Here is a 461,373-nt window from a genome sequence, read left to right as displayed (position 1 = left end):
CGACCCGTTCGTCGGGTTCGGAGTTGGTCGCGATGTACAGCGCGGTGGCCGGCACGCCCGCGCGCAGGCATTCGACGACCGGATTGCGTCCGAGGACGTACTCGGGACCCTCGTCCCTGGCCCGCGGCCCACCGCGGCCGGTCGCCGACTTGGTCGCCGCCTTGGCCCGCTTGTGAGCCGGATGATAGGGCCGGTCAACTGCTTTCGGCGTCGCACCGCGGGCCTCGAGCCCTCGGCGGCGCTGGCCACCGGAACCGACGGTCTGCCCCTTCTTGGTGCCGTCCTTGCGGATCGCGCCCTTACGCTTGGAATTTCCTGCCATCACGCCTCACCCTTCAGAGCCCATTGCGCACCGTCGGGGGTGTCGGTGACCTCGATACCGGCCTCGGCCAGCCGGTCCCGCACCGCGTCCGCGGTCGCCCAGTCCTTGGCGGCGCGCGCGTCGGCGCGCCGCTGTAATTCCGCGCGCACCAGCACGTCGAGTGCCGAGGTGGCGGCCGACTCGTCGGCGGAGCCCGCCCACCGGTCGTCGAGCGGGTCGACGCCCAGGATGCCCATCATCGCGCGTACCGCGGAGGCCGCCGTCAGCGCGGTGGCGCCGTCGCCGGATTCGAGCGCGGTGTTGCCCTGGCGAACCACGTTGTGCACGACGGCGAGTGCGGCCGGGACGCCCAGATCGTCGTCGAGAGCGGCGGCGAACTCGGGGTCGACGTCGCCGACGACCACCTCACCGACACGCGCGCCGACCCGTTCCACGAACGACTCCACGCGCCGGTAACCGGCCGCCGCCTCGGTGAGCGCCCCCGGCGAGTACTCCAGCATCGACCGGTAGTGCGCGCTGCCGAGGTAGTACCGCAGCTCGACGGCCCGGACACGCTGCAGCATCGCGGGGATCGACACCACGTTGCCCAGCGACTTGCTCATCTTCTCGCCACCCATGGTGACCCAGCCGTTGTGTAACCAGTAGCGCGCGAACGGATCTCCCGCACCATGCGCCTGCGCGATCTCGTTCTCGTGATGCGGGAAGATGAGATCCATACCGCCGCAGTGGATGTCGAACTCCGCACCGAGAAGTCCGGTGGCCATCGCCGAACACTCGAGGTGCCAGCCCGGCCGCCCGGGGCCCCACGGCGTCGGCCACGACGGCTCGTCGGGCTTGGCCGCCTTCCACAGGGTGAAGTCGCGGGGATCGCGCTTGCCGGTTCCCGCGCTCTCGCCCTGGTGCACGTCGTCGAGCCGGTGCCCGGACAGGGATCCGTAGTCCGGCAGGCTCAGGACGTCGAAGTACACGTTGCCGTCGGCGACGTAGGCGTGGCCCCGGTCGATCAACCGCTCCATGTACTCGACCATCTGGGTGACGAAACCGGTGGCCCGCGGCTCGGCCGACGGCGGCAGGACGCCCAGCGCGCGATAGGCGTCGTCGAAGGCGCGCTCGTGGGTGGCGGCCCACTCCCACCACGGCCGTCCCGCCTCGGCGGCCTTCCGCAGGATCTTGTCGTCGATGTCGGTGACGTTGCGCACGAACAGGACGTCGAGCCCCTCGTGCGTCAGCCAGCGGCGCAGGATGTCGAACGCGATACCGCTGCGGACGTGCCCGATGTGGGGTACTCCCTGGACCGTCGCGCCGCACAGGTACACCGACGCCTGTCCTGGGTGCAGCGGCACGAAGTCGCGCACCTCTCGGGAATCGGTGTCATACAGGCGCAGGGTCACGACCGGCAATCCTACCGGACCCCGACCCGGCCACCGACCGCCCGAGCCGCCGGTGCGCGCACCTCACGCACGCTCGCCGGAGACGGCGGCCGGCTCGGTCGCCCGCGCGACGACCGCGGTGACCAGCGTCCTCATCTCCGCGAGGGTCTCGGCCAGGACCGCCACCGCACGCTCGGTGTGGGGATGGCGCACCCGGACGTGGATGCCGTCGGCGTCGCGCCAGAACCACCACTGCGCGGTGTCGGTGGGTTTGGAGCTGGAAACCTGTTCGGCCCGTACGCCGGGATGCGGACCGGGCAGTCGCGTGTAGTCGACGTAGGACATCATGAAGACGTCACTGCGCCGCTGGTGGAGCCGATGCCCGAAGGCGGCGTACACGGGCGTCAGTCCGATCTCGGCCAGCGGCAGGGCCGCGGCGAGCCGGGCGGTGTTGACGGGAACGGCCTCGAACAGATCGTCGCCGGCGGCGATGCGGAGCGGCGCGTTGCCGACCGACCAGCCGACGCATCCGGGTCCGGCGCCGGTGCCGGTGGGCACCACGGTGGCCACCTCGCCGGGTCCGCCGACCGAGTTGATGGCCTTCGCCGCGAAGGTGAGTACCGCGGGATACGTCCGCCCACCGTGTCGATGGACCTCCGAACTGAACTTCCGCGCCGCGTCGCCCGGCAGCAGGGTCGCGACCATCGTGTGCATCTCGGCGGCGGCACCCGCCGGGACGCCGAGGTCGACGGGGAACTCCGGGACCTGCCAGTCGGTGGCGTCGAGGAACCGTTCCCATTCCGCCAGACGGGCGTCGTCGGCGGTCACCGCCGCCTCCTCGCCTGCGAGTCGGCGCAGCGCGTCCAGCCCGGACTCCGCGGGCGCCAGCGCCCCTCCGGCGAGGAGTTCGCAGATCTCGGAGGACAACAGGGCCATCGAGCGCGCGTCGACATAGCAGTGGTCGAATCCGCAGACGAGTGTCGTGCTCGACGCTCTCCGGACGGCGGCCAGGAAGTGCGGCATCGGCTGGAACGGGTCGCACGTCGCGGTGATCCGCTCGGACAGCGCCGCGGCGAACTCCGCGGGCCCGAGTCCGGCGTCCGCCTCGCGCGAGTCCTCCTTCACGTCGACGCCGTCGTGCAGCAGTCGCTGATATCCGGTGTCGGTCGCCGCGTAGTGGCTGCGCAGGACGTCATGACGCCCGATGACGGTCGACACCACCTCACCCAGGCGGCCCAGGTCGAGCCGTTCGGGGAAGTCGAGCGTGAGCGCGATCCACCCGGGTTGCCCCTGCACGATCGAGTCCAGATGGAACCGCTCGTTCTCCGACACCGGTGCGCTCGCCGGTACGGCACACCCCCTGGGAACCGGGAGCCATCGGACCAGCTCCCCCGGTTCGACCTCCCATGTCTCCGAACTGGAGAGCTTCACCGCTCGGTCCTCTCGCTCGCATAGTCGTTCAGGATGGCGCCGACACGTGCGAGGTGTTCGACGACCGATGCGCGCGCGACCTCGTTGTCGGGGAGATGACACCGGACGACGAGACCCGCGGGAGTCCGGGTGAACCAGAGGTTGGCGTTGCGTGTGGGGCCGACACCGCTCGACGTCTGGATCGTCGACAGGGCGGGATCGTCGCCGATCGGCAGCCGGGCCAGATCGGTGTAGGAGACCATGTACGGGCTGCCGTCGAGGCCCCGGAAGACCCCCTCGGCGGCGAGCAGTGCCAGCACCCCGTGCGCGGGTGCCGAACCTGCGCGGCGCGCGGCGCGGACGCTGTCGCCGCCCGCGCGCACGACGTCGTCGAAGGTCGCCTGTTCGCCGTCGGGGAGGTCGACGACGACCGGCGCGAAGTTGCACATCCAGCCCTGGGTCCACGCGGTGTCGGGATCGCGGGTGGCCAGCACCGTGGAGACGAAGAACCGCGACTCCCCGGTGATCTCACGGTGCCGCACGGCCAGCGCGGCGTAGAGGAGGCCGGCGAACCCGCCACCGGTGGCCGCCAGCCGGGCGTCGCAGCGCGTGAGGGCGTCGGGGTCGAGCAGCCACTGTTCGACGGCGACCGCGGGCGCCGGGGTTGCGTCGGCGAGACCCAGGTCGAGCGGACACAGCGGCGCCCGCCCGGCGTTGTCGGCCAATGCGTTCCGCCACACCGCCACCCGGTCGTCGTCCGCGGCGAGTGCGGCCGCGGCGGACCGTTCGGCGAGCACGGCCGGCCCGAAAGCGCCCGGTGCCGGCAGATCGGCCGGCCGCGGTTCGGGCCCCGTCCCCTCCCGATGCGCGCGATACAGCGCGGTGATCTCGGTCAGCGCGAGCACCGACGAGTAGCCGTCACCGTGCGCATGATCCGTGGCGGCGAAGAAGGTGAAACCGGCGTCGTCGACGGTGGCCGCCCACCACGACCCGGGAACGAGTTCCGCGCGAGCTCTCTCCGATGCCCGCCGCCCGACCCATGAGCCGACATCGGCATCCCCGACCACGACGGACTCGACATCGGCGACGCCGATCACGAACTCCTCGGGGGGCGCCACCCAGCGTTCGGGACCACTCGGCCCCGGACGGTAGTGCGCGCGCAGCTCCTCGTGCCGACGGACGAACGCGGTGAGCGCCCCGGCCATCGCAGCCTCGTCGAGCGGGGTGTCGAATCGCATGGCGGCCAGCAGGAATCCGGTGTGGACCTCGCCGCGGCGCCGCTTGTCGCCCATCGTCGCCAGGTGATCGGCCTGCAGGAACGACACCCCGTTCGCCCATCGCCGGGCGGCGCGGCCCACGCGCTCTGCGTCGCGCAGTTCCCACTCGACGGTCCGACCGCCGACAAGGTGCTCGCGGAGCGGCACGACCACCGAGCCCGGGGTGCCGAACCGGGGCGTGGCGAACGCGGGCTGCGCGGCGCCGGTCATCAACTGCGGAGTGCGGCCGTCGATCCTCCGATGTGCACGCCGGCAGATACGGATTCGACCGCACGGTAGGTGTACTCGCAGTCACCGTCGGCGACGATCTTCTTCAGGATGGCCTGGAACGTGGAGAGGAACACCTCGACGGCGGCGGCGTTCTCGTCGGCGGGGAACCGCGCGGACACGTTCACCCCGGTCGGGATCCGGTTGATCCAGAAGTAGACCTCGTCGGCGTCGCGCGTCGCGCTGCGCAACACCCGCGCCTGACGCGGTGTCCACTCGGCCGCCCCCTCGGCTTGACGGAGATCGATGTAGGAGACGACGAAACCGGGAGGCGTCACGTCGCCGCCGATGAGTTCGGCGACCGGCGCGAAGGGCGCCGCACCGACGCCCTTGTACTGCGCGGACGTCGCCGCAACCGCGGTCAGGGCATCGGTGAACCTCGCCGGCGTGCCGGGCCGGACCGCGACGGGGATGATGCCGACGAACCAGCCGACCGCTTCGCCCCACTCGATGGCGTTGCGGGTGTGCACCGGTCCGATGAATCGCAGATCGGCGCTCCCCGACAGCGCGGCGGAGGTCATCGACAGTGCGGTGTAGATGCCGGCCGCCATCGACGATCCGGCACCCTTGCACACGGCGTCGAATCGCTTGGTCTCCGCGGCGTCGAGCAGCCAGTGCGACAGGGTCGCCTGGAAACCGTTCTCCGGCAGCCGCTCCGAGACGATGGTGCGCGGCGCGTCGGACGGCACCTCGAACCGCGGGAACCGCGGGATCGGCTCGGGCTGCACGGCGGTGGGCGTGTCGTCGAAGAAATCGCGCCACTGGCTGACCGCGGCGTTGTTCGCGTCGATCTGCTCCCCGAGTCGCCGCTCGGCGTCACTGAAGTCGAGGTAGCTGCCGAAGTCGTTGAGCGCGTGCGGTTCACCCGTCACCTCGGCGGCGTAGAGGGCGGTGAGCTCGCGGATGGCGAAGACCTGCGTGTACGCGTCCATCACGGTGTGGTCGGCCGCGAACACCAGCAGGAACCCGCTGTCGTCACCGGTCGGCTCCACGGTCACGGCGATGCAGTGCGGCCAGCTCAGCGGGGTGACCGTGCGGTTGAAGTAGTCGGTGACCAGGCCGGAGACCTCATCCGCGGCCAGGTCCGACCCGAATCCACGCTCGCGCACGGTGATCGCGTCGGCTGCGACGGTGATGCGGGTCAGGTCACCCTGCAGATGATGCGGCTCGTGGACGCGCACCGAGGTCCGGAAGGCCTCATGGCGGCGGTACCAGGCGATGATGGTCCGGGACAGGGCTTCCCGGTCCAGCGGACGTTCGATCCGGAACGCCGTGCCGATCCATTGGCTGTACCACTCCGAACCCTCGCGCACGGCCCGGCGGGCATGCTCGAGATGCATGTAGGACAGCTGTCGGGAGTCCGTCTGCCACTCTTCGGCGTCGACCTGCGGCTCCCAGGCGGTGACGGTGCCGCCGGGCATCGAATAGTCGGTCAGCTCGGTGTATTCCATTGCGGTCCACCTACCTTCTGTCGTGTTCGGGCGCCTTCGGCGCGGATGTGTCGGACGCCTCCCGGCGCGGGTGGTTCAGCGAGTTCGTCCGGGGCGGCGCGTCACAGGCCCAGCCCCTGCCGGAGTGTCGGCCAGCTCTCACGTTGCTGGTCCACCCAGTACGGCCACGAATGCGTGCCCGGATCGACGTAGCGGATGGTCGCCGGGATGTTCAGCTGATCGAGCCGGGCGTCGAGCTGCTGCGTGCACCAGAGGGAACCGACCTCGATCGCCCCGCCGATGACCTGACGGTCGGTCGGGTTCTCGTTGCCCGGATATCCGGGCGCGTCATACCGGCCCGCACGCCCCGTGCCGGTGGAGACGTAGACCGTGGACCCGCGCAGGTTCGCGGCCTTGGCGACCACGTCGTGCTGGGCCCAGGCGGGGTCGGTGGGCGGACCCCACATGTTGTCGGCATTGCCGCCGAAGGCCGCCACGATCCCCCGGGGGTAGGCCTGTCCGGCCGGGCCGGTGGTGGTGTAGCACCCGCTGTAGGCGGCCACGGCGTCGTAGAAGCCCGGGTTGCGGGCCGCGAGCACGAGCGCCGCGCCGGCACCCATGGAGAGTCCGGCGACACCGCGGACGCCGTTGCCGTCGAACCGGTCGTCGATGAGCGACGGCAACTCGCGGGTGAGAAATGTCTCCCACTTGTATCGCCCGAGAGTCGGGTCGTCCCGTTGCCAGTCGGTGTAGAAGCTGCCGGCGCCCGCGATGGGCATGACGACGTTGACGTTCTTGTCGGCGTAGAAACCGGCGACGTCGGTCTTGAGCGTCCAGATGCTGTTGTTCGGGTCCTCTTCGTTGAGCCCGCCCAGCAGGTACAGCGACGGCCGCGGACCGGATTCGGTGCGCGGCGTCACCACCTGCACCTTGATCGTCTTCCGCATCGCGGCGGAGTACACGTCGACCAGGTGTGTGTGCGGCCCGTCGGGGACGGTGCGTTCGATGAAGGAGCGTTCGACGGCGGGCGCGGCTGTCGCAGAGCCGACCGAAACGAGCGGGCTGACGACACCGAGCGCGGCTGTCATCGCTCCGACAGCGAAAAGGGTGCGCATTGTTCCGCGGCGATGAAATGTACGGCGGGAAATACCCGTCATGTCGTCGCGTCCTCCGAGTTCTGCGGGAAAGTCATTTCTGACAAGGCGTTTGGGGCTGACAGATCTCACGGCAGCACCCCGGCGGGTCTCACGATGGTCACGACAGTAACCGGATCGCACCCGAATTGATAGTTCGGCAAGCTAATCGTGCAATCGCAAACCGCTCCTCAACAATCACGAGTCAAGTGGCGCAGCGCGACATGTGGTATGAAGCCTGCGGCGTCCGGGGCGCTGTCGACACCCGTCGCCTGGCCTAGGGTTGGCTTACCTTAGCATGACCCGGGAGCCGACTTCGACCTCGTGTAAACCCGCCTACGCCGTGCCCATCCACCAGCGGCGTACATCAACCAACGGCAAGGCAGACATGAACTTCGCATCCCTGGTCCGCCACGACGACCCGACCGCACCGGAGCTCGTCGTCGACCGGCTGACGGCCGACGACGACCTGTTCGTCCGGATGGATGTCGTCCTCGGTCTCCCCGTCGTGAATCAGACCCTGTGGCGATTTCCTGGCACCGTCGACGTCGACACCATCACCGCCCTGGGTCAGAAACTGCGCTACGGACGCCTGAGCAGGCTCGTCACGCGTCACCGCGGGCCCGGCCGCGCATATTGGCGGTATACGCCCGAGGCGGGCGCGGTCGAGGTGCAGACCGATCCGGTCCCGGCCGGCGGGGAGGAGGCATGGGGACGCGCCCAGGCCGACGCTCCCCTCGACTTCGTGAAGGGCCCGGCATGGCGGCTCGTCGTCGCGCGGGCGGCGGCCGACGACTCCGTGCTGGTCTCGCTGATCATCTCCCACGTCATCGCCGACGGCGGGACCGGAGCGGTGGCGATCATCGAGGCCATCCACGGCCTCGACTACGTTCCCGGCGCCGAACCCGGCCTGGTGTCCGACGTCCGGGATGCCGCCGACCTGCTGTGGACCGCCGGCCGCACCGCGGTGCGGATCTGGCGCGCGGGTCGGTCCACCCCACCCCCGTCGCCGGTACGGGTGACCGGTCGACCGGCACCGGAGACCGACGTCACCGACGCCGAGACCGCGCCGAACGTCACGGTGCTGATCCCGCAGGCGGAGTACACCGCTGCGGCGAAATCACGCGGCGGCACCGACAACAGCCTCTTCGCCGCGCTGATGGTCGGGGTCCTGGAACGAAGCGGTCGCGTGTCGGCGGGCGACGTCGTCCCGGTGTCCCTGCCCGTCTCGTCCCGCACGCTCGACGACCGGCGCGCGAATGCCAGTTCAGGCGCAACGGCTTTCGTGGAGGTCGACCCGCGACGCTACGACGATCTCAGCGCGGTGCGCACCGCGTGCAAGGACGCCTACGGGAGACTGGCCGCGAATTCGGGTGCCGTCGCGCAACGCGCCGTCGTGCTGCAGGCGCTGAGCACGTCGATCACGCGACGCCTCGCGTCGAACGTGACCACCCCGCTGTGCCTGGCGTCGAACGTCGGGCAGGCGCCGGACGAGTTCGCCACGCTCGGTACCGGAACGCCCGGGGCGCTGTCGATCCGGGCGATCACCGCCACCGGCGACCCGGCGCGGCTGCGGGACCGCAAGGGCGGCATCAGCGGCTGGCTCGCGATCAACGACGACCACGTGATGTTCAGCGTCAGTTCGCTCGACCCGGTCCGCATTCCCGACGCCGCGTCCCTGCGGAGCCTCGTCACCGACGAGCTCGCCGCCTGGGGAATCGCGGGAAAGCCCTGGGGCGCATGAGGTTCGCCTTTGCAGTACACGGCAGCCGCGGAGACATCCAGCCGGCGATCGCACTCGGGGCCGAGCTTGCCCGACGCGGCCACGGGGTACGCCTCGCCGTGCCGGAGGATCTGGTCGACATGACCGCGGCGTCGGGTCTGCCGACGCAGGTCCTGGCGCCGTCCACCGCCGAACTCCTGGCCAGTCCGCTGGTGAAAGAGCGTCTGAAATCGAAGAATCCGCGCGTGCGCCTGCGAGCGCTCGGCGAAGTCGCCGAACACGGACGCGCGACGTCCGAACGGGTGATGGCCGAGCTCGCCGACGACTCGGACCTGCTGGTCACCGGTCCACTCGCCCAGGACCGCGCCGAGGCCATCGCCCAGAGTCGCGGAATCCCCTTCGTGCCGTTGCACTACTGTCCGCTGCGTCCCAACGGGAGTCTCGACGTCCGCTACCGCCACTATCCGCGGCCGGTCTCCCGTGCCATGTGGTCACTCGCCGACCGAACCTACTGGCTGACGGTGCGTGCGGCGGATCGACGGCTTCGCACCGAGCTCGGCCTCCCGGCGGTGAAAGGCCCACTCGGCAGCCGGCTTCGAGCGCGCGGTGTCCCGGAGATCCAGGCCTACGACGCCGCGTTCTTCCCGGGGCTCACCGAGGAGTGGGGTGCACAGCGCCCGCTGGTCGGATTCCTGTTGCCCGACACCGAGACCCGGGGCTCGATGTCGGCCGGGCAGGACGCGACGGGGTCCGCGCTGGACTGGATCGCCGACGGCGAGCCGCCGGTATACGTCGGCTTCGGCAGTATGAAGATCGGCGACGAGCAGATCGCCGGCATCGTGACGACCCTGCTGGCCCGTGGCCTCCGCGTCATCGGGCACACCGAACACGAACTGCCACACGATGATCGACTCCTGCACATCGACACCCCCGTCGACCACGAAGTCCTGCTGCCGCAGTGCCGCGGCGCGGTTCATCATGGCGGTGCGGGTACCACCGCGGCTGCGGCCCGCGCGGGAATCCCGTCGGTCATCGCCTGGTTGAGCGCCGATCAGCCGATGTGGGCGGCGGCGCTGCGCAGGGCGAACGCGGGAGCGGGCAATCGTCTCGCTCGATTCGGCCCCGACGATCTCGACCCGCTCACCGATCCCGCGATCGCGGCGGGTGCCGCGCGTCTGGCGGACCGCCTGACCCCGCCGGCCGAGGCGGTCGACCGGGGCTGCGAACTCCTGGTGGAGGCCGCGGGCTGACCGCGGACGGGAGTCATCCCGGGTCCGCGGCTCGATTCGTCGACTCCAGCAATGCGGTCGCCACCGCGGCGACACCCTCGCCACGGCCGGTCATGCCCAGACCGTCGGTCGTCGTCGCCGACACCGAGACCGGGCCGCCGAGTGCGGCGGAGAGCACCTGCTGCGCCTCGGCGCGGCGCGGTCCGATCTTGGGACGGTTGCCCACGACCTGGACAGCCGCGTTCACCACCCACAGCCCGTCGGCCTCGACGAGAGCACGCACATGCGTCAGCATCTGCACACCCGACACACCTTCCCACTCCGGACGACCGGTGCCGAACACCGAGCCGACGTCACCGAGACCGGCGGCCGAGAGCACCGCGTCGCACAGCGCGTGAGCGCCGACGTCTCCGTCGGAGTGACCTTCGCACCCGGGTTCGTCGGGAAAGTGCAGCCCGACCATCCAGCACTGGGCGGACGGGTCGACGCGATGTGCGTCGGTCCCGATGCCGACGCGCATCATCGACCCACCACGTCGCGCACGATGTGGAGGTCCCAGGGCGTGGTGATCTTCATGGCGAGTGGGTCTCCGGGGACGAGGTGGACATCGATCCCGCATTTCTCGGCGAGACCGGCGTCGTCGGTGGCGAGCCCGGAGGCGTCGGCGTGAGCACGCCGGAGGGCGTCGCTGGTGAAACCCTGCGGCGTCTGGACGGCGCGCAACTCCTCGCGGTCGACGGTCCGGGTGACGCGCTCGAGGCCGTCCGGGACCGCCACGACCTGTTTGAGGGTGTCGACGACGGGAATCGCGGGCACGACGGCGGGATACCCGGAGCGCACCGCGTCGACGACGTCGGTGAAGACCCGGGCGGGTGTGAGCGGCCGGGCGGCGTCGTGCACGAGCAGGATGCCGGCGTCGCCGGCTGCGGCGATCCCGGCACGCACCGAATCAGAACGGTGCGCGCCACCGGCGACGACGATGACGTCGGGAAGCAACGCATGCGCCCGGTCGACGAGGTCGGCAGGGACCACGACGACAACCGTCGCTCCCAGCGCAGCCGGGATGTTGTCGACGCATCGTTCGATGATCGTGCGGCCACCGAGATCGACGAAGGCCTTGGGTACCGGCTCGCCGAGTCGGGTTCCCGACCCGGCAGCCGGGATGATGACACAGACATCCGCACCGGATCGCTCCGGCGTAGTGGTCACAGGGTGTCCTGAACCAGATGCGACCGGTGATCAGGAAGCGGCAGCGAGGACCTCGTCCAGGATGCTGGTGGCCTTCTCGTCATCGGTGTTCTGGGCGAGCGAGAGCTCGTCGACCAGAACGCGACGCGCACGGGTCAGCATCCGCTTCTCGCCTGCCGACAGGCCACGGTCCTGCTCACGACGCCAGAGGTCGCGGACGATCTCGGCGACCTTGATGATGTCGCCGGAGATCAGCTTCTCCTGGTTCGCCTTGAACCGCCGCGCCCAGTTGGTCGGCTCCTCGGTGTGCGGGGCCCGCAGAACCTGGAAGACCTGATCGAGACCCTCCTGTCCGACGACGTCGCGAACACCCACATACTCGAGCTTCGTCGAGGGAATCTGAACGGTCATGTCACCGTCGGCAACCTTGAGAACAAGGTATTCGATCTGCTCACCCTTGATGGTCCGGGTCACGATGTCTTCGACCCGGGCAGCACCGTGATGGGGGTAAACGACGGTGTCGCCAACTTTGAAATTCAATGTTCCTTGCCCCTTTCGAGTAGAGCCAGTCTAGCACGGGCGTTCCGAGGCACCCACCCAACGGTGCAGGTCAACGCGGTGAACGCGTTTCACGACAGGCTCTTTCGAGGTCGCGAGGGGTGCGAGGAGAGGGTGGGCCACCCCACTGGAGGGCCCCGTGGACGACGTTCGCCGGGCGGCGCCGAAGACGCGTCGACACCCTCCGTCACAGACGTCGCGGGACCGCCCGGGGACGCCTCGGCAGCCGCGCCGTCGTGCCGCATCACCACGCCTCGCGGCGGGCTAACGGCGAGCCAATCGGGTACCCGGCCGGACTTTTCCGCACCCCGCCCACTACGCTGCGTAGTGCAGGGTTTCGCGCGCTGCATGTCGGCTTCGTTTGACCTGGGAGGATCGGGTGTCAGTGTTTTCACTTTCCGCGCGGCGGTCGGCGGTTCGGCCATCACGCATGGTGACCGCGGTTGCCGCGATCGGCATCGCCGTCGCCCTGGGCACCACCGGGTGCGGCGCGGGTCAGATCTCGCAGACCGCCAACCAGCTGCCCGCGGTGAACGGCGCGAACGTCAACCTCGACGAGCTGCAGCTCCGGGACGTGCAGATCCTGTACCCCGAGGACGACGCGTCGACGGTCTTCGGCGACGGCGGACCGTTCGAGATCGCGTTCGTGATCGCCAACGCCGATCCCCTGGTCTACTACCGCCTCAAGGAGATCCGGCCGGAAGAGGGCCAGGTGACCTTCATCGAGGGCGCCGAGGCCGACGACCGGATCATCCCGCCCAACGGTGCACTGCGCGGCGGCACCCCGGTGGGCGCCAACCCGGAATTCGAGAAGCGTCTCAGCGTGGAACTGGACAACACCGGTGACACCGTCGCGGCCGGCCTGACCACCGAACTGACCTTCGCCTTCGAGAAGCGCGAGGCCGACGGCCGCTGGGTCGCTGCCGGTGAAACCACCGTCGAGACCCCGGTCGACGGCGGCGCGGAGCTCGAGCGCCAGGACGTGGCGCGCAACGCCGAGCCGACGTTCTACAACCAGCACCACGGCGAAGAAGGCCACGCCGAAGAGGGCTCCGGCGCGGGCACCGGCGAACACGGCGCCGACGGCGAGGGTCAGGGCGAGGGCGGCCACTGATCCCCACGATTCCACTTCGCGACGAGGTCCGGCGATCATCGCCGGGCCTCGTTCGTCTTGTCGGGCCTCGTTCGTCTTGTCGGGCCTCGTTCGTCTTGTCGGGCCGGGCACCTAGTCTGACCGGGTGGCCAAAACCAAGTCGTCGTTCCGCTGCACCGGGTGCGGTCATCAGGTGCCCAAATGGGTCGGCCGCTGCCCCGAGTGCGGGGAATGGGGCACGATCGGCGAGGTCACCGGGGTGGCGTCGTCCTCGCGCGGCACCGCTGCGGTCGCGCCGTCGAGCCCGGCGCTGCGTATCACCGAGGTCGACGCCCAGACGTCGGCCGCGATCCCGACCGGTATCGGCGAGCTCGACCGGGTACTCGGCCGCGGCGTCGTGCCGGGTTCGGTCATCCTGCTCGCCGGCGAGCCCGGTGTCGGCAAGTCCACGCTGTTGCTCGAGGCCGTCAAGCACTGGGCGGCACAGGACCGCACCGCGCTCTACATCACCGGCGAGGAATCGGCCGGGCAGGTCCGGATGCGGGCCGAGCGCACCGGCGCGGTGCATCCGAACGTCTACCTGGCCGCGGAGACCGATCTCGCGACCATCCTCGGCCACGTCGACTCGGTCGCCCCCTCGCTCATGATCGTCGACTCGGTGCAGACGCTCGTCGCCTCCGGGGCCGACGGCGTGACCGGCGGCGTGACCCAGATCCGCGCGGTCACCACCGCACTGGTCTCGCTGGCCAAGAACCGTGGGGTGGCGGTCATTCTGGTCGGTCACGTCACCAAGGAGGGCGCGGTCGCGGGCCCGCGCTCGCTCGAGCACCTCGTCGATGTCGTACTCGCCTTCGAGGGTGACCGGCACTCGACGCTGCGCATGGTGCGGGGGGTCAAGAACCGCTTCGGCGCCGCCGACGAGGTGGGGTGTTTCGAACAACGTGACGACGGTATCCACCAGGTACCCGACCCCTCGGGGATCTTTCTGCATCAACGGGATTCGGACGTGAGCGGCAGTGCCACGCTGGTGACGATGGATGGCAAGCGCGCGCTCGTCGGAGAAGTGCAGGCACTGGCGAACGGCACCGAGATGAACATCCCGCGCCGCGCGGTGTCCGGCCTGGACATGAACCGGGTCTCTATGGTCCTGGCCGTCCTGCAGGCACGCGGGGGCCTGAAGCAGATCGCGAAGAGCGAGGTCTATCTCTCGACCGTGGGCGGTATGCGGGTGACCGAGCCGGCCGCCGATCTCGCCATCGCCCTCGCGGTGTACTCCACGGTGAAGAACCAGCCCATCCCGCAGTCCACCGTCGTCATCGGCGAGGTCGGGCTCGGCGGCGAGGTACGACGCGTCTCGGCGGTAGCGCGCCGGCTGGCCGAGGCCAAGCGGCTCGGCTTCCGGGAGGCCATCATCCCCGCCGCCACCGACGAGGAACTGCCGAAGGGCATCCGAATCCTGCGCGTCGGGAACATCGGGGACGCCGTCGGTCTCCGCAGCGCGGAACCGATGGACGCGCCCTTCTGACGCGGCACCTCGCTATGGTCGCTCCATCCGAGCCCTGTACTCCTCCGCTTTCGCGCTGTTCTCGACATGGTCGGCGAAATGCTCGCGCGCGTTGATGGTCACGAATACCCCGTTCCCCCGCGCGACCGGCCGTGCCGGGTCACCCAGGTGAGCGGTGGCTTCCGTATAGATCTTGCGACGCTGTTTGCCGAGCACCGATGCGTGGATGTGGAGGGTCTTCCCCACGGGGACGGGCTGGAGAAAGTCGACCTGCAGGTGGACAGTCACCCCCGGCGGGCCCAGCAGACGCGGCAACATGCCCATGACGTCGTCCAGGGCGGTTGACAGGATCCCCCCGTGGATGACGCCGGGGCCGCCCTCCATCCACTGGTCGATCGGCATCTGTGCGTCGACGCTGAAACCGTCTCCCGCGTACACCGCGAGATGCAGCCCTCTCGGTGATTCCGCGCCGCAACCGAAACACGACTTGTTGTGACTGCGCATCGGCTCACCCGACCGAGCGGCCTTCGGATGGCGCACGAGCTCGTCCAGCTCGTCGGGCACCACAAAACTGCTGCTCTTCACACCCCGGTACCCTAGTCACATCGCAATGGCCGATGCCGCGGGGCACGTGTCCCACGGACGGTCGGCGCCGTCGCGGAGAAGAGGAGACATGGTCGCCGAAGTGGTGAGGTCCGAGCTGACGCGCGAGACGGTGGCGCGCGTCGCACCCGGCACCCCACTCCGTGACGGCCTCGAGCGCATCCTCCGTGGCGGCACCGGTGCCCTGATCGTGCTGGGCCACGACTCGGACGTGGAGAAGATCTGCGACGGCGGTTTCCACCTCGACGTCGAGTTCGCACCCACGAGACTGCGTGAGCTCGCCAAGATGGACGGCGCGGTAGTGCTCTCGACCGACGGCAAGCGCATCGTGCGCGCCAACGTCCAGCTGGTCCCCGATCCCTCGATACCGACCGAGGAGTCGGGCACCCGCCACCGCGCGGCCGAGCGGACCGCCATCCAGACCGGGCATCCGGTGATCTCGGTGAGCGCGTCGATGTCCATCGTCAGCGTCTACGTCGACGGAGCCCGTCGCGTCGTCGAGAGCCCGGACCCGATCCTGTCCCGCGCCAACGTCGCCCTGGCCACGCTCGAGCGGTACAAGGCCCGGCTCGACGAGGTGATCTCGGCGCTGTCGCGCGCGGAGATCGAGGACTATGTGCTGCTGCGCGACGCCATGTCGACCGCCCAGCGGATGGAGATGGTCCGTCGTGTGTCGGTCGAGATCGAGGAGTACGTCCTCGAACTCGGCGTCAACGGCCGACAGGTCAGCCTGCAGCTCGAAGAACTGATCAGCGACAACGACACCATGCGCGAACTGCTCGTCCGCGACTACTACGCCAGTCCCGAGCCGGCGACCGCCGAAGACGTCCGCCAGGCACTCGAGGTCGTCGAGAACCTCAGCGACGCAGACCTTCTCGATCTGACGCTGCTGGCCGGCGCCTTCGGGTACCCGACCACCATCGAGGCCCAGGACACGGCGATGAGTCCCCGCGGATATCGCCTGCTCGCCCGGATCTCGCGGCTGCAGTTCGCGCACGTCGACCGGCTCGTCCGCAGCTTCGGCACACTGCAGGCACTGCTCGCGAGTTCGTCGGCCGACCTCCAGGCCGTCGAGGGCATCGGCAGCATCTGGGCGCGACACATCCGCGAAGGCCTGTCGCGGCTGGCCGAGACCAGCATCGAACGCTACGACTAGTCGCGATGTCGCCCGTTTGTGGTGGCGAGGCTCAGGATGGTGGCGACGCCGCTCAGGGCTCCTGAGCGGGCGCGACCATGTTGAACGTGATCGGGAACGACTCGCGCTCACCGATCTTGCCGATCGCCGAGTACGAACCGGCGGGCACCTGGGTCCGCGGACGCTCACAGCCGGGGCTGCTGGTGGTGCCCGACCAGGTGATGGTGTCCTTCACCTGCTGCGCCGGCTTGAGGACGACGTTGTTGACCGTGTTCAGCGGCGAGCAGTCGCGCGCCGACCACAGCGTCCGGGTCCCGTCGAGGGTGCGGACGATGACGTTCTGCACGGCCTTCCCGACATCGCGGGTGCATTCGGACAGCCCGGCATTGGTGGTCACGATGGTGAACACCGGATTCTGTCCGATCGTGTACGTGGGCTTGTCGGTGTAGAGGACCACCGAGATCGCCTGATCCGGGCACAGCCCGGGGCCGGCCGGGCCACCGGGAACCCCTGCGGGACTTGCCGATTCGACTGGGCTGGACGCGCCCGCGGGCGGCCCGCCGGGTACACCGGCACCGCCGCCCGAGCCGCCACCGGCGTCCGGTTCGCCCGACGCGCCACCGGCCTGCGGCTCCGAGGCGGGTGGTGCCGACGTCGTCGACGACGCCGACGAACTCGACGAGACACTCTCGGTGGCGGCGGTGTTCTGGGGATCTCCGCCACCCGACGTCATCCACACGATCAGAGCGACGACCAGACCGACCACGACCAGCGCACCACCCACGGCGACGACGCGGCGTCGCCAGTAGATCTCGGGTGGCAGCGGGCCCTGGGGTTCGATCACGCCCACCACGCTAACGGCCGGGTCTTGACTTCCGGCTGATCACGTGCGGCGTGTCGCAGCCGAAAAACGGCCCGGAACAGGCAAAGTCTAGAGTTCGCCTTCAGGTTCCAGCGGTCAGGCGGACTCGGCGGTCACGGCGGTGGGCGACGGACGCTCGCCGATGTCGCCGTAGACGCCCTGGACGTTGACCTGTCCCTCGTTGAGCTGGTAGGTCAGGCCGACGATCGCCAGCCGGCCGGTGCTGATCCGGTCGGCGATGACGCGGCTGCGCTGCATGAGCAGCTGGCCGGTCTCGACCACGTGGCGGGCCTCGAACTCGTCGACGCGCGTCAGGCCCTCACTGCGACCGGCGAGGATGCTCGGGGTCACCCGCTCCACGACGTCGCGGATGTAGCCGCCGGGGATCTGGTTGTCGTCGAGCGCATCGAGGGTGGCCTTCACCGCGCCACAGCTGTCGTGCCCGAGGATCACGATGAGCGGGACCTCGAGGACCGCGACCGCGTATTCGAGCGAGCCGAGGACCGCGGAGTCGATCACGTGGCCGGCCGTGCGGACGACGAACATGTCGCCGAGACCCTGGTCGAAGATGATCTCGGCCGACAGTCGCGAGTCGGCGCAACCGAAGAGCACGACGTGCGGGTGCTGACCCCCGACGAGCCGCGCACGGTCCTCGATACCCTGGCTGGGATGCTGAGATTCACCTGTCACAAATCGATCGTTGCCGTCGCGCAGAATGCGCCACGCCTCTCGTGGTGTCGATGCGGTCATGGTCAATAGTGTGCCACCGGGCACTCTGCTCGGTTGGTTCGATACCCACGAACGTGATCTGCCGTGGCGGAATCCCTCCTGCAGCGGCTGGCAGATCCTCATCAGCGAGATCATGTTGCAGCAGACGCCGGTGTCACGGGTCGTCGAACCATGGCTGGAGTGGGTCCGACGCTGGCCCGTTCCCTCGGCGATGGCCGCCGAACCGGCCGGCGAGGTCCTGCGGGCCTGGGGCAAGCTCGGCTATCCCCGCCGAGCGCTCCGTCTCCACGAGTGCGCGAAGGTGCTGGCCGCCGAGCACGGTGATCGGGTCCCCGAAGACGTCGAGACGATGCTGACCCTGCCCGGGATCGGCGACTACACCGCGCGGGCGGTCGCGTGCTTCGCCTACGGCCAGGCCGTGCCGGTCGTCGACACGAACGTCCGGCGGGTGATCGTCCGCGCGGTCCACGGCCGCGAGCAGCCGGCGAACCCGTCGCGGCGGGATCTCGCCGACGCCGAGGCCCTGCTGCCCAGGTCCGGCGACGGCACCTACGCCGCGTCCGCCCCACGCTTCTCGGCAGCCCTGATGGAACTCGGCGCACTGGTCTGCACGGCCCGAAACCCCAAGTGCGACAACTGCCCTCTCGTCGATTGCACCTGGGTCGGACTCGGTCGGCCCGCGCATGCCGGCCCTCCTCGGCGGGTGCAGAAGTTCGCCGGCACCGACCGCCAGGTACGCGGATTGCTTCTGGATGTCCTTCGCAACTCGAACGATTCGGTCGACCGCTCCGCACTCGACGTCGTGTGGACCTCCGACACCGCCCAGCGCGACCGCGCGCTGGACTCTCTGCTCGTCGACGGACTCGTCGAGATCACGGCGAGCGGCCGGTACTGCCTGGCCGGCGAGGCCTAGGCCTGTCCCGACCGGGCACGGGCGACGATTCTGAGACGACTGTCCAAGTCGGCGTCCGCGAACCCGCCACCGCGAGCCCATAATTCGTGCCACGCTCATTGACCAGTCGTTTGATCGTTCGGAGATAGTCTCCCGCCGCGGGCCGATCGTTGCTAATGTCCCGGCCATGAGCCAGCCGCCGTATCCCCCTGTCCCGCCACCGGACCCGCAGCAGCCGGGCGGCTTTCCCGGCCAGCAGCCGCCGCAGTACGGGCAGCAGCCCCCGCCGCCGCCCCAGTACGGCCAGCAGCCGCCCCAGCAGCCGCCGTACGGCCAGCAGCCGCCGCAGCAGCCCCAGTACGGCCAGGCACCCCCGCCGCCTCCGGGTGGACCTCAGTATGGCGACGCCGGGGCCTACCCCGGCGCGCCGGATCCGCAGGGCGCGCCGTACGACACCGGCAAGATCGACGTGGGCACCGCATTCTCGTGGGCCTTCGGCAAGTTCAAGAACAACGTCGGCGCGATGATCCTGCCGGGTCTCACGGTCTTCCTGTTGGGCGCGGTCGTCATCGCGCTCGCGGTCTTCGGGGTGGCGCTCTTCAGCACGACCGAGACCGTCGATTACGGCAACGGGCTCTACTACGAGGAGACCTCGCTGAGCGCCGGCGGGACCATCCTGATGATCCTGATCTACGCGCTGCTGTTCATCGGACTGCTCTACATCCAGGCGAGCATCATCTCGGGCGCGGTCCGCGTCGCCAACGGTGAACCGGTCACGGCGAAGTCGTTCCTCACCCCGATCCGGTTCGGGCCGGTCATCGGAACCGCGATCCTGGTCGGCCTCATCACGGGTGTCGGGTACGTGCTGTGCATCATCCCCGGCATCATCGCGATGTTCTTCCTGATGTTCTCGGTTGTCGCGACCATCGACAAGAGCCTCTCGCCGATCAACGCGATGAAGGCGTCGTTCGAGCTGACCAAGTCGAAGGTCGGCGACTCGATTCTGACCCTACTGGTCACGTACGCCATCAACCTCGTCGGTGTGCTCGTCTGCTACGTCGGCCTGATCGTCGCCGCACCGGTCGCCCAGCTGTTCCTCGTGCACTGCTGGCGTCGGCTCAACGGCGCGCCGATCGCGCCCGCCGATCCGTCCTGACGCCATCCGTTCCCTCTCGGGGCGCACACGATTCGTCGTGTGCGCCCCGATTTTCGTTGCACACCAGGTTCTAGAGGTCGAGTCCCGACAGAAATGCCTCCACCGCACCGCGATACACGTGCGGCGCGTCATCGTGGACGAGGTGGCCGGCGTTCGGAGCACGGATGTGGCGGGCCTGGTCGTTCACCGCGGCCATCGTCCGCATCTGCCCGGGTGGGGTGACCCCGTGCTCGGCCTCGATCAGCAATGCCGGCACGCCGACCGAACGCCACTCGGCCCAGAAGTCGCGTCGGCCCCATTCCTCGGCGATCGCCGCCCACAACGGAATCCGCCCGTGTAACCGCCCGTTGTCGAAGGCCTCGAAGAAGTAGCGTCCGGCCACCGGCCCGAACATCTCGACGGCCTCGTCCTGCGACGCGAAACGGGCCGGCCAGGACTCGAACCACGGGGTCCAGTTGGTCGTGGTCCGACCGCGGAAGTCCGGGGCCATGTCCTCCACCACCAGTGCCGCGACCAGCTCCGGGTACTCCGCCGCCGCGCACCAGGCGTGGAGAGCTCCCATCGAGTGCCCGATGAGCACCGCGGGTCCGCGGTCGATCCAGGTGAGGATCTCGGCGAGATCGGCGACGAACCGTTCGGTCGCGAGTTCGCGGTCATCGCAGGGGTCTTCGGCGTCGGCGCCGGTGTGGAAGGCGGCGTCGTAGGTGAACACGCGGCCGTACCGGCGCAGCCAGGGGACCTGGCGCCGCCAGGTTCGGCCGCGCCCCATGAGACCGTGCAACAGGACGATGGGCGGCGCCGCGCGATCCGACGGACCCTGCGCGTCGTCCACGAGTTCGGGGCCGCCGTGGTCGCGAAGTCCGGTCTCCTGCGGAACCTCACCGTCGAACATGCCAGAACTGTAGTCGCAGAGGCGTAGTGACACCGACGCCCGGCTCGGGGCCCGGAGTCGGTGTCGGCGTTCGACCCGACCGTCGGGGCGCAGCGCCTATGGTGGACGCATGTCTGTTGTGAAGATCAATGCCATCTCCGTGCCCGAGGGCGCCGGCCCCGAATTGGAGAAGCGGTTCGCCAATCGCGCCCATTCCGTGGACGGGTCCAAGGGGTTCCTCGGTTTCCAGCTGCTCCGGCCGGTCAAGGGTGACGACCGCTACTTCGTCGTCACCGAGTGGGAATCCGAGGAGGACTTCCAGGCCTGGTCGGCGGGGCCCGCCCGCGAGGCCCATTCCGGCGAGCGGGCCAAGCCGGTCGCCTCGGGCGCCGATCTGCTCGAGTTCGAGGTCGTACTCGACGCGAGGCCCAAATCCTGAGATGAGCAGGCCGTGAGTACCGAACCGGCGCCCGGCGAGACCCTCGTCGTACCGATGTTCCCGCTCGGCACCGCGCTGGTGCCGAGCGCGGAACTGCCGTTGCGCATCTTCGAGCCCCGCTATCGGCAGATGTTGACCGATCACGTAGACACCACCGAGGACCCGCCCACGGTCCGATTCGGTGTCGTGTTGATCGAGCGCGGTTCGGAGGTCGGCGGCGGCGAGTCGCGGTGCGACGTCGGCACGCTGGCGCACGCCGAGATCACGGGGCGCCTGCCCGACGGCCGTGCGTCGCTGACCGCCATCGGACGCCGACGGTTCCGGGTCGTCGAATGGCTGCCCGACGACCCGTATCCCCGCGCCCGGATCACCGTGCTGGCCGAGCAGGAACCCAGCCGCTCCGACCTCGCCCGTCTCGCCGCCATCGACGAGCGACTGAACACGCTGACCCGACAGCGACTCGCCGCCGCGGGAGAAGACCCGGAGCCGATCATCGCCGCCATCGCCATGATCGACGCCGACCCGCGGGCCGCCGACCTCTCGCCCATCCATCGCTTTGCGGCACGGGCGGTCGCGCAGCCCCACGATCAGCAGCGAATCCTGGAGGCGGAGCAGCCGTCCGACCAGATCGAGATCCTCGACGACGTGATGCAGGGGCTGGAGGCGAGGGCGGTCTTCGGCACTTTCTGACCGCCGCCCTGGCATCAGAGTTAGAACGTGTTCTAGTATTGCGTGTGCCGTAGTTCACACCTGTCCGACGGCGGCTGTCCGCCGCACGTGCCCGGGCAGGGCCCCGTCCTCTGAGGAGCACACGCGTAATGACCGAGACCGTGGAGTCCCAACCCGCCGCCCTCACCGGCGGGGGCGACCAACCCCAGTTGCTCATCGGCGGCCGGTGGGTCGATCCCCATTCCACCGAGACCCTCGAGGTCCACTCCCCCGCCACCGGCGAACGCGTCGGGTCCGTACCGCTGGCCGACGAGACCGACGTCGACACCGCGGTCCGCGCCGCGCGCGCAGCCTTCGACTCCGGCGTGTGGAGTTCGACTCCGCCCGCTCAGCGCGCCGACATCGTCGCTAAGGTCGCCGACCTGATCGACGAGCGCGGGGACGAGATCACCGCGCTGGTCTCCGCCGAGATGGGCGCACCGCCGAGCGCGATCAGCACGCTCCAGCAGCTCCCCGGCACCGGCGTCCTGCGTGCCTACGCGAATGCCGCCCGCGACTACCAGTGGGAGGAATACCGGACCGGGCTGTTCGGGACCACCCGGATCACCCGTGAACCGGTCGGCGTGGTCGGCGCCATCTGCGCCTGGAACGTCCCGCTGTTCATCACCTGCAACAAGATGGGCGCCGCGCTCGCCGCCGGGTGCTCGGTCGTGCTCAAGCCCGCCCCCGAGACCCCGATGACCGGCAACTACGTCGCCCAGCTGTTCATCGAGGCCGGCGTTCCCCCCGAAGCGATCTCGGTGGTCACCGGCGGTACCGAGACGGGGCAGGCGCTCGTCGCACATCCCGAGGTGGACAAGATCACCTTCACCGGCTCGACCGCGGCCGGCAAGGCGATCGGCGCGGCCTGCGCGCAGACCCTCAAGCGGTGCTCGCTGGAGCTGGGCGGCAAGTCGGCCGCCATCGTCCTCGACGACGTCGACCTCGCCGCGAACGCCTTCATGCTCACCTTCCTCGGCCTGTTCAACACCGGACAGGCGTGCGTCGCCCAGACGCGAATCCTGGTTCCGCGCAGCCGGCAGGACGAGATCGTCGCCGCGATGGTCGAGGCCGCCAAGGCGATGAAGGTCGGGCTGCCGTCCGACCCCGAGGCCCAGCTCGGACCGCTGATCACGGAGAACCAGCGGAACAAGGTCGAGGAATACGTCGAGCTCGGCAAGAAGGCCGGGGCCACCGCGGTTCTCGAGAGCGAGCGGCCGGCGGGACTCGACTCCGGCTACTTCCTCACCCCCACGATCTTCACCGGCGTCACCAACGACATGGCCATCGCGCAGGAGGAGATCTTCGGACCCGTGCTGTCGGTGATCGCCTACGACGACGTCGACGAGGCCATCGCCATCGCCAACGACTCGAGCTACGGTCTCGCCGGGACGGTGTGGACGAACGACGTCGAGCGCGGCATCGAGATCTCCACCAAGATCCGCACCGGCACCTTCGGGATCAATTGGTACGCCATCGATCCCGAGTCTCCGTTCGGCGGTTACAAGAACTCCGGCATCGGCCGCGAGAACGGCCGCGAAGGCCTCGAGTCGTTCCTCGAGCACAAGTCGACGATGCTGCCGATGGGGTACGAGGTGTCCACAAGTTAGACTCCCCAGCCTCTCACAGGGGGGAGCCGGGGCCGGACGACGCGAGCGTCCGGCCCCGGTTCTTGTCCGCACGCCCACCCTGAGTGACCTCGACGGGCGCGGCGTCCTCGCTACGCTCGGTCGACGCTGCTCGGCCAGCAGAGGGACCCGGCGCCGCGCGGCCGGCCCGCCAGCTCGATCACCTCCGCCGCACCGGTGTCGGCCGGTGGCTGATGAGTGACGACGACGACGATGCGGTCGGGTCCGAACAGATCGCGGTCCGTCCCCAGGAGTCGGCGCAACAACCGGTCCGAGTCAACCTCGTCCAGGTGCTCGGTCGGTTCGTCGAGCAGGACGACCGGCGCCGGGTGGAGCAGTGCGCGAGCGAGGAGCAGTCGCCGGCGCTGCCCGCCGCTCATCGCGTCGGCCCCGCCGGCCAGGACGGTGTCGAGACCATCGGGAAGTGTTGCGGCCCAATGCTGTAGTCCGACGGCCACCAGTGCGGTACCGATCTCCTCGTCGGGGACGTCCCCGCGGGCGACACGCAGGTTCTCCCGGACCGTCGTCGAGAAGATGTGTGCCTCTTCCGCGAAATAGCAGGCTGCCGAACGTAACCCGACCGTCGATCCGTCGGCGGTGTCGGTACCGCCGACCTCCCCGGCCCGGGGGGACAACAGTCCCGCGAGCGTCAGGAGCAGGGTCGACTTCCCCGCTCCGCTCGGGCCGGTGATCACCAGCCGCGAACCCGGGTGCAGGTCGAGATCCACACCCCGTGCCGGACCGAGGATCTCGCGGTCGGGGTGACCCCAGCGCAATCCCGTGGCGGTCAGGCGCACCGGGGTTCGGTGGATCTCGGCGTCGGTCACGTCGGTGGTCGTGTCGCCGCGCGCCCCGTCGACGAGCGCCATCACCCGGGCAGCGCTCTGGCGGCTGCGCTCGATCTGCAGCCCGGCCTCGGTGAGCGGTGCGGTGGATTCGAACGCCGAGAGCGGGAGCAGGACCAGCACTCCGAGGATCATCGGTGTCAGCCCCTCCCCCGAGCTCACCCCGGCAAGGGAACCCGTGGTCCCCGAGGCCAGCTCGATGGCGATCACACACGCTGCGATCAGTGACGCACCGAGTGCGAGCGGCGTCGCCGACGCGGCGGACGCCTGCCATCGGATGCCCCGTTCGATGGCGTCGAGGTGCCGTCCGTCGGCCGCGGCGGACGCGGCCAGCGCATCCCCGCGCCGGCGTGCGACGACGAGTTCGGGCGCGTGCCACAGGGCCGTCGTGGCAGCCTCGGTGGCCTCGGACGCGGCCTGCGCGCCGTCCCGGATCGCCCGGGCACCGCCGCGAGCGGCCAGCCACGGCGCCACGCCACCGCTGACGACCAGCGCGAGTGCGAGCACCACGGCCGCGGGCACCGACACCAGTGCCATCACCGCCACGGCAGCAACCGATGTCGTGGCGCCGACGCCGATCGGGATCAGGCCCCGGATGAGGGCGTTGCCGATCTCGTCGATGTCGTCGCCCGTTCGGTTGAGCAGCTCACTCCGGCGCAGGGTGACCGAGTAGCCCGGTGATCCCGACGCCAGCGCCGTGTACACCCGCTGCCGCGCGGTGGCCATGGCAGCCAGGGCGAGATCGTGGGTCGCCAGTCGTTCGAGGTAGCGGAACACACCGCGCGAGATGCCCAGCGCCCGGACCGCGGTGATCGCCACCGACAGGTAGAGCACCGGCGGCATCTGCCAGGCGCGGGTGATCAGCCAGGCAGACAGCGCGGCGAGGAAGAGCGCCGACAGCGAACCGCCGACGCCGAGGGCTAGCGCGGCGACGGTCGGACGCCCGCGTAGGCCGAGAAACCCCAGGGCCCGAATGAGCGGATCACCGCGCATGATCCACCTCCGCGACCGTGCCAGTGCCTGTGCCTGTGCCCGCCGTGCCCGAGACCGCCGAGAACTCGATCGCCCGGTCCGCGTAGTCGCGGGCGACGCCCCGATGCGCGACCACGACGACCGTGTCCCCGGCGCGGGCGCGATCGCGGAGGGTCGCGAACACCTCGCGTTCGGATGCCTCGTCGAGATGGGCGGTCGGCTCGTCGAGGAGCAGCAGCGGCGCCGGTGAGGCGAGGACGCGGGTCAGCGCGAGGCGCTGCCGCTGTCCGGCGGAGAGCCCGACCCCGCCCGTTCCCAGCACCGTGTCGAGCCGTTCGGGCAACTCGACCACCACATCCGCGAAGCCGGTTGCCGCGGAGGCCGATTCGAAGGCGCCGCGGGCCAGGGCGCCGTAGAGCGCCAGGTTCTCGGCGACCGTGCCCGGCACGATCACCGGCTGCTGGGGCAGCCAGGCGATCTGTTCGTGCAGCGCCGCGGGATCGGCCTGGGCGACCGGGGTGGACCCGATCAGCACAGACCCCTCGTCAGGAGTGAGCAGGCCCATGATCGTCGAAAGCACCGTCGACTTTCCCGACCCGTTGGGCCCGGTCAACACCGTCAGCGAACCCGGTTCGACCGTCGCGCGAAGGGATTCCGGCGCCCACCCGTCGCGGCCGCGGACCCCGACGTCGAGCAGCGTGATCGGCGCTCCGGCGACCGTGACGCCCCGGCTCCCCGCGGCGGGCACCGCCGGACCCGACCCGGCGGACGCCGGCGCGATGAGCCCGAAGACCTGCTCGGCAGCGGTGAGGCCGTCCGTCGAATTGTGGAACTGCATCCCGACCCGACGCAGCGGCAAGTACGCCTCCGGCGCGAGGATCAGTGCGAAAATACCGGCGTACAACGACATCTCGCCGTAGACCAGGCGCAGACCGATACTCACTGCCACCAGCGCCACGCAGAGCGTCGCGAGCAGTTCCAGGACGGCACCCGACAGGAACGCGACACGCAGCGAACTCATCGTGCTACGGCGGTACGCCTCGCCGAGCTCACCGACGCGCGCCGCCGGGCCACCGGCCCGGTTCAGCGCCCGCAGAGTCGGCAATCCCGCGATGAGGTCGAGGAGCTGGGCGCTCAGCCGGCTCATCGTCGCCAGCTTGCGCGTGGTGCGGTCGCGTGTCATCAGTCCGACCAGAACCATGAACAGCGGGATGAGCGGCAGCGTGACGAGGATGATGAGCGCCGAGGGCCAGTCGGCGAGGGCGATGACCACCGTGACGACCGGCGTCAGGACCACCGCGGCGACGAGGGCCGGCAGGTAGCCCGACAGATACGGCCCCAGTGCGTCCAGACCGCGCAGGAGAACCGTGCTCGCATGTTCGCGGATCGCGGTCAGCGACCGTGGCGAGGTGCGGGCCGGATCGGTGAGGACGTCGAGCGCCTCGGCGCGCAACTCGGCGATCGCCCGCTCGGCGGCCCGGTGTGCGTACCGGTCGTGCCCGTAGGCCATCGCCGCCCGCACCACGAGGGCGGCGGTCAGAATCGCCAGATGCGCTCCCTGCGCGGCGAAGGACCGCGCGCCCGGCGACACGATCAACTCGGAGAGGATCGAGGCCACCATCGCCGCCACCACGATGATCGCGATCACCTCGGCCACCGCGAACACCGCGGTGACCCCGACGTAGCGGCGGGTCGTCGGCGAATACCGCAGCAGCCGCGGATCGAGCGGGGGCCGGGCGGTGCGACTCACTTGCTCGGGATTCGCAGCGACGGAAGTCCGGCCGGGTCCGGGATGTGCGCGACCGACAGCCGCTTTCGGAACACCCAGTAGGTCCAGGCCTGGTAGCCCATCACCACCGGGGTGATGAGCACCGCCGCCCACGTCATGATCGTGAGTGTGTAGTCGCTGGACGCCGTGTTCTCGATGGTGAGGTTCCACTCCGGATTCAGGGTCGACGGAATCGCATTCGGGAACAGCACGGCGAACAGCGTGGCGACCGTGCCCGCGATCGCGATGCAGGTGAACATGAATGCGTAACCCTCGCGGCGGATCTGCGTGGCCACCACCATGCCGACCGCGGCGACGGCGGCGATGAGCACCGGGATCCACGTCCACGAGTTGCCGTACGCGAACTGGGTCCACAACAGGAACACGGCGGCCACGATCAGTGTCGGCCAGGCCAGCCGGGCGGCGTAGCGAGCCGAATCCTCCTGCAGCACACCGGAGGTCTTCAGCGAGATGAACACCGCGCCGTGGGTGAGGAAGGCGAGCAGGGTGGTCGCACCGCCGAGAAGCGCGTACGGGTTGAGGAGGTTGAAGAACCCACCGGTGTACTGGGCGTCGGCGTCGATCGGAAGCCCGCGCACGATGTTGGCGAACGCCACACCCCACAGGATCGCCGGAATCCACGACCCCAGCCCGATTCCGATGTCGCACCACATGCGCCAGCGGGGATTGTTGATCTTGCCCCGCCACTCGATCGCGCAGACCCGCACGATGAGACCGATGAGGATGAGGAACAGCGGTAGGTAGAACGCGCTGAACATGGTGGCGTACCACCCGCCGAACGCCGCGAACAGCGCCGCACCCGCGGTGATGAGCCAGACCTCGTTGCCGTCCCAGACCGGGCCGATGGTGTTGAGGAGCGCGCGGCGCCGTTTGTCGGGATCGGCCTCCGGATCGTCGGCGGCGACCTTGTCGTCGCCACCGGTGTGACTCGATCCGAGGATCGGCATCAGCATGCCCACGCCGAAATCGAAGCCCTCCAGGACGAAATACCCGACGAACAGGAACGCGATGACCAAGAACCAGACTTCTTCGAGACTCATGATCACGCTCCTCTAGTACGCGAACGAGAGCTGTTTGGGCTCATCGGATTCGGATTCGTCGTCGTCGGTGTGGCCTGGTGGCCGCGAGTCGTGCGCGGCCGGACCCTCGATGACGTAGCGCCGCTGCAACATGAACCACACGACACCCAGGGCGCCGTAGAGCAGGGTGAATCCGATCAGCGTGACCAGCACGGTGCTCGCCGAGTGGTTGGAGACACCGTTCTGCACCAGCATGCTGATCCGCAGTGGATCGAGATCGTCCTCCCAGTTGGGTGCGACGACCCATGGCTGGCGCCCCATCTCGGTGAAGATCCAGCCGGAACTGTTGGCCAGGAACGGGGTCGGGATCATCAGCAGGGCGATGAAACCGAAACGTCTGGATTCGACCACCCGCTTGCGTCGCGTGAACCACAGGCCGCCCAGGGCCACGACCACCGAACCGAGCGCCCAGGTGATCATCGCCCGGAAGCCCCAGTAGGTCACGAAGAGGTTGGGTGCGAAGTTCTGATTCGCCGGCACGTTCGGCTGTCCGGCGAAGGCCTCGGTGTACTGCTCCTGCAGCTCCTCGACGCCCTGCAGGGTCGAGTCGAAATCGTGGTTCGCGAGGAACGACAACATCTTCGGGATCTCGATGATGTGATCGATGTTCTCGCAGTTGTTCTGGCGGCCGATCGACAGGACCGAGAAACCCGGGCCCGTCTCGGTCTCGCACAGCGACTCGGCGGACGCCATCTTCATCGGCTGCTGTTTGAACATGATCTGCGCCTGGATGTCCCCGGTGATGAACAGTGCGACGCCGGAGACGATGGTCACCCACAACGCGAGCCTCGTGACCGGCCGCCAGAGGACGCGGGCGTCCTTCTCGAGGTCCTCGGGTGTCGCGTCGAGGTGACTCGGCGACGTGCTGTCCGGGATCTCACCCACGTCACCGGTTTCGGCGGCCTCGCGGATCTTCTTCGCCCGCCACGAGTTCCGGGCCATCCACCAGATCCCGATGGCCGCGACGAAGGTGCCGGCGGTGAGGAAGGCACCGGCGATCACGTGCGGGAAGGCCGCGAGAGTCGTGTTGTTGGTCAGCACGGCGACGAAGTCGTTCATCGCGGGCCGCCCGCGTTCGGGGTCCCACACGACGCCGACGGGGTGCTGCATCCAGGAGTTCGCGGCGATGATGAAGTACGCCGAGGCGTTGACGCCGATCGCCGCCAACCAGATACACGCGAGATGCACGCGGCGCGGCAAGCGGTCCCAACCGAAGATCCAGAGTCCGATGAACGTGGATTCGAGGAAGAAGGCGACGAGGCCCTCCAGGGCCAGCGGCGCACCGAAGACATCGGCGACGAACCGGCTGTACTCGCTCCAGTTCATCCCGAACTGGAACTCCTGGACGATTCCGGTCGCGACGCCGAGCGCGAAGTTGATCAGGAAGAGCTTTCCGAAGAACTTGGTGGCGCGCAGCCACTGCTCGTTGCCGGTGACATGCCACACCGTCTGCATCACCGCGATCATCGGCGCGAGGCCGATGGTCAACGGGACCAGGATGAAGTGGTAGACGGTCGTGATCCCGAATTGCCATCTGGAGACGTCCAGAGCGTCCATATCGCCTCGAATCGAGTTGCCGGCCCCCGGGCTGCGGGGGCAGGTCGAAACCTGCCGGGAACTTACTACTACCAGCGGTAGTAGTAGGTCGTAGGCGCGACGTTACGCCTGGTCACCGGGCCCGGACAAGCGCCAAAGGTCCCGCCGACCAGCTCGAGGCGGTGTCTTCCCTCTCATTGCCCGGGGTGTGTGCTCCGGGCGGGGTGATCAGGTGCGAGTGACCGGGGTCAATTGTCGTCCACCGAGATGGCCCGATCGACCAGATCGGTGAATTTCGCGGCATCGGACGGTACCGGCATCACGTACCGGTTGAGATGGGTCACCCGGGCCGCGAGGGTCACGCTGCTGACCAGCCAGACCGAATCGGCCGCCACCAGGTCCTCAGGCCGCAGCACGTCGGTCTTCGTCGTCCAACCCTCCCGCGACGCGACATCGAAAACCGCACGCACGGTGGTCGATTCGAGAATTCCGATCTCGGTGGGCGGCGTCACCAGGGTGTCGGCGTAGACGGCCACGACCGTGGCCCGGGGCCCCTCGAGGACGACGCCCTCGCTGCTGAGGAAGATCACGTCGTCGTAACCCTCGTCGGCGGCGTGACGCAGGGCCGCCATGTTCGTCGCGTAGCTGAGGGTCTTGGCGCCGAGCAGTCGCCAGGGCGCCGAGGCGGCGAGGTCGATCGAGAAGCCGCGGGCGAGGGTGACCACCCGCACCCCCTCCGCGCGCGCCGCCGCCACCCGGTCGGGCACCGCGTCGACGGTGACGTAGGCGGTCGGCGCCGATCCGTGCTCACGCCCGCGGCTGTAGACCAGCCGGAGGAGTGCCTCGCCGGCCGATCCGTGCTTCTCCGTCCACGCCTGCGCCGCGGTCTCGATCGCCCCGCGCCACTCGTCGAGATCGGGTGCGCCGAGATCCATCGCCGCGGCACTGTGCGTCAGGCGCTCGAGATGCAGCTCGACGCACCGGGGCCGTCCGGCGCGTACGAGAAGGGTCTCGAAGATGCCGTCGCCGCGGACCGCGGCCAGATCGTCGGCATGGAGGAAGGGAGCGTCGGCATCGTGCTGTGTGCCGTCGAGCGAGACAAGGATCGAATCCGCCATGGATAGAAGGCTGCCATGCGTCCCGGCCGTATGCCGAATCGACCCGTAGAATCGACACGTGAGCCGTTCACCCATCCTGACCAGGCATTCCGAGGGCGGGGCGGTGCCCGGTCCCGGAGACCTCCAATCCGCCGACACCGCGTGGCACTACGGTGATCCGCTCGGTGAGCAACGAGCCGCCTACGGCGGCGGCGAACAACGAGCCGCCTACGGCGGCGGGGAGGAACGAGCCGGCCGGAGCGGCGTGATCATCGTCGACCGGTCCGACCGAGCCGTGATCGAGATCGCCGGCGCCGAACGCCTGACCTGGCTGCACACGATCACCAGCCAGCACATCGCCGCCCTCCCCGACCGGTCGAGCGCCGAGAACCTCTCCCTCGACGCCAACGGCCGTGTCGAGGAGCATTTCGTTCTCACCGACATCGACGGTGTCACCTGGATCGACACCGAGGGTTCCCGCGGCGACCCGCTGCTCGGTTTCCTCACCAAGATGGTCTTCTGGGCCAAGGCCGAGCCGGCGGCGCGACCCGACATGAAGGTCGTGACGCTCATCGGCCCGGGGGCGCTCGACGGACCGGTCGCCGACCTCCTGGAGATCGGCGCGGACACCGACGTCTACCAGGCCGGCGGGCTGCCCGAGACCCACCACGAGGACGAACCGCTCGGTTTCTGGCGGCGCATGCCCTCGTTCGGCGAGGATCGGGACCTGCCCGTCGTGGATCTGATCGTGCCCGAGTACCTGCTGACCCGATGGTGGGACGCCCTGACCGAGGCCGGCGCACGGATGGCCGGCAGCTGGGCGTACGAGGCGCTCCGCGTGGCCGCCCGCCGCCCGCGGCTGGGCGCCGACACCGACGAGCGCACGATCCCGCACGAGGTCGACTGGATCGGCGGTCCCGACGAGCTCGGCGCGGTCCACCTCGACAAGGGGTGCTACCGCGGCCAGGAGACGGTCGCCCGGGTCCACAACCTCGGCAAGTCGCCGCGACGGCTGGTCCTGCTGCACCTGGACGGCAGCAGCGACGAGCGCCCGGTGCCCGGCGATCCGGTGACGGCCGGCGGCCGGACCGTCGGCCGCCTGGGCACGATCGTCGACCACCATGAGTGGGGTCCGATCGCTCTCGCGCTCGTCAAACGCAACGTGGGCACAGATGTCGAGCTGACCGTGGGCGCAGAGACCGCCGTGAGCGCCCGGATCGACCCGGACTCGATCCTCGAGGACGACCGGATCCAGGCGGGACGCGCCGCCGTGGAACGCCTCCGCGGCGGTTCGGCGGTTCCGGGACACCAGAGTTGAGCGAGGGCGTGGTGCTGGCCGTGTGCGCGGCCGGCGACGACGTGATCCTCGAGGGCATCGGCCGCTCCGCCATCGACAAGCGCCCCCGTCACGGACGCCTCGTCGTCGACGAGCTCGGCCTCGTCGACGACCACGTGGGCAACAAGCGGCACCACGGCGGCGTCGATCAGGCCGTGTACGCCTACGCAGACGCCGAGGCGCGCCGGTGGGCCGAGGAGCTCGGACGTGAGCTTCCTTACGGATGGTTCGGCGAGAACCTCCGCATCGACGGCATGGCGGTCACCGACGCGGTGGTCGGCGAACGGTGGGAGGTGGGCGCCGACGGTCTGGTCCTCGAGGTGACCATCCCCCGCGTCCCCTGCAAGACCTTCGCGGTCTGGGCGGGTGAGCCGCGATGGATGAAGCGCTTTCTCGATCAAGCCGATTTCGGCACTTACCTGCGGGTTGTCCAGAACGGCAGCGTGGCGCAGGGCGATCGGATCAGCGTCGTCCATCGCCCCGAGCACGGCGTGCGATCACGCGATCTGCTCGCCGGCGGCGACCTCGAGGCGATCCGGTCCCTGCTTGCGCGAGACGATCTGCCGGCCAAGGTCCGGCGTGAGGCGACCAAGATGGTGAACAAGTCGGAAAGACGCGTCGGCGCGGCAACCCAGGGTGGACAACACAAATCCTAGAGGCGCGCTAGACTGGTCCGCACGACAGAATTACTTCAAGAGAACGGGGCCGCCAATCGTTTGGCCGCCCCGTCATTGTGCGAGGGGGTCCCATATGGGCCGCGGCCGGGCAAAGGCAAAGCAGACGAAGGTTGCACGTCAGCTGAAGTACTCCACTCCGAACACCGATTTGGAAAGCTTGCAGCGTGAGCTCTCCGGGCAGGGCGATCCGGTTGTAGAACGACCGGATCCGGTGGACGACTGGGTGGACGAAGAGGAGTGGCGACGCGCTTGACGCGCACACTCTTCGGGCGTTGATCTCTCGACGCCTGGGATCACCCCACACACTCTCCGCATGAGCGGACCCGCGGCGACGCGGGCCCATAATTTTGTACGCACCACCCGTTTTCCGATGGGTGGTGCGTGCTCATGCGTTGGTCGAGGGTGATCGCATCATCGTCAGACACCGACGCTCGCCGAGGGATACCCCTCCGGCGAGCGTCGGTGTTCTGTATGTGCCCGCGCCTCGAACGATTGTCGTTGCGAGAGTGCGGGTTCGGCCGATCCTAGAAGCGCGGGTGCTCCCCGAGCAGACTGACACGCGCGTCTGTGTCGGATTTGTCGCTCGCACGCTTGACCGTGCCCAGGACCCAGTTGTCGACATGCCGGGCGGTCAGCACGGCCTGTGCCCGGTCGGTGTCCTCCGGCGCCACGACCGCGACCATGCCGACGCCCATGTTGAAGGTGCGCTCCATCTCGAGCTGTTCGACCCGGCCACGCTGCCCGATCAACGCGAAGATCGGCGCGGGCGTCCAGGTGTTGCGCTCGAGCTCGGCGACGAGGCCGTGCGGGATCACGCGGGCGAGGTTCTCGGCGAGGCCGCCGCCGGTGATGTGCGCGAACGTACGGACATCGGCCTCGGCGATCAGCGCCAGGCAGTCCCTGGCGTAGATCCGGGTCGGCTCGAGCAACTCCTCGCCCAGGGTGCGCCCGAACTCCTCGACGTGGCCGAACAGGTCCATGTGACCCCAGTCGAGCAACACCTTGCGGGCGAGCGAGTAGCCGTTGGAGTGCAATCCCGACGACCCCATGCCGATGACGACGTCGCCGGCACGCACGCGATCCGGGGTGAGGACGTTGTCGGCCTCGACGACGCCCACGGCGGTGGCGGACATGTCGTAGTGGTTGTCCTGCATCAGACCGGGGTGCTCGGCGGTCTCACCGCCCAGCAGCGCGCAGCCGGCTTCGACGCACCCGTCGGCGATGCCGGCGACGATCTGGGCCACCGTCTCGGGGACGACCTTGCCCACCGCGATGTAGTCCTGCAGGAAAAGGGGTTCCGCGCCGCAGACGACCAGGTCGTCGACGCACATGGCGACGAGATCGCGACCGACGGTGTCGTGTTTGTCGATGGCCTGCGCCACGGCCAGTTTGGTGCCGACGCCGTCGCTCGCCGCGGCGAGAACCGGCTCCCGGTAGTTGCCCTTGAGCGCGAACAGGCCGGAGAAGCCGCCGATTCCGCCGAGAACCTCTGGTCGCGACGCACGCTTGGCATGGGGTGCGATGAGTTCCACAGCCCGCTCACCGGCGTCGATGTCGACCCCGGCCGCCGCATACGAGGCCGGTGTCGCGCTCCCGGCCGTCTCGTCGGCAGCAGCATCCCGCTCCGTCATCTCCGCAGCACTCCCGTTCCAGAACTCTCGGTCGAACGTTGTTTCCGGCGTGTTCGCCGACGGGTCATACGGTACCGGAGGGTCGTTGGCGCGAAATCAGGGCCGCATGACCGCGCTGACGTTGTCGTTCGGCTTGGTCAGCGGGTCCACCGCCCGGTCGCCGGCGGCACTGGCCAGCATCTGTTCGAGGACGGCCTTGCCCATCGAGGTCTCCTTGGGCAGCTCGATCGGGTACTTGCCGTCGAAGCATGCCGCGCACAGGGACGAGGCGGTCTGACCGGTCGAATTGATCATCTCGTCGATGCTGATGTAACCGAGCGAGTCGGCACCGATGGCCTGGCGCACGCCCTCGACCATGCCTTCCTCGGATTCCATACCGTTGGCGATGAGCTCCGCCGGTGAGGCGAAGTCGATGCCGTAGAAGCAGGGCCACCGGACCGGGCTCGACGCGATCCGGACGTGCACCTCGGCCGCCCCGGCCTCACGCAGCATGCGGATGAGCGCGCGCTGCGTGTTGCCGCGCACGATCGAGTCGTCGACGACCACGAGTCGCTTGCCTCGGATGACCTCGCGCAGCGGATTGAGTTTGAGACGGATACCGAGCTGACGGATCGTCTGCGACGGCTGGATGAAGGTGCGGCCGACGTAGGCGTTCTTCATCAGGCCCTGGCCGTACGGGATGCCCGATTCCTGGGCGAAACCGACGGCCGCCGGCACGCCGGACTCCGGCACCGGGATCACCAGGTCCCCCTCGGCGGGATGCTCCTTGGCGAGGCGCCGGCCGATCTCGACGCGGGTCGAGTGGACCGAGCGGCCGTGGATCACCGAGTCCGGACGGGCGAGGTAGACGTATTCGAAGACGCACCCGCTCGGGGTCGGCTCGGCGAACCGTGAGCTGCGCACGCCGTCGGCGTCGATGGCCAGCAGCTCACCCGGCTCGATGTCGCGGACGAACGACGCGCCGACGATGTCGAGCGCGGCGGTCTCCGACGCGACCACCCAGCCGCGATCGAGGCGGCCGAGCGACAGCGGGCGCACGCCGTGCGGGTCGCGCGCGGCGTAGAGCGTGTGCTCGTCCATGAAGGTCAGGCAGAAGGCGCCCTTGAGGGTCGGCAGCAGTTCCATGGCGGCCTGCTCGATGGAGCTGTCGGCGGCGCCGTGCGCGAGCAGTGCTCCCACCACATCGGAGTCCGAGGTGGCCGCCGAGCTCTTGATCCCCTGCTCACGGGCACGAGCGGCGAGGTCGGCGGTGTTGACCAGGTTGCCGTTGTGACCCAGGGCGACGCCGGTGCCGGCGTCGGTGGTGCGGAAGATCGGCTGCGAGTTCTCCCAGGTGGTCGAGCCGGTGGTGGAGTACCGACAGTGGCCGATCGCCACGTGGCCGCTCATCGCTCCCAGCGTCTGCTCGTCGAACACCTGGCTGACCAGCCCGAGGTCCTTGAACACGACGACCTGGCTGCCGTCACCGACCGCGATACCCGCGGCCTCCTGGCCGCGGTGCTGCAGGGCGTAGAGCCCGTAGTAGCTCAGCTTGGCGACGTCCTCACCGGGCGCCCAGACGCCGAAGACACCGCATTCCTCACGCGGTTCGTTCTCGGGTTCGTCCAGCGGGGCGGGGTTGATCGCGCCCGCACCTCGTGCAGAACATCCGCCCGCCGTCGTGGGAGCGAGCAGGTTCATGTTGGCGATCGAATGATCAGGCATCGACTAGCTCCCTGGGGCTGCGAATCGGTCAGTCGAGTGGGCTGGGAGACATCACGGAGTTTACGGGTCGGTCGGCTCCCGATGCGAATCTTCCAGCAGTGTCGGCCTGCGGGTAATTCCGCGACACCCCGGCGAGTGATGAATCACACTCCGGCTCCGCGATCACCCGACGACGCGATCGGGACGAGCGGGAGCAGATCGGCGATCAACCCGGCCCGGTGTCCGGAGGCGTCGACGTCGCCGGCGGCGAGGGCGTCGTCGTAGGTGAGGACACCGGCCACGAGGAGCAGCCAGGTCCGCGGCGACATCTCGACGACGTTCGGCGGCGTCCCACGGGTGTGGCGGGGTCCTTCGATGCACTGCACCGCGACGAACGGGGGTACCCGGACCTCGACCGAGTTGCCGGGCGCGAGCTGTTCGAGCGTCCGGGCCGACTGCCGGACGGCGTCGGCGAGGGCGGCGCGTCCCGGCGGCGGCGCGGTGGGGTCGACGAGCCAGTCCGAGACGGCCAGCACTGCGGCTCGGACCTCTGCTGGGTCCACTCTCCTGCGTGGTGGCACCCGGCCATTCTCCCAAGAGGGTTCGGGGCGGCTCGGATCGGGCAGTATTGACCGCATGGGAGCCGAGGTGTCCAAGCAGCAGTTCACCGGCGAGGACCGGGTCCGTTTCCGGCGCCAGGTGGGTCGCGGGACGGAAGCGATCGCCAGGATGCTCGCCGACGGATTGTTCACCGATCAGGGTCGTCCGCCGAAGCCGCTCCTCGGCATGGAGGTCGAACTGAACCTCGTCGACGAGCAGATGCGGCCGGCGATGGCCAACGCCGCCGTCCTCGAGGCGATCGCCGATCCCGACTATCAGACCGAACTCGGTCAGTTCAACATCGAGATCAACGTCTCGCCGCGACCGTTCACCACCGACGACACGATCTCGCTCGAACAAGCGCTGCGCACGTCGCTCAACCGGGCCGAACAGCGCGCCGCGCAGACCTCGAGCCACCTGGTGATGATCGGCATGCTGCCGACGCTGAAGTCCGAACACTTTGCACATCACTGGATCTCGGCGAACCCCCGGTACGACCTGCTCAACGAGCAGATCTTCGCGGCCCGGGGTGAGGACCTCGAGATCGACATCACCGGCGTCCCACTGACCGACACCCACCACACCGAGCACCTGCGCACCGCGACCGACTCGATCCTGCCCGAGGCCGCCTGCACCTCGCTGCAACTACATCTTCGGGTGGCACCGGAAGACTTTGCCTCCCACTGGAATGCCGCCCAGGCCATCGCCGGGGTGCAGGTGGCCCTGGCCGGCAACTCGCCGTTCCTCGCCGGGACCGCGTTGTGGCACGAGAGCCGCATCCCCGTCTTCGAGCAGGCCACCGACACCCGTCCGCTGGAACTGAAGAATCAGGGCGTGCGGCCCCGAGTGTGGTTCGGGGAGCGATGGATCAACACCATCTTCGACCTCTTCGAGGAGAACACCCGCTACTTCCCCGCCCTTCTCCCGGTCTCCACCGACACCGATCCGCTCGCCGAGCTCGACTCCGGACGCATCCCGACCCTCGACGAACTGCGCCTGCACAACGGGACCGTCTACCGCTGGAACCGTCCGGTCTACGACATCCACGAGGGACAGGCACACCTGCGCGTCGAGAACCGCGTGCTGCCCGCCGGCCCGACGGTCGTCGACACGATGGCCAACGCCGCCTTCTACTACGGCGTCGTCCGCGGTCTCGTCGAATCCGACCGGCCGCTGTGGTCGCGGATGTCGTTCAACGCCGCCGCCGAGAACCTGCAGTCCGGCGCCCGCACCGGAATGGAGTCCCAGCTGTACTGGCCCGACGTCGGCTGGGTACGGCCCGATGAGCTCGTCCTGCGCCGGCTCCTCGTGCTCGCCGAGGACGGACTGCGCCGGTTCGGTGTCTCCGACAAGGCCCGGAAGCGCTACCTGTCGGTGATCGAGGGACGCTGCATCTCGCGCCAGACCGGGTCGGTCTGGCAGCGCCAGGCGGTCGCGGCCCGCGAGCGCGCGGGCGAGAGCCGGGAGCAGGCGTTGCAGGGCATGTTGCGCGACTACGTCACCCAGATGCACGAGGGCGAACCGGTACACACCTGGCAGGTCTGACACCCAGCGGTCGATCAGGAGCGACGAGCCTGCTTTAATGGAAACAATTTCCATTAAGGAGGCTCCGTTGAAGGTTCGTGCATCCATCCGTTCACTGAAGAACCAGCCCGGCTCGCAGGTGGTCAAGCGCAAGGGTCGCATCTTCGTCATCAACAAGGGCAACCCGAGATTCAAGGCGCGCCAGGGCTGATCGAAGCGATCCGGTTGCGTTTTGTCCCGGTTACCGGAACAAAACGCAACGGGATCTGTCAAGCCGGGATTGCGGCTACTTCTGGGCGAACAACCCCCGGCCGGTCACGAGCGGGAGATCGAGTGCGGTGACCAGACCGGGCTTCGCATCGACCACCGCCGCAACGGAATTGACCAGTCGCATCGCGGTGACGATCATTCCGGACACGTTGTGGTCGCCGTTCTCGCCGTGATGCCCGAACTCTACGGCCATCTCGGGCTCGCCTGCGATCGCGATGCGGTAGCAGCCGTCACCCTCGTGCGGGGACGGCCACTCCGGGCACTGATCGGGATGGGTGCGGGTATAGTGCTCCAGCACAACACGATCCACGCCGTCGACCTGGCCGGCCACCTCGAAGCGGACCGCGGCCATCGTCCCCTTCGGGATCTCGACGGAGACCGTCGGATAGTCGCGATCGGCCGCCACCCGCTCGACGCGTTCGACGAGTGGCTCGTCGAGCACCAGGTCGAGTCCGGCGGCGATCTGTCGCACGACACTCCCCCAGCCCATCGACAGGATGCCGGGCGCGAAGATCAGCGGCGTGGTGTCCAGCGGCTGTCCGAAGCCGAACAGGTCACGCATGACCACCGGCTGATAATAGGTCGAGTAGTCGGCGATCTCCTGACAGCGCACCTCGTCGATGCGCTGGGACAGGCTGGTCATCGCCAGCGGCAGCACGTCGTTGGCGAAGCCCGGGTCGATGCCGTTGACGTGGAGGCTCGCGTTGCCGGCCTTCCCGGCGTCGGAGATCCGTTGCAGCAGTGAGTCGGGGAGGATGCCCTGCGGGAATTGCAAAACCACCGGGCCGCTCGAGACCACGTTGATCCCGTTCTCCAGGAAGAAGATCAGGTCTTCGATCGACTCCATGACGCGATCGTCGGTCATGGCGGTGTGCACGACGCAGTCCGGCCGCAAGGCGATCAACGCATCGCGGTCGTCGGTGGCGACGACACCCAGCTCGCGATCGAGACCGGCCAGCTCGCCGGCATCCTTGCCGACCTTCGTGGGGTCGGACACCCACACCCCCACGAGTTCCAGGTCTCCCCGGGCGTCGATCCCGGCGATGGCATGTCGTCCGACGGTTCCGGTCGACCACTCGACCACTCGCAATGTCATGCGAATCAAACTAGAACACGTTCCAACTTCGGCGTGCTGATTCGGCGAGATGCGCTCCACTAAGGTCGGGAGCTGTGACTGCCATGTCGCCCACGGACCCCGCCGGCGCCCCGATCCACATCGACCACGACGGCCATCGGACGATGCTCAAGTGGCACCGCGGCCGGCGCCGCGCCGCCGACCCGGCGTTCACCGCGACCCGGATCGTCGAGGGCATGCGGCTCGGCGCGAGCATCGAAGTCGATCTGGTGATCCACGCCGACCGGGGTTTCGCCGTCCTGCACGACCGCACCGTCGATCACGCCACCACCGGTACCGGCGCGGTGTCGGCACTCCCGGCGTCGTATCTGCGGGAACTGCACCTGCGGGACAACAGCGGACGCCCCATCGACGACCGGGTCCTCCTGCTCGAGGACCTGACCGACCTCTTCGACGGGGTGGACATCGCGCCCACCGCGTCGCTCCAGCTCGACTTCAAGGAGGACGACGCCGCGCTCGACGTCGCGGCCGTGGAGGTGTTCGCCCGCAGCGTCGCCCCCCACGCAGGGCATTACATCCTGTCGTGCGGCGACGCCGCGGCGGTGGAGACGCTGACCTCGGCCGCGCCGGGCGTCCGGATCGGTTATGACCCCTGCCATCACGGCGCCGCCGAGGCAGCACTACGGTCCGGGGACTTCGACGGGTTCGTCGACCGGGCGGTGGCGGCGTCACCGGATGCCGAGATGGTGTATCTGGAGAATCGGCTGATCCTGGCCGCCGACCGCCGCGGCCACGACCTGATCGGCGCATTTCACGAGCGCGGTCGTCTCGTCGACGGGTACACGGTGACCCGGGTCGGGCCACGCGTCGCCCCGGAGATCAGGCGGCTGCTCGAGTTGCGGGTCGATCAGATCACGACCGACGACCCCGAGGCGCTGGCGACTCTCGATGTCGACGGCCCCGTGCGCGATCCCGGTTCGCGGCTGATCCGCTGGATTCGCGGTGCCGCCGGGCGTTCAGACGTGGAGTGACCAGAGCGGTTCGACCGGGATGTTCCGGATCACGAACCAGGCCAGGACGACCACGAGCACGACGACGCCGGAGTATCTGAGGTGCTGCCAGCTGCGAACCCGGCGACCGGTCCACAGACGCACGCAGTAGGCGACGAAGGCGACGAGCAGCAACCCCATCGCCAGCACCCCGACGGCGTTGTAGTGCAGGGCGGCCGGGACGTCGCCGTGGAGCAGCGAGTAGATGGCCCGCAACGATCCACAACCCGGGCACGTCACGCCGAAGAGCAGTTTGGTCGGACACACCGGAAGGGCGCCGCCCGGCGTCGTGGGATCGGCGAACCACACAGCCGCACAGACCATCCCGGTACCGGCGACAACGGTCGCCGGCCCGAGGTACCGATGCTTCGAGAGGGCCGAGACCCGTCCGAGGACGGCCCTCTCGAAGCGCTCAGTACGTGGACGTGGACGCGGAGGCGCCGAGGAGGATGACGAAGAAGATGACATAGACGATGACGATCAGGACCCAGATGACGACCGACGAGATCGCACTCCACATCGCCCACTTCTTGGCCTCGTCGGCAGCCTTCTGCGCACCGGCGTAATCGCCGGCGGCCCACAGCTTGCTGACCGAGGTCGACTTCACGATCGACACGATCCCGAGCGGCAGGCAGCACAGCACCGTGGCCAGGATCGCCCAGACGAGGTTGTTGTCCGGTTCCGGACCGGCCGGGTTGCCGCCCGGGAACCCGCCGTACGGCTGCTGTCCGTAACCACCCGCGCCGTAGTTCGGCGGCTGGTTCGGATCATTGGGGTAGCTCATCTGCGCCCTTTCGACTCGGTCAGAGAACTCAAGGAGCGTAACCGACCGTGACCGGGCACGACACGTCCACAAACGATATTGATTCCATTGACGTACAACGGAATCCTCACCGATCCGAACGTTGCGGGGCGCAACTAGGGCGTGCGGCTAGACGGCGTCGCCGAACAACCTCGGGAGGGTGCCCTCGTGTACCTCGCGCAGTTCGGCGAGCGGCACCGAGAAGTAGTCCTGGACATCGACGGCGTCGCTGCCCTGATCGACCACACCGATGCGCGTCCACGGCATCGTGCGCGCGTCGAGCATCGCGGTGAACCGTGATTCCTCGGTGCGCGGGACCGCGACGAGCACCCGGCCGGCGGATTCGGAGAACAGCCAGACGAACGGGTCGGCGTCCTCGGGCAGCAGGATCCGGCACCCGGTCTCACCGGCCAGGGCCGCCTCGACGACGGTCTGGATGAGACCGCCCTCGCTGAGATCGTGTGCCGCGGAGATCAATCCGTCCCGGGACGACGCGGCGAGGATCTCCGCGAGCAGCCGCTCGCGCTCGAGATCGACCTGCGGGGGCACGCCACCGAGGTGGTCGTGGCTGACCTGCGCCCAGATCGATCCGTCGAACTCGTCACGGGTCTCACCGAGCAGGATCAGGGTCTCTCCCGGCTCGGTTCCGAGGCCGGTCGGGATGCGGCGGTGCACGTCGTCGATGACGCCGAGGACGCCGATCACCGGGGTCGGGAGGATCGCCGTCGCCCCCGTCTGGTTGTAGAAGCTCACATTGCCGCCGGTGACCGGGATGCCCAGCTGCGCACAGCCGTCGGCGAGTCCCCGGACCGCCTGCTGGAACTGCCACATCACCGCCGGATCCTCCGGCGAGCCGAAGTTGAGGCAGTTGGTGACGGCCTTCGGCGTCGCACCGGAGACGGCGACGTTGCGGTAGGCCTCGGCCAGCGCGAGCTGCGCGCCGCGGTAGGGATCGAGGAAGGTGTACCGGCCCGACGCGTCGGTCGCCAGCGCGATGCCGCGCCCGGACTCCTCGTCGATGCGGATCATCCCCGAGTCCGCGTGCTCGGCGAGGACGGTGTTGCCGCGCACGTACCGGTCGTACTGATCGGTGATGAACTTGCGGCTGCACAGCGCCGGCGAGGCGAGCATGGCCAGCAGCGTCTCGCGCAGCTGGTCGGGCGTGTCCGGGCGCTGCAGGGGTTCGGTGGTCGACGCGATGACGGTGTCCTGCCAGTCGGGTCGGGCGACCGGGCGCTCGTAGACCGGGCCGTCGTGGGCGACGGTGCGCGGCGGCACGTCGACGACGGTCTCACCGTGCCAGGTGATGACCAGCTGATCGCCGTCGGTGACCTCGCCGATGACGGTCGCGAGGACGTCCCACTTGCGGCACACCTCGAGGAAGCGGTCCACGTTCTCCGGCGTCACGACCGCGCACATGCGTTCCTGCGACTCACTGGAGAGGACCTCCGCCGGAGTCATGCCCTCGGCGCGCATCGGCACCTTCTCCAGGTCGATGTGCATGCCACCATCGCCGGCCGCGGCGAGTTCGCTCGTCGCACAGGACAATCCGGCGCCACCGAGATCCTGGATGCCCACCACCAACCCGGCGTGGTAGAGCTCGAGACAGCACTCGATGAGCACCTTCTCGGTGAACGGATCGCCGACCTGCACACTCGGCAGCTTCTTCCGGTTGGGGCCGGAACCGTCGGAATCGTCGAAGGTCTCCGACGCCAGCACCGACACTCCGCCGATGCCGTCGAGGCCGGTTCGCGCACCGAACAGGATGATCTTGTTGCCCGCGCCCGAGGCGAAGGCCAGGTGCAGGTCCTCGGTGCGCAGCACGCCCGCGCACAGCGCGTTGACGAGCGGGTTGCCCGCGTAGCTGGCGTCGAAGACGGTCTCGCCGCCGACGTTCGGCAGGCCGAGGGAGTTGCCGTAGCCGCCCACGCCGCGCACCACACCGTCGACGACGCGCCGGGTGTCCGGGGCGTCGGCCGGACCGAAGCGCAACTGATCCATCACCGCGATCGGACGGGCGCCCATCGCCATGATGTCGCGGACGATGCCGCCGACGCCGGTCGCGGCACCCTGGTACGGCTCGACATAGCTCGGGTGGTTGTGCGACTCGACCTTGAAGGTCACCGCCCAGCCGTCACCGATGTCGACGACACCGGCGTTCTCGCCGATACCGGCGAGCATGCTCGCGCGCATCTCGTCGGTGGTGGTCTCGCCGAAGTAGCGCAGGTGCACCTTCGACGACTTGTAGCTGCAGTGCTCGGACCACATCACCGAGTACATGGCGAGTTCCGCGTCGGTGGGCCGGCGACCCAGTATCTCGCGGATCCGCGCGTACTCGTCGTCCTTGAGACCGAGTTCGCGGAACGGTTGCGGATGATCCGGGGTCTGGGCAGCGGCTGAGACGGTATCCACCTGGGCACTCACGCAGACAAGTCTAGGCGGGCGCGGCCGGTTCCGGCCGCCGGGGCGGTCCGGGTGCGGACGGGCGGCCACGTTCCGGCGGGCGCGGACCGGCGGGGTCGGGCCCTGGGAGATCTGCGCCCGGTGCCGGCGCGGTCTAGCGATACTCTGTCCCCGGCGACCGCCCTCGCGGTGTGTCGCCGTTGCACCCGGGGAGATCGATACAGGGGACTCCGTACGGGATGGGACGACACAGGGGGAAGCGATGGCCGATGTCCGCAAGGCGAGGGCGCTCTTCGAACTCGGTGTCCTGTCGCTGAACATCCCCGTCGAAGGTCAGGAACCCGTCGACAATCCCGCGCAGGCGGCCAAGGCCTTCACCCGCGCGACCGAATGGGACCCGTCCCTGGGCGACGCCTGGATCGGCCGCCTCGCCTGCGGCGACAGCAGCAACGAGGTCCTCCTGGGCCTCTACCGCGCACGCGGGTCGATCGGCGCCGAGCAGCGCCGGCTCGGACTTCCCCCCGGCACCATCGCGGGGCGCTGGTACACGGGCATGATGATCGACTTCCCGGCGTCGAGCGCCGTCGAGGCGACGGCCGCCTACGCCGCCAGCCTGGTCCGCGGCGCAGATTTCGCCGGTGCCGAGGAGGTTCTCGACGAGGTGCCCCCGGCCCATCGCGTGCCGATCGTGGACTTCGTTCGTGCCTTCCTCCATTTCGCCACCCAGCGCTGGCCCGACGTCCTGACGTCGCTCACCAGGTCCGATCGGTGGAACGACCCGTACATGCAGGCCGTCGCCGACTTCATGGCCGGAACGTCGTGTGTCCATCTCGGCATGCTCGGCGAGGGCATGCGGCGGTTGCAGAACGCGGTCGACGGCCCGATCGCGGCGTGTTCGACCCAGGCGATGTTCGTCTACGGCCTCGCGCTGCGCGAGCAGGGCCACGAGGAGAAGGCCAAGTCGATGTTCGAGCAGGCCTATGCTCGTGACCCGTCGCTGGCGGCCGCGGCCGAGGCGATCCGGTCGCCCTCCCTGCGCGTGACCGCCACGACGCCGGAGCAGATCGCCCAACGCACCGACCGGTGGGACCCGAAGTCGGTCCCTGATCGCGCCGAGACACTGGTGTCGGGAACCGCAGACTCCGACACCCAGAGCTCGCTGGTGACCGAGGCGCAGCGCGAGCTGGCCGAACAGATCGGCCTCGACTCGGTGAAGCAGCAGGTGGCCAAGCTCCAGTCCACCGCGACACTGGCAAAGGTCCGCGCCGACCGCGGGTTGTCGACATCGGCGCGCAGCCTGCACCTCGCCTTCACCGGTCCGCCCGGCACCGGCAAGACGACGGTCGCGCGCATCGTCGCCAAGATCTATTGCGGTCTCGGATTCATCAAGTCCGACAAGGTCGTGGAGGCGACCCGCCGCGACATGGTCGGCGAGCACCTCGGCAGTACCGCGATCAAGACCTCGGCACTCATCGACTCCGCGATGGACGGTGTCCTGTTCATCGACGAGGCGTACACGCTGATCCAGCAGGGCTTGTCCGGTGGCGACGCGTTCGGCCGCGAAGCCGTCGACACGCTGCTCGCCCGGATGGAGGACGACCGTGACCGGCTCGTCGTCATCATCGCCGGCTACGACGCCGAGATCGACCGGTTCCTCGCGTCCAACGACGGCCTGGCATCGCGCTTCGCCCGCCGCGTGCGCTTCGACTCCTACACCCCCGACGAGCTCGCTCGTATCGCCGAGTTCATTGCGCGCAAGCGGGATTCGTCGTTGACCCACGAGGCGATGTTCGAGATCGAACAGGCATGTTCGCCCCTGTACCACGACGTCCGCGAGCATCAGGGCACCACGCGCCGTGCCACCGACCTCGCGGGTAACGGCCGGTTCATCCGCAACATCATCGAAGCGGCCGAGGAGGAGCGCGAGTTCCGCCTCAGCAGTGCCGGCGATCTCGACGCCCTCAGCCAGGACGACCTCATGCGCATCGAGACCGCGGACGTCCGGGCCGCGATCTCCGGCGTCCTCTCCGGCCTCATGCGCTGACCGACCGCCCCACCATCACCAGCCGGGTCCCGACCCGGATCACCTTCTCCGAGGAGTCCCGTCATGTCCGTCCCCGCCCGCCGCAACCGTCCGGCGCAGCTGGCCGCGACCATCACCCTGACCGCGCTGGTGACCCTCGCGCTCGGGGCGTGCTCGTCCGACGAACCCGCGCCCGCCCCCGGGACCGCCGCGTCGACGACGAGCAGCGTCGCGTCCAGCAGCACCGAGACCAGCAGCACCGAGCCCAGCTCCGGCGGGACCACCAGCGCCGAGTCGAGAACCCGCGGGACCACCACCGGAACGCCGACCCGCACCACCGCGTCGCCGTCGCGCGGGTCGGGTTCCGGGCCCGCGTCGACCATGACGTGCACGGAGTTCCGCGGACTCGACGACGCGGCGCGGACGGCGGTGCTGCGCGAGCTGGACGTGACCTCGAACGCGCAACAGGTGGCCACCGTGGCGGCGACGGTCTGCCTCACCCGGCCCGACGACACCATCGCCGCTGTCGTCGCCGAACTCGTCCCGCGCTGATAGCTTTCTCAACCATGAGCGATCGTCCGTGGACCCTGCTGCACGGACCACTGTTCAGCCGCGACAGCCCCCTCGAGCGCAAGCACGCCGCGCCGCGGATCAGCGCCTACATCTACGGCAACATCCTGATCCTCGCGGTACTCATCCCGCTGCACGTCGAGGACGACTTCGTCGGTATCGCGATCCTCGCCGGCACCGCCGCGTCGACCTTCATCGCACACATCTTCGCCGAGGCGGTCGCCCGCCGGGTGTCCGACGGCCCGATCGAGCCGACGAGATCGGAGGTGCTGGGCCATCTCCGCGACTCGGTGCCGATCCTGACCTCGGCGCTCCTGCCCTGCGCGATCCTGCTGCTCGGCCTGATCGGCTGGATCGAACCCCGTACCGCCCAGCTCGTCGCGGAGATCGTGATCCTGCTGCGCATCGGCGGCACGGTCTTCGTCATCGACCGGCTCAACCACGAGCAGCTCAGCCGCGGAACGGTGTTCAGTGCCGGCGCGGTCACGCTGGTGGCGACCGTGATCGTCGTGATCAAGGTCGTCGTCACGCACTGAGGCGCGACGGGTTCGTCAGCCGCCCGCGCCCTCGGTGGTGACCGTGAGGATCGCCTCGGTGAACTCCGGCCGGCAGATGACGAGGTCGGGCAGGTAGGTGTCCTCGTTGTTGTAGACGAGCGGCGAACCATCGATCCGACCGCACCACAGGCCCTTTGCCTTCGCGACGGCGACGGGCGCGGCCGAATCCCACTCGTACTGGCCGCCGGCGTGGACGTACGCGTCGGCCTCACCGCGCACGACCGCCATCGCCTTCGCCCCGGCGGACCCCATCGGCAGCACCTCGCCCGCCATGGCCGCGGCCACCTCGTCGGCGAAGGCCGGTGGGCGTGAACTGCTCACGACGACGCGCGGGACACCGGTCCGGGGGCGTGACGCAAGGCCCTCCACGGGCTCGACGGCCGAACCGTCGTCGAGATAGGTCACCCCGAGGGCCGGCAGCGCGACCGCACCCGCGATCAGTCCCTCGTCCGCCGACCAGAGCGCGACGTGCACGGCCCAGTCCGTCCGACCGCCGCCGGGTTCGTACGTGCCGTACTCGCGGGTGCCGTCGACCGGATCGATGATCCACACGCGCGACGCCGACAGCCGCGACTTGTCGTCGGCCGACTCCTCGGACAGCACCGCGTCGTCCGGGCGCTCCTTCGCGAGCCGCCCGAGGATGAACTCGTCGGACCGCCGGTCACCCTCCTGACCGAGCTCTTTGCCCGTCAATCCGCTGGAGCGCCGGATGTCGAGCAGGAGTTCACCTGCGGCGGTGGCCAGTTCACCGGCCAGGGCACGATCGTCGGTCACGGGGATTCCTCTCGGTCGGGTACCGGGACGGCATGGAGACGGCGCTCCACGCACTCACAGACCCAGGTTACGCAGCACCAGGTCGGCGACCTCGGACGGCGGACCGTCGTCGGGGGTGATGACCAGATCCGGGCTCGACGGCCGCTCGTACGGCGAGTCGATACCGGTGAACTGGCTGATCTCCCCCCGCCGCGCGCGGTCGTAGAGCCCCTTCGGGTCTCGTCGCTCGCACTCCGCGAGCGGGGTGTCGACGAAGATCTCGTAGAACGGCAACCCGCGCTCGACGTGGATCTCGCGGGCCCGCTGCCGCTCTTCGGCGAACGGGCTGATGAGCGAGACGATCGCCACCGATCCCGAGTCGGCGAACAGCGCCGCGACCTCACTGGTCCGGCGGATGTTCTCGCGCCGGTCGTCGTCGGAGAAGCCCAGATCCGAGTTCAGCCCGTGCCGCAGGTTGTCGCCGTCCATCAGGTAGGCCGGACGCCCCTCGGCGACGAAGCGCCGCTCGAGCTCGACCGCCAGCGACGACTTGCCCGATCCGGACAGACCCGTCAGCCAGATCGTGGCGCCGTGGTGCGGACGGTGCTCGCGGGTGACCTTCGTCGCCTGCCACACGACGTGACTGTCGTGACTCACCGGCGCGGTGATCATCCCCGCCCCGACGGTCCGATTGGTGGCCTCGTCGATCAGGATGAAGCTCCCGGTGTCCCGGTTGCGCCGGTAGGAGTCGAAGGTCACCGGCTCCTGGGTGTGCAGGGCGACACGCCCGATCTCGTTGAGCGACAGCCCCTCCGCCTTCTCGTCGCGGTGCAGCGAGTTGACGTCGAGGCGGTAGTTGAGTCCGTTCACCTGCGCCCGGGTCAACCGGGTGCCGCAGAGCAGCTGATACCTGTTCCCCGGTCGCAGCTCGGCGTCCTCGGCGAACCAGCACACCATCGCGTCCAGGTCGCGGCCGACGTACGGACGGTTGTTGGGCCGTGCCAGCATGTCGCCGCGCACGATGTCGATCTCGTCGGCGAGTTCGACGGACACGGCCATCGACGCGAAGGCCTCGTCGACCGGCTGCCCTCCCGGCGCCCAGATCTCGGTGATGGTGGTGCTGAAACCGCTTGGTAAGACCACGATCTCGTCGCCCCTGGCGAGCACTCCGCCCGCGACCGTACCCGCGTAGGCGCGGTGGTCGGCACCATCGCTGCGTTGCGGCCGGATCACGTACTGCACGGGCAGGCGGGTGTCGATCAGGTTGCGGTCGGAGGCGATGTAGACGTGCTCGAGATGATTCAGGAGCGGCCGCCCCTCGTACCAGGGCATCGCCGCGGACTGGTCGACGACGTTGTCGCCCCGCAGGGCCGACATCGGGATGAAGGTCAGGTCCACGACGTTGAGCTTGGTCGCGAAATCGACGAAGTCCGCGCAGATCTCGTCGAACCGCTCCTGCGACCAGTCGACGAGATCCATCTTGTTCACGCAGACCGTCAGATGCGGGATGCCGAGCAGCGACGACAGGAAGGCGTGCCGCCGCGTCTGTTCCAGCACGCCCTTGCGCGCGTCGATGAGGATCATCGCCAGATCGGCGGTCGACGCACCGGTCACCATGTTGCGCGTGTACTGCACGTGACCCGGTGTGTCGGCGATGATGAACTTCCGCCTGGGCGTGGCGAAGTAGCGATAGGCGACGTCGATGGTGATGCCCTGCTCGCGTTCGGCACGCAGCCCGTCGGTCAGCAGGGCGAGGTTGGCGTACTCGTCACCGCGCTCGGCGCTGGTGCGCTCGATCGACTCGAGCTGGTCGGTGAAGATCGCCTTCGAGTCGTAGAGCAGTCGCCCGATGAGCGTCGACTTGCCGTCGTCCACCGAACCGGCGGTCGCCAGCCGCAGCATCTCCGTCGCGCCGCCGACAACGTTGAGGTCGCCCATCAGAAGTAGCCTTCCTTCTTGCGGTCTTCCATCCCCGACTCGGAGATCCGGTCGTCGGCGCGCGTGGCGCCGCGCTCGGTCAGCCGGGTCACCTCGATCTCCTCGATCACCTTCAGCACGTCGTCGGCGCCGGACAGGACACAGCCGGTACACGTGGCGTCCCCGACCGTCCGGAACCGCACGGTCTCGGTCCGCACCTCCTCGCCTGGGAACTCCTGCAGGAAGCGGGTTTTCGCGAGGAGCATGCCGTCGCGGGGAATGACCTCGCGCTGGTGCGCGTAGTAGATCTCCGGTAGATCGATGTCCTCGGCCGCGATGTACTGCCAGATGTCGAGTTCGGTCCAGTTGGACAACGGGAACACCCTGATGTGCTCGCCCTTGGCGTGACGTCCGTTGTAGAGCCGCCACAGCTCGGGTCGCTGCTCGCGCGGATTCCACGCGCCGAATTCGTCGCGGAAGCTGAACACACGCTCCTTCGCCCGCGCCTTCTCCTCGTCCCGACGCGCCCCGCCGAACACGGCGTCGAAACGGTTCTCGGTGATACCGCGCAACAGCGCCGTCGTCTGCAGCCGGTTGCGGCTGGCGCCCGGCCCGGTCTGCTCGACGACCCGCCCGGCGTCGATGTCGTCCTGCACGGAGCTGACGATCAGGCGGACCCCGGTGTCGGCGACCACCCGGTCGCGGTACTCGATCACCTCGTCGAAGTTGTGTCCGGTGTCGACGTGCATGAGCGGGAACGGGATCGGCGCCGGCCAGAAGGCCTTGCGTGCCAGGTGGAACATCACCACCGAGTCCTTGCCGCCGGAGAACAGCAGAACCGGCCGTTCGAAGGTGGCGGCGACCTCTCGGAAGATGTGAACCGACTCGGCCTCGAGCGCGGCGAGGTGCGAGAGCTCGTAGCCGCGGTGGAACGGACGTCCATCGGTTGTGGACTCGGTGCGATCCAGACGACGTTCGCCGTCGGCATCGATGGTGATGGCCACCGGAGCAACCCCCTTGACATGTCGAATATTCGACACTAAGTGTTGACAATGTGACACAAACCGTAGGTGACTTCTCCTCCGCGCGTCAACCGGCACGCGCCGCGTCGCCGCCGACCGCCCGGGTCGTCCGCATCGTCGAACTCCTCGCGGGTGCGGAGCAGCCGTCGATGACCCTGGCCGAGATCGTCCGCCAGACCTCGATGTCGCGCGCCACCGCCCATGCCGTCGTCTCCGAACTCGTCGAGTGCGGGTGGCTGATCCGGGATCCGTCGGCAGGCACCTTCGCCGTCGGACCGGCCTTCGTCGGACTCGTCCGCAGCGCCGAGAGCGCCGATCACCTCGTCCGCTGGGCCGCATCGGCGGCGCGCGAACTCTGCGACCGATTCGACATCCCGTGCTTCGTCGCGCGGCGGACCTCGACGGATGCGGTCACCCTCGCCTCGCACGCGTTCCCGGCCCACCTCGCCCCGGAGTCCGCGCCACATCCGTGGCTGCGCAACGGCAGCCGGATTCGGCTCCGTCCGCCGATCTGCCGCGAGTTCATCGCCTTCGACCCGGACGACGCACGGTCGGACTGGGTCGGCCAGGCCGCGGAGTCCACCCGCACACGACTCCGCATGGTGCTCGACGTCGTCGCCGACCGCGGTTATTCGATCGAGCGCATGACCGACGACCACGTGGCGATGATCGAGGCCCTCAGCTCCCTCGACACCATGTCGGACACCCTGCGCGCGAGGGTCGGGGACCTGCTCACCGAGCTGTCCGTCATCGACTACCTGCCCGAGGAGATCGATGCGTGCGCAGCCGACGACACCGGGGTGCCGGTGGTCACCATCGGCGCACCCGTCTTCGATGCCGGGCAGCGGGTGGTGGCGGCGATCGTCGTCTGCCCGAACCGGGAGCTCCGCGTCGACGAGCTCCACCGGCTGGGCGAGGCCACCCGGGCTGCCGCCGACGGGATCTCACGCCACCTCAGGTGAGAACCCATCCACCGATCGAATGAACATGCTGCGCCGAAACGACACAAAACGGGCTTTCCACGGGGAAACTGACCGGTGATCACGCCATCCGATCACCGCCACCAGCAAGGGAGTCGAGACATGCCCGGCACGAAGACGATCACCCGGTTGGCCGCCGCCGCCATCGCACTGACCTCGGCCGCCGGCCTCGGCGCCGCTGCCACCGGCGAGGCGAACGCGGTGACGCGCGAGTATCCGCTGTCGAACTGCATCGGCCTGAGCCCCAACGTCGTCGACGTCCCGTTCCTGGCGCGGCGCACCATCGTCAGCACGTACGCCGGCAATGCCTACATCGCCACCGACTTCACCAGCTACTTCCCCGGCGGATACCAGTCCTCCGCACGCCTGGACTGGCACAACCTCGCCACCGGCAAGCGCGGCTCGAAGGTGAGCAACGTCCGCGTGAACCCGCCCTATCAGGGCGTCCACTACTTCGTGATCCCCGTCAGCCAGATCGGCAGGGGACGCGTCAACGTCACCTTCGGCGCGGTCAACCGCAACGCGCTCTGGAGCATCCCGTCCACGAGTTGCAGCGGGAGCGTCGTCATCCCCTGAGCCAGTTCCGCCGATCACCCACACCGACTACCAACCAAGCACTTGCTAGGTTAGTCTCGGGGGCATGAGTGACGTCGTCATCCCACCTCCGCTCGGACCCGACGATCTGGGCCCGGACACCTCACCGGTCGCCTACGAGACCGGCGGACCCGAGGGCGCGGTTGCCTATGTGACGCTGAACCGCCCGGAGTACCGCAACGCGCAGAACTCGGTGATGACCTATTCGCTCGACGCGGCGTTCCGCAAGGCGGTCGACGACGCCGCGGTGAAGGTGATCGTGTTGCGCGCGAACGGCAAGCACTTCTCCGCCGGCCACGACATCGGCACCCCGGAACGCGACTTCGACACCTACTACGAGAACGCGGCCGTCCTGCACTGGGACCACACCGACAAGACCGGGGCCGACCAGCGTCTCGCGCGCGAGATGGAGGTCTACATGGGGATGTGCCGCCGGTGGCGCGACATCCCCAAACCCCTCATCGCACAGGTCCACGGCGCCTGTATCGCGGGCGGTCTCATGCTCGCCTGGATCTGCGACTTCATCGTGGCCTCCGACGACGCGTTCTTCTCCGATCCCGTCGCACGGATGGGCATTCCCGGCGTCGAGTACTTCGCGCACGCCTTCGTGCTCGGCCCGCGCCGGGCGAAGGAGATCCTGTTCACCGGCGAACGTTTCACCGCGACGCAGGCCGCTGATTGGGGCATGGTCAATCACGTCGTCCCCCGCGACGCGCTCGAGACCAAGGTGAACGAGATCGCCGAGAAGGCCGTCGCCATGCCGATGCAGGGTCTGTTCCTCAGCAAGAAGGCCGTCAACATCTGCGAGGACCAGATGGGGCTGCGCACCTCCATGGACTCGGTGTTCGGGTGGCACCACTTCGCGCATGCCGCCAACTCCGAGGCGGGTGGCGATTCGCTCGGCGGCATGGACGCGAAGTCGATGAAGGCGTCGGCGTCCACCGGCACCACTGCGGCATCGGGGAGCTGATCATGGACCTGCTCTTCGACGACGCCGCCGACGCCTTTCGGGCCGAGGTCCGCGCCTGGCTGGCCGACAACGTTCCGCGCGAACCACTTCCGTCGATGGACACCGCCGAGGGATTCGAGGCACACCGCAAGTGGGAGCGGACGATGGCCGCCGACCGGATGTCGGTCGTCAGCTGGCCCGAGGAGTACGGCGGCCGCGACGCCCCGCTGCTGCACTGGGTCATCTTCGAGGAGGAGTACTACCGGTCGGGCGCACCCGGGCGAGTGAGTCAGAACGGCATCTTCCTGCTCGCACCCACCCTGTTCGAGCACGCGAGTCCCGCTCAGCTGGAACGCATCCTGCCGCGGATGGCCAACGCCGACGACATCTGGGGTCAGGCGTGGAGCGAACCCGAAGCCGGCAGCGACCTCGCATCGCTGCGATCGACCGCCGTGCGCACCGACGGCGGCTGGCTGCTCAACGGCCAGAAGACCTGGAGCTCGCGGTCGAGTTTCGCCGATCGGGCCTTCGGCCTGTTCCGCACCGACAAACAGGCACAGCGTCACAAGGGTCTCACCTACTTCATGTTCGACCTGCGCGGTGAGGGCGTGACCGTCCGTCCGATCGCGCAGCTCGACGGCGAGGCCGGGTTCGCCGAGCTGTTCCTGGAGAACGTCTTCGTCCCCGACGACCCGTCGAATCCGGGCGAGTCGGGTGTCATCGGCGAGGTGGACAACGGGTGGCGGGTCGCGATGAGCACCGCGGCCAACGAACGCGGACTGTCACTGCGCGCACCCGGCCGGTTCCTGGCCACCACCGACCGCCTGGTCGAGCTCTGGCGGTCGAACCGCGAGACCGTCCCACCGACGGCGAACACCGATGCGCGCGTGGCGGATGCGTGGATCGGATCGCGTGCCTACGAACTGTCGACCTATCAGACCGTGAGTCGCCTCGCGGCCGGCGGCTCCCTCGGCATGGAGTCGTCGATCAACAAGGTCTTCTGGTCCCAGTGGGACATCGCCGCCCACGAGACCGCGCTCGACCTGCAGGGTCCCGCAGCCGAACTCGACGACCAGTGGACCAACGGCTACCTGTTCTCGCTGTCCGGGCCGATCTATGCGGGCACCAACGAGATCCAGCGCAATGTCATCGCCGAACGCCTGCTCGGCCTTCCCCGCGGAGATCGGTGAAACACATGGACTTCCGACTCTCCGACATTCACACAGACCTCGCCTCGACGGTGGATGCGATGCTGGGCAAGGCCGACATGCCGACCGCCACACGTGCCTGGGCGGCCGGTGACCGCGCGGCCGTCGCCAAGGTCTACTCACAGCTCGCCGATGCCGGCATCAGCGGACTCCTGATCGACGAATCACACGGCGGCAGCAGTGCCGGGGCAGTGGAGATGGTCGTCGCCGTCGAACAGCTCGGACGCCATTGCGCCCCGGGCCCGATCGTCGAGAGCGTCGCCGTGCTGCCGATCCTGCTGCACGACGCCGACGTGTCGGGTCCGCTCAGCGACCTCGCCGAAGGGCGACTGGCGACGTGTGCGATCGGACCGCTCCAGCCACTGGCCGCCGACACCGCCTCCGCCGACGTCTATCTCGTCGTGGACGGGGTGCTCTCACGCGCGACCGTGCTGAGCACCGAGGCCTCGGTGGACGGCACGCGCACCCTGTCCCGGGTCACCGCCGGGGAGGTGCTCGCGACCGGCGTCGACGCCGCCGACGCCGCCGACGCGGGTGCGCTGGCCACAGCCGCGCAGCTGCTCGGTCTGGGTCAGGCCATGCTGTCAATCGCGTCGGAATACGCCCAGTCGCGCAAGCAGTTCGGCCGCCCGATCGGGTCCTTCCAGGCCGTCAAGCATCACCTGGCCGACGTGGCGATCGCCATCGAGATGGCGCGTCCCCTCGTCCACGCGGCCGCCCTGGGCATCGACGGGCAGGTCCCGGAGGGCACCGACGTCTCCCGCGACGTGTCCGCGGCCAAGGTCGCGGCCGCCGAGGCCGCCGACCTGTCGGCCCGGCGCTCGCTGCAGGTGATGGGCGCGATCGGTTACACCGCCGAACACGACATCTCGCTGTACATCACCAAGACCCGGGCACTGCTCAACGCCTGGGGCTCGCCCGCCGTACACCGCCAACGCATCCTGGAGACGCTGTGACCGTCAGTACCGGCACCGAAAGCCGCGGCACCGAGACCCTGCCTCCGTCCCCGGCGATCGGCGCCGAGGAACGGGAGGCACTCGTCGACGCTGTGCGGGATCTGCTGCGTCGCCGCGGGGACTCGACAGCGGTCCGCGCCGCCATGTCCGCTCCCGGGCGGATCGACTCAGGTCTGTGGCAGACGCTGTGCACCGAGATCGGTGTGGCCGCGCTGGCGATACCCGAACGGTTCGGCGGTGCCGGGGCGTCGTGGGTGGAGTCGGCCGCGGTACTCGAGGAACTCGGCGCCGCACTGAGTCCCGTCCCGGCGTTCGGCTCCGCACTGGCCACCGGCACGATCCTCATCGCGGCCGACGACGACGCGTCGTCGCGACTGCTGCCCGCCCTGGCCGCGGGCGAACGGACCGCCGCGCTGTGCTGGGCCGATGAGCGCGGCTGGCAGACCCCCGGAGTGCGCGCCGACGCCGGACTGCTGTCCGGAACCGCACATTTCGTCGTCGACGGCGAGTCGGCCGACCTGTTCCTCGTGCTCGCGGCCGGCCCCGGCACGCACGTCACCCTGCACGAGGTGGCCGCCGATGCGGAGGGCGTCTCGGTGTCGCCGATGCCTGTGCTCGACCCCACCCGGGCGCTGTCGTCGGTGCGGTTCGACGAGGTGGCGTCCTCGGCGATCCCGGCACCGGACGACCTCGCGCCCCGCCTCCGTGCGCTGGCGTGGGCACTGCTCTCCGCCGAGCAGGTCGGGGGCGCCCAGCGAGCCCTCGACCTCACGGTCGACTACACCAAGTCGCGCAAGCAGTTCGGTCGCACCATCGGATCGTTCCAGGCGCTCAAACACCGGATGGCCGACATGTACGTGTCGGTCGAGACGGCCCGGTCCATCGCTCGGGCCGCGGTGGCGGCGATCGCCGCCGGCGATCCCGATGCCGCGGACCTGGCCCTGGCCGCCCACGTCTACTGCTCCGACGTCTGTCGTCGTGTCGCGGGCGAGGCGATCCAGTTGCACGGCGGGATCGGCATCACCTGGGAACACGACATCCAGCTGTATTTCAAGCGCGCCCAGGGCACCTCGCAGATGTTCGGTGCACCCCACACCGCGGTGGCCGAGCTCGCCCGCTCCCTGCACTGACGACGATCAGCCCGGTCTGCCGCGTCGTCGCGCGATCAGGCGCTCGATCGGGTCGGTGAGCACCAGCAGTACCAGGGGGAGATTTCCGCTGCGCGGGAACACGATCGCGACGACCAGTGCGAACGCGAGGATCAGGAGCGTTCCCAGTCCGCTCGCCGAGGCGGCCCAGCGATCGGTCGCGGCGTCGTCGGCGAGCAATCCCCGGTGCCGGCGGCCCCACTCGGCGATCGCGATGAGCGAGGCCACGGAGACGGCGAGCACGCCGATGTAGAGGATGTTGGCCTGCTCGACATGCGCGCCGTCGACGAGGGCGGTCGCGAATGGCAACGCGACGATCGTCAGCAGCCAGATGAAATGGAGATTCATCAACGTCCGGTCGTAGGCGCGGAAGTACTCCATCGTCTGATGGTGCTGGCGCCACAGGATCCAGATGACGGCGAAGCTGACGAAGAAGCTGACCAGTTCGATCGACCTGTCCGACACCACCTGCCCGACCGACGAGTCCTCGCGCAGATCGTTGGCAATGTCAACGAGCGGGAGCACGAGCAGGGTCAATGCGATCGCGACCACCGCGTCGGCAAACGCGATGAGTCGGCTCAACCCCTCCGGCGACTGTCGGTTCTCCGGTTCTGCCATGCGATGCACTGTAAAACGCCCGGCCGGCGATCGGTAGCGACAATGCGCGCCATGTCCGCATTGCCTACGAAATCCCGCGGGTCCTCAGACGGCGAAGGCCGCCTCGACCGTTGCCTCGTCGAGCCCGTAATCGGAGAGCTGATAACGATGCTGGGGTTTGCGGGCGCCCGACTGGCTCTCCTCGTCGAGGGCGGTGACCGCGGCCCGCGCCGCATCCGTCATCGGGGTGTCCAGCGCGGCGTAGACGCGTTCGACGGTGCCCATCGGGTCCGACCGCAGATCGGTGAACTCGATGTCGAGGAACTGGGCCGGGTCGTATCGCTTTCGCGCCGTCGAGAACTCCCGCAGCCCACGCGACCACAACTCGAGCTGGTCCCGGCCGACCTGCGCGCCGGTGAACGTCGTCGACCAACCCGGTGTGGCGTGCTCGGCCAGGCTGCACATCGACGCGATGAGCGTGGTGGGCGGCCGGTGTGTCTGGATCACCAGGGCATCCGGGTACGCGGCCATGAGCGCGTCGAGGGCGAACAGATGGCTGGGGTTCTTCAGCACCCACCGCTTGCCGGGATCGTTCAGACCGATCAGCTGTAGGTTCTTGCGATGCCGGAGATACGCCGGTGTCCAGTCTTGTCGGCTCAGCCACTGCGAATAGGTCGGGACATGCGCCAGCGATTCGTACGAGATCGACATGACGCTCTGCCGGAGCAGCTGCCAGCATTCCTCGACCTCGGCGGCGTCCATGTAGTGCAGCCCCATGAACTCGGGATTCTCGACGTGGTGCTGCTCGAAACCGGCCTGGATCTGCTGGTAGACCGGATTGTCCGACCAGGTGTCGCGCGGCGGCCGGGGTTGCGGGAACTCCGCGAGCCACATCTCGACGCCCTGGTGCGCGGGATCGGCGGCCAACAACCGGTGCAGCGCAGTCGTTCCCGTGCGCGGCAGGCCGGTCACGAAGATCGGCCGGGTCACCTCGACGTCGGCGTACCCGGGGTTCGCCTTCCACGACGCCTCGCTGAGCAGACGGGCGACCAGCGCACCCTTGAGGAAGAAGCGGAACATCTTGCTGCCCAACTCGGTCAGCCCCGCCTCGGAGCGGTAGGACTCGAGCAGGATGCCCAGGGGCTCCAGGTAGTCGGTGTCCCCGAAGTCGTCGAGGCCGGTGGCGCGAGTGGCCGAGGAATGCAGGTCCTCGATCGTGCCGACGTCGGTGCGTGCCGCACTAGTCATGGTATTCACCGCAATTCACGTCCAGGGTGTGCCCGGTGATGGCGCGCGCCATCGGCGAGGCGAGGAACACGACGGCGTCGGCGATCTCGTCCGGCTCCGGCAATCGCTTGAGGTCGGATTTCGACGCCGTCTGTTGATAGACGTCGTCGGGTGAGATCCCGTACTTCTTGGCGACCTCGCCGAAGTACCACTTCAGCTGGTCGTCCCAGATGTATCCCGGCGCGACCGAGTTGATGCGGATTCCCTTGTCACCGAGTTCGGAGGCCAACGACTGCGACATCGCCAGCAGCGCCGACTTGGCGATCTTGTAACTGCCGTAGCGGGGCTCGGAATGCCGGATGACCATCGAGTTGATGTTGACGATCGAGCCGTCGGCCGTGGCCAGCGCATCGGTGAACGAGCGGATGACCCGCAACGTACCCAAAACGGTGACGTCGATACTGCTCGCGATCTGATCGAAGTCGGTGCGGGACAACGGCTTCATCGACGGCAGCGCGAAGGCGTTGTTGACCAGCACGTCGGCTCGGCCGAACTCGGCGACGGTGGTGGCGACCAGGTTGTCGACGGCGGCGTCATCGGTGATGTCGGCCGGGACGACGAGGCTGGTCCCGCCGGCGGCGTCGATCTCGGCGGCGACCTCCTTCAGACGTGACTCGGTGCGGGCGGCGAGGACCACCCGCGCACCCTCCGCGGCCGCGCGCAGACAGATGGAGCGCCCGAGTCCCGGGCCGACGCCCGAGACCACGACGACCTTGTCGGCGAGCAGACCCCTGTTCACACTCATCCGAGCATCCTCTCGGCGAAGGCACGCTGGCGTGCCGCGATGCGCGCCGCCCAGCCGTCGGCGTCGATCCTGTTGTGGTCGAGGTGCGGCAGGTGGGCGGGCACGTCGTCGAACGCGACGACCTGCGCGGCCGGCCCCAGGTCCGGGCCGATCGGGGAATCGCTGCGCTGCCAGCGGAATTGCAGAATGCCCTTCGACCGGCCCGTCGTCTCGATCCAGTTCGCGACACCCGGATTGCGGTGTGACACCACCATCCGGATCATGCCGTCCGGATCCACCTGCGCCTGAGCGGAGTTCAGGCTGGTCTGATGGTTGACGTAGTCCAGCGAGATGTACCACATGCTGCCCAGCTGGAATCCCTGGTACGGGGCATCGGACCGCGGGATGGTGATGACCATCGCCTCGTCGGGACCCAGCCGGAAGTGACCCACCGAGGAGAACTGCGTACTGAGCCCGCCGGGGGTCTGACGCGGTACGGTGAACGTGTTGACCGGCTCGTCGAGGTAGAACCACTTCGGGAAGTTGAACCAGGTGTTGATGCGCGCGGTCAGCATCTTGCCCGCGGTCGCGTACCGGCGGGACACCCGCGCCAGGTCCGGCTCCGCCGGGGCGGTCCCGACCGTGTCGACCCGCTCGATGGTGATCGACCCCTTGCGTTCGGACCAGTCCGAGTACACCTCTCGTACCGCGAGCATCGACGCGCCCTCGCCGAGCGGAAAGTAGTCGTCCGGCGCGTCCGGGATGGGCGGACCGAAAGTCAGCTCGTACGAGCCGTCCTCGGCGATCGTCAGTCGACGATCGTCGAAGGCGTCCTCGCCACCCGGCACCGACGACGCCGTGTAGTCCCCGCGCAGCACCTGAAAGCTCAGATCTGCTGTGGTACCGCGACGTCCGCGCACCCGATACGTCCCGGTGGGCTCGACGTCGGCGTGATAGTAGAGCGTGTCCGGGTTGTCCAGGCCCATCTTCGTCGACGGCCCGGTCGACGTCACGAAGTTCGGGTGCGAGATCGACCGGGCTCGGACCAGCTGGACGATCGCGGCGATGCTCCCGGCGAGGTAGTCGTAGCCCTCGGCGAGATCTTGTTCGGTCTCGGCGAAATCGGCTGACGCGACCAGCTTCTCGGCCTCCGCGATCGCGTCGACGAGAGGCTGGGTGACCAGCTGCGATGTAACGCTCGGGTTGTCGATTCCGGTGGTGTCGGTGTCGGTACTCGTCGTGTCGTCGACGGTCATAGCCAGGTGTCCCCGCCCGTCCAAGTCAGGAAATTCTCGAGTTCTGCCTGTGCGGGGGTGACCCGCGGGTGTTCGGTCGACAGGTAGCCGCCACGGTAGAACAGCAACGGCTTGTCCTGCAGCACTTCTCCGAGAGTCAGCGCACGGCCGATGACGATGTGGTGGTCGCCGCCGTCGGTGACGCTGTCCACGTCGCACTCGACCCAGGTGAGTGCGTGGCGGATGACCGGAAGGCCGGCCGGCGACGGGTCCCAGGTGATGTTCGCGAACTTGTCGTCACCCGGGGCGCCGAACGCCGCGCTGACGTCCTGCTGTCGGTTCGAGAGCACGTTCACGCAGAACTTGCCCGTCTTCTCGATCACCTTCCAGCTTCGAGAGGTCTTCATCGGGCAGAACAGGACCAGCGGCGGGTCGAGGGACAGCGCCGCGAACGACTGGCATGCGAAGCCGACCGGGTTGCCCGCGTCGTCGAGCGTCGTGATGACCGTGACGCCGGTGCAGAACTGGCCCATCGCGGTCCGGAACTGGCGGGAATCGAAGTCGGCGGACCCGTAGGGTGACCGCGCGTGGGACTGCTGGGTCGTGGCGTCGGGGGGCATCTCAGCCCTTGAACCCGACGCTGAAGTCATGCCCCCACAGACTCACGGCGGTGCTCTCGCGGGCGATCCACTCGTCGTCGGAGACCGTTCTTCCCTCACAGCCGAACTCGACGTCGAAGCCACCGGGTGTCTTCATGTAGAAGGAGAGCATCAGGTCGTTGACGTGGCGGCCGAGTGTCGCCGACATGGGCACCTTCTTGCGCAGCGCGCGATCCAGGCACAACCCTACGTCGTCGGCGTTCTCCACCTCGACCATCAGGTGGACGATGCCGGTGCTGTTCGGGATCGGCAGGAAGGCCAGCGAGTGGTGCCGCGGGTTGCATCCGAGAAAGCGCAGCCACGGGACCTCGTCACCCTCTTCGCGCCCGACCACCTGCGGAGGCAGGCGCATGGAGTCGCGGAGCCGGAATCCCAGTACGTCCCGGTAGAACTCGAGGGCCGCCTTGTCGTCGGAGCAGGTCAGTACGACGTGCCCGAGGCCCTGCTCCTCGGTGACGAAGCGGTGCCCGTACGGGCTGACGACGCGCCGGTGTTCGAGCGCGGCCCCGTGGAAGACCTCGAGCGTGTTGTCCGCCGGGTCGTCGAAGACGATCATCTCCGCAACGCGACGGTCGGCGATCTCCTCGTCCTTGCCCTCACGGAAGACCACTCCCGCGCGTGCCAGGCGATCCCGAACGTTCTGTAGCTCGGCGGCGTTCGCGACCTCCCAGCCCGCACTCGCGAGCCGGTCGTGCTCGGACGGCACGATGACCAGCCGGGCCGGGAAATCGTCCATCCGGAGGTACAGGGCGCCGTCGGTGAGACCGGAACCCTCGATCATCCCCAGGACCTTGAGGCCGTAGGTACGCCACGCCTCGATGTCGGTGGCCTCGATCCTCATGTACCCCAGCGAGCGGATCGGACTGTCGCTCATCTCCAAGACTCCTTGTGGCTCTGTGTTGGTCGGCAGCGGCGAGGTCTCACACCATCGTGTCGCCGATGGGAATCCCGAACTCGCCGTTGCCGAATGCGACGTAGGCGCGCTCCGGGTCGTTCGCGGCGTGCACGCGCCCGGCGTGGGCGTCGCGCCAGAAGCGCTGGATGGGCGTCCCGTTCTCCAGGGCGTGTGCGCCCGAGTTCTCGAAGAGCCGGTCGATCGCGGCGATCGCCCGTCCGGTCGCGCGCACCTGGTCGCGCCGGGCGGACAGGCGCAACTCCATCGGGATCTCCTCGCCGGCGAGGATGAGGTCGTACTCGGCCTGCAGGTTGCCCGACAGCTGACGCCAGGCGGCGTCGATGTCGCTGGCGGCCTCGGCGATCCGGACCTTGGCGAACGGATCCTCCTTGGCCTTCTCGCCCGCGTAGGCGGCCCGGACCCGCTTGCCCTGATGCTCGACGTGGGCGCGGTAGGCGCCATAGGCCATCCCGACGATCGGTGTCGCGATGGTGCTGGGATGAATTGTGCCCCAGGGCATCTTGTACACCGGTGCGGTGTTGCGCTCCAGGCCCGGACTCTGCCCCATCGACATCGTGCGCATGCTCAGCATGCGGTGCCGGGGCACGAACACGTCCTTGACCTCGATGGTGTTGGACCCGGTGCCGCGCAGGCCGACGACGTTCCACACGTCCCTGATCGTGTAGTCCTCGCGGGGGATCAGGAAGCTGACGAAGTCGACGGGCTTGCCGTTCTTGATGACCGGACCCCCGACAAAGACCCAGTCAGCAGTCTCGCAACCCGACGACCACGCCCACGACCCGTTGACCTTGTAACCGCCGTCGACGACCTCGCCCATGCCCATCGGGGCGTACGACGACGAGATGCGGACGTTGGTGTCCGAACCCCACACGTCCTCCTGTGCCTGCTGATCGAACAGCGCGAGGTGCCAGTTGTGCACGCCGATGATGCCCGACACCCACCCCGTGGACCCGCACGCCGACGCGATGCGGCGTACCGCCTCGTAGAAGGTGACCGGGTCGGCCTCGTAACCACCCCACTGCTCGGGCTGCAACAGCCTGAAGAAGCCGGCGGTCTCGAGGCTCGACACGGTCTCGTCGGGGATGCGGCGCAGATCCTCGGTCGATTGCGCACGCTGCTCGAGTTCCGGGAGCAGGACGTTGATCTTCTCCAGGACCTGCTCGGCGGCTTCGCTCCGTTGTGCTGGCATCTCGCCTGCTCCTACTCGTCTCTCCCTCGACCGGGCACGCCGGCCGCTGTAACCATCGAGTTCGAGATTAGAACACGTTCTCATTTCTGTCGAGCACGTCGACTTTATGCCCATGTACAGGCCCTATTGCCCTCCGCGGCGTCGATCGGGCTGACAAATCTGAAACGTGTTCTAGTATTGGGTACAGTTCTTCGACGCGACACGAGTCACAGACAGGAGAGGGCACATGTCTTCAGGACCCGAGACGATGACCCCGAGCAGCCCCGGCACGCCGAGCGCAGCCGCCGCCTCCGACGGAGCGGACGTGGGCATCCGGGAGATCGACACGGGTGCGCCACCCACGCGTTTCGCGCGGGGCTGGCACTGCCTCGGACTGCTCGAGGAGTTCTCCGACGGCAAGCCCCACTCAGTCACGATCTTCGGCACCAAGCTGGTGGCGTGGGTCGACACCAAGGGCGAGGTCAACGTCCTCGACGCCTTCTGTCGGCACATGGGCGGCGACCTCTCCCAGGGCAAGGTGTCCGGGGACAACGTCGCGTGCCCATTCCACGGCTGGCTGTGGAAGGGCAACGGACGTTGCGCCGGGGTGCCGTACGCCAAGCGCAACCCCAAGCTCGCCAAGACGCGCTCATGGCCGTCGATGGTCCGCAACGGCCAGGTCTTCGTCTACAACGATCCCGAGGGCAACCCTCCGCCGGACGAGTGCATCATCCCCGAACTCGACGAATTCGGGTCCGAGGAGTGGACGCCCTGGACCTGGAACCGCATCGTCATCGAGGGCGCCAACTGTCGCGAGATCATCGACAACGTCGTCGACATGGCGCACTTCTACTACGTGCACTTCGCACTCCCCGACTACTTCAAGAACGTCTTCGAGGGTGAGATGGCCGCGCAGTACATGAATTCGCACGGCCGGCCCGACGTCACCCTCGGCACCAACTACGGCGACAGCCGCCTCGAATCGATCGCGGCGTATTACGGGCCGTCGTACATGCTGAACCCGATGATCCAGTACTACGGCGGGTACGCCGTGGAGACCATCCTCACCAACTGCCACTACCCGATCGACGAGAACTCCTTCGTCCTCATGTACGGCGTGATGGCCAAGGTCCCCGACGGACTGACCGCCGAACAGGCATCGAAGATGGCCACCAAGATCAGCGCAGGCGTCGAGGTGGGCTTCCTGCAGGACGTCGAGATCTGGAAGAACAAGACCCGCATCGACAATCCCCTGCTCGTCGAGGAGGACGGTCCGGTCTATCAGCTCCGCCGCTGGTACGACCAGTTCTACGTCGACAAGGCGGATGTCACCGACGAGATGACCGGCCGATTCGAGTACGAGATCGACACCTCCAAGGCCCTCGAGAGCTGGAACGAGGAGATCCAGGAGAACCTGCGTCGCCAGGAGGCCGAGAAGGCCGAGTCCGCCGCCGGCTCGGAGTCCACCGAGAAGGCCGAGGTCTGACGGTGACCCGGGCAGCAGGGGTTCGCGTGGGTTCCGACCGCTGGGCCAAGGCGCCCGACTTCCACGACGATCCCGACCGGCTCGCCCGGGTTCACGAGGCCACCCGCCGCGACCGTGAGCACTATCTGCAGGGCGGCATGCGCGAGATCGAGTGCCGCGCGTGCCACGCCTGCGTTCTCGTGAAGAAGACGAGTTCGTTCCACACCAGCGTGCAATGGAATGCCGACGCCCGGGAGCGCTGCCTCGGCCTCGAACAGATGCGCGCGGGCGGCGACGGTGGGAACGGCGACACGGGGAACGGCCCCCTGCTTCCCGGCGCGATGATGCCGACGTGCGCCCGGTTGTCGGCGAGTATCGACCACGGCGTTTCCGAGGGCATCATCCCCGCCGAGTCACCCGTCTCGGATCCCGACGGATACTGGTGATCGATTAACTACCACACCAACAACATTCGGTAACACAAGCCTCAAGCATCACAGCGGTCACACCTTCGTCACACCTGGAGAACGACCGACGACACGCCGGCCCGGCTCCGCCAAGCTGTCGTCATGTCCGTATCGCCACCGCGCTTCAGGCGCGTGACCTGCACCATCGCACTCACCGCCGCGTTGTCGGTCGGCGTACCGCTCATCGGCCCTCCGCTTCTCGACACCGGCCGCGCCGCGGCCGCGGGATCGTCGGACTCCTCCGGCTCGGTTCCCATCTATCTGCCGGTGCCGACCACCGTCGGCCTCAACGCACTCGGGGCGGCGATCACCCAGATCGGCAAGCCGTACAAGTGGGCAGGCGTCGGCCCGCATTCCTGGGACTGCTCCGGACTGGTGCGGTGGGCGTTCTACACGACCGGCGTCCACCTCCCCCGGACCAGCCAGCAACAGGCGAAGGTCGGACACGCGATCCCGTTCCGCGCGCTCGCACCGGGCGACATCATCATCTTCGGTCGCGACGCGGGACACGTCGGCATCTACGCGGGCGCCGGCCGCGTGTTCAACGCCTACGGCCCCAACGGTGTCCCGATCGGGTTCACAAAGCTGAAGGACATGGGATACATCAAGACGATTCGTCGGTTCGGCTGAGCGTCGGGCGCGGCCACCACGTCGTGAGCACCCATCCCACGACGACCACCAGCAACAGGGCCGCGACCACGACGGTCCCGATCAGTCCGTAACCGGCCCGCATCGCGGGCAGGTCTGCACCCAGCGCCTCCGACACCGAGTCGGAGAACAATTGCGCGGCAGGGTCACTCAGCACCCTGACGCCGACAACCAGTGCGACGATGGACGCGAGCCCGATCACTCCGATGGCGGACGGCCGGAGTCGGGCACGCCACCAGCCCAGGGCCGCGACGACGGCGATCACCGCGCCCGCCACGACCACGCTCAGACCCGGCCGGTCTGTCTTGTCCTCGAAGAAGAACGCGACGTCGTCGTCGCTGGCCCCCAGGATCTTGACGTGTCCCAACCCGGTGATCGACGGTTCCACACCTTCGTCGGTCCAACCCCACTGGACCTGCGCGAGCAGGACCAGTAGCAGTCCGCCGGCCAGCAGCACCGGCCACGCCGCGGTGCGGAGTCGTTCGACGGTGGCCGAGTGCGTCGTCATCCGACCAGCGTGCCATGGCCCATCCCGGTGGATATGAGTCGACTCTCCCCCAACGCGGTCCGCGACCGATGAGTTTGCGCGACCCTGTCGGTCAGAAGTGTGTCGACGAGCAGTTGCCCAGCAGATTGTGCGGAACAAGGAAGAGGACACAGAAATGGCAGAGTATGCGGCCCCCTCGGGGGCACCGATCTGGTTCGACCTGATGAGCAGTGACACCGCGAAGGCCGAGGAGTTCTACGGGGCGATCTTCGGCTGGGAGGCCGAGGCTCCCGACGAGGAGTTCGGCGGCTACCGCAACCTCCTCAAGAACGGCAAACGTGTCGCGGGGCTGAGCCCGGTGATGGAAGGCGCCGGACCTCCCGACATCTGGACGGTGTACCTCCACGCCGAGGACGCCGACGCCACGGTGAAGGCAGTCGAGGCGGCGGGTGGCTCGATCATGGTGCCCCCGATGGCCATCGGCGAGGAGGGCACGATGCTGATGGCCCTCGACACAGCGGGCGCGGCGATCGGGTTCTGGCAGCCGGACAAGCACAACGGTTACTCCGAGTTCGGCGACCACGGCACGCCCTACTGGTTCGAATGCCAGAGCATGGACTACGCCAAGTCTGTCGACTTCTACCGGACCGTGCTCGGCGCGCGCATCGAGGAGATCGGTACCGGTGGCGACCCGGATGCCGTCGGGCCCGACAACTACGCCCAGATCTTCTACGGCGAGACGTCGTACGCGGGCATCATGGACTCGGTCAAACTCTTCCCCGCCGGGGTGCCGTCGTTCTGGCAGATCTACATCACCGTCGACGACGTGGCCGCCACCGTGAAACAGGCCGAGTCACTCGGCGCCGAGATCCTCATGGCCGGCGAGGACACCCCGTACGGCACGCTCGCGGCGATCAAGGACCCGATGGGCGCCCTCATCTGTCTGGGGCACCCGCCCGCCGGCATGTGAGGTCCGGCCTCGGTAGGACTCACGCGGCTCGCGCATGAGTCCTACCGAGCAGCTCAGCGGCGGCCACAAAGGTTCATCACGCCGCAACGAGACGGCCAGCGACAACCTGTAGCGTCCGACTTCCACAGCACGATTCACCGTCGTATCGAGTGGAAGTCGTCGGCGCAGAACAGGAATCGCATGTCCGCCACCGAGTCCGGAGCTCTTCCCGACACCGTCCAGAGTTACCTGGACGAAGTCCCTGCCTGGCGGGACGGCACGCCCGCGACCGCCGGCGCGATGACCTCGATGCAAAGACGGATCTGGTTGCTCGCGTCCGCGGGGAAGTTCCTCGAGGGCATGATCGTCTTCATGGTGGGCGTGGCCCTACCACTGATCATCGACGACTTCGGGCTCGGCTCAGCCCAATCCGGCGTCGTGACGGCCGCGCCCCTGTTGGGCATCATGATCGGCGCATCGGCCCTCGGCGGGCTGTCCGATCGGTGGGGTCGCCGTCAGTTGTTCCTGGCCGAGATGGTTCTGTTCACGGCCTTCCTGGTGGGCGTCACGTTCAGCACCGGCTTCCCGATGCTGGTGGTGTGTCTCGTCGGCATGGGAATGGCGCTGGGTTGCGACTACCCGACCGCACACACCATGATCTCCGAGACCATGCCCACCAGCATCCGGGGTCGAGGGGTGCTCGCGGCGTTCGGCTTCCAGGCCGTCGGCGCCCTGGCCGGCACACTCGTCGGCGTCATCATCCTGGGCAATCGCGACGAACTGTCGGACTGGCGCTGGATGTTCGGCGTGGTTGTCGTCCCATCCGTCCTGGTGATCGTCGGCCGGCTCTTCATCGTGCAGAGTCCGCATTGGCTCCTCGGCACAGGCAGAGTCGACGAGGCGGAGCGAGCGCTGAAGCGTTTGTTGACTCGCCGACCGCAGTACCCGTCCACCGTCTCCCTCGCACTCCGCGACGAGTCTGCCTCCGGCCCCGACTCCGCCGACGGGTCACCATCCAACATCGGGTCGCTGTTCCGGCGACCCTGGCGCCGCTCGACGATCCTGGCTTCGATCCCCTGGTTTCTGCAGGACCTCGGAACGTACGGGATCGGCATCTTCACCCCGACGATCATCGCCGCGACGATCGGAACCGCCGCCGCAGACGACGCGACCGTCAGCGGCGTGGTCGCCGACGACCTGCACGGCGCCGAAGGCGCAGTCCTCATCGATGCCTTCCTCCTCATCGGCATCGCGTTGGCCATCCTCCTCGTCAACAGACTCGGCCGAATCCGACTACAGGTCTTCGGTTTCCTCGGTTGCGCTGTCGGGTTGGTGACAGCCGCCGCCTCCACCCTCCTCGACGGAACCCTGCAAGTCGTCCTCGTGTTCGTCGGCTTCATGTTGTTCAACCTCATGACCAACCTGGGTCCGAACTCCATGACCTATCTGCTGGCCGGTGAGGTCTTCCCCACCTCGCTGCGTGGGACGGGCGCGGGCCTCGCCGCCTCGGTCGCCAAGGTCGGGGCAGTCCTCACCGCCTTCCTGTTCCCCGTCCTCCTCGATGCCTGGGGAACCGCGATCATCGTGCTCCTTCTCGCCGGAACGTCGGCGCTGGGCGCATTCGTCACGTGGACCTTCCGAGTCGAGACCACCGGACTGAGTCTCGAAGACGTGGACCGGATGCACGATGCGCCGTCGCCGACCGGAGGCATGAGCACTCCCCGGCCCACTCCTGCCGGGATCTCGTAGCGCAAAACGTTGCTGTAAACCAACTTTCGACAAACCCACCCCTTTTCCGTAAACCCACCCGGTCCGAAGGCGTTGGGTTTACGGAAAAGGGGTGGGTTTGCGGGTGGGGGTACTCACCGCACCGGCAGCAACGGCACCCGCAGGAGCTCACCGGTGACGACCCCGCGCACCGTCCGAACCGCCACCACACCCCATGCCAGGACGAGGACCGCGAACCCGGCGACGGCCGTGACCTGGAAGACCGCTCCACCGAGCGTGAGTGCCAGCGCACTCGAACCCGTCACGTAGGTGCCGAGCGGGAAGGTGAACGACCACCAGGTCATCGCGAACGGCATCCCCGACCTCAGCGTCCGCACGGTGAGCCGCGCGGCGACGACGATCCAGAGAGTGGCCACCACCCAGACGGTGAGGCCGTAGCCCATCGCGAACGACTGCAGCGTTCCGACGATCGGGGCGCCCACGACGTGCGGTGCGACGTGGGCGAGCAGGCATGCGGCGGTGATCGACTGGCCGAGCGGACCGAGAACGATCCACCAGGTGGGGACCATGTGGGCGGCACCGACATCACCGCTGCGCAGGCGCGCCGCCAGCACCGCCAGGATCGGGAGCGAGGCGAGTGCGGCCAGTACGAACATCGCGCAGCCGATCACCATCACGACCTCCGACGCCCAGCCCGCGGGCAGCTGCGGGGTGAGCACCGCGGCCGCCGACGCCGACACCATCGGGGGGACGACCGGCATCAGCCAGCCGCCGAAAGCCTCGCCTACAGCCGGGCGGCCGACGATCAGGTGCCGGTACGGGATGACCACGGCGGTGAAAACCCCGCCGATCGTGCCGATGATCCAGCACACGACGTCGATCCCCAGTGCCAGATCGCGGCCGATGACCGTCGTGCCGACCACCATCGTGCTGGTCCCGACCGTCATGACGGCCATCGGCACCGCGCCGTAGAAGTGGGCGACCACCCGGTGGGCGTGGTGACCGCGGGCGATCTCCGGGTCGCGGACCCAGTGGCGGACGGTGGCGGCCACCACACCCGCGAACACCGCGCAGGCCAACAGCCAGAAGACCGTCGCCACCACCGCCAGGCCCGGAGGTTGCCAGGGCAGGCTGTGCGCGGCGATCGCGACGATCCCGGTGCCCATCACCGCGGCGAACCAGTTGGGCGGAACGTAGGAGACGTGGCGACGCTTTGTCCCGGTGTCGGTTGCGGGCCCGCGGTCTTTCTCGGCGAGTCCGGCGGTGAGGGTCGTCGTGGTCATGTTCACCACGTTCGCGCGAATGTCACGACGCCGGTAGGACCCAAAGCGTTGACACGATACAAATCGGGTTTGTACCGGGGGTATCAGCGGTGCTTGTACCCTCGAACGATGGTGCTGAGTCAGCGGATGCCCGACCTCGCTTCGCTGGAGACCCTGCAGGCGGTGGTCGGGACAGGCAGTCTCAATGCCGCCGCGACCCAGCTCGGCGTCACCCAGCAGGCGGTGTCGGCACGGATCCGCGCGATGGAGACCCAGCTCGGCGTCACCCTGCTGACCCGCACACCGCGAGGTTCGGTACCCACCCAGTCCGGACGACTCGTCGCCGAATGGGCCGACCGGTTGCTGACCCTGGCCGGGGAGTTCGACGCCGGGCTGTCCGCGTTGCGCCTCGAACGCCGTGATCAGCTACGCCTTGCGGCCAGCCTGACCGTCGCCGAACATCTCCTGCCCCGCTGGCTCGTGTCGTTCGGCGCCCAGCACGATCACGCGCCGAAGGTGTCGTTCACCGCCACCAACTCCGACCACGTGTACGACCTCGTCCGTGCCGGCGACGTCGAACTCGGTTTCGTCGAAGGGTCACGCGTTCCGACCGGTCTGCGCAGCCGGAGCGTCGCGCGTGACGAGCTGGTCCTCGTCGTGCCGCCGGGTCATCCGTGGACGCGGCTGCGGCGTCCGGTCACGGCCGCCGACCTCGCCCGCACCCCGTTGGTCACCCGCGAGGAGGGCTCGGGGACGCGGGAGTTCTTCGAACGCGCCCTGACGCGGGCCCTCGGGCCGGGACGGGAGACCGCGCCACCCGTGCTGGAACTGTCCACGACGGCGTCGGTGCGGGCGGCGGTCATCGCGGGGGCCGGGCCGGCCGTGCTCAGTGACCTCTCGGTCGCCGACGATCTCGGACACCGGCTGGCCTACATCGACATCGCCGACCTCGACCTCGCCCGGCCCCTGCGCGCGGTGTGGCTGTCCGGCGCCCAACCGGGCGCCGGCGCGGCACGCGACTTCCTCGCGCACATCATCCGCAGCTGAGCGACACCCGGCCGATGGGCACTCGACGGATCGCCCTCACACCCCGGCGTTCGCGTCCTGCTTTTTCTTGAGTTCGAGCGCGATGTCGATCAGCTGGTCTTCCTGACCTCCGACTAGTTTGCGGCTGCCCGCCTCGAGGAGGATCTCCGCCGCCGAGACGCCATAGCGTTCGGCGTGACCCTCGGCATGCTTGAGGAACGAGCTGTAGCAACCGGCGTAGCCCATCATCATCGCCGAGCGGTCGACCAGGCACTCCGACGGCATGGCCGGACGGACGACATCCTGTGCGGCGTCGGCGATCTTCATGAAATCGACTCCGGTGGTGATGCCGAGCTTGTCGCACACACCCACGAAGGCCTCGGTGGGTGTGTTGCCCGCGCCCGCACCGAAGCGCCGGATCGAGCCGTCGATCTGCTGCGCACCCGCACGAATCGCGTTGACCGAGTTGGCAACCGCGATGTCGAGGTTCTCATGACCGTGGAACCCGACCTGCGCGTCGTTGCCGAGTTCGGCCACCAGGGCCTCCACCCGCACGGTCACGTCTTCGAGGACGAGGGCACCCGCGGAGTCGACGACGTAGACACACTGACATCCGGCATCGGCCATGATGCGGGCCTGCTTGGCGATGACCTCCGGCGGCTGGCTGTGGCTCATCATCAGGAACCCGACGGTTTCCAGGCCCAGATCGCGGGCGAGTCCGAAGTGCTGGATGGAGACATCGGCCTCGGTGCAGTGCGTCGCGATGCGGCAGATCTGGCCGCCGTTGTCCTGCGCGGCCCGGATGTCGTCCTTGGTGCCCAACCCGGGCAGCATCAGGAACGCGATCTTCGCGCGCTTCGCAGTCTCCGCGGCGGCCTTGATCAATTGCTGCTCAGGAGTTTTGGAGAAGCCGTAGTTGAACGACGACCCGCCCAGACCGTCACCGTGGGTCACCTCGATCACCGGCACACCCGCCTCGTCGAGTGCGCCGACGATCGCGCGGACCTCGTCCTCGGTGAACTGGTGGCGCTTGTGGTGGCTACCGTCACGCAGCGACGAGTCCGTGATGCGGATGTCGAGGGTGTCGGAGTACTTGCGCGCGTTCGCCATCAGCTTCGGGTCGCGCGGTGTCAGAACCACATTGGTGCTCATGCGGGGACTCCCAGCTTCGTCTTCGCGATCTCTTCGCCGACCTTCGTGGCGGCAGCGGTCATGATGTCCAGATTCCCGGCGTAGGGCGGCAGGAAGTCGCCCGCACCCTCGACCTCGACGAAGATCGACACCCGGGCATGTCCGCCGTTCAGAACGCTCGGCGGATCGAACTGGGGGTCCTGGAGCAGTCGATAACCCGGCACGTACGCCTGGATCTCTTTCTCCCGTCGGTGAATCGACTCGGCGATCGCATCTGTGTCCGCATCTTCGGGGATGGCGCAGAAGATGGTGTCGCGCATGATCATCGGCGGGTCGGCCGGATTGAGGATGATGATCGCCTTGCCGCGCTGCGCACCGCCGATCGTCTCCACGCCCTTGGAGGTGGTGGCCGTGAACTCGTCGATGTTGGCGCGGGTGCCCGGCCCGGCCGACACCGAGGCCACGGACGCGACGATCTCGGCATACGGCACCGGCACAACCGAACTCACCGCATGCACCATCGGGATGGTCGCCTGACCGCCGCACGTGATCATGTTGGTGTTCGGCGCGTCGAGATGCTCACGGAGATTGGCCGGCGGCACCACTGCGGGTCCGACAGCGGCCGGGGTGAGGTCGACGGCGACGATGCCCGCCTCCTCGTACTTCGGCGCGTATTCGCGGTGCACATAGGCCGAGGTCGCCTCGAAGATCAGATCCGGACGCTCCGACGACGCCAACAGCTCGTCGGCGCCGCCGCTCATCGTGATCAGGCCATGATCAGCCGCGCGCTTCATGCCCTCGGAGGCGGCATCGATGCCGACCATCCAGCGCGGCTCGATCACCTCGGAGCGCTCCAGCTTGTACATCAGGTCGGTGCCGATGTTGCCCGACCCGATGATCGCTGCGGTCAGCTTGGCTGCCACGGGTTCCTCCTCATACTCGGTGAAAGTTGTTCGTGTCTAGATGAAGTCGAGCGTGACGCTGCCCAGGCCGGCGAACTCCGCCACGAAGTGATCGCCGGACGATATGTCGATCGCCCGCGTCGCGGTGCCCGGCAGGATCACATCGCCCTTGCGCAGGCGCACCCCGAAGCCCTCGACCTTGCGCGCGAGCCAACTCACGGCGTTCAGCGGATGCCCCAGTACCGCAGACGAATTGCCCTTGGCGACGATCTCGCCGTTGCGCGTCAGCGTCGCCTCGATGTCGCCGGTGTCGATCTCGGAGATCGGGACGCGTTGCTGACCGAGGATCCACCCACAGGACGACGCGTTGTCGGCGATCGTGTCGCAGAGCGTGATCTTCCAGTCCTTGATCCGGGAGTCGATCAACTCGATCGAGGGCACCACCCAGGCCACCGCGTCGATCACGTCCTCGTTGGTGCAGCCCTCGCCCGGCAGGTCCTCGCCCAGGATGAAGCCGACCTCGACCTCGACGCGCGGGAAGCACAGTTTCTTCGCGTCGATCGGGGTGTGTTCGAAGTACTGCATGTCGTCGAGCAGATGGCCGTAATCCGGCTCGTCGACGCCCATCATCTTCTGCATGGCCTCCGAGGCCAGGCCGACTTTGTGCCCGGCGACCTTCGCTCCGGCGCCGAGGCGCTTGCGGATGTTGATCAGCTGGATCTCGTAGGCGTCGACCACATCGAGGTCGGGGTGGGCGTCGGTCGGCCGGTCGATGGCGGTCGCCGACGCCTCCGCCCGCGCCAGATCGGCAGCGATCTGCTCACGAATCCCCTGCTCAACCGCCATCGTGCCCTCGCCTTCCGAATGTGAACGTGTTCTAGTTTAGAACACGTTGCAGAGTCGGGGCACTCCTCGGGGCGATCGGTGAACTTTTTCGCGGCGAGGCCGGGATCGGCGATCACACCAGCGGCGGGGGACTACGGTCGTCGTCATGAGTTCCGAGTCCCCGAATCCCGTCTCGCCGGACGACGACACCGGCGAGGCCATCCTCACCTCCGTCAACGACGGAGTGGGAAGGCTGACGCTCAACAACCCCCGCCGCAAGAACGCCATCACCCTCGAGATGGCCGCGGCCATCGAGCGATTCTGTGATCGAGTCATCGACGACGACAACGTCGGCGCCGTCGTCGTGGACGCCGTCGGCTCCTACTTCTGCAGCGGCGCCGACACGAGAATCCTGGCCGCGGCGTCCGCCGATCCGGCCGCGCCGTCGTCGGTCGCGCAGCTGTCGGCCGTCTACCGCGCGTTCGTGCGGGTCGGCTCGTTGCCGGTACCGACAGTGGGGGTCGTCGTCGGCGGGGCTGTCGGCGCAGGCCTCAATCTCGCACTCGCCGTCGACCTGCTCGTCACCACGCCCGACGCCGTCCTCGACAGCGGATTCCTCGCTCGCGGGATACATCCCGGGGGCGGTCACCTCGCGCTGCTGAATCGGGCGGTGGGCAGGGCGAACACCATCGCCCTCGCGGCGTGCGGCCAGTCGTTGTCCGGCGAGCAGGCCGTCGAGCGCGGTCTGGCGTACGCGGCCGCGCCCGTTCCGGACATCCCGGCGATCGTCGACGGTCTGACCGGACCCGCCGCGCGCGACCCCGAGTTGACGCGACGTGTGATGGCCAGTGTCCGAATGGAACTCGGACCCCCGGCGGTGACGTGGGATTCGGCGATCGAGATCGAGCGCGGCACCCAGATGTGGTCGATGGCGCGCAAGGGGCAGAACTGGTCGTCCCGCGGTCCCGGCCGGTCATGAGCCGGGGCGCCGTCGCGGACGACGTCCTGCACGCCCTCCGCGACGAGGTGCGCACCTTCCTGCGCACCGAACTCGCCGACGGAGCCTTCCGTCCCGACGTCGACAGCTGGATGACGGGTTTCGATCCCGACTTCAGCCGACGCCTCGGCGAGCGCGGCTGGCTGGGTCTGACCATGCCCGTCGAGTACGGCGGGCAGGGGCGCACGGCCGTCGAGCGTTTCGTGGTCACCGAGGAACTCCTCGCACACGGTGCACCCGTGGCGGCGCACTGGATCGCCGACCGCCAGATGGCTCCGAGCATCCTCGCCAACGGCACCGAGACGCAGAAACGGCGCTACATCCCCGGAATCTCCTCCGGGACGGTCTTCTTCGCGATCGGGATGAGCGAGCCGGACGCCGGCTCCGACCTCGCGAGCGTGCGCACCCGGGCCACCGGCAACGGCGACACCTGGTCATTGCGCGGCACCAAGGTCTGGACCACGGGCGCCCACATCGCACATGCGATGGTGCTGCTCGCACGCACCGACGGCAGCACCGAGGACCGCCGGGAGGGACTCTCGCAGTTCGTCGTCGACCTCCCCCACCCCGACATCGAGATCCGTCCGCTCGCGAGCATCGACGGTGAGGCGCACTTCAACGAGGTGATCTTCCACGACGCCGTCGTGGACTCCTCGGCCCTGCTCGGCGTTCGCGGCCAGGGATGGCGACAGGTGATGAGCGAGTTGGCCTTCGAACGCTCGGGTCCGGAACGCTATCTCAGCACGTTGCCGCTGCTCCGAGCCTGGACCGGCCTGCTTCGTGAGCACGGTGCCACGCCGGAGCAGCGACGGACTCTGGGCGAGCTCACCGCACAGGCGTGGGCGCTGCGCCAGATGTCGTTGCAGGTGGCGCGGGAACTCCATGCCGGGGGTGAGCCCGACGTGCTCGCGGCGATGGTCAAGGATCTGGGATCGACGTTCGAGGGCGATCTGGTGAGCGCAATCCGGGACGCGTCCGGCGCGATCCCCCGTCGCACCGGTGGGACCGATTTCGAGCGCATGCTCGCTCAAGCCGTCCTGCACACACCGGCTTTCACCCTGCGTGGAGGAACCAACGAGATCCTGCGCGGCATCATCGCGCGCGGACTGGGGATGCGATGAGCGACTTGGCCACCGAACTCGCCGCCGCGACCGCGGCCATGCTGGCCCGCTTCCCGGTCGACCTGCGCACGCCGGGCGCCGAATCCGGCACAGAGCTCTGGGCGGCACTCCTGGACGCCGGTTTCACTTCCGTCGACGTCCCGGAGGAGGCCGGGGGCCAGGGCGCCGACCTGGCCGACGCCCTCGCGGTCCTCGACGCCCTCGCCGGAGCCGGTGCCCTCACGCCCTACGCCGAACACGCCCTGCTGGCCGCCTGGCTCGCGGGCAATGTCGGCCATTCCCTCGACGGAGCCACCGCGACCGTCGCAGTCGTCGACGATGCGACAGTCGACCGGGACGGTGAGCGAGTTCGTCTGAGCGGTGACGCAGTCGGTGTCGCCCACCTCGCCACGGCCGAGGTCGTCGTGGCGCTCGCGGGTACCCCGGACGGACCGGTGATCGCCGTCTGCAGGTGCGACTGTCCGGGCGTCCGCCTCGACAGCGGTACCGACCTGTCGGGAATGTCGTTCGGCGACATCGACTTCGAAGGCGTCGAGGCAGACTTTGCGGCCGCGTCACCGATCACCGTCGACGATCTGCGGACCCGCGGCGCTCTGGTCTACGCCGTCGCCCTGGCGGCTGCAGCTCGCGCGGTGCGCGAGCGCACGGTGCGATACGCCGCTGAGCGCGTCCAGTTCGGCCGGCCGCTGGCGAAGTTCCAGGCGATCCAGCAGACCCTGGCCCGTATGGCCGCGCAGACCACCCTCATGGAGACCGCAGCACGGGCCGCGACCGACGCCGCATCGGGCGACGCCGTGACAGCCCGAAATGCGATCGCGGCCGCGAAAATCGTCACGTCGCGGCACGCACACGAGGTCGCGGCCGCGGCCCATCAGATCCACGGCGCCATCGGGTTCACCGCCGAGCACGCACTCGGACGGTTCACCACGGCACTGTGGGGCTGGTCCGATCGTTACGGCGACGACCATGAGTGGGCGAACGTCCTTGCCGAACGGATCCTCGACGGCGGCGTCGATTCGTGGGATGTGATCGTGGGTGGACGGGACGGAAACGCGTGAGTCCTGGACGTATTCACGAACGCGTCGTCACCGCATCGCGGCCTCGATACTGACGATCATCCATTTCTTGAGTCGTGCGGGGGTCCATCCCCGTTCGACGGTGAAGTAGCGGTAGGTGGCCGGGCTGGTGAGATGGCTGAGGATGTCCGCGAATTCGTCGACCTCGGTGTCCTCGATGAGGTTGCGATGGACGAACCAGTGAGAACCGGTGTGCACGTCGTCGAGCCGGCGTAGTTCGGATCGTTCGAGTTGCTCCCCGATGGTGGGATCGGAATCCGCGGCGAGCGTCGCGGCGTGCCACAGATCTGCGATCCGGCTGTTCGCGGCAAGTATGTGGTCGAGGTAGCGGTCGATGGCCCGGGCGGTGTCGGCCTCCTCCATGATCGCGATGAACTCGGGCCGCTCGAGTAGCGAGACGAACTTCTCGTCGCCGGTGAACCCCCGCTCGAGCACCGCCATCATCAGCGACGCCTTCGAACCCGCCTGATGGACGGTGCCCACGGCAACGCCCGCACGGTCGGCGATCTGCTGCAGCGTGGTCCGCGAATATCCCTGGGCGACGAACAGCTCTTGGGCGGCATCCAGGATTCTCGAGCGTGTGTGCGCCGCGCTGATCGCACGTTTACGCGGAGTGTACGGGCGTCTGCTCATGCCGGCCTCCGCTACGGTTGGTGTCGAATTCCATCGATTCTAGCGCGGCGTCGACAAACGTCCCCGCGGGAGCGATGGGGCGGCACTCGTCGGGTATAGCGCCTGATCAGCGACGATACCCCGCACACAATCGTTTCCCAGCAACCTCGACACATATTCGATAGAGTCTGGCTCTATCGAATATACGGAGGCTGGATGTCGACATACCTGATGTGCAGTACGCCCCTGGCAGGTCATGTCGGACCGGTCATCGCCGTCGGAAGCACGTTGGTCGACCGGGGGCACACGGTGATCGTGGTGACCGGTTCGCGTTTCACCGACCAGGTCGCCGCCGCGGGCATGATCCCTCACCCGCTCGACGGCACGGCCGACCTGGACGAGCGCGATCCCGACAGCTTCACTCCGGACCGTGATCGCTACCGCGGGCTGGCCCTGTCCCGATACCAGGTGCAGTGCACGTTCATCGACCCGCTCGCAGACCAGGCCCGCGCGGTGGACTCTGCCCTCGGCGTTCACGACGTCGATGCGGTGCTGTGCGACGGCACGTTCGCGGGAATCATCCCGTTGTTGTCCCGCCCCGCGAGCCGGCGGCCGCCCGTACTCGGTCTCGGCACCATGCCGCTCGCGCAGACGAGCCCCCATGTGGCACCGTTCAACAGCGGCCTGAGACCCATGGGCGGCCCGGCCGGGAGAATACGAAATCGACTCGCACACCTCATGGTCCGACACGTCCTGTTCGCATCGACACAGCGACGCGCACGAGAGTTGGCCCGGGGCGCCGGCGGTTCGCTCGACCACTTCGTCCTGGACCTCTCCCGCGCATTCGACAGATTCGTCCAACTGGGTCCCGCCGAGTTCGAGTACCCGCGGCCCGATCTGCCCGCCGACACAGTGTTCGCGGGGCCGGTGCTCGACCGACATGCACATCCCCCGGACGACGCCCGAACGATGTCACCATGGTGGTCGGAGTTGCTCGACGACGACCGCCCGATCGTGCATGTCACGCAGGGCACGCTCGACAACCACGACTTCTCCCAACTCGTCGAACCGACGCTGACAGGGCTGGCCGACATGGACGTCCGGGTCGTCGTCAGCACCGGCGGGGCAGATCCCCGGTCGGTGATCCCGAGCGGCAACGCGACCATCTCGCAATACCTCGACTACGACGCGCTCCTACCGCGGACCTCGGTCATGATCACCAACGGCGGTTACGGCGGCGTGCTGCACGCGCTGAGCCACTCGGTGCCCGTCGTCGTCGCGCCGGGCGGGGAGGACAAACCCGAAGTCGCCGCCCGTGTACGACATTTCGGAGTCGGAGTGGATCTCGGAACCCGGCGCCCGTCGCCCCGGCAGATCTCCGATGCGGTCGCCAGCGTCCTCGCCGACGACGAGTTGGCAGGCAGATGCGCCCGCATGGCGCGCGCGATCGCCGACTACGACCCGGCACGCATCGTGTCCACCCAACTCGACGACCTGACCACCGCGAACAGCCACCAAACCATCCCAACCACCCGACCGACGACACCCCAGGAGGAGCACTGACATGACCGATGCACGAACGGTGATCGACGCGCACATCGACGCGTTCAACACCCGTGAGCCCGCTAACGAGCCGTGGTCGTCCGACGCCGAATTGATCGCTCCGGGTGGGTCATTCGCCGGAAGGGACCAGGTGCTCGGGTTCCTGTCGGTCTTCCAGGGCGCGTTCCCCGACGGCCGACTCTCCGTTCACTCCTACGTCATCGACGCCGAACACGCCTCGGTCGAGGGAGTCTTCGCCGGGGTCCACGACGGCGTGTTGCAGAGCCCGCAGGGCGCGGTCGACCCCACCGGGAGGTCCGTGACGTTCCGGTGGAGCGCAACCTACGGCGTGCGAGGTTCGGAACTCGTGTCCGAGCACCTCTACTTCGACCAGCTCGACTTCCTCGGCCAGTTGGGTCTGCTGCCGGGATGAGATCCGGTGGACGGCGACTCCTGTCAGCCACCCTCATCGCGGCGGCACTGGCACTGTGGACACCGGGGGTCGCATCCGGGGCCCCGACCGCGACACTGGTGAGAAGTGTTGCGGTCGAGGATCATCGACACGACCTGCTCATCCGTTCACCTTCCATGGGCCGAGACGTACCGGTCACCGTGCTGCACCCGGCCCACCGAGGCCCTCGCGGCACGCTCTATCTCCTCGACGGCGGCGGCCACAAGGGAACGGTCAGCGACTGGATCACCGAAGCCCGCGTCGATCGCTACTTCCGTGACAAAACGGTCAACGTGGTCATGCCGAGCGGTCAGGGCGCCTTCTATACGAACTGGAACCGCGCGGACCCGAGGTTCGGCCGCCCGCAGTGGGAGACCTTCCTGACGCGCGAACTCCCCCCACTCGTCGACCGCCTGTTTCACGGCACCGGCAGAAACGCGATCGCCGGGCTGTCCGCCGGCGGCCAAGCGGCCTTCACACTCGCGACCCGTCGCCCCGCGATCTACACCGGCGTCGGTTCGATCAGCGGTTGCCCTCCCACCACCGGTCCGGTCAACGAGTCGCAGATCCGCGCCGCCGTCATCAGAGACGGTGGCGACCCCACGAACATATGGGGCGCCTGGAACGGGCCGGGGTGGGCCGACCACGACCCGGCGCGTCGGCTGTCCGCCCTGCAGGGCAAACACATCTTCATCGCCGCCGGGACCGGCGCACCCAGCCCCCTCGACCGGCTGACCAGGCTGGATCCGGGACGTTCCCGCCTCGAGAAGATCACCACCGGCGCGGTGCTCGAGAGCCTGGTGAACACGTGCTCGCGGGACTTCGTCGCCCGGATGCGCGCCGCCGGACTGCGCCCGGCCACGCATTTCCGACCCGTCGGCACCCACGCCTGGCCATACTGGGCCCGCGACATCCCCGTCCTGTATTCAGCACTCTCGCCGGGCCTCTGACCGCCACCCGCGCGGGCACGATCACCCACCCCTGGCGTCCCATTTCTGAAACGTGTTCTAATTCAGGTAGAACACGTTCCAGCTGCGCGCACGAAGGGGACCCAATGGCCGGCTCGACCGAACCAGAACAGACCAGCACCCGATCCGAGACCCCGGCACCCGAGACGTTCGACGTCGTCGTCGTGGGGGCCGGCGGTGCGGGTCTGAGCGCGGCGATCACCGCAGCTCAGAAGGGCCTGTCGACGGTCCTGATCGAGAAGTCGCCGTACTGGGGCGGCTCGACGTCGCGGTCGGGCGGCGGGGTCTGGATCCCGAACAACTCGGTGCTGCGCCGCGACGGTGTCATCGACACACCGGACAAGGCCCGCGAGTACGTCCACGCGATCATCGGCGACCATGCCCCGGCCGATCGGATCGACGCCTACATCGACCGTGGGCCCGAGGCCCTCGACTTCCTGATGGCACACGCCCCCCTCGACCTCGAGTGGGTGAAGAACTACTCCGACTACTACCCGGAGGCACCCGGCGGCCGGCTCGCCGGACGGTCGATCGAGCCGCGCCCGTTCGACGCGCGCCGCCTCGGGGACGACCTGAAGACCCTGCACCCGCAATACACCAAGGCACCGCTGAACATGGTGGTGCTGCAGTCGGACTACCGCTGGCTCAACACCGGCCTGCGTCACTGGCGCGGTCCGCTGCGGATGGCGAAGGTCGGCAGCCGCTTCTTCTGGGCGCGCAGCCGGGGCAAGAAGCTGATCGCCATGGGCGCCGCGCTGGCCGCCGAACTCCTCATCGGCGTACGCCAGGCCGGCGTCCCGGTCCGGCTGAACACCGGCCTGGCCGACCTCATCACCGAAGACGGCCGCGTCGTCGGGGTGATCGCCGAGTCCGACGGCAAGCGCGTCGAGATCCGAGCACGCCACGGCGTGATCCTCGCCTGCGGCGGGTTCGAACACAACGACGAGATGCGCAAGAAGTACCAGCGCGACCCGATCGGCTCCGAGTGGACCACCGGCGCCCCGAGCAACACCGGCGACGGCATCAACGCCGGACTCAAGATCGGCGCCGCGGTGTCCCTGATGGACGACGCCTGGTGGGGCCCGACGATCCCGCTGCCGCGCGGTCCGTGGTTCGCGCTGTCGGAGCGGGCGGTACCCGGAACGTTCATGGTGAACACGCGCGGACAGCGCTACATGAACGAGTCCCTGCCGTATGTCGAAGCGGTGCACCAGATGTACGGCGGCCGGTTCGGTCAGGGCGAGGGTCCCGGCGAGAACGTGCCGTCGTGGCTCATCTTCGACCAGCGCTGTCGCAACCGCTACCTCTTCGCCGGCATCAACGCACGACAACCGTTGCCCAAGAAGTGGTTCGAGTCGGGTGTCGTCGTCAAGGCCGACAGCATCGCGGCACTGGCCGAGAAGATCGGTGTGCCGGTCGACGCACTGACCGCCACCACCGAGCGGTTCAACGGTTTCGCCCGCAAGGGCGTCGACGAGGACTTCGGGCGTGGCACAAGCGGTTACGACCACTATTACGGCGACATCACCAACAAGCCCAACCCGAGCCTCGGCGAGGTCAGCAAGGGCCCGTTCTACGCGGTCAAGATGGTCCCGGGCGATCTCGGCACCAAGGGCGGGATCAATGCGGATGCGTCGGGTCGCGCTCTGCGGGCCGACGGCTCGGTCATCGAAGGTCTGTACGCGGCGGGCAACACCAGCGCCCCGGTCATGGGACACACCTACGCCGGTCCGGGCGCGACGATCGGTCCGGCCATGGTGTTCGGCTACCTCGCCGCCGCCGACATCGCCGCCAAAGCCGCCGCCCCCGCATCCACAGGAGCCTGACACGATGCCCATCGACCTCTCCGTCGCCCTCGGCGCCGAGCTGCCCGAGGTGAGCTTCGAATGGTCGGCGTCGGACGCCGCCCTCTACAACCTCGCGGTGGGTGCCGCATCAGACCCGATGGACACCACCGGGCTCGAGTACGTCCACGACTCGACACCGAAGGTGCTGCCCACCTTCGCCACCGTGGCCGCCGGCTTCCACACCACCGAACCCCCGAAGGTGTCGTTCCCCGGCATCGACATCGACCTCGCGAAGGTCGTCCACGGCAGCCAGCAGGTGACGGCCTACCGGCCACTGCCGGCCGGCGGCAAGGCGACCACCCGCACCCGGATCGCCGAGATCCAGGACAAGGGTTCGGCCGCGGTGATCGTGCAGGAGTCGGTGACCGCCGACGACGACGGCCAGACCCTCTGGACCTCCCGCTCGTCGATCTTCGCCAAGGGCGAGGGCGGCTTCGGCGGCGAACGCGGTTCGTCGGCGAGGGTCGACTATCCCGACCGCGCGCCGGATCATCGCCTGACCGTCGCGACGCTCCCCCAGCAGGCCCTGCTCTACCGGCTGTGCGGGGACCGCAACCCACTGCACTCCGACCCCGACTTCGCCTCTCGCGCCGGGTTTCCCCGGCCGATCCTGCACGGCCTGTGCACCTACGGCACGGTCTGCCGCGCGATCGTCGACGAGGTCCTCGGTGGCGACGTGACCGCGGTCGCCGACTATTCGGCATCGTTCGCGGGCGTGGTGTTCCCGGGCGAGACCCTCGCGGTCGAGGTCTGGGAGGACGGCTCCCGGTTGCTGGCCACCGCGACCGTCGCCGAACGCGACGGCGCGAAGGCCCTCGGCAATGTGGTCTGCGAACGTCGTCGATAGTCCCGGGGCCGCGACGGCTCGGACGCAGCCCGGCGACGCTGTCGCGTGGGGCCAGTACGCTACACACGCGGACCGTGAGGCGGCCCGCAGGTTCCATGTCGCATATCCCCGAGGAGACGCCCATGAGCGATTCGCTGACGCCCCTACTCGCCGACAACCGCAGCGCACTGGTGACCGACCTCGTCGGTGTCATCGACGCCGAGGTGGCCGACCAGTCGGGTCTGAGCGGCGCTGCTGTGAAGACCGCCTACTCCGCGGTCCAGAAGGTGAAGCCCGGTGTCGTGCGCAGCGCCACCGATCAGATGGCCGAGGACTTCCTGAAGGCGCTGGCGCCGTTCTGGGATTCGAAGCCGGCCGGAGTCGCCTTCGGCGATCACCTGACGGCCCACAGCGATGCGGCGGCCGAGGCCCTGCTGTCGGTCACCGACGAGCAGGCCGAGACGGCCAAGCCCGCACTCGCCAAGGCGTACAACTCCCTGCGCGGCAAGGGGAAGAAGTACGTGATCGCGGCACTGCCGCGTCTGGGTGCCGCCATCGAGCGGCACGCCGCCTAGAAGTCGGCGCGCGCGTCGTCGGCGGTCACACCGACATCTCGACGGAGTCGGGTCAGACCGCCCCTCCGACGGAGTCGGGTCAGACCGCCGACGACGCGATGGCCACGAGAGCCACGACGACGCCGATGAGCGCGGCCAGCATCGACAGCACACGCCACACGTGGACGCGAGCAGGCGAGATCTCGGTCCCGTTCGGGGCGACGTCGGGCGATGCGGCCGGGGTCGCGACAGCGGGGGTAGCAGCGGCGGGGGTTCGTGCGATTCGGGGTGAGGCCATGACCTGTCACCACTTTCGGTTGTCCGGGGCCAACGGGGACCGGCACGGTCTCGCGTTCGCCCGGTATCGATACTGCAGTGATAAATGTGTCACAAGTTACTCGAGTAGCGTTGGCGCCCACATAGCGTGTCGCGATAACGAAATCGCAACACAGGCTCGGCGGCGGCGATCGTGCCTCCGACCGAACATGTGTCGCCGCATGCAGACCCCGAAAGCGCAGGACGCCGAATGAGATTACCGTCCGCCATCCGCCTCGACGCGAAGTCTGCGTGGCTCGTCCTCGTCGCCTGTCTGTCGGTCAGCATGGTCGTGGCCGCGATGGCGGCCCTCAACACCGCCCTGCCCGACATCGCGATCGACACCGGCGCCGACGCCGGACAGATGACGTGGATCGTCGACGGGTACACCCTGGCGCTCGCGGCGCTGCTGCTCCCGGCGGGCGCGATCGGCGATCGGCTGGGTCGCCGCGAGGTCCTGATCGCCGGCCTCGTGTTGTTCGGAGTCGCCTCGCTGGTGGCGATCTGGGTCGACGGCCCGACCCAGTTGATCCTGGCCCGGTGTTTCGCCGGCGCCGCCGCGGCGCTGATCATGCCGACCACGCTGTCCCTCATCACCTCCGGGATGCCGGAAGGTCAACGCGCGGTCGGGATCAGCATCTGGTCGGCGATCGCCGGCGGCGGAGCGATCGCCGGCTTCCTGGTCACCGGCCTCCTCCTCGAGTTCTTCTCCTGGCACTCGATCTTCATCACCTTCGCCGCGGCATCGGCCGTGGCTGCCGCCCTCTGTCTGACCATCGGCACGTCGAAGGACAGCGACCCCGGCCGCTTCGACATCTTGGGAACGGTGTGTTCGGTCCTCGCCATCACCGGAGTCGTCCTCGGTCTCCTGGAGGCTCCGCATCGGGGCTGGGCGGATCCCGTCGTCCTGGTCTGCATCATCGGGGGCGTGTTGCTCGCCGCGGCTTTCGTCGTCGTGGAACTGCGGTCGACGTCACCGCTGTTCGACGTCCGGCTACTCGGCAACCGCGCGTTCGGATCCGGGTCCCTGTCGGTCGCGGTCCAGTTCCTCGCCTCGTTCGGCATGTTCTACCTGCTGTTGCAACTGTTGCAGCTGGTGTTCGGCTACACGCCGCTGCAGTCCGCCCTCGCGCTGATGCCGTTCGTGGCCGGCGTCGGCCTCACCACGCTGTTCGCGAACTGGCTTGCCGTGCGGCTCGATTCGCTCAAGTTCGTGATCGCCGGCGGTGCGCTGCTGTCCGGTGTCGGCCTGATCCTCCTCGGTTCGTTCCGGTACGAGACCTACTGGACGCTGGCCGGGGTGGTCGCGGTGATCGCCGTGGGTATCGGCCTGGCCTCGGCGCCGGCGACGACAGCCATCATGTCCAACACCCCGCTCGACAACCAGGGTGTCGGCTCGGCGGTGAACGACACGGCCCGCGAGATCGGCGCGGCGATCGGCATCGCGATCGCCGGCAGCATCGTCGCCGCGGGGTATCAGTCGCGGATCGGTGACACCGCACAACTGGCGCGTGAACAGCTGGCCGCAGCCGGTCAGCAGCGGATCGCCGCCGGCGACAGCGCCGGTGGCCAGGCCATGATCGCCGAGGCCGAGCAGGCCTCGACGCTGATCGAACGGTCCCTCGCCGAGGCGACGGTGGTCGTCGACAGATTGTCCGGCCAGGCCGCCGACCTCGCGGAGACCATCGCCGAGGGCAGCCGAGAGGCCTTCTACGCCCCCTTCGAGCAGGCGTCGCTCGTGCTCGGCGGGATCATGCTCGTGAGTTCGGTGGCGCTGCTGTGGCTGACCCCGCGGCGCGTCGTCGAGGTGCCGTCGGACGTGGCAGAGCCCGACCCGGACCGCGACGACACCTACGCCCGTGACTGAGTGACGTAGCCTGTCCCGGTGCTCCTCACCGCGGACAGCGTCGCCGGCACCGTGGTCGGTGTCGCCGCCCTGCTCGTCGTGATCGTCGCGACCGTTGTCGCCCAGCGTATTCCGGCCGTGGTGGTGGCCGCACCGGTCGCCGCGTTACTCATCGCGCTCGGTCTCGCCGACCTCCAGGACGCTGCCGACGAGATCACCACGATGGCGCCGACCATCGGCTTCCTGGCCGCGATGCTGGTGGTCGCCGACGCCTGTGCCCGCGCCGGCGTCTTCACCTGGATCGGGTCGCTCCTGGCCCGGTGGAGCAGGGCCTCGCCACATCGACTGTTGCGCATCGTCTTCCTCGCGGCCGCGGCGACGACCGCGGTCCTCAGCCTCGACACCACGATCGTCCTGCTGACCCCGGTGGCCGTCGCCACCGCACGGCGGATCGGCGCGCGGGTGACACCGGTGGCGTTCGCGAACGCCCACCTGGCCAACACCGCATCGACCCTCATGCCGGTGTCCAACCTGACCAACCTCCTGGCGTTCTCCGCGACCGGGCTGAGCTTCCTCGGTTTCACCGGCGTGATGCTGGCACCCTGGGTCGCCGCGATCGTCGTCGAATACCTGATCTTCCGCCTGTACTTCGCCGATTCGCTCGCGCGCGCGGCGCCCGCCTCCGGTTCGGACTCCGGCGAGAACACCGCGGTCGGGGATCCACCCCGCCCCACCCTGATGCTCGCGATGCTCGGGCTGCTGCTGGTCGCCTTCGTCGTGACCGAACCGCTGGGCGTCCCCCTGGCCGCGGTGGCCGGCGTGGGCGCGGTCGCGTTCACCGTGCCGCGGCTGCTCGACGCCCCGCTACCCACCCTGCGGGACACGCTGATCGCGGTGAACCTCCCCTTCCTCGGGTTCGTCGCCGTGCTCGGTGTCGTCATCCTCCCGGTCCGAACCGGCCCGATCGGCGACTGGATCGGCGGGTTGATCCCCGGCGAGTCCACCCTCCTCGCGCTGCTGGCGGTCGCCGCGCTGGCCGCGGTCCTGGCCAACCTGGTCAACAACCTGCCGGCGACCCTGCTCCTCATCCCGCTCGTCGCGCACGACCCGGGCTTGGTGCTCGCGATGCTCCTCGGGGTCAACCTCGGCCCCAACCTCGCCTACTTCGGGTCGCTGGCCAACCTGCTGTGGCGCGACATCATGCACCGCGACGGTTCCGGTGGGGGCACGGGCGCCCCGACCTCCCGCGAGTACCTCCGCCTCGGCGCACTCACCGTCCCGGCGACGCTCGTCGTCGCGGTGGTCGCCCTCTGGGCGGTGCTGCGGTTCACCTGACGGCCCGTAGAGTCCACCCGTTCTACGCGCCGGTCGTGACTCGCAGGCGTGGGTGGGTGAAGGCGAAGACGGCGATGAGCAGGGTCGTGACCGTCGCGGCTACCAGCGGGGCTTGTTGGGAAGTCTCGTACAGAGCGGTCGCCGCCGCCGGCGCCACGATGAAGGTGAGGGCATTCGTGGCGGCGACGAGTCCGGCGACACTGCCCTGCTCGTCGGCGGTGACAGCGAGCGACGCCCCGGCGGTGTACCCCGGCGCAGCCATGCCGAGGCCGACGCCGATGAGGAAGATCGCGACCAGCAGGCCGAGAGCTCCCCAGTCCGGGACCAGCAGACAGAAGCCGCCGAGCGCGATGAGCGCACCCACACGGATGTATCGCACCGGGGACCAGTGCAGTCGCGGTACCGCGATCCCCTGACTGATCACGAGGCCGACGCCGGCGATCAGCAGGGCGATCCCGGTGATGAGGGTGGCCTGCTCGGTATCGAGCGCGAGGCGGTCCTGGACCAGGAAGCCGACGAGGATCTGGATGAACCCCAGCGCCGTGAACAGCCCGAAGGAAATCAACAGGAAAGGCCACACCCGCTGATCGGTGAACGACACCCGGCGCGGAGCAACCGTCTCCTCGGCCGGTTCGGCTGGACGCAGCGCGATGACGATCACGAGCAGGGTTGCGGCGAGCATCACGGGCACGGCCCACAGCGGCACCAGGGTCGACACACCTCCCAACAGCCCGCCCGCCGCAGCGCCGACGATCATGGAGGTGCCGGTGGCGGCGCCGATCGCGGCCACGCCTCGTACGCGCTCGTCGACGGTGGGCGTGACCGAGGCGATGTAGGCCTGAGCGGTGGGGATCACCGCCGCCTCGGACAGGCCGAACCACACGCCCCGGACCAGCAGCATCACGACGAAAACGGCACCGGCCGACAGGGCGCCCTCGACGCCTGCCTGTGCGGCCGCGGCGAACACGACCATCGCGCACGTCCCGCTGGCGACCGTGGCCGTCAGGATGCGTTTGGGGCCGACCCGCTGAGACAGCCGACCCCAGATGGGACCGGCCACCGCGATACATGCCGCCGCGGTGGACACCACGAGCCCGACCTGCCACTCCGCGATTCCGATCTCACGTGAGAGTGGCGCGATCAACGGGGTCATGACCATCATCGCGGTGTATGTCAGGAACACCGTCGCGACCACCAGACGAACCTGCCGCCGGCTCGCCGCCTGGGATGTTCCGTGCACTGCTGACGGGGAGGTGGTCACACGTCGCCTTTCGCTGGGGAGGCGATCCGGCGGTGGTGGGCGGGGCCCGAATCCTCGACGTGAGGGGGGTACGGGTGGGTTGCGTTCATACTCGTGTCCTCCGTATGCCGTTCTGCCACAGCGCATGTCGACGCCACGGTTGGCTTGCCTGCTGGTATCTGCGGTAGCGGGTGCGGCCGTGGTGTTCGCTGCTCAGCCCCGCGGGCGCTCCACGTCGACGACCACCTCTTCCCGCGGGCGCGCCACTCAATGTAACTTAGGCTTACCTAATTATCGATAGCGGGCTCATGCCGATGCGCGCGTGGGGTGACCGGGACGCACACGGATGGCAGGTCCTCGATGCGGTTCCTACCATGACCACATGCTCACCGCGCTCGTATCCTTCGTCGTCACCGCGACGCTGATCGTGCTGCTGCCGGGTCCGGACACGCTGGTGGTTCTGCGCGGAGTGGTACGCGGAGGACGCGGAGAGGCGATGCGCACCGCCGCCGGGGTCGTGTGCGGTCTGATGGTCTGGGTCACCGCGGCCGTGCTCGGCCTGTCGGCGCTGCTGCAGGCCAGCCAGACCGGTTACGAGGTCCTCAAGATCATCGGAGCCTGTTATCTCGTGTGGATGGGCATCAGCTCGGTCCGCGCGTTGCTGCGGGCCGCACCCGACCTCGCGGCCGCTCAGGAGGCCACCACGCCACCGGCCGACCGAAGGGCCGGGCTGCTGTTCTCGGGCTTCACCGCCGGATTGCTCACCAACATGCTCAACCCGAAGATCGGCATCCTGTTCATCAGTCTCCTGCCCGGCTTCGTGCCGGACGGGTACTCGACGGGATGGACGACCCTCGGGCTGGGGGCCACCTACATCGCGCTCACCGCGGCGTACTTCACCGTGCTGGTGGGCGCGGCCGGCCGCATCGCGGGTTGGCTCCAGAGCGCACGAATCCGCCGTCGCGTCGAAGCGATCGGCGGAGTCGCGTTGATCGGGCTCGGAGTGCGCCTCGCACTCGAGGGCTGATCAGACCGCGGCGGTCTCGTGTGCCGCCGCCGCGGCCTTGGCCCAGCGATAGTCGGCCTTGCCGGCCGGGGTCCGCTTGACCTCGTCGACGAAGACGACGGTACGCGGCACCTTGTAGCGGGCCAGGCTCTCCCGGCAGTGGTCCTGGATCTCCTCGAGCGACGGCTCGTCGGACCCCTCGGCGACCGCGATGACCGCGGCGACGCGCTGCCCGTACTTCTCGTCGGGAACCGGGACCACCAGCGCGTCGGCGATCGCGGGGTGCCCGTGCAGCGCGGCCTCGACCTCCTCGGCGTAGACCTTCTCACCACCGGTGTTGATGCACTGGGAGCCACGTCCGAGAAAGACGATCGACCCGTCGGCCTCCACCGTGCCCATGTCGCCCAGGATCGAGATCCGGGTTCCGTCGGCCAGCGTCGGGAACGTTTTCGCCGTCTTCTCCTCGTCCTTGTAATAGCCGAGCGGGACGTTGCCGATGCGCGCGATGTAGCCGACCTCCCCCGAGCCGGGCTCGATCTTGTTGTGGCGCTCGTCCACCACCATCATCCGGTCGGTCGGCGGGACCTTCAGGTTCCCGTTCTCGTCCATCATGATCTCGCCGTCGTTCCCCGACTCCGACGCCCCGAAGTTGTCGCGCAGCACCAGATCCGGCTTCACCGCGAGCATGCGGTCACGCACGTGCTGGGACCAGATCGCACCGCCGGAGGTGATCGAGAATATCGACGACAGGTCGACGGCGTCCTTGCGCTTCTCGAGCTCCTCGACGAGGGGCATGCCCATGGCGTCGCCGACGATGAGGACGATGTTCACCTTCTCCTTCTCGATCTCGGTGACGATGGCCTCGGGATCGAAATCCCGCTGGATGACCAGGCGTCCGCCGAGGGTGAAGAACGTGAAGAGCGAGTACGACGCCGCCCCGTGCATGAGCGGGGCCGCGAGCAGGAACGCGATGGGCGGGAAATCCTTGACCGCCGTGCCGATCTCCTCCAGATCCCGGCGGGCCTCTCCGTACGGGTTCCCGCCGGAGAGCGGCTTGCGGAAGAAGTCGTCGTGCTGCCACATGACGCCCTTCGGGTACCCCGTGGTGCCGCCGGTGTAGAGCAGGTACAGCTCCTCGCCGTTGCGCGGCTCGAAGTCCCGGCCGTCCGGTGTGGATTCCGCATCGGCGAAGGACACGATCTCGACGACGCGACCGTCGGGGAGGTCGGCAGCTGCCGCACGCAGTTCCTCCACGACGTCACCGATGACGAAGACCGTACGCACGGTGGGCGTCTCGACGAGAAGTGCCGCCACACTGCGCTGATGCTCGGGCAGTTCGACGATGATCGCGCGGGAGTCGGAGTTGTCGAAGATGTACTGCAGTTCGGCGTTGGTGTAGCGGTAGTTCACATTGACCGGTACGGCACGGACCTTCAGCAGCCCCAGCAGGCTCGTCACGTGCTCGATGCTGTTCTTCAGGAACAGGGCGACGTTGTCGAACGCGCCGATCCCCGCGCCGGCGAACAGATGTGCCACCTGGTTGGAGAGGGTGTCGAGTTCGGCGTAGCTGATCTGGCGACCCTGGTAGCTGAGCGCGATCCGCTCGGGCACCGAGTCGGCCACGGTCTCGAAGACATCGGCGAGGTTGAACTTCATCGTGCGCGCTCCTTGGTCATACGGAGTGGGTGGATCGAGTGGAAGAGCATTGAATCGGTGCGCGTCATGCGGTCAGCACCAATCCGCTTGTGGGAACACCGGTCCCCGCGGTCACGACAACCTTCTCGGCGCCGCCGACCTGGTTGACCGAGGTCCCGCGGATCTGTCGGACCCCTTCGGCGATCCCGTTCATCCCGTGGATGTAGGCCTCGCCCAGCTGGCCACCGTGCGTGTTCAGCGGCAGCCGGCCACCGACCTCGAGGGCTCCCGGTTCCCGGACGAAGTCCTTGGCCTCGCCCCGCCCGCAGAATCCGAGTTCCTCGAGCTGCAGGAGTGTGTACGGCGTGAAGTGGTCGTAGAGGATCGCCATGTCCATGTCGTCGGGACGCAGGCCCGACTGCGACCACAGCTGACGGCCGACGAGACCCATCTCCGGCAGACCCGCCAGCTCCTGCCGGTAATAGCTGGTCATGATGTACTGATCGGCGGCACTACCGGCCGCGGCGGCCGCGATCACGGCGGGCTTGTGCGGCAGGTCCTTCGCACGTTCGGCCGACACGATGACCAGTGCGACACCGCCGTCGGATTCCTGGCAGCAGTCGAGCAGATGCAACGGCTCGGCGATGTAGCGCGAGTTCTGGTGATCCTCCAGAGTGATCGGCTTGTCATAGAAGAACGCGTCCGGGTTCACCGCCGCGTGCTTGCGGTCCACGACGGCGATACGACCGAAATCCTCACTGGTGGCCCCGAAGTCGTGCATGTAGCGCTGGGCGATCATCGCGACGAACGCGGCGGGGGTGGACAGTCCGTGCGGATAGGTGAAGGCGTTCTCGGTACCCGAGGAGTTCTCCTGGTTCGCCACCGCCGAATTCACTTGTCCGAAGCGCAATCCGGACCGCTCGTTGAAGGCACGGTAGGCCACCACGACATCGGCGACGCCCGTGGCCACCGCCATCGCGGCCTGCTGGACCGTGGCACACGCCGCACCTCCGCCGTAGTGGATCCGCGAGAAGTACGTCAGGTCTCCGATACCCACGGCCCGGGCGACCGAGATCTCGCTGTTGGTGTCCATCGTGAACGTGACGAGACCGTCGACGTCGGCGGGTGTGAGGCCGGCGTCGGCGATCGCCGCCGACACCGCCTCCGCGGCGAGCCGCAGCTCGCTGCGTCCGGAATCCTTGGAGAACTCGGTGGCACCGATCCCGGCGATCGCGGCCTGCCCGGACAGCGACCCCATCAGACGTCCTCCCCTCGGCTCGTGGAGGCAGCCGCATCGTCGACGCTCAGCGTGACCGTCGAGATCACGTGCTTGCCGAGCGAATTGCTCCCGGTCACGGCGACCGTGATCACTCCGGCATCGACCTCGGTGACCTCGCCGGTGAAGGTGACGGTGTCATAGGCATACCAGGGGACGCCGAGTTTCAGTGCGATGGAACGGATTCTGGCAGACGGACCGGCCCAGTCGGTGACGAACCGCTCCACCAGCCCGGTGTCGGTGAGGATGTTGACGAAGATGTCCTTGGACCCCTTCGCCTGCGCGAGGTCGCGATCGTGGTGCACGTCCTGGAAATCGCGCGTGGCCAGCGCGGTCGCCACCACGAACGTGGGTGTCGCCTCGATCGTCAACGGCGGCAGCGTCGTTCCGACGGCCGCGGGGTGTGCGGCAACGCTCGTCATGCGGATTCCCCTTCCGTGGTCGTGGCCGGTTCCCACGCGTGCAGGGTCCACGCAGCGGTCCCGGCCGCCTCGTCGGCCGGGAAGTCCAGATAGGTTGCGCGCACGCGCATGCCGATCGACACGTCGTCCGGCTCCACGCCCCGGAGTTCGCCGAGCATCCGAACCCCCTCGTCGAGTTCGACGAGCGCCACCACGAACGGCAACCGGCGGCCGGGCACCTGCGGCGCGCGGTGGACGACGTAGCTGTAGACGACGCCGGTACCGGCCGCGACCACATAATCCGTCGGCGGCACGGTTCCGTCGGCCTCGCGCGGTTTCCAGGTCGCCGGCACCGGCGGGTGCCGCAGTGCGCCGTCGCCGTCCCGTTGGATGCGCAGTTCGTGCGCGGCCACCCCCTCCCAGAAGAAGGCGGTGTCCCGGGACGCGCTGGGTCTGAGCAGCCGCGCCGGGTCCAGGTCGTCGGGTGTCGCGGCCGCCGGCACCTGCTCGGGCGTGGCCTTCTGTGCAGCGGGTCGGAACTTCAGGATGCGGAAACGCATCTCGGCGACGACCTCGCGCTCCCCGGTCTCACCTCCGACCGACCAGACGTTCCGGGTGGTGAAGAACCAGCCCTCGCCGAGGGCGGTGTTCTTCGGCCCCACCACCTCGACGAGTTCGGCCGACAGCGCGACCTCTTCGCCCGGCCGGGTGTAGCGGTGGTAGACGGTGTCGCAGTTGGTCGCCACCACCGAGGTGAAGCCGGCCTCGTCGAAGAGTTCGCTCGCGCGACCCAGCGGGTCGTCGGCCGTCCGCACCCCGTGCAGGCCCCGCATCGTCCACACCTGTGCCATCGCGGGCGGCGCGACGATGCCGGGATGCCCGGCGTCCCGGGCGGCGTGGGCATCGGTGTAGACGGGGTTGGTGTCCCCCATCGCCTCCACCCAGTTGTTGATCATGGGCTGGTTGATCGGGTCCCGGCCGGCGACCGGCGAGCTCGGTCCGGCGTCGATGATCTCCTGCGCGGCGGCTCGGATCGCCTCGTCTCCGACGACGCCGTCGCGGGCGAGTTCGGGCGCGCTCACCGCTTGGCCCGCGGGAGTCCGAGACCGGCGGTCGCGATCATGTCGCGCATGACCTCGTTGACCCCGCCGCCGAACGTGATGACCACGTGCCGCTTCTGCTGCACGTCGAGCCAGTTCACCAGCGCCGCGGTCTCGGGATCGGTGAAATCGCCGTAGCGGCCCACGATCTCGTCGACCATCCGGCAGACGGTCTGGATGCGCTCGGTCGAGAACACCTTGGTCGCAGCCGCATCGGCCATCGAGATGGCCTCACCGGTCGCGGCCACCTGCCAGTTGAGCAACTCGTTGATTCGTCCGTAGGCGTCGATGGTGGCGAGCGCGCGGCGGACGTCCGGATGCTTGGCGATGACCGTTCCGTCGGGGCCCGGTCGCTGCGCCCAGGCACGCACCCGCGCCGCGAGACCGTCGATGCGGCCGGCGGGACCGAGCATGACGCGCTCGTGGTTGAGCTGCGTCGTGATCAGTTTCCAACCGCCGCCCTCCTCACCGACGCGCATCGACACCGGTACCCGAACATCTTGGTAGTAGGTGGCATTCACGTGGTGGGCGCCGTCGGCGGTGATGATCGGCGTCCAGGTGAAACCGGGGTCGGAGGTGTCGACGATGAGGATCGAGATGCCCTTGTGCTTGGGTGCATCCCGGTCGGTCCGCACGGCGAGCCAGATGTAGTCGGCGTCGTGGCCACCGGTGGTGAAGATCTTCTGCCCGTTGACGATGTAGTGATCGCCGTCGCGGACGGCGGTCGTGGCCAGCGAGGCGAGGTCCGTCCCCGCCTCGGGCTCGGTGTAACCGATCGCGAAATGCACGTCGCCGGCGAGGATCGCGGGCAGGAACTTCTGCTTCTGCTGCTCGGTGCCGTGGACCTGAAGCGTCGGCCCGACGGTCTGCAGCGTCACCGACGGCAGTGGGACGTCGGCGCGCACGGCCTCGTTGGTGAAGATCTGCTGTTCGATCTCACCGAAGCCCTTGCCGCCGAACTCCTTCGGCCAACCGACTCCCAGCCAGCCGTCGTCACCCATCCGCTTGATGACCTTGCGATAGGTCGGTCCGTGGCGTTCGGTGAGCATCACCGCCGCCTCGTCGGGGGTGACCAGGTCGGCGAAGTACTCGCGCAGTTCGGCGCGCAGCGCGCGCTGTTCCGGGGTGAGATCAATGAACATCGGGCACCTCTGCGATACGGGTGTCGTCGGCGGGGACGTCGGTGATGTCGGCGAGTTCGTCGAGCCGCACGTGTGCACCGCCCACCAGCCGCGCCAGATCCTTGGTGAGCGAGAAGTAGCGATGGAGCGGATAGGTGATGTCGACGCCGATCCCGCCGTGCAGGTGGGTCATCGTCCGGGTGGTCGGCGGGATCTCCTCGGCCAGCCAGTAGGCGGCGATCGCGAGATCGGTCGACGCGTCGAGTCCCTCGGACAGTCGCCAGGCCGCGGCGGTGGTCGCCAGTTCCATCGACCGCCCGACGACGTAGATGTCGGCCAGTTGCTGGCCCACCGCCTGGAACAGGGCGATCGGCTTGCCGAACTGTTCGCGGGTGGAGACGTGATCCGCGGTCAGGCGGGTGGCGCCGGCGACCAGGCCGTCCGCATAGGCGCACAGCGCGAGGCGATACCGGTCGCGGAGGATCGCGAGATCGCGAACCACGATGTCGGCGTCGTCGACGGGTACGTCGTCGAAGGTCACCGTGTACTCGCCCCAGCCGCTCGAGGTCGGCGTACGCGTGACGGCGACCCCGTCGGCGCCCGGCGACACGGCCACGACGCCCGCGTCGGCGGCCACGAGGAACAGCGAGGCACCATCGGCGTGCAGCACGCCGACCTTCGTCCCGGTGAGCCGACCGTCGCGGACGGAGGTCCGCGGGGTGGCGGTCAGGGCGTCGCCGTGTTCGCCGATCGCGACCGAGACCCAGCTTCCGCCGGTGAGCGAGCCCCCGAACCGCGACCACGCCGATCCCTCGCCCGTCTGGGCGTCGGCCTTCGCGAAGACAAGGGCCGCGGTCAGCGAACCGAGAGCGGGCGTCACGGCCGCGGCGCGTCCCATCCGGCGGAACAACGGGAGCAGACCCGATTCGTCGACGTCGTCACCGTCGAGTGCGGCCGGCAGCGGCAGCGCGAGCAGTCCGGCGTCGACGAGCGCCTGCCAGCCGTCGGCCTCGAACCCGCCTCGCGTCGTACCCGTGCCGTCGGAATCGCGACCACCGAACGTCGACTCCCAGTCGGGCTGTCGTCGTGCGAACACGTCCTCGGCGACGTCGCGAACCGCGATCGCCGTGCCGTCCAGGGCAAAGTCCACCCTGTGCCTCCCTCACCATGAACCCGTCAAGAACTAGAACCTGTTCTAGTTGTATCAGAGTCCGCGCGCAAGAGTGTCGGAATCGGCGCTTATCTGCGGTTTCGGGACTTTCGGGGGCAGTCAGGCCCGGGGCAAACCGAGAATGCGTTCCGCTGCGGCCGTGCGCAGGATCTGAGTCGTCCCGCCCGCGATGGACAGGCAGCGGTTCTGCAGGACCGCGTCGGACGCCTCGGACGCCGCCAGACCGGCCACCCCCAGGAGCCGCAACGCCAGATCGGGCACCGACTGCCGGTGTTCGACGCCGATCAGTTTGCGCACACTCGACAGCGCGCCGGGGTCGAGCCCGGCCAGCTGCCTCGTCGCGGCACGAGCGTCGAGAACCCGGCCGACATGCGCGTCGGCGAGCTGGGTGCCGAGCGCACCGAGCTCCTCGGCGGTCAACGCCCGCTCCATCGACCGCACCTGCGACAGCAGCGACTCCATCTCCTTGCCGAGACCGGTCCCGCCCATCGCCACCCGCTCGTTCGCGAGCGTGGTCCGCGCCAGCCGCCAGCCGCCGTTGACCTCGCCGACGACACAGTCATCGGGTACGACGACGCCGTCGAGGAAGACCTCGTTGAAGTTGGCTCGCCCGGAGAGCTCACGCAGCGGACGGATGTCGATGCCGGGCGAACCCATGTCGACGAGGAAGTACGTGATGCCCCTGTTCTTCGGCGCCTCGGGATCGGTGCGCGCGAGACAGATCGCCCACTGCGCGTTGTGGGCCTGCGAAGTCCAGATCTTCTGGCCGTCCAGCCGCCAGCCGCCCTCCACCCGCACCGCTCGCGTCCGCAACGCGGCCAGGTCCGAGCCCGCCTCGGGCTCGGAGAACAGCTGGCACCACACCAGGTCGCCGGCGAGCGTCGGCGCGACGAACCGTTCGCGCTGCGCATCCGTGCCGTGCTCCAGGATCGTCGGGATCGCCCACGCGCCGATCACCAGATCGGGTCGCTCGATCCCGGCCGACTCGAGTTCCGTGTCGATCAGCAACTGCAGCGCCGCATCCGCCCCCAGGCCGTGCGGTGCCGGCCAGTGCGGGGTCAGGTAGCCGGTCTCGGCGAGGAGCCGGCGGCGATCACCCGGATCGGCATCGGCGATCGCCGCGACGGTCGCCCGGACCTCGTCGCGGCGGTCCTCGACCTGCGAGAGGTCGAGGCGGAAACGTCGCCGCGTACCCGCGAGTCCGAGTCCGGCGAGGGCCGCGGCGTGCGCCGAGGCGTTCGCCAACGCCGCCTGTGCGGCGAGCGCCGCCCGGAGATAGAGGTGTGCGTCGTGCTCGAAGGTGAAGCCGATGCCACCGAGGACCTGCACGCAGTCCTTGGTGTTGGCGACCGGGTCGCGGGCCACCACGACGTCGGCGGCCAGCCTGCTGATCTCGAGTTGCTCACGCGCGGTGTCGAGTTCGTCTGCGGACCCGCCCGTCTCCGCCCCTCCCGAGGCGGCCGCGAGTACGTCGTCGACCGCCCGGGCGACGTCCCACGCGACCGCGGTGACCCGTTCGCTGCGGCACAACATCTCTGCACAGATGTGTTTGATCGCCTGGAAGGAACCGATCGGCACACCGAACTGGGTGCGGACCTTCGCGTAGTCGACGGCGGTGTCGAGCGCCCAGCGGGTGACACCGCTCTGATACGCGGCGAGTGTCGCCGACAGCAGCCCGGCGACGAACGTCCCGTCCCGGAGTTCGATCAGGTCGTCGACCGCGATCTCGGACACGCGGACGCGGCTGACCGACGCGGTGCCGTCGAGCGGGGTCTGCGGCGCGACGTCGGCGACACCGGCACCCGGTGGGACGATCCACCAGGACCGCTCCCGATCCGCGGTGCCGAACTCGACCAGAACGGCGCACCCGTCGACGTAACCGCCGACGAGTCCGAGGTCGATCTCGCCGTCGGACATCTCGAGGGCCACCCCGGCGTAGCCGGCCGCGGGGGTCACCACCGGCACCGATCCGGTCAGCAGGTCCGGCAACAGCGCGGCGCCTCGGTCGGCGTCCCTCTCGTGCGAACCGCCGCGGAGAACCGCCAGCGCGATCGCCGCCGTCACCGTCGGACCGAGCGGGCCGGGGACGAGGTCGACCCCGCACTGTTCGAGCATGGCGGCCACGTCCAGGAAGCTCGCACCGAGGCCGTCGGATGCCTCCGGAACCGCGGCGGCGAACACGCCCAGATCGGCGATCTGGGAAAGTAGTTGCGTCCACTGGTCGCGGGGCTTGTCGATGTCGGAACGGACGATGTCGGTCACACTGGTGGAGCGCGCCCAGGACGCGATGCTGTCACGCACCGCGATCTGCTCGGAAGACGTGGCGATTGTCACTGGCAATCCCTGTATGTCGAGTTGTGACGAATAATTAGAACCTGTTCTAATATGCCATGGGTGTACTCGGATCGGGTAGCCACCCGCGATCCACCCGCCAGAGACGTTGTTGACACGTGAGGATGTTCGAGAGCACATGGCCCGTTCTGCACCCGGCAACGCCGCGGTCGACGCTCCCAACGGGGCTGCGGCGTCCGCCGCTTCGCCCGAAGCCGGCTCCACCGCGCAGCGCGAACGCCGCCGCCGCATCCTCGACGCCACCCTCGCGCTGGCGTCCAAGGGCGGGTACGACGCCGTGCAGATGCGCACTGTCGCCGACAAGGCCGATGTGGCCGTCGGCACGCTGTATCGCTACTTCCCGTCGAAGGTCCACCTGCTCGTCACCGCCCTGGCCCGGGAGTTCGAGCGCGTCGAGTCCAAGGTCGATCGTTCGCAGTTGCGGGGCGACACCGCGATCGACCGCCTCCGCCACGTCCTGGACATGATCACGTTCGCCATGCAGCGCGATCCTCTTCTGACCGAGGCCATGACGCGCGCGTTCATGTTCGCCGACGCGTCCGCGACCGCCGAGGTCGACCAGGTGGCCGGGATCATCGACCGGCTCCTCGCCGGCGCCATCGTCGACGACGGCGAACCCACCGAAGAAGACCTGGCGATCGCTCGCGTCCTCTCCGATGTGTGGATGTCGAACCTGGTGCAGTGGCTCACCCGTCGCGCATCGGCGACCGATGTCACCAACCGACTCGAGCTGACCGTCCGGCTCCTGCTCAAAGACCGCGCCAAGTAGCAACCCGGGGTTCCCCACAGTCCGACGACGTCACAACTGGGTGACGACGGATCGTCTCGGTTGGGACCACTCGATCAACTCGGCTACCTTTGTTACGTCTGAGAATTTTGTTAACAGAAGGGGCTAGAGGTGCGATCCTCCTGGTTGCGACGACTGTGCGTCGCCGGCTGTGCCGTGGCGGTCGCGACCGCCGGATGGGCTCCGGCCGCGCTGGCCGAACCCACCCCCGACCCCGATCGCGCCCGTATCGACACCGTGGTCCACGACTCGGCCCAGCAGTCGACTCTCATCGTGTACTCGGCGGCGATGCGCAAGCTCATCCCCGTCAACGTCCTGCGCCCCAAGGACACCACCAAGTCGCGCCCCACGCTCTACCTGCTCAACGGCGCCGGCGGTGGCGAGGACTCGGCGACCTGGGCGGCCAAGACCCAGTACGCGAAGTTCTTCTCCGACAAGGACGTCAACGTCGTGACGCCGATCGGCGGCGCGTTCTCCTATTACACCGACTGGCAGCAGGACGATCCGGTGCTCGGCCGCAACAAGTGGACGACGTTCCTCACCAAGGAGCTCCCGCCGTTGGTGGACAAGGAATTCGACACCACCAAGGTCAACGCGATCGCCGGGATCTCGATGGCCGGCACGTCGGTGCTCAACCTCGCGATCGCCGCACCCAAGCTCTATCGGTCGGCCGCCGCCTACAGCGGATGCGCCCGCACCAGTGATCCGGTGGGACAGGCCTACATCCGGATGGTCGTCGCCGACCGCGGGCAGGGCAATCTGACCAACATGTGGGGACCGGTCAACTCGGCCGGCTGGCGGGACAACGACCCGTACATCCACGCGGACAAGCTGCGCGGCACCAAGGTCTACATGACCAGCGGGACCGGGATGCCCGGCCAGTTCGACCGGCTCGAGGCACCGCTGGTCGCAGGCGATCCGCTGACGCTGGCCAACCAGATGGTCATCGGCGGCATCATCGAGGCCGCGGTCAACGAGTGCACCAAGCAGATGGTCTCGCGCATGCGGGCGCTCAAGGTGCCGCACGAGGTCACCTTCCGGCCGAGCGGCACCCATTCCTGGGGTTACTGGGAACGCGACCTCGAGACCACCTGGCCGAAGATCGCGGCAGACCTGAGGTGAGCGACGCATCGGACCGCTTGTGGGCCGATGACCTGTCCGTGGGCCAGATCTTCGAATTCGGCGCGCATTTCGTCAGCGAGGACGAACTCGTCGACTTCGCTCGCGCGTGGGATCCGCAGGATTTCCACACCGACCCCGATGTCGCCGGACGGGGCCCCTACGGGGGACTGATCGCCAGTGGGCTGCACACGATGTCGATCTACCAGAAGCTCAATGTCACCGGCGTGCTGAACAATTGGCGGGTGATCGCCGGCAAGCGACTCGGCGACGTGGAATTCCTGCGTCCGGTGCGTCCCGGCGACACCCTCACCGGCTCGACCGTCATCGACGCGATCGAGTTCGACGACCGCGACCGCGCTCTGGTCACCTCGTCGGCGGAGCTGCGCAACGCCGAGGGCAAACCGGTGATGCGCACGGTCGTCGAGGCCTATGTACACGCCCGGCCGGGTCGCGCGCACACCTGAGGTGCCCCGCCGGGCGGATCTCGCGGCGCGCCTACGATGGTCGTCGATGACCGACGACCGTGTTCCCGAGATCGCAGACCTACCGCGGGACCGTGAACCGGGCGGTCGTCGCCCCGACGAGCCCGACCGGGCCAGCATGTTCGCGTCGTTGCGCATCCCCAACTATCGCCTCTTCTACGCGGGGATGGCCGTCTCGATGACGGGTTCGTGGATGCAGGCCACAGCGCAGGCGTGGCTCGTCCTGACGCTGAGCGGATCGGCGTCCGTCCTGGGTCTCATCGTCGCCCTCCAGGCGCTACCCGTCCTGCTCATCGGTCCGTACGCCGGGGTCATCGCCGACCGGGTCGACCGGCGCCGGTTGCTCATCGTGCTGCAGTCGATGATGGGATTGCTGGCCGCGGTGCTGGCTGCCATCACCCTCACCGGGGCGGTGCAGGTCTGGCACGTGGGCGTACTGGCGGTGATGCTCGGGCTCGGGCACGCCTTCGAACAGCCGGCGCGACAGGCGTTCATTCACCAGATCGTCGGCAAGGACCTGATCCGCAACGCGGTCACACTCAACTCGGTGATGGTGAACGCCGCCCGCGCGGTGGGTCCGGCGGTCGCCGGTGTGGTCCTCGGCCTCGTCGGATCCGGTGCGTGCTTCGCGGTCAACGCCGTCAGCTTCGTCGCCGTGGTCGCCTCACTCCTCGCGCTCGACTCGTCGAAGATCACCACGGAGACACCGATTCCGCGTGCCAAAGGCCAGTTGCGCGAAGGTCTCCGCTATGTCCGGGGCAGCCCCGCGCTGTGGATCCCGCTGGCCACGATGGCGCTCGTCGGCACCCTGACCTACAACTTCCCGGTCACCCTGCCGGCCGCCGCGGACTTCGTGTTCGACGGCGGGCCGGAAGCCCTCGGCTTCATGACGTCGGCGATGGGGGTGGGCGCAGTCGTCGGCGGACTCGTGGTCGCGGCCCGCGGGAGCACCGGCCTGCGCCCACTCACGATGGCCGCCTTCGGCTTCGGGGTCACCGTCGCGGCGACCGCCCTCGCGCCGAATCTGCCGACCGCGATCTGCGCACTCTTCGGGGTCGGCTGGCTCAGCGTCACGTTCATGTCGACGGGCAACGCCACCTTGCAGCTCAATTCCGAACCGCGGATGCGGGGTCGGGTGATGGCACTGTGGTCGGTGGCCTTCATGGGTTCCACGCCGATCGGGGGGCCGATCGTCGGCGCGATCATCGAGACGTTCGACGCCCGTGTCGGTCTCGCCGTCGGAGCCGTCGCCTGCCTGCTCGCCGGAACACTCGCCCTCCTCGCCACCCGCCGCAGCGGGGCCGTCCTCACCTAGACCAGTGGCCGTCCGGTCCGGACCCGAAGCCGGACGTCGGCCAGCAGGAGCCGAAAACCCAACTGTGACAGCCACAACGGCGTGCGACGTTCCTTGGCGACGAGCCGGCCGACGTAAGCGTCGAACCACACCTGGTCCTCGTCGGTCCACTCGACCCGGAGGGCGTCGCGGAACGGCTGCGGCAGATACCCGATGGTCCGGCGGAGCTTGACCGGACCGTACTTCTCCTGGATGCGGGCGGGCGCGTAGCCGAAGTTGGCGATGTCGAGCAGGAAGTCGCGGATCTCGTCACTGATCTCGATCCGCGAGACCTGCTCGTCCCAGTAGGTCGTGAACTCATCGCGCGAGGCCGGCCAGGCCTCCGCGGGCATCTGCAGGGTCGTACCGCAGACCTTGCCCTGCTGGTAGAACTTCTCGCGCTCCTCGCCCTGCAGCGGTCCGTGGACACGCTCGTAGATGTCCTCCCACCCGTAGTAGAGGCAGGCCGCGACCCAGAGCTGCAGGTCGGTGTTCATCGCGTTGTACTCCACCGGACTGTCCGCATCCGAACGCACCTGCGCGTGCTGCCGGTTGACGGCATGCCGGTAACGGCGCCGGTCGTCGGCGTTGCCCAGCATCGCGACCGCCAGATACGAGGCGGTGGTCCGTGCGCGCTTGACCGGATGCCGATCGAGCCGCCCGTTCTCGACCTTGCTGTGGGCGACCCCGTACCCGACCGCCGGGTTCGACAGCTGCATGATCACGTTCGTCGTGCTCATCGTCTGCCCCATCGTCAGCAGCGAACGCGCGAAGAAGCTGCTGTCGATATTGTCCATCTCCGCCCGCGACATGCGCTGATCACCCTGCGTCATGGCCCCACCCATTCTGATAACACGTGTTGTCTGATTGTCTTGCTGTCAGCTTAGCGCCTGTTTGCGCACCGGTCGACAGCACTGGGTGACAGCACTGGCCGAGCGACCCCGAACGCGGCGAACCCCGGCTCACTCCGAGGTGAGCCGGGGTTCGGCGTCGATCTGCAGGGAGATCGGTGGGGGCGGATCAGATCGGCCCGGGGCAGATCAGTAGGAGTAGAAGCCGCGGCCCGTCTTTCGTCCGAGCCGCCCGGCGTCGACCATGCGGCGCAACAACGCCGGCGGCGCGTAGTGGGGTTCGGCGAACTCCTCGTACAGCGACTCCGCGGCCGACAGCGTGATGTCCAGGCCGATGGTGTCGACCAGGGTGAGCGGACCCATCGGGTATCCGCAGCCACCCTTCATCGCGAGGTCGATGTCCTCGGCCGAGGCGTACCCCGAATCGAACATCCGGATGGCCTGGCACAGGTACGGGATGAGCAGGGCGTTGACGATGAACCCGGACCGGTCGCCCGCACGGACCGCGGTCTTGCCGAGCGTGTCGGTGACGTACGCACTCACGGCGTCGGCCGTCTCGGGTGCGGTGGTGAGCGTGGAGATGATCTCGACCAGTGGCATCACCGGCACCGGGTTGAAGAAGTGCACGCCGACGACCCGCTCGGGAGTCTTCGTCGCCGTCGCCACCTTGATGATCGGGATCGACGATGTGTTGGTGGCGAGAATGGTGTTCGCGCCGGTCGCAGCGTCGAGGTTCGCGAAGATCTCGCGCTTGAGCTCCTCGATCTCGGGGGCCGCCTCGATCACGAGTTCGCGATCGGCGAGGTCGGCGTAGTCGGTCGTCACCCGCAGCCGAGCCAGTGCGGCGTCGGCGTCGTCCTGGGCGAGTTTGTTCCTGCTGACCGCCTTGGCCAGCGACTTCTCCACCCGCGCACGCGCGGCGTCGGCGAACTCCTGCTTGACCTCCACGATCACGACATCGCTGCCCGCCTTGGCGCACACCTCCGCGATGCCCGCACCCATGGTGCCTCCGCCGATGACGCCGATCTGCTGCACAGTGAACCTCCGAAGTCGAGTGATACGACAAACGGTAGTCGGTCGTCGGATCGGCCATCCGAACGACTCCCGCCAACCCGGGAACATTACGGCCCGGGGTCGCCTCCAAGTACATGAACCGCCCAGAAGCACTGCACACCAGCGCTCCACCACTTGGAAGGACACACCCCATGAGCACCGAGATCCCCGCCGACGCCGTTCTCGTCGACACCGACGGCGACGGAGCCGTCGACGCCGCCCTCACCGACGTCGACGGTGACGGCACCACCGACGCCATCCTCGACACCGACGGCGACGGCCAGGCCGACTCCATCGCCTACGACACCAACGCCGACGGCGAGATCGACGTCATCGAAGCCGACACCGACGCCGACGGATACACCGACATCGCCGTCGCCGACACCGATGCCGACGGCACCTTCGACACCGCCGTCGACGACGAGGGCAACGTCGAGGTCGGCGACTTCGGCAGCATCGACGGCGGCGACGCCGTCTGATCGCGACTCCCCTCGTGCAGCGGCCGGCTCGGCGACCCCGGGCCGGCCACTGCCGTGGGGTGGATTCGACGATTTCGCCGTGCCCTCGAATCCCGCCCGCTAGCGTGACTCAGATCACGATCGGGGGATGCGATGATGCCGGCTCGAATCGACGTGCGACGTGCGGACCATGCGGGACGCCGGTGGCGGCGACGAGTCCGCGCGGTCACCTGCCTCGCCGCCGGCGCCGCGCTCGTCTCCACTCTGCTCGTGGCCGCGCCCGCGGACGCGGCCACTCACCTCTTTCCCGACATCTCCGAGGTCTCGGTTCCCCAGGCCGCATGCGGACCCGGCTCACTCCCCGAGCCGGGTCTGCAGGGTGACGTCAGCGCGGAGGATCGCCTCTCCGGCCGCAGCATGCGCGGCTACCGCTGCAACGTCACGCGGCTCGGCGGTGTCCGCGGCGCCGGCGGCGGCATCGTCTCGGCGAACTTCGAGCACTGCAGCTACACCGGCAGCCTGTTTCCCGGGAACAACTGGGTGAACCCGCCGGGCGTTCAGGTCATCGACGCATCGGACCCGAGCTCGCCGCGTGTCGTCGGGTCGCTGACGGATCCGGCCATGCGCGGTGGCACCTGGGAGACCCTGAAGGTCAACAAGGAGCGCAAGCTCCTCTCCGCGACATCGGTACCGCTGCTGTGGGGCGGCGGGTTCTTCGCCGTCTACGACATCTCCGACTGCACCCGGCCCAGACTCCTCAACAAGGGCCCGGGCACGTCGACGCCGCTACCGTTCACCTCCCACGAGGGCGGTTTCTCGCCCGACGGCCGCACCTACTGGGCCTCCGGGGTGTTCCCCGGACACCTCAGCGCCATCGACATCTCCGATCCCCGGTCGCCCCGCGTGATCTGGCAGGGTCTCCACTCGTTCCTCGGACACGGCTTCGGCATCTCCCCGGACGGAAATCGGATGTTCCTGTCGAACATGGCGGGGGTGACCGTGCTCGACATCAGCGACGTCCAGCGCAGACGCCCGCATCCCCAGGTCCCCCACCTCGCCGCGTACCTGTGGCCCGACGGCCAGCTCAACCAGCACTCGATCCCGATCACCTACCGCGGTCGGCCCCACATCGTCACCGCGGACGAGGCCGGTTCCGGCGGGGTCAAGATCTTCGACGTGACGAAGGTGAACGCACCCCGGTACACCGCGCAGATCAAGCTCGAGATCAACCTCCCCGAGCACCTCGACACCAATCTGCGGTCGTCGACCGGCGGTTCGCTGTTCAGCAGCAACCCGCACTACTGCGCGGTCGACCGGCCGAACGATCCCACCGCACTGGCCTGCGGATGGGAGTCGTCGGGCATCCGGGTCTTCGACATCCGCGACCTCGACCGTATCCGCGAGATCGGTTACTACAACCCGCCGGCCCGCACGGGCACCACCCTGCTGCAGACACCCAACTCACCACATGTCGTCGGCTCGCTGCTCGGTGTGCCCGCCGTCGAATTCCTCAGTCTCGGAATGTCGATCGCGAACGGCAAGGTCAGGCTGAACGAGATGGTCGGTCCCCGTAGCGGAATGGTCGTCGGCGGTGACATGTCGACCGACTGGTGCATGTCCCCGCCCGAGTTCCGGGGAAACGAGTTGCGCGTCACCTGTTCCGACGGCGGTTTCCAGGTGTTGCGGCTGAGTCCCGCCGTGTACACCCCACCCCCGGACCAGAACAGCACGATCGGATGAGCTTCTCTCGCCCCGGCGTTCTGCTGGTGCGCGCCGTCGTGGTCGCCGCGACCGCGGCACTGCTGGTCACGATGGGCGTCGTCGTGGGGGCCGTGTGGGCGGGCCGCGACCACGACTCGTCCGCGATGAGTGTGTCCGACATCGGATTCGCACAGGACATGTCGGCGCACCACGACCAGGCCATCCTCCTGTCGAGGACGATCGGCGCGGTACCCGGGGTCGCGCCGCAGATCCGCGGTGTCGCCGACCGGATCGTCCACACGCAGACCGCCGAGAGCGCGACGATGCGAGGTTGGCTGCAGTGGTTCGACCACCCGATCACCGCGGCGGAGCCGATGTCCTGGATGGCCGGTGGGGACGCCCGTCACGGGGACGCCCACCACGGCGACGGACTCGGCTCCCACCCGCCGATGCCGGGGATGGCGAGCATCGACGAGGTCGGCCGCCTGAGCACCCTGCCACCCACCGAGGCCGAGATCTTGTTCCTGCAGTTGATGATCCGGCACCACCGTGGCGGGATGTCGATGGCCCAGGCGGCCTACAACGACGCGCGAACCGGTTCCGCGACCAAGGATTTGGCACTCATGATGATCGGCGATCAGGGCGACGAGATCGGCCTGATGACCATGCTGCTCAAGGAGCGGGGCGCCGATCCGTTGCCGACGTGATCACACGGTCGGCAACGGATCGGCGTCGAGCCTCAATCGGTCTTCGGATGCAGGGTGAACATCTCCCACACCTCTTTCTGGTCCGCTGCCCAGGGGTCGTAGACGAACGGCGCGTGCCGCAGGGCCATCCCCGCCTTGCGCGGCGTCCGGTTGGCCTTGAACCCGTTGCAGGACTTACACGCCGCGACCTGATTGCCGAACGTGCTCGGGCCGCCCTGGGACACCGGGACGATGTGGTCGACGGTGTCGGCCGGGCCGTCGCAGTAGGCGCAGATCCATTGATCGCGCCGCAGGATGGTCGCGTTGGACGCGTAGGAGTCCATCGTCTTACCCGCAAACGGGCGGTAGGCGTCTCGTCTGATCGCCACCACCTTGTGGATGGGCAGGGACAGCGTCGGGGAATGGACGACGCGAACCAGCGGGGTGCCCTCGACGTTCCGCGCGACCTCGGTGGTCAACAGGACCGCGGCGCGGCGCCAGGTGACGCGCGCCAGTATCTGTAGTCCGGCGTTGGTGACGAAGATGGTCATGACAGCTCCTCGATGCGTGGGCGAGTGAGTGCGCCGACCACCGAGGTTCATGACCTCAGGAACTGGTGACGCGTGATGTGATCGGTCCCGGCCTGCCGTCGGATTTCAGTCCGCACGGACGGTCGGATGGGGCGGTCCGCCACTCGCCGGCGAAAGCCTTGTCACCCATCGACATCTGCGTCACCTCCTCTCGTTGGTCTGGCATGCTCTGTCGCCACGATAACCGCGCTCCGGGTGCACTGCCACCGTTTATGTCCGGCGTGTTCGGATGTTCACCCAGTTCACACGGGCTGTTTGCAGGCATTTTTCACCGTACGGCACGTTGAGCGAAGAGTCTCCGGAGCTATCGTCTTCGAGTGCCCCTCGACGAGACGCCCGACGCCCACGTACCGCAGCCGCCCCTGCGGTCGGGTGACCTGTCGGTGTCGATCCTGCTGTGGCTGATCCAGGGAATCCTGGCCCTGATCACGTTCCTGACCGCGACCCTGACCGCCTTCGTCACCGACGCCTGCGCCTACGAAGCGTGCGGAAATCCGGTCTGGACCGAGGTGGCCGTCGGCACGGCCATCGTGTCGGCGGTGGGTTTGCTCGTGGTGTCGGTGACGCTCGTCGTTCGCCGAATCCGACGGCGAATCCCCGCCTGGCCTGCCGCCGCGTGGTGCTGCGCCATCCAGCTGGTCATGATCTTCGTGGTGCTCGAGATCGGACGCCAGGCCGGGACCCTCGACTGAGCAGGGAGCAGGCGCGCGGATCAGAAGATCTCGGGCAGATCCGCCGAGACCGTGTTGGGGTAGGTCGCCGGCCGCTTCTCCAGGAAGGACATGACGCCTTCATAGACGTCGCCGGACTGCCCCCGGTAGAAGATCGCCTTCGAGTCGGCACGATGAGCGTCGAGCGGGCTGGGTGCGCCGGCCATCCGCCAGAGCAGTTGCCGGGTCAGTGCCGCCGAGACGGGCGCACTGTTCGCGGTCATCTCGCGCGCGACGGCGATGGCGGTCTCGAGCACCTGGTCCTTGGGGACGATCTGCTGGATCAGCCCGCGGTCGAGAGCCTCGTCGGCCTGCACCATCTTGGCACCGATCGTCCACCGCAACGCCGTCGGCAACCCGACCAGCCGGGGCAGGAACCAACTCGACGCGGCCTCGGGAACGAGACCGCGTGCGGCGAAGACGAACCCGAACTTCGCGTCCTCCGAGGCGATCCGGACGTCGGCGGGCAGGGTCATCGTCACCCCGACCCCGGCCGACGGGCCGTTGACGGCCACGACGATCGGTTTGAGCGAGGCGAACATCCGCAGGGTGAGTTTGCCGCCCTCGTCCGCGGGAATCTCGGGCTCCCGGCCCGCATCGGACTCCACCACCGACGAGGCATCGAACGTCGCACCACCCGCCTCGAGATCGGCGCCGGCACAGAACGCGCGGCCGTTACCCGTCAGCACCACCGCACGCACGGTGTCGTCGGCATCGGTCTCGTCGAATGCGGCGCAGAGCTCCTCCCTCATCTGCACGGTGAACGCGTTGAGCCGGTCGGGCCGGTTGAGCCGGAAGATCGCGATCTCCCCGTCGCGCTCGACGGTGATGGTGGGCTGGTCTTGTCGGGATTTGCGCCCGACGTCTGATGTATCGCTCGTCACAGAGGTGATGCTATCGGGCGCTGGGACACTCCGCGTCGGCTGTGTCAAAGGTATCCGTTTCAGACACAACACAACGGCGGCGCCACCCTCTTCGGGTGACGCCGCCGTTGTGTCAGATCTGCTCAGACGGGCACGATGTCAGCTCGCGTCGGCCTCGCCGGCCTTGGTGAGCTCGACCGGTGCGTCGGGAACCATGCGCGGCTTCTCCGAACCGGTGAAGACGAATCGGGCGTCGTCGCCTTCGCCTTCGCCGTCCCAGTTCTCCACGTCGACGAGGACGATCTGTCCGGGAGCGATGTCGCCGAACAGGATCTTCTCCGACAGCTGGTCCTCGATCTCGCGCTGGATGGTGCGACGCAGCGGGCGCGCACCCAGCACCGGATCGAACCCGCGCTTGGCCAGCAGCGACTTCGCGCGGTCGGTGACCTCGAGGGCCATGTCCTTGTTCTTCAGCGCACCTTCCACGCGCGTCAGCATGAGATCGACCATCTGGATGATCTCCTCACGCGTGAGCTGGTGGAACACGACGATGTCGTCGATACGGTTGAGGAACTCGGGGCGGAAGTGCTTCTTGAGCTCGTCGTTGACCTTCTGCTTCATCCGGTCGTAGTTCGACTTGGTGCCGTCGCTCGACGAGAAGCCCATGCCCACGGCCTTGGAGATGTCCGAGGTACCGAGGTTGGACGTGAAGATCAGCACGGTGTTCTTGAAGTCGACCGTGCGACCCTGACCGTCGGTCAGTCGACCGTCCTCGAGGACCTGCAACAGCGTGTTGTAGATCTCCGAGTGGGCCTTCTCGATCTCGTCGAAGAGCACCACCGAGAACGGCTTGCGGCGCACCTTCTCGGTGAGCTGACCGCCCTCTTCGTAGCCGACGTACCCGGGAGGGGCACCGAACAGCCGCGAAGCGGTGAAGCGGTCGTGGAACTCGCCCATGTCGATCTGGATGAGCGCGTCGTCCTCGCCGAACAGGAAGTTCGCCAGCGCCTTGGAGAGCTCGGTCTTACCGACACCGGACGGGCCGGCGAAGATGAACGAGCCCGACGGACGCTTCGGGTCCTTCAGACCGGCGCGCGTGCGACGGATGGCCTTGGACACCGCCTTGACGGCGTCCTCCTGGCCGATGATCCTCTTGTGCAGCTCGTCCTCCATGCGGAGCAGACGGGTGGTCTCCTCCTCGGTGAGCTTGAACACCGGGATGCCGGTCCAGTTTCCGAGGACCTCGGCGATCTGCTCGTCGTCGACCTCGGCCACCACGTCCATGTCACCGCTGCGCCACTGCTTCTCGCGCTCGGCACGTTCGGCGACCAGCTGCTTCTCCTTGTCGCGGAGGCTGGCGGCCTTCTCGAAGTCCTGCGCGTCGATCGCGCTTTCCTTCTCCTTGCGCGCGTCGGCGATGCGATCGTCGAACTCGCGCAGGTCTGGCGGCGCGGTCATCCGGCGGATGCGCATGCGCGCACCGGCCTCGTCGATGAGGTCGATCGCCTTGTCCGGCAGGAACCGGTCGTTGATGTAGCGGTCGGCCAGCGTCGCGGCGGCGACCAGCGCACCGTCGGTGATGGAGACGCGGTGGTGCGACTCGTACCGGTCGCGCAGACCCTTGAGGATCTCGATCGTGTGCTCGACCGACGGCTCGCCCACCTGGACGGGCTGGAACCGGCGCTCGAGGGCGGCGTCCTTCTCGATGTACTTGCGGTACTCGTCGAGGGTCGTCGCACCGATGGTCTGCAGCTCGCCACGCGCCAGCTTCGGCTTGAGGATGCTCGCGGCGTCGATCGCGCCCTCGGCGGCACCCGCGCCGACGAGCGTGTGCAGCTCGTCGATGAACAGGATGATGTCGCCGCGGGTGTTGATCTCCTTGAGCACCTTCTTGAGGCGTTCCTCGAAGTCACCGCGGTAGCGGCTGCCCGCGACCAGCGAACCGAGGTCGAGGGTGTAGAGCTGCTTGTCCTTGAGGGTCTCGGGGACCTTGCCGTTGACGATCGCCTGCGCCAGGCCCTCGACGACGGCGGTCTTGCCGACGCCCGGCTCACCGATCAGCACCGGGTTGTTCTTGGTGCGGCGGCTGAGCACCTGCATGACACGCTCGATTTCCTTCTCCCGGCCGATGACCGGGTCGAGCTTGCCCTCCGAGGCGGCGGCGGTCAGGTTACGACCGAACTGGTCGAGGACCAGCGAGGTGGACGGCGTGCCGGACTCGCTGCTGCGTCCGCCGGTGCCGGCCTCCTGTGGCTCCTTGCCCTGGTATCCGCTGAGGAGCTGGATGACCTGCTGCCGGACCCGGTTGAGGTCGGCGCCGAGCTTCACCAGCACCTGGGCGGCGACGCCCTCGCCCTCGCGGATCAGGCCGAGCAGGATGTGCTCGGTACCGATGTAGTTGTGGCCGAGCTGCAGGGCCTCGCGCAGCGAGAGCTCCAGCACCTTCTTGGCACGCGGGGTGAACGGGATGTGCCCCGACGGCGCCTGCTGACCCTGGCCGATGATCTCCTCGACCTGGCTGCGGACCCCTTCCAGGGAGATCCCGAGCGACTCCAGCGCCTTGGCGGCCACGCCCTCGCCCTCGTGGATGAGGCCGAGGAGGATGTGCTCGGTACCGATGTAGTTGTGGTTGAGCATGCGCGCTTCTTCTTGGGCCAGAACCACAACCCGACGCGCGCGGTCGGTGAACCGTTCGAACATTGTTCTCCCTCACATTGCTAGCGCCCCGGCCGCCGCGGGGACCGCTTCGGAGGTCCCGGAGGACAACCGGTACGGATAGACGACGACCAGCCTGCTTCCACTCTAGAGGTCGTCTCGGGTGCACCTGCAGTTAACGCCTGCGCAGAGTGCGTGGATCCACCGATGCGGCGGGGATGTGCACAGTACAACTGCGCTGGCCGGGGCGGTGTTCCCCCGCCGCTACGCCGAGAGCGAACGGCGCCGCCGAGTGCCCCCGATGCCGCCCACCTCGAGCTCACACCTGCAGCGCGGACAGGATGTTGCCCGACGGATCGGCGAACCACGCGATGTCGGGCCCGTCGTCCCCGCCGCGGACTATCCCCCGCTCATCGTGGGCGAAACCCTCGTACCGGAGCATCTCGACGCCCTTGCCGACCAGTTGGTCCACCGTGGCCTCGAGATCGGACACGGCGATGTTGAGGACGGTGAAATCCGCGGGGACGTGATCGTCCTTCGGATACGCCAGGACGGTCACCTGCCGCCGGATCCGGATTCCCAGGATGCCCATCGGGTACCGCAGCACCCGCATACCGAGGACGTCGCGGTAGAACCGCTCGGTGGAGCCGAGGTCGCGGACCGCGAAGCCGCTGCACGTCGACGCCGGTGGACCCATCCCGATCTCTTCCTCGTCGGACAGCCGGATGATCTGGACCCAGTTGCCGTCGGGGTCGGCGACGGTCCCCAGGAAGCTGCCGCCCCGGTTCTCGAGGGGACTGATCCATTCGGCACCCAGGTCGTCCAGACGCGCCGCCGTCGCCTGAGGGTCGTCGACGTCGACATTGAGGATCCGGCGAGGGCCGTCGGTGGTGGGCCCCGACACGTCGGCGCGTTTGTCGAACAGGAGGAAGAAGCCGTCGAGTTCCACATGGTCGTATCCGGGTCCCCCGGCCCCGGTCGATTCGATCTGCGCCTGGAAGGCGGTCGAATACCACCGGGCAAGGCGTCCCGGGTCGTCGCTGGAGAGGAGTACCGAACTGCTGGTTGCGGTGGCCATGGTGATGCAGACCGGTCGCCGGACCCGAACTCATCGGTGTGCCCGCCGCGCGTTTCGCGCACACCGCGCGCTTCACCGGTGATCGGATTAGCGTCGTAGCCCATGACCCACGACGCCGCCCGGCCCCGGTCACACCGGGTCAATCTGACGGTCTTCATCGCCTCGGGCGTCATCGTGGTGGCCTTCGCCGTCTGGGCGCTGGCGGCACCTGCGGCGGCCGAGTCGACGATCAACGACGTGCGCGACTTCATCACCCGGTGGTTCGGCTGGTGGTATTTCGTCCTCGCCACCGCCATCGTCGGACTCGTGGTGTTCCTCGGCCTCAGCAAGTACGGGCGCTACCGGCTGGGGCCGGAGGAGTCACGCCCGGAGTACAGCCTGTTCACCTGGACCTCGATGCTGTTCGCCGCGGGGATCGGCATCGATCTGATGTTCTTCTCCGTCGCCGAACCCGTGACCCACTACCTCAACCCCCCGACCGGGCTCGCCGAGACCAACTCGGCGGCGCGGGAGGCGGTCACGTGGACGGTGTTCCACTACGGGGTCACCGGTTGGGCGATGTATGCGCTCATGGGTGGCGCGCTCGCCTACTTCGCCTTCCGGCACAACCTCCCGCTGACGATCCGGGCGGCCCTGTACCCGGTCTTCGGCAGACGTGTCGAAGGCCGCTGGGGCGACGCGATCGACGTCGCGGCCGTGCTCGGCACCATCTTCGGTATCGCGACGTCCTTGGGTATCGGGGTCGTCCAGCTCAACTTCGGGCTCAACGAGATCTTCGGGATCGAGCAGGGCAAGGCGGCCCAGATCGGTCTCATCGTGCTGGCGGTGGTGATCGCGACGGCGTCGGCGACCTCCGGCGTGGACAAGGGCATCCGCCGCCTCTCCGAGATCAACGTGATCCTGGCGATCTGCATGCTCGTCTACATCACGGTGGCCAAGGATGCGGACTTCTTGCTCAACGGGCTCGTCCAGAACGCAGGCGACTACGTGTCCACCTTCGCCGACCGGACCCTCGACACCTTCGCCTGGGATCAGGTGAATCCGCCGCCCGGCAACGACGCCCGCGCCTTCGTCGACGGCTGGACCCTCTTCTTCTGGGCCTGGTGGGTGGCCTGGGCGCCGTTCGTCGGACTCTTCCTGGCCCGCATCTCACGCGGACGCACGTTGCGCCAGTTCATCTTCGGGGTCCTGGTGGTCCCGTTCAGCTTCATCCTGGTGTGGATCTCGATCTTCGGCAACAGCGCCTTGCAGGTGGCGCGCGGCGATGCAGACTTCGCCGAGACGACCGCCTCCACACCCGAAGCCGGGTTCTATTCGCTGCTCGAGCAATACCCCGGTTCGACGTTGCTCATCGGCATCGCGACGATCACCGGCCTGCTCTTCTACGTGACCAGCGCCGACTCCGGCTCGCTCGTGATGGGCAATTTCACCAGTCGCCTCGACGACCCGATGGCCGACTGCGCGCGCCCGTTGCGCGTCTTCTGGTCGGTGGCGATCGGTCTGCTGACCCTGTCGATGCTGTTCGCCGGCGGCGGTGACGGGTCCATCCTGACCCTGCAGGCCGCGACCGTGATCATGGGCCTGCCGTTCTCCTTCGTCCTCGGGCTGATCGGCATCTCCCTGCTGCGTGCCGTCCGCAGCGAATCGGTCAAACTCGACAGCTTCCGGACGACCCTGCCGAAGGTGATCGCCGTCGGGCGCGGCCCCACCGAACACGGCAGCTGGCGGCAACGACTCATCGGGACCCTTCGCTTCCCCGGCCCGGCCGCCACCCGAAAGTTCATCGGCGCCAACGTCGTACCGGCGATGACCGAGGTCGCCGAACAGTTCGGTCGCGAGGGGGTCACCGCGACCGTCGACGAGTCGGCCGAGAACGAGGGTCTGCCGTCTCCGCACCTGGTCGTCGAACTCGCCGAGGTCCCCCGCTTCGAGTACTGCGTGTGGCCGGTCTCGGCCCCGACCCCCACCTACGCGGTCCGGACGCAGCGTTCCGACGATCGCTACTTCCGTTGCGAGGTGTACCTCACCGAGGGGTCGCAGGGTTACTCGCTGACCGGGTACACCCGCGACCAGATCATCGGCGACATACTCGACCAGTACGAACGCCATCTCGGATACCTGCACCTGCGGGATGCCGCCGGTGATCACCACGACCCCGAGCCCGATCCGGGCGCCGGCGAGGGTACCGTGCCCGACAGCGACACGGACATCCCCGACAGCAGTTCCGAAGGAGCACCGGCTCGATGAGCGAGACCCTCTACATCGACGGCCGGTGGCAATCGGCTGTCTCCGGCGAGACCCGTGAGATCCGCTGTCCCGCAGACAACTCGGTCGTCGGCACGGTGTCCGAGGCCGGCGCGGCCGACACCGAGGCGGCGATCGCGGCGGCACGACGCGCGTTCGACGCCGGCGAGTGGAGCGCCACACCCGCCGCCGAGCGTGGGGACCTCCTCCTCCGCGTCGCGAATCAGATCGACGAGCGCAGAGACGAATTCGTCCGGGCCGAGACCCTCGACACGGGTAAGCGGCCGTACGAGTCCGACCTCGACATGGCCGACATCGCCCACTGCTTCCGGTATTTCGGCAAACTCGCGGCGACCGATGCCGGCCGCGTGGTCGACACCGGCTCCCCCGACGCCGATTCCCGCATCGTCTACGAACCGGTCGGCGTCTGCGGGCTGATCACACCGTGGAACTATCCCCTGCTGCAGGCGGCCTGGAAGGTCGCGCCGGCACTCGCGGCGGGAAACACCTTCGTCCTCAAGCCCGCCGAACTGACCCCACACACCTCGATCCTGCTGATGCAGGTCCTCGAGCAGGTCGGTCTCCCGGCAGGCGTCGGCAACCTCGTCCTGGGCGCGGGGGCCGTGGCCGGGGCGCCCCTGTCCTCGCATCCCGACGTCGACCTGGTCTCGTTCACCGGCGGACTCGTGACCGGCCGGATCATCGCCCGCGAGGCGTCGGCGACGGTGAAGAAGGTCGCACTCGAACTCGGGGGCAAGAACCCGAACGTGGTATTCGCCGACGCCTGCGCCACCGACGAGTTGCTCGCCACCGCGGTCGACAACGCGCTCAACGCCGCATTCCTGCACTCCGGGCAGGTGTGTTCGGCGGGCGCACGGCTCATCGTCGAGGAGTCCGCACACGACCGCTTCGTCGACGAACTCGTCCACCGTGCGGAGCGAATCCGTCTCGGCCTCCCCTACTCCGAGGGCACCGAGACCGGTCCGCTCATCTCGGCGGCACACCGCGACAAGGTGCACGCCTACGTCGAGCAGGCCCGGGCGGACGGTGCCGTCATCCGTACCGGCGGCGCCTTCGCGACGGGCGATGCGGGATCGGGCCGCCTCGACGACGGGTGGTTCTATCTGCCCACCGTGATCGATCACGCCGACCGGTCGATGGCCTGCGTGCACGACGAGGCGTTCGGGCCCACCGTCACCGTGGAGACCTTCACCACCGAGGACGAGGCGGTGACGCTGGCCAACGACACCGTCTACGGATTGGCCGGGGCGGTCTGGTCGGCCGATGCGGCGCGCGCCCGTCGCATCGCCGGACGGATCCGCGCCGGAACGGTGTGGGTCAACGACTTCGGACCGTATCTGCCCGAAGCCGAGTGGGGCGGGTACGGCCAGTCCGGTTTCGGTCGGGAACTCGGGCCGTCGGGGCTGGCGGAGTACCGCGAGGCCAAGCATGTCTACGAGAACCTCAGACCGGGTGTCACCGGCTGGTTCGCGGACCGGTCGGGCGACCGAGGGGATCGGCGATGAGCGAGACCTACGACCACGTGGTCGTCGGCGGCGGCTCGGCGGGTGCCGTGATCGCGTCGCGGCTGTCGGAGGACCCATCGATCTCGGTGTGCCTGCTGGAGGCGGGCCCCTCCGATGTCGGCGACGACGCGATCCTGCGACTCGACCGATGGATGGATCTCCTCGAATCCGGTTACGACTGGGACTACCCCATCGAGCCGCAGGAGAACGGCAACGACTTCATGCGGCACGCCCGTGCCAAGGTCCTCGGCGGGTGCAGTTCGCACAACAGCTGCATCGCCTTCTGGGCCCCGCGGGAAGACCTCGACTCCTGGGAACGCGACTTCGGTTGCGCCGGGTGGGGTTCGGCGGAGCTGTACCGGCTCTATCCGCAGATCGAGACCAACGACGCGCCGGGCGCACACCACGGTCGCAGCGGACCCGTCCACGTCATGAGCGTGCCGCCGAAGGACCCGTGCGCCCTCGCCCTGCTCGATGCGTGCGAGTCGGTCGGCATCCCCCGTGTCGAGTTCAACAGCGACACCACGATCGTCAACGGCGCCAACTTCTTCCAGATCAACCGACGGCCCGACGGAGTGCGCGCCTCGTCGTCGGTGAGCTATCTGCATCCGCACCTCGACCGCCCGAATCTCACCGTCCGTACCGGATCATGGGCCAAGCGCGTGGTCATCGAGAGGGTCGACGGCGAGCTGCGCGCCGTGGGCGTGGACATCACCGACAACGCCTTCGGTCGCACCACACGGATCGAGGCCCGGGGTGAGGTCATCGTCTCGACGGGCGCGATCGATTCTCCGAAGTTGCTGATGCTCTCCGGAATCGGGCCGGCCGACGACCTGCGCGAGCACGAGATCGAGGCTCTCGTCGACGCACCGGGGGTCGGTGAACACCTCCAGGACCATCCCGAGGGGGTCATCGGGTTCGAGACCACGAAGCCCATGACACGCGAGTCGACCCAGTGGTGGGAGGCGGGCGTCTTCACCACCATCGACGAGGGCCTGACCCGGCCGGACCTGATGATGCACTACGGCAGTGTGCCCTTCGACATGCACACACTTCGGCAGGGCTACCCGACCAGTGACAACACCTTCTGTCTGACGCCGAACGTGACGCACGCCCGGTCACGGGGCACGGTTGCGTTGCGCTCCCGCGACTTTCGCGACAAGCCGCGGGTGGACCCCCGGTACTTCACCGACGTCGAGGGCTACGACATGCGGATCATGATCGCCGGCCTGCGGACGGCCCGCGAGATCGCCGCGGCCGAACCGTTGGCGTCGTGGATCGCGCGCGAACTGTATCCCGGTCCCGCCACGACGAGCGACGCCGAACTGGCCGACTACATCACCCGGACGCACAACACCGTCTACCACCCGGTGGGCACCGTGCGGATGGGCCCGCCCGACGACGAGCTGTCGCCGCTGGACCCCGAGCTGCGCGTGAAAGGCGTTGCGGGCCTGCGCGTGGCCGACGCGTCGGTGTTTCCCGAGCACACCACGGTGAACCCGAACCTCACCGTCATGCTCGTCGGCGAGCGCTGCGCCGAGCTGGTGCGCGCGGACAACTGACGCAGAACTAGGTCGCGAAGGAGTCGACGATCCGCTCGAGGACGGCGGCCACCTGATCGGTGGCGGCCTCGCGATCGTCGGCGGCGGCGACGTAGAGCGCCGCCTCGTCGAGGGCGCCGATCGCGACATGGGCCAGCGGGCGGGTGGGCTGCTCGACCGCCTGCCCCGTCGCGATCGCCGCCGCGATCAGACCCTCGACGAGTGCGAAGCCGAATTCTTCACCGCGAGCACGCCATTCGCTCCAACCCAGCACCGACGGCGCCTCGACCAGAGTGATGCGGTGCACTTCCGGCTCGGTACACAGCCGCAGGAAGAGGCGCATGCCCGACTTCAGGGCGGCGAGCGGATCGTCACCGGCCCGTTCGCCGACGTCCGCGGCGATCTGCGCGACGATCGACTGCTCCACGTCGTCGTAGACGGCGACGAAGAGCCCCTTCTTGTCGTCGAACTGGTGATAGAGCGCACCGCGCGTGACACCCGCCTCGGCGACGATTTCCTGGGTGCCCACGTCGGCGAAACCGCGCTCACCGAAGAGCTTGCGTCCGGCGGCGATCAGCGCCGCGCGGGTGGCCGCGGTCCGCTCCGCCTGGGTACGACGATTGACTTTCATACAGCTTGCACGTAACTTTCATACTCAGTGTTCGTAAGTTATCCGAGTCTACGAGAAGCGGGTCTCACCATGGCAACTGCACCGCAGGCGGCCACACCCCCACCCACCACACTTCCGAGCGTCGAACTGCCCTCCGGCGTCCTCGAGTACGCCACATACGGGCCCGCGGAGTCCGCGCATCCGCCGATCGTCTTCGTCCACGGCGCCGTCGTCGACCATCGCCTGTGGGAACCGACCGCACTCCTGCTCGCCGAACGCGGGTTCAGGTGCCTGGTCCCGCTCATGCCCCTGGGCTCCCATCGCATTCCGCTCGGGCCCGGGGCGGACCGCTCGCCGCGCGGGATGGGCCGGCTCCTGCGTGAGTTCGTCGACCGGTTCGGCCTGTCCGCCGCGACACTCGTGGCCAACGACTCCGGCGGCGCCATCACCCAGTTCGCGCTCGACGACGACCCGCGATTCGTCAGCCGGTTGGTGTTCACCAACTGCGATGCGTTCGATCTGTTCCCACCCCAGCCGTTCCGACTGTACTTCGCACTGATGAAGCACCGTTGGCTGCTGAAGCCTCTGGCCGAGGCGATGCGACTGCGCGCACTGCGCCATTCCGCACTCGGGGTCGGCCTGCTGCTCAACGACCCGGACCCCGAACTCACCGGCTCGGTCTTCGAGCCTCTGCAGACCGATGCGCGCATCCGCGACGACTTCATCGCGTTCCTCCGAGGCATCAGTCCGGCCGAACTGGCGACGATCACCCCACGGATGTCCGGTGTCGACCTTCCGGTCCGCCTGGTCTGGGGACGCGACGACCGATGCTTCACCCCGGCGCACGGACGCCGGCTGGCCGCTGCCTTCCCGGGCGGGGCGCGGTTCGTCGAGGTCCCCGACGCACGGACCTTCGTGTCGCTCGACCAGCCGCGGGCCGTGGCCGACCAGATCGTCGAGCTCACCGTCGGGGACCTCACGTCGCCCTGACTGTCCGTCCCGCGAAGGAAATTTCCTCCACACCCGTCGGATTGACGCGTCCAGCCACGACGATGAAGGTGTGAGCAGCGACCAACCGGTTTCTTCGACCCGGGGACCAGAGGGATTGCTGGCAGTCTATGACCAGGCACTGCCAGAGGTGTACGGCTTCGTCGTGCGCCGCTGCCCGGATCGTCGCACCGCCGAGGACGTCACCTCGGAGACCTTCCTGGCCGCGATGGACTCCGTCCGACGACGACGCGACACCGAACCGACCACCGGGTGGCTGATCGGGATCGCCCGGCACAAGCTCGCCGATCACTGGCGACGCGCACAGCGCACCCCGGAGCCCGTCGAGAATCCACCCGACCGCGGCAACGATCCGTGGGACACCGAACTCGACCGGATGGTCGCCCATCACACCCTGGGCCAGCTGTCGCCGGTCCACCGTTCGGTGCTGACGCTGCGCTACGTCGACGATCTCCCCGTCGGCGAGTGCGCGGAGATCCTGGGCCGCACGGTCGGCGCGACCGAGGCACTTCTCACCAGGGCCAAGCGCGCGTTCCGTGCCGCCTACCCCGAAACACAACCCCAGCCCAGCGGGAGAGGAGGTCACGCATGAGTACCCGGAACAGCTCGCGCTTCGACGCGACGCGAGATCCGCTCCACGTCCTGAACGCGGCGCACACGCCGGGCTTCGACGATCCCGTTCGTCCCGACCGCGATTTCGCCGCCGCGCTGCGTGATCGCCTCGAGCGCGGCGCGAACCTACCCGAAGGAGTCGTCATGGCCACCGCTACACAACTCGATGCATCGGAGACCGCCCCGTCCGCTGCGCCCTCCCGAGGAGAACCGGTGGTGGAACGCCCCGGCGCCCTCCCGTATCTCGTCGTGGCCGAACCGCAGGCCGCGATCGACTGGTACGTCGACGCGTTCGGCGCACGTTTGCGCGGCGAACCGATCGTCATGGCCGACGGCGTGATCGGCCACGCCGAACTCGAATTGGGCGGCGGCGCGGTCTATCTCGCCGCCGAATTCCCCGATCTCGGACTCCGCGCGCCCGCCCCCGGGCAGGTCTCGGTCAGCCTGATGGTCGCCGTCGACGACACCGACGATGCGGTCTCGAGCGCCGCCCGCGCCGGAGCCGCGGTGACCCGCGAGCCGTACGAAGCCCACGGCACCCGCACCGCGGTCGTCGTCGACCCGTTCGGGCACCGCTGGATGCTGAGCGGGCCGTCGAAGACCACGACCCCCGCGGTGATCCGCCAGGGCGACGTGGGCTTCATGTCCCTGAACACGCCCGACGCCGCCCGTGCCCGACGCTTCTACGGCGACGTCCTCGGCTGGGAGTTCGACTCACAGGGACGGCGCGTCGTCAACGTCGGTCATCGCCTCGGCATCTTCGAGACCCCGGGCGCCCCGACGATGTTCTGCGCGTACGCCGTCGACGACCTCGAGGCCGCCCACGAGCGCATCGTCGCGGCCGGCGGACAGGGGACGTTCGGTTCCAGTCCCGACGGACACCGCGTCGTCGACGCCGTCGATGATCAGGGCGTCCGATTCGCGGTCTTCGCCTCCGACCCGGAGGACACCCGGCCGGAGGCGCACCCGCGCGCACCCGGAGCCATGACCTACCTGACGGTGCTGACGCCCGACAGCGGACGGTTCCGCGAATTCTACGGTTCGGTGCTCGGCTGGACGTTCCACGGCGGTCGCGTCGACGACGGCTGGGAGGTCGACGACTCCCGACCGCAGATCGGTCTCGCGGGCGGCGCGGACCGCCCGGTCGCCGTGCCGATGTGGACGACCGACGACGTCGTCGCCGCGGTCGAGCGCGTCCGCGCCGCGGGCGGGACGGTACTGGAGGAACCGAGCACCGCCCCGTACGGCGTCTCCGCGCGATGCGCCGACGACCAGGGCGGGCAGTTCTACCTCGGTCAGTTGTTCTGAACACCCACCCGCACGCGCAGGAAGCAACACGGCATCAGCCCACCAACAGCCCGACGATCAGCACCACCATCGCTGCGGCGGTCAGCAGGGAGCGCACGACGTTCCACGGCACCCAGACGGCGGTGAACCGCGACCAGACCCTCTCCGCCTCGTCTCCGCGGACATCGCCCGCGGCGTCGAGGCGGTCGTTGGCGGGGACGTTGACGACCATCGTGATCACGATGCCGAGCGCGGTGAGGACCGTTGCGGCGAAGGCCCACCACCGGAGACCCGAACCCCAACCGAGCCAGACGGTCAGCGCGCCGAACAGCAGACCGCCGCCGAAGATCACCGCGAAGAGCGGGTTGAGGATGGCGCTGTTCATCCGTTGCATGGCCGCGACCGCGACGTCGGCGCCGGCCCGGGTCAGACCCGGGATCACGGCGTAGCCGAATCCCGCCAGCACACCGGCGCTGAGCCCGGTGGTCACGATCGTCAGGGTCACCAACACCTCGCGCAGCAGGTCCATGGGAACAGTTCAGCATCTCGCGAGGCGAAAACCGTGACCCGACCGGCGGATTTCCTGCTCCGCCGTCCGGATCCCGACTCCGTAGCGGCCACCGCCGTCATGGTTGACTCTTACCCATGTCCTCTCGCCCTCGCGTCCGGGCCCTGTCCGCGCGTCTGCCGTTCGGCATCGGGACCATCGTCTTCGTCCTGTGCGCCGCGCTGGTCGTGACCGGTGGCGTGGTGCTCGCGAGCGGTGACGCCCGGACCGACGACGGTGAGTACGCCTACGGCGAGCTGCGCGGATACGAACGTGAGCCGGGGACCGCCTGGACGATCGTCGGCCAGGAGGACCTGCCCGACTACGTCGGTGAGGTCACCATCGAGGTCGCCGACACCTCCGACGAGGGTTGGCTCATCACGTATCCGTCCGGATTGGGACGCTCGTTCGTGATGGTGGACCGGCGTACCGGAAAACTGCTGTGGGACAGCCCCATCAACGCGGGGCAGGGCGACTGCGCGGTCAACGAGGCGGGCCAGGTCGGTTGCGCGGTACAGCTGGGCACCCCGCTCGACGACGGTTTCTACCTCGTCGACGACGACGGGGTCCCGACCCGCACCGCGGAGTATCTGGACACCAAGGCGGTCGAGGGTCTCGGCACCGACTTCCTGCGCGTCAACCGGGTCGGGCACCAGGTCACGCTGAACACGCCGGCCGGCAACAACATCTGGGCACGGACCTTCGCGGCACCGGTCGTCGGCATCGACGTCTCCGGCGACATCGTCGTCATCAAGACCGCCGATGCCAGCCAGCACCTGGTCAACCCGGCGACCGGGGAGGACCGCATCGGTTGCGACCAGTGCGCGATCAAGCTCTACCCGACCGGAGTGACCGTCGACCACCAGGCCTACGGCGAGGAGAAGGTAGTCACCTACGCCACCGTCAACGGGCGGGTCGACGCCGATCCGGTCGCGGAGGCCGACGGCCTGCGCGTGCTGCCGGGACCGTCGACCCTGCCCGTCCTGAACGCCGCGAACCGGGTGTTCGCCGCCGAGGGACAGTACGAGGTCCGCGATCCCGCGCAAGCGGGGGCGCTGTGGCAGATCCGCGACGGCGAACTGTCCAAGGCCAATGCCGTCGCCTGTGGCTCCCTCGTCAACTTCGGCCGCCTCGATGGTTCACGGACGACGTACGCGCTCGCCGACGGCGCACACGTCGGCAGCGGGCCCCCGCCCGGTCCGCAGCAACCGATCCTCGCCAATCCGCGGTGTGTCGGGTCCAGCGGCACCACCATGGTCCTTGTCAATCAGGGGCTGCTGACCGGACTCACCCCGGGCAACACCGCGGCGTGGGAACGCGGTCTGTCCTCCCCCGGTCTCGTCCGGGTGGTCGACGGATACATCGTCGTCAGCGAGGGCAGCACCCTGTCGATGCTGCGCCCGAACTGACCCCGGCCGCTGCCCCGATCGTCCCGCCATCAACCATCGTGTGGGCCGTTTCACAGGCGCGTTCGAGCTTCGGGCCTCACCTGCAAAAACACGAAAACGTCGTCCCGTACAGACCTGATTCGGTTACGACAAGATAACGCTTTGCTCACGGCCGCGTGTACGGTCGGCTCGGTTCCGCAAGCACGAACCACGAGATGTACACGCGAGGTCGATCAGTTTTGGGTAAGCACTCCAAGCCACGGAAGAGGTCCCGCACACCGCTGTGGGCCACCGCCCTCCTGCCGGTCGGCGTACTGGCCGGCGCGGCCACGGCCGGAGCCGAGCTCTCCGGTCAGACACTGGCCCCGACGCCTGTGTCGGCGCCCCAGTCGCCCCAGTCCGCGACCGAGGCCACCACCACACCACCCGCCGTGACGCCTGCCGTCCGGGCCCACCCGATCGCGCCGACGCCCCCACCGCCGCCGGTCCGCCCGGCGAGCGTCACGACCGGCGCGGTCCCGGTCACCAACTACGACGCGTACTCCTCGGCCGCCAAGGCCGTCACGAGCACCCACCCGCGCTGCGGCATCGACTGGAAGGTCATCGCCGGAATCGGTCGCGTCGAGTCCCATCACGCCGATCAGGGCAACGTGAACCCCGACGGCGTGCTGCGCAGTGCGATCTTCGGTCCGCGCCTCGACGGGTCCCTCGCCGGCAACCAGGTCATCGGTGACACCGACGGCGGCCAACTCGACGGCGACCCGGTCTACGACCGCGCGGTCGGCCCGATGCAGTTCCTGCCGTCGACATGGAAGATGTACGCCGCCGACGGCAATCGCGACGGAAAGTCCGACCCGCAGAACATCTTCGACGCCGCGCTGACCACCGCGAACTACCTGTGCGACGAAGACCTCGACCTGCGGGACTCGTCCTCGCTGGTGACCGCGGTGCTGCGGTACAACAACTCGATGGACTACGTGGACAAAGTCCTCGGTTTCGCCCGCGAGTACTGATCGCGCTCTCCTCGCACCTGGTCCGGAAGGACTGGAAGATCGGCGGTTCCGGAGTTGGGACAGAGCGGCCCGCGGAGTCACGCACAGCAATGACCAGGGTCGACGCCGACGATGCGCAGGGCTCGGCGCTCGGGCTCGTGACCGACAGACGTCAACTCGACCGATGGACTTCGATCGAAGTCTGGGAGTCGAGTTGAAGTCTGTCGGTTACGAAACGCAGCTTTGTGCCGCCTCACCATCTGCGGCCCGGCGGGCCCCGCGGACCGCGAGAGAATTCCGCTCCATGAGGAGCGAGCTCGCGAGCGCCACCAGCTCCCTTATCCGAAAGAACCGCATAACCCCTGGTCCCTGAGGTGCGAGGAGCGCAAGCGACGACCCCCCACCTCTGCCCCCTGAGGTGCGAGGAGCGCAAGCGACGAGCCACGAAGGGTCCGGCGAGTTGCCTTGCGATGCCCTTCGTGGCTCGCTTCGCTCGCACCTCAGCCTGGATCCGTGGATGTGTTTAGGGTGTCGATGACAAGAAAATGCCCTTTGAACTGGGATGATTGGTGGTGTTGAGACAACAAAACAACCCAGTCAAAAGGCACTTTCAGTGAAAGTATCGCATAGGTTCACTACCGAGTCCGCTGTCTTCGATGACGACAACCTGGTGTCGCATGCCGGGCTAGTACCGGTGATGCGACTGGCCCACTCGACGGGGTTGGCCTCCCAGCTGGCCGAGCGAGTCGATTTGGGCACCACCCAAGTCGCCTCAGCCGGGGCCAACCTCGACGCGAAGCTGTTGACCGTGATCGCCGGATTCTGTTGCGGCGCCGACAGTATCGACGACCTCAACCTCGTCCGCGCCGGTGGGCACACCCGCCTGTTCGACCGCGTGTACGCCCCGGCCACGATCGGACAGACCCTGCGCGAGTTCACCACCGGTCATGTCCGACAACTCAACGCCGTGATGACCCGGACCTTACCGGCGATGTGCGCGCGGGCAGGGTTGTTACCCACCGACGGCGCCCGAGTGTTTGTCGATATCGACTCGCTGCTGCGCCCGGTCTACGGCTATCAGAAACAGGGCGGCTCCTACGGCCACGCCAAGATCGCCGGACGTGAACTCCTCCGCCGGGGCCTGTCACCACTGATCGCCACCGTCTGCGCGCCCGGTCATCCACCTGTGATCGCCAACGCGTGGCTGCGCGCAGGGCGCGCCGCCTCCGGTGCCGGGGCAGCAAAAATGATCGCCGAAACCATCACCACCGCACGCCGCGCCGGAGCCGCCGGCGAGATCACGGTACGCGGGGATTCGGCCTACGGCTCGGCCGAGGTGATGGCGACCTGCGAGCGTGCAGGAGCCACGTTCTCGCTGGTCCTGCGGACCAACACCGCTATCACCCGCGCGATCACGGCCATCAAAGACGATGCCTGGACACCGGTGCACTATCCCGGCGCGGTCACCGACCCCGACACCGGCGAACTGATCTCCGATGCCGAAGTCGCCGAAACCACCTACACCGTGAAACCCCAGTCGCCTCACCCGATCACCGCCCGACTCATCGTGCGCCGCGTCAAAGCCCACCACCCCGCCAACACCGACACCCTGATGCCCGCCTGGCGGTACCACGCATTCTTCACCAACACCACCGACGACACCGTCACCGCCGACATCAACCACCGAGGCCACGCCATCATCGAGACCGTGTTCGCCGACCTCATCGACGGACCGCTGGCACATCTACCCTCCGGAGTGTTCGGTGCCAACGCAGCCTGGCTGGCCCTGGCCGCCATCAGTCACAACCTCCTGCGCGCCCTCGCCGCGCTCAGCGCAGCACCGGCACTGCGCGCCGCACGCGGGGCGACGCTGCGCCGAACACTCATCGCCGTGCCCGCCCGACTGGCCCGACCAGCACGAACACCCGTCCTGCACCTACCCCGCCACTGGCCAGCACAACACGCCTTCACCGCGTTGTGGACCGCAATAAACACCACCTGACACACACACTCCACACTGCCCAACCACGACCAGGAACCCCAGTGAAAAAGCTGACACAAGGTCAGCGAATACCCGACGCCCACACCACAACCAGACACTCAGCCATCACCAACCACACCCCCCGGATAACCATCCACGGATCCAGGCTCAGGGAGCAGAGAATTCGGACGCTCACCAAGGTTCTTTCGGAGTCTACGACGGCCGCCAGGCCGCATATACTGAGGAGCATGGGGCGGGCCCATCGCGCCTCGGGGGGAGTACGACCCCTCAGCCTTGCGTCAGGAACGCCTGTAGCGCAGCCGAATACATCGGCACGTCGTCGGCACCCATGAGCTCGCGTGCGGAGTGCATTGCCAGCTGTGGCGCGCCGACGTCGATCGTCGTGAGACCCGTGCGCGATGCCGTGATCGGTCCGATCGTCGACCCGCACGGCAGATCTGCCCGATGGACGTACCGCTGCATCGGGACGCCCGCGGCGTCGCATGCGAGCGCGAAGACGGCCTCTCCCACCGCATCCGACGCGTAGCGCAGGTTCTGGTTCACCTTGAGCACCGGGCCGCCGCCGATCGAGATGCGGTGGCCGGGTTCGTGCCGTTCGGGATAGTTCGGGTGGGTCGCATGGGCCATGTCGCCCGACAGGCACACACTCGCGGCCATCGCCCGCAGGAAGTCCGCGCGTGATCCGCCTCGCGCCAAGACGATTCGTTCGCAGACCGAGCCCAGGAAGTCCGAGGCGGCACCGCGCTCGGAACCGCTGCCGACCTCCTCGTGGTCGAACAGGACCAGCATCTTCGTGTGATTCGACGACCCGGCGTCGAGCAATGCGCGCAAACCCGTGTAACAGGTGCCCTGGTTGTCCAAACGGGGTGCGCTGAGCAGATTTCCGTCGGCACCGATGATCGCCGACGGTGCGACGTCGTGGGTCATGAGCTCCCAGCCGAGGACCGCGTCCGGATCGATCCCCGCATACTCCGACACCCAACCCAGGACATCGGGAACCTCGTCACCGATCCCCCACACGGCGTTGACGTGCCGTTGCGGGTCGAGCGAGACGCCCTTCCGGTCCTCGGACAGATGGATCGCGAGCTGGGGCACCCGCACCACCGGCTCGGTGACATGGACCAGCGTGTGCGCCACCGAGTTTCCCGACCGGTACGCGAGACGGCCGGAGAGGCCGAGGTCGCGATCGAGCCAGGAGTTGAGCCACGCACCGCCGTAGGGTTCGAGCGCGACCATCGCGACTCCGGCCGACGAGCGGTCCGGATGCTGCTTGAGCCGCAGGTTGGGACTGTCGGTGTGCCCGCCGACGATTCGGAAGGCACCCGACGGCCCTGTCTCCCAGGCGATGATCGAGCCGCCGCGGATCACGTAGTGCCGCGCCGACGGCGCGTCGAGGTCACCTCCGGGCCACTCCTGGTCCTCGAAAAGTCGCGTGTACCCGGCGTTTTCGAGTTCACGTGCCACCGTCGCACAGACGTGGAACGGCGACGGCGACGCGTCGACGAACTCGCCGAGCCCGCGCGCGGTCGCACTGGTCGGGATCCTGGCGGACGCACTCATCGGCGTGCCTGCTCTCACGCGGAGGCGAGAACCGAGTCGATCGCCGAGTAGAACAGTCCGAGGCCGTCGTCACTGGGGCCGGTGAGCGGCTCCGTGGCGTGCTCGGGGTGCGGCATCAGGCCGACGATCCGCCCGTCGGGGCTGGAGATCCCGGCGATGTCGAGCGACGAACCGTTGGGGTTCCGCTCGGGGAATCGGAACACCACGAGCCCCTCACCCTCGAGTTCCTCGAGCTTGCGCTCCGACGCCACATAACGTCCTTCACCGGACTTGAGGGGGATCAGGATCTCCGCGCCCTGCTCGAACCGGGTCGTCCACGCCGTGGTGTTCGACTCGACACGCAGCCACTCGTCCCGGCAGATGAAGTGCAGGCCCTCGTTGCGGGTCAGGGCGCCCGGGAGCAGTCCGGCCTCACAGAGGACCTGAAAACCGTTGCAGATGCCGAGGATCGGCATCCCCTTGCCCGCGGCCTCGACGACCGATCCCATGACCGGCGCGAAACGGGCGATGGCACCGGCCCGCAGGTAGTCGCCATAGGAGAACCCGCCGGGCACGATGATGGCGTCGACACCCTTGAGGTCGGCGTCGCCGTGCCACAGTGCGACCGGCTCGGCGCCCGCGAGCCGGACCGCGCGGGCGGCGTCGACGTCGTCGAGGGTGCCGGGGAAGGTGATGACCCCGATACGTGCTGTCATGTGCTGCTCTCTACTCCGCGACGCGCGAGACGTTGAAGTTCTCGATGACGGTGTTGGTCAGGAGTTCTTCGGCGATGCGCTCGAGGGTCGTGTCGTCGACCGTGTCGTCGACCTCGAGCTCGAAACGCTTGCCCTGCCGGACGTCGCCGATTCCGCTGAACCCGAGCCGGCCCAGGGCGCCGACGATGGCCTGGCCCTGGGGGTCGAGAATCTCGGCTTTGGGCATCACGTCGACCACCACTCGCGCCATGGACCGCTCCTCAATGTCTGCTGGTCGGTTGTCGCCTGATCGGTGTGTGTCCCCGATCAGTTCACGCCGGTCAGCTTACCGGGTGCGCCAAATCGCCTCAGAGCACGGATTCGATGGCGGCGATGACCGTCGGGTCGGTCGGCTCGGTGCGCGGACGGAAGCGGTTGACGACCTCGCCGTCGGCGTTGACGAGAAACTTCTCGAAGTTCCACTGGATGTCGCCCGCTTCGCCGTCGGCGTCGGCGTGTTGGGTGAGTTCGGCGTACAGCGGGTGGCGACCGTCGCCGTTGACGTCGGTCTTCTCGAGCAGCGGGAAGGTCACACCGTAGGTCGCCGAGCAGAAGGTCGCGATCTCCTCGGCAGTACCCGGCTCCTGCCCCATGAACTGGTTGCACGGCACTCCGACGACGGTGAGCCCTTTGTCCCCGTATGTCTTGGCGAGCTCCTCCAGGCCGGCGTACTGCGGCGTGAGACCGCACTTGCTGGCGACGTTCACCACGAGAAGCGGTCCGCCGAAGTCGTTCAGCGAGACGTCCGAACCGTCGAGTGCAGAAACCGGGATGTCCTTGATGTTGGCCATGAACGCCAGATTAGACGCCGGGCGGCACGGCCCCCCGGAGACGTGGGTCACAGAGCCGGCCGGGGTATGGGCAAGGTCACCGATAATTGCGTTTCTGCAATAGTTGCATCGGAGTTAGTATCTTCGGGTGTCCGGAGAGTGCAGTCACCGCAGCGATGTCGATCAGTCGGTCGATGCTGCCTCGACCACACTGAACACGTTCCTGGAGCGGCTGATCGATCTGGGCCGTCCCGACGCGCTCGAGAGTCTGGCAGCCACCGACATCACGTTCTCCCAGCTCCGGATCCTCTCCGCGCTGGCTTGCCAGACCGGACCGATGCCGGTGAACGCCATCGCCGATCAGGTGCAGCTGTCTCTCGCGGCCGCGGGCCGCACCGTGGACAGGCTGGTGAGCTGCGACCTGGTCGACCGACGCGAGGACCCCACCGACCGGCGGGTCAAGCGCATCTCCCTCACCGATGCGGGACGGCGCTACCTGGAGACGCACCTGGCCGTGAAGCGCGGGACCATCCAGCACTTCGTCGCCAACCTGCCGGCGGACATGCGGGACAACCTCTGCGCCGCCTTGCGACCGATCGTCGACGATGCCGTCGACCACTTCTGTCTTCCCTCCGACGGACGGCAGGTCTCATGACACCTCACCCCCACGCCCACCTCCTCTGAATCCCTGACCGCCTCGCCCGACCTGCAGGGGTCGATCGAGCCCGACAGACGATCTGCCGCGGGTGACCCCGCATGCTCATCTCACGTCCGACCGATAGGAACACCCGAATGACTTCATCCACAGGTGGTCACCTGCACGAGGGCCCACCGGACACCAAGCTGGACCGACATGTCCTGTTGGTCGCCGGCGTGGTCGTGCTCGGCGCGATCATGTCGATCCTCGACGTCACCGTGGTGGCCGTCGCGCAGAACACCTTTCAGCAGGAGTTCAACACCGATGCGGCGGGAGCCGCCTGGACCGCGACCGGCTACACACTGGCGCTGGCGGCGGTGATCCCCCTGTCGAGTTGGGCCGCATCGCGTTTCGGCACCAAACGGGTCTATCTCGTCTCGCTGGTGCTGTTCACGCTCGGCTCCGTGCTGTGCGCACTCGCCCCGAACATCGGGATGCTTGTGGCGTTCCGCGTGATCCAGGGACTCGGCGGCGGCATGCTGATGCCCGTCGGCATGATGATGCTGACCAAGGCAGCCGGCCCCGAGCGTGTCGGCTCGGTGATGGCCGTTCTCGGTATCCCGATGCTCCTCGGTCCGATCTCGGGTCCGATCCTCGGCGGCGTCCTCATCGAGCAGCTCAGCTGGCACTGGATCTTCCTGATCAACGTCCCCATCGGCATCGTCGCGCTCGTCTACTCATGGATCGTGCTGCGTGACGACGCCGAGACCAGTCGGCCCTCCTTCGATGTCGTCGGCCTGTTGCTGCTGTCGCCTGGCCTGGCACTGTTCCTGTTCGGCATCTCCTCGAGTGCCGAGCACCGCACCTTCATGTCCGGAACGGTTCTGATCCCGATGATCGTCGGCGCGATTCTGATCGTCGCCTTCATCGTCCATGCCCTGAAGAAGAAGAACCCGCTGCTCGACCTGCGCCTCTTCGCCAATCGGACGCTGAGTGTCTCGGTCATCACGATGGTGCTGTTCATGGTCGCGTTCTTCGGTGCGGCGCTGCTGTTCCCGCAGTACTTCATCGGCGTGCGCGGCGAGTCCACGCTGACCGCGGGCCTGCTGCTCGCGCCGCAGGGCATCGGAGCGATGCTGACCATGCCCATCGCGGGACGACTCACCGACAAGATGGGTCCGGGCAAGTTCGTGCTCGTCGGCATCGTGTTGATCGTGTTGGGACTCAGCACGTTCATGTTCCTCGGCGCCGACACCTCCTACTGGCTGATCTGCGGTTCCCTGTTCGTCCAGGGTCTCGGAATGGGCATGACGATGATGCCGATCATGTCCGCGGCGCTGGCAACCCTGAGCAACAAGCAGGTGCCCGACGGGTCGACGCTGCTCAACGTGATCCAGCAGTCCGCGACGTCCATCGGCACCGCGGTGATCTCGGTGATCCTGGCCGCGAGCCTGGCGAGCAGGCCCGAAGCCGGTCTCGCGATCATGGCGAACACCTCCGACGCACCGCTCCCGCCGGGCGCACCGGATCCGTTGCCGGAGTCGTTCTTCGAGACCGCCGCGGACGTGTTCTCCAACACGTTCACCATCTCGGTGGTCCTGATCGTGCTCACCTTGATCCCGGCGTTCTTCCTGCCGCGCAAGAAGATCGCTTCACCGCTCACCGAAGAGGACGTGGACCGCGGTCCGATCATGATGCACTGACGGCCCTGCTGGTCGAGCTCGACGGCCCTGCTGGTCGAGCCTGTCGAGACCACACGACGAAGCCCCGTTCGACTCGGTCGAACGGGGCTTCGTCGTTTCGACAAGCTCAACCAGCGGGAGGGGAACTCAACCAGCGGGAGGGGAACTCAACCAGCGGGAGGGGAACTCAACCAGCGGGAGGGGGACTCAACCGGCGGTGCGGCCGAGTGCGCCGGACTGCTGGAGGATCCACGCCAGCTCGAACGCCACTTCTTCCCACTGCTTGTAGCGCCCACTGACGCCGCCGTGACCGGCCGACATCTCGGTCTTGAGCAGGACCGGGTTGTCGGATGTGGACTTCTCCTGAAGCCGCGCAACCCATTTCGCCGCCTCGGTGAACAACACCCGGGTGTCGTTCAGCGACGTCTGCGCGAGAATGGGCGGGTACGGCTTCGCCTCGACGTTCTCATAGGGCGTGTAGGTCTTCATGTACTCGTAGACCTTCGGGTCGTGCAACGGGTCACCCCACTCGTCCCACTCGATCACCGTGAGGGGCAGGGACGGATCGAGGATCGAGTTCAGGGCGTCGACGAACGGCACCGACGCCAGAATCCCGTTGAACAACTCGGGCGCCAGGTTCGCGACCGCACCCATCAGCAGTCCGCCCGCGGACCCGCCCTCGGCGACCATCTGCTGCGGTGTCGTCCAACCGGTGTCGACGAGATGACGGGCCGCCGCGACGAAGTCGGTGAAGGTGTTGCGCTTGCTGAGTTCCTTGCCGTTCTCGTACCAGTGGCGACCCATCTCGCCGCCGCCGCGGATGTGGGCCAGGACGAACACCATGCCGCGGTCGAGCATCGACAGTCGCGCCACCGAGAAGTATGGGTCGATGCTCGCCTCGTAGGAGCCGTAGCCGTACAGCAGCAGCGGGGCGGGCTTGGCGGCGTCGGTCTCCTTGCGGCGCACCACCGACAGCGGGATGCGGGTGCCGTCCTCGGCGACGGCCCACTCCCGGGACTGCACGTAGTCGGCCGGGTCGTAGCCGCCCAGGACCGGCTGCCGCTTGAGCAGGGTCCGCTCGCCGGAGGCGACGTCGAGCTCGAACAGTTCGGCCGGCTCGATGAAGCTGCCGTACCCGATGCGGAGCTTGGGGGCACTCCATTCCGGGTTGGCCCCGAGGCCCGCCGAACTCAGCTCCTGATCGAAGGTGACCTCGGCGAAGTCCGACTCGGACGGGATGCCGTCGATCTGGCGGAGATCGGCGATCGCGAGCCGCGGCAGTGCATCCCGGCGGTAGGACAGGACCAGGTAGTCGGCGAAGGCGTCGAGATCCTCGATCCGGCGCTGCGGGTCGTGCGCGATGAGTTCCCGGCGTGCGGGCGGATCGTCGACGGGTGCGAGGTCGATGGCGAAGTTCTCCGCCTTCTGCCCGTCCCGGACATCGTTGTGCACGATGACGAGGTAGTCCTCGCCGTCGATGACCGCATGTTCGACGCTGTACTCGACTCCGTCGACTCGCGGTGCGACACTGCGGAACTCACCGGTCGGGTCGTCGGCGGCGAGCAGATAGCTCTCCGAGGTGATCTTGGAACCGACACCGATGACCAGGTATTTGTCACTTCGCGTGGTGCCCATCCCGACCCAGAACCGCTCGTCGGGCTCGTGGAAGACCTTCACATCGGCCGAGCCGGCGCCGATGTCGTGGCGCCACACCGTGTCCGGACGCCACGCGGCATCGACCGTCGAGTAGAAGACGTGCCGGGCGTCCGCCGACCAGACCGCGCCCCCCGACGTGTCGCGCACCTCGTCGGGGAGAAGCTCGCCACTGCGAAGGTCCTTGACGCGCAGGGTGTATCGCTCGTCTCCGACGACGTCGATGCTGTAGGCCAGCCAGTTCCCGTCGTCGCTGACGGTCAGCGCCCCGAGGCTGAAGAAGTCATGGCCCTCGGCCTCGACATTGGCGTCGAGCAGGATCTCCTCGCCGGGCAGCGGGTCGTCGCCGACCTCCGGCGGGGTCCAGTCGTCGTCGGACCGGATCGGACAGCGGCAGGACGTCGAATACTGCTTGCCCTCATGGGTGCGCCCGTAGTACCAGTACCGGCCGCGCCGGTTGGGCACCGACATGTCGGTTTCCTTGGTACGACTCTTGATCTCGTCGAAGATCTGCGCGCGCAGGTCCGCCAGCTGGGCCGTGTGCGATTCGGTGAAGGCGTTCTGCGCCTCGAGGTAGGCGATCACCTCTGGATCGTCCTTGTCGCGCAACCATTCGTAATCGTCGACGAAGGTGTCGCCGTGGTGGGTGCGCTCGGTCGGCACCTTCTTGGCGACCGGCGGGGTCGCGTCGTGGACGGCCACGGTCTTCTCCTCGGTCACGAGACCACCTCCGCGTCGGGCCAGTCGGCAAAGGACTTCTGCGAGATCCACTCGTAGGCATCAATGTAACGCTGGCGCGTGCGGTCGACGACGTCGTCGGGCAGCTCCGGCGGCGCCTCGTCGGACGCTCTGTCCCAACCGGATTCCGCACTCGTGAGCCAATTCCGCACGATCTGCTTGTCGAAGCTCGGCTGCACCTTGCCCGGCTCGTAGGTGGCGGCCTCCCAGTACCGCGACGAGTCGGGGGTGAGCACCTCGTCGGCCAGGACGAGTTCCCCGTCGGCCCCGCGGCCGAACTCGAACTTGGTGTCGGCGAGGATGATTCCGCGCTCGGCGGCGACCGCCGCGCCGCGTGCGTAGATGTCGAGTGTGGCCGACCGCAACGCCTGCGCCAGCTCCTGCCCCTCCTGCTCGACGACCCGCTCGAAACTGATGTTCTCGTCGTGCTCACCCTGCTCCGCCTTGGTGGCCGGGGTGAAGATCGGTTCGGGCAGCTTGCTCGCCTCCGCCAGACCTGCCGGCAGTTCGACGCCGCACACCGCTCCGGTCGCCTGGTAGTCGAGCAGGCCCGAGCCGGTCAGGTAGCCGCGGGCGACGCATTCGACCTGCACCATGGGCAGTCGGCGGACCACCATCGACCGGCCCAGCACACGTGCCGGGATACGGTCGTCGGTCGGCCCGCCGGCCAGGTGGTTGGGCACCCCGAGCTCGTCGAACCAGTAGAAGCTCATCGCCGTCAATATGCGTCCCTTGTCGGGGATCGCGGGACTGAGGACGTGGTCGTAGGCCGAGATCCGGTCGGACGCCACCAGCAGCAGGGTGTCGGCGTCGATCTCGTAGATCTCGCGGACCTTCCCCGACGCCAGATGCCGGTAGGACTGCAGTTCAGGACGCATGGACTCGACCCTAGAGGGTGAGGTGTCCACGCGGGGCGGCAGGGACCTCCCGTCCGGCCCCGGGCCGCGGGGTCTGCGATCCTGGACCGATGAGCGAGCCGCATATCACCATCACCTACTGCACGCAGTGCAACTGGCTGCTGCGAGCGTCGTGGATGGCCTCGGAACTGCTCAACACCTTCGGCACCGAGATCGGCTCGGTGACACTCGTCCCCGGCACCGGTGGCGTGTTCGTCATCGACGTCGACGGCACCCAGATCTGGGAACGCAAGCGTGACGGCGGCTTCCCCGGCGCTCCCGAACTCAAACGGCGGGTCCGCGACACCGCCCTGCCGGACTGGCAGCTCGGGCACGGCGACGCCACCGCGCCAGAATGACCCCGATCCCTGAGGAGCCCCGGAGCTTGCGGAGGGGCGTCACGAAGGGTCGACAGACGTACTAGAGAATCGGCGCCGGCGTGTAACCGGCGGCGTCCGGGTACTGCCCGATGATCTTCTCCGCGGCCGCGATCACATCGGCGACCTGCTGCTCGGCGGCACCCACGAAGGCGGTCTTGTCGGCCAGCAGCTCGTCGAGCTGGGCCCGGTCGAGCGGAAGACGATCGTCGGCGGCGAGCCGGTCGAGCAGGTCGGGTTCCCGCCCTTCCTCTCGCATGGCCAGTGCGACGGCGACGGCGTTCTCCTTGATCGCCTCGTGCGCGGTCTCCCGGCCGACACCGGCGCGGACCGCGGCCATCAGGACCTTCGTGGTCGCCAGGAACGGCAGGTACCGGTCGAGTTCGTTGGCGATCACCGCCGGGTAGGCGCCGAACTCGGCGAGAACGGTCAGGAAGGTCTCCATCAGTCCGTCGATCGCGAAGAAGGCGTCGGGCAGGGCCACGCGGCGCACCACCGAGCAGAAGACGTCGCCCTCGTTCCATTGCGCGCCGGCCAGTTCCGCGGCCATCGAGCCGTAACCCCGGAGCACGACGGCGAGCCCGTTGACGCGCTCACAGCTGCGGGTGTTCATCTTGTGCGGCATCGCCGAGCTGCCGACCTGGCCGGGCTGGAAGCCCTCGGTCACGAGCTCGTGGCCGGCCATCAGTCGGATGGTGTGGGCCAGCGACGACGGCGCCGCGGCCATCTGCACGAGAGCCGAGACCACATCGTGGTCGAGCGAACGAGGGTAGATCTGGCCGACCGAGGTGAACGAGCGCGCGAACCCGAGATGGGCGGCGACGCGGTCCTCGAGGTCGGCGAGTTTGGTGGCGTCGCCGCCGAGCAGGTCGAGCATGTCCTGCGAGGTGCCCATCGGACCCTTGATACCGCGCAGTGGATAGCGATCGATGAGCTCGCGCAGCCGGGTCAGCGCGATCATGAGTTCGTCGGCCGCCGAGGCGAACCGCTTGCCGAGGGTGGTCGCCTGGGCGGCGACGTTGTGACTGCGCCCGGCCATGACCGTCGAGGAGTAGTCGGCCGCCAGGGCGACGATGCGGGCCAGCACCGCGACCCCGTGCGCGTGGACATGCTCGAGTGACCGCAGGATCTGCAGCTGCTCGACGTTCTCGGTGAGATCCCGGCTCGTCATGCCCTTGTGGATCTGCTCGTGACCGGCCAGGGCGTTGAACTCCTCGATCCGGGCCTTCACGTCGTGGCGGGTGACCCGTTCACGTTCGGCGATCGACGCGAGGTCGACCTGGTCGACGACGCGCTCGTAATCCTCGATGGCGTCCGCCGGTACGTCGATGCCGAGGTCGCGCTGAGCCTTCAGCACCGCGATCCACAGTCGCCGTTCGAGTTCGATCTTGGTGGTCGCCGACCACAGCTCGGCGAGGTCGGCGGAGGCATAGCGGCTGGCCAGGACGTTGGCGATGGCGGGCTTCGACACCCGCCCAGTGTAGGTTGCCGCCGAAGACAAACCGAAACCACTGTTCGGTCCACCTTCGGTCTGGTCGCGGTCCACCTGCGGTCGGACCACCGTCGGACTCAGAAGGCGAAGCACGCCCCGTTGGAGCCGTATCCCTGCCGCACGCGGACGAACGTCGGCTGCGAGACCTTCCCGTTCTGCACGGCATACAGGTACTTGTCGCCGATGCGGTGCGGGACCCAGGTGGTCGAGGCGAGCGCGCCCTGGGGCAGGTCGCGTCCCACGAAGCGCGGTGGCAGGCCCGCCTTGACCTCGAAGAACTCGACCCAACCGGACGAGTTGACCGCGACCGTCAGCGGATACGTGCAGCCGGTGCCGTACACCGCCGAGGAGAGCGGGACCGACGCATCGACCCGGCCGGCCGGCGCCGCCTGCGCCGACGGGGCCAGCAGTGCGGTCGTGCTCATCACCGCCGCGCCGAGTGCGGCTCCGATCCCCAGAATCCACCGTCGTCCCGACACACGATCCCCTTCCCCGTTTGGTGACCTGACGCTCCATCGTGTCATCGTCACGCGGACCACGCGGCCGATTCACGAGGTTCGCCCTGGGGGATCACTCCCGAGGGGCGAGGACGTCGACGATGTCGAGCAGTGCGTCGCGCACGGCGTCGACGGGCCGCACCGCGGTCTGGCTGAGCGCGCCGACGATGGCACCGTCTTCGATGCCGATCAGTTGCGCGATGTGCACGGGGTCGGCGACACGGTGGGATTTGACCAGCACCTCGCAGTGATGGAGGGCCAGCGACTGTCCCCGCGCGGCGACGACGTCGCGCAGGAGGGGGTGGCGCGCCGCGAGCGCGATCATCTCGTATCGCGCGGACAGTTGCTGGAGGGTGGTGTCGGAGCCGACGAAGACGTCGGCGAGCACGCCCGCCGTCGCCGCGCTCCCCCGGTGTCGTCGCGGAAGAGCGTTGCAGCGCGCGGAGACTGCGGCCTCGTCGTGCGCGCACAGGTTGGCGGCGGCCTCGGCCATGAGGTCGTCGAGCGAGCCGAAGTAGTAGGTCGTCGACGCCAACGGGAGCTGCGCGCGCTCGGCCACCGCACGATGACGCACGGCGTCGAAGCCGCCTTCGAGCAACAGCTCACCGGCAGCCTCGATCAATCGAGACCGCCGCCGCGCACCCTTCGGTGTCGCTGCCGAGGTCATCATGGATGTTCATGCTGCCAAAGGGTCGGTACCGTCGTATCGCTTTCACGAAAGCGGCGCACGCGCAGGAGGATTCCCGTATAAGTCCGCTGACCTCCAGGAACGTCCGTTTCGATGTCGCCCGCTCGCTGCGCTCCCGGTGCGGACCGATGTCGCCCGCTCGCTGCGCTCCCGGCTGCGGCCCGGCGGCCTCGTCAGTCGGACATCGGACACCGGGGTACGACGCCCATGCCCGCGGTTACCGTGAGCGCATGCAGTTCGACGGCCTCCATGCTGTCGCCGATTACGCGGCGCTCTACACCTGTCTGCGACAGGTCGCGTTCGCCGGTTTCCTCCGCGAGCGGCTGGGGAACTTCGTAGCGCGCTGCGACCCGGCGGAGCGGGCCGTCGTCTTCACCTCGACATCCCCTCCCGGCCAGGATGGGCAGCACGATCCGTTCCGTTCGCGGGCCATCCTGATCGCGGTGATCGAAACGGACGCGATCGTGTGGGGCTGGGCTCATCCCCGCGGCGAACCGTCCGGTCCCGCATCCGCGCTACGGGACGTCGGTGCCCGATTCGGCGTCGACGACTTCGCCGTTCCCCGGGTGCCGTTGCCGCCCAACCTGTCCCGCGATCAGATCACCGGCTACCGGACGCAGGCGATCGACATCGTGGCCGCGGCCGCGGTCGAGAGCACCGGGATCAGTCCGTACTGGACGGCACGACTCGACGACGGGGAACTCGCGGTGTACCTCCTCGACGACGTCGCACTCCCCGAACCGAGCTTCGCCGACTTCGCCACGACGATGCCGACGGTGATGAGATCTCTTGCGGTCAACGATCATCGGGTGGCGATCCACGGGATGGCCGCGCGGCGCGGCTGGCACATCAGCTGGCGGACCGGTTCCGACGGCGGCCGGTCGCCGATCTGCGACGTCACCGACGGTGAGTCGGTGGCACACGTCGAGTTCGACCGGCGCGCGCGGCCCGTCGACTTCAGCTGTGAACTCGTCGGGCAGGCCTGACCCCCGCGGCTTTCTCCGCCCCTGTCCTCCGACCACGTCGCCGGTGGCGAACCGTGCGACCATCGGGGACATGTCCCCCGACGACCGTGACGACATCCATCTCCGGCGTGCGATCGAGCTCGCCGCCCAGGCCCGCGCCCGCGGCGATCATCCGTTCGGCTCTCTTCTGGTGGCGCCGGACGGCGGCGTCGTGGCCGAAGGCATGAACTCCGTCGACACCGCGGGTGACCCGACCGGGCACGCCGAGACCAACGTCGTGCGCGCGGTGGGGCACCTCGACCTCGCGACCCGGGCCGAGCTGACGCTGTACACCAGCACCGAACCGTGCGCCATGTGCTCGGGAGCGATCTACTGGGCCGGGATCGGCACCGTCGTCTATGCACTCGGCGAGGACGACCTGCGGGAGATGACCGGCGACGACCCCGCGAATCCGACGCTGGCGATGCCGTGCCGCCGGATCTTCGACGCAGGCAGCCGACCGATCGTCGTCCGTGGTCCGGTCGCCCTCGACGCGGCACGCGAGGTCCATGCCGGATTCTGGCAACACGGTTGAGATCTGCGGCGATCGCTGTCCTGCGAACGACCGTCGTACGCGCCGCGGATGAGCCAGATTCCTCACATCGGCGCGCGGCGGGCGCCGATCCGTTGCCGCGAGACGGGGGTCGGCCATTACCCTGTTGACTCGATGACCCGAGTGCCGCCACCCACCAGCGATCCCGACGACCGCAGCAGTCCCGACGAGACCCGCCGCGCCGTCGTCGGTCGTCGTGCTGTCCTGGCGGCCGGACTCGGCGCCGCCGCGCTCGGGGTCGCCGCGTGCTCGAGCTCGACCCCGCCGACGTCCGTGCAGCCACGCAACCTGGAGGGCCGGGCCGACGACGAACTGCCGGTCGAGGCCTCGCCGCCGCCGGTCACCGGGGGTCCGCCGCTGATCACGGGCAGCTTCCGGTCCGCTCGGATGGGCGGCCGCGACACGCGGTGGGCTGTCGCCCGGCCGAACGGGGTCACGGGCAGGCTCCCCGTCGTCGTCGTCCTGCACGCGCTGAACACCAACGAGAAATCGATCTTCGGACCGAAGCTCGAGATGCAGACGGTGATGCAGCAGTACGTCGACGCCGGAAACGCGCCGTTCGCTCTGGCGGCCGCCGACGTCGGGCGCAATTACTACCACCGGCGCACCGACGGCACCGACGGCGGCGCCATGATCCTCGACGAATTCCTGCCGATGCTGGCCGGCAACCCCGACCTGGATCTGTCGACCGAGCGGATCGGGCTCTTCGGCTGGTCGATGGGCGGCTACGGCGCGCTGCGCCTGGCCGCGATGCTGGGGTCGCCGCGGGTCGCCGCGGTGGCGGTCAGCTCGCCCGCGATGTGGGCCGACCCGCGCAACTTCCCGCCTCGCGCCTTCGACGGCATCGCCGACTATCAGGCCAACTCGCTGTTCGGCGCCCAGCCGAAGTTCGCGAAGATCCCGCTGCTGATCAACATCGGCTCGAGCGACCAGTTCTACACCTACACGCGCCAGTGGGCCGCCGGTCTCCGCCCGCCCGCCGCCTTCGGGACCGCGGCCGGGGGTCACACCAACCGCTACTGGCGCAGCGTCCTGCCCGAGCAGGTCGAGTTCCTCGGGCGCAACCTGGCTGTCTGACCCGGGTTTCGCTCAGATGCCGATCCGGCCCTCGAGGGCGTTGCGGCCGATGTCGCTGCGGAAGTGGGAACCGGGGAGCTTGATGTTCGCGATGCGCGCGTAGGCCTGCTCGCGGGCCTCGGCGAGGTCGGCGCCGGTGCCCACCACGGCGAGAACCCGTCCGCCGGAGGAGACGACGGCGCCATCGTCGTTGAGCGCGGTGCCGGCGTGCAGCACCCCGTCGGCGTCGGCACCGGTGATGATGTCGCCGGTCCGCGGCTTGCCGGGATAGTTCTCCGCCGCGACCACCACGGTGACCGCGGCGCCGTCGCGCCACTGCAGTGGCGGCAGATCGGCGAGGGTACCGGTCGCGGTCGCGTGCAACGCCTGCCCGAGTGGGGATTCGAGCAGAGCCAGCACGGCCTGGGTCTCCGGATCGCCGAAGCGGCAGTTGAATTCGACGACGGCGGGTCCGTCCGACCCGATCGCCAGGCCCGCGTACAGCAGACCGGAGAACGGGATACCGCGTCGAACCATCTCGGCGGCAACGGGTTTCACGACCTCGTCGACGATGCGCGCGGTCATCTCGGCGGGCAACCAGGGCAGCGGCGTGTAGGCGCCCATGCCGCCGGTGTTCGGTCCGGCGTCGTTGTCGCCGACCCGCTTGTGGTCCTGCGCGGGGAGCAACGGCACCACGGTCTCGCCGTCGACGAGGCAGAACAGCGACACCTCCGGCCCGTCGAGGAAGCTCTCCAGGAGAACCGGGTGCCCGCTCTCCAGGCACTCGGCGGCGTGGTCGCGGGCGATGACGCGGTTTTCGGTGACGACGACGCCCTTGCCGGCCGCGAGGCCGTCGTCCTTGACGACCCACGTGGGTCCGAAACGATCGAGAGCGGCGTCGAGCCGAGCAGGGTTGTCGACGATCTCCGCGTGGGCGGTTTTGACCCCCGCAGCCGCCATCACGTCCTTGGCGAACGCCTTGGACCCCTCGATCTGTGCGGCCTGCGCACTCGGGCCGAAGGTGGCGATCCCGTCGGCGCGCAGTGCGTCGGCAACGCCGAGGACCAGGGGCACCTCGGGACCGATGACCACGAGGTCGGCGTCGATCTCACGCGCCAGGGCGACGACGGCGTCGCCGGAGACGGCGTCGACGGGATGGTTCGTGGCGATCGACGAGGTGCCGGCGTTACCGGGGGCGACGTGCAGGTCGGTGACCGCCGGATCGTTCCGGAGACCGATGAGGAGGGCATGTTCGCGGCCGCCCGAGCCGATCACGAGTACGCGCACGTCCACGACTCTAACGGTCGCTCCCCGGGGCCGGCCGAACGGTCGTCGACGTCGAACAGCGGGACGCCGACGGGCAGCAGGCGTCGGGGCACGACGCCTGCTGCCGTTCGCCGGTGAGCGAGCCGGTCAGCTCGTGGGCATGGTGAGGTCGTACATGGGCACGCCGTCGACGGTGACGGCGGTGAAGTTCTCCTGCACCCAGGTGCTGATCTGCGACGACGGTTGGGTCGAGTTCCCACCCATGCCGGGACCCGAGCCGCCGACGAAGTAGTGGATCTCCTTCGCGGCGACGAGCTCTTGGAATTCCGCCAGCGTCGGCGACGGGTCACTTCCGTTGAACCCGCCGATCGGCATCACCGAGTGGCCGGTCTCGAGCTGGTACCCGGAGGCCGACATCGACCCGACGGCAGCGGCGACCCAGGTGTAGTCGCCGGCGTCGGCACTCAGTGTGTCGACGACGGCCGCCGAGGGGGTCGACCCGCGCAGCAGTCCCCCACCGCCACGACCGTCCGCGCCCTGCTGGGTCATGCCGGGCATCCCCTGGCCGCCGGGACCACCCATGCCCTGCGGAGGCGTCGCGGGCATGCCCCGACCTGCGGGTCCACCCGGGCCTCCCCGCCCACCGGGGCCGCCCTGTCCACCGGGGCCGAACTCGCCGTCGACCCGGGGTCCGGCGGTGATGATGGATCCGCTCTTCTCGGTCGCGATGGTGTCCACGGTGTAGGCCACCGGGCCGGCCAGACCGGCCATGACGGCCCCGACGAGGGCTGCGGCCGCGATGCTCCGACGCCGGGCGAAGACCATGGCCACCGCCGCGGCGAGCCCGACGACGAGGACGGCGAACCGGAGCCACGGCACGAAGTCGGGAGTGCGGCCCAGCAGGACATGGCCCCAGATCGCGGCGATCGCAACGGAAATCCCCAGCGCGATCCGCACCCACAACCGGTCCCGGCGCGACCAGCACACCGCGGCGCCACCGGCGACGACTGCGGCGACCGCGGGAGCCAGTGCCGCGGTGTAGTACTGGTGGAAGATCCCGGCCATGAAGCTGAAAACACCCATCGTGACAAGCAGCCAGAGCGCCCAGACGACCAGATACGCACGCCGCGGGTCGGTACGTCGGGCCCTCCCGATGAGCACGAGCGCCACGACGGCGAGAAGCAGTCCCGTCGGGATGAGCCAGGCGATCTGACCGCCCTGCGCGGGTTCGAACATCCGCAGCCAGCCGGTCTCACCCCATGCGCCACCGCCACCGCCGCCGGGACCACCCATGCCACCGCCCATGCCCTCCATGGCGTTTCCGCCACCACCGGGCACGACGGCACCGGTCTCGTTGCCGTTGAGCCGGCCGAGGCCGTTGTAGCCGAGGGTCAGTTCGAGGATCGAGTTGTTCTGCGAGCCACCGATGTACGGGCGCGACGACGCGGGCCACAGCTCGACCGCCAGAATCCACCAGCCCGCACTGACGACCATCGCGCCCAGCGCGGCGAACAGCTGCCCGACCCGGTGCAACCACCCGCGTGGGCCGAAGGCGAGGTAGGTGACCGCCAGCGGCGGCACGATCAGCATGACCTGGAGCTGTTTGGTGAGGAAGCCGAATCCGACGAACACCCCGGTCAGGATCAGCCACCGCCAGCGACCGTCCTCGAGCCCCTTCATCATCGACCAGACGGCCGCGACCATCAGCAGGATGAGCAGCGCCTCGGGATTGTCGAAGCGGAACATCATCGCCGCGACCGGTGTCACCGCGAGGATCGCTCCCGCGAGGATGCCGGCCCAGTGGCCGAGGTACTTCCGGGTGATCAGGTAGAGCAGCGCCACCGAGGCGACGCCCATCAGCGCCTCGGGCACCAGGATGGACCACGAGTTCACCCCGAAGATCCGCGCGCTGAGACCCGGAATCCACAGCGAGGCAGGCGGTTTGTCGACCGTGATGGAGTTCGCCATGTCCGAGGACCCGAAGAACCAGGCCTTCCACGACTGCGAGCCGGCTTGAATGGCCGCCGAGTAGAAGGAATTGGCCCACCCGTTGATCGACAGGTTCCACAGGTAGCCGACCGTGGTGCCGATCAACAGCAGCGCCAGCGAGAGACGTTCCCAGCGAGTGTTTTCGGAGGCCGGACCTGTGGCTCCCGAGGGATTCTCGGGTGCAACGGAATTCGACGGCGGAACGAGGGTGGTGCTCATGCGACGACCTCCGTGTGGTGAGTGGCCGCCTTGCGGAACACCCAGCGGAGACCGATGAACCGGGTGAGTGTGGCCACCAGGTTCGCGGTCACCAGGATCATGAGTTCGATGTGTTTGGTCGCGTCGGGAGCGACGGTGTGGAGCACGAGCAGTGCACCCGAGGTGACCAGCCAGCCGAAGAGGAAGACGCCCAGACCGAAGAGCTGATGGCGCAATGCGTTGTCACGGCCGCGGATGCCGAAGCTGAACCGCCGGTTGGCGGCGGTGTTGAGGACGGCGGTGATCGCGAGGGCGACCACATTCGAGATCTGGGCGCCGAGGAAGGAGTGGAGCGCCAGGAACAGCACGGCGTAGGCCAGCGTCGAGGCGACGCCCACCACGCAGAAACGCGCCAGTTGCCCGACCAAGCCCGTCGGCACCCCGTCGAGCTGCGGTCCCGCGGCCCGGTCCCGGCCGATGGACTCGCGCAGTTCAGCGATCGGCAACCGACCCATCGCCAGCGCGAGACCCACGCGCGCACAACCTTTGAGGTCGGCGATCGCCGTCGGCACGATGTCGACGGTGCTGTCGGGGTCGTCGACCCAGTCCACCGGCACCTCCGCGATACGCAGACCGATCTGCTCGGCGAGAACCAGGAGTTCAGTGTCGAAGAACCAGCCGGTGTCGGCGACGAACGGCAGCAGCTCGCGCGCGATGTCGGTCCGCACCGCCTTGAACCCGCACTGGGCGTCGGAGAACCTGGCCCCCATCGCGGTACGCAGCATCAGGTTGTACGAGCGGGAGATGAACTCGCGCTTGGGTCCCCGGACGACGCGCGCGGACCGGCTGAGGCGCGTGCCGATCGCGATGTCGGAATGCCGTGAGACGAGAGGGGCGATGAGCGGCATGAGGGCGTTGAGATCGGTCGACAGGTCGACGTCGCAGTAGGCGACGATCTCGGCATCGCTGTGCTGCCACACCGCGCTCAGCGCGCGACCGCGTCCCTTCTGCTCCAGATGGACGACGCGCATGCCGTCGAGCTCACCCGCCAGTGCGACGGCGATGGCGAGGGTGTCGTCGGTGCTGGCGTTGTCGGCGATGGTGATGCGCGAGGCGTAGGGCACGTGCAGACGCAGGTGATCGGCGAGGCGACGCACCGACGACGCGATGTCGGCCTGTTCGTTGTGAACGGGTACGACGATGTCGAGTACCGGATTCGGCGTGGAGGTGTCGGTGAGTGTGTACATCTGCGCGGTGGTGCCCGGCGGTGCTTCTGGGATCATGCGGACCACAGTGGGCTCCCAGCCTCGCGTCACCCTGCGTGCGAGCTACCGGGTTCCTGTGAACGCCTGACCGGGGCGTGTGGACGGACACCGGGGGCGTGTCCGAGGCCGCAACTACATTGGGCACATGCCCGCAACCCTCGCCCCGGATCAGCTGACCGCCGCCAACCGCGTCATCACCAGCCTGGCCGGTGAGGGCGCCGCGCTGCGTGAGGATCAGCTCCGGGCCGTGACCGCGCTGGCCGGCCGCCCCGTCGACCCCGCCGAGCGCGGCGCGCGGGTCCTGGTGGTCCAGGCGACGGGATGGGGCAAGTCGGCGGTCTACTGGTCGGCGACCGCGATCATCCGGGCCGGTGGCGGTGGGCCGACCCTCATCGTGTCGCCGCTGCTGTCCCTCATGCGCGACCAGGTCTCGGCAGCCGCCCGCGGCGGGTTGTCGGCGGCCACGCTCAACTCGTCGAACGTCGACGAGTGGTCGACGATCGAGGCGCAGCTGCGGGCCGGCGACCTCGACGTCCTGCTCGTGTCACCCGAACGGCTCGCCAACCCGGGCTTCGGCCGCCGAGTCCTCGACGCCCTCGCCGGCAACCTGGGTCTGCTCGTCATCGACGAGGCGCACGCGGTCTCCGACTGGGGTCACGATTTCCGTCCGGACTACCGCCGCGTGGCGGACGTGCTGCGCACCGTCAACCCGACCACGCCGGTGCTGGCCACCACCGCCACCGCCAACGCGCGTGTCACCGCCGACGTCGCCGCCCAGCTCGATGCCGGCACCGCCGGCGAGCCGACCCTCGTCCTCCGCGGGCCGCTCGCACGGAAGTCGCTGCACCTCAACGTCATCGACGGACTGTCGCCGGTCCAGCGGTACGGCTGGGTGGCGCAGTCGCTGCCCGCCCTCCCGGGCTCGGGCATCGTGTACGTGCTGACCGTCGCCGACGCCGACCGTCTGGTCGAGGCCATCCGAGCCGTCCACGGCGACGCGGTCAAGGTGGCCGCCTACACCGGCCAGCTCGACGCCGACCGTCGCCACGAACTCGAGGACGCACTGCTCCGCAACGAGGTCAAGGCGCTGGTCGCGACGTCGGCACTCGGAATGGGTTATGACAAACCCGATCTCGGCTTCGTGGTGCATGTCGGGTCACCACCGTCGCCGGTCTCCTACTACCAGCAGGTCGGTCGTGCCGGGCGCGCCCTCGACGATGCCGTCGTCATGCTCCTGGCGTCGCAGACCGACGACCGGATCTGGGATCACTTCGCGACCGCGACGATCCCCGACCCGGACAAGATGCGCGACCTCCTCAGCGCCCTGGACGCCGCGGACGAGCCGCAGTCGGTGGTTCAGCTCGAGGCCGCAACCCGGTTCCGTCGTACCCGGATCGAATTGATGCTCAAGCAACTGGCCGTGGACGGCGTCACCGACCGGACCCCCGACGGGTGGGTCGTCACCGGCAAGCCCTGGACCTACGACGCCGCGCACTACGACGGCATACTCGCCGTACGCCGCCGGGAGGCCGACATCATGCGCGCCTACATCGCGGGGCGCACCTGCTTGATGCGGCTCCTGACCGAATCGCTGGACGATCCCCAGGCCGCGGACTGCGGGCGATGCTCGGTCTGCCGCGGCGCGCTCAGCGACGGACTCACCGACACCGTCGACGACGAGACCGTCCGCACCGTCACGTCGACGCTCCGCCGCAAGGCGCAGACCCTGGATCCGCGCAAGATGTGGCCGGGCGGCGAATTCGGCCGTCGCGGAAGAATTCCCGCAGACCTGCTCGCCGCGCCGGGGCGCGTCCTGGCCCACGCCGACGCCCCGGAGTGGGTCGAGGTGCTCGCCGCCGCCCGCAACGGGAACGAGCGAGCGGTGGCCGAGTTGGGCGACGCCGCGGTCGCGACACTGTCCGCGTGGGTGCGCGACACCGGCATCCGCGCCGACGTCATCGTGTCACTACGCCTGACCGGCACCGCACTCGCCGAGACCCTGGCCGAACACCTGCGGAAGGTCGGAAAACGCGATGGCGGCAGTTTCCCCGTGCGCATGGGTGACCCACCCGCCGACGCGACCGGCGCCGTCGAAGCCGCCTACTGGCGGGACCATCTCGGCGACCCGCCCGACGTCGCGGGCCGCAACGTGATGCTCGTGGTCGACGCCAACAGTTCGGGCTGGCCGATCACCCTGGCCGCCGCCGCCCTCCGCGAAGCGGGCGCGACCGCGGTGTTACCCCTGCTGATCCACCGGACGGTGTGAGCTCTCCGCAAACCCACCCTTTTTCGGCAAACCCACACCCCTGCGAGGGGGTGGGTTTGCCGAAAAGTGGTGGGTTTGCAGACGGTGGGGTCAGTCGGCGACGTACTCGCCGTAGCCGAGGGAACGCAGGCTCGCGCGGATCTTCTCGGCCGCGGCGTCGAGGTCCTCGGGACGGGGGTTCTTGTTCGCGTTGGCGAGGTCGAAGGTCTGCATCGACAGCGCCGGGAAGACGTGGACGTGCACGTGTGGCACTTCGAGGCCGACGATCAGCAGACCCATCCGGGGAGCGTCGAAGGCGTCCTTGACCGCGCGTCCCACGTTCTGCGCGACCGCACTGAGATGGGCGAACGCGGCGGTGTCCATCTGCTCCCAGTGATCGACCTCGGCACGGGGAACCACCAGGACGTGACCGGGCGTGACCGGTTCGATGGTGAGGAACGCGACCGCCTCGCCGTCCTTCCAGACGAACCGGCCGGGGAGATCGCCGTTGATGATCATGCTGAAGACCGATGCCATGGGCGCGAGTCTAGTGGTGTGCCTCGGAGACAGATGACCCCCACGGCCACGGCGGGTGTCGTCGGCGAAAGTGTCGGGGTTCCATGACATCCTTTCGGTGTGAGTGGGCCAGAGTCATCCGGGGCGGGACGAACCCCCCGATCCGTCGTCGGATCCAGCGACGTCCTGGCCCGCGCCCAACGGTTCCCGCGTCTTCGGTACATGGGGTCGAAGTACCGTCTGCTGCCCCATCTCGAACGCACCTTCGCCGAGATCGGCGGGTCCACCGCGGTCGATGCGTTCTCCGGTTCCGGAGTTGTGTCCTACCTGCTGAAGGCGCAGGGCTTCGAGGTCGTCAGCAACGACTTCCTCAACTTCCCGCACATCATCACCCGCGCGTCGGTTGCCAATTCGAGTGTCCGGCTGGAGCCCGAACTGATCGAGGCGATCTGCGGTCCCGCCGCCGACGATCGCGACTACATCTCACGGACCTTCGACGGTCTGTACTTCACCACGGAGGACCGCGCCTTCCTCGACTCGGCGTGGTCGCACGTCGACGCCTTGCGCGGGTACCGCCGCGACCTCGCGATCGCCGCCCTGGTCCTCTCGGCCGCACGCAAACAACCACGTGGCGTGTTCACCTTCACCGACTCGACGCGCTACGCCGACGGCCGGCGCGATCTGACCATGTCCTTGCGCGACCACTTCCGTCTCCGGGCCGCCGGGGACTACAACGCCACGGTGTTCAGCAACGCGCGCAGCAGCCGCAGCGTCCAGGGCGACATCTTCGACCTCGAACTGCCGTGGTCCGCACCGCCGGATCTGGTCTACCTCGACCCTCCGTACGCGCCACCGACCGACGACAACGACTACATCAAGCGCTATCACTTCCTCGAGGGATTGTCGGCCTACTGGCGCGGCATGAGCATCATGGAGAACACCAAGACCAAGAAGCTGCCGAAACGCTTCACCCCGTTCGCCTACAAGCGGACCATCGAGGACGCCCTCTTGCGCACCTTCGAGCATTTCGAGGGCGCCGGCGCGATCGTGCTGTCGTACTCGTCGAATGCGTTGCCCGGCAAGGATCGGATCGTCGACCTGCTCGGGAAGGTCAAGCCGTCGGTGGAGGTCATCGCGATCGACCACAAGTACAGTTTCGGCACCCACGCGGCCGCGACGCGCCGCGACGTCAGCGAGTACCTCTTCATCGGCCGGGACTGACCGGCGGATACCCACTGACGACACGGCGACACACATGAGCACCGCGGGCGACTTCGACGACTACCTCACATCGTTGGGACGGTTGACCTCTCATGTGGACCCGACCGCGTCGACGCCGGAGGCAGAGCGGATCACCCAGGCCACCGCGCGCCTCGGCGAACTCCTCGACACCGACATCGCAGGTCTCGCGGCCTGGGTGAGGGACAACCCCACAGACGTCCCCGTCCTCGGCCTCGCGGTCGGGCTGTCCCAGGAGAAGCTGAAGAACGCGCTGCGCGACCGGTTCGACACCAGCGGCTGGCACGGGCGCAGCCGGTCGAGCTGGTGACCTGGCTCGACACCGAGTTCGACCTCGTCCGCATGCTGCGCACCCAGTTGTCGCGCACGTTCACCTTCGCCGACATACTCGTGGCGCGCGCCGGCACCCGCGCCACCGCCACGCGCGCGGGAGCGTCGGGTCGGCGTATCGAGGACGAGATCGAGGACATCGCCCGCGACATCGGACTCGACTACGTCACCCGGTCGCGGTTCGCGGGACGCAACGGGCGGACCGCGCCCGCCGACCTGATCGTCGGCGACCCGTCGTCGGCCGACATCGTGGTTGCGGCCAAGGGTTTCGACTCGACCGGCTCCAAACTCACCGACGCGGTTCGCGAGATCGAGGAGATGGCCGAGGTGCGGTTGCCGACCCAGCTGGTTCTCGCGGTGATCGACGGGATCGGCTGGAAGTCACGGCAGTCGGACCTGCGCCGCATCCACCAGCTGTGGGTGACACGCCAGATCGACGGGATGTACACACTCGTCGGACTCGACCGGTTCCGCGACGACGTCACCGACTTCGCGAAGCTCCGGCGGTTGATCTAGTCGACGTCGGCGAGCGGCAGTCTCACCCAGAACGACGCTCCCGCACCAGGACTCGTGTCGACGCCCACCCGCCCGCCGTGCGCGGCCACCAGGGCGGCGACGATCGACAGACCCAGACCGCTACCACCGCCGTCGCCGCGGTGTCGCGAGGAGTCACCGCGGTAGAACCGCTCGAAGACGTGCTCGGCATCCTCCGCCGTGAGTCCCGGGCCGGTGTCGGTGACGGTCAGCACCGCCTCACCGGTGTCCGGACGGTCGTCGACGGTCACCCCGACCGTGATCGAGGCGTCGGTCGGCGTGTGGTTCACGGCGTTACCGATGAGGTTGCGCAGCACCTGCACCAGCCGCGGCCCGTCGCCGAGGACCACCGGCGGACGATCGCCCGCGACGACGTCGAGTCGGATCTCACGATCGGGCGCGGCGGCCCGTGCGCTCTGCACGGCGTCGGCGGCCAGGCCGAGCAGGTCCACGGGCGCGGAATCGACAGGACGCGCGGCATCGAGTCGCGCGAGCATCAGCAGGTCCTCCACCAGCAGGTTCATCCGGCCGGCCTCGTCGTCGATGCGTCGCATCGCATCGGTGACATCGGGAAGATCGGGGACATCGGCAACGCCGTGCTGTGAATAGAGTTCGGCGAAGCCCTTGATGGACGTGAGCGGTGTCCGCAATTCGTGGCTGGCGTCGGCGACGAAGCGTCGCATCCGCTCCTCGGAGGCGCGCGCCTGCTGTTCGGATGCGGCGGTCGAGGCGAAGGCGTGCTGGATCTGCCCGAGCATCCGGTTCAGCGAGTCCGACAGACTGCCGACCTCGGTGTTGGCCGGCGCCGGCGGGACGCGCCGGGTCAGGTTCCCCTCCGCGATCTCGTGCGCGGTCTCCTCGACCCGCCGCAGCGGACGCAGACCGGTGCGCACCAGGACATAGCTCAGCACCCCGATCAGCAGGACGACCAGCACACCGATCCCGATCTGCAGCCAGATCAGCCTGCTCACCGTGTCGTCGATGTCGGACATCGGCGTGGCCACGATGGATCTGCCGAAGCTGTTGCTACGCTTGACAACCCGCCATTGCGGGCCGTCTCCGTCGACGGACGGGACGGTCACGGGTCCGGCGTTGTCGCGGGCCAGTCCGTCGAGGTCGGGGGCGTCGTCGAACTGGTTGTAGACATTGTCGGTCGAGACCCCACCGGGACCGTAGACGATGGACTCGACGTAATAGGGCGACGGCGGCCGGCGCGGTCCGGGCGGGCCGGGTCCGTCGCCGAGGAATCCACGGGGTTCGGCCCACGTGCGTATCGCGTTCGTCAGTCCCTCGTCGGCGCGCGCGATGAGGTCCTGACGCATCGACGAGGTCACCGCGATCCCGGAGGCGAGCAGCCCGACGGCGACGAGCAACACGGTCAGGGCCACCAGCGAGATCCGCAGCGGAACACCGCGCTTGCGCGTCCCGCGACCGGTGCCGGCCACCACCCGATCAGTCACGGGGCTCTCGCATCACGTAACCCACTCCGCGGAGGGTGTGGATGAGTCGCTTGTCGCCGGTGTCCAGTTTGCGTCGCAGGTACGACACATAGGATTCGACGACGTTCACCTCTCCCCCGAAGTCGTAGTTCCAGACATGGTCGAGGATGCGCGGTTTGGACAGCACCGTGCCCGCATTGACCATGAAGTAGCGCAGCAGGGTGAACTCCGTCGGCGAGAGCGGAACCAACTCGCCCGCCTTGAACACCTCGTGGGTCTCGTCGTCGAGTTCGATGTCGGCGAAGGTGATCTTCGACGACGCGCGCTGCTGATCATCGAAACCGCTGCGCCGCAACAGCACCTGCAGGCGGGCCACGACCTCTTCGAGGCTGAACGGTTTGGTCACGTAGTCGTCGCCGCCGATGGTCAGGCCGTTGATCTTGTCCTCCACCGTGTCCCGCGCCGACAGGAACAGCGCGGGCGCCTCCACCCCGTCGGCACGCAGGCGGCGCAGGAGCCCGAACCCGTCCATCCCCGGCATCATCACGTCGAGGACGAGGACGTCGGGTTTGGCGGCGCGGCACCTGTCGAGGGCCGCCGGACCGTCGGCGGCGGTCTCGACCTCGTACCCCTGGAATTTCAGCGACACCGACAACAGCTGACGGATGTTCTCCTCGTCGTCGACGACGAGGACCTTCGCGCCGCGCGTGCCGTTCTGATTCGCCGCTTCACTCACACGATCAGACTCCCAGGACGCCCTGGTATCTCACTGTAGGCACGCTGGGAGATTCCTGTGAGCGTTGACCAGCGGTTTCACCGAGGCCGCAGCCTCACGCGTCGGGGTGACCGTACGCCGCGGCGATCTCTTCCGAACCGCGCCAGCGGGAGTAGGTCGGGCTCTGTGGCCATCCGTCCGGAGAGTCCTGCCACTCCTCCTGACGCCCGTAGGGCAGCACGTCGAGGAGTCCGAACGTGAAGCCGAGCTGTTCGGTGCCGCGTCCGGTGGAATGCCAGGTGCGGTACACCGTATCGCCGTCTCGGAGGAAGACGTTGACCGCGAACCCTTCCCCCGGCGCGGCATCGACATCCGCCGAGAAGGTCGTACCCGCCGAGGAATACCAGTCCATCCGATTGCCGACGCGCTGCTTGTAGGCAAGCACCTCCTCGATCGGCCCGTGCGTGATGATGACGAAGCGCGCGTCGTAGTCGGCGAGGTAGTCGAGCCGGCTGAACTGGGTGGTGAAGCCGGTGCAACCCGGGCACTGGAACTCGGCGCCGTCGGTCCACATGTGGTTGTAGACGATCAGCTGTGAGCGTCCGTCGAAGACATCGACCAGCCGAACCGGTCCGTCGGGCCCGGTCAGGACATAGTCGTCCATCTCGACCATGGGGAGTCGGCGACGCTGCGCGGCGACGGCGTCGAGTTCGCGGGTCGCCGCCTTCTCGCGGCGGCGCAGGTCGGCCAGCGCCGTCGCCCAGGTCTCGCGGTCGGCCACGGGTGGGAGTGCCGTACTCACGACGATGCCTCTCGCATGACAGTGCCTTTCGCTCGGTGATGAGAACAGTTCACCGGGTAAGACCCGCCCTTGCTCCGGAATTCATCGCACCGCGGGAACGGCACCTGCCTAGGCGGTGAGTTCGTAGGCCGCCTGGAGCCGGCGCACGTGCTCGCGGACCTCGTACAGTTCCCGGCGCGCGGTTCGCAGAGCCTTCTCGCCGCCTCGACCGGCCTGCAGGCTCTCCACGAGTGAGTCGGCGACGCGTTCCAGCTCGTCAACCAGCACCCGGGCCTGCGCCTGTGCGACGGGATCGACAGATCGTCGCGAGCGAACCATGGGGTCATCGTAGGTTCTTCGATCGTTAACCGCTCGCGGAACCGCCGTCCACCGACCGGGGTGGAACGTCGATGGCGGCGAGATGAACGATCGATGAACCTCTTCATCGTGACGGTCCACATTGTCGCGTTCAGACTAAATTGTGTCCATGGATGCCCATGACGAGCGTCGTCAGATCAGCGAAGTCCAGGACCGGCTCATCGGCCTCTACTCGCACCGTTCGCCCAACGACGTCGCCGCCGCGGTCGAGAAGGCATACCAGCACTTCGACGGCACCGAGGTCCGCGACTTCGTGCCACTCCTCGTCGAACGACGCGCGAACAAGGACCTCGGCGGCACCGACGTCATGGCCGATCCCGCCTCGGTCCCGCCGCACGTCGGGGAATGACCGAAACGGGGGATGACACCGTGCGGCCCGGTCACGTGGTCAGCAACAGCCGGTGGTGGCGCTGAGGACATTGCGGAGAGCTTCCAGCGATTCGGGTCTCGACCGGTAATAGACGTTCATCCCGCGACGCTCGGGCGAGACCATCCCGGCTTTTCGCAGCTGACCCAGATGGTGGCTCGTCGTCGCCTCGGTGAGTCCGACGGCTGTCGCGAGGTCGCACGTGCAGATCCCGTCGCCGTCGTCGGCGAGGAGGATCGAGACGAGCTTGATCCGCGCAGGGTCGGCAAGAGCCTTGAGCCGCAACGCGATCTCGAGAGCAGTGGCGTCGTCGAGTGGTGCCGCCGACACCGGCGCACAACAGATGGGGGCACTGATGTCGACCATCGGCAAGGTCTTCGGCATGATCCGACCCTACCCCTCCTATTGACATATGTCGAAAAGGTGGCATCCTGCAAGGACGACCCCGATTAGACATATATCTCACAGGTAAAGGTGGCTCGTCATGTCCCGTATCCAGCTCGCACTCAATGTCGATGATCTCGGTGCCGCCGTCGAGTTCTACGCCAAGCTGTTCGACACCGCCCCGGCAAAACGGAAGCCCGGTTACGCGAACTTCGCGATCGCCGAACCTCCGTTGAAGCTGGTGCTTCTGGAGAACCCGGGCCACGGCGGCACCATCAACCACCTCGGCGTCGAAGTCGAGTCGAGCGAGAAGGTGCACTCCGAGATCGCCCGACTCTCCGGTGAAGGCCTGTTCACGCAGGAGGAGATCAACTCGACCTGTTGCTTCGCGACCCAGGACAAGGTGTGGGTGACCGGCCCGAGCGACGAGAAATGGGAGGTCTACACCGTGCTCGCCGACTCCGAGACCTTCGGCGTCAGCCCGAAGTTGTTGGAAGCGAACGAAGTCGACGGAGATCAACAGGGCGCGGCGTGTTGCGGTGGCGCCTCCGATTCACCCGGCGCCCGCACGGCCTGCTGCTGAACGAGCGCAGCTCATTCTTGTCGGTGGGTGCCCGTATGTTTGAGTCATGCAGTTCGGGGGTGACGGCGCAGCCACTTCGGGCGAGAGGCTCGAGGCCGAGTCCTCGCTGCCCGCAGCGCTTTCCGACTTCGAGTTGTCTCCCGGGGAGCTCGTCGACGTCATCACCCACTGCGCGTCGATCACCTCCGCGGCCTCCTACCGGCTCCTGACTGCGGCGAGCCTGCTGCACGAAGAACGCGAACTCGACTACCAGCTGCGCCGCACCGAACACCACGACGGCCAGGCCCCGTCCGAAGACGAACTGCACCGGCGCGCGGCCGACGCCGCCGCCGGGATCGATCCGTACGCCGAGTACGGGCCCGATGGATTCGACCAGGCCACCGCCGAACTCGGTGCCGCACTGATGATCCCCGCCGCCCAAGCCCGTGACCTCATCCGCGTCGGCGATGTCCTGCGTTACCGGCTCATGCTCACCGGCAACACCCTGGCGTGCGCGCGGATCGACCAGCGACGTTTCACCATCGCCATGAAGCGCACCGACTTCGTGCCCGATGCCGACATGCAGACCGTCGATGCTCATCTGGCCGAGGCGATCCTGGCCCGCCCACCGATGTCGACCACCCAGTTCACCATCCTGGTCGACTCGATCGTCGCCAAGCATGCCCCCGATGCCGTTCGCCGACGTCGCGAACGCGCCGGCGACGACCGCAAGATCATCATCGCACCCGACCGATTCACACCCGGCCAGTCCCGCATCACCGGCACCCTTCCGATCACCGACGCCGCCGAACTCAACACCCAGCTCGACGCGATGGCCGCCGCAGTGCATCACGACGACCCTCGCACCACACAGCAACGACGCGTCGACGCCCTGATCGCGCTCGCCGCCCACCTCGATGTGCTTCCGTGCCGCTGCCCACACTGCGCGCCCGCACCGGTCGACCTCGACGACCCGCAAGCCGAAACAGGCCTGGAGACAGACGGTCTCGATGCAGGCCCGACATCCGACGCCGGCTATGCGCCTGTGCCTGTGCCGGTGCCGGTGCCGGTACCGGTGCCGACGTTCCACATCGTGGTGAACCTGTCGACGCTGCTCGGCCGCGACGACGACCCCGGGTTCCTCGACGGCCACGGCCTCATCGACGCCGACACCATGCGATCACTGCTCGCCGACGCGCAACGCTCTTTCGTCAACGCCGACGCCGGCGCCGATGCCGCAGCCGGCTCCCGATACGCCCCGAGCCGCAAGCTGCAGACCCTGGTGCGCTGCGGTGAGCTGTGCTGCACCTTCCCCGGCTGCAACTCACCGGTGTGGACGGCCGATCTCGACCACACCATCGGCGTTCGACCACGAATCACCACGGGCCGGTGGTCGGACGTCGCAGCGCAACCTCAAGCCGCTGTGCCGTTTTCACCACCGGATCAAGACCTTCGGCATGTGGAAGGACTACCAGGACGAGTACATGACAGCCTGGTTCCAGTCACCGACCGGACACACCTTCGTCGGCAACGCGTTCAACGGCCGCGACCTGTTCGGCTACCTCGTTCCCGGACGCCCGCCTGATCATCCGGCGCGCAGCAAGCTCGCCGAGCAGCGAGAAACCCGCACCACCGCCCACCGTCGCGAGGTCGACGCGTGGAACGCCGCCAACCCACCACCGTTCTGAATGACTCAGGCGCCAAACCCCGCCGCCGGTCCGGACGTCTATCGGTCCAGACGGCCGGCGAGGTCGCGGATGCGTGCGGTGATGTCGTCGCGGATCAGCCGCATCCGCTCGATGCCGTCGACGCCTCGAGCGGAGGGTTCGACGGTGTTCCACACCTCGACGTCGACCCCCTCCGGCGGAGTGACCTCGGCGGTCCCGACCACCACGACCAGATCCGCCGCGCGCATCAGTTCGTCGGTGAGTTGCCGCGGTTGATGTCCGGTGACGTCGGCGCCGACCTCAGCGAGCACCTGGGCGGACAATTCGTTGACCTGGCCGCCGATCTTCGCGCCGGTGCCGGCCGACGAGGCGGCGATCCGGTCGGTGACCGTTGACGTGAGGTGTTCGGCCATCACGGATTTGCCGCGGTTGCTCACGCAGACGAACAGCACGTCGTATGGGTCAGGCATCACGTACCGGCTCCTTGGTCGGATCGATGACTCCGGTGAACCTCTTGCGCAGCGCGAGGGAGACGTACACGAGCGCGACGAGGACGGGCACCTCGATGAGTGGGCCGATGACTCCGGCAAGAGCCTGACCGGAGGTCGCACCATAGGTCGCGATCGCAACGGCGATGGCGAGCTCGAAGTTGTTGCCGGCGGCGGTGAACGCCAGCGTGGTGGTCCGTGCGTAACCCAGCCCCATCGCGGCGCCGAGGACGAATCCGCCACCCCACATCACCGCGAAGTAGATCAGCAGCGGCAGCGCGATCCGCACGACGTCCCACGGGTGAGAGGTGATCTGCTCCCCCTGCAAGGCGAACAGGATGACGATGGTGAACAGCAGGCCGTAGAGGGCCCACGGCCCCAATCGCGGGAGGAACGAGGACTCGTACCATTCGCGGCCTCTGGCCCGTTCGCCGATGCGGCGGGTGAGATAGCCGGCAACCAAGGGGATTCCGAGGAAGATCAGCACCGACTTCGCGATCTGCCACGGCGAGGTGTCGATGGTCGTCTGTTCCAGGCCGAGCCATCCGGGTAGCACCGAGAGGTAGAACCAGCCCAGCACGGCGAACATGATCACCTGGAACACCGAGTTCAGTGCGACGAGGACGGCCGCCGCCTCGCGGTCGCCGCACGCCAGGTCGTTCCAGATGATGACCATCGCGATACAGCGCGCCAGACCGACGATGATCAGTCCGGTCCGGTACTCCGGTAGGTCCGGGAGAAGAAGCCAGGCCAGCGCGAACATCAACGCGGGTCCGACGATCCAGTTCAGCAGCAGCGATCCCAGCAGCAGGCGACGATCGCCGGTGACCGAGTCGAGTCGGTCGTAGCGCACCTTGGCCAGCACCGGATACATCATGATCAGCAGTCCGAGAGCGATCGGCAGCGAGATGCCGTCGATCTCCACGGCCGCCAGCGCGTCTCCCAGGCCGGGAACGGTGCGGCCCAGCAGCAGGCCCGCGACCATCGCCGCGCCGATCCACACCGGCAGGAACCGGTCCAGCATCGACAGCTTCGCCGCGACCGCGGTGTCGGTGGCGGTCATGGCCTTACCTCGCACGACCGGGCCTCCCCCACCACCGACGCGAGACCGCCCAGCAGATCGGAAAGCTGTTGTAGCGCATCGGTGTTCACGCGATAGTACACCCAGGTCGCCCGACGCTCACCGGTGATGAGACCCGCCTCCCGCAGCACCTTGAGGTGGTGCGAGATCGTCGGTTGTGAGACGTCGAACGGTCCGGAGATGTCGCACACGCACGCTTCGGCTCCCGGATGCGCGGCGATCTCCGACAGCAACCGCAACCGAACCGGATCCGCGAGTGCTTTCAGCACCGGCGTGGCCGTCTCCGCCTGGTCGGTGCTCAAGCCGCGCCCGACCGGCGACAGCAGGTTCTGATTCGACATGCGTCAATATTGACCGATGTCGAATCAGTGGGCAACCGCGACCCCTCACAACCGGCGTGCGTAGGGAGCGGCGTATCCGGTCTTCAGCGGTTCGTCCCCCAGCCACGCGGCGAGCTCCTCGGCCCGGGCGTCGAGCGCGCGACGCGCATCGCGGGGCAGCGGTTCCAGCGGGATGATGTCGATCGACGAGTCCGCGCGGCGATACCAGCCGCCGACGATGCGGCCGTCCCACCAGGCGGTCTGACCGCCGTTGCCCGCGGAGTCGAAGACCTCCGCGGCGTGGCCGCCGAGGTAGAAGCCGCGCTCCTTGTAGCCCATGGTGGTCGGGTCCAGTTCGGGCAGCAGAACAGCTTGCGGTTCGACCTCGTCGTCCGAGGCATCGGGTACATCGTCGGGCAGGACGTGGCCGACGCCGCCGCCTTCCAGGTCGACCTGGGTCGTGTCGAGTTCGGCGAGGGCCGCGCGGACCGCGGTCTTGGTCGACCCCAGCCACCAGGCCAGGTCGGTCTCGGTGCCGGGTCCGTACGTGCGCAGCCAGCGTCCGATCAGCGCGCAGTGCCCGTCGTGAACGCTGATCGACGGCAGTGCCTCGCCGAGCCAGAGGGGCATCGACGTCCAGGCCGGCCGCGACAGATGCCAGCCCAGGCGATTGGGGCCGCGGACGATCGCGCCTTCGGCGTCGAGCATGTTCAGCACCCGCGGACCCATCGGGGCGCGTCCCGCCCAGGCGGTGCCCGCGCCGTGGCTGATGTAACCGTCGAGAGCCGGGAGGCGCTCGCGCAGTTCGGTGGAGGTCAACGATTCCCCGCCGGCCAGTTCGGCCAGGACCGCCTGCCGGGCGGTCTCGATCCAGCCCTCCGGGTCGTCGAAGTCGGGACTGCGCCGGAGATCGCGCAGCATGTTGGTGCGCTCGGAGGCCGAGATCCGTGGCCCCAACGCCCCGACGGACTCGGCCAGGACGTCCCTCGGGAACACGAACAGGGTCCGTCGCATCGCGAGGTGCTTGACGAGCGTCCGCGCTTCGTAGAGGGCGGCGTCGACGGAGTGGCGCGCGAAGCCCGGGCCGACACGAGCCCAGGCGGCCAGATGGACCGTCGAGGGAGTGGTGGCGTGCAGACCGACCATGGTGGCGGCCGCCTCGACCGCGTCGACTGCCCGCGACGACGCGTCGAGGTGCGCCCGGCGCATGAGGCGTGCGCGGCGCTGTGCGTCGGTGATCACCGGTCGAGCGGTCATCGCTCGAGAATCATCGATCGGGCCCCACAAGCATTCGCATGGAGAAATCGTAGTGAGCAGAGCCGACAAGAAGAGAGTCGCCCGGAGGAGGGGACGCGGGTGCCGGAGACCGCCGACCCCCGTCGACCCGGTGTCCGGCACCCGCGCGGTCGTGTGGGCCGAACGACACACAGCCCCCGACGGGCAGTGTTCGCCGAACACCTCCGTGTGTCCTTCGACCGACGCAACCTGTGCGCTTCCCGACCCCCGTCGAGTCGCGCCCCACAAGCAGACCCCACGAACGACGCCCACTCCACCCCCACACCGGAAACCGCGGCGAAGCCACTGGTCAAGCGGCTAACGGACTATCCGGACCGGACAGAACCGGTTCCGGATCCGGTTCCCGAACCGCCCGCGGACCCTGGTACGCACGTCCGAGATGTGGCCGTCGCCACATCGGGTCGCCGATGCTGGCGCGGTGGGTTCGGCTACCGCATGATGGTGCGGTCGAACAGTCGGGGCGAGCATGGGGACAGCTGAGTGGATTTCGGTGAGGCTCTCGCGCGACTGTTCGTGCAGGCAGGCCGTCCCACACTGCGGGCGTCGGCGACACGGGCGCGGGTCTCGGCACAGCGGATCAGCGACTGGCGCAACGGGCGGCATCTCCCCCGGGACTTCGCGACCGTCGAACCGCTGCTCGTCTGGCTGACCGCCCGGGCTGTCGCCGCCGGCGCCGACGACGTCCTCACCATCCGGCAATGGCGAGAGATGTGGGACCACCGGACGCCCGACGAGGCCCGCGCGGAAGAGCCGTCCGTACCGCAGCAGGCACGACCGTTCGCCGGTCTCGCCACGTTGACCGCAGCCGACAGCCAGATGTACTTCGGCCGCGACGACGTCGTCGGCACCCTCGTCGACGCGATCCTGGCGGCACGCAAGGGACCGCCGCCCCTGCCTCCCGCGTCCCGGCTCGTCGTGGTGACCGGGGTGTCGGGATCGGGCAAGTCGTCGCTGCTGCGTGCCGGCCTCGCGCGGGACGCCCGGTTGGCCCCGCCCCGACTCGGCGAGATCACCCCGGGAGGCCTCGCCATCGCGGACCCGGTGGAACCGGAGGTCACCGACGCGCCGGCTCCGACGCCGCCGACGACGACCGAGCAGGCGGTCATCGTCATCGACCAGTTCGAGAACGTCTTCTCCCTCGAGGACTCGCTGCGGGCCGAGACGCTGCGCGAGGTCGAGGAACTCGCGCACGACACCGTCGTCGTGGTCGGTGTGCGAGCCGATTTCTTCAGTCAGTGCGTCGAGCACCCGTTCCTCGCCGACGCATGGCAACACCGCTGCGTGATCGTCTCGGAGATGACGCGCACGCAGTTGCGCGAGGTCATCACCGCACCCGTCCGTCTCGCCGGCGGCCGGATCGAGACCGGACTCGCCGACGTCATGATCACCGAGCTGTACGAGGCGTCGACGGGCGGCGACCGGGCCGGCCGGCTGCCGTTGCTCGCGCACGTCCTGCAGGCGACCTGGGCGCGCCGCAGCGGCAACCGGATGACCCTGTCCGGCTACCGGGCAACCGGCGGTATCGCCCGCGCCGTCGCCGACACCGCGGAGGCCGCCTGGGCGGCGATCGACCCGCGGCATCGAGACCTCGCGCGCGCCGTCCTGCTCGCCCTCGTGCACGTCGGTCCGGCCGGGATCGCGCTGCGCGTGCCGCTGTCCACGGCGACCCTCGCGAACCGGTTCCCTCCCGAGGTCGCCACGGTCATCGACGAGTTCGCCCAGGCCAGGCTGCTCACGGTCTCCACCGACTCGGTGATGCTCGTGCACGACGTCGTGCTGACCGCGTGGCCACGTCTGGCCGAGTGGATCGCCGACGACACCGACAACCACCTGTGGCGTCAGCAGCTCGACGCCGACAGCGCGGCGTGGCTCGCCAACGGCCGGGGGCGGTCGTTCCTCTACACCGGGTCGCGTCTCGACGACGCCAAGCGCCGGCGGCGGACCCTCCGCAGTGACTATCTGCACCTGCTCAGCAAGGAGAACGACGCATTCCTCGACGCCGCGGTCGCCATGCAGCAGCGGCGACGCCTCACCCGCATCGGTGCGGTGTCGGTCATCGTCGTGCTGGCGATCGCGGCGACGATCACCGCGGCGATCGGGTTCCGGCAGGCCCACGACCTGCGTCAACAGCGAAACGCCGCCGAACGGTCGGCACTGCTGTCCCACATCGACAGCATGCAGTTCTCGAACCCGTCGCTGGCGGCGCGGCTGCTGCTCGTCGCGCACCGGATCTATCCCGACGACCCGACGGTGGAGAGCCGCCTGCGCGGGGCCGCGACGACTCCGCTCGTGACACCCCTGACCGGTCACACCGGCCCGGTCTACGACCTGTCCTTCGACCGGACGGGCACCCGGCTCGCGTCGGCGAGCGGCGACCGGACCGTGCGCGTCTGGACTCGGTCCGGTTCGTCGGACTACCGGGAGTCCGCGGTCCTGCGCGGCTTCGGCAACTACGTCACGAGCACCGACTTCCACCCGACGCGGCAGCTGCTGGCGAGCAGCAGCGGCGACGGCTCCGTTCGCATGTGGGACCTGACCGACGCGTCGAACCCGCGCGCGACGACGACGGTCTCACCCGGCCACGGCACGGTCTACATGGTGCGGTTCTCCGCCGACGGCCGCACCCTGGCCGCGTCGTCGGACGACGGCACCATCACCGTGTACGCGGTCTCCCCGACCGGTTCGGTCCGGGAGACGGCCGTGCTGCGCGGTCACACCGCCGCGGCGCGGACCCTGTCCTTCAGCCCCGACGGTCGCACCCTGGCCAGCGGCGGCGACGACCGGACCGTGCGCCTGTGGACCACCGGCGAATCACCGCAACTCCTGGGTCCCCCGCTCACCGGTTTCCCCAGCATCACCCACGCCGTCGCCTTCAGCCCCGACAGTCGATCCCTCGCGGTCACCGGCGACAGCCCCAACGCCCAACTGTGGGATGTCGCCGACCCGCTCGCGCCCCGCCCGTTGAGCACCTCCCTGCCCAACAGCACGGCGGGGTCGTGGTCCATCGCCTTCGACAGCTCGGGTTCGCAGCTGGCCTCCGCCCGCGCCGACGGTCTCGTCCGGGTGTGGAACACCGCCAATCCCACCTCGCCGACCCTGCAGTGGGCGCTGCAGACCACCTCCGAGCAGGGGTCGGTGCGGACCTTCTCCGCCCGCTTCGACCCCAGCGGCGACCAGCTCGTGTCCGGTCGTTCCGACGGCACCATCGACGTCTGGAGCCTGCCCGGCCGGACCGAACCCGATCGGGGCGGGACGATCACGGGGCTGGACACCGACGCCGCGCAACGAGTCCTCGCGACGGTCGGCTCCGACACGACCCTGAACCTGTGGACGACGTCCGGCGGCCTCACCCTGCGCTCGCGAACGCCGATCCAGCGCCGGGTCAACGACCATCCGCGTGTCAGCCTCAACGGCCCGGGCACCCTGGCCGCGACCGCCAACAACAACGGCGGGCTCGTCGAGCTCTGGGACATCACCGACACCGCGGCCCCTCGACGCGCCGCGGCCCTCGGGGTCGCCACCCGCTACTCCTTCCCGGTCGTCTTCGCGCCGTCGGGGAACCTGCTCGCGACCGGCGACACGGATACCACCGTGGCCCTGTGGGACACCTCGGACCCCCGCTCCCCGCGACGGGTGGGTGCACCTCTGCGCGGACCGACCGACCTCATCCGCAACGTCGCGTTCAGCCCCGACGGCACGCGGCTCGCGCTGACCTCCGACGACAAGCGCGTCTACCTGTACGACCTGACGTCGTCGAGTCCGGACCCGGTCGACGTCATCACCGACGAGGCGCCCATCGCCCAAGCCGCCTTCGACGACGGCGGTGTGCTGGTGGTCGCCTCCCGCGACCTGTCCACCTGGCGCCTGCCGCCGGTCGGCTCCGACGCCGAACCGGAACTGCTCGACCGGCAGGAGGACATGTTCGCCTCGACGGTCTCGATGGCGCCCAACCGCCTCGCGGTGGGCACCGCGACGCACGAGCTGATCAGCTTCGCGCTCGACGACGACGGTCAGCTCACCGATCGGCAACCGGTCGGGACATTGCTCGCCACCACCGACACCACCACCACCTGGCAGCTACCGGTCCAGCTCCCGTCCGACGAGGAGATCATCTCCGGCGGGGACACGACCGGGAACGTCTACCTGCACACGCTCGACCTCGATGTGGCCCGCGACTGGATCTGCGCGAGCACCGCACCCCTCACCGACGCGCAGCGCGACGCCTATCTCCCGCACGTCGACGTCCGTTCGAATTGCGGTCGGGACTGAATGTTGTTGGCCGGCAGGTGACCTCGACACGCGGCGTCCTCGCTGCGCTCGGTCGACGCGGCTCGGCCGGCAGAGGGGCGCGCGTCCTCGCTGCGTTCGGTCGACGCGGCTCGGGTGGCAACGCCTCCACCTGCTGGTTGAGCCGGCACCGAGCGCAGCCGCCGGGCCGAGCAAGCGACGTAGGAGCGCGTCGAGGTCGAGGAGCCGAGTCGAAGCCACTTGGTGACCTCGACGGCCAGCAGATGGACGCCTCAGCGGAAGCCGAGCACCTCGTCGCCCCACGCCTCCCAGATGTCGCCGTCGAGATTCTGCACGACCCGATCCTCGGCATCGATACGCAGCACCGGACGATGTCCGGTGTCGTAGGTCGGCCAGTGATCCCCGAGCGATCCGGTGTCGGGCTCCTGTCCGTGCGCGAACGCGGTCCATCGTCGAACCATCCTCTCCGACACCGCTTCTCCCTGCTTGCGCCCACCGAGGAGGAAGGTGATGTCCCGCGGGCCGGCACCGAGGTTGCCCCACACGTAGGGAACCTCGGTGGCGTGGGCGGCGCCGAGACCGAGGAGCCGGAACATCCGGGTCGTCCAGTCGTAGCGGTACACGTAGACCGGTGCGGTGCGGGCGTGTGCCTCGGCGAGCCACAGCGTGGGCATGCGGAACGCCACGTCGCGGGCAACCCCGAGCCCGGTGACCTTGGGGCGCAGGCCCGAATACGCCGAGAGCACCTGGGCTCGCTCGGGTAGGACGACGTCGGGATACTCCTTCGCCATCCCGGCGAACATGCGCTCGATGTCGGCGGTCGTGATCGGCATGAGCGGAGACTTCATGTACTTGAACAGGTTTGCCTCGTCGCGGTTGGTCCCGATGATCAGCGGCACCGGATGCGCGCGACCGGCCCGATAGACGTCGAGAGGGTGCTCGGGCAGCAGATCGCCGTCGATGACCGGCGCGAAGGCGATGGTTCCGGGCGTCTCACCGGGAACCTTCTCGAACAGCGCGGTGGTGATCGCCGAACACGTCATGCCGTCGAGTTCGTCGAGCCGTCCGACGATCTCGCGGGTGTCGAGTTCACTCGCATCGATCCCGGCGACCTCGAGCAGTTGCTCGGCGACCCGCGCTGCCCGGTCGGCTCCGTACATCGACGTCACCGGCGAACTCTGCGCGATCGCCCGGCCGAAGAGCCCCGCCGCGGCAGGCATGGTGAGCAGTGCGGTGACCAGTCCGGCCCCGGCCGACTCACCGAACACCGTCACCTTGTCGGGGTCGCCGCCGAACGCGGCAATGTGGTCGTGGACCCAACGCAGTGCCGTCAGCACGTCGCTGAGTCCGGCGTTCGACTCGAAACGCTCGTCGATCGAGGACAGGTCGGCGAAGCCGAGCACACCGAGCCGGTAGTTGAGCGTCACGACGACCACGTCGCCGGTGGCGGCGAGATTCGAGCCCTCATAGAACGGCTGCCCGCCCGACCCCAGCACGTAGGCGCCGCCGTGCAGCCACACCATGACCGGGAGTCCGACGGCGTCGTCGGCGTGCTCCGAGGCACCCGGCGGGGTCCACACGTTGAGGAACAGGCAGTCCTCGTCCATGACCACGTCGGGCCCGAGCCGCACCGCGGGATTCAGCTGCTGCGGGCACACCGCACCGAAGGTCGAGGCATCCACGACGTCCTTCGGCGCGTCACTCTCCTCCAGCGGAACCGCCCGACGCCAGCGGAGGTCCCCCACCGGCGGGCGGGCGTACCGGATGCCCCGCCACACATCGGCCATCTCGCCGACGACCCCGCGGAAGGTACCGACACGGGTGTGGGCCAGCGGGCGGGTTCCGGTCGCCCCTCCCCCTGCGGCCGGCGAGATCGTGGGGGTGCCCGGTTCGTCGTGCGTCATCCGTCCATCGTGCACCGTGAACGTGTTCTCGTTGTCCGGAACTCGGCCGCCTCTGCTGGGTAGTGTGACCCCATGGAGCTACTACGCAACGTCGTAATCTTCCTGCACATCATCGGCTTCGCAGTGACCTTCGGGGCCTGGGTCACCCAGCTCGTGGCCCGCGAGTTCCGCGTCACACGCGTGATGGACTACGGCCTCCTGCTCTCGCTCCTGACCGGACTCGCCCTCGCGGCCCCGTGGCCGGCCGGCATCGACCTGAACTATCCGAAGATCGGGATCAAGCTGGTGATCCTGCTCGTCCTGGGCGGGGTCCTCGGCATGGGGAGCGCGAGGCAGAAGCGCACGGGCGAACCCGTGCCGCGGCCGCTCTTCTGGGCCGTCGGCGCGCTGTCGCTGCTGGCCGCGGGTCTCGCCGTCATCTGGTAGCAGCAGCGAGCGGGAATCGCGAATCGAACGGTCAGGCCAACTAGGAAGTTAGACCACCTTCATTACAGAGGCCTACTGCCACCTGCCAATGCTCATGCTGGACGAACGATTGCACCAACGCCGCGCACCGGACCGGGTGCGCGGCGTTCACAACTCTATGGCTGCCGAGAACTTGACGCTCTGCTGAAACGATCGACCCAAGAGCGGGAGTCGTTAAAACTCTCACTCGGTTCCCGGCATGCCTAGGCCCGTTCGTCTGAACCTGCAGCCAAGCTAGCTGCTCGGCATGAGGCCGAACTCAAATCTACCGTTAGTCCGACGCGGCCCCCGAAGCCAGCTCACGAAGCTCCTGCTCGCGTCTCCGATTGTGGGCATTCAGCGCCTCCGCAGTGATATTCGAACCGAAGAGGTCTGTGTAGTCTTTGAGGACATCCGGACTAGCGAACTCGATATACTGTCGGCTCTCAATCCACACGCCCTGGAATTTAAAGGGTCCATCGAAGAAAGATGTCGGCCATCCTTCGCGTTCAGCAATTTCGCGCACCTGTTCCAGCGGTATCGCAGCACTGCATAGCGCGTGATTGTACGAGTACTGTTGAGTCGATCCCGGCACTGCCTCGATTGTTGCCAGCCAGTCAGCATTCGGATACTTGCAGGCATCGATGGGGCCGACCTCGATCATGGTGCCATACTCATCCAACATGCACAGCCAACGTGCACCTTCCTCATACGGCGGGATCGGGGGCTTGATGACATGGCCACCCATAATCTCAGCCAATACCTCTACCACACGCTGCGGATCATTAGCATTGAACGACCAATGATGAATCACCGTGTATCTCCTTTCGAAAATGAGAAGGGAATCTGCCGTCGCCGAGGAGATCGGTACGGAGACTCGCTTACGGCGGCCAATCTGTGAAGGATTACCAAACGGTGGCAATCACTTACCGTCGAGCCGAGAATGTCACCACTCAAGGCTTCTAGCCAGCAGGAGTTCCACAGAACGAAACGCACGGGTCGTGCAGCAGTCCCGTAGGTCAAATCAGCCACCCACTGCTGATCCGGCCTCGACGGCAGCGACCGCTGCCAATCAGCAGGACCGACTCCGCCGTCGCCGCGTCAGGTTCAGCCCACCAGAGTGGTCGCGGGCAGTCAGACACCGCGCTGTCGTCCAGTGAATCACTACGCGACTCCGGCTGGATCCCGTCTTGTTCTCTGACGCCTTCGCGCTGATGGAATCATCAGCGGTCCATCACCGCCGCCCGCCCTTCGACTACGAGACGCGCTACCGAGAAACGTCGCCTCCGAAGCGAAGGTCGCTCAAACCGGGATCCCATCCGATCCAGGACCGTTCCCTTAACCCTACGAACGTCGAAACGTTCACAGCCCGCCGCCCGCATTTACAACGAGTTGCTAGCGACGATGGTGAAGGCCTCATCCAGCAGCGTCGCGAGTGAAACGGACCCGCCGCGAAGTGTCCATTCAACGAGTGCGACGTCGAGGCAAGCGATTGCGGCCTGGATCAGGGTCCGCGCCCGGTAGCTCTTTGTTTCCTCCGAGCCGTGAAGACGCGCGATGACGACCGGCTCGAGCAGCACAGCCCAGACGTTATGCTTCTCGACGCTGCGTGCGCGCAGTGAAGCGGTGCCCATCATGACCCGCATCTTGCGCAACCCGGACTCGTTGGCGACAACCGCACTGTCTGCCACCGGGTCGAAGGCGTGCCGCAGCATCACCCACGTGGTCTCGGCTTCAGGGCGCGCGGCCGCAGCATCGCGGACCACCTCGCCGAACGGCCCAGGGTCCCCAATCACGACGTCTTCCTTGGTCGCAAAGTAGCGGAAAAACGTTCGAGACGACATTCCGACGGCCGCGGCAATGTCTTCGATCGTCGTGGCATCGAATCCGCGCTCGTCGAACAGGCGAAGCGCCTGGTCCGCGAGATGGTCCCGCACCGATGAGCGCGCAAGATCCCTCAATCCTGTAGGCGGCGCGCCGGGCGGGTTCATCACAGCGCGACACTAGCACGGCCCGACGTCGCGCGACACTGATGTCATCAACTGACACTAATGGCGTATAGTGCATGGCGTACGACGACGAAAGGCAAACAACATGCAAAAGAGAACTCTCGGCCAGCAGGGCCTGACGACTTCCGCTCTCGGCTACGGCGCAATGGGCATCAATCTCGCCTACGGCCCCAGCGATGAGCAGGAAGGTGTTGAGACAATCCGTCGCGCTTTCGACCTGGGCGTGACCTTCATAGACACCGCCCAGTTGTACGGCTGGGGCGAAAACGAAAAAGTAGTAGGTCGAGCTGTCAAGGACTTCCGCGACGAGGTGCAGATCGCCACGAAGTTCGGCTTTACCAAGGAATTTGGTCACGACAGCCGCCCAGAGAACATCCGGTCCGTGATCGACGACAGCCTGCGCTTCCTCGGCACCGATCACGTCGACCTGTTCTACCAGCACCGCGTCGACGAGAACGTCTCCATCGAAGACGTCGCCGGCACCGTGAAAGAGCTGATCGAAGCCGGCAAGGTGAAGTACTTCGGGATGAGCGAAGCCGGCCCTGAGACGATCCGACGCGCACACGCAGTACAGCCGGTCACCGCACTGCAGACCGAGTACTCGCTGTTCGAACGCGACGTCGAAGCGCTGTTCCCGACCCTCGATGAGCTGGGCATCGGTTTCGTGCCGTACTCGCCCCTCGGGCGAGGCTTTCTCACCGGCACTGCAAAGCCCGCGAACGAGTACGACGAGTCCGACATGCGCCGCACGGATCAACGGTGGCAGCCGGGCAACTTCGAAAAGAACGTCGAAGCAACCCGCCAGCTCAACGCCTTGGCCGAATCCAAGGGCGGAACCGTAGCCCAACTCGCCCTCGCGTGGCTGCTCGCTCAGGGTGAGCACATCGTTCCCATTCCAGGCACCCGCAACTCCGCACGGATCGCCGAGAACGCAGGCGCAACCAACTTTTCGCTGACACACGAGGACCTAGACCAAATCGCCAAGATCCTGCCTACCGGCGGCTACGGAGCCCGCTACTCTGACGCCGCCCTCCCCACCTGGGAGTGAAAGGCATCCGCGAATAGAGCAACACCGAGTTCTGGCGTGGCCCGGGCGACAAACGCTTGGGCCACGCTGTCTTTCGCTCGACGGCCCTGGGAACAACAGAGCTATTGGGCGCCCGAAGTTCGCGTCAACCAAGTTGACAGCGAGCAGTACTCGGCTATGAGCGCACCAGCGATGGCATGCGACGCGAAGTGGTTGTCAGGCAGGTACGCAAGTCTGGTCAGCACACCACGACGGACCACCGCGCTGCGCGACGCTGCCACGGCCAGCCGGAACTTCATCCGGGAATCGATGCTGTAGCCGACGATCCGCCCGTAGTTCGTGTCCCTGTTTGCAAAGAGCTCGCCTACACAGGGGCGGTGTTGAGTGATATCGAACGGCCACAACCGATTTGGCTCCTCGCCGATACGTAGTCAACATGGACTCGTGATCACGGTTGTTACGAACTGCATTTCCTGCAGAACACCCGACCACGAGACGTTGTCACGAAAGATCCATCGCCCGGTCCGACCCGGACCACATCGTCACGGCACTTCTGCGGGTACGGCTTGGGCACAACGCCAATCCTCCCGACCCGCCCGAAGGCAGCCAGATTAGTTGTCACCTATCCGTACAGCGGTCCCGAGCGGGGTTTACGCCGCACTCAGGCCTGCATGCCCGCGAGGTCGATAGTCACGGTTTCGCCACTGATGTGGCGCGACCCGTCGCTCAACAACCAAGCGATGACATCGGCGATCTCCTCCGTCTCCGCCATACGCCCTGACGGGGCACGGGCGGAATAGTGGTCGGTGATTTCCGCAGGTTGTGCGCGCATGAGCGGAGTCCAGACGGGACCCGGCGCGACTGCATTAACGCGGATGTCGTCTTTAACGTATTCCACCGCAGCATTGCGGGTGAGCCCAACAATGGCGTGCTTCGTCGCAGAGTAGACGGATTGAAGGGGACCAGCTTTCAAACCAGTGATGGAGGTCGTGTTGACGATGTTCCCGCCACCGTTGTCAAGGAAATAAGCGATCTCGGCACGCATACATAACCAGGTCCCCTTCAGATTCACGTTGAGCACAGCGTCGAAGCTCGTAGACTCGACCTGATGCATTCGTACTGGCGGATGGCTGATACCTGCGTTATTGACAGCCATGTCGAGTCTTCCGTAGGACTCGACCGCGCTGGTGATCATCCTATCGACATCGACCTCGTTCGAAATATCGACACGCACAAAGGTGGCCAGGCCACCAGCCGCGGCGATCTCTTCCACGACACGCTCACCACCTCGGTCACTCACATCCGCGACCACAACGGACGCGCCCTCGGCAGCCAACTTCTTAGCAGTCGCTTCGCCGATTCCTGAACCCGCCCCCGTGACGACAGCTACTTTGCCGTTGAACAATTTCACTCCTCATATGACGATCGACGCTGGCGACCACACCTGAACCCTGATCACTGGCGCGGTCAATGACGCCTACACAGCTCTAACTGAGTCTACGAAACACGACCGTTCCAGTCGGTCCAAGTGCGACACCACTTTTTGGCCACACATGGGAAAATCGAAGTTCAACAACGTGAGCTCTGTCAATATCTTCCATGCGCCGCGCCGCAACCTCCGCAAATGCGCTCACAGTCCGATGCGATCAGAGCACTAACAGAGACAGCCGGCTGGCATTAGTGAGGCGAAGACAGAGCGTGCATCACAGCCAACGAGTACTCGTCCTTAACAAATCAGTCTTATAGGCCGGAGGCATACTGTAACTTACATACCCCGAGCGATACTCAATCTCAATATCTCCGATGTTCCCAAAAATATCCGATGCACACGTGCGAAAGCGTACATCTTCGAGATCGGATTCTCGTCACTGAACCCCATCGCGCCATGAAGCTGTAGAGACTCATCCATAACCCTACCCTCGACCTCGGACACAAATAATTTGGCCATCGCCGACTCATCGTTAGAAAGAGTGCCAGATGCGGCGCGTGCCAAGCAAGAATCGACAAACGCCCGACCCGCAGCGATCTCAGTCTTCATAGTGGCCAACTTCGATTGTGTGAGCTGAAAGTCGAAAATCCGCTTCTGGAATGCGCTACGCTCCTTTGTGTAGTCAACGGTCAAACTCAACGCCAGCTCACTCGCTGCGAGGAATCGGCTAGCTGCAGCCATCCTGCCGACTGTAATCGTGGACATTGCAGCACCTAGGCCGCCACGAGTTGATCCGCCCAAAACGTTCTCCGCGGGGATTCGAACATCATCGAAAAAGGCTTCGGAGACTCCCCCGCAGCCCCTTAGTAGAAGCTCGGTCTTCCTGGAAACGGTGACCCCTCTGGCGCCGGCCGGCACGATGAAGATAGCCAAACCGTCTTCGCCATCGTCACTTTTACACTTTGCTACCACGAGAAGCTGGGTCAGCACCGGGCCATTGCTGACCCACATTTTAGAACCGTTAATCACATAATCCGAGCCGTCGCGCTTCGCACGGGTCTTTATCCCTTTTGCATCGCTACCAGCAGACGGTTCAGACAGGGCCAGCTCCATAATCTCCTCCCCTGCCGCCATCTTGGGGAGCCAATTGCGCTTCTGTTCCTCGGTACCGGCGTCAAGTATTACGTAAGCTGACGAGTCAGTCTGAAGTCCCGCTTCCAGGGAAGCGCCTGCAGGTGAGTACCCGTGCTCCTCGTGGAGAACCATGTGGTGCAGTATGTCGCCACCACCGCCACCATACTCCTCGGGAATCCCTACACACAGCAATCCTAATTTACCGGCTTTGCGGAACAGTTCTGCGGGATAGAATCCATCGTCCTCCCATTGGCGGACATAGGGCTCGATTTCTTTTTGGAAGAAGTTGCGCACGGTACTCCGAAAAGCTTCGTGATCTTCACGAAAAATGTCACGCCCGTAACCCAAAGACTTTTGATTCGTACTCATTTACTGATGGATCTCCTTAACCTCCGGTACGCAGCAACTTACTGACGGACATCGGACGCAGCTTCACGGCGACCGTCGACAGGTTTGCGACCGATGATTCCATCGCTGTACATCTTGGCAATTATTTCTTCGTCGTATCCCAATTGCTTCAAGACCTCTTCGTTGTCCATCCCGGTCCATGGAGCAGGCCGCCAGGTGTTCGACGGATGCCTGGAGAACTGAGGAACCGCTCCCACATAGGTGAGCTGCGTCCCCGCATTTGTCGTGACCTCCTGCAAGGTGCCTCTAGCCTGGACATGCGGGTCATCCATTACGTCTTGCGGCGTATTGATCTTCTGTGCTGCCACGCCTGCAGCAAGAAGGTCCGCTGAGGCTTGATCGGCAGTACGGGCAGACATATACAGTTCTGCGGCCTCGTCAATCTTGTCGCCGCCCGCCGTGCCGCGGAGAATCACGCCTACACCCTCGGGGATGTCCGCAGTACCGTATTCGAGACCAAACAATTTGCACACGTTCTTGAGTCCACCGGTGCCGCTCACCACCAGCTGAACGTATGCGCCGTCCTTACACCTATAGCACCCAACTCCCGCGCTGAGAGATGGCTCTCCGGCAGACGCCACCGGCGTATTATTCGTGAACCAATCCGAAGAGTAGAAACTTGCCCTAAGTAGGCACTCAAACTGAGCCACATCGACGCTGTCGCCAACTCCACTTAGTTCAGCGCTACGAAGAGCCATTAGTATACCTGCAGTGGCGAACAAGGCAGTGAAATAATCGCCAGCCACTGGACCAACGGCGAATGGCGGCGAGCCTGGAGCTATATTACTGTGCATATAGCCCGAGAAAGCCTGGGCCACCATATCGAACGATGGCCGTTTGACGTATTCCGGCAGCCCGCTCTGGCCAAACCCGCTAATGTGGCAGATCACCAGCTTTTTGTTTACTTTCCACAACTCTTCGTCGGTTAGACCCCACCGCGCATATTGCCCCCCCTTGGAGGACTCAACGAACACATCTGCGTGTCTTATCAAATCGAAGAATACTGCCTTACCTTCTTCTGAAGCAATATTCAGCGCAACGCCACGTTGATTTCGTCTCTCGGCTTCAATATTGGTCGAACCCGTGAAGCGATTCATATCCGGGGCACTTGGATTCTCGATCCAGATAACATCAGCTCCGTTGTCGGCCAGCATCTGGACGCTGAACGGACCTGCCACCGACGATGTCGCGTGCACCACCTTCACGCCTGCAAGTGGTCCGAAATGTGGTAAATCTTTATTGTGGGGCCACATAGGATGCTCCTTCAAAGAATTCTTTCGGCAGTTTCGCGGTGAATCGAGTGCTGCCGGGTGAATACACCTCGGCTCAACAATTATGATAATAATATCAACATAATACCCACAGTCGCCCAAACAGACCACGCAGAGTTCCGTTGAACGGAAGGCTGATGTTGGGCGAGACCGCCAGGCCAGGCTGCCGAGCGTCCACTCGCAATGATAATCCCGACGTCACCGCGTCCACGGCACAAACAGCCGCGTATCCACGCAGAACAACCACTACCCAGCGCTTACCAACGTCAGTTAAAGCACGATCGAACTGCAGTGACCCGAGGAAACTGGACCGTGACCGAGGAGCGGGTATTACTGTTCTGCTCCTCGGTCCACGTGGGCGTCCCGCGCTGCGAGTCCGTAGAGCGAATGCTCAATCACAACGAATGAACTTCAACGATCATGCGATCTATCTGGGCCACCCCACCAGGCTACAGATTCCGAATCCTCCGTGTCCAGAAGAATGCAAACCAGCAAATCACATGGAAGGCATAACGAGCACTGGCTTTATGGCCCTGCCCGAATGGGACTCCTGCTCCGCAACGTTGATGTCGGCAAGCGGGAATCTGCGGATCAACCGATCGAAGGGGAACAGTCCGTCCTGCCAAAGCGCGATGAGCCGGGGAATCAACTCCTGCGGGTTGGCATCGCCCTCGATCACGGATACCAACTTCTTTCCGAAGAGAATGTCGCCGTCGAGCACCAGGTCACCTGCCTGCCCGACGTGCGCGCACATTCCGCGGCCTCGCAGTGCACGAATCGCGGCGAGAATGACAGAGGGCACACCGGTTGTGTCGAAACTGTAGTGAGTTCCACCATCGGAGGCCTTGTGAATCTGCTCGACCAGGTCACTACTGTCACCGAGGATCGTGGTGGTCGCGCCGAGTTCGGACGCCAGCTCGAGCCTTTGCGCATGTAGATCAACGGCGATGATTGTCGTGGCGCCGGCCGCCTTCGCCGCCATCAACGCCGCCAGGCCCACCGCACCCGCGCCGAAGATGGTGATAGACGTGCCCGGCTGAACATCGAAGACATTGAACACACTCCCCGCGCCCGTGATCATTCCACAGCCGAGCGGAGCGAGCACCGACAGGTCGAGAGACGGGTCAACTCGAATCAGGTTTGTAGGGTCGACGATGGTGCGCGTTGCAAAGGACGACTGCCCAAAGAAGCGGGCGCTCACCGGGTGCCCTTGCGCATCCGTCGCTCCCGGCCCGCCGCCCGCAGACCGCCAGAAGAGCTGGCGCTCCATGAATGTCTCACAATAAGCCGGGTGCCCGCTGATGCACTCGTTGCACCGACCGCATGAGGCAAACGTAATGACGACATGGTCCCCCACGGCTACATCGGTCACATCAGGACCGACCTGGCTCACGACGCCGGCGCCCTCATGGCCGAGGACAACGGGTGGCGAGACAGGGAACTCCTCCCCTCGGGGCATCATGTCGGTGTGGCAGAACCCGGACGCCACAATGTCGACGACGACCTGGCCGCTGCCGGGTTCGTCGAGCACCAACTCCTCGAGGACATACGGGCCGTCTTTCGAGCGAAGGATAGCGGCTTGGGCGTTCACCATTGGTGCTCCTCACTACATTGACCGATAGAAACCGCGGAGGCAGACGCAGGCATGATCTGCATCACAAGTTGACGGCGAGGCTGAGTAGCTTGCAGCTACCTGCTCGGTGGATCTGAAGCTCGGCGTCAGGATCGAGCGTGTAACCCGGGTACCGGTCCAGCATCTCCTCGAGCACTACACGCATCTCGAGCTGAGCCAGGGGAAGCCCTGCGCATCTGTGGACGCCGTCGCCGAAACCCAGATGCCGGTTGGGAGACCGGTCCACATCGAACGAATCCGGGTTCTCAAACACGGCATCGTCGCGATTGGCGGCAGCAAAGCTCAACCAGACGTTCTCTCCGGCGAGCAACTGTTGTCCGCTCAGACAGACATCACTTGTCAGTGCGCGACTCATTCCCTGAACGGGAGCCTCCAGACGGATTGCTTCTTGAATCGCCTTGGCTATGAGGCCACGGTCTTCCAGGAGCCTATCCTTCAACACAGAATCCTGGCCCACGTGCATCAGCAGAGCGCCAATCCCCCCGACGGTGGTCTCGTGCCCGGCGACAATCGTCGCCCACGTCATACCAATTGCCTCTTCGTTGGTTACGGGGCGTCCGTCGATCTCGCAACTCACGATCCTCGTCAACGTGTCGTCTTTTGGATTGAGTCGACGATCGTCGAGCGCCGCGACGATGTGTTGAAAGAATTCCATCGCAGCTTGCTGCCCAGCCGCGGGATCCTCTCTATTGGTAGCGTCCATGATCACGTCGAACCATTCCCGGAACTTCGACCAATCCTCCCGCGGAAAACCCATGAGATGCGCGATGACAATGGCAGGAAGGGGTGCCACCAGCTTCTCGATCAGGTCGACCGGTCTCGTCGTGTCAAAGTTGTCCATGAACTCTCTCGTGAGGTCTCGGATAAAGCCTTCGACCTGCTGCATGCGGGCCCGAGAGAACTCCGGCTGCAGCACCTGGCGGAAGAACGCATGAAGTGGCGGGTCTGTCTCGAGGGGCGGCAGAGGTACGCCGGCATCAAGGCGTGGCAAGCTCACGCCCTGCTCGCTGGAGAACAGCTTCGGATCACGAGCAGCAGCAGCGACGTCGTCGTATCGAGACAGCACCCAGAAGCCGCCGTAATGCGGCGAGTGCGCGACCGGGCACTTCTCCCGCAGTTCTCGGAAGCGCGCTGAAGAATCCTTGGCGTACGCCTGATCGTGTTGATCGAAGTCAACCTCGCGTCGGTCGAGGTTCGCATTGGTGGTCATAGCACCCTTTCGTTTCTGATGGGCTAATTCGAGATTGTTCGGCCTGGCCGAAGCTCAGAGCGTCACGTAGACGGACTTGTCCTCAGTAAAGCTCTTGTACCAATCCAAGCCGTTCTCGCGGCCGAGGCCGGACTCCTTGTAGCCGCCGAACGGAAGCGCGGTGTCCCCGGTGAAGTAGTTGTTGACCCAGATAGAGCCGGCTTTGATACCTCGAGCGACTCGATGGGCGCGGCCGAGGTCATTGGTCCAGACAGATGCGGCGAGTCCGTATAGCGTGTCGTTACCTTGTAGTACGGCGTCGTCTTCGTCAGTGAACGGGATGACCGACACCACCGGACCGAAGATTTCTTCGCGAGCTATCCGCATGTCGTTGCGAACGTCGACGAAGACAGTGGGTTCCACGAAGTAGCCAGTTCCCTCGACCGCGGCCCCTCCTAGCGCAACCCGAGCACCATCCGCCGCGCCGACTCCGAAGTAACCGGTGACGCGGTCCAATTGCTCCTGCGATACGAGTGGCCCGAGATCTGTCGCCGAATCGAGGGGGTCTCCGATGCGAAGCGACCCTGCGAATTCTGTGAGCTTTTCTGTGACCTCGTCCATGATTTCCCGCTGCACAAACAATCTGGTGCCAGCGACGCAGATCTGCCCCGAGCTCATGGTGAAACCTGCGACAGCGGTCGGAACTGCCACCGAGAGGTCTGCGTCCTTGAAGATGATGTTCGGAGACTTTCCACCGAGCTCGAGGGTCACTCGCTTCAGATTGACAGCTGATGCGGCGAGAATCCTCTTGCCGACGTCGACTGAACCTGTGAAGGAGACCTTGTCAATGTCAGGGTGTTCGGCAATAGAACTGCCGGCACCCAGACCGAAGCCAGTGACTATGTTGACGACCCCTGCCGGGAAGCCCGCTTCCTCGACGAGTTCGCCGAGCCGAATCGCGGTTAAAGGTGTCTGCTCCGCCGGTTTCAGAACGAACGTGTTACCGGCCGCCAAAGCCGGTGCCAGCTTCCCTATCGCAAACAGGAACGGAACGTTCCAGGGCACGATTCCGGCACAGACGCCGATCGGTTCGCGAAGCGTGTACGTCAGATAGTTCGGATCGTTGGAGGGGGTCTCGCCGTGAATAAGGCGGGCCGAGCCGGCGAAGTAGTCGATGGTACCGACGGTGCTACCGACGAAGCTGCGCGCGATGGAGATGGGCGACCCGTTGTTGATTGTCTCCAACTCAGCGATCTCGTCTGCGTTCTCTGCGATGAGCGCGCCCAAGCGCCGGAGCAGTTCTGTTCGCTCGACCACGCGCATGCGGCCCCACGGCCCCTCGAAGGCGGAACGAGCTGCCTGCACAGCAGCGTCGACGTCAGCCTTGTCAGCCTCCGCGACATGGGCTATGACCTGCTCGGTCGTCGGGTTGATCACCGGAAACGTCTTGCCCGATGCCGCCTCGACCCAGCGGCCGCCGATATACAGCTTCCTGACTGAATCTGCGAGAAACTTCGTGACGCCGGGCTGGCTGGGCTGCAGGGCCGCGGGCGGAACGATGAGCTCGGTCATGATGCAATACCTTTTCTAGGAGGGGCGCCGGCCAGTGACGCACTTCATACTCTTGGCTAGTGCCACCATGCTGGCAATTCGGTGTTCCACACAGCGGATCGCGCGCACGGCTGCTCAGCTGACCGCGCGGTCCGTCCGCATGGCGACCGAGTCGGCTGCGCCAACGGCGGGGAGCGTTGGAAGGCGCCGCACCGGTACAACAGCGAGACCATCCGCACCGACAGCAGCCCGCATCTGGCCGTCGAGCAATCTGTAAAGCCTCGATCCGGAATTCGGCCACACCCGGCTCGGATCGACCCGCAAGCCCACCGAATTGAAGAAGGTGCAGGTTGGTCGGTACCGGTCGTGCTGCTCCGGCCGAGACTGCTATCCCAACCGATCTCTAGCCACGACGACGGGTTTGTCGCCCTAGTTGACATCGTAAGGTGAGGTCCTCGGCAACCAGATGCACGACGTCGAACGGGACCAGCATCACTGACGCCTAATGCACTTAGTCCAGGGCTTCGGCAGTAGCAGTGCGTTTCCGGTCAAGCCGGTGATCGTGACCGCCAGGAACCGGACTCAACCGCCAGAAGGATGTGTGCCCGGCCAGACCGCCGAATGCTGGTCATCTCGCGCACCGCCAATCAGGACAAGGCAGACTGAGTCGAACACAGAAACGGTGCCGGGCGGCGGAGCTGACTCTCCATGCGAGGAACTGTGTCGACTCGATCGAGGTGGCAAAGCTGCCTATTCTGAGTCACTTAAATTCCCGTGGGCCTTGTCCAAATTCCTCCAGTGTGGTATGCGCGCCGCCCCCGCAGTCACCGCACCGGAACCCATACACCCACCTTTAGGCGATCTGCGCCGCCGCTCGCTCCTACCGACGCAGAGAGACCGTCATCCAACATCACGCGATTCCGTCCCGGCCGAAAATGCACGGAACTCAGGCTTGGGTCGATTGCCAGGTGCTCGGGGTAATACCGGCGTCCCGGAGCTCATTCTTTCGAATCTTCTGAGTACTCGTTCTGGGGAGTTCCGCATGTATCGCGATAAACTGGGGGACTGCGTACGCAGGCAGTCGCTTCTCGAGGAATCCGTGCAGTTCATCTGGAGATACAACTGCTCCTGCTGCTAACTCCACCGACAGCATTACTTCTTCCTCGCCGTCTTCCGATCTGACGCCGTAGGCTGCCGCCACCGACACCTCTGGATGTTCCATGGCGGACCACTCAACCTCCATAGACGAGATGTTCTCGCCGCGGCGGCGCACCATGTCCTTAGCTCTGTCTACGAAATAGAACAGCCCGTCTGAATCCCGCCGAAAGATATCGCCGGTACGGAACCATCCGCCCTCCCACGCTCTCGCAGATTCCTCTGGCCTGCGCCAGTACCCGAGGTTGTTGGCCCACGGCGCACCCCGAACATGCAGCTCACCCGGTTCGTCGATACCAGCTTCCATGCCTTGGTCTGACACCAAGCGAACTTCGTAATTACTGTCGGCAACACCGCAGCTACCAGCAGTTGTGGAGGTTACCTCAAAGTGATCACCAGATACGATCGCATTACCATATTCAGTAGCGCCGTATGAGGTCACAGCGATTATGTCGAATCGTTCTTTGAATTGATCCACCCATGCGGGAACCGGCGCCATTACTACAAACTTGAGACTAGTGTCTCGATCAAATGATTTTGGCGGACTATTAAAGATAAAAGATGCCGTAGCGCCAAGAAGGATAGTGCCGGTGCATTCCTCTCGCTGGATGTCATCGATCCAGGTAGTCGTCGAGAAGCGCCCTTTCGAGACCATTAAACTCTGCTGATAAACGGCCTCATAAAAGTATGATCGGCCCGCGGTATGGTAGACGGGTAAAGGATTGTAAAAGACTTCGTCTCGATTTCGAAATCTACTTGGGATGGCGTTCGATAAACAACGAGTCTCCCATTGCCCCCACGGAACCACTACACCCTTACTCGGCCCAGTGGTTCCCGAGGTCAAAATGACACATGAAACATCATAGCGATCGGCAACAACCGGGGCCAGGTCGACTGGGGTCAGTTTCCGAAATTCATTGCGCCCATCGCCAGACCAGATTTCTACCTGCTCTAAATCGTGAACCACCACCAGAGACTTCAGAACGCCAGCAGTAAGCAGTGGCCGCCACTTTCGGGCAAACTGCTTGCCGACAATCGCGATTCTGGCCCCAGACTCCACGACGAGTCGCTCTATCCATGAGGTGGGAAATTCGTGATTCAGCGGAAACTCAATCGCGCCGATCCAGGCACTGCCCAGCCAGCCAATGTGTCCGGCGGATGTGTTGGGTAGCATAGAAGCAACCGGAGCACCTCGGGTCACTCCGACTGAGTTCAGCAAAGCGCCCCAGGTCGCGGCTGCGACCGCCAGGTCTGAGTTGGTCAATCCCCGGCCACCGACATCGCGTAGAACTTCCCGCTGTGGATCCTGCACCGCCCAGCTCTGGACTAACCCAGGTAGTGAAGCTGGCGCCATCTAGAGCCGCTCCTTTACAATTCTACTCAGCTCAATCTGCGCCATCGTGTACCGACGCCGACCGATGGTTGCAACCGCCACGTCACGAACTGTGATGTCACGCAGGGCGGAAGTCTGGATTGGCCCAAGTCCACGTTGCGAAAATCAGCTCCACTCCACTTGGATCGCGTTCAGGCACAGATCCGGTCACCCGATCGCTGTCCAGCACACTCCTCGTTGCTCACGACGGGCCCACCGGGACAGGGTTCTTCACGATCTGACCTCCCGCGATCAAACTACCCACGCACTCGTTCTGACAGCCTACTCTGCTGGTGATACGCCCCGCAGCACCGCCTCGTCCAGACCGCCTTTCCCGACTGTAAGCCGAATTCGGATCGATCTCATACCGGATGGTCGACTGCAGTCGGATGGCTTCTGGGGGCGGAATATTGGTTGGCACAATGCAGGTCGCCACCGCCCGGTCCGAGATCACACTCGAGATCGCATGGGACCTGACCCCGGACCTTGAACACGTTGAATCCCGCAGTTCGCGGGGAGAAGCGAGATGATCAAGATATGGCTCGGAGACACTATTCAGAGCAGTTTCGGCAGGACGCGGTGGACTTGTACGAGTTTGACCCCGGGGGCCACGGTGCGCGGTATCGCCGCCGATCTTGGGGTTGAGCGCGGCACGTTGCGTCACTGGCTTGACTGCTACGGCGGTGGATTCAACTGGTCGTCGCAACACACCTGATTCTTGGAGGTGTGCGGCGTAAGTACAGCAGACTGGAGCCGGAAGACCAGCAATGTGCCGGTAAGTGTTCGTCGACAGTGGCGTGCCGATCGGGCGCTTCGGCCGGCGATGCGTTCGCCGGGGCGGCCGGAGCCGTCGCGGCGGGTGCAACGTGAGTTTTGGCGCGCGGCCGCGACAGGGGACAGGGGTGAGCACGGCGGAAGCGTCTATCGCTGTCGGTGTGTCGGTGCCGGTGGGTACGCGCTGGTTCCGCCACGCTGGCGGCATGAGGCCGCTGAGTCTGGATACGCCTTCGGGCCGCTATCTGTCGTTCGCCGAGCGAGAGGAGATCGCGCTGCTACACGCCCGAGACTGTGGGGTGCGTGAGATCGCCCGGCAGATCGGTCGCAGTCCGGCAACGATTTCGCGTGAGTTGCGCCGCAATGCTGCGACCAGGAGCGGGAAGCTCGAGTATCGGGCGTTGGTGCGCAGTGGAAAGCCCAGCAAGCTGCCAAGCGTCCAAAGACGGCGAAGCTCGTGGCCCACGTCGAGTTGCGGGAGTACGTACAGGACCGTCTGGCCGGCGTTGTCCGCCGTCCCGATGGCACGATCGCTGCGGGCCCCACGCCGGCGCCGTGGAAGGGGCTCAACAAACCGCACCGGGCCCACCCGCGGTGGTCGCTGGCGTGGAATCCGGAGCAAATCTCGCGGCGTTTGAAGGTCGATTTCGGCGATGATGAATCCATGCGTATCAGTCACGAGGCGATTTATCAGTCCCTGTTCATCGAGGGTCGCGGCGCGCTCAAGCGTGAGCTGGTGGCGTGCCTGCGCACCGGGCGGGCACTGAGGGAGCCGCGGGCTCCTTCACGCAACAAGCCGCAGGGTCATATCACCTCTGATTTCGTCCTGTCGCAGCGGCCCGCTGCGGCCAGTGACCGTGCCGTCCCCCGGTCACTGGAAGGTGACCTGATCATCGGTGTGGGCCGGTCCGGAATGGAAACCTTGTCGAACGGCGCAGCCGTACAACACTTCTGATTGCATCTGCCGGCAGAAAGGCTGGGGTGAGCAGCCGCCTGTGAAAAATGGGCCAGCGCTCGGTGGCTACGGTGCGGTCGCGATGAATGCAAGACTGACAGCGTCGATGGCCTCGCTTCCGCAGCAGCTGCGCAAGACGTTGACGTGGGACCGCGGTAAGAAACTGTCTACTCACGCCCAGTTCGCGATGGATACCGGAACGCACGGACACAGACAGAGCTACACACGTGCTAAGTCACACTCTCCGGCCATCTTTTGTCTACCTAGCGCCCGAATACAGACCGCAAGAATCAGGCGGCGATTCAATCTCTATTGATACGTCGATTCATAGCAATGCGATCGGGTTCGTCGGTGATCCGACGGCATTCTCAAAGGGAAGCGGGGCAGCGGACAGCATGAATGTGCTCTGCTCTAGTCGGGCGCAATCAGCCGCCAGATCTTCAAGGAACCAATACTCACCCAGGTGTAGTCCCATATCACGCAGCGCGAGCATATGAACTGGACCCTTCAGCGCCTTACCTGTACCGAGTGCCTCCGCTGCAGTGTTGTCGGTTGCAATGGCGGCGACGTCACGCTCGGCAACCCACTCGACGGCACTGATACCCACCCCCGGCTGCGGGCGCCGTTTTATCGCCGCCCACGATCCGGTCAGTGCCCACTCCGACAGCAAACCGGTACGTATGATGACGATGTCACCAGGAGTCACCGCCACCCCTGCAGCATCAGCAGCGGCTTCAAGATCGTCACCATCTATCACATGGTCGCCGGGCAAGGTTTCGACCCCGTGCAACCGAGCGATGTCCAGCAGCACCCCACGAGACAGAAATCCATCCGCAACTTTGTCAATCGAGAGATAGCGGGCACCCGCAGAGGTGACCGAGGACGCTGGCTTACCGTTGTATAGCTGGTCGTCGTAATAACAGTGCGACAGTGCATCCCATTGAGTCGCAGCCTGCAAGTGCATATAGATCACGTCGTCGGTGAAATGTGCGCCACCGCCCAGCCCGTTCACTTCCTGCGGGTCACTGCCGGTCGCGAGCATTGTGTGAACCGGATTGCTGCGGTTCTGGGGTGGACGCCACGCTCCATTCGTGCTCGGCGGCGCCGGGGCATCTGGAACCTGAGGTCCCCCGGCACCAAGCGGGACCGCCAGCGAATGCACGATCCCGTGCACGACCGACTGTGCGGCTTCCACTCGCTTGGCCGGTGTTATCGTGTTCAGCAGGCCGCGCTCGTCGTCCTCACCCCACCGCCCCCAGTTGGACACTCGACGTGCAACTTCAGCGAGTTCTGCGCGCTCAGCAGCGACATCAAGGGCACTCAAGACCAAACTCCGAACGCAAGTCCGACGCCTGTGCCTGCCGCGCTACGGTAGGCGGGGATGTATTCAGTCCAGCGGGTCTTCAGATGCTCCGCAGCGCCTCCGACTGTCAACCAGTTGCGAATTTCAGAGCTGCCAGAATTGATCCGGTCCTCCGGAATCGAGCGCAGAGCATCGACGTCATGCTCGGCAAGCGCAGTCATCACCTTACGGTCGATCTCTTCATCAACGACGAAGTGCGATAGCCCACCAGAGCCGATCACCGCAACGCGGCGTTCTCCGGGTAGGTCACTCACGGCCTTGGCAAGGGCAGTTCCGAGGTCATAGCAGCGCGCCGACGTCGGCTGGTTCGGAGGGAAGTAGGTGTTGACCATGATCGGCACCGACGGGATCGATGTCTTCTCCCATTTGGTTCCGGTCAGCATCGGACCCAAGGCCCACCCGAAGGCGTGGCCGAACTCACGATCACCGGGCAATTCGTTCATACTTGCCACATCGAATCCTTGGGCCACCAAGCTTTTCACCAAGTGAAGGCCAGCGCCTGGGTCACCTGGATGGGATCTTCCATCGCAACCCAACCAAGAAAGAAATCCACGCACCTTCTCAACGCGGTCGGCGGGCACATCGTGCGGCACCTGCCCCTCGCTCATCTTCACGGTGTCGCCCATGAAAACCGCAATCGCCGGCTGAAGTGATTCATAGAACAATTCGCGCTGGTCGTCACCGATGATCAACAGCAGATCCGGTTCAAGCTCCGTCAGATCATCACGAATTCGCTGGATCGCCACCTGTGCACGATCCCACTTCTGCTGCCAGGTGTCGGCATCCAGCTCGTTGCGAAAGCGGTCGCCTGCGCGCTGTTCCAACTCTGAGTATGTGGCCGGCTTGCCCTCTCGATCAAGCAGTCCGGTGTCTGTGCGGTCCTGCTCAGCACGCGTAGACCACAGTTCATGATGGCCCGGGGCCAACATCACCGAATGTGATGTGCCGACGGACGCGACGATCGATGACATCGACGTACTCCTTAGTGTTGCGGTTGCGATTGTAGGTTCAGGTGGCGACGTGGTCTGGAACCATTTCCTGCCAAGCGGTTTCAGCCGGAAGGTCGCCCGAGGCTGCACGAATCTTCTCGGTAGCGGACTTGCTGGTCTGCCAGTTGGAGTGATCGCCGCCTGCAGCCACGTGACGTGCTTCTTTCAGAAGCAGTCGACGCGTCTTGGAGATGATGATGTCCGCGGCTACGAGGTGCTCTTTCGAGCGGTCCATAATCGGACCCATACCGACGGCGAGTGCGGCGTCCTCTGCAGTGATGCCCGGCAGGCCGGTGTACGAATCGCCACGCCGCATCGCCTCGCGATCCTGCGGCCACACATTCCGCGAAGGCAACTCACCAACTGGGGGTTCAACCGGAGCCATGCCCGTCATCTGCAGAATTTCCTCGGTCACTCCCCACATGTCCAGTCGGTGTTCATATCCTGGGCCACTGTCCAGTCTCTCGTCCGGGTCCCACCACACGTTGTAGAACTTGGTGTGAGTATCGTCGATCGGGACCGGGATGAATGCCATTCCCCCGGTCGGAACGAAAGCCACAAACGGTGCCGCATACGCGGTGATCCGCACCTGATCGATCTCGGATGTGCTGCCCGCGCCCGCACGAATCGCCGCGTAGTGGAGTCCGAAGTCTGTGCGCTCCATCTCGAATCGCGGCAACAGGCCCCGCTTCATAGCCGCTCCGTCTGCCTGCATCTTCGGCGGAAACTTCTTGAGGATATCGGCGTGCAGAATGCCCGCGTGCGAAGAGTCGAGCAGACCCTCGAGAGCCTGAACCCAATTGCAATCCCAGTCGACGTCGACAACCAGAGTGTTTTCAGGCTTCTCCATCTCCCAGGCGTAGCGAGGACGAGGAGGCACCGGGTCCTGGGTTCCCAGATAGACCCACACCAGCCCGTGCGACTCCTCGACCGGGAAAGCATTGGCCTTGAGCCCATTTCGAATCGCCGACGAATCCGCGTTCGGGGTCTCGAGGACCGTACCATCCGTGCCGATCTTCCAGCCATGATAAAGGCAACGTATTGCGCACCCCTCCTGATGACCCAGCACCAACGGGGCACCACGGTGAGGGCATAACTCGTCGAGAAACCCGATCACCCCGTCCTCGCCACGGAACGCGACATAGTTCTCACCGAACAATCGCACTCGGATCGGGTCACTGTCGGTAGCCGGCAACCGACTCGAGGGAAAGGCTGGCAACCAGTAGTTCCGAACCACCGCCCCCATCGCGGTGCCAGGTCCCACCCGGCAGAGCAGTTCGTTGTCCTCGTGATTCATCTATGCCTCCTGGACAATTCAGTAGAGCGGGCTGACGCGCGTCCGAGTTTGTCGGACGTACAAGTTGTGTGCGTTGGTCAGAGATCGAGCTCAAGCCGGTCACCACAGGCCCGCGACACGCAAATCATCATGGCGTCGTTGGCCTCCTTCTCGGCCTCGTCGAGCACCGAGTCACGATGATCGGGTGTCCCAGCCAGAACCCTTGTCTCACACGTTCCGCAGATGCCGTCCTCGCAAGAGGTCGAGACCTCGATGCCGGCGGCGGTGACGACCTCCAAGATCGAGCGGTCCGGCGGAACCGTCAGCGCCAGTTCCGATTTGGCGAGCCACACCGTGAACCCCTCTGTGCGGACTGGTTCGTCGATCTCTTTTGCGGCGAAGCGCTCGACGTGGACGGTTCCGGGTGCGAGCTTCTCTCCGACCGACTCCACCGCGTTGAGCAGCGGCTCGGGCCCGCAGGTGTACACCAGCGAACCCGGCACGAGGCCGCTGAGCAGGCCTTCTACGTCCAGAAGCCCGCATTCATCCTGCGGGTAAAGTGCCACGCGGTCCCCGTACGTAGCGTGCAAGCACTCACCGAAAGCGATACTCTCGCGACGGCGCCCCCCATACGCCAGTTTCCAATCAGCGCCTGCACTTGTTGCCGCCTGCATCATCGGCATCAATGGCGTGATGCCGATGCCGCCGGCGATGAACAGGTACGACGGCGCGGGAAGTAATCGAAAGTGGTTGCGGGGCTCGCTGATCTCAACTCTGTCACCGACGGCGAGTTGATGCACCGCAGCCGAACCTCCACGCCCGTCCGGCTCGTTGAGAACACCGAGCCGATAGTGATGCCGATCTGCGGGATCACCACAAAGTGAGTACTGGCGAATCAGTCCATCGCCGACAATCAAGTCGATATGGGCACCCGGTTCCCAGGTGGGCAGCTTCGCCCCGGCCTGCTCGGTCAACGACACCGTCACCACTTCTTGGGTGGGGTGATCGATACCGTCGACGACAGCGACCAGCCGTGTATCAACGAGATTCGCTGAATCAGACAAGGTTTCGGATTCCCTTCTCGACGCCTCGAACACGATGGCCGGACGGCCCCGCTGTGGTCTAGCCCACTATTCGTGCGAGCCTACGATGGTCGTCCGGATTGCGATAGTTGACGTTCAACAGGGTGGAACCGATCCTGAACCGATGTCCGGCGAGACCGGCCGGTCACAGGAACGCCCACCCGGGTCGAGAGGCTGCGCAGACTTCATAGGCGATCGGATCAATGGTCTGATAGATTCCTAAGCTGCTCGCGCCGTCATCGCGAGTCACTCGGCACAGATGCTCGTCAAGGCCTCGCAAACCGATGCGCTGCTCCGGTCGATTGAGATCGTGACGGTCGCCTTCGGTCATCGCAGGGCCGTCGTAGCCGCCCTGGTGAATGTCGCCATCGGGCGTCCCGCCATACATTCCGCATCGAAGAAAAATTGTTTGCTGATCGATCTTCTCGTAGTGGAGTTGTGAGGTTTTGCCGTTTGCGAAGGTGTAATCGACCACCGCCTCGCGGAAGATCTGGGTGTCCGCTTCAAAGCGGAGTTTCCGGTTGGGCTTGAACACCTTGGTCGACCCCGATTCGGCAGAGCCGAAGGGGTAGAACAACCGGTCTCCCCACAAGGTCCAATCGTCGAATGCAACAAAGGCATTGCCGTTGGTACCCACATGTAGCCGCCCGCCGAGTGACAGCGCCGGGCCGCCCACCCCGCGCCCCGTCCCCCAGTGCCGATCTCGCGTACCAACCGCATCGGGCTTCAGGTCAACGCGTTCACCGTCGACCTCCACCCAGCCACTGATCGCACCGAATGACTCGAAGCCGCTCGTGACGTCATTGCGTCGCCCCGCCGGGTTGCCCGATGCTGAGTTCGAGAGAGGTTCTCGGAACACCTGCCTGGTGGTATCGCAAAAAGTGAGGTCATAACTCACTCCCCACTCATTGGATTCGAGCACATAGCGCCATTCCCGCAGGCCCTGCACGATACTGGGCGCGATGGGCCCGACACGTAGATCGGCGCGGTCGACACCGAGAGGACGGAAGCTCCTGACTGCGATCTGTCGGCCGCGGAGGTTCACAATTGCATACGCTTCGGCCCGGTCGAGGTTGGGATAGAAGCTGCCGCCGGTTGCGACCATGAGCTCACCAGACGGGTCATGACTGACCATCCAATATCGTTCGTAAGCACGCGGGTCCCCAGTCCACATGACCCGTACCGGATCGGGTGTCTGATGGATCATGAAGTCGTCGAGGGCGCTGAGCGGGAACTGCTCGGCCAGATGCGCGTCGTCGATGTACAGCGGATTGGGCTCGGGATTCATGATCGGCCTTTCGGTATCGGTCAGGACGGGTCGGCGGCGATCCGCGCGCGGAGATATTGCAAAACCTCCACGCGATCGAGACCCACTGCGTTATTACGAATGCCCTCGCACAGTTGCTCGCGCAGTTGATCATTCACTGCGATGGCGTCGTCGAGGTCGGCAACGGCGGTGGCTGGCGGAACCTTTAGCAACGAGGTCAGGCGTTGGTTGTCCTCGACCAAGAACGGGAGGGCTTGATGCCACGAAGCCGATACCCAGCCGATCAACCGTCGGGCGTCTCGGGCCAATTCCCCGGCTCCGGGCTGCTCACAGGTCTCTGCCAGCCGCAGCAACCGCGTGGCCCCAGCGAGCTCTTCCTCGATCGTTGGTCTCATGCCTGCTCCTTCTCGAGGGCTTCGACGGCATCGAGCACTGCGTTGAGTACCCGACGTGTGGGGCGGAACGGAACGTCGCTTCTGCCCTCCAAGAACGAACGCAGCCCACTGACCTGCATGACTGCAGTCTTCAGTGCCGCGAATCCAACCCACCACGCCAATGCGTGACGATCGACCGGGGCTCCTGTCACGGACTCGTAGTGGCTCACCAGATCGTCGGCGGACCAAGCCCCTGGGATCAGGTGTTCACTGGTCCGTAGCGGCTGTGTGACCCAGCCGAGGTCTTCGAGCGGATCACCGAGATGCGCCAGTTCCCAATCCAGGAGCGCGGTCACCTGCTGTCCGTCGAGAAGAATGTTGCCGGGCTTGAAGTCAGCGTGGACCAAGACGGTACGGGCAGCCAGGGGTGCATGCTCGCGTAGGACAGTGAACGCCAGTTCCAGTGCCGGCGACGGTTCGAGCTGATCGTTGGTCAGGATCTTGTTCCATCGGTCCAGCTCGGTCTCGGCAGCGCGCTTACCCGGATCGGCCAGTACAGCGCCCACATCGGTAGCCGCCCAGTCCACGGCGTGCACATCGGCCAACAGCTCACAGAACGATTCGGCGAGCTCTCGACGGTCGGCCAGGCTGCGTCGGTCATCGGACAAGACGCGATAGTCGCAGTCACCTGGCAGTCTCCGCATGATGAGCGCCGGCCTACCGAACCAGCTCCCATCCGCATCCAGCCAGCGCGCCACCGGAGTCGGGAGTCCGCTGCGTTCCAATGCGCGGAGAATTTCGAACTCCGTTCGGCGGTCGGTTTCGACCAGGCCGCCAGGAGGATCGCATCGCAGGATCAGTTTCTCGTCGACGTCGCCCAGGAGGTCGAATAGCCAGTTGTCTCGCGACCGGCCCGCGCCGGCCCGGGCGAGCGTTCCGACCTCGGCCCGCGCTTCGCCCTCCCGGTGTTGGGCCGCCAAGAACTCGGTCAACCGGTCGCTAATTGATTTGGTGTCGTTCATTGTCGTCCCTTCTGCCGCAGTGCCGCGCGGAATTGCGGTGCTGCGATCGAGATCATGAGTTCGCGGCGTTCGGACAGGGTGCGGCCACGCAGGTCTGCCAAGCCGTACTCGGTGACAACCAGATCCACCGAGGACCTGGGCGTCGTCACCGCCTGCGGCTCGAGCGCGTCGACGATCCGCGAGATGCTCCCGCCTCCCGCAGTGGCCCCCAGCGCGACGACAGCCAGACCGCCAGGACTGCGGCCGGCGGCCCGCATGAACTCCGGATGTCCGGCGATCGCCCCGCGATATACGGACCCGATTTGTTCGGCATTGATCTGGCCGGTCAGATCCACCTCCAGCGCAGAGTTCACGGCCACCAGCCTTTCGATTTCGCCGCGTGCCATCGGCCCGACGACCTCCGACACGGGGCGCAGCCGAACCGATTCTCCGGCTACCATGGCGTACAGTGCCTCGGAGCCGGCGGCTTCGCTGATTACCACTGAATCCTCGTCATCTGCAAGGCATCCGGCACGGCGTAGATCGTGCAACCAGTCCCCGGCCAGGGTGGACCTCACCTTGAGATCACGCAGACCGGCCAGCGCACGACCCAGCGCCGACGGCACCGACCCCAGACCGAGTTGAAGGGTCGCGCGCTCGGGGATTCGGTCGGCGATGAGTGCGGCGATCCGTTCGTGGATGGGGGTGACAACTGCACCCGCCACCATCGGTAACGGACGGCATGATCGTTCTGCCACCTCCAGATCCGCGGCGGACAAGGTCGGAGTGTCTGTCGACGGCAGTGCATCGTTGACCTCGACGAGGACCAATCGAGCACGATCGACCAGCTCGTAGCAGTAATCGACCGCGAATCCAAGGCTGTGCCTGCCATGTCGGTCGGCCGGCGCGACCTGCATCAAGAGCACTACGCGGTCCCCGCCACGGTTGATCAGCGCGCGCGGCAGGTCGTCGTAGGGGTACGGCAATATACCCACCCGGCCACGATTCGGTGGACGATTCAGGGGTCCGAGCGCCCCGAACGACAGTAACGGCGCTTCGCCCGGCTCAGATAGGACCTGAGAGTGACTGAGCCCCACGAAGATTTCGACACCTGAGGGTGCAGTGTCGATGACCTTGCGCAGTAGCGCCGTCGGTTCGCCCACGCCTCCGGCCACCACGACGAGGTCTCCGGGCCGGATGAGGTCCTGAGGCGAAGCCATTGTCATGTCACCGGTCCGGTGATGACTGCTCGGTGAGCGGTCCGGTGCCCACCATGGCGTAGGCGCGTACGGGGCTACCCGAACTGTTGGTGATCGGCAACGGGGCAGCATTGAAGAAGGGCACCCTGCTCGGCAACTGCTCCAGACCGCGTAGATTTTCGATCACGTAGACGTGCGGTTCGCGGCGAAGGAAATGATTGTGCGCTGGCGCCCCGGGAGTATGCGGCGCATCGATGCTGGGCGAATCGATTCCCACACAGCGGACACCCTTGTCACGCAAGAACAAAGCGCCGTCCTCGGTGAGGCCCATGGAATGGCGGTAGTAAACGTCGGGGTCTGTGTCGTACTGGGCCGACCAACCGGTGTACAGCAGTACAATTGCATCCAGTGCCTGGCCGTCTGGCAGCGCTGCCGCCAACTGTTCGGCATCGACGGTGACCCGCCTGCCGCAATACCGACTCAGATCAAGAACCGTGGCCGGCCCCACGCAGCAGCTCAGGTCGATACGAGCGGCGTCATCGAGATCGAGGCCGGCATGTAGTGGGGCATCGAGGTGTGTCCCCGTATGACCGGAGAGCACGATCTGCTCGTTGACGAAGGAGACCTTGCCGAGCTCTTCATGCTCCCCCATCCAACGGCTGGTCAGCTGGTGACTCAGCGTGCCCGACAGGACGATCGGCGCGCGCGGGTGCATGGGATGGTGCGGCATCCCCTCATCTAATTGGTAACTCAAGTCGATGATGCGCATGATTTACTCCTTGGCTACCAGGGAGGCGAGTTCGCCGCGGCGAACTTTGCCGGTGTCTGTTCGGGGCAATTGATCATCGGAAACCGCGATGAACTCGACGGGAACGGCATATGAGGGAAGCCGGGATCGGCAGTGGGCGGCCAGATCCGCTTCGTCAACGGGTCCGGGGCCAGACCATTCGAGGATCCCCACGGGCAGCTCGCCCCGCTCGGTATGCGGGCGCCCGATCACGAATGCCTGACGCACTGCCGGATGGTCGAGCAGCACGTTCTCCACCCCGATGGGCGAGACGTTGATGCCTCCGACCTTGAGCATCTCCTTGCTGCGGCCGGTGTAGTGGACTCGGCCCTGCTCATCGAGGTGACCGTGGTCACCGGTGTCGAACCAACCGGCCTCGTCCAGCGCCTCGGCGGTCCTGATCGGATCCCGATAGTAGCCACTGGTCACCCGGCCACCGACCAGTATGAGCCCAACCTGTCCGGTCTCACAATCGAGGCCGGTTTCCGGGTCGATGACCCGAATCCTCATCCCGGGCAGCGGGAGCCCCTGCGACGTCGCCCGAACATCAAGCGGTTCAGCGCAATCGGTGACTGCGCAGTTTCCATACGTCTCTGTGAGCCCGTAGACATTGCAGATCTGTGGCACCAACTCGGCGGTCATCCGGATCGTCTGCTCCGGACCGATCGTCAACCCGGTACGCATTGAATCGAGGACGATTCCGCGCCGCCGAGTCTCCTCGAGCAACGCAGCCGTCATGTGTCCCATGCCGTAGTACACGCTGCAGTTCTCGCGCTGGATCAACTCCACGGCAGTGCCGGCATCGAACTTCTCCTGCACGATCATGGCAACACCGTGGGTCAGAGCCGCCATGATCGCGTTCGCCGAACCGAAACTGAAGAACAGCGGTATCCCGAGCCACAGACGGTCATCACTCGTCAGATGCTGCCGCTCGCCGATCTCCCATCCGTTGTCGATAAGTCCGCGGTGATGCAGCACAACGCCTTTCGGATCGGCCGTGGTACCGGAGGTGTAAAGGACAACGGCCGGATCATCCGAGTGGGGTTCGGCCGGACACTGACCCGACGGTGTGGCCACGAGTGTGTGCCAACCGATTGTTCCGGCGGGTGCATCCCCGATCACAATGATCTGTTCGACCTCGGTGCACCTGGAAGCCACATCTTGGACCATCTCCAGCACCGGAGCGCCGAACAACTGGTCGACGGTGATCACCACTCGAGCGCCGGAATGCGCGAGAACAAACTCCAGGTCCGATGCCTTGTACCAGGTATTGAGTCCCATGAAGATTGCGCCCGTCGAGGCGACGGCGAGTTCAGTGACAATCCACTCCGCCGAGTTCGGGGCAAGCAGCGCCACCCGGTCGCCCGCCCTGACACCGAGACGGAGCAGTCCGGCGGCCATGTTTCTGACCTGTTCGTCCAGCTCCTCCCAGCTGAGCCGCGTCTGACCGCAGACGACGGCGTCAGCCGCTGGTTGCCGCTGCGCGATCTCGGTGACGAGTGCGCCCAGGGTGGCGGCCTCGGGTCGATTGATGGCTACCGAACTCATGACCTCATGCCTCACAGTCGGGAGTAGACGGCCCGGGCATTCTCGGCGAAGATTCCCTTCAGGTCCGTGTCGGTGAGCCCCGGCAGCGATTCGATCACCGGCTTGAGATCATCGAGCGGATTGCCGCTGCCCGGGCGTTCGGTGCCGAAGAGCACGCGATCGGCACCGACCACCTTGATGAGTAGTTCGAGCGCATCGGCGGTGTAGAGGCACGTGTCATACCAGAGCTTGCGCAGACCATCGGCGAGATCGGGTACGTTCGCGCCGTCTCGCTGTGCCTTCATGGTTGCCGCATTCCAGCGTCCGAACTGGTATGGAATCGAACCGCCACCGTGCGGGACCACGATCTTGAGATCCGGGAACTCATCGAAGACCTTGCCGCGGGTCAGCGACAAGATGGCCAGGCTTTCCTCGGAGATGAAGTGTTCGCTGTACGTCTCGCGGCCGTAGCAGGCGGCCGGGTGCAGCAGCGCGGGCAGATCGAGAGCAGACAACTTCTCATACAGGGGGAACCAGTACTCATCCTCCAGCAGCGGCGAAGTGCCGGCGCCCTCACTGGGATCTGGGTTGAGGATGACGCCGATGAATCCGGACTCCGCCAGACGGTCGATCTCGTCAAACGTCTCGCTGATCGGCCGACCGCTGACCTGCGGCAATGCACCCACCGGTTTGATCCGGTCGGGATGGGCATTGGCTTGCAATTCGATAGCGTCGTTGTTCAACGCGATCCAGCGGTGAACCAGCCGCGACGACGAGTGAGAGTGCTTGAGTACAAAAGGCCGGGGTGAAGTCAGCTGAATGTCGGTCCCGACCTCGTCCATCAGCTCGAGTTGGAATGCCGCTCCGTCGAGCAATTCGGCGGGATCCGCGGGTTGGGGTTTGGAGTCCGCACGACCTGAGGCCTCCATCGTGGTCCACCTCGCCATCAGGCTGTTACCGGCGACCGCCGGTCCTTCGCCGCGGCCGGCGACCGAATGTGCATGGCTGTCGATGATCATGAGTATTCTCCTGGAGCGGTGGCTGGGTTGAGTTGGATCGTCGTGACAGGAGTAGTCAGGCGCCCGAGCCCGGCTCGGACGGGGCCTGCCAGATGCGATGCAGTTCGGCCATCACATCGGCCGGCAGGGGCCCCTGCTCGACCGAGGTCACTGCCTGCTCGAGCTGGGAAATGTCGGAAAATCCGCCAAGCACAGTGACAAACCCCGGAGTGCTGAGTACGAAGCGGTACGCCAGATCGGCGATGGTGATCCCGGCCTGCTCGGCCACCGGTACGAATGCTGCTGCACGGCGCAATTCGCGGGCATAGTGCCCGTCGAACGGGAAACGGTCCTTCCATTCGGAGACCGAGGGAGGCGTGATGCCCGATTGCGCGGCGGTCGTGAGCACGCCGGCGGCCACCGGGCTGATAATCGAGACGGCGCAGTCATTGGCGGCCGCAAACTCGCAGAAGTGGTCGTATTCGACAAAGTTCTCTTCGACGTCGGCGAGGAAACCCTCACCCTTGCGGCCCGCCACTGGAGTTGGGTTGAGGAGATTCAGCGGTTGGTTGACGATGTCGAGCACTCCTGCGCCGATGAGTGCCCGCATCAGGTCCGGGTCGTTGTCCTGTCCACTGATCCCGAAACTCTTGATCAACCCGGACTTCTTGAGCTCGCGGATCGTCTGCCACGCACCGTTCTCACCCATGATCTCGTCGAAGGTCAGGTGCGGTAGGTCCTGCATCGGATCGTACGGGTCGCCGGGGTCGGCAGTCAGTGGGTGTAGCCGCTGGAAGTGCACACCGTTGTGAATCAGCAAGATGTCAATGCTGTCGCGACGCAGCCGCCGCAGACTGGCCTGCACCGATCGGCGGATGCACTGGCCGATGGACCCGGTCAGCAGATGCTCGGGGGTGATCGCAACCTTGGTGGTGATCACGGCGTCGTCGTACCCGGACAACGCATTGCCGAGATTGACTTCCGAACAGCCCATGCCGTAGATCGGCGAGGTATCGAAAGCATTCACGCCCAGACTCATCGCATGCTCCACTGCTGCACGCTGTTCGGCAGGACTGCTGTGGATCATGAGCCCAGCGGCGGTCCCCGCGCCGAAACTGACCTCCGACAGCTTCAATCCGGCTCCGTGAAGCTCGCGATACTGCATTAGTTGACCTCTCTGTTCATGCTGGGAACAAGTGCTGCAGGTACGTCTTAGGTGACCTCGTAGACGACCGTGTTCCAATCGGTCACGGTGCTGTGCATCGAAGACAGTGCACCGGTGGGCGCGATGAGTTCGATGCGGAAGGTGTCGACGCGTCCCGCGCGTAAGCCGTCCATCCGGTCGCGTAGCCGCCGCCGGGCCTTGGCCTGGAAGTGATCCTCGTAATCATCTGCGTCGGCGTAGACCTCATGCACCCAGACCAGTCCCGGATCCTCGGCGTCGGCCCCGACCAGAAACTGTTCTGGCACTCCAACACCCTCGACGCGAACCTCCAGGTCGAAATCGGCAAATGCCGACAGAGCCTGGTCCCGACGCCCTGGTATCACCGGTATCCGGTTGATAATGGCGATCCGACTCAGTGTGCTCACCTCATCCGTGTCGCGAACCTGCTGTGGGGTCCGGCAATTGCTGGCTGGAATCGACATTCGCACTGCTGAACAGATGGCGATAGTCCTCGTTCCGCCAGATGGATTTCACCGGCCCGGTTTCGGCTGACGGAACCTGTGCTCGCCATACCCGCTCGACGCGGCTTAGCGTTCGATCACCCTCAGAGAGAAGAAAGGTGGGTACCGGTGGTTCCCAAACTGTTTGAAGGACTCGACGCATGCGTTGTATCAGACGCACTCGACAGCCTCGGGGTCCCCGACCGAGTGGCCGATGGATTGTCTACCTCCTGGGAGGGCGGACGGGTCAGCGGAGCGGTGATCACCGTCGAACTCGCCACCATCACCTCCGCCCCCGACGTTGTACCCGTACATCTGGGTGCCCGCGCGATCACGGCAAGCCGCGGCGGTGAGGTGATCGTCGTCGACAACGGAGGCCGCACCGAGATGGGCAGCTGGGGTGGGCTGTTGACCCGTGCCGCACAACAGGCCGGAATCGCTGGAGTTGTCAGCGACGGTTCGGTCCGCGATCTGGACGAAGCGCGCGAGCTCCGGTTCCCGGTGTTCAGTCGCGGAGGCGCGGTTCGAACGGCCCGCGGGCGCATCCATGAGATCGCTACGGGAGGATCGATCAGCATCTGCGGGATCACCGTCGAGCCCGGCGACTGGGTCGTAGCCGACGGGAGCGGTGTTGTGTTCGTGCCTGCAGCACTGGCTACCGAAGTGGACCGAGTGGCCCGCGAGCTCACGGACCGAGAGGTCGGAATTCTCGGCCGGATCGAAGCAGGCGAGACCCTGGCCTCGGTGTTCGGCATCGATTATGAAGCGATGTTGGAAGGACAGCACTGATATGACCACGACACGCGTTACCCCCGTCTACGACGCGGTGACCATCGATCGGGCCCGACGGCTCGGTACAGCGACACTGCATGAGGCTGCCGGCCGAATCGGAGCCTTGCCCAGCGCGATCAGCGCGATCACCCCAGGACAAGACTTCGCCGGGCCCGCGGTCACGGTCTCCGGTCCGCCCGCCGACAACTTGTGGCTGCATCGCGGAATCGCGGCGGCAGATCTCGGTGAGATCCTACTGATCGAGGTGGGCGGCCACTTCGAATCCGGCTATTGGGGCGAGGTGATGGCGGTGGCCGCCCGCGCTCGCGGTGTGGCCGGTGTGGTCATCGATGGCTGCGTTCGGGACAGCGAAGCATTGGCGACCGTCGGAGTGCCGGTGTACGCCCGGGGCCTGTGCATCCGCGGCACTGACAAGGACCCCGATGGCAGGGGCGCCGTCAATGGGCCCGTGACTATCGGAGACGTGACAGTGCACTCGGGTGATCTGGTCGTCGGCGACGCCGACGGGGTTGTCGTGATCCCCGCCGGGGACGTCGACCACGTACTGGATGCGGCCCAGCAACGTATCGATCGCGAGGCCCAGATCATGGATGCACTCCGCCGCGGTGAGAACAGCATCGACCTGCTCAACCTCCCTAAGGAGAAGCCATGAACAATACAGCGACCAACCTCGACACCAACACCGAGGCCGGTGTTCCGACCCAACTGGCGAAGTATTCGACCTCTGCGATCTCCGACGCACTGGACCGATTCGGTATCCACGGACAGATGCTCGGCATCAAGCCGCTCGATCGCTCGTTCCGACTGGTAGGACGGGCCTTCACGGGTCGTTATCAGCCTGTCGGTGCCGGCGGCGGAACCGTCGGCGACTATATCGACGATGTGCCCGCAGGCAGTGTGGTGGTACTCGAGAACGGCGGTCGCGACGACGCCACCGTGTGGGGCGACATCCTCACCGCGGTTGCTCACCGACGAGGGCTGGCCGGGACCGTGATCGACGGGGTATGCCGCGACAGCGACCGTGCGCTGGAGGTCGGCTACCCGATCTTCAGCCGGGGCAACACCATGCGCACCGGCAAGGATCGCGTCACGCTGGCCTCTGTCGATGTGCCGGTCACCATAGATAACGTCCTCGTCCATCCCGGCGACATCCTCATCGGCGACTCTGACGGAGTGGTCGTCATTCCGGCGCCGCTGGAGGACGCAGTGCTGGACGCCGTCCGGGTCATCGAGGAAACCGAAGAACAGATCCGGGTAGCTGTGGAGTCCGGGGAACGACTCGACGACGCGCGACGACGCTTGGCTTATCACACGCTCCAGACCAAGGTCACAGAGTGACTCCGCGCGCGGTTCACGTGAAAGGACTTGACCACGGGACGAATCCGATTCCAGCGGCCGCACGGCGCGGCCCTCTGGTGGCTACAAGCAATGTGTTCGGTCGCCGAATCGGCGATGGCGAGCGACCGATCGCGGCCGCTGACGAGTTCCAGTTGGCCTTCGCCCATCTCGGAACGATTCTCACCACAGCTGGCGCAAGTCTGTCCGACCTGGTCAAGGTCGACGTACGGATCTCCGGTGCCGAGTACCGCGAACTGCTCAACGAGCAGTGGAAGCTGATCTTTCCCGATCCTGACGACCGTCCGGCGCGGCACGTGACCACGGGGGACGTCCCCGCTGGATTCCGTCTGCAGATCTCTGCGCTCGCATATGCGGTCGATACGACTTCCTAGACCGCCTTGAGGCCTCGATCCGCCGATGAATTCGCGGAGTCGGCGGCGTGCCCGGGCAAGATGGCATGTCTGAGTGACGCAGAGACTCGATCAGAGCTTCCTTGGTGGTCGTAGCGGAGGGAATTTCGTAGATGCGATCGTCGGGTCCTCCTGGCCTCCGGTACGTCAAACGCGCTCCACTGATCACAGGATGCAGGTCTGCTTTCAAGGGCGCAATCGGTCTGGCGGTGTAGGCGCGGGTCCGGTGGTCGGAGGTTCTGCACAGCCACCCCGGCCATCGACGTGGTGTGGTTCTGTTGCCGACAGGGTCTGCCGCATGGGTGTGACAGGAGTGACCGCCGCGGTGGGGATCAGCTGGAACAACGTCAACACCCTCGAGGTCTGGACTCCGGTAGAGATGCTGGCGACGCATCTCCCGTCTGTCCGGCGAGTGGATCCTCGGCGCCGGTAGGAGAAGTGGAACATGTTTGAGCTGAGGAAGATTCGAGTCTCGTTGCCGTACCGGACATCCAAACCCCTGCGGCCTACGGGCCCATCGCAGTTGAAACGATGGGCGTGTGGTGACGGCCCTTTTCAACGTCGTGCCCAGCGTCCTCACCACGGACCTCGGACACGTTTCATCCCACGGTTCGCGGGGAGAAGCGAGATGATCAGGATATGGCTCGGAGACACTGTTCGGAGTAGTTCCGGCAGAACGCCGTGGACTTGTACGAGTCGACCCAGGGGGTGCGAGGTATCGCTGCCGACCTGGGGAGACATCCACGTAGGCGCCGACCAGTGACGACTTCAGCCGGTACCTAGCACGTTTATCGACTGTTGCATGCGCCGTTTTGGCGGGGCGAGACGTGGCCGATCATATGCACTCCGAGCACGTGACAGATGCCTTGCGTGCGGCGCAGCACACGCAAGGATCATGCACTTCTATTTCGGCTCGATCTACACCAGCAAGGCCTACACCCCGGGTCATGCTCCGAAAACGGGGTAAACCGTCCATGGGAGCAGTAACCACCAGCGCTGACAGTACGATGGCCGAGGCGTTCACCCTCCACTTTCAACGCGAGATCGTTCACGATGAGCAGTTCTGGCCTGTCGAACTCGCCTGCCGGCACGACGTCTTCAGCTGGGTCGTATGATATGGCACACGCCGACGACACTGACGGCGGGGCCATCAATCACCACTCGCTTACGACACCCGTTGCGTTGCTCCACTTTTACGATTAAGAATGAGACCGACCCTGTGATCCGCCAGACGCGGCTGCAGTGAGCTCCTACTCATCGCACGGGTCCGGTGTGCTCGATATCGCAAGCACCACGGCGGTAGGAGTGCATGATTTGACCACTGTCGCTCCCGGGCACCCAACCGCAGCGACCTACGATCGTCGATTTGGTGTCGACCTCACAACCCGTAACCCCAGATGAACACCCATGCACTCCGCGGATTCTGCCATAGTGAGCCGGGTTGGGGAACCGCCGCGTCAGCCGCGCTTGGACACCGTACGACCACAATGCGCTCGCCGAATCAGCGAACGGGCAGTGCAAGTACGGGTGCCACGCCTGAGGTTACTGGAACTTCGGAGCTCGTCGTTCTTGAAACGCTGTCACGCCCTCACGAAAGTCTGGGTGCCCCGCACACTCTGCGAGCCAGAGCGCTTCTAGTTGAAGCTGCTCGGCAATTGGTGTGCGAGCGGCGCCATTCACCAACTTCTTGATGTTCTTCACGGCTACCCGGGGCAACTCTGACAGAGAACGAGCAAGATCCATGGTTGCCCGCTCGAGATCGACATCGGGCACCACCTGATCGACTAGTCCCCAACGCTCGGCAGCCTCGGCGTCCACGCGCTCGCCGAACATCAAAATCCGCTTCGCCATACGCTCACCGATCGCTCGTGTGAGCAGCCATCCCGTCGCATTGTCCGGGCTCAGTCCAACCTTCGAGTGCGCGAACAAGAAGGACGAACTCTCCCCGAAGACAACAAAATCCGCGGCTAGCGCTAGACCAGCGCCTCCTCCGGCTGCACAGCCGTTGACTTTAGCAACAACAGGCTGCGGCATCCGCTCCAGGATCTGGGGGAACTGATTCGCGTCGCGAACGACACGGCTCTCGAATTCAATTGCGGGGTCAATAGTCGGATCGTCCAATGACTTTTTGAAGTCGGCCAGATCTGCGCCGGCCATAAAATGCTTGCCATTGCCGTCGATCACAACCACGCGGACTTCGTCGCTGCGCTCGATAGAGCGAAGGATTGACAGCAACTGCGCAATAGAGTCGGGGGTAAGTGCATTTCCTGCGTTGGGACGGTTCAGCGTTATCCTCGCGATAGGACCTTCTCGCTCATACAAAACATCGGTTCCCATTGTAGACGGACTCCTTCTCGTTAGTGTCGAGCGCCTCTACTCTAGTAGCAGCACTGAATCGTTTGTTCGCTCAAGTTTCTCACAGTTGCAACGTAGTGTCTCACTGACCTCGGCATCAGCAGCTACACCTCACACCCCCGGACTAACAGGCCGACCTCACCTGCCCCATATAGACATCCGCCGAACTACTCGGCGATTGTGGCGGAGTTCGGCAACCAAGTAGCGATCTCCGGCACAAACATCATCAGGACCAACAGCCCTAGTCCAACCGCGATGAAGGGGATAACTCCACGGAATACATCCACAAGAGAGATCTCGCGGCCGAGGTTCACCTCAGGTTCCTGACTCAGCCTGTGGACGACATAGGTAAGAATTCCAACCGGCGGAGTTACCATTCCGATCTCTATCATCACGACCATAAAAATGCCGAACCAGATCATACTGATGTCGTAAGAGAGCAACACAGGGGTTAGTACGGGAACAGTCACAAGCATCATAGTGAGTCCATCCATGAACATACCCAATACCAAGAACAAGAGCATCAACAGGAGTAGAAGCGCTATTTTCCCGAGCCCGAGACCCAGAATCCAATCCGTCATCAGTCGGGCGACGCCAGTGATTGTCAGCAACCGCGTCAGAACAGTGACCGCAATCAATAGCAAGAAGATGGTTGCAACGGACGAAACCGTTTCGCGAAGTGCTTGAACGAGTGTGGACGTATAAGCTTTTATGCCATGCTTTCGGCCATATGAGACGAGCCCGTATATCAGCGTCGCAAATGATGCAAATGCCCCGGCTTCCGTCGGAGTGAACAAGCCAACGAGCAACCCGCCGACCACGATCACCATGAGAAGAATTAGCGGAGAAGCCACTCCAAGGGAGGCAACGCGGTCACCCCAACTAGCTTTCTCGGCCCTGGATGGTGGGGCCGCGCTCGGATCAAGCCGGGCCCAGACCAGAATTAGGGCAGCATACGCTACGGCAAGTATGAGACCAGGAATAATCCCTGCGACCAACTGCGAGCCGATCGATACCTGGGCGACGCCAGCAAATATTACCAGCGTTATGCTTGGCGGTATTATCTGTCCTAGCGTACCCGCCATCGCTACGGTCGCCGTCGCGATCGAAGGTTTGTACCCAGCGCGCATCATTTCCGGTAGGGCCATACGACCCAACGCATATGAAATACCAATCGTGCTGCCACTAACCGTGGCCAACCCAGCGCCTGACACGTTAGTAGCGACAGCCAGACCACCGGGGAGCCGGCCAAACCACTTGTTCGCGGCATCGAAAAGCCCGTCAGTGAGCCCAAATCGCCAGAGCGCCACCCCCATAAAGATGAACATCGGAATCACGCTCAACGTCCATCCAGCAACCGCGCCGAAGGGCGTTTGCTCAGCGGTAACCATCAAGACGTTTATCCCGCCCGTCTGCCATAGTCCCAAGAATCCCGCTACGAGCATGGCGATGGCGACGTGCACCCCGATGGCAAGCAGTAGCACCATCAGGATCAGTGAAAGGAATCCGACCGTTTCACGGTCGATGTCCGCGCTCACTATGATCACGGCCAACACCAAGGCGGGGATGGCAAGACTAAGGAATAGGGCGTCCCAGAGCTTGTTCTTCTTTGGACGCGGTACCGACTTCTGGCGGGGAGTCCCTTCTGCCACTTCAGGACCTTGCTGAGCATTCTTGATCTTCATCGTTTTGTCACCTGAGACTCTGGCGTACCGGCGGATGCGAACGAGCGAAGAAATTGCAGAAATAGTAGAATGAACCCAAGAAGCATCACGAATTTCATAGGCCACACCGGTAGCGCGACAATACCTGTTGTAGTCTGGTCTATTTCAAATGATCGAACTGCCTCGTTGAAAGACGCGTAAATGAGAACCGCCGTCGCGACCATGGCCACGAGCAGAGAAGATGCGGTAGCAATTCTCAACAACGTCGGACTCAATCGGTCACTAACCAGAGTCACTCGTATATGCTCATTCCGAGCCTGGGCGAATCCTAGGCCGAGAAATACAATTAAGGGCATCCATATCGTGCTTACGAGAGCGTTCGTTCCATCCAGCGGTTGGCCCGTTAACACTCGTAGGACTACATCCGCCGTAATATTCAGCATCAGCAGTAGCACAGCCGCGCCAGCTATCGCTGCCAATCCGTTCGTAACGACTTGAAGTAGTTTCATGAACTAGCCTTCCCGCGAAGTGACGTGCCGAAGATACAATTCTCGGGCGATCAGACGTTTATCGATCCATCACTGCGCCTGATCACTGTCGCATGCAGTCCAGCGCGACGGTAACAACTAGTTCCAACAGTTGGAACTAGTTGGCCATTGCCTGGATAGACGTTACTGACTCAATCTTAGGCCCTTAGGCGGCGGCACCCTAGACCTACCCGGTGGGGCCGAGGACGACGCGCCTGACCGGAAACCACGGCGGCACCGTCAGGGTCCGACTCTCGGACCAGTACGATCGAGCGCTGCGGATGCGCCATGAGCGCTTGGCTCATGAACCGCGGGCGACCTCTGGCCATCGGTCCTCACGAAAGCACCCAAATTGCCGTCTTCAGGCGCGCAGAGATCGTCAGTCGTCGTACGATATTCGAGGATCTTGTCATCGCCGATCTCCTCGCGCACCTCCTGAATAATGCGACGTACGAACAGCGTCCGATCCTGTCTGCATCGATCCGATCTGTCATAAGGTCCTAGGCGTTAGCGCTCGCTGGATCAAGTATCCGTGCGCGCCATGCACTTCGATTCCGCCGAGACCTACGTCCATATAGAAGCAGGCAACGCTACGGTACGCGCGGATCACCTGCTCAACCTCGTCATCGGTGATCCTGTGCCCGCCCTCACCCTCAGCCGTCCAGCAGTCCGAGAGGCCCCACAGTGGCCGACGGTGCGGGTCAGAGAAGGTCTGCCCGAAAATCCCCAAATGTGTCACTTGCGAGATCAAGACTGCACCTGTGAATTTCACTGCCCGTACGAGCTCAGACTATCGCGTGGCGAGCATTCGCGAGGGGTCATTCATCGGGTCGGGAAACAGAGATTGGGTAACGATCATACCGACACCTCCCTCGCCACGTCGGCGTAGGTACTCGATGTACGGTGCGGGGTCACGGTCCAACTGGCGGAACTGCGCACTAGCTGTAAGACCCGGGCAGGTTGTGAACGTGTAGGCGTTCGATCGGGGTGAGTCCGCCGATACCGCTGTGGGCTCGGTGGTGATTGTAGTGGTGCAGCCAGTCGTCGTAGGTGGCTGTGCGGGCGGTCTCTGAGCTGTAGAACTCGGCGTAGGCCCATTCCGAGGCCAGGGTGCGATTGAAGCGCTCGACCTTGCCGTTGGTTTGCGGACGGTAGGGACGGGTCTTCTTGTGCTTGATCTCGACGCCGAGAGATTCCGCGAAAACCTTTGATCGGTAACACGATCCGTTGTCGGTCATCACTCGCCGCACGGTGATGCCGTGCCCTTGGAAGAAGGCCGTGGCCCGGTCCCAGAACTGCGCGGCGGTCTCTTTGCGTTCGTCGGTGAGGATCTCCGAGTACGCCAGCCGGGAATGGTCATCGACGGCGTGGTGCAAGTACGCGTACCCCGGGCGGTGTTTCTTGTTGTGCCGGTTGCCGATCGTACGCCCGAGTTTGCGGTGCCCACCGCCTTCAGGGATGCGGCCGAGCTTCTTGATGTCGACGTGGATCAGGTCGCCGGGAGCGTCGTGTTCGTAGCGGCGTGGCGGGGTCCGGCGTACCGGAAGACCGGTGGCCTGATCCAAGTGACGCAACAGCGGCATCCGATACCGGCGCAACACCGCCTCAACGGTCGATCTCGCCAGCCGCAGGTGCGCGGCGATACGTGCAGCGCCCCAGCGACGGACAAACCGCAGCTTGATGATTCGACGTTCACGGCGCACCGCAAGTCGGGTGGGTGAGCGGCGGGGGCGGCTGGAGTGATCTGCCATGCCGGCCTCACCGGTCTGCCGGTAGCGGTCAGCCCACTTCTTGGCGGTCGCGGTGGAGCAGTTGAATCGTTCCGCGGCTCGTCGCAGAGGCCAACCCTGGTCGACGACGCACTGAGCCAGGGCCAGACGGCCACGTTCGGTGAGAAAAGCATTACGGTGGGTCAGGAGGGCCTCTTGGTGATCGGCGTGTGTGTGGTAACCACATCGATACCGGAGGCCCTCACCTGTTGACCGGAACCACGCCGTTCACAACCTCCCCAAGAGTTACAACTAGCGCCGTGGGCTGTGATCACGGCTCGACTAGGCAACTTCTTGCCGCGAATCTCCAGAGAGGCGAAAAAGGTGAGGGAAGGGCATACCCAAAGCTCCTTGGTGAAATCACGTCAGCCACTCAGCCGACTTCTGCTTGACGCTCCGAGGTCGCGCTCAACGCCATTCTCGTGCAACGGCATCGAACGCTCACCCGGCTTCTTCACATCGCGAACGTCATCGGAAAGACTTCGAAGCTAGGCGAATAGGCCCGGAGAAATTACTTCGCCACCTGCTCGTACACTTGATTGATCCGTTCACGGAACCCGTCTAGCGGAACATCCGCCGGGTCCAGAGATCCGTCCAGAACCGTGGCCCCGCTCGAATCGATACCTTGTTCATCAGTCAGGTAGGAACGCCAGCTAGACTGCATCGCCCGATAGTCGGACATGAACGCCGCGGGATCAGCAATGCCTTCGGGCGCCTCTTGCTCCATCTGACCAACGTGCGCCTCTTGATGATTACGCAAGGTAGTCACCACATCTTCTCCGGGCGTAAGAATCTGAACTCCAGCCTCAGATAGCGCGGCATGGCTCGCAAGACGCCCCTCGAAGTAACCGACCGCCCACCCGGCCGATGCCTCGTAGAGGATCTTCTGAGCGTCTTTCGGCAGACGATCCCAGGCATTTTTGCTTATCACAAGGTTTTGCATCGAAGTCGTAGAGAAGGGAACGGTGGTGTAGTGCTTGGCGACCTCATCCATGCCGCTGTCCACAATCGACTCGGGAGTCCCTAGAAAACAGTCGAAGATTCCTTGCTGCAGTCCTTGATAAGACTCATTCAACGAAATATTCACTGGAGTCATCCCAAGCGCTTTTATTTCCTCTTCCCACACCCCTCCGGAACTGCGCACCTTCAGACCGTTCAGATCGTCCAGAGTGTCGACTGGCTCACTGCATAGCAGCCCGTATGGATCACTCTGCATCGGGACCAGCAAGTGAACACCGTGAGCCTCATAGTCGGCCTGCACCTCGGGCGAATTCATGATTTCTTCAATATGGGCGCCGCTAGTGGCAAGCGGACCGACAGGGAACTCCGCCTCCTCCCCCGGGTCTCCTCTGAAGAACTCATCTACCCATGCGCCCACTGGGTACTCCTCAGGATAGAAAGGCGGATAAACCAACGCTACGTCAGCCACGCCTCCGGTCAAGCCCCCGGGAACCTCCGCAATGGGGAGCAGACTGCTACTCCAGTAAGGTTCGAATGTGATCTTGCCATCCGTAGCTTCGTCCACTTCAGATGCAAAATCTTTGTAGGGCATTGCTAGAATCGAACCCTCAGGCGATGGATGGGTATAAGTCAAAGTCACCGGATCCATCTCGGCCAACGAGTCGGCAGCTCCGGCACCTCCGGCCGATGAGCACCCCGCGGCTATCAGCATGGCCATCGATACAGACATGCCTACCGCCACCCGGCCAGCTGCCCTCTCGAACCAACGCTTCTCTGTGCTCACCTTGCATACTCCATTCAGCTCTTATGGATGTGATATCGAGCACACTACACACGAGGCTTGGCACAACAAGGTCGAGTTCCGCAGGGTTGAACGCAACCCGTTGCAATGGCAGTCGGACCGCCGGGTCAGTCAGGACACCGAGCCAACATTCTTTACAGATCGTGGTACGCCGGCCTGAATCCCCCTGTCCTACTTCAGAACAACCAGGGTCTCACCTTCGGTCCGAGGCGAGAGAGAATGCCGGTGCACAGCCTTCACCACGGCGCCTGGGCGATCAGATGCATATATCCGGCCAACCGCAGAACAGTGGCCGGAGACGATTGACAACAATGAATCAGAGCCTGCTGGGCGCCAAGAGGTTACCCCCGAAGTCGCAGCGGACAGCGATGTTTCGGCCTACCAGTTTCACGGCCTAGCGCGACATTCTGGCAGCCGCACACGCAGCCGTCGCTCCAGCTATCACCGAACAGCTGACTCTTCGCGTCCACGATGCCTCGGCACAACATCTGTGTATGCTGAATCCTCCGGTCGACCCATCGATTCCGCCGATTGGAACGATCGCTGGTGCCGCGGATTCATTCGTGTATCACACAACACCCGCCCGGGAGTAAGTCTGAGCGTGACTCTTGCTTGGCGGCAGTCGATCACTGACAACCCCGCGTCGACCGCCACTCTCCAACCCTCGAGTTCTGGATTGAGAGGCAGCTTACTAAGATGCTCTTATCAACGCCCTTGCCCTTGCGCGTGACCATGAGTAGCATACCGAGCAAATCCTTGACTATATTTCGTTTTCGGCGCACGGCGTAGCTAGTTATAAAGAGCTTTGTCGACCGATGTGCCGTATTTCAAATTATTCTTGAGTTGCGTACCATCAGAGAAGTCGACCGACGTCGGACCAAGTTCAATTGCTACGAGACTTGGGCCTGCTCGGCCAAAGGGGGACGGAGTGCCTGATTCTGGTAGTCGGACGGTGGGACGGATCGCCAAGCTACTCGAAGCTGTCGTCCTGAGTGACGAGCCACAACGACTTGTGGAGATCGTAAGCGCGCTTGACGCTCCTTCATCGTCCGTTCATCTGCTCCTACAAGAGCTGAGGAAATCTGGTCTGGTCGAAATGTTCAGTGATAAACGCTACGGACCCGGACCCGCGCTGATTTCGCTGGCCTTCCAGGTTGTCTCGAGAGAACACATAGTCGACTTGGCGCAACCATATATGGAACAACTGATGCGGCGGGCCGGAGAGGATGTCTACCTCGCTCGACCGGACAACGGGTCAATGATCTATGTGAATCGGGTCCGGTCTAGCGGTGGCCTTAGTCTGGATATTCCCCTTGGGAGTCCCCGCCCCTTGCATGCAACGTCGGTGGGGCAACTCTATCTGGCTTTTTCTCCGGAAGCCCGCGCAAGAATTTGGGACGCGGTTCCCCTGACGCCAATAACTGATCGGACCTTGACGAGCCGAGAGTCTCTCGAAGTCCGTCTCGCCGAGGTGGCTAACCGTGGCTGGGCCTGGACTGATCGGGAGAACCATCGTGGTGTTGTTGCGATCGCAGCGCCGGTATGGAATCGGGACGGAAAGTTCTTGGCAGCGATTTCAGTATCAATGAGTAACCCTAGTTCGTGGAGTCAGATCGACGAGATGGCGGAATTCTTGACGGCTGCCTGCGATCAATTATCAGCGGAACTACGGGGAGCTTAGTTGACCACCGACCCAAGCTGACACAGCCAAGAAGCAGGACCATCAATTTGTCGTGTCAGCGCCCAAATGGTTTGCGGCCAAGTGGTTTTTCAGCTACCTAAGCGACCCGCTGACCACGAACAATCAGCTATACCAATACAAAGTTCAAAGTGACGTTACGACACCCGACTGAGGTGTGCCGTGTAGGCGCCATTCGAGGTGGACAACAGCTTCTTCTCGATCGCTGCAGCCGTCCCGCGAAGCGCCTGCGTGGCCTGCTGCTGCTGAGCCGCAAGATCGTGGGAGCATACCGACAGTGCGGCAACGACGGCACCGTCTTCACTGGTTATAGGCACACCTAATGCCTGAAGCTTGGAACGGGTCCAGTGACACGCCAATTCATCGGTTGCTATTTTCGACAATTCGCGCTGCACGCGCGCCGAGTTAGCAATAGTTCCCAAAGCTTCTTCGCATTCCCTCTCGGGCGCAAGCGCAAGGAGGACCTTGCCTGCCGCTGTCCCAAGCGCCGGATAGCGTCCACCCGGCGCCATGGAGAGCCCAAGTGTCGCTCGCCCCGAAATCGAGTTGACGATGAATACGTCGGAATTCACCAGAACACTGAGATGGACCGCGAACTTCGTTGAAGCGTGAAGCTCAGCCATGAGGGGAAGGGACAACTCCCGGAGCCGACGGGGCAACGAGGCCTGCGCACCGAGTTCAAACATGCGAAATCCGAGTCGGTATCCGAGGTCTGTCCTCTCGACGGCACCCTGCGATGCCAATTGAGCGCAGAGTCGATGAAGACTGCCCTTCGGAAGACCGGTCCGCTTGGCGAGGCTGGCGAGTGACACGCTAGACCGATTGTCGTCCAGCGCTGCGAGTACCAAAAACGCGCGCGCGATCACGCTCCGGTCTTCGGCCGCACTGTCGACAGGTGCCTCGGACGCCGACTCACTAGCAAGTCGATCTAGAGAACATGACATAACGCCCTCGCAGACTATTCGTAATGATGGAGACGTCCACAGCTTACTGGAAGTGAGACCTTCATCCCAGTCGTCTCACTAGTTTGACAGACCAGTGGATTGCTGAGATGATACCGGACCGTCGAGTCCATCGGCGTGGACAGAGGCGGGCTCGGCGAGCGCGAGACGAGTATCACCATGATCGCCGTCCACGGGACGTGGTTCATCAGGTTTCACGCCGGCTGGGGCGGCCGCTGGTCGTCCAGACCATGCGGATGTATCCACTGAAGTGAGGGGTCGGGGCCGGTGCCAAGCCGGTTTTGATCGAGCAACCTCCGCGTCCGATGTGATCGCTCAGCGGAAGCGTCTCGCGGACTCGATGGGCGGACAGTCAGATCGCCGAGTTCGGCTGCTCGGTGTTTGCCAGTGCAACCAGGCGGATGTCTCCAGTTCCACGAAGATTATCCCGTCCGCGATCTTCGACGCTCGATCGGTCAGCTCGCGTGCAGCCCGATCGCACACCCGGTTGACGCTCCGTTGAGCGTGTGACTCGAATCCTCGCAGGTCGATACTCGCTCGCGGAGTGCGATCAACTCGGCGTGCGGCACGCCTACCGGCGCCGTTCTCCGACGGCCGCATGATCAGCGTGTTCTCTCGACCCAATCGCGCAACGTTGCCTGACGAGGATCCGCACGGATTTGGTTGCGACCTGTCACTTTCGTCGACATCGAGCAGCTCGTTGAGCATCGCCATCGGTGAGCAAGATGGCGAAGATCGCCGCTCAGCGGCCGTCTCAGAATTGAGCCCCCTGACGGGTTCGAACCGTCGACCGCTCGCTTACAAGGCGAGTGCTCTACCACTGAGCTAAGGAGGCGCGCCAGGGAAGCATGCGCCAGGAGAGTATATCGGCTCACGCGGCCCCTTGTTTCACAGGCACCAGTCGGCCCACCAGTCCCGGTTACGCCCTGATCGCGGCCACCGCCTCGATCTCCACCAGCTGTTCGTCGTAGGCGAGAACCGAGACGCCCAGCAGGCTGCCTGCCGGCTTGTGGTCGCCGAAGGCCTCGGTCACCGCGTCCCACGCGACCACCAGATCGGCCTGCAGGTGCTCGGCGACGAAGACGGTGATCTTGGCGACGTCGCGCAGTGTGGCGCCGGACTCGACCAGTGCGGCCTCGAGATTCTTCATGCACTGCACGGCCTGTTCGCGAACGTTCCCGGGAGCGACGGTCGCGCCGTCGGCGTCGATGGGCGCCGCGCCGGCGGTGAAGACGAGACTTCCGGGACTCACCGTGGCGCTGCGGGTGTGACCGTCTCGGGGACCGTTGATCTGCACGGAGGACATGCCGCGATCGTAGACGAGCGGCCCCGGCCACCACCGCTGCCGACTCCTGCACCGACCCTGCCCGTGCCGCCCGGACGGTGGAGGTGTATCCAGTCTCCTGTCAGGGTTGAACCGGCCGGGTGTCGGTTACCCCGCGAGCACTCCACCATCGACCCGAGGAGGCCTTGCGTGCGCGAACAGATCGGCCGTGTCCTGCGTCGGCTCAGCGGCAGCCGGCAGGCGACGATCGACACCATCGAACCCGGCAGCATCATGGTGTCGCCGCGCAAGCCGATCGAACCGTTCGACGTCGCGGCCATCACCGAGGTCCTCGACCTCGCCACGAAGATCGGTGCCGTGCTACTCGACTCGGGCACCGGGGCCATCGACACCCAGACACAGATCAAGTTCGTCGCCGGGGTGTACGGCCTCGAAGACGTCGATGTCGACGTCACCTACAACACGATCGTGGTCAGTGCCCGGCGCGGTGCGACGCTCCCGCCCATCACGACGATGGAGCAGGTCTACTACCGCTCGATGGACTTCACGCGGCTCGCACAGGTCGACCGGCTGGTCCGTCGCATCCGCGATTCGTTCATCAGCCCGTCCACCGCGCATCAGATGGTCGACGAGATCATCACGGCACCCCACCCCTATCCGCACTGGCTGGCCACGACCGCCTGGGGAATCATGGCGTCGGGCATCGCGGTGCTGCTCGGTGGCCAGTATCTCGTCGCCGCGCTGGCCTTCGCGACCACCGTGGTGACGGTCAGCATCAACCGCCGCCTCAACCGCATCGGGACCCCCGTGTTCTTCCAGCAGGTCCTCGGCGGGTTCGTGGCCGTCGTCCCCGCCGCCCTCGTCTTCGCCGCGGCCGAACGGCTCGGGGTCCAGATCGCGCCCTCGCAGGTCATCGCGGCCGGCATCGTCGTCCTGCTGTCCGGGCTGTCGCTGGTCGGCTCGGTACAGGACGCGATCACCGGCGCGCCCATCACGGGGGTGGCCCGCTTCTTCGAGTTGCTGCTGATGACCGGCGGCATCATCGCCGGCGTCGGCGTCGCGATCCGAATCCTGGAGGCGGGGGGCATCTACCTCCCGACCATCACCACGACGACCAGCTTCGAGGTCGTCGAACTCCCCATCCGGGTGGTCGCCGGCGCGGTGGCCGCCTGTGCCTATGCGCTGGCCAGCTACGCCGAGACGCGCGCGCTCGGGGTGGCGTTCCTCGGCGGCTTCATCGGCACCGCCGTGGCGGCCGCGTCGACCTTCACCGACATCGGCGACGTCATCGCCAACGGTCTCGCGGCGGCGTTCGTCGGCCTGATCGGCGGCCTGCTGGCACGCCGTGCGCTGACGCCACCGCTCGTCGTGGCGGTGGCCGGCATCACCCCGCTGCTACCGGGTCTCGCGGTGTATCGCGGTCTCTACGGCATTCTCGGCGATCAGACGCTCGACGGCTTCACCTGGATCGCGAACGCGCTGGCCATCGGCTGCGCTCTCGCCGCGGGCGTCACCCTGGGCGAGTTCGTCGCCCGGTCGCTGCGACGTCCCCAGCTGCCTCCCCGACCGGACTGGCGACTCCGCCGCCGGATCGCGCTGCGCGAGGATCGCGAGGCCCGTCAGGCGCACGCCAACGCCCGCCGGGGCCGACCGAACCGCCGGCGACCACCGACGCCGCGACTCTGACGCGAGGCGGGTGACCGTGAACCCCCGCGATGCCCGGGTAGAATACGGAGTCGGGCGTGTCCTCGGACGGCAGCGTGGCATCACCAGGAGTCCGGGGACGCCGCACCACCGCGCCGGCTGACATCGCGCGCCGAACGCACACCATGCCGCACAACGAGGGGACTCACATGCCCGCGAAGACGACCGACATCGCCGACGAAGAACTGGAACCCGTGGCCGACGAGACCGCCAACTCGGCGCGCCGCGTCGTCGCCGCGTACGCGACCGACGCCGACGAATGCCGGATGCTGTTCGCCATGCTGGGGATCGCGCCGGGCGAGAACGCCTGACCAGGTGGCTCCGCGAGCAGGAGAAACCCACCCCGACGCCGACGGCGTGACCGGGACCGACCGGAACACCCACGACGGGGCGGAGTTCGTCGTCGTCGCGAACCGGCTGCCCGTCGACAAAGAGGTCCTTCCCGACGGCACCGTCAACTGGAAGCGGAGTCCGGGGGGACTCGTGACCGCGCTCGAGCCGATCCTGCGCGCCAACACCGGGGCCTGGGTCGGATGGTCGGGGATTCCCGACTCCGACGACAACCCCGACATCGAGGGCATCGACATCCACGCGGTCCCGCTCTCGACGCAGGAGATCGCCGAGTACTACGAGGGCTTCTCCAACGCCACGCTGTGGCCGCTCTACCACGACGTCATCGTCAAACCCGAGTACCACCGCGAATGGTGGAACGCCTACGTCGAGGTCAACCGGCGGTTCGCCGAGGCGGCGTCGAAGGCCGCCGGCGAGGGCGCGGTCGTCTGGGTGCAGGACTACCAGCTCCAGCTGGTGCCCAAGATGCTGCGGATGCTCCGACCCGATGTGAAGATCGGCTTCTTCCTGCACATCCCGTTCCCGCCGGTCGAACTGTTCATGCAGATGCCGTGGCGGACCGAGATCGTCGAGGGCCTCCTCGGCGCCGACCTCATCGGCTTCCATCTGCCGGGCGGGGCGCAGAACTTCCTCTTCCTGGCCCGGCGCCTCGCCGGTCAGGCGACGAGCAAGGGCACGGTCGGCGTGCGCTCGCGTTTCGGCGTGGTGCAGGTCGGGTTCCGGACCGTGCGCGTCGGCGCGTTCCCCATCTCGATCGAGTCCGGCGAGCTCGACGCCCAGTCCAAGACCCGCAAGATCCGGGAACGGGCCGCCGAGATCCGCCGCGAACTGGGCAATCCGAAGACGATCATGCTCGGCGTCGACCGGCTCGACTACACCAAGGGCATCGACGTCCGGCTCAAGGCCATCTCGGAGCTGCTGGCCGAGAAGCGGCTCGAGCCCGCCGACACGGTGATGCTGCAGCTCGCGACGCCGAGCCGGGAACGCGTCGAGAGCTACAAGCAGATGCGCGCCGGCATCGAGCAACTCGTCGGGAACATCAACGGCACGTACGCGAGCGTGGGACAGCCCGTGGTGCAGTACCTGCATCGTCCGGTGCCCCGCGAAGAACTGCTCGCCTTCTTCGTGGCAGCCGACGTCATGCTGGTCACGCCGCTGCGTGACGGCATGAATCTCGTCGCCAAGGAGTACGTGGCCTGCCGGGGCGATCTGGGCGGCGCGCTCGTGCTCAGCGAGTTCACCGGCGCGGCAGCGGAACTGCGTTCGGCCTACCAGGCCAATCCGTACGACCTCGACGGCGTGAAGGACGCGATCGAGGCCGCCGTCGAACAGAGCGAACACGAGGGCAGGCGACGCATGCGCGCGCTGCGGAGGCAGGTTCTCGCCCACGACGTCACGAAGTGGGCCGAGAGCTTCCTCGGCACACTCGGCGCCGACTCCGACACCGAGCTGTCGGCCAATCGGGGCGTCCACCTGGTGGACGAACCGGAGTGAGCGACAACGGGATTCCCGCCGAGCTCACCGAGGCGCTGACGCGGGCCGCCGGCGTCGGGGTGCTGCTCGTGGCGAGCGACTACGACGGATGTGTCTCGCCGATCGTGTCGCGGCCCGAGGACGCCGTTCCCCTCCCCGCGTCGATCGACGCGCTCACCGCCGCCGCCGCGCTGCCGGACACCGTCGTCGCAGTCGTGTCCGGCCGCGAGCGCGCCGTGCTCGCGGCACTGTCCGGCCTCACCGCCCCGGTGGTGCTGGTCGGCAGTCACGGCAGCGAGTTCGAATCCGGGTTCGCGGTCGAGGTCACCGACGAGGCCCGCGCGTTGCTCAACCGGCTGATCGACGAGTTGTCCTCCATCGCAGCCGAATTCCCGGACAGCACAGTCGAGGTCAAACCGGCCAGCACCGTGCTGCACGTGCGCAACGCGTCCGAGACGGACGCCGTCTCCGCGCTCGACCGTGCGCGCACCGGCCCGGCCGCCTGGCCGGGCGTGCACGTGACCGAAGGCAAGGCCGTTCTCGAACTCGCGGTGATCGAGACCAGCAAGGGTCACGCGCTCGACACCCTGCGCGGGGCCATCGGCGCCGACGCGGTCATCTACCTCGGCGACGACGTCACCGACGAGAAGGCCTTCGCCCACCTCCGCCCGGGGTCCGGCGACGTCGGCATCAAGGTCGGCGAGGGCGACACCGCCGCCGAATACCGCATCGCCGACACCGACGACGTGGCAACGGTTCTCGCGTTCGTCGCCGAACAGCGGGCACGCGCGGCCGACTAGGCCGGCATCGCGACGAGCGGGTCCGTGGCCACCGCCCGGCGGGCACTCTCGCGGATCACCTCGTGCACGAAACCGAGTTTGCGTACGACCGGTTCGGGGATCGTGAACGGGTACAGCGGCCGGCGCCCCATCGCCACGTTCACCCTGTTCAGCATGAGCGACAACCACTTCCAGTCGTAGAGCAGACGCTCGATCGGCTCGTCGGCGTACGACCGGAGCGGCACGATGTCGCGCTCCATGGTGAACCGGACCTGCTGGGCATCGAGATTGAGCCCGGATTCCCGGGCGGTGTCGATGGTTCCGGTGATGTGCAGGTAGTGCGCGAAGCACTCGGCGAAGTCCTCCCACGGGTGCATCGTGGCGTACTCGGAGATGTACGAATCGTGCCAGTTCTCTGGTGCCCCGAACCGGTAGTGCCGCGTGATCGCGTCGGCGTAGCTCGCGCGTTCGTCCCCGAACAGGTCCCGGCAGCGCTCGAGGTACCGGTCGGCGCCCGGGCCGGTTTCGACGAGGACGTGTTCGAAGTAGTGACCCGTCTCGTGCCGGAAGTGACCGAGCATCGTGCGGTACTGCTCGCCGAGGTCGACCCGTAGCCGCTCACGATACGCATCCTGGGTCTCGGCGAGGTCGATGGTCACCACACCACCCGCGTGACCGATCATCACCGGCCTGCCGAGGGTCTGACTCGACAGCAGATCGAACGCCAGGCCGCCGTCGGTGCGCCAGAACGGCTCCACCGGCAAGCCGAGATCGACGAGTTGATAGATCAGCAGCCGCAGGTCGAAGGACGCCGGGGCGAGCTTCTCGAGCGCGATGGTGTCCTCGGCGTCGGGCTGACGCCGGATCAGCGACTCCGGGAAGCAGCGTCCGCGCAGTCCGATGCTGTCGTCGGCGACCTCGGCCGGGGTCAGCCAGTTGCAATGGGTCCGGTCCCACAACGAGCATCGGACCCACCGGATGCCATCGATCTCGACCCCGTCCGCCGAGACCGCGTACAACGACCGTGACGGGAGGTGCACGCCGACGGTCGTCCCGCAGTTCGGGCAGGTCTGACGGTCGAAGCCGGACAACGCATTACAAACCGGACAGGTGAGCGCATGCACGCGGCTCAGCCTATCCGGATGCGCGCATTCCCGTCGTCGATCGGAAGGTCCCCCCGTACCGTCGCCGTCACCTCGTAGGAGTTGAGGTTGATCGAACCGCGATGGTTGTCGAGGAATGCGGTGTCGGCGGCGTCGCGGCCGGTCGAGATCCGCACGAGGCTCTGCCGTGGGGCCAGTCCGGTCGCGTCGACCGACACCCATTCGCCGTCCACGATCGCCTCGGCGACGGCATGGAAATCCATCGGCGAACATCCGGGCGCGTAGACCGCGACGAGCCGCGCCGGGATGTTGAGGGCCCGCAGGAGCGCGACGACGAGATGCGCATAGTCGCGGCACACGCCCGCACCGGCGAGCAGGGTGTCGGCGGCACCGTCGATGGGGTCACTCGCGCCGGGGATGTAGCTGAGCCGGTCCGACACGTAGGCGGCGACCTGCCGCAGGATCTCGCCGTCGGGCAGCGACGAGTCGAACTGACCTGCCGCGAACCCGAAGAACTTGTCGCACTCGGCATATCGGCTCGGACGGAGATAGGTCGAACGGTCGGTGACGTCGACGGGCAGCGGGTCGGCGGGGGTGAGCACCGACGCCCAGTAGTCGATGGTCAGGACGCCCCGCTCGAGCTGCAACCGGTGGATGCGGGAGCCGTGCTGCCCGATCATCTCCTCCGGGGTGACCGACCGGCCGTCGAATTCGACCTTGAGTTCCTCCTCCAGTTGGAGTCCGGGCAGTCGGGCGACGGTGATCTGCATCTCCAGTTCGGTGGGGTCGTCGACCCGCACCTCGAGCCGTGCGGACACATCGCGGGGCAGCGTCATGGACTCACCGTAGGGGATGCGCGCGACAACGGCAGCGGCAGGCGGTCGGGTGACCGGTCACAAGGTCGCCATCGCCGCGACCGGATCCGCGTAGATGACACTGAGCGCCACCACGATCGCCGCGCTCTCCTGCACCCGCACACCGAACCTCGAGGGCGCGATCTCCAGCGGCCACGTGAGCGTCGTGGCTTCGTCGAAGGCCGCCTGCACCGGCGCGAGCCCGTGCGGGTGCGCGGCGAACGCGTCGCCGGCGACGACGATGGCGTCGGGATTGATCACGTCCCGGATGAGCGCGACCGACTCACCGAGGACGCGGGCGCGTTCGTCGACGATCCGGGGCGACGTGGGACTGATCCCGAGACGACGGGCCGCCGCCTCCGCGGCGTCGTCGCCGATGACGTTCTGCAATCGGACCCGGGTGAGTCCCGGCGCGAGCACGGGCGCCGTGACCGGCAGGTGGGCGATGGTGCCCGCCCCGCGTTCCGGCACATGCACCCGGCCGTCGAGAGTCATTGCCATCCCTGCTGTTTCACGTGCGTAGAAGAACAACCCGGAGCCCCCGTCGTCACGCGGGTGGGTCAGCAGCAGCTCGGCGGCGGCCATCGCCTCGACGTGCTCGCACACCGACACCGGGGTGTCGAGGTGTTCGGCAAGTGTTGCGCCCACGCTGAGTTGATGCCAGCCCAGGACCCGATGATTCACCACACCGGTCTCGGCGTCGACCGCACCGCCGACGGCGACGCCACCCCACAGCACCCGACGCCCGCTGAAGCGTGCGGCGAGTTCGGCGAGCAGTGCGCAGAGGTGCCGCAGGGCGTCCTCCTGGTCACCGGTCGGCGTGAGCACCGCATGGCTGTGCAACGTTCGTCCGCCGAGGTCGGCGATGGCGAGCACGGTTCGCCGTGCACCGATGTGCATCCCGGCAACACACAGCGAGTCACGGTCGAGGGTCAGCGGATTCTTCGGTCTGCCAATCGATTTCGGCCCCGCCAGGTCGGGTCGTTCGACGATGAGGCCATGAGCGGCGAGTGCGTGCACCTGACGGTTGATGGTGGCCGGCGACAGGCCCGTCGTCGACGCGAGCTGATCCCGGGTCACCGGCCCACCGACCCGGATCGCGTGCAGGACCGCCGCCGCCGGGGTGGAGGTCAGTTGCAGCGCCGCCGGGATGACTCCCCCACGCATGCGATGAATGTAGCAGCGCCGCGGGGTCGCCGAGGCGTGCCGACGGGCTGCGCGGCGGCCTTGCGGGCATCCGTAAGGTTGAGCCCATGAGCACCGACACTGCCCCTCAGTCGACGGACAGCCGACCGATCGCCGTGGTCACCGGCGCGAGTTCGGGTATCGGCGCGGCCACCGCGCGGCAGCTCGCCACGCAGGGTTACCACGTGGTGCTCGGCGCCCGCCGGCTCGATCGGGTGACGGCACTCGCCGACGAGATCGGCGGCACGGGAAGACAACTCGACGTCACCGACGACGAGTCCGTCGCGGCGTTCGTCGCCGGGCTCGACACGGTGAACGTGCTCGTGAACAACGCCGGCGGCGCGAAGGGCCTGGACCCGGTCGCGACCGCCGACCTCGACGACTGGCGCTGGATGTGGGAGACCAACGTCCTGGGCAGTCTGCGGGTCACCAAGGCCCTGCTCCCCTCACTCGTCGCCTCGGGTGACGGTCTGATCGTCTCGGTCACGTCGATCGCGGCGTTCGAGGCCTACGACAACGGCGCCGGGTACACGTCGGCGAAGCACGCCCAGGGCGTCGCCCACCGGACGCTGCGCTATGAACTCCTCGGGAAGCCGGTACGGCTCACCGAGATCGCCCCGGGCATGGTCGAGACCGACTTCTCACTCGTCCGTTTCGAGGGCGATCGGGAACGCGCCGACGCGGTCTACGCGGGGCTCACGCCGCTGGTCGCCGAGGACGTGGCCGAGGTCATCGGGTTCGTCGCGTCCCGCCCGCCCCACGTCAATCTGGATCAGATCATCCTCAAGCCGCGCGACCAGGCCTCGGCCCGGAGGAACATCAAGACGGGGTAGTGCGGTCAGCGCGGCGCCGGCGCATTCGAGGTGGGCGCCCCGCTCGGCGTCGCAGGGACCGAGGTCTCCCGGACCTCACCCTTGACGGCGGACATCCCCTGCCACGTCTCCCAGTCGTAGATCCAGTCGTAGATGTCGCCGTCGGCCTCCGACAACGCGATCCGTGTCCCGGTGACCTCCACCGGGTCGCCGTACACCGCGACCCCGAAGTAGCGTTCGGCGTCGGACTCGGACAGGTTGATGCACCCGTTGGTGACGTTGGCCGAACCCTGGACGTTCACGGTCGCGGGGTTGGCGTGGATGAACTCGCCGTTGTTGGAGATCCGCACGGCCCAGCGTTCCCTGATGTTGAAGTAGCCCGCGGCCGGGTTGCTCATGAAGAACTCTTCGTACTTCTCGGTCACCACGTGGATGCCGGAGCGGGTGACGTTGCGGTCGAGATCGCCGCCGCCGTAACTGCACGGCAGGGCCATCAGCTCGACGCCGTCGCGGAGCACGACGATCCGGTGCGAGGACTCCTCGGCCTTCACCACCTGCGCGCGCCCGATGGAGAAATCGCTGGTCACATCGGCCGCCCCGTAGGCCCCGCCGCCGTGGTCGAGCCCGTAGAGCTTGGCGACCATGCTGACCTTGGTGCCGGGGGCGAAGTACTCGCGCGGCCGCCAGTGCACGCGGGAGCCGTTGTCCTCGCCGAGCCACGCCCACGACCCCTCGGTCGGCGGAGTGGTGGTGACCGTCAGCGCACGTTCGACGGCCTCTTTGTCCTCGACCGTGCCGTCGAACTTCAGGATGATCGGCGCCGCGATGCCGACCTCCTGCCCGTCGCCGATGTTGACGACGACGTTCACCTGACTCGACGGTGTCAGGGTGGTGAACGTCCCGGCGACCGGCACGACCTTGCGATCGAGACCCACCGCCGTTCCGCTCCAGGTGTATTCGGTGCCGTAGCCGAGCGGCTCGCCGATCGTGTAGCTCGTCCGGTCCGCCGACAGCTGCCCCTTCACCACGACTCCGCGCGGGTTGGTCAGTTTCACGTCGGGATTGAGGAACCCGTCGGTGGCCTTCACCGAGAACTCGGTCGTCGGGCCGGCCGGTTCGGCGTCGAGAGCGGGGGTGAAGGTCAGGCGGACCGGGGGATCGGCCGGCGTGTCCTCACCGGGGCCGAGGCCGGAGCCCGAGCAGGCCGCCACCGCGACCCCGAGCGCCCCGACCCCGGCCGCGGCGAGCACGGAGCGTCGGTTCACCGAGGTCTGAGGAGTCATCACCGCAACAACAGTACCGATGCGGCGCCTCGCATCGGTGGTGTGCGGGCCGCGGGGTCAGGCGCCCGGGGTGCCCGCGGCGTCGGCGTCGCGCGCCGCGGTGCCGGTCCGCACGGACGGCAGGTGGGCCCGCTCGCCGGCATGGTCCATCATCGACAGCACCTCCGCCGGACCCTCGTACGAGCAGATCGCGTGCGGGATCATCGTCGAGAACTCCGCGGCGTCGCCCTCGGGTACGAGGACGGTGCGGTCGCCCAGCCACAGCTTCACCGTTCCCGACAACACCGTGAACCACTCGTAGCCGGGGTGAACACGCAGCTCACCGACGGGTTGCTCACGGTCGAAGCGCATCTTGGCGACGGTCACGCCCTGCGGCGCGTTCTCGCGCGAGAGCAGCCACATCGTCATCCCCTCCACCGTGTGCGGCTGGGGCCGGATCACGACATCGGTGTCATCGGCGGGTTCGACCAGCTGGTCAAGGGTCGTGCCCAGCGCGCGGGCGATCGGCACGAGCTGGTCGAGCGCCACCCGCCGGTGCCCGGTCTCGATCCGGCTGAGGGTGGACGGCGACAGGTAGCACCGGGCGGCGAGGGCATCGAGTGTCCAGCCCCTCGCGATCCGGAGTCCGCGAATGCGCTGGCGGACGACAGCATCGAGTTCTTGCGTCATTGGCAAGATAGTATGCCATCGGGGCATGACGCCGCTACCGTGAAGACATGACCAGCACCCACCATCACCACCCGGTCGGCGACCGTCACGCGCACGCGGGCCACGCCGGCGATCACATCCACGACCACGCCGACCACGCCCGGCTCGCCGCAGTCCTCGACCTCGACGCCGAACTCATGGCCGATTACCTGGACGACGCAGCGCGCCTGATCGAGGAGTCGTCGACACACGCGCCCGCGCGCATCGCCGATCTGGGCGCCGGCACCGGGACCGGCACCGAGGCGCTCGCGCGCCACTTCCCGCAGGCGCAGATCATCGCCGTCGACGGTTCGCCCGACATGGTCGCGCTCGTCGAACGTCGTGCGCGAGCGGGCGGTTTCGCCGATCGGGTGACCGCCGTCGTCGCCGATCTCGACGACGGGCTACCGCCCCTCGGGTCACCGGACGTCGTCTGGGCGGCCATGTCGCTGCACCACGTCGCCGAACCGCAACGCCTGTTACGGGAGGCCGCGACCACGCTCGCCCCGGACGGGATCGTCGTGATCACCGAGATGGCGGGCGTCCCGCGCTTCCTTCCCGCCCACGAGGACGCCGAGCTGCGGGCCCTGCAGGAGCGGTGCGAGACCGCGGCGACCGAAGCCGGGTGGGAGGCGCTCGTGGACTGGACCGACGCGTTCGACGCCGCCGGGTACGACGTGCTCCGTGTCGAGACCCTCCGGGTCGAGCGCAACGATCCCGGTCAGTCGGTGGCGCGGTACGCACGGCACTGGTTCACCCAGTTCCGGCTGCGCTTGGCCGAGACCCTCGACCCCGCCGACCTGACCCGCCTCGATGACCTGACCGCCGATTCCGACTCCGACGCACAGCGTCGCCTCGACGACCTGACCCTGTCCGCCGGGCGGCTCCTCTGGATCGCCCGCCCGCGCACCACCGCAATCCCCACTCCCGAGAGCGAGCAACGATGACCACCCCCGTCACAACCGGAAAGAATTCCACCACAAGCGGATACGACGTCGCCATCGTGGGCGGCGGAGCTGCCGGCCTCAGTGCCGCGACGATCCTGGCGCGGTCCTTGCGCAAGGTCGTGGTCATCGACGCGGGGCAACCGCGCAATGCACCCGCCGCCGGAGCGCACAACGTGCTGGGGCAAGACGGGACCTCGCCCCTCGACCTGCTCGCCCGCGGGCGCGCGGAGGCGACCGGGTACGGGGCCGAGATCCGGTCGGACACCGTCGTCGACGCCGCCGGCGCCATCGACGACTTCACGCTGCGTCTCTCCTCGGGCGAGGTCGTCGCGGCGCGCCACCTCATCCTGGCGACCGGGCTGGTCGACGAACTCCCCGACCTCCCCGGGGTCGCCGAACTGTGGGGTCACGACGTGCTGCACTGTCCGTACTGCCACGGCTACGAGGTGCGCGGGACCCGTATCGTCCAGATCGCGACGAGCCCGATGTCGGCGCATCAGGCGCTCATGTTCCGCCAGCTCAGCGAGCATGTCACGGTGATCGCGCATGACCCTGCCGCCTTGTCGGCGGACGATCGTGAGCATCTCGCGGCCACCGGCATCGACGTCGTGGACGCCCGCGTCGAACGCGTCCGGACGCGGGAGCGGGACGGGGCGACCCGCCTCGACGGCGTCCAACTGACCGATGGCACCGTGGTCGAGGCCGACGCGGTGGTCGTCTCACCGAGGTTCATGGTCCGCGGTGAACTGTACGAGCGCCTCGGTGGCAGCCTCGTCGACGGCCCGATGGGCATGGGCGGCGTGGTCGGGACCGGCCCGATGGGTGAGACCGAGCTGCCGGGCGTGTGGGCGGTCGGCAACACCACCACGATGAATGCGATGGTGACCGTGGCCATGGGTGAGGGCGTCTCCGCCGGTGCCGCGGTCAACGCCGGACTGGTGATGGCCGACCTCCACGCCAAGGCCTCCGCCCCGGCGTGACGGACGACCACCGTGCCGGGCGTCGTCGGCCGCCTATTCGGGGAAACCGTCGAGTACGGCGGCCGACGCGGACAGACCGAGCCGGGTCGCACCGGCCGCGATGAGCTCGGCGGCGAATGCGGCGGTCCGGATTCCGCCACTCGCCTTCACCCCCATGCGATCGCTCACCGCGGCCCGCATCAGTTGCACCGCCTCGACGCTCGCACCGCCCGCCGGATGGAACCCGGTCGACGTCTTCACCATCGACGCACCGGCCCGTTCGGCGCGGCGGCACACCTCGGTGACGGTCTCCGGTCCGGCGAGTTCCAACAGCGCAGCCGATTCGATGATCACCTTCAGGAGGGTGTCGTCCCCGACGGCCTCACGGACGGTGAGGACGTCGGCGAACACCTCGTCGAACCGACCGTCGACGGCCGCCCCGACATCGATCACCATGTCGACCTCGTCCGCACCGGAGTCGACGGCCAGACGCGCCTCGGCCGCCTTGACCAGCGAATGGTGCTTTCCCGACGGGAACCCGGCCACGACGCAGGTCCGCAGTTCCCCGGTGTCGATCGGGAGCATCGACGGGGACAGGCAGACGGCGAACACCCCGAGCCGCGCGGCATCGGCGACCGTGGCCTCCGCGTCGGCGCGGGTCGCCTCCGGCTTCAGCAACGTGTGGTCGATGATGGCGGCGACGTCGCCGCGGCGCAGGTCCTTGTTCGTCACACCGACGAGCTTGGCACACTGACTGTCGTGGCCCCCGGACAGACGACCCAGACCCAGGCAGATCAGACCGAGCACCGCTATGTGCTGACGCTCGGCTGCCCCGACCGCACCGGCATCGTGGCCCGGATCTCGACCTTCCTCACCGACGTCGGCGGCTGGATCACCGAGGCTGCCTACCACTCCGACGAGGAGACCGGCTGGTTCTTCACCCGTCAGGCGATTCGCGCGGATTCGGTGTCGTCGACCGCGGAGCAACTGCGCGCGCGCTTCGCCTCGGAGGTCGCCGCCGAACTCGGGCCCGAGACCGACTGGCACCTCACCGATTCGCGGGAGACCAAGTCCGTGGTCCTGCTGGTGAGCAAGGAGAGCCATTGCCTCATCGACCTTCTCGGCCGTGCTCACCGAGGCGAACTCCCGGCAGCGATCCGGGCCGTCGTCGGCAACCATCGCGAATTGGAGGACCTGGCCACCCGTTTCGGCGTCCCGTTCCACCACGTGCCGTTCGGGGGCGAACGCAAGGCCGAGGCCTTTGCCGAAGTGGGCCGGATCGTCGAGGGCTACGAACCCGACGCAGTCGTGCTGGCGCGCTTCATGCAGATCCTGCCGCCGCAGTTGTGTGATGCCTGGGCCGGCCGCGCCCTCAACATCCACCACAGCTTCCTGCCCAGCTTCATCGGCGCCCGGCCCTACCATCAGGCCTTCGCGCGCGGGGTGAAGCTGATCGGTGCCACCTGCCATTACGTCACCGCCGACCTCGACGCCGGCCCCATCATCGAACAAGACGTCATCCGCGTCGACCACAGCGACTCGGTCGCCGACATGGTCCGCCAGGGCCGCGACATCGAGACCCTGGTGCTCAGCCGCGGCCTGCGGTGGCACCTCGAGGATCGTGTTCTGGTCCACGGACGCAAGACCGTCGTCTTCACCTGAGTTCCCCGACACAGCGAACCGCCCCGCGACGCGAGTCGCGGGGCGGTTCCAAGTATGTTCCGGGCACTCAGGTAGTGGGCTCTTCCTCGCCGCCGAGCGAACCGGTGAGCACGTTGCCGAGGATCTCCTCGATAGCGCCGGAGATGCCACCCTCGATTACGTCAGCCATGTCTACTCCCTTCGTCATCGGTGAGATTGTTCGTTGATCACCGTCCGCTCTCACCCGTGCGTCGGCTCGAATCCGACGTTACATATTCATTTCGAGAATGTCTGCCCCTCATCGTGATCTCATCACTCGTAAACGGATGAATCGGGCGGGGAATATCTCGAATTACCAGCTGAGAGGGTACGGCAGCGGATTTGGAATCAGAATAAATCGAAACATCGAATTCAGAGAATGCAGCGATAATGCAACGTCGAACGACGTGTCGTCCGACTTGAATGGACCCAAAAAGAGTTCAGCGGCTGGTGCCGCCGCGCGTCACCAACCGCTGAACCGGAATTCGTCTGCTCAGGTCCCGGAATCGCTTCCGTCGAGCGAACCGCCGCCGATCGAACCCGCGTCGCCGAGCCCGCCGATGATCGCCTCGACCGCACCTCCGATCGCACCCGCGAGACCGCCCTCGACTATGCCTGCCATATCCGCCTCCTCGATGATGGTGAGATGTCCGGTGTCGGTCGCGCGTCTCACCTGGTCACACGACTCGGGTGCGACGTTACAGACCCATCACGGAATCGTCCTGCGATATGAATAATTCTTGGTTTGAATTCTCGAATGAGGATCTAAACAACGCGTGAATCTCGCGCCACCGACCGCAGAGTTCTCCCGACTGGATACATTCGCGGGAATTTCATGGTGGCATGGACCAATGGTCAGCATTCACGCGACCGGGATCAGATCACGGTCATTGACGGCCGCCGACCGCCCGCTCGCACTCAACCTTCTCGCGGCGGGAATGCAGGAGGTCCCGGTCTATCGATGGCTATTGGGCGACGATGCCCCGGCCGAGGCATTCCGGTGGTACGGCGACATTCTCTTCACCGACCATCTGCCGGGCACCCGGGGAATGTTCACGCATGCCGGAGAAATGACCGCTCTCCTCGCGGTCGCCGGCCCCGATCACCGGACGCAACCGGTCGATGACGAACTGGCGGCCCGTTCACGGCATTTCGTCATCGCCCTCGACGGATTCATCACACGATTTCGAGAACTCCAGCAGAAATCCCGCGCCCGCTCTGTCGACGGCGCACACAGCATCGTCTTCGCGCTGGTCCACCCGGACCATCGCAGGCACGGCACACTCGGAGCACTGCTCGACCCGGTTCTGCAGCAGGCTCTCGACGCCGGCTCGCCGGTCACCGCCAGTACGGCCGACGAGCACATGATCGAGGTGTATGCGCGCAGATGGGGTGGGCGGGTCTACGACGAGTTCACCCTCACCGACGGTCCGACGGTCTGGTTCCTGAAGGTCGACCCGCCGGAGACGGTCTAGGTCCGCCGGTCAGACCGAGCAGCCGCCCGACTGTCCCTGCGACGACGTGCCGGTCATCTCACTCGTCAGCTGCACGTCCGAGCCGCTGATCCCGAACTCGAGCCCGGTGTCGGTGACCTTCAGCGAGTCGACCTGCACCTCGTCGAAGAACGGGCCGAGCGACGACGTCGTGATCTGGTCGACGATCTGCTGCGCGAAGTCCGGCGGGATGCCGAAGACCAGGGCGCTGGCCTTCACGACCTCGAAATCGACCCGGCCGTCGTTCAGGACCGGCTTGATAGTCGCCGACACCGGCACCTGGAAGACCATGACCGGGAAGGCGGCCTGCACCTCGAAGGTGCCATCGGCCGCATTGCCGGTGATCTGCTCGACCGCGCCGACACCACCCGTTCCGGTGCCGGTGCTCTGCCCGGCGCCCGCGGCCTGCTCCTTGCTCAGTTCGACGATCCGCTCGTAGGGGATGAAGCCCGTCCCGTTGAGGCTGCGGATGTCGGTGGAGTTCTCGGTGCCGGAGATGCCGTCGGCGCGCATGTGCAGACGGACGCCCCCGGCACTGTCATCGGTGTCGACCTGGACGAACGGGATGTCGCCGCTGCCCTGCAGGATGATCGGCTTGCGGCTCAGCGAGACCTCGGTCGGCACGCCGGTGAGTCCGCTGAAGGACTCTTCGAGACAGTCGGTGACCTTGTTGCGCAGGTACAGCTCGCTTCCGACCGCGCCGATGACGACCAGCAGCAGCACCCCGACGAGGCTGAAGGCCACGATCTTGCCGGTGCTCCGCTTCTTGCGCGGCGAGGTGAGGACCGGGCCGCTGCCGCTGGGGTCGGCAGACCCCGGGGGAATCGGTCCCGACGCGGTGCCGGGGGGCCCGTACGGGTCCTCCCCGGGCGGGAACTGAGACGTCGGCGGCTTGGTGCCGCCGAGGCCCGACGTGTCCCCGTCCGACGGGGGGATGGCGGAGTAGGCCTGCGCACCCGGGACGATCGGTTCGGTCGCGAACTGTTCGGTCGCCGGGGGCTCGCCGTGCCCCGCGCCGGGCACCGGCCGCCATTCGCCGCCCTGTCCGGCCGGGGCCGGCTGACCGCTCGCTGGATCGGGATGGGTGGACTCACCGGCACGCGGATCGGGCGTGCCGGTCTCGTCTGGATCCCCGGGTGAGGAATCGGGGCGGGGCCTGTTGCTGTCGCTCATGGGTTCCGTCCTGGGTCGTCTGACTCGCGGAGCCGCGCGTGGGCCGGCGTCACGTCGTTGTCCGTTCCACCGCCGACCGGCAGGAGCCGCTCGTTGGCGAGGACTGCCAGTTGTGTACGGGCCTTCTCGACCAGTGCTAGGTCGAGGTCGTGCACGTCCACCCGGATGCTATCCGGATACGCGGCGACCAACGTACCGAATGGGTCTGTGATTTGGCTGTGTCCGATTCCGGTGGGCGCACTCGACGACGCGGTGTCCTCATCGATGGGAAACGCCTGGTCGACGGCCACCACGAAGGTCGTCGAATCCAGCGCCCGGGCCGAGGAGAGCACCTCCCACTGGCGCAGCTTGCCCGGACCGGCGCCCCACGACGTGGGCACCACGATCACCTGGGCGCCCAGCCGTGCGAGATGGGTGAACAGCGCCGGGAACCGAATGTCGTAGCAGGTGGCGACGCCGACGGTGACGTCTCCGACCTGGAACGTCAGCGGCTGACAACCCGGCGCGACGTTCTTCGACTCGGTGAAACCGAATGCGTCGTAGAGGTGGATCTTGTGGTACCCGAGACGCGTTCCGTCGGGATGCGCGACGACGACGGTGTTGCGGACGCGGCCGTCACCGGACGGGGTGAACATCCCGGCCACCACCGTGACTCCGGACGCCGCGGCGACCTCGGACACCCCGCGCGCCCACGGACCGTCGAGGTCCTCGGCGACCGGCTTCAGCGGCACCCCGAAGCGGCACATCGTGGCCTCGGGGAACACGACGAGTTCGGCGCCGCGCGACGCCGCGTCCTCGGTGGCCGAACGCACCGTCGCCAGGTTGGCACCCGGGTCGTCGGTCGAACTGATCTGGGCCATCGCCACACGCATAGCGGCCAGACTATCTACCGGGGCGCGACTTCCTCCCACGGAACCGTCAGGACGTTGTCCGACAGGCGGCGCCGCGGCACCTCGCAATCGATCCCGCGCTCGCGCAGCAGACCGAGCGCTCGACGCCACCGCGTGCGCGGACCGTACGGCGCCAGCGGTGCGGCGACGTCCCAGCACTGATCGGCCAGGGTCAGCAGGGAGTTGATCCGCTCACCCGGGACGTTGTGGTGGATCAGCGCCTTGGGCAGCCGCGCGGCCAGATCCGACGGACGGTCCGAATGCTCCGGCGCCCAGCTGAGGGTCAGGCTCACCGGACCATCGGCGTCGAGCAGTACCCAGCTGCACCGTCGGCCGATCTCGTCACACGTGCCCTCGACGATGACACCGCCCGGTGCGAGCGCGGAGCGCATCCGCGCCCACGCGTCGTCGACCTCGTTCTCGTCGTACTGCCGCAAGACGTTGAACGCGCGCACCACGTGCGGGCGCAGGCCCCCCAACTCGAATCCGCCGACCGCGAACCGGACACCCGCGCGTGGCTCGACGACACGTTCGGGGTCGATCTCGAGTCCGACCATCTCCAGCTGCGGAGCCACCCGACGCAGGCGCACGGCCATCTCGACGGTCGTGTCCGGACGCGCACCATAACCGAGATCGACGACCAGGGGACGCGGGGTGTCCAGCGCCGACCGCACCAGCGGCGAGTGGGCCATCCATCGGTCCACGCGACGGAGCCGGTTGATGTTCGTCGTGCCCCGGGTGACGCGTCCCTGTGGTCTGGGAGTTCGGTGTGGTCTGGGTGTTCGGCCGAGACCGGGCCTGCTCACAAGTTCTTGTCGACCCAGTCCTTGGCGTACTCGGCCTCGGCACGGAAAAGGTCGACGAGGTTGATCAGGATCATCTGCTCGAGCTTGCCGTTGACGAACGGGACGAAGACCTTCGCCTCACTGGTCCGGCGGATCGTGCAGCCGCCGTTGTCGGTCGGGAACAGCTCCTGCCAGCCGTTGAGGCTGCCCGGACCGGCCGGGATCGACGCGTTGTACGTGCCCTTGGTGTTGTCCGGGTCGAACGGACCCAGGGTCTCCTCGCGGGTGATGACCATGTCCTTCTTCATCACCGTCTGGGCGAGCGCGGGCAGCTGATCTCGCCCGATGGTCTGCTTGAGGACCACCCGGATACCCGTCTCGTCGGAGACGAAGGAGTCGACCTCGCAGTGTGGGGAGATCATCTGGAAGCCTGCCATCATGTCGTCCCAGTACTGCTTGATGCTCTGGGCCTGGTAGAGCTTCTCCGCGGACTGTGCGTACCGCGCGGAGTAGCTGAGCCGTCGTGCCATGCAGACCAGGCTACGTCAGCGGATTTTCGCTCTCCCACTCGACGGTGTGTCCGCGCTCCGCGTCGAGCAGCGCCGACAGCTCGCTGACCACCGCCTTCTCGATCTTCCCGCCGAACAGCGGGAGGTTCACCGACACCTCGGCCTTGTTGTCGGTGGTCGCCGGATCACCGGTCGTCAGCGTCGTCCCGGTGACGTCGACCGGCACCGGCGCTCCGTCGACCGTCGCATGCGTCTCGCCCTCGATACGGTCGCCGACCAGGCGATAGGTGTTCTTGCGCGGAATCCGCAGGTCGCCCGGCATCACCTTGGTGACCGCGGAGGGCAGCTTGTCCGCGGGGATGCCCTGCTGGATCTCCACCGTCACCGTGTCCCCGGCAATGGTCACCTTCTCGACGTGACCGTGTCCGGAGTTCATGCGCTCGACGAGGTCGTGCCAGTACTTCTCGGTGGTGTAGATCGCCCACAGGCGCGCGGTGGAAAAGGGATAGGACACCGTGTGCTGCAGCTTGCTCGCCATGATGAGAACGCTACCGCTCGCCGGTTAACGTTGAGGACGTGACCGACACGCAGGCGCCGCTGAGCGCGCCCCTCGCCGAGCTGACCACCCTGCGTCTGGGCGGCCCGGCGCGCGAGATCCTCCGGTGCGAGGACACCCGCACCATCGTGGAGACCATCCTCGACCTCGACGAACGCTCCGAGCCGGTCCTCGTGGTCGGTGGCGGCTCGAACCTCGTCATCGGCGACGCCGGGTTCGACGGGACCGCGGTCGTGCTCGCGAGCGGTCGCATCGAGTTCGGCTCCGGCCGCGAATCGGGCCGCGCGCACGTCGTCGCCGACGCCGGGGTGGGCTGGGACGAACTGGTCGCCGCGACGATCGACGCGGGCCACGGCGGACTGGAGTGCCTGTCCGGAATCCCCGGCGCCGCAGGAGCGACCCCGGTACAGAACGTCGGCGCCTACGGCGTCGAGGTGGCCGACATCCTGCGGTCCGTTCAGGTTCTGGACCGACGCTCCGGCAACCTGCGGTGGGTCTCCCCCGCCGAGCTGGGCCTGGGCTATCGAACCAGCAATCTCAAGCACCGCCACGACTTCGTGGTGGTCGCGGTGTCGTTCTGGCTCAACGAGAATCGCGCGAGCCAGCCGATCCGCTACCGCGAACTCGCCACCCGCGTGGGCGTCGAACCGGACGACCGCGTCGATGCGGCCGCGGTCCGCTCGGCCGTCCTCGAACTGCGCGCGGGCAAAGGCATGGTGCTAAACCCGGCCGACTTCGACACCTGGAGTGCCGGTTCGTTTTTCACGAACCCGATCGTGCCCGGCGAGGACACCCCGGCGGTACTCGAACGGATCGCGGCGCGCGTCGGCGACGATGTCGCGATCCCGACCTATCCCGCGGGTTCCGACGACACCGATCCGGCGGTCAAACTGTCGGCGGGGTGGCTGATCGAACGCGCCGGGTTCCACCGCGGATACCCGGGCCCGGACGCCGCGGTCCGATTGTCGACCAAACACACTCTGGCACTGACCAATCGGGGCACGGCGACCACCACGCAGCTCCTCGACCTGGCGCGCGAGGTGCGCGACGGGGTCGCCGAGGCGTTCGGGGTGACGCTGCGCCCGGAGCCGGTCCTGGTCAACTGCAGTCTCTGACCCGGTAATTCGTCAGACCGACTGAACGTCCTTGCGCTCCTCGGTGTCCCGGCTGCTCTCGGCGACGACGTCGTCGAGGAGGTCGTTGAACCGTTCGGCGGCTTCGATGCTCGACATGTGCCCGACGCCCTCGTAGACCACGAGCTCGCGCAGAGATCCGTTGCGCCGCAGCACGTCTGCCATCTGCTCGGCATGCAGTCGTGGGGTGAGGCGATCCTCCGTGCCGACGACGACGGTGGTGGGCACCGACAGTGCTGCCAGTCCGGCGGTGACGTCGAGTTTTCCCATCGCCGATCCCCAGCCGGCGCGGGCGCGCGGTGGGCACGCCCCGATCATCTCGTCCACGAACTCGACGTGCGCACGGCGGGCGTTCGGCCCCAGCGCGATGTAATGCGAGAAGCGCACGCCGTATGACGTCTTCGGAATGGGCACCGGGACCGAGGTGATCATCTTCGCGGCCGCCGGCGCGAACGGCTTGGCGTAGACCGGCAGGTCGACCGGGATGAGCAGGTGGTTGTCCATGACCGCCTTTGCCGCGGTCGACACCAGCACCACCGACGACACCCGTGATCCGACCTTCTCGGGATTCTGGGCGGCCCACGACATGATGGTCATCCCGCCCATGCTGTGGCCCACCAGAATCGCGCGACGGTCGTCGGGCACCGCGGCCTCGAGCACCGCGTCGAGATCCTCGCCGAGCATCGCGATGGTCGGTCGGCGACGACCACGCTCGCTGCGGCCGTGACCGCGCTGGTCGTAGGTGACGACCCGCCGGGAGCCGCCTTCCGACGCGGCGAGGTGATTGATCTGCGGGTACCAGTAGGCGGTGTTGCAGGTCCAGCCGTGGACCATCACGATGACGTCACCGGTGTCGTTCGAGGCCGGGTCGTCCGAGTCCCCGTAGACCTCGACATTGAGCCGCGTCCCGTCGGCGGGCCGGACCTCGAGGCGCTTCGGCGGGTTGTCGGGCCGGGTCAGGAGGTCATCCGGGCCGTCGTCGACGGCGACGTCGGCGTGTAGGGCTTCTCGCGCGAGCCGCGTGAAGATGGTCCCGATCCCAACCGCGACCGCGCCCGCTCCGATCGCGGTGGCGACACCGCCGGCACTGGCCAATGACTTCGTGTTCACGCGGCACTCCTCACCTGGGAAGGACCTCATCGGTCCTCTGCGAGGCACCGAATTCGGTCAGCGCCCCGTCTCGGGATTCAATGTACCAATGTCCGTTGTCTCATAGTCCGGCTGTGCCGGCTCCGGGTGCTCGTCGTCGGACCCACCCGTATCGAACTCATCCGCGTCGGACTCACTCGTGTCGGACACGATCGGGGCGGGCACCTCGGCGTCGAAGTAGGTCGCCGCCTCCCCGATGGCCTTGGAGATCTGCTCGTCGAGCGCCTTGCGGAAGGTGGTCTCGACGATCTCGTGGGCGATGGGCCGGACGGTCTGGATCAGGTCGGCCATCTCGCTGACCCCGGCCTCCCCCAGGTCGGGGAGGTTCTCGTCGAAGTACTTGTCGGTGATGATCGAGACGAAGCTGGTGGCGACGTCCTCCAGATCTTCCTGGACGCGTACCCACCGGTCGAGCAGGACGTCGATGTCGACTCCGCTCTTGACCAGGATCTCGGCACCCTCGAGCAGCTCCGGGTTGCGGATGGCGTAGTGCGCACCGTCCTTCGCCAGCAGCCCGAGCTTCTGACTGAGGGCGATCGACCGGTCGCTGGCGTTCAGCGTCTTGCGCAGCTCGGTGATGGTGATCGTCGCGGCGCGCTTGAAGTTGCGGAACCGCCCGCCCTTCGGCGTGCCGCGGAGGATCTGCTCGACCCGCATGCCGTGATGTGCCGCGTGCAGGAGCTCACTGATGGTGGCGAAGGTGTAGCCGCGCTCGAGCATGCGCGAGATGAGGTTCAGCCGGACGAGGTGCTGGTCGGAGTACCAACCGGCGCGACCGCGGATGGTGGGAGGCGGAAGCAGTCCGCGGTCCTGATAGACCCGGATGTTGCGAACGCTGACCCCGGACGCCTCCGCCAGGTCGTTGATCCGATATTCCGCCACGTGAGTCAGGCCCTTTTGCTGAACCAGGACTTGCCCTGGACGTCGTCGACTCGTTTGCGCACGTCGACGAGGTAGACGAGCATCGCGACCACGCCGATGATGCCCAGGAAGTTCACCGCCCCGAAGAACCAGATGAACAGGGTCGCGGCGGCGAGGATCGACACCCAGATGACCTTGGTCTGCCGGTCCACCGCCGGGAAGGCGTCGGGCCGTTGGATGGCCGCATGGATCAGCGCGACGGTCGAGGCGATTCCCGCGACCAGCGTCAGGGTCAACATGATCAGACTCTGGCCGTATGCCAATACGCTGAAGAAGTCCACGTCGAACACTGTAGTCGCGCGAGTCCGGTTTGCTGCGACACCCTACGACGCGGAGCGGTCAGCCCGCCCGTCGACCGTCACCCGGAGCGGGTCAGTCGGCGCCGGGCGAAGCCTTCTTCGCGGGGGCCTTCTTGGCCGGGGTCTTCTTCGCCGCGGTCTTCGTCGCAGTCTTCTTTGCCGCAGTCGTCGTTGCCGGGGTCTTCTTCGCCGGGGCCTTCTTGGCCGCGGCCTTCTCGGCCGGGGCTTTCTCGGCCGCCGTTGCCTTCTTTGCCGGGGCCTTGGTGGCTCCCGCGGCCTTCTTGGCTCCCGCCGTCTTCTTGGTGGCGGCCCGTTCGGCCGCACCTCGGACGGCAGCGGCCTTCTTGGTGGCGGCCTTGGCAGGCGCCTTCTTCGCGGGTGCCTTCTTCGCAGCAGCCTTCTTCGCGGGTGCCTTCTTCGCGGCCTTCTCGGGTGCGGCCTTCTCGGGTGCCGCCTTCTGGGGTGCCGTCTTCCGGGGCGCCGACTTCGATGCAGGCTGGGTCGTGGCCGGCGGCTCGGGAGCCGAGTCCACCGCCGCCGTGTCGACGGCCGCCTTGTTCTGCTCGACCTTCGCCGCGGCCTCCGGCGAGAGGACGTCGGGTACACCCGGCCCCGACTTGCCGGACCGCGCGATGCTCGTTGCGGACTCGGCGTCGCCGCCATCGGTGCGGTTGGCGAGCTTCAGAGCGCGTTCGCCGACCGCCCGTGTCTGCCCGGAGATGGTCCCCAGCGCGTCTTCGGTGAGACCGACGGCGTCGTTGTACACCTTCTCGAGCTTCGGGAGATTCTCACCGACGAGGGGTTGCGCCTTGAGCTTCTCCACGGCCTCGTCGCGTCGTTCCGACAGGGCGGTCAACAGTCCCGCGGCCACCGCCAGGTACGCCTCGGCAACCTTGCGCAGTTCCTCCGGCGAGAAACGCGCCCGCAAGTCCTCGATCTCCGCCGGCAACTCGACCGGTAACGCCGACAGCTTGGTCCGCGCCTCCTCGAACAGGGCCAGCGCCGTCGCGAGCGCCTCGTCGATCCGTGCCTGCGCGTCGTCCTTCGACCCGGTCAGCCGCGCCTCGAGCTTCGACTGTGTGGAGCCCACGGTCTCGACGAGCTTCGACTGTGTCGAACCGACGGTCTCGGCAAGCCTCGACTGGGCGTCGGCGACCTTCGCCTGAGTGGAACCGACCGTCTCGACGAGCTTCGATTGCGCCTGCTCGCTCGCGGCCTCGCCGCGCTCGCGCACGTCTGCGAGCAGAGCAGCCACCTGCCCCACGGCTGTGGTCAACGGGTTCTCGCTCATCAACTACTCCTTGCCGGTCGACTCGATCGTGTTCTCTTTACGGAATGACTCATAGATCTCCAGCAACATCTGCTTCTGGCGTTCGTTGATGGAGTCATCTGCGATCAGAGCATCGCGGACCGGGCTCGCGGGGCGTTCTTCGAGAATCCCCGCCCGGACATACAGGACCTCCGCGGAGACCCGCAGACCCTTGGCGATCTGAGCGAGCACATCCGCCGACGGTTTCCGCAATCCGCGCTCGATCTGACTGAGGTACGGATTGCTCACTCCCGCCCGCTCGGCGAGCTGGCGTAGCGAGACCTTGCCGGCGACCCGCTGGGACCGGATGAAGGCACCGATGTCCTGGGCCGCGTTGGCCACGGCCTCCACCGCCTCGACCGCGATCGGGGTCGTCCCGTCGGTGTCGTCCTCCTCGGCTCCCGAGCCGGGACCGTCTGCGGTGGTGGGTGATTCGACCGCGCCGCCGGAGCTCGTGCCCGCGTCTGCGACCGAGGCGTCGTCCGCGTCGAGAGACGCTTCGTCCTTCTCGGGCTGCATCAACGCTCCGTTCTCCTGGACCTGCTCCGGTGTCGTCGGTCGGGGCGTTCGGCGATGTGTCCGACTTTCGGCCCGTTCCCCAGTATCAACACGACTGCTAACCCGTGCAAGCACACAGCAAACTGTCCGGCACCGCCACCGGGGGCGGTTCCGCCGAGCCCGACGTCACGAGAAGATCAGCACCGATGTGGAGTAGATGACGAGCCCGGCCAGTGCACCGACGACGGTGCCGTTGATGCGGATGAACTGCAGGTCCCGGCCGACCTGGAGCTCGATCTTGCGGCTGGTGTCGTCGGCATCCCAGCCACGCACGGTCTCGGTGATGACCGAGATGATCTCCTGCGAGTAGTTCGCGGCGACGTGATGTGCGACCCTCGCGACCCAGCCGTTCATCTTCTCCTGCAGCGGACGGTCGTCGCGGATTCGCTCCGCGAGTTGGATGATCGAGTCCGACAACGTGTTCCGCAGGGTGCTGTTCGGGTCCGACAGCATCTCCTCGATCACGGCCTTGCCGGTCTGCCACGCCGTCGACGCCGCGCCGGTCACCTCGTCGCGTCCCACCAGTTCGAGCTTGAGAGCCTCGAACTTGGCGATCATGTCGGGATCGTTCTGCAGGTCGTCGGCGAACTTCTCCACGAATTCGTGCATGGCGCGCCGCAATTCGTGATCGGGGTCCACCCGGACCTTGTAGGTGAAATCGACGAGTTCGCGATAGATCCGGTCGCCCACCAGGTTGTTGACGAACTTCGGCGTCCACTGGGGCCCGTCCCGGTCCACCACCCGGTCGACGAGGTCCTGACTGCCGACCGCCCACTCGTGGGCACGGTCACACAGAAGCTGGAACACGGGCTCCAGACGGTCCTCGGCGATGAGCTGTTCGAGGATGCGTCCGGTGGGGGGCGCCCACTGCGGTTCGGCCGCCCACTTCAGCGCGGCCTGGATGAGCTGTTCGACGTCCTCGTCGCGCAGCATCTCGGCGGCGAGCTTGATCGCGCGCGCGGCTTCGCCGCTCACCCGCGGAGCGTTGCGCGGGTCCGCCACCCACGTCGACAGTCGGCGCGGGAGGTCGAGTTGTTCGGCGCGGTAGACCACGACGTCGGGCGTCATGAAGTTCTCTTCGATGAAGCCGCCCAGCTGATCGCCGATGTCGTCCTTCTTCTTGCGGATCAGCGCGGTGTGCGGGATCGGGATGCCCAGCGGGTGGCGGAACAGCGCGGTCACCGCGAACCAGTCGGCCAGCGCACCCACCATCCCGGCTTCCGAGGCCGCGCGAACGTATCCGACCCATGCCGCGACGTCGGCGCCGTCGCGATGCTCGAGGTATCGGGTGAACAGATACACGATCGCCGCGAAGACCAGGAAGCCCGTGGCCACCGCTTTCATCTTGCGTAGGTCCTTGCGCCTGCTCTCGTCCCCGGCGCTGTTCTCGCCGAATCCGGGAGAGGACGCCTTGGCCGGCGGACCCTCGTGCTGACCGGCTACTCCCGGGATGACTGTCGATGCCATGGAACCAGTGTCACCCATCGAGCGACTACGCTGGCTGCGTGATGGCCAACCGCCCGAATCCCGCCGCAGCCGCGCGCGCAGCAGTGGCGGCCGCGGCCAACGTGACGCGCGGGCTGGAACAGGTCCTGACCACGGTCACCGAGTCGGTCGCCGAGACCGGCGCCAAACCGGACGGCCGCAAACAGCGCTGGGAGAAACACAAGCTCGCGCGACGCACCGAACTCACCGACGGCGTCATCGCCGCGGTGCGTGAGCTGGGCGCCGACGTCGGCATGGACGAGATCGCCGCGCACATCGGCGTCTCCAAGACCGTGCTGTACCGCTACTTCGCGGACAAGAGCGACCTCGGCGTCGCGACGACGGTGCGCTTCTTCGAGACGACGATCTACCCGCGGCTGACCGAGGCGATCGCCGACGATCTCGACGAGTACACGCTCACCCACACCATCATCGGGGTGTATGTGCACGCCGTCGACGACGAACCCAACCTGTACCGATTCGCGCTGGCCAGTTCGCCCACGTCGTCGCCCGCGCCCGCCGACTCGGTGCGCCTGGTCACCCAGCTGGTCATGGGCAGCATCCAGATGCGGATGGCCGAACGCGGGGCCGACACCACCGGCGCCGAGCTGTGGTCCCATGCCCTCGTCGGCGGCATCCAGCACGTCGTCGACTGGTGGATGACCAATCGCACCCTCAGTGCCGACGAAGTGGTGGATTATCTGACCATGATGGTCTGGAGCGCAGTCGTTGGTGTGTGGCAGGTCAACGGATCGCGGGAGAAGTTCCTCGCGGCGCCGCCCGCACTGTTCGATCCCCCGCCCATCGATCCCGCCGCCGGCACCCCGACCGTCTGATGACCCGCGTCGCTCTCGTGACCGGCGGCAGTCGCGGCGTCGGCTACGGAATCGCTCGCGCACTCGTCGACGAGGGGTGGACGACGTACGTCACCTCGCGGAAGGGAACCGGGCCCGACGGAGCCCGCGCGCTGCCCTGCGATCACACCGACGACGCCGCGGTCGCCGCGGTGTTCGACGAGATCACCACCGACGCAGGCCGACTCGATCTCCTCGTCAACAACGCGTGGGCGGCACCGAAGGGCTTCGGGGGATTCTCCGAACCGTTCTGGAAGAGACCGGTCGACGACTGGGACACCCTGATCGGCGTCGGACTGCGAGCACACTACGTCGCCTCGGTGCATGCGGGGAGGATCATGACCGAGGCCGGCGGCGGGCTCATCGTGAACATCTCGTCGTTCGGCTCGCGCGGTCATCTGCATTCGGTCCTGTACGGGATGAGCAAGACCGGTCTGGACAAGATGGCCGCCGACATGGCGGTCGAACTACGGGGAACCGGCGTCAGCGCGATCTCGTTGTGGCTCGGCCTGATCCGCACCGACCTACTGCTGTCGCTCGGCCTCGACGAGTTCGCCGGCTTCTCGCTCGCGCGCGCCGAGGATCCCGAGTTCGTCGGCCGGGTCATCGCCCGGCTCGCCGCCGATCCCGGACTCCCCGAGCTCAGCGGACACAGCCTCGTCACCGCCGAACTCGGTGCGGCATACGGGATCGTGAACAACGACGGCACGCCGCCGGATTCCCATCGCGCCGCCTTCGGCGGTGGACCGCTGTTCCCGCCGCCGGCCGAACCCGTGTCCGAGCCCGAATCCGAATCCGAGAGGACGCCGTCATGAGCACCGGTTGGTCCACGCCCGCCGTCGAAGCCCTGCGCGCCAGGACGATCGGCCCGATCGCGTCCTTCGACCCCGAGACGACGCCCGGTTTCGACGACGACAAGGCGGCCGGCACAGAGCTTCTCGCGCAGCGCGGAGAGGTACTCGCCGACCTGCAGGAGTTGCTGTACGCGAACGGACGCGCCGGCGATCATCGCTCGGTGCTGCTCGTGCTGCAGGGGATGGACACGGCCGGCAAGGGCGGCATCGTGCGTCACGTCGGCGGCATGATGGACCCGCAGGGCCTGTCGATCAGGGGATTCGGCAAGCCCACGAAAGAGGAACTCCAGCACGACTTCTTGTGGCGTATCCACCGCGCCCTCCCGCCCGCGGGCCGGATCGGGATCTTCGACCGGTCCCATTACGAGGACGTCCTCCCGGTCCGCGTGCACAACCTGGTTCCGCAGTCGGAGTGGGAGAAGCGCTACGACCTGATCAACCAGTTCGAGTCCGAGCTCGTCGCCGGCGGGACCACCGTTCTCAAGTGCTGTCTCGTGGTGTCCAAGGATGAGCAGAAGCGCCGTCTCGCCCAACGCCTCGACCGACCCGACAAATATTGGAAGTACAACCCCGGCGACGTCGACGAACGCGGTCACTGGGATGCCTACCTCGATGCGTATCAGGCGGTCTTCGACCTCACCGACCGCGACTCCGCACCGTGGTTCGTCATCCCGTCGAACCGCAAATGGTTCGCGCGTCTCTCGGTGTGCGAACTGCTCATCGATGCGCTCACACGTCTCGATCTCGATTGGCCACCGGCCGATTTCGACGTCGAGGCCGAGAAGAAGCGACTCGCTGCCGCCGACTGAATCTCTGCTCCCTGAGGTGCGAGGAGCGATGGCCGCCGGGCCGAGCAAGCGACGGAGGAGCGCGTCGAGGTCGACGAGCCTCGAAGGGTCTCAACACCCTTCAGCGACGGGGCCCAACGCGCCGCCCGAGCACCCCGTGCGCCACCAGCCCGACGACGAGTGCCCAGAAGGCTCCGCCGATCCCGGCGAAAGTGACGCCCGCCGCAGCGGTCACGAAGGTCAGCGCCGCCGGCATGCGAAACTCCGCCTTCTCGAACGCCCCCAGGACCGACGCCACGAACGTGGTCAACAGCGCAAGTCCCGCAACCGCTTCGAGCAGTCCATCCGGCGCGATCGCCGTGATGACCACCAGCGCACCCGACAGCACCGCGAGTACGAGGCTCGTCGAACCCGTGGCCACGCCGGCGATCCACCGCCGCGTCCGGTCGGCGCCCGCCTCGGGTCCGGCAGCCAGCGCCGCGGACAGAGCGGCGAGATTGATCGCGTGCCCACCGAACGGCGCGCCGAGCACGGTTCCCGCCCCGGTCACGAACATCGCCGGGCGCCACGGCGTCTCGTATCCGAAGGACTTGAGGACGGCCACACCCGGAACGTTCTGTGAGGCCATGGTCACGATGTAGAGCGGGACCGCGAGCCCGACGATCGCGGTGGCGTCGAAAGCGGGTGTGGTCCAGGTCAGCTGCGGCCACCACGACTCCCCGGCCCAACCACCGTAGCCGTCGAGGACGAGGTTCACGCCGATCACGATCAGCGCGGTGACCAGTGCCAGCGGCAGTGCCCATCGCGGAAGCCACCGCATCGCCAGCAACCAGACGACGAGGATCGGAATGGTCGACCACGGTTGCGCCGACAGTGAGGTCATCGGCGCGAGGCAGAGGGTGAGCAGCACCCCGGCGAGCATCGCCTGGGCGATCGGCGTGGGGATCCGGCTGATCAGTTCGCCGAGCGCCGGCACCAGGCCGGTCGCCAGGATCAGCAGCCCGACGACCAGGAACGCCCCGACCGCTGCCGGCCACCCGGCGTCGTAGGACGCACCCGCCGACACGAGAAGTGCCGCTCCCGGGGTGGACCACGCCAGCGTCACCGGCCGGCGCGTGCGCAGCGAGAGCAGGATCGACCCGAGGCCGAACAAAACCGTCAGGACGAGCAGACCCGACGCGGCCTGTGCCGGACTGGCACCCACCGATCGCAACCCGGTGACCACCACGACGAAGGAGGAGGTGAACCCCACCAGCGAGGTGACGACTCCGGCGATGATCGGCTCGCTGCGAGTAGACGGCACGGCACTGGTCATGTCGCGAGCATAACGGTATCGTTCCGTAAACAGAACACTCCGACGACCCGAGAGGACAGGGACTGCGACGATGTCGGACGGCGAGGACCGACGACGCTCGGTCGGCACCCGGATCACCACCCTGCGCAACCGCCGCGGCCTGTCCCTGTCCGCCCTGGCCCGCGAAGCCGGCATCGGCAAGGGCTCGCTGTCCGAACTCGAAGCAGGACAGCGAAATCCGACTCTGGACACTCTCTACGCGGTGGCCGGTCCGCTCGGCGTCCCGCTGACCGCCCTGCTCGGCGAGGACACGGGCGTGGAGGGCGCGAGTCCGCACCTCGCGGCGCGGCTGCTCCATGTCGAGCACCATGACGACGGATCGGTCACCGAGGTGTTCTGGCTCCGCGTGACCCCGGGCGGAACCAGGCAGTCGCCCGCACACGGCCCCGGCGTCGTCGAGCACGTGCATGTGGTCAGCGGCCACCTTCGTGCCGGGCGCGCCGGCGAGGAACACACGGCCGGACCGGGCGAATCCCTCCAGTGGCTCTCCGACGCCACCCACACCTACCGCAGCGACGACGGCGCGCTCGCGGTCCTGACCATCCGGTCACCCTGACACCCTGACCCGCGCCGTCGAATCCCGCTCCCGCGGTGCTGCTTCCGTCCCGCTGATGAGATCCGATCAGCGGGACGGAAGCGGGACCGCGGGAAGGTTGGGGAAAACCCGATGGAGCCGAAACCCCCTCCGCTGCGTCGAATAGAGATGACCAGCTACCCACTGGACCGCTACGGTCTGATCCGTCGCGGCGCCGCACTCGATGCGGCTTTCTCCGACAATCTGCTTGCTGCAGCGGTGTCCGCCGGCGACCTGATCCGCCTCATCCCCGGCGTCTTCGTCCCGGCATCCGACGACTTCGCCGGGCACGAAGGCGATCAGGAGTTGCACCGCCTCAAGTCTGTTGCGATCGCCACGTCACATCCCGCGAGCGCACCGCAGCTGCCGCTGAGTCACGTCTCGGCCGCCGCGGTGCTCGGCATTCCACTGCTGAAGCCCTACACCGAACGCGTTCACGTCACCAACGGCAAGAGGGCCGGCGGATTCATCGCGACGCATCGTCACGTTCACGCCGCCGCCCTGACAGAGGACGAGCTCGCCGTCGTCGACGGAATACTAGTCACCAGAATCGAGCGAACCGCCGTAGATGTGGCAGCCGGGGGCGACTTCGCACAAGCGCTAACCGCCTTCGACCAGGCACTTCGTGCAGGCGCCGATCGTGAGCTCATGTGGCGCATCCTCACCTCTCGTCGTAGGCAGGGCGGCAGAGTGGCTCGGCGTGCGCTGGCACTGGCTGATGGGGCGGCCGAGAGCGTCGGCGAATCGTGGAGTCGTGCGCAGATGATCGAGGCCGGCCTGCCTGCTCCGGGGCTGCAACACGAGTTCTGCGGGCGGAGCGGCGTCTACCGTGTCGACTTCGACTGGCAGGCGAAGCTCGTCGGGGAGTTCGACGGCATGGTGAAGCACGGCCGCCTGCGCAAAGTGGGCAAGACCGTGACCGACGTGGTGCTGCAGGAGAAGCTGCGCGAGGACGAGATCCGCGCGCTGGGCCCCGTCGTCGTGCGCTGGACCTGGTCGATGCTCGAGGACGGGTCCTTCATCGGCCTGCTTCGGCCATGGCTGGAGAAGTTCGAATTGACGAGCTGAGTCCCGCGGCCACACTTCCCTCCCGCTGATCAGATCCGATCAGCGCGACGGAAACAGGGCCGCGGGACGGAAAACCGGCTGCGGAAACGGCACTTACCCCACACACGACAACGCCCCCGCCGGAGCGGGGGCGTTGTCGGATGCGATTGTGGGAGAACCTACTTCGCGGTGGTCGGCTTCTTGACCGGGGCCTTCTTGGCCGGCGCCTTCTTGGCGGCGGTCTTCTTCACGGCCGGCACCGGGGTGTCCTTGGCCTCGGCGACCTTGTTGGCCGGCGAGGACTTGGCGGCGCGCCCCTTGGCCTCGACAGTGCCTGCGGCGCCGTCGATTTCCTTGGCCGCGTCGGCTGCCTGGTCCTTGACGTTGCTGCCGGCCTCTTCGATCGCGACGGCGACGTCCTCGACCTCTTCGCTGACGCGTCCGGCGAGCTTCGCCGCGCGGTCACCGACGAGGCGGGTCTGGGTCGAGACGACCCCGAGGGCGTCCTCGGTGAGATCGACGGCGTCGTTGTACACCTTCTCAGCGCGCGAGAGGTTCTCCTGGACGAGCGGCTTGGTGCGCAGGCGCTCCAGGGTGGCCTCGCCACGCTCGGCGAGCGAGGTGTAGAAGCCGTAGGCCTTCTCGACGTACGGGTCGGCGAGACGCTTGAGCTCGTCGGCGGTCAGCTTGCCGCGCAGCTCGTCGAGGTCGCTGGGAACCTCTTCGGACAGCGAGCCGATACGGGTCTTGGCCTCGTCGAAACGCGTCTGGGCGGTCTCCGGCAGATCCGAGATGCGGGTCTTGGCCTCGTCGAAGCGGGACTGGGCGGTCTCGGCGGCGGCCTCGGTGCGCTCCCGCAGTTCGGTCAGCTTCTCGGTGACCTGCGCGAAGGCGTAGTCGCCTGCGCCGACTGCGGCGTAGAGGGGAGCGTAGTTGCGTTCGGTGGTGGTCACAATGGACTCCTTAGGGTCGGGTCACCAATTGCGCTGCAGCACATGCGGTCTCGCTCATCTCGGCATCTTCGCCGGGCGCATGTCGGAGAATTCCGTCGCCTGTCGCCTCGAAACGTACGGTGTCGCAAGCCGATTCGATTCGACTCACACCGCGCGAGAAAAGGGGAACCGCGGCGCCATCGGTATTGGTGTTTCCGCTATCCAGTATCCACGCTGTGCTAGCAAATGCAAGCATCTTGCTAACACACGTGACGGAGGTCACCCGAAGTGCCCGCACACAGCGGTCTGATCACCCGTAACGGTGGAAACCGTGGCCCGATTTCTTGCCCAGTCTCCCGGCCTCGACCATGCGCAACAGCAGTGGAGGCGGCGAATAGAGGGGCTCTTTGAACTCCTCGTACATCCTGTCGGCGATCGCCTTGACCGTGTCGAGCCCGACGAGATCGGCCAGCTTGAGCGGGCCCATCGGATGCGCGCAGCCCAGGACCATGGCCTTGTCGATGTCGTCGACCGTCGCGAAACCGGTCTCCACCATCCGGATGGACGAGAGCAGATACGGCACCAGCAGGGCGTTCACGACGAACCCGGATCGGTCGGCCGAACGCACCACCTGCTTGCCCAGCACGTCGTGAGCGAAGGTCTCGGCGCGTTCGACGATCTCCGGTGCGGTCACCAGGGTGGTCACGACCTCGACCAGCGGGAGAACCGGGACGGGGTTGAAGAAGTGCATGCCGATCACGCGGGCGGCGTTCTGAGTCGCCATGCCCAGCTTCATGATCGGGATGGACGAGGTGTTCGACGCGAGGACGGCCGCCGGGTCGGCGACGACCTTGTCGAGCTGGGTGAAGATCTCGGTCTTGACGGATTCGTCCTCGACGACGGCCTCGCACACGAGTTGCCGGTCGGCGAAGTCGCCCAGATCCGAGGTGAACCGGAGTCGCAGGGACGCCTGTTCGCGCTCCCGCTCGGTCAGTTTGCCGCTGGACACGCCACGATCCAGCGATCGGAGAACCCGATCGCGACCGGCGGCTGCGAGTTCGCGGGTGAATTCGTAGACGAGCACATCGGACTGGGCCCGCGCGCACACCTCGGCGATTCCGGCGCCCATCTGCCCGGCACCCACCACACCGACGCGGGAGATCTTCTGGCCTGTCATGTCGGCTCCTCCGGAGGAAAACGTCTACGCAACAACTGATTTCGCGAGAACACGGGTAGCTCCTCGGGGCACGAACCATCCCCGGGATACACCAACAGGCGGCCCGCAGCGAAAGCCGCGGACCGCCTGACTGGTACGCCAAATGTTCCGCCGGTGGCGGGAGAGTTCCTAGTGGAACTGTCCTTCCTCGGTCGAGCCCTTCAGCGCGGTGGTCGAGCTGTTCGGATCGACGGTGGTGGCGATGTTGTCGAAGTACCCGGCGCCGACCTCACGCTGGTGCTTGACGGCGGTGAAGCCGCGCTCCTCGGCAGCCTTGAACTCGCGGTTCTGCAGGTCGACGAACGCCGACATCTGCTCGCGGGCGTAGCCGTAGGCCAGGTCGAACATGCCGTAGTTCAGCGAGTGGAAGCCGGCCAGGGTGATGAACTGGAAGGTGAAGCCCATGGCGCCCAGCTCGTTCTGGAACTTGGCGATGGTGCTGTCGTCGAGGTGCTTGCTCCAGTTGAACGACGGGCTGCAGTTGTAGGACAGCAGCTGGTCGGGGTACTCGCTCTTGACGGCCTCGGCGAACTTGCGAGCCAGCTCGAGATCGGGGGTACCGGTCTCCATCCAGATCATGTCGGCGTAGGGAGCGTAGGACTTCGCACGCTCGATGCACGGCTCGATGCCGTTCTTCACGTGGTAGTAGCCCTCGGCGGTGCGCTCACCGGTGACGAACTGCTTGTCGCGGTCGTCGACGTCGGAGGTGATCAGCGTGGCGGCCTCGGCGTCGGTGCGGGCGATGACGACGGTGGGAACACCGGCGACGTCGGCGGCGAGACGAGCCGAGTTCAGCGTGCGGATGTGCTGCTGGGTCGGGATGAGCACCTTGCCACCGAGGTGGCCGCACTTCTTCTCCGAGGCGAGCTGATCCTCCCAGTGGGTGCCGGCGGCACCCGCGGCGATCATGGCCTTCTGCAGCTCGTAGACGTTGAGCGCGCCACCGAAGCCGGCCTCGCCGTCGGCGACGATCGGGACGACCCAGTTGTCGACCGAGTTGTCACCCTCGACGCGGGCGATCTCGTCGGCGCGCAGCAGCGCGTTGTTGATACGACGCACGACGCTCGGCACCGAGTTGGCCGGGTAGAGCGACTGGTCGGGGTAGGTGTGACCGGAGAGGTTGGCGTCGCCTGCGACCTGCCAGCCCGAGAGGTACACGGCCTTCAGGCCGGCGCGGACCTGCTGCACGGCCTGGTTGCCGGTGAGGGCGCCCAGTGCGTTGATGTAGCTGCCGTCACCCTGGGTCACGCCGTCCCACAGGATCTCTGCGCCACGACGGGCGAGGGTGTGCTCCTCGACGACCGAGCCCTGGAGCTCGGCGACCTGCTCGGCGGTGTAGTCACGCTTGATGCCCTTCCAGCGCGGGTTGGTGTCCCAGTCCTGCTGGATCTCCGCGGCGGTACGGGGCTTTCCGACGTTGCTCATTGGCTACTTCGCTTTCGTTGTCCTGCTCGTCCCGACCGGGGGCCGGATCGGGACGACGGCCCGGCGCGCCGCCGGAACCTCTCTGCTGACAGACAGCCGACTTCCTGCCCGAAGGTGTGGACTCGCGGTCGGCGTCAGTCTCGGCCGAAACTTGCGAACCCTCTGACTCGGTGTCGGTGGTGCCTGCAGCAAGGGTGCCACAAGACAAACCCGCAGGTCCAACCCTTGACGAATGCAAATATGGGTTATTTTTCGGCATCGCGGTGCAAAGTTTGCAAATATTGATCTGTGAAACCCGCGCCGCCCCCGCCAAAAAGTACGTCCGTACTGGGATTTTCCTACCCGAGGGTAGGTAAGCGTCTGGCCGACGGATCGCGGTCGACACGCACCCGAGCCGGCACGGTCGTGTACCCGGGAGTGACACCCTTCACACTCTCGGGCGCCGCGTCGGCGACGGCCGGCGTGGCTCAGGGTGTGGTGACTTGCTCGACGGCGGTGTCGAAGAGGGCCGAGAACGCAGCCGGATCGATCGGCTCCACGGGGACGGTCGGCGGGTTCGTCGCGCGGGTGGGCGCGCCCGACACCGTCAGCTGCACCGTCACCGGCCCCGATGCCGGACGGTCGAGTACGGCGTACCCGGCGAACCCGATCTGCCGGCGGACGCCGCCGTCGGTGAGTGTCGTCGTGACGTCGGACCGGGTGAGCAACATCTGCTCACCGGGCAGCAGGCCGCCGTCGACGTCCGGCGGGGGCAGTTCGGTGAACTCGGTGACCACCCGGCTCCCCGCCAGGTGTCCCGTGGTGATGTCCGTCGTGGTGCGGGCGCAACGGCCCGTCGTGGTGAGACGGTCGGCGTCGATGTCGCGAGGTGCGGTGGTGACCAGCTCGACGAGCGCGCCCGTGGCACCGTCACGGGCGGCAAGGACAGCGGAGTTGTCCGAGGTCAGCTGCTTGTTGAGCGCCGCGTCGGACGTGGGGTCGCAGTACTCGGGGGTGACGCGCGCCGATCGGGAGGCGTCGATGGCGGCCTGGTTCCCCGTGACGAGATCCGCGACCGCCAGTGGCGCGGAGGTGTACCCGGGCGGCAACTGCGACGCGGTCAGCACGAGGTCGGCAGGCCCGCGCGGAGCCGGTACTGCCGCCGGGTCGCCCGCACACCCCGCGACGAGGAGCGCCGCTGCCACGACGGACGCGGCCGGCGCTGCCGGCGAGCGGCGTCGGCCGGGGAGGGAGAGCACGCGGTCACCGTACCCTGGGGACGACGCTCGAGGCGGCGGCACCTGTCCTGGAGGTGGACGATGAGCAGGACCTATGTGGGGTCGCGGTTGCGCCAGTTGCGTTCCGAGCGCGGCCTGTCGCAGGTCGCCCTCGCGCAGACGTTGTCGATCTCGGCGTCGTATCTCAATCAGATCGAACACGACGCCCGGCCGCTCACCGCGTCGGTGCTCGCCAAGATCACCGAGGCCTTCGGCGTCGACGCCGGGTTCTTCGACTCGCAGGACGACGTGCGGTTGGTCGCCGAGTTGCGCGAGGCCCTGCTCGACGACGACCTCGAGGCCTCCCCCGGCGCGCTCGACGCCCAGGGGATCAGCGCGATGGTCACGTCGCATCCCGAGATGGCACAGGCGATGGTGAACCTGCACCGCCGCTACCGGATCGCCACCGATCAGCTCGCGGCGGCCACCGACGAGCGCGGCGACCGCAGCATGCGCGGCACCATCAGCGCGCCGCACGAGGAGGTGCGCGACTACTTCTACCAGCGCCGCAACTACATTCACGAACTCGACATCGCCGCCGAGGAGATGACCACGCGGATGCGGATGCACTCCGCCGACATCCGCCGCGAGATCATGAACCGCATCGAGAGCGTCCACGGCATCAGCATCGTGCGCCGGGTGGACCTCGGGGACTACACACTGCACCGGTTCGATCGCGAGGCGCGACGCCTCGAATTCTCCGCGTCGCTCTCGGCCGGGCAGCGGACGTTCAAACTCGCCAGCGAACTCTGCTACCTCGAGTATCAGGACCTCCTCGACAAGCTGGTGGACGAGGCCAACTTCAGCAGCGAGGACGCGCGGGCGCTCGGACTCCTCGGCCTCGCGAACTACTTCGCCGCCGCGGTCGTCCTGCCCTACAGCCAGTTTCACGGTGCGGCGGAGGATTTTCGGTACGACATCGAACGCCTGTCCGCCTTCTACGCCGTGTCCTACGAGACGATCTGTCACCGGCTCTCGACGCTGCAACGACCCAACCTGAGGGGCATCCCCTGGTCGTTCGTCCGCGTCGACCGCGCGGGAAACATGTCGAAGCGTCAGTCTGCCACCGGGTTCCACTTCTCCTCGAGCGGCGGAACCTGTCCGCTGTGGAACGTCTACGAGACGTTCGCCTACCCCGGCAAGATCATCACGCAGATCGCCGAGATGCCCGACGGCCGCAACTACTTCTGGGTCGCGCGGACGGTCGAACGCCGCGCGACTCGATACGGGCAACCCGGGAAGACCTTCGCGATCGGGATGGGATGCGAACTGCGCCATGCCGCGCGGGTCATCTACTCCGACGGTCTGGAGATCGGACCGCAGGCGCACGTCACGCCGATCGGTGCCGGGTGCCGGGTGTGCGAGCGGACCAACTGCGCGCAGCGCGCTTTCCCCGCTCTCGGCGCCTCACTGCGCATCGACGAACACACCAGCAGCGTCTCGCCGTACATGAGTCTCACCGAAACACGCGCCGCTCCCTGATCCGAACGAACCACACAACCACTGCTCCCTGAGGTGCGAGGAGCGACGGCCGCCGGGCCGAGCAAGCGACGAAGGAGCGCGTCGAGGTCGACGAGCCTCGAAGGGCCGCACCACGATCAGCCGCGACACCCGTTCGGCGCGGGTAGGCCGCGTAGCCGGTCGTCGAGCCAGGTCGCGGTGTCCGGGAAGCCGAGAGCAGCCGCCGACACGTGCTCGGCACCGTACTCGCGGTAGACCGCGGTGGCACCGAGAGCGCACTGTTGGGCGAAGAGCGCGCGTGCCTGGCTGGCCGGAACCCACCACTCGTAGCGCCCGTGGTAGATCAGCAACGGCATCGACGCCTCGAGATCCGCCATGGACGTGACCTCGAAGAGCTTCTCGGCGACCGCGGAGTTGAAGGGGTCCGGGTCGGTCGACAGCAGCTGGGTCGGGAGGTGCGAGATCCCGAGGTTGCCCATGTCGTCGGTGCAGATGTTGCGGATCTCCGACGTCGCAAGCCATCTCGCCAGATGGTTCGACATCTGCAGGACCTCGGGCCGTTCCCGCGCGACACCGAGAATCGCCGAATGGAAGACACCCGAGGCCAGGTTCGCGTTCATGGCGCCGGCGAGTGACCGGTAGTCCGCGGGTACCCCGCCGATGGCCGCGCCCACGAATCGTCCGGCGATGTCGGGCGCATACCCGGCGGCGAGCTTGGCCGCCCCGTGGGTGGCGATCGCCCCACCGGAGTAGCCGACCATCGCGATGGGTCCGCGCCCGAAGTTCGCCGGGTCGACGCCGGCCGCCGCGCGCACCGAGTCGAGGATCACGTGTCCCGCGACAAACGGCTCGGCGTAGGCCATCCGGGGTCCCGTGTGGTCGGGCACGAGCACCGCGTAACCCCGGTCCAGTGCGAGCTGGGTGAACGGCGGGATCAGATCGGTCTCGTTCGTGTTGTTGGTGAATCCGTGTGCGTAGGTGAACCCCGTGGTGCATTTCGTGCCCAGCGCGACTATCGGCGAATTGTTGACCAGGACCGGCCGGGCTCCCCGTCCGGTCCACGCCTTGGCCGGCACCAGGAGGGTGGCCGTGCCGAACATCGGGGCGCCGTTCGCGTCGGTGGTCCGGAACTTGACCTGCCGCGCCGACCGCAGCGGGACGAAGACGAGCGACTGCGCCACGCGGGTCACCGACCGCGTCGTCAGGACCTCTCCGGGTGTCCGCGCGGCGAGTCCGGCCGGCCAGTCGTCGAAGAACCGGTCACCGCTCGGCGACGGCATGATCGCCTCGCGCAGCTCTTGCAGCTCGTGCGAGGCGCCCGGAATGCGGGACCGTTCCGGAATGCGCGACAGTCTCTCGACCGGCGGCGCCGGGATCACGGCGTCGATGTCCGCCGGCAGCTGCGACGGGACCGAGGTGAGATTGGGCGGTTCGGCGTCGGCCGTACCGCTCATCCACGTCGGGCCCGCGACGAGTCCCAGTGCGGCCACCGCCACCGTGGTCGCGATCGCTGCCCGTCGAACCGATAGTCGAAGAACTCCCCTGGCCGGCATCGCCAACCTCCCGTCTCACCTCGGTGATCGTCGAATCACCTGCCCCCCGGCAGCACATCTGACGACTCGAACCGCGATCACCTGCGGCCAATGCTAGACGGCGGAGATCAAGCGTGCCGTGCCGACGGCGAGGTGAGTCGCGGGTGTAGTCCGGTCGGGTGACGCGCGAATGTGCTTTCCCCACCGGGCATCACACATCACGGTTCCGTCTCGGTGCGGCGACCATCGATGCGCAACCGGCGCTCCGATCCGGTCGATGGTCCTAGGGTCACGGGAAGCGGGCGCATCGGGGCGTCCGTCACGCGAAGGCACCGTCATGACGAGAACCTCGCTCCGCCGCCGGATACCGCTCCGGTACCGGACTGCGCTGCGGCACCGGGCGACGTGGACGGTCGGCGTCCTGCTGATCGTCGTCGTCGGTCTACTGCCCGCCGGACGCGCGGTCGCGGATCCACCGAACATGATGCCGCTGCCACCGCCTGTCGTCGACGCGATCGACGACGCGGTGCCACCACCTCCGGTTGCCCGGCTGCGCACGATTCCACCGCGCGCACGGGCCGCCGGATTCGACCACCACACACTCGAATTGCGCGAGTCGATCCTGCCCTCGCCCACCGGTGACCCGATGTTCGACCGCTGGCCGGCCGATCTGGCTTCCCGCGCGCCGGGCGACGTGATCGCCACTCGCGACGTCATCGCGGCTGCCGGACCGGTGGTGACCGTGCCGCTCCGTTCGGCGACGCTGATCAAGTTCCGGAGCACCGACGCCGTCGGAGCGCCGATCTACGGCACCGCGACCCTGCTGATCCCGCGCCGCGCGGTCGGCGCGTCGACGCCGATGCTCGTGAACAATCTGCCGATCGACTCCCTCGGAGCCGCCTGCACACCCGGATACACACTCGCGCATGGATTCTCCGTCGCCACCGGGATCACGGACCTGATCCCGCCGACGACCCAGCTCGCACTGAACGCGGGCCATGTGGTTCTGATACCCGACCACCAGGGACCCCGGATGGCCTACGCGGAACCGGTACTCGCCGGGCACGTGACGCTCGACGCCATTCGCGCGGCCCGGCGTCTGGACCCGATGATGTTGCGCGACAGCCGGGTGGCGATGACCGGGTATTCCGGGGGTGCCATCGCCACGCACGGGGCGTCGAAGCTGCTGGGCGAGTACGCTCCCGAGCTCACCGATCGCGTCGTCGGCGCGGCACTCGGCGGCGTCCCGGCCGACTTCCGGATGCTCGTCGGGAGCATGAACGCGAACCTGGCGACCGGCCTGTTCCATGCCGCGACCTTCGGCATCGCGCGCGAGCGTCCGGAGATCCTGGCGCTGGCGAACCGGCCCGCTCGATGGCTGGCCTCGTCGCCGATGAAGAACGTGTGCGTGCTCCCCGAGGCGATCGCAGGCGGCACCTTCCTGCCGATGCAGGTGCTGTCGAACGACCCCGACCCGTTCCGGTCGCCGACCGCCGAGCGGATCTACCGCCTGACCGGAATGGCCGACCGCGCGTCCGCGACTCCCCTGCTGATCTATCACGGCACCCACGAGTGGTGGATACCCGCGGCCGGGGCCCGCGCCCTCTATCGCGAACAGTGCGCGCACGGCACCAACGCGGCCTACCGTGAGATCTTCGGCGAACACGTCACCGCAGCGCTGCTCGGCTTCCCGGTGGCCCTCGACTGGCTCGACCGCCGGCTACGCGGCGAACCGGCCGTCGACGAGTGTCGCCGTTGACCGGCCGGACGTCGCCCCGGTCAGAAGACGAGAACGCGGAGATTCTCGGCGACGCATGCGGGCTTGGCCTCTCCCTCGATCTCGACGGTGTTGGTGACGACCACGTTCACGCCCTTCGGCGTCTCCTCGACCGAGGTGATCACCGCATTGGATCGAATCCGGGCGCCGACCTTCACCGGATTCGGGAAACGCAGTTTGTTCATCCCGTAGTTGAGGACCAGCTTGGGACCTTCGACGGTGAAGATCTTCCCGGCGATCATCGGCAGCAACGAGACCGTCAGGTATCCGTGCGCGATGGTCGTGCCGAACGGACCCGACTTCGCGCGTTCGGGGTCGACGTGGATCCACTGGTGATCACCGGTCGCATCGGCGAAGGCGTTGACCCGTTCCTGGGTGATCTCCAGCCATTCGCCCGACCCTAGATCCTCGCCGATCGCGGCCTTCAGTTCGTCGACACTGGTGAACGTCCGTGTGGTGTGCGTCATAGTCGGCGTAGTCTACCGTGGGCCCATGGGCACACCTCGCGTCGCTCCGGGCGGTTTCCGGGAGCTCGGGCCGATCAATTTCGTCTTCGCGCGGGGGGCCGCACGCGCCATCGGCGTCGACGACGCACACATCTTCTCCACTCTCGGGCGCACGAAGGGGCTCTTCCGCGGCTGGCTCCACTTCAGCAGCCGGCTGATGCCGTTCGGTGCGTTGTCGCGCAAGGACTCCGAGATGGTCATCATCCGGGTGGCCCATCTTCGGGAGTGCGACTACGAACTCGATCATCACCGACGACTCGGCCGGCGGGCCGGGATCACCGCGGACGAGTTCGACCGCATCCTGGAGGGGCCCGACGCCGGATGGGGCGATCGCGAGCGCGCGATCCTGCGAGCCGTCGACGAGCTCGTCGAGAGCAAGGACGTCTCCGACATCGCCTGGCAGGCGTTGTCGCGGCACCTCGACGACCGGAAGCTCATCGCCTTCACCCTGCTCGTCGGGCAGTACGACAGTCTCGCGACCACCATCCACACACTGCGCATCCAGCGCGACACCCGCTCCTGACATGGAGTCGATCGCGCAGCGGCTGATGCGCAACCAGCACTTCGCCGAGATCTACGAACACCGGTGGCGACCGACCTTCACCCGGCTCTTCAGTCTCGGCGGCCGTTCCACCGCCGACTTCGACCGCGCGCTGCGGGCCTACCTCGCCCGCCCGGGCGACCGTCTGGTCCTCGATGTCGCCTGCGGTCCGGGCAACTACACGCGGGAGATCGCCGACGGCCTCACCGGCGACGGCCGGTGCATCGGCATCGACTTCTCCACACCCATGCTGGCGCGCGCGGCGCAGACCAACGCCGTCGGACGGGCCGCGTTCGTGCGCGGTGACGCCCACGCATTGCCGTTCGCCGACAACACCTTCGACGTCGTCACCTGCCTGGCGGCGCTCTATCTGATCCCCGATCCCCTCCCTGTGGTCGACGAGCTGGTGCGGGTGACCGCGCCCGGCGGCGAGATCGTGGTCTTCACCTCGGTGACGACACCGCTCACCTCGTTGCCGGGCGTCCGGCCGCTCGCCGGGGTGAGCGGATACCGCATCTTCGACGACCACGAGATACTCGAGCGCCTCCGTCGCGCCGGCGTGGACGACGTCGAGCAGACGATCACCGGGCAGGGACAGTTCGTGCTGGCGCGGAGACCCGACCCGGAAGCGACGCAGGACTGAGCGGTCGGTCAGAAGGACCGGTAGTCGCGGATGGTCATCCGCGGTCCGCGCCGCTCGGGCCGGACGCCGCCCCGCGTGACCATCCGGATGATGCGCTGTCGTTGTCCCGCATAGGGTTCGAGCAACTCGAGCATCCCCGCATCGTCGACGGCCTCGCCGATCAGGGTGAGCCCTACCAGCTTCGGGATGTGATAGTCGCCGACGTTGACGACGTCGGGATCGCCGAGCGCACGCGACAGGGCCTCCGCCTCGGTCCACCGCCCGACGCCGCGTAACACTGTGAGCTTGGCCGCGTGACGTTCGACGTCGAGGGCGGTCGCCCCGCGAATCGTCCGCATCCGGACCGGCTCGATGCCGCTGCGGTGCCACTCCCAGCTCGGGATGCGGGCCCACTCCGCTCGGGGCGGTGGCACCCTCATCGTCTCCGGAACCGGGCCGGGTGCGGGAGTACCGAAGCGGCGCAACAGATACCGCCACGCGCGGAATGCCTCGGCACCCACGACCTTCTGTTCGAGGATCGCCGGCACCAGCGCTTCCCACACGCGATCGGTGCGACCGAGGCGCAATCCCTCGGTACGGCGGACGAGTTCGTGTACGACCGGGTGACGTGGGACCAACGCGTCCGGATCGTCACTCGCCCCGAGGAAGTCGGGCATCTGCTCGAGTAGCCAGTCCGCACCCGGCCCCCAGGCGCGTCCGGTGACGGTCGTGCCGTCGGAGCGAACGGTCAGCGTGCCCGGCCCATCGGGCGTGTAGGCCGCCCGCCACACCGACCTGTCCTGTCCGTAGACGAACGCCGGGTCGCCCGCACCGCGCCGGTGCAGGCCGACCGTCGCCCCGATGTCGAGCGGCCACGGGGGTGTCCACTCGCGGACACGTTCGACGGCACTCACCGTTCCGAGGGTAGTGCGCAGACCCTTCGTGGCTCGTCGACCTCGACTCGCTTCGCTCGCTCGGCCCGGCGGCTATCGCTCCTCGCACCTCAGGGAGCAGAGATGAAACCCCGCTCCCCGAGGAGAGCAGACATCCCCGCTCCCCGAGGAGAGCAGACATCCCCGCTCCCTGAGGAGGGCAGACATCCCCCGCTCCCTGAGGAGGGGCCGGAGCTTGCGGAGGCCCCGTCACGAAGGGTCTGGCGACTACAGGTTGATCATGTGCCCCAGCGCGCCGTGGAACGTCTCCTGCAGCGCCTCCGACAGGGTCGGGTGGGTGTGCACGTTGCGGGCGAGTTCCTTGGCGGTGAGGTCCCACTTGTGGGCCAGCGTCATCTCCGGCAGCATCTCGGAGACGTTGTCGCCCACGAGGTGTCCGCCGAGGAGTTCGTCGGTGTCGGCGTTCGTGATGAGCTTCGCGAAACCTGCGGTCTCGCCGAGCCCCTGCGCCTTGCCGTTGGCCGAGAACGGGAAGGTCGTCGCCTTCACGTTGTAGCCCTCGTCCTTGGCCTGCGCCTCGGTGAGTCCGAAGGACGCCACCTGGGGCTGGCAGAACGTCGCGCGCGGCATGAAGCGGTAGTCGCCGAGGGTCATGGTCTCGACGCCGGCGATGGTCTCGGCGGCCACGACGCCCTGGGCCTCGGCCACATGCGCGAGTTGCAGCTTGGCGGTGACATCGCCGATGGCGTAGATGCCGTCGACGTTGGTGCGCATGTAGTCGTCGATCGCGATGGCGCCGCGATCGGTGAGCTCGACCCCGGTCTTCTCCAGACCGAAGCCCTCGACGCGCGGGGCGAAGCCGACCGACATGAGGACCTTGTCGACGGTCAGCTCGCCCTCCTTGTCCTTGGCGTCGGTGTAGGTGACGGTGACGTCGTCGCCGTTGTCGGTGACCGACTGAACCCTGGTGGAGGTGAGCAGCTTGATGCCGAGTTTCTTGTATTCCTTGGCGAGAGCCTTGGACGAGTCGGCGTCCTCGTTGGGCAGCACGCGGTCGAGGAACTCGACGATGGTGACGTCGACGCCGTAGTTGGCGAGCACGTAGCCGAACTCCATGCCGATGGCGCCGGCGCCGACGATGACGATCGAGCCCGGTAGCTCACGGGTGAGGATCTGGGTCTCGTAGGTGACCACGTTCTCCGACAGTTCGACGCCGGGGAGCAGCTTGACCGTCGACCCGGTGTCGATGATGACGTCGTCGAAGGTGATCTCCCGATCGCCGACCTTGATGGTCTTGGCGTCGGTGAACACCCCGTACCCGTCGATCTCGGTGATCTTGTTCTTCTTCATCAGGTAGTGGACGCCCTTGACGATGCCGTCGGACACCTTGCGGCTGCGGTCGAATGCCGCGCCGAAGTCGAAGGAGACATCGCCACTGATGCCGAACGTCTTGGCCTGGTGATTGAAGATGTGCGCGAGTTCGGCATTGCGCAGAAGTGCCTTCGACGGGATACATCCGACGTTCAGACACACACCGCCCCAGTACTTCTCCTCGATCACGGCGGTTTTCTTGCCCAGTTGAGCCGACCGGATCGCGGCTACGTACCCACCTGGACCTGCACCCAATACAACTGTTTGAAAGTGTTCAGCCACGACAGCCAGCCTACGTCGCGTCCGACCACCGCCGCAGAGTGTCCCACTACTCGCCGGTAGCACCACTTCGGTTTCAATCACTGATTGAAACATCGACTGAACTGTGCTTTGCTGCTCGTGTGACCCAGACCACCCGCGAGGGACGCGGTGCCGGACGCCGCGATTCGGCCTCGATGCCGACTCGCGAGGCCCTGCTGACCGTCGCCGAACGGCTCTTCCTCGCCGACGGATACGACAAGGTGTCCGTCCGGGCGATCTGCGCGGCCGCCGAGACCAACCCGGCCGCGGTGCACTACCACTTCGGCACCAAGGAAGACCTCACCATCGCACTGCTGCAGTCCCGGCTCGGCCCGCTGTGGGCCGACCCGCTCGCTTCGCTCGACCCGGCCGTCACCTCGATCGCGCAGGTCGTCGACGTGGTCGTCGACCCCTTCGTCGACCTACAGGCCGACCCGGCGGGACATCTCCACCTGCGGCTGCTCGCCCGGTTCGTGTTCGCCCACCCCACCGCCGGCTGGACGTCGCGCTGGTTCGATCTCGACCCGTTCGCCGACATGCTCGCCGACGCCGTCCCCGGCCTGACCGCGGGGCAGGCGCGCCGGCGCTGGGCCCTCGCCTTCCAGCTCATCCTCCTGAGGTTCGGGGGCACCGAGACGTTGAGCACGGCCGCGGTGACAGCCCTGACCGGCTTCGTCACCGCCGGACTGACCGCGCCCGCCCCGTGAGACACGAGTGAGAGGACCCGTTGTGGACAGCCCCACCACCGGACCGTTCAGCCCCGCCCGGCTCGGCCCGCTGCACCTGCGCAACCGTTTGATCAAATGCGCGACCTTCGAGGGGATGACGCCCGACGCCCTGGTCACCGACGAGCTCATCGAGTTCCACCGCGAGGTAGCGGCCGGCGGCGTCGCCATGAGCACCGTCGCGTATTGCGCGGCCTCACCCGAGGGCCGCACCGACCGCCACCAGATCTGGATGCGGCCGGAGGCGGTTCCCGGATTGCGGCGGCTCACCGACGCCATCCACGCCGAGGGGGCTCTCGCTGCCGCACAACTGGGGCACGCAGGCGCGGTCGCGAACTCGGCGTCGAACCGGGCTCCAGCCCTCGGACCGTCACGGATACCCGCGCCGATGGGGATGTCGTTGACCCGCGCGGTCAGTGTCGACGACATCGCCGACCTGCGGGAGAAGTTCCGTCGTGCCGCGCGACTCGCGGTGGACTCCGGTTTTGACGGGCTCGAGATCCACTGCGGCCACAACTATCTCATCTCCAGCTTTCTGTCTCCCCTGCTGAACCGGCGTCGCGACGCCTACGGCGGGAGCCTCGTCAACCGTGCGCGTGTCGCGCGCGAGGTGGTCGAGAGCGTGCGCGACGAGGTCGGGGACGAGGCCGCGATCTGGGTGAAACTGAACACCTTCGACGGCGTCGGCCGCGTCGACCTCGAACGCTCACCCGCGGCTCGGGCACGCAGCCGGGCCAAGCGCAGTGGCTTCAACGTCGACGAGGCGTGCCAGGTGGCGCAGCTCCTGGAGTCCGACGGTCACCTCGACGCCATCGAACCCACCGCGGGGAGTTCACTTCTCAACCCGATGTACCTGTTCCACGGCGAGGCGCCGCGCAAGGAGTTCGCCGATGCGTTCTCCGGTGCGATGAAGTACGGACTCAAGGTCTTCGCCCCGGTCTTCCTGAAGCACTACCGCTATCACGACGCCTATCTGCTGCCCCTCGCACGCGAACTCCGCAAGGCCGTCGACCTGCCGCTCATCCTCCTGGGCGGCGTCACCGACCGGGCGTCGATGGATCTCGCCCTCGCCGAGGGCTTCGACTTCATGGCCATGGGCCGCGCGCTGTTGCGTGAGCCCGACCTTCCCTTACGCCTGGCCGACGACCCGTCGACGACGTCGAAGTGTGTCCACTGCAACCTCTGCATGCCGACGATCTACTCGCACACCCGATGCCCGATCCGAACGGGTGAGGTCCCCGACCCGGTGACTGCCGGCAGCCAGGGCGTGTCTCCCCGCCGCTGAGCGTCACCGGCGGATGAACTCGCCGTTGCTCTCCTCGTCGTCGTAGTACTCGATCGTCATCCGTGGCCCGTCGAACCTCACCTGCGAGATCGAGCCCGGCTCGGCGTTCTCGTTGAGCAGGGTGAAGGTGAAAGTGTTGCCGTCCCAGTGGGAGAGCTCGTGTTTGCGGACCCCGCCCGGACCCATCTCCAGGACGAGCTTCCCGTCGCGTTCGACGACCTCCGCCGGCCCGTACACGGGGTTGGCGTAGGCACCCACGTACGACGGCAGCGGTTGCGGCGGTGCGGGATTCGACGGCGGTTCTTTGCCGACGAGTTCACCCTCCGGGACGCTCAGCGGTGCATACGCCTTGGCGTAGAGATCCCGCCAGTCGTTGCGGATCTCACCGAACTGGACGAGGTCCATGAACTCGGCGGCGATCGCATCCACCGCACCGACGGGCGCGGCGTTGGAGAGCACGACGATCGCGGTGTCGGCCGAGGGCAGGACCGAGAACACCGTTCCGGCGCCGGAGGCGAAGGCGCCGGCGTGGTTGAACTGCGTCCGCGCGTCCTCGGTGACCCCGACGTTGAAGCCGTAGCCATACGACCCGGCGCGGGAGTCGGGCGTCTGCGGTGGATTGGACACCACCTGCGGCGAGACCGCGGGGAGCAGGGCGTCGGGCGCCACGACCTCCTGGCCGTTGTGCTTGCCCTGGGCCAGCACCATCTTCAACCAGATCGCCATGTCGTTGACCGACGAACTCACGCCGCCCGCCGGTGACTGCGCGTCGGGTTCGCGCGGGATCGGGGTCTTGACCCACTTCTCGTCTTCCTTGATGTGTCCGACCGCGCGGTCCGCCCGGCGTTCGAAGTCGACGAACCGCGAGCTGGTGCTGGTCATGCCCAGCGGTCCGTAGATGAGGTCCTGAGACAGTGTCGCCCAGTCCGTCCCGGCTTTCACCGCCACGGCCTCGCCACCTGTCGTCACCCCGAAGTTGGTGTAGGCGTAACTGATCCGGAACGGATCGAGGGGCATGAAGCGCATCCGCTGCAGGATCTCCTCGCGCGAGTAGCCCATGTCCTCGAGTTTGTCGCCGGCGTGGTCGGGAAGACCCGACCGGTGGGAGTACATGTCCCCGACGGTCACCGTGCGGGTGACATACGGCTCGGAGAGAGCGAACCACGGCAATGATTCCACGATCGGCATCTCCCAGGTCACCGTCTTGTCGGTGACGGCGGCCGCGACCACCGTCGACCCGACCGACTTGGACACCGACGCGAGCTGGAAGACGGTGTTCGGGTCGACCGCGTCACCGGTGGAGATGTCCTTGACGCCGAACCCCTTGGCGTACTTGGTCTCCCCTCCCGACACGACGGCCACGGCAACCCCGGGGATCTTCGTCGACTCCATGATCGACGCGACCAGGTCGTCGAGCTGACCGACCGCCTTGTCGACCGCGTCGGCCGGCAGCGGTTCGGCGGCGACGGAATTCGGATTGGCCAGGGACGACCCAGACGGTGACGAACCGGTCCCCGACGACCCGCTGTCACAGGCTGCGACGAGCGCGATGACCGCGACAGCGGAGCACGTGGCCATCGAGAGACGGCCCCATCTCGTGTCTCGCGGCGGCTCATGGCCGGAGCGGCGGACAGGAACGGAATGAGCAGTGGCCATGGGGGTCTCCTCGACGTCGCTGCGTCACGATACCCCGAAACAGGCCCCGAGTAGGCGTTTTGTCGGGGTCGGCACCGCGTCGCACGCGCGCGGGGTCCGACGCCCGCGGGCGCCCGCGTAGGTTGGACGCCATGACCGAGCACGGCGACGACGGCACCGCGACCACCGACACCGATCCGCACCTGTGGCTGGAAGAGGTCACCGGCGACGATGCGTTGTCGTGGGTACGCGCCCACAACGAACCCACGGTGGCGGCGTTGACGTCATCGGAGCGCTTCCGCGAGCTGGAGGCCGCGACGCTGGCCGCGCTCGACACCGACGACCGCATTCCCTACGCGCGGCGTCGCGGTGAGTATCTCTACAACTTCTGGCGCGACGCGACCAACCCGCGCGGACTCTGGCGTCGCACGACGTACGACTCCTACGTCACCGACGCCCCTGACTGGGATGTCCTCATCGACGTCGACGAACTGGCACGGGACGAGGACGAGAACTGGGTGTGGGCCGGTGCCACCGTGCTGCGGCCCGAGTACGAGCGGGCGCTGATCTCCCTGTCGCGCGGTGGCGCCGACGCCTCCGTGGTCCGCGAGTTCGACATCCCGTCGCGCACCTGGGTGGCCGACGGCTTCGTGCTGCCGGAGAACAAGTCCGACGTGGGGTGGATCGACCGCGACTCCGTCTACGTGGGAACGGATTTCGGCGAGCAACCCGACGGGCACGGCTCGCTGACCGACTCCGGCTATCCGCGCGTGGTCAAGCGGTGGACGCGGGGGACCCCGCTGTCGGAGGCCGTCACGGTCTTCACCGGTGAGACCTCCGACGTGTCGGTGCGCGCGGTCTACGACAGCACACCGGGATTCGAGCGCCACTTCATCGGGCGCGCCACGGACTTCTTCAACTCGCTGGACTACGAACTGCGCGACGGCGAGCCCGAGTTGCTCGACGTCCCCACCGATGCCCACGCCGGGGTCCGGATGAACTGGCTGCTGGTGCTGTCGCGGTCGGACTGGGAGGTCGGCGGCACCACTCACCCACCGGGCACGCTGCTGGCCTTCGACTACGAGTCGTACCGGTCGGGCAACCGCGACGCGACCGTGCTGTTCGCACCCGACGCGCACACGAGTCTCGTCGACTACGCCTACACGCGTTCACATCTCATCATCGTGAAACTCCACGACGTGCACACCAGGGTCGAGGTGCGCGAACTCGGGACGTGGCAGGTCATCGACATGCCGGGACTACCCGACCTCGCCACGGTCTCGGTGCTCGACACCGATCCCGACGAGAGCGACGAGGTGTTCTGGTCGGCGACGTCGTTCACCGAACCGCCGAGCCTGCTGCACGGTTACAGCGGGCACGCCCCGGAGGTGATCAAACACAGCCCCGCGTTCTTCGACTCCGACTCGGTGACCGCAGAGCAGCACTTCGCGACGTCCGACGACGGCACGCAGATCCCGTACTTCGTGGTGCGGCGCCGCGACGTCTCCCATGGCCCGACGCTCCTGTACGGCTACGGCGGATTCGAGAACGCGCTCACCCCGAGCTACCTCGCCATCGCCGGACAGAGCTGGGTCGAACGCGGCGGCATCTACGTGATCGCCAACATCCGTGGCGGCGGCGAGTACGGACCGTCGTGGCACACCCAGGCCCAGAAGGCGGGCCGGCACAAGGTCTATGAGGATTTCGCCGCCGTGGCACGCGCCCTCGTGGACACCGGTCTCACCACCCCGGCACAGCTCGGCGCCCAGGGCGGATCGAACGGCGGGTTGCTCATGGGCGTGATGCTGACCCGGTACCCCGAGTTGTTCGGCGCCCTGGTGTGCCAGGTGCCGCTCATCGACATGAAGCGTTACCACCTCCTGCTGGCCGGGGCATCGTGGATGGCCGAGTACGGCGACCCCGACGATCCCGAACAGTGGGAGTTCATGAAGCCGTTCTCGCCGTATCAGAACATCGACGCCGAGACGACATACCCACCGATCCTGGTGACCACCTCGACCCGCGACGACCGGGTCCACCCCGGTCATGCGCGCAAACTCGTTGCCCGCCTGGAGGAAACAGGCCACGACGTGCAGTACTACGAGAACATCGAGGGCGGTCACGGCGGCGCGGCGGACAACAAGCAGGCCGCGTTCAAGTCCGCGCTCGCCTACGAATTCCTCTGGCGGACCCTCGGGATCTCGTAGCGACAAGGCGCGCCATCGGCCATCGTCTACTACGAGATCCGCGAGACCACGACCGCCGCGGGGCGCACCGACCGCTCGCCCGCGACCAGTCCCGGGCGGAGCACCTCGGCAACCGTGCGGTCCGCGGCGGTGTCGGTCACCGGGCGGACGTCGACCGCCTCCATGGTGCGGGCATCGAAGTCGGCGCCGGGTGGCGGTGCGACGACGGCACCGCCGCGGCCGACGATGAGCCGTTCCAGGCCTGCGCGCAGCAGCTCGAACGCGGGCCGGTCCGCCTCCGACGCCGAGACCGCGCACGTCGCGGCGTCGGTGTACAGCGCGAACAGATCGACCAGGAGCGGAACGTCTGCCGCGGCCGTCGCCGGCGGCGATTTGGCGGCGTCGACGAGTCGTTCGATCGTCCTGGTCTGCCGCGCGACCACCAGCGCGAGGTCGGACAGCTGCTCGCGCAACTGCTCAAGCCCAGCGGTTCGGTCGGGTGCAGGGCCCTCCGGAGACGTCATTCCGCCAGCGTAATGAATGGCCACCCATCGATCGTCCGACACCGGCGGAACCCTCTGCGCTGCTAGCATCCCCGATCGTGGGCGTAATCGGGATCGACCTGGGAACCACCAACTCGGCGATGGCGAAGATCGATGCCGACGGTCGCCCCGAGGTGATCGTCGGCCTGACCGGGGCACCGACCACCCCGTCGACGGTCTTGCTCACCTCGCCCACCGACCACGTCGTCGGCGAAGGTGCGCGTCGGCAGGCCCGGCTCGACCCCGAGAACGTCTGCAGCCTGGTGAAGCGGCGGATGGGCGACGCCCAGTGGCGGTTCGTCGCGCACGGGCAGACCTGGTCGGCCCCGGCGATCTCGGCACTCATCCTCAAATCGCTGATCTCCGACGCCGCGTTCGCCGGTGAGCGGGTCGACCGCGCCGTGATCACCGTGCCGGCGTATTTCGGTGACGAAGAGCGGCGCGCGACGATCCAGGCCGGCACCTATGCGGGCCTCGAAGTCGCGGGGGTCTTGTCCGAACCCATCGCCGCGGCACTCTCCTATGGGTTCAGCCGGATCACCGATCCCCTCGCCAAGAGCACGCCCGACGAGACCGTCCTGGTCTACGACCTCGGCGGCGGCACCTTCGACGCGACGGTCATCGAACTCGCCGATCGCCGGATCACCGTGCTCGCCGTCGACGGTGATCATCAGCTCGGCGGTGCCGACTGGGACGAGCGGCTGGCGCTGCACCTCTCGCGCACGTTCTGCGCCCAGAATCCCGATGCCGAGGACCCGCTCGACAACTCCGCCGGGTCACAGGCCCTCATCCTTGCCGCGGAGCGGGCGAAACACGAACTGACCGAATCGGATTCGACGTCGGTGATCGTCGCTCACGACGGCGCCCGGTCGGTCATCCCGCTCACGCGGTCCGAGCTCGAGGAACTCACCCGCCCGCTGCTGGCCCGCACCGTCGAACTCACTCGGTCGTGCCTGGCCGCCGCCGAACGTCGAGGGGTGTCCGCCGTCGACCGGGTCCTGTTGGTCGGCGGTTCGTCGCGGATGCCGATGGTCGCGCGGGAGCTCGCCGCCGCATTGGGGAAGACCCCGGAGCTCAACGATCCCGATCTTGCCGTCGCCCGCGGAGCCGCGATCTACGGCGAGAAGCTCGAGATCGAACGACTCGTCCGCGCCGACCTCGCCACCCGCGGCCGTCTCCGCGAGGACCGCGGACTCGACAGCGTCGCCCCGGCAGATCTCGACGAGTCCTGCACGCGGGTCGCGCACGCGTTCGCACTGCCTGTCAGCGGTGTCCGCCGGATGCTCGAGGTCAGCGTGGACACGGTGGTGTCCCGCGGGTTCGGGGTGCTGGCAGTCAACAGCCACAACGGCGAGCTGGAGGCCAGCTGGCTGGTCCACCGCAACCAGACGCTGCCGATCAGGGTGCGCCGGTCGTTCGGGACCATGCGACGCGATCAGTCCCGCATCGAGCTGGTCGTGCTGGAACAGCAGGGGCAGGCGGCGTCCCCACGACCCGAGGACGCCAAGGTCCTCATCGAGGGCGCGATCACCGACATCCCGCCCGGTTACGACGAGGGCAGTGAGGTGTCGGTCACCTTCGAGATGGCGTTCGACGGCGTCTTGCACGTCACCGCATTCCACGTCGACGCCCGGATACCACTGACGCTGTCGGCCAAAACAGGTGCGTCGCTGTCGAAGTCGGAGGTCGAACGGGAACTCGAACAGGTGCACCGATCTCGACGCCGCGACCAGTGATCATGTCCGGGTGAGGTAAGGGGTCTGATGGAGCCGTTCGTCGGCAACGACTACCGCAAACGCGTGCTCGCCGCGGTCGAGCGACGCGGCGGCCCAGGCGAATCCGATTCGTTCGAACTGTATGACATCCCGGTCGGGGAGGCCGAGCGACTCGACGACGATGCCGTGGCCGCGCGCCTCGACGAGGTCTGGGCGTTCTGGCAGAAGCAACGCGACCACCCGAAGTACCGCATCCTGGTGGCACGACTGGTCGCCGAACACGACGAGCGGTCGGCGCCGTTGCGGCACAAGACCGGCCGGATCGCCGAGGCGCGCGCGGTGACCACCCGGCGCGAACTACGAGATCAGCAGAGGTTCGAACTCCTCGACAACGCGATCGCGCGACTCAACGAACGCTACGGCGGCATACCGAGATCCAAGCGCGCCGGGCTCGAGGAGATCGGCGCGATGGGTGGCCTCGACCCGGCGGAGACGGCCACCCGGCTGCGGCGCCACCGCATCGTCGACGATGTGCCCGCCCCACCCGCCGCGCCGGTGCCGCCGCGGGTGACGTTGTCGGCACAGCAACGCGCCCAGATCGGCGACCTGCTCGCCGAGTTCGACCGGCTGCACGACGGCGACCCCACCCCGACCCTGCTGACCCTGTTGCACCTCGACACCGACGCCGTCGCCGACCGCGGTGTCATCGAGTCGCGGGCCGTCGCACTCAACGAGCGCGCCCGCGAACTCGCGGCCGGCCGGTTCCGCGCGGTCCTCGACGAGCTCCTGGTTCACGTGCACGACGTCCTGCTCGCCGATCCCGCCCTGGCACGGGAGTATCGGCAGTCGGTGATCGACGAGGTGACCGACCATCTCCGGCCACGGGTCCGGGCCGCGGTCCTGGTCGAGGACGAACTCGGGACACAGGACCACGAGTACCTGCTCGACGAGGCGCGCACCCGCGGGCTGGGCGCACGGGACGCGCGCACGGTGATCGCCGCACTCGCCGCCGAATTCGGCGCGCCTACTCCCCCGGGCGAGCCCCTTCCACCGCCGGCCGAGCCCCTCCCGCCGCCGGCCGAGCCCCTTCCGCCGCCGGCCGAGCCTGTCGAGGTCGAGGTCCCCGCCCCGCGCAAGAGGCTGTGGGAGAACGATCTTCGAGCCGCCCGAGCCGCGTTGCGCGACGGCCTGCCCGTGCGGGCGCGTTCGGCGATCGCGGACGCCCGGGCCTCGGCCGGCGACGACGACGAGGCCTTGCGGCAGATCGCCGCGGTCGCAGACGAGGTCGAGCGGGTCATCATCCGGGCGGTGACGGACTCGCGGCGGGCGGGAGACCTCGCGGACGAGAAGCGACATGTCGCGGCACTCGAACTGCTCGAGAGCGTGTTGGGGGTGGCCCGGGACATCGACCTGCTTCCCGACGTGGACGGCCGACTCGACGAACGGCTGGAGCAGTCACGCGACGTCGTCACCCGGGCCGCCGCGGCTGCTCGAACGGCGTCGGCGGGAGACCCGGCCGGCCTGGCCGCCGTCGCCGAGCTGCGGCGTCAGATCGTGGATCACGACGAGCTCAACTCGGCGGCGGCCGAGGTGACCGTGGAGCCGCCGCGCAACGTCCGGTCGGTTGCCGACGGGGGCGCGATCACCGTCACCTGGGAGCCGTCGGCGACGGGCTCGGTGACGTACCGGGTCGTGCGGATCGGATTCGACGGCTCGACCCGGACGCTGGGTCGGACCACGGCGACCGAGCTGTCCGACGGCAGTGCACCCGACCCGGTCCCGCCGGTCTACGAGGTCACCGCCGTGTACGCCGGGCACCGGTCCGCCCCCGCCCGTACCGACTCCGTGTCCGCCCCGTCTGCCGGTTCGGCGACCGCGGCCCCCGAGCGACCCACCACCCCGCGCCCCGACGACCCGCCGCCGGTGACCGCCGTCCGCGTCGAAGGCGACACCGTGCGCTTCGACTGGCCGGTCGGAGTCACCGAGGCGATGGTCGTCATTCGGCCGGATGCCGCTCCGGATCACCCCGCGGACCCGGCGGCCATCGCGTCGAAGGTGACCAACACCCGGTATCAGATCGACGACGGTTTCCCGCTCCCGCCGGACTTTCCACGTCCCTGCCATGTCGCGGTGGCCAGCTGCCGTCGGAGCCCGCAGGGAAAGCTCGTTGTCGCGTCCGCGTTCGGTCCGTCCGCGCGAGCTCATGCGCCGGCGACGGGCGCCGCCGGATGAGGGTGGTCCACTACGCTGGGCGCCAGCACCTGCGACGAGCATCTTCGCCGCGCGATCACCGCGAGAATGTCCGACCCGAGAATGTCACCGACGACGAGATGAGGAACCGAGATGGGGATCGATTACACCAAGCGTCCGAAGGCCCAGCCGCCGCAGCCACCCGCACAGCCCCCATCCGCACCCGCCGGCTACGGTCAGCAGCCGCCGGCCCCCGCGGACTACGGACAGCAGCCGCCCGCACAGCCGATCTCGATGTCGAAGATCACGCTCACCAAGTCCGCGCCGAGCATCTCGCTGAGCAAGCAGGGCGCGACCACCGGCCAGGTGCGCGTCAACTTGAGCTGGACCTCGAATTCGAAGGGCGGTGGCCTCTTTCGCAAGGCACAGGGGATCGATCTCGATCTCGCCTGCCTGTGGGAGTTCACCGACGGCAGCAAGGGCATCGTCCAGGCACTGGGAAACTCGTTCCGGGCACCGCGTGACGGACAGCCGATCATCTACCTCGACGGTGACGATCGATCCGGCTCCGGTGGCGAGAACATGTACATCGACCTCGCCGCGACCAACCGCATCCGGCGGATCCTGATCTTCGCCTACATCTACGAGGGCACCCCGAACTGGGCGGGCGCGAACGGTGTCGTCACCCTGTTCCCGGCCAACGGCCCGGAGATCGAGGTCCGGCTCGACGAGGCCGATCAGTCCGCGCTCTCCTGCGCGATCGCCCTCTTCGAGAACCGCGGCGGCGAGCTGGTTCTCAACCGCGAGGTGCGCTACATCCGCGGGGCGCAGGACAAGGTCGACGAGGCGTACGGCTGGGGCATGAACTGGCGCGGTGCGCGCAAGTAGCAGAGGATTCCGCCCATGACCGCAACCACCCTGGCCGGTTTCGCCGCCGGTCTCGCCGACGGATCGCTCCGCGTCATCGACCTGACCACCCCGTTGAGTGCGTCGACACCGGCGCTGCGGCTGCCCGCACCGTTCGCGAACCTGATCGACTTCAGTCTCGAAGAGGTCAGTGCCTACAACGAGCCGGGACCGTACTGGCGGCACAACAACATCCACACCGGGGAGCACATCGGCACCCACCTCGACGCCCCGATCCACTGGATCAGCGGACGCGACGGGGACGATGTGTCACAGATCCCCGTGCAGCGGCTGATCGGTCCGGCTGCGGTCCTCGACCTGACCCGGGAGGTCGCCGACGACCCGGATCATCTGTTGAGCGTCGCCGAGGTCGAGTCCTGGGAGGGTGACCACGGACGGCTCGGCGCCGGAACCTGGTTGTTGCTGCGGACCGGCTGGGAGTCGCGTGGCGGGTCTGAGGCGGAGTTCCTCAACACCGACGAGACCGGGTCACACACGCCCGGCGTGTCGGTGGAATGCGCACAGTGGCTGGCCACCGAACGCGAGATCACCGGCCTCGGCGTCGAGACCGTCGGCGTCGACGCCGGTCTCGCCGGAGGGTTCGATCCCGCGTTCCCCGTGCACTACCACTTCCTGGGCAACGACAAATACGGGCTCACCTCGCTACGCAACTTGGGTTCGCTCCCGCCCACCGGTGCGGTGATCGTCGTGAGTCCGCTGCCGATCGTCGGCGGCACCGGCAGTCCGTCGCGCGTGCTGGCGATCGTCGAAGGTTGATGGGCGCACCCGGCCGCTACGGCCCGACGGTCGCCGACGTGGTGGGCCGGGTGCTGGCGGATCTCGGCGTCGGCCATGTTTTCGGTGTGGTCGGCAGCGGGAACTTCGTCTTCACCAACGCCCTGCGCGCCGGCGGGGTGCCGTTCACGGCCGCCCGTCACGAGGGCGGCGCGGCCAGCATGGCCGACGCCTACTCACGGATGTCGGGACGGGTGGGCGTGCTGTCGGTCCACCAGGGGTGCGGGCTCACCAATGCGATGACGGGCATCGCCGAGGCGGCCAAGAGCCGGACGCCGATGATCGTGCTCACCGCGGACTCGCCCGCGTCGGCATTGCGGTCGAACTTCCGCATCGACCAGGAGGCCCTGTCCGCGAGCGTGGGCGCCGTGAACGACCGTGTCCACGGCCCGAGCACCGTGGTCTCCGATGTCACCCGCGCCTTCCGCACCGCGGTGACCCGCCGCCGGACGGTGGTGCTTCATGTCGCGATCGACATCGCCTCGGCCGCAGCGGAATTCGATGGTCCGGTCGAGCTCTCGGTCGAGCCGCCGCAGGTGCGGCCCGATGCCCGGTCGGCGGCCCGTCTGGCCGATGCCATCCGCGCCGCCCGGCGGCCGGTCTTCGTCGCGGGCCGAGGTGCGCGCGCCGCCGGACCGGAGGTCGCGGCACTGGCCGAGACCGCCGGTGCGCTGGTCGCGACGTCGGCGGTCGCGAACGGTCTGTTCGCCGGAAACCCGTTCTCTCTCGGCATCTCCGGCGGCTTCTCCTCACCCACCACCGCAGACCTGATCGCCGGTGCCGACCTCATCGTCGGGTGGGGTTGCGCCCTGAACATGTGGACGATGCGGCACGGCCGACTCATCGGGGCGGATGCGACCGTGGTCCAGGTCGACGACGACATCGACGCCATCGGTGCGCATCGTCACGTCGATCTCGGTGTCGTCGGCGACTGTGCCGCGACCGCGGCAGACGTGCTCGACCTCTTGACCGGCGCCGGGAGTGCAGCGAGCGGGCCGAATCAATCCCGCTATCGCACAACGGAGGTCAGGCAACGGATCTCGGCGTCGTCGAGGTGGCAGGACGTCCCCGTCACCGGTGAGGTGGCACCCGGTCGCGTCGACCCGCGGGCACTGACGATCGCGCTCGACGAGATACTCCCGGCGGAGCGCGTCGTGTCGATCGACTCCGGGAACTTCATGGGCTACCCGTCGACGCATCTGTCGGTTCCCGACGAGAACGGCTTCTGCTTCACCCAGGCCTTCCAGTCGATCGGTCTCGGTCTCGGCACGGCGATCGGCGCGGCGTTCGCACAGCCGGGCCGGCTCCCGGTCCTCGGCACCGGTGACGGCGGATTCCTCATGGCCATCGCCGAATTGGAGACCGCGGTGCGGCTGGCACTGCCGCTGGTCGTCATCGTCTACAACGACTCCGCCTATGGCGCGGAGGTACACCACTTCGGCGACGCCGACATGACGACGGTGACATTCCCGGAGGTCGACATCGCCGCGATCGCCCGCGGTCACGGGGCGACGGGCGTCACGGTCACCGGACTCGACGACCTCGACGAGGTCCGGGAGTGGGTCGGCTCGCAGTCCTCACCCGAACCGTCCGGGCCACTGATCATCGACGCCAAGATCACCGACGACGGCGGTTCGTGGTGGCTCGCCGAGGCGTTCGCGGGTCACTGACCCACCGGGATTTTGTAGCGAAAATGCGTGCTATTTGCCAACTTTCGCTACAGAACCCCGGTGGGCTGGTGGCGTCGGGAGGCCGGCGCGTCAGGGTCACGATCGGGCACAACTCGACCTAAGCACATTCGCACCGCCCCCGTCGCCGAACTCGGCGGTGCCGCCTGTGCCCACTCGAGCCAGACCATCCGCCGACGCGGCCGCCTGGCCACACCGCGCCGGTCCGGTGATCCACACGCATGTCTCGGTAGCCTCGTGGCTGTGCGTAGCTTCCTCAGTGCCTTGCTGACACTTGTCGCGATTGCGGCGACCGTCCTCGCCGTTCCGTCCTTCTGGCTGGATCAGCGCATCGTCGATCAAGCGGGATTCGTCTCGACAGTCGCGCCGATGGCGGAGAACCAGGAGGTCAAGGAGTACCTGGCCGACGAGATCGCCGCGCAGGCGACCGCCCGGACCGATCTGCCGATCGCCGGCGTCCTCGTGCGCCCACTGGCCGGTCGCTACACCGAGAGCGAACAGTTCCAGCAGGACTTCGCCGACGTCGTCGGGCAGCAACACGCGTTCCTCTTCGAAGTGCCCGCGCCGGGCTCGGACACCTCCGTGATGCAACTCGACATCACCGCCATGATCAACCGTGCCCTGAACCTGTCGGGGGGCAACGCGATCCAGGGTCCGGTCGTGGTGGAACTCACCAACGGCGCCTCGGGCCTCGAGGCGGGCCGGTACGCCGAGGTCGGTGGCCAGATCACGTTGCTCGCGTGGGGTTCGGCCGCCGTGGCCGTGATCGCGGCGGTGCTCGCACTGCTGGTCGCCCGCCGGCGCGGAACCGTGTTCGCGTGGCTCGGACTCGGCGTGGTCGCGGCCGGCGTCTCGACCTGGGCCACGGGCCTGTTCTTCGCCGACCGCGCCAAGCAGGAGGTGGCCGGGGCCGAGAGTTCCGGGCGGCGGGTGGCCGAGCTCATCATCGACGGCGCCTACGACGATGTCACCCGGCTCGCCCTGATCGTGGGCGGGGTGGGCGTCGCGATGTTCGCCGTAGGTGTCCTGGGGCGGTTGATCTCCGGGCGGCGCTGACAAGCGGGCGTGACAGGGACGACGTCGCCATGATGCTCCGTCGTCCGAATCTGCCCGGTGCCTACTCCCCGATCACGTCTGCGGCACGACCGACGATCAGCGGATCGGGCGTACCCACGAACGACTCGTTCTTGCCGTCGTAGTCGAAGAGACTCAACACGTGGCGCATCGCGTTGATCCGGGCACGTTTCTTGTCGTTGGACTTCACCACCGTCCACGGCGCGTGATCGGTGTCGGTGGCGGCGAACATCGCCTCTTTCGCCTCGGTGTAGGCATCCCACTTGTCGAGCGAGGCCAGGTCCATGGGGGACAGCTTCCACTGTCGCACCGGATCGATCTGACGGATGGCGAACCGGGTCCGCTGCTCGAGCGGGGTGACCGAGAACCAGAACTTGACCAGGTTGATCCCGTCGTCGACGAGCATCTTCTCGAACGCCGGGACCTGGGCGACGAACTGCGTGTACTGCTTCGGGCTGCAGAATCCCATGACCCGCTCGACGCCGGCCCGGTTGTACCAGGAGCGGTCGAAGAACACCATCTCCCCGCCTGCGGGCAGGTGCTGGACGTAGCGCTGGAAGTACCACTCGGTGGCCTCGCGTTCACTGGGCTTCTCCAGTGCGATGGTGCGCGCGCCGCGCGGATTGAGATGCTCGTTGAAGCGTTTGATGGTGCCGCCCTTGCCCGCGGCATCTCGACCTTCGAAGACCAGTAGGTGCCGCTGGCCGGTCTGCTTCGACCACTTCTGCAGTTTCAGCAGCTCGATCTGCAGCCGTCGTTTGGTGACCTCGTACTCGCGGCGGCTCATCCGCTCCTCGTACGGATAGTCCTCGCGCCAGGTGTCGACAACGTTCCGTTCGGGCAGGGTGAGCAGAACCGGGTCGTCGTCGTCATCGTCGTTGACCGTGAAGTGGGTCGTGTCGTGGAGGTCGACGAGTTGCTGCAGCGCTTCGCGGCCGTTCAGCACGCTGAAGTCGGGGCCGATCTGGGTCGCGGGATCGTGGAGGTCGGTCACTCCACAACGATAGGACGAAGCGACGAACGACGCCCGACGCTCCGGTGAACGGCCGTCGCGCCGGGCGTGTTCTGTCTCTCAGACCTCGTGCGATGAACCCGAGGTCAGTTCCTCAGGTCGATCGAACCGGAATGCAGGCAGGCCTTGCCGGTGCTGGTGTCGAACGCGGCCGCGAAACCACCGCTGCACCGGGCACCTTCGGGACCGGCGTAGGCCTCGCCGCCCCAGCCACCCACCGCCACCGTGGTGCCGCCCCGGCGGGCCTGGGCGATCGACAGCGCGCTCGGTCCGGTCGTGACCGAATAGGCGTTGCCCCGGGTGTTGGCCCCGGCGAGGGCCGACGAGCCCGGCTGCAGGTTGTAGGCCGCGGCGTTGCCGCCGTTGTCCGACACCGAGACCGCGGTGCCGTAGCCACTGTTCTCATCGGCGGTCGCACGACTGCCGAGTCCGGCCTTCGCGCCGCATCCGCTCCGTCCCTCGACCCGCTCGACCTGATGTCCGTTCGACACCGAGCAATGCGTCGAGGCCGAGGACACCCCCTCGCCCGACAGCCCGGCGAAACCGACACATCCGGCGACCCCCGCCGCCAGGACCAGACCGCGAACGGCAAACTTCTTGATTCTCAACTGCTTTGGCCTCCATTGCTCGGGCGCCCCGGTACGGAACGCCCTCAGCGTACCCGCGCTCGGCACCGCGGTGGCGACGATCGACCCGCCACGTCGGGTAACGATTGTCCTCAGGCCGCGGCGCGCTTCTCCACTTCGGTCGTGAGTCCCTTGCGAGCGGTGTCCACCGCCATCTTCTGCGCTCGTCTCACGATGAGGCCGGGCAGCTTGATCTTCAGCTCGACGTCGAGGTCGAACCGGACCCGCGCACCCTTGTCGGTCTCGGTGACCGTGTACTTGCCGTGCTGCTCGCTCAGTTGATTCGACTCGATGAGGTGCCATTCGCACGAGTTGCCGGTCCACTCGTAGGTACACGTCTGTTCGTCGGAGATCCCCGCGGCGGTGACGACCATCCGCACCTTCTCCGGCGTGCCGTCGTCGTAACTGGTCAGGATCTCGGCTTCCTTGTGCGGGCCCGACCACTCCGGCAGGGACTCGATGTCCATGAGCACTTCCATCACCACCGCGACCGGGGCGGCGACGTCGAATTCGATGTTCGCTGAGACAGCCATGCGCTGAACCTACCGCGCGCCTGCGAAGCCGATGCGAAGAACTGTCGACGACGTGTCGAACCCGTGGTGAGGTCGCCCGCCGCGGTGCGGATCAGCTCTCGCGGTCCACGAGGTTGACCGGCCACGCCTCGTCCGGGATGTCGCGCAGCGAGCACGCCTGGTCGACCGCGGTGAACCAGCCGCGGAAATGCATGATCTCGCCGATGACCGGATTGCGGACGGTCGCATCGCACCGGAAGCGGTCCCGTTTCTCGTCCCACCCCTCGATGTACTTCATCTGGGCGGTGAAGAGTCCCCGCATCCCGACCTTCGGTCCGCGTCCGAGCCAGCGCATCGGCCCGCTCTCGAGCAGCAGTTCGCCGGACCGCGTCACCGACGGCTCGATGGGATACAGGAACTCGGGACCGTCGCCGAAATAGTCGACCAGGCCCGTGCGCCCGGCCACCAGCAACGAGTTCAGCTTGCGCGGGCCGGTCGTGTACTGGAAGGTCCGCAGCACCGCGAGCGATTCCCGCTCGAGCTCGTCGGAGTAGCAGTAGTAGCCCTGGGTGAAGGGCACCATGCGACTCGTCTTCGAGGGCAGCGCATTGCGCTTCGCGTAGTGCCACAGCGCGGGCGGCGGCAGCGCCGAGGAGATGTACACAGACTCGTAGATCCCGCTACAGATCTGGGCGACATTGGAAGTCGAATCGATGCCGTAGCGCCACGCGACGTTGGGATGGAGACGGTCGAAGTCCGAACCCAGCGCATGCCGGAAGACCGGCGTCATGGCGTCACCCTCCCCGAGCTCACCCACCATTCGGGCCGGCGCCGACGATGAACGGGCGCAGGCCAGGCGTCACCGCGGCGGTGACGACATGGTGAACCTACTAATGGAGCACACGCGTGTCCAACGTCTCGCTCCCGTTCAGAGCCGCTCGACCGCGGCGTCACACAGGCTCGCCAGTTCGGCGATGACGCGATCGAGGGGTTCGACGCTGCGCTGTGTCTGGCATAGCCCTACCGCTCCCTCGACTGCCGCGATGGTGAGGTTGGCCAGCGAGTCGGCGCGGTCGCTGTCGACGCCGTCGACCACCAGCCGGGCGGTGATCAGGTCGGCCCACCGCCGCAAGATCTCGGCGGATGCGTCCGCCACCGCGGGCTCGCTGCGTCGGGCGAGTCCGCCGGCGAGCACCGGACAACCGAACTGGAAATCGGTGTTGACCAGTAGACGCCGCCACACCCCGCCGATCTCGCGCATGGTGTCGGCCGGGGTCATCGCGGTCGGGCGCCCGATGCGCTCGGCGATGAACTCACCGGCGTAGCGGACCGCCTCGGTCATCAGTTGGGTCTTGCCGCCGGGAAAATGGTGGTAGATGGATCCGCGAGGCGCGGAACTCGCGGAGATGACATCGCCGATCGAGGTGGCGGCGACGCCGTCGCGGCCGATCAGATCGGCCGCGTGCACGACCATACGTTCACGCGGGCCACGGTCGTCCGCGCCGGTGATCACGGACTCGGCGGGATGTGACGTCATGCGGCAACTCCTATGCAGACCTTCATACAACCGATGTCCTGGGCAAGCATACATAGCATCGGCCGAGGTCATTCCGCCTGAGAGGAACCGGGCTGCATATGCACACCTTCATAATCTCGCTCGAGTATGCAACCATGCATAGTCATGACGACGACCGACGCACCGACCGACCCCTCCGCCATGTCCGGACTCGAACTACTGCGTGCCTGGCAGGCCGGCGGCGCGGGTTCGGACCGCCCGAGTATCGGCAGACTGCTGGGCATGGTGCCCAAGAAGATCGACGAAGGCGAGGTCACCTTCGCCGTGACCCCGCAGCCCGATTTCGCCAACCCCCTCGGAACCGTCCACGGCGGCATCTGCGCCACCCTGCTGGACTCGGTGATGGGGTGCGCCGTGCACACCACCCTGCCCGCCGGTGTCGGGTACACGACGCTGGAGCTCAAGGTGAACTACATCCGCTCGGTCGCCGTCGACGCCGGGGAGCTCACCGGCGTGGGCACCGTCATCCACGCCGGGCGCACCACCGCGACAGCCGAGGGCAAGGTGTTCTCCCACGACGGCAAGCTCGTCGCCCACGGAACCACCACGTGCATCGTGTTCCGCTGACCCGGCCCGGACCACGGGTCAGTCCGCGCGCGCGGCCGTGATGATGCGGGCGATGTCCTCGCCCCTCATCCCGAAACCGGCGAGGCGTCCGAGGGGGATCGACGCGAGCATCCGCATCATGTCGATCCCCAGGGCGTCGTTACCCGCACCCATCAGGGGGTTGTTCTCCGCCAGGGAGGCGAGCGCTTGCGCCGCAGCCGGATTCGCCAGGACCTCGCCCAGGGTCGAGTTCTCGTCGATGGGCAGGTCGACCTCGTCCCCCGCGAGTTCGACCGTCGCGCTCAGCCGGACGTCGCGGCTCGACGCCCCGGCGTGGACCGCGTATTCACCCGGTTCGACGATCCAGCGATCGACCCGTGTGTCCCAGTACGCGAGGTCGTTCCGGTCGATCGTCACCGAGACGGTCTCGTTCTCACCCGGTTCGAGGTCGCGGGTGACCGCGAAACCCTTCAGCTCACGCGGCGGTCGCCCGACCCGCGAGTCCGGCTTCGACGTGTAGATCTGGACCACGTCGCGCCCGGCGCGGGTTCCGGTATTCGTGACCGTCACCTCGACGTCCACGCCCTCACCCGGTCCGTTCGACGCGACCGAGAGATCCGAGTACTCGAACGTCGTGTAGGACAACCCGTGCCCGAACGGATACGAGACCTCCATGTCCCGCGCGTCGTACCAGCGGTAACCCACGTAGATGCCCTCGCCGTACCGGATGTGCGAGTTCTCGTTCGGGAAGTTGAGGTACGCCGGGGTGTCCTGCAACGTGACCGGCACGGTCTCGGTGAGCCGCCCCGACGGGTTCACCACGCCGACGAGCACGTCGGCGATCGCTCCGCCCCCGGCCTGCCCGAGAAGCGCGCCGTCGAGGACCGCGGGAGCCGCTGCGATCGGTCCGAGGCGGAGGACTCCGCCGTGGGCGAGCACCACCACCGTGCGGGGTTGCACCGCCAGGATCTCGGTCAGCAGCTCGATCTGCTCCGCGGGCAGTTCGATGTCGTCACGGTCGAAGCCCTCTGACTCCTGCGACGCTGCCAATCCCAGGAACACGACTGCGACGTCGGCCTCGGTCGCGGCGCTGATCGCGTCGGCCGAATCCACCGGGGAACCGTCGGTGGAGAACCCCTGGGCGTAGGTCACCGTGTGACCGGCCGCCCGGATCTCGTCCACCGGTACATCGAGGCGTGTCGGATTCACGTGCGAACTGCCGCCGCCCTGATACCGGGGTTCACTCGCGAACGCTCCGATGACCGCGACGGATTGCTCGGCGGCCAGCGGGAGAACGCCGCCGTCGTTCTTCAGCAGGACGATGGACCGGCCGGCCGCCTCCCGCGCGAGACGGTGGTGCAGATCGAGATCGGCGACGGCCCGGTCCGCGCGGCCGGCGACGGCCCGCTCGGCGAGTTTCCGCACCGCTCGGGCCGAGCGGTCCACGGCCGCCTCGTCGAGGTTCCCGTTCTCGACGGCATCGACGACCTGCGCGTCGGTCCTGCCCCCGGATCCGGGCATCTCGAGATCCAGTCCGGCCGCGACCGCACGAACGCGATCGGCGACGGCACCCCAGTCGGAGACCACCACACCGTCGTACCCCCACTCGCCGCGCAACAGGTCGGTGAGGAGCCAGCGGTTCTCCGCGGCGTAGGTGCCGTTGATGCGGTTGTAGGAGCACATCACCGTCCACGGAGCGGCCGAGCGGATGATGTGCGCGAAGGCGCGGAGGTAGATCTCCCGCATGGGCCGGGGATCGACGTCGGAGCTCGACCGCATCCGGTCGTCCTCGGCGTTGTTCAGCGCGAAGTGTTTGAGCGATGCCCCGACCCCCATGCTCTGGACGCCGTCGACCCAGGCCGCGCCGAGCCAGCCGGTGACGAACGGGTCCTCGGCGAAGTACTCGAAGTTCCGCCCGCTCCGGGGATCTCGTTTGATGTTCACACCGGGACCGAGGAGAACGTCGACGTCGAGGCCGCGGGCCTCTCGTCCCAGCGCTTCGCCGACACGACGGATCAGTCCGACGTCCCAACTCTGGCCGAGGCCCACCGCGGGCGGAAAACAGGTGGCGGGTTCGCTGTCGGCGAGACCGAGATGATCGGTCGCGCCGGTCTGCTTGCGGACTCCGTGCGGGCCGTCGGTCAACGTCAGCGCGGGAACCGGGCCGACCGCCTTCGTGGTCCAGAAGTCGGCGCCGCTGCCCAGCGCGGCCTTCTCGGACAAGCTGAGTTCACTCATCCCAAAACACTACCGACCGGCGTCGATGCTCAGCTCGGTCGCGGGCGGTACATCTGGTGGCCTCCGGCCGGGTCTCCCGGTCGCACTGCGCAATTCACGGCGACCTCACCCCTCGAGGTAGCGGTCCCGGAGGGCTCGCCGGTCTTCGGCGTCCAGGCCCAGCGCCTCGCTGAAGTAGCCCTCGATCCCGCCGAAACGAGTGCGCACCTCGTCGAAGGCCGCGTCGAGGTAACCGGCGTCGACCCCCAGTACGCCGACGAGCAGTTCGGGATCACCCCCGGCCGCGGCGAACCCGTCGAAGATGTGCCCGAGCGAGGGGATGAGACGTTCGTTGGTGAGGAGGTAGTCGCGGTACACGTCGTCCGCGGGCACTCCGAGCAAGGTCAGGAACGCCGCGGCTGCCCACCCGGTTCGGTCCTTGCCGGTGGTGCAGTGCACCAGGGCCGGCGTCGTCCCATCGTCGAGCAGCCCTCGAAAGAACCGGGTGTAGGCGGCGGTCGCACTGGGCAGCGTGATCATCTCGCGATAGGTCCCGGAGATCATCGCGCGCGCCTTGCCGCCCGACAACATCTCGCCTGCCTCTGCGACGACGGCGGGATCGGCGAGAACCGCACCGATGTTGGCCGGAATCGACATCTGCGCATCGGCGAGGACGTCGAGAGCGATGTTCGACGCACCGGGCAGAACGGGATCCGGGATGGCTTCGCTCTCGTGCTCCGACCTGAGGTCGTACACGGCCGTCAGCCCCAGCGCCTCCAGCGCGGGTACGTCGGAGATGTCGAGGGCGGAGAAGTCCGTCGAGCGGAACAGGAGCCCGGATCGGACGGTGCGGCCGTCGACGGTGCGCCAGCCGCCGAGGTCGCGCAGGTTCGGCAGGCTCGGGATGGGGCTCGGCGCACCGGGGGTCGCAGTCACGGTCACATCGTGACAGATCTCCGGCGGTCAGTCGGTGAGCGCGCCTTCGAGCATCGGCCACGACTTCACGAGCTGGTCCTGCCAGTACGGCCAGGCGTGCGTACCGGGTGTGTAGTCGACGGTAGCGGGGATGGCGAGTTGCTTGAGCCGGCGGTCGAGATTCAAGGTGCATTGGTGCGTCGCGGCCTCGATCGCGCCACCGACCGCGATCTGGTCGATGTAGATCGTCGTCTTCCCGTCGATTCCCTGGCTCTGCAACTGGTCATGCGGCCCGGGAACCCCCGTGCCGGTGCTGATGTAGATCGCCTTGCCGCGCAACTTGTAGGCGTTGACGACCGGATCGTGGGCACGCCACCCCGGGGACCCGACCGGACCCCAGATGTTGGCGATGTCACCCCCGCCGCGGCCCTCGACCACCGCCCGGATCGCCAGCCGGCCCAGATTCGTACTCGTCTCCGCACATCCGCTGTAGGACGCGACGGCCCGGTAGAGCTCGGGCGCGGACTCGGCGAGGCTCAGCGACGACGTCCCCGCCATCGAGATCCCCGCGATCGCATTCACCCCGGTCGTATTCAATTTCTGGTCGATGAGCGGCGGCAATTCGCTGGTCAGAAAGGTCGTCCATTTATTGCGCCCGAGAACCGGGTCGACTTTCACCCAGTCGGTGTAATAGCTGTATGCGCCGCGCATCGGCACGACCACGTTCACATTCTTGTCGGAGACGAAATCGACGATGTCGGTCTGCTCGAACCAGTGCCCGGTACCCTCTCCGCCACCGGCGCCGTTCAGCAGGTAGAGCGTCGGCCGGGGCACCGATCGGTCCGCCGGCATGAGCACTCGCACCGGCACACTGCGTTTCATCGACGGCGAGTAGACCGACAGGTCGAGGACCCGGCCGTCGGCGACCGCGCGGGCCAACGCCTCGGCCCGGGTCGATCCGTTTCCCGGTTCCGCGCCGGCAATCGACGGAATGGCCGGCGTGACAACGAGTGCCGCGATCGAGATCATGGTGGCGACCAGGCGTCGGCAGAGAGCACCATCCGCTGCGGACATCACAGTCCCTTCACATCACTACCGCTCACATCACCGCAACCGCGCCGTCGTCTCGACAACGGAATTCACACGTGGAGATATCGATCCGAATACGTTTCACCATACGCACCGGGGCGAATCCCGTCCGCATTACTCCGCCGGCGACGATTTCCGTTCATCTCGCGGGTCAGCGCGACAAAACCAGGATTCGAAGCGTTTTCACGATGACAAATATCGCGTAGCGCGAGCACCGCGCGCCTGAGCAGCAATTCTGGCCTCCCGGTACGCCGAATCGACCGGTGAGCTCGGGCCGGAAACGGTGCCTGCACATCGCTCGGCACGGGGGCTTCGCTGCGACCGGCCGACGGAGATTCGGCCGATCGGACGACAACACTGCCCTGGATCGCTCAGGGTGTCACGGACGCGGGGAACAGTGTGCGCGGGTTCTGCAGCAACGCCGGCGGGGTGACGGCCGCCCGCTCGAGCGTGCCGGTCCACCGGACGCGGCGGCGATGCGGCGTGAGCGTCTTGCCGCGGGTCGAGAACTCGTAGTCGCCATCCACCACGCCGAGCACGAGCGTGTCCACGTCCACGGCACCGGTGTTCTGCGGTGGAAGGATGGCGACCTCGTCCCCGGCCGCCAGGTCGGAGACGAAGGACGCCAGCACGCGGAGGTCCTTTCCCGGCCGACGCCCCGGACTGCGCTCCTTCAGCAGCGTCCGGAGGGACGCGTCGGCGCCCGCCGTCGCGTCGACGTCGACGCCGGACTCGGTGCCGAACCCGACGATCCGCCGACGTCGGAATTCGGCGTACTGCTCGTCCGAGGTCGCCCGCACAACCCATACGGTGCGGGTCGGCGCATCCAGGTCACGGACCTCGGCGACGGGCGGAGCAGGCCAGAAGTACGGTTGCTCGTCATCGACGTCGTCGAACACGGCGCCGTAGAAGTCCGGCGCCTTGCGGAGCAGCGCGGCACGATGACTGCGATGCAGCCTGTCATCCCCCAGCCACTCGGGCATCAGACCCTGCGCGGCCAACTCGGACTGGGGTCGCCCCACCACATCGGGCGCGAACTCGGCGATCATCGCCGCGGTGCTGTCCGCACGCCCTTCGCGAGTCCACACATCGACGACGGCGAGCCCGTAGGCGACCAGTGCCGGGGTGTGCCCACGCCACATCATCACCGCGGGATGACTGGTCCAGCCGTAGTCGAAGAGTTCGAGCGCCCGCAGGATCTGCAATGTCTCGACCCGCTGTTTGCCGAGCCTGGCGGGGTCGAGGACGTCGGCGGAGCGCCGGAAATCCGGGTAGGGCAGGAACGTTTGCATGGGAGTTCGTATACCCGCGTGACCCCCCGGTTCACACCACCGGTCGTCGTGGCCGCCGAGGCTCATCCGCCGTGTCCCCGGTCCTGCCTCAAGCCTTGGACTCGCAGAGATTATTAGTGACCTTCGAATGTGAGATCTGAGTCCGAATGTGGATAAGGTTTCGATGCAGTGCTTGGACGCGGCCTTGCGCGCGAACAAGAACTGTTGTGTGTCAACGAGTATCAGCGCCAAGTTCCAGCTGGCTGATCGGCAACCCTCCACCGCGGCGGGGTGCCCTGGATAAACGACACGGCTCCACCGGCAACCGGGGACGGAGCAAGCGCGGGTTCGACTCATACGAACCCCAGGGAAGAGTGCGGGAGTTCGATGATCATCTGCCGACGCTGTCGGCCCCTGGCCGGACCAGTTCGGTCCAGCGCGCCCACGATCGCCGCGTTCACGCAGTTCATGCCTTCCGCAATCGCTATGCGTCACCACACATCAGGAGAAGAGATGGCCACCCCGACCACGTCCGTCCGGCACAAACGGAGACATCGAACCAAGGCCACAGTCCTGGCGACACTGACGGCGTGCCTCATCGCCGCCTGCGGCTCCGGCAATGGCGGTGATTCGCCTGCGGCAACCGGCGACCCGGTCGACGGCGGTACGCTCCGATTCGCCAGCGCCAGCGGGCCCGGCGACTGCCTCGACCCACACCAGAGCCCGGCAGATGTCGCGGGTTTCTACGCGCGGCCGATTCTCGATTCGCTGGTGGCCCTGAACAAGGACGGGACCCTGGCTCCGTGGCTGGCCACCGAGTGGAGCGTCTCCCCTGATCAGCGGACCTGCAGCTTCACCCTGCGCGATGACGTGACCTTCTCCAACGGAGAGAAGTTCGACGGCAACGCCGTGAAGGCGAACTTCGACCACATCGTCGACCCGGCGACCAAGTCCCAACTGGCCGCCAACACCATCGCCACCTACACCGGCACCAAGGTCATCGATCCCACCCATGTGGAAGTGACTTTCTCGGAACCCAATTCGGCCTTCCTGCCGTCAGCGGCCACCGCATACCTCGGAATCGAGGCCCCCTCGACGTTGACCAAGGGGCCGGATGCGCTGTGCAGCAAGATCGTCGGGACCGGCCCATTCGTCAGCCCGGACGGGTACCAGCCCAACAAGGGTATCGACTACGTCCGAAACGACGCCTACAACTGGGGACCGGGGAACGCCGGTCATACCGGTAAGGCGTACCTGCAGGGCATCAGCATCAAAGAGATCTCGGAGGACTCGTCACGGTATGGGGCGCTGACCAGCAACCAGGTCGATGCCATCGCCAGCGTTCCGCCGGTCAACGTCTCTCAGCTCAAAGAGACACCGGGTTTCACCGTCGACACCGAACAGGCACCCGGCGGAAACTACAACTACTACCCCAACACGGCCCGGGGTGCCTTCGCGGATCTCAAGGTGCGGGAGGCGTTCCGCGCCGGGATCAACTGGGACGCCATCGTCGACAAGCTCTACTTCGGGGTCTTCCAGCCGGCGAAGAACACGCTGAGCCCCGCGACGGTGGGCTACAACAAGGAAAGCGAATCCGCGTACGCCTTCGACGAGGACAAGGCGAACACCCTTCTCGACGAGGCTGGTTGGATCGCCAAGGACGGCGAGGGATACCGCACCAAGAACGGACAGCGACTGACCGTCGTACATCCCTTCCTCGCGGACATTGCCCGAGAACAGCGCGACACACTGCTCGAACAGGTGCAGTCGTCGGCCAAGAAGCTCGGGATCGACTATCAGATCAAGAATGTCACCGTCGACGAGTACCTGTCGCGCCTCTATCGCGGCGACTACGACGTCGCCGACATCAGCTGGCAGCGTGCATCTCCCGATGCGCTTCGCACACTGTCGCATTCGTCGAACATCCCGGCACTGCCGGACACGTTCGGCACCAATTTCGCCCGGTATTCGAACCCGGCAGTCGATGCTGATCTGGTCGCCGCTCTGGGCGAGACGGACCTGACCAAGCAGTCCGAGATCTACGGCCGCGCTCAGCAACAGATCGCCGACGATGCCGCGGTGTTCCCGGTCTTCGTGTTCAATTACGCGCTCGGCCGCAGAGACAAGGTCCAGGGTGTCGAGTTCGAGCCACAGGCATTCCCCACCTTCTACGATGCCTGGCTCGCACCATGACGGTGATCGAAGCGGTGGCCGGTCCGACCCAGGTCCCGCGTACGCGGACCGTGGGTCGGGCGGTCGCCCGCCGGCTACTCGTGTCGCTCTTCGTGTTGTGGGGCGCGATCACCGCGACCTTCCTCGTGATCCACGCGGGCGGCGGGTCGCCGATCAACGCCATCATCGGACCGAACCAGGTCTCGCCCGAGGTCCGCGCCCAGATCATCAGCGACTACAAGCTCGACGACCCGATCGTCGTGCAGTACGTCAACTACTTCTGGAGGCTCCTGCACGGTGACCTCGGGCAGTCCTACGCGTTGCGGATGCCCGTGAGCGAGGCCATCGCCGGACAGATCTGGCCCACGATGCAACTCGTGACGGTCTCGGCGGTCCTGTCGCTGGTGGTCGCCCTCGTGATAGGACTGGCGACCGCCAACCGTCCGGGTCTGATCCGGGGACCGGTGACCTCGCTCGAGGTGCTGACGGTCGCGATTCCGACGTTCTGGCTCGGCATCCTGCTGCTGACGGTCTTCTCCTTCAACCTGAACTGGTTTCCCTCGGTCGGGTCCGACGGCATCGCATCACTGGTGTTGCCGACGATCGCTCTCTCGGCAACCCCGGCAGCCCTGCTCTCTCAGGTACTGCGCCATGGCGTCGAGCAGACCCTCCACGAACCGTTCGTGGTGACCGCGAGATCGCGGGGCATCGGTCAGACGGCGGTACTCGTGCGGCACGTCATCCGGCACGCGGCGATGCCGGTCATCACCATGTGGGGGCTGATCGTCGGCACACTGATCAGCGGTGCTGTCGTCGTCGAACAGGTGTTTTCACGAGAAGGACTGGGCCGGTTGACCATTGCGGCCGTCATCGGCAAGGACCTGCCCCTGATCCTCGGCGTCGTCATCATCGCCGCGACCTTCTACACCATCGTGAACACGCTGATCGACGCCGCATACGGGTGGCTGGACCCGCGTCTGCGCGACGCCACATCCCCGGTCCCCTCGGGGCCCATCGACGGAAGACGAGCAGATGACGACACCTGACGTCGGGACAGTGCCCGCGGGCTCGGTACGGTTCACCGCCGGACCGAGCTGGACACAACGAGTTCGACGTCTTCGGATCTCGGTGACATTGAGCAGCGCGTTCATTCTGCTGATGACGTTCGTCGCCGTCTTCCCGTCCTGGTTCACGAGTCGCGATCCCAATGCGGGCGATCCGCTCGACATGCTCCTGGCACCCAGTTGGGAGCACATCTTCGGGACCGACCAGAACGGCCGGGACATCTACGCCCGCATCGTCTACGGAGCGGGACCGTCCCTGCTCATCGGGGTGAGCGCCACTCTCTTCGCCGTTGTCGTCGGCACGGTGATAGGTGTGTTCGCCGCCCGCGGCGGTCGCATCGGCGACTGGGTCGTGTCCCGCCTGCTCGACGTGTTCCTCTCCATTCCCGGTCTGCTGCTGGTGTTCCTGATCGTGGCCGCACGCGGGCCCGGAACCATGACCACCATCATCGGTGTTGCCGTCGTGACCATGCCGAGCTATGCGCGACTCGTCCGCGGCGAGGTGATCCGTTTGCGCGGAGCGGTTTTCGTCGAGGCAGCTCGGGCACTGGGTTGGAGCCAGGCCAACGTCGTCGCACGACACATCGTCCCCAACGCGATCGGGCCCGTCCTCGTTCTCGGCACCATCGGCATCGGCTCGGCGATCGGGATAGCGTCCTCCTTGAGCTTCCTCGGCCTGGGACCCCAACCCCCCACCGCCGAGTGGGGCAGCATGCTCTCCGCGAGCCGCACCTACTTCTCCGTGGCGTGGTGGCCCGCCGTGTTCCCCGGTCTCGCCATCACCCTGACCGTTCTCTCGGTGACCGTCGTCGGACGGTACCTGCAGCGCCGCAACGACGGACGGAGCACCCCGTGACCGCGCTCATCACACCGCCCGTATCGCAGACGCCCCTGGTGGAGGTGACGAACCTACGGGTGGGATTCCCATCCGGAGCCCGCACCGTCGCCGCCGTCGACGGCGTCACGTTCAGCATCCACCGCGGTCAGAGCGTGGCCATCGTCGGTGAGTCCGGATCGGGCAAGAGCGTGACCGCTCGCAGTCTCGTGGGACTGATCGGTTCAGGCGCCCGGGTACAAGCAGATCAGCTGCGGGTGAACGGTAACGACACCCGGAAGTTCTCCGAGAAGCGGTGGCGGACCCTACGCGGCAAGGAGGTCGGGTTCGTCTTCCAGGACGCCCTGGTCTCACTCGACCCCCTCCGTACGGTGGGCGCGGAGATCGCCGAGGTACTCACCACCCACCGTGTCGTCGCACGCGACGAGGTCGACGCCCGGGTGGTCGAGCTCCTCGCCAGTGTCGGTATCCCGGAGCCCTCGTTGCGAGCCGGCCAATATCCCCATCAGCTCTCCGGTGGGCTGCGACAACGCGCTCTCATCGCGTCGGCCCTGGCGGCCGGGCCCCCGCTGCTGATCGCCGATGAACCGACCACTGCACTCGATGTCACCGTCCAGGCGCAGATCCTGAGCCTGCTCGAAGAACGCAAGAAGGATGCGACCGCCCTGCTGCTCATCAGCCATGACCTCGCGGTCGTGTCCCGCATCGCCGACTATGTCTATGTCATGAAGGACGGGGTCTTCGTCGAGCACGGACCGACCCGGGACGTACTGGGCAACCCTACGCACGCCTACACCCGGCAGCTCCTCGACGCCGTGCCGGCCGCCCACGCCCGGGGTACCCGTCTGTCGTCGACCGGCGGCGGAGCTCCCCTGTCGCGCGCACCCATCGCCGACGAGGTCGTCCTCCGAGCCGAGAATCTGACGAAACACTTCACACTCGACGCCGGGCGCCGCCTCCGCGCCGTCGATGACGTCAGTCTGTATGTCCGCCGCGGTGAGACACTCGGCATCGTCGGCGAATCCGGGTCGGGCAAGTCCACGGTCGCGCGCCTACTCCTGAATCTGGAGCGTCCCGACGCCGGAACCGTCACGATCGACGGACACGACTGGGCAGCTCTGACGGACAAGCAAGTTCGCCGGGAACGCCAGAACATCCAGGTGATCTACCAGGACCCGCTGAGTTCCTTCGACCCGCGCCACACCGTGGCACGCATCGTCGAAGAGCCACTGCTGGCCGCCGGGGGAATGTCCCGGGCCGAGCGTCGCGACCGCGTCCTCGAGCAGCTCGAACTCGTCGGCCTCACACGTGATCACCTCAACCGGCGACCCCGGCAGCTCTCCGGCGGCCAGCGTCAGCGGGTGGCCATCGCCCGCGCCCTGGCCACCCGTCCCGATGTCATCATCTGCGATGAACCCGTGTCCGCCCTCGACGTGTCGATCCAGGCCCAGATCCTCGACCTGCTCGCCGACGTGCAGCGCGAGCTGGGTGTCGCATATGTCTTCATCTCCCATCACCTGGGCGTGATCTACCACGTCTCCGACCGCGTTCTGGTGATGAAGGACGGCCGCGCGGTCGAGACCGGCAGTGTCGAGGACATCTTCGACGAGCCGGCCGCCGACTACACCCGAGCGCTGCTCGCGGCCATCCCCACGCTGGAGACCGAGCGACCCGACCACACGGCAGGAGTTCCCGGATGAGCACGAGTCGCGTCGACACCGTCGTCGTTGGTGGCGGGGCGATGGGTTCGGCGGCAGCATGGCACCTCGCTCAGCGGGGAGTCGAGACGGTGCTGCTCGAGCGCTTCACGCCCGGCCACACCAATGGCGCGTCGCACGGCAGCTCGCGGATCTTCCGCACGTCCTACGCCGACGCGACCTACGCGGGGTTGGCTCTCGAGGCGCAGCAGCAATGGCGTCAGCTGGAAGCCGAAACGGGGACGTCGTTGCTGACCGTGACCGGCGGGGTCGATCAGGGCCACCCGCCGTATCTGGCCGAGATCGCCGGCACGCTCGGCGAGCTCGGCGTCGAACATCACTGGCTTCCCCCGGAGGAGGCGACGCGACGGTGGCCCGGCATCTCGTTCCCCGATCGCGTGCTGTTCTACCCGGGAAGCGGGCGACTGCACGCCGACGACGCCGTGACCGCGCTGCAGAACGCTGCGGTGGCTCGCGGCGCCGAGGTCCGACACAACACCCAGGTGCTCTCGATCGAGGTCGACGGCGACGACGCCGTTGCCGTCCGGACAGACGACCATGAATACCTCGCCCGGCGGGTGGTCGTGGCCGCCGGCGCATGGGCCGAGAAGCTCGTCGGTCACCTCGTGCCGCTACCCGCGATCCGCGTGACCCAGGAGCAACCCGCGCATTTCGCACCTCTCGACCGCACCGTCGAATGGCCGAGTTTCACCATCTCGCACGATCCGGACGCACCCGAAACACGGCCCTTCGGAGGCGTTTACGGACTCTCCTCCGGCGACGAGGGCGTCAAGGTCGGATTCCACGGCGTCGGTCCGGTCGTCGATCCCGACCATCGCGACTTCACCGCGGAGCCGCGTCAGCTGGCGGCCCTGCAGGACTACGTCCGCGAGTGGATCCCCGGCGTCGACGCCGACCGGCCAGTCCCGATCAGTTGCACCTACGCGACGACGGCGGACTCCAACTTCATCATCGACCGCGTGGGCCCGGTGACCGTCGCGGCCGGATTCTCCGGGCACGGTTTCAAGTTCGTGCCCGCCATCGGTCGGCTCCTCGCCGATCTCACCGCGGGGAAGAACGCCCCCACGTTGTTCTCGTTCCGCGAACGTACTGCAGAAAGAGTGTCCTGACTTGTCCGACTACGCCAGTCCCGCCGACATCGCCAGATACGGCGCGTACTCGATATCCAGGCGGCCCGACGACACCCGCCCGTTGTACCGGTTCGGGGGCCGGCTCAGCAGCGACGGTTCCACGCCGTATCCCGCGGTCCCCGACCGCTACCACGTATACGCGGGCTGGTTCTGCCCATGGTCACAGCGGATCACTCTGGCCGTCGAACTCGCCGGCCTGTCCGGGATCGTCGGTGTCAGCCATGTCGACAGCGCGCGTGACGCACGCGGCTGGGCTTTCCGCCAGACACACGGCCCCGATCCCGTCAACGGCTTCACGTTGCTTCGCGATGCCTACGAGCACACCGAGCCCGGATTCGACGGCCACATCTCGGTTCCCGTGTTGTGGGACCGCACCGAGAACCGGATCGTCAGCAACGATTTCGGGACACTCGACATCGACCTCGCATCGCAGTACGACGTAACCGAATCCGGCGGGATCGAGCTGTATCCGCCTGCGCTACGCGCACAGATCGATGATCTGGAAACCTGGCTGCGCGCCGACGTCAACGGCACCGCCGACGCGGCGGCGAGTGGCAGCCCGGAGGCGGCCGCCACGCTGAAGACGGCATTCGCCGATCTCGACGGGCGACTGGCGCACAGCAGGTTCCTGCTCGGCGACGCCGTCACGCTCGCCGACACCAGGTTGTTCGTGACGTTGGTTCGCTACGACGCGGCGGCCGCGCGGTCGGGGGCCCCGCGCCTACGCGAATTCGGAGAGCTCTGGCGTTACGCGCGGGACCTCTACGCACTCCCGGCTTTCACCGCGACCACCGACTTCGGGTCCTTCGCCGGCGGCGACATCGTGGTCGCCGATTGGCGGAATCCCGTGGCGGCCGACCAGTGACCCCGCAGACCCCGGTCCGCCTGGGAGCTGCCCTCGACGGGGTCGGGTGGCATCCCGCCTCCTGGCGCGAGGACACGGTGAACGCGAAGCGACTGGCCGATCCCGAGTACTGGGTCGAGCTCGCCCAGACCGCCGAGCGGGGCCTGTTGGATTTCCTGACGATCGACGACACACTCGGACTCCAGTTCGAGAATTTCGGTCTTCCTGACGATCGGGTCGACCGAGTTCGCGGCCGACTCGATTCGGTGCTGATCGCCTCCCGGGTCGCGCCGCGCACCCGGCACATCGGCCTGATCCCGACGGCCGTGGTAACCCATACCGAACCGTTCCACCTCGCGAAAGCTATTGCGACACTTGACTTCATCAGCGCAGGCCGCGCAGGTGTACGCCTCAAGGTCGACGTCGCCGGTACCGAGGTGGCGCTGTTCGGCCGCCGGGATCAACCGCTGCTCGACCCTGGCGAGGCCGGCGAAGCGAAACTGCGGGGGTCGCTGAAGACGGCGATGGGCGAGGCAGCCGATTACGGCGAGGTACTCCATCGGCTGTGGGACAGCTGGGAGGACGACGCGGTGATCCGCGATACCACCACCGGTCGGTTCATCGATCGAAAGAAGTTGCACCACATCGACTTCGAGGGCGAACACTTCTCGGTCAAGGGGCCGTTGACGGTGCCCAGACCGCCGCAGGGTCAGCCGCTCACCGGGGTGCTGGCCCATGTGACCGAGGTGTATCGACTGGCGGCCGACGTGGCCGACCTGGTGTGGTTCACCCCGCACAGCGACAACGACATTCGCGGAGTCTGTGATGAACTGGCCGGTTTCGGCGCGCACTTCGACCGAGGCGATCCGCTGGTGAAGTTCGGTGATCTGCTCGTCGCCCTCGACTCGCACCAGGAGCGCGGGATCGACCGGTTACACCGCCTCGACGAGTTGTCCGGCGCACCCTTGACCTCCGATGCGCGGATCTTCACCGGCTCCCCGGCCGAGCTGGCCGACCTCATCGAGGCGTGGACGGCAGCGGGACTCGAGGGCGTACGCCTGCGTCCGGCGAGCAATGCTGTGGATCTTCCGCTCATCAGCGATGCTCTCGCACCGGAGCTCCGGCGCCGCGGTCTGCGACCGGAGAGCTACTCCGCCACCACACTTCGCGGGCACCTCGGGTTGGACCGGCCACGCTCACGCTATGCGACACCGTTGGAGGCGTCATGACCCGCAAACCCCTGCGCGAGGTACGCCTGGGAGCGATATCCCCCGGCGTCAACAGCACGACGGTATGGTCCGACCACCGGGCGGGAAGCCAGATAGATTTCTCGAGCTTCGTTCATCTCGCAAAGACGGCGGAGTCCGCCAAGTTCGACTTCTTCTTCCTCGCCGAAGGCCTCCGGGTCCGGGAGAAGAACGGGCTGATCTACGATCTCGATGTTGTCGGCAGGCCGGACACCTTGCCCATCCTCGCGGCACTTGCCGCGGTGACCGAGAACATCGGCCTCATCGGGACCATCAATGCGACCTTCAACGAGCCGTATGAAGTGGCCCGGCAATTCGCCACTCTCGACCATCTCACGGCAGGGCGGGCGGGGTGGAATGTCGTCACCTCGTCAGACGCGTTCACCGGTGCGAACTTTCGGCGAGGGGGGTTTCTCCCGTACGAGGAACGCTACGAACGTGCCGCCGAGATGCTCGAGGTGGCGCGCGCGCTGTGGGACTCGTGGCCCGACGATGCGATCGTCGCCGACGGAGCCGACGGTCGGTTCTGGTCTCGGCCGGACATCGGCTCGTTTGCCCACAGCGGTAAGCACTTCGACGTTCAGGGCCAGTTCTCGGTTCCCGCGAGCCCGCAAGGTTATCCGGTCATCCTGCAGGCCGGGGACGCCGAGGCGGGCCGCGATTTCGGCGGGTCGTATGCCGATGGGATCTTCACGATGGTCCGGAACCTCGACGACGCACGGAAGTACTACCGGGAGGTCAAGGCACGCAAGGTGGCCATCGGTGGCGCACCCGACGACCTGCTGATCCTTCCGGGAGCAACGTTCGCCCTCGGCGACACCACCGAGGAGGCGCACCAGAACGCGGCGGTGATCCGGCGACAGCAGGTCAGTGGTGCGACTGCGATCGGGTACATCGAAGAGGTGTGGAACCGGGATCTCAGTGCCTACGATCCCGATGGGCCTCTGCCCGCGATCGAGCCCGCTCTCGACGCGGACTCGATCATCCAGGGCAAGACTCGCCTCACCCGGGACCCAGTCGCGCTCATCGACGAGTGGCGTCATCTCGCGGAAACCAAGAATCTGTCGATCCGCGATCTCGTCGTCGAGGTCAGTGCGAAACAAGACTTCATCGGCACCCCCGCCGAGGTCGCCGAACAGATCAACCATCGAGTGCAGACCGAGGCCGCCGATGGGTTCATCCTCATCCCGCACCTCACGCCGACCGGGCTCGATGAGTTCGCGGCAAAGGTCGTCCCCGAGTTGCAGGAACGCGGGGTCTTCCGCACCGAATACACGGGCACAACCCTTCGCGAGAACCTGGGGTTGCCCGCTGCACCGCAGCGACCATGGCCGAGCGACCATCTCTCGACTCAATTCCCGACGACTGCATAGGAATCTCCTCGTGTCACCCATCCCGCTGTCCGTACTCGACCTCCTGCCCCGGGTGAGCGGCGCAGACAGCACCGCCGCCGTACGGAACGCCATAGATCTCGCCCAACGGGCTGAGCGTTTCGGCTATGCCCGCTACTGGTTCGCCGAGCACCATCTCAACCCGGGCGTCGTCGGGTCGTCTCCTGCGGTCGAGATCGCACTCGTCGCCGGATCGACCTCCACCATTCGATTGGGCTCCGCCGGTGTGCAATTCGGCCACCGGACGCCCCTGGCGACCGTTGAGGAGTTCGGTCTCGTCAACGCTCTGTACCCGGGCCGGCTCGACCTCGGAATCGGCCGGTCCATCTCCCGTCCGGCACCCCGGCTTGAGAAGGCCGAGACGTCTACTGCCACAGCGGAATTCCTGTCGAAACGCGGCGGTGTCGACCACAGTGAGGACCTGCGCACAACCAACGGCCTGCTCCTGCCACGGCAGCCCGATCTCACGGCCGCCTACAACAGCGATGCGGCCGCGCATCTGCTCGGCCTTCTGCAACAACCGGGCGCCTACGCGCCTGATTACGACGAGCAGATCTCCACTGTCCTCGCGCTGCTCGACGGCACCTACGTCAGCCCGGAGGGGCTGCCGGCGCACGCAGCACCCGGTGAGGGCGCCGACGTCGAAGTGTGGATCCTCGGCGGATCGAGCGCGACCGTCGCCGGGTCGAGAGGTCTACGCTTTGTCGCCAGCTACCACCACAGCCCGACGACCGTCGTCGACGCCGTGGAGGCCTATCGGGCCGCATTCCGGCCGTCCGACGACGTACCGGAACCGTACGTCGCGGTGTCGGTGGCGCGGTGATCGCCGACTCCGACGAGGAGGCAACGGAACTGGCATCCGGGTACGCGCCCTGGGTGCGGAGCATCCGTCGGGGCGAAGGTGCGATCCCCTTCCCCACGCCGACCGAGGCCGCTGCCCTGGAGTGGACCGACGACGACCGGGACCTGGTGCGCGACCGCGTGCTGACCCAGTTCGTGGGTTCGCCGACGACAGTTGCCGACCAGCTCGAACAGCTTCGCGACGCGACCGGCGCATCGGAGATCGCCATCACGACGATCACCCATGACCACGAGGCGAGGGTGCGGTCCTACGAACTGATCGCCAAAGAGTGGGCCAACCGGTGACGGCGCCGCAGACATACCCCGACACCTCGGTCCTCGACAATGCGATGTGGGAGAGCCTGATCGGACCGCACGCGCAGTTCAGCGAGGGCACCGACCTGGTTCGTCGCTACCTGCCCACGGTGGCCCCCATGATCGGCATCGGCGATGTCGACGACCCCCGTGCGTGGACCGATCTCGCCGCGCTGGTCGGTCCGGAGCAGGAGGTGGCGATATCTCATTCCGGGGTTGTGGCGCCGGCGGGCTGGACGCCGGTCATGGGTGGGCTCGGCGTGCAGATGGTCGCCACCGACCGTCTGCGTCCCAGGCCTTTCGAGGAAGCGGTTCGGCTCGGTGCCGCGGATGTCGACGACATGCTCGCGCTGATCGCCCGCACCCAACCCGGGCCGTTTCTACCCGAGACCTATCGTTTGGGCACCTACCTCGGGGTTCGGCGAGAGGGCCGGTTGATCGCGATGGCGGGCGAACGCCTACATCCGCCGGGGTGGACCGAGATCAGCGCGGTGTGCACCGATGAGGAGTTTCGCGGGCAGGGCCTGGGCTCACGTCTGGTTCTGGCCGTCGCCGACGGAATCCATGCGCGTGGCGAGACGCCGTTCCTGCATGCGGCGGCGAGCAACGTCAACGCGATCGAACTGTACAAGCACCTCGGCTTCGTCATTCGTACCGAGATCACATTCACCGTCTTGAGGTCGCCCGCCACCTGATCCGAGCGCTCACCATGGTGGCGGGTTGGGGGTCACTCAGTCCGACTCGGGTTCCGGCGCGTTCGTCCCGACCTCCGGTTCCGCGCACACGCCGTCGACGCAGACCGCCGCGTCGTCGTCGCCGATCATCTCGAAGCGCACCGGCGGTTCAGACACGATCGACCGCCTCGGCGCGGACCTTGTCGAGGGCCTGGGTGAACGTCTCCGGCGCCTGTGCACCAGAGACGCCGTATTTGCCGTTGATGACGAAGAACGGCACACCGCTGATCCCGTACGCCCGCGCCTGATCGATGTCGGCGGCGACGGCAGCGGAGTACTCCCCCGACTCCAGCGCGGCGAGGACGGCGTCGCGCTCGAGGCCGACATCGGCCGCCAGCTCGGCCAGTTCCTCGGCGCGGCCGACGTGCCGCCCCTGCTCGAAGTACGCCTTGAACAGGCGCTCGGCGAGATCCGTCTGTCGGCCATGCGCTTTCGCGAAATGCAGGGCTTCGTGCGCCTTCAGTGTCTTGGTGTGCTGCAACCGGTCGAAGTCGTAGTCGAGACCGACGCCGGCGGCGATCTCACGGACCTGGTCGAGCATCCCCCGGACCTGCCCGGCGGGCATGCCCTTGTGCCGAACGAGGAAGTCGATCTCCGAGCCGTCGAAGTCGACCGGTGTGTCGGGGGCGAGCTCGAAGCTGTGGTAGGTCACCTCGACCTCGTCACGCCCGGCGAACTCCGCCAGTCCGGCCTCGAACTTGCGTTTACCGATGTAGCACCAGGGGCAGGCGATGTCGGACCAGATGTCGACGGTGATGGGAGCGCTCATGGCCGTCTCAACACCTCCCGGATCGAGAACGTTCCCGGGAGTGCCTCACGCTCGGTCGAGCGAACCGGGCACGTCGAGCAGGTCGTCGAGATGCGCTCGCGACCAGTCGCAGAGACCGTGGACCGTCGTGACCAGGTCCCGACCGGCGTCCGTCACCGTGTAGTCCACCCGTGGGTTCGCGCTGCGATGGTCGTGACGATGGATCAGTCCATGCGCTTCGAGGTCGCGCAGCGTCTGGGTGAGCACCTTGTCGCTGATCGTCCCGATCGACCGTTTCAGCTCGCGGAATCGGCGGGGTCGCTGCCGAATCTCCTCGAGGACGGTCAGACCCCACTTCGTCGACACCACGGCGAAGACCGACCGCGCGAGTCCCCGGGCCCGCTCCTCGGCCTCGGACGACGGCCCGGCGTACCCACTCACCTCGAAGTTCGTACTGCCGCTCATCCGCCTGCGCTCCTAGCGTGGGGTCGATGCGAGTGCTGAAGACCTACGCCAGAGTATTCGTCGCCGACCTCGACGAGTCCCTACCGCTGTACGAGACCCTCGTCGGTGCATCCGCCGATCTGCGTTTCGCCTTCGAGAAGGCCGAACTCGCCGCCGTCGGAGACTTCCTCCTCATCGCAGGGGCCGACGACGATGTCGAAAACTACCGGTCCACCGTCGGACCGGTCATAGTCGATGATCTCGACGCACTCATCGCGCTGATCACCGGCACGTCCGCAGCCGTCGTCATCGGAGAATCACACAGTGCGACAGGACGATTCGCCTACCTTCGCCACCCCGACGGCGCGGTCCTCGAATACGTCGAGTGGTCGCCGGAGATCGTCGCGACCGTGTTCGCAACGCCGAAGGCCGGCCACCCTCTCGGGTGACCGGCCTTCGGTTGGAGCTGCGTTGAGTGAACGCAGGGATCTGATCAGGAGATCAGAAGCCCATCCCGCCCATCTCGTCGCCGCCCGGCATGGCCGGTGCGGCGTTCTTCTCGGGCTTGTCGGCGACGACGGCCTCGGTGGTGAGGAACAGAGCCGCGATCGAAGCTGCGTTCTGCAGCGCCGAGCGGGTGACCTTCACCGGGTCGTTGATGCCGGCCTTGAGCAGGTCCTCGTACACACCGGTGGCGGCGTTGAGGCCGGTGCCGGTGGGCGAGTTGAGGACCTTGTCGGCGACGACGCCCGGCTCGAGCCCGGCGTTGATCGCGATCTGCTTGGCCGGAGCCGAGAGCGCGACCTTGACGATGTTGGCGCCGGTGGCCTCGTCACCCTCGAGCGAGAGTGCGTCGATGGCCGGCTCCGACTGCAGCAGGGCCACGCCACCGCCGGCGACGATGCCCTCTTCGACGGCAGCCTTCGCGTTGCGGACGGCGTCCTCGATGCGGTGCTTGCGCTCCTTGAGCTCGACCTCGGTGGCCGCGCCCGCCTTGATGACCGCAACACCGCCGGCCAGCTTGGCCAGACGCTCCTGCAGCTTCTCACGGTCGTAGTCGGAGTCGCTGTTCTCGATCTCGCCGCGGATCTGGGCCACCCGGCCGGCGATGGCGTCGGGATCGCCCGAGCCCTCGACGATGGTGGTCTCGTCCTTGGTCACGACGACCTTGCGTGCGGTACCGAGCAGCTCGACGCCGGCGCCCTCGAGCGAGAGGCCGACCTCTTCGCTGATGACCTCGCCACCGGTGAGGATGGCGATGTCGGCCAGCATGGCCTTGCGGCGGTCACCGAAGCCCGGAGCCTTGACGGCGACGGACTTGAAGGTGCCCTTGAGCTTGTTGACGACGAGGGTCGAGAGAGCTTCGCCCTCGACGTCCTCGGCGATGATCAGCAGCGGCTTACCGGCCTGGATGACCTTCTCCAGCAGCGGCAGCAGGTCCTTGATGGTCGAGACCTTGCCCGAGACCAGCAGGATGTACGGGTCGTCGAGGACGGCTTCCTGGCGGTCGGCGTCGGTGACGAAGTAGCCCGAGATGTAGCCCTTGTCGAAGCGCATGCCCTCGGTGAGCTCGAGCTGCAGGCCGAAGGTGTTGGACTCCTCGACCGTGATGACGCCTTCCTTGCCGACCTTGTCCATCGCCTCGGCGATGAGCTCGCCGATCGAGGGGTCGCCGGCCGAGATGCCTGCGGTCTGAGCGATCTGCTCCTTGGTCTCGACCTCCTTGGCGCTCTTCAGCAGCGACTCGGTGACAGCCTCGACGGCCTTCTCGATGCCGCGCTTCAGACCCAGCGGGTTGGCGCCGGCAGCGACGTTGCGCAGACCCTCACGGACGAGAGCCTGGGCCAGAACGGTGGCGGTGGTGGTGCCGTCGCCCGCGACGTCGTCGGTCTTCTTGGCGACTTCCTTGACCAGCTCGGCGCCGATCTTCTCGTACGGGTCCTCCAGCTCGATCTCCTTGGCGATGGACACACCATCGTTGGTGATCGTGGGGGCGCCCCACTTCTTTTCCAGCACGACGTTGCGACCCTTGGGTCCCAACGTCACCTTGACGGCGTCGGCGAGGCTGTTGAGGCCCCGCTCGAGGCCGCGACGGGCCTCTTCGTCGAACGCGATTTGCTTGGCCATGGGTAAGTGATCCTCCGAAGGGGGTGACACTAGGTTCGTATGGCCGGAACTCGGTGCCCGCGACGGACGACCGGTGTGTCATTCGGTACCGGCCTCACCGTCCCGACCTGGCACTCACAGCTCGCGAGTGCCAACCTCGTTTTTAGCACTCGCCCACCGCGAGTGCAAGGTCGGATCGGCGGCAGACCGACGGGATCTCCGCACCCGGGGGCACGGCCTTGATTAGCGTGATCCGTATGTCCGGCGCGCCCAGACCTTTCCGCTTCGGGGTCAACATGTTCACCGTCGACGACGCGGCCTCCTGGACGAGTCGCGCCCGCCACGTCGAAGACCTCGGCTATGACGTGCTGCTCTTCCCCGACCACCTCGGTGCGCCGAGCCCGTGGCCCGCGCTGTCCGTGGCGGCGACGGCGACGCAACGCCTCCGGCTCGGCACTTTCGTCCTCAACGCGGCATTCACGAACCCCGCGCTCCTCGCGCGCGACGTCGCCACCGTCGACCGACTATCCGGCGGACGGGTCGAACTCGGACTCGGCACCGGATATGCGAAGAACGAGTTCGAGGCGGCCGGCATCGACTTCGGGACCCCGGGCCGTCGTGTCGATCACCTGTCGTCCACGGTCAGGAAGGTGGCGTCCGCGCTCGACGACCCCGGCGTCGAGCCGCGGCCGGTGCAGGCGCGGGTACCGCTGATGGTCGCCGGGAACGGCGACCGCGTTCTACGGGTCGCCGCGGCGCACGCCGACATCGTCGCGTTCACGGCCGCCCGGACGAGTCGTGACGGCGAACTCCGGCTGCTCACCGCCGACGACTTCGAGTCCCGCGTCGCCTTCGCCCGCCGGGCCGCGGGCGAACGCGTTCCCGACATCGAATGGAACCTGCTGCTACAGGTCGTCGCCGTCACCGACGACCCCGAGTCCGTGTTCGAGCGGACTCCCGGGGCCACCGAGGCGGCGGGCTCCGCCGAGGCGTTCGCGGAGCTGCCGACGGTCCTGGTCGGCTCCACGGCAGAGATCGCCGAGCGGCTCGTGGGGTTGCGCGCGCAGACCGGCATCTCCTACATCTCCGTCCACGAGCCGGCCCTGGAGGAATTCGCACCGATCATCCCGCTGCTGCGCGCGACCGACGCCTGAGCGTCAGGAGCGATCGCGGTCATTCGCACCTTCGACGACTGCCATCCCGGGCGGCCAGGTCGGCTAGGGTCTGAACCGTGGAATTCCTGTTGATCATCATCGTGGCGCTGCTTGCGATCATCGCGGTGGTCGTCATCTTCAATTTCCTCGGCAACCGCAGGGCCCGGCAGGCCGAACAGGACGCCCTGCGCGAGCGGACCTACCGGCCCGGCGATCCCTTCTCCTCGGCCGACGACGATTCCGTCTACGGTGATCCCCGCGATCTCAAGCCGGGCGATCTCGTCGAACTGCGCGGTCAGACCTATGCGGTCCGCGGCACGCTGCGCCTGACCCAGGACGGCTACACCTGGACCGAGAACTTCCTGGACACCGGTGTCGGGTCCAAGGCCTGGATCTCGGTCGAGGACGATCCCGACCTCGAGGTCGTGCTGTGGCACGAGTTGCCCGGTGCAGCCGTCACTCCCGGCCCCGACACCGTGGAGCTCGAGGGTCGTCGCTACGAGTCGGAGGAGGCGGGTTCGGCGCGCTTCACCTCCGCGGGCACGACCGGGCTCGCGACCTCCGGCCGGATGGCCTACCACGACTACCAGGCCGGCGACGACCGCCTCTCGTTCGAGGACTACGGCAGCGGCTGGGAGTGCGCCCGCGGTGAACTGCTGTCCCGGGCGGACTATCGCATCTATCCCAGCAACCCGGCTCCGGAGACGCCCTGACGGCCCGACCGCCGTCCACCCGACCGAGACGCCCTGAGCAGGGAGATCGCACCCGCATGACAGAGAACCCCGGACACCCCGGCGACCCCGCAGCACAACTGGCGGTCGCCTTCGCCGACACCAGCGCGGCACAGCTCGGCTTCTCACTGAGCGCACCGTTGCAGGAGCCCCTGGCACAGGAGGACCGCGACATCGACGGCATCACCGTGTCGGTGCGATTGCTCGGCGCGAGCCATCAGGTGCTCGTCGAGGACGGGGTGCAACGAATCTGTGAGACCGTCGCCTGCCTGCCTGATGTGACCTCGGCACTTCCGGAGAGTTTCCAGGAGAGCGGCTACTACTTCAGTTCCCGCGTCGAACAGGTGACCTCGGACCATCTCGCCGCACTCGTCGAACAGCTGGCCGCGCGCGTCACCGAGCAGTTGGCGACCGGACATCCATGCGTGATGGGTCGCTTCCCCGGCGACCCGTATGCCGTCACCGCGATCGTCTCCGAGTCCACCGACGACGACATCAGCTGGCACACGTGGCACACCTACCCCAAAGCCGGCGAGGTCGTGATCACCTCCAGCAGAATCGATCGCGGACCGGTGGCCCGCCGATGACCGAGCAGTTCCCGCCCGACCGGCAGCCGGACCCGCGCCGCCGCCTCAACAAGATCCGCAACATCATCATCGGCGTGATCATCGTGCTCACCGTTTTCGCGCTGATCGGCGCGTGCACCGCGCGAGTGGCCCGCGGTGGCGGCATCGGCGGGTCGGCGCGCGACTACATCTCCCAGAACTACGAGCGAGACACCTCGCTCGACGAGGGCGACGTCGACGCCTACGTCGCCAACGGGACCCCGGCGGAGGTCGCCGCCGACATCCGCGACGCCGAACGTCCCAGCGACCAGCGGACCGGCGCCACAGGCGCGGGCAACATCTCCGGCACGCAGTTCCTGCAGTATCCCGACTACCTCGTCGGTCTGTTCCCGCTGGCCGCCGGGACCACCCGGGTGATGCTCAGCCGCGACTACCGGTCGGGCTACAACCACTACCACCCCTACATCGGCGCGTTCTGGGTACCGACCCCCCGCTATGCGGGTAGCGGCAGCGGAAACCGCGGCGGCGGGAGCGGCGGTGGCGGCAAATGATCGTTGTCCGACCGGCCCGTCCCATCGAACTCGTCCGATCAACCAACGGAGAAGACCATGCTCGCTGATATCGCTGAGAATGCCTACGCGGCAGGCGCTTACGCCGGCGTCGGCGTGATCCTGATGATCCTGTCGTTCGGCATCCTCGACCTGCTCACGCCCGGGAAGCTCCGTTCGCAGCTGTGGACCGAGCGCAACCGCAACGCAGGCATCCTGGTGGGCTCCAACATGCTCGCCGTCGCCGTGATCGTCACCGCGGCCATCGTCGCGAGCGAGGGCCGGCTCCTCGAGGGACTCACCTACACCGCGGTGTACTCGGCGATCGGCCTGATCGTGATGGCGGTGACCTTCCTCGTCATCGACCTGCTGACCCCCGGGAATCTGGGCGAACTCCTGGTCCACCCGGAGACCCACCCGGCGGTCTGGGTGCAGGGCGTCGCACACATCGGGGTGTCGATCATCGTCGCCGCCTCCATCCTGTGACCGGGTCACCACACTCCCCCATCCGTTGGTGACCGTCGACGACCCCGGTCCGGCGACGACCGACACCGCTCCGGACACGTTGGCGACGCGGCCGCGATTCGCCCGCGCCGGACTGCTCGGCGTCGTCTTCGTCTGCGCCGCGTGTGGCCTGGTGTACGAGCTCGCCCTGGTCTCGCTCGGGTCGTTCCTGATCGGCAACACCGCGACGCAGGCGTCGATCGTCCTCGCGGTGATGGTCTTCGCGATGGGGATCGGGTCGCTCGCGGCCAAACCCCTCCAGCCGCAGTCGGTCACGGCCTTCGCGGTGATCGAACTGCTGCTCGCACTCATCGGCGGACTGTCGGTGATGGCGCTCTACGCGGCGTTCGCGTACCTGGAGCTGTACACGCCCGCCCTCATCCTCGTCGCGTTCGTGCTCGGTATCCTGATCGGCGCCGAGATCCCGCTGCTGATGGTTCTGCTGCAACGGATTCGACGCCAGGAGGCCGGTTCGGCGGTCGCCGACATGTTCGCCGTCGACTACATCGGCGCCCTCATCGGTGGCCTGTGCTTCCCGTTCTTGCTGCTGCCGTGGTTCGGCCAGTTGCGAGGTGCTCTGGTCGTCGGACTCGTCAACGCCGCGGCCGGGTGCTTCCTCGTCTTCGTCATCTTCCGAAAGTCGATGTCGCGCACCCAGATGGCGGTCCTGTCCGCGTCGGCGATCGCGGTCGTCGCCGTCCTGGTCGCGGGACTGATGCTGTCCGGTCGCTTCGAGATCACCGCCCGCCAGGCCCTGTACCGGGATCCCATCGTCGCCGCCGAACGCAGTGCCTATCAGGACATCGTCATCACCGAGAACCGGTTCGGCGCAGCGGCCGACACCCGCCTGTACCTGAACGGCGACCTGCAGTTCTCCTCCGTCGACGAGCACCGCTATCACGAGACCCTGGTTCATCCGGCGATGTCCGGCGAGCGCGGCTCCGTCCTGATCCTCGGCGGCGGTGACGGACTCGCGCTCCGCGAAGTGCTCACCTATCCCGACGCCCGCGACGTCACGCTCGTCGAACTCGACCCGGAGATGATCCGCCTGGCCCGGACCGACGAGCGTCTCACGACATTGAACCGGGGGGCGATGAGCGACCCCCGAGCCGAGGTGATCGCCGCCGATGCCTTCTCCTGGCTACGCGGCACCGACCGACGGTTCGACGTGATCATCGTCGACATGCCCGATCCCGACGACTCGGCCACCGCGAAGCTGTATTCCACCGAGTTCTACGCGATGGTCCGTGCACATCTCACCCCGACGGGCCGGACCGTCGTGCAGGCCGGGTCCCCGTACTTCGCACCGAAGTCGTTCTGGTGCGTGGCGTCGACCATGCGCGCGGCCGGACTGGACCCGACCCCGTATCACGTCGACGTGCCGGCCTTCGGCGACTGGGGATTCCACCTGGCCGGCGCCGGCGGCCGCGTCACGCCGGCCGTGCGGGCACCCGGCCCGCTCCGATTCCTCAGCCCCGAACAGATCTCTGCCGCAACGGTTTTCCCACTCGACAGACAACAATTGGACGTGCCGCCGTCCACCCTGATGGACCCGAGGATCCTGCGGTACGCGCAAGGCGAGTGGGCGACCTACTGACGACGGCACGTCTGCGAACGCAGCGACTCCAGGTGATCCCACAGGTCGCGTTCGCGTTCGGCGTCATGACTCTCCGCTGACGAGTCGGACACCCGCCCACGGTCGATGTAGGCACCGGTGGCCGCATGTGGCACGCCGAGAATCGCCGACGCGAGACGCCTGCCCGCCGCGGCGGGCCGGTCCAGCGGGCTGACGAGGGTCAGACCCGGAACAACCCATCTGTTCGCCCACCGCTGCGGTGCGCTCGCCGCCCGGGCCAGGTCCGTACCGGGCACGTAACCCGGGTTGTAGGAGACGATCTCGATCCCGTCGGGCAGGTGACGTGCCCATTCGTGGACGAGATGGATCGCCGCCAGCTTGCTGGTCGAGTACGCGGTTCGGCCGGCAGACGGGCTCGCGCCGCCGAACGCGCCGGGCCGGGACAACCGCGCCGGAGAGGTCCATCGCGGTGCCGGCACCAGGCCGAGATTGTGCCGGAAGTCGCCGAAGTGCGTGTCGCTCACCGTGATCGTGATCCGGGAACCGTGCGCGAGGTGCCCGCCGAGCTCACCGATCAGCACGTGATTCGCGAGCACGTTGACCGCGAAGGTCGCCTCGAGTCCGTCGACGGTGACCTGCTGGTCATCGACGTATTGGATACCCGCGTTGCACGCCAGCCCCCGCAACGGCGGAAGCGCCGCGTCGTCGAGCATCTGCCGGATCTCCGCCGCCGCGGCGGCCGTGCCCGCGGTATCGGCGAGATCGGCATCGACCACGACGACGCGCCCGGCGTTCTCACCGAAACCGTCCACGAACCCGGCGGGTCCGCCTCCGCGGGCGAGCACGACGAGGTGACAGGACAGATCTGTCGACACGATCGTCCGCGCGGCGACCAGGCCGATGCCGCGCGATGCTCCCGTCATGACCAGCGTCCAGGCCGGGGTGGAGGTGGGGGGTGGGTTCATGTCGGCTCCCGCCGTTTGAGTTGACGTTGTCAACTCAAGAGAACCCTATTCGGTTGACAGTGTCAACTGTATGGTGGGGCGATGACCTCGAGGGCCGAGACCGCGGCACACACCCGGCAGGCACTGCTGGCGACGGCGTCGGCACTGCTCGACCAGGGCGGACCGGAAGCGGTGACCCTGCGCGAGGTCGGCAGTGGCGCCGGGGTTTCCCGGTCCGCCGCGTACCGGCACTTCGTCGGGAAGGACGAGTTGCTGGCGGCAGTCGCCGCCGAGGCGTGGGCGGTCGTCGCCGACGGACTCGAGGTCATCGCGTCCGACCCGGACCTGTCCCCGGAGGACGCCGTGCGGACGGCGATGCACGCGCTGTCCGACCTCGGACTGGACCGGCCACATCTGTACCGGCTCATGTTCGCGACTCCGGCGGGCGCGCCGGCCATCCCCGCCGCCGCCCGCGCACAGGACGGTCTGATGTCCCTCGTGAGCCGCATCGTCGGCGCCGACGCCGCACGACACCATGCGGCGTTGCTCTTCGCGACGACGCACGGCCTCACCGACCTGGACACCCACGGCCACCTACCGCCCGACAAGTGGCGCGCCGACCGGCACACCCTCATCGATCTCGCCGTATCGTCGCTACCTCACGGAGACAGCCTCACCGGGCCCGACAACCACGACCGGAACGCCGATGTCTAGCGGGGTGACGATCGCCCTCGTCCTGCTCGGGGTGCTCGCGTGCGTCGGCGCGGTGGTGCTGATCCGCACCCGGCGCGTCGTGCGGACCCCGGCCGAGCGGGCGGTCCATCTCGCGCTGCACACCGCGTCCCTGGCCGCCCGCTCGCTGCGTACCGGACTCTCGGCGGAGTCCGCTCGCGAGGCACTGCCTCACCTGCTCACGCTCACCGGCGCCGAGGCGGTCGCCCTCTACGACGGTGAACCGAGCCGCCTCGCCCATCTGCCCGACGGCGACGACATCTGGGACGACGAGATGCTCGGTCACGCCGACCGTGCGGCGACCTCCGCGCTGGGCGACCTCCGGCGCGTACTGCTCACCGACCCCAGCGGCGCCGAGTCCCCGGTGCGCGCGCTCGTGGCCCAGCCCCTCCTCGCCGACGACGTCGGGGTCGGGGTCCTCGTGGTCGCCACGACCCGACGGCCCGGCCCCGGAATGCTCGGCGCCATCGCCGAAGTCGCGCGGTACGCGTCGAGTCAGATCGAACTGGCCGACCTCGACGCCTCACGCGCACGACTCAACCGCGCCGAGGTCCTCGCGCTGCGCGCGCAGATCAGTCCGCACTTCATCTACAACGCGCTGAACACCATCGCCTCGTTCGTGCGGACCGACCCCGACCGCGCGCGCGAGCTCGTCCTCGACTTCGCCGACTTCACCCGGTACTCCTTCCGGGCCGCGGGCGAGTACACCGTGCTCGCGGACGAACTGCGCAACATCGACCGCTACCTGACGCTCGAACGAGCCCGTTTCGGCAACGCTCTCGACGTCAAACTGCATGTCGCGCCCGAGGTCCTGAACGTCGTCGTACCGTTCCTCGCGCTGCAACCGCTCGTCGAGAACGCCGTACGGCACGGCCTCGCGTCGAAAGGCGGGGGCACCATCACCATCGTCGCGGCCGACGAGGGCACCGACTGTGTCATCACGGTCGAGGACGACGGCGTGGGCATGGAACCGGAACTCCTGCGCAGCGGTGCCCTCGACGCCCTCGATCACGGCGAGGGCGCGCACGTCGGCCTGACCAATGTCGACCACCGGCTCCGCGCCGCCTTCGGCAACGACTACGGGCTCGTCGTCGAGACGGCCGTCGGCGCCGGCACCAAAGTGGGCATGCGCGTTCCGAAGTTCCGCGCGGGCATCCGGGCGTGAACGCCCGGTTCGGGCGGGTGCGCGAACCCCAGGGCGGTAAACTGCGGTCTGTCGTCGAGGCGGGAGGTGTTCCATGACCGCATTGGTGGTACTCGCGGTCGACGACGAACCACCCGCTCTCGACGAGCTCGGTTACCTGCTGAACCGGCAGGACGACGTCGCCGAGGTCCGGTCCGCCTCCGACGCCACCGGCGCCCTCCGCGAGCTCAACGACCATCGGATCGATGCGATCTTCCTCGACATCAACATGCCCGGCCTGTCGGGACTCGAACTCGCCGGCGTACTGGCGAAGTACGCCTCGCCCCCGGCGATCGTGTTCGTCACCGCCCACGACGACCGCGCCGTCGACGCGTTCGAGGTCGGCGCGGTCGACTACCTGCTCAAACCTCTTCGCGAGCAACGTCTCACGCAGGCGGTCGAGCGGGTCCGCGCCAGCCTCGAGCGCCGCGGACGCACACCCGAACCCGAGCAGTCGGCCGCTCGGCCGGAACGCCGCACCGGCTCCGACGACGTCATCCCGGTCGAGATGAGCGGCGTGACCTCGCTCGTCCGACGCGACTCGATCTCCTGGGTCGAAGCCGTCGGCGATTACGCGCGCCTGCATGCCGACTCGGGCGCCCACCTCGTGCGCATCCCGTTGTCGACCCTCGAATCCCGCTGGCAGGAGACCGGTTTCGCGCGAGTACACCGGTCCTACCTCGTCGCGTTGCCGATGGTCACCGGTTTGCGCACCGTCGGCGGCGGCACCGTGGTGTGCGTTCGCGCGAACGGCGCGTCCGACGCCGTCGAACTACCGGTGAGCCGTCGTCAGGTCCGCGAACTCAAGGACCGTCTCATCCGGGATCCGCTGCGCCAGTACCGTTCCCCCGCCGGCCGAGACGATGGCTGAGCACCCGCCCCAGCGCGAACGCGTGGTGCTCGCCGCGCGCCGCGGGGCGCGGATGGTGCGCACCCGCGTCGAGGTCCAGGAACAGACCGAGGTCGGCGACGCGCTCGTCCGGGGCCTCATGCGCGCCCAGCTCGGCCTCGCCCTCCGACTCGGTGGCGCCCTGCTCGCCGTCTCGGCCGCGATACCTGTTGCCGCCTGGCTGTTCCCGGGCATCGCCGACGCCGAGGTCTTCGGCATCCGCCTGATCTGGCTGGTGCTGGGGCTGCTCGCGTTCCCGGTCCTCTACCTGACCGGCCGACTGTACGTACATCTCGCCGAACAGGCCGAACGCGACTTCATGGGCCTCGTCGACGACGATCTGACCGACCCCGTCGGGGACGACGTGCCAGAGCAGGGGCCGCCGTGACGGCCGAGGTCCACGCCCTCACCGCGGTCGGTCTGTTCGTCGCCGCCATCGCCACCATCGTCGTGGGTGCGTGGGGCGGCCGGTTCTCGCGCACCACCTCCGATTTCCTCGTGGCGTCCCGGACCGTCGGCTCGAGGTGGAACGCCGCCGCGGTGTCCGGCGAATACCTGTCGGCGGCATCGTTCCTCGGAGTCGCCGGGCTCATCGCGAAGTACGGCGCCGATGCCCTCTGGTACCCCGTGGGGTTCACCGCCGGATACCTGGGCCTGTTGCTGTTCGTCGCTGCGCCACTGCGTCGTTCCGGGGCCTACACGGTGCCCGACTTCGCCGAGTTCCGCCTCGCCTCCACGGCCGCGCGGAAGACGGCGATGCTCGTCGTGGTCGTCGTGTGCGTGCTGTACCTCATCCCCCAGTTCCAGGGCGCGGGCCTCACCCTCAACATCCTGCTCGGCGCCCCGGTGTGGGCCGGCGTGGTCGGCGTCGGCCTGATCGTCATCGTGAACGTCGTCGGCGGCGGCATGCGGTCGATCACCTTCGTGCAGGCCTTCCAGTACTGGCTCAAACTGACCGCGATCGCGGTTCCCGCCCTCGTCCTGATCGGCGTCTTCGCCCAGGACCCCACCCCAATCGGTGAACCCGCGCCGCCACGCATCACCACCGCGACCACCGTCGACGTCACCACCGATGTGTCGGTCACCGTCGCCGAGACCACCGGCGTGCGGGTCACCGGGATGCTGGACGGAATCGTCGTCGACGACGCGCCCGTGGCCACCACCGGACCGCACGTGATCTCCGCCGGTTCCACCATCTTTCTCGACGCCGGAGCGGCGACCCCCGTCGTCGCGGGCGCGCCGACGCAGAACGCCGACTGGATCGCCCCCGGTGGTGGGTTCGGCGGGAATCATCCGCTCTACCAGGTGCTGTCGCTGATCATCGCGACGTTCCTCGGCGTGATGGGTCTGCCGCACGTGCTGGTGCGCTTCTACACCAACCCCGACGGTCGATCGGCTCGACGGACGGCGCTGGCCGTCATCGCCCTGCTGTCGCTGTTCTATCTCTTCCCCATCCTGCTGGGCGTGTTCGCGCGGCTCTACGTCCCCGAACTGCTGATCACCGGCACCGCCGACGCCGCGGTCCTGCTGTTGCCCAGCGCGGCCGTTGGCGGGATCGCCGGCCAGATCCTGGCCGCCCTCGTCGCAGCGGGGGCGATCGCCGCCTTCCTCGCCACCTCGTCGGGGTTGCTGGTGTCGGTCGCCGGCGCGCTCGCCACCGATCTGCTGCGGGGTCGCGTCCGCGATTTCCGGGTGGCCGCGGTCATCGGCGGACTGATCCCGATCGGCCTGTCGCTGGCGGCCGCCTCCCTCGAACTGTCCCGGACCGTCGGACTGGTGTTCGCGGTCGCCGCGTCGACGCTGTGCCCGCTGCTGGTACTGGGGATCTGGTGGCGCGGGCTGACGGCGGTCGGCGCCATCGCCGGGCTCATCGTCGGCGGCGCGTCGTCGGGTTCGGCGACGATGCTGGCGATCGCGGGCGTCGCCGACGACGACGTGCTGGGCGGGTGGCTCGAGGTCGTCATCGGCTACCCGGCCGCGGTCACGGTCCCTCTCGCGTTCGGCACGATGGTGCTGGTCAGCCGGATGACCCGGCGTCGGGTACCCGCCGATCTCGCGCGCACGTTCGCTCGGATGCACGTGCCCGAACGCGTCGGGATGGGCCTGGACCGCACACCCGGACGGGCGTCGGACTGACCGATCGGAGGGGTGACCGCTCGCCGTTCGTCGGATGTCACCGACCGTCCGTCGCACAGGATGCGGGCTTCGGCGTGTGATCCAGGCCACCCGATTGCCTGTGATCTGGACCTCATTCAGGCTGACTGTCGTAGAGCCATCACACATGTGGCCACGTCACCCTGGGAGGAAACGTGTCGACCGTCGACCAACCACCACCGGCGCCACACGCGCCGACCGGCGAAGAATTCATCGAGATGCAGGCCAGTCCGGAGTTCCAGGAACTGCGGCGGACCCTGCGGAAGTTCGTCTTCCCGCTCACCGCGTTCTTCCTGATCTGGTACGCCCTCTACGTGCTACTCGGCGCGTTCGCGCATGACTTCATGGCGACCCGGGTCTGGGGCAACATCAACCTCGGTCTCATCCTCGGTCTGCTGCAGTTCGTCAGCACGTTCGTCATCACCGGCATGTACGTACGCTTCGCCAATCGCCACCTCGACCCGAAGGCCGAGGCGATCCGCAACGAGATGGAAGGCGGTCCCTCGCTGTGAACGTGAATGTCCACACCACCGATGTGACCGTCCTCGCGGCGACCGTCGGCAGCCCTGTCGCCAACATCGCCATCTTCGCCGCCTTCGTCGCGGTCACGATGTTCGTTGTCATCAAGGCCAGCAAGAACAACACCACCGCCGCCGACTTCTTCACCGGCGGCCGCGGATTCTCCGGACCGCAGAACGGGATCGCCATCGCCGGCGACTACCTCTCGGCAGCCAGCTTCCTCGGCATCGCGGGCGCCATCGCGGTCTACGGCTACGACGGCTTCCTCTACTCCATCGGATTCCTCGTCGCGTGGCTCGTCGCCCTGCTGCTCGTGGCCGAATTGCTGCGCAACACCGGCAAGTTCACGATGGCCGACGTCCTCAGCTTCCGGCTCAAGCAACGCCCCGTCCGCCTGGCCGCGGCGATCTCCACCCTCGCCGTGTCGCTGTTCTACCTGCTCGCCCAGATGGCCGGCGCCGGTGGCCTGGTCGCGCTGCTCCTCGACATCGAGGGACGCGTCGGCCAGTCCATCGTCATCGCCGTCGTCGGTGCGCTGATGATCGTCTACGTGCTCATCGGCGGCATGAAGGGCACCACCTGGGTGCAGATCATCAAGGCCGTCCTGCTCATCGCGGGTGCCGGCATCATGACCGTCATCGTCCTGGCCAAGTTCGGCATGAACCTGTCGTCGATCCTCGGGGCGGCACAGGACGCCGTCACCGACTCGACCAGCGAAAAGGTCGCCTCGCGTGACGTTCTCGCTCCCGGCGCCCAGTACGGCGGTTCGCTCACGAGTCAGATCAACTTCATCTCGCTCGCCATCGCACTCGTCCTCGGCACCGCGGGACTGCCGCACGTGCTGATGCGCTTCTACACCGTGCCGACCGCCAAGGAGGCCCGCAAGTCGGTGGTCTGGGCCATCGCCCTGATCGGTGCCTTCTACCTGTTCACGCTGGTGCTCGGTTACGGTGCGGCCGCCCTGGTCGGACCGGACAAGATCCTCGACGCGGCCGGCGGACAGAACTCCGCGGCACCACTGTTGGCGTTCGAGCTCGGCGGCGTCGTCCTCCTGGGCATCATCTCGGCGGTCGCCTTCGCGACCATCCTCGCCGTGGTCGCCGGCCTCGCCATCACCGCGTCGGCGTCGTTCGCCCACGACATCTACGCGTCGGTGATCAAGCGCAACAAGGCAAGTGAGGCCGACCAGGTCCGCGTCTCGCGGTACACCGTCGTCGTCCTCGGCATCGTGAGCATCATCCTCGGCATCCTCGCCAACGGCCAGAACATCGCCTTCCTGGTGGCGCTGGCCTTTGCGATCGCCGCGGCCGCGAACCTGCCGACGATCGTCTACTCGCTCTACTGGAAGCGCTTCAACACCCGCGGCGCCCTGTGGAGCATGTACGGCGGCCTGATCTCCACGATCGTGCTGATCATCTTCTCCCCCGCCGTCTCCGGGTCGTCGACCGCCATGATCTCCGGCGCCGACTTCGCCTGGTTCCCCCTGGCCAACCCGGGCATCATCTCGATCCCGCTGGCCTTCGTCCTCGGTATCGTCGGCACGCTGACGACCCCGTCGGACAACGGCACCCCGGAGCGCAACGCCGAGATGGAGGTCCGCTCCCTCACCGGCATCGGCGCGGAGAAGGCCGTGCAGCACTAGGCAACTCGCGCCCGCCAGATCCACCGACCAACAGACGCACCATCGGCTTCCGGTGGTGCGTCTGTTGTTGGCGCTCGCCGACGATCGCACTCCCGCGTCGCCGTTTCCGTCCCGCTTATCGAATCCAATCAGCGCGACGGAAACGTCACCGCGGGAACGGATTACGCGAGTCAGGCGTCCTGGATCCGTGCGAACGGCGCGGCAGCCTCGAGCTCGAAGGCCAACTCGAGGAGTGTGCGTTCCTGACCGAGGTCGGCGGCGAAATGGATGCCCACGGGCATGCCCGACTCCGTCTGTCCGAGAGGCAGACTGATCGCCGGGGTGCCGGCGGTGTTGTTGGCCGGGGTGAACGCGATGAATCCGGTCAGCCGGTCCATGGCCTCGTCGAATTCGATTGCCGGATCGAGATATCCGATCTCGGGGGTCGCGTGGACGACGGTCGGGGTGAGGATCACGTCGAAGGTGTCGTGCAGACCCCGGATCGTGGCGGTGGACTTCTTCAGCCCCCGGACCGCACCGGGTAGCCGATAGAAGTGGCGCAGAGCGTTGCGCGACAGACCGCGGGTGAACGAGTCCACCTGCGACCGATCGAATCCCTTGTCGACCACCCGCTTTCCGAACCGATCCAGCGCCAGGGCCAACAATGACCAGTAGTCGATGAAGTCCCGGACGTAGTCACGGTCGACCGGCAACGGCACCATCTCGGTGCGGTGCCCGAGAGACTCGACGAGCTCTGCCGCCTCGGCGACGCACCGCTGGGTGTCCCGGTCGAGCAGGGAGCCGGTCAGCGGTTCGGTGATCAGCGCGATCTTCAGTCGCTTGGTGCCCGGACCTTCGACGACCCCGACGGGCGGCATCCCGGGCGCGGGCCGGAAACCCTGCGTGTCGGCCAGGAACCGCGCGGTGTCGCGCACCGAACGGCTGACGATCCCGTTGGACACCAGGTCGATCGGCGCGTCGCGCGTCTCTTTCGACGACTCGACCCGCCCGCGGCTCGGCTTGAGCCCCACCAGACCACAGATCGCGGCCGGAATCCGGATCGACCCACCACCGTCGTTGGCGTGTGCGATCGGCAATGCACCGGAAGCGACCAGCGCCGCCGAACCGCCGGACGAACCACCCGAGGAGTAGTCGGTGTCCCACGGGTTGCGCGTCGGCTCACGGTCGACGAACTCCGTCGTCGAGGTCAGCCCGAAGGCGGGCATCGTCGACGCTCCGACGACGTTGACCCCGCTGGCCAGGAACTGGTTGGTGAAGGCCTCGTTGGCCGCGGCCGGCCGCGGTGGCACCGCAGCCGACCCATGGCAGGTCGGCAGTCCCGCGAAGTCGGTGTTGTTCTTGATGATCGACGGCACCCCGATGAACGATCCCAGCGGAAAGTCGTTGTCGACAGCGCGTTTCCGGGCGCGCTCGCGGTCGTCGAAGGCGATCGCGTTGAGGTGCGGGTTGACGGCGTCGACCCGGGCGATCGCGGCCTCGACCGCTTCCGCGGCGGAGATCCGACCGGAGGAGATCGCGTCGGCGATGCCGACCGCGTCGTGCTCGCCGAGTGCGTCGTCGGTGAACGCGTGGACGTGTTTCATGCCCGGACCCTACCGTCTTGGCGCGGCCCCGATCATCGAGAAGACGTCACCGACCAGTCGGCGGGCGTGATCGGCGTCGAGTTCGAGCCCGAACACCGCGTGGTGGTACAGGGGGGCGATCACGTGGTCGAGCACCTGACGCACCGACGGGGTGGGTTCGCCGCGCTCCTGCGCCCGCGCGATCATCTGTTCGGCGTGCTCCCGCCGGATCTCCCAGCACGGACAGACCTCGACGATGTCCTCGCGGGCCGCGACCATGGCGCGCAGATACGCCCGGCGCTTGGGGCGCGCGATGTCGGCGGCGATGATCTGCGCCCACTCGGACAGATCGTCGACGAGGGTGCCGGTGTCGGGTAGCGGTTCGCCCTGCGTCAGGGCCGCAACGGCAACCTCCCCGAGCAGTGCGTCGATCGACCCCCACCGACGATAGATGCTCGTCGGATTGACCCCGGCGAGTTCGGCGACCTCAGGGATCGTCATCGTCTCGCGGCGTCCGGCACCGACGAGCTGACCGACCGCCGAATACACGGCGGACTGCACCCGGGCGCTGCGGCCACCGGGCCGCCGCGCGGGTGCACCGGAACCGGCCGCCCCTGACTGGGCTGGTGCACTGGCACTCGTCATGCGACCATTATTGCAAAGCCGATTGCTTTTGGGGTCCCGGCACCGCTACTTTCGTAAACGCAAGGATTTTTGCGTTAAGGAGACGAGATGGCGCCGCTACACCCACATCGCGCGTTCTGGCTGATCGCCGCGACCTCTGTGATGGTCCTGTTCGCCTCGGCCGCACCCTCTCCTCTATATCCCGTCTACCAGGAGTTGTGGGGCTTCTCCTCATTGACGCTCACCCTGGTCTTCGCGGTCTACGTCGTCACCATGCTGATGAGCCTCCTGACTGTCGGCTCGTTGTCCGACCACATCGGTCGCCGCCCGGTACTCGCGGTCGCCCTGGTCCTGCTGATCATCAGCATGATCCTGTTCGTGGTCGCAGGCGACGTCGGCACGCTTCTCGCGGCCCGCGCCCTGCAGGGCCTGGCCACCGGCGCGGCCATGGGCACGCTGACCGCGACGACCGTCGACCTGCAACCCACCGCCCGCATGGGTTCGGCGATCGTCGGCGCGGCCCCAGCGATGGGCCTGGCCTGCGGAGTGGCCGTCGCCGGACTGCTGGTCGAATACGCCCCGGCCCCTCGCATTCTCGTTTTCGAGATCATCCTGTCTCTGTTGGCCGGCCTGCTGATCGCCCTGCTCGTGGTCCCCGAGACCGGGCAGCGGGGTGGCTTCGAGTCCCGGCGGCACCTCGCGGTGACACTCGCCCCGCAGATCAGCGTGCCCCGGGTGGTCCGCGGCGCGTTTCTCGCCTCGGCTCCGGCACTCATCGCCACCTGGTCGCTCGCCGGGCTGTACCTGTCCCTCGGGTCGTCGGCGGTGTCCAGCGTCTTCGGCGTCACCAATCACGGTGCCGCCGGCCTGGTCCTGTTCGGCTTCTTCGCCTGCGCGGCGATGACCTCGTTGCTGATCACCGGCCGTTCGTCGACCGTCAAGTCGGCCTTCGGCTATCCCGCGCTCGCCGCGGGCGTGCTGATCTCTCTGTCCGGGGTTCTCGTCGAATCCCTGCCCCTGTACGTCATCGGCTCCATCGTGGCCGGCTCGGGATGGGCGTCGACCTTCCTCGGGGCGATGGACAACATCTCGGCCGCCACGCCGGCGACCCAGCGCGGCCAGGTCTACTCCTCGGTCTTCGTGGCGAGCTACCTCGCATTCAGCGCGCCTGCTGTCATCGCCGGAATCCTGGTGTCGCACATAGGACTACGCGACACGATCATCGGCTACGTCTGCTACGTACTCATCATCGCGCTCATCGGCGCGACACTCACCGTCGTCACACGCCGTCGGTCATCGGGCGCGGTGAGGGGCACGGACACGGTCGCCGGCGAGACGTTCCCGAGAGCCGAGCCGGTCGCGAGGAGTTGACCCGGGCCGACAGGCCGACCGGCCGACTACGACGAACCGACCATCCGCATGGCCAGTTCGGCATAGAAGTCGCCCATCTGCGTCGGCGACAGCGCACCGCCCTCGCGATACCAACGCGCGACATCGATTCCCATGGACAACATCGCGTTGGTGGTGGCGAGCGAATCGGCGACGGCGAAGTCGCCGTCGTCGAGGCCGGCGTCGACGACTGCCCGCACTCGCCGGGTGATCTCGCGGCGCATGGCCATCACGGTGTCCAGGTGGTCGGGTGCGAGCGAGTTCAGCTCGTAGTTCACCACCCGTCCGCCCACATGTTCGCGCGCGTGGTGCTCGGTGAACGCGTGGACGATCGCCCGCAGCCGGTCGCCGGGGGACGCCGACGGATCGTCGGCCTCGTCGATCGCCGCCAGGATGGCGCGGTGACCGGCGTCGGAGATCTCGAACAGCAGCTCCTCTTTGGAGCGGAAGTGCACGTAGACCGCCGCCGAACTCATCTGCGCGCCGTTGGCGATGTCCCGGGTGGTGGTGCCGTTGAAACCCTTCGCGGCGAACGCCTCGACGGCTGCACGCAGGAGCCGGGCCCGCGCGGCCATCGGCCGCGCCTGCTGCACCGGGTCGGCGGACGGGCCCACATTCATCCCTTCGGAACGGTCGTCAGGCGCCTGCGCGACGGCCGTGATTGACAGCATCCGGCCCGCGCGGCATAGTGCAACCTATCACTAAGCAAGCGCTTAGTCACCAGTGGTTCGGCTGGCTCGTCCAGCAGGACCGCGCACGACGGAGGCCCTCGTTCGAACGCCATCGCCCGGACGCCGTCGCCCGAGTACGGACACCTTCGACAGGAGTAGAGAAGAACCCATGCAGCTGACATTCAGTCCTGAAGAAGAGGCCTTCCGCGAGGAGTTGCGCAGCATCTTCGCCAAGGTCCCCGAAGACGTCCGCAAGCGGTGCGAAGAGGGCAAGCTCAATTACCCCGAGGATCTCGTCACCACCACCCGCATCCTCAACGAGCACGGCGTCGCCACCCCGAGCTGGCCCGTCGAGCACGGCGGCAAGGACTGGACCCCGATCCAGCACCACATCTACCGCGAGGAGATGAGCCTCGCGTTCGTCCCCGACATGCTCCCCTTCAACGTCGGCATGATCGGCCCGGTCATCGCGCAGTTCGGGTCCGACGAGATGAAGGAACGCTTCCTCGCCAAGACCGCCAACCTCGACATCTGGTGGTGCCAGGGCTTCTCCGAGCCCGAGGCCGGGTCCGATCTGGCGTCGCTCAAGACCCGCGCGGTCCGCGACGGTGACCACTACGTGATCAACGGCCAGAAGACCTGGACCACGCTCGGCCAGTTCGCGGACTGGATCTTCTGCCTCGCGCGCACCAACCCGGACGTGAAGAAGCAGGCCGGCATCAGCATGTTCCTGTTCCCGATGGACACCCCGGGCGTCGAGATCCGCCCGATCCAGCTCATCGACGGCAGCTACGAGGTCAACGAGGTCTTCTTCAACGACGTCCGCGTCCCCGCGGAGAACATGGTCGGCGAGGAGAACAGCGGCTGGACGCAGGCCAAGTTCCTGCTCGGCAACGAGCGCAACGGCATCGCCCGGGTCGGTTACACCAAGGCCAAGCTCGCCCGCGCCAAGGAACTGGCCAAGCAGACGCGTACGGCCAAGGGCAGCCTGCTCGACGATCCGCTGTTCGCGGCACGTCTGGCCGAGGTGGAGAACGAACTGCTCGCGCTCGAGCTCACCCAGCTGCGTGTCGCCGCGTCGTCGGCAGACGGCAAGCCGAACCCCGCGTCGTCGCTGCTCAAGCTGACCGGTAGCCAGCTGCAGCAGGCCGCGATGGAGCTGATCGCCGACATCGCCGGCCCCGACTCGCTTCCGGTGGCACAGCTCGACGCGTCGGCACCGAACGGCAGCGCCGAGGTGAGCGCCCCCGAGTGGGCCCAGCTCGCGGCCCCGACCTACCTCAACTACCGCAAGGTCACGATCTACGGCGGCTCGTCGGAAGTCCAGCGCCAGATCATCGACAAGGCCGTCCTGGGCCTCTGAGCCCCGGCCACGACTCTCTTCAGACCTTCACCAAAGGAACACCATGGATTTCGAGCTTTCCGAAGAGCAGGGGATGCTGCGCGACACCGTTCGCGAAGTCCTCACCAAGACCTACGACGTCGAGACACTGCGCAAGGTCACCGACACCGATCTCGGTTGGAGCGAGAAGGTGTGGAAGTCGCTGGCCGAGATCGGCATCCTCGGCCTGACCTTCCCGGAGAACGAGGGCGGCATGGATGCCGGCCCCGTCGAATTCACCAGTGTCATGACCGAACTCGGACGCGCACTGGCGCCCGAGCCCTACCTCGACTCGGTCCTCGTCCCCGGCTCGCTCCTCGGGCTCGCCGACGATGCGACTCGCACCGAGCTGCGCACCGCACTGGCCTCCGGAGAACTCCTGATGGCCTTCGCCCACACCGAGCCCGGTGACCGCTGGCCGGAGGCGCGGGTCGAGACGACCGCATCGGCCGACGGTGTCCTCAACGGCACCAAGAGCCTTGTCGGACATGGTGATTGCGCGGCCAAGCTGATCGTGTCGGCCCGCGACGACAACGGTGTCGGCCTCTACCTCGTCGACGCCGACGCCGAGGGCGTCACCCGCACGCCGTACCGGACGCACGATCGCCGACGCGGCGCGCAGTTCGAGTTCAACGACGTCAAGGCCACGCGGTTGGGCACCGGCGACGCGTCGCAGACCATCGCCGACGCCGAGGTGGGCGTCCAGACCGCGCTGTGCGCCGAGGCCGTCGGCGCGATGGAGCGCAGCCTGGATCTGACCGTCGAATACCTGAAGTCACGCAAGCAGTTCGGCGTCACGCTGTCGGCCTTCCAGGCCCTCACGCACCGCGCCGCCGACATGTACGTCCAGCTCGAACTCGCGCGCAGCCTGAGCCTGTACGCGACGTCGGCGCTGGCCGACGGCATCGCCGATCCCATCATCGCGTCGCGGGCGAAGCTGCAGATCTGCCGGTCCGCGCGCCTGATCGGTCAGGAAGCGATCCAGATGCACGGCGGTATCGGCATGACCGCCGAGTACCCGATCGCCCACTACGTGAGCCGACTGACGGCGATCAGCCACACTCTCGGCGACGCGTCGGACCACGTGACCCGTCTCGCGGAGAACGTCGACAACTACGACATGCTCAGCGTCGGCTGACACCGCACCTTCCGGACACGCGCCGGAAGGGGTGCTGCGGGGCTGCGCCCCGGCTACTGTCCTTCAGCGAAGGTCCTTTTGCGCTTCTCGCGTACGGGCCTTCGCTGAAGTCGTTGTCGGGAGTCGTCGTGGGGCGAGAGGAACCGGATGGAACTGCTGCGGGACAACCTGGCCGCGGGCGCGTCGTTCAGCCTGGTCGGGATCGCCTTGCTGGTCCTCGGATTCGCCGCACTCGACCTGGTGACGCCGGGCCGGCTGCGACAGTTGGTGTGGATCGAGCACAACCGCAACGCGGTGCTGCTGACCACGTCGATGGTCATCGGTCTCGCGATCGTGCTGGTCTCGTCGGTCATCGACACCGAGCTACTGGAGTTGTGGCGCGCGCTGCTCTACACCGCGGCCTACTCGGTGCTCACCATCGCGGTGATGACGTGGTCGTTCGTACTGATCGACTGGCTCACTCCCGGGAAGCTGGGCACGCTGCTGTTCGACGGGTCGGCGCGTGACGACGCCGCTCCGGACGCCGGCCGACGGGCCGCCGACGAGCATCCCGCGGGCTGGATCACCGCTGCCGTGTTCGTGGCAGTGGGTGCCGTCGTCGGCACGACCCTGCTGGTCTGAGTCGACGAGACGCCGCTGGTCCGCGCGTTTTTCGGGTTGACTCGAGCACCGGAACATGCTTATTGACCCCCGGCCAACAAGCCCATAGGGTGGGCGACCATGACCGCAGCACTCATCGAGGAGTCCATCGACATCGCCGCCACGCCCGAACAGGTGTGGTCGGTGATCTCCGATCTGAAGCGCATGGGCGAGTGGAGCCCACAGTGCAAGAAGATGATCGTCCGCGGCGGCACCGTCGGGTTGGGGACCAAGACCATCAACATCAACCGCCGGGGGCCGCTGGTGTGGCCGACGACCGCCAAGGTCGTCCGCTTCACCCCCAACCAGGAACTCGGCTTCCGGGTCGCGGAGAACCACACCATCTGGAGCTACACCATCACCCCGAAGGACGCCGGCGTCACGGTCACCGAGCGCCGCGAGGTCAACGGATCGACCACCAAGGTGTCGTCGGTGCTCGTGGACAAGCTCTTCGGTGGGGCCGAGTCGTTCGAAGAGGAGCTCAAGCTCGGAATGGCCGAGACCCTGGGCAAGATCAAACGCGCCGCCGAGACCAACTGACCCTTCGAGACGCTCGCAAGCTCGCTCCTCAGGCGAGCACCGGTCAGGTCCCGCTGAGCTTGCCGATGAGCTCGGGGAGGTCGGCCACCGAGTCGATGATGTGGTCGGGGTAGGGCCCGAACTCGTCACGCTGCAGCGCGTGCAGCGCCTCCTCGCGGAACTTGCCGGTGCGCACCAGCACCCCGATCAGGGCCGCGGCCTGGGCGCCGAGGACGTCGTTGTGCATGTCGTCGCCGACCATCACCACCTGGGTCGGCTCGAGGCCCAGGATCTCGGTGGCCGCCCGAAAACCGACCGGCGAGGGCTTGCCGATCGCCTTGATCTTTGCGCCCGAAGCCTTTTCGAGCCCCTCCAGGTACACCCCGGTGTCGATGCTCAGACCGCTCGCCGTCGACCAGGTCATCGAGCGGTGCATCGCGATCACCGGGACGCCGTCCAGGAGCATCTCCAGGACCTTCGACAGCGTCGCGTGCGTGAACACCGAACCGGCGCCGCCGAGCACCACCACCTCGGCCGACGAGGGGTCGTCGGTCAGCTCCACGCCGGTCATGTCCTCGGCGATCGGCCCCTCGTTGAGCACCCACACGCGCTTGCCCGGATAGGTGGCGGCGACGTGTTCGGCGGTCAGTTTGGCCGCCGAGAGGATCTCGTCGGCCCTCACCTCGAAACCGGACGAGTTCAGCGCCTCGGCGATCTCGCCGCGCGAACGGGACGTCGTGTTGGTCAAGAACATCCGTGGAACGCCCTGATCGGCGAGGTCGGCGATCGCCTCGACCGCACCCGGCAGCGCCTTCCACGAGGTGACCATCACCCCGTCGATGTCGAGCAGCAGACCCAGCGCCATGCGCACGAATGTAGTCCTCGGGCAGCTGGGTCGCAGGACTGGCCCGGCCACCTGCCGGGACGCGGTGGCGCCCGCGCCGGCACCTGGCATGCTGAGCCCATGCGTACCGTCGTAGAGCATCAGCGCGTCGTCGCGGCGTTGTTCGGCGCGCCCGAACAATCGAAGGTCGCAGTGCCCGAATCCCTGGGCCTGGCCACGTTCACCGACGTCGACGCCCCGCTCTCGCTGCCCGGCTTCGACAACTCCGCGATGGACGGATTCGCCGTGCGCGCCGCCGATCTCGCGGATGCGAGCCCCGACAACCCGGTCACGCTGCCGGTCGCCGCGGACATCCCCGCCGGCCGCACCGACGACCTCACGCTCGAACCGGGGACCGCGCACCGGATCATGACCGGCGCCCCGATGCCCGGGGGCGCCGACGCGGTGGTCCCCGTCGAACTGACCGACGCCGTGGTGGGCCCGGTGGCCGCGGCGGCGACCGTCACCTTCACCGCGGCGCCCGAGCGCGGCAGGCACATCCGGCGCGGGGGCTCCGACATCGAGTTCGGCACCCGGGCGCTGCCGGCCGGCACGGTGATCGGCGCGCCGCAGATCGGCTTGCTGGCCGCACTGGGCATCGCCGAGGTCGCCGTCGCCCGCCGGTTGCGCGTGGTCGTGCTGTCCACCGGTTCCGAACTCGTCGAGCCCGGAAAGCCGTTGCGGCACGGGCAGATCTACGAGTCCAACGGCGCCATGCTCACCGCGGCGGTCATCGAGGCCGGCGCGGTCGGTCGTCATCTGCACTTCGTGCCCGACAACACCGCGGACTTCGCCGCGCGGCTCGACGAGGTCGCCGACGACGCCGATCTGATCATCACCTCGGGGGGCGTCAGCGCGGGCGCCTTCGAGGTGGTGAAGGACGCACTGTCGGCGACGGGGACCGTCGAGTTCGTGAAGGTGGCGATGCAGCCGGGTATGCCCCAGGGGTGTGGCCACTTCCCCTCGTCCCGCGGGGGCCGGGTACCGATCATCACCCTTCCGGGCAACCCCGTCAGTGCGCTCGTGTCCTTCGAGGTCTTCATCCGGCCGGCGTTGCGCGCCGCCATGGGACTGCCTGCCGACCGTGAGCGGATCAGGGCACGTCTCTCCGCCGACATCCGCTCACCCCGCGGGAAACGACAGTTCCTGCGCGGCGTGCTCGCCGCGGCGGACGTCGACGGGACTGTCGGAGTCGCCCCGATCGGTCCGCCTGCCTCCCATCACCTGCGCTACCTCGCCGAGGCCGACGCGCTGATCGACGTCCCCGCCGACGTCGAGGCAGTCGAGGCCGGATCGCTCGTGGACGTGCTGGTCCTGCGCTGACGACGAGGTCCGCGGGGGCGGCGCTCTAGAGTGGACGCCGATGCACCCGGCGATGCGGTGCGCACATGTACCCGGCCTGGACACAGGCCAGAGGAGGTTGATCGTGGCCCGACGTCCGCGTCCGGACGGCTCCGGTGACACCGGCCGTGTCGCCCATTTTATCGATCTGGCCCGAGAGACCATCCCCCCGATCCACCCGGCGGGCGCGCCGTTCGTCGCCGCCCCGGCCGCCGTGGCCCTCCTGGGGCGCCGGCACCGCTGGATCGCGCGGCCGGCCGCGCTGACCGCCGGGGCGTGCGCGGCCTTCTTCCGGCATCCCAAGCGTGTCCCGCCCACCGAGCCCGGTGTGGTGGTCGCTCCCGCAGACGGGACCATCGCCCTCGTCGACGAAGCCGTTCCGCCCGCCGAATCCGGCCTGGGCACGCAGCCGCTGCCGCGGGTCTCGACCTTCCTCTCGATCTTCGACGTCCACGTGCAGCGCGTGCCGATCGCGGGCACGGTGACGACCGTGACGCACACGCCGGGCGCGTTCGTCTCCGCCGACCTGCCCGAAGCCAGCCGCGACAACGAGCGCACCACGATGACCATCCGCACCACGGCCGCAGGCGGCGCCCCCGGCCCCGAGCTGGCGGTCGTGCAGATCGCCGGTCTCATCGCCCGGCGCATCGTGTGTGAACCGAAGGTCGGGGACTCGCTGGCGATCGGCGACACCTACGGGCTGATCCGATTCGGGTCGCGTGTCGACGTCTACTTCCCGGCCGGTACCCGACCCCGCGTCTCGGTCGGGCAGCGTGCGGTCGGCGGCGAGACCCCGTTCGCGTACCTGGATCAGTGAACTCCGGCCCGGTGAACTCGACCGACATGACCTCCTCCGGCACGAATCCCGGGCGGCGACGCCCCGGATCACGCACCGCCCGCACCCCGACGGCACGATCGGCCAGTCGACACGCGCAGGCGCACCCGGTTCCGCAGAAGGCGCCGGAGCGTCGGCGTCTACGACGCCAAGCACAGGCGAGCCGAATCGTCATCCCGTCGTCGCTGACGATCCTCGCGATCTGCGCGGGACTGACGGCGATGCGTTCGGCGATCAACGGCGACGTCGACACCGCGATGGCACTTCTCGTCGCAGCCGCGTTCCTCGACGGCATCGACGGCCGGGTCGCACGCCTGATGGGAGCGACCAGCCGGATCGGCGCCGAGATCGACTCACTGGCCGACGCGATCAACTTCGGCGTGGTCCCGGCGATGATCATCTACTTCCACTTCATCGACGGCCACGACCTCGGCTGGGTGCTCGCCCTGATCTACTGCTGCGCCATCGTGCTGCGGCTGGCGAGGTTCAACACCCTGCTCGACGACGATGACGCACCTGCCTACACGCGGGACTTCTTCGCCGGCGTCCCCGCTCCCGCCGCGGCGATCGCAGCACTGCTGCCCATCGGTCTGGAGCAACAGTTCGGCGAGGGCTGGTGGACGTCGCTGCCGGCCGTCGGCGGATGGCTGATCCTGGTCGCCTTCCTGGCCGTGAGCCGCGTCCCGACCTCCTCGTTGAAGACCGCGTCGATCCCGCCCGGCGCCGTGGCCGGTCTGCTGGTGTTGGTCGCCGCGGCCGCGGCACTGCTGGTGACCTTCCCCTACGTGCTGATGATGATCGCGATCGCCGGGTACGTCCTGCACATCCCGTTCGCGTGGCGCGCGCGTCGCTGGGTCGCCTCCCGGCCCGAGCACTGGGAGGACAAACCGGCCGAACGTCGCGCCCAGCGCCGTGCCCTGCGCACGGCATCTCCCGGTGGCCGTCGACGCCGGCCGGTCATCAACTCGCTCGGCCGGCTGGGCCTGAACCGTCCCACCGGCCCCGGCGTCGCCGCGGCCCGCGCCACCGGCGAGACGACCGAAAGCGAGCCCGAATGAGCGCACCCGCCTCCCTGACGCTGACTGCACGTCACAATCCCTCGGCGGCCGAGGCCCGGCGCGGCATCATCCGCGTACATCCCGAGGTACTCACGGCCCTGGCGCTCCGGGAGTGGGACGCGGTGTCGATCACCGGTGCCCGCGTGACGGCAGCCGTGGTGGCCGCGACCGAGGCATCCGCACCCACCGGCGTGGCCCTCCTCGACGAGATCGCCTTCTCCAATGCCGGCGTCCGCGAGAACTCGACGGTCGTGCTCGCACCGGTCGTGGTGCAGGGCGCGAGCCGGGTGGTGGTGAGCGGCTCGGCGTTGGCCACCCAGTCGATCACCGAGTCGACGCTGCGCCGTGCACTGCTGGGAAAGGTCCTGTCCGTCGGTGACGCGGTCTCGCTGCTCCCCCGCGACCTCGGTCCCGAACTCGCCGCCACCGAGGCCACCCGTGCGCTGGCGCGGTCGGTCGGGATCACCTGGACCACCGAGTTGCTGACCGTCACCGCGACCGAGCCCGGCCCACCGGCGGACGGGCAGGCGTCTGCGCCCGTGAGCGTGCAGACCAACACCGCCGTGCTGTGGTCGACGAGGGCGGGCGAGGTGGCGCCGCTCGGCGACCGCACCGGGCCGAGTTCGCCCCGGATCCCCGGTGCCCTCGGCATGGTGTCGGAGACCGAGTCGCGTCGGCCGGTCGTCGCGCCCGCCCCTGTCCGCGAGCCCGCCCGGGAGCCCGACCTGCCGGTCCGGCCGGTGTCGGAGCTGGTCGGCGTCGATTCCCAGATCACCAAGCTGACCGAATGGCTGACGATCACCCTCGACGAGCCCGACGTGCTGCGCACCCTGGGCGCGACGCCGCGTCTCGGCGTCCTGGTCACCGGCCCGGCGGGCGGTGGCAAGGCGACACTCGTGCGCTCGGTGTGCGCGTCGCGCACGCTGGTGACGGTCGACGGCCCGACGGCCGGCGCGACCCAGGCCGAAGCACGCCTGCGGACGGTCGCCGAGGCGGTCGCCCGCGCCCGGTCCGCGGGCGGGGTCCTGTTGATCACCGATGTCGACGCACTACTGCCCGCCGAACCCGAGCCGGTCGCCGCCCTGATCCTCGACGAACTGCGCTCGGGCATCTCCGATGGTCGGATCGTGCTCGTCGCGACGACCGCCGAACCGGTACGCCTCGACGCCCGGTTGCGCGACCCGTCGCTCTGCGATCGCGAACTCGTCATCGGGCTACCCGACGCCGCGACCCGTGCGCGGTTGCTGTCGGCGATCCTGTCGAACGTCCCGACCGACGGCGACCTCGATCTCACGTCGGTCGCGTCACGCACCCCGGGATTCGTCGCCGGCGATCTCGCCGCCCTCGCCCGGGAGGCCGCGCTCCGCGCCGCGACACGTGCGAGCGCCGAGAAGTCCGCGCCGTCCCTGCGCACCGAGGACCTCGTCGGCGCCCTCGACGTCATCCGTCCGGTGTCCCGCTCGGACTCCCCCGAGGTCGCGCTGGGCTCGATCACGCTGGCCGACGTCGGCGACATGGTGGAGACGAAACAGGCCTTGACCGAGGCGGTCCTGTGGCCGCTGCAACACCCCGACACCTTCGCCCGGCTCGGCGTCGACCCGCCGCGCGGGGTTCTGCTGTTCGGTCCGCCGGGCTGCGGCAAGACCTTCGTCGTCCGCGCGCTCGCGGCGTCGGGCCAGCTGTCGGTGCACACGGTCAAGGGCGCCGAACTGATGGACAAATGGGTCGGGTCTTCGGAGAAGGCGGTGCGGGACCTGTTCGCGCGAGCCCGCGAATCGGCACCCTCGCTGATCTTCCTCGACGAGGTCGACGCACTGGCCCCGCGCCGTGGCCAGTCCACCGACTCCGGTGTCGGCGACCGCGTGGTCGCCGCATTGCTCACCGAGCTCGACGGCGTCGAACCGCTCCAGGATGTCGTCGTGCTCGGCGCGACGAACCGTCCCGACCTCATCGATCCGGCTCTCCTCCGGCCCGGTCGGCTCGAACGACTCGTCTTCGTGCCGCCGCCGGACGCCGACGCGCGCGGGGACATCCTGCGCGCCACCGGGCGAGACGTCCCGCTCGACGGAGTCGACCTCGACGAGCTGGCCGCCGACCTCGAGGGGTATTCGGCGGCGGACTGCTCGGCGTTGCTGCGCGAGGCCGCGCTGTCGGCGATGCGCCGCGACATCGACGCCGCCTCGGTGACCGTGGCCGACGTCGACGAGGCCCGCCGGCGGGTGCGACCGTCTCTCGACCCCGCGCAGGTGGCGGACCTGAAGGCCTACGCGCAGCGTCGTCTCGACTGACCCCCGCCCCGGGCATCGACCGTGCGGGCATTTCCGTCGACTGGGCAGGGGATTCCGTCGAATGTGCGCTGGTGAGTCCCGGAACACACTCGGAATAACCTCCGATAGTTGCTGGTTACAACAATCACGCTTTATAGTTGCAGCAATCAACCAATCCGGTACGCGGTCGCGCGTGCCGATTCGCAGCCCGCCCCGTCTCCGGTCGCCGCGGGCAGCATTCTTTCTCGGAGGTTTGTTTTATGAGTGCACCCGCTTCCGCGGTGGCGCCGGCCGAAGACGTGCCGATGACTCATCGTCAGAAAATCAGGGCCCTCATCGGCCTCTTGCTCGGCATGTTCGTCGCGTTCCTGTCGTCGACCGTGGTGTCCAACGCCCTGCCCACGATCATCACCGACCTGCACGGCAGCCAAGATCAATACACCTGGGTCGTCGTCGCCACTCTGCTCGCATCGACCGCAACGACGCCCATCTGGGGCAAGTTCGCCGACCTCGTGAGCAAGAAGCTGCTGGTCCAGGGCGCGCTGTTCCTCTTCACACTCGGTTCCGTCCTCGCCGGACTGTCCACGTCGGTCGAGATGCTGATCGGCTTCCGCGTCGTCCAGGGCTTGGGCCTCGGCGGTCTGCAGGCCCTGGTGGTCATCGTCGTCGCGACGATGTTCAGCCCGCGCGAACGCGGCCGGTACCAGGGACCGATGGCCGCGGTGATGTCCGTCGCAACCGTCGCCGGACCCCTGATCGGCGGCGTCATCGTCGATACCAGCTGGCTCGGCTGGCGCTGGACGTTCTACGTCTGTGTCCCCCTTGCCGTCATCGCCCTCCTCGTCATCCAGCGCACACTGAACGTCCCGGTCGTCCGCAAGAAGGTCAGCATCGACTACCTCGGCGCGGTGCTCATCGCCTCGGGCGTCAGCACCCTGCTCGTCTGGGTGACGCTGGCAGGTAAGAATTTCGACTGGGCATCGCTGACCTCGTACGGACTGGTGGCACTCGGAGTCGCCCTGCTCGCCGCGGCCGTCTTCGTCGAGTCGAGGGTGTCGAGCCCCATCATCCCGCTGCACATCTTCCGCGACCGCACGACGACCCTGGCGACTCTCGCCAGCGTCGGCGTCGGTGTCGCATTGTTCGGCGGCGCGGTGTTCCTCGGGCAGTACTTCCAGATCGCGCGCGGTTACTCACCCACCGCGGCCGGCCTGCTGACTCTGCCGATGGTCATCGGTTCGATGCTCTCGGCGACCGTGTCGGGCAACCTGATCACCCGGTACGGCCGGTGGAAGCGATTCCTCGTGGCGGGTGCCGCGATGATGACGATCGGCTTCGGCCTGCTCGCGACGATCGACGCGCATACGAACATGGTCCTGGTCGGTGCGTTCCTGTTCATCCTGGGCTGCGGCATGGGCATGACCATGCAGAACCTCGTTCTCGCGGTGCAGAACAACGTCAGCCCCGACAACCTCGGCGCGGCGACCTCGACGGTCACCTTCTTCCGCTCGCTCGGCGGAGCCGCGGGTGTCTCGGTGCTCGGCGCGATCCTGTCCAACCACGTCACCGACCTCATCGCGAAGGGCCTCGGGGCCCTGGGCATCGGGTCCGGACAGACCGGTGGCGGGGCTGCCGGCCTGGCCACTCTGAACGAACTGCCGGCTCCGATCGCAGCCATCGTCCGCGGCGCGTACGGCGACGGCACGGCCCGGATCTTCTTGGTCGCAGCGGTCATGGCGGCCCTGAGCTTCATCGCCATCACGCTCATCAAGGAAGTCGCCCTCAAGACGATGAGCAGCGATGAGGAGCGCCGCGCGCAGGAGGCTGCCGCCGCCGACGTGGCCGTACCCGCAACCGTGGCACCGTCCGCGGTCGGTCTCGTCGCGGACGACGCCTCCGCCGTCGGGACGCGGACGGGCGACGCCACCCGCGCGCGATGAACACCATCGCCGTCGGGGTGGACCTGAGTCCCGAATCCGAGGCGGCCGCCCGTTGGGCGGCCGCCTCGGCCCGCGGTCGGGGACCGCCTGGTGCTGATCCACGGATTCGCGGCCACCGCAGCGCTGCAACCTCTCGGTGAGTTCGACCTCGACTTCGACGTCGCCGCCACGCGCCGGGCAGCCGTCGCCCACGTGTCCTCGATGGCCACCCGCCTGACCGCCCAGCATGCCGGTCTGCGCATCGACACCATCGTCGAGCACGACTTCGCGATCCCGCTCCTCACGCGGGTGTCGGACCGGGTCGACCTGATGGTCCTGGGACACCATCGGCCCGGACTGATCGAACGTCTCACCACCGGGAGCATCAGTTCCGCGCTCTCGGCGAGGTCGCACTGCCCGGTCGTGACCGTCCCGTACCGCAACCTCGCCACGGGCGGTCCGGTCGTCGCGGCGATCGACGTCGATGCCCCCTCCGATCTCGCGCTGTCGGCCGCGTTCGAGTACGCCGATGTGACGGGGAGCCCGGTGGCGGTCGTGTGCGCGATATCCGACGCGGCGCCGCCCGCCCAGATCGAATCCGTGTACGCACGCGCCGACGCGCTGCTCGCACCGTGGCGCCGACGCTTCCCCGACTGTGACACGACACTGCAGCTGGTCAACGGCAACCCGTCCCGCGCGGTCAGCGAGGCGGTTCCGCAGGCCTCGTTGCTCGTCGTCACCCGCCCGCGCGCGGGAAGCACCTTCGCGGCCTGGGCGGGTTCGGTGGCCCGCGCCGCGCAACATCACACGCGATGCCCGATAGCGATCGTGGATCACAGCCGGACATCTTGATGGCCGCCCTCGGTGCGAGGAGACCATCGAAACGGCTCGCCCACATGGACATCCACCGCGCCTGAAACTACTCTTGTTAGGTCCGTTCAGGCAGCGTCGAGAGGTGGGACATGGCACGGCCGTCCAAGCCGTTGATCAGTCGCAAGGCAGCCGTGATGGCGTCCATCGACATCATCGATTCCGAGGGACTCGACGCGTTCAGCCTGCCGCGGCTCGCGAAGCATCTCGGGGTCCGAGCACCGTCGCTCTATCATCACTTCGACGACAAGAACGAGATCCTCACCGAGGTCGCGCGCTACATCGCCGGCACCGCGGTCCGACGACCGCGGATGAACCCCGGACCCGACTGGCCGGAGTTCTTCGTCGCCCTGGCGCTGAACTTCCGACAGTCGATCCTGCGCCACCGCAACGCGGCCCCGGTCCTGCTGCAACATCTCCCGCGCGATCTGTTCACCTCGACCTACGAGGACACCGCCCAGTTCCTGCTCGACTCCGGCGTCCCAGTGGACCTGCACGTCCGCATCCTCGACGGCATGGAGACCCTCTCGATCGGCGCGGTCCTGATGGAAGCGATGCGGCCACCGCGCCCCAAGTCGGCGATCTTCCCGAATGTCTCCCCGGAGTCGCAACCCCTTCTGGCGCAAGCATTGTCGAGCAACGACCTCACCCAGCGCCAGCTCTTCGAGGCGATCGTTCGCAGCTTCCTGCACGGGATCATCCGTGACCACGACCTGCCGGCGCCGGATGTGGAGGCCGCCGCCGCGGGATGACCACAACGGGGGGCCACGGAACCCCTCCGTCGACGACCGCCCTTCGACGGTCACAGGTCAGAGATCGAGCACCAGCTTCGGTGTGCAGCTACGAGATACACAGACCATCATGCAGTCGTTCGCGGCCTGCTCGTCCTCGGACAGCACCGAGTCGCGATGGTCCGGCACGCCCTCGAGAACGCCCTGCTCGCAGGTGCCGCAAGTGCCCTCGCGGCACGAGAAGTCGACGTCCACGCCATCCTCGAGCAACGCGTCGAGCACCGACTCGCCGGCGGACACGGTCACCGTCCGCCCCCTGCGCCCCAGCACGACCTCGAACGCCTCATCTGTCGAATCACTACCGGCCACAACGGTCTTGGGCGCGAATCGCTCCACGTGGAGTTCGATGTCCGACCGGGTGGCGCACGCCGCCTCGATGGCCGCGAGAAGAGGTTCGGGACCACAGCAGTACACCGCCGTTCCCGACGGCACCTCGGCGATCGCGGACCCGAGGTCGAGCAAGCCGTACTCATCCTGGGGCCGGAGACGGACGTGATCCGGATGCTGTTGCGCGAGCGTCTCGGCGAAGGCCATCCCGGATGCTGTCCGACCGCCGAACAGCAGAGTCCATTCCACACCCCGGGCGTCGACCTCGGCGATCATCGGTGCGAGTGGGGTGATCCCGATCCCGCCGGCGACGAAGAGATACGAATCCGCCTCCACGAGTGGGAAGTTGTTGCGCGGCCCCTTGACCGCGACCAGATCCCCCACCGTCAGTTCGTCGTGCACGCGCGCCGATCCACCCCGGCCGGCGGGCTCACGCAGAACGGCGACCCGCAGTCGGTCCCGGTCGGTCACGTCGCCGCACAACGAATACTGACGGATCAGATCGTCACCCAGAATGAGGTCGAGGTGCGCGCCGGGTTCCCAGGAGGGCAGCGGATTCCCGTCGGGATCGACCAGCGTGAGCGACACGACCCCCTCGGCCTCCACCTGTTTCGCGGCGACCCGTAGCTTGGCATCGCCGGGGAACTCGGTGGCGGTCAGACCCTCACTCATTCGGATTTCCCATCCTCACAACGGCTGTCGCCCGGCGCGGACGACGCTCATCGGAACGCCGGCGGCGGGCTCGTACTGGTTCCGACCTGATAGCAGGAGTGCACGTCCTCTTGTTCGAAGGCGAGCAGACGGCACATCCGCACCGCACCGGCATCGTCTGGATCGATCCGCAACTGGGAGACCTGGATTCCCGAATCACGTTGCCGGACCAGCGCTGCTGTCAGCAGCGTCGTCCCGAGTCCGAGACCGCGTGCCTTCTCCGACAGGACGAGCGCGTGGACGGGCGCGGTCCGCAGTTCGAGATGCACACGGTGTTCGGTGGTGTACCAGACGAATCCGAGGACGTCACCGCTCTCATCCCGCGCTTCGATGACGGTCCCGCCACCACGACGGACCTCGGCGGACACACGGTCGTGGTGCCGTTCGGGCAGCTGCGCGGCCAACACGACCCGGCCGATCTCGGGATCGTCGGCCGCGAGGTCGCGCGGCTCGGCGAGAGCGACCCGGTCCGGTACCCCGGTCTCGTCGAGAGGGAGTGCAAACGGACCGGCCAGGTGCCGAGCGAGGGTCCACTGCCTGCTCACCGCGGAGATCCCGAATCGCCTTGTCAGCCTGCCCGATGCCGGATGGGTGGCATAGGCCCAACACCGAAGCGCGTTGGCACCGGTGTGTTCCCACCCGTCATTCCCGGTCACGTCCAGGCCGATCTCCTCCACCAGCAGGGTCGTGATCCCGCGCGAACGGTAGTCGGGGTGGACGACGTAGGACACCGTGCCCACTCCGTCGGCGTCGACCGACAGATGAAGGTAGGCCACGATGACCATCGGGACGTCCTCGAGCGGGCTGAGGTCGCGGCGGGCCTTGATCGGCAGGTGCGCGACGGTTCCTGCGTTTCCACCGGTCCCGCGCACGGTGTCGGCGTCGATCGACGAGAACCCCGCTTCCTCGTCGTATTCCGCGGCGTCGGAGACGAGTTGGAGGACCTCGTCGAGCTCCGCGCCGGTCAGTTCGGGACGCCAGTCGTAGGTGATCATCGCTGTGCATTCCCGTCCGTGGGCTGGAGGACACCATCGGCGACGAGCGCGCCGAGTTCGGCCTCATCGAGTCCGAGTACCTCGAGGGCGATCTCGCGTGTGTCGGCACCCGGGGCCGGCGCCGGACGCAGTGGCGCGTCCGGGATCGAGGTGAATCTGGCGACCCGCACCGCCGTGGGCAGCGGCCCGGAGAGCAGCGGATGCTCGAGCTGCGAGTAGGCGTTCCGTTCGAGAAGATGTGGGTCGGTGAGCAACTCGGGCAAGCGGAGCATCGCGCCTGCGGGCACGCCGGCTTCCTGGAGGGCGGTCATCGCCTCGGTGGGTGTCCGATCGGCGAGCCAGTCGGTCAACACCTTGTCGGCCTCGGTGCGGTTGTCGATCCGCGCGTCGACGGTCCGGAACCGCGGGTCGTCGGCCTGATCCTCACGGCCGATCACGCGTGCCAGGCTCCGCCATTCGCTGTCATCGCGGACCGTGACGGCAATCCACTCGTCGTCTCCGGCACAGGGATAGACGCCGGCCGGCGAGGCGAATGGATCGCTGTTGCCGACGGCCGACACCGATCCCGCGGCCAGGGACTCGCGTGCGAGCTGGCTGCCGAGGGCGACGAGGGCCGTGTCGGCCTGCGCGATCTCGATGTCGGCGCCCTGGCCGCGCGAGGCTCTCGCGATCAGCGCGGCGAGAACGGTCACCGCGCTCACCTGCCCACCGATGTGGTCGGGGTACACGGTGGAACCGTCACTCAGGCCGGTGTCGTCATCGGAGTAGCGCCAGAGGGCCGAGACCCCGCAGGCGGCACGGACAAGAGGGCCGTAGCCGAGCCTGGTGTTCCACGGTCCGACACTCCCGAAGGCGCTTCCCTCCGAGACGATGATCCGCGGATTGACCTGTCGGAGTTCGTCGTATCCGATTCCCATCGCGTCGAGGGTCCCGGGTTTGAAGTTCGCGAGCACCACATCGGCGTCGGCCGCCAGCTTCCGGAACAGATCCTTGCCCGCATCCGTCCGCAGATTCAGTCCGAGCGATCGACGGTTGCGATGACCCCATGCCACCGACGGGGACAGGGAGTTCGGTCGCTTCGACTGGCGCAGACCGTCGGGGAACTCGCGGTTCTCGACCTTGATCACGTCCGCACCGTGGTCGGCGAACTGCCTGCCGAGTTCGGCCCCGAACACCACGACGCCCAGATCGAGCACGCGCAGCCCGGCGAACGGGTGTGACCCCGGCTCTCCCCGGTCGTCCGCGGGCCGCCAGGCCTCGGCGTTCGTCGACCAGGTGTACTCGTCGGCACCCGCATCCGCGACCGGGGCCCGATGCCGGAATCCCGCCCGGTGTCCGCCGATCGACGCATATCCGGAGGGGATCCGCGCATCGACACCGGGTGCGATCTCGGCGTCGATGAGAGTTCCCGCGGCGCTGAAGTGTTCGTTGTCGAGGACTTCGCCGATGCGCAGGACCCCGCCGATCGGGATACCGCGCGCGGCGCCTTCGGCGACGAGCTCGTCGCGGGTGTGGGCGGCGAACATCTCCTCGATCAGCGGGTGCAGCCGGTCGGCGGCGGCGAATCGCGCGGGGATCGTGTCGTACACGGGGTCGGCGAACTCCTCGGGTTCACCCAGCCAGGCGAACATGGCGCGCCACTGGCGTTTGGCGAGCAGACAGATTCGCACCTGCCCGTCCGCGCAGCGCAGGACGGGGTAGAAGTTGGCCGCGTCGGGCCGGTCCCGCGGGAAGTCGTCGCGCCGTCCGGCCGCCGCCGAACCCTGGACGCCGAACCCGGGATCGAATCCGTGCACCACCGCCTCGAAGGCGGATATGTCGACGAGTTGTCCGCTGCCGGTGCGGATGCGATCGTAGAACGCCAGGAGTGCCGACCACGCGGCGTGCACGCCCACCGACTGCTCGACGAGACCGGCCGGCGGCAGGAGCGGATCGCGACCGGGTTCGCCCGACCGCGACAGCACACCGCTCATCGCGTAGATCACCGACTCGGTGGCCGCCCAGTCGCGGTAGGGTCCGGTCAGTCCGAAGCCGCTCACCGTGACCACGACGAGCGCGGGATTCTCCTCGCGGAGATCCGCGGGCTCGATCCCGCTCCCGGTGGACATGGTCTCGACGAGTATGTCGGCGCCGCCGACCAACTCGCGGAATCGGGATCGCCCGGCCTCGGAGTCGAGGTCGAGGATCACGAGGTTCTTGTTCGCGTTGTTGAGCGCGAACGGGATGCTGATCCCCGCCTCGACCGGTTCCGCGTGACGCGAACGCGAACCGCCCGGCCGTTCGACGCGGACCACCTCGGCACCGAGGTCGGCGAGAAAACGGCCGCACGACTCACCGAGGCCGTCGGTCACGTCGACGACCCGGACACCTGTGAGAGGCAGACCGTTCATGTCACTCCTGTCGAAAGTACTTGTGCCGCAGCGGAGGGCTGTGTCTTCTGCGGCCGGGTTCAGCGCGTACCGAAGTACACCGATTTGGTGGACACATACGGCGCCAGGCCCTCGGGGCCGAGTTCCCTGCCGAGTCCCGACGCCTTGACGCCGCCGAAGGGCGCCGCGAGATCGAGTGCGTAGTAGTTGACTCCGACCGTCCCGGTGCTGATCCGGTCCGCGATCGCCAACCCGCGGGATTCATCCGTCGTCCAGACCGTCCCGCCGAGCCCGTACACGGAGTCGTTGGCGATGCGGACCGCATCGTCCTCGTCGGCATACTCGGTGACGGTGAGGACCGGACCGAAGATCTCCTCCTGTGCGATCGACGCTGAGTTGTCCACGTCGGCGAAGACCGTCGGCTCGACGAACCAACCCTGTGGCTGACCGCCGGGGACACCGCCGCCGGTGGTGATGCGGTATCCGGCTGCGCGCCCCGCCTCCACATGACCGAGCACCCGGTCGCGCTGCGCGGCGCTGACGAGCGGTCCGATGGCGGTCGACTTGTCGAGCGGGTCCCCCACCGACAGGGCCCGGACCGTCTCGGTGACGACGTCAACGACCTCGGCATACCGGGAGCGCGGTGCGAGAATCCGGGTGCTCGCGTGGCACGTCTGGCCATTGTTGACCAGCGAGACCTCGAGCAGGTGCCGGCTGAACTCGTCGAGATCGGCGTCCTCGGCCACGATGGCCGCGGATTTGCCGCCGAGCTCGAGCGTCACCGGGCGAAGCAGAGCACCGCAGACCTCCCCGATGGCCCGCCCCGCGGCCGTCGAACCCGTGAACGCCACCTTGTCGACGCCGGGATGCCGGACCAGGTAGGCACCCGCTTCGCGTTCGGCCGGAACGACATTCAGCACCCCGTCAGGGACACCCGCTTCCAGTGCCGCGTCGGCGAAGACGAAGGCATCCAGTGCGGTCTCCGGTGCGGGTTTGAGCACGATCGTGCAACCCGCCGCGAGGGCCGGCGCGATCTTCATCGCCGCCAGCGGCTGAGGGTAGTTCCACGGGGTGATCGCCGCGACCACTCCGACCGGTTCACGCCGGACGACGGTGCGTCCACCGAAGGCGCTCGGGCGCACGTCCTCGGTGTCGGTGGCGCGGATCAGGTTCGCGTAGTACGTGAGCATCGCCGCCGGGCCGTATCCGTTGACCGACTTCGACAACGCGATGGGCATGCCGTTCTCCCGGCTGACCAGCTGGGCGGTGTCGCGCCCACGTGCGGTCAGAGCGGCGGCGAACCGGTCGAGGACATCGGCTCGCTCCCCCGGACCCATCGAACGCCAAGGTCCCGACAGCGCAGACCGCGCCGCGGCGACCGCACGATCGATGTCGGCCGGGCCGGCCAGCGTGCTTCTGCCCAGCGGCTTCTCGGTGGCCGCCTCGATGACGTCGTACCCCGTGCCCGACTCTGTCGGTGTCCACTGCCCACCGATGAACAGAGCGTCTCGCTCCAACATGTCTTCTCCCGATCAGGTGTGGTGACGGAGGTGGTGCCGGTCGCCGCTAGACGGTGTCGGCGTGGCCGAACAGCACCGAGCTCACGAGCGGCGCCATCGGCCCTCCGATGAACAACGACGTCCGCGCCTCGGCGACCTGGTTGGTGGACGTGCCCCGGATCTGCCGGACGGCCTCGACCGCCAGATTCAGTCCGTTGATGAACGAGTCCGCGAGATTGCCCCCGCTGGTGTTCACCGGCAACTTCCCGTGTGGGGCGGTCAGATTGTCGACCGTCATCACGGTGCCGGCCGCCTCGCCGGGTGGGCACAACCGGTGATCGATCAGCGCGGCGACCGCCGGACCACTGAAGTTCTCGTACACCTGGACCACGTCGACGTCGTCGGGTCCGAGGCCCGCCGCGGCCCAGAGACGTTCGGCGACACCGGGTTTCCCGTTGTTCGCCGGACCGAAACCGGCCGTCGAATACTGTGCGTCGTTGTCGACCCGTTCGCAGAAGCCGCCCGGCGCTCCTTGCGCACCGGCCAGCACGAACGCCGGGTCACGACGGAGATCCCGTGCACGGTCGGCGCCGACGAGGACCAGCGCGACGGCACCGTCGCTCTCCCGCGAGCAGTCGTAGAGATGGAAGGGCTCGGCGATGAGCCGCGAGGACTCGTAGGTCTCCTCGTCCAGCGGCTTGCCGTGGCCCTGCGCAGTCGGGTTCTGCTGCGCGTGCTGATACGCGGCCAGCACCAGCGAACGCATCGCCGAGCGGGGCACACCGTCGTGCTCCAGCATGCGCTGGGTGCGCATGGCGCAGATCTGGGCCGGCGACCCCACACCGTGTGCGAGGAAGTGAGATCCGTAGTGGTACGTGGCGTATCCGAGGCGCCCGGTGTCGGCCTGCGACATCGCGCGGTATACGACGACGCACTGCGCCTGACCCGACGCGATGGCGACGGCCGCGTTGGTGATCGCGGCCGCCACACTTCCGCCGCCGCCACCCCACATCATGTTCGACCAGCGCAGCTCGTCGATCATCAGCGCCGCGCCGAGGATCGGCCCGTCATTGGAACCGCCTGCGTACGAAACGAATCCGTCGATCTCCCGGGGTGAGACTCCCGCGTCGGTGCAGGCGTCGAGGATCGCCCGGATCGTCATCTGCTGTTCGGTGAACGGCGACTGACCGCGCTTGTAGTGCGCCTCGGAGACACCGACGACTGCGGCGCCACCACGAATTCCGTTGCTCATCTACGCCCTCCGTCGCTCGACTCGGCCCGTTGCCACCGGAGAAGCGGCCACGGTTCACCGTCGCGTTCCTCGAAGACCCCGACGACGCGATCGCCGATGTGTGGGGTGCGTTCGGGATCGTCGGTCAGCAGGCCGAGGACGCGCCGAGCACCCGCGTTGTCCAGTTCGACGAGCACGCTGACATACGGAAGCCGGTCGGACAGTTCCTGGATGTAGGGATACCAGCTTCGGCTCCAACTGTAGATCGTGCCGACGGGTTCGACTGCCTCCCAGCCTATGTCGAGCGAGTGGCAGTTGCCGCACACCGACTGGGGGCTCCAGATCCAGGTCGAGCAGCTGCGGCAGCGCTGGAGGCGCAACTCGCGCTCGGTCAGCCCGTCCCAGTACGGCTGATCCAGCCCGTCCGCGGCGGGCCCCCAGGGAACGTCGACGGCGGTCATCGCACCGACTCGGGCGCGAAGTTCTCCAGTGCTCCGGCGAGCCATTCGCCGTCCCGACGCTCCCAGATCGAGCGCAGGCCGATCTCGCGCCCCTCCGTGGTGTAGACGGTCTCCCCGATCATGCGGTCGCCGTCGGCCCGGACGCCGACGATCCGGTGCCCGTCCACCGCGCCGCGCGGGACGTCGACGCCGTCGAAGACTGCCGGGATGTTCTCCTGGATCATCTCGGCCACCGCGGCTTTCATGTCCCCGTCGACCACGTGGCCGACGTGCCGCTCGTAGCGCGCCCGGAAGTCATCCAGTTCGCTCATCGTGTCTCTCCTCACCGCCGGATCACTGTCCGTCGTCATCGCCATAAACCTTACGGCTTTAGTTATATGTCGTCAATCGAGATGCGCGGAGCCGTCGGCGGCGATGCGCACGCGTCGCCCCTGCGCCTCGGTGCTCGCGAGTTCATCCAGGTCACCAGCGTCGGTGACCACCGCCAGAGTGCGACCGCCACCGGGAACGCGACCGGCGACGAACGCCCGCTCGGGGACGCCGGTGCGGTCATAAGCGACGGTCCAGGTCTCGAGTTCGGCGACACCCTCGTGGGAATCGACCACCTCGACCGGCCGCTCAGCGCCTGCCCATACCCGATGCACCGCTTCGGTGACGTCGTGCCGACGGAAGCCGGCGGCGGGCGGCTCGGTCGAGTACACGCCGAAGGCGTGTTTGGTCAGGTACCCGCTGTTCGCGGTCACCATGCCGAAGGTGCCGGGCGACCGGCGCAGCCGAGTGGCCACCGTGGCGATCGCGTGCGTGCTGTAGTTGTTCCACGGACCGCCTGCGAAAGTGAGCCCACCGGTGCACGTCAGCGGACGACCGGGATCATCTGTCGGAACCCCGATCTCGGCAGCGGCGACCTGGACGGCCGAGGGGAAGCACGAGTAGATGTCGAGGTGCTCGATGTCGCCGATTCCGACCCCCGCGAGTTCGAGTGCCCGGGCGGCGCCGATCCGGATCGGCGCCGAACCGTCGAGCGCGGGACGCGCCGCGACCGCGTCGGTGTCCTTGGACTCCGTCCCGCTGTGCGGGAAGACCCAGGACGAGGTCGGCACCCCCAGGCGCTGCGCGGTCTCGACGGAGCACATCAGCAACGCCGCACCCTGATCGACCATATTGTTGGAGTTCAGCAACTTCGGGTAAGGAGAAGCGATCAGACGGTTGGCGTCGGTCGGGGTCACGATCTCCTCCGCCGCGTAGTTCCGCTGTGTCCACGCGTGCGGATTGCCGGCGGCCACCTCGCTGAACGACGACCACAGCTCGCCGAGCACCTTCTCGTGGTCCGCGATGCTCCTGCCGGCCCCGATGCGCAGAGCCTGCTCGAACAGCGGGTAGACAAAGGACGGCCGGTCCAGCCCGATCCGCCGCTCGCTCTCGGCCTCCATGGGTACATCCGGGACGATGATCGGCGCGGACGGGGTCGAGTCGTCCTGTCGCGTCCATTCCGGCCGTTCCCCTCTGGCGCGGAGTTTCATCCGCGTACGCCAGGCCTCGCCACCGCCGATGAGGACCACATCGGCGCGGCCCGCGGCGATGTCTTCGGCAGCGCCGTTGACCAGCACCTGTGGCGTACTCCCACCGTTCCCGGTGTATCCGGTGTGCCGTGGATGTGCGCCGATCCGTTCGGCCACCAGGGCACCGGGGTCGCGATAGCGCCACGAGAGCAGGCCGACCACGCGGACGGAGTCGATCAGTTCCAGGAGGCGCATCGCCCCCGCTTCGGCAGCCGCCTCGCGCGCCGCACGTGCGATCAGGTCGACCGGCTCGACGCCGCCGTCGCGAGCGGTGATCTGTCCACCACCGACGAGGACGGGCGTGCGGGGATCGATGGTCATCAGGGGCCTGCCTCCAGTTCGACGAGACGGCGGGCGACCGTCACGTCAAATCTAACTTCAATAGATTACCGGCCGCAATCCACCCCTCTGGATTGCGGCCGGGTGGCGTCAGACGCGCGGGAGCACCTCGGTGGGTGCGTCCTGCCAGACCCGATCGTCTCGTCGGCGGCTCGCGACGTCGGCGGCGTGCGCACGGTTCTCACCGCGGATCTGGTCTTCCTGTTCCTGGCTGCGCCGGATCGCCTCCTGGGCACTCGGCGGCAGGTCGGGCAGCATCGCGTGTACGCGTTCGCGGTGACGGGCGATCGCCTTGCGTTCGGGCATACCGGGATTGGGCTGCACCTGCGGGATGATCTCGGTGAAGTCCTCCTTGGTACCACCACCGGAGATACCCGCGGCCGCCATCGCGGCCTCCTGGGCCACCAGAGCCTCGTCCTTCTCCTCGGACATACCGATCGGACCGAACCGATCACCGGAGAGGAACTGCTTGACCACCGGCTGCTCCGAGGTCAGCAACTGCTCACGCGGACCGAACATCACCAACTCCTTGCGGAACAACATCCCGATGTTGTCCGGAATCGTCCGCGCGATGTTGATGTTGTGCGTCACGATCAAAATCGTCGCATCGATCTGCGCATTGATGTCGATCAACAACTGCGAGATATAGGCCGTACGCACCGGATCCAGACCCGAGTCCGGCTCATCACACAAAATGATCTGCGGATCCAGCACCAACGCCCGCGCCAAACCCGCACGCTTACGCATACCACCGGAGATCTCACCGGGAAGCTTGTCCTCGGCACCGGTCAGACCGACCAAGTCGATCTTCTCCATCACGATGTCGCGGACCTCGTTCTCCTTCTTCTTCGTGTGCTCACGAAGCGGGAACGCGATGTTGTCGAACAAACTCATCGACCCGAACAGCGCACCATCCTGGAACAACACACCGAACAACTTGCGGATCTCATAGAGCTCCTTGGCCGAACACTGCGTGATGTCGGTGCCATCGATGATCACCGACCCCTGCTCGGGATGCAGCAAACCGATCAACGTCTTCAAAAACACCGACTTACCGGTACCCGAAGGACCCAGCAGCGCCGAGACCTCCCCCTCCGGCAGGGTCAGCGACACATCACGCCAAATGTTCTGCGAACCGAACGACTTCGTGAGCCCCTCGACACTGACCTCAACACCCATTGTCTTCCTCCAGATCTCGTCGTCAGTTGCCCGGGACCGGCGGGTCGGCGGGTGCGGGTTGCCCGGCGGGCGGATTCCCGGGGATCGACGGTTCGCCGCCGGGAGCTTCATTTCCCGGGGTCTCGGCATCCAGATTCGATCCCGTGCTGCTGATCGCGGTGATCAGCCAGTTCTGGCTCTTGTCGAGAGTCACCCGGTAGGTCGCGGTGGACTCGATTCCCGACGGGGCCTGGACGTTCTTCGTCTGCACGTTGACGAAAGCGACGACCTGGTACGTGTTGCCGTCGACCGATTCGACCTTCGCCGCGATCGGCTGCGCCGTCGAGGACCACTGAAGCGGGCGCAGCAGCTGTTCCATCTGGGTCGACGCACGCCGAAGTCGTTCCGAGAGTTCGGGGGACGTGCCCTTGGTGAGCAGGGTCCGCCACTCGTCGGGGTTCTCGAAGCTCATGTCGGCGGCGCCGGTGGCGTAGTCCAGCGCGACCTTCTCGGCCGCAGCATTGTCGGCCGCGGTCGCCTCCAATCGACCGACCTCGTCCGACGCGCTCTTCCACTGCCAACCCAACAGCGCCACTGCAGCGATGACGAGCACCGCGACGGCTCCGATCACGATGGATCTCAACGACACCGACCGGCCGGCAGGCTTCTTGTCCGGCGTGCATTCGCTGCGCTCCGCCGCGGTCGAGCCGGTGTCCTCGCCGACGGCCTTCTCGGTAGTCCCCGAGTCTGCCGGCGTCGTGTTCTCGTTCTTGTCGGCCTCGGTCTTGTCGGCCTCGGTGTCCGTGTCGGAAGTGATGGTCTTCGTCATCGCCGATCTCCTGTCGATCTCTGCTGGTTGGCTTGTGTCGGAACGCTTGTCACGTCCGCTGGGAGAATCCCGCTCGCTCTTGCGGGGTCGGTCACCGTCACCCCCCTGCCGGGATGCGGATCTCCACTGCCCCGGAATCGGTCGCGTTGATCACGTTGTCCAGTACCCTGCCGACGTCGACGGTCCGCAGCGCTGCCGCACCCGACCGGGTGGCGGGTAACAGGTTGTCACCGATGATCTTGAGGTCCGCACCGCTGTCGTCGAGGAACTTCTGCAAGGCCGCGACGAGTGGCGTCGCCCCCTGGGTGATACCCGTGTACATCGGCCCACTCCAGTCGATGGCGTCCTTGACGCCCGACTCCAGTTCGGCGAAACCGATTCCGAAGCCGGCCAGGTGCGGCGTTGTCGCGCGCATCAGCCCCGGGATCGCCTCCGAGCGCATGAGCAGCGGTTGCATCGTGGCCAGCAACGTGGTCAGTTCGTCAGCACGAGCCGTGAACTCGGCTGTCAGCAGACGTCCCACCTTGTTGAGGTCCTCGATGACCTCGATCCCGTCGGGCAGTCCCATGTCGAGCTCGGCGAACACCCGCTGCACCTTGTCCGGATCGGTTTGTCCGAGCACCTGGGTGACCTGTTCGGACAGGTCCTTGAAAGTGGCTGCGTTGGAGATGTTCTCGCCCTCGATGTAGGCGTTGTCGGCCAGGTAGGGACCGCCGGACGTCGTCGGCATCACCGCGACATAGGCCTCCCCGAGCGCCGAGAGATTGTCCACGCGGAAGTTGCTCTCGACGGGGATGTTCTCCGTCTCGTCGTAGTTCCAGGTGATCTCGGCGCCGCGCGAGGACTGCGAGATCTCGGTGACATGACCGACCTCGATGCCGCGCAACAGAACTCGGGAACCCACGAGGATCCCGTTCGTGTCGGGCACCGTGATGGTCGCGTGCCGGGCCGAGGGCGAGTTCACGTGCAGTCCGACACTGAGTATGTAGGCGATCGACAGCCCCGCGATGGCCAGCATGGCCACCACCGAGACCCTGGTCTTGGTGATCATCGGATCGCTCCCAACATGCGCAGCAGCATCTTCGCGTCGCCCAGCAGTTCCTTCTTGCCGGCCGCCTGCACCGAGGGGGCCTGCACCGAGGCGATGTTGACCGACGGCCTCTTCGCGAACGGGATGAGCGTGTCCTCCAGGAACTTCGCCATCGCCGTCCCGGTCGCGGGCGCCTGGTCCCACATCCCACGACCGGCTTCGGCGGCATCGGCCGTCGAGTTCAGCAGCGGTACGAGGAACAGGCCGCCGGTGAACACCGACCCCACCGAGGGCAGGAGGGTGCTGATGTGGCGAACCAGCGAGTAGGACACCGTCTTCCAATAGTGCTCGGCCTGCTCGGAGAACACGTTCTCGATCTCGTTCCGGCTGTCGGAGAAGGACCCGGCGACCGCGTTCAGGCTGTTCAGTGTGCGGTCGAGTTGCCCGGTGTTGCGCGAGAGATCGTCGAGGTCCTTCGACACCGTGCTCGCGATCTTGCGCACGTCCTTGACCGGCGGCATCGTGCGGTTAAGCGTCGCCATGGTGTCCTGGACCTTCTGGATGCTGCCGCCGTTGATGAAGTACGCGAGGACAGCGATGGTGTCCTCTAGAGGCGGCGGCGATATCGTACGGTCGCTCGGGATGACGCTGCCGTCGCGCAGCAGCTCACCACCGCCTCCCGCCGGCGGTTGCAATGCCAGGTAGGTGTCGCCGAGCGGCGTGTTCTGCCGGATGATCGCCGAGGAATCCGCGGGGACCGGGCGGTCGTCGGTCAGTCCGACCACCACGTCGACGCCTTCGTCGGTGGTCTCGGTGGATTGCACCCGGCCGACCTGGATGCCGTTCATCATGACGTCGGCCCCGTCCGGCAAATTGAGCACACTCGCGAACTGGAGTGTCACCTGATAGTCCAGCGGCACACTGCTCTTCACCGACGGCAACCGGTTGGGACTCAGCGCCGAGCAGCCGGTGAGCCCGACCACGAGTGCGAGCATCGCGGCCAGACCGAGCACGGTTCGTCTACCGATCATTTCTGGAGACCTGCCTTCTGCAACAGGATGGACAGTGCGTTGACAGGTGCCGACTTGCCGCCCCCGACGTCGATCTTCGGCGCCACATAAGGCACCGAGAGCGCGCCCGAGACCGACTCCTGTTCGCGCATGGCGGCGGCGACCGACGGTGTCATGGCCACGAGTTGCCCGAGTTCGGGAGCCCGCTGTGCGCCGTAGGCGATGATGTCCTCCACCGGTCCGTGGAGCAGCGGCCACAGGATGTCCTCGCCGTAATTGCGCTGGATGTCGTACATCAGCGCGATCGTCCAACCGATCCCTCGGCAGAACCTCGCGACGTCGTAGAACAGGGTCGTACCGAGCTGGGTGACCGAGGGCATCTGGTTCATGATCGACATGATCTGATCCCAGTTCTTCACGGCGTCGTCGGTCAGCGGTGCCATGTCCCTGATGGACGAACCGATGTCGGCGACGAATGCGTCGGGATTCTGCGCCGCGCGGGCCGCGTTCTCGAACATCCGTGCCGCCTGCGGGCCGGTCCCGGCAAAAGCTCGGTCGGCGCCGTCGAGAGCCGTCTCGAGGTCGTCGCCACCGTTGTCGGACAGCGATTTCAGGAAGTCCGATGCCGACGCGGCGACCTCGGAGATGCTCTTGGGGGTGAACGAGTTCTCCACGCCCACGCACGTACCCTCCTCGAGGGCCGGTCCACCGGTGTAGTTGCCCACCAGCTCCAGACTCCGGTCGGCCAGCAGCGACTTGGATCTGGTCACCGCCTTGACGTCTGCTGGGTACGTGCGACCGGGATCGAGGGCGAAGGTGACCCGTACATGGTCACCTCGGCTCTCTATCCGATCGATGGTTCCGACCCGGATGCCCATCTGTGTCACCGGGTTTCCCTCGTACAGACCGATCGTGTCCGCGATGTCGACGCAGAACCCGTCACCGCCGGGCGCGCTGTCGTCGACGCCGGTGGCGCCTGCCGACGTCAATCCGATCGTGGTGATCACGCCGAGCAACACCACCACGGTCCCCAGCGAAATGGCGAGCCGACGGCGTTGTCCCCCGCCCCCTGAGGAGCGAGCCCGCACGCCTCCCCCGCCCCCTGAGGAGCGAGCTCGCGAGCGTCTCGAAGGGCCTCTCATCAGCAGTTCCTTCCGGGGATGGGGATGCACACGTTTTCGGTCCACAGGGTGCCGCCCCCGACCTGCCGCATGCCTTCGGGTGTTATCCACTGCGCCAGCTTCTTCCGCGTCGCCACCAGACCGTCGATGGCCGGCCCGAGTTGTTGTTGCACGCGGATGATCGTGTCTTTCATCTGGTTCACGTGAGTGGAGACCAGTTCACTGTGGTTGAGGTAGAACCGCATGAACGGGGCCAGCTTCATGAGGACGTTCGCGAACAGTTTGTAGGCGTAGTTGAAGCCCGCGGAGTTCACGTGGTAGGTGCTCACGACCATGTCGATCTTGCGGATCAGCTCGAAGACGAACTCCCGGTTGCCGTTGAACGTCTGCAGGTATTCGGAGGCGAGAGCGGCGATCTGGTGAACCTGGCCGCGCTGTCGGTCGAACACTGAGGTCACCGACTCGAGCCCGTTCACGATCGAACGCAGCGAGGTGTCGTTTCCGTCCAGGGCGCCGGCGACCTGATCCAGGTTCGCATTGACCTCGGTGGTGTCGACCGTGTCGGTCGTGCTGGGCACGGCTTGGATCACGTCACCGATCGAGTACGGCACCGTCACCCGGCCGGCCGGGATCGGGGACTTCAGTTCTTCGCGACCGAGCGGGATCATGGTGATCGCGTATCCGCCCACCGGCGTGAGCATCCGGACCTCCATCTTCGTCTGGTCACCCACGAAGGTCTCTTCGTCTATCCGTGCGGTGACCTTCACCCGGTCGGGTTGGAGGGCCACCTCGGAGACCTTGCCGATGCTGATGCCCGCGACGCGAATGTCCTGACCGGTCTCGATCGCCGACGCATCGGTGACCTCGAAGGTGATCGTCTTCTGGCCCGGTGGGCGCAGGTAGATGATCGCAAGGGTGCCGAGGAGCGCCACCACCACCACGAGTACGACCACGCCGAGTACGCCGTCGTTCGACGTGAACCTGCGAATCCCTTTCCGGTTCATCGATTGCACAGGACCACCTCGCTGCCGGTCATCAGGATTCGGACGTCGGACGGGATGTGTGCGCGTCCGTTGGCGCACTGCTTGCTGAACGAAGCATGGGTGTCGATGCCGCGCAGTCCGGCGAGTGCGTTCGGCATCAGCTGGAAGGACTTCAACGCTTCTTGCATGGACGAGAAGGTGGTCTTCAGAAACACGTCGACGTCGAATTCCTCGTTGACACCGAGCGCCACCAGGAGCCTCTCGATCGGTTCGAACAGTGCGGGGCCCGCGCTCGCGGTCACCGCGAATTCGTCCAGCACGGTCATGGCATTGCTGATGGGTAGATCGACCGCCTCCAGGAAGCCCATGACCTGCGGCGACCGGCCGCCCATCGTGTCGGCGATACGGGCCAGATTCGACGTCAGCGTCGAGATGAGCTGCTGACGGTTCTCGGCGAACCTCGCCAGCTTCTGCGTGCTCTCCAGCATCGGCCCGAGTCCACTGCCGTCACCCTGGAGCAGGGCGATGGCGTTCTCACTGAATTGGTTGACCTCGTCGGCGTTCATCGTCGTCAGCACCGGCTGGAGACCGTTGAACAGCGATGTGATGTCGAAGGACGGGACGGTCTGCGCTGTTGTCGCATGGCTCACCATGCGCCCCGTCGTCTCACCGGGCTGCAGGTCCAGATACCGCACGCCGGTGAGATTCTGGTACTTGATCGCCAGGGTCGAGGTCGACGTCAGTTTCTGACTGTCATCCATGGTGAACTCGACGCTTGCGTAGGGCTTTCCGTCGTCATCGCGTTCGAGGTCCACCGAGATGATCTTGCCGATCCGCTTCCCGCGGAATCGGACGTCGCCGTTGTCGTGGAGACCCGATGCGTCGGTGAAGTCGGCACGGTAGGTGACCACACTGGCATCCACCGGATTGCGCATGGCGTTCACGACGAGCACGAACAGCATGACCGTCACCGCTGCAACCACCGCGACCTTGGCACCGGCGACAACTGTGCTGCGAGATGCCATCTCAGTTACCTCCCGCACGGGGGCCGACTGCACGCATCTTCTCCAGCGGACCCGAGACTGCGGGGACACTGTCGAGCAGGAGGCGCAGTTGCAGCGTCTTGCTCGCGTCGTCGCCTCTGAAACTGTTGCGCAACTGTTCGATTGCCTTTCGTGTCTTCGCCATCGACGCGCCGCCGCCGATCATCTGCGGCACCGGGTCGATCAGGTACTTGAAGGACGTGACCAGGGGCGTCAGATCCGTCGCATGCGACGCGAGGAGCGTTCCGGCCGCGCCGAACAGCCCACCGGAGGCCACGTTCAGTGATCGGTTCATCAGGTCGTGATAGGCCTCGTCGACGCCGCGCGACCCGTCCGGCATCTTGTTGAAGACGCTCTCGGTGATCGCGTAGAGACTCTTCATGGCCTCCCGGTTGAATCCCGGGAACGCCTCGGCGAGGTCGTTCATCTCGCGCAGCAGCGTGCTGGGCATGTGCCGCTGGGTTCGGGCCACCTTGTCCGTGAAGATGATCGCGGTCTCGATCAGCGGCGAGAGACCGTCGGCGTACCGCATCACCTCGTCGAGGCTGTCGATCATGTCCCGCGTCAGGGTCCCGTCCACGACGATCGAACTCCGCTCGATCATGGTCGACATCGTGAAGTCGGGCGCCGCGGAACGGCGGACGGTCTGCCCGTCGGAGAGTTGCGCCCCGCCCGGCATGGCGATCAGGTTCACCGCGGTGACGCCGAAGTAGTTCTGCGGCCGGTAGTCGACCTCGAACGAATCGGTGAGGCTCTCCGCGGCCTGGGCATCGAGCACCACATCGACGTGTACGACGTCGGGATCGGTGGAGTCGATGGCCGTGACTTCACCGACCTCCGCGCCGCGCAACAGGATTCGGCTTCCGGTGTCCACGCCGGGTCCGAGGGCGGGCAACACGAGGTGCAGGTCGGTGCCCTTGGGCGCGGTGGCCCGGGGGTACACCACAGCGAACACCGTGACGATGACCACGAGCACCGCGACCGCGGCGATGCCGGCGTACACGAGAGTCCGGGTCTGGCCTCGAGCATCCCCGCGGATGAAGTCCTGACTGCTGTAAGACGACACATCAACCCCTGAACGGAAGGACCGGATTGAGGCCCCAGATGGCCACGGTCATGAGGAAATTGAGAACAACGATGGCAACGAGACTCGCGCGGATCGCCCGTCCGGACGCAGCCCCGACACCCGCCGGTCCACCGGAAGCGAAATACCCGTAGTAGCAGTGGATGATGGTGATGACCGCGCAGAAGATGAGTGCCTTGGCGACCGACGCCAACAAGTCGGGTATCGACACGAACTGGGCGAAGTAGTGGTCGTAGGTCCCCTCGGGTTGTTCGTGGAAGAGCTTCACGATCAGCCCACCTGTCAGGAAGCTGACGACCAGGGCCATGAGATAGCTGGGCAAGACCACGAGCATCCCGCCGATCAGCCGGGTCCCGACGACGAACGGGATGGCGCGCAGACCCATGGTCTCGGTGGCGTCGATCTCCTCGGAGATCCGCATGGCGCCGATCTCGGCGGTCATGCGGCAGCCCGCCTGAGCCGCGAACCCGATACCGGTGATGATCGGCGCGACGACACGGATGTTGCCGAACGAGTTGATGATCCCGGTGAGGGCGCCGAAGCCGAGCAGGTCGAACGCCATGAAGGCCATGATCGCCACGACCGACCCGACGGCGATCCCCAGGAAGAACATCAGGCTGACCACGCCACCGTCGACGATGATCGACCCGCTACCCCATGCCATGTCGTTCATGGTCTTCATCGTCTGCTTGCGGTAGTGCCGGATCGTCGTGGGCAGCAAGGCGAATGTCTTGCCCACGAACAGGACGATCTGGCCGAAGGTCGCGAACGCGGCGGTGAATCGATCGCTCACCGATCGGCCGACACGGGCCACGATGCTCGGTCGTGAGAGGGCTTCTGTCGTCATCGCGTCACGCCAATCGGGCCGGGAAGAACATGGCCTGCAGCTGACTGACCGCCATGTTCGTCATGAAGATGCACAGGACACTGAGGACAACGGAGGCGTTGACCGCGTTGGCGACACCCTTCGGGCCACCCTTCGCCTCCAGTCCCCGCAAGCTGGCGATCACCACGACGATGAACGCGAACAGGACCGACTTGAGCACGGAGAACATCAAGTCCGTCGGAGTCGCGAAGGTTCCGAAAGACTGCCAGAAGCTGGCCGGGACCACGTCGTTCACATTCGCCGAGATCGCCAGTCCGGCAGCGACACCCGACGCGATGATCATGACGCACAGGGCCGGGGCGATGGCGAGCATCGCCAGGAATCGGGGCACGATGAGCCGCTGGACCGGATTGACGCCGATGACCCGCATCGCCTCGATCTCCTCCCGGATGGACCGCGCTCCGAGGTCCGAGGCGATCGCCGATGCCGCGGCGCCGCTCATCAGGAGGCCGGCCGCCATGGGCGCGCCCTGGTTCACGACACCCAGGCCGGAGGCTGCTCCGGCGAGCGAGTTCGCGCCGACCTGGTCCATGACGCCACCGACCTGCACCGAGACCTCCGCGCCGATCGGGACCGCCATGAGCAGGGCCGGGAGTGCGGTGACCTTGAACAGCTTCCACATCTGATCGATCACCTCGGCGCCGGCCAGACGCATCGAGATCGCGTCGGTGATCGCGAAGCGGATCATCTCCATCGCCAGTCGCGCCGAGCGACCGATGGTCGCCAGACTGCGGGTGATCCGGTCGATCACGCCGCCGCCCACCTTGCGGAGGGCCTCGGCCGATCTGATTCCCGGACTGCGCTCCCCCAGAGCACTGACAGTCATTTGGATCCTCTCGAATTCTCGCGGATACCGCGTCCGCCTCGGTTTTCTGCGCCACAACCGGCCGCCACCTGCCGGGCCGCGCGACGCTCGCGGTGCGCGCCACCGGGCTGAGGCGCGCGTGACATGTGGCCTAAAGCCTTTAGCTCAACTACTGTGATCCCCGCCACTTGCGATCGTCAAGAGGCTAGCAGACATAAGACGTATCTCGTCAAGTGTCAGCAGCTCTGCCATTCCGACGGGCCTCGCCAACGCCCCACGACCCGGCTTCGGCGTCGGACATACGACCAGTTCAGACCCCGTGCGGAACCCAGACCCCCCGGAATCCGCACAGGAGCCGTGCCGGGCACGGCACCTGTGCGGACACACGGACAAATACTCGCGTTCGCACGCGGTCGATCACGCAATACCTAATCGTTGTAGTTCATCAGCCCATCAATCGCCGGAGGACCTTCTCCATGGGGCGTCCGTACGGCGGATAGGTTGCGGCGAGGTCCGGGCGGGCGGGTTTGCTCAGGACCGACTTCCGGTGACTGAATGTGTCGAACCCGTTCTTGCCGTGGTAGTTCCCCATACCCGATGCGCCGACTCCGCCGAACGGCAATTCCGGCACCAGCAGCTGATACAGCAGGTGGTTGACCACGACCGAACCGGACGACGTCTGCTCTACCACGAACTCCTCGACCGCCTTCGACTCGGTGAAGAGATAGAGCGCAAGGGGTTTGGGTCGCGCGTTGACGAACGCGGCCGCGGCGGCGACGTCGGGGACCGAGACGAGCGGCAGGATCGGACCGAAGATCTCTTCCTGCATCAGCTCCGAGCCGAGATCGGGGTCGGTGACCAGCGCCGGCTTGATGGTTCGCTTGGCATCGTCGATCTCGCCGCCGTACTGCTCACCACCGTGTGTGCCGAGAACGCGCCGCAGTCGGTCGACGTGACGCTGATTGACGATGCGGGTGGTGTCGTAGGCGGCGCGCAGCGGCAGCTCCTCGAGCAACCGCCCGACCAGCGCCGGCCGCACCGACTCCTCGACGAGGACATAGTCCGGGGCGGTGCACGTCTGGCCGGCGTTCACCGACTTCGCCCAGGCGATTCGACGCGCGGCGACGTCGAGGTCCGCATCCGCCGCGACGATCACGGGGCTCTTCCCGCCCAGCTCCAGCGTGACCGGGGTCAGATGGCGGGCACTCGCCTCCATGACAGCCCGGCCGACCGAGGTCGAGCCGGTGAAGAACGTGTGATCGAAGGGCTGGGCGGCGAGCGAGGCACTGACCTCCGCGTCACCGAGCACGACCGAAACGGCCTCGGTGTCCAGGTACCGCGGCAGCTGCTCGGACAGCAGCCGTGCGGTGGCAGCCGAGAGTTCCGACGGCTTGACCACCGCAGCGTTACCGGCGGCGAGCGCACTCACCAACGGGTGCAAGGTCAGCAGGAGGGGGAAGTTCCAGGCGCCGAGGATGAGCGCGACACCCTTCGGCTCCGAGACCACCCATGCCTTGCCCGGCGCGGTCGCCGCACTCATCCGGACCTTCTCGGGCTTCACCCAACGACCCAGATGCGCGAGGGTGTGCCGGATCTCGTGGCGGACCGGCGCGACGTCGGCCATGAAGGTCGCCATGTGCCCGCGCCCCAGATCGGCTTCGATCGCGGCCGCGATCGCCGGCTCGCACTCGTCGATGAACCGCAGCAGTCCCTCGAGCTGCGCGACCCGCCACGACAGCGGCCTCGTCCGACCGCTGTCGAATGCCCTGCGCGCCAGCGCCAGAGCCGCACCCGGCTCACTGCGCGCCTCGCTCGTCGATATCTCGGTAACGCTCATCGGTGATCGTCGCTTTCTACGTGCTTCGAGGACCTGGCCCTCAGCTGGATGTGCGGTGAGCGTACATAGTGTTCAGACGTGATGTCAATCACTCGGGCGGCCCGAGTGGGACGATTGTCCCGACCAGCATACAAATTGTCTGGATGCAACGTCTGGATTATGGTGACACGCATGATCGACTGGACCGTCACCTCGCACACCGAGACCCTCGAGACCGCGACGGGCGACGGGGTCGCTCGCCTGACGATGTCGCGGCCCGCCTCGCTCAACGCATTCGACGACGCGCTCCAGCGGGACTTCCTCGACGCCGTCGTCGCGGCCGCGGAGGACGACGCAGTGCGGTGTGTCCTGATCACCGGGCGAGGTCGCGCATTCTCCGCGGGCGCCGATCTCGCGCTCGATGAGATCGGTCCGCACGTCCGGTTGGCGCCGCGCACGGAGCGCGAGCTCACCCGGTTCTACAACCCGATCGTCCGCCGGCTGCGCGAGATGCCGAAACCCGTCATAGCAGCCGTGAACGGCGCGGCCGCGGGGGTCGGGTGCGCCGTGGCGGTCGCGTGCGACCACGTCGTCGGCGCACGGTCGTCGTCCTTCGCACTGGCGTTCTCGAAAGTGGGACTGACCCTCGACGGCGGGGCATCACTCCTCGTCGGGGCTCGAGTCGGGTTCGGCCGCGCATCCCGGATGGCCCTGCTCGCAGAGCGAATCGACGCCGACACCGCGCTGGCATGGGGTTTGATCGACGCGGTGGTCGATGACGACGATCTGTCCGGCCACACCGAGGCCCTCGCCCGAGAACTCGCATCCGGGCCCACCGACGCCTACGCCGCGACCAAGGCCAGCCTGAACGTCGCATTCCTCCACCGCCTCGAGGATTCGTTCGAGTCGGAGATCGCAGGACAGACCGCACTGGTGGACGGAGACCATTTCCGCTCCGCGATCACGCGATTCGCATCGCGTCCGAGATCCTGAGCGCGCCCGCGCATCAGACTCCGCCGAGGTTCGGCGGCTTCGGACGATGTCAGCGGGTTCCGCTGTATCTCAACGGGTTCCGTAGATGGCCGCGTACATGAACCTGGCCACCATGTCGGTGACCGCGTCGATGTCGGTGAGATGCGCCTCGCCGGCCAGTGATCCCGCGATCGTGCGCTCGATGGTCCACAGGAGTGTGGCGGTGTACTCGCGTGCGGGAGGGCCGTCCGGCGCCAGTCCTCGTTCGCGATCGGTGAGAATGATCGACTCCAGAGTCGTCTCCATGGCATTCATCGCCGCGAGGTACTCGGCGCGCAGTTCGGGCAGTCGCGGCCATTCGTGGACGGCGTTCTTGATGACGGCGCCCGCGTAACCGTCGAGGTGCAGCCACTGCCCGACCTGCTCGAGGAGGGCAGACGGGTCCTGACGGTCGACGTCGGCGACCGCGGTCAACGCCGAGACGATGTCCTTGGCCGCCTCCCGGAACAGCACGACGAAGGCGTCTTCCTTGCTGCGGAAGTAGAAGTAGAACGACGCCCGAGAGGTGTTGGAGTGCTTCAGGATCTTGGCGACAGACAATTGCGCGAGCGTCTCGGTCAGCAGCAGTTCCCGCATGGCCTGGAGGATGTTCTGCGCCGTCTCGGTCTCGGCCGGCGCATCCTGGGCGGCAGGCAACAGCTCTCGCGCGGTGTCGACCGGACGTCCCGCCTTCTTCCGCTTCGCCCGCTGTGCCGTTCGGCCGCCGTAGATGGCCGCTTCGTTGATCGCACTCAGCGACGTGGTGACGCTCGCCGCGGCGGGAAGCCGGTCGTCCAGCCCACGCGTGCTGACGTAGAAGGCCCGCTCCGAACCGCCGACCAGCATCGCGGCGAGCATGTCGGCGGGGGCGCCGTCCGGCGCACGACCCTCCGCTCGGAGGAACTTGATCTGTTCGGCGACCGCCGAGACGAACTGCTCGAACATCCGCTGCCAGGCAGCGGCGACAGCGGGCTTGCTGTGCATGTGCTCGATGACCGCACAGATGACCGCGCCGTGCCGCGACCACATCTCGAGCGTGTGCTCGAGACTCGAACCCATGCTGCGAGCCCGGTCTCGTCCGGGATCGGTGGACCATGGCGCGTCGTTCCCGTACGACTCGTCGAACACCTGTCCCAGAAGCGCTACCAGCACGTCGTACTTGTTGGCAAAGTAGTGATAGAAGTTGGCCCGGGAGAGTCCGGCCGTCTCCAGGATCTGCGCGACGGTCAGATCCTGGAGAGACGTGGAGGTCAGAAGCTCCTCCGTGGCCTTGAACACCGCGAGTTCCGCCGGGGAGCTTCCGTCGTAGTCACGGGGGCGCCGTCGCACGAAGGAACTCGAAGTCATCTCGCCATCATACTCGATGTCCGGACATGACGTCTGTCGCCACTCGGCGTCATCCGACCGGGGCCTGCACCGATCGGACCCCGCTCAGCAGCGCCGCGTCGAATTCGTCCGGACACTCCAGCATCGGATAGTGCCCGACATCGAACTCGACGAGAGTGCTGCCGAGCCGCTCACGCACCCATCGCGCACCGCGAACCGACAACGCGGGGTCCGCCGTACCGATGATCTGCGTGACCGGCACCGTGAGATCGTCCAGCAGACGCGTCTGCTCGGTGCACATGAGCGTTCGAAGCGCCGCGCGGCCGGCCCAGCTCGGTGTCTGCAGCGAGATGCGGTGCAACCAGTCGAGGACATGCCGGTCCGGCGAGCCCTTGAACGGGTCGCCGACGGCACGGCGCCGCAACGTGACCCGATCGGCGTGCTCCGCCGCGAGCAGGCTCTCGAGGGGGCCTTCCGGGGGTACGCCGAAGGGGAAGTCCTCGAACCGGGCCGCCGCGACTCCGTTGGTGGCCACCAGAACCAGGGAACGCGCCAGATCGGGACGTTCGCACGCCAGGCGAAGGGCGACCATTCCGCCGAGCGACCAGCCCACCAAAGCAGCGGGGCCGAGCCCGCACTGCTCGATGACCTCGGCGGCGTCGCGGGCGAGAGAGTCGATGTCGTAACCGTCCAGCGGAGCGTCCGAGTGTCCGTGACCACGCAGATCCATGGCGACGACCCGATGGCCGGTCTCGGCCAGCACTCGTATCTGCCGGTCCCACACCTCGCCGCTGAGAGACCAGCCGTGGATGAGCAGGACGCCTGGCCCGTCACCGAGTTCGCGCACACCGATCTCGACACCGTCACGCACTCGCACGTGTCGCAGTGTCATGAGACCGCGCCCATCGACTCGACGAGGCTCGTTCGGGTTGTCAACATGAAGTCATCTCCTGGTCGTGAACGGGCGCGGTCGCGCCCGGCAAGTGATCAGCACTGGGCTGTCTCCGTAAAGAACTGTCGCAGTGGCAGTGTGGGTCATCGATGAAAGGTCGCGACCTCGGACGTCGACTGACGACCGGTCCGGTAGGAGTTGACCGGCGCGTCGTCGTCGGGATAGCCGAACGAGATCCCGACGACCACATGCCGTCCGGGGTCGAGCCCGAGTTGCTCACGGATGACCGGCGCCTGCGCCGCCAGCGCCGCCTGCGGAATGGTCGCAATCCCCGCGGAGTGGGCCGCCAGGACGAAATTGCTCACGAACAGTCCACAGTCGACGGCGCCGTAGGGACCCAGCGCGGCCTCGGTCGTGACGATCGCGACGTGCGGCGCATCGAAGAAGTCGAAGTTGCGCAACATCTGTCGCGCCGACCCAGCCCGGTCGGACTTGTCGATCCCGAGGCTCGCATACAGCTGCAGTCCACTCTCGCGACGGCGCTCCTGATACACACCCTGATAGGACACCGGGAACTCGATGTCGGGATTCTGTGTCGGCCCTTCGGAAATGGCGGCCCGAAGGGCCTCCCGGAGACGCACGGTCGCCGCGCCACTCACGATGTCGACGTGCCAGGGCTGGGTGTTGCACCAGGACGGCGTCATCCGGGCCACGTCGAGCACCCGGTCGATCTCTTCCCGGGGCACGTCCTCCGACCGGAAAGCGCGACAGCTCCACCGCGACGACAACAGCTGACGCAACGTCTCATACGACGACGAATCCACGGACGACACCGACCCTTCGCCGGCCTGCGCGGACAACTGTGACATCTGAACTCCTCGATCCGTTGGGGCCGCCGCATCGACGGCGGCGAGGCCGACGGGCGACCATACAGGGAGTGTAGACATAGTGTTCAGTACGGTCTACCCTGTGCTGTAACGGCGATCACATGCGGTCGACGTTCCGAGTCGAATTCATAGGAGGCGCGATGACCATCACCGAGCCACATACGGAGAAGATGTCATTTCGTGGCGACCTCGACGTGCCGCCCGGGTTGCCCCGCGGCATCGATCTGGGACGAATTGCCAACAAGGACAGAGCAATCGCGATGTACGGGCGTGATCTGGTCGAGAAGCTGACCGATCACGCCCTCCTCGCCGACGACTATGCCTACGCGGCGATGCTGGATTTCAAGGACAAGTCGAACAATTCGACCTGGCGCACGTTCGACCAGGCGCTCGACCACGGGATCGACGCCATCGACGACCCCAGTCCGGGTCTCGTCGCGCTCTTCGATCAACTCGACCACATCCCCGAATGGGTGGATTTCGATCAGCTCTACCGGGGCGCGGTCGCGTTCTGGCGGGCCGGGCCCATCGTCCCGCCCGTCCTCGCCTGGGGTGCGATCGCCGGCGGGTTCTCGATGTACAGCGCCACGCGTCCCGTGCTGTTCAGCGGACGCCTCCGCGAGCAGGACAAGGTCGGCACTCGACTCATCGAGAGTTTCCGGTACGTGGTGGCCGCGTACACCCCGGGCGGGATGCAGCGATTCGAGGAGGGGTTCCGGCTCACCGCGAAGGTCCGGATGATCCATGCCGCGGTCCGGCACAGTCTGGGACGATCCGACCACTGGGACTGGGCCGGATGGGGCATCCCGATCAACAACCTCGACAGCATGGTCACCCAGGCCGGACAGTTCGGCGTCAAGTTCACCGACGCGGTCCAGTCGTCGGGGATCCGTTACAGCGACCGCGAACTCGAGGACATCTTCGCCCTCAGCCGCTATGTCGGCTATGTCATCGGTGTCCCCGAGGACATCCTGCACACGGACTACGAGGACGCCCGCCGCAAGACCGACCTGCACACCCTCATCGAGTTGCCGCCCGACGAGCTCTGCCACGATGTCGTGCATTCGATCATCGAATACAGCGTGGAGAATCCCCCCGGGGACGTCGAGGTGCTACCCGGCCCCGTGGCGAAGTTCATGACCAACGAGCGCAGGCTCAAGCTCGCCTACGGACTGTTGCACTCGTGGATTCCCCCGCATGTGATGGACGCACTCGGCGTGGAGAAGACCGGGTGGAGGCACATCCTGCCCACCATCAGTCCGCTGGTGTCCCTTGCCGATCGAGTCGGACGGATTCTGCCGCACGACGACGAGAAGGCCGCCTTCACGATGCTGCGTCAGTTCAACGACGCCATCAAGCTGCCCGATGGCGCGAGCAAGGAGATGGCGGTGGCCAACCCGGACGAGGTCCACGCCGACATCGCCGCGAACAAGGGCGGCATGCCGGTGGTCGTGAAGCAGTGAGCGAGTCACCGACCCCGCCCCTGGCCGGCACGCGCATCATCGAGCTCGCGGGCATCGGACCGGGTCCGTTCGCGGCGATGATGCTGGCGGACATGGGTGCCGAGGTCATCACCGTCGACCGTCCCGGGGGAAACCCGTGGGCGGTCGGCGGGCACGGCATCCTGTTCCGCAGTCGTAGGCACATCGCGGTCGACCTCAAGACCGAAGCGGGTGCCGATGTCGTCCGCCGCCTGTGCGCCGACGCCGACGGACTCATCGAGACGTTCCGGCCCGGTGTCGCCGAGCGTCTCGGCGTGGGACCGCAAGACTGCCAACGGGTCAATCCGGACCTCGTGTACGGGCGTATGACCGGGTGGGGACAGTCCGGCCCGATGGCCCAGCTCCCCGGACACGACATCAACTACATCGCCCTCACCGGGGCACTGCATCAGATCGGCCGGAAGGGGGAACCCCCGGTTCCCCCGCTGAACCTGGTGGGCGATTTCGGCGGCGGCGGGACCTTCCTCGCATTCGGCATGCTCGCCGGAATACTCTCCGCGCGAGCCGGTCACGGAGGACGGGTCGTCGATGCGGCGATGATCGACGGCGCCTCGGCGCTGATGGCCATGTTCCACTCCTATCGCGCCGAGGACTCCTTCGTCGAGGACAGGGGTGCGAACCTCCTCGACACCGGCGCCTTCTTCTACGACGTCTACCGAACCCGAGATGACAAGTGGGTCAGTATCGGTGCGATCGAGAACCAGTTCTGGCTGGAGCTGTGCGATGTCCTCGGGCTGCCGGAGGCGATGCGACACGACCACCTCGACCCGGAACGGTGGGACGACTACCGCATCGTGCTGCAGAAGCGGGTCGCGGAATACGACCGCGCGGAACTGGACTCCGCGTTCGCCGGGCGGAACACCTGCTACGCGCCGGTCCTGACGATGTCCGAGGCCATCGAACATCCGCATCATCAGGCGCGCAACACCTTTGTGACCGTGGACGACGTCGTCCAGCCCGCACCCGCTCCGCGCTTCGACGGTCAACCACCCACGGTTCCCCGTCCGCGACGCGCGCCGGGGGCCGACACGCGCGACGTGCTCCTCGCTGCCGGGTACTCCGAGACCCGGATCGAGTCCTTGCTCGCCGACGGCGTGGTCGACTCCACCCCATGATCTCGGTGGTTGCCCGGTCGACCCCCTTCCCGGGCAACCACCGATTCACTTCCTCTACAGGCCCAGCGATCGACCGACGATCTCGCGCATGATCTCGTTGGTGCCGCCGTAGATTCGCTGCACACGTGCGTCGCGCCAGCGTCGCGCGACGTCGTACTCCTCCATGTACCCGTACCCGCCGTGCATCTGCAGGCAGGTGTCGAGAGCGGAGAATTCGAGTTCGGTGGTCCAGAACTTCGCGCCCGCCGCTTCTGCCGCGGTCAGTTCGCCGGCATTCTGTGCCTCGATACACCGGTCGACGAACACGCGCGCGATCGACACCTGAGTGGTGAGTTCCGCGAGGGTGAACCGATTTGCCTGGAAGCTGCCGATGGGCTGTCCGAAAGCCTTGCGCTCCTTCGCATAGGCGACCGCGGTCTCGACGGCGTGCTCGGCCTGTGCGACGGCCACCACCGCCATGGACAACCGCTCCTGGGCGAGGTTGCGCATCATGTAGTGCAGCCCCTTGCCCGGTTCGCCGAGAACGTCTGCGTCGGAGACCAGTACGTCCTCGAAGAAGAGTTCGGCTGTGTCCTGGGCTTTGCGCCCGATCTTCTCCAGCTTCCGGCCGCGTTCGAATCCGTCTTGGTCGGCGGAGACCACGAAGAGACCGAAACCACCACCGTCGTCCTCCGGTATCCGTGCCGCCACGATGATCAGGTCGGCCTGGATGCCGCGGGTGATGAAGGTCTTGGACCCGCTCAGACTCCAACCGCCCTCTCTGCGAACGGCGGTCGACTTGATGGCACGCAGGTCCGAGCCCGTACCCGGCTCCGACATGGCGATCGCGATCGCCGTGTCACCGCTCACGATGCCCGGCAGCCACCGCTCCTGCTGCTCCGAAGAGGCGATGTCGAGGAAGTAGGGCAACACGATGTCGTTGGTCAGCGAGAAGCCGTCGCCGACGGTTCCGGTTCGGACCACCTCCTCGTTCAGGACGGCGTTGAACCGGAAGTCCCGCAAGCCGGCGCCGCCGTACTCCTCGGGTGCCGCGAAGCCGACCAGGCCCTGATTCGCTGCCGCGGTCCAGAAGTCGCGCCCGACCTCGCCGGCCGCTTCCCACTTTGCCGTGTGCGGTACGGCCTCCTTGAGCAGGAACGCCCGTACCGTGTCGCGGAACTGCTCGTGTTCGGTGTCGAAAATGGTTCGTTTCATGGTGATGTTCTCCTCGGAGTCCTCAGCGGAAGAGGGACTTGCCGATGATCTCCTTCATGATCTCGTTGGCGCCGCCGTAGATCCGCTGAACGCGGGCGTCCACATAGGCTTTGGCGATGGGGTACTCGGCCATGAAGCCGTAACCGCCGAACATCTGCAGGCACCGGTCGGCGACCCGTCCCTGGACCTCGGTCGCCGCGAGTTTGGCCATCGCCGCTCGGTCCGCGGTCAGATCGCCGGTCGTGTGCTGTGACAGGCAGTCGTCGACGAAGGCACGGACGACCTCGGTCTGCACATACGCATCGGCCAGAGTGAACCGGGTGTTCTGGTTGGCCGACAGCGGTTTCCCGAAGGCAGTCCGCGTGGACACGTACTCCCGCGCGAGCTCGATCGCCCGGCCTGCCGCAGCCGTACTGGCGACCGCGATCGTCAGCCGTTCCTGGGGCAGGTTCGTGACCAAGGCACGGAATCCGGCTCCTCGTTCACCGAGCAGGTTCTCCTTCGGGATCCGTGCGTCGTCGAAGAACAGCTCCGCGGTGTCCTGTGCGTGCATGCCGATCTTGTCCAGGTTGCGACCCCGCCGGAAACCGGGCGTATCGCGCTCGACGACCAGCAGCGACAGACCGCCGTGACGGTCACCGTCGTTCTCGGTCCGTGCGGCGACGATGATCAGGTCGGCGTTGATGCCGTTGGAGATGAAGGTCTTCGAGCCGTTCAGCACGTAGTGGTCACCGTCGAGGGTTGCCGTGGTGGAGATGCCGGCGAGGTCCGACCCGGTCCCCGGCTCGGTCATCGCGATGGCCGCGATGAGTTCCCCGGAAACCAGACCCGGCAGCCACCGCTTCTTCTGCTCCGAATCGGCGTAACGCTCGAAGTAGGGCACGCAGATGTCGTTGTGCAGATTGATCCCGAACGACATCACGCCGGCGTCGGCGACCTCTTCGGCGATGATCGCGTTGAACCTGAAGTCGTCGGTGCCTCCACCACCGAACTCCTCGTCGACCGACATGCCGAGGAAGCCGTGCGAGCCGGCTCGCGTGAAGAGCTCGCGAGGGATGAGGCCCTCTCGTTCCCATCCCTCGTAGCCGGGTACGACCTCCGCGTCGAGGAACCGACGAAAGCTGTCGCGGAATGCTTCGTGCTCGGGTTCGTACACCGAACGCGCGGCGGGACGATTCACAGTGGAAGTCATTGGTGAGTGATCCTGTCTGTCGATCTGTCGAGACGATGGGTTGTCCGCAGAGAAGCCGCGAAAAATACTGCGCAGCTGAGTCTTCCGGTCCCCGATAGTGCGCGGTGGAATCAGTCCCGGGTGCGACGGAGTCGGACCGGAATTGTGATTGACACCACGTCTGAACAGATTGTATGGTCTAGCGTATGCCTGAGTCCAGTTCCCCCCGTCTCGTCCCCGACTGGAGTGACGCTCCCGAGGGTGCGTTCCGTCCGGACGCCGACTTCACCGACGACCAGCTCGCCGAAGCACTCGAGGAGGCGAACCTGCCCATCCTGCTGGGGTCGCTGGCACTGCTGACCGGTGACGACCGCTGGATCGAGGACCCGTTCCTGCCGACCGCCCCGCCCGATCTCGGCGACCATGACACCGGCGGATTCGAGGCCGAACTCGCGTACCGCATCCGGCGCGAGGCGGCGGCGGTTCTCCGCTCGTGGCGCGACGGTGATCTCGAGGTCGCCGCCCCGCCGGCGCCCGAACGCCTGTCGCGCATCCTGTCGGTGATGCTCGCCGAGAAGTTGCCGGACGACTACGGACAGCTACTGGGCGAGGAGATGGGCCTCTACCCACGCCATTCCGAACCCGCGAATACGCCGCCCCAGGACTTCCGGGTCGCCATCGTCGGGGCGGGGATCTCCGGCCTCGCGATGGCGATCCGTCTGCAGCAGGCGGGAATCGACTACGTCCTCATCGACAAGAACGACGACGTGGGCGGTACCTGGCACGAAAACGTGTACCCGGGTTGCGGAGTCGACACGCCGAGCTATCTCTACGCACTGTCCTTCGACCAGAATCCGGACTGGTCCAGCTACTTCGCACCACAGAACGAACTCGCCGCATACTGGCGGGAACTGGCCGAGCGCCACGGCGTCCTCTCCCGCACGAGGTTCGCAACGGTCGTCGATCACGCCGAGTTCGACTCCACCGCGTCCCGCTGGACGCTCGACCTGCGCTCGACGGTCACCGGTGACGTCGAGACCCTCAGCGCCACAGCCGTCGTCAGCGCGGTCGGGCTCCTGAACCAGCCGAGCATCCCCGACCTGCCGGGCCTGTCGGACTTCCACGGGCCGGTACTGCACACCGCGCAGTGGGACCCGGCCGTCGACCTCCGGGGCAAGCGCGTCGCCGTCGTGGGCACGGGTGCGAGCGCCATGCAGTTCGTTCCGGCCGCCGCGGAGGAGGCAGCGCAAGTACGGGTCTTCCAGCGGACGCCGCAATGGGCGATGCCGCACCCACTCAAGGGTCGGGCAGTCGGCGAGACCGCCCACTGGCTCAACAAGCACGTACCGTTCTATCTGGCCTGGTACCGGGCGCGGTTGTTCTGGCGCATGGGCGACAAGGTCTGGCGGCTTCTGCAGGTGGATCGCGACTACCCGCATCTCGGGCGCGCGATCAACAAGGGAAACGACCGGCTCCGTGCCATGTTGACCGCGTACATCGAGAGCGAATTGGCCGGTCGCCCAGATCTTCTCGAGAAGAGCCTGCCCGACTACCCGCCGTACGGGAAGCGCCTGCTCATCGACGCCGGATGGTTCCGGACGATCCGCCGCGACAACGTCGATCTGGTCACCACCGGGATCGACACCGTCACCGCGAGCGGGGTCCGCACCGAGGACGGGGTTGATTTCGACGCCGATGTACTGGTCCTCGCAACGGGATTCAAATCGGTGGACGTCCTCGGATCGATCACGGTCCGGGGCCGGAACGGGCAGACCCTCCGGGAGGCCTGGGGCGCCGACGACGGGCGGGCGCACCTCGGCATCACCGTGCCGGGCTTCCCCAACTTCTTCTGTCTGTACGGACCCAACACCAACACCGGCCACGGCGGAACCGTCATCGCCGGAACCGAGATGCAGATCCAATACGTGACGGCGCTGCTCAGCGCGATGGTCGACGAGGGATTGGAGACCGTCGAGGTCCGGCCCGAGGCGTTCGACGCCTACAACCGCGAGCTCGACGACGCGCTCGAGGACACGGTGTGGCACTTCGGTGGCACCACGACGTACTACCGCAACGCGCGGGGCCGCATCGTCACCAACAGCCCGTGGCGGTACGTCGATTACTGGCGCCGGGTCCACGAGCCCGATCTGTCCGAGTACGTCACGACCCGCGCCGAGGTCACGGCGCACGAGCCGTCCTCCGACGGTGCCGAACAGCTCACCCACTGAGTCCCGTCACCCTCCCGTTTCCCCATCGCAATCGAGGCAGAACACGATGACACAAGCACCCCAAGCCCCATCCGCACCCGTTGCCACCCCGGGGATCTCGGCGACCACTCTGGTCGAGGCGTTTCAGGCGACGGCCGCAAGCCGGCGCGACCTGCCTGCCCTGATCGCGTTCGGCGAGGACCGTAGCCTCACCTGGTCGGAATACCGCACGGCGGTAGAGGAAGTCGCGAGCGGCCTCGCCGCCATCGGCGTCGGGCGCGGTGACACGGTGGCGATCATGCTGCCGAACAGTCCCGAATTCCACATCGTCGACATGGCGGTGCTGCACCTCGGCGCGACCCCGTTCTCGATCTACCTCACCTCCGCGCCGGACCAGATCAGCTACCTGTTCGACAACGCCGGCAACTCCGTCGTCGTCGCCGATCCCGCCTTCCTCGGAGTCCTCCAGCGCACCGCGGCGCCCGCCGTCAAGCACATCGTGATCACGGGTCCCGCCGACGAATCCACGGTGCACGACAACGGTCCCGCCACCATCACCTCACTCGACGATCTTCGTGACCGGCGTACGGCGGACTTCGATTTCGAGAAGACCTGGCGTTCGGTCGGTGCGAGCGACCTGGCCACGCTGATCTACACCTCCGGCACCACCGGAGATCCCAAGGGCGTCGAACTCACCCACGCCAACCTGATGTTCGTGATGTACACGTGCAACCTCCGGTTCCCGTTCGTCGCAGAGGGAGCCGCCATCAGCTACCTGCCCACCGCGCATGCCGCCGACCGGGTCTTCTCCCACTATCTGGCGACGGTCACGGGCTGGCCCATCACGACCGTCCGCGACGCGACGACCGTGTTCGCCGCAGTGGCGCAGGCGCGTCCCACCTGGTTCCTGGGTGTTCCACGGATCTGGGAGAAACTCCGCGCGGGTCTCATGGCGCGGTTCGCGGCGCTGCCGGACGGACAACGTGAAGCGACGTCGGACGCGGTGGACGCTGCGACCCGTCTCGTCCAGATCCAGCAGCGCCGGGAGCCGGTCCCCGCAGACCTCGAAGATGCGGTGGGTGCCGCGGACGAACGCGTCTTCGCCGGCCTGCGGGCCCAGCTCGGCCTGGACCGTGTCGAGCTGCTCATGACGGGCGCAGCGCCGATCGCACCTGCGGTACACGAGTTCTTTCTCGCACTCGGACTGCCGCTGCAAGAGGGTTTCGGGATGTCGGAGACCGGCGCGCTCGGGTTCACCAACATCCCCACCGACATCCGTGTGGGCAAAGTCGGCCTGGCACAACCGGGAACGGAAGCCAAGCTCGCCGACGACGGCGAACTCCTGCTGCGCGGCCCGCACGTCATGCGCGGCTACCGCAAGGCCCCCGAGAAGACCGCAGAAGCGATCGACGAGTTCGGCTGGCTCCACACCGGTGACATCGCCCAGATCGACGACGAGGGCTGGGTCACCATCGTCGACCGCAAGAAGGAACTCATCATCAACGCGGCCGGCAAGAACATGTCACCGGTCAACATCGAGAGCAAACTGAAGAGCGCCTCGCCGCTCATCGGTCAAGCGTGCGTGGTCGGTGACCGTCGTCCGTACAACGTGGCCCTCCTCGTGCTCGACCCCGATGCGGCACGCACTTTCGCCGCTTCGCACGGACTTGCCGACACGTCGTCGGCAGACCTCGTCGAGAACGCGTCCCTGCGCACCGAGATCGACGAGGCGGTCGCACGGGCCAACGCGCAGCTCTCGCGCGTCGAGCAGATCAAGCAGTATCGCCTGCTCGCCGACGAGTGGCTGCCCGATTCGGAAGAACTCACCCCTACGATGAAACTCAAGCGACGTGGCGTCGCCACGAAGTACGCAGACATCATCGACGACATCTATTCATCCTCGGCCCGCTGATCTCGCGGCACTCGATGATCTGGAACAGCCCCATGAGAATTCGCGTCGAACCCCATACCGTTCGCGTCCACGAGCGAGCAGACCTGCGGACGCTGTCGGTCAGCACCACGCTGGACGGCACAGAGACCTCGGAGCAGTTGCGTCGACGAGGGATCGGCTACGTCGACGGCGACTCCGCACACATCAACTCGATGTGGCTGCAGTCCCTGGGCGAGGACCGACGATGGCACGACGACCTCCGCGAACTGTTCTCGTTCGCGGAATGCCATGGGTGGTTCGACGGTGTCTACCTCCGGGCACGGCTGGAGACCACGCCGGTTCCGGACTTCAGGCCGGTACCTCGGTTCAGGCCGCGGTCGCGTGCCGACGCGTCTCGGTGACCCGACGAACGGACTCGTCGCCGGGTCACCGGGAAGAGCGGAATCTACTGCGCTGTCAGACCCGCGTCGATGACGTGCTCCATACCGCTGATGTATGACGAGTCATCGGAGGCCAGGAAGAGGACCAGTTTGGACACCTCTTCGGGTTCGGCCATCCGCCGGAGGGGAATCGACGGAACGATTCCACCGCCATCGGCACCGCTCGCGGCCGCCATCATCGGGGTCTTGATATAACCGGGATGGACCGAGTTCACCCGGATGTTGTCGGGACCGTATTGCACGGCAACATGTTTGGTCATCCCGCGCGAGGCGAACTTGCTGCCAACGTAGGCGACATTCGGGGACCCGACGATGGATACCATGCCCGCGGTCGAGGAGATGTTGTCCTCTTCACTGAGTTCCAGGGTGGGCGCGACCTCAACCCTCGACTCGGAGCGCCCGCATCGGGCAGTCGTCGACCGCCTCCTCGATCTGTTCGCGGTAGGCCTCGAGTGGTCCGCCCGGGTCCAGCAGATGAACCTTGCCGTCGTCACCCACCTCGAACACGTAGGACGCGGCGGCTTCACACGCACCCAGACCGAAACAGGCCGGTAGGTCGATGGTCACCTTCATGTCGAATACCTCGGTACTCCGGGACGGGACGGCTACGGACGAACCCGAGCAGGGGTGCGGGGACTTGGGACTCCCCGCACCACCACGCTCGTCAGCCCGCCGATCGCATCGATGCCTTCGGGACCTTGCCCTTGTTGGCCGCGATGTCTTTCGTCAGCGTGTCCGGGTCGGCGACCTCGGCAGACTTCCCGCCCTCCGGCGTGGCGATCGCCGTGGTGAACTGCCTGAGGGTCCTGAAGGCCTTCGCCTCGTCGTCGTGAGGCAGCTTTCGCGCCACCCGGTCAAAGGCCTTGACCAGCGGGCGAACTGTCGGCAGCGCGAAACGCCACGGGGTGCGTTCCACGTCGAGCATCTCGCTGACGTAGTCGGGCTGCCAGTTCCGGATCAGCGCCCACGCCAGATGCCGCCGTCGCTCGGTGGTCATGAACGCGGCCACCGGTCCGGGCAGGATCTCCACGTCGCCCGGCGGCTTCTCGGTGCTGTACTCGATGATCGTCTTGACCACGTCTCGGCAGAGGTCGTCGGCCGGAAGCTCGATGAGCTTGTGGAAATTCACCTTCATCCGGGCGTCGTCGGGGTTTGTGTGCAGCACGGCCTCCGGCACCCCGATCACCCAACCCACATACCGGCACAGCGCGAAGATGTCCTCTTCTTCCCGATCGCTGATGCTGATCCCCGAGGCGCGGACACCGTCGACGAACTGCGTGCCGAACTGTCCCGCCTGGGTGTTCATCGAATCGAGGTTGCTGATCGGCAGTCCCCAACTGGGCCAATCCCAATGCGGCGAATGGCTCAGCGTGTGCCGCACCGCCGCGTGGATCATGCGCACCTTGGCGGTCAGGCGGAAACCGTCCTGATCACGGCGCATGCCGCCGGGGGTGTGCGCGGCGACGACGTAGCGGAAGCTCTCGGTCAGTCTGCCACCGACGGCCGACTCATCCTTCAGACGGCCGCTGAACAGAACCGGCCGTGTCGAGCTGTACATCGAAAAGCCGGCTCCGATGGACGAATACGTCAGGACCATGCCGGCCACCGAGCCGACACGCCAGTATGCGACGGCACCCCGATACAGCTGATCGAAGTCCACCCAGTCCGGGATGTGGTCGAGCTGTTCGAACAATCCGACCAGGCCGTCCGAGGGATCGTCGAGCGAATCGATGCCGTGGTCGAGGGCCTGCTCGAACATCTTCCAGGACGCGTTCTTCGACTTGTCCTTGAAATCCAGGAATGCGCGATAGGCGTGATCGTCGCCGAGGAGGGCATGATCGGTCATGCGCTCCACGTAGTCACGGCCGTACTTCATCACGGCTTCCTGTCGATTGTTGATGCGTCCGAGGTCGATGCCGCGGGGCAATCCCTCGGGCACATCGAGCGAACCCTCACGTATCTGCGGAATGAGTTGAGCGGTCACGATATTCCTCCTTGCGGTTCTTGCGGCTGAGGCCCGGGAGCCGGGTTTGCGCGGTCTGGTCTGGACTATGACCTCGCACTGGCTGCGACGCTAGTTGTGCTCCAAAACACAGTCAACGTGTCCGAACACGGTGTATGGTCGGCCGTACACCGACCGTTCGAGGAGCACCCATGACCCGGAATTCGCCATACCCACTGTTCGACATCACCGGCGCCCGAGCGCTCGTGACCGGCGGAACGAGCGGAATCGGGCTGATGATCGCCGAGGGCTTCGCCGCAGCCGGCGCACGCGTCATCGTGTCATCACGCAAGCAGGCCGGCGTCGATGCCGCGGTGGCGCGGTTGTCGGAGTCGGGTTCGGCCACGGGGATCGTCGGCGACGTCTCCGATCCCGGATCTGCGCGCGCACTGGCCGCGCAGGTGCTGGCCGAGGACGAACGACTCGACATCGTCGTGAACAACGCGGGCGTGACCTGGGGTGCTCCTCTCGAGGAGTTCCCCGACGCGGGATGGGACAAGGTGATGCACACCAACCTCGAAGGCGTCTTCCACCTCACCGTCGCACTGCTCCCCGGACTACGCAGTGCCGCACGTGAATCCGGTCGCGCCACGATCATCAACATCGGCTCGACCGATGGGATCAACGTGCCGGAGATGGACAGCTTCAGCTATGGGGCGAGCAAGGCGGGACTCCATCACCTCACCAGGCATCTGGCGAAAAAGCTTGCCACCGAATCGATCACCGTCAACGCGATTGCACCGGGTCCGTTCGAGAGCCGGATGATGCGGTTCGTCACCGAGAATCCCGAGGCGCTCGACAGGGTGGTCGACGGAATCCCCTTGGGCCGCCTCGGCGAACCCGACGACATCGCGGCTCTCAGCATCTTCCTCGCCAGCGCCGCCGGGAAGTACATGACGGGTTCGGTGATCCCCCTCGACGGCGGGATAGTCGGATGCGGCAGTTCGGCGAAGCTGAGTTGAGCGGTGCGGGTCGCTCGCGGGTCGGCGCGAGGTCGTAGAGAGCCGAGGCCATCGGACGCAACCGTGGCCTCGTTCTTCTCCGCGACGGAGGACTTGTTGGCGCACAAGTCGTTCGAGGACGTGACGATAGCCGACATCATCTCCGGGACACCGCATTCCCGGTCGGCCTTCTATCACCACTTCGCCGGGAAGTACGACGTGCTGGTCGCCCTCGCCGAGCTCGTGCTCGCCGAGTCCTACGACGGCCCGCAACTGTGGGATACCGCGCCGGGTCGCGCCCGGTCACACGGAATGCGGGCGAGCATCGCGCCCACGCTGAACATGTGGGCGACACACGGCGGCGTCATCGGTGCGGTCGTCGAGCACATGCACTCCAACCCTGACGTCGAGACGGTGTGGCGCCCCACGTTCGACCGGTTCGTCACGGGGGTCGCAGAGCAGATCCGCCACGAACGCGATTGCGGTCGCGCGCCCGAGGGCGCACCGGCGGAGATGATCGCCACCGTGCTCGTCTGTGGCATCGAACGCGTCATGTACGTCTGCACACGCCGACTCGATCCGCATCTCCCGGCCCTCTCGTCCGCGGTCGACGCGGTGGACTGGCTCACCCGCTCGGTTCTGCGTCCCCCGGACCAGACAGACGGCGCGACCGCGGATCGCATCACAACGCCCACGGTGGAGCCACCCGGGTGGGCCCGGCCAGAGGCCGAGCAGCCCGCCGCCGCGGAGGCCGACACGAGGTCGACCGCGATCCTGGACTCGCTCCGCGAATTGTTGCTGGAACTTCCTCTCGACAAGCTCAGCGTCGCGCGAATCGTGCAGCGGGCGGGTCTGTCCCGGTCGACGTTCTACTTCTATTTCGACAACAAGAACGCGGTGTTCGCCGAACTCTACCGAGAGGTGGCCGCCTCGACGGTCGAACGACTCAAGGCACTCGACACCATCGACCGTGCCGACAGATCCGCTGTTCGTACGGTGCTGCGGGAGTGGCTACGGATAGATGCCCAGACCACGTCGGTGATGACGAGCGCGCTGCTCGAGTGGCCCAGGCGGCCCGAACTCCGCGAGGTCTACCGGGAGGGGATCTCACAGATGGCCGACTATCTGGCGCACACGATCACCACTGACCGGCGATCCGGGATCGCCGTCGCCGGCCCGCCGGCCGACGAACTCGCCGCCGTGATCCTGTGGACCATCGAGAGATCGATCGCGGGCGCACTGGCCGGTGACGACAACCTCACCGACCTGGACCAGGTCACCGACTTCCTCGGAGAGTTGCTGACCACAGCTGTATACGGACGACCCTGAATCCCAGAGAAAGGCTCACTCATGCGCGCAGTTGTCATACCCCGGTTCGGCCCTCCGGATGTCCTCGAGGTCCGCGAGGTCGACGTACGTCCTCCGCGCGAGGGCGAAGTGCGGATCGCAGTGCGGGCCGCGGCCGTCAACCCCACCGACATCGCAACGCGCAGCGGTCTCGTGGCCGCCGCATACGAACAGTTCGATCCCCCCTATATCGCGGGTATGGATGCCGCCGGGGTGATCGAGTCGGTCGGCCCGGGCTCGTCGTCGAGCCGGTTCGCGGTGGGCGATGAGGTCATGGGGATCGTGATGCCCCGTCGGCAAGAGGGCGGGGCGCACTCCGAGCTGATCGTGACGCCCGCGGCCGCAGTGGTACACAAGCCGTCGGCGCTCACGGTGGAAGAAGCGGCGATGCTGCCGATGAACGGTCTGACCGCACTGGAAGCACTCAGCATCCTGGACCTGCAACCCGGTGCCACACTGGCGATCACGGGCGGGGCGGGCCATCTCGCCGCATTCGTGATGACACTCGCCCGACGGGCCGGTGTCCGCGTCATCGCCGACGGCCGTCCCGAGGAGGCGGACACCATCAGGAGTCACGGTGCAGACGAGGTCGTAGCACGAGGACCCGGTGTCGAGCAGCGCATCCGGGCGGCCGCGGGGGGCGGCGTCGACGGGGTGCTCGACACCGCGCTGATCGGCTCGTCGCTGTACCCGTGCATCGCCGATGGCGGCGTTCTGGCGTGCGTACGCACCTTCACCGGCGCGCCACCGGAACGCGGCATCCGGGTCCGCGAGGTGTGGGTGCGTGAACGCCTCTCGGACACTGCGGGACTCGAGCAGCTGGCCGCCCTCGCAGACCAGGGGGTCTTCGGTTTCCTCGACGTTGCCGGGCGATTCACACCGGACGAGGCAGCCGATGCCCATCGGATGATCGAAGCAGGCGGAGTACGGGGGCGCCCGCTCATCATCTTCTGACCGGCGGACGCCCCCGAGCTCGTTGGCCCGTCACATCGGCGACGACGTGAACCCGCCGTCGAGGACGTAGGTCAGACCGGTGACCCAGTCGCCCGCGTCCTCGGCGAGATGGGTGACCGCGCGGGCGACGTCGTCCGGCCTGCCGAGGCGGCCCTGGTGCTGGGTGAAGAACTCGTGTGCGTCGACGCCCCCGGACGCCGCCTGGAACGCCTCCATCAGATTGTCCGACAACGCGGTCTCGACGAAAGCCGGTGCGACACAGTTGACCCGGATGTTCGCCGGGCGCAGTTCCACTGCCGTGGTCCGTGTCAGATTGATGACCGCTGCCTTCGTGGCGGCGTAGCCGCCGATCATGGGCATCCCGTTGGTGCCCGCCGACGACGCAGTGTTCACGATGGCTCCGCCGCCGCGGGCGGCCAGATGCGGCACCGCCGCCTTGATCCCGTGGAAGACTCCCTTGAGATTCACCGCGATCATCCGATCGAAGTCCTCAGCGGTCAGTTCGGTGACGGGCGCGAGGATCGCGATGCCCGCGTTGTTCACCATGACGTCGAGGCCACCGAATTCGTCGGCGGCCCTTCCGATCACCGCTTCGACCTGCGCCGCATCGGTGACGTCGACCTCGGCGCCGACAGCGGTGTCACCGATGTCTCCCGCGACCCGGGCCGCCGCGTCGCCGTCGATGTCGGCCACCAGCACCCGTGCGCCCTGTGCGGCGAATCTGCGGGCGATCGCCGCGCCGATCCCGCCACCGGCACCCGTCACGACCACCGATTTGTTGTCGAAAGTTGTCATCTATCAGTCCTTTTCTCGTGAGGATGAGATCGCTCATGAGATCGCCCGAGTCCGTGTCCGCCAGGACGGCCAACGCGAAATCTGCGCCCACTCGGACCCAGCACCGTCATCGAAACAGGTTCGCGTGAAGCAACTGTCGGCATTGCAGCGCAGCGGGGACCAGGCGTTCGAGAGCGACACACCGGACCATACATGGTGTCTGGATGTGGTGTCAATCACAGCCCGCCCGTGCCTTGCCCCTCGACTCCGACGGGTCCGGGCCCGTGAACCCAAGCGCACGGGGCGCGACGGTGGCCTTCCCGCTGATGATCGTGGGCGGAGTCGGCGGTGTCACGCTCGCGCACTGAATCCGCTGATACGACAACCGCCCCCGAAATGCACCCTCCGTGGGAAGGTCGGCGACACATCGTCGTCGACTCCGCTGTGACGGGCGGTTTTCGAGGGCGGTTGTGCTGTCATAGGCCGCCGCTCACCGCACTGTGCGTGCCACCCCGAGGGCTCGACGACGTTGGTTACAGGACAGGCCTCCCTGCGGCGTCACACATCGGCTTCGATATCCGACACGCGATCCGGGAACCGCGAGGGCCGTTTGGCGAGGAAGGACTCCACACCCTCCTGCACGTCCGCCGACAAGCCGCGCCGATACAGGACCTCGGACTCGGCGTGGTGCGCCTCTTCCGGACCGGAGGCGCCGAGCGCGCGCCACAGCAGCGATCGCGTCAGTGCAACCGAGACCGGCGCCGTCCCTGCGGTCATCTCCTCCGCGATCTCGAGGGCTCGCGCGAGCACCTGATCCGCAGGCACGACCTCGCGCACCAGGCCGCGGTCGAGGGCCTCGCCGACCGGCACCATGCGCCCACCCAGGGTCCATTCCGCAGCAGTCGAGATACCGACGACCCGAGGAAGGAACCAGGTGGAGCATGCTTCGGGTACGAGCCCGCGACGGGTGAACACGAATCCGAATTTCGCCGTGTCCGAGGCGATCCGGACGTCGGCCGGAAGGGTCATGGTGACTCCCACACCCGCGGCGGGACCGTTGATCGCGGCGATGACCGGCTTCTTCGACCGGTAGATGCGCAGAGCCACCTGCCCGCCCGCGTCGGCCGGGAATGAGCCGTCGGCACCCTTGTCCTCGGGCAGGAACGTGTCGCCACCGCTTGCGAGATCCGCTCCGGCGCAGAAGGCCCGGCCGGTTCCGGTGAGGACGACCGCTCGCACGTCGTCGTCTGCGTCGCAGGTGTCGAAGGCCGCGATGAGTTGTGCGCGGATGTCCTCGGTGAAGGCATTCAGTCGTTCCGGCCGGTTCAGGCGAACGACCGCAACGGCGCCCACTCGCTCGACGATCACGACACCGGACTCGGTCACCTGCGCCACCCCGGTCATCGGCCGCTCCACTTCGGTGCACGCTTCTCGGCGAAGGCGCGGGGCCCTTCCCGCGCGTCGACGCTGGAGAACACCGTCCGGATGGCCGAGGCGTTGACCTGCCACGAATCGTCGTCCCACCCGCGCTGGGACTTCGACGTCTCGTGCATCACCCGCTTGCTCTCCGAGACGGCGACGGGCGCGTTGGCCGCGATCAGGGCCGCGAGTTCGAGTGCGACGGCAAGGGCGGTACCCGCAGGCGCGACCCGATTGACCAGCCCCAGTTCGTACGCCCGTCGGGCGGAGATCGGCGCCCCGGTGAGTGCGATCTCGGCGGCGACCTTCTGCGGGACCTGCCGGTGGATTCTCAGCAGTCCGCCGGCGGCGGCGATGAGACCCCGCCGCACCTCGGGCAGACCGACCGAGGCCTCCTCGTCGATCACCGCGAGGTCGGCCGCGAGCACGATCTCGGTTCCACCGCCGAGCGCAAAACCGTTGACCGCCGCGATCACCGGTTTCGCGATGTGATGTCGCACGATGCCGGCGAAATCCCATTCACGGTGTTCCGGGTCGTCGATACGGTTACCCGCCGCGATCTCTTTCAGGTCGGCGCCGGCACAGAACGCCCGTCCCGCACCGGTCAGGACGACGACGCGCACCTCCGGGTCGAGCGCCGCCCGCTCCAGCGCCGCTCCGGCGCCGACGGAGAGTGCCGAGTTCACGGCGTTCATCGCTTCGGGCCGGTTGAGGGTGATGACCGCGATGTGTTCGCGCACTTCGTAGTCGACCACGGATGAACCGCGCCCGGAATCGGTCTCGCCTGCTGTCATGAGCATCCTCCTGGATTCGTGATCCGCACTCGTGGACAGGAGGGTCGCACGGCCCGGCATCTCGTTAAACCTTATTCTGTTAGATTAAATTCGACAACCTCGGTGCATTCGCCCGCGGGGTCGTTCAGACGAGAGGAGACCCATGGACACGCACCCGTCCGCCCCGACAACCCCGTTGCTGGACCTGTTCCGACTGGACGGACGGGTGGCGATCGTGACCGGCGCGGGCTCCGGACTCGGCGCGGGGTTCGCCCGTGCACTCGCCGAAGCGGGAGCCGACGTGGTCATGACCGGTCGCCGGCCCGAACCGCTGCGCGAGTCGGCCGACGATGTACGTGCGCTCGGCCGGCGCGCGCTCGAGATCCCGTCCGATGTCACCGATCCGGACCGATGCGACGAGGTGGTCCGGGCCGCGATGGAGCATTTCGGGCGCGTCGACATCCTGGTGAACAACGCCGGACTCACCCACTCCGCCCCGGCCACCCGCGAACTCCCCGAGGACTTCCGGGCGGTGCTCGATGTCAATCTCCTGGGCACCTACTGGATGGCGCGCTCGTGCGCCCGGGTGATGGAGCCCGGATCGAGCATCGTCAACGTCGGCAGCATGCTCGGTCTCATCAAGTCCGCGCTGCCGCAGGCGGCGTATTCCTCGAGCAAGGCCGGCGTCGTCGGCCTGACCCGAGACCTGTCCAACCAGTGGTCGGGTCGTAAGGGAATCCGGGTCAATGCGATCGCACCCGGTTTCGTCGAGACCGACATGATCGCCGAGATGTCGGACGGCGCTCGCGCCGACTTCCTCCACGGCTGCTCCCTCGGACGGATGGGCACACAGCGCGAAATCGACGCCGCCGTACTCTTTCTCGCCAGTCCGGCCGCGTCGTACATCACCGGATCGATCCTGGCCGTCGACGGCGGCACCTCTGGACACTGACCGTTCCCCGGCTTCACCGCGGCGCCGGGCACTTCCCCGGCATCAACCGCACCAGCATCAGCACCAGCACCACAGGAGAACCACAATGCAGACAGACCTGTTCGACGCCGACCACGAGCTGTTCCGGGATTCGGTACGCGCCTTCGTGACCAGACATGTCGTCCCCAAGATGGAGAAATGGGACGCCGACCGCCTGATCGATCGCGAGACATGGCGTGCGGCGGGAGCGCAGGGCATCCTCGGTCTCGCGGTGCCGCTCGAATACGGCGGCCCCGGCGAGACGGACTACTGCTTCCGCGTCGCCATCCAGACCGAGATCGCGAGAGTGGGCGCCTCTGCACTGCAGTCCGGTTTCTCCACCAATGACGACATCGTGCTGAATTACCTACTCCGCCATGCCGATGACGAGCAGAAGAAGCGCTGGGTGCCGGGTTTCGTCACCGGCGACACCATCGGCGCGATCGCGATGACCGAGCCCGCGGCCGGCAGCGACCTGCGCGCGATCACCACCACGGCGCGACGCGACGGCACCGACTGGGTCATCAACGGTTCGAAGACCTTCATCACCAGCGGCATCCTCGCCGATCTCGTGATCGTCTTCGCCAGGACCGATGCGGATGCCGGCTCACGCGGATTCAGCCTGTTCGTCGTCGAGGACGGGACACCGGGTTTCACGCGGGGCCGCAAACTCGACAAGGTCGGACTCCATGCCCAGGACACCGCAGAACTGTCGTTCGACGAGGTACGCGTACCCGCCACGAGCCTGCTCGGTGAGGAAGGAGCGGGGTTCGCCTACCTGATGCAGAGCCTGCCGCTGGAGCGGCTCGGAATCGGCATCGCCGCGCAGGTGTCGGCCGAGGCCGTCTTCGAGTGGACCCTCTCGTATGTCAAGGAGCGCAAGGCCTTCGGCAAGCCGGTCGGCGAGTTCCAGGGACTCGGGTTCACCCTCGCCGAACTCCGCACGGCGATCGAGGTCTCCCGGGCGTACATCGACCGGTGCGTGCGGGAGTACAACCGGGGAACCCTCACCGCGGTCGACGCCGCCAAGGCCAAGCTGTGGGCCACCGAACTGCAGGACAAGGTCATCGACGCGGGCGTGCAGCTCCACGGCGGATACGGCTACATGATGGAGTACCCGGTGGCGAAGGCGTACATCGACGCACGTATCCAGCGGATCTACGGCGGGACCAACGAGATCATGAAAGAGATCATCCACCGGGATCTGATCCGGGGTTAGGCGCCGGTCGCCGGACTCGACACCACCGGGTCCGGCGACATGCCTTCCGCGGTCAGCGTTTCAGCTCGGCCGCGGGCACCGCGCTCGGCATGAACGCCGGAAGCACGAAGTTGCGCAACATCTCCCGATGCTGAGGGTCGTCGGGCCGATCGAAATCCAGTCGGCCGACGAGGATGAACTGGACCAGCGCGATCCACTCGGCGATCTTCTCCTTGTCGAGATCCCGCCGTATTTCGCCACGGTCCATCGCACGCTCGATGATCGGGTCCCACATCTCGGCGGTCAACCGAGCCGCAAGGCCCGAACTCCCGACCAGGGATTCGGCCAACTGCATGTGCTCCGGACTCACCAGGATCCGGATGAGCGGGTCGCGACGGCCTCGCTCGACCAGAAAGATCAGACCCTCGACGAGCTGGTCGGAGAACGTCTCGTGCTCGAGGAGATACTTGCGCGCCTTCTCGAACAGGGTTCGTGAGCGCCGCTCGATCAAGGCCGACATGAGGGCGTCGCGGTCCTTGAAATACCGGTAGACGGTCGGGCGTGAGACGCCGGCCTCTCGGCCGATGTCGTCCATCGTCGTCTTCGCGACGCCGTACCGCTGGAACACGCGCTCGGCGGCCACCATGATCTGTTTACGGGCTTCGTCGACGTCCTCGCTGAGGACGTTGCCCGTCTTCCTTCGCGCCACGTCTACCTCCCGGGGACAATGATACAAGATACAGATCGCGTTCTGTGTCCGCGTATCGCGCAAATCGGGGACGGTCGTGCCATGCTACCCGCCGGCCTCGACGCCGGAGACGACAAACGACCGGGTCGTGGCGCTTGTGCACCACGACGCCGGCCGCCGCGGACTGGCTCAACGGACGCGATCGAACCTCGTGTCGACGTCCTTGTACTCGTCCCGGATCACGGTCTTGGCGATCTTCCCGCTGGGCAGACGGGGCAGCGGATCCTGCCGGATGACCACGTAGCGCGGAACCTTGAAGTCGGCCAGCACCTGCTTGCAGTGCTCGACGATGGTCGTCGCCTCCATGTCCTCGGAGACGGTCACGATCGCTGCGGGCGTCTCGCCGAATCTGTCGTCGTGCGCGGCGATGACGGCGACTTCCTCGACCCCGTCGATGGCACCGATCGCGATCTCGAGTTCCACCGGTGAGATGTTGATGCCGCCGGAGATGATCAGGTCCTTGAGGCGATCGACGAACTGGACCCGCCCGTCTTCATCCGCCACACCGAGATCTCCGCTGTGCAACCATCCGTCCCGGATGGCCTCCGCGGTGGTCTCGGGATCGTCCCAATAACCGGGCGTCACACCCGGGCCGCGTACGACGAGCTCACCCTCCTCGCCCGGCGCGGCCGGCTCGCCCGCGGAGTTGAACACCTTGACCTCGGTGAAGATCGACCCGGTGCCACACCGGTCCGGGAACTCCAGGGCCTCCTCGCGTACGGTCGCCGTGGCCACTCCCCCGGCCTCGGTCATGCCGTAGATCTGGCGGAGCAGTACGCCCTTGTCCGACCACCGCTTCAGCAGCTGTCCGGGTACCGCCGCCCCGCCCACGATGGCGGTCTTGACCGAACTCAGATCCGCGTCGGCGAACTCCGGAGCCCGCGAGATGGCCTCGAAGATCAGCGGGACGCCGAAAATCGCCTGTACGGAATGCTTTTCGAGAAGTGTGACGGCGTTGGACGGATTGAGCTCGGGTTCGACGATCAGCGTGCCACCCAGAACGGTGGTGATCAGCAGTCCGTACACGAGCCCCGGGGTGAAGGCCAGCGGGAGTACCAGCAGCGTGGTCGTCCCCGGCCGGAAACCCTCCTCGGTCAGCGTGTTCTCGAGGACGATCGACATCAGGGTGCGGTTGGTGAGGATGACGCCTTTGGACAGTCCGGTCGATCCACTGGTGAACAAGACCGTGGTCGGCTCGTCGGGTTCGAGATCGACCCGGAAGTCATCTGCGCCACCGGTTCGCATCGCGTCGAACTCGGCGAACGGGACGACCGAGAACGGCGCGCCGACCGCCGAGGTGTCCTCGGCGAGCTGCTCGAACCCGGGTGCCACGATCACGACGCCGATTCCGGCATCGTCGACGATTTTACGCAGCTCAGCGGGACGGTACCGGCTGTTGAGCGGCACCAGCACGCCACCGGACTTGAGTACGCCGAGGGCCGCGGCCGGCCACTCCAGCGAGTTCGGACCGAGCAGGCCGACACGATCGCCGGGTGCGACCCCCTTGGTCTCCACGAGGAGGCGCGCGATGCGACTGCTCCAGTCCCGCAGTGCGCGGTACGAGAGCTCCGCGCCGGAGAACACCACCGCGGTGGTGTCGCCTTTGGTGCGGGCCCACCAATCGAGTGCTTTGCCGATTGTTGCGGTCATGTTCGTTCTTTCCTCTGTGTACCAAGGGATCTGCGGTGGATCGTCATTCGCTGCGAGGCGTCTGACGTGGACAGGATAAATCCGACGTTCGGCGGTCGGGACGCTTTTCGGCGACCCGACCGCGATCGTCAGGCGTTGCGTTCGGCGCGGCCTTGCGCGACGAGCTTCTTGGTCTCCCGGCGGAAGACCTGGTTGGCGATCTCGTTGCGACCGAGCAGCATGTCGCCGGCATCCGCGCTGCCCATGCCTCGCTGCGAGTCGCGCAGCAGGGGGAAATCCTCCTGATGCAGCACAGCGATCAGGATCTCCCAGTTCTTGTTCCAGATCCGGTCCCACTTCTCCGGCGTCATCCCGCTGTCCTCGACCTTCGGCACCAGGAGCCGCTGCTCCATCCGCGACTTCGTCGGGTCGGTGGGATGCGGCCGGAAGGTCAAGAGCTGGAAGTGGTCCGGCTGGCGCAACAGGGTGCTGTTGGGCAACAGGAAGTGGGTCTCGGTGACGTACTTGTCGAGCGGGATGTCACCGGGATCCTCTTCGAGGAACCGGTCGATCGATTTACGCGGCGCGATGAACCGGCAGTGCCGGCCGAAGTCCTCGAACGCCATCACGTTGGTGTGGATGATCTTGCCGGCGGTGTTCGGGTGGGCGTACTGGATGTGGTAGCCATCCAGGAACGCGTCCTGCATGATCTTCCAGTTGGTGGGTTCGTCGAATCCACCGGCCCGGAAACACACGAGTTTGTCCATCTCGTACTCGGCGAGCATCGGATCGATGTCGGGTCCGAGCCACGCCGCGACGTCGATCTCGGCGTGGGCGTTGTCCACCACCCAGATGAAGCCGTGGCGCTCTTCGGTGGGGATCTCGATGAGTCCGTGCTCTTTTCGGTCCACCTCGCCGAACGTCGCGTCGCGTGTGATCGTCCGCAGCGAACCGTCCGGATCGTAGGACCACCGGTGGTAACCGCACGAGAAGATGCGGCAGCGGCCCTTCTCGCTCTGCTCCAGCATCGCTCCGCGGTGCCGGCACAGATTCACGAAAGACTTGACACTTCCGTCCTTCTGACGCACCACGATGATGTTGTTGCGCGGCATCTGCACGGTGACGAAGTCATTCGGACGCGAGATCTCGCTTCCATGCGCGACGATCGACGGCACGCGACCGAAGATGTGGTCGCGCTCGTCCTTGGCGAGCACCGGATCGGTGAATTCGTCGGGTTCGAACTGCACGAGCTCGTCGAATTTGTCCGTCGTCTCGTTGCGCAAGAGTTCGAGCGCACGTCGGATTCGATCCTGACGGGGAAGCGAAGTGGTCATGATTCCCTCCGTGATGGAGCGGTTGTTGCGAGTGGGAGCGTGCTCGCCCGGGCCGGGACGACACTCCTTAAACCTACAGTAATAAGTTTTAACGAGCAATCGGCCGTCGGGCGGTGCCGCATCGTGCGCGGACGTGAAACCGGTGCGGCGGGCGAGGACGGCAACCCGCCGCACCGGTGGTCGACGACCGCTCGTCGAGGAGACCGGCGGTCAGGATTCCGGCGTGAAACGGATCGGCATCCGCACACAACCCCGGACCTGGCTTGCGTGGAAGACCGGCGGGTCGGACTCGACCAACTGGTAGTCCGGGATGCGACGGTGGATCTCCTCGAGGGCGATGGTCAGCTCGATACGGGCCAGATGTGAGCCCAGACAGCGGTGCGCACCGCCGCCGAAAGCGAGGTGGCGGTTCGGTTTCCGGGTCAGATCGAGCTCGTCCGGTTCATCGAACTCCTCACCGTCCCGATTGGCCGAGCACAGCATGAGGATGAGTTGCTCACCCTCGGCGATCGTCACCCCGCCCAGTTCGACGTCGCGCGTGGCACGCCGCCCGGGAACGACGGCGGCCTCGATGCGCAGGATCTCCTCGACGGCCGTCGGGATCATGTCCGGGTCGTCGACGATGTTCTGTCGCTGCTCGGGGTTGTTCACCAGGTGGACGATGGCCCACGCCAGCGAGCCCTGGACGGTGTGCAGTCCCGCGATGAGCAGCAGGAAGAACATCCGGTTCAGCTCTTCGTCGGTGAGGAGGCGCAGTCCGTCCTCCATCTCCACCTCGGTGTGGATGAGCTGCGAGGTGACGTCGTCACCCGGGTTCGCGCGGCGCTCGTCGACCATCTTCTGGAAGTAGCCGAGCATCTGCATGCCGGCGATGCCGCGCGCCTCGAGCGACTCCTCCTCGGTGCCACCCGGCTTGCCGAAGAGGACGACGTCGGTGGCCTCGGTGAACAGCGGTGCGTCCTCGATCGGCCAGTCCATCAGGGCCAGGAAGATTCGCGCCGGCAGTTCATGGGCGAACTCCGAGATGTACTCGGCCTCACCCTTGGCCGCGAAACCGTCGAGTAGATCGTTGACCACGACCCGGATGCTGTCCGACAACGTCTTCATGCGTGCGGGACCGAACAGCGGCTGCAGTGCTTTGCGGTAGCCGGTGTGCTCCGGCGGGTCCAGCTCGATCGGGATGAACTTGCCGAACGCCTCGTTGGTCACGAGGTTGTTGGGGTAGCTGGAGAAGGTCTCTGCGTCGCGCAGAACCTCGTGGATCTCGCTGTAGCGGGTCACGATCCAGTGGCCGCCGTGGGCGGTGGAATAGACCACCGGGCCCTTGGCCGCGAGGTCTGCTGCGAGTTCCTGGAATCGATCGATCGGGGCTGCGATGGACTGGTCGTATACGTCGAAGTCGACGGTGACGTCCTCGCGGGACCGTTCCGTAGTTGTCATCACTGGTCCTTGGGAGTGGGGGCTTCGGTGGTCTGCAGCGCCAGTGCGCGTTCTGGACACATGGCGACGGCTTCTTGGGCCAGAGCCGCTTCGCCCGGCGCGAGAGGGCGTTCGGGCACCACGGGGTCGCCCTGATCATCGGCATCGATCAGATCAGGGGCGACCCCGTAGCAGAGGCCGTGCCCGGCGCACGCCACGCGATCCACGGTGAGAGTGCTGGGCTGAGGGGACATGGTCAGGCGTTCGGGTTCTTCTGGTCGAGGTCCTCGGGGAACCACATACCCACGCGGGAAAGCGTTCCGCCATCCGCCGAGCTGATGACCTGACCGGACATGTAGGCCGCATCGTCCGAGGCGAGGAACAGGGCGATCTTGGCGTTGTCGACCAGTGACGGCGGACGGTTGAGTTTCAGCGGAATCGGGGACACGTACGGATCCCACGGTCCCGCAACCTCTTCGTAGGACTGCCCGACGACCGGCGAACCCGCGGGCATCAGGAAGTTGGGCGACATACCGTGCACCGGCGCGATGCCGTTCACCCGGATACCGTAGGGGCCCAGGTCGAGGCTCAGGCCGCGGACCAGGCCGTTGACCCCGGCCTTGGTCGCCGAGTAGAGCGCGATCTGGTGGTATGCGAGGAACGATGCGGCCGACGAGGTGGCGATGATGGTGCCACCGCCGTTGCGCTTGAGCGCGGGCACCGCCGCCTGGGCGGTGAAGATCACGCCGCTGAGATTCACACCGAGGACGTTGTTCCAGTCTTCTTCGGTGAGGTCCTCGAAGTTCACCTGCTCGCCGCCGGCGACGCTGGGGACGCCGCCGCGAGACACCACTCCGGCGTTGGCCCAGGCGATGTCGAGCTTGCCGAAGTGCGCGACGGCCTGATCGACCGCGGCCGTGATGTCGGACTTGCTCGCGACGTCCGCGGTGATGGCGATGGCTTCGCCACCCTGCTGCTCGACGAGCTTCGCGCTCTGCTCGGCACGATCTCCGTCGATGTCGACGATGGCGATCTTGGCACCCTCGGCGGCGAACAGCTGCGACGACTGCCTGCCGAGGCCGGAACCCGCGCCGGTGATGAGCGCAACTTTGCCTTCGAGTTTCATGAGTTCGATTCCTTGCATTCGATGGAGAGAGCGGATGCCGCCCGAGATGCCTTCTCGGACAACTCGACACCGCGCGGATCACGGAGTGGTGGGTGATGCTGGAGGCTGTCCGTACTGTGACGCCCGCCACCCCCGTATCACCACGGTAAGCCGAAAGACATGAGACGTCAAGCGATATTTGTCAGCAGCTTGGGAAGTCGAGAAACGCATTGCCGCAATGTCTTACGCCCACCGAGCCGAGCGGACAACGACCGCACGACACGGGATGCGGGCATGGCGAAACGGCGTGACAGAAGGCCACGCCGTCGCGTACGCGGACCTGCCGGCGCGGCGATCCCGGTGGGATCGCCACGCCCGCAGGTTTATTCGGTTATGGAGGTCAGGCGGACGGCAACGGTGCCGGGAGATGAACGGTCTTCAGCTCGAAGAACTCCTCGAGCCCTTCGGGGCCACCCTCGCGACCCACACCCGACTGCTTGTACCCGCCGAACGGCAGCGTGAAGTCGATGACCGAGGTGTTCACGTTCACGGTTCCGGTCCGGATACGTTGCGCCACTTCGAATCCGTGCTCCACGTCCGAGGTGAACACCGCACCCGACAGGCCGTACTCGGAATCGTTGGCGATGGCCACCGCGTCGTCCTCGTCCTCGTAGGTGATGATCGAGATGACCGGACCGAAGACCTCTTCCTGCGCGATGGTCATGTCGTTGCGCACGTTGTCGACGATCGTCGGCTGGACGAAGAACCCCTGATCGCCGACGCGCTCACCGCCGTAGACGATCTCGGCGCCGCCCTTCTTGGCCGCCTCGATGTAGCCCTCCACCCGGTCCCGCTGCCGCGCGGAGGTCAGCGGACCGAGGAAATTCGTTTCTTCCCAGGGGTTTCCGATGGGAATCAGGCCCAGGGCGGCCTTGTACGCCTCCACGATCTCATCGTGTCGGGACCGCGACACCAGCACGCGCGTCAGGGCGATGCAGGCCTGTCCGGATTGCAGGCATCCCGCCATCGGCAGGTTCTGCATCACCGTGTTCAGGTCGGCGTCGTCGAGGATGATGGCCGCCGACTTGCCGCCGAGCTCCAGCGAGACCTTCGCGACCCGATCGCCGGCGAGGTTCATGATCCGGCGGCCGGTCGCGGTGCTCCCGGTGAACGTGATGTGGTCGACCCGTGGATCGGTCACGAGCGCCTCGGACACCTCGCGATCGGCGACGACCACGCTGAGAACGCCTTCAGGGATCACACCCTCGTCGACGAGTTCACCGACCACGTCGGCGAAGACCGACGGCGACAGGGGCGCCTCGGGCGAGGTCTTGAGTACCACCGAGCACCCGGCGGCGAGGGCCGGGATCACCTTGAAGGCGATCGTCCCGATGGGGCCGTTCCACGGGATGATGGCCGCGACCACGCCGCTCGGCTCCTTGAGGATGCGGGAGATCCCGCCGTCGGCCCGCGTCCGATCCTCGCGGAGTGTCACCTTGCGGGCCTCCTCGGCCACCGCGCGGAACAGTCCGACGGTCATCTGCTGCGTCATCGCGCTCACCGGGACGGGCACGCCGACCTCGACGATGCCCAGCGTCGTCAGCTCGGCGGTCCGGGCTTCGAGCCGGTCGGCGATCGTGTCGATGACCGCGGCACGCTCGACAATGGGCTTGCGCGCCCACTCACCCTTGTCGAACGAGGTGCGGGCCGCCTCGACCGCACGCCCCATGTCCTCGGCCGTCGCGGCCCGGACCCGGGCGGCGGTGCGTTCGAAGTACGAGTCGACGACCTCGATCCACTCGTCGCCGGTCGATTCGACCCAGCGGCCGCCGATGAACACCTTCTCGCGATCGGACACGGTGGCGAGCGGATCGGTCACTTGTTCTGTGATTGTCATGAAAGGCAGTTCTCCCTCGAGGAATACGCGGCGTCCAGCGCGGACCACACCGTTGCGCCGCCTGTGAAGCGGGTCACAACGCAGCTTAATAACCGAAAGGTGTTAGGTCAACAGCTGACATCTTGTGTCCGATGTATCGCAGCTTCCCGTGGGGGCACAGCCGGGGTGGATCGGGCGGTCGTGACCGATCGACGACGAGGGAGCGGCGCGGACTACTCCACGTTGACGAGATAGAAGACCGACGACCCGCCGCCCGCGGCCTGCGGGGACGCGCCGATCTGGACCCAGTAGGTCGCGCCCTCCTTGGTCGCGGACATGACGACGACGGACTGGCCGCCCTCGGTCGACCGATGCGACTCGGCGAAGCCCGCATCGGTCAGCGTCTCGGTCGCGGCCTCGAGCTGGTTGCCGGCATTGACCGGACCCTGCACCGTGACCTCCCAACCGTCGGAACGACTGCCGCCCGCGGAGAGCACGTGACCGTCGATGAGAGGCACCTGCGTGACCGGGAAATCCGACGGTAACTGGACGCCGTCCGGACCGGCCTGTTCCTCGTCCGCACAACCCGCGACGAGGCCGAATACCAGCAGGGCAGCGGCGGTGATGACGGCGGTACGCCGGAGCCAGTCGAACCGGAACATACGGGCAACGGTAAAGTAGCGACCGCGGGTGTTCGCCCGTGACACCCCGCCGGGAGGAAGACGGAGTGCCCTTTTGATCACCGTGTTGGCTGCGTTGGCAGTGTGCGCACTCGTCGCGCCCGCAGCCATCCACTGGATGGGCACCCGCGGTTTCTACGTCCTCGCGCTCGCACCGCTCGGCGCGCTGATCTGGGTCGTCCTCAACTGGCCCCCGCCCGACGCGGCCGCCGCCCGAGTCGAGACGGTCAGCTGGGTCCCATCGCTGCAGATGGACATCGTCACCCGCTTCGACACCCTGACGGCGATCCTGTCGGTGCTGATCCTCGGGGTCGGTGCGCTGGTGCTCTGCTACTGCGCGCACTACTTCGACGACGCCCGCCCTCGGGTCGCGGTGTTCGGCGGCGAGATGGTCGGCTTCGCCGCGGCCATGTTCGGCCTCGTCATCTCCGACAACATGCTCGTGCTCTACGTGTTCTGGGAGCTCACCACCGTGCTCTCGTTCATGCTCGTCGGCTTCTACGGGGTGCGCGCGACGGCTCGACGGTCCGCCACGCAGGCACTGCTGGTCACCACCTTCGGCGGTCTGGCGATGCTCGTGGGCATCATCATGCTCGGCGAGCGTTCGGGCACCTACCTGCTCTCGGAGATCATCTCGGCCCCGCCGACGGGTGTCTACGTCGACATCGCGGTCGTCCTGTTGCTCATCGGCGCCCTCACCAAGTCGGCCATCGTCCCGTTCCACTTCTGGCTGCCCGGCGCGATGGCCGCACCCACCCCGGTCAGCGCCTACCTGCACGCGGCCGCGATGGTCAAAGCCGGTATCTACCTCATCGCGCGGCTGGCACCGGCATTCTCGGTGACGATCAGCTGGCAGGTCGCCGTGGTGGGACTGGGCATGGTGACGATGGTGCTCGGCGGCTGGCGCTCACTGCGCGAACTCGACCTCAAACTCATCCTCGCGTTCGGCACCGTGTCCCAGCTCGGATTCATGGCGGTGCTGGTCGGCATCGGCGACGCGAACGTCGCGATGGCCGGCATCGCGATGCTCGTCGCCCACGCACTGTTCAAGGCGTCGCTGTTCATGGTCGTCGGCATCATCGACCACTCGACCGGTACCCGCGACGTCCGCAAACTCGCTCGGCTCGGTCATCGGCTCCCGGGCCTGGCCATCACCGCCGCCGTCGCCGGCGCCAGCATGGCCGGCATCCCGGTCACGCTCGGCTTCGTCGGCAAGGAGACCGCCTTCGCATCGGTGTGGGAGACCGGGGCGTTCGTCTCGTGGCAGGCCCACGCCGTCGACATCGTCCTGCTGGTCGGCTCGATCATCACCTGCGCGTACACGCTCCGGTTCCTGTGGGGCGCCTTCGGTCGCAAGCTGCGCAACAAGCCCAGTCCGGCGGTCGCCAAGATGCATCCGCCGACGTGGCCGTTCTACTTCTCACCGGTGGCACTCGCCGTGGCCGGCGTGGCGGCGGGCGTGTTCAGTCCGCAGCTCGGCGACCTCTTCGAGCCGTACGCCGAGACCCTCGACGGCTACGGCCACGAACTCGAGCATCTCGCGCTGTGGCACGGATTCGGACTGCCCGTCGTCTTCTCGATCATCGTCATCGTCGGCGGAGCACTGCTGTTCTACGGGGTCCGGCGTGTTCGTGACCGGGTCTTCGGGTTCCGCCCGCTGCTGAACGCCGACCGCATCTACGACGCGACGCTGCGCGGCGCGGACACGGTGTCGCTGCTGCTGACCCGCAACACCCAGCGCGGTTCGCTCCCGGTCACGCAGGGCGTCATCCTGTGCACCGCGATCCTGCTGCCGACGATCGTGCTGTTCCTCGGTGCGCGCGACCGGCTGAACATCGACTACACGGCCACCCCGGTACAGGTGGTGATCGGCGGCTGCATCGTCGCCGCGTCGCTGGCGGCGGTCCTGCTGCGCAACCGCCTGGCGGCGACCCTCGTCGTCGGCATCACCGGCTACGGCTGCGCGATGCTGTTCGCGCTGTACGGTGCCCCCGACCTTGCTCTCACCCAGTTCCTGGTGGAGACGCTGACCCTGGTCATCTTCGTGCTGGTCCTCCGCAAGCTGCCCGCCGAACCCGAGAAGCGTCACGCCACCGGGTTCAAGCCGCTGCGCGCCCTCATCGGACTCGCCTTCGGCGCGATGCTCGTCCTCATCGGCCTCTTCGCGGCGTCCGCGCGTTCGACCGAACCCCTCCACGTCGACCTGCCCGAGGCCGCCTACGAATACGGCCACGGCGCCAACGCGGTCAACGTCCTGCTCGTCGACATCCGCGCCTGGGACACCCTCGGCGAGGTGTCGGTGCTCATCGCGGCCGCGACCGGCGTGGCGTCGATGGTCTTCCGCAACCGCCGCTTCGGAGCGGCGCCGCGAGTGGCCGACGCCGCGCGCCTGCAGTCCGGTGACAACGGGGACGACGACGATCAGGTCCCACCGGACCGCACCACGTGGCTGCTCGGTTCCGGATTGCGCGACCCGCGCCACCGGTCGATGGTGCTGGAGGCGACCACCCGCCTGCTGTTCCCGACGATGGTCGTGCTGTCGATCTACTTCTTCTACGCCGGTCACAACGCGCCGGGCGGCGGCTTCGCGGGCGGCCTGACCATGGGCCTCGCGCTCGTGCTGCGGTACCTGGCGGGCGGACGCTACGAGCTCGGCGAGGCCCTGCCGATCGAGCCCGGTCGCATCCTCGGCGCCGGACTGGCCGTCTCGGCGACCACGGCGATCGTCTCGATGTTCCTCGGTGCGCCCGCGCTCTCGTCGGCGGTCTTCGAGGTCACCGTCCCGGTCCTCGGCGACATCAAGTTCGTGACCGCCCTGTTCTTCGATCTCGGCATCTACCTGATCGTGGTCGGTCTCGTCCTCGACGTGCTGCGCAGTCTCGGCGCGCGTCTCGACGTCGAGACCACCATCGCGCGCACCGCTGCGCGTATCGAGAACAACCGCAACGGCAACTCCGGCACCGACAGCTCCGGAAGCGGCGACACGACCCGCGACGACGCGGATGCGACCACCGGGCAGGTGAGTCGATGACCACCAATCTCCCGCTGATGCTCGTCGTCGGCGCGATGGCGGCGTGCGGCGTGTACCTGCTGATGGAACGCAGTCTGGTCCGGATGCTGTTCGGTCTCCTGCTGGTCGGCAACGCGCTCAACCTGATGATCATCGTCGTGTCCGGCGGCATGGGGAACCCACCGATCATGGGCCGGACGTCGGAGAACCGGCCGGGCGACGCGGACCCACTCGCCCAGGGCATGGTCCTGACCGCGATCGTCATCATGATGGGCGTCGCCGCTTTCGTGCTCGCCCTGGTCTACCGGTTGTTCGTGATCAACCGCGACGACGACGACGTCGAGGACGACGAGGAGGACGTCAAGATCCTCAGCGGGTCACTGGGCACGGCACCCGACCGCGATCGCAGCGACGATCCCCTGACCCACTCGGACACACCCACCGGCGACTACTTCGACGACAAGGGCAATCCCCTCACGCCGGAGCAGGCCGCCGCCCGCCATGCCGCGCTCTACGAGACCGACATCATGCCGACCGACTCCGACGTCATCGACGAGATCGGCGGCGCCGAGGAGGAACCGGACCCCGAGACCACTCAGCAGAGCGCCTCCCGTGAGGCGGGGCCGGATGTGTACGGCCCGGGAGAACTCGGTCCGGACGAGGTGGGCGCCAAGGCCGCCGTCTCGGCTCCCGACGGGTCCGGCGAGGACGACGAGGATCCCGACGTCATCGACCAGGACGAGATGCCCGACCGCGACGTGGTCGGGCCGGACAAGAAGAACCGACCGGACCACGAGAAGAAGCAGGCCGACGAGGACGGGGGTGACCGATGATCCCGCAAGAGTCGTGGATTCCCGTCCTGATCACCCTGCCGACACTCGTGCCGCTCGGCGCCGCCGCCGTCTCTCTGCTGCTGGGTCGCAGTCCGAAGTTCCAACGATTCGTGTCGATCGTCGCCATCACGGTCGCCTTCGTCGCGTCGTGCATCATGCTCTACCTCACCGATCGCCACGGCACCTTCGCGGTCGCGATCGGCGACTGGGGCGACAAGGGTTACCCGAACGGACCGCTCGGCATCACGCTGGTCGTCGATCAGCTCGCGGCGCTCATGCTGGTCGTGTCCACGATCGTGCTGCTGTGCGTCGTCGTCTACGCGATCGGCCAGGGCATCCGGGACGGCACCGCCCAGCAACCGACATCGATCTTCCTGCCGACCTACCTGATCCTGACCGCGGGCGTGTGCAACGCGTTCCTCGCCGGCGACCTGTTCAACCTCTATGTCTCGTTCGAGATCCTCCTGACCGCGAGTTACGTGCTGCTCACGTTGGGCGCCAGCGCCGAGCGCGTCCGTGCCGGCGCCTCGTACGTGATGGTCTCGATGGTGTCGTCGCTGATCTTCCTCGCGGGCATCGCGTTCGCCTACGCGACGACCGGCACCCTCAACCTCGCCGAGATGGCCGTGCGCCTCGACGACGTGCCCGACGGAACCCGCAACGCACTGTTCGCGGTGCTCCTCGTCGCGTTCGGCATCAAGGCCGCGGTGTTCCCGCTGTCGACCTGGCTGCCCGACTCCTATCCCACGGCCCCGGCCCCGGTCACCGCCGTGTTCGCCGGCCTGCTCACCAAGGTCGGCGTCTATGCGATCGTCCGCGCGCACACGCTGCTGTTCCCCGGCGGTTCGATGGACACGGTGCTGATGGTCGCCGGACTGCTGACGATGCTCGTGGGCATCTTCGGTGCGATCGCCCAGGCCGACATCAAACGTCTGCTGTCATTCACCCTCGTCAGCCACATCGGCTACATGATCTTCGGCATCGCGCTCTCCTCCGACCTCGGGATGTCGGCGGCGATCTACTACGTCGCCCACCACATCCTCGTGCAGACGACGCTCTTCCTGGTCGTCGGACTGATCGAACGACAAGCCGGCTCGGCCTCGCTGCGCCGTCTCGGCGGCCTGATCGCCAGTCCCCTGCTGGCCATCCTGTTCCTGGTGCCCGCACTCAACCTCGGCGGCATTCCCCCGTTCTCCGGTTTCATCGGCAAGGTCGCCCTCCTCGAGGCGGGCACCCAGGACGGCTCCGTGCTGGCCTTCACCCTCGTCGCCGGATCGGTGATCACCAGCCTGCTCACCCTCTACGTCATGGCCCGCATCTGGACCAAGGGTTTCTGGCGGCCACGCGCCGACGCCCCCGAGGGCGAGCTCGCCGACAAGGGCCCCTCCGCACTCATCGACGAGAGCACCGACGACGCCGCCTTCTCCGATCGTGAGGACGTCGGCCGCATGCCCGTGATGATGGTGCTGCCCACGATGGCGATGGTCGCCGCGGGACTCGTGCTGACCCTGTGGGCCGGACCGATCTTCGACTTCACCGACCACGCGGCCACCGACGTCGTCGACCGCGCGGTCTACGTCGACGCGGTCCTCGGCGAAGGTGGTACCCGATGAGCGCCGAGGATCGCGGACAGGGAACGGGCGCGACGAGACGCCGCGCACCGGTGGTGTCGACCAAGGGCCCGGTCCTGTCCGTCGTGATCAACCTGTGGCGCGTGTCGCTGCTCTTCTTCTTCTGGCACCTCATCGGCGCCCTGGTGTGGTTGCGGTCGCACACCCGCCTGCCGAAGTGGCTGGGGAGCGACGGCCGGGAGGTCGCGGTTCGGCTGTGGACCATCGCGTGGCTGACGTTCGTCTGGGTCTTGTTGTGGGGCACGATCTCCTGGGCCAACGTGATCGGCGGCGTGGTGCTGGCGACCCTGGTGCTGACGGCGCTGCCGTTGCCGCGGGTCCCGGTCGAAGGTCGCATCCATCCGCTGTCGGTCCTGCAGCTGGTGTTCCGTCTGATCGTCGACTTCTTCGTGTCGAGTGTGCAGATCGGCTGGATGGCGATCCGTCCCGGCCGGCCACCGCTCGGCGCCGTCGTCCGCGTACGCGTCGCGATCAAGTCCGACATGGTGCTGACGCTGGCGGTCGACTACCTCAACCTGGTGCCGGGCACGATGGTCCTGGAGATCGATCACCGTCGCCGGATGCTCTACGTGCACGTCTTCGACGTGCGGTCGGAGAAGAAGGTCCGCGGCTTCTACGATCAGGTCGCCTACGTCGAGCGTATGTTCATCAAGGCCTTCGAGCGCGACAGCGAATGGCATCCGAGCCCGTTCCACGGCATCGACGAGGACTTCCACCACGTCCGCGCCGTCGACCGCTCGGTGGACACCGCGCCGGCATCCGACGAGGCCGAGCCGGACGCGCAACCGGCCCAGACCGATCGGGAACGGGGGGACTCATGAGCTACGTGTGGCCGATCGCGGCCGCGATGCTGCTCGTCGCCACGGTGCTGACGATGGTCCGCATCCTGCGCGGCCCGACCACGCTGGATCGCCTCGTCGCGCTCGACGTGCTGATCGCGCTGTGCATGTGCGGCCTGGGGACGTGGGCGGCCTTCAGCCGTGATTCGACGGTGGTGCCCGCGATCGTGGCCCTGGCGCTGCTGAGCTTCGTCGGGTCGGTCGCGATCGCCCGCTTCCGGGTGCGGGACGACCAGACATGATCGTCGACATCATCAGCGCGACGCTGCTCCTCATCGGCTGTCTGATGGCGGTCACCGCCGCGATCGGACTCGTCCGGTTCCCGGACACCCTGAGCCGCATGCACGCAGCCACCAAACCGCAGACCTTCGGCCTGCTCCTGATACTGCTGGGTGCGGTGCTGCGGCTCGGCGACAACGTGGACAGCGGGATGCTCGTGCTCGCCGGGCTTTTCGCGCTGATCACCGCGCCCGTCGTGGCGCACCGGATCGGCCGGCTGGCGTATCAGGAGCAGCGGGCCCGCGACGGTCTCATCGATCAGCGGGACATGGAGTCACCGGACCGCGACTGAGCGTCCGACCCCCGCCGCACCCTCCGGATCGGGTGGCGGCGTTTTCTCGTAGGGTACGGGCATGGTCATCGCAGGTCTCGTGCTCGCCGCGGTCGCGGCACTCGTCCACGTCTTCATCTTCTATCTGGAGTCGATCGCCTGGACGAGCAAGCGCGCACGCGCGACGTTCGGCACCGGAACAGTGGAACAGGCGGGCGCGCAGCGAGAGCTCGCGTTCAACCAGGGCTTCTACAACCTGTTCCTCGCGATCACCGTGTTCGTCGGGATCGCCTTCGTCATCGGCGGATCGACCGCGATCGGCGCGACGCTCGTGATCACCGGCACCGCCTCGATGGCGGCCGCCGCACTCGTGCTGGCCGTGTCGAGCCCCGACAAGATCGCGGCCGCGCTCAAGCAGGGAGTGGTCCCCGCGCTCGGACTCGTCGTACTCGCCGCCGGCCTTGCCCTCTAGGCCCGAACCGGCCGGAAAGCTGCCGAACGATGGTCAGGGCGAGTCGAGTTCGGCCACCACCGACGCGACCACCTCGCGCATCGACTGCGTCCGGTGGTGCACCGCACGCTGCCGCTGATAGCTGGCACCCTGCGAGACGATGCGGTCGACGCCCGCGAGTTCGTCGACGCAATCGAGCTCGCGCGCAATGGGTTCGAGGCGCTCCAGCAGAGCGCTGAGATCGTCGGTCACGAGTTTCTCGGTGCAGTCCGAGTCGAGGATGACGATGGCATCGAGTCCGTATCGCGCCGCCCGCCACTTGTTCTCCTGGACGAGCCAGGGGGCCATCGTCGGCAGCGTCTCCCCCGCCGAGAACCGCCTATCCAGGTCGACGACGAGGCAGTGGATGAGCGCGACGATCGCCGACAGCTCGCCGAGGTTGGTCATGCCGTCGCAGACCCGGACCTCGATGGTGCCCAGATGCGGGGAAGGTCGGATGTCCCAACGGATCTCGTTGAGATGGTCGATGATCCCGGTCGTCTTCTGATCGGCGACGAAAGCCTCGAACTGCGCCCATGTCTGAAACTGGAACGGTAATCCGGCGGTCGGGAGTTGCTGGAACATCATGGCGCGGTTGCTCGCGTAGCCGGTGTCCTGGCCGGCCCACATCGGCGACGACGACGAGAGCGCGAGCAGGTGCGGATAGTAGTTCAGAAGCGCGTCGAGGATCGGTAACACCTTGTCGCGGTGGCTGATCCCGACATGGACGTGCACGCCCCAGATCAGCATCTGCCGCCCCCACCACTGGGTGCGCTCGATCAGCTCGGCGTACCGATGTCCCTCGGTGAGCAGCTGCGTCGAATACTCCGCGAACGGATGAGTACCCGCGCCGTACAGATCGACGCCGAGTTCCTCGGTCAGCACACGCACCACACCGAGCGTGTCGGTGAGGTCGGCGATCGCCTCGCCCGCGGTCCGGCAGATGCCGGTCACCAGCTCGACGGTGTTGCGCAGCAACTCCTTGTGGATCTTGCCGGCGAAGTCGGGATGGCGCTCACCGACGGCGGCGAAAAGCGCCGCCGCCGAGTTCGACAGGTCGCCGGTCACCTTGTCGGTCAGGGCGAACTCCCATTCGACCCCGAGGGTGGGGGTCGGTGACCCGTCGAACTCGATCGGTGTCATGTGCGCGGTGGCGTCGGACGGAGCCAGGACGCCTAGCTCTGCTCTTCGATGACACCGCACGCGATACGGGCGCCGGCGTCGCCTGTCTTCAGGGTGTCGGAGTTCGCGCCGCCCGGGTACTTGTCGGCCGGGATGTTGCCGAAGTTGTCCGGCTTCTCGTGGATCATGATCGTCTTGCCGATCAGCTGCTGGATGGTCACGGCGTCGGTCGTGGTGACCGTCCGGCCGGTGTGGTCCTCGAGGATGTTGATCGAGACCAGGTCACCGCTCGAGGGGTGATCGGTGTTGCCGTCCACCTGCAGGTGCCCACCCGCCGAGGTGAACGCCTGCGAACCGCCGGCGCCCGCGTCGCAGGTGCCGTTCTCGTGGATGTGCATCCCGTGGAACCCGGCGGGCAGGTCACCGGCGGTGACGCGCACGGTGACGGTGACCGGCTCGGCGGTCTCGGTGGCCGCGGTGATGGTGGCCTGACCGACGACCTTGCCGGAGGTGTCCTTGATCTCGGCGACGGCGATCTGGCCACTCGGCTCGCTGTCGACGTCGTCTTCGGCGCCGGGCGGCAGGGGTTCGTCGGAGACGACGGGCGGCGTGGTGCCGGGGACATCCGTGGGTTCCTGGTCGGGACTACACCCGGCCAGTGCCACGCCGATCAGTCCCGCGGAGACCAACGCGGCGAGGGCGCGGGGCGCGGCGAGTTTGGAACGTCCGGACATGTCACTCCTTGGTTGGCGGGCCATCGTTATCGGGATCGGGATGCGGTTTCGGAATCAGGGTGTGTGGTCATCGTTGTCGCGGGCGACGGTCTCGGGTCACGACCGGTCACGCACCGCTGACCGCGGTCACCACGATCACCGGGATACCGCCCCGGCAGCGCGTGAACGTGGTCGGACGCTCCTCGACGGCGACCTCCCCGCCGAGCGCAGCGGCGACCTCGTCGGCTTGGGACTTGTCCGTGTCGTCCTCATGGAAGATCGTGTTCTCGCTGAACCCGCCTGCGGTGTAGTTGCCGGGTTCGGCCATCTGGTAGCCCTTGGCCTGGAGCAGTTCGGTGACATCGGAGGCCAGGCCCGCGACCTGGCCGGCGTTGATCACGCACAACCGCTTGCCGGTCGATGCCGCACTCGTGGACGGCGACGTCGAGGTGGGTGTCGACGTGACGGTCGTCGCGGCCTCCGTCGTCGGCGAGTCGTTTCCCGCGGTCGCCGCGGAATGCCAGCCCAGGCCGATGAAGACGACGGCGACTGCGAAGAGCATCATCGCCCCCGCGCGCAGCGGCAGGCGATTGGGCTCACGGTCTGCATTCATCACCGACGACCTTAACGCACCGCGCGAGGGCGTCCGGGTTCAGCGTGTCAGGTGATCTCGAAGCCGAGACGACGAGCCGCACGGGCCTTCTGACGGGTCGCGCGCAGCCGCCGGAGGCGCTTGACGAGCATCGGATCGGCCGCGAGCGCCTCGGGGCGGTCCACCAGCGCGTTGAGCACCTGGTAGTAGCGCGTCGCCGACAACCCGAACAGCTCCTTGATCGCTTCTTCCTTGGCGCCGGCGTACTTCCACCACTGCCGCTCGAACGCGAGGATGTCGTGCTCGCGGCGGCTCAGGCCGTCCGCGCCGACCTCGTGCGGGTCGAGCGGTGCATTCTCCGCCCCGGTCCCGGCGTTCTTGTCGGGGGTGGGTTGATCGCCCTGTTTCTGGCTACGCGCAGCTGCGCCGTCCATCTCACTCCCTCAGATACAGTCAACGACCTCACACCACCGCTGACGTGCACCGATTCGCTGCGCGACGCGGGTGCTGACGTCTCCTCACGGCGACGAATGACAGCGGTGTGGTTCGCAGACAATCTAACCACGGCAGGCCGGTCCGATCGCGCTGTGACTCGCCACGGTGCGCAGTCCGCCGGTTCCACGTGACGGCGCCCACTGTTAGGCTCCCCTTACATCTCCGTCCCGGGGATGCCATCGATCGGGGGCAGACAGATGACGACATCGGAATCCGGGGCCACACGGTCCCGTCGAGCACTGGTGGGAGCCATCGCCGCGCTGGCGTCGGCGGCTGCGATCTCGTCGGCGGCGACGGCACTCCCGGCGCCCGCCCTCGCGGCGCCCGCCGACCGCGTCGTGGTCATCGTGCCCGGTCAGCAGCTCTATGCGGGTGACGCACAGAACGAGGAGACGTTCCGTCCGCTCGCCGACGCGATCCGCGCCGACGGGAACACCGTGGTGTACGCGCACGCCGGTGGACGCGACGTCGCGTCCGACGCCCGGCTCATCCAGCGGACCGTCGCCCCCTTCGCCGGCACGGCATCGTCGATCGGCCTCGTCACCCACAGCGCGGGCGGGCTCGGCGCCCGGCACTACCTCAAGTTCCTCGGGGGGTCCGCCGTGGTCGACGAATACGTCGCCATCGGGACAGCGCAGTACGGCTCGCCCGGCGGCTGCGCGCAGCCGCGCGACGCCGGCTACGACACCTGCATGTACGCCGACGCGATCACCGCCCTCAACCGCGGCCCCGACGCCCCCGGACCCACCCGCTACTCGGTCGTGCAGAGCGACGGCGAATGGACCGACGGACGCCTCGACGGGACCGCGCAGTGCCGTGCCTACTCACCGGTCCCCCTCGCGAACACCGGTTTCGACCACACGATCGAGATGCGTGACCCGACGATCATCGCCAACGTGACGACCTCGCTGCGGGGGGCGTGCGCCGGCACGGTGGTGACCGAGCCGGTCGACAGTTTCGACTGGCAGTCGACGCTGTTCCCGGGCATTCCCGGTCCCGCCGGTGACGCCATCCGCGACGCCGTACCCGGCGTCGTTCCTGCGCCCTGAGCAGCGCTAAGGTGAGCGCCATGGCGATTCTCCCGATCTGCATCGTGGGCGAGCCGGTCCTGCACCAGCCGACCACACCGGTCCCTCTCGACGCCGACGGCCGTCCGTCGGATGAGGTCATCGCGCTTCTCGACGACATGTACGAGACGATGGACGCCGCGCACGGCGTGGGGCTGGCCGCCAACCAGGTCGGGGTCGGGTCCCGGATGTTCGTCTACGACTGTCCCGACGGCGACCGCACCGCGCAACGACGCCGCGGCGAGGTCATCAACCCCGTGCTGGAGACGTCCGAGATCCCCGAGACCATGCCGGATCCCGACGACAACGACGAAGGCTGCCTGTCGGTGCCGGGGGAGCAGTTCCCCACCGGTCGCGCCGACTGGGCGCGCGTCACCGGCGTCGACCGGACCGGCGCGGAGGTGACCATCGAGGGCACCGGGTTCTTCGCGCGGATGCTCCAGCACGAGGTCGGTCACCTCGATGGCTTCCTCTACGTCGATGTCCTCATGGGGCGCAACGCCCGAGCCGCGAAGAAGGCGATCAAGCGGAACCAGTGGGGCGTGCCCGGGTTGACGTGGACGCCCGGCGAGGTCGCCGACCCATTCGGCCACGACGACGACTGATCTCGCTTCCGCGCGTGGAGGTCTCGAGGTCGGGTGCGGTCGTCGGCGACCGGGTGGTCGTCCGATATCTGCTGGGCGATTCCACCCCCGCCGACTGGCGGGGTGATCCTGCGGCCGCCCAGTCGGATGTGACCGGCGTCCTGCTCGACGACACCGGCCCCCTGCGGATCCGACGCGACGACGAGGAATTGTCCATCCCGTTCGACGCGATCACCTCGGTGCGCCTGTTGTCCGCGAAACCCGTGCGCAACAGTGAGATCCGCATCCTCGAGCACGCTGCCGCCGCCGCCTGGCCCGGCGTCGACTCCGAGTGGATCGACGGTTGGCTCCTGCGCGCCGGCCACGGATTCACCAGACGCGCGAACTCGGCGGTGCCCCTCGAGCGGCACGCGCGTCCGGACGCATCGTCACTACGACGCATCGGCGAGTGGTACGCCGATCGCGACCTCCCCGTTCTGCTCGCCTTTCCGGAACGACTCATCCCGCCGACCGCCGTCGCCGGGGAACCAGGGGTCGAGGTACAGATGCTGACCGCCGACCTATCGGAGCTGCACGCGCGCATCGGCGGAACTCCCTCGCACACAGTACGACTCGAGACCGTCCCGGACACCCGGTGGTTGGGCGCATATACCGGTGGGCGCGCGTCTGGTCGGCCCGAGGCCGCCGCCGGTGTGGTGACCGCCGGGGACGGCCCGCTGGCCTTCGCGTCCATCGGTGACGCGGCGGCGATCGGACGGGGCTCGGTGACCGAGTCGCCGGACGGACGCCGGTGGCTGGGATTGACCGCACTGTGGACCGACCCGGGCCGGCGCGGAGGCGGACTGGCCGCGTCCGTCGTCGTCGCCCTGACGGCCTGGGGCATCGGCCACGGCGCCGACTCGGTCTACCTGCAGGTCGAGTCCGGAAACCGGCAGGCCGGATCGTGGTACCGCCGCCTGGGTTTCGGGCTGCACCACACCTACCGCTACCTCACCCCGGACATGCCCGGGTCACCGGGGAGCATCCGATGAGGATCGCCACCTGGAACGTGAACTCGATCCGCGCCCGGTCGGAGTCCGTCGTGGCGTGGGCGGAGAGCACCGACGTCGACGTCCTGGCCCTGCAGGAGACCAAATGCCACGACGACGCGTTCCCGCTGATGAGTTTCCTCGCCGCCGGGTACGACGTCGCCCACATCGGTCAGGGCGCCTACAACGGCGTGGCGATCGCCTCCCGCGTCGGGCTCGACGAGGTGGAGATCGCCTTCGACGGAGTCCCGACACACCCCGTCGACGGCCAGCCGATCCGCGAAGCACGGGCGATCTCGGCACGCTGCAAGGGAATTCGCGTGTGGAGTCTGTACGTACCCAACGGCCGCACCCCCGCGGACCCGCACTACGACTACAAGCTCGCGTGGCTCGAGTCCCTCCGTGCGCACATCGCGCTGCGGTTGGCGCATGATCCGGCCGCGGAGATGATGCTCGCGGGCGACTGGAACGTCGCACAGACCGACGACGACGTCTGGGACCGGGCGTATTTCGACGGCCGGACCCATGTCACGCCACCCGAACGTGCTGCGGTGCAAGGATTCCTGGATGACGGCCTCGTCGACTCCGCGCTGCCGTACGCACCCGGTTACACCTTCTGGGACTACACCCAACTACGTTTCCCGCGCAACGAGGGCATGCGCATCGACTATGCCTTCTGCTCCCCGGCCCTGGACACCCGGATCGTGGGCGCGCGGGTGGACCGCGACGCCCGAAAGGCCAAGAGCGCCAGCGACCACGCGCCGGTGGTCTTCGACATCCTCGACTGAGCACCCGGACTCCCACGTAACCGCACCGCTGAACATCGTGCTTTAGGTTGTGCACAATTCAATTGCGTGATACTTTTCAGATGTGAACGAGTTGTCCCTGGATCAGCAGCTGTGCTTCGCCCTGTACAAGGCGTCTCGCGCAGCGACCGCGGTCTATCGGCCACTCCTCACCGAACTGGGGATCACCTATCCGCAATATCTGGTGATGCTGGCACTGTGGGACCACGACGGCCGATACGTGAGCGAGTTGAGCGACCTGCTCGAACTGGACAGCGGCACACTGTCTCCTCTCCTCAAACGGCTCGAGGCGCAGGATCTGATCGAGCGTCGCCGTTCGCGCGGAGACGAACGTCGGGTCGCCATCCACCTCACACCGGCCGGCAAGGCGCTGCGCGCACGCGCGCTTCCGATTCCCCGGCGTCTCACCTCGTGCACGGATCTGTCCCCGGAGGCGATCGACGACTTGCGTTCGAGTCTCGACGCCCTCACCGCGCAACTCAATCAGTGGACCTGAACCACGTCACACAAGGAGAACACCATGAAAGCGATCTACACCGCCGAAGCAATCGCCACCGGCGACGGCCGTAACGGACACGGCCGCACCAGCGACGGCCAGGTCGACGTCGCCCTCGCCACCCCGCCGGCCCTCGGCGGGTCCGGCCAGGGGACGAACCCCGAGCAGCTCTTCGCAATCGGGTATGCCGCCTGTTTCCACTCGGCCCTGCGCCTGGTGTCCAAGCAGGCCGGCGCCAACGTCGAAGACTCGTCGGTGGGCGCGCAGGTGAGCATCGGGGCCCTCGACGGAGGAGCTTTCGGACTCGCCGTGAACCTCGAGGTGACACTGCCCCACCTCGATCACGACCAGGCCCAGGAACTCGCGGACAAGGCGCACGAGGTGTGCCCCTACTCCAACGCCACGCGCGGCAACATCGACGTCACCATCACAGTCACCGACGACTGAGCCCGCCCGGGCGCGCGGCCTCGAGGCAGTCCGTCGACGACGGAGCGTCAGCGCGCCCGGCCGGTCAGGCCGGTCAGGCGAACGACTTGCCGACGATCCAGTAGGCCTGGGATTTCACCGATTTCTTGGTCAGCCCGTACTCGGCCCGGAACAGTCCCGCGACTGCGCGAGTGCTCGTGGAATCGAGTGCGACCCAGCCGAAATGATCGGAGGCGTCGAAGGCGGCGGACCGAACCGCGTCGACGAGGTCCGAACCGTCGCGTCCGCGCGGGATCCAGTGGACCGTGTCCTGGTCACGGACCCGCAGCGGCAGCGACCTGTCACTCTCGTGCTGGTACTCGAACCAGATCGTCGCGCCCGCCCCGGACTCGCCGAGCGTGTCGAGCAACGAGTTGATCGCGGGGAGTGAGGCGGTGTCGCCGGCGATGAGCCAGCCCGCCGGCGCCGGATCGGGGATGGCGAACTTGGAGCCCATCAAGGTGGCGCCGATGGTCTCTCCCACCTGCGCTTCCTGGGCCCACCGTGCGGCGGTGCCGTCGTGGATGGCGAACTCGATGTCGAAGGTGTCCGTGGCCGGGTCGGGATCGACGAGCGTGTAGCCACGCTGATGCAGCTTGCCGCCGTCGGCGAACCACAGCCGTACCCACATGGTCGGGTGGATCGTGGCGTCGGCGAGGAGCCCACCCCCATGAAAGCGCAGACGCAGGTAGTGATCGGTCACCGATTCCTTCGCGGTGAGGGTGAAGGTGTAGTCGTCACCGCCCAGGATCTTCATGACCGCGCCTTGCCAGCCGCGCCCCTTGGTCGATACCTCGCTCATGTGGAGAACCTCTCTACAGTGTCTCTCCGGCCCGGTGATCGAGCCGGAGAGACACTGTCATTCTCGTGACCGTCGGCATGACACGACGCATCACGGAAAATCGGACCTACTCGAACGTGCCGTCTTCGACCATCTGGCGGGTCTCGAGGCGGCGGATCTTGCCGGACGTGGTGCGGGGCACCGAGTCCGGCGCGACGAAGATCACCTCGGCGGGCATGATCCCGCACGCCGACGCGACTTCGGAGTTGACCTCGGCGCGCGCCTTGTCGGGGTCGGAACCCTTGTACTCGGCGAGGATCACCAGGCCCGGGCGTGCCGACCCCTCGCCCCGCGCCATCGCCACGACACCGCCGCGACGGACCCCGGCCACCTCGGCGGCGGCCCGCTCGATCTCGATCGGGAACAGATTGCGGCCGGCGACGATGATGACTTCTTTGGCCCGGCCGCAGATCACCAACCGGTCGTCGACGAGGTAGCCGAGGTCTCCGGTCGAGAACCATTCACCCGCACCGAGATCGGCGTCCCCGAGGTACCCGCGCATCATCGATGCGCCGCGGATCTCCACGTGCCCGACGTTGCGCCCGTCGATCATCGGGACGTCCACGTTCGGCTCCACGATGCGAACCTGCATGCCGCCCAGCGGTTTACCCAGGATCGCGTAGCGACGACGAATCGGCTCGCCCCCGCCGGGCGGGGTCACGGTGACCTCGTCGTAGTGCGCACCCTCGCCGACAGCGGGCATCGTGACCGCGCACGCGGACTCGGCCATGCCGTAGGCGGGCGCGGCAGCGGACGGATCGAAGCCGAACGGGGCGGTCGCCTCGAGGAACTTGTCGAAGGCGTCGGCGTCGATCGGCTCGCCGCCGCTGATCGCGACGCGCAGGTGCGAGAGATCGACGTCGCGCAGCAGTTTGCCGTACCGGCCGAGGATGTCGTAGGCGAAGTTCGGCGCCGCGGTGACCGTCGTCTTGGTCTCGGTGAGCCACTGCATCCACTTGAAAGGAGCAGCGGCGAAGGCCGTGTTCGGCACGATGTAGGCCGAGATCCCGGTGGTCATCCCCGCGAGCAGGAACATCAGGCCCATGTCGTGGTAGAGCGGAAGCCAGCTGAAACCGGTGTCGCGCGTGCGGTGGAGGCCGAGCCGGCTGACGAGTTCGATCGCGTTGGAGTAGACCGCCGAGGCGGGCAGGACCGCGGTCTTCGGGTCACCGGTCGAGCCGGCGGTGCCCTGCAGGACGGCGATCGTGTTGCCGTTGACGTTGCGCGCGACGAAGCCCGTGGTGTCGGCCCCGAGGCCGTACTCGCCCACTCGCGCGATGTGCAGCCTGCCTTCGACCTTCGACAGGAGGTCGAGCTGCGCGCCGCTGCCGAGGACGGTGCCGACGCCGATCGACACGAAACGCTGGTAGGTGTTCTGCGCCCAGCGCTCCTCGTCGGCCCCTCGGATCGGCCCCGGCAAGATGCTGACCGGCACGCCGGCGAGCCATGCACCCTGGATGGCGGCGATCAGATCCACCGTGGGGTCTCCGATCAGACCGAGGGCCTGCGGCTCGTGCAGTTCGCTGTCGGCGAGCAGTTGCACGGAGATCTGCTCGGCGCGGGCATGGACCTCACGCCACGGGGTCGTCACCCATTCACCGGTGTCGGAGTCGAGGACGGACAGACTCGTGTCTCCCGCCAGCATCGCCTCACGAACGGTGGCGGCCAACGCATTGGTCGAGCCCGATTCTTCCAGGATCACACTGTTCTGCGACATTCTCGTTTCCCGTTCTCGCCAACACGTGGCGTCGGTCCTTGTGATCGTCTTCCGGTCGGGTGAGCGACCGAGTGGTCATACCGCGTGTCGTCCCCGACCGCTGGTCATGGCGAACACGAACGTTCGCGCCATTTGGGTAGGGTAGCCTAATCTTTGTCGGACACAAGACCCAGATCCCGTCGATGTCACAGCGTGATCCGCATCATCCGATGGGACGACCGAGCCGAACTTAGGCTAACCTAATTCGCGTCGGCTCGGGGGGCTCTCGCCGGCATGCCCAGGGATTGGGCAGAGCGGTTAGTTAGTATAACCTACCCTAAATGCGGGTTCCCCCAGCCTGAGTAACCATGTCACCGAACTGCGAGAGGCACGCCGGCTGATGGCCACGAATTCCCAGACCACGGACCTCACCACCGCGGCCGACGTCGTCGCCGAGGTGGCCCAGGCCCTCGGCCTGACGCCCGAGTCGATCGACCCGGAGCAGGATCTCATCGCCCAGGGACTCGATTCACTGCGGATGATGCGACTGGCCGGCACCTGGCGCAAACGCGGCATCGACATCGACTTCGCCCGCCTGGCCGCGCAACCGACCATCACCGCCTGGACAGAACTACTGCGCGCATCGACTGCTCGCGCCGGTGATGCGACCACATCCGGTGACCGCCCGTCCGCGTCCGACGCGGCCACGGCACCCGACATCCGCGGCGAGGTGGGCGCCGCGCTCGGTGTGTCCCCCGAGTCGATCGACCCGGAGCAGGATCTCATCGCCCAGGGACTCGATTCACTGCGGATGATGCGACTGGCCGGCACCTGGCGCAAACGCGGCATCGACATCGACTTCGCCCGCCTGGCCGCACAACCGACCATCACCGCCTGGACAGAACTTCTGGGCGGCGCCTCGACGCCGGCAGTCGACGACACCGCGACGCCGCTGCCCGAAACGACCGCGGGCCCGTTCCCGCTCGCTCCGATGCAGCACGCCTACTGGATCGGGCGATCGGACAGCCACGCCTTCGGCAACGTCGCCGCCCACCTCTACATCGAATTCGACGGTTCCGACGTCGACCCCGAACGCTTTGCCTCGGCCATGTCCGCGCTGATGGAACGCCACCCGATGCTGCGTGTCCGCGTGCACCCCGACGGCACCCAGGAGATCGGGCCGGCGCACCCCGAAGCCATTGCCGTACACGACCTCCGAAACCACTCGACGGAGATGGTCGAACAGATCCTGGCGGCGAAGCGCACCGACGGAACACACCGCACGCTGCCGGTCGACGAAGGGGCGGTCATCCGCGCCGAACTGAGTCTCCTGCCGGGCAATTCGACCCGTGTTCACCTCGACGTGGACATGATCGCCGCGGACGCGATGAGCTACCGCGTCCTCGTCGATGACTTCGCTCGCCTGTACCGCGGCGAGACGCTGCCCGAGCTCGGGGTCACCTTCGCGACGATCACCGCGGACCGCACCTCCCGCGAGACCCTCGACGACGACGTGACGTGGTGGCGCGAACGCATTCCCACGCTGCCCGGGCCGCCCGAGCTCCCGCTCGACGAACGCGCGGCACGGGGCGAGGTCGAGCCGCACAGTGTCCGCCTCCATCACTCCGTGTCCGCCTCGGACTGGAAGCGGCTCGAGGAGCACGCGCACCGTCGCGGGGTCACCCCCGCGGCCGCCGTCGCCGCGGTGTTCGCCGAGGCCGTCGGAACGCATTCGGCCACATCGCGATTCCTGCTCACCGTGCCCTTGTTCGACCGCCCCCAGATCCATCCGGACGTCGAGCAGGTGGTTGGCGACTTCACCTCGTCGATCCTCGTGGGCGTCGACCTGAGCGAGCCGGCCACGCTCGCCGAGCGAGCGCGGTCGATGCGGTCGTCGATGCACGAGGCCGCCGCCCACGGTTCGATGAGCGGACTGGACGTGCTGCGCGAGTTGAGCCGCCACCGCGGCGAGCCGGTCGTCTCCCCGATCGTGTTCACCAGCGCATTGGGACTGGGCGACCTGTTCTCCCAGCAGGCGACCGACGTGCTGGGCGATCCGTCCTGGATCGTCTCGCAGGGTCCGCAGGTCCTCCTCGACGCCCAGGTGACCGAGGTGGCCGGCGGTCTCCTCCTCAACTGGGACGTCCGCGCCTCCGACCTCGAACTCACCACCGCACGTTCGATGTTCGACCACTACGTCCGCCTCCTCGGGCTGCTCGTCGACGGCGAATGGGATGTGCGGGCACCGGATCCGATCACCGCCGAGGTTCGCGCCCAGCGACTTTCGGTGGAGAACCCGCTGCCGGTCACCGACACCTTCGACGGCACCCTGCACAGCACCTTCTTCACCCGGGCCGCCGAACGGGGCGACGCACCGGCTGTCGTGTCCGACGCACGTTCGTGGACCCACGCCGAACTGGCCGACGAGGCACGACGCATCGCGGCAGCACTCGTCGCGGCCGGCGTCGGGCCCGGCGACACGGTCGTCGTCCATCTGCCCAAGGGCGGGGATCAGGTCGTCGCGGCACTCGGAGTTCTCGCCGCCGGCGCAGCCTACGTCCCGATCGCCCCCACGCAGCCCCGGGCGCGACGCGAGCGGATCGTCGACGTGGCCACGCCGGCCGCGGTTCTCACCACCGACCCCGCCGGCTGGGCATCCACCGACAGCGTCGTACTCGCGCTCGACGACGCCCGGCTCGCCGAGCCGATCGAGCCGGTCGCGGTGACCGCCGACGACCTCGCCTACGTCCTGTTCACCTCCGGCTCGACCGGACTGCCCAAGGGGGTGCAGGTTCCGCATCGCGCCGCGGTCGCGACCATCACCGACCTCGTCGACCGGTTCGCCATCGGAGCCGACGATCGCAGCCTGCAGGTGTCGTCGCTGGAATTCGACCTCTCCGTCTTCGACATCTTCGGTCTGCTCGCCGTCGGCGGTGCCGTCGTCGTACCGGGAGACGACGAGCAGACCAAGGTCGACGACTGGGAGCGACTGCTCACCCAGCACTCGGTGAGTGTCCTCAACTGCGTGCCGTCCATCCTCGGCATGCTCCTGGACCTCGCGCCCCTGCCCGCATCACTGCGGATGGTCATCATGGGCGGCGACAAGGTCGACGTGTCACTACTCGAGCGCGTCGCCGCGCAACTGCCCGACTGCCGGGTCGCGGGCCTCGGCGGCACCACCGAGACGGCCATCCACTCCACGATCTGCGAAGCGGACGCCGTCCCGGCGGGAATGGCGTTCGTGCCGTACGGGATACCGTTGCGCGGCGTGCGCTGCCGAGTCGTCGACGACGCCGGCCGCGATCGTCCCGACCTCGTCCCCGGCGAACTGTGGATCGGCGGAGCCGGAGTGGCCGACGGGTACCGGGGCGATCCGGACCGCACGGCCGACCGATTCGTCGAACACGAGGGCCAACGCTGGTACCGCACCGGCGATCTCGCGCGCTACCTGCCCGGTGGCTTCCTCGATTTCCTGGGTCGCGCCGACCACATGGTCAAGATCCGTGGCTACCGTGTCGAACTCGGCGAGGTCGAGGCCGGCCTCCTGGGTCTGTCCGGTGTGGGCTCGGCGGTCGCCTGGTCCGACGGCCGCGACCTCCGCGCCGCGGTCGTGCTCACCGCCGGATCGACCGACGACGACGCCGACCTCCGCGCCCGGTTGTCGGAAACCCTTCCGCCGCACATGGTCCCGCGATCCATCACGGTTCTGGACCGGTTCCCGCTGACGCCGAACGGCAAACACGATCGCAAGGCCATCGCCGCGGGCACCCGTACCGACGACGACCCGATCGAGGCGGTCGCGCCGCGCGGCCCCGTTGAGGAGGCACTCACGCTGATCTTCGGCGAAGTCCTGCCCACCCCGCCGGTGAGTGTCACCGAGGACTTCATCTCCCTGGGCGGCGATTCGGTCCAGGCCACCCGGGTGGTAGCGCTCTCGCGCCAGTGGCTCGACGCGCCCGCGCTCTCGGTCGCCGACATCTTCACCGAGCGAACCATCGCCGGTCTCGCGAGGCGTCTGACCGAACTCGACGGGGAACGGGCGGCCTTCGTGGCGCAGACCTTCCTCGACGTCATGCACCTCACCGACGAACAGGTGGAGGCCGAGATCGCGAGCAGTTGACCGCATCCGGCACACCTCCGGCCACAACGCCAGACCATCTCCCAGAGCAAAGGCATCATGACCATTTCCTCCGCACCGACCTACGACCTGAACTCGGTCGATCTCGACGACGTGTCGCACGCCGCGACCGTCCACGGATGGCTCACCCATCCCAAGGCCAAGTACTGGGACATGCTCGACAGCTCGGTCGCCGACGTGGAGAAGATGATTCGCGAGTCGGCGGAGGCCACGGCCGGTACGCCTTATGGAATGCGCCTGGGCTACCACGACGGGCACCCGCAGTTCCTGTTCGAGCTCTACGACCCGGCCACCAGTGAACTCGCCGACCCCGCCAGCGGTTACGTGCCCGCCGACGGCGACATCGGCATGCATCTGCTGGTCGCCCACGCCGAACAGTCGCTTCCCGGCTTCACCGGCGCGGTGATGCTGCACATCATGCGCACCGCGATCCTCGAGGTCGGCGCCGCCCGCGTCGTCGTCGAGCCGGACGTCCGCAACAAGGCCGTGCACCGCCTGAACGCGAGCGTGGGATTCCGGGTCGACGGGGACTACCCCGTCGGGAACAAGACCGCGCACCTGAGCTACTGCACCCGAGCCGATTTCCTCGCGGTGACCGACAACGGCAGGTCTGTCGGACCGGTCGAGGTCACGGACCTGGGGGCGTAGATCGTTGACTCTCCAGGACATCGAGACCACGCAGGGGTTCGCGGTGCGCACGGCCGGGGGGTCGGGTGCGCGAAGCCATCGCCAGACGTATCACACCAGGATCGCGAAGAAGATCCTCGCCGAGTTCTCCCACGAGCGGGCGCTCGATCCGGTGGCGACCGGAGACGGCGGCTATCTCGTCTCCTCCGCCGACGGCCGCACCGAATACCACTTCCGCGCCGATCGTCTCGCCCTGGACAGCTGGGCGATCGACGAGTCGTCGTTGCGTCGTGTACAGGACGGCGCCGAACTCCCGATCGACGCGATCGCCATGATCGTCGACCTCGCACCGTTGGTGGGCATCGGACCCCAGGCGCTGCCGGAGTACCTCGAGGAGTTCATCAACACCCTGGCCATCAGCGCCGAGCGCCCGGACGTACGCCGCATCGCGGCAGCAGATCTCGCGCACGCCGACTTCCAGACCATCGAGGCGACGATGACCGAGGGGCATCCGTGCATCGTCGCCAACGCCGGCCGTCTCGGATTCAGTGCCGAGGACATCGAGCGGTATGCGCCCGAGGTCGGCAACCACTTCCGCCTCGTCTGGCTGGCCGCCCGTCGCGAGGACTGTGACGTCGCCACCGTCGACGATGTCGACTACGACGCGTTGCTCCTCGACGAGCTGGGCGCGGAGACCCTGGCGGGTTTCGACGCCGCGCTCGTCGAAGCCGGTTGCGACCCTGCGGATTACCGGTACCTGCCGGTCCACCCCTGGCAGTGGGTCGAGAAGGTACAGAAGCTGTACTCCGCCGACATCGCCGGTCGGCGCATCGTCGAGGTGGGGACGAGTCCTGACCTCTACCAGGCCCAGCAGTCGATCCGTACGGTGTTCAACGCCACCACGCCGACCCGCAATTACGTCAAGGTCGCGCTGTCCATCGTGAACATGGGGTTCACACGCGGGATGTCGGCCGACTACATGCGTACGACACCGCTCATCAACAACTGGGTCCGCAGACTCGTCGCCGACGACCAGTACCTCGCGGCGATCGGTTTCGAGATGATCTTCGAGGTCGCCGCGATCGGTTACCGCAGCCCGACCTTCACGCCGATCACCCAGCCGGGATCGGAGTACCGCAAGATCCTGTCGGCGCTGTGGCGCCAGAGTCCGGTGCCGTTGACCGCCGCCGACGAGCAATTGTCGACCATGGCCGCGCTGCTGCACGTCGATCACCTGGGCGAGCCGTTGGTGGGCGCGTTCATCGAACGTTCGGGAGTCCCGGCGACCGAGTGGGTCCGCCGCTACCTGCGGACCTATCTGCATCCCATCGCCTACCTGCTCTACCGGTACGAGCTGAAGTTCTCCCCGCACGGCGAGAACCTCATCCTGGTTCTCGCCGACGGCATTCCGGTGCGCGCCATCCTGAAGGACATCGGCGAGGAGGTGTCGGTGTTCGGGAAGGCGGAGGGACTCCCCGAGAGCTGCGCCCGTGTCCGGACCACCGAGCCGGACGAGATCCGCAACCTGGGTGTCCTGTCGGATGTCTTCGACGACTTCCTGCGCCCGCTCGCCGAGGTCCTGCACACACACGGCATCGTCGACGACGACGAGTTCTGGTCACTTGTCGGCGAGAGCCTGCGCGAGTTCGTGGCCGCCCATCCCGAACTGGAGGACCGTCTCACCCGTTGGGACCTGTTCGCACCGGAGTTCGGAGCGGTGCACATGAACGGTCTGCAGTTGCGCAACAACAAGCGCATGGTCGACATCGAGGACTCCTATGCCTCACTGATCGACGCCGGTCACCGGCTCGCCAATCCGGTTGCATCGCACAGGGACCGGTGACCGACATGACCGCAACCCACACGAGCGGGCACCCGGACGTGGAGATCCTGCGAGACGGGCACGGCATCCCGCACGTCCGCGCGACGACGCCGGCGGGCGCGCTGTACGGTCAGGGCCGGGCATGTGGCGAGGACCGACGCTGGCAGATCGAGTTCATGCGGCTGCGCGCCGAGGGACGCACCGCCGAGGTCTTCGGAGCCTCGTGCATCGAGTGGGACACCTTCGCCCGCCGAGCCCAGCTCGACGCCGCGGCCAAACGGATCTTCGAGGCATCGTCGACCCGCACCCGCGATCTCGTCGCCGCCTACGCCGCCGGGGTGAACTGCACGCTCGACGACCCCGAGAAATCCGCTGCCGCACCGGAACTCGAGGCACTAGCGCATCGGCCACAACCGTGGCGTCCGTGGACACCGATCTCGGTGTTCATCATGCACCACGTACTGTTCGGACGGTTCACCACCAAGCTGTTCCGCCTGCACGCCTGCCGCACGCTCGGTCTGGATGCCCTGCGATTCTGGGACTTCGAGACACGGGAGACCGATCCCACGATGCCCGCGATGCCCGACGAGGCATTCCTGGACGAGATCCTGGCGATCACCCGGCCGGCGTCCCCGGAGGAGCCATCCCCCGCGGTCGACCTCGGTGACCCGATGTCGGGCAGCAACGCGTGGGGAGTCTCCGCGGAGCGCAGCTCGACCGGTGCGCCGATCGTCGCCGGCGACCCGCATCGCTTTCTCGAACTTCCGGGCATCTACCAGCAGTTCCATCTCGCCTCGACCGGTCCTTCGGACGCATTCGACATGGCCGGTTTCGCCTTCGCCGGCGTTCCCGGGGTCCCCCACTTCTGCCAGGGCGACGACATCGCCTGGGGCATCACGAACGCGATGGGTGACTATCAGGATCTGTACCTCGAGCGGTTGACGCGCGACGATGCCGGCACGCTCCTGGTCGAGGTGCCGGGCGGGAACCGGGTGCCGGCCGGGGTCAGCACCGAGACGATCCTGGTCCGGGACGCCGAACCCGTGGCGGTGCAGGTGATCACCACTCCGAACGGTGCCGTCGTCTTCGGCGGTCCCGAGGACACGTTCGCGATGAGCATGCGGTCTCCGCTGCTCTCCGAGGAGGTCACCTTCGACGCGCCGCTCGATCTGCTCTTCGTGCGGACCGTCGCCGATGTCGAAGTGGCGCTGGCCAACTGGGTCGAACCGGTCAACCGGGCAGTCATCGGCCATGCCGACGGCACCGTCGCCACCCACGTGGCCGGCCGGGTGCCGGTCCGTGCACCCGAGAACTACTGGCTGCCGGTACCCGGCTGGGACGAGCGCTACCAGTGGCGCGGATACGAGCGGGGTTCACTCGGCGATCCCGACTTCGACGCGACACTCCGGGACCCGATCACCGTCACCGCCAACCAGCGCATGTCGGATGTGCCTGCGCTACAACCGCTCACGAGCGAGTGTGTGGAGCCGTTCCGCGCCGACCGCATCGCGGTACTGCTCGACGAGCTCACGTCCGTGAGTCCGGCGGACTGTGCCGACATCCACTCCGACGTGCGGCTCGAGCAGGCGAAAGTGGTCCAGGAGTTGCTGTCTCGCGTGCGAGCCGACAGCGACGAGGCCGAGAAGGTCCGGCAGCGACTGGTCGCCTGGGACCGCTCCATGGAGGCCGAGAGCACCGACGCCTACCTGTACGCCGAGTTCCGCACCCAGTTGGTCCTCGGTGTGGCGAACACCGACATCCTCGCCCCGCTGCGCGGGCCGCACGGCTTCCCGGCGGTGTTCCAGCCGTGGTTCGTTCCCGAACCGCGCCTCGCCACCGCACTGACCTCGGTCGTCGCCAACACGGCGGGGATCGGCATCGACATCGAGGCCGTGGCGGTCGCCGCCCTCGACGCCGTGGTGGCCCGGGTCGCCACCTTCGGTGCCACACCCACCTGGGGCAGCGTCCACCGGCTGGCACCGATCCACGGATTCGACCTGGTCGGCGCATCGCCGCAGTATCCGGACCTGTTCGCGACCCTGCGTCCGACGCCGCTCCCGCTGGCCGGCGACGCCGAGAGCGTTTTCGCCAACGCCGCGGCGGTCGGCACGCACCTGTGCATCACCGGTGCCGCGGCCCGCTATGTGTGGGACCTCGCCGACCGGAACGCGAGCCGCTGGATCGTCCCGCTGGGCGTGAGCGGCGACCCCAGTTCCGATCATTTCCAGGACCAGGCGCCGCGGTGGGCGGCGGGCCAACTGGTCGAGGTCGTCCGCGACTGGGACACATTGCACGCCATGTCCGCAGCGGCGTCGACGCCGTCCGCCGCCCCGTCGACCGAGAGGGAACCATGCCCGCGTTGACCGAAGAGCGACTCACACTGCTGCGCCGTCGGATCGCGCAGGCGGGTGACATCAGTCCCGCTCGCTCCGCCGACGCACCGGACACAGCCGTACCGTTCGGCGAGTTCGGGATCGCCGAGCGTCGGATGTGGCGGATCTACGAGCTGGACCCGGACTCGGTGTCGCACAACATCGGACTCGTGCTGGGGTTCGGCGGGAGCCGGACGCTGAGTTCGGTCGTCGCCTCCGCCGAACTACTCGTCGAACGGTTCCGGGTGCTGAGCTCCGTGGTCGAGACCGACGACGCGGGCACACCGAGTCGACGCGCCGTGTCGCGCTCGGGATCGTGGGACGCATCGGGAACGGTGTGGACCTGGGGACTCTCGGAGACGGCTGCGAGCGGCATCGGCACCGGTGCCGATGCCGATGCCGCGGCGACCGCCCTGACGCGGACGCCGTTCGATCTTCGCTCGGAAGTGCCACTCCGGCTGCGCGTCTCGGGGTCGGACGGAGACGTCACGATGATCCTGGTGGTCCACCACCTGGCGGTCGACGACACCTCGTGGCCACTGCTCCTCGGCACCCTGGTGTCGGGTTCCTGGCCCGGAGACATCACCGCCGAAACCCGCCCGGAGACAACCGATCCCACTGCCGCGGCGGATGCGACGGACAACGCGGTCCGACATGCACTCGCGACCTGGGCCGCCGAGGACGTCCGCTACCCGCTCACGGGTGAGCTGCCCACGGAGAGCGCCGCCGACAGCTGGCTGTCGCCGATGCACGACCGCTACGGCATCAAGGTCGCCGCCCCGGTCGCGGCCGACTCGCTGACCGCTTTCGGGCGGGTCGCCCAGATCGTCGGGGCGACACCCAATGCATTGCTGATCGGGGTCTGCTCACTGGCGGCGTTCGCGCTGACCGGCGCGGCCGACCACGTCCTCGTGGTACCGGCCGACAACCGGCGACGGGCACAGTCACCGCAGGATGTCGGCTACTGCGGCAACATCATCCCGATGCGATTCCGCATCGACCCCGACGACACCGTCGAACAGGCCCTCCGCGATGCGGGTTCGGTGATCTACCGGGCAATGGAACACTCCGGCACCGATTTCGGGCCGATCCTCACCGCGTTGCGGCAGCAGGGTGGTCGATTCCCCGTCATCGAGATCATGGCCTCGGTCCGGCCCGCGCCCCTGCGCGGGATCCCGCAACCAGCCGACGCACCGGTCACCTGCCACTCGGTCTTCAACGGGATCGCCAACTACCCGCTCTCCATCGCCTTCGAGGCCGACGACGACAGCACCCATGTCGAGGTGGATCATCAGCCGGGGATCGTTCCCGACGCGGTGGCCGACCGGGCCACCGCGGTACTCACCGCGCTCGTCGACCTGATCCCGACGTCGTTGCACCACTCCGTCTCCGCGCTCCTCGAGGTCCTCGACGAGCGCGCTCCGCAGAAGGGCAGCGCCGGATGACCGGCGTGCCGCCGCGCCACCGAGCGCCAGAGTCAACAAGGGGGAACCCAGTGTCCGAAGATCGCCGATCCAGTTGGGGTGTCTCGCGATTCGCCCGTCCCGGCGACGGGTGGGCCGACGTCGGACGCGGCCTGGCCGAGATCGCCGCCGCGGTCAGCGACCACCACCACGGCGCCCCGCTGCCCAGCGGTGATCCCGTCGCGGTGCTGGGCGGGGTGACAGCACTGCTCGGTCCGCACGGAATCCCGGAGAACGGGATCGGCGAATCGGAGGCGCTGACCCGACTCGCTCGCCTGGTGGCCGAGTTCGGCCTCGACCTCACCCACCCGATGGCCGCCGCGCACCTGCAACCCGCTCCCCTGTCGGTGGCGGTCGCCGCCGACGCGCTGGCATCGGCGACCAATGCCTCACTCGACACCTATGATTCGGGTCCGGCCACGCTCGCGCTCGAGACGTGGACCGTGCAGTCCCTGGCGCGTCTGGCCGGTTTCGGTGAACACGCCGGCGGTGTCTTCAGCCCCGGCGGGTCGATCTCGAACCTGCTGGCGCTGATGATCGCGCGCGATCACACTGCCGCACGCCGAGGTGTCGACGTGCGTCACGACGGAGTCGGGGCGTTGCAGCGTCCGGTCGTCTTCTGCTCGCGTGTGGCTCACTTCTCGGTCCACCGTGCTTGTGCGGCACTGGGACTGGGCGAGACCGCGGTGATCCCGGTCGAGGTCGACTCGCAGCACCGGATGATCCCGGAGGCCCTCGAGGCGGCGATCCGGGAGTCCGGCGCGGCCACCCCGCTGGCGATCGTCGCCACCGCGGGCACCACCGACTTCGGCACCGTCGACCCGCTCGGCGAGATCGCCGACATCGCCGAGCGTCACGAGATCTGGTTGCACGTCGACGCCGCCTACGGATTCGGTTCGCTGTTCTCCGATCGCCTCGCCGGTCTGCTCACCGGTGTCGAGCGCGCCGACTCGGTCACCCTGGACCTGCACAAGGTCGGCTGGCAGCCGGCCGCCGCGAGCCTCATGCTCCTGTCCGACGCGGATCGCTTCGTGTCCCTGAACCGGTCGGTGGCCTACCTCAACCCCGACGACGACGTGGAGGCCGGATACAGCGGCCTCCTCGGTCAGACCTTGCAGACGACCCGACGTCCCGATGTTCTCAAGGTCGCGACGACCCTGCTCGCCTACGGGCGCCGCACCCTGGGAGAGATGCTCGACCGGTGCAACGATCTCGCGGTGTACGCCGAGCAGCGAGTCGCCACCGAGCTGCAGCTCGAACTCATCGCGCCGGTCACGCTGACCACCGTCGTGTTCCGCTACCGCTGCACCGATCTCGATACGGTCAACGGGGAACTGCGGCGTCGGCTGATCGCCGACGGCAAGGCCCTCATCGGCCGTACCCAGGTGCGGGTGCCGGGCGAGGACGAGCCGCAGACCTGCCTGAAGCTGACGCTCCTCAACCCGGAGACCGCGGAGAGCGACATCGACGAGCTGTTCGACGAGCTCCTGCGAGTCGCCCTCGAGGTGGAGTCCGAAGGCACCGCCGCGCCCGGCGCGGAAACACACAGTGAAGAAATGGTGAGAGTGTCCGAATGACCCCTGTAGAGAACGTAGACGTACTGGCGATCGGCTGCGGCCCTTTCAATCTGGGTCTCGCCGCGCTGGCCTCGACGCTCGACGACGTGGATCTCCTCGTCGTCGACTCGCGTGACGAGTTCCGCTGGCACCCGGGCCTGATGTTCGACGACGCCACCCTGCAGGTGAGCTTTCTGTCCGACCTGGTGACGCTCGTCGACCCGACCCATCCGCTGTCGTTCCTGAACTACATGGCCGACATCGACCGGATGTACCGGTTCCTGGTGCGCGAGGACTTCTTCCCGACCCGCATCGAGTACGAGGCGTACCTCCTCTGGTGTGTGTCCCGGCTCGACTCGCTGAGATGGAGCACCACGGTCGACGAGGTGACATGGGACGCCGAGGCCGACGCGTTCCGGGTGACCGTGCACACTCCGACGGGCTCCTCGACGGTCATCGCACGCCACGTGGTGGTCGGCATCGGGACCGAACCCTTCGTCCCGCAGGCACTCTCGTCGGATTCGCCGGCGGTGGTCCACAGCTCCGACTACCTGTTCAACCAGGAGAAGGCCCTCGCCGCCGACACCGTGACGGTGATCGGTTCTGGTCAGTCGGGCGCCGAGATCGTCATCGATCTCCTCGAGGCCAACCTGCGCGGGGGACCCGCCGTCCGATGGTGGACGCGCACACCGTGGTTCGCCCCGCTGGACTTCACGAAGCTGTCGCTGGAGATGACCACACCGGCCTACATGGACTACTTCCACAGCCTCCCCGAGGCCGCGCGTGACCGCGTTCGCCCGCAGCACTGGCAGTTCCACAAGGGCATCTCCACCGATTCCCTCGAGCGGCTGCACGACCTGCTGTACCGACGCCAGCTGCAGGACAAGCTCAACCCGGTGCAGCTGCGGATCTCGGTCGAGGTCGAGGGTCTCGACACGCTCGCCGACGGCAGGTTGCGGGTTCGCGGCCGGCACCTCGACACCGGTTCCGAGCTGGCCCACACCACCGACATGGTCATCGCCAGCACGGGCTATCAGGCGCGCAAGGCAGACTTCCTCGCCCCGATCGAGTCTGCGTTGCACCGCGATTCGCGGGGGCGCCTCGTCATCGGCGCCAACCACGAGATCGAGACCGACGATCCCCTGACCAACCGGATCTTCGTCGCCAACGCCGAGGAGCACGCACACGGCGTCTCGGCCCCGAACCTCGACATCGGCGCTGTCCGCAACGCACGCATCCTCAACACCGTGCTGGGCCGCGAGGCCTACCGCCTGCCCAAGCACACCGCGTTCACCAGTTTCGGCGCCTCCGACGACGACGACATCGTCGCGCCCTAGCCCGAGTCCTGCCCCACGGCCGAGACCTGCTGAGCCACTGCTCCCTGAGGTGCGAGGAGCGAAAGCCGCGAGCACCCCTCCGCTCCCTGAGGTGCGAGGAGCGCAAGCGACGAGCCACGAAGGGTTTGGCGACTCATCTCACCAGGACCCTTCGAGGCTCGCTTCGCTCGCACCTCAGGGAGCGGGCGGACTCGCTTCGCTCTGCTCCCTGAGGTGCGAGGAGCGAAAGCCGCGAGCCCCCCTCTGCTCCCTGAGGTGCGAGGAGCGATAGCCGCGAGCCCCCCTCTGCTCCCTGAGGTGCGAGGAGCGATAGCCGCGAGCACCCCTCTGCTCCCTGAGGTGCGAGGAGCGATAGCGACGAGCCACGAAGGGTCCGGTGACCCAGAAAACGAACTCGCCCTCCGCATATCGCGGAGGGCGAGTTCGGATGACACCGCTCGGATCAGCTGGACGCCGCGGCGAAGGACGGCTTGAGCAGGTCGAGCACGTACGGGATCGAGTTCGGCGTCGGTGCGTTCAGACCGGTGATCTGCGACTGGGTCATGAAGGTGACGGCGTTGTCCTTGACCGCCTTCAGGTTCTTGTACCCGGGCAGCGACTTCAGGGTCTCCGCCTGCTCGGGCGTGGCGGTGGCCACGACGAGCACATCGGCGTCGAGCATCGGGATGTTCTCGGTGCTCAGTCCGAAACGCGGCTGGCCGGTCCGCCGGTACTCGGCGACCAGCTTGGGTGCCATCTTCATGCCGAGCGAGGTGAACAGTTTTGCGGCGCCGTCGTTCTCGTCACCGAGGACGGACAGCTGATCGGGGCCGTACATGAAGGCGAAGGCGTAGGTCTTGCCCTTCAGGCCCGGGTACTCCTCGGTCACCGCGGCGATCTTGGCGTTGGTGTCGTCGATGATCGACTTCGCCTTGTCCGGATCGTGCAGCACCGTGCCCATCACGGTGACCATGTCCTGCCAGGGATCGATCTCCTGGTCGCTGATGGCGTTCACCGTCGGCGCCAGCTTGGAGATCTGCTGGAACTCCGGGCTGTCCGACGCGAAGCCCGGCGCGAAGATGAGATCCGGATCGAGCTTGGCGATGGTGGTCGCGTCGTCGCCCTTGGTGGGGTCGATGAACGTGGCGTCGGCCAGTTTCTCGCCGTACCAGGGCTGCATCTCGCCGGTCGCCGACTTCGAGTAGTCGTAGTAGCCGACCGGGGTCTCGCCGAACGACAGCACGACGTCGGTCCACTGGTCGCCCAGCGTGACGATCCGCTCCGGGGTGTCCGGGATCGTGACCTGACGGCCGTCCGGCAGGTTGAGTTGGACGGTGCCGCCGGCGGATTCGTCATCCGAGCTCGAGCAACCGGCCAGCAGGCCCGCGAACAGGAGCGCACTCGCGACGAGTGCACCCAGGCGAAGTCGTGAAGTCACGTGAAGATCCCCCCATTGGGTTGTCGGTGTCGTCCGGCGGACCGGACCGTCGTTCGACGGTGCTGTCAGAGCGAGCAGGGCAGCAGGACGAATCCCGCGATGGCGCAGACGCTTCGGTTGGACAGCTTCCACTTGTTGCCGCTCCACACGAAGGTCATCGAGCGGTTCTGGCTACCGCGGCCGACCACGCTGATCTGGAGCGGTGCGGTCAGGGTCGTGCCACTGACCTGGACGGGTCCGACCATCTGGTAGCTGAGCCCGACGTTGCCGTAGGTCGTGATCGCGCGGGAGACGAGGTCGATCTGGCGAAGCGCACGCTCGCCGCCTTCGAGTTCGGCGGCACGCGCGGCGCGGCTGCCGTTGGCGTTCATGACGATCCGGACCTTGGTGTTGAGCTGGCCCGGGGTGAGCGCAGTCGGCGCGGCGGCGACGGGCTGCTGTGGCGCCACAGTGGTGCCCGGCGCCGGTGCCGGGGCCTGACCCGGTGCCGGTGCGGGTGCGGCGCCCTCGCCGGGCGGACCGACCGGTCCGCCGATCGCGCCGCCACCCTCGGGCACGTTCTCGGTCGGGGCCGCCGCCGGCGCTCCGGCCGGCGCCCCGGCGGGGGCGGGCTGGCCGGGAACGGCACCCGGTTGCTGACCCGCGATGCCCTGCTGCGGGAGCGCGGTCTGCGCGGCACCGAGGTTGACGACGGTCGGCTGCGCGGCGCTCGTGGAGTCACCACGCTCACTCACGACGATGCCCACCACGCCGATCGTGACCACGATCGCGGAGATGATGGCGGCGACGCCTGCCGACGCCAGCACGGTCGGGATGCTGACCCCGCCCGATCGGCGCGAGGACTCCGCGGCCGGCTCGCTGTAGTCGACCCCCGACTGGTAATCGACCCCGGACGGGTCCTGGTAGTTGACGTCGTTGCTCATGTTGATCTTTCTCCGTGTATGTCTTCGCCCCCGCCGAGCCGACGGCCACCCTGTATATTGCAGGCCCCGGACACCGGATTACAAGGCAAGCCTAAGCTCGCCCTCCCGTCAGGTCGACGGGTGGGCCTCCCGAAGCACGTCGTCGAGCGCTGCCACGAACCGATCGGTGTAGCCGGGTAGCGCCTGCGCGTCGGCGACGATGCCGAACGTGGTGGTGTGTCCGAGGATCAATGTGGTCACCGACAACGAGTAGCCCGCCAGCGGCGACAGCGGCGTCAGGGTGACGATCGACTTCCCCAGCACCGACCTGACCCGTGAGAATCCGGGGTTGATGCCGATGTGGATGTCGGGGTGCATGTGTGCCATCGACGCGTTCACGATCGCGCGCTGCAGACCCCACAGCGGAGCGCGCGGCAGATCGTCGGCGGCGGCCAGATACAACTGCGGCTTGCGTTTCGCGATCGTCTCGAGTTCGCTTCGCGCACGCTCGATCTGGCGCGCGAGGTCGGGCTCGTTGCCGTGGAGGTTCAGCAGCGCGACGGACACCGCGTTGCCGGTGTGCCGGAACTCGTCGTCGAGGGTCACGGGCAGCGTCACGCGGATGACGTCGGCCTGCGAGTCCGCCGGCGGGTTGAGGCTGAGTGCTCGGCCGATGGCGGCGAGTAGGAACTCGTGGACCGTCGCGTCGTTGCGCTTGGCCGCCTTGCGCAGGGTCCGGGTCGACGCGGTGTGCAGGGCGTACTCACGCGTGCCCGACTTGGTCAGCGCCGGCCACGCCCGCTTCTTGCCGCCACCCGCTGCATGCTGATCGCCGTAGGCGGCCTTCGCCTCGGCGAGTTCGTCGGGGTCGATGCCGCTGATCCGGAAACGAGGGCTGGTGGCGAATCGCTCGAACTCCGCCAGGTCCTCGGGCTCACCGTCGGCGAGAAGCGCGGCGAACGCCGCTCCCGCTATCCCGTCGGAGACGCTGTGGTGCACTCGCAGCAGCACCCACTGTCCGACGCCCTCGGCACCGGCCGACGGGGTGAACAGCGTGATGTCCCAGAACGGGCGCGGGCGCGGCAGGGGCGACTCCAGGAGCTTCGTCACCCGTCGTCGCAGGTGCGCTCGATCGGTGAACCCGAACTCGGTCACGTGTTCGCCCGCGTCCCAGCTGTCGTCCGCGAGGACCACCTCGGGCTTGCGCCAGCGGCCGTTGCGGATTCCCAGCCGGAAGATCTCGAACAGCCCGGCCCGCTCTCGCACGCGCGCCCGCACCTCGTCGAGGCCGAGCAGGTCGCCGTCCCCCTCGAGCTGCAGGATCATCGACCAGTGCATCGGCGCACTGGCCTTGTCCATGTGCAGGTAGGTGTGATCGGGAGGCGCGAGTTCGGTCACGCGCGCGTCGACCGGTGCCTGACTGGCTGGGCTGTTCATGTGGGGACCGCCTGGGTGGGAGGGATGTCTCGAAGTGCTTCAGGACGCGGGCGAGCGGGCGCCGAGGAGTTCCGAGTCGGCGAACATGGCCTGGTATCGCTCGGTGTCGGGTTTCATCGCCGCGGCGACGAGTTCCCACAGCACCTCGTCGGTGCCGCCGCCGACGCGGGCCAGTTTCATGTCCCGCCACCAACGGCCGATCGGGGTCTCGGTCTCGAGGTAGCCGATCCCGCCGAAGATGTGCAGGCACTCCGACGCGACCTCCTCACCGAGATTGGCGGCCGTCGCCTTCAGCGCCGCGGCGGTGCGCAGGTTGATCTTGCCCTCGGCCGCGACACCGGCGAGCGAGTACCGCAGGACGTCGACCCTGGCCTGCAGATCGGCGACGCGCAGGCGCAGCGCCTGGTGGTCGTAGAGTTTCTTGCCGAACTGGGTGCGATCCATCATCCGCGCGAGCGTCACGCCGATCATCACCTCGCACGCGGCGGCGATCTGGGCGGCCACCGAGTACCGCTCGTGCGCCAGTCCCCAGCTGATGATCGCCAGGCCGGTTCCCGGTCGGGCGATCAGCGCCTCTTCCGGAATCCAGGCGTCGATCGTGACCGGAGCGGTGTCGAGGGGCCCGGCGCCGAGCTTCTGGTACGGCTCGCCGACCGTCACCGACTCGATGGGCACCGCGGCCAGGGCCACGTTGCCACCGACATCAGGACCGTCGTCGGCGCCACGGCAGACCACGAAGACGTGGTCCGCGATCGGTGAGAGCGACACGAACTTCTTGTGTCCGACGACGCGGAAGCCGCCGGTCTCCGGATGGATCCGGGTCTCGGAGTTCTGCAGATCCGAGCCGCCCTGCTCCTCGGAGGCGCCGATACACAGCACGGTCTCGGCGGTCAGCGCACGCTGGGCCAGGTCTTTGAGGTAGTCGTTGCGGCCGAAGCGGCGGAGGATGGCGATGGCGGAGTCGTGCAGGCTGACCCCCACCCCGATCGCCGCGGAACCGAGAGCACCGAGGTGGGCACCGAGCGCGAAGTGGTCGTGCAGGTCGGTGAACTTGCGGTCCTCCCACTTCCGGACGAAGACACCTTCGGCACCGAGATGTTCGAGAAGGGGCCGGGGAAACCGGTGATCCCGTTCGGCCTGCGCCGTCCACGACGTCACCCGATCGTCGAACGCGGCGTCGAGCAGTTCGGCGTACGTCTGCACTGGCGTGTCCACACTCATGTCGGCTCTGCGTCCTCTCAGGCCGGGGTGCCGGCCTTCGACCGGATGAGGTCCTCCAGATCGCCGACGGTCTTGGACTCGAAGAGCTCCCGCTCCGAGAGCTTCACCCCGAGACGTTCCTCGATCGCCACCACGCCGATGGCGAACGCCACCGAGTCCAGCCCCAGGTCGTCGATCAGCTTCGAGTCGCGGCTGACGTCGCCGAGCGCGAGGTCGAGGTCTTCTTCGAGGATGCCGCGCAGGGCTTCGGTGATGTGGTCGGACATGTGGTGACTCCTGAGATGGGGGTGTTCGGTCGAAAGTATCGGGTGATCAGCGCGGGACCACGTACGGGGCGACGCTGCCGAGCTTCTCGCAGGTCTCGGTGAACTCGCGCTCCGGCGTGGACTGCGCGACGATCCCGGCACCAGCACGCAGCCACGCACCGTCTCCAGAGGCGAAGATGGTGCGCAGCGCGAGGGTCGCCTCGAGCTCGCCGGTCGACGCCGCGGTGAGGATCGCGCCGGAGTAGAGACCACGACGACGGGGCTCCAGACGGTCGATCGCCTCCACGGCCGGGGTCTTGGGAATCCCCGAAGCGGTGATCGACGGAAACACGACCTCGAGTGCGCGCCAGGGTGTTTCGTGGTCGAGGAGGGTTCCGCGCACGGTCGATGCCAGGTGCTGGACACTGCCGCGTTCGCGGACCTCCATGAACTCGCTCACCACCGTCGTGCCGGCAACGGCGATCGAGGAGATCTCGTCGAAGCAGGCCCGCACCGACATGGCGTGCTCGGCGATCTCCTTGGCATCGGACAGCAGGTCGGCGCGGGCCGCGGCGTCCTGCTCGGGCGAGATCCCGAAAGCCCTTGTGCCGGCCAGCGGTTCGGTGACCACGGTCCGGTCGTCGTGCACCGCGACGACGAGTTCGGGACTGAACCCGGCGGCCTGCAGGTCGCCGAGCGAGAGCAGGTAACTGCGGGCGGGGTTGTTGTCGGCACGGCCGCGGGCGTAGGTCGCGGGGATGTCCACGTCGAACGGGATGTCGACGGCGCGCGAGAGGATCACCTTCTGGTACCGGCCGGCTTCTATCTCGGCGACAGCGGTCGCCACCCGGCCGCGGTAGTCGTCGGGGTCGGACTGGACATCGACCGGTCGCGACTCCGCCGAAACGGTTGCCTGCGAGGCTATCTCGAGAAGACGGTGGGCGCGGTCGGCGTCGACGGACCCGGTGTCGACTCCGCCGGCATCGACGGTCGCCTCGAACTCGGGGACGATGAGGTGCGCGAGGACGGTGCCCTCGGGGACACGGTCGAGGATGCCGTGGTAGGGCGCGCAGAAGTCGAAACCGACCCAGCCGTAGACGCGCCAGTCCGGAATCGACAGCGACGCGGTGGCGGCGGCGAGCGCGTCGGCCGGGTCGCCGTGCCAGGACGTCGTCGTCCGATCACCCTGGTCGTCGACGATGACCTCGCTCCGCGTGACGACCACCCGAGCACGGACACCGGCCGCGAACGTCCAGCGCCGGTCACGCTCGTAGACGACGTGGTCGCCGAACTCCCCGGAGCCCGCCCAGGCCGCCGTGATCCGTGCGGCATCGGACTCGCTCAGCGGCGAGGCAGGCGCGAGCAGGTCGACGAACTGCGCGGCGTGCGATTCGGTTGTCAGCGACATGTCCTTCGTTCCTCCGGTCGTGATGCACTCGAGCACCGATGATCTTAGGGAATCTTAGGGCAGCCTAATCAAACAACCCCCCGCGGGTCGAGAGCCGGTTCACCGTCCCGTATCGACCGGTAAGGTTACCCTATCCTGGCTGTGTTTGAATGAACTCATGCCGACGCACCTCGACCACGTGCCCGATCTGCTCGACGGTTTCACCCCTTACGCCGACGCCCAGGCACAGAAGTACCGGGATGCGGGTGTCTTCCTCGACCGCCCGCTGTTCGCGGCCCTCGACCTCGCCGCCGAGCGCTCCCCCGATGTTCCCGCGGTGACCGATGCCTCCACCGACGGTCCGCGCACGCTCACCTACGCCGAGTTCCGCGCCGCCACCCTCCGCCGCGCCGCCGGTTTCGTCGACGCCGGTCTGCAGCCGGCCCAACGGGTCGTACTGCAGCTCAACAACTCCCTCGACTTCGCCGTGACGCTGTTCGGCCTGCTGCGCGCAGGCGTCGTGCCGGTGATGACACTGCCCGCGCATCGGATCACCGAGATCGCGCACCTCGCGGCGGGCGCGGGGGCGGTCGCCTACATCGGCGAGGACGGTCGTCGTGGATTCGACTTCCGCGACCTCGCGGCCGAACTGCAGTCGCGGGTACCCGAGGTCGCACAGGTCTTCATCTCCGGCGATCCGGGCCGATTCGCGGCGCTCCCCGACGCCGATCCCGCCACCGTCGGGCTGCCGGCCGACCCCGACCCCGGATTGCCGGCCCTGTTCCTGGTGTCGGGGGGTACCACCGGCCTGCCGAAGCTCATCGCGCGCACGCACGACGATTACGACCTCAACGCGCGCCTGTCGGCTGACGTCGCCGGCCTCACCGCCGACGACACCTACCTCGTCGCGCTGCCCGCCGCACACAACTTCCCCTTGTGCTGCCCCGGGATCCTCGGCGTGTTCGGCGTCGGGGGTCATGTCGTCTTCGCCGACAACCCCAGTCCGGACAACACGTTCGACCTCATCGAACGGCACCGAGTCACCGTGACGGCACTCGTTCCCGCCCTGGCGCAACTCTGGTGCGCGGCAACCGAGTGGGAGCCGGCGGATGTCAGTTCGCTACGCCTGCTGCAGGTGGGTGGCGCCAAACTGGCCCAGCCCGATGCGGTCGCCCTCGACGAGGCCCTCGGCGACGTCGTCCAGCAGGTGTTCGGCATGGCCGAAGGGCTGATCTGCTACACCCGTCCCGGCGAACCGCGCGACCTGGTCCATCAGGTGCAGGGTTCCCCGATGTCGGAACTCGACGAGGTGCGGGTGGTCGACGAAGACGGCGCCGACGTCCCCGACGGCGTCGAAGGGGAACTGCTCGTGCGGGGGCCGTACACGATCCGCGGGTACTACCGCGCCGCGGCGCACAACGAGAAGTCGTTCACGCCGGACGGGTTCTATCGGTCCGGCGACAAGGTCACGAGACTGGCGTCGGGCCACGTCGCCGTGACCGGGCGCATCAAGGACACCATCGTGCGCGCCGGCGAGAACGTCGCCGCGGACGACGTCGAGGAGAACCTCCTCGCGCACGACTCGGTCCGGCAGGTCGCTGTGGTCGGACTCCCCGACGACGCGCTCGGTGAGAAGATCTGCGCCGCCGTGGTGCTCTCACACGAGCACCCGCCGGCCCAGCCGCTCGAACTCGCCACGATCCGGACGTTCCTCACCGGCCGCGGACTCGCGTCGTTCAAGCTGCCGGACGTGATCCGCGTCGTGACCACACTCCCGGTCACCGCGGTCGGCAAGATCGACAAAAAGGTACTTCGCGAGACACTGCTCGCCGGCCCGCCCGCTCTCTGAGGAGCGAGGCGCACGACCCCCCGCCCCCTGAGGAGCGCCCGGAGCTTGCGGAGGGCGCGTCACGAAGGGTCCGGCGACGAGCCACGAAGGACGCAGACGGCCCTCCGACGCTCGATCACACCGGGGCGAGCGTCACGATCCCGGGATGGCTGTCGAGGTAGCGCTTGGTGAACGTGCACACCGGCCGCAGGCGGGCGCCCTGCTCGCGGGCATGGTGCACGACGGTGCGGGTGAGCCGGGTGGCGAGGCCGTGTCCGCTGTACTCGTCGTAGAGCACGGTGTGCAGCACGGTGATCGTGGTCTGACCGTCGACCGTCTCGGTCGAATAGCCGAGCACACCGACCAGGTCACCGGCGACCCAGAGTTCGAATCGGTCGCGGTCGGGGTTGTGCACCACCTGCGAGATCTGTTGCAGGATCGACTTCGCCGACTGTGGTGGTCGCTGACGATGCTTACGTAGCACCCGACCCTCCTCACCTCTTGATCGCGGACATCTGATCACCGACGGGCGACTGCCGCGGCTCGACACCGACACCATCTGTGATCAGGGTCACACGCTACCTTACGGAACCGTAACTGCCGACCCCGATGGCGCTGCCGCCGAAGATCGAGACGGTTCACTCCCGCCCCGGGCCTGGCTCCGGGCGAGTCGAGGTATGGTGACGGGCGCACGACAACTACACACCGCGGGGGCTCTCACGATCACCGAGGGCTGAGATGGCGACGGGCGGTCGCCGACCGCTCGAACCTGTCCGGGTAATGCCGGCGTAGGGAGAACCGCCATGGGCACACGTGTATCCGCCACGCGCACCGACAGCGCACCCGCCGACTCCGGGTTCCTGACCCTCGGTCCCATCGAGGGCAGCACCAAGCACTATCTCTCGGTCCACGACCTGCGTGTACCGCAGCGTCGCATCCACCTCACCAACGGCGAGCATCTGGACGTCTACGACACCTCGGGCCCGTACACCGACCGGTCGGCGCGCATCGACGTCGAGCAGGGCCTCGCACCCACCCGCGACAGCTGGCACCGGCCCGAGCCGATCGACGGCGCGAGCACCCAGCTGGCCTGGGCGCGCGCCGGGATCGTCACCGACGAGATGCGGTTCATCGCCGCCCGGGAGGGCGTCGACGCCGAACTGGTCCGTTCCGAGGTGGCGATCGGACGGGCGGTGATCCCGGCGAACCATCGTCATCCCGAGTCCGAGCCGATGATCATCGGGAAGCGCTTCGCGGTGAAAGTCAATGCGAACATCGGCAATTCGGCGGTCCGCAGCTCGATTTCCGACGAGGTCGAGAAGATGGTGTGGGCGACCCGCTGGGGCGCCGACACGATCATGGACCTCTCGACCGGCGCCGACATCCACACCACCCGAGAGTGGATCATTCGCAACTCGCCCGTCCCCGTCGGGACGGTACCCGTCTATCAGGCGCTCGAGAAGGTCAACGGCGATCCCGCCTCGCTCACGTGGGAGCTGTACCGCGACACCGTGATCGAGCAGGCCGAGCAGGGCGTCGACTACATGACGGTCCATGCCGGAGTCCTGCTGCGCCACGTCCCGCTCACCGCTGAGCGGGTGACCGGAATCGTCTCCCGCGGTGGTTCGATCATGGCCGCCTGGTGCCTGGCGCATCACCGGGAGTCGTTCCTGTACACCCACTTCGACGAGCTGTGCGAGATCTTCCGCCGCTACGACATCACGTTCTCGCTCGGCGACGGCCTACGCCCGGGATCGATCGCCGACGCCAACGACGAGGCGCAGTTCGCCGAGCTCCGCACCCTCGGCGAGCTGACCACGATCGCCAAATCCCATGGCGTGCAGGTCATGATCGAGGGACCAGGGCACGTCCCCATGCACAAGATCGCGGAGAACGTACGCCTCGAGGAAGAGCTGTGCGAGGAGGCGCCGTTCTACACTCTGGGGCCCCTCGCCACCGACATCGCACCCGCATACGACCACATCACCTCGGCGATCGGTGCGGCGATGATCGCCCAGGCCGGCACCGCGATGCTCTGCTACGTGACACCGAAAGAGCATCTCCGGCCTCCCGGACCGCGACGACGTCAAGGTCGGCGTGATCACATACAAGATCGCCGCGCACTCCGCCGACCTCGCCAAGGGGCACCCGCGGGCGCAGGAACGCGACGACGCACTCAGCAAGGCGCGCTTCGAATTCCGCTGGAACGACCAGTTCAACCTCGCCCTCGATCCCGACACCGCCCGCGCCTTCCACGACGAGACACTGCCCGCCGAGCCGGCCAAGACGGCCCACTTCTGTTCCATGTGCGGCCCCAAGTTCTGCTCGATGCGGATCTCGGCGGATGTCCGCGCCTACGCCGAGGAGCACGGTCTCGTGACCACCGAGGACATCGACCGCACGATCGCGGAGGGCATGGCGGCGAAGTCGGCGGAGTTCGCCGAGGCCGGGAGCCGCGTGTATCTACCGCTCGAGACCGCAGGGGGCGCCTGATGGGCACAGTCAACGCAGGACGACGCACAGTCGACGAGAATCGACGCACGGTCGACGGAAATCAGCGCACAGTCGACGAGCAGGCCTTCGTCGGGCTCCCGATCGGCCCGCCCGGGTCTGTTCCGACTCGGGTCCTGACCATCGCCGGTTCGGATTCGGGTGGGGGTGCGGGGATTCAGGCCGACATGCGCACCTTCGCCCTGCTCGGGGTGCACGGGTGCGTCGCGGTGACCGCGGTGACGGTTCAGAACTCGCTGGGCGTCACCGGATTCGAGGAGATCACCCCACAGACCGTGGCGGCGCAGATCGACTCCGTGGTCGGTGACATCGGAGTCGCCGCGGCGAAGACCGGGATGCTCGCGTCGGCGCCGATCATCGAGGCCATCGTCGAGCAGTGTGGCCGGAGCGGCATCGGTCGGGACTCATCCGTCCCGCTGGTGGTCGACCCGGTGTGCGCATCCATGCACGGCAACCAGTTGCTCGCCGACTCGGCACTCGACACGTTGCGTCACAACCTGTTCCCTCTCGCCACCGTGGTGACACCGAATCTGGACGAGGTCCGGTTGATCACCGGGATCGAGGTCACCGATGCGGCTTCCCAGCGCGATGCGGCCCGGGCGCTGCTCGATCTCGGGCCGCGCTGGGCGCTGGTGAAGGGCGGACACCTGCGCGCGTCGGATCAGTCACCGGATCTGCTCTACGACGGCGAGGAGTTCATCGAGCTCAGCCACGAGCGCATCGACACCCCACACGACCACGGCGCCGGCGACACCCTTGCTGCGGCGATCGCGTGCGCACTCGCACACGGTCTTCCGGTCCCCGAGTCGGTCGCCTTCGCCAAGAGTTGGGTGACCCGCTGCCTGGCGGCCGCCTATCCGCTGGGCGCCGGCCACGGCCCGGTCAATCCGTTGTGGCGACTGGGCGTCCGGTCGGAGGACCAGAGGCCGTCCTAGCCGTCCAGTCGCTCACCGACGTCGTGGATGACCACGATGTCGGACTCCCAGGGCAGCAGATCGTGCACGGATTCTTCGAGTTCGGACAGAGGCGGCAGCTTCTCGGGACCGAGCACGGAGATGGTCGCCGTGCCTCCGTGCCAAGTCACCCCGGACACCTCGGCGCCCGGGGTGTCCGCGAGCCACTGCTCCGTGGCGTCGTGGACCTGCCGGACCCACACCGCCGACAGGGAGTTGAGGACCATCGGCACGGTGACGAGGACGAACGCGGCCGAGAGCACCACATACGCTCGCCGTCGTCGACGACGCCCCACGTCCGCCACGTCGTGATACCTGGCGAACACCAGCACGACCGTGCAGGTGATGATCATCGCGATCATGTTGGAGGCGAACAGGATGAACGCGCCGATCGCGAGTGACGGGGCACCCGAGCCGAAGCACACCCCGGTGACCGCCAGCGGCGGCACGAGTGAGATCGCGATGGCCACACCGGGTAGCACATCGCCCAGATCACGGCGGGTCACCGCGATCGAGCCGACCAAGCCGGTGGCCAGAGCAGCGAGAAGATCCATCAGGGTCGGCGACGTCCGCCCGACCACCTGCGAGTTCGCCAGCACCGTGGATGGATTCGGCAAGATTTGAGCGACAACGATGCCGATGACGATCACCATCACCATCCCCGCGCCCACATACAGAAGGCTTGTCAGCGCGAGCCGCCCACGACCCGTGACCACTCCGAGGCCGACGCCCAGGATCGGGGTGGCCAGCGGAGCGACGATCATCGCGCCGATCACCGTCGCGGTCGAGTCCGAGGCGACTCCGGCGGCCGCGATGACACTCGACAGGAACAGCATGAGCCAGAAGGCAGACTGTTTGGCCCGTACGTCTCCGCTGGACAGATCGAGCCGGTCGTCGAGTTCGTCGACGGTGCGTCGCTGATTCTCCGGGATCAGGTCCAGCATCGTCGGTTCACCACCGCCCGCGGCAACAGTTCTCTGATGACCGAACCCATGGGCGCTCCTCGATCGACGGATCGGCAGATGTCGGTGAACCTCGACGACGCTGCGACGTCGGTGGCCGACGCCGCCCGGAAAGCGAACACCGAAAAGGGAAGAGAACGGGCGACGGCGTCTGCAACGCCGCCGCCCGTCACGTCATCTCAGAAGGACTCAGACCGCTGTGCCGAGAGCCTTGCTCTTCAAGTGCTCGAACTCCTGGGGTGTGATCGCACCGGAGTCGAGCAGGTTCTTCGCGTCGGCGATCTGCTGGGTCGGCGTGGCGCCGGCAACGGACCTGATGTACTCGTCGGAGGCCTGCTTCGCCTCGCTGTAGGCCTCACGCTGACGCTCGGCCATTCCCTTGCCCTTGGCCAGCAGGTACACGATCGCGGTGATGTACGGGAAGATGATCAACAAGACCACCCATGCCGCCTTCTGCCAACCCGACGCCGCCTTGTCCCGGAACAGGTCGCTGATGATGTGCCACAGGACGATCAGGTACGCGACGAAGGCGAAGATGACGATCGTGTACCAGATGAAGTCCCAGAATGAATCCCACATCGGGGTGTCTCCCTTGTCTAGAAGAATCTTGTTTCCGCTGAGCAGGTTGCCGATAAGAGCATCGCACAGCGTGATGCCCGCCACCTCGACGAACATGAAAGATGTCCGTGAAATGGTGTGAACGGACCCTCGCGGGCGCCGAATCCCCGGTCTCACCCGCAGAACCACATACTCACGAAGGGCGACATGGAATCTCACGCTGCAGTCACCGACGTCGAGCTCGGGCTCGACACGTTCGGCGACATCACCGCCGAACCCGACGGCGCGCTCCGCTCGGGCGCCCGGACACTGCGGGACCTTCTCGAGCAGGGTGTTCTCGCCGACGAGGTGGGCGTTGACTTCCTCGGTGTCGGTGAGCATCATCGCGACGACTACGCGGTGTCGGCTCCCGAGGTCGTGCTGGGCGCCATCGCGGCACGCACCACACGGATGCGGCTCGGTTCGGCGGTCACCGTGCTCAGTTCCGACGATCCGATCCGGGTGTTCCAGCGATTCTCGACCGTCGACGCGCTGTCCTCCGGACGAGCGGAGGTGATACTCGGCCGTGGGTCGTTCACCGAGTCCTTCCCACTGTTCGGATACGACCTCGCCGACTACGAGGAGTTGTTCAGCGACAAGCTCGCCCTGTTCGCCGAACTCCGCACCGGCCGGCCGGTGTCCTGGTCGGGTTCCACGCGCGGCCCCCTGCAGGCCCAGACCGTCTACCCCGAACTCGAGAACCCGCCCCTGCCGACCTGGATCGCGGTCGGCGGCAGCCCCGAGTCGGTGGTCCGCGCCGCGTCGTACGGCCTACCGCTCATGCTGGCGATCATCGGCGGCGACCCGCTGCGGTTCCAGCCATACGTCGATCTCTACCACCGCGCCCTGCGGGAGATGGACAAGTCCCCCCTGCCCGTCGGCGTGCACTCGCCGGGCCATGTCGCCGACACCGACGCCCAGGCACGCGAGGAGTTGTGGCCGCACTACCGCGAGTACGTCGGGCGGATCGGCCGCGAACGCGGATGGCCCCCGCCGACTCGCATCGAGTTCGAGCGGTCGACCGGACCGGGTGGCTCGCTCTACGTCGGGTCCCCCGAGACGGTGGCGGCCAAGATCGCCTCCACCGTGCGGGCACTCGGCCTCAGCCGGTTCGACTTGAAGTACTCCCACGGCACGCTCGGCCACGCCGAACTCATGCGCAGCATCGAGCTCTATGGCACCCAGGTCATCCCGCGCGTGCGCGAACTGCTCAGCGTCGGGTCAGGGTGAGTTGGAAGTCGCCTGCGGGATCGGTCCACGCGGACACGACAGTCAGTCCGGCCGACTCGAGTTCGGATGCGAGCGCCTCGGGTTCGAACTTGGTGCTGATCTCGGTGTGGATCTCGGTTCCCGCGGGCACCCGCCACGACCGGCCCAGGACGCCGAAGTACGCGTCGACGTCGCGTCGGGCGCGTAACCACATCTCGATACGGTGCTCGCCCGGATTCCAGCGGGCGATGTGCTCGAAATCGTCGGTGTACAGTCCGCGCGCGTCGAGGCCGGCGCGAAGTACCTCGATCATGTTCCGGTTGAAATCCGCGGTGACACCGGCGCTGTCGTCGTAGGCGGCGACGAGTCGGCCGGTGTCCTTGACGAGATCGGTGCCCAGGAGGAAGTAGTCGCCCGGCGAGAGCGAGCCGACCATGGCGCGATAGAACTCCGCCCGCGCGGCTGGATCGAAGTTGCCGATGGTGCCGCCGAGGAACACCGCCAGGCGGGGCCCGTCGGCGGGCGGCAGATCCAGGTCGGGTTCGGTGAAATCGGCGACCACGGGCACCACGTCGATCCCGGGGTAATCGACCGCGAGGACATCGGCTGTCGCCGTGAGCATCTCGGTGCTGACGTCGACGGGCACGTACGTCGGACGCTCGCCGTCGGCGGCCGCGTCCACGAACGCGTCGAGCAGCAGACGCGTCTTCGTCGACGTGCCCGACCCGAGTTCGACGATCACCTCGGCTCGGGTGGTCGAGGCGATCTCGGCCGACCGTGCCCGCAGGATCGCGGTTTCGCGGCGCGTCGGATAGTACTCGGGCAACCGCGTGATCTCGTCGAACAGCTTGCTGCCGCGTTCGTCGTAGAGCCACTTGGTCGGCAGGACCGGCGGCTGCTGCCACAGCCCCGAGAGTGCGTCTGCGGCAAGGCCCTCGGTGGCGGTCTCCACCGGGGTGTCGCTGTCGAGGCTCATCGGGCCAGCCGTAGTCCCGAGAAGACCCAGCGCGACTCCGCCGGGAAGAAGTTGCGATACGTCAGCCGTTCGTGTCCAGCGGGGGTCACCGCGCTCGCCCCGCGGAGCACGTGCTGATCGGACATGAACTTCCCGTTGTACTCACCCACCGCACCGTTGGCGGGAACGAAGCCGGGATAGGGCAGGTACGCGCTCGCCGTCCATTCCCATACATCACCGATCATCGCCGATCCGGCGCGTCCGGGATGACATCGGCCGGGATCGAGCAGTGCACCGCGTTCGGCACCCAGTGAGCCCGCGGCGATCTCCCACTCGAATTCCGTGGGCAGACGGGCACCGGCCCAGCGCGCAAAGGCGTCGGCCTCGTAGAAGGAGACATGCAGGACGGGCTCGTCCGGCACGATGCGCCGGCGACCCGACAGGGTGTACGTCGTCCAGTCCGCGGGGTCCACCGACCGGGCACCGGTCTCGTCGCGCCAGTATCCGGGCGCCTCCCAACCGGTCTCACGAATCGTCGCCCACCCGTCGGACAGCCAGAACTCGGCGCGGCGGTAGCCGTCGTCGGCCATGAACTCCAGCCAGTCGGCGTTGGTCACCACCCGGTCGGCGATCTCGAAGTCCTCGAGGTAGACCCGGTGCCGGGGCCCCTCGTTGTCATAGGAGAACCCGCTGCCCAGCGCGCCGACCTCGACGACGCCGCCGTCGAACTGCCGCCAGCCCAACGGCTTTGCGATGCCCGGTTCGTCGGGTTCGCGGTCGACGTATACCGGGCCGAACGCATGCGTGGAGAACAGGTGCTTGATGTCCATGAGCAGCAGTTCCTGGTGCTGCTGCTCGTGATTGCAGCCCAGTTCGACCAGTTCGAGAGCGGCGTCGTCGAGAGTGCCGCGTTCGAGGCGGTCCACCATCGCGGCGTCGACGTGCTCGCGATAGCGGGTCACGTCGCGGACGCCCGGCCGGGTGACCAGGCCGCGATCCGGTCGTGGATGCCGTTCTCCCACTGCCTCGTAGTAACTGTTGAACAGGTACCGAAAGGTCTCGTCGTAGACGGTGTAGGCGGGGTCCTGCCGCAGGATGAACTCCTCGAAGAACCAGGTGACGTGTGCGCGATGCCATTTCGCCGGGCTGGCCTCGGTCATCGACTGGGGCGTCTGGTCCTCCGGCGAAAGCCGTTCGGCCAGCGTGTCTGTCAGGGTCCGGACATCGAGGAAGCGTCGCGCGACGTCGGTGACGACGCCGCTGGGCGACGGGACCTCGGCGACTTCTCCGGACCGGGACGTCGCGGACGGGGTGGCCGCGGACTGGGCGGCTGCGGACTGGGGACGAACCGACGGTTCGGTGATGCTCACTGGATATGACCTCCCGTGGCAAGGACTGGAGTGACCGACGACGACTTCACCGATCTCCGCATCCATCGTCATGACGCGCGCCGTCTCTGTCAACGAACGCGGCCCTAATCACCCGGACAAGTCGTCAACACGGGGTTGACGACGCGTGTTCGTCAACCTACGGTTGACGCATGACACAGAGCCCGATCCCACTCCGCCTCGACGACCTCATCAGTGCGATCCGCAAGGTCCATCCCGACCCCCTGGACCAGTTGTCCGACGCCGTGGTCGCGGCGCAGCACCTGGGAGACGTCGCAGACAGTCTCATCGGGCACTTCGTCGACCAGGCCCGTCGTTCCGGGGCGTCGTGGACCGCGATCGGCGCCAGCATGGGCGTGAGCAAGCAAGCCGCCCAGAAACGCTTCGTCGATCGCGTGTCGCCGGTGAGCGGGAACGAGGCGGCAGCGGCGGACAACCCGTTCTCGCGCTTCACCCCGCGCGCGGCGAACGTGCTGATGACCGCGAACGCGGCCGCCGCCGCCGACCGGGCCGAGCACGTGACCCCGGCACACTTCGCACAGTCCCTGACCGCCGAACCGAAGTCCCTCGTGTTCGTCGTCCTGCAGGAGCTGGGCGTCGGCATCGACGCATGGCGCACCGCCGTCGCCCCGCTGATCCCCGCGACGCGCGAGATCGCCGACGACGAGGCGACCAGCGTGGTGCCTTACGACGATGCGGCCAAGGCCGTTCTGGAGGCCACCGTCGGTGTAGCCCTCGACCTCGGGCACAACTACATCGGCACCGAGCATCTCCTGCTCGGATTCTTCGCCGACCCGGCACTGGCCGACGTGATGACCGGGCTGGGACTCACGGCCGACGCCATCCGCGCGACGATCGTCGACGCGCTGGCTCAGGTGATGGAAGGGGTGCCGTCGACCGACCGGGCCGACGAGGCCTGATCCGGCCGATCAGTCCGGGGTGTCGGAGATGTAGTGCACGGCAGCCTCTTCGGCAGAGGCGCCGGCGCCGTCGATCCCGGCGTCCTCGGCGAACGCCTCGGACTCGGTGTCGATTCCCGACCCGGCATCCGGCGCGATCAGTCGACCGGCACGCCGGTCCCCGACCTCGTCATCCTCCTCGAACTCGTCGTCCCGGTCGGAATCGTGTGCGCGCCAATCGGTCCGGGAACGCTCCTCGGCGGTGATCTCATCGAGCGGGTCGACCGCCCCGACGTCGGGCTCCTCCTCGGCCAGTCGCTCGTCGAGCGTCTCGCCCTCGGCCTGCTCGCGTGACGTCAGCCCGTGGACGGCACCCTTGGGCACACGGTCGGGAGGCGAGTACCCCTCGTCGAGGACGTCGTCGACGCCGCGGTCGACCAGAGTGTCCTCCGGCTGGAGCTGATCGTCCTCGTCCAGGCTGTACTCGCCGTCCGAGCCCTCCGGGGTACTACCGATGTCGTCCTTCATCCTTGCCACGATGCCAGTCCGCCGGAAGTCGCGCCAGGACGACCCCGGGCAGTGAGACGCGGCGGGTCGTCACCGGGCCGGGGTCGGCCCCTTTCGGCCGAATCGCCGATGCCGGGGTACGGGATCGGCGACAATGTCGAGGGTGATCGAGGAAATGGAGGCCGAGGCCCAGGCGCTGCTCTCGGCCGGTGAATACGACCACGCGCTGGCCGAGTTCTCCGTGCTCCGCGAGATCAGGTCGCGCCGCGAGGGACCGTATTCGGTGATGTACCTGTCCAACCTGCACGACTGCGTCCGGTGTATGTCGCATCTCATGCTGTGGTCCGACGCGAGCCACCTGTGTCGCGAGTTGCACGGCAAGTACGTGCGCACACACGGCCGGGCCGGGTCCGACACGGTCGATGTCGCGAAACACTGGGCCTGGGCGCTCGTGCACCTCCACGACTATCCACCGGCCGTGCGGCTGTATCTGCTCACCGCCGACGCGCTCTGGGATTCCGACCCCGGACAGGCGCAGCGTCTCCTCGGCGCGGCGGTGATCCACCGGCACGACACCGATCCCCTCGCCCTGCTCTCACCCGGGCTCATCGACGGCGTCGGTCTCCGGCACGCCGACGAGGAACGCAAGACGATCGCACGCCTGGTGGCCGCCCTCGCCGACACCGGTGCGGTCTCGACGAGTACGGCCACCATCGACGGCCTGGCCTTCGCCTGAGGCGTCAGACGACGTCGCGGCGTCGTCGTTCTCCTGCCGGCTGAGCCGGCGACGAGCGCAGCGAGGAGCCGAGTCGAAGCCTTCGCCTCAGACGACGTCGCGGCGTCGTCGTCGCATGATGTAGCTGTCGGCACCCATCCGGCCGGCCGAGGTGTAGCCGACCGCCAGCAGCCCCGCGATCAGTGCGAGCGGCCACTCGTAACCGCCGTCCATGTTCCAGAACCCGGCGTCCCAGTGCACGAACACGATCGCGCCGATCATGTCCGCGATCAGCAGGGTCGCGACGATCGGCAACAGCAGCCCGAGGATCAGCAGGATGCCGCCGATCAGCTCGACCCAGGTGGCGTAGTACGCCGCCAGCTCCGGGTACGGCACGTCCATCCCGCCGGGGCCGAAAGCCGTCTTGGTGGCGTCCATGCCTTGCGTGAACAGCTTCTGCCAGCCGTGGGCGATGAAGATGATGCCGAGTATCAGGCGCGCGAGAAACTGCGCCACACTACCGAATCCGCTCATTCCGCACTCCTCGAATCGATCGGGCGGGCCGGCTGTGCCGCCGCCAGGTACTCTCTCAGTGTCCGGGACAGCATCGCCCCGTCGCGGGTGAACTGCCGAATCGAGACATCACCACCCAACCGCAACCGCTTCGTGACCGGTCGCAGCGCGTCGTCGACGCGACCCGTCGAGGCGCACCACCGCACGTCGGCCCGCCGGGGCAGAACGGAGTAGGAGTCGAGAGTGCCGGGAAAGTTTGGGCTGGGTTCGCGAGGCAACTCCGGGCAACCCGTGCTGGGAGCACCCGCCGACGTCCTCGACCCGTACCTGCCCGACAACGGCAATCTCGGTTACCGGATCTCCCGATACGACCTGGAGCTCGAGTACAAGGTGGCGAGCAATCGGCTTGAGGGCACCGCGGTCCTGACCGCGACGTCGTACGCCGAGCTCAAGAGATTCACCCTCGATCTGGCCGGCTCGCTCTCGGTGCAGCGGGTGTCGGTCAACGACAAGCGCGCCCGCTATTCCCACCGCCGCCACAAGCTGACCATCACCCCGGACAGCCCCCTCCCCCCGGGTGGTGCCATGACCATCACGGTCCGCTACCACGGCAGCCCTCACCCGATCCGCGGTCCTTGGGGCGAGGTCGGCTGGGAGGAACTGACCGACGGCGCGCTCTGCGCGAACCAGCCCAACGGGGCGGCGTCGTGGTTCCCGTGCGACGACCACCCGAGCGCCAAGGCGCCATACCGGATCTCGATCACCACCGACAGCCCCTACCACGCTCTGGCGAACGGCGTCCTGGAGTCCAAGCGTGTCCGCGCCGCACACACCACCTGGGTCTACGAGCAGGTGGAGCCGATGCCCACCTACCTGGCGTCGATCCAGATCGGTCAGTACAAACAGATTTCGTTGGCGTCCAAGCCGATTCCGGTCGCGGGTCTCATTCCCGCGCGGCTCGAGGAGAACTTCGGCGTCGACTTCGGCCGACAGACCGAGATGGTCTCGGCGTTCGTCGAGATGTTCGGACCATACCCATTCCCCCGGTACACCGTCGTGGTGACCGACGACGACCTCGAAATCCCCATCGAGGCACAGAGTTTCTCCACCTTCGGCGCCAACCACTGTGACGGCAGCCGGCACGCGGAGCGGCTGATCGCCCACGAACTGGCACATCAGTGGTTCGGCAACTCGGTGACCGCGGCCCGATGGCGAGACATCTGGCTCCACGAGGGTTTCGCCTGTTACGCGGAGTGGCTGTGGAGCCAGCACTCCGGCGGCCGAAGCGCCGACGAGTGGGCGCGCCACTACTACCAGAAACTCGAATCGTCGCCGGTGCGTGTGCCACTCGCCGATCCGGGCCCGCGCAAGATGTTCGACGACTGGATCTACAAGCGCGGCGCACTCACCCTGCACGCCTTGCGGCTGACCATCGGTGACGGGGACTTCTTCGCACTGCTGCAACGGTGGACCGACAAGTACCGCTACGGGTCGGTGACCACCGAGGACTTCATGGCGCTCGCCGCGACCCATTCGTCGAAGCCGCTCAAGGGGCTCTGGGACGAGTGGCTGTTCACTCCCGAACTGCCGCCATTCCCCGGTCCTTCCTGACTCGTTCGATGACAACCGATCCGACGACGCCGGGTCCTCAGGCGGGGCCCGCGGGCCCGCCCGGTGCCACCGATGCGGCGTCGCTGGGTCGGGTCACGATCGCGACCGTCGTCGCGGCCGCGTCGGGGTACATCGTCCTGCTGCTGGCGGCCCGCCACCTGGGTGCCGTCGGTTATGGCGTGTTCGCGGTGTTCTGGGCCGCCTATGGTCTGGTGACCGGCGCGCAGAACGGGCAGCTGCAGGAGACGACGCGCGCGGTCCGGACCGCCGAGTCGGAGGGGCGCGCCCGGTCGCGGCCGCTGCTGGTGAACACGGGCATCGGACTGGGCCTGGCCGTTCTCGTCATCGCGACGTCACCGCTGTGGAGCACGCGAGTGTTCACCGACGATCGCGGATTGTCGGTGCTGCTGCTCGCCGTCGGCGTGGCGAGCTTCGCGGTGTATGCGCACTTGTGCGGCGCGTTGTCGGGACGGCTGAACTGGTCGTCGTTCGCGGCGTTGCTGTCGGTCGATGCGCTGATCCGGCTCGCCGGTGCCGGGATCGCGGTGGCGGCCGGCTGGGGCACCACCGCGTTCCTCGTCGTCACCGTCATCGGATCGGTGTCGTGGTGCGTGTTGCTTGCGACGTCGGCGTCGGCCCGCCGCGCGATCGGCGTCGCCGGCGACATCCCGCCGCGGCGTCTGGCGGCCAACACCCTGACCGCGATGGCCGCGGCCGCCGCGAGCGCCGTACTCGTCATGGGTTTTCCGGTCCTCATCAACCTGACCACCGATCTGCACGGCGGGCCCGACGCCGACGAGACCCGGACGATCGGCGCGCTGGTCCTCGCCGTCACCCTCACGCGCGCACCACTGCTGGTGCCGCTCAACAGCTTCCAGGGCGTTCTGATCTCCCGATTCGTCGACCGCCGGGATCGTCGCCTCGCCGCCCTCGGTGCGCCACTCGGGATAGTCGCGGCCGTCGGCGGCGTGGGGGTCCTCGGCGCGTGGCTGGTGGGTCCGTGGTTGCTGAGGTCGGTGTTCGGCGCCGATTTCGATCTCGACGGGCTGGTCGTGGCGCTGCTGACACTGGGGGCGACCTGCCTGGCACTGCTGACGGTGACCGGCGCCGCAGCGATCGCCGCCGGCTCCCACCGCTGGTACGCGGCCGGATGGTGGGTGTCGACCCTCGTGGCCGTGGCCGTGTTGCTGCTGCCGTTCGACGTCGCGACCCGGACCTGTCTCGCCCTCGTCGTCGGCCCGGTCATCGGTCTCGGAGTGCATCTGGTCGGGGTACTGCGGGCCTGACCGACCCACCCCCTGCTCCCTCATCCGAAAGAGCGACCCACCCCCTGCTCCCTGAGGAGCGCCCGGAGCTTGCGGAGGGCGCGTCACGAAGGGTCCCCGCAGCTCCCACAACTAGCTCCCGGACGAACCCCGCAGCCGGCCGATGCCCGCGCCCACGCGGGCCGAGAGATGGTTGAGCCGCGAAGTCGCGTGCCATCGCGCGGCGCGCGCCGCCTTCGGCCAGCCACGCGCGGCGCAGCGCTCGGCTTCCTCGGCGAAGAACCGGTTCTCCTCGGCGAACCGCCGGCCGTCAACGGCCTGCACCGAACTCACCGAGGCGCTGTGCCTGCGGTAGGAGAAGACCACCTCGGGGTCGTAGACGAGCGATCCGCCGGCGCCGGCCAGGTCCACGAGCAGCGCAAGGTCGAGGACGATCTCGAGCCCCGGACGGAACCCGACCTCTCGTACCGCGGCGGTCCGCCACAGCAGGGACGGGAAATAGGTCCAGTTGCCGTGGTACAGCGTCGTCGCGAGCCGTTCCCCTGCCAGAACGGTCGCCCGCGGTGGCGCGAGAACCGACTTGATCCGATCGCCCAGAGGTGTGACGGGCTGCCCGTTCTCATCGATGACGTCGACGCCGGGCGCGATGACCGCGGCGTCGGGGTGGTGACGGGCCAGCCTTCGGACGGTGGACAGGTAGTCCCGGTGCATGAGGTCGTCGCAGCCCATGACGACGAACCAGTCGGCGGTCACCAGGTCGACGCACCGCCGGAAGTTCCCGTTCACGCCGAGGTTGGTCTCATTGCGCAGGTAGTGGACCCGGGCATCCCCGAGCGAATCCAGCCACCGTCGCGGCGTCGGATCAGGATGACAATCGTCGACGACCACCAGGCGCAACTCCGGGTCGTCCTGCTCGAGAACACTGGTCACGGCCTGCTGGAACTGGGCGACGTCGCCGTAGAACGGCATCATCACGTCGATCGTCACCGGACAAGACTAACCGGGTCCGAAGCCCCCGCCGCGCACGAGGCGTGCCGGACGACAGGCGCCACGCGCATGCGGGTTAGGGTTGTTGACCATGGCCGACCCCACCACCAACGCCGACGTGTGGCTGGTGGTACCCGTTTTCAACGAGGGCCAGGTGATCCGCGAGGTGGCGACCAAGGCCCGCGAGACGTTCCCCAACGTCGTCTGCGTCGACGACGGCAGCTCGGACAATTCGGCCGACGAGATCCGCGCCGCGGGCGTACACCTGGTGCGGCACCCCGTGAACCTCGGCCAGGGCGCCGCCATCCAGACCGGCGTCGAGTACGCGCGTCGCCGGCCGGGGGCCCGGTTCTTCGTGACCTTCGATGCCGATGGGCAGCATCAGGTCGACGACGTGTCGGCGATGATCGAGCGGCTGCGACGCGAGCCCGTCGACATCATCGTGGGCACGCGGTTCGCCGACGGTCGTAGTGAGTCGGTTCCGCTGCTTCGTCGAATGGCGTTGCGCACCATCGTGTTCCTGAGTCCGCGCACACGCCGCCTCGGACTGTCCGACGCGCACAACGGACTTCGGGCCTTCAACAAGACCGTGGCCGATCAGCTCGATCTCTTGATGAGCGGGATGAGCCACGCATCGGAGTTCATCGCGCTCATCGATCATCACCGGTGGCGGGTGGCCGAGCAACCGGTCACGATCCTCTACACCGACTATTCGCGGGCGAAGGGGCAGTCGCTGATCAACGGGGTCAACATCGTCGCCGACGGCCTGTTCCACACGCGGATGAGGAAGTGATGTCACGATGATCTGGTTCCAGGTCCTCGCGATCCTCGGCCTGATCGCGCTCGTCGGCTTCTTTGTCGTGAACCGCGGCACCGCCCGCGCGTCGGCGGGTGTGAAGCTGCTGTTCGTCGCGTTCATCGGCTTCGGCGTCTACGCGATGCTGCGTCAGGACGATGTCACGTGGGTCGCCAACAAGATCGGCATCCAGCGCGGCCTCGACCTGGTGCTGTTCCTGTTGGTCATCGCATTCGCGTTCACGACGGTGTCGACCTACCTACGATTCCGCGACCTCGAGGTCAAGTACGCACGGCTGGCCCGCGCAATCGCGCTGCAGGACGCCGAGCGCGAGAACCGCGGCGGAACGGGCGACTAGCCTCCGACCGCCATCCGCTCGGCCGCTGCACCACCGGTCGTACATATTTCGAGACCACCCTTGCGTCTACGTATACATCTACTTATAGTTAGCGCATGCCGAACAAGACCATCTACGTCTCCGACGAGGACATCAAGGTCCTCGAGCGTGCCCAGCAGGTGTCGGGAGGCAATCTCTCCGGCGCGGTCGTGGAGGCATTGCGCGCCTACGTACGAGCAGCGGACTACCGCGACGCCGGGTACGAGGAAGTGGTTCTCCGGGACGGCCCCGACGGCGTCCGCCGCAAACGGTTCTTCGGCAGACTCCTCGCCGAGGAGACCGAGTACGACGAGATCACCGGCAACGCAACCAAATTGAGCTCCTACGAGGGCCGGACCGGAAAGATCGTCCTCGCGGTCCACCACGTCGACTGGGCGAATTACGGGGTGACACATCGACAGAAGACCGGTAACTGGCTGAAGGACCTGACCGGACTGCCCAGCGTCCGCAGTCTGTTCACCGCCGACCTGCCCGACTGGGGAGACTACCGCGTCGACATCGTCGACACCGCCGAGCAACTCAAACCACTTGTGCCCGAACGTTTCTACGCACGCACCGCGGCAGCCCTACGACCCGAGGTCGAAGACCTGGACGTGTGACCCCCTCCCGACAGCCCTTCTAGAGCCCTTTCCAGAACAACCGAGAACCTCCGGCGACGTCCACCAGGGACGTTCGTCTACCAAAACATGCATATATGCGCATGTTTTTATCTGTTCCGCAGTCACCACCACCGATACAAGGAGCCTCGACCATGACACCAACGGCCATCAGCGCGGTGGGACTCACCAAGTCCTTCGGCGACCACACCGTCCTCGACGGCATCGATCTCCGGGTACCCGCCGGCAGCGTGTTCGCACTTCTCGGCCCCAACGGTTCGGGAAAGACGACCACGGTCAAGATCCTGTCCACGTTGTCGCAGCAGGACGCCGGGGACGTGGAGATCGCCGGCCTCGATCCGCGTACCGACCGCGCGGAGATCTGCGCACAGATCGGCCTGACCGGGCAGTTCGCCGCGGTCGACACGTTGCTGACCGGACGCGAGAACCTCACCATGGTCGCCCGGTTGCGACACCTCTCGAAGACCGCAACCCGCGAACGCGTCGACCGGTTACTCGACGACTTCGACCTCACCGAGGCCGCGGACCGCCGGGTCGCCGACTACTCCGGCGGCATGACCAGACGCCTCGACCTGGCCATGACACTGGTGGGCGAACCGTCGATCATCTTTCTCGACGAGCCGACGACCGGCCTCGATCCACGGTCCCGCCGGGCGGTCTGGGACACCGTCCGCGGCCTCGTCGCCGGTGGCACCACCATCTTCCTCACCACGCAGTACCTCGAGGAGGCAGACCATCTCGCCGACCGGATCGCCGTGCTCGACCGAGGCCGAATCGTGGCCGAGGGCACGGCGGCGGAACTGAAGCGACTCGTCCCGGGCGGGTACATCCGGATCGACTTCACCGACGCCGACGACCTCGAGCGGGCACGGGCGCAGTTCCCGTCGGCGATCGACACGCCGGGTGAGAACACCCTCGCGGTACCCGGTGGGGCCGGCATCGGCGCCGTCCGGGACGTCCTGGCCACTCTCGACCAGGCTCGCATCGACGCCGCCGGGATCTCCGTTCACACACCGGATCTCGACGACGTGTTCCTCACCATCACCGGCCGCACCGCCGCGACCGCCACCGCCACCGCCACCGCCACCGCCAACTAGGAGAAGTCATGACCACCACCCTCGACCACACCTTGTCCGACTCCGCGGTGATGTTGCGCCGCAACCTGATCCGGTTGCGGCGCTACCCCACCATGATGTTCTCGACGATCGCCATGCCGGTTGTGATCCTGCTGATGATGACCTACTTCTTCGGCGGCGCCATCGAGAGCGCGCTCGCCGCAGACGGACCGCTCGACGGAAAATACATCAACTATCTGCTGCCCGGCCTCCTGCTCTTCGTGCCGTCGTTCCTGACGGTGGCGGTGGCCGTCTCGGTCAACCAGGACGTCACCGAGGGGATCATCAACCGGTTGCGATCGCTGGCCACACCGCCGACGGCGATCCTGGCGGGGCACTTCGTCGGTGCGCTCATCCAGGGCATCGTCGCAGTCGTCTTCCTGCTCGCCGTCGCCTTCGCGCTGGGCTTCCGTGCCGACGCAAGCCTTCTCGACTGGTTCGCCGCCGGCGGTCTGCTCCTGCTGCTGACGGCGGGACTCGTGTGGATCGCGGTCGCGATGGGGGTGGTGGCGCCGAATCCGGAGAGCGCCAGCAACATGCCACTGCCGCTGCTCTTCCTGCCCTACCTGGGCAGTGGGCTGGTCCCGACGGACAGCATGCCGAACGGAGTCCGTCAGTTCGCCGAATACCAGCCGTTCAGCCCCATCGCCGACACACTGCGCGGACTCCTCATGGGTCTCGACATCAGCGATCGCTGGCCGTGGGCGCTGGGGTGGTGCCTGCTGTTCCTGGTCGTCGGCTACGTCTGGGCCGTCACCGCGTTCCGGCGGTCGACGACCGGCTGAGTGCCACCGACCCCGTCACGTGTACGGCTCAGCCGTACACGTTTCGGCGTGTGGATGCCTCAGTCGCGTCGCGAGCGGAGGTGGTCGGCCACCTCGTCGTAACGCGGGAGCAGACCCGACTCACGGGCCTCCGAGAGACCCGGCGCGGCGGTGTCCTTCGGGGACAGTTCGAACTCCAGCGGTGAACCGTCGCGCGCCTGCGTCGGCCACTCGATGTCGAGTTCGGGGTCGAGCGGGTTGATGCCGTGTTCGCCGGTCGGGTTGTATCCGGTGGAGCAGAGGTAGGTCACGGTCGAGTTGTCGGCGAGTGAGCAGAACGCGTGTCCGAGGCCTTCGGAGAGGTAGACCGCTCGACGGTCGACATCGTCGAGCAGGACGGTGTCGTAGGCGCCGAAGGTGGGTGAGCCGACGCGGATGTCGACGATGACATCGAGGATCGCGCCGCCGGGGCAGGTGACGTACTTCGCCTGCCCCGGTGGGACGTCGGCGAAGTGGACACCGCGGAGCACACCGGCGGCGGAGACCGAGAGGTTCACCTGCGCGAGATCGAAGCGGTGACCGATGGCCTCGGCGAGGACATCGGCTTTGAACGCCTCGGCGAACAACCCACGGGCATCACCGTGCTGGACCGGGGTGAACTCCCAGGCGCCCTCGACGGCGAGTGGGCGGACCTTCATGAGAAGCCTTTCACGTCAAAAACCCTTGCCTCGCGCAAGGAGTTCCAGCAGATAGTCACCGTAACCGGACTTGCGCAGTTTGTCGGCCCGAGCCCGCAGCTCGTCGTCGTCGAGATAGCCCTGCCGCCACGCTATCTCCTCCGGGACAGCGATTTTCAGACCTTGCCGCTGCTCGACGGTGCGCACGAAGTTGCCGGCGTCGAGGAGGCTGTCGAACGTCCCGGTGTCGAGCCAGGCCGTGCCCCGCGGCAGGACGGTGACCGACAACTTGCCGCGTTCCAGATAGTGCGCGTTGACGTCGGTGATCTCGTACTCGCCGCGGGCGCTGGGCTTCAGATCGCGGGCGATGTCGACGACGTCGTTGTCGTAGAAGTACAGACCCGGAACCGCGAAGTTCGACTTCGGTTGTGCCGGCTTCTCTTCCAGCGAGATCGCGGTGCCGTCGGCGTCGAAGTCGACCACGCCGTAGGCCTCCGGGTTGGCGACCCAGTACGCGAACACCGCACCGCCGTCGACGTTCTCGAAACCCTGCAACCGGCTGCCGAGCCCGGGTCCGTAGAAGATGTTGTCGCCGAGGACGAGTGCGACCGACTCGGTGCCGATGTGATCGGCGCCGAGAACGAAGGCCTGGGCGAGGCCGTCCGGCGAGGGCTGGGTCTTGTAGGTGAGGTCGATGCCGAACTGGTCGCCGTTGCCGAGCAGGTTCTCGAACGCCGGGGCGTCGTGCGGGGTGGTGATGATCAGGATGTCGCGGATCCCGGCCAGCATGAGCGTCGAGAGCGGGTAGTAGATCATCGGCTTGTCATAGACCGGGACGAGCTGCTTGCTCACCCCCTGCGTGATGGGGTGCAGCCGCGTGCCCGTCCCGCCGGCCAGGATGATCCCTCTCATGGCGATCAGGGTAATGCCCGACGCCCTCGGCGACGGCATGCGAGTCGAGCCGCCGCGCGCTGACCCGAGGCGGGGCGCCGGCTGCTCGGTAGAGTGATTGCGACCATCGACCTCGACGAAAGGCGTCGCACGTGCGTGTTCTCGTGACCGGGGGTGCCGGGTTCATCGGCGCCAACTTCGTGCTGCGCACCCTGGACACCCGCCCCGACACCTCGATCCGGGTCCTGGACAAACTCACCTACGCCGCCAACCCCGACACCCTCGCGCCGGTCGCCGACCGCGTCGAACTCGTCGAAGGCGACATCACCGACGCCGCCCTGGTCGACCGCCTCGTCGCCGAGACCGACCTCGTCGTGCACTTCGCCGCCGAATCCCACAACGACAACTCCCTGGCCGACCCCTCGGCCTTCGTCTCCACCAACCTCGTGGGCACCTACACCCTGCTCGAAGCCGTCCGCGCCCACCGGGTGCGCTACCACCACATCAGCACCGACGAGGTCTACGGCGACCTCGACCTCGACGACCCCGCCCGCTTCACCGAGACCACCGCCTACAACCCCTCGAGCCCGTACTCCTCGACCAAAGCCGGCTCCGACCTGCTCGTACGCGCCTGGGTGCGGTCCTTCGGCGTGGCCGCGACCATCTCCAACTGCTCCAACAACTACGGCCCCTACCAGCACATCGAGAAGTTCATCCCCCGCCAGATCACCAACGTGCTCTCCGGGGTACGCCCCAAGCTCTACGGCGACGGCCGCAACATCCGCGACTGGATCCACGTCGACGACCACAACGACGCCGTGTGGACCATCATCGACCGCGGCCGCATCGGCGAGACCTACCTCATCGGCGCCGACGGCGAAGTCGACAACCGCACCGTCGTGGAAACCATCCTCGAACTGCTCGACCAACCCACCGACGCCTTCGACTTCGTCACCGACCGCCCCGGCCACGACCGCCGCTACGCCATCGACTCCACCCGCCTGCGCACCGAACTCGGCTGGACCCCCGCCTACCTCGACTTCCGCGCCGGCCTGGCCGCCACCATCGACTGGTACCGCGACCACCCCGCCTGGTGGCAACCCGCCAAAGAAGCGGTCGAACTGAAGTACGCCACCACCGAACGCGTCACCGGCTGACACGACACGCCTGGCCCGTTCTCAGGGTCGCCGCTTACGGTGGTCGTCATGCGCGTACTCGTGAGCGGAGGCGCGGGCTACATAGGCTCGCACACCGTCATCCAATTGATCTCGGCCGGACACGACGTGGTCATCGTCGACGATTTCAGCAATGCCAAGCCGACTGTCGTCGGCCGGCTCGAGGCGTTGACCGGGCGTTCCATCCCGGTGCACGCCTTCGACCTCGCCGACGTCGACAAGACCGAACACTTCTTCGCCCACGAGGACATCGACGCGGTGATCCATTTCGCCGGTTACAAGGCGGTCGGCGAATCCGTGGCGAAGCCGCTCGACTACTACCAGAACAATCTCGGCACGACGTTCGCGCTGCTCCGCGCGATGGAGCGCCACGACGTGCACACACTGGTGTTCTCGTCGTCGGCGACGGTCTACGGCGCCGAGCCCGAGCTGCCGATGACCGAGGATCTGCCCACGTCGGCGACCAGTCCGTACGGCTGGACCAAGGTGATGATCGAGCAGATCCTGCGCGACGTCGCCGCGAGTTCGGAGGTGTGGCGCATCGCGGCGCTGCGCTACTTCAATCCCGTGGGTGCGCACCCGAGCGGACAGATCGGTGAGGACCCGTCGGGCATCCCCAACAACCTCATGCCGTTCGTCGCGCAGGTGGCGGTCGGCCGGCGCGAGAAGCTGGCGGTGTTCGGCGACGATTACGACACCCCGGACGGCACGGGCGTACGCGACTACATCCATGTCGACGACCTGGCCGCCGGGCACGTCGCGGCGCTCGACCGTATCAGCAACGGCCAGACCGGCATGTCGACCTGGAATCTCGGTACCGGCCAGGGCGTTTCGGTCTTGCAGGTCGTGCACGCCTTCGAGGAGGCCAGCGGACGGCCGATCCCCTACGAGGTGGCCCCGCGACGCGCCGGCGACATCGCCGCCTCCTACGCCGACCCGAGCCGTGCGAACGCCGACCTGAACTGGCATGCCACCAAGACCATCGACGACATGTGCGCAGACACCTGGCGGTGGCAGTCGGGCAATCCGACGGGGTACCCCGACGCCTGAACCGGCCGATGAGGCTCAGGCCGGCGCGTGCGGATCGTCGGGGTCGACGATGCCATCGGTGACCCAGCCGCTGTAGCGCGCGGCGGATGTCTCGACCACCTCCCGTGCACCTTTCTCCACGACGACACCGAACGCGTCGTAGAGGCGGTCGAACCGGAGTCCGCCGACGCGGTCGGCGATCCCGCGCACGAGTCGCGGTGACAGCGGGATCATGTTCGGGTAGCTGCGCATGAAGGTCACCATGCCCGGTTGCATCACGCCCTTGATGGTGTCGCCGGTCAGCAGCGCTCCCCGGCCGCCTGCGGCGTCGGGCACATGCAACACCGCGCTCCCGGGGAAGTGGCCGCCGCACTGGACGAGCCGGACCCCGCCAAGGACCTCGACAGAGTCGGACCAGAAGCGCACGACGGGGTCGGGCCGGGTCACCCACCTCCGGTCGAAGTCGTTGTAGTACACCGGGACCCGACCGAATCGGTGACTGAGGGAGACGCTCGCGCCGACGAGGTGGGGGTGGCTCGCGGCGATGGCGGCGACGCCGCCGTGGGCGTCGAGCCAGTCCACCAGCGAGGGCCCGAGGAAACCCGGTGGCTCCCAGAGGATGTTGCCCTCGGAGGTGGTGACGAGCAGGGCGCGCTGACCGATCCCGACGGACGGCCGCACCGACAGCGCGGTGAGTCCGGGTTCCACATCGTCGGCGGTCAGAGCGTTGCCGGCGGTCTCGTCGAGTGGGGTCCAGCTCGGCCCGCTGACGGGGAGCCATTGCCGGTCGTCGTCGCAGATCGGGCACATCGCGGGCGGCGTCTCGCCCGGAGGGAACTCGTTGGCGCAGAAGACACACATCCAGGGCCGCATGCCCCGACGCTAGCCCCTGCTCGTGGGGCGAACGGGTGAATGGCCGCGTCTCTCCTCCGGCCCTGAGGGGTGGATGACGGCCTCCTGCTCCCTGAGGTGCGAGCGACGTCCTCCTGCTCCCTGAGGTGCGAGCGACGGCCTCCTGCTCCCTGAGGTGCGAGCGACGGCCTCCTGCTCCCTGAGGTGCGAGCGGAGCGAGCCTCGAAGGGTCCGGTGACTCGCCTCACCAGGCCCTTCGAGGCTCGTCGCTTGCGCTCCTCGCACCTCAGGGGGCGGGGGGTCTCGTCGCTTACGCTCCTCGCACCTCAGGGGGCGGGGGGTCTCGTCGCTTGCGCTCCTCGCACCTCAGGGGGCGGGGGGCCGAGGGGTCCGTCGTTCTTTCGGGGGCGGAAGCAGCCGATCAGGGGGCGGGCGGCGGGTAGACCAGGTCGTTCACGCGGTAGATCACCGCGTCGCCGCGACGGAACACCTCGGTCAATCCGGGTGCGCCGTGCTGCCGCAGCGCCAGGAAGGGGTCTCCCTGGTGTCCGCGAGCCGGGTCGGGCATACCGCGCTGGAACTCCCAGTAGCTCGGCGGCGAGTCGATCACGTAGTGCACGTTCATGTCTCGCACGATCTGATCGATCGTCGGGTCGGCGCCGATCTCCGACACGCCCCAGAACAGGTCGCGCTGCCGCTCGGAGAACTCGTTGGCCCGGTAGAAGGGGAACATCGGCGTGACACCGGTGACGGGGTACAACCAGCCGGTGCCCTGGTCGAGGTTGTTCAGGACGAGGACGTCCTGGGCGTCGGGCTGTGCGGCCAGCCATTCATAGGCGGCGAGGTCGTCGGGGCCGACGTACTTACCGCCCCGCTCCTTCGACGCGATCTGCGCGTTCGGCGGATACCGGACGACGGCGGCACCGGCGATCAGCGCCAGCAACACCACGTACGTCGCGGCCACCAGCCAGCGCGCCTTCGCCGACGTTGCCCCGCCCGGTTCCGGATCGCCGGTGTCATCAGATGCCACACGGCGTCGGACGAGCCCGGCGACGCCGAGCGCCAGGGCGCCGAGCGCGACACCCGCGGCCGCGGCCGAGATGATCGCTACGACGAACGTGAGGCGATGCGGCGAGTTGTAGAAGTAACCGCCTATTACCCCGAGCGGGTATGACAGCGGACCGAGGGACACCATCGCGTTGGCCGTGACCAGCGCGAACACGAACCAGGCGACCAAGCCGGCCCAGCACCGCAACCAGGCGAGCGCGATCAGACCGAGCAGGGTGACCGCGATGAGCGGCCAGACCGGGAAGTGCTCGAGCTCGAGCGGGATGGTCCCGTTGAACGCCCCCTTGACCAGCCCGTCGAGAACTCCGATCGTGTCTTCGCGGAAATCGAAGAACGGCAGTTCGTTGGTGTCGGCGACCCGAATGGTGCCCAGCACCACCGGTGCGATCAGGATCAGCGTCGCCACCGCCGTGACGGCCAGGGTCGCGAGATCGCGCAGACGCCCGGCGACCGGACGCCAGAGACCTTCACACAGCCACCAGAGGCCGACGATCACGCCGACGACGATCAGGGCGGACGGGTGGGTGGCGGTCACACCGGCGACGGCCAGCGCTGCCGGCAGCACGCGCGATCGGTCCGACACCACGCTCATCACGAGTACGGCAGCAACCGGCGCCAGGCTCACGCCCACGGCGTTGGGCACGGAGGTCAGCTGCACCTCGACATACGGCAGTGACGGGAACAGCGCACTCAGCGCTCCCGCGGTGCCCGCGATGAGGGCGGCCGAGTCGACGTCGTACCGGTGCCGCGCGAACCAGTACGCCAGGGACGCGACGCCGAGCGGCACGGTGACCGCCAGCACCGCTGGCGAATACGTGTTGTAGAGCTCCACCGGGTCGGCGCCGGTCAGCGGGAAGAGCAACGCCCCCAGCGCATGCCACGTGTTGGGGTAGTAGTTGAAGCCCTGGGTGTCGTAGTTCATCAGCTCGCCCATGCGCATGGCCGAACCGATGCCGGTCTCGTGAATCCAGCGCAGAGAGCTGGCGTGCCACAACGAATCCCACACCTGCGAGATGTTGCCGAGACCGGCGAAGGCGGTCGTCGCGACCGGTCGGATACAGGTGACGGCGATGACGAGTCCGCCGAGCCCGAGACCCGCGGCGACCCGCACCGTCGCGGTCCGTCCCACACGGGGTCCGGCGGTGTCGGGCTCCGGCGCCAGCCGCTCACCCCAGTGGGTGACCAGCAGCGCCGAGTAGATCCAGCCGGCCCCGACCGCGAACACCAGGCCCACGAGCGCCGACACGGGGTTCCATTCGAAGCCGACGATCGAATACAGCACCGTCAGGATGGAGACCAGGGCGAACGTGATGGGCGGGCCCGCGGCCAGTGCCACGGGCCACGGGAGGTTCATCCGCCGGCCGACGAACGCGCCGGGAAGGATCAGCACGAGCGCGGACACGACGACGACCCATGCACCAAGCATCATCGCCCGCGCCTTTCCACACTCACCCGCTGCACTCCCCATCGCACCCGCGGCCGCACTGCCCGGGTGTGCCTGACCAAACTCCCAGCAGGTTACCGGGTGGCCGCGCCGGGCCGTCGTGTCACCGTGCCCGGACGGCTCCGGTGTTCTCGGTCGCCGCAACCGCCGCACCATGTGCGGGGTCGTCGACCGAACCCCAGCGTCGATGTCCGAGGAGGGCGACGATCAGGCTTCCGGCCGCGGCCACGGCACCGAAACCGAACATGATCGGGTAGGTGATCGTGACCCAGCTCTCCGAGATCCAGGCCAGCACGGCCGGAACCCCGAAGCCGAGGTAGGTCACGCCGTAGAAGACGGCGGTGAGCCCGGCCAGATCGTCGGGTCCGGCGATTCGCTGCACCTCCAGCAGGCCGACGATCATCGCCATGCCGTAGCCGCACCCCAGCAGCGTCGCCGCGGCCAGCGACACCCAGATCGTCAGCACGTGGGCCGCGACCGCGGCGAGGATCATGCCGGCGACGAGCACGACGAGCGCGACGATCACGCCCCGCGGACTGCCCGGCACGTCGATTCGGCGGCCGAGGGACTGGATGGCGAATCCCGCGCTGAGACCGAGCACACAGCACAGCCCCGCGAAGGCGATGGGCGCGCCCGCGGTCCGCGCCGACATCAGTGCCGGGATCACGGCGTACGCCGAGGCGGCGGCTCCGAAGACCCACGGCGCGAGCGGCACCACGACGAACAGGAAACGTCGGTGGCCGGCGGCCGGGATGCGCAGGTCGTCGCGCAACCGTCCCGGCGAGGCCTGCCGTGGCCGCGTCTCCGGCACCAGTGCAACGAGATTCGCGGCGATCACCGCGACCGCGATGTTCACCAGGTACGGGAGCACATGCGGCCATGGCCCCCATTGCGCCAGCACGCCGGCCACCCCCGCGCCGACACCGAACCCGGCGGTGAGGCTCATGGCCGCGCGACTCGCGCCGGCACCCGTTCGCGCGCCGTCGCGGTCGGAGAGTTCCTTGATCCAGCTCCCGCCCACGGCCATCGAGAGCCCCAGGGCGATGCCACTGCACACCCGTCCGGCAGTGAGCAGTGCCACCGACTCCGACCCTGCAGCGAGCAGCCCCGACCCCACGGCCGCGAACAGCGGGGCGGGCAGCATCAGCGGGCGGCGGCCCAGCCGGTCCGACAACGGACCGCCGATCAGCAGCGCGGGCACGATGCCGAGGACATAGGCGAAGAGCAGTGCGTCGACCACCACCGGCGACAGATCGGTGATCTGTCGGTACATCACCAGCAGCGGGGTGAACTCGTTGCCGCCCCACGCGGTGGCGAACACGGCGAGCGCGACGGCCGGCCACCCGAAGCGCGCGCGATCGGCGCTCACGCCGGCGCCCCGGGAAGGTCGTGCCCGGGGAGATCGTGAACCGCGACGAGATGCCCGGCGAGCAGCTCGTCGAATCGGTCGGCGTCGGCCGCCTCGATGGCGCCGAGGAGCGCGCTGTGGTCGTCGAGGATTCGCTCGGCGACGCCCGCGTCCCGGTGGACCGAGGCCGTCGTCATCCGACGGTGCCGCTCCCCCAAGGTGACGTAGAAGGCCGAGAGCAACGGATTGTCGCCGGCTGCGGCGATCAACTGATGGAACTCGGCGTCGATGCGCGAGAACTCCTGGATGTCGGCGGCGTCGGCCCGGCGATGTGCGGCCAGGTTGTCGCGCAGCCGGGCCGCCAGTCCGATGACCGCTGCCGGCCGCGCGACGACAGACCGCACCGCGTGCCGTTCGAGGAGCAGACGCGCGTCGACGACGTCCCGGATCTCGCGCTCGCCGATCGGCACCACGAGCGCACCGCGCTTCGGGTAGAGACGCATCCAGCCTTCCGTCTCCAGGCGCAAGAATGCCTCCCGAACCGGAGTACGGCTCACCGCGCACCTCGCGGCGATCTCACCCTCGCTGATCAGCTCACCGCCGGCGATCTCGTTTGTGAGAATTTGCTCTTTGACCTCGGCATATACCCGCTCAGCAGCGGATTCGGAAGTCGCATGCAACATAGACACAAGTTGTACCTTACCAATGATCATTGTGTGCCTCACCTGGCCCGACCCACCTTCCGTCCCGATCCCAGACGGTGAGACACTTAATCCGGCCGTAACGAGCGTCACCCCGCTCACACGCGCCCGGCCCGCCTCCGCTGAGCGCACCTCGCTCGCGTCGATGCGGATCACTTCTAGCTCGCGGGCAGCGTGGCCGGCGAGACGATGCAACCCGCACATTTCGCGGCATTCCAGGAGGACCCGTGACGAGCACGGAGGACACACGTATGGGTGAGACCCCCTACACCGAACCCACAATCGCCGATCACCCCATCACCGACGAAGAGATCTTCTTGGCCCACGTCGGCGGCAAGCTCTCGGTGGAGCTGCGCGCACCCATCGACACGCAGCGCGACCTGTCGATCGCCTACACCCCGGGTGTGGCCCAGGTGTCGCGCGCGATCGACACCGACGCCACCCTGGTGAACAAGTACACCTGGACCGACCGTCTGGTGGCCGTGGTCAGCGACGGTTCGGCGGTTCTGGGACTCGGCGACATCGGCCCCCGCGCCTCGCTGCCCGTCATGGAGGGCAAGTCCGCGCTGTTCCGCAGCTTCGCCGGACTCAACTCGATCCCCATCGTCCTCGACACCCAGGATCCCGACGAGATCGTCGAAACCCTCATCCGGCTGCGCCCGAGCTTCGGGGCCGTAAACCTCGAGGACATCTCCGCGCCGCGCTGCTTCGAGATCGAGCGTCGCGTCATCGAGGCGCTCGACTGTCCGGTCATGCACGACGACCAGCACGGCACCGCGATCGTCGTCCTCGCCGCCCTCAAGGGTGCGACGACCCACCTCGGCCGCGACCTCGCCGGCCTGAAGGTCGTGATCTCCGGAGCCGGAGCCGCCGGCGTCGCCTGCGCGAACATCCTTCTGGCAGTCGGTATCTCCGATGTCGTCGTGCTCGATTCCAAGGGCATCGTGTCCCAGGGACGTGACGGACTCAACGAGTCGAAGTCCGAGCTGGCCTCCCGCACCAACCCGCGCGGGCTGACCGGCGGCGCGGTCGAGGCCCTCGCCGGCGCCGACGTCTTCATCGGCGTCTCCGCGGGCCTGATCCCCGAACCGCTCATCGCCTCGATGAACGACGACTCGATCGTCTTCGCGCTGTCGAACCCCGACCCGGAGATCCACCCGGAGGCCGCGGCCAAGTACGCCGCGATCGTCGCGACCGGTCGCAGCGACTTCCCGAACCAGATCAACAACGTGCTCGCCTTCCCCGGCGTCTTCAAGGGCGCGCTGGACGCCGGCGCACGCCGCATCAGCGAGGGCATGAAGATCGCTGCGGCCGAGGCCATCTTCTCGGTCGTCGCCGACGACCTGCGCGCCGACCGGATTGTGCCCAGTCCGCTCGACGACCGGGTCGCCCCGGCCGTCGCAGCAGCCGTCGCCGACGTCGCCCGCGCCGAGGGGCACTGCTCCTAGGCGAGGCCTCACCCACCCGAGACCGCCCCTGAAAGCCGCCCTTCACAAACGACCCGACGACATATAGCCGCCGGTCGCCCGCTGACGGGTGGTTTCCAGGCGCTTTCGGTGCGGGCCGGTCACCAGCCCATCAGCCCCGCCGACTCTTCGGCGATGGCCGGGCCGAGGGTCATCCCGCGGCCACCGGGGCCGGTGACCGCCCACACCCCGTCACCGATCGATTCCCGACACACGATCCGATCGGGTTCGGTGCACTGGCTGTAGACACCGGCCCAGCGACGCTGGATTCGGGGTAGCGGACGGCCCAGCAGGCCCTCGGTCACCTCGACGAGGTGACCATACGGATCCTCGTCGACGTCGAAGGTGAACGGTTCGACGTACTCGTGGGTGTCGCCGATCGTCAGTCCACCGTGAAGGCGTTGGACGCAGAGCAACTGCATGCCGTTCGCCGCGGCCGTCGGACGTTGGGGTTCGGTTCGACGCAGTTCCTCGAGAGCGGGCCCCGCGAACCCCGGGTAGTACCGCAGGCTGTCGCCGTCGGCGATCGACGTCGTGAGCCTCGGCCCGAGTGGGGCCGTCTGCATCATCTGCAGTCGGACCCGGCGCACCGGCAACTCGCCGAACACCTCACGGAGCAGTCCTCGGTGAGTTGCGCCCGGGCACAACACGACACAGTCCCCGGCATGAACGGTCCCGGTGTCATCACGGACCGAGGTGCCGGTGATCCCGCGTACCTCGACTCCCGGGACGAATGTGTATCGTCCGGACTTCTCGAGTCGAGATCGCATGGCGGGCATCGCTTGCCGGGATTCGACGGCGGCGTCGGATGCACAGTGCAGTCCGGCGAGGTAATTCCCCTGTAGCGCGGGGTTCTTCTCCGCGACCTCGAACCGTCGGAGCAAGGTGAACCCGCGGCGCTGCGCATCGTCGCGAGCGACGACCTCTTCGGCGACGGCGACCTCGGCCTCGGTGCGCAACAGGGTGATCGAACCGTTCGCCCGGAATCCGACCTCCGGGACCTGCGCACCGATCTGCTCCCACAGGACGCGGGAGCGCAGTGCGATGTCCAGTTCGGGAGCCGACCGTCCGGAGACCCAGACGAGCCCGAAGTTGCGGACGGTGGGCCCCGCGCGTCGAGTTCGCGGTCGAGGTGGATCACCTCGTGCCCGCGTTCGACGGCCATCCAGGCGTGTGCGGTTCCGATGATCCCGGCACCGACGATGATCACGCGCATGTGTTCTGATCTCCTCTTCGACTGATGTTCTGCCGCGTCACGGCGCAACCGCGACGCGTAGCGCGGTGCCCGGCGCTGGTTGCAGGGCGTGCTCGATCTGTTCGAGCGGAAGCGGTGAGGTCACCAACTCCGACCACGGGTGTCGATCGGCGGTTCGCCCGAGGAAGTCGACCGCCTCGTGCAGGTGACGTGGTTCGTAGTTGTGGACCCCGGTGAGGGTCCACCAGCGCCGGACCACCTGCTCTGGATCGACGTTCAGGGACGGCCCCGGGGTGACCGAACCGGCCAGGACGAGGGTTCCGGCGATCTCCAGCCGCGACAGCGCATCCCGGAGGAAGTCCGAGGATCCGGTGAAGTCCAGCACGACGTCGACGTTCTCGCCGTCGTCAGCACATGCACCGAAACGGATCGCCTGGGTGACGCGCGCGACGTCGCGGTCGGCGATCTGGACCTCGGCGCCGCGGTCGGCGCAGACCGCCGCCGCCGTCGTCCCGAGCATCCCCGCTCCCCCGACGATCACCCGGCGACCGGACAGGTGACCGGCCCGTTCGACGACGGCCATCACCGTGGCCGTCGCACATGCAGCGGGCGCGGCGACGGCATCGCCCAGAGCGTCGGGAACAGCGACCACCGTTGTGCCTCTGGGTAACACGATGTGGCTCGCATAACCACCGGACAGCGGCCAGTCGCCGTCGAACGGTTCGTGTCCGATTTTTCGGACCCGACGGCATTTGGCGGTGAGGCCCCGCCGGCACCGGTCGCAGTCACCGCACGACACCGTGACCGACCAGACGACGCGGTCGCCCTGCTGTGCCGACGCGCCGTCGCCGATGCCGACGACCTCACCCACCGCCTCGTGCCCGAGAACGGACGGACACGGCGAATCCCGGCGTCCGCTCACCGTGTGCAGGTCGCTGCCGCACACCGTCGCCAGCCGAACCCGGACCAGGAGTTCACCGGGACCGAGTGCGGGAAGCGGTGTTTCGATGATGTCGACCCGATCGCCGCGCCAGACGGCGGCGCGGGTCAGACCAGTCGTGAGCGTATCCAACCGGACAACCTTTCGATGGCGAAGACGATGACGAAGATGACGAGCACGATGGCCCCGGCGACCTCGAAGTCCAGCGTGCGGATCGACTCGAACAGCAGGAAGCCGATTCCGCCGGCCCCCACGATCCCCAGGACCGTGGACGTGCGGATGTTGACGTCGAGCAGATACAGCCCCGATCCGACGATGGACGGCATGGCCTGCGGGATCACCGCTGCGAACAGCGTTTTCCACCAACCACAACCGACCGAGCGGGCGGCCTCGACGGGACCCGGATCCGTTTCCTCCACGGAGTCGGCGACGAGCTTGGCCAGGAAGCCGACGGAACCGATTGCCAGCGCACAGGTTCCCGCCACCGGGCCCAACCCCAGCGCCGCGACGAACACCACGGCGAGGATGAGTTCCGGCACCGCCCGGACGAAGAGAATCCAGGTCCGCGCCGCCCAATACACACCCGGGTGCGGGGTGACGTTGCGAGCAGCGAGGATTCCGACCGGGATCGACAACACGACACCGATGGCGGTCGAGACCACGCCGATCGCGACCGTCTGGACCACGGCGTCGAACAGTTCTGTTCCGAGAGCGGTGAAATCGGGCGGGATCATGCGCCCGAACACCTCGACGGCAGGTGGTATCCACGCGACCAGTGCCCAGGGCGTGATCTCCAGTACGACCATTGCCGCGACGGTCGCCACGGCCACGAGCAGCCCGAAACCCGTACGGACCGCGCGTTCGAGACCCGGCCGCATCGGCGACGGTGTCAGCAGCACACGCCGTATGCCGATGGCCAGCAATTCCATTGCCGTGATGATCACGAGGATGACCAGGACGATCCCGAGCGCACGTGGGTAGATCAGACCGCGCAGGGCGTCCTGGAGCGCGAACCCGATGCCACCCGCCCCGACGAAACCGAGGACGACCGACATCCGCAGGTTGATGTCGATGCGATAGACGAACGCACCGATCCACGCCGGAACGCACTGCGGGACGACGGCATTGATCATCTCACGCCCGTATCCGACGCCGGTGCTGCGTACCGCTTCGCGTGGCCCGTCGTCGACCTGCTCGATCGCGTCGGCGAACAGCTTGCCCAGCATGCCGATCGAATGCAGCGCCAGGGCCAGGATGCCGGGCAGCACACCGATACCCAGAGCGCGGACGAACAGTACCGCGAACAACAGGTCGGGCATGGCACGACAGAAGGTGATGACGCCGCGCGCCACGGCCTGGACCGCAGGGTGGGGGCTGGTGTTGCGAGCGGCCAGGAACGCCAGCGGAACCGAAGCGACTGCGGCGAGAACGGTTCCCAGCACAGCCATCAGCAGTGTCTCGAGCGCCAACACGCTGATCCGCCCGGGATCTCCGAGCCGTGGTGGCAGCATCCGCTCGATGAGCGCGACGATGTCCTCGATGCCGTAGATCAGCGTCGCAGGCGCGAAGTCGATCCACCAGGCGCAGATCAGCGTGGCGACGAGACCGCCGACCGCGATCCCGGGCAGGACCGCACGGTCCCACCCGGGTCGCATCCGGGATGGCGATCCCGCCCGCGGACGGTCCAGGAACGGGGTGTTCATCGGCGTCGTACCGCGTTCGACGACGCCGCCACCGGGTCGACCCGCTGATAGACGTCCATCACCTCGTCGCGATCGAGGCCGACCGTGGAGCGGTCGAGAACCTTCTGCCCGCCCCGCAACCCGACGATGCGGTGCGCCCAACCGAGCGCCAGATCCACCTGGTGCAGGGTGCAGAGGATGGTCAGCTTCTCCTCGACGCACACCTGGAACAGCAGATCCATGACGACGCCGGCATTCTCCGGGTCCAGGGAGGCCACGGGTTCGTCGGCGAGCAGCAGCACCGGCTTCTGCATCAGCGTGCGCGCGATGGCCACGCGCTGCTGCTGTCCGCCGGAGAGGGTGTCGGCGCGACGATCGGCGAGGTCGGCGAGACCCACGCGATCGAGATGCTCCAACGCTTCCTGCCGCATGCGCTTCGGGTACGTCAGCGCACCGTAGCGAGGACACCGCAACCGCCCGAGCCCGCCCAGCAGCACGTTCTCCAGGCAACTGATCCGGCCGACGAGGTTGAAATGCTGGAAGACGAAACCGACTTCGCGCCGCAGTGCTCGCATCTCGGCGCGACCGGCGAGATCCACCCGGCGCCCCACGACGTCGACGACCCCGCTGCTCGCCGGATGCAAGCCGTTCAGGCAGCGGAGGAATGTGGACTTGCCGGAGCCGGACAGGCCCAGGAGCACGACGAGTTCGCTGCGGCGGACATCGAGCGACACGCCGTCGACCGCGAGCGTGTTGCCGAATCTCTTGGTGAGTCCGTCGACATGAACGACGAGATCGTCGCCGGCGACCGGTGGCTGCGCGGCCACGTCAGCTCGCACACTTCTCGGATTTGGTGACCTCACAGACATGCCGGACACCGGCGTAATCGTCGTCGGAGGCAGGCACGACGCCCCACGCGCGCTCGTCGGTGATCAGGCACTCATCGCCCGAGCAGAACCCCGCCGCTTCCATGGACTCCTTGTTGACTTTCTCGGTGAAGACCTTGGTGAGGGTGTCGATGGCCTCGGGTCCGAGCGAATTGTTTGCCGCGAAGACTGATCCCGCGATCATCTCCGATTTCCAGACCGTCTTCAGCTGTCCCTGCTGGAGATCGCCCTTCTCGACGAGGGTCTCGTCGACCATCGAGTCGAAGGCGAAGCCGGCTTCGCAGTCACCGGACGCGACCGACAGCGCCGACGCGTCGTGCCCGCCCGCGTAGATCGGCGTGACACCCGCGGCGAGGTCGGTCTCGGTGCCGGACTTGATGACGCCCGCCTCGATGAGACCGGCGCTCGGGTACAGGAAGCCCGAGGTGGAACCGGGATCGACGAAACACACCGTCTTGCCCGCGAAGTCCTTGATGCCGTTCACCGACGCGTTGTCCGCCTTCGCGATTCCGTATGACTGGTATCCCGGTTCGGCGCCCTTCTCCGACACCACCGCACCGAGCGGGGTGATCTCGGCGCCGTTGAGGCCGGCGACCACGTAGGCGAACGGGCCGAAGAAGGCGAGATCGACGTTGTCGGCGATCATGCCCTCGACGACGCCCGCGTAATCGGAGGCCTGGACGAACTCGACCTTCGAACCGGTTTCCTGCTCGATCACCTTGATGACCGGGTCGTAACTGGCTTTGAGATCGGTGGAGTTCTCCGCCGGGATCGCGGCGAGAGTGAGGGTTTCGGGGAAGCCGTTGTCGTTGACGGCCTCGGATTCGCCACCGGAACATCCGGCGAGCACGAGGGCGGTGGTGGCGAGAGCGGCAGTGATCGCCAGCGAGGACTTACGAATTGTCATCGGGGGTCAACCTTTCGGGACGTCACGGGGGTCGGGGTGAGGAGCGGATCAGGGGGTGGTGATCAGGGCGGTCAGGTCGGCGACGGACGCCAGGACACGGTCTGCACCCGCGTCGAGAAGGGCCTGCTCGTCGTGCGCCCCGGTGAGCACGCCGACTGACAGACCGGCACGAGCACGTCGGGCGGTCTCGATGTCGCTCGCGGTGTCGCCGACGACCACCACGTTGGCCAGGTCGTCGACCTGGGCGGTGAGAGCAGCCGCGAGGACCAGGTCCGGGTAGGGGCGGCCGCGCAGACCGGCGGTGGGGGCGAGAACCTGGTCGACCGCGTCGGCCCATCCGAGCGAGTCCAGGATCCGTTGCTGCGTGGCAGGGCTGAATCCGGTGGTGAATGCCGTTGCGATGCCGCGCGATCGGAGGTCGGCAAAGGTCTCCACCGCCCCCGGGATCGCGTCGACACCGTCGGCGATCAGCTCGGCGTAGGCCTGTTCGAACGCCTCGTTGGCTCGCCGGGCCGCGTCGTCGGAGCCCAGCAGAGCGCGGAAGACGGCGATCTTGGACTGGCCCATCGTGTCGAGGACATAGATTCGGGCACGGTCGCGCTCCTCGCCGTGCTCGGGGATGCCGACCGCGGTCGCGGCGACCTCGAAAGCCTGGGTGACCAGCCCGTCGTCGACGATGGTGGTGCCGGCCATGTCGAAGACGACGAGTTGGACCGGTGAAACACCGCTGGTGGATGTGGTGGTGTCTGCACCTTTGCGTGCGGGTGTGGTGGCGTCATCAGTTGTGCGCATGGGCAACTGTCTCGTTTGGTATAGACCAATTTGGGTGCGTTGGCCGAACACGAGGTGAACACTCGGTAGCCATTTGGTCTAGACCAACTTCTGGTATGTTCTGCCCATGACGCTGTCGGAACAACCTCGCGTTCTCAAGCATCAGGTGGTCAGGTCACAGCTGGAGGAACTCCTGGCGGACCTCGTCGAGGGGGATCCGTTCCCCGCGGAACGCGATCTCGCCGAGAGCTTTTCGGTGTCACGCGAGACCGTCCGGCAGGCGTTGCGGGAGTTGTTGCTGGACGGCAGGATCGAGCGCCGCGGCCGGATGACGGTGGTCGCCGGACCCAAGATCCGGCAGCCGCTGTCGATCGGCTCCTATACCGAGGCGGCCCGCGAACGGGGCATGGAGACCAGCCGCATCCTGGTGGGCTGGAAGCGACTGACGGCCGACGCGGTGCTCGCGGATCGACTGGCAATAGCCATCGGCGATCCGGTCATCCAGCTCGAGCGTGTGTTCACCACCGACAAGGTGCGCGTGGCCCTGGAACGTACCCGACTGCCCGCGTACCGGTATCCCGACCTCGAAGCCGACTTCGAGGTGACGTCGTCGCTGTATGCCGAATTCCGCAGGCGCGGGGTGCGTTTCGGACGGACCGAGGACACGATCGAGACGACGCTGCCCGACGCCCGCGAGGCCGCGCTGCTCCACGTCGACGCACGGACGCCGATGTTCTTGCTGAACCGGTTGTCCTACGACAAGGACAACACCCCGATCGAGTACCGGCGTTCGCTGTACCGAGGCGACCGGATGGCGTTCACACAGACGATGTACGCGGACTGATCAGTAGTTCTGGTCCTGCCAGGTGCACAGGCACACCTCGTTGCCCTCGGCATCGGCGAGCACCCAGAACGCGGGGGCGTACTCGTCGGTGAGCAGTTGTCCGCCGGCGGTGATCGCCGACTGCAACCTCTCGTGCAACTCGTCGGTGGGGACCCACAGGTCGACGTGCATCCGGCTGCGCTGCGGGCGCGGTTCGTCCATCTGCTGGAACCAGACGCTGGGTAGTCGGCCGGCGGGATCGACGAGGTCGACGGGCTCGCGTTCGGTGGCCTCGCCGTAGCCGAGCACGGCTTTCCAGAAGGGCCTGATGGCCGGGATGTCGAGGGCGTCGATGGCCAGGTTGAACTGGGTGACGGGTTCGGCGGCCGGTTCGAGACCGAGGTCGGTGGCGATGCCGGTGATCTTGTTGGCCAGCGCGACATCGGCTTCCGTCAACTGGTGCGCACTGTGTGTCGTCAGCACGAGATGCACCGTGCCGTAACGGAAGTCGATGTCGGGGTGGTGATTCGCTTCCTCGGCGGCGTCGATGATCTTGGCGACGAACTCACCACCGCGCACCATCGACCCGGTTTTGTAGGCGGCCGCGAGTCTGTCGGCGATCACGCGCCACGGATCGGCCACCATCTCGGCGGCCTGTGCGGGAGTGAGCGGTGAGCGAGTGGAGCCGGTCATACTGCCCCATGCTGCCCCCTTCACCGGTTTCGCGAAAGGGTGGCCGCGGTTCAGCTCCGATTGGTGGTCGCGGCGGCGAGTGTCGCGATCGATTGGTGTGTCGCCGGGAGGAACCCGCGTCGGACATCGTGGTCGAGGGCGGTACCCGCGCCGATGACGGGGTCGTAGTCGAGGCCGATCACGCCACCGACCGCGCCCGACACCACACTGACCAGCATGTCGGCAAGTCCGTCGTTGTGCGTGGTCGGCAACTGCGAGGAGATGACGACGATCGTCTTTTCCAGTACGCCTGCCCGGTCCCATTCGGTGAAGACGACGCGCGCGCGGTTGAGCAGGTCTGGTCTCGCCGCGATGACGAGCACCGGCGTGAGGTTCGGGAGATCGTCTTCGGCGAGCTCAGGCAGCAACGTGAGCGGATGTGCGCCGGCGTCGACGACGGGAACGGCGCCCTGCCGCCAGGTCTCGACGACAGCGTCGGTGACCGTCGCATCGTCGGGCGGGAGCCACAACCCCGTCCCCGACGCCGTACGCAGCAGTTCTTGATTTCCCGAGCCACGCAATCGCAGCTCGATGTCACAGTCGTTGCCCGACGCGTCGACCCACCACGACAGAAGCCCGAGCGTCGACGACGCCCGGTGCTCGGCAAGCAAAGCCGAAACAACCGACGTACCAACGCCGCCTGCCGTCCCGCACACGACGACCGCCCGCTCGGCCCAGGCCTGCGGGTCGCCGTCGCGTGGTGTGGTCGGGTTGTTCATCTCTTACGGGACGAGCATGTAGATGGTCGAACCGTAGCCGGAAGGGACGCGTACCGGGCTGTTGGGCGAGAAGCCACCGAAGCCCAGACTGACCGGACCTGAGCCGGTGTTGATGTCCCAGACCTTTTTCTCGCCTGCTCGTGGGCCGAACGTTGCGCTGACCCACTTTTCCAGATTGTAACCCCGAACGCTGGTGTAGTAGTTCCCGAACAACACTCGGCACTTGGGATTACGCTTCCAACTCGCGCCTGCACCAGTGAACCCGTGCGAGCGCACCGTGACCCTGACGACACCCTGCTTACCCTGGGGCGCATCCACAGTAGCGTTCACCGCACCCCGACAGTAGGAGTGGTCACCGAATATCCCGAAGTTGTAGCCGGTAGTCGAAACCTGGGGAATCGGAGCCGCGGACACCCGGCCAGCGCACGCTATGCACAATGCACCAACGACAAGACTGACCACCAAGGTCGCAAGCAATCGCTTCATTTTGACAAGCTCCTTCATCTCAACTCCGTTGCAATTTTCTGGAAGAGTCCGTTAGTGCCACTAGGGCACCGTCATGAAGAAGGAGGGTCCCGCAGGGGATTGCAGGATGCGAACGGCACTGTTGACGGCATAGGTAGTGATGCCCATCCAAGCGGGGCCGGAGCCGGTCACGACGTGCCACGTCTGCTTCTGCCCTGGTCTCGGCCCAAAGGAACCAACCGTCCACTCCTCCAGATCGATCCCGCGCACGCTCGTGGTAGCGGAGCGAAAAAGGAAGCGACATTTCGGACTGCGAACCCAGCTCGGACCCTGACCTGAGAAGCCGTGCGAAGTCGCGGTGACCCGAACCACTCCACGTTTCTTCGCCACCGCATCGACTCTGTATGTAATGGCGCCGCGACAGAAGGAATGGTCACCAAATGTCCCGAACGTCGTGCCGTTCGTGCTGAAATTCTGCATCGGCGCAGCAGACGCCTGTCCTACGCCCGACACGGCGCTAGCAAGTGCAAGGACGGCGACCCCCAGGCACAGGATTGCTCTTTTCATACGTGTCATCCTCGCAATAAGGGAAGACAGCCGCACGGATGGCGTCGCTGCTCCAATTTGTCGGCTTTATCCTGGTACCAGGTCAGATCACGAGCCGTCGCAGAGCTAAGGCACCAGCATGTAATACGACAGGCCGAGTGATTGCCGTACACGGATCGGGTTGTTGCGTGCGTACGACGACAACTGAAGTTCGACCACACCGGATCCCGTCCTGATGTCGCGAACCACCTTCTGCCCACGTTTCGGACCGAAATCCGCGTTGAAGAAACTCCATTGCGCGTAACCGATCGCGCTGGTGTGCACCGCGCCGATCAACAGCTTGCACACCGGATTACGCTTCCAGCTCGGCCCCTGCCCGCTAAATCCGTAGGATGTGAGTCCGACCCGGACGAAGCCGGGTTTCCTCGGAGCCGCAGTGAGACTAACGCGGAGTTCGCCATTGCAGAGCGAGTGGTTTCCCACTGTCGCAAACCGGTCACCATTTATCGAGATTCTCTGCAGTTCGGGTGCTGCGGCGCCTTCACCCGATCCAGAGATCAATCCGGCGAGCACGGCAGCAATCGTGGCCAACACAACCACAAGACGTTTCGACATCAAAACTCAACTCACTCTCGTTAGTGTTCGGCTGCATCCGCGCCCGCGTCTTCGGAAGGCCAGGCGATGTCGCTGCCTGGGATCGCGGTCCTCAAACTCTCTCCCTGCCCTCGCGTCCAATCACGAACCGATTTCTCGACTTGTGGACCGAATACGGCGTAGGGCGAGCGGGCTTGAAGACCTGACCAGCCGAAAGTAGAGGTCCCAACTTTCGCGTCTACGTCGCCGCGGTGATTGACCACGTAGTCGACAGCGGGCAGTCCAGAGCGCCGCGCGTGCTCAGGTGTCAGGTGGAACTCAAATTGGTTCGGCCCGTCAGTGTCAGGCAGCGCATGGCGTGGACCGTTCTGACGCCACGGCTCATCCGGGTTCGCGCCAGGGTCACCCGCGCCTAGCGCATAGGCCAAGAGACCGCCTGTAGTACCGCCAATGGCCGCGCCAACCGCAGCACCCGCGGCTCCAGCTCCCACACCGCCGACCGCGGCGCCGATCCCAGCGCCTGCAATTCCTTGTCCGCCTAGACTTGTCCCGATAGTGGCCCCAGTGATCGCACCTACTCCCGCACCCACAACCGCCGACGGAATACCAAGCGCGACAGCACCTGCGGTGCCACCGGCCATCACACCGATGATCGTGGCGGCAGCACGGCGGGTGGCCTCATCCTCGGGAACACCGGCAGAGATCAAACCCTGCGCGATCTTCGCCTCGCCGTACGCCGACCACGCGTTGATCGAGTTCACATCCCGCTTCGACATACCCTCCGGGATGTCGGACACGAAGTTGCCCACACGGATCTTCTCCGGCGGCGGCGCGATCGGCCGGACCGGCGGAGCAACACGAGGAGCCACCCGATTGTTGATCAGCGGAGTGTAGGGCTCGTCATAGGACTGCGACCCCGGCGCGGTATACGCCTGATACGGCGCCTCCACCGGCGGACCCGGGATACTGCCCGGACCGGGCACCACGATCGGCTCGACCGTCGCCTCGGCACCCGCACCACCGTCGGGGGACACATCCCCCGGACTCGTACCGCCCTGACCGGGCGCCGTGTCACCAGGGCTGGTCCCGCCCTGCTCCGGCACCGCCAACGCCGCTCCCGCACCCGCGGTGATCGACACAGCGACAACCGCCGACGTCACCGACAACAAC

Annotated in this window: 421 protein-coding genes, 1 tRNA gene, 7 pseudogenes and 2 riboswitches (2 of these 431 only partly in view); of the genes and pseudogenes, 196 read left to right on the top strand and 233 right to left on the bottom strand. The window is 67.3% G+C overall.

Annotation, left to right across the window (positions count from 1 at the left end):
- The 6 genes from rlmB to KTR9_RS05200 form a co-directional block, all read right to left on the bottom strand.
- On the bottom strand, positions 1-322 hold the 5' end (the start) of the coding sequence (rlmB, locus tag KTR9_RS05225; RefSeq protein WP_014925518.1) for a 23S rRNA (guanosine(2251)-2'-O)-methyltransferase RlmB. 629 nt of this gene lie to the left of the window's left edge; the window shows 322 of its 951 coding nt (coding positions 1-322); it begins with the start codon at positions 320-322; the stop codon falls past the left edge of the window.
- Positions 322-1,713, bottom strand: a complete 1,392-nt coding sequence (gene cysS, locus KTR9_RS05220) for a cysteine--tRNA ligase (RefSeq protein ID WP_010842070.1) — start codon at positions 1,711-1,713, stop codon at positions 322-324. The genes rlmB and cysS overlap by 1 nt, the downstream gene beginning before the upstream one ends.
- Before the next feature lie 63 nt (positions 1,714-1,776).
- A complete protein-coding gene (locus KTR9_RS05215) occupies positions 1,777-3,123 on the bottom strand; it encodes a condensation protein (protein WP_014925517.1) in 1,347 nt (448 codons plus the stop codon).
- The gene (locus tag KTR9_RS05210) at positions 3,120-4,589 is read right to left on the bottom strand and encodes an acyltransferase (RefSeq protein WP_014925516.1); all 1,470 of its coding nucleotides are present in this window, start codon (positions 4,587-4,589) and stop codon (positions 3,120-3,122) included. Before KTR9_RS05210 ends, KTR9_RS05215 begins: the two co-directional genes overlap by 4 nt.
- Positions 4,589-6,097 carry a condensation domain-containing protein gene (locus KTR9_RS05205; RefSeq protein ID WP_014925515.1) on the bottom strand — a complete coding sequence of 503 codons (1,509 nt, stop codon included), beginning with the start codon at positions 6,095-6,097 and terminating at the stop codon, positions 4,589-4,591. Before KTR9_RS05205 ends, KTR9_RS05210 begins: the two co-directional genes overlap by 1 nt.
- A gap of 101 nt (positions 6,098-6,198) precedes the next feature.
- On the bottom strand, positions 6,199-7,164 hold the full coding sequence (locus tag KTR9_RS05200) for an alpha/beta hydrolase (protein WP_014925514.1): 966 nt from the start codon (positions 7,162-7,164) through the stop codon (positions 6,199-6,201).
- Positions 7,165-7,597: 433 nt separating this feature from the next.
- On the opposite strand from KTR9_RS05200, the gene KTR9_RS05195 reads away from it, so the two are divergent.
- Positions 7,598-8,953 (top strand): hypothetical protein, encoded by a 1,356-nt coding sequence (locus KTR9_RS05195; RefSeq protein WP_014925513.1) that lies wholly within the window; start codon positions 7,598-7,600, stop codon positions 8,951-8,953.
- Positions 8,950-10,182 (top strand): nucleotide disphospho-sugar-binding domain-containing protein, encoded by a 1,233-nt coding sequence (locus KTR9_RS05190; RefSeq protein ID WP_014925512.1) that lies wholly within the window; start codon positions 8,950-8,952, stop codon positions 10,180-10,182. The genes KTR9_RS05195 and KTR9_RS05190 overlap by 4 nt, the downstream gene beginning before the upstream one ends.
- Before the next feature lie 13 nt (positions 10,183-10,195).
- On the opposite strand, the gene ispF is transcribed toward KTR9_RS05190, so the two are convergent.
- The 3 genes from ispF to KTR9_RS05175 are packed head-to-tail and all read right to left on the bottom strand — an operon-like array spanning position 10,196 to position 11,889.
- Positions 10,196-10,681: a 2-C-methyl-D-erythritol 2,4-cyclodiphosphate synthase gene (gene ispF / locus KTR9_RS05185; RefSeq protein WP_044505947.1), complete on the bottom strand. Its 486-nt coding sequence runs from the start codon at positions 10,679-10,681 to the stop codon at positions 10,196-10,198.
- Positions 10,681-11,370: a 2-C-methyl-D-erythritol 4-phosphate cytidylyltransferase gene (gene ispD, locus KTR9_RS05180; RefSeq protein ID WP_014925510.1), complete on the bottom strand. Its 690-nt coding sequence runs from the start codon at positions 11,368-11,370 to the stop codon at positions 10,681-10,683. Before ispD ends, ispF begins: the two co-directional genes overlap by 1 nt.
- A 30-nt stretch (positions 11,371-11,400) precedes the next feature.
- Positions 11,401-11,889, bottom strand: a complete 489-nt coding sequence (locus tag KTR9_RS05175) for a CarD family transcriptional regulator (RefSeq protein ID WP_006435671.1) — start codon at positions 11,887-11,889, stop codon at positions 11,401-11,403.
- A gap of 448 nt (positions 11,890-12,337) precedes the next feature.
- On the opposite strand from KTR9_RS05175, the gene KTR9_RS05170 reads away from it, so the two are divergent.
- Together KTR9_RS05170 and radA are read left to right on the top strand one after the other, a co-directional pair.
- Positions 12,338-13,021: a hypothetical protein gene (locus tag KTR9_RS05170; protein WP_010842080.1), complete on the top strand. Its 684-nt coding sequence runs from the start codon at positions 12,338-12,340 to the stop codon at positions 13,019-13,021.
- 124 nt (positions 13,022-13,145) lie between these two features.
- A complete protein-coding gene (gene radA / locus KTR9_RS05165) occupies positions 13,146-14,525 on the top strand; it encodes a DNA repair protein RadA (RefSeq protein ID WP_014925508.1) in 1,380 nt (459 codons plus the stop codon).
- Between the two features lie 12 nt (positions 14,526-14,537).
- Here the strand turns inward: radA and KTR9_RS05160 are convergent, their stop codons facing one another.
- The gene (locus KTR9_RS05160) at positions 14,538-15,068 is read right to left on the bottom strand and encodes a PaaI family thioesterase (RefSeq protein WP_044507610.1); all 531 of its coding nucleotides are present in this window, start codon (positions 15,066-15,068) and stop codon (positions 14,538-14,540) included.
- A 109-nt stretch (positions 15,069-15,177) separates the two neighbouring features.
- Here KTR9_RS05160 and disA point away from each other — a divergent pair, with 109 nt between their 5' ends.
- Positions 15,178-16,263, top strand: a complete 1,086-nt coding sequence (disA, locus tag KTR9_RS05155) for a DNA integrity scanning diadenylate cyclase DisA (RefSeq protein WP_010842083.1) — start codon at positions 15,178-15,180, stop codon at positions 16,261-16,263.
- Positions 16,264-16,315: 52 nt separating this feature from the next.
- Here disA and KTR9_RS05150 read toward each other — a convergent pair whose 3' ends face one another.
- Both KTR9_RS05150 and KTR9_RS05145 read right to left on the bottom strand, forming a co-directional pair.
- Positions 16,316-17,086: a hypothetical protein gene (locus tag KTR9_RS05150; RefSeq protein ID WP_044507608.1), complete on the bottom strand. Its 771-nt coding sequence runs from the start codon at positions 17,084-17,086 to the stop codon at positions 16,316-16,318.
- 114 nt (positions 17,087-17,200) lie between these two features.
- Positions 17,201-17,854: a carbonic anhydrase gene (locus KTR9_RS05145; protein WP_014925505.1), complete on the bottom strand. Its 654-nt coding sequence runs from the start codon at positions 17,852-17,854 to the stop codon at positions 17,201-17,203.
- Between KTR9_RS05145 and KTR9_RS05140 the strand changes: the two genes are divergently transcribed.
- Together KTR9_RS05140 and KTR9_RS05135 are read left to right on the top strand one after the other, a co-directional pair.
- Positions 17,853-18,746 (top strand): A/G-specific adenine glycosylase, encoded by an 894-nt coding sequence (locus tag KTR9_RS05140; RefSeq protein ID WP_014925504.1) that lies wholly within the window; start codon positions 17,853-17,855, stop codon positions 18,744-18,746. The two genes, KTR9_RS05145 and KTR9_RS05140, sit on opposite strands and share 2 nt — an antisense overlap.
- A 166-nt stretch (positions 18,747-18,912) precedes the next feature.
- Entirely contained in the window at positions 18,913-19,881 is a 969-nt protein-coding gene (locus KTR9_RS05135) for an integral membrane protein (RefSeq protein WP_044505934.1), read from the top strand.
- Between the two features lie 70 nt (positions 19,882-19,951).
- On the opposite strand, the gene KTR9_RS05130 is transcribed toward KTR9_RS05135, so the two are convergent.
- Positions 19,952-20,773, bottom strand: a complete 822-nt coding sequence (locus KTR9_RS05130) for an alpha/beta fold hydrolase (protein WP_044505932.1) — start codon at positions 20,771-20,773, stop codon at positions 19,952-19,954.
- Between the two features lie 109 nt (positions 20,774-20,882).
- Between KTR9_RS05130 and KTR9_RS05125 the strand changes: the two genes are divergently transcribed.
- The 3 genes from KTR9_RS05125 to KTR9_RS05115 all read left to right on the top strand — a co-directional run bounded on the left by KTR9_RS05125 (position 20,883) and on the right by KTR9_RS05115 (position 23,509).
- Entirely contained in the window at positions 20,883-21,191 is a 309-nt protein-coding gene (locus KTR9_RS05125; RefSeq protein WP_035717146.1) for an antibiotic biosynthesis monooxygenase family protein, read from the top strand.
- A 54-nt stretch (positions 21,192-21,245) separates the two neighbouring features.
- The gene (locus KTR9_RS05120; RefSeq protein ID WP_035717161.1) at positions 21,246-21,881 is read left to right on the top strand and encodes an LON peptidase substrate-binding domain-containing protein; all 636 of its coding nucleotides are present in this window, start codon (positions 21,246-21,248) and stop codon (positions 21,879-21,881) included.
- Positions 21,882-22,009: 128 nt separating this feature from the next.
- Entirely contained in the window at positions 22,010-23,509 is a 1,500-nt protein-coding gene (locus KTR9_RS05115) for an aldehyde dehydrogenase (protein ID WP_010842091.1), read from the top strand.
- A 110-nt stretch (positions 23,510-23,619) separates the two neighbouring features.
- On the opposite strand, the gene cydC is transcribed toward KTR9_RS05115, so the two are convergent.
- The 5 genes from cydC to KTR9_RS05090 all read right to left on the bottom strand — a co-directional run bounded on the left by cydC (position 23,620) and on the right by KTR9_RS05090 (position 30,866).
- A complete protein-coding gene (gene cydC, locus KTR9_RS05110) occupies positions 23,620-25,365 on the bottom strand; it encodes a thiol reductant ABC exporter subunit CydC (RefSeq protein ID WP_014925500.1) in 1,746 nt (581 codons plus the stop codon).
- Positions 25,355-27,094, bottom strand: coding sequence for a thiol reductant ABC exporter subunit CydD (gene cydD / locus KTR9_RS05105; protein WP_014925499.1), 1,740 nt, complete (start codon positions 27,092-27,094; stop codon positions 25,355-25,357). Before cydD ends, cydC begins: the two co-directional genes overlap by 11 nt.
- Complete coding sequence (cydB, locus tag KTR9_RS05100) at positions 27,091-28,173, bottom strand: cytochrome d ubiquinol oxidase subunit II (RefSeq protein ID WP_044507606.1); 1,083 nt, start codon at positions 28,171-28,173, stop codon at positions 27,091-27,093. Before cydB ends, cydD begins: the two co-directional genes overlap by 4 nt.
- A 12-nt stretch (positions 28,174-28,185) precedes the next feature.
- On the bottom strand, positions 28,186-29,769 hold the full coding sequence (locus KTR9_RS05095; protein ID WP_014925497.1) for a cytochrome ubiquinol oxidase subunit I: 1,584 nt from the start codon (positions 29,767-29,769) through the stop codon (positions 28,186-28,188).
- A gap of 227 nt (positions 29,770-29,996) precedes the next feature.
- Entirely contained in the window at positions 29,997-30,866 is an 870-nt protein-coding gene (locus tag KTR9_RS05090) for an aminodeoxychorismate lyase (protein ID WP_014925496.1), read from the bottom strand.
- Positions 30,867-30,924: 58 nt separating this feature from the next.
- On the opposite strand from KTR9_RS05090, the gene ygfZ reads away from it, so the two are divergent.
- The 3 genes from ygfZ to KTR9_RS05075 all read left to right on the top strand — a co-directional run bounded on the left by ygfZ (position 30,925) and on the right by KTR9_RS05075 (position 33,111).
- On the top strand, positions 30,925-32,163 hold the full coding sequence (gene ygfZ, locus KTR9_RS05085; RefSeq protein WP_044505928.1) for a CAF17-like 4Fe-4S cluster assembly/insertion protein YgfZ: 1,239 nt from the start codon (positions 30,925-30,927) through the stop codon (positions 32,161-32,163).
- Positions 32,160-32,837 carry an MOSC domain-containing protein gene (locus tag KTR9_RS05080; protein ID WP_238554035.1) on the top strand — a complete coding sequence of 226 codons (678 nt, stop codon included), beginning with the start codon at positions 32,160-32,162 and terminating at the stop codon, positions 32,835-32,837. Before ygfZ ends, KTR9_RS05080 begins: the two co-directional genes overlap by 4 nt.
- Before the next feature lie 94 nt (positions 32,838-32,931).
- Positions 32,932-33,111: a DUF3073 domain-containing protein gene (locus KTR9_RS05075; protein ID WP_010842099.1), complete on the top strand. Its 180-nt coding sequence runs from the start codon at positions 32,932-32,934 to the stop codon at positions 33,109-33,111.
- Between the two features lie 271 nt (positions 33,112-33,382).
- Here the strand turns inward: KTR9_RS05075 and purM are convergent, their stop codons facing one another.
- From purM to KTR9_RS05060, 3 genes are all read right to left on the bottom strand, one after another.
- Complete coding sequence (gene purM / locus KTR9_RS05070) at positions 33,383-34,489, bottom strand: phosphoribosylformylglycinamidine cyclo-ligase (RefSeq protein ID WP_014925493.1); 1,107 nt, start codon at positions 34,487-34,489, stop codon at positions 33,383-33,385.
- Positions 34,490-34,585: 96 nt separating this feature from the next.
- Positions 34,586-36,193, bottom strand: a complete 1,608-nt coding sequence (gene purF / locus KTR9_RS05065) for an amidophosphoribosyltransferase (protein WP_014925492.1) — start codon at positions 36,191-36,193, stop codon at positions 34,586-34,588.
- Between the two features lie 143 nt (positions 36,194-36,336).
- Positions 36,337-36,753 (bottom strand): sterol carrier family protein, encoded by a 417-nt coding sequence (locus KTR9_RS05060; protein ID WP_044505926.1) that lies wholly within the window; start codon positions 36,751-36,753, stop codon positions 36,337-36,339.
- Between the two features lie 55 nt (positions 36,754-36,808).
- Here KTR9_RS05060 and KTR9_RS05055 point away from each other — a divergent pair, with 55 nt between their 5' ends.
- Positions 36,809-38,317 (top strand): glutamate-cysteine ligase family protein, encoded by a 1,509-nt coding sequence (locus KTR9_RS05055; RefSeq protein ID WP_010842103.1) that lies wholly within the window; start codon positions 36,809-36,811, stop codon positions 38,315-38,317.
- Between the two features lie 67 nt (positions 38,318-38,384).
- Positions 38,385-38,507 (top strand): type B 50S ribosomal protein L36, encoded by a 123-nt coding sequence (gene ykgO / locus KTR9_RS05050; protein WP_044505924.1) that lies wholly within the window; start codon positions 38,385-38,387, stop codon positions 38,505-38,507.
- Positions 38,508-38,582: 75 nt separating this feature from the next.
- Here the strand turns inward: ykgO and KTR9_RS05045 are convergent, their stop codons facing one another.
- Positions 38,583-39,662, bottom strand: coding sequence for an NAD(P)H-dependent amine dehydrogenase family protein (locus KTR9_RS05045; RefSeq protein ID WP_014925489.1), 1,080 nt, complete (start codon positions 39,660-39,662; stop codon positions 38,583-38,585).
- Positions 39,663-39,745: 83 nt separating this feature from the next.
- Between KTR9_RS05045 and KTR9_RS05040 the strand changes: the two genes are divergently transcribed.
- On the top strand, positions 39,746-40,672 hold the full coding sequence (locus tag KTR9_RS05040) for a glycerophosphodiester phosphodiesterase (RefSeq protein WP_014925488.1): 927 nt from the start codon (positions 39,746-39,748) through the stop codon (positions 40,670-40,672).
- Here KTR9_RS05040 and KTR9_RS05035 read toward each other — a convergent pair.
- From KTR9_RS05035 to purL, 3 genes are all read right to left on the bottom strand, one after another.
- Positions 40,658-41,014 (bottom strand): DUF2752 domain-containing protein, encoded by a 357-nt coding sequence (locus KTR9_RS05035; protein ID WP_044505922.1) that lies wholly within the window; start codon positions 41,012-41,014, stop codon positions 40,658-40,660. The two genes, KTR9_RS05040 and KTR9_RS05035, sit on opposite strands and share 15 nt — an antisense overlap.
- An 88-nt stretch (positions 41,015-41,102) precedes the next feature.
- Entirely contained in the window at positions 41,103-41,474 is a 372-nt protein-coding gene (locus tag KTR9_RS05030) for a CD225/dispanin family protein (RefSeq protein ID WP_010842108.1), read from the bottom strand.
- 147 nt (positions 41,475-41,621) lie between these two features.
- On the bottom strand, positions 41,622-43,916 hold the full coding sequence (purL, locus tag KTR9_RS05025) for a phosphoribosylformylglycinamidine synthase subunit PurL (RefSeq protein WP_193363227.1): 2,295 nt from the start codon (positions 43,914-43,916) through the stop codon (positions 41,622-41,624).
- Between the two features lie 241 nt (positions 43,917-44,157).
- On the opposite strand from purL, the gene eccA reads away from it, so the two are divergent.
- The 3 genes from eccA (at position 44,158) to KTR9_RS05010 (ending at position 47,024) form a co-directional block, all read left to right on the top strand.
- Positions 44,158-45,939: a type VII secretion AAA-ATPase EccA gene (gene eccA / locus KTR9_RS05020; RefSeq protein WP_014925486.1), complete on the top strand. Its 1,782-nt coding sequence runs from the start codon at positions 44,158-44,160 to the stop codon at positions 45,937-45,939.
- Between the two features lie 63 nt (positions 45,940-46,002).
- A complete protein-coding gene (locus KTR9_RS05015) occupies positions 46,003-46,470 on the top strand; it encodes a hypothetical protein (RefSeq protein ID WP_044505921.1) in 468 nt (155 codons plus the stop codon).
- 14 nt (positions 46,471-46,484) lie between these two features.
- Entirely contained in the window at positions 46,485-47,024 is a 540-nt protein-coding gene (locus KTR9_RS05010) for a hypothetical protein (RefSeq protein WP_010842112.1), read from the top strand.
- A 15-nt stretch (positions 47,025-47,039) separates the two neighbouring features.
- Here KTR9_RS05010 and KTR9_RS05005 read toward each other — a convergent pair whose 3' ends face one another.
- Genes KTR9_RS05005 through cysD form a run of 3 tightly spaced genes read right to left on the bottom strand, consistent with a single transcriptional unit; the run spans position 47,040 to position 50,683 of the window.
- A complete protein-coding gene (locus tag KTR9_RS05005) occupies positions 47,040-47,819 on the bottom strand; it encodes a 3'(2'),5'-bisphosphate nucleotidase CysQ (RefSeq protein WP_014925484.1) in 780 nt (259 codons plus the stop codon).
- 54 nt (positions 47,820-47,873) lie between these two features.
- Complete coding sequence (cysC, locus tag KTR9_RS05000) at positions 47,874-49,736, bottom strand: adenylyl-sulfate kinase (protein WP_014925483.1); 1,863 nt, start codon at positions 49,734-49,736, stop codon at positions 47,874-47,876.
- Entirely contained in the window at positions 49,736-50,683 is a 948-nt protein-coding gene (gene cysD / locus KTR9_RS04995) for a sulfate adenylyltransferase subunit CysD (protein ID WP_193363253.1), read from the bottom strand. Before cysD ends, cysC begins: the two co-directional genes overlap by 1 nt.
- An 86-nt stretch (positions 50,684-50,769) precedes the next feature.
- Between cysD and KTR9_RS04990 the strand changes: the two genes are divergently transcribed.
- From KTR9_RS04990 to KTR9_RS04965, 6 genes are all read left to right on the top strand, one after another.
- Complete coding sequence (locus KTR9_RS04990; RefSeq protein WP_044505917.1) at positions 50,770-51,699, top strand: IclR family transcriptional regulator; 930 nt, start codon at positions 50,770-50,772, stop codon at positions 51,697-51,699.
- A 120-nt stretch (positions 51,700-51,819) separates the two neighbouring features.
- Positions 51,820-52,293, top strand: coding sequence for a hypothetical protein (locus KTR9_RS04985; RefSeq protein WP_044505915.1), 474 nt, complete (start codon positions 51,820-51,822; stop codon positions 52,291-52,293).
- 64 nt (positions 52,294-52,357) lie between these two features.
- Positions 52,358-53,281, top strand: a complete 924-nt coding sequence (locus tag KTR9_RS04980; protein ID WP_014925479.1) for an enoyl-CoA hydratase — start codon at positions 52,358-52,360, stop codon at positions 53,279-53,281.
- 2 nt (positions 53,282-53,283) lie between these two features.
- The gene (locus tag KTR9_RS04975) at positions 53,284-54,450 is read left to right on the top strand and encodes an acyl-CoA dehydrogenase family protein (RefSeq protein ID WP_014928748.1); all 1,167 of its coding nucleotides are present in this window, start codon (positions 53,284-53,286) and stop codon (positions 54,448-54,450) included.
- A 5-nt stretch (positions 54,451-54,455) separates the two neighbouring features.
- Entirely contained in the window at positions 54,456-55,424 is a 969-nt protein-coding gene (locus tag KTR9_RS04970) for an acyl-CoA dehydrogenase family protein (RefSeq protein WP_014928747.1), read from the top strand.
- Positions 55,421-56,554 (top strand): acyl-CoA dehydrogenase family protein, encoded by a 1,134-nt coding sequence (locus KTR9_RS04965; protein WP_014928746.1) that lies wholly within the window; start codon positions 55,421-55,423, stop codon positions 56,552-56,554. The genes KTR9_RS04970 and KTR9_RS04965 overlap by 4 nt, the downstream gene beginning before the upstream one ends.
- Positions 56,555-56,560: 6 nt before the next feature.
- On the opposite strand, the gene KTR9_RS04960 is transcribed toward KTR9_RS04965, so the two are convergent.
- The 7 genes from KTR9_RS04960 to hsaA form a co-directional block, all read right to left on the bottom strand.
- Complete coding sequence (locus tag KTR9_RS04960; RefSeq protein WP_044505912.1) at positions 56,561-57,190, bottom strand: TMEM175 family protein; 630 nt, start codon at positions 57,188-57,190, stop codon at positions 56,561-56,563.
- An 84-nt stretch (positions 57,191-57,274) separates the two neighbouring features.
- On the bottom strand, positions 57,275-58,417 hold the full coding sequence (locus KTR9_RS04955) for a sulfotransferase family protein (RefSeq protein WP_014925477.1): 1,143 nt from the start codon (positions 58,415-58,417) through the stop codon (positions 57,275-57,277).
- The gene (locus KTR9_RS04950) at positions 58,410-59,201 is read right to left on the bottom strand and encodes an SDR family oxidoreductase (protein WP_014925476.1); all 792 of its coding nucleotides are present in this window, start codon (positions 59,199-59,201) and stop codon (positions 58,410-58,412) included. Before KTR9_RS04950 ends, KTR9_RS04955 begins: the two co-directional genes overlap by 8 nt.
- Positions 59,198-60,436, bottom strand: coding sequence for a hypothetical protein (locus KTR9_RS04945; protein WP_014925475.1), 1,239 nt, complete (start codon positions 60,434-60,436; stop codon positions 59,198-59,200). The genes KTR9_RS04950 and KTR9_RS04945 overlap by 4 nt, the downstream gene beginning before the upstream one ends.
- Positions 60,433-61,035 carry a 3-hydroxy-9,10-secoandrosta-1,3,5(10)-triene-9,17-dione monooxygenase reductase subunit gene (hsaB, locus tag KTR9_RS04940; protein ID WP_010842126.1) on the bottom strand — a complete coding sequence of 201 codons (603 nt, stop codon included), beginning with the start codon at positions 61,033-61,035 and terminating at the stop codon, positions 60,433-60,435. The genes KTR9_RS04945 and hsaB overlap by 4 nt, the downstream gene beginning before the upstream one ends.
- Before the next feature lies 1 nt (position 61,036).
- Positions 61,037-61,948 (bottom strand): iron-dependent extradiol dioxygenase HsaC, encoded by a 912-nt coding sequence (hsaC, locus tag KTR9_RS04935; protein ID WP_010842127.1) that lies wholly within the window; start codon positions 61,946-61,948, stop codon positions 61,037-61,039.
- A 46-nt stretch (positions 61,949-61,994) separates the two neighbouring features.
- Complete coding sequence (hsaA, locus tag KTR9_RS04930; protein ID WP_010842128.1) at positions 61,995-63,179, bottom strand: 3-hydroxy-9,10-secoandrosta-1,3,5(10)-triene-9,17-dione monooxygenase oxygenase subunit; 1,185 nt, start codon at positions 63,177-63,179, stop codon at positions 61,995-61,997.
- A gap of 226 nt (positions 63,180-63,405) precedes the next feature.
- Between hsaA and KTR9_RS04925 the strand changes: the two genes are divergently transcribed.
- From KTR9_RS04925 to KTR9_RS04915, 3 genes are all read left to right on the top strand, one after another.
- Entirely contained in the window at positions 63,406-64,644 is a 1,239-nt protein-coding gene (locus tag KTR9_RS04925; protein ID WP_014928745.1) for a Rieske 2Fe-2S domain-containing protein, read from the top strand.
- Between the two features lie 2 nt (positions 64,645-64,646).
- Complete coding sequence (locus KTR9_RS04920) at positions 64,647-65,069, top strand: hypothetical protein (protein ID WP_443134916.1); 423 nt, start codon at positions 64,647-64,649, stop codon at positions 65,067-65,069.
- Positions 65,070-65,192: 123 nt separating this feature from the next.
- Positions 65,193-65,720, top strand: coding sequence for a C40 family peptidase (locus KTR9_RS04915; protein WP_044505908.1), 528 nt, complete (start codon positions 65,193-65,195; stop codon positions 65,718-65,720).
- On the opposite strand, the gene KTR9_RS04910 is transcribed toward KTR9_RS04915, so the two are convergent.
- A complete protein-coding gene (locus tag KTR9_RS04910) occupies positions 65,695-66,246 on the bottom strand; it encodes a hypothetical protein (protein WP_044505906.1) in 552 nt (183 codons plus the stop codon). The two genes, KTR9_RS04915 and KTR9_RS04910, sit on opposite strands and share 26 nt — an antisense overlap.
- A gap of 154 nt (positions 66,247-66,400) precedes the next feature.
- On the opposite strand from KTR9_RS04910, the gene KTR9_RS04905 reads away from it, so the two are divergent.
- Both KTR9_RS04905 and KTR9_RS04900 read left to right on the top strand, forming a co-directional pair.
- The gene (locus KTR9_RS04905) at positions 66,401-67,195 is read left to right on the top strand and encodes a VOC family protein (RefSeq protein ID WP_014925473.1); all 795 of its coding nucleotides are present in this window, start codon (positions 66,401-66,403) and stop codon (positions 67,193-67,195) included.
- 180 nt (positions 67,196-67,375) lie between these two features.
- Positions 67,376-68,923: an MFS transporter gene (locus KTR9_RS04900; protein ID WP_014925472.1), complete on the top strand. Its 1,548-nt coding sequence runs from the start codon at positions 67,376-67,378 to the stop codon at positions 68,921-68,923.
- Positions 68,924-69,036: 113 nt separating this feature from the next.
- Here KTR9_RS04900 and KTR9_RS04895 read toward each other — a convergent pair whose 3' ends face one another.
- On the bottom strand, positions 69,037-70,185 hold the full coding sequence (locus KTR9_RS04895) for a TDT family transporter (RefSeq protein ID WP_044507604.1): 1,149 nt from the start codon (positions 70,183-70,185) through the stop codon (positions 69,037-69,039).
- A gap of 108 nt (positions 70,186-70,293) precedes the next feature.
- Here KTR9_RS04895 and KTR9_RS04890 point away from each other — a divergent pair, with 108 nt between their 5' ends.
- A complete protein-coding gene (locus tag KTR9_RS04890) occupies positions 70,294-71,211 on the top strand; it encodes a LysR family transcriptional regulator (protein WP_083888932.1) in 918 nt (305 codons plus the stop codon).
- A gap of 36 nt (positions 71,212-71,247) precedes the next feature.
- On the opposite strand, the gene dmpG is transcribed toward KTR9_RS04890, so the two are convergent.
- The 3 genes from dmpG to KTR9_RS04875 are packed head-to-tail and all read right to left on the bottom strand — an operon-like array spanning position 71,248 to position 74,069.
- Positions 71,248-72,342 (bottom strand): 4-hydroxy-2-oxovalerate aldolase, encoded by a 1,095-nt coding sequence (dmpG, locus tag KTR9_RS04885; protein WP_014925469.1) that lies wholly within the window; start codon positions 72,340-72,342, stop codon positions 71,248-71,250.
- On the bottom strand, positions 72,339-73,244 hold the full coding sequence (locus tag KTR9_RS04880; RefSeq protein ID WP_014928743.1) for an acetaldehyde dehydrogenase (acetylating): 906 nt from the start codon (positions 73,242-73,244) through the stop codon (positions 72,339-72,341). The genes dmpG and KTR9_RS04880 overlap by 4 nt, the downstream gene beginning before the upstream one ends.
- 36 nt (positions 73,245-73,280) lie before the next feature.
- Positions 73,281-74,069: a 2-keto-4-pentenoate hydratase gene (locus tag KTR9_RS04875; protein WP_014928742.1), complete on the bottom strand. Its 789-nt coding sequence runs from the start codon at positions 74,067-74,069 to the stop codon at positions 73,281-73,283.
- A gap of 145 nt (positions 74,070-74,214) precedes the next feature.
- Between KTR9_RS04875 and KTR9_RS04870 the strand changes: the two genes are divergently transcribed.
- Genes KTR9_RS04870 through KTR9_RS04860 form a run of 3 tightly spaced genes read left to right on the top strand, consistent with a single transcriptional unit; the run spans position 74,215 to position 77,224 of the window.
- A complete protein-coding gene (locus KTR9_RS04870) occupies positions 74,215-75,027 on the top strand; it encodes an enoyl-CoA hydratase-related protein (protein WP_014925468.1) in 813 nt (270 codons plus the stop codon).
- Complete coding sequence (locus tag KTR9_RS04865) at positions 75,024-76,166, top strand: acyl-CoA dehydrogenase family protein (protein ID WP_014925467.1); 1,143 nt, start codon at positions 75,024-75,026, stop codon at positions 76,164-76,166. Before KTR9_RS04870 ends, KTR9_RS04865 begins: the two co-directional genes overlap by 4 nt.
- Positions 76,163-77,224: an acyl-CoA dehydrogenase family protein gene (locus tag KTR9_RS04860; protein WP_044505903.1), complete on the top strand. Its 1,062-nt coding sequence runs from the start codon at positions 76,163-76,165 to the stop codon at positions 77,222-77,224. Before KTR9_RS04865 ends, KTR9_RS04860 begins: the two co-directional genes overlap by 4 nt.
- A 27-nt stretch (positions 77,225-77,251) precedes the next feature.
- Here KTR9_RS04860 and KTR9_RS04855 read toward each other — a convergent pair whose 3' ends face one another.
- Complete coding sequence (locus KTR9_RS04855; protein ID WP_014925465.1) at positions 77,252-77,875, bottom strand: TetR/AcrR family transcriptional regulator; 624 nt, start codon at positions 77,873-77,875, stop codon at positions 77,252-77,254.
- A gap of 195 nt (positions 77,876-78,070) precedes the next feature.
- Between KTR9_RS04855 and KTR9_RS04850 the strand changes: the two genes are divergently transcribed.
- The 6 genes from KTR9_RS04850 (at position 78,071) to KTR9_RS04825 (ending at position 84,063) form a co-directional block, all read left to right on the top strand.
- On the top strand, positions 78,071-79,417 hold the full coding sequence (locus tag KTR9_RS04850; protein ID WP_044505901.1) for a nucleotide disphospho-sugar-binding domain-containing protein: 1,347 nt from the start codon (positions 78,071-78,073) through the stop codon (positions 79,415-79,417).
- Between the two features lies 1 nt (position 79,418).
- Positions 79,419-79,829: an ester cyclase gene (locus KTR9_RS04845; RefSeq protein ID WP_014925463.1), complete on the top strand. Its 411-nt coding sequence runs from the start codon at positions 79,419-79,421 to the stop codon at positions 79,827-79,829.
- Positions 79,826-80,797 (top strand): alpha/beta hydrolase, encoded by a 972-nt coding sequence (locus KTR9_RS04840; RefSeq protein ID WP_014925462.1) that lies wholly within the window; start codon positions 79,826-79,828, stop codon positions 80,795-80,797. The genes KTR9_RS04845 and KTR9_RS04840 overlap by 4 nt, the downstream gene beginning before the upstream one ends.
- A 104-nt stretch (positions 80,798-80,901) precedes the next feature.
- Positions 80,902-82,641: a 3-oxosteroid 1-dehydrogenase gene (kstD, locus tag KTR9_RS04835; RefSeq protein WP_014928741.1), complete on the top strand. Its 1,740-nt coding sequence runs from the start codon at positions 80,902-80,904 to the stop codon at positions 82,639-82,641.
- Between the two features lie 4 nt (positions 82,642-82,645).
- Positions 82,646-83,509: a MaoC/PaaZ C-terminal domain-containing protein gene (locus tag KTR9_RS04830; RefSeq protein ID WP_014928740.1), complete on the top strand. Its 864-nt coding sequence runs from the start codon at positions 82,646-82,648 to the stop codon at positions 83,507-83,509.
- Positions 83,510-83,631: 122 nt separating this feature from the next.
- On the top strand, positions 83,632-84,063 hold the full coding sequence (locus tag KTR9_RS04825; protein ID WP_010842144.1) for a DUF6918 family protein: 432 nt from the start codon (positions 83,632-83,634) through the stop codon (positions 84,061-84,063).
- A gap of 79 nt (positions 84,064-84,142) precedes the next feature.
- Here KTR9_RS04825 and KTR9_RS04820 read toward each other — a convergent pair whose 3' ends face one another.
- Positions 84,143-84,340, bottom strand: a complete 198-nt coding sequence (locus KTR9_RS04820; RefSeq protein ID WP_010842145.1) for a hypothetical protein — start codon at positions 84,338-84,340, stop codon at positions 84,143-84,145.
- Positions 84,341-84,568: 228 nt separating this feature from the next.
- On the opposite strand from KTR9_RS04820, the gene KTR9_RS04815 reads away from it, so the two are divergent.
- Entirely contained in the window at positions 84,569-86,224 is a 1,656-nt protein-coding gene (locus KTR9_RS04815; protein WP_014925461.1) for an MFS transporter, read from the top strand.
- 18 nt (positions 86,225-86,242) lie between these two features.
- Positions 86,243-87,538, top strand: a complete 1,296-nt coding sequence (locus tag KTR9_RS04810; protein ID WP_014925460.1) for an SLC13 family permease — start codon at positions 86,243-86,245, stop codon at positions 87,536-87,538.
- 22 nt (positions 87,539-87,560) lie between these two features.
- On the opposite strand, the gene KTR9_RS04805 is transcribed toward KTR9_RS04810, so the two are convergent.
- Positions 87,561-88,799: an MFS transporter gene (locus KTR9_RS04805; protein WP_014925459.1), complete on the bottom strand. Its 1,239-nt coding sequence runs from the start codon at positions 88,797-88,799 to the stop codon at positions 87,561-87,563.
- A gap of 361 nt (positions 88,800-89,160) precedes the next feature.
- On the opposite strand from KTR9_RS04805, the gene KTR9_RS04800 reads away from it, so the two are divergent.
- Positions 89,161-89,805, top strand: a complete 645-nt coding sequence (locus KTR9_RS04800) for a LysE family translocator (RefSeq protein ID WP_044505899.1) — start codon at positions 89,161-89,163, stop codon at positions 89,803-89,805.
- Here the strand turns inward: KTR9_RS04800 and KTR9_RS04795 are convergent, their stop codons facing one another.
- From KTR9_RS04795 to KTR9_RS04765, 7 genes are all read right to left on the bottom strand, one after another.
- Complete coding sequence (locus KTR9_RS04795) at positions 89,806-91,440, bottom strand: acyl-CoA synthetase (RefSeq protein ID WP_014925457.1); 1,635 nt, start codon at positions 91,438-91,440, stop codon at positions 89,806-89,808.
- 64 nt (positions 91,441-91,504) lie between these two features.
- Positions 91,505-92,677, bottom strand: a complete 1,173-nt coding sequence (locus tag KTR9_RS04790; RefSeq protein WP_014928739.1) for a lipid-transfer protein — start codon at positions 92,675-92,677, stop codon at positions 91,505-91,507.
- Positions 92,677-93,117 (bottom strand): MaoC family dehydratase, encoded by a 441-nt coding sequence (locus KTR9_RS04785; protein ID WP_014928738.1) that lies wholly within the window; start codon positions 93,115-93,117, stop codon positions 92,677-92,679. The genes KTR9_RS04790 and KTR9_RS04785 overlap by 1 nt, the downstream gene beginning before the upstream one ends.
- On the bottom strand, positions 93,114-94,178 hold the full coding sequence (locus KTR9_RS04780; protein ID WP_014928737.1) for a bifunctional MaoC family dehydratase N-terminal/OB-fold nucleic acid binding domain-containing protein: 1,065 nt from the start codon (positions 94,176-94,178) through the stop codon (positions 93,114-93,116). Before KTR9_RS04780 ends, KTR9_RS04785 begins: the two co-directional genes overlap by 4 nt.
- Positions 94,175-95,338 (bottom strand): acyl-CoA dehydrogenase family protein, encoded by a 1,164-nt coding sequence (locus KTR9_RS04775; protein WP_014928736.1) that lies wholly within the window; start codon positions 95,336-95,338, stop codon positions 94,175-94,177. Before KTR9_RS04775 ends, KTR9_RS04780 begins: the two co-directional genes overlap by 4 nt.
- Complete coding sequence (locus tag KTR9_RS04770) at positions 95,328-96,467, bottom strand: acyl-CoA dehydrogenase family protein (RefSeq protein WP_014928735.1); 1,140 nt, start codon at positions 96,465-96,467, stop codon at positions 95,328-95,330. The genes KTR9_RS04775 and KTR9_RS04770 overlap by 11 nt, the downstream gene beginning before the upstream one ends.
- Positions 96,468-96,587: 120 nt before the next feature.
- The gene (locus KTR9_RS04765) at positions 96,588-98,822 is read right to left on the bottom strand and encodes an acyl-CoA dehydrogenase (protein ID WP_014928734.1); all 2,235 of its coding nucleotides are present in this window, start codon (positions 98,820-98,822) and stop codon (positions 96,588-96,590) included.
- Positions 98,823-98,958: 136 nt separating this feature from the next.
- On the opposite strand from KTR9_RS04765, the gene kstR reads away from it, so the two are divergent.
- The 4 genes from kstR to KTR9_RS04745 all read left to right on the top strand — a co-directional run bounded on the left by kstR (position 98,959) and on the right by KTR9_RS04745 (position 102,546).
- Positions 98,959-99,609: a cholesterol catabolism transcriptional regulator KstR gene (gene kstR / locus KTR9_RS04760; RefSeq protein WP_010842157.1), complete on the top strand. Its 651-nt coding sequence runs from the start codon at positions 98,959-98,961 to the stop codon at positions 99,607-99,609.
- A 129-nt stretch (positions 99,610-99,738) separates the two neighbouring features.
- Complete coding sequence (locus KTR9_RS04755; RefSeq protein ID WP_014925456.1) at positions 99,739-100,749, top strand: alpha/beta hydrolase; 1,011 nt, start codon at positions 99,739-99,741, stop codon at positions 100,747-100,749.
- Positions 100,746-101,213 (top strand): MaoC/PaaZ C-terminal domain-containing protein, encoded by a 468-nt coding sequence (locus KTR9_RS04750; RefSeq protein WP_014925455.1) that lies wholly within the window; start codon positions 100,746-100,748, stop codon positions 101,211-101,213. The genes KTR9_RS04755 and KTR9_RS04750 overlap by 4 nt, the downstream gene beginning before the upstream one ends.
- 46 nt (positions 101,214-101,259) lie before the next feature.
- Positions 101,260-102,546, top strand: a complete 1,287-nt coding sequence (locus tag KTR9_RS04745; RefSeq protein ID WP_014925454.1) for an MFS transporter — start codon at positions 101,260-101,262, stop codon at positions 102,544-102,546.
- Here KTR9_RS04745 and KTR9_RS04740 read toward each other — a convergent pair.
- Both KTR9_RS04740 and KTR9_RS04735 read right to left on the bottom strand, forming a co-directional pair.
- Entirely contained in the window at positions 102,543-103,409 is an 867-nt protein-coding gene (locus tag KTR9_RS04740) for an oxygenase MpaB family protein (protein ID WP_044505889.1), read from the bottom strand. The genes KTR9_RS04745 and KTR9_RS04740 overlap by 4 nt on opposite strands.
- A gap of 195 nt (positions 103,410-103,604) precedes the next feature.
- Positions 103,605-104,450: a 3-hydroxybutyryl-CoA dehydrogenase gene (locus tag KTR9_RS04735; RefSeq protein WP_014925452.1), complete on the bottom strand. Its 846-nt coding sequence runs from the start codon at positions 104,448-104,450 to the stop codon at positions 103,605-103,607.
- A gap of 170 nt (positions 104,451-104,620) precedes the next feature.
- Between KTR9_RS04735 and KTR9_RS04730 the strand changes: the two genes are divergently transcribed.
- The 3 genes from KTR9_RS04730 to KTR9_RS04720 all read left to right on the top strand — a co-directional run bounded on the left by KTR9_RS04730 (position 104,621) and on the right by KTR9_RS04720 (position 107,334).
- A complete protein-coding gene (locus tag KTR9_RS04730) occupies positions 104,621-104,947 on the top strand; it encodes a hypothetical protein (RefSeq protein ID WP_014925451.1) in 327 nt (108 codons plus the stop codon).
- 132 nt (positions 104,948-105,079) lie between these two features.
- The gene (locus KTR9_RS04725; protein ID WP_014925450.1) at positions 105,080-106,666 is read left to right on the top strand and encodes an LVIVD repeat-containing protein; all 1,587 of its coding nucleotides are present in this window, start codon (positions 105,080-105,082) and stop codon (positions 106,664-106,666) included.
- The gene (locus KTR9_RS04720; protein ID WP_014925449.1) at positions 106,663-107,334 is read left to right on the top strand and encodes a DUF305 domain-containing protein; all 672 of its coding nucleotides are present in this window, start codon (positions 106,663-106,665) and stop codon (positions 107,332-107,334) included. Before KTR9_RS04725 ends, KTR9_RS04720 begins: the two co-directional genes overlap by 4 nt.
- 32 nt (positions 107,335-107,366) lie before the next feature.
- Here KTR9_RS04720 and KTR9_RS04715 read toward each other — a convergent pair whose 3' ends face one another.
- Positions 107,367-107,864, bottom strand: coding sequence for an HNH endonuclease (locus KTR9_RS04715; RefSeq protein ID WP_010844217.1), 498 nt, complete (start codon positions 107,862-107,864; stop codon positions 107,367-107,369).
- Between the two features lie 356 nt (positions 107,865-108,220).
- Here KTR9_RS04715 and KTR9_RS04710 point away from each other — a divergent pair, with 356 nt between their 5' ends.
- A complete protein-coding gene (locus KTR9_RS04710) occupies positions 108,221-108,595 on the top strand; it encodes a hypothetical protein (RefSeq protein WP_044505883.1) in 375 nt (124 codons plus the stop codon).
- A gap of 20 nt (positions 108,596-108,615) precedes the next feature.
- Here the strand turns inward: KTR9_RS04710 and KTR9_RS04705 are convergent, their stop codons facing one another.
- The 3 genes from KTR9_RS04705 to KTR9_RS04695 form a co-directional block, all read right to left on the bottom strand.
- Positions 108,616-109,497: an enoyl-CoA hydratase-related protein gene (locus tag KTR9_RS04705; protein ID WP_044505881.1), complete on the bottom strand. Its 882-nt coding sequence runs from the start codon at positions 109,495-109,497 to the stop codon at positions 108,616-108,618.
- A gap of 138 nt (positions 109,498-109,635) precedes the next feature.
- Positions 109,636-112,176, bottom strand: coding sequence for an ATP-dependent Clp protease ATP-binding subunit (locus tag KTR9_RS04700; protein ID WP_014925446.1), 2,541 nt, complete (start codon positions 112,174-112,176; stop codon positions 109,636-109,638).
- 274 nt (positions 112,177-112,450) lie between these two features.
- Entirely contained in the window at positions 112,451-113,209 is a 759-nt protein-coding gene (locus KTR9_RS04695) for a VOC family protein (protein WP_014925445.1), read from the bottom strand.
- Between the two features lie 102 nt (positions 113,210-113,311).
- Between KTR9_RS04695 and betT the strand changes: the two genes are divergently transcribed.
- The 3 genes from betT to KTR9_RS04680 are packed head-to-tail and all read left to right on the top strand — an operon-like array spanning position 113,312 to position 118,541.
- Positions 113,312-115,456, top strand: a complete 2,145-nt coding sequence (gene betT, locus KTR9_RS04690) for a choline BCCT transporter BetT (RefSeq protein ID WP_014925444.1) — start codon at positions 113,312-113,314, stop codon at positions 115,454-115,456.
- Complete coding sequence (locus KTR9_RS04685; RefSeq protein ID WP_014925443.1) at positions 115,453-116,979, top strand: aldehyde dehydrogenase family protein; 1,527 nt, start codon at positions 115,453-115,455, stop codon at positions 116,977-116,979. Before betT ends, KTR9_RS04685 begins: the two co-directional genes overlap by 4 nt.
- Positions 116,976-118,541: a GMC family oxidoreductase gene (locus tag KTR9_RS04680; RefSeq protein WP_014925442.1), complete on the top strand. Its 1,566-nt coding sequence runs from the start codon at positions 116,976-116,978 to the stop codon at positions 118,539-118,541. Before KTR9_RS04685 ends, KTR9_RS04680 begins: the two co-directional genes overlap by 4 nt.
- A 7-nt stretch (positions 118,542-118,548) precedes the next feature.
- Here KTR9_RS04680 and KTR9_RS04675 read toward each other — a convergent pair whose 3' ends face one another.
- Positions 118,549-119,151, bottom strand: coding sequence for a TetR/AcrR family transcriptional regulator (locus tag KTR9_RS04675; RefSeq protein ID WP_014925441.1), 603 nt, complete (start codon positions 119,149-119,151; stop codon positions 118,549-118,551).
- A 69-nt stretch (positions 119,152-119,220) separates the two neighbouring features.
- Here KTR9_RS04675 and KTR9_RS04670 point away from each other — a divergent pair, with 69 nt between their 5' ends.
- The 3 genes from KTR9_RS04670 (at position 119,221) to KTR9_RS04660 (ending at position 122,058) form a co-directional block, all read left to right on the top strand.
- Entirely contained in the window at positions 119,221-120,120 is a 900-nt protein-coding gene (locus tag KTR9_RS04670) for an alpha/beta fold hydrolase (protein WP_014925440.1), read from the top strand.
- Between the two features lie 115 nt (positions 120,121-120,235).
- Positions 120,236-120,730: an RNA polymerase sigma factor gene (locus KTR9_RS04665; RefSeq protein WP_014925439.1), complete on the top strand. Its 495-nt coding sequence runs from the start codon at positions 120,236-120,238 to the stop codon at positions 120,728-120,730.
- Entirely contained in the window at positions 120,727-122,058 is a 1,332-nt protein-coding gene (locus tag KTR9_RS04660) for a VOC family protein (RefSeq protein WP_014925438.1), read from the top strand. The genes KTR9_RS04665 and KTR9_RS04660 overlap by 4 nt, the downstream gene beginning before the upstream one ends.
- A gap of 34 nt (positions 122,059-122,092) precedes the next feature.
- Here KTR9_RS04660 and KTR9_RS04655 read toward each other — a convergent pair whose 3' ends face one another.
- Positions 122,093-122,566 (bottom strand): anthrone oxygenase family protein, encoded by a 474-nt coding sequence (locus tag KTR9_RS04655; RefSeq protein WP_014925437.1) that lies wholly within the window; start codon positions 122,564-122,566, stop codon positions 122,093-122,095.
- A gap of 116 nt (positions 122,567-122,682) precedes the next feature.
- On the opposite strand from KTR9_RS04655, the gene KTR9_RS04650 reads away from it, so the two are divergent.
- From KTR9_RS04650 to KTR9_RS04640, 3 genes are all read left to right on the top strand, one after another.
- On the top strand, positions 122,683-123,993 hold the full coding sequence (locus tag KTR9_RS04650) for a PQQ-binding-like beta-propeller repeat protein (RefSeq protein ID WP_044505879.1): 1,311 nt from the start codon (positions 122,683-122,685) through the stop codon (positions 123,991-123,993).
- 218 nt (positions 123,994-124,211) lie between these two features.
- Positions 124,212-124,985: a lytic transglycosylase domain-containing protein gene (locus KTR9_RS04645; RefSeq protein WP_010844204.1), complete on the top strand. Its 774-nt coding sequence runs from the start codon at positions 124,212-124,214 to the stop codon at positions 124,983-124,985.
- A gap of 592 nt (positions 124,986-125,577) precedes the next feature.
- Entirely contained in the window at positions 125,578-126,966 is a 1,389-nt protein-coding gene (locus tag KTR9_RS04640; protein WP_014926849.1) for an IS1380 family transposase, read from the top strand.
- 267 nt (positions 126,967-127,233) lie between these two features.
- Here KTR9_RS04640 and KTR9_RS04635 read toward each other — a convergent pair whose 3' ends face one another.
- The 4 genes from KTR9_RS04635 to KTR9_RS04620 form a co-directional block, all read right to left on the bottom strand.
- Positions 127,234-128,526: a M18 family aminopeptidase gene (locus tag KTR9_RS04635; RefSeq protein ID WP_014925433.1), complete on the bottom strand. Its 1,293-nt coding sequence runs from the start codon at positions 128,524-128,526 to the stop codon at positions 127,234-127,236.
- A gap of 14 nt (positions 128,527-128,540) precedes the next feature.
- A complete protein-coding gene (gene purQ / locus KTR9_RS04630) occupies positions 128,541-129,221 on the bottom strand; it encodes a phosphoribosylformylglycinamidine synthase subunit PurQ (RefSeq protein WP_010844202.1) in 681 nt (226 codons plus the stop codon).
- Positions 129,222-129,231: 10 nt separating this feature from the next.
- Positions 129,232-129,471: a phosphoribosylformylglycinamidine synthase subunit PurS gene (purS, locus tag KTR9_RS04625; RefSeq protein ID WP_010844201.1), complete on the bottom strand. Its 240-nt coding sequence runs from the start codon at positions 129,469-129,471 to the stop codon at positions 129,232-129,234.
- A 97-nt stretch (positions 129,472-129,568) separates the two neighbouring features.
- Complete coding sequence (locus KTR9_RS04620; protein ID WP_010844200.1) at positions 129,569-130,051, bottom strand: glutathione peroxidase; 483 nt, start codon at positions 130,049-130,051, stop codon at positions 129,569-129,571.
- Between the two features lie 127 nt (positions 130,052-130,178).
- Here KTR9_RS04620 and KTR9_RS04615 point away from each other — a divergent pair, with 127 nt between their 5' ends.
- Together KTR9_RS04615 and KTR9_RS04610 are read left to right on the top strand one after the other, a co-directional pair.
- Positions 130,179-130,685 carry a MarR family winged helix-turn-helix transcriptional regulator gene (locus KTR9_RS04615; RefSeq protein ID WP_014925432.1) on the top strand — a complete coding sequence of 169 codons (507 nt, stop codon included), beginning with the start codon at positions 130,179-130,181 and terminating at the stop codon, positions 130,683-130,685.
- A gap of 137 nt (positions 130,686-130,822) precedes the next feature.
- A complete protein-coding gene (locus KTR9_RS04610) occupies positions 130,823-132,370 on the top strand; it encodes a DHA2 family efflux MFS transporter permease subunit (protein ID WP_014925431.1) in 1,548 nt (515 codons plus the stop codon).
- A 186-nt stretch (positions 132,371-132,556) separates the two neighbouring features.
- Here KTR9_RS04610 and KTR9_RS04605 read toward each other — a convergent pair whose 3' ends face one another.
- Together KTR9_RS04605 and KTR9_RS04600 are read right to left on the bottom strand one after the other, a co-directional pair.
- Positions 132,557-134,722 (bottom strand): S9 family peptidase, encoded by a 2,166-nt coding sequence (locus tag KTR9_RS04605; RefSeq protein WP_044505876.1) that lies wholly within the window; start codon positions 134,720-134,722, stop codon positions 132,557-132,559.
- Positions 134,719-135,618: a phosphoribosylaminoimidazolesuccinocarboxamide synthase gene (locus tag KTR9_RS04600; protein ID WP_044505874.1), complete on the bottom strand. Its 900-nt coding sequence runs from the start codon at positions 135,616-135,618 to the stop codon at positions 134,719-134,721. The genes KTR9_RS04605 and KTR9_RS04600 overlap by 4 nt, the downstream gene beginning before the upstream one ends.
- An 89-nt stretch (positions 135,619-135,707) precedes the next feature.
- On the opposite strand from KTR9_RS04600, the gene KTR9_RS04595 reads away from it, so the two are divergent.
- A complete protein-coding gene (locus KTR9_RS04595) occupies positions 135,708-135,995 on the top strand; it encodes a SelT/SelW/SelH family protein (protein ID WP_014925428.1) in 288 nt (95 codons plus the stop codon).
- Positions 135,996-136,056: 61 nt separating this feature from the next.
- On the opposite strand, the gene purB is transcribed toward KTR9_RS04595, so the two are convergent.
- The 3 genes from purB to KTR9_RS04580 all read right to left on the bottom strand — a co-directional run bounded on the left by purB (position 136,057) and on the right by KTR9_RS04580 (position 138,669).
- Positions 136,057-137,484 carry an adenylosuccinate lyase gene (purB, locus tag KTR9_RS04590; RefSeq protein WP_014925427.1) on the bottom strand — a complete coding sequence of 476 codons (1,428 nt, stop codon included), beginning with the start codon at positions 137,482-137,484 and terminating at the stop codon, positions 136,057-136,059.
- A gap of 98 nt (positions 137,485-137,582) precedes the next feature.
- Complete coding sequence (locus KTR9_RS04585; protein ID WP_014925426.1) at positions 137,583-137,984, bottom strand: hypothetical protein; 402 nt, start codon at positions 137,982-137,984, stop codon at positions 137,583-137,585.
- Between the two features lie 91 nt (positions 137,985-138,075).
- On the bottom strand, positions 138,076-138,669 hold the full coding sequence (locus KTR9_RS04580; protein ID WP_193363251.1) for a TetR/AcrR family transcriptional regulator: 594 nt from the start codon (positions 138,667-138,669) through the stop codon (positions 138,076-138,078).
- Positions 138,670-138,920: 251 nt separating this feature from the next.
- On the opposite strand from KTR9_RS04580, the gene KTR9_RS04575 reads away from it, so the two are divergent.
- The 3 genes from KTR9_RS04575 (at position 138,921) to KTR9_RS04565 (ending at position 141,324) form a co-directional block, all read left to right on the top strand.
- The gene (locus KTR9_RS04575) at positions 138,921-139,676 is read left to right on the top strand and encodes a DUF6882 domain-containing protein (RefSeq protein ID WP_044505864.1); all 756 of its coding nucleotides are present in this window, start codon (positions 138,921-138,923) and stop codon (positions 139,674-139,676) included.
- A 70-nt stretch (positions 139,677-139,746) separates the two neighbouring features.
- A complete protein-coding gene (locus KTR9_RS04570) occupies positions 139,747-140,229 on the top strand; it encodes a nucleoside deaminase (RefSeq protein ID WP_014925422.1) in 483 nt (160 codons plus the stop codon).
- Positions 140,230-140,361: 132 nt separating this feature from the next.
- Positions 140,362-141,324: an alpha/beta hydrolase gene (locus KTR9_RS04565; protein WP_014925421.1), complete on the top strand. Its 963-nt coding sequence runs from the start codon at positions 140,362-140,364 to the stop codon at positions 141,322-141,324.
- 12 nt (positions 141,325-141,336) lie between these two features.
- On the opposite strand, the gene purD is transcribed toward KTR9_RS04565, so the two are convergent.
- The 3 genes from purD to KTR9_RS04550 all read right to left on the bottom strand — a co-directional run bounded on the left by purD (position 141,337) and on the right by KTR9_RS04550 (position 146,039).
- Positions 141,337-142,590 (bottom strand): phosphoribosylamine--glycine ligase, encoded by a 1,254-nt coding sequence (purD, locus tag KTR9_RS04560; RefSeq protein WP_193363226.1) that lies wholly within the window; start codon positions 142,588-142,590, stop codon positions 141,337-141,339.
- A 126-nt stretch (positions 142,591-142,716) separates the two neighbouring features.
- Positions 142,717-144,777, bottom strand: a complete 2,061-nt coding sequence (locus tag KTR9_RS04555) for an ArnT family glycosyltransferase (RefSeq protein WP_014925419.1) — start codon at positions 144,775-144,777, stop codon at positions 142,717-142,719.
- Positions 144,774-146,039, bottom strand: coding sequence for a bifunctional glycosyltransferase family 2/GtrA family protein (locus KTR9_RS04550; protein ID WP_044505862.1), 1,266 nt, complete (start codon positions 146,037-146,039; stop codon positions 144,774-144,776). The genes KTR9_RS04555 and KTR9_RS04550 overlap by 4 nt, the downstream gene beginning before the upstream one ends.
- Before the next feature lie 127 nt (positions 146,040-146,166).
- On the opposite strand from KTR9_RS04550, the gene KTR9_RS04545 reads away from it, so the two are divergent.
- Entirely contained in the window at positions 146,167-148,287 is a 2,121-nt protein-coding gene (locus KTR9_RS04545) for a RecQ family ATP-dependent DNA helicase (protein ID WP_044505860.1), read from the top strand.
- 90 nt (positions 148,288-148,377) lie between these two features.
- Here KTR9_RS04545 and KTR9_RS04540 read toward each other — a convergent pair whose 3' ends face one another.
- On the bottom strand, positions 148,378-148,803 hold the full coding sequence (locus tag KTR9_RS04540) for an HIT family protein (RefSeq protein ID WP_014925416.1): 426 nt from the start codon (positions 148,801-148,803) through the stop codon (positions 148,378-148,380).
- Positions 148,804-148,902: 99 nt separating this feature from the next.
- Between KTR9_RS04540 and KTR9_RS04535 the strand changes: the two genes are divergently transcribed.
- Together KTR9_RS04535 and KTR9_RS04530 are read left to right on the top strand one after the other, a co-directional pair.
- On the top strand, positions 148,903-150,003 hold the full coding sequence (locus KTR9_RS04535) for a DNA adenine methylase (RefSeq protein WP_443134915.1): 1,101 nt from the start codon (positions 148,903-148,905) through the stop codon (positions 150,001-150,003).
- Between the two features lie 34 nt (positions 150,004-150,037).
- Positions 150,038-150,867: pseudogene (locus tag KTR9_RS04530) on the top strand (hypothetical protein).
- Here the strand turns inward: KTR9_RS04530 and KTR9_RS04525 are convergent.
- The 4 genes from KTR9_RS04525 to KTR9_RS04510 form a co-directional block, all read right to left on the bottom strand.
- Complete coding sequence (locus KTR9_RS04525) at positions 150,864-152,345, bottom strand: sensor histidine kinase (protein WP_014925413.1); 1,482 nt, start codon at positions 152,343-152,345, stop codon at positions 150,864-150,866. The pseudogene KTR9_RS04530 and the gene KTR9_RS04525 overlap by 4 nt on opposite strands.
- Positions 152,338-153,060, bottom strand: a complete 723-nt coding sequence (locus KTR9_RS04520) for a response regulator transcription factor (RefSeq protein WP_010844180.1) — start codon at positions 153,058-153,060, stop codon at positions 152,338-152,340. The genes KTR9_RS04525 and KTR9_RS04520 overlap by 8 nt, the downstream gene beginning before the upstream one ends.
- Before the next feature lie 94 nt (positions 153,061-153,154).
- The gene (locus KTR9_RS04515) at positions 153,155-153,841 is read right to left on the bottom strand and encodes a DUF899 domain-containing protein (RefSeq protein ID WP_014925412.1); all 687 of its coding nucleotides are present in this window, start codon (positions 153,839-153,841) and stop codon (positions 153,155-153,157) included.
- Between the two features lie 108 nt (positions 153,842-153,949).
- Positions 153,950-154,159 (bottom strand): hypothetical protein, encoded by a 210-nt coding sequence (locus KTR9_RS04510; RefSeq protein ID WP_010844178.1) that lies wholly within the window; start codon positions 154,157-154,159, stop codon positions 153,950-153,952.
- Between the two features lie 148 nt (positions 154,160-154,307).
- On the opposite strand from KTR9_RS04510, the gene KTR9_RS04505 reads away from it, so the two are divergent.
- Positions 154,308-154,547 carry a three-helix bundle dimerization domain-containing protein gene (locus tag KTR9_RS04505; RefSeq protein WP_010844177.1) on the top strand — a complete coding sequence of 80 codons (240 nt, stop codon included), beginning with the start codon at positions 154,308-154,310 and terminating at the stop codon, positions 154,545-154,547.
- Between the two features lie 39 nt (positions 154,548-154,586).
- On the opposite strand, the gene KTR9_RS04500 is transcribed toward KTR9_RS04505, so the two are convergent.
- Positions 154,587-154,949 (bottom strand): Rv2640c family ArsR-like transcriptional regulator, encoded by a 363-nt coding sequence (locus KTR9_RS04500; RefSeq protein ID WP_010844176.1) that lies wholly within the window; start codon positions 154,947-154,949, stop codon positions 154,587-154,589.
- A gap of 100 nt (positions 154,950-155,049) precedes the next feature.
- Here KTR9_RS04500 and KTR9_RS04495 point away from each other — a divergent pair, with 100 nt between their 5' ends.
- On the top strand, positions 155,050-155,532 hold the full coding sequence (locus KTR9_RS04495) for an ArsI/CadI family heavy metal resistance metalloenzyme (protein WP_014925410.1): 483 nt from the start codon (positions 155,050-155,052) through the stop codon (positions 155,530-155,532).
- Positions 155,533-155,578: 46 nt separating this feature from the next.
- Positions 155,579-157,096: a DUF222 domain-containing protein gene (locus KTR9_RS04490; protein ID WP_014925409.1), complete on the top strand. Its 1,518-nt coding sequence runs from the start codon at positions 155,579-155,581 to the stop codon at positions 157,094-157,096.
- Between the two features lie 141 nt (positions 157,097-157,237).
- Here KTR9_RS04490 and KTR9_RS04485 read toward each other — a convergent pair whose 3' ends face one another.
- Genes KTR9_RS04485 through KTR9_RS04470 form a run of 4 tightly spaced genes read right to left on the bottom strand, consistent with a single transcriptional unit; the run spans position 157,238 to position 160,324 of the window.
- A complete protein-coding gene (locus KTR9_RS04485) occupies positions 157,238-157,648 on the bottom strand; it encodes an arsenate-mycothiol transferase ArsC (protein WP_014925408.1) in 411 nt (136 codons plus the stop codon).
- The gene (arsB, locus tag KTR9_RS04480) at positions 157,641-158,729 is read right to left on the bottom strand and encodes an ACR3 family arsenite efflux transporter (protein WP_014925407.1); all 1,089 of its coding nucleotides are present in this window, start codon (positions 158,727-158,729) and stop codon (positions 157,641-157,643) included. The genes KTR9_RS04485 and arsB overlap by 8 nt, the downstream gene beginning before the upstream one ends.
- Positions 158,726-159,088: an ArsR/SmtB family transcription factor gene (locus KTR9_RS04475; protein ID WP_014925406.1), complete on the bottom strand. Its 363-nt coding sequence runs from the start codon at positions 159,086-159,088 to the stop codon at positions 158,726-158,728. Before KTR9_RS04475 ends, arsB begins: the two co-directional genes overlap by 4 nt.
- A 45-nt stretch (positions 159,089-159,133) precedes the next feature.
- The gene (locus KTR9_RS04470) at positions 159,134-160,324 is read right to left on the bottom strand and encodes a winged helix DNA-binding domain-containing protein (protein ID WP_010842775.1); all 1,191 of its coding nucleotides are present in this window, start codon (positions 160,322-160,324) and stop codon (positions 159,134-159,136) included.
- A 519-nt stretch (positions 160,325-160,843) separates the two neighbouring features.
- Between KTR9_RS04470 and KTR9_RS04465 the strand changes: the two genes are divergently transcribed.
- Positions 160,844-164,632, top strand: coding sequence for an nSTAND1 domain-containing NTPase (locus KTR9_RS04465; protein ID WP_014925404.1), 3,789 nt, complete (start codon positions 160,844-160,846; stop codon positions 164,630-164,632).
- 251 nt (positions 164,633-164,883) lie between these two features.
- Here KTR9_RS04465 and KTR9_RS04460 read toward each other — a convergent pair whose 3' ends face one another.
- A complete protein-coding gene (locus KTR9_RS04460; RefSeq protein WP_193363225.1) occupies positions 164,884-166,515 on the bottom strand; it encodes a carboxylesterase/lipase family protein in 1,632 nt (543 codons plus the stop codon).
- 72 nt (positions 166,516-166,587) lie between these two features.
- Here KTR9_RS04460 and KTR9_RS04455 point away from each other — a divergent pair, with 72 nt between their 5' ends.
- Positions 166,588-166,941, top strand: a complete 354-nt coding sequence (locus tag KTR9_RS04455) for a hypothetical protein (protein WP_014925402.1) — start codon at positions 166,588-166,590, stop codon at positions 166,939-166,941.
- A 310-nt stretch (positions 166,942-167,251) separates the two neighbouring features.
- On the opposite strand, the gene KTR9_RS04450 is transcribed toward KTR9_RS04455, so the two are convergent.
- On the bottom strand, positions 167,252-167,773 hold the full coding sequence (locus tag KTR9_RS04450) for a hypothetical protein (protein WP_148281148.1): 522 nt from the start codon (positions 167,771-167,773) through the stop codon (positions 167,252-167,254).
- 568 nt (positions 167,774-168,341) lie between these two features.
- Complete coding sequence (locus tag KTR9_RS04445; RefSeq protein WP_044505851.1) at positions 168,342-168,950, bottom strand: TetR family transcriptional regulator; 609 nt, start codon at positions 168,948-168,950, stop codon at positions 168,342-168,344.
- A gap of 103 nt (positions 168,951-169,053) precedes the next feature.
- On the opposite strand from KTR9_RS04445, the gene KTR9_RS04440 reads away from it, so the two are divergent.
- A complete protein-coding gene (locus KTR9_RS04440) occupies positions 169,054-170,016 on the top strand; it encodes an aldo/keto reductase (protein WP_014925399.1) in 963 nt (320 codons plus the stop codon).
- Between the two features lie 640 nt (positions 170,017-170,656).
- Here the strand turns inward: KTR9_RS04440 and KTR9_RS04430 are convergent.
- From KTR9_RS04430 to KTR9_RS26825, 7 genes are all read right to left on the bottom strand, one after another.
- Positions 170,657-171,406 (bottom strand): glucose 1-dehydrogenase, encoded by a 750-nt coding sequence (locus KTR9_RS04430; RefSeq protein ID WP_044505847.1) that lies wholly within the window; start codon positions 171,404-171,406, stop codon positions 170,657-170,659.
- A gap of 354 nt (positions 171,407-171,760) precedes the next feature.
- Positions 171,761-172,927 (bottom strand): acyl-CoA dehydrogenase family protein, encoded by a 1,167-nt coding sequence (locus KTR9_RS04425; RefSeq protein WP_014925397.1) that lies wholly within the window; start codon positions 172,925-172,927, stop codon positions 171,761-171,763.
- Positions 172,928-172,965: 38 nt separating this feature from the next.
- Entirely contained in the window at positions 172,966-174,219 is a 1,254-nt protein-coding gene (locus KTR9_RS04420) for a CoA transferase (protein WP_014925396.1), read from the bottom strand.
- Between the two features lie 514 nt (positions 174,220-174,733).
- Entirely contained in the window at positions 174,734-175,831 is a 1,098-nt protein-coding gene (locus KTR9_RS04415) for an NAD(P)-dependent alcohol dehydrogenase (protein ID WP_014925395.1), read from the bottom strand.
- A gap of 61 nt (positions 175,832-175,892) precedes the next feature.
- Positions 175,893-177,080 (bottom strand): cytochrome P450, encoded by a 1,188-nt coding sequence (locus KTR9_RS04410; RefSeq protein WP_014925394.1) that lies wholly within the window; start codon positions 177,078-177,080, stop codon positions 175,893-175,895.
- Between the two features lie 54 nt (positions 177,081-177,134).
- The gene (locus KTR9_RS04405; protein ID WP_014925393.1) at positions 177,135-178,631 is read right to left on the bottom strand and encodes an aldehyde dehydrogenase family protein; all 1,497 of its coding nucleotides are present in this window, start codon (positions 178,629-178,631) and stop codon (positions 177,135-177,137) included.
- Positions 178,632-179,556: 925 nt separating this feature from the next.
- Complete coding sequence (locus KTR9_RS26825; protein WP_014925392.1) at positions 179,557-181,119, bottom strand: AMP-binding protein; 1,563 nt, start codon at positions 181,117-181,119, stop codon at positions 179,557-179,559.
- Positions 181,120-181,674: 555 nt separating this feature from the next.
- On the opposite strand from KTR9_RS26825, the pseudogene KTR9_RS27225 reads away from it, so the two are divergent.
- Together KTR9_RS27225 and KTR9_RS04395 are read left to right on the top strand one after the other, a co-directional pair.
- Positions 181,675-181,825 (top strand): annotated as a pseudogene (locus KTR9_RS27225) (transposase); the annotation flags it as partial.
- Positions 181,826-181,960: 135 nt separating this feature from the next.
- Positions 181,961-183,068: pseudogene (locus KTR9_RS04395) on the top strand (transposase); the annotation flags it as partial.
- A gap of 123 nt (positions 183,069-183,191) precedes the next feature.
- Here the strand turns inward: KTR9_RS04395 and KTR9_RS04390 are convergent.
- The 13 genes from KTR9_RS04390 to KTR9_RS26820 form a co-directional block, all read right to left on the bottom strand.
- Positions 183,192-184,190: a cyclase family protein gene (locus KTR9_RS04390; RefSeq protein WP_044507598.1), complete on the bottom strand. Its 999-nt coding sequence runs from the start codon at positions 184,188-184,190 to the stop codon at positions 183,192-183,194.
- Entirely contained in the window at positions 184,187-185,200 is a 1,014-nt protein-coding gene (locus KTR9_RS04385) for a protocatechuate 4,5-dioxygenase subunit beta (protein ID WP_014925388.1), read from the bottom strand. The genes KTR9_RS04390 and KTR9_RS04385 overlap by 4 nt, the downstream gene beginning before the upstream one ends.
- Before the next feature lie 37 nt (positions 185,201-185,237).
- Positions 185,238-186,515 (bottom strand): Rieske 2Fe-2S domain-containing protein, encoded by a 1,278-nt coding sequence (locus KTR9_RS04380; protein WP_014925387.1) that lies wholly within the window; start codon positions 186,513-186,515, stop codon positions 185,238-185,240.
- Between the two features lie 77 nt (positions 186,516-186,592).
- Positions 186,593-187,558, bottom strand: a complete 966-nt coding sequence (locus KTR9_RS04375) for a PDR/VanB family oxidoreductase (protein ID WP_014925386.1) — start codon at positions 187,556-187,558, stop codon at positions 186,593-186,595.
- Between the two features lie 163 nt (positions 187,559-187,721).
- Positions 187,722-188,864, bottom strand: a complete 1,143-nt coding sequence (locus KTR9_RS04370) for a hypothetical protein (protein WP_014925385.1) — start codon at positions 188,862-188,864, stop codon at positions 187,722-187,724.
- Positions 188,865-188,884: 20 nt separating this feature from the next.
- A complete protein-coding gene (locus KTR9_RS04365) occupies positions 188,885-189,238 on the bottom strand; it encodes a hypothetical protein (protein ID WP_044505844.1) in 354 nt (117 codons plus the stop codon).
- A complete protein-coding gene (locus KTR9_RS04360; RefSeq protein WP_014925384.1) occupies positions 189,235-190,239 on the bottom strand; it encodes a phosphotransferase family protein in 1,005 nt (334 codons plus the stop codon). The genes KTR9_RS04365 and KTR9_RS04360 overlap by 4 nt, the downstream gene beginning before the upstream one ends.
- Entirely contained in the window at positions 190,236-191,213 is a 978-nt protein-coding gene (locus KTR9_RS04355; protein ID WP_238554033.1) for an acetyl-CoA hydrolase/transferase family protein, read from the bottom strand. The genes KTR9_RS04360 and KTR9_RS04355 overlap by 4 nt, the downstream gene beginning before the upstream one ends.
- 232 nt (positions 191,214-191,445) lie before the next feature.
- Positions 191,446-192,186 carry a cyclase family protein gene (locus KTR9_RS04350; protein WP_014925382.1) on the bottom strand — a complete coding sequence of 247 codons (741 nt, stop codon included), beginning with the start codon at positions 192,184-192,186 and terminating at the stop codon, positions 191,446-191,448.
- A gap of 3 nt (positions 192,187-192,189) precedes the next feature.
- On the bottom strand, positions 192,190-193,752 hold the full coding sequence (locus KTR9_RS04345; RefSeq protein ID WP_044505839.1) for a class I adenylate-forming enzyme family protein: 1,563 nt from the start codon (positions 193,750-193,752) through the stop codon (positions 192,190-192,192).
- Positions 193,753-193,763: 11 nt separating this feature from the next.
- Entirely contained in the window at positions 193,764-194,750 is a 987-nt protein-coding gene (locus KTR9_RS04340) for an amidohydrolase family protein (protein WP_014925380.1), read from the bottom strand.
- A gap of 55 nt (positions 194,751-194,805) precedes the next feature.
- Entirely contained in the window at positions 194,806-195,894 is a 1,089-nt protein-coding gene (locus tag KTR9_RS04335) for an aldo/keto reductase (RefSeq protein ID WP_014925379.1), read from the bottom strand.
- Positions 195,895-195,941: 47 nt separating this feature from the next.
- Positions 195,942-196,376 (bottom strand): putative quinol monooxygenase, encoded by a 435-nt coding sequence (locus tag KTR9_RS26820; RefSeq protein WP_083888931.1) that lies wholly within the window; start codon positions 196,374-196,376, stop codon positions 195,942-195,944.
- Between the two features lie 147 nt (positions 196,377-196,523).
- On the opposite strand from KTR9_RS26820, the gene KTR9_RS04325 reads away from it, so the two are divergent.
- The 5 genes from KTR9_RS04325 (at position 196,524) to KTR9_RS28120 (ending at position 199,367) form a co-directional block, all read left to right on the top strand.
- Positions 196,524-197,183 carry an RraA family protein gene (locus tag KTR9_RS04325; RefSeq protein WP_014925377.1) on the top strand — a complete coding sequence of 220 codons (660 nt, stop codon included), beginning with the start codon at positions 196,524-196,526 and terminating at the stop codon, positions 197,181-197,183.
- 1 nt (position 197,184) lies between these two features.
- A complete protein-coding gene (locus KTR9_RS04320; RefSeq protein WP_014925376.1) occupies positions 197,185-197,838 on the top strand; it encodes an RraA family protein in 654 nt (217 codons plus the stop codon).
- On the top strand, positions 197,835-198,524 hold the full coding sequence (locus KTR9_RS04315; protein WP_014925375.1) for an RraA family protein: 690 nt from the start codon (positions 197,835-197,837) through the stop codon (positions 198,522-198,524). Before KTR9_RS04320 ends, KTR9_RS04315 begins: the two co-directional genes overlap by 4 nt.
- A gap of 77 nt (positions 198,525-198,601) precedes the next feature.
- Positions 198,602-198,916: a RidA family protein gene (locus tag KTR9_RS04310; protein ID WP_148281146.1), complete on the top strand. Its 315-nt coding sequence runs from the start codon at positions 198,602-198,604 to the stop codon at positions 198,914-198,916.
- Between the two features lie 316 nt (positions 198,917-199,232).
- The gene (locus KTR9_RS28120) at positions 199,233-199,367 is read left to right on the top strand and encodes a hypothetical protein (RefSeq protein WP_274518059.1); all 135 of its coding nucleotides are present in this window, start codon (positions 199,233-199,235) and stop codon (positions 199,365-199,367) included.
- 1,109 nt (positions 199,368-200,476) lie between these two features.
- Here the strand turns inward: KTR9_RS28120 and KTR9_RS04300 are convergent.
- From KTR9_RS04300 to KTR9_RS04280, 6 genes and pseudogenes are all read right to left on the bottom strand, one after another.
- A complete protein-coding gene (locus KTR9_RS04300) occupies positions 200,477-201,271 on the bottom strand; it encodes an enoyl-CoA hydratase/isomerase family protein (RefSeq protein ID WP_014925372.1) in 795 nt (264 codons plus the stop codon).
- Between the two features lie 185 nt (positions 201,272-201,456).
- Positions 201,457-202,974: a TRAP transporter large permease gene (locus KTR9_RS04295; protein WP_014925371.1), complete on the bottom strand. Its 1,518-nt coding sequence runs from the start codon at positions 202,972-202,974 to the stop codon at positions 201,457-201,459.
- The gene (locus KTR9_RS28265; RefSeq protein ID WP_443134920.1) at positions 202,971-203,396 is read right to left on the bottom strand and encodes a TRAP transporter small permease subunit; all 426 of its coding nucleotides are present in this window, start codon (positions 203,394-203,396) and stop codon (positions 202,971-202,973) included. The genes KTR9_RS04295 and KTR9_RS28265 overlap by 4 nt, the downstream gene beginning before the upstream one ends.
- Before the next feature lie 574 nt (positions 203,397-203,970).
- Positions 203,971-204,255, bottom strand: a pseudogene (locus KTR9_RS28260) (oxidoreductase); the annotation flags it as partial.
- A gap of 163 nt (positions 204,256-204,418) precedes the next feature.
- A complete protein-coding gene (locus KTR9_RS04285; RefSeq protein ID WP_044505837.1) occupies positions 204,419-205,396 on the bottom strand; it encodes an IS481 family transposase in 978 nt (325 codons plus the stop codon).
- Positions 205,397-205,760: 364 nt separating this feature from the next.
- A complete protein-coding gene (locus KTR9_RS04280) occupies positions 205,761-206,993 on the bottom strand; it encodes a C4-dicarboxylate TRAP transporter substrate-binding protein (RefSeq protein ID WP_148281145.1) in 1,233 nt (410 codons plus the stop codon).
- Between the two features lie 835 nt (positions 206,994-207,828).
- On the opposite strand from KTR9_RS04280, the gene KTR9_RS28255 reads away from it, so the two are divergent.
- Positions 207,829-208,692, top strand: coding sequence for an IclR family transcriptional regulator (locus KTR9_RS28255; protein ID WP_443134919.1), 864 nt, complete (start codon positions 207,829-207,831; stop codon positions 208,690-208,692).
- Between the two features lie 155 nt (positions 208,693-208,847).
- On the opposite strand, the gene KTR9_RS28250 is transcribed toward KTR9_RS28255, so the two are convergent.
- The 3 genes from KTR9_RS28250 to KTR9_RS04265 form a co-directional block, all read right to left on the bottom strand.
- The gene (locus KTR9_RS28250) at positions 208,848-209,654 is read right to left on the bottom strand and encodes an IclR family transcriptional regulator (RefSeq protein WP_014925365.1); all 807 of its coding nucleotides are present in this window, start codon (positions 209,652-209,654) and stop codon (positions 208,848-208,850) included.
- Positions 209,655-210,435: 781 nt separating this feature from the next.
- Positions 210,436-210,507: transfer RNA gene (locus KTR9_RS04270), tRNA-Thr, on the bottom strand.
- Positions 210,508-210,591: 84 nt separating this feature from the next.
- Positions 210,592-210,978 (bottom strand): RidA family protein, encoded by a 387-nt coding sequence (locus tag KTR9_RS04265; protein ID WP_014925364.1) that lies wholly within the window; start codon positions 210,976-210,978, stop codon positions 210,592-210,594.
- 168 nt (positions 210,979-211,146) lie between these two features.
- Here KTR9_RS04265 and KTR9_RS04260 point away from each other — a divergent pair, with 168 nt between their 5' ends.
- The 4 genes from KTR9_RS04260 (at position 211,147) to otsB (ending at position 215,285) form a co-directional block, all read left to right on the top strand.
- Positions 211,147-212,643 (top strand): threonine/serine ThrE exporter family protein, encoded by a 1,497-nt coding sequence (locus KTR9_RS04260; RefSeq protein WP_010842781.1) that lies wholly within the window; start codon positions 211,147-211,149, stop codon positions 212,641-212,643.
- 167 nt (positions 212,644-212,810) lie between these two features.
- Positions 212,811-212,972, top strand: coding sequence for a hypothetical protein (locus KTR9_RS27695; RefSeq protein ID WP_010842782.1), 162 nt, complete (start codon positions 212,811-212,813; stop codon positions 212,970-212,972).
- Between the two features lie 46 nt (positions 212,973-213,018).
- A complete protein-coding gene (locus tag KTR9_RS04255) occupies positions 213,019-214,506 on the top strand; it encodes an alpha,alpha-trehalose-phosphate synthase (UDP-forming) (RefSeq protein WP_148281246.1) in 1,488 nt (495 codons plus the stop codon).
- Positions 214,503-215,285 (top strand): trehalose-phosphatase, encoded by a 783-nt coding sequence (otsB, locus tag KTR9_RS04250; RefSeq protein WP_014925362.1) that lies wholly within the window; start codon positions 214,503-214,505, stop codon positions 215,283-215,285. The genes KTR9_RS04255 and otsB overlap by 4 nt, the downstream gene beginning before the upstream one ends.
- On the opposite strand, the gene KTR9_RS04245 is transcribed toward otsB, so the two are convergent.
- From KTR9_RS04245 to KTR9_RS04235, 3 genes are read right to left on the bottom strand one after another with little or no spacing between them, the layout of a single operon-like run.
- Positions 215,282-216,388 (bottom strand): zinc-binding metallopeptidase family protein, encoded by a 1,107-nt coding sequence (locus KTR9_RS04245; RefSeq protein ID WP_014925361.1) that lies wholly within the window; start codon positions 216,386-216,388, stop codon positions 215,282-215,284. The genes otsB and KTR9_RS04245 overlap by 4 nt on opposite strands.
- A 5-nt stretch (positions 216,389-216,393) precedes the next feature.
- Positions 216,394-217,203 carry a transglutaminase-like domain-containing protein gene (locus KTR9_RS04240; protein ID WP_010842786.1) on the bottom strand — a complete coding sequence of 270 codons (810 nt, stop codon included), beginning with the start codon at positions 217,201-217,203 and terminating at the stop codon, positions 216,394-216,396.
- Positions 217,204-217,260: 57 nt separating this feature from the next.
- On the bottom strand, positions 217,261-218,388 hold the full coding sequence (locus KTR9_RS04235; RefSeq protein WP_044505835.1) for an ROK family transcriptional regulator: 1,128 nt from the start codon (positions 218,386-218,388) through the stop codon (positions 217,261-217,263).
- Positions 218,389-218,474: 86 nt separating this feature from the next.
- Between KTR9_RS04235 and KTR9_RS04230 the strand changes: the two genes are divergently transcribed.
- Entirely contained in the window at positions 218,475-219,239 is a 765-nt protein-coding gene (locus tag KTR9_RS04230) for an SDR family NAD(P)-dependent oxidoreductase (protein ID WP_014925359.1), read from the top strand.
- A gap of 5 nt (positions 219,240-219,244) precedes the next feature.
- On the opposite strand, the gene KTR9_RS04225 is transcribed toward KTR9_RS04230, so the two are convergent.
- Both KTR9_RS04225 and KTR9_RS04220 read right to left on the bottom strand, forming a co-directional pair.
- Positions 219,245-220,501, bottom strand: a complete 1,257-nt coding sequence (locus KTR9_RS04225) for a L,D-transpeptidase (protein ID WP_035717420.1) — start codon at positions 220,499-220,501, stop codon at positions 219,245-219,247.
- Positions 220,502-220,558: 57 nt separating this feature from the next.
- Complete coding sequence (locus KTR9_RS04220; protein ID WP_014925357.1) at positions 220,559-221,170, bottom strand: helix-turn-helix domain-containing protein; 612 nt, start codon at positions 221,168-221,170, stop codon at positions 220,559-220,561.
- Positions 221,171-221,217: 47 nt separating this feature from the next.
- On the opposite strand from KTR9_RS04220, the gene KTR9_RS04215 reads away from it, so the two are divergent.
- Positions 221,218-222,135: a class I SAM-dependent methyltransferase gene (locus KTR9_RS04215; RefSeq protein WP_014925356.1), complete on the top strand. Its 918-nt coding sequence runs from the start codon at positions 221,218-221,220 to the stop codon at positions 222,133-222,135.
- Positions 222,132-223,115 carry an NAD(P)/FAD-dependent oxidoreductase gene (locus tag KTR9_RS04210; RefSeq protein WP_014925355.1) on the top strand — a complete coding sequence of 328 codons (984 nt, stop codon included), beginning with the start codon at positions 222,132-222,134 and terminating at the stop codon, positions 223,113-223,115. Before KTR9_RS04215 ends, KTR9_RS04210 begins: the two co-directional genes overlap by 4 nt.
- Before the next feature lie 33 nt (positions 223,116-223,148).
- Here KTR9_RS04210 and deoC read toward each other — a convergent pair whose 3' ends face one another.
- Complete coding sequence (deoC, locus tag KTR9_RS04205; RefSeq protein ID WP_014925354.1) at positions 223,149-223,826, bottom strand: deoxyribose-phosphate aldolase; 678 nt, start codon at positions 223,824-223,826, stop codon at positions 223,149-223,151.
- Between the two features lie 27 nt (positions 223,827-223,853).
- Between deoC and purU the strand changes: the two genes are divergently transcribed.
- Positions 223,854-224,756 (top strand): formyltetrahydrofolate deformylase, encoded by a 903-nt coding sequence (purU, locus tag KTR9_RS04200; RefSeq protein WP_014925353.1) that lies wholly within the window; start codon positions 223,854-223,856, stop codon positions 224,754-224,756.
- Positions 224,757-225,267: 511 nt separating this feature from the next.
- Here purU and KTR9_RS04195 read toward each other — a convergent pair.
- On the bottom strand, positions 225,268-225,447 hold the full coding sequence (locus tag KTR9_RS04195; RefSeq protein ID WP_044505833.1) for a hypothetical protein: 180 nt from the start codon (positions 225,445-225,447) through the stop codon (positions 225,268-225,270).
- A gap of 178 nt (positions 225,448-225,625) precedes the next feature.
- Between KTR9_RS04195 and KTR9_RS04190 the strand changes: the two genes are divergently transcribed.
- Positions 225,626-226,249, top strand: coding sequence for a hypothetical protein (locus KTR9_RS04190; protein WP_044505832.1), 624 nt, complete (start codon positions 225,626-225,628; stop codon positions 226,247-226,249).
- A gap of 9 nt (positions 226,250-226,258) precedes the next feature.
- Here the strand turns inward: KTR9_RS04190 and KTR9_RS04185 are convergent, their stop codons facing one another.
- The 5 genes from KTR9_RS04185 to KTR9_RS04165 form a co-directional block, all read right to left on the bottom strand.
- Positions 226,259-227,440 carry a hypothetical protein gene (locus KTR9_RS04185; protein ID WP_014925349.1) on the bottom strand — a complete coding sequence of 394 codons (1,182 nt, stop codon included), beginning with the start codon at positions 227,438-227,440 and terminating at the stop codon, positions 226,259-226,261.
- Positions 227,437-228,312: a carbon-nitrogen hydrolase family protein gene (locus KTR9_RS04180; RefSeq protein WP_014925348.1), complete on the bottom strand. Its 876-nt coding sequence runs from the start codon at positions 228,310-228,312 to the stop codon at positions 227,437-227,439. The genes KTR9_RS04185 and KTR9_RS04180 overlap by 4 nt, the downstream gene beginning before the upstream one ends.
- A gap of 14 nt (positions 228,313-228,326) precedes the next feature.
- Positions 228,327-229,022 carry a class I SAM-dependent methyltransferase gene (locus KTR9_RS04175; RefSeq protein ID WP_148281144.1) on the bottom strand — a complete coding sequence of 232 codons (696 nt, stop codon included), beginning with the start codon at positions 229,020-229,022 and terminating at the stop codon, positions 228,327-228,329.
- A 110-nt stretch (positions 229,023-229,132) separates the two neighbouring features.
- A complete protein-coding gene (locus tag KTR9_RS04170) occupies positions 229,133-229,645 on the bottom strand; it encodes a DUF2505 domain-containing protein (protein ID WP_010842799.1) in 513 nt (170 codons plus the stop codon).
- A gap of 10 nt (positions 229,646-229,655) precedes the next feature.
- Positions 229,656-230,162, bottom strand: a complete 507-nt coding sequence (locus tag KTR9_RS04165) for a DUF2505 domain-containing protein (protein WP_044505829.1) — start codon at positions 230,160-230,162, stop codon at positions 229,656-229,658.
- Between the two features lie 38 nt (positions 230,163-230,200).
- Between KTR9_RS04165 and KTR9_RS04160 the strand changes: the two genes are divergently transcribed.
- Positions 230,201-231,295, top strand: a complete 1,095-nt coding sequence (locus tag KTR9_RS04160; RefSeq protein ID WP_014925345.1) for a UDP-N-acetylmuramate dehydrogenase — start codon at positions 230,201-230,203, stop codon at positions 231,293-231,295.
- Between the two features lie 12 nt (positions 231,296-231,307).
- Here the strand turns inward: KTR9_RS04160 and KTR9_RS04155 are convergent, their stop codons facing one another.
- The 6 genes from KTR9_RS04155 to KTR9_RS04130 form a co-directional block, all read right to left on the bottom strand.
- Positions 231,308-232,453, bottom strand: a complete 1,146-nt coding sequence (locus tag KTR9_RS04155; RefSeq protein ID WP_014925344.1) for an alpha/beta fold hydrolase — start codon at positions 232,451-232,453, stop codon at positions 231,308-231,310.
- Between the two features lie 27 nt (positions 232,454-232,480).
- On the bottom strand, positions 232,481-233,344 hold the full coding sequence (locus KTR9_RS04150; protein ID WP_014925343.1) for a MerR family transcriptional regulator: 864 nt from the start codon (positions 233,342-233,344) through the stop codon (positions 232,481-232,483).
- 5 nt (positions 233,345-233,349) lie between these two features.
- A complete protein-coding gene (locus KTR9_RS04145) occupies positions 233,350-233,673 on the bottom strand; it encodes a DUF2516 family protein (RefSeq protein WP_010842804.1) in 324 nt (107 codons plus the stop codon).
- Between the two features lie 82 nt (positions 233,674-233,755).
- Complete coding sequence (locus KTR9_RS26465) at positions 233,756-234,973, bottom strand: hypothetical protein (protein WP_014925341.1); 1,218 nt, start codon at positions 234,971-234,973, stop codon at positions 233,756-233,758.
- Positions 234,974-234,976: 3 nt separating this feature from the next.
- Positions 234,977-235,510, bottom strand: coding sequence for a helix-turn-helix domain-containing protein (locus KTR9_RS04135; RefSeq protein ID WP_010842806.1), 534 nt, complete (start codon positions 235,508-235,510; stop codon positions 234,977-234,979).
- Positions 235,511-235,675: 165 nt separating this feature from the next.
- Positions 235,676-237,016 carry a DUF445 domain-containing protein gene (locus KTR9_RS04130; protein WP_014925340.1) on the bottom strand — a complete coding sequence of 447 codons (1,341 nt, stop codon included), beginning with the start codon at positions 237,014-237,016 and terminating at the stop codon, positions 235,676-235,678.
- A gap of 41 nt (positions 237,017-237,057) precedes the next feature.
- Here KTR9_RS04130 and KTR9_RS04125 point away from each other — a divergent pair, with 41 nt between their 5' ends.
- From KTR9_RS04125 to KTR9_RS04115, 3 genes are read left to right on the top strand one after another with little or no spacing between them, the layout of a single operon-like run.
- Positions 237,058-237,870 carry a TetR/AcrR family transcriptional regulator gene (locus KTR9_RS04125; RefSeq protein ID WP_010842808.1) on the top strand — a complete coding sequence of 271 codons (813 nt, stop codon included), beginning with the start codon at positions 237,058-237,060 and terminating at the stop codon, positions 237,868-237,870.
- A complete protein-coding gene (locus KTR9_RS04120; protein ID WP_014925338.1) occupies positions 237,870-238,703 on the top strand; it encodes an SDR family NAD(P)-dependent oxidoreductase in 834 nt (277 codons plus the stop codon). Before KTR9_RS04125 ends, KTR9_RS04120 begins: the two co-directional genes overlap by 1 nt.
- Complete coding sequence (locus KTR9_RS04115; protein WP_014925337.1) at positions 238,700-239,551, top strand: PPK2 family polyphosphate kinase; 852 nt, start codon at positions 238,700-238,702, stop codon at positions 239,549-239,551. The genes KTR9_RS04120 and KTR9_RS04115 overlap by 4 nt, the downstream gene beginning before the upstream one ends.
- Before the next feature lie 100 nt (positions 239,552-239,651).
- On the opposite strand, the gene KTR9_RS04110 is transcribed toward KTR9_RS04115, so the two are convergent.
- The gene (locus KTR9_RS04110) at positions 239,652-240,845 is read right to left on the bottom strand and encodes a benzoate/H(+) symporter BenE family transporter (RefSeq protein WP_014925336.1); all 1,194 of its coding nucleotides are present in this window, start codon (positions 240,843-240,845) and stop codon (positions 239,652-239,654) included.
- Between the two features lie 70 nt (positions 240,846-240,915).
- On the opposite strand from KTR9_RS04110, the gene KTR9_RS04105 reads away from it, so the two are divergent.
- Positions 240,916-241,440, top strand: coding sequence for a helix-turn-helix domain-containing protein (locus KTR9_RS04105; protein ID WP_014925335.1), 525 nt, complete (start codon positions 240,916-240,918; stop codon positions 241,438-241,440).
- Between the two features lie 147 nt (positions 241,441-241,587).
- Positions 241,588-242,526, top strand: coding sequence for a hypothetical protein (locus KTR9_RS04100; RefSeq protein ID WP_014925334.1), 939 nt, complete (start codon positions 241,588-241,590; stop codon positions 242,524-242,526).
- Positions 242,527-242,684: 158 nt separating this feature from the next.
- Here KTR9_RS04100 and KTR9_RS04095 read toward each other — a convergent pair whose 3' ends face one another.
- The 4 genes from KTR9_RS04095 to KTR9_RS04080 all read right to left on the bottom strand — a co-directional run bounded on the left by KTR9_RS04095 (position 242,685) and on the right by KTR9_RS04080 (position 247,316).
- On the bottom strand, positions 242,685-243,458 hold the full coding sequence (locus KTR9_RS04095) for a hypothetical protein (RefSeq protein ID WP_010842814.1): 774 nt from the start codon (positions 243,456-243,458) through the stop codon (positions 242,685-242,687).
- Between the two features lie 289 nt (positions 243,459-243,747).
- On the bottom strand, positions 243,748-244,614 hold the full coding sequence (locus KTR9_RS04090; protein ID WP_010842815.1) for a 3-hydroxybutyryl-CoA dehydrogenase: 867 nt from the start codon (positions 244,612-244,614) through the stop codon (positions 243,748-243,750).
- Between the two features lie 168 nt (positions 244,615-244,782).
- Positions 244,783-246,078: an isocitrate lyase gene (gene aceA, locus KTR9_RS04085; RefSeq protein ID WP_014925333.1), complete on the bottom strand. Its 1,296-nt coding sequence runs from the start codon at positions 246,076-246,078 to the stop codon at positions 244,783-244,785.
- A 467-nt stretch (positions 246,079-246,545) separates the two neighbouring features.
- On the bottom strand, positions 246,546-247,316 hold the full coding sequence (locus KTR9_RS04080; protein ID WP_014925332.1) for a hypothetical protein: 771 nt from the start codon (positions 247,314-247,316) through the stop codon (positions 246,546-246,548).
- A gap of 60 nt (positions 247,317-247,376) precedes the next feature.
- On the opposite strand from KTR9_RS04080, the gene ramB reads away from it, so the two are divergent.
- On the top strand, positions 247,377-248,816 hold the full coding sequence (gene ramB, locus KTR9_RS04075; RefSeq protein WP_014925331.1) for an acetate metabolism transcriptional regulator RamB: 1,440 nt from the start codon (positions 247,377-247,379) through the stop codon (positions 248,814-248,816).
- Between the two features lie 116 nt (positions 248,817-248,932).
- On the opposite strand, the gene KTR9_RS04070 is transcribed toward ramB, so the two are convergent.
- The gene (locus tag KTR9_RS04070) at positions 248,933-250,348 is read right to left on the bottom strand and encodes a lipase family protein (RefSeq protein ID WP_014925330.1); all 1,416 of its coding nucleotides are present in this window, start codon (positions 250,346-250,348) and stop codon (positions 248,933-248,935) included.
- Positions 250,349-250,664: 316 nt separating this feature from the next.
- On the opposite strand from KTR9_RS04070, the gene KTR9_RS04065 reads away from it, so the two are divergent.
- Positions 250,665-252,086 carry a lipase family protein gene (locus KTR9_RS04065; protein WP_014925329.1) on the top strand — a complete coding sequence of 474 codons (1,422 nt, stop codon included), beginning with the start codon at positions 250,665-250,667 and terminating at the stop codon, positions 252,084-252,086.
- Between the two features lie 20 nt (positions 252,087-252,106).
- Here the strand turns inward: KTR9_RS04065 and KTR9_RS04060 are convergent, their stop codons facing one another.
- Positions 252,107-252,571 carry a MaoC family dehydratase gene (locus KTR9_RS04060; protein WP_010842821.1) on the bottom strand — a complete coding sequence of 155 codons (465 nt, stop codon included), beginning with the start codon at positions 252,569-252,571 and terminating at the stop codon, positions 252,107-252,109.
- 25 nt (positions 252,572-252,596) lie between these two features.
- Here KTR9_RS04060 and KTR9_RS04055 point away from each other — a divergent pair, with 25 nt between their 5' ends.
- Complete coding sequence (locus tag KTR9_RS04055) at positions 252,597-253,133, top strand: carboxymuconolactone decarboxylase family protein (protein ID WP_010842822.1); 537 nt, start codon at positions 252,597-252,599, stop codon at positions 253,131-253,133.
- A gap of 1 nt (position 253,134) precedes the next feature.
- Entirely contained in the window at positions 253,135-253,794 is a 660-nt protein-coding gene (locus KTR9_RS04050) for a class I SAM-dependent methyltransferase (RefSeq protein WP_044505825.1), read from the top strand.
- Positions 253,795-253,802: 8 nt separating this feature from the next.
- On the opposite strand, the gene KTR9_RS04045 is transcribed toward KTR9_RS04050, so the two are convergent.
- Complete coding sequence (locus KTR9_RS04045; protein WP_010842824.1) at positions 253,803-254,687, bottom strand: DNA-3-methyladenine glycosylase family protein; 885 nt, start codon at positions 254,685-254,687, stop codon at positions 253,803-253,805.
- A gap of 246 nt (positions 254,688-254,933) precedes the next feature.
- Positions 254,934-256,319, bottom strand: a complete 1,386-nt coding sequence (lpdA, locus tag KTR9_RS04040) for a dihydrolipoyl dehydrogenase (protein ID WP_044505823.1) — start codon at positions 256,317-256,319, stop codon at positions 254,934-254,936.
- A gap of 119 nt (positions 256,320-256,438) precedes the next feature.
- On the opposite strand from lpdA, the gene KTR9_RS04035 reads away from it, so the two are divergent.
- Positions 256,439-257,044 (top strand): TetR/AcrR family transcriptional regulator, encoded by a 606-nt coding sequence (locus tag KTR9_RS04035; protein ID WP_014925326.1) that lies wholly within the window; start codon positions 256,439-256,441, stop codon positions 257,042-257,044.
- Between the two features lie 22 nt (positions 257,045-257,066).
- A complete protein-coding gene (locus KTR9_RS04030) occupies positions 257,067-258,347 on the top strand; it encodes an oxidoreductase (protein ID WP_014925325.1) in 1,281 nt (426 codons plus the stop codon).
- Between the two features lie 3 nt (positions 258,348-258,350).
- On the opposite strand, the gene KTR9_RS04025 is transcribed toward KTR9_RS04030, so the two are convergent.
- Positions 258,351-259,925, bottom strand: a complete 1,575-nt coding sequence (locus tag KTR9_RS04025) for a serine hydrolase (protein WP_014925324.1) — start codon at positions 259,923-259,925, stop codon at positions 258,351-258,353.
- A 209-nt stretch (positions 259,926-260,134) separates the two neighbouring features.
- Here KTR9_RS04025 and KTR9_RS04020 point away from each other — a divergent pair, with 209 nt between their 5' ends.
- A complete protein-coding gene (locus tag KTR9_RS04020) occupies positions 260,135-262,189 on the top strand; it encodes a prolyl oligopeptidase family serine peptidase (protein WP_014925323.1) in 2,055 nt (684 codons plus the stop codon).
- 29 nt (positions 262,190-262,218) lie between these two features.
- On the opposite strand, the gene grpE is transcribed toward KTR9_RS04020, so the two are convergent.
- The gene (gene grpE, locus KTR9_RS04015) at positions 262,219-262,692 is read right to left on the bottom strand and encodes a nucleotide exchange factor GrpE (protein ID WP_044505821.1); all 474 of its coding nucleotides are present in this window, start codon (positions 262,690-262,692) and stop codon (positions 262,219-262,221) included.
- A gap of 77 nt (positions 262,693-262,769) precedes the next feature.
- Between grpE and KTR9_RS04010 the strand changes: the two genes are divergently transcribed.
- From KTR9_RS04010 to KTR9_RS03985, 6 genes are all read left to right on the top strand, one after another.
- Positions 262,770-264,446 carry an Hsp70 family protein gene (locus KTR9_RS04010; RefSeq protein WP_083888928.1) on the top strand — a complete coding sequence of 559 codons (1,677 nt, stop codon included), beginning with the start codon at positions 262,770-262,772 and terminating at the stop codon, positions 264,444-264,446.
- Positions 264,447-264,473: 27 nt separating this feature from the next.
- Positions 264,474-266,657: an Ig-like domain repeat protein gene (locus KTR9_RS04005; protein ID WP_014925321.1), complete on the top strand. Its 2,184-nt coding sequence runs from the start codon at positions 264,474-264,476 to the stop codon at positions 266,655-266,657.
- 111 nt (positions 266,658-266,768) lie between these two features.
- Positions 266,769-267,503 carry a TerD family protein gene (locus tag KTR9_RS04000; RefSeq protein ID WP_010842833.1) on the top strand — a complete coding sequence of 245 codons (735 nt, stop codon included), beginning with the start codon at positions 266,769-266,771 and terminating at the stop codon, positions 267,501-267,503.
- A gap of 15 nt (positions 267,504-267,518) precedes the next feature.
- The gene (locus KTR9_RS03995; RefSeq protein WP_014925320.1) at positions 267,519-268,298 is read left to right on the top strand and encodes a cyclase family protein; all 780 of its coding nucleotides are present in this window, start codon (positions 267,519-267,521) and stop codon (positions 268,296-268,298) included.
- Positions 268,298-269,986 (top strand): thiamine pyrophosphate-binding protein, encoded by a 1,689-nt coding sequence (locus tag KTR9_RS03990; protein ID WP_014925319.1) that lies wholly within the window; start codon positions 268,298-268,300, stop codon positions 269,984-269,986. The genes KTR9_RS03995 and KTR9_RS03990 overlap by 1 nt, the downstream gene beginning before the upstream one ends.
- A gap of 261 nt (positions 269,987-270,247) precedes the next feature.
- The gene (locus KTR9_RS03985) at positions 270,248-271,060 is read left to right on the top strand and encodes a hypothetical protein (RefSeq protein WP_044505818.1); all 813 of its coding nucleotides are present in this window, start codon (positions 270,248-270,250) and stop codon (positions 271,058-271,060) included.
- A 61-nt stretch (positions 271,061-271,121) separates the two neighbouring features.
- Here KTR9_RS03985 and ppk2 read toward each other — a convergent pair whose 3' ends face one another.
- The 5 genes from ppk2 to KTR9_RS03960 form a co-directional block, all read right to left on the bottom strand.
- Positions 271,122-272,072, bottom strand: a complete 951-nt coding sequence (gene ppk2, locus KTR9_RS03980) for a polyphosphate kinase 2 (RefSeq protein WP_010842837.1) — start codon at positions 272,070-272,072, stop codon at positions 271,122-271,124.
- 104 nt (positions 272,073-272,176) lie between these two features.
- Positions 272,177-272,698: a DUF6764 family protein gene (locus tag KTR9_RS03975; RefSeq protein WP_010842838.1), complete on the bottom strand. Its 522-nt coding sequence runs from the start codon at positions 272,696-272,698 to the stop codon at positions 272,177-272,179.
- 110 nt (positions 272,699-272,808) lie between these two features.
- A complete protein-coding gene (locus KTR9_RS03970; protein WP_014925317.1) occupies positions 272,809-273,249 on the bottom strand; it encodes an SRPBCC family protein in 441 nt (146 codons plus the stop codon).
- A gap of 91 nt (positions 273,250-273,340) precedes the next feature.
- Positions 273,341-274,018: a DUF4166 domain-containing protein gene (locus tag KTR9_RS03965; protein WP_014925316.1), complete on the bottom strand. Its 678-nt coding sequence runs from the start codon at positions 274,016-274,018 to the stop codon at positions 273,341-273,343.
- A 138-nt stretch (positions 274,019-274,156) separates the two neighbouring features.
- On the bottom strand, positions 274,157-274,765 hold the full coding sequence (locus tag KTR9_RS03960) for a TetR/AcrR family transcriptional regulator (protein ID WP_014925315.1): 609 nt from the start codon (positions 274,763-274,765) through the stop codon (positions 274,157-274,159).
- Positions 274,766-274,891: 126 nt separating this feature from the next.
- On the opposite strand from KTR9_RS03960, the gene KTR9_RS03955 reads away from it, so the two are divergent.
- Positions 274,892-275,371, top strand: a complete 480-nt coding sequence (locus KTR9_RS03955; RefSeq protein WP_014925314.1) for a PaaI family thioesterase — start codon at positions 274,892-274,894, stop codon at positions 275,369-275,371.
- A gap of 18 nt (positions 275,372-275,389) precedes the next feature.
- Here KTR9_RS03955 and KTR9_RS03950 read toward each other — a convergent pair whose 3' ends face one another.
- The 4 genes from KTR9_RS03950 to KTR9_RS03935 form a co-directional block, all read right to left on the bottom strand.
- A complete protein-coding gene (locus KTR9_RS03950) occupies positions 275,390-277,588 on the bottom strand; it encodes a glycoside hydrolase family 3 C-terminal domain-containing protein (RefSeq protein WP_044505814.1) in 2,199 nt (732 codons plus the stop codon).
- 105 nt (positions 277,589-277,693) lie between these two features.
- Positions 277,694-278,503 carry a tyrosine-protein phosphatase gene (locus KTR9_RS03945; protein ID WP_035717442.1) on the bottom strand — a complete coding sequence of 270 codons (810 nt, stop codon included), beginning with the start codon at positions 278,501-278,503 and terminating at the stop codon, positions 277,694-277,696.
- Between the two features lie 27 nt (positions 278,504-278,530).
- Positions 278,531-279,556: an alpha/beta hydrolase gene (locus tag KTR9_RS03940; protein WP_044505813.1), complete on the bottom strand. Its 1,026-nt coding sequence runs from the start codon at positions 279,554-279,556 to the stop codon at positions 278,531-278,533.
- 386 nt (positions 279,557-279,942) lie between these two features.
- Positions 279,943-280,863 carry an MSMEG_6728 family protein gene (locus tag KTR9_RS03935; RefSeq protein WP_044505809.1) on the bottom strand — a complete coding sequence of 307 codons (921 nt, stop codon included), beginning with the start codon at positions 280,861-280,863 and terminating at the stop codon, positions 279,943-279,945.
- A gap of 209 nt (positions 280,864-281,072) precedes the next feature.
- Positions 281,073-281,191: riboswitch (SAM riboswitch) on the top strand.
- 164 nt (positions 281,192-281,355) lie between these two features.
- On the opposite strand from KTR9_RS03935, the gene KTR9_RS03930 reads away from it, so the two are divergent.
- From KTR9_RS03930 to KTR9_RS03885, 10 genes and pseudogenes are all read left to right on the top strand, one after another.
- Entirely contained in the window at positions 281,356-283,035 is a 1,680-nt protein-coding gene (locus KTR9_RS03930; protein ID WP_014925310.1) for an ABC transporter substrate-binding protein, read from the top strand.
- The gene (locus KTR9_RS03925) at positions 283,032-284,060 is read left to right on the top strand and encodes an ABC transporter permease (RefSeq protein ID WP_044505807.1); all 1,029 of its coding nucleotides are present in this window, start codon (positions 283,032-283,034) and stop codon (positions 284,058-284,060) included. The genes KTR9_RS03930 and KTR9_RS03925 overlap by 4 nt, the downstream gene beginning before the upstream one ends.
- On the top strand, positions 284,047-284,934 hold the full coding sequence (locus KTR9_RS03920; protein WP_014925308.1) for an ABC transporter permease: 888 nt from the start codon (positions 284,047-284,049) through the stop codon (positions 284,932-284,934). Before KTR9_RS03925 ends, KTR9_RS03920 begins: the two co-directional genes overlap by 14 nt.
- On the top strand, positions 284,931-286,613 hold the full coding sequence (locus tag KTR9_RS03915; RefSeq protein ID WP_014925307.1) for a dipeptide ABC transporter ATP-binding protein: 1,683 nt from the start codon (positions 284,931-284,933) through the stop codon (positions 286,611-286,613). Before KTR9_RS03920 ends, KTR9_RS03915 begins: the two co-directional genes overlap by 4 nt.
- On the top strand, positions 286,610-287,740 hold the full coding sequence (solA, locus tag KTR9_RS03910; RefSeq protein ID WP_014925306.1) for an N-methyl-L-tryptophan oxidase: 1,131 nt from the start codon (positions 286,610-286,612) through the stop codon (positions 287,738-287,740). The genes KTR9_RS03915 and solA overlap by 4 nt, the downstream gene beginning before the upstream one ends.
- Position 287,741: 1 nt before the next feature.
- Positions 287,742-288,626: a glutathione S-transferase C-terminal domain-containing protein gene (locus KTR9_RS03905; RefSeq protein WP_014925305.1), complete on the top strand. Its 885-nt coding sequence runs from the start codon at positions 287,742-287,744 to the stop codon at positions 288,624-288,626.
- Positions 288,623-289,834 (top strand): LLM class flavin-dependent oxidoreductase, encoded by a 1,212-nt coding sequence (locus KTR9_RS03900; protein WP_014925304.1) that lies wholly within the window; start codon positions 288,623-288,625, stop codon positions 289,832-289,834. The genes KTR9_RS03905 and KTR9_RS03900 overlap by 4 nt, the downstream gene beginning before the upstream one ends.
- Positions 289,831-291,225: an NtaA/DmoA family FMN-dependent monooxygenase gene (locus KTR9_RS03895; protein WP_014925303.1), complete on the top strand. Its 1,395-nt coding sequence runs from the start codon at positions 289,831-289,833 to the stop codon at positions 291,223-291,225. Before KTR9_RS03900 ends, KTR9_RS03895 begins: the two co-directional genes overlap by 4 nt.
- Before the next feature lie 10 nt (positions 291,226-291,235).
- Positions 291,236-292,389: pseudogene (locus KTR9_RS03890) on the top strand (LLM class flavin-dependent oxidoreductase).
- Positions 292,386-293,093 (top strand): GNAT family N-acetyltransferase, encoded by a 708-nt coding sequence (locus KTR9_RS03885; RefSeq protein ID WP_014925300.1) that lies wholly within the window; start codon positions 292,386-292,388, stop codon positions 293,091-293,093. The pseudogene KTR9_RS03890 and the gene KTR9_RS03885 overlap by 4 nt, the downstream one beginning before the upstream one ends.
- Positions 293,094-293,241: 148 nt before the next feature.
- Here the strand turns inward: KTR9_RS03885 and KTR9_RS03880 are convergent, their stop codons facing one another.
- Together KTR9_RS03880 and KTR9_RS03875 are read right to left on the bottom strand one after the other, a co-directional pair.
- On the bottom strand, positions 293,242-293,901 hold the full coding sequence (locus tag KTR9_RS03880) for a DsbA family oxidoreductase (RefSeq protein ID WP_014925299.1): 660 nt from the start codon (positions 293,899-293,901) through the stop codon (positions 293,242-293,244).
- A gap of 45 nt (positions 293,902-293,946) precedes the next feature.
- Entirely contained in the window at positions 293,947-294,345 is a 399-nt protein-coding gene (locus KTR9_RS03875) for a winged helix-turn-helix transcriptional regulator (RefSeq protein WP_014925298.1), read from the bottom strand.
- 26 nt (positions 294,346-294,371) lie between these two features.
- On the opposite strand from KTR9_RS03875, the gene KTR9_RS03870 reads away from it, so the two are divergent.
- Entirely contained in the window at positions 294,372-294,773 is a 402-nt protein-coding gene (locus KTR9_RS03870) for a VOC family protein (RefSeq protein ID WP_014925297.1), read from the top strand.
- Between the two features lie 52 nt (positions 294,774-294,825).
- Here the strand turns inward: KTR9_RS03870 and groL are convergent, their stop codons facing one another.
- Complete coding sequence (groL, locus tag KTR9_RS03865) at positions 294,826-296,451, bottom strand: chaperonin GroEL (RefSeq protein ID WP_010842848.1); 1,626 nt, start codon at positions 296,449-296,451, stop codon at positions 294,826-294,828.
- 236 nt (positions 296,452-296,687) lie between these two features.
- Between groL and KTR9_RS03860 the strand changes: the two genes are divergently transcribed.
- From KTR9_RS03860 to KTR9_RS03835, 6 genes are all read left to right on the top strand, one after another.
- The gene (locus KTR9_RS03860; RefSeq protein WP_044505804.1) at positions 296,688-297,584 is read left to right on the top strand and encodes a TIGR03621 family F420-dependent LLM class oxidoreductase; all 897 of its coding nucleotides are present in this window, start codon (positions 296,688-296,690) and stop codon (positions 297,582-297,584) included.
- A 77-nt stretch (positions 297,585-297,661) separates the two neighbouring features.
- A complete protein-coding gene (locus KTR9_RS03855; protein ID WP_014925295.1) occupies positions 297,662-298,297 on the top strand; it encodes a DUF4178 domain-containing protein in 636 nt (211 codons plus the stop codon).
- A 56-nt stretch (positions 298,298-298,353) separates the two neighbouring features.
- Positions 298,354-298,902 (top strand): DUF2617 family protein, encoded by a 549-nt coding sequence (locus tag KTR9_RS03850; protein ID WP_010842851.1) that lies wholly within the window; start codon positions 298,354-298,356, stop codon positions 298,900-298,902.
- Positions 298,899-299,432 carry a DUF4247 domain-containing protein gene (locus KTR9_RS03845; RefSeq protein WP_014925294.1) on the top strand — a complete coding sequence of 178 codons (534 nt, stop codon included), beginning with the start codon at positions 298,899-298,901 and terminating at the stop codon, positions 299,430-299,432. Before KTR9_RS03850 ends, KTR9_RS03845 begins: the two co-directional genes overlap by 4 nt.
- Before the next feature lie 57 nt (positions 299,433-299,489).
- Entirely contained in the window at positions 299,490-299,915 is a 426-nt protein-coding gene (locus KTR9_RS03840) for a DUF350 domain-containing protein (protein WP_014925293.1), read from the top strand.
- Between the two features lie 28 nt (positions 299,916-299,943).
- Positions 299,944-301,530: a polyamine aminopropyltransferase gene (locus KTR9_RS03835; protein WP_014925292.1), complete on the top strand. Its 1,587-nt coding sequence runs from the start codon at positions 299,944-299,946 to the stop codon at positions 301,528-301,530.
- Here KTR9_RS03835 and KTR9_RS03830 read toward each other — a convergent pair.
- Complete coding sequence (locus KTR9_RS03830; RefSeq protein ID WP_014925291.1) at positions 301,524-302,474, bottom strand: SDR family NAD(P)-dependent oxidoreductase; 951 nt, start codon at positions 302,472-302,474, stop codon at positions 301,524-301,526. The two genes, KTR9_RS03835 and KTR9_RS03830, sit on opposite strands and share 7 nt — an antisense overlap.
- 81 nt (positions 302,475-302,555) lie before the next feature.
- Here KTR9_RS03830 and KTR9_RS03825 point away from each other — a divergent pair, with 81 nt between their 5' ends.
- The 7 genes from KTR9_RS03825 to KTR9_RS03795 all read left to right on the top strand — a co-directional run bounded on the left by KTR9_RS03825 (position 302,556) and on the right by KTR9_RS03795 (position 309,572).
- The gene (locus tag KTR9_RS03825; RefSeq protein WP_014925290.1) at positions 302,556-303,167 is read left to right on the top strand and encodes a TetR/AcrR family transcriptional regulator; all 612 of its coding nucleotides are present in this window, start codon (positions 302,556-302,558) and stop codon (positions 303,165-303,167) included.
- A complete protein-coding gene (locus KTR9_RS03820) occupies positions 303,160-304,350 on the top strand; it encodes a sensor histidine kinase (protein WP_035717443.1) in 1,191 nt (396 codons plus the stop codon). Before KTR9_RS03825 ends, KTR9_RS03820 begins: the two co-directional genes overlap by 8 nt.
- A gap of 73 nt (positions 304,351-304,423) precedes the next feature.
- Positions 304,424-305,239, top strand: coding sequence for a LytR/AlgR family response regulator transcription factor (locus KTR9_RS03815; RefSeq protein WP_014925289.1), 816 nt, complete (start codon positions 304,424-304,426; stop codon positions 305,237-305,239).
- On the top strand, positions 305,232-305,645 hold the full coding sequence (locus tag KTR9_RS03810) for a hypothetical protein (RefSeq protein ID WP_044505801.1): 414 nt from the start codon (positions 305,232-305,234) through the stop codon (positions 305,643-305,645). Before KTR9_RS03815 ends, KTR9_RS03810 begins: the two co-directional genes overlap by 8 nt.
- Positions 305,642-307,393, top strand: coding sequence for a sodium/solute symporter (locus KTR9_RS03805; protein WP_014925287.1), 1,752 nt, complete (start codon positions 305,642-305,644; stop codon positions 307,391-307,393). The genes KTR9_RS03810 and KTR9_RS03805 overlap by 4 nt, the downstream gene beginning before the upstream one ends.
- Positions 307,394-307,566: 173 nt before the next feature.
- Complete coding sequence (locus tag KTR9_RS03800) at positions 307,567-307,923, top strand: DUF485 domain-containing protein (protein WP_014925286.1); 357 nt, start codon at positions 307,567-307,569, stop codon at positions 307,921-307,923.
- Positions 307,920-309,572, top strand: coding sequence for a solute symporter family protein (locus KTR9_RS03795; protein ID WP_014925285.1), 1,653 nt, complete (start codon positions 307,920-307,922; stop codon positions 309,570-309,572). The genes KTR9_RS03800 and KTR9_RS03795 overlap by 4 nt, the downstream gene beginning before the upstream one ends.
- A 170-nt stretch (positions 309,573-309,742) precedes the next feature.
- Here the strand turns inward: KTR9_RS03795 and KTR9_RS03790 are convergent, their stop codons facing one another.
- The gene (locus tag KTR9_RS03790; protein ID WP_014925284.1) at positions 309,743-311,155 is read right to left on the bottom strand and encodes an amidase; all 1,413 of its coding nucleotides are present in this window, start codon (positions 311,153-311,155) and stop codon (positions 309,743-309,745) included.
- A 9-nt stretch (positions 311,156-311,164) separates the two neighbouring features.
- Positions 311,165-311,779: a TetR/AcrR family transcriptional regulator gene (locus tag KTR9_RS03785; protein ID WP_014925283.1), complete on the bottom strand. Its 615-nt coding sequence runs from the start codon at positions 311,777-311,779 to the stop codon at positions 311,165-311,167.
- A gap of 87 nt (positions 311,780-311,866) precedes the next feature.
- On the opposite strand from KTR9_RS03785, the gene KTR9_RS03780 reads away from it, so the two are divergent.
- Positions 311,867-313,129 (top strand): MFS transporter, encoded by a 1,263-nt coding sequence (locus KTR9_RS03780; RefSeq protein ID WP_044505798.1) that lies wholly within the window; start codon positions 311,867-311,869, stop codon positions 313,127-313,129.
- A gap of 26 nt (positions 313,130-313,155) precedes the next feature.
- Here KTR9_RS03780 and KTR9_RS03775 read toward each other — a convergent pair whose 3' ends face one another.
- Complete coding sequence (locus KTR9_RS03775) at positions 313,156-313,767, bottom strand: TetR/AcrR family transcriptional regulator (protein WP_014925281.1); 612 nt, start codon at positions 313,765-313,767, stop codon at positions 313,156-313,158.
- A 220-nt stretch (positions 313,768-313,987) separates the two neighbouring features.
- On the opposite strand from KTR9_RS03775, the gene KTR9_RS03770 reads away from it, so the two are divergent.
- From KTR9_RS03770 to KTR9_RS03755, 4 genes are all read left to right on the top strand, one after another.
- Positions 313,988-315,181 carry an acyl-CoA dehydrogenase family protein gene (locus KTR9_RS03770; RefSeq protein ID WP_014925280.1) on the top strand — a complete coding sequence of 398 codons (1,194 nt, stop codon included), beginning with the start codon at positions 313,988-313,990 and terminating at the stop codon, positions 315,179-315,181.
- Between the two features lie 43 nt (positions 315,182-315,224).
- On the top strand, positions 315,225-316,337 hold the full coding sequence (locus KTR9_RS03765) for an acyl-CoA dehydrogenase family protein (protein WP_014925279.1): 1,113 nt from the start codon (positions 315,225-315,227) through the stop codon (positions 316,335-316,337).
- Between the two features lie 147 nt (positions 316,338-316,484).
- On the top strand, positions 316,485-316,958 hold the full coding sequence (locus KTR9_RS03760; RefSeq protein WP_014925278.1) for a DUF350 domain-containing protein: 474 nt from the start codon (positions 316,485-316,487) through the stop codon (positions 316,956-316,958).
- 99 nt (positions 316,959-317,057) lie between these two features.
- A complete protein-coding gene (locus KTR9_RS03755; protein ID WP_010842870.1) occupies positions 317,058-317,516 on the top strand; it encodes an SRPBCC family protein in 459 nt (152 codons plus the stop codon).
- A 43-nt stretch (positions 317,517-317,559) separates the two neighbouring features.
- On the opposite strand, the gene KTR9_RS03750 is transcribed toward KTR9_RS03755, so the two are convergent.
- On the bottom strand, positions 317,560-318,360 hold the full coding sequence (locus KTR9_RS03750; protein WP_010842871.1) for an HAD-IIA family hydrolase: 801 nt from the start codon (positions 318,358-318,360) through the stop codon (positions 317,560-317,562).
- 99 nt (positions 318,361-318,459) lie between these two features.
- Between KTR9_RS03750 and moeA the strand changes: the two genes are divergently transcribed.
- From moeA to KTR9_RS03715, 7 genes are all read left to right on the top strand, one after another.
- Positions 318,460-319,701 carry a molybdopterin molybdotransferase MoeA gene (gene moeA, locus KTR9_RS03745; RefSeq protein ID WP_014925276.1) on the top strand — a complete coding sequence of 414 codons (1,242 nt, stop codon included), beginning with the start codon at positions 318,460-318,462 and terminating at the stop codon, positions 319,699-319,701.
- Between the two features lie 103 nt (positions 319,702-319,804).
- Positions 319,805-320,536: a phosphatidylserine decarboxylase gene (locus KTR9_RS03740; RefSeq protein WP_014925275.1), complete on the top strand. Its 732-nt coding sequence runs from the start codon at positions 319,805-319,807 to the stop codon at positions 320,534-320,536.
- A gap of 26 nt (positions 320,537-320,562) precedes the next feature.
- Positions 320,563-321,612: a CDP-alcohol phosphatidyltransferase family protein gene (locus tag KTR9_RS03735; protein ID WP_238554029.1), complete on the top strand. Its 1,050-nt coding sequence runs from the start codon at positions 320,563-320,565 to the stop codon at positions 321,610-321,612.
- Positions 321,609-323,900 carry an AAA family ATPase gene (locus tag KTR9_RS03730; RefSeq protein ID WP_014925274.1) on the top strand — a complete coding sequence of 764 codons (2,292 nt, stop codon included), beginning with the start codon at positions 321,609-321,611 and terminating at the stop codon, positions 323,898-323,900. Before KTR9_RS03735 ends, KTR9_RS03730 begins: the two co-directional genes overlap by 4 nt.
- Positions 323,901-324,139: 239 nt before the next feature.
- Positions 324,140-325,819 (top strand): MFS transporter, encoded by a 1,680-nt coding sequence (locus KTR9_RS03725; RefSeq protein WP_014925273.1) that lies wholly within the window; start codon positions 324,140-324,142, stop codon positions 325,817-325,819.
- Positions 325,820-325,909: 90 nt separating this feature from the next.
- A complete protein-coding gene (locus KTR9_RS03720) occupies positions 325,910-326,650 on the top strand; it encodes a universal stress protein (RefSeq protein WP_014925272.1) in 741 nt (246 codons plus the stop codon).
- Between the two features lie 110 nt (positions 326,651-326,760).
- A complete protein-coding gene (locus KTR9_RS03715) occupies positions 326,761-327,420 on the top strand; it encodes a TetR family transcriptional regulator (RefSeq protein WP_010842878.1) in 660 nt (219 codons plus the stop codon).
- 57 nt (positions 327,421-327,477) lie between these two features.
- Here KTR9_RS03715 and KTR9_RS03710 read toward each other — a convergent pair whose 3' ends face one another.
- The 19 genes from KTR9_RS03710 to KTR9_RS03620 form a co-directional block, all read right to left on the bottom strand.
- Positions 327,478-328,458, bottom strand: a complete 981-nt coding sequence (locus KTR9_RS03710) for a PDR/VanB family oxidoreductase (protein ID WP_014925271.1) — start codon at positions 328,456-328,458, stop codon at positions 327,478-327,480.
- A gap of 47 nt (positions 328,459-328,505) precedes the next feature.
- The gene (locus tag KTR9_RS03705) at positions 328,506-329,492 is read right to left on the bottom strand and encodes a GNAT family N-acetyltransferase (RefSeq protein ID WP_014925270.1); all 987 of its coding nucleotides are present in this window, start codon (positions 329,490-329,492) and stop codon (positions 328,506-328,508) included.
- Positions 329,489-331,882 carry a CaiB/BaiF CoA transferase family protein gene (locus tag KTR9_RS03700; RefSeq protein ID WP_014925269.1) on the bottom strand — a complete coding sequence of 798 codons (2,394 nt, stop codon included), beginning with the start codon at positions 331,880-331,882 and terminating at the stop codon, positions 329,489-329,491. The genes KTR9_RS03705 and KTR9_RS03700 overlap by 4 nt, the downstream gene beginning before the upstream one ends.
- A gap of 59 nt (positions 331,883-331,941) precedes the next feature.
- Complete coding sequence (locus KTR9_RS03695) at positions 331,942-333,381, bottom strand: aldehyde dehydrogenase (protein ID WP_014925268.1); 1,440 nt, start codon at positions 333,379-333,381, stop codon at positions 331,942-331,944.
- A gap of 46 nt (positions 333,382-333,427) precedes the next feature.
- Positions 333,428-334,612, bottom strand: a complete 1,185-nt coding sequence (locus KTR9_RS03690) for a thiolase C-terminal domain-containing protein (RefSeq protein WP_014925267.1) — start codon at positions 334,610-334,612, stop codon at positions 333,428-333,430.
- Entirely contained in the window at positions 334,609-335,052 is a 444-nt protein-coding gene (locus KTR9_RS03685) for a Zn-ribbon domain-containing OB-fold protein (RefSeq protein WP_044505790.1), read from the bottom strand. The genes KTR9_RS03690 and KTR9_RS03685 overlap by 4 nt, the downstream gene beginning before the upstream one ends.
- Entirely contained in the window at positions 335,049-335,363 is a 315-nt protein-coding gene (locus KTR9_RS03680) for a hypothetical protein (protein ID WP_010842885.1), read from the bottom strand. The genes KTR9_RS03685 and KTR9_RS03680 overlap by 4 nt, the downstream gene beginning before the upstream one ends.
- Before the next feature lie 72 nt (positions 335,364-335,435).
- Positions 335,436-336,932, bottom strand: coding sequence for an acetyl-CoA acetyltransferase (locus tag KTR9_RS03675; protein WP_014925265.1), 1,497 nt, complete (start codon positions 336,930-336,932; stop codon positions 335,436-335,438).
- Positions 336,933-337,040: 108 nt separating this feature from the next.
- Positions 337,041-338,129: an ABC transporter ATP-binding protein gene (locus KTR9_RS03670; protein WP_014925264.1), complete on the bottom strand. Its 1,089-nt coding sequence runs from the start codon at positions 338,127-338,129 to the stop codon at positions 337,041-337,043.
- 22 nt (positions 338,130-338,151) lie between these two features.
- Positions 338,152-338,937 (bottom strand): hypothetical protein, encoded by a 786-nt coding sequence (locus tag KTR9_RS03665; RefSeq protein WP_014925263.1) that lies wholly within the window; start codon positions 338,935-338,937, stop codon positions 338,152-338,154.
- A 97-nt stretch (positions 338,938-339,034) separates the two neighbouring features.
- Positions 339,035-339,988: an MlaD family protein gene (locus KTR9_RS03660; RefSeq protein ID WP_014925262.1), complete on the bottom strand. Its 954-nt coding sequence runs from the start codon at positions 339,986-339,988 to the stop codon at positions 339,035-339,037.
- Positions 339,985-340,998 (bottom strand): MlaD family protein, encoded by a 1,014-nt coding sequence (locus KTR9_RS03655; RefSeq protein ID WP_014925261.1) that lies wholly within the window; start codon positions 340,996-340,998, stop codon positions 339,985-339,987. The genes KTR9_RS03660 and KTR9_RS03655 overlap by 4 nt, the downstream gene beginning before the upstream one ends.
- Positions 340,995-342,119, bottom strand: a complete 1,125-nt coding sequence (locus tag KTR9_RS03650; RefSeq protein ID WP_014925260.1) for an MlaD family protein — start codon at positions 342,117-342,119, stop codon at positions 340,995-340,997. Before KTR9_RS03650 ends, KTR9_RS03655 begins: the two co-directional genes overlap by 4 nt.
- Positions 342,119-343,102 carry an MlaD family protein gene (locus tag KTR9_RS03645; protein WP_014925259.1) on the bottom strand — a complete coding sequence of 328 codons (984 nt, stop codon included), beginning with the start codon at positions 343,100-343,102 and terminating at the stop codon, positions 342,119-342,121. The genes KTR9_RS03650 and KTR9_RS03645 overlap by 1 nt, the downstream gene beginning before the upstream one ends.
- Complete coding sequence (locus KTR9_RS03640; RefSeq protein WP_010844069.1) at positions 343,099-344,106, bottom strand: MlaD family protein; 1,008 nt, start codon at positions 344,104-344,106, stop codon at positions 343,099-343,101. Before KTR9_RS03640 ends, KTR9_RS03645 begins: the two co-directional genes overlap by 4 nt.
- Before the next feature lies 1 nt (position 344,107).
- Entirely contained in the window at positions 344,108-345,190 is a 1,083-nt protein-coding gene (locus tag KTR9_RS03635) for an MlaD family protein (protein ID WP_014925258.1), read from the bottom strand.
- Between the two features lies 1 nt (position 345,191).
- Positions 345,192-346,055, bottom strand: coding sequence for an MlaE family ABC transporter permease (locus KTR9_RS03630; protein ID WP_035718004.1), 864 nt, complete (start codon positions 346,053-346,055; stop codon positions 345,192-345,194).
- Between the two features lie 4 nt (positions 346,056-346,059).
- Entirely contained in the window at positions 346,060-346,920 is an 861-nt protein-coding gene (locus KTR9_RS03625) for an ABC transporter permease (protein WP_010844066.1), read from the bottom strand.
- A gap of 424 nt (positions 346,921-347,344) precedes the next feature.
- Complete coding sequence (locus KTR9_RS03620) at positions 347,345-348,736, bottom strand: aldehyde dehydrogenase family protein (protein ID WP_014925257.1); 1,392 nt, start codon at positions 348,734-348,736, stop codon at positions 347,345-347,347.
- A gap of 171 nt (positions 348,737-348,907) precedes the next feature.
- Between KTR9_RS03620 and KTR9_RS03615 the strand changes: the two genes are divergently transcribed.
- Positions 348,908-349,708 carry an enoyl-CoA hydratase-related protein gene (locus tag KTR9_RS03615; protein ID WP_044507574.1) on the top strand — a complete coding sequence of 267 codons (801 nt, stop codon included), beginning with the start codon at positions 348,908-348,910 and terminating at the stop codon, positions 349,706-349,708.
- Between the two features lie 69 nt (positions 349,709-349,777).
- Here the strand turns inward: KTR9_RS03615 and KTR9_RS03610 are convergent, their stop codons facing one another.
- The 3 genes from KTR9_RS03610 to KTR9_RS03600 all read right to left on the bottom strand — a co-directional run bounded on the left by KTR9_RS03610 (position 349,778) and on the right by KTR9_RS03600 (position 352,813).
- Positions 349,778-351,073 carry a TetR/AcrR family transcriptional regulator gene (locus KTR9_RS03610; RefSeq protein ID WP_010844063.1) on the bottom strand — a complete coding sequence of 432 codons (1,296 nt, stop codon included), beginning with the start codon at positions 351,071-351,073 and terminating at the stop codon, positions 349,778-349,780.
- 49 nt (positions 351,074-351,122) lie between these two features.
- Positions 351,123-351,944, bottom strand: coding sequence for an alpha/beta fold hydrolase (locus KTR9_RS03605; RefSeq protein WP_014925254.1), 822 nt, complete (start codon positions 351,942-351,944; stop codon positions 351,123-351,125).
- Between the two features lie 143 nt (positions 351,945-352,087).
- On the bottom strand, positions 352,088-352,813 hold the full coding sequence (locus tag KTR9_RS03600) for a nitroreductase (protein ID WP_014925253.1): 726 nt from the start codon (positions 352,811-352,813) through the stop codon (positions 352,088-352,090).
- Positions 352,814-352,971: 158 nt separating this feature from the next.
- On the opposite strand from KTR9_RS03600, the gene KTR9_RS03595 reads away from it, so the two are divergent.
- Positions 352,972-354,294, top strand: a complete 1,323-nt coding sequence (locus KTR9_RS03595) for an oxygenase MpaB family protein (protein ID WP_014925252.1) — start codon at positions 352,972-352,974, stop codon at positions 354,292-354,294.
- Positions 354,291-355,448, top strand: a complete 1,158-nt coding sequence (locus KTR9_RS03590; protein ID WP_014925251.1) for a CaiB/BaiF CoA transferase family protein — start codon at positions 354,291-354,293, stop codon at positions 355,446-355,448. The genes KTR9_RS03595 and KTR9_RS03590 overlap by 4 nt, the downstream gene beginning before the upstream one ends.
- A gap of 54 nt (positions 355,449-355,502) precedes the next feature.
- Here KTR9_RS03590 and KTR9_RS03585 read toward each other — a convergent pair whose 3' ends face one another.
- The gene (locus KTR9_RS03585; protein ID WP_014925250.1) at positions 355,503-356,642 is read right to left on the bottom strand and encodes an acyl-CoA dehydrogenase family protein; all 1,140 of its coding nucleotides are present in this window, start codon (positions 356,640-356,642) and stop codon (positions 355,503-355,505) included.
- 22 nt (positions 356,643-356,664) lie between these two features.
- The gene (locus KTR9_RS03580) at positions 356,665-357,834 is read right to left on the bottom strand and encodes an acyl-CoA dehydrogenase family protein (RefSeq protein ID WP_014925249.1); all 1,170 of its coding nucleotides are present in this window, start codon (positions 357,832-357,834) and stop codon (positions 356,665-356,667) included.
- Between the two features lie 185 nt (positions 357,835-358,019).
- Here KTR9_RS03580 and KTR9_RS03575 point away from each other — a divergent pair, with 185 nt between their 5' ends.
- From KTR9_RS03575 to KTR9_RS03565, 3 genes are read left to right on the top strand one after another with little or no spacing between them, the layout of a single operon-like run.
- Complete coding sequence (locus KTR9_RS03575; protein WP_014925248.1) at positions 358,020-360,041, top strand: flavin-containing monooxygenase; 2,022 nt, start codon at positions 358,020-358,022, stop codon at positions 360,039-360,041.
- A gap of 46 nt (positions 360,042-360,087) precedes the next feature.
- On the top strand, positions 360,088-361,932 hold the full coding sequence (locus KTR9_RS03570) for an AMP-dependent synthetase/ligase (protein ID WP_014925247.1): 1,845 nt from the start codon (positions 360,088-360,090) through the stop codon (positions 361,930-361,932).
- Between the two features lie 32 nt (positions 361,933-361,964).
- Entirely contained in the window at positions 361,965-362,312 is a 348-nt protein-coding gene (locus KTR9_RS03565; RefSeq protein WP_014925246.1) for a hypothetical protein, read from the top strand.
- Between the two features lie 44 nt (positions 362,313-362,356).
- Here KTR9_RS03565 and KTR9_RS03560 read toward each other — a convergent pair whose 3' ends face one another.
- The 3 genes from KTR9_RS03560 to KTR9_RS03550 form a co-directional block, all read right to left on the bottom strand.
- Complete coding sequence (locus KTR9_RS03560; RefSeq protein ID WP_274518062.1) at positions 362,357-362,692, bottom strand: SDR family NAD(P)-dependent oxidoreductase; 336 nt, start codon at positions 362,690-362,692, stop codon at positions 362,357-362,359.
- 37 nt (positions 362,693-362,729) lie between these two features.
- On the bottom strand, positions 362,730-362,924 hold the full coding sequence (locus KTR9_RS03555; RefSeq protein ID WP_014925244.1) for a ferredoxin: 195 nt from the start codon (positions 362,922-362,924) through the stop codon (positions 362,730-362,732).
- A gap of 91 nt (positions 362,925-363,015) precedes the next feature.
- Positions 363,016-364,335 (bottom strand): oxygenase MpaB family protein, encoded by a 1,320-nt coding sequence (locus KTR9_RS03550; protein ID WP_014925243.1) that lies wholly within the window; start codon positions 364,333-364,335, stop codon positions 363,016-363,018.
- A gap of 170 nt (positions 364,336-364,505) precedes the next feature.
- Between KTR9_RS03550 and KTR9_RS03545 the strand changes: the two genes are divergently transcribed.
- The 3 genes from KTR9_RS03545 (at position 364,506) to KTR9_RS03535 (ending at position 367,595) form a co-directional block, all read left to right on the top strand.
- Positions 364,506-365,315 (top strand): SDR family oxidoreductase, encoded by an 810-nt coding sequence (locus tag KTR9_RS03545; protein WP_014925242.1) that lies wholly within the window; start codon positions 364,506-364,508, stop codon positions 365,313-365,315.
- 96 nt (positions 365,316-365,411) lie between these two features.
- Positions 365,412-366,623, top strand: coding sequence for a TetR family transcriptional regulator (locus KTR9_RS03540; RefSeq protein ID WP_238554026.1), 1,212 nt, complete (start codon positions 365,412-365,414; stop codon positions 366,621-366,623).
- A gap of 21 nt (positions 366,624-366,644) precedes the next feature.
- Positions 366,645-367,595 (top strand): NADP-dependent oxidoreductase, encoded by a 951-nt coding sequence (locus KTR9_RS03535; protein WP_010844049.1) that lies wholly within the window; start codon positions 366,645-366,647, stop codon positions 367,593-367,595.
- A 30-nt stretch (positions 367,596-367,625) separates the two neighbouring features.
- Here the strand turns inward: KTR9_RS03535 and KTR9_RS03530 are convergent, their stop codons facing one another.
- From KTR9_RS03530 to KTR9_RS03520, 3 genes are all read right to left on the bottom strand, one after another.
- Positions 367,626-368,390 (bottom strand): SDR family NAD(P)-dependent oxidoreductase, encoded by a 765-nt coding sequence (locus tag KTR9_RS03530; protein ID WP_044505783.1) that lies wholly within the window; start codon positions 368,388-368,390, stop codon positions 367,626-367,628.
- A 537-nt stretch (positions 368,391-368,927) separates the two neighbouring features.
- Entirely contained in the window at positions 368,928-369,773 is an 846-nt protein-coding gene (locus KTR9_RS03525; RefSeq protein WP_044507567.1) for an enoyl-CoA hydratase-related protein, read from the bottom strand.
- Positions 369,770-370,582, bottom strand: coding sequence for a crotonase/enoyl-CoA hydratase family protein (locus KTR9_RS03520; RefSeq protein WP_014925238.1), 813 nt, complete (start codon positions 370,580-370,582; stop codon positions 369,770-369,772). Before KTR9_RS03520 ends, KTR9_RS03525 begins: the two co-directional genes overlap by 4 nt.
- A 142-nt stretch (positions 370,583-370,724) precedes the next feature.
- On the opposite strand from KTR9_RS03520, the gene KTR9_RS03515 reads away from it, so the two are divergent.
- Positions 370,725-371,513, top strand: a complete 789-nt coding sequence (locus KTR9_RS03515; protein WP_014925237.1) for an SDR family NAD(P)-dependent oxidoreductase — start codon at positions 370,725-370,727, stop codon at positions 371,511-371,513.
- Between the two features lie 85 nt (positions 371,514-371,598).
- Positions 371,599-372,750, top strand: coding sequence for an acyl-CoA dehydrogenase family protein (locus KTR9_RS03510; protein ID WP_014925236.1), 1,152 nt, complete (start codon positions 371,599-371,601; stop codon positions 372,748-372,750).
- Between the two features lie 52 nt (positions 372,751-372,802).
- Here KTR9_RS03510 and KTR9_RS03505 read toward each other — a convergent pair whose 3' ends face one another.
- From KTR9_RS03505 to KTR9_RS03470, 8 genes are all read right to left on the bottom strand, one after another.
- Positions 372,803-373,438 (bottom strand): TetR/AcrR family transcriptional regulator, encoded by a 636-nt coding sequence (locus KTR9_RS03505; protein ID WP_010844042.1) that lies wholly within the window; start codon positions 373,436-373,438, stop codon positions 372,803-372,805.
- Positions 373,439-373,606: 168 nt separating this feature from the next.
- Positions 373,607-375,127, bottom strand: a complete 1,521-nt coding sequence (locus KTR9_RS03500) for a class I adenylate-forming enzyme family protein (RefSeq protein ID WP_014925234.1) — start codon at positions 375,125-375,127, stop codon at positions 373,607-373,609.
- Between the two features lie 128 nt (positions 375,128-375,255).
- Positions 375,256-376,440 (bottom strand): aromatic ring-hydroxylating oxygenase subunit alpha, encoded by a 1,185-nt coding sequence (locus KTR9_RS03495; protein WP_010844040.1) that lies wholly within the window; start codon positions 376,438-376,440, stop codon positions 375,256-375,258.
- Positions 376,441-376,650: 210 nt separating this feature from the next.
- Positions 376,651-377,880, bottom strand: a complete 1,230-nt coding sequence (locus KTR9_RS03490) for a cytochrome P450 (protein WP_014925233.1) — start codon at positions 377,878-377,880, stop codon at positions 376,651-376,653.
- Positions 377,880-378,113 carry a ferredoxin gene (locus KTR9_RS03485; protein WP_014925232.1) on the bottom strand — a complete coding sequence of 78 codons (234 nt, stop codon included), beginning with the start codon at positions 378,111-378,113 and terminating at the stop codon, positions 377,880-377,882. The genes KTR9_RS03490 and KTR9_RS03485 overlap by 1 nt, the downstream gene beginning before the upstream one ends.
- Positions 378,114-378,115: 2 nt before the next feature.
- Positions 378,116-378,985 carry an SDR family NAD(P)-dependent oxidoreductase gene (locus tag KTR9_RS03480; RefSeq protein ID WP_044505780.1) on the bottom strand — a complete coding sequence of 290 codons (870 nt, stop codon included), beginning with the start codon at positions 378,983-378,985 and terminating at the stop codon, positions 378,116-378,118.
- 379 nt (positions 378,986-379,364) lie between these two features.
- Entirely contained in the window at positions 379,365-380,861 is a 1,497-nt protein-coding gene (locus KTR9_RS03475) for an aldehyde dehydrogenase (RefSeq protein ID WP_014925230.1), read from the bottom strand.
- Positions 380,862-381,073: 212 nt separating this feature from the next.
- Positions 381,074-381,502 carry a hypothetical protein gene (locus KTR9_RS03470; RefSeq protein WP_014925229.1) on the bottom strand — a complete coding sequence of 143 codons (429 nt, stop codon included), beginning with the start codon at positions 381,500-381,502 and terminating at the stop codon, positions 381,074-381,076.
- A 73-nt stretch (positions 381,503-381,575) separates the two neighbouring features.
- On the opposite strand from KTR9_RS03470, the gene KTR9_RS03465 reads away from it, so the two are divergent.
- The 7 genes from KTR9_RS03465 (at position 381,576) to KTR9_RS03435 (ending at position 388,855) form a co-directional block, all read left to right on the top strand.
- On the top strand, positions 381,576-384,551 hold the full coding sequence (locus KTR9_RS03465; protein WP_014925228.1) for a Na+/H+ antiporter subunit A: 2,976 nt from the start codon (positions 381,576-381,578) through the stop codon (positions 384,549-384,551).
- Positions 384,548-385,363: a Na(+)/H(+) antiporter subunit C gene (locus KTR9_RS03460; RefSeq protein ID WP_014925227.1), complete on the top strand. Its 816-nt coding sequence runs from the start codon at positions 384,548-384,550 to the stop codon at positions 385,361-385,363. The genes KTR9_RS03465 and KTR9_RS03460 overlap by 4 nt, the downstream gene beginning before the upstream one ends.
- The gene (locus tag KTR9_RS03455; RefSeq protein WP_014925226.1) at positions 385,360-386,976 is read left to right on the top strand and encodes a Na+/H+ antiporter subunit D; all 1,617 of its coding nucleotides are present in this window, start codon (positions 385,360-385,362) and stop codon (positions 386,974-386,976) included. The genes KTR9_RS03460 and KTR9_RS03455 overlap by 4 nt, the downstream gene beginning before the upstream one ends.
- Positions 386,973-387,815, top strand: coding sequence for a Na+/H+ antiporter subunit E (locus KTR9_RS03450; protein WP_014925225.1), 843 nt, complete (start codon positions 386,973-386,975; stop codon positions 387,813-387,815). Before KTR9_RS03455 ends, KTR9_RS03450 begins: the two co-directional genes overlap by 4 nt.
- On the top strand, positions 387,812-388,075 hold the full coding sequence (locus KTR9_RS03445; RefSeq protein ID WP_010844030.1) for a monovalent cation/H+ antiporter complex subunit F: 264 nt from the start codon (positions 387,812-387,814) through the stop codon (positions 388,073-388,075). Before KTR9_RS03450 ends, KTR9_RS03445 begins: the two co-directional genes overlap by 4 nt.
- The gene (gene mnhG / locus KTR9_RS03440) at positions 388,072-388,404 is read left to right on the top strand and encodes a monovalent cation/H(+) antiporter subunit G (protein WP_014925224.1); all 333 of its coding nucleotides are present in this window, start codon (positions 388,072-388,074) and stop codon (positions 388,402-388,404) included. The genes KTR9_RS03445 and mnhG overlap by 4 nt, the downstream gene beginning before the upstream one ends.
- A gap of 61 nt (positions 388,405-388,465) precedes the next feature.
- Complete coding sequence (locus tag KTR9_RS03435; protein WP_010844028.1) at positions 388,466-388,855, top strand: DUF1304 domain-containing protein; 390 nt, start codon at positions 388,466-388,468, stop codon at positions 388,853-388,855.
- 33 nt (positions 388,856-388,888) lie between these two features.
- On the opposite strand, the gene KTR9_RS03430 is transcribed toward KTR9_RS03435, so the two are convergent.
- From KTR9_RS03430 to KTR9_RS03415, 4 genes are all read right to left on the bottom strand, one after another.
- A complete protein-coding gene (locus KTR9_RS03430) occupies positions 388,889-390,016 on the bottom strand; it encodes a glutamate--cysteine ligase (RefSeq protein ID WP_014925223.1) in 1,128 nt (375 codons plus the stop codon).
- Between the two features lie 32 nt (positions 390,017-390,048).
- Positions 390,049-390,729 carry a superoxide dismutase family protein gene (locus tag KTR9_RS03425; RefSeq protein WP_014925222.1) on the bottom strand — a complete coding sequence of 227 codons (681 nt, stop codon included), beginning with the start codon at positions 390,727-390,729 and terminating at the stop codon, positions 390,049-390,051.
- A gap of 106 nt (positions 390,730-390,835) precedes the next feature.
- Positions 390,836-391,321 carry a LytR C-terminal domain-containing protein gene (locus tag KTR9_RS03420; RefSeq protein ID WP_014925221.1) on the bottom strand — a complete coding sequence of 162 codons (486 nt, stop codon included), beginning with the start codon at positions 391,319-391,321 and terminating at the stop codon, positions 390,836-390,838.
- A 47-nt stretch (positions 391,322-391,368) separates the two neighbouring features.
- Positions 391,369-391,734, bottom strand: a complete 366-nt coding sequence (locus KTR9_RS03415) for a DUF3263 domain-containing protein (RefSeq protein ID WP_014925220.1) — start codon at positions 391,732-391,734, stop codon at positions 391,369-391,371.
- Positions 391,735-391,992: 258 nt separating this feature from the next.
- Between KTR9_RS03415 and KTR9_RS03410 the strand changes: the two genes are divergently transcribed.
- The 6 genes from KTR9_RS03410 to KTR9_RS03385 all read left to right on the top strand — a co-directional run bounded on the left by KTR9_RS03410 (position 391,993) and on the right by KTR9_RS03385 (position 396,223).
- Complete coding sequence (locus KTR9_RS03410) at positions 391,993-392,844, top strand: esterase/lipase family protein (protein WP_014925219.1); 852 nt, start codon at positions 391,993-391,995, stop codon at positions 392,842-392,844.
- Between the two features lie 20 nt (positions 392,845-392,864).
- Positions 392,865-393,467, top strand: coding sequence for a peptide deformylase (locus KTR9_RS03405; protein ID WP_010844022.1), 603 nt, complete (start codon positions 392,865-392,867; stop codon positions 393,465-393,467).
- A gap of 14 nt (positions 393,468-393,481) precedes the next feature.
- Positions 393,482-394,477, top strand: a complete 996-nt coding sequence (locus KTR9_RS03400; protein ID WP_044505776.1) for an N-acetylglutamate synthase, CG3035 family — start codon at positions 393,482-393,484, stop codon at positions 394,475-394,477.
- On the top strand, positions 394,474-395,262 hold the full coding sequence (locus KTR9_RS03395) for an exodeoxyribonuclease III (protein WP_014925216.1): 789 nt from the start codon (positions 394,474-394,476) through the stop codon (positions 395,260-395,262). Before KTR9_RS03400 ends, KTR9_RS03395 begins: the two co-directional genes overlap by 4 nt.
- Positions 395,263-395,344: 82 nt before the next feature.
- Positions 395,345-395,776 carry a MarR family winged helix-turn-helix transcriptional regulator gene (locus KTR9_RS03390; protein WP_044505774.1) on the top strand — a complete coding sequence of 144 codons (432 nt, stop codon included), beginning with the start codon at positions 395,345-395,347 and terminating at the stop codon, positions 395,774-395,776.
- Positions 395,777-395,800: 24 nt separating this feature from the next.
- Entirely contained in the window at positions 395,801-396,223 is a 423-nt protein-coding gene (locus tag KTR9_RS03385; protein WP_010844018.1) for an organic hydroperoxide resistance protein, read from the top strand.
- A gap of 73 nt (positions 396,224-396,296) precedes the next feature.
- On the opposite strand, the gene KTR9_RS03380 is transcribed toward KTR9_RS03385, so the two are convergent.
- Both KTR9_RS03380 and mbtM read right to left on the bottom strand, forming a co-directional pair.
- Positions 396,297-397,043 (bottom strand): siderophore-interacting protein, encoded by a 747-nt coding sequence (locus tag KTR9_RS03380; RefSeq protein ID WP_014925214.1) that lies wholly within the window; start codon positions 397,041-397,043, stop codon positions 396,297-396,299.
- A gap of 106 nt (positions 397,044-397,149) precedes the next feature.
- Complete coding sequence (mbtM, locus tag KTR9_RS03375; protein ID WP_010844016.1) at positions 397,150-398,799, bottom strand: long-chain-fatty acid--ACP ligase MbtM; 1,650 nt, start codon at positions 398,797-398,799, stop codon at positions 397,150-397,152.
- Between the two features lie 379 nt (positions 398,800-399,178).
- Between mbtM and KTR9_RS03370 the strand changes: the two genes are divergently transcribed.
- The 7 genes from KTR9_RS03370 to KTR9_RS03340 are packed head-to-tail and all read left to right on the top strand — an operon-like array spanning position 399,179 to position 412,093.
- Positions 399,179-402,898, top strand: coding sequence for a non-ribosomal peptide synthetase (locus KTR9_RS03370; RefSeq protein ID WP_014925213.1), 3,720 nt, complete (start codon positions 399,179-399,181; stop codon positions 402,896-402,898).
- A 57-nt stretch (positions 402,899-402,955) separates the two neighbouring features.
- Positions 402,956-403,564 carry a GNAT family N-acetyltransferase gene (locus KTR9_RS03365; protein ID WP_014925212.1) on the top strand — a complete coding sequence of 203 codons (609 nt, stop codon included), beginning with the start codon at positions 402,956-402,958 and terminating at the stop codon, positions 403,562-403,564.
- 4 nt (positions 403,565-403,568) lie between these two features.
- The gene (locus KTR9_RS03360) at positions 403,569-405,386 is read left to right on the top strand and encodes an IucA/IucC family protein (RefSeq protein ID WP_014925211.1); all 1,818 of its coding nucleotides are present in this window, start codon (positions 403,569-403,571) and stop codon (positions 405,384-405,386) included.
- 5 nt (positions 405,387-405,391) lie between these two features.
- Positions 405,392-407,728: a penicillin acylase family protein gene (locus KTR9_RS03355; RefSeq protein ID WP_014925210.1), complete on the top strand. Its 2,337-nt coding sequence runs from the start codon at positions 405,392-405,394 to the stop codon at positions 407,726-407,728.
- Positions 407,716-409,182: a condensation domain-containing protein gene (locus tag KTR9_RS03350; RefSeq protein ID WP_014925209.1), complete on the top strand. Its 1,467-nt coding sequence runs from the start codon at positions 407,716-407,718 to the stop codon at positions 409,180-409,182. The genes KTR9_RS03355 and KTR9_RS03350 overlap by 13 nt, the downstream gene beginning before the upstream one ends.
- A 50-nt stretch (positions 409,183-409,232) precedes the next feature.
- Complete coding sequence (locus KTR9_RS03345; protein WP_044505771.1) at positions 409,233-410,777, top strand: pyridoxal phosphate-dependent decarboxylase family protein; 1,545 nt, start codon at positions 409,233-409,235, stop codon at positions 410,775-410,777.
- Positions 410,774-412,093 (top strand): lysine N(6)-hydroxylase/L-ornithine N(5)-oxygenase family protein, encoded by a 1,320-nt coding sequence (locus KTR9_RS03340; protein ID WP_014925207.1) that lies wholly within the window; start codon positions 410,774-410,776, stop codon positions 412,091-412,093. Before KTR9_RS03345 ends, KTR9_RS03340 begins: the two co-directional genes overlap by 4 nt.
- Positions 412,094-412,535: 442 nt before the next feature.
- Here the strand turns inward: KTR9_RS03340 and KTR9_RS03335 are convergent, their stop codons facing one another.
- From KTR9_RS03335 to KTR9_RS03310, 6 genes are all read right to left on the bottom strand, one after another.
- A complete protein-coding gene (locus tag KTR9_RS03335; protein WP_014925206.1) occupies positions 412,536-413,510 on the bottom strand; it encodes an ABC transporter substrate-binding protein in 975 nt (324 codons plus the stop codon).
- A 65-nt stretch (positions 413,511-413,575) separates the two neighbouring features.
- On the bottom strand, positions 413,576-414,433 hold the full coding sequence (locus tag KTR9_RS03330; RefSeq protein ID WP_014925205.1) for a hypothetical protein: 858 nt from the start codon (positions 414,431-414,433) through the stop codon (positions 413,576-413,578).
- Between the two features lie 108 nt (positions 414,434-414,541).
- On the bottom strand, positions 414,542-415,849 hold the full coding sequence (locus tag KTR9_RS03325) for a wax ester/triacylglycerol synthase domain-containing protein (protein WP_044505769.1): 1,308 nt from the start codon (positions 415,847-415,849) through the stop codon (positions 414,542-414,544).
- Positions 415,850-415,888: 39 nt separating this feature from the next.
- Positions 415,889-417,070 carry an acyl-CoA dehydrogenase family protein gene (locus KTR9_RS03320; protein WP_014925203.1) on the bottom strand — a complete coding sequence of 394 codons (1,182 nt, stop codon included), beginning with the start codon at positions 417,068-417,070 and terminating at the stop codon, positions 415,889-415,891.
- 17 nt (positions 417,071-417,087) lie between these two features.
- Complete coding sequence (locus KTR9_RS03315) at positions 417,088-417,336, bottom strand: acyl carrier protein (protein WP_010844744.1); 249 nt, start codon at positions 417,334-417,336, stop codon at positions 417,088-417,090.
- Positions 417,337-417,382: 46 nt separating this feature from the next.
- Positions 417,383-418,723 (bottom strand): salicylate synthase, encoded by a 1,341-nt coding sequence (locus KTR9_RS03310; RefSeq protein WP_014925202.1) that lies wholly within the window; start codon positions 418,721-418,723, stop codon positions 417,383-417,385.
- Between the two features lie 157 nt (positions 418,724-418,880).
- On the opposite strand from KTR9_RS03310, the gene KTR9_RS03305 reads away from it, so the two are divergent.
- Positions 418,881-420,551 carry a (2,3-dihydroxybenzoyl)adenylate synthase gene (locus KTR9_RS03305; protein ID WP_044507565.1) on the top strand — a complete coding sequence of 557 codons (1,671 nt, stop codon included), beginning with the start codon at positions 418,881-418,883 and terminating at the stop codon, positions 420,549-420,551.
- A gap of 115 nt (positions 420,552-420,666) precedes the next feature.
- Here KTR9_RS03305 and KTR9_RS03300 read toward each other — a convergent pair whose 3' ends face one another.
- Positions 420,667-421,014 (bottom strand): GNAT family N-acetyltransferase, encoded by a 348-nt coding sequence (locus tag KTR9_RS03300; protein WP_014925200.1) that lies wholly within the window; start codon positions 421,012-421,014, stop codon positions 420,667-420,669.
- Between the two features lie 222 nt (positions 421,015-421,236).
- Positions 421,237-421,326: riboswitch (TPP riboswitch) on the top strand.
- 7 nt (positions 421,327-421,333) lie between these two features.
- On the opposite strand from KTR9_RS03300, the pseudogene thiC reads away from it, so the two are divergent.
- Both thiC and thiD read left to right on the top strand, forming a co-directional pair.
- Positions 421,334-423,023, top strand: a pseudogene (gene thiC / locus KTR9_RS03295) (phosphomethylpyrimidine synthase ThiC).
- Entirely contained in the window at positions 423,023-423,976 is a 954-nt protein-coding gene (thiD, locus tag KTR9_RS03290; RefSeq protein WP_044505767.1) for a bifunctional hydroxymethylpyrimidine kinase/phosphomethylpyrimidine kinase, read from the top strand. The pseudogene thiC and the gene thiD overlap by 1 nt, the downstream one beginning before the upstream one ends.
- On the opposite strand, the gene KTR9_RS03285 is transcribed toward thiD, so the two are convergent.
- Positions 423,973-424,938 (bottom strand): TIGR00341 family protein, encoded by a 966-nt coding sequence (locus KTR9_RS03285; protein ID WP_014925198.1) that lies wholly within the window; start codon positions 424,936-424,938, stop codon positions 423,973-423,975. The genes thiD and KTR9_RS03285 overlap by 4 nt on opposite strands.
- Positions 424,939-425,145: 207 nt before the next feature.
- Positions 425,146-425,535 carry an SHOCT domain-containing protein gene (locus KTR9_RS03280; RefSeq protein WP_014925197.1) on the bottom strand — a complete coding sequence of 130 codons (390 nt, stop codon included), beginning with the start codon at positions 425,533-425,535 and terminating at the stop codon, positions 425,146-425,148.
- Positions 425,536-425,721: 186 nt separating this feature from the next.
- Here KTR9_RS03280 and KTR9_RS03275 point away from each other — a divergent pair, with 186 nt between their 5' ends.
- Complete coding sequence (locus tag KTR9_RS03275) at positions 425,722-426,783, top strand: LLM class flavin-dependent oxidoreductase (RefSeq protein WP_010844827.1); 1,062 nt, start codon at positions 425,722-425,724, stop codon at positions 426,781-426,783.
- Here KTR9_RS03275 and egtD read toward each other — a convergent pair.
- The gene (egtD, locus tag KTR9_RS03270; protein WP_014925196.1) at positions 426,764-427,738 is read right to left on the bottom strand and encodes an L-histidine N(alpha)-methyltransferase; all 975 of its coding nucleotides are present in this window, start codon (positions 427,736-427,738) and stop codon (positions 426,764-426,766) included. The genes KTR9_RS03275 and egtD overlap by 20 nt on opposite strands.
- Positions 427,735-429,087, bottom strand: a complete 1,353-nt coding sequence (gene egtB, locus KTR9_RS03265) for an ergothioneine biosynthesis protein EgtB (protein WP_044505765.1) — start codon at positions 429,085-429,087, stop codon at positions 427,735-427,737. Before egtB ends, egtD begins: the two co-directional genes overlap by 4 nt.
- A gap of 170 nt (positions 429,088-429,257) precedes the next feature.
- Between egtB and KTR9_RS03260 the strand changes: the two genes are divergently transcribed.
- Positions 429,258-430,025, top strand: coding sequence for a Clp protease N-terminal domain-containing protein (locus KTR9_RS03260; protein ID WP_044505763.1), 768 nt, complete (start codon positions 429,258-429,260; stop codon positions 430,023-430,025).
- A gap of 9 nt (positions 430,026-430,034) precedes the next feature.
- On the opposite strand, the gene KTR9_RS03255 is transcribed toward KTR9_RS03260, so the two are convergent.
- A complete protein-coding gene (locus tag KTR9_RS03255) occupies positions 430,035-430,532 on the bottom strand; it encodes a DUF5709 domain-containing protein (RefSeq protein WP_014925193.1) in 498 nt (165 codons plus the stop codon).
- A gap of 133 nt (positions 430,533-430,665) precedes the next feature.
- On the opposite strand from KTR9_RS03255, the gene KTR9_RS03250 reads away from it, so the two are divergent.
- Positions 430,666-431,247, top strand: a complete 582-nt coding sequence (locus tag KTR9_RS03250; RefSeq protein WP_014925192.1) for a hypothetical protein — start codon at positions 430,666-430,668, stop codon at positions 431,245-431,247.
- Between the two features lie 87 nt (positions 431,248-431,334).
- On the opposite strand, the gene KTR9_RS03245 is transcribed toward KTR9_RS03250, so the two are convergent.
- On the bottom strand, positions 431,335-431,760 hold the full coding sequence (locus tag KTR9_RS03245; RefSeq protein ID WP_010844821.1) for a DoxX family protein: 426 nt from the start codon (positions 431,758-431,760) through the stop codon (positions 431,335-431,337).
- 222 nt (positions 431,761-431,982) lie between these two features.
- Here KTR9_RS03245 and KTR9_RS03235 point away from each other — a divergent pair, with 222 nt between their 5' ends.
- On the top strand, positions 431,983-433,350 hold the full coding sequence (locus tag KTR9_RS03235; RefSeq protein ID WP_014925191.1) for a M1 family metallopeptidase: 1,368 nt from the start codon (positions 431,983-431,985) through the stop codon (positions 433,348-433,350).
- A gap of 8 nt (positions 433,351-433,358) precedes the next feature.
- The gene (locus KTR9_RS03230; protein WP_044505757.1) at positions 433,359-434,636 is read left to right on the top strand and encodes a lipopolysaccharide biosynthesis protein; all 1,278 of its coding nucleotides are present in this window, start codon (positions 433,359-433,361) and stop codon (positions 434,634-434,636) included.
- A 111-nt stretch (positions 434,637-434,747) separates the two neighbouring features.
- Here the strand turns inward: KTR9_RS03230 and KTR9_RS03225 are convergent, their stop codons facing one another.
- Positions 434,748-435,602 (bottom strand): glycosyltransferase family 2 protein, encoded by an 855-nt coding sequence (locus KTR9_RS03225; protein ID WP_014925189.1) that lies wholly within the window; start codon positions 435,600-435,602, stop codon positions 434,748-434,750.
- A 91-nt stretch (positions 435,603-435,693) separates the two neighbouring features.
- On the opposite strand from KTR9_RS03225, the gene KTR9_RS03220 reads away from it, so the two are divergent.
- From KTR9_RS03220 to KTR9_RS03200, 5 genes are all read left to right on the top strand, one after another.
- Positions 435,694-436,395: a glycosyltransferase family 2 protein gene (locus KTR9_RS03220; RefSeq protein WP_044505755.1), complete on the top strand. Its 702-nt coding sequence runs from the start codon at positions 435,694-435,696 to the stop codon at positions 436,393-436,395.
- Between the two features lie 7 nt (positions 436,396-436,402).
- Positions 436,403-436,756, top strand: a complete 354-nt coding sequence (locus KTR9_RS03215) for a DUF2304 domain-containing protein (protein WP_010844816.1) — start codon at positions 436,403-436,405, stop codon at positions 436,754-436,756.
- Positions 436,757-436,851: 95 nt separating this feature from the next.
- Positions 436,852-437,394, top strand: coding sequence for an EXLDI protein (locus KTR9_RS03210; RefSeq protein WP_010844815.1), 543 nt, complete (start codon positions 436,852-436,854; stop codon positions 437,392-437,394).
- Between the two features lie 152 nt (positions 437,395-437,546).
- Positions 437,547-438,509: an ABC transporter ATP-binding protein gene (locus tag KTR9_RS03205; RefSeq protein WP_044505753.1), complete on the top strand. Its 963-nt coding sequence runs from the start codon at positions 437,547-437,549 to the stop codon at positions 438,507-438,509.
- 8 nt (positions 438,510-438,517) lie between these two features.
- Positions 438,518-439,312, top strand: coding sequence for an ABC transporter permease (locus KTR9_RS03200; protein WP_014925186.1), 795 nt, complete (start codon positions 438,518-438,520; stop codon positions 439,310-439,312).
- A gap of 59 nt (positions 439,313-439,371) precedes the next feature.
- On the opposite strand, the gene KTR9_RS03195 is transcribed toward KTR9_RS03200, so the two are convergent.
- Positions 439,372-439,989, bottom strand: coding sequence for a dTDP-4-dehydrorhamnose 3,5-epimerase family protein (locus KTR9_RS03195; protein ID WP_014925185.1), 618 nt, complete (start codon positions 439,987-439,989; stop codon positions 439,372-439,374).
- Positions 439,990-440,004: 15 nt separating this feature from the next.
- Positions 440,005-440,880: a glucose-1-phosphate thymidylyltransferase RfbA gene (gene rfbA, locus KTR9_RS03190; RefSeq protein WP_014925184.1), complete on the bottom strand. Its 876-nt coding sequence runs from the start codon at positions 440,878-440,880 to the stop codon at positions 440,005-440,007.
- 131 nt (positions 440,881-441,011) lie between these two features.
- On the opposite strand from rfbA, the gene rfbB reads away from it, so the two are divergent.
- Both rfbB and galE read left to right on the top strand, forming a co-directional pair.
- On the top strand, positions 441,012-442,016 hold the full coding sequence (gene rfbB / locus KTR9_RS03185) for a dTDP-glucose 4,6-dehydratase (protein ID WP_014925183.1): 1,005 nt from the start codon (positions 441,012-441,014) through the stop codon (positions 442,014-442,016).
- A gap of 48 nt (positions 442,017-442,064) precedes the next feature.
- Positions 442,065-443,084 carry a UDP-glucose 4-epimerase GalE gene (galE, locus tag KTR9_RS03180; protein ID WP_014925182.1) on the top strand — a complete coding sequence of 340 codons (1,020 nt, stop codon included), beginning with the start codon at positions 442,065-442,067 and terminating at the stop codon, positions 443,082-443,084.
- Between the two features lie 15 nt (positions 443,085-443,099).
- Here the strand turns inward: galE and KTR9_RS03175 are convergent, their stop codons facing one another.
- The 4 genes from KTR9_RS03175 to KTR9_RS03160 all read right to left on the bottom strand — a co-directional run bounded on the left by KTR9_RS03175 (position 443,100) and on the right by KTR9_RS03160 (position 448,458).
- On the bottom strand, positions 443,100-443,936 hold the full coding sequence (locus tag KTR9_RS03175; RefSeq protein WP_014925181.1) for an MBL fold metallo-hydrolase: 837 nt from the start codon (positions 443,934-443,936) through the stop codon (positions 443,100-443,102).
- 400 nt (positions 443,937-444,336) lie between these two features.
- Positions 444,337-446,412 carry a DUF6541 family protein gene (locus tag KTR9_RS03170; protein WP_014925180.1) on the bottom strand — a complete coding sequence of 692 codons (2,076 nt, stop codon included), beginning with the start codon at positions 446,410-446,412 and terminating at the stop codon, positions 444,337-444,339.
- Between the two features lie 118 nt (positions 446,413-446,530).
- Positions 446,531-447,796 carry an MFS transporter gene (locus KTR9_RS03165; RefSeq protein ID WP_014925179.1) on the bottom strand — a complete coding sequence of 422 codons (1,266 nt, stop codon included), beginning with the start codon at positions 447,794-447,796 and terminating at the stop codon, positions 446,531-446,533.
- Complete coding sequence (locus KTR9_RS03160) at positions 447,793-448,458, bottom strand: GntR family transcriptional regulator (RefSeq protein ID WP_014925178.1); 666 nt, start codon at positions 448,456-448,458, stop codon at positions 447,793-447,795. Before KTR9_RS03160 ends, KTR9_RS03165 begins: the two co-directional genes overlap by 4 nt.
- A gap of 269 nt (positions 448,459-448,727) precedes the next feature.
- On the opposite strand from KTR9_RS03160, the gene KTR9_RS03155 reads away from it, so the two are divergent.
- Complete coding sequence (locus KTR9_RS03155) at positions 448,728-449,924, top strand: NAD(P)-dependent malic enzyme (protein WP_014925177.1); 1,197 nt, start codon at positions 448,728-448,730, stop codon at positions 449,922-449,924.
- 119 nt (positions 449,925-450,043) lie between these two features.
- Here the strand turns inward: KTR9_RS03155 and KTR9_RS03150 are convergent.
- From KTR9_RS03150 to KTR9_RS03125, 6 genes and pseudogenes are all read right to left on the bottom strand, one after another.
- Positions 450,044-451,158, bottom strand: a pseudogene (locus tag KTR9_RS03150) (TIGR03364 family FAD-dependent oxidoreductase).
- Positions 451,159-451,195: 37 nt separating this feature from the next.
- The gene (locus KTR9_RS03145) at positions 451,196-452,209 is read right to left on the bottom strand and encodes a zinc-binding dehydrogenase (protein WP_014925175.1); all 1,014 of its coding nucleotides are present in this window, start codon (positions 452,207-452,209) and stop codon (positions 451,196-451,198) included.
- Positions 452,185-453,780, bottom strand: a complete 1,596-nt coding sequence (phnE, locus tag KTR9_RS03140) for a phosphonate ABC transporter, permease protein PhnE (RefSeq protein ID WP_148281141.1) — start codon at positions 453,778-453,780, stop codon at positions 452,185-452,187. Before phnE ends, KTR9_RS03145 begins: the two co-directional genes overlap by 25 nt.
- Positions 453,777-454,628: a phosphonate ABC transporter ATP-binding protein gene (locus KTR9_RS03135; RefSeq protein ID WP_044507560.1), complete on the bottom strand. Its 852-nt coding sequence runs from the start codon at positions 454,626-454,628 to the stop codon at positions 453,777-453,779. Before KTR9_RS03135 ends, phnE begins: the two co-directional genes overlap by 4 nt.
- Positions 454,588-455,553 (bottom strand): phosphate/phosphite/phosphonate ABC transporter substrate-binding protein, encoded by a 966-nt coding sequence (locus tag KTR9_RS03130; protein ID WP_014925172.1) that lies wholly within the window; start codon positions 455,551-455,553, stop codon positions 454,588-454,590. The genes KTR9_RS03135 and KTR9_RS03130 overlap by 41 nt, the downstream gene beginning before the upstream one ends.
- A 48-nt stretch (positions 455,554-455,601) precedes the next feature.
- A complete protein-coding gene (locus KTR9_RS03125) occupies positions 455,602-456,345 on the bottom strand; it encodes a phosphonatase-like hydrolase (RefSeq protein WP_044505750.1) in 744 nt (247 codons plus the stop codon).
- Between the two features lie 106 nt (positions 456,346-456,451).
- On the opposite strand from KTR9_RS03125, the gene KTR9_RS03120 reads away from it, so the two are divergent.
- Positions 456,452-457,168 carry a GntR family transcriptional regulator gene (locus tag KTR9_RS03120; RefSeq protein WP_044505748.1) on the top strand — a complete coding sequence of 239 codons (717 nt, stop codon included), beginning with the start codon at positions 456,452-456,454 and terminating at the stop codon, positions 457,166-457,168.
- Here the strand turns inward: KTR9_RS03120 and KTR9_RS03115 are convergent, their stop codons facing one another.
- From KTR9_RS03115 to KTR9_RS26800, 5 genes are all read right to left on the bottom strand, one after another.
- On the bottom strand, positions 457,169-457,840 hold the full coding sequence (locus KTR9_RS03115) for a VOC family protein (protein ID WP_014925169.1): 672 nt from the start codon (positions 457,838-457,840) through the stop codon (positions 457,169-457,171).
- Between the two features lie 50 nt (positions 457,841-457,890).
- Positions 457,891-458,598, bottom strand: a complete 708-nt coding sequence (locus KTR9_RS03110; RefSeq protein WP_014925168.1) for a hypothetical protein — start codon at positions 458,596-458,598, stop codon at positions 457,891-457,893.
- A gap of 3 nt (positions 458,599-458,601) precedes the next feature.
- Positions 458,602-459,102 (bottom strand): hypothetical protein, encoded by a 501-nt coding sequence (locus KTR9_RS03105; protein ID WP_014925167.1) that lies wholly within the window; start codon positions 459,100-459,102, stop codon positions 458,602-458,604.
- 633 nt (positions 459,103-459,735) lie between these two features.
- Positions 459,736-460,224, bottom strand: a complete 489-nt coding sequence (locus KTR9_RS27215; RefSeq protein ID WP_014925165.1) for a hypothetical protein — start codon at positions 460,222-460,224, stop codon at positions 459,736-459,738.
- A 20-nt stretch (positions 460,225-460,244) separates the two neighbouring features.
- Positions 460,245-461,373: the 3' portion of a hypothetical protein gene (locus KTR9_RS26800; protein WP_014925164.1), read on the bottom strand. 14 nt of this gene lie beyond the right edge of the window; only the last 1,129 of its 1,143 coding nucleotides appear in the window; the start codon falls outside the window, past its right edge; it ends in the stop codon at positions 460,245-460,247.

The organism is Gordonia sp. KTR9, assembly GCF_000143885.2.
Lineage (GTDB): Bacteria > Actinomycetota > Actinomycetes > Mycobacteriales > Mycobacteriaceae > Gordonia.
This window is presented reverse-complemented; position numbering and strand designations above follow the sequence as displayed.

Coding starts and splice junctions, on each gene's coding strand:
- KTR9_RS04865 (WP_014925467.1), top strand. CDS start 75,024: ATGAGCCGGGGCGCCGTCGCGGACGACGTCCTGCACGCCCTCCGCGAC.
- KTR9_RS04070 (WP_014925330.1), bottom strand. CDS start 250,348: ATGCCGGCCAGGGGAGTTCTTCGACTATCGGTTCGACGGGCAGCGATC.
- KTR9_RS04130 (WP_014925340.1), bottom strand. CDS start 237,016: ATGGCATCGACAGTCATCCCGGGAGTAGCCGGTCAGCACGAGGGTCCG.
- KTR9_RS03535 (WP_010844049.1), top strand. CDS start 366,645: ATGCGCGCAGTTGTCATACCCCGGTTCGGCCCTCCGGATGTCCTCGAG.
- KTR9_RS04505 (WP_010844177.1), top strand. CDS start 154,308: ATGGATGCCCATGACGAGCGTCGTCAGATCAGCGAAGTCCAGGACCGG.
- KTR9_RS03230 (WP_044505757.1), top strand. CDS start 433,359: ATGACAACCGATCCGACGACGCCGGGTCCTCAGGCGGGGCCCGCGGGC.
- KTR9_RS04850 (WP_044505901.1), top strand. CDS start 78,071: ATGTCGACATACCTGATGTGCAGTACGCCCCTGGCAGGTCATGTCGGA.
- KTR9_RS03615 (WP_044507574.1), top strand. CDS start 348,908: ATGATCGACTGGACCGTCACCTCGCACACCGAGACCCTCGAGACCGCG.
- KTR9_RS03495 (WP_010844040.1), bottom strand. CDS start 376,440: ATGACCACTTCGCTTCCCCGTCAGGATCGAATCCGACGTGCGCTCGAA.
- KTR9_RS05140 (WP_014925504.1), top strand. CDS start 17,853: ATGGTCAATAGTGTGCCACCGGGCACTCTGCTCGGTTGGTTCGATACC.
- KTR9_RS03355 (WP_014925210.1), top strand. CDS start 405,392: ATGACCGCAACCCACACGAGCGGGCACCCGGACGTGGAGATCCTGCGA.
- KTR9_RS03605 (WP_014925254.1), bottom strand. CDS start 351,944: ATGACACTGCGACACGTGCGAGTGCGTGACGGTGTCGAGATCGGTGTG.
- KTR9_RS04950 (WP_014925476.1), bottom strand. CDS start 59,201: ATGAGTGTGAACAGGGGTCTGCTCGCCGACAAGGTCGTCGTGGTCTCG.
- KTR9_RS03255 (WP_014925193.1), bottom strand. CDS start 430,532: ATGAAGGACGACATCGGTAGTACCCCGGAGGGCTCGGACGGCGAGTAC.
- KTR9_RS04065 (WP_014925329.1), top strand. CDS start 250,665: ATGACGAGAACCTCGCTCCGCCGCCGGATACCGCTCCGGTACCGGACT.
- KTR9_RS04345 (WP_044505839.1), bottom strand. CDS start 193,752: ATGAGTTCGGTAGCCATCAATCGACCCGAGGCCGCCACCCTGGGCGCA.
- KTR9_RS03785 (WP_014925283.1), bottom strand. CDS start 311,779: ATGACGAGTGCCAGTGCACCAGCCCAGTCAGGGGCGGCCGGTTCCGGT.
- KTR9_RS04825 (WP_010842144.1), top strand. CDS start 83,632: ATGAGCGATTCGCTGACGCCCCTACTCGCCGACAACCGCAGCGCACTG.
- KTR9_RS05010 (WP_010842112.1), top strand. CDS start 46,485: ATGAGCGATCGTCCGTGGACCCTGCTGCACGGACCACTGTTCAGCCGC.
- KTR9_RS04190 (WP_044505832.1), top strand. CDS start 225,626: ATGGTCAGCATTCACGCGACCGGGATCAGATCACGGTCATTGACGGCC.
- KTR9_RS03710 (WP_014925271.1), bottom strand. CDS start 328,458: ATGAGTGAGGGTCTGACCGCCACCGAGTTCCCCGGCGATGCCAAGCTA.
- cydB (WP_044507606.1), bottom strand. CDS start 28,173: ATGAGTCTCGAAGAAGTCTGGTTCTTGGTCATCGCGTTCCTGTTCGTC.
- KTR9_RS04470 (WP_010842775.1), bottom strand. CDS start 160,324: ATGACCGCTCGACCGGTGATCACCGACGCACAGCGCCGCGCACGCCTC.
- KTR9_RS04110 (WP_014925336.1), bottom strand. CDS start 240,845: ATGACCAGTGCCGTGCCGTCTACTCGCAGCGAGCCGATCATCGCCGGA.
- KTR9_RS05045 (WP_014925489.1), bottom strand. CDS start 39,662: ATGACATTGCGAGTGGTCGAGTGGTCGACCGGAACCGTCGGACGACAT.
- KTR9_RS04595 (WP_014925428.1), top strand. CDS start 135,708: ATGAGCGAGCCGCATATCACCATCACCTACTGCACGCAGTGCAACTGG.
- dmpG (WP_014925469.1), bottom strand. CDS start 72,342: ATGAGCACCAATGTGGTTCTGACACCGCGCGACCCGAAGCTGATGGCG.
- KTR9_RS03365 (WP_014925212.1), top strand. CDS start 402,956: ATGACCATTTCCTCCGCACCGACCTACGACCTGAACTCGGTCGATCTC.
- KTR9_RS03585 (WP_014925250.1), bottom strand. CDS start 356,642: ATGAAACGAACCATTTTCGACACCGAACACGAGCAGTTCCGCGACACG.
- KTR9_RS03160 (WP_014925178.1), bottom strand. CDS start 448,458: ATGTTGCATGCGACTTCCGAATCCGCTGCTGAGCGGGTATATGCCGAG.
- cysC (WP_014925483.1), bottom strand. CDS start 49,736: ATGGGCGACCTCAACGTTGTCGGCGGCGCGACGGAGATGCTGCGGCTG.
- KTR9_RS04905 (WP_014925473.1), top strand. CDS start 66,401: ATGGCAGAGTATGCGGCCCCCTCGGGGGCACCGATCTGGTTCGACCTG.
- KTR9_RS03625 (WP_010844066.1), bottom strand. CDS start 346,920: ATGACTGTCAGTGCTCTGGGGGAGCGCAGTCCGGGAATCAGATCGGCC.
- KTR9_RS05095 (WP_014925497.1), bottom strand. CDS start 29,769: ATGGACGCTCTGGACGTCTCCAGATGGCAATTCGGGATCACGACCGTC.
- KTR9_RS03860 (WP_044505804.1), top strand. CDS start 296,688: ATGTCCGGCGCGCCCAGACCTTTCCGCTTCGGGGTCAACATGTTCACC.
- ramB (WP_014925331.1), top strand. CDS start 247,377: ATGAGCAGGACCTATGTGGGGTCGCGGTTGCGCCAGTTGCGTTCCGAG.
- KTR9_RS03330 (WP_014925205.1), bottom strand. CDS start 414,433: ATGAGCAACGACGTCAACTACCAGGACCCGTCCGGGGTCGATTACCAG.
- KTR9_RS04980 (WP_014925479.1), top strand. CDS start 52,358: ATGAGTGACGTCGTCATCCCACCTCCGCTCGGACCCGACGATCTGGGC.
- KTR9_RS04380 (WP_014925387.1), bottom strand. CDS start 186,515: ATGAATCACGAGGACAACGAACTGCTCTGCCGGGTGGGACCTGGCACC.
- KTR9_RS03630 (WP_035718004.1), bottom strand. CDS start 346,055: ATGACGACAGAAGCCCTCTCACGACCGAGCATCGTGGCCCGTGTCGGC.
- KTR9_RS05210 (WP_014925516.1), bottom strand. CDS start 4,589: ATGACCGGCGCCGCGCAGCCCGCGTTCGCCACGCCCCGGTTCGGCACC.
- KTR9_RS03780 (WP_044505798.1), top strand. CDS start 311,867: ATGGCGCCGCTACACCCACATCGCGCGTTCTGGCTGATCGCCGCGACC.
- KTR9_RS03135 (WP_044507560.1), bottom strand. CDS start 454,628: ATGTCTGTGAGGTCACCAAATCCGAGAAGTGTGCGAGCTGACGTGGCC.
- KTR9_RS03530 (WP_044505783.1), bottom strand. CDS start 368,390: ATGACAACTTTCGACAACAAATCGGTGGTCGTGACGGGTGCCGGTGGC.
- KTR9_RS03120 (WP_044505748.1), top strand. CDS start 456,452: ATGACGCTGTCGGAACAACCTCGCGTTCTCAAGCATCAGGTGGTCAGG.
- KTR9_RS03925 (WP_044505807.1), top strand. CDS start 283,032: ATGACGGTGATCGAAGCGGTGGCCGGTCCGACCCAGGTCCCGCGTACG.
- KTR9_RS03715 (WP_010842878.1), top strand. CDS start 326,761: ATGGCACGGCCGTCCAAGCCGTTGATCAGTCGCAAGGCAGCCGTGATG.
- KTR9_RS03340 (WP_014925207.1), top strand. CDS start 410,774: ATGACCCCTGTAGAGAACGTAGACGTACTGGCGATCGGCTGCGGCCCT.
- purM (WP_014925493.1), bottom strand. CDS start 34,489: ATGACGGAGCGGGATGCTGCTGCCGACGAGACGGCCGGGAGCGCGACA.
- KTR9_RS03325 (WP_044505769.1), bottom strand. CDS start 415,849: ATGAACAGCCCAGCCAGTCAGGCACCGGTCGACGCGCGCGTGACCGAA.
- KTR9_RS03245 (WP_010844821.1), bottom strand. CDS start 431,760: ATGAGCGGATTCGGTAGTGTGGCGCAGTTTCTCGCGCGCCTGATACTC.
- KTR9_RS04425 (WP_014925397.1), bottom strand. CDS start 172,927: ATGAGTACGAATCAAAAGTCTTTGGGTTACGGGCGTGACATTTTTCGT.
- KTR9_RS03370 (WP_014925213.1), top strand. CDS start 399,179: ATGGCCACGAATTCCCAGACCACGGACCTCACCACCGCGGCCGACGTC.
- KTR9_RS03310 (WP_014925202.1), bottom strand. CDS start 418,723: ATGTCGCTGACAACCGAATCGCACGCCGCGCAGTTCGTCGACCTGCTC.
- cydC (WP_014925500.1), bottom strand. CDS start 25,365: ATGCGCGGTGATCCGCTCATTCGGGCCCTGGGGTTTCTCGGCCTACGC.
- KTR9_RS04060 (WP_010842821.1), bottom strand. CDS start 252,571: ATGACGCACACCACACGGACGTTCACCAGTGTCGACGAACTGAAGGCC.
- KTR9_RS04005 (WP_014925321.1), top strand. CDS start 264,474: ATGGAGCCGTTCGTCGGCAACGACTACCGCAAACGCGTGCTCGCCGCG.
- KTR9_RS03205 (WP_044505753.1), top strand. CDS start 437,547: ATGACACCAACGGCCATCAGCGCGGTGGGACTCACCAAGTCCTTCGGC.
- purF (WP_014925492.1), bottom strand. CDS start 36,193: ATGCCTGATCATTCGATCGCCAACATGAACCTGCTCGCTCCCACGACG.
- KTR9_RS03705 (WP_014925270.1), bottom strand. CDS start 329,492: ATGATCACCTACGACTGGCGTCCCGAACTGACCGGCGCGGAGCTCGAC.
- KTR9_RS03125 (WP_044505750.1), bottom strand. CDS start 456,345: ATGCGCACAACTGATGACGCCACCACACCCGCACGCAAAGGTGCAGAC.
- KTR9_RS04745 (WP_014925454.1), top strand. CDS start 101,260: ATGACCGACGACCGTGTTCCCGAGATCGCAGACCTACCGCGGGACCGT.
- KTR9_RS05170 (WP_010842080.1), top strand. CDS start 12,338: ATGGTGACCGCGGTTGCCGCGATCGGCATCGCCGTCGCCCTGGGCACC.
- KTR9_RS04220 (WP_014925357.1), bottom strand. CDS start 221,170: ATGACGCAAGAACTCGATGCTGTCGTCCGCCAGCGCATTCGCGGACTC.
- KTR9_RS03960 (WP_014925315.1), bottom strand. CDS start 274,765: ATGACGTCACATCCCGCCGAGTCCGTGATCACCGGCGCGGACGACCGT.
- solA (WP_014925306.1), top strand. CDS start 286,610: ATGAGCACGAGTCGCGTCGACACCGTCGTCGTTGGTGGCGGGGCGATG.
- KTR9_RS04230 (WP_014925359.1), top strand. CDS start 218,475: ATGAGCACCGACACTGCCCCTCAGTCGACGGACAGCCGACCGATCGCC.
- purS (WP_010844201.1), bottom strand. CDS start 129,471: ATGGCGCGAGTGGTGGTCGACGTGATGCCCAAAGCCGAGATTCTCGAC.
- KTR9_RS04985 (WP_044505915.1), top strand. CDS start 51,820: ATGCCCGGCACGAAGACGATCACCCGGTTGGCCGCCGCCGCCATCGCA.
- KTR9_RS04165 (WP_044505829.1), bottom strand. CDS start 230,162: ATGGCGAGCAAGCTGCAGCACACGGTGTCCTATCCCTTTTCCACCGCG.
- KTR9_RS03620 (WP_014925257.1), bottom strand. CDS start 348,736: ATGAGCGTTACCGAGATATCGACGAGCGAGGCGCGCAGTGAGCCGGGT.
- betT (WP_014925444.1), top strand. CDS start 113,312: ATGACCCACGACGCCGCCCGGCCCCGGTCACACCGGGTCAATCTGACG.
- KTR9_RS04675 (WP_014925441.1), bottom strand. CDS start 119,151: ATGAAAGTCAATCGTCGTACCCAGGCGGAGCGGACCGCGGCCACCCGC.
- KTR9_RS04545 (WP_044505860.1), top strand. CDS start 146,167: ATGCCCGCAACCCTCGCCCCGGATCAGCTGACCGCCGCCAACCGCGTC.
- KTR9_RS05030 (WP_010842108.1), bottom strand. CDS start 41,474: ATGAGCTACCCCAATGATCCGAACCAGCCGCCGAACTACGGCGCGGGT.
- KTR9_RS03200 (WP_014925186.1), top strand. CDS start 438,518: ATGACCACCACCCTCGACCACACCTTGTCCGACTCCGCGGTGATGTTG.
- eccA (WP_014925486.1), top strand. CDS start 44,158: ATGGCCGATGTCCGCAAGGCGAGGGCGCTCTTCGAACTCGGTGTCCTG.
- KTR9_RS05115 (WP_010842091.1), top strand. CDS start 22,010: ATGACCGAGACCGTGGAGTCCCAACCCGCCGCCCTCACCGGCGGGGGC.
- KTR9_RS03480 (WP_044505780.1), bottom strand. CDS start 378,985: ATGAAACTCGAAGGCAAAGTTGCGCTCATCACCGGCGCGGGTTCCGGC.
- arsB (WP_014925407.1), bottom strand. CDS start 158,729: ATGACCGCCACCGACACCGCGGTCGCGGCGAAGCTGTCGATGCTGGAC.
- KTR9_RS03750 (WP_010842871.1), bottom strand. CDS start 318,360: ATGGCGCTGGGTCTGCTGCTCGACATCGACGGGGTGATGGTCACCTCG.
- KTR9_RS04790 (WP_014928739.1), bottom strand. CDS start 92,677: ATGGGGTCGCTGTCCGGGCAGGCCGCGATCGCCGGGATCGGTGCCACC.
- KTR9_RS05190 (WP_014925512.1), top strand. CDS start 8,950: ATGAGGTTCGCCTTTGCAGTACACGGCAGCCGCGGAGACATCCAGCCG.
- disA (WP_010842083.1), top strand. CDS start 15,178: ATGGTCGCCGAAGTGGTGAGGTCCGAGCTGACGCGCGAGACGGTGGCG.
- KTR9_RS28120 (WP_274518059.1), top strand. CDS start 199,233: ATGGGTGTGACAGGAGTGACCGCCGCGGTGGGGATCAGCTGGAACAAC.
- KTR9_RS26820 (WP_083888931.1), bottom strand. CDS start 196,376: ATGTCGATTCCAGCCAGCAATTGCCGGACCCCACAGCAGGTTCGCGAC.
- KTR9_RS04795 (WP_014925457.1), bottom strand. CDS start 91,440: ATGAAGTTCAACCTCGCCGATGTCTTCGAGACCGTGGCCGACTCGGTG.
- KTR9_RS04970 (WP_014928747.1), top strand. CDS start 54,456: ATGGACTTCCGACTCTCCGACATTCACACAGACCTCGCCTCGACGGTG.
- egtD (WP_014925196.1), bottom strand. CDS start 427,738: ATGAGCCTCGACAGCGACACCCCGGTGGAGACCGCCACCGAGGGCCTT.
- KTR9_RS05200 (WP_014925514.1), bottom strand. CDS start 7,164: ATGACAGCCGCGCTCGGTGTCGTCAGCCCGCTCGTTTCGGTCGGCTCT.
- KTR9_RS03500 (WP_014925234.1), bottom strand. CDS start 375,127: ATGACCGCAACAATCGGCAAAGCACTCGATTGGTGGGCCCGCACCAAA.
- KTR9_RS04635 (WP_014925433.1), bottom strand. CDS start 128,526: ATGAGTGCGTCCGCCAGGATCCCGACCAGTGCGACCGCGCGCGGGCTC.
- KTR9_RS03675 (WP_014925265.1), bottom strand. CDS start 336,932: ATGACCATCGATCCCCGCACGCCCGTCCTCGTCGGTGGTGGACAGATC.
- KTR9_RS04300 (WP_014925372.1), bottom strand. CDS start 201,271: ATGGGAACCGATGTTTTGTATGAGCGAGAAGGTCCTATCGCGAGGATA.
- KTR9_RS04235 (WP_044505835.1), bottom strand. CDS start 218,388: ATGCGTGGGGGAGTCATCCCGGCGGCGCTGCAACTGACCTCCACCCCG.
- KTR9_RS04420 (WP_014925396.1), bottom strand. CDS start 174,219: ATGTGGCCCCACAATAAAGATTTACCACATTTCGGACCACTTGCAGGC.
- KTR9_RS03450 (WP_014925225.1), top strand. CDS start 386,973: ATGAGCGCCGAGGATCGCGGACAGGGAACGGGCGCGACGAGACGCCGC.
- KTR9_RS04725 (WP_014925450.1), top strand. CDS start 105,080: ATGATGCCGGCTCGAATCGACGTGCGACGTGCGGACCATGCGGGACGC.
- KTR9_RS04600 (WP_044505874.1), bottom strand. CDS start 135,618: ATGCGTCCTGAACTGCAGTCCTACCGGCATCTGGCGTCGGGGAAGGTC.
- KTR9_RS05205 (WP_014925515.1), bottom strand. CDS start 6,097: ATGGAATACACCGAGCTGACCGACTATTCGATGCCCGGCGGCACCGTC.
- KTR9_RS04860 (WP_044505903.1), top strand. CDS start 76,163: ATGAGCGACTTGGCCACCGAACTCGCCGCCGCGACCGCGGCCATGCTG.
- KTR9_RS03665 (WP_014925263.1), bottom strand. CDS start 338,937: ATGACGAAGACCATCACTTCCGACACGGACACCGAGGCCGACAAGACC.
- KTR9_RS03730 (WP_014925274.1), top strand. CDS start 321,609: ATGAGCGCACCCGCCTCCCTGACGCTGACTGCACGTCACAATCCCTCG.
- KTR9_RS04565 (WP_014925421.1), top strand. CDS start 140,362: ATGACCCGAGTGCCGCCACCCACCAGCGATCCCGACGACCGCAGCAGT.
- KTR9_RS04700 (WP_014925446.1), bottom strand. CDS start 112,176: ATGTTCGAACGGTTCACCGACCGCGCGCGTCGGGTTGTGGTTCTGGCC.
- KTR9_RS05135 (WP_044505934.1), top strand. CDS start 18,913: ATGAGCCAGCCGCCGTATCCCCCTGTCCCGCCACCGGACCCGCAGCAG.
- KTR9_RS04540 (WP_014925416.1), bottom strand. CDS start 148,803: ATGGCATCGGTCTTCAGCATGATCATCAACGGCGATCTCCCCGGCCGG.
- KTR9_RS03555 (WP_014925244.1), bottom strand. CDS start 362,924: ATGAAGGTGACCATCGACCTACCGGCCTGTTTCGGTCTGGGTGCGTGT.
- KTR9_RS03935 (WP_044505809.1), bottom strand. CDS start 280,863: ATGCAAACGTTCCTGCCCTACCCGGATTTCCGGCGCTCCGCCGACGTC.
- KTR9_RS03995 (WP_014925320.1), top strand. CDS start 267,519: ATGACCGCAACCACCCTGGCCGGTTTCGCCGCCGGTCTCGCCGACGGA.
- KTR9_RS04365 (WP_044505844.1), bottom strand. CDS start 189,238: ATGAGACCAACGATCGAGGAAGAGCTCGCTGGGGCCACGCGGTTGCTG.
- KTR9_RS03410 (WP_014925219.1), top strand. CDS start 391,993: ATGACGACATCGGAATCCGGGGCCACACGGTCCCGTCGAGCACTGGTG.
- KTR9_RS05075 (WP_010842099.1), top strand. CDS start 32,932: ATGGGCCGCGGCCGGGCAAAGGCAAAGCAGACGAAGGTTGCACGTCAG.
- KTR9_RS03580 (WP_014925249.1), bottom strand. CDS start 357,834: ATGACTTCCACTGTGAATCGTCCCGCCGCGCGTTCGGTGTACGAACCC.
- KTR9_RS03510 (WP_014925236.1), top strand. CDS start 371,599: ATGCAGACAGACCTGTTCGACGCCGACCACGAGCTGTTCCGGGATTCG.
- KTR9_RS04490 (WP_014925409.1), top strand. CDS start 155,579: ATGCAGTTCGGGGGTGACGGCGCAGCCACTTCGGGCGAGAGGCTCGAG.
- kstR (WP_010842157.1), top strand. CDS start 98,959: ATGGCCCGTTCTGCACCCGGCAACGCCGCGGTCGACGCTCCCAACGGG.
- KTR9_RS03680 (WP_010842885.1), bottom strand. CDS start 335,363: ATGAGCGAACTGGATGACTTCCGGGCGCGCTACGAGCGGCACGTCGGC.
- KTR9_RS04855 (WP_014925465.1), bottom strand. CDS start 77,875: ATGAGCAGACGCCCGTACACTCCGCGTAAACGTGCGATCAGCGCGGCG.
- KTR9_RS03565 (WP_014925246.1), top strand. CDS start 361,965: ATGAGAATTCGCGTCGAACCCCATACCGTTCGCGTCCACGAGCGAGCA.
- KTR9_RS04775 (WP_014928736.1), bottom strand. CDS start 95,338: ATGTTCATTGATCTCACCCCGGAACAGCGCGCGCTGCGCGCCGAACTG.
- KTR9_RS03415 (WP_014925220.1), bottom strand. CDS start 391,734: ATGGACGGCGCAGCTGCGCGTAGCCAGAAACAGGGCGATCAACCCACC.
- KTR9_RS04555 (WP_014925419.1), bottom strand. CDS start 144,777: ATGAGCACCACCCTCGTTCCGCCGTCGAATTCCGTTGCACCCGAGAAT.
- KTR9_RS03815 (WP_014925289.1), top strand. CDS start 304,424: ATGACCGCATTGGTGGTACTCGCGGTCGACGACGAACCACCCGCTCTC.
- KTR9_RS04580 (WP_193363251.1), bottom strand. CDS start 138,669: ATGACCTCGGCAGCGACACCGAAGGGTGCGCGGCGGCGGTCTCGATTG.
- KTR9_RS04415 (WP_014925395.1), bottom strand. CDS start 175,831: ATGGTGAACGCCCAAGCCGCTATCCTTCGCTCGAAAGACGGCCCGTAT.
- grpE (WP_044505821.1), bottom strand. CDS start 262,692: ATGACGTCTCCGGAGGGCCCTGCACCCGACCGAACCGCTGGGCTTGAG.
- KTR9_RS04385 (WP_014925388.1), bottom strand. CDS start 185,200: ATGTCATCGATCGTCGCGTCCGTCGGCACATCACATTCGGTGATGTTG.
- KTR9_RS04695 (WP_014925445.1), bottom strand. CDS start 113,209: ATGGCCACCGCAACCAGCAGTTCGGTACTCCTCTCCAGCGACGACCCG.
- KTR9_RS03875 (WP_014925298.1), bottom strand. CDS start 294,345: ATGAGCGGCAGTACGAACTTCGAGGTGAGTGGGTACGCCGGGCCGTCG.
- KTR9_RS27695 (WP_010842782.1), top strand. CDS start 212,811: ATGCCCGCGAAGACGACCGACATCGCCGACGAAGAACTGGAACCCGTG.
- KTR9_RS04870 (WP_014925468.1), top strand. CDS start 74,215: ATGAGTTCCGAGTCCCCGAATCCCGTCTCGCCGGACGACGACACCGGC.
- KTR9_RS03670 (WP_014925264.1), bottom strand. CDS start 338,129: ATGGGTGTTGAGGTCAGTGTCGAGGGGCTCACGAAGTCGTTCGGTTCG.
- KTR9_RS04925 (WP_014928745.1), top strand. CDS start 63,406: ATGTCTTCAGGACCCGAGACGATGACCCCGAGCAGCCCCGGCACGCCG.
- KTR9_RS04370 (WP_014925385.1), bottom strand. CDS start 188,864: ATGAATCCCGAGCCCAATCCGCTGTACATCGACGACGCGCATCTGGCC.
- KTR9_RS04495 (WP_014925410.1), top strand. CDS start 155,050: ATGTCCCGTATCCAGCTCGCACTCAATGTCGATGATCTCGGTGCCGCC.
- KTR9_RS03320 (WP_014925203.1), bottom strand. CDS start 417,070: ATGAGTGTGGACACGCCAGTGCAGACGTACGCCGAACTGCTCGACGCC.
- KTR9_RS03385 (WP_010844018.1), top strand. CDS start 395,801: ATGAAAGCGATCTACACCGCCGAAGCAATCGCCACCGGCGACGGCCGT.
- KTR9_RS03315 (WP_010844744.1), bottom strand. CDS start 417,336: ATGTCCGACCACATCACCGAAGCCCTGCGCGGCATCCTCGAAGAAGAC.
- KTR9_RS28250 (WP_014925365.1), bottom strand. CDS start 209,654: ATGTCATGTTCTCTAGATCGACTTGCTAGTGAGTCGGCGTCCGAGGCA.
- KTR9_RS04740 (WP_044505889.1), bottom strand. CDS start 103,409: ATGGGTGGGGCCATGACGCAGGGTGATCAGCGCATGTCGCGGGCGGAG.
- KTR9_RS03880 (WP_014925299.1), bottom strand. CDS start 293,901: ATGAGCGCTCCCATCACCGTCGACATCTGGTCCGACATCGCCTGCCCC.
- KTR9_RS04090 (WP_010842815.1), bottom strand. CDS start 244,614: ATGACAGGCCAGAAGATCTCCCGCGTCGGTGTGGTGGGTGCCGGGCAG.
- KTR9_RS03735 (WP_238554029.1), top strand. CDS start 320,563: ATGACCTCCTCCGGCACGAATCCCGGGCGGCGACGCCCCGGATCACGC.
- KTR9_RS04125 (WP_010842808.1), top strand. CDS start 237,058: ATGGCCAACCGCCCGAATCCCGCCGCAGCCGCGCGCGCAGCAGTGGCG.
- phnE (WP_148281141.1), bottom strand. CDS start 453,780: ATGAACACCCCGTTCCTGGACCGTCCGCGGGCGGGATCGCCATCCCGG.
- KTR9_RS03250 (WP_014925192.1), top strand. CDS start 430,666: ATGTCGAGGGTGATCGAGGAAATGGAGGCCGAGGCCCAGGCGCTGCTC.
- groL (WP_010842848.1), bottom strand. CDS start 296,451: ATGGCCAAGCAAATCGCGTTCGACGAAGAGGCCCGTCGCGGCCTCGAG.
- KTR9_RS03920 (WP_014925308.1), top strand. CDS start 284,047: ATGACGACACCTGACGTCGGGACAGTGCCCGCGGGCTCGGTACGGTTC.
- KTR9_RS05055 (WP_010842103.1), top strand. CDS start 36,809: ATGGGAGCCGAGGTGTCCAAGCAGCAGTTCACCGGCGAGGACCGGGTC.
- KTR9_RS03770 (WP_014925280.1), top strand. CDS start 313,988: ATGCAGCTGACATTCAGTCCTGAAGAAGAGGCCTTCCGCGAGGAGTTG.
- KTR9_RS03445 (WP_010844030.1), top strand. CDS start 387,812: ATGAGCTACGTGTGGCCGATCGCGGCCGCGATGCTGCTCGTCGCCACG.
- KTR9_RS03435 (WP_010844028.1), top strand. CDS start 388,466: ATGGTCATCGCAGGTCTCGTGCTCGCCGCGGTCGCGGCACTCGTCCAC.
- KTR9_RS04475 (WP_014925406.1), bottom strand. CDS start 159,088: ATGTCGAATCAGAACCTGCTGTCGCCGGTCGGGCGCGGCTTGAGCACC.
- KTR9_RS04445 (WP_044505851.1), bottom strand. CDS start 168,950: ATGAACCCGCCCGGCGCGCCGCCTACAGGATTGAGGGATCTTGCGCGC.
- KTR9_RS03485 (WP_014925232.1), bottom strand. CDS start 378,113: ATGTCCCCTCAGCCCAGCACTCTCACCGTGGATCGCGTGGCGTGCGCC.
- KTR9_RS04915 (WP_044505908.1), top strand. CDS start 65,193: ATGTCCGTATCGCCACCGCGCTTCAGGCGCGTGACCTGCACCATCGCA.
- KTR9_RS03280 (WP_014925197.1), bottom strand. CDS start 425,535: ATGTGGGATTCATTCTGGGACTTCATCTGGTACACGATCGTCATCTTC.
- KTR9_RS03640 (WP_010844069.1), bottom strand. CDS start 344,106: ATGGCATCTCGCAGCACAGTTGTCGCCGGTGCCAAGGTCGCGGTGGTT.
- KTR9_RS03215 (WP_010844816.1), top strand. CDS start 436,403: ATGATCTGGTTCCAGGTCCTCGCGATCCTCGGCCTGATCGCGCTCGTC.
- purQ (WP_010844202.1), bottom strand. CDS start 129,221: ATGACAGCACGTATCGGGGTCATCACCTTCCCCGGCACCCTCGACGAC.
- kstD (WP_014928741.1), top strand. CDS start 80,902: ATGGCCGGCTCGACCGAACCAGAACAGACCAGCACCCGATCCGAGACC.
- hsaA (WP_010842128.1), bottom strand. CDS start 63,179: ATGCCAGCACAACGGAGCGAAGCCGCCGAGCAGGTCCTGGAGAAGATC.
- KTR9_RS03830 (WP_014925291.1), bottom strand. CDS start 302,474: ATGAACCCACCCCCCACCTCCACCCCGGCCTGGACGCTGGTCATGACG.
- KTR9_RS04820 (WP_010842145.1), bottom strand. CDS start 84,340: ATGGCCTCACCCCGAATCGCACGAACCCCCGCCGCTGCTACCCCCGCT.
- KTR9_RS04020 (WP_014925323.1), top strand. CDS start 260,135: ATGACCGAGCACGGCGACGACGGCACCGCGACCACCGACACCGATCCG.
- hsaB (WP_010842126.1), bottom strand. CDS start 61,035: ATGCCCCCCGACGCCACGACCCAGCAGTCCCACGCGCGGTCACCCTAC.
- KTR9_RS03930 (WP_014925310.1), top strand. CDS start 281,356: ATGGCCACCCCGACCACGTCCGTCCGGCACAAACGGAGACATCGAACC.
- KTR9_RS03175 (WP_014925181.1), bottom strand. CDS start 443,936: ATGCGGCCCTGGATGTGTGTCTTCTGCGCCAACGAGTTCCCTCCGGGC.
- KTR9_RS05015 (WP_044505921.1), top strand. CDS start 46,003: ATGTCCGTCCCCGCCCGCCGCAACCGTCCGGCGCAGCTGGCCGCGACC.
- KTR9_RS04655 (WP_014925437.1), bottom strand. CDS start 122,566: ATGGACCTGCTGCGCGAGGTGTTGGTGACCCTGACGATCGTGACCACC.
- KTR9_RS04840 (WP_014925462.1), top strand. CDS start 79,826: ATGAGATCCGGTGGACGGCGACTCCTGTCAGCCACCCTCATCGCGGCG.
- KTR9_RS03645 (WP_014925259.1), bottom strand. CDS start 343,102: ATGAACCGGAAAGGGATTCGCAGGTTCACGTCGAACGACGGCGTACTC.
- KTR9_RS03820 (WP_035717443.1), top strand. CDS start 303,160: ATGTCTAGCGGGGTGACGATCGCCCTCGTCCTGCTCGGGGTGCTCGCG.
- KTR9_RS03110 (WP_014925168.1), bottom strand. CDS start 458,598: ATGAACAACCCGACCACACCACGCGACGGCGACCCGCAGGCCTGGGCC.
- KTR9_RS03155 (WP_014925177.1), top strand. CDS start 448,728: ATGGGTGAGACCCCCTACACCGAACCCACAATCGCCGATCACCCCATC.
- KTR9_RS03425 (WP_014925222.1), bottom strand. CDS start 390,729: ATGTCCGGACGTTCCAAACTCGCCGCGCCCCGCGCCCTCGCCGCGTTG.
- KTR9_RS03115 (WP_014925169.1), bottom strand. CDS start 457,840: ATGACCGGCTCCACTCGCTCACCGCTCACTCCCGCACAGGCCGCCGAG.
- KTR9_RS03420 (WP_014925221.1), bottom strand. CDS start 391,321: ATGAATGCAGACCGTGAGCCCAATCGCCTGCCGCTGCGCGCGGGGGCG.
- KTR9_RS04240 (WP_010842786.1), bottom strand. CDS start 217,203: ATGACGCTGCCCCGCGATGTGTCCGCACGGCTCGAGGTGCGGGTCGAC.
- KTR9_RS03405 (WP_010844022.1), top strand. CDS start 392,865: ATGGCGATTCTCCCGATCTGCATCGTGGGCGAGCCGGTCCTGCACCAG.
- KTR9_RS04975 (WP_014928748.1), top strand. CDS start 53,284: ATGGACCTGCTCTTCGACGACGCCGCCGACGCCTTTCGGGCCGAGGTC.
- KTR9_RS04715 (WP_010844217.1), bottom strand. CDS start 107,864: ATGACCATCTTCGTCACCAACGCCGGACTACAGATACTGGCGCGCGTC.
- KTR9_RS03470 (WP_014925229.1), bottom strand. CDS start 381,502: ATGTTCCGGTTCGACTGGCTCCGGCGTACCGCCGTCATCACCGCCGCT.
- KTR9_RS04115 (WP_014925337.1), top strand. CDS start 238,700: ATGAGCACCGGTTGGTCCACGCCCGCCGTCGAAGCCCTGCGCGCCAGG.
- KTR9_RS03575 (WP_014925248.1), top strand. CDS start 358,020: ATGCCTGAGTCCAGTTCCCCCCGTCTCGTCCCCGACTGGAGTGACGCT.
- KTR9_RS04340 (WP_014925380.1), bottom strand. CDS start 194,750: ATGATCATCGACAGCCATGCACATTCGGTCGCCGGCCGCGGCGAAGGA.
- KTR9_RS04570 (WP_014925422.1), top strand. CDS start 139,747: ATGTCCCCCGACGACCGTGACGACATCCATCTCCGGCGTGCGATCGAG.
- KTR9_RS04265 (WP_014925364.1), bottom strand. CDS start 210,978: ATGTCCTCCGTGCAGATCAACGGTCCCCGAGACGGTCACACCCGCAGC.
- KTR9_RS04955 (WP_014925477.1), bottom strand. CDS start 58,417: ATGACTAGTGCGGCACGCACCGACGTCGGCACGATCGAGGACCTGCAT.
- KTR9_RS03955 (WP_014925314.1), top strand. CDS start 274,892: ATGCAACCATGCATAGTCATGACGACGACCGACGCACCGACCGACCCC.
- KTR9_RS26825 (WP_014925392.1), bottom strand. CDS start 181,119: ATGGCGCCAGCTTCACTACCTGGGTTAGTCCAGAGCTGGGCGGTGCAG.
- KTR9_RS04105 (WP_014925335.1), top strand. CDS start 240,916: ATGTCGGACGGCGAGGACCGACGACGCTCGGTCGGCACCCGGATCACC.
- KTR9_RS04550 (WP_044505862.1), bottom strand. CDS start 146,039: ATGATCCCAGAAGCACCGCCGGGCACCACCGCGCAGATGTACACACTC.
- KTR9_RS03570 (WP_014925247.1), top strand. CDS start 360,088: ATGACACAAGCACCCCAAGCCCCATCCGCACCCGTTGCCACCCCGGGG.
- KTR9_RS03305 (WP_044507565.1), top strand. CDS start 418,881: ATGCCGACGCACCTCGACCACGTGCCCGATCTGCTCGACGGTTTCACC.
- KTR9_RS03600 (WP_014925253.1), bottom strand. CDS start 352,813: ATGTCACAGTTGTCCGCGCAGGCCGGCGAAGGGTCGGTGTCGTCCGTG.
- KTR9_RS04500 (WP_010844176.1), bottom strand. CDS start 154,949: ATGCCGAAGACCTTGCCGATGGTCGACATCAGTGCCCCCATCTGTTGT.
- KTR9_RS03195 (WP_014925185.1), bottom strand. CDS start 439,989: ATGAAGGTCCGCCCACTCGCCGTCGAGGGCGCCTGGGAGTTCACCCCG.
- mnhG (WP_014925224.1), top strand. CDS start 388,072: ATGATCGTCGACATCATCAGCGCGACGCTGCTCCTCATCGGCTGTCTG.
- KTR9_RS04485 (WP_014925408.1), bottom strand. CDS start 157,648: ATGCCTGACCCATACGACGTGCTGTTCGTCTGCGTGAGCAACCGCGGC.
- KTR9_RS04800 (WP_044505899.1), top strand. CDS start 89,161: ATGCTCACCGCGCTCGTATCCTTCGTCGTCACCGCGACGCTGATCGTG.
- KTR9_RS03685 (WP_044505790.1), bottom strand. CDS start 335,052: ATGACCGCCGTCGACGTTCCCTGGGGGCCCGCCGCGGACGGGCTGGAT.
- KTR9_RS04815 (WP_014925461.1), top strand. CDS start 84,569: ATGAGATTACCGTCCGCCATCCGCCTCGACGCGAAGTCTGCGTGGCTC.
- KTR9_RS04055 (WP_010842822.1), top strand. CDS start 252,597: ATGGGCACACCTCGCGTCGCTCCGGGCGGTTTCCGGGAGCTCGGGCCG.
- KTR9_RS04845 (WP_014925463.1), top strand. CDS start 79,419: ATGACCGATGCACGAACGGTGATCGACGCGCACATCGACGCGTTCAAC.
- KTR9_RS03695 (WP_014925268.1), bottom strand. CDS start 333,381: ATGTTGGAGCGAGACGCTCTGTTCATCGGTGGGCAGTGGACACCGACA.
- KTR9_RS04720 (WP_014925449.1), top strand. CDS start 106,663: ATGAGCTTCTCTCGCCCCGGCGTTCTGCTGGTGCGCGCCGTCGTGGTC.
- KTR9_RS03520 (WP_014925238.1), bottom strand. CDS start 370,582: ATGACAGCAGGCGAGACCGATTCCGGGCGCGGTTCATCCGTGGTCGAC.
- rfbA (WP_014925184.1), bottom strand. CDS start 440,880: ATGAGAGGGATCATCCTGGCCGGCGGGACGGGCACGCGGCTGCACCCC.
- KTR9_RS04680 (WP_014925442.1), top strand. CDS start 116,976: ATGAGCGAGACCTACGACCACGTGGTCGTCGGCGGCGGCTCGGCGGGT.
- KTR9_RS03545 (WP_014925242.1), top strand. CDS start 364,506: ATGACCCGGAATTCGCCATACCCACTGTTCGACATCACCGGCGCCCGA.
- KTR9_RS03595 (WP_014925252.1), top strand. CDS start 352,972: ATGACCATCACCGAGCCACATACGGAGAAGATGTCATTTCGTGGCGAC.
- KTR9_RS04350 (WP_014925382.1), bottom strand. CDS start 192,186: ATGCGCATCATCGACTTGAGTTACCAATTAGATGAGGGGATGCCGCAC.
- KTR9_RS04155 (WP_014925344.1), bottom strand. CDS start 232,453: ATGAGGTCCTTCCCAGGTGAGGAGTGCCGCGTGAACACGAAGTCATTG.
- KTR9_RS04910 (WP_044505906.1), bottom strand. CDS start 66,246: ATGACGACGCACTCGGCCACCGTCGAACGACTCCGCACCGCGGCGTGG.
- KTR9_RS04960 (WP_044505912.1), bottom strand. CDS start 57,190: ATGGCAGAACCGGAGAACCGACAGTCGCCGGAGGGGTTGAGCCGACTC.
- KTR9_RS03840 (WP_014925293.1), top strand. CDS start 299,490: ATGCTCGCTGATATCGCTGAGAATGCCTACGCGGCAGGCGCTTACGCC.
- KTR9_RS03660 (WP_014925262.1), bottom strand. CDS start 339,988: ATGATCACCAAGACCAGGGTCTCGGTGGTGGCCATGCTGGCCATCGCG.
- KTR9_RS04000 (WP_010842833.1), top strand. CDS start 266,769: ATGGGGATCGATTACACCAAGCGTCCGAAGGCCCAGCCGCCGCAGCCA.
- KTR9_RS04830 (WP_014928740.1), top strand. CDS start 82,646: ATGCCCATCGACCTCTCCGTCGCCCTCGGCGCCGAGCTGCCCGAGGTG.
- KTR9_RS04660 (WP_014925438.1), top strand. CDS start 120,727: ATGAGTACCCGGAACAGCTCGCGCTTCGACGCGACGCGAGATCCGCTC.
- KTR9_RS04875 (WP_014928742.1), bottom strand. CDS start 74,069: ATGGCGGTTGAGCAGGGGATTCGTGAGCAGATCGCTGCCGATCTGGCG.
- hsaC (WP_010842127.1), bottom strand. CDS start 61,948: ATGAGCGACAGTCCGATCCGCTCGCTGGGGTACATGAGGATCGAGGCC.
- KTR9_RS04135 (WP_010842806.1), bottom strand. CDS start 235,510: ATGCAGCCCGAGAAGGACGAAGCGTCTCTCGACGCGGACGACGCCTCG.
- KTR9_RS03690 (WP_014925267.1), bottom strand. CDS start 334,612: ATGAGCAACGGAATTCGTGGTGGCGCCGCAGTCGTCGGTGTCTCCGAG.
- KTR9_RS03895 (WP_014925303.1), top strand. CDS start 289,831: ATGACCCGCAAACCCCTGCGCGAGGTACGCCTGGGAGCGATATCCCCC.
- KTR9_RS04460 (WP_193363225.1), bottom strand. CDS start 166,515: ATGACGCACGACGAACCGGGCACCCCCACGATCTCGCCGGCCGCAGGG.
- KTR9_RS04175 (WP_148281144.1), bottom strand. CDS start 229,022: ATGGCCCACTCGCCGCTGGTGCGGTCGGCGCTGGACACCCCGCGTCCC.
- KTR9_RS03220 (WP_044505755.1), top strand. CDS start 435,694: ATGGCCGACCCCACCACCAACGCCGACGTGTGGCTGGTGGTACCCGTT.
- KTR9_RS03455 (WP_014925226.1), top strand. CDS start 385,360: ATGATCCCGCAAGAGTCGTGGATTCCCGTCCTGATCACCCTGCCGACA.
- KTR9_RS04890 (WP_083888932.1), top strand. CDS start 70,294: ATGGTGCTGAGTCAGCGGATGCCCGACCTCGCTTCGCTGGAGACCCTG.
- KTR9_RS03170 (WP_014925180.1), bottom strand. CDS start 446,412: ATGATGCTTGGTGCATGGGTCGTCGTCGTGTCCGCGCTCGTGCTGATC.
- KTR9_RS04785 (WP_014928738.1), bottom strand. CDS start 93,117: ATGACGAGCGTTGCCGCACACCCCGCGGCCGTCGGAACGACGCTGCCG.
- KTR9_RS04315 (WP_014925375.1), top strand. CDS start 197,835: ATGAACAATACAGCGACCAACCTCGACACCAACACCGAGGCCGGTGTT.
- KTR9_RS26465 (WP_014925341.1), bottom strand. CDS start 234,973: ATGAGCGAGAACCCGTTGACCACAGCCGTGGGGCAGGTGGCTGCTCTG.
- KTR9_RS04050 (WP_044505825.1), top strand. CDS start 253,135: ATGGAGTCGATCGCGCAGCGGCTGATGCGCAACCAGCACTTCGCCGAG.
- KTR9_RS04620 (WP_010844200.1), bottom strand. CDS start 130,051: ATGGCCAACATCAAGGACATCCCGGTTTCTGCACTCGACGGTTCGGAC.
- KTR9_RS03700 (WP_014925269.1), bottom strand. CDS start 331,882: ATGAACGGTCTGCCTCTCACAGGTGTCCGGGTCGTCGACGTGACCGAC.
- KTR9_RS03870 (WP_014925297.1), top strand. CDS start 294,372: ATGCGAGTGCTGAAGACCTACGCCAGAGTATTCGTCGCCGACCTCGAC.
- KTR9_RS03130 (WP_014925172.1), bottom strand. CDS start 455,553: ATGACAATTCGTAAGTCCTCGCTGGCGATCACTGCCGCTCTCGCCACC.
- KTR9_RS04320 (WP_014925376.1), top strand. CDS start 197,185: ATGACCACGACACGCGTTACCCCCGTCTACGACGCGGTGACCATCGAT.
- KTR9_RS03210 (WP_010844815.1), top strand. CDS start 436,852: ATGCCGAACAAGACCATCTACGTCTCCGACGAGGACATCAAGGTCCTC.
- KTR9_RS03810 (WP_044505801.1), top strand. CDS start 305,232: ATGGCTGAGCACCCGCCCCAGCGCGAACGCGTGGTGCTCGCCGCGCGC.
- KTR9_RS04900 (WP_014925472.1), top strand. CDS start 67,376: ATGTCCGCCACCGAGTCCGGAGCTCTTCCCGACACCGTCCAGAGTTAC.
- aceA (WP_014925333.1), bottom strand. CDS start 246,078: ATGAGCAACGTCGGAAAGCCCCGTACCGCCGCGGAGATCCAGCAGGAC.
- KTR9_RS05090 (WP_014925496.1), bottom strand. CDS start 30,866: ATGGCGGATTCGATCCTTGTCTCGCTCGACGGCACACAGCACGATGCC.
- KTR9_RS04895 (WP_044507604.1), bottom strand. CDS start 70,185: ATGACCACGACGACCCTCACCGCCGGACTCGCCGAGAAAGACCGCGGG.
- KTR9_RS04730 (WP_014925451.1), top strand. CDS start 104,621: ATGAGCACCGAGATCCCCGCCGACGCCGTTCTCGTCGACACCGACGGC.
- KTR9_RS05195 (WP_014925513.1), top strand. CDS start 7,598: ATGAACTTCGCATCCCTGGTCCGCCACGACGACCCGACCGCACCGGAG.
- KTR9_RS04685 (WP_014925443.1), top strand. CDS start 115,453: ATGAGCGAGACCCTCTACATCGACGGCCGGTGGCAATCGGCTGTCTCC.
- KTR9_RS04295 (WP_014925371.1), bottom strand. CDS start 202,974: ATGAAGATCAAGAATGCTCAGCAAGGTCCTGAAGTGGCAGAAGGGACT.
- KTR9_RS27215 (WP_014925165.1), bottom strand. CDS start 460,224: ATGTCGAAACGTCTTGTGGTTGTGTTGGCCACGATTGCTGCCGTGCTC.
- KTR9_RS04225 (WP_035717420.1), bottom strand. CDS start 220,501: ATGACTCCTCAGACCTCGGTGAACCGACGCTCCGTGCTCGCCGCGGCC.
- KTR9_RS03430 (WP_014925223.1), bottom strand. CDS start 390,016: ATGACACCGATCGAGTTCGACGGGTCACCGACCCCCACCCTCGGGGTC.
- KTR9_RS04335 (WP_014925379.1), bottom strand. CDS start 195,894: ATGCAGTATCGCGAGCTTCACGGAGCCGGATTGAAGCTGTCGGAGGTC.
- KTR9_RS03765 (WP_014925279.1), top strand. CDS start 315,225: ATGGATTTCGAGCTTTCCGAAGAGCAGGGGATGCTGCGCGACACCGTT.
- KTR9_RS04180 (WP_014925348.1), bottom strand. CDS start 228,312: ATGCGTGTGGCGATGGCCCAGATCAGTTCGACCGACGACCCGGGTGCC.
- KTR9_RS04100 (WP_014925334.1), top strand. CDS start 241,588: ATGACCAGCTACCCACTGGACCGCTACGGTCTGATCCGTCGCGGCGCC.
- KTR9_RS04510 (WP_010844178.1), bottom strand. CDS start 154,159: ATGGTTCGCTCGCGACGATCTGTCGATCCCGTCGCACAGGCGCAGGCC.
- KTR9_RS03490 (WP_014925233.1), bottom strand. CDS start 377,880: ATGACAACTACGGAACGGTCCCGCGAGGACGTCACCGTCGACTTCGAC.
- KTR9_RS03760 (WP_014925278.1), top strand. CDS start 316,485: ATGGAACTGCTGCGGGACAACCTGGCCGCGGGCGCGTCGTTCAGCCTG.
- KTR9_RS03380 (WP_014925214.1), bottom strand. CDS start 397,043: ATGAGCGAGGTATCGACCAAGGGGCGCGGCTGGCAAGGCGCGGTCATG.
- KTR9_RS03655 (WP_014925261.1), bottom strand. CDS start 340,998: ATGATCGGTAGACGAACCGTGCTCGGTCTGGCCGCGATGCTCGCACTC.
- galE (WP_014925182.1), top strand. CDS start 442,065: ATGCGCGTACTCGTGAGCGGAGGCGCGGGCTACATAGGCTCGCACACC.
- KTR9_RS05125 (WP_035717146.1), top strand. CDS start 20,883: ATGTCTGTTGTGAAGATCAATGCCATCTCCGTGCCCGAGGGCGCCGGC.
- KTR9_RS03940 (WP_044505813.1), bottom strand. CDS start 279,556: ATGTCCGCAGCGGATGGTGCTCTCTGCCGACGCCTGGTCGCCACCATG.
- KTR9_RS03790 (WP_014925284.1), bottom strand. CDS start 311,155: ATGAAACACGTCCACGCGTTCACCGACGACGCACTCGGCGAGCACGAC.
- KTR9_RS04360 (WP_014925384.1), bottom strand. CDS start 190,239: ATGAACGACACCAAATCAATTAGCGACCGGTTGACCGAGTTCTTGGCG.
- KTR9_RS04185 (WP_014925349.1), bottom strand. CDS start 227,440: ATGAGCGACAGCAACAGGCCCCGCCCCGATTCCTCACCCGGGGATCCA.
- KTR9_RS03755 (WP_010842870.1), top strand. CDS start 317,058: ATGACCGCAGCACTCATCGAGGAGTCCATCGACATCGCCGCCACGCCC.
- KTR9_RS03515 (WP_014925237.1), top strand. CDS start 370,725: ATGGACACGCACCCGTCCGCCCCGACAACCCCGTTGCTGGACCTGTTC.
- KTR9_RS03650 (WP_014925260.1), bottom strand. CDS start 342,119: ATGAGAGGCCCTTCGAGACGCTCGCGAGCTCGCTCCTCAGGGGGCGGG.
- KTR9_RS03285 (WP_014925198.1), bottom strand. CDS start 424,938: ATGCTGGACCTGATCCCGGAGAATCAGCGACGCACCGTCGACGAACTC.
- KTR9_RS04945 (WP_014925475.1), bottom strand. CDS start 60,436: ATGACCGTCGACGACACGACGAGTACCGACACCGACACCACCGGAATC.
- KTR9_RS04575 (WP_044505864.1), top strand. CDS start 138,921: ATGCAGTTCGACGGCCTCCATGCTGTCGCCGATTACGCGGCGCTCTAC.
- KTR9_RS03725 (WP_014925273.1), top strand. CDS start 324,140: ATGAGTGCACCCGCTTCCGCGGTGGCGCCGGCCGAAGACGTGCCGATG.
- KTR9_RS28265 (WP_443134920.1), bottom strand. CDS start 203,396: ATGCTGAATATTACGGCGGATGTAGTCCTACGAGTGTTAACGGGCCAA.
- KTR9_RS03775 (WP_014925281.1), bottom strand. CDS start 313,767: ATGAATGTGGGCCCGTCCGCCGACCCGGTGCAGCAGGCGCGGCCGATG.
- KTR9_RS04610 (WP_014925431.1), top strand. CDS start 130,823: ATGACTTCATCCACAGGTGGTCACCTGCACGAGGGCCCACCGGACACC.
- KTR9_RS05035 (WP_044505922.1), bottom strand. CDS start 41,014: ATGGTCTGTGCGGCTGTGTGGTTCGCCGATCCCACGACGCCGGGCGGC.
- KTR9_RS04410 (WP_014925394.1), bottom strand. CDS start 177,080: ATGACCACCAATGCGAACCTCGACCGACGCGAGGTTGACTTCGATCAA.
- KTR9_RS03950 (WP_044505814.1), bottom strand. CDS start 277,588: ATGAGTGAACTCAGCTTGTCCGAGAAGGCCGCGCTGGGCAGCGGCGCC.
- KTR9_RS04650 (WP_044505879.1), top strand. CDS start 122,683: ATGTCCTCTCGCCCTCGCGTCCGGGCCCTGTCCGCGCGTCTGCCGTTC.
- KTR9_RS04210 (WP_014925355.1), top strand. CDS start 222,132: ATGACCACCCCCGTCACAACCGGAAAGAATTCCACCACAAGCGGATAC.
- KTR9_RS03990 (WP_014925319.1), top strand. CDS start 268,298: ATGGGCGCACCCGGCCGCTACGGCCCGACGGTCGCCGACGTGGTGGGC.
- KTR9_RS04455 (WP_014925402.1), top strand. CDS start 166,588: ATGGAGCTACTACGCAACGTCGTAATCTTCCTGCACATCATCGGCTTC.
- KTR9_RS03845 (WP_014925294.1), top strand. CDS start 298,899: ATGACCGAGCAGTTCCCGCCCGACCGGCAGCCGGACCCGCGCCGCCGC.
- KTR9_RS03610 (WP_010844063.1), bottom strand. CDS start 351,073: ATGACTTCGAGTTCCTTCGTGCGACGGCGCCCCCGTGACTACGACGGA.
- KTR9_RS03260 (WP_044505763.1), top strand. CDS start 429,258: ATGACACAGAGCCCGATCCCACTCCGCCTCGACGACCTCATCAGTGCG.
- KTR9_RS03105 (WP_014925167.1), bottom strand. CDS start 459,102: ATGAAGGAGCTTGTCAAAATGAAGCGATTGCTTGCGACCTTGGTGGTC.
- KTR9_RS03275 (WP_010844827.1), top strand. CDS start 425,722: ATGGAATCTCACGCTGCAGTCACCGACGTCGAGCTCGGGCTCGACACG.
- KTR9_RS03395 (WP_014925216.1), top strand. CDS start 394,474: ATGAGGATCGCCACCTGGAACGTGAACTCGATCCGCGCCCGGTCGGAG.
- KTR9_RS03460 (WP_014925227.1), top strand. CDS start 384,548: ATGACCACCAATCTCCCGCTGATGCTCGTCGTCGGCGCGATGGCGGCG.
- KTR9_RS04440 (WP_014925399.1), top strand. CDS start 169,054: ATGCAAAAGAGAACTCTCGGCCAGCAGGGCCTGACGACTTCCGCTCTC.
- thiD (WP_044505767.1), top strand. CDS start 423,023: ATGGGCACAGTCAACGCAGGACGACGCACAGTCGACGAGAATCGACGC.
- KTR9_RS04215 (WP_014925356.1), top strand. CDS start 221,218: ATGACCAGCACCCACCATCACCACCCGGTCGGCGACCGTCACGCGCAC.
- ispF (WP_044505947.1), bottom strand. CDS start 10,681: ATGCGCGTCGGCATCGGGACCGACGCACATCGCGTCGACCCGTCCGCC.
- KTR9_RS03965 (WP_014925316.1), bottom strand. CDS start 274,018: ATGACGCCGGTCTTCCGGCATGCGCTGGGTTCGGACTTCGACCGTCTC.
- KTR9_RS03970 (WP_014925317.1), bottom strand. CDS start 273,249: ATGGCTGTCTCAGCGAACATCGAATTCGACGTCGCCGCCCCGGTCGCG.
- KTR9_RS04120 (WP_014925338.1), top strand. CDS start 237,870: ATGACCCGCGTCGCTCTCGTGACCGGCGGCAGTCGCGGCGTCGGCTAC.
- KTR9_RS04670 (WP_014925440.1), top strand. CDS start 119,221: ATGGCAACTGCACCGCAGGCGGCCACACCCCCACCCACCACACTTCCG.
- KTR9_RS04025 (WP_014925324.1), bottom strand. CDS start 259,925: ATGGCCACGTGCTCCGCTGTCGCGGTCATCGCGCTCGTCGCAGCCTGT.
- moeA (WP_014925276.1), top strand. CDS start 318,460: ATGCGTACCGTCGTAGAGCATCAGCGCGTCGTCGCGGCGTTGTTCGGC.
- KTR9_RS05040 (WP_014925488.1), top strand. CDS start 39,746: ATGTCGCCCACGGACCCCGCCGGCGCCCCGATCCACATCGACCACGAC.
- KTR9_RS03850 (WP_010842851.1), top strand. CDS start 298,354: ATGACAGAGAACCCCGGACACCCCGGCGACCCCGCAGCACAACTGGCG.
- KTR9_RS03825 (WP_014925290.1), top strand. CDS start 302,556: ATGACCTCGAGGGCCGAGACCGCGGCACACACCCGGCAGGCACTGCTG.
- KTR9_RS05145 (WP_014925505.1), bottom strand. CDS start 17,854: ATGACCGCATCGACACCACGAGAGGCGTGGCGCATTCTGCGCGACGGC.
- KTR9_RS03350 (WP_014925209.1), top strand. CDS start 407,716: ATGCCCGCGTTGACCGAAGAGCGACTCACACTGCTGCGCCGTCGGATC.
- KTR9_RS05130 (WP_044505932.1), bottom strand. CDS start 20,773: ATGTTCGACGGTGAGGTTCCGCAGGAGACCGGACTTCGCGACCACGGC.
- KTR9_RS03475 (WP_014925230.1), bottom strand. CDS start 380,861: ATGACAATCACAGAACAAGTGACCGATCCGCTCGCCACCGTGTCCGAT.
- KTR9_RS04170 (WP_010842799.1), bottom strand. CDS start 229,645: ATGGCACGACGGCTCAGCTACTCCGCGCGGTACGCACAGTCCGCGGAG.
- KTR9_RS05120 (WP_035717161.1), top strand. CDS start 21,246: ATGTTCCCGCTCGGCACCGCGCTGGTGCCGAGCGCGGAACTGCCGTTG.
- KTR9_RS03525 (WP_044507567.1), bottom strand. CDS start 369,773: ATGACCGGGGTGGCGCAGGTGACCGAGTCCGGTGTCGTGATCGTCGAG.
- KTR9_RS04405 (WP_014925393.1), bottom strand. CDS start 178,631: ATGACCGAGCTCATCGTTCCGCCCGCGGCCCTGCAGCCCAGCCAGCCC.
- mbtM (WP_010844016.1), bottom strand. CDS start 398,799: ATGTCGCAGAACAGTGTGATCCTGGAAGAATCGGGCTCGACCAATGCG.